Annotated in this window: 425 protein-coding genes, 2 tRNA genes, 2 pseudogenes and 1 riboswitch (2 of these 430 cut by a window edge); of the genes and pseudogenes, 268 read left to right on the top strand and 161 right to left on the bottom strand. The window is 73.9% G+C overall.

From position 1 onward, the window contains the following. Positions 1–729 carry the 3' portion of an APC family permease gene (locus tag HPC71_RS16940; protein ID WP_154614648.1) on the top strand. 705 nt of this gene lie to the left of the window's left edge, so 729 of the gene's 1,434 nt are visible here — the last part of the coding sequence; its start codon lies off the left edge, out of view; the stop codon is at positions 727–729. Positions 730–785: 56 nt separating this feature from the next. Further along, entirely contained in the window at positions 786–1,145 is a 360-nt protein-coding gene (locus tag HPC71_RS16935; protein ID WP_154614649.1) for a hypothetical protein, read from the top strand. A 149-nt stretch (positions 1,146–1,294) separates the two neighbouring features. On the opposite strand, the gene HPC71_RS16930 is transcribed toward HPC71_RS16935, so the two are convergent. Continuing rightward, positions 1,295–2,323, bottom strand: a complete 1,029-nt coding sequence (locus HPC71_RS16930; protein WP_154614650.1) for a type IV toxin-antitoxin system AbiEi family antitoxin domain-containing protein — start codon at positions 2,321–2,323, stop codon at positions 1,295–1,297. A 248-nt stretch (positions 2,324–2,571) separates the two neighbouring features. On the opposite strand from HPC71_RS16930, the gene pcrA reads away from it, so the two are divergent. Beyond that, positions 2,572–5,061 carry a DNA helicase PcrA gene (gene pcrA / locus HPC71_RS16925; protein ID WP_154614651.1) on the top strand — a complete coding sequence of 830 codons (2,490 nt, stop codon included), beginning with the start codon at positions 2,572–2,574 and terminating at the stop codon, positions 5,059–5,061. A 152-nt stretch (positions 5,062–5,213) separates the two neighbouring features. Here pcrA and HPC71_RS16920 read toward each other — a convergent pair whose 3' ends face one another. Then, a complete protein-coding gene (locus HPC71_RS16920) occupies positions 5,214–6,203 on the bottom strand; it encodes a M23 family metallopeptidase (protein WP_154614652.1) in 990 nt (329 codons plus the stop codon). 179 nt (positions 6,204–6,382) lie between these two features. Here HPC71_RS16920 and HPC71_RS16915 point away from each other — a divergent pair, with 179 nt between their 5' ends. From HPC71_RS16915 to sucD, 3 genes are all read left to right on the top strand, one after another. Continuing rightward, positions 6,383–6,805: a hypothetical protein gene (locus HPC71_RS16915; protein ID WP_154614653.1), complete on the top strand. Its 423-nt coding sequence runs from the start codon at positions 6,383–6,385 to the stop codon at positions 6,803–6,805. Positions 6,806–6,983: 178 nt separating this feature from the next. Beyond that, complete coding sequence (gene sucC, locus HPC71_RS16910) at positions 6,984–8,150, top strand: ADP-forming succinate--CoA ligase subunit beta (protein WP_171896957.1); 1,167 nt, start codon at positions 6,984–6,986, stop codon at positions 8,148–8,150. Between the two features lie 19 nt (positions 8,151–8,169). After that, positions 8,170–9,051, top strand: a complete 882-nt coding sequence (gene sucD, locus HPC71_RS16905) for a succinate--CoA ligase subunit alpha (RefSeq protein WP_154614655.1) — start codon at positions 8,170–8,172, stop codon at positions 9,049–9,051. A gap of 94 nt (positions 9,052–9,145) precedes the next feature. Here the strand turns inward: sucD and HPC71_RS16900 are convergent, their stop codons facing one another. From HPC71_RS16900 to HPC71_RS16890, 3 genes are all read right to left on the bottom strand, one after another. Further along, positions 9,146–10,063 carry a hypothetical protein gene (locus HPC71_RS16900; protein ID WP_154614656.1) on the bottom strand — a complete coding sequence of 306 codons (918 nt, stop codon included), beginning with the start codon at positions 10,061–10,063 and terminating at the stop codon, positions 9,146–9,148. Beyond that, the gene (locus HPC71_RS16895; RefSeq protein WP_154614657.1) at positions 10,056–10,559 is read right to left on the bottom strand and encodes a SigE family RNA polymerase sigma factor; all 504 of its coding nucleotides are present in this window, start codon (positions 10,557–10,559) and stop codon (positions 10,056–10,058) included. The genes HPC71_RS16900 and HPC71_RS16895 overlap by 8 nt, the downstream gene beginning before the upstream one ends. A 119-nt stretch (positions 10,560–10,678) precedes the next feature. Beyond that, positions 10,679–12,568, bottom strand: coding sequence for a SigE family RNA polymerase sigma factor (locus HPC71_RS16890; RefSeq protein WP_154614658.1), 1,890 nt, complete (start codon positions 12,566–12,568; stop codon positions 10,679–10,681). Positions 12,569–12,640: 72 nt separating this feature from the next. On the opposite strand from HPC71_RS16890, the gene HPC71_RS16885 reads away from it, so the two are divergent. From HPC71_RS16885 to HPC71_RS16865, 5 genes are all read left to right on the top strand, one after another. Beyond that, positions 12,641–13,891 carry a cell division protein PerM gene (locus HPC71_RS16885; protein ID WP_154614659.1) on the top strand — a complete coding sequence of 417 codons (1,251 nt, stop codon included), beginning with the start codon at positions 12,641–12,643 and terminating at the stop codon, positions 13,889–13,891. Positions 13,892–14,067: 176 nt separating this feature from the next. Then, a complete protein-coding gene (purN, locus tag HPC71_RS16880) occupies positions 14,068–14,706 on the top strand; it encodes a phosphoribosylglycinamide formyltransferase (RefSeq protein WP_171896956.1) in 639 nt (212 codons plus the stop codon). A gap of 12 nt (positions 14,707–14,718) precedes the next feature. Continuing rightward, positions 14,719–14,795, top strand: a riboswitch (ZMP/ZTP riboswitch). A gap of 26 nt (positions 14,796–14,821) precedes the next feature. After that, positions 14,822–16,411 carry a bifunctional phosphoribosylaminoimidazolecarboxamide formyltransferase/IMP cyclohydrolase gene (gene purH, locus HPC71_RS16875; protein ID WP_412033866.1) on the top strand — a complete coding sequence of 530 codons (1,590 nt, stop codon included), beginning with the start codon at positions 14,822–14,824 and terminating at the stop codon, positions 16,409–16,411. 27 nt (positions 16,412–16,438) lie between these two features. Continuing rightward, positions 16,439–17,314 (top strand): bifunctional methylenetetrahydrofolate dehydrogenase/methenyltetrahydrofolate cyclohydrolase, encoded by an 876-nt coding sequence (locus HPC71_RS16870; RefSeq protein WP_154614661.1) that lies wholly within the window; start codon positions 16,439–16,441, stop codon positions 17,312–17,314. Between the two features lie 5 nt (positions 17,315–17,319). Continuing rightward, on the top strand, positions 17,320–17,745 hold the full coding sequence (locus HPC71_RS16865; protein ID WP_171896955.1) for a DUF3017 domain-containing protein: 426 nt from the start codon (positions 17,320–17,322) through the stop codon (positions 17,743–17,745). 309 nt (positions 17,746–18,054) lie between these two features. Here the strand turns inward: HPC71_RS16865 and HPC71_RS16860 are convergent, their stop codons facing one another. Then, positions 18,055–19,041, bottom strand: coding sequence for a malate dehydrogenase (locus tag HPC71_RS16860; protein WP_171896954.1), 987 nt, complete (start codon positions 19,039–19,041; stop codon positions 18,055–18,057). A 122-nt stretch (positions 19,042–19,163) separates the two neighbouring features. On the opposite strand from HPC71_RS16860, the gene HPC71_RS16855 reads away from it, so the two are divergent. After that, entirely contained in the window at positions 19,164–19,664 is a 501-nt protein-coding gene (locus tag HPC71_RS16855) for a hypothetical protein (RefSeq protein WP_154614663.1), read from the top strand. 12 nt (positions 19,665–19,676) lie between these two features. Here the strand turns inward: HPC71_RS16855 and HPC71_RS16850 are convergent, their stop codons facing one another. Beyond that, positions 19,677–20,648 (bottom strand): MIP/aquaporin family protein, encoded by a 972-nt coding sequence (locus HPC71_RS16850; RefSeq protein ID WP_154614664.1) that lies wholly within the window; start codon positions 20,646–20,648, stop codon positions 19,677–19,679. A 166-nt stretch (positions 20,649–20,814) separates the two neighbouring features. On the opposite strand from HPC71_RS16850, the gene HPC71_RS16845 reads away from it, so the two are divergent. Continuing rightward, positions 20,815–23,004: an NADP-dependent isocitrate dehydrogenase gene (locus tag HPC71_RS16845; protein ID WP_154614665.1), complete on the top strand. Its 2,190-nt coding sequence runs from the start codon at positions 20,815–20,817 to the stop codon at positions 23,002–23,004. Positions 23,005–23,120: 116 nt separating this feature from the next. Here the strand turns inward: HPC71_RS16845 and HPC71_RS16840 are convergent, their stop codons facing one another. Continuing rightward, positions 23,121–25,100, bottom strand: a complete 1,980-nt coding sequence (locus tag HPC71_RS16840; protein ID WP_154614674.1) for an FUSC family protein — start codon at positions 25,098–25,100, stop codon at positions 23,121–23,123. 273 nt (positions 25,101–25,373) lie between these two features. Here HPC71_RS16840 and HPC71_RS16835 point away from each other — a divergent pair, with 273 nt between their 5' ends. From HPC71_RS16835 to HPC71_RS16825, 3 genes are all read left to right on the top strand, one after another. Next, positions 25,374–28,970 carry an ATP-binding cassette domain-containing protein gene (locus HPC71_RS16835; protein ID WP_154614675.1) on the top strand — a complete coding sequence of 1,199 codons (3,597 nt, stop codon included), beginning with the start codon at positions 25,374–25,376 and terminating at the stop codon, positions 28,968–28,970. Between the two features lie 61 nt (positions 28,971–29,031). Then, a complete protein-coding gene (locus HPC71_RS16830) occupies positions 29,032–29,436 on the top strand; it encodes a hypothetical protein (protein WP_154614676.1) in 405 nt (134 codons plus the stop codon). Positions 29,437–29,506: 70 nt separating this feature from the next. Then, positions 29,507–30,754, top strand: coding sequence for an MFS transporter (locus HPC71_RS16825; RefSeq protein ID WP_154614677.1), 1,248 nt, complete (start codon positions 29,507–29,509; stop codon positions 30,752–30,754). On the opposite strand, the gene HPC71_RS16820 is transcribed toward HPC71_RS16825, so the two are convergent. After that, the gene (locus tag HPC71_RS16820) at positions 30,718–31,581 is read right to left on the bottom strand and encodes a GNAT family N-acetyltransferase (RefSeq protein ID WP_154614678.1); all 864 of its coding nucleotides are present in this window, start codon (positions 31,579–31,581) and stop codon (positions 30,718–30,720) included. The two genes, HPC71_RS16825 and HPC71_RS16820, sit on opposite strands and share 37 nt — an antisense overlap. A 98-nt stretch (positions 31,582–31,679) precedes the next feature. Here HPC71_RS16820 and trpS point away from each other — a divergent pair, with 98 nt between their 5' ends. The 4 genes from trpS to HPC71_RS16800 are packed head-to-tail and all read left to right on the top strand — an operon-like array spanning position 31,680 to position 34,557. Next, positions 31,680–32,738, top strand: coding sequence for a tryptophan--tRNA ligase (trpS, locus tag HPC71_RS16815; protein WP_154614679.1), 1,059 nt, complete (start codon positions 31,680–31,682; stop codon positions 32,736–32,738). 9 nt (positions 32,739–32,747) lie between these two features. Further along, the gene (locus tag HPC71_RS16810; protein WP_154614680.1) at positions 32,748–33,260 is read left to right on the top strand and encodes a 2'-5' RNA ligase family protein; all 513 of its coding nucleotides are present in this window, start codon (positions 32,748–32,750) and stop codon (positions 33,258–33,260) included. A gap of 35 nt (positions 33,261–33,295) precedes the next feature. Then, on the top strand, positions 33,296–34,342 hold the full coding sequence (locus HPC71_RS16805; RefSeq protein WP_154614681.1) for a YihY/virulence factor BrkB family protein: 1,047 nt from the start codon (positions 33,296–33,298) through the stop codon (positions 34,340–34,342). Continuing rightward, complete coding sequence (locus tag HPC71_RS16800; protein WP_154614682.1) at positions 34,339–34,557, top strand: SCO4848 family membrane protein; 219 nt, start codon at positions 34,339–34,341, stop codon at positions 34,555–34,557. The genes HPC71_RS16805 and HPC71_RS16800 overlap by 4 nt, the downstream gene beginning before the upstream one ends. 116 nt (positions 34,558–34,673) lie before the next feature. On the opposite strand, the gene HPC71_RS16795 is transcribed toward HPC71_RS16800, so the two are convergent. The 4 genes from HPC71_RS16795 to HPC71_RS16780 form a co-directional block, all read right to left on the bottom strand. Next, positions 34,674–35,417 carry a succinate dehydrogenase/fumarate reductase iron-sulfur subunit gene (locus HPC71_RS16795; RefSeq protein WP_171896953.1) on the bottom strand — a complete coding sequence of 248 codons (744 nt, stop codon included), beginning with the start codon at positions 35,415–35,417 and terminating at the stop codon, positions 34,674–34,676. Continuing rightward, a complete protein-coding gene (locus HPC71_RS16790; protein WP_154614683.1) occupies positions 35,414–37,456 on the bottom strand; it encodes a fumarate reductase/succinate dehydrogenase flavoprotein subunit in 2,043 nt (680 codons plus the stop codon). Before HPC71_RS16790 ends, HPC71_RS16795 begins: the two co-directional genes overlap by 4 nt. 12 nt (positions 37,457–37,468) lie before the next feature. Further along, a complete protein-coding gene (locus tag HPC71_RS16785) occupies positions 37,469–38,170 on the bottom strand; it encodes a succinate dehydrogenase cytochrome b subunit (RefSeq protein WP_171896952.1) in 702 nt (233 codons plus the stop codon). A gap of 171 nt (positions 38,171–38,341) precedes the next feature. Beyond that, positions 38,342–38,764, bottom strand: coding sequence for a hypothetical protein (locus HPC71_RS16780; RefSeq protein WP_154614684.1), 423 nt, complete (start codon positions 38,762–38,764; stop codon positions 38,342–38,344). 92 nt (positions 38,765–38,856) lie between these two features. Here HPC71_RS16780 and HPC71_RS16775 point away from each other — a divergent pair, with 92 nt between their 5' ends. Genes HPC71_RS16775 through meaB (HPC71_RS16765) form a run of 3 tightly spaced genes read left to right on the top strand, consistent with a single transcriptional unit; the run spans position 38,857 to position 43,777 of the window. After that, the gene (locus HPC71_RS16775; RefSeq protein WP_154614685.1) at positions 38,857–40,614 is read left to right on the top strand and encodes a methylmalonyl-CoA mutase family protein; all 1,758 of its coding nucleotides are present in this window, start codon (positions 38,857–38,859) and stop codon (positions 40,612–40,614) included. Beyond that, entirely contained in the window at positions 40,611–42,773 is a 2,163-nt protein-coding gene (gene scpA / locus HPC71_RS16770; RefSeq protein ID WP_171896951.1) for a methylmalonyl-CoA mutase, read from the top strand. Before HPC71_RS16775 ends, scpA begins: the two co-directional genes overlap by 4 nt. Further along, positions 42,773–43,777: a methylmalonyl Co-A mutase-associated GTPase MeaB gene (gene meaB, locus HPC71_RS16765; RefSeq protein WP_154614686.1), complete on the top strand. Its 1,005-nt coding sequence runs from the start codon at positions 42,773–42,775 to the stop codon at positions 43,775–43,777. Before scpA ends, meaB (HPC71_RS16765) begins: the two co-directional genes overlap by 1 nt. Positions 43,778–43,818: 41 nt before the next feature. Here meaB (HPC71_RS16765) and HPC71_RS20960 read toward each other — a convergent pair whose 3' ends face one another. Both HPC71_RS20960 and HPC71_RS16755 read right to left on the bottom strand, forming a co-directional pair. Then, positions 43,819–44,718: a response regulator gene (locus HPC71_RS20960; protein WP_195849513.1), complete on the bottom strand. Its 900-nt coding sequence runs from the start codon at positions 44,716–44,718 to the stop codon at positions 43,819–43,821. Beyond that, entirely contained in the window at positions 44,702–45,700 is a 999-nt protein-coding gene (locus HPC71_RS16755) for a right-handed parallel beta-helix repeat-containing protein (RefSeq protein WP_154614687.1), read from the bottom strand. Before HPC71_RS16755 ends, HPC71_RS20960 begins: the two co-directional genes overlap by 17 nt. 145 nt (positions 45,701–45,845) lie before the next feature. On the opposite strand from HPC71_RS16755, the gene HPC71_RS16750 reads away from it, so the two are divergent. The 10 genes from HPC71_RS16750 to HPC71_RS16705 all read left to right on the top strand — a co-directional run bounded on the left by HPC71_RS16750 (position 45,846) and on the right by HPC71_RS16705 (position 59,131). Beyond that, positions 45,846–47,081, top strand: coding sequence for a glycosyltransferase (locus HPC71_RS16750; RefSeq protein ID WP_216656443.1), 1,236 nt, complete (start codon positions 45,846–45,848; stop codon positions 47,079–47,081). Positions 47,082–47,104: 23 nt separating this feature from the next. Next, positions 47,105–49,093 (top strand): right-handed parallel beta-helix repeat-containing protein, encoded by a 1,989-nt coding sequence (locus tag HPC71_RS16745; protein WP_154614688.1) that lies wholly within the window; start codon positions 47,105–47,107, stop codon positions 49,091–49,093. A 49-nt stretch (positions 49,094–49,142) separates the two neighbouring features. After that, the gene (locus tag HPC71_RS16740) at positions 49,143–50,336 is read left to right on the top strand and encodes an amidohydrolase (RefSeq protein WP_154614689.1); all 1,194 of its coding nucleotides are present in this window, start codon (positions 49,143–49,145) and stop codon (positions 50,334–50,336) included. Between the two features lie 190 nt (positions 50,337–50,526). Then, a complete protein-coding gene (locus tag HPC71_RS16735) occupies positions 50,527–51,606 on the top strand; it encodes a BMP family lipoprotein (protein ID WP_154614874.1) in 1,080 nt (359 codons plus the stop codon). Positions 51,607–51,784: 178 nt separating this feature from the next. Then, the gene (locus HPC71_RS16730) at positions 51,785–53,311 is read left to right on the top strand and encodes an ABC transporter ATP-binding protein (RefSeq protein WP_154614690.1); all 1,527 of its coding nucleotides are present in this window, start codon (positions 51,785–51,787) and stop codon (positions 53,309–53,311) included. Beyond that, positions 53,308–54,552, top strand: a complete 1,245-nt coding sequence (locus HPC71_RS16725; protein ID WP_154614691.1) for an ABC transporter permease — start codon at positions 53,308–53,310, stop codon at positions 54,550–54,552. Before HPC71_RS16730 ends, HPC71_RS16725 begins: the two co-directional genes overlap by 4 nt. An 8-nt stretch (positions 54,553–54,560) precedes the next feature. Beyond that, positions 54,561–55,895 carry an ABC transporter permease gene (locus HPC71_RS16720; RefSeq protein ID WP_154614692.1) on the top strand — a complete coding sequence of 445 codons (1,335 nt, stop codon included), beginning with the start codon at positions 54,561–54,563 and terminating at the stop codon, positions 55,893–55,895. Positions 55,896–55,899: 4 nt separating this feature from the next. Next, on the top strand, positions 55,900–56,313 hold the full coding sequence (locus HPC71_RS16715; RefSeq protein ID WP_171896950.1) for a cytidine deaminase: 414 nt from the start codon (positions 55,900–55,902) through the stop codon (positions 56,311–56,313). Continuing rightward, the gene (locus HPC71_RS16710) at positions 56,310–57,608 is read left to right on the top strand and encodes a thymidine phosphorylase (protein ID WP_154614693.1); all 1,299 of its coding nucleotides are present in this window, start codon (positions 56,310–56,312) and stop codon (positions 57,606–57,608) included. Before HPC71_RS16715 ends, HPC71_RS16710 begins: the two co-directional genes overlap by 4 nt. A gap of 38 nt (positions 57,609–57,646) precedes the next feature. Further along, positions 57,647–59,131 carry a fused MFS/spermidine synthase gene (locus HPC71_RS16705; RefSeq protein WP_253943758.1) on the top strand — a complete coding sequence of 495 codons (1,485 nt, stop codon included), beginning with the start codon at positions 57,647–57,649 and terminating at the stop codon, positions 59,129–59,131. A 66-nt stretch (positions 59,132–59,197) separates the two neighbouring features. On the opposite strand, the gene HPC71_RS16700 is transcribed toward HPC71_RS16705, so the two are convergent. Further along, positions 59,198–60,445: an MFS transporter gene (locus HPC71_RS16700; RefSeq protein ID WP_154614694.1), complete on the bottom strand. Its 1,248-nt coding sequence runs from the start codon at positions 60,443–60,445 to the stop codon at positions 59,198–59,200. A gap of 46 nt (positions 60,446–60,491) precedes the next feature. After that, positions 60,492–62,057, bottom strand: a complete 1,566-nt coding sequence (locus HPC71_RS16695; protein WP_171896949.1) for a peptide chain release factor 3 — start codon at positions 62,055–62,057, stop codon at positions 60,492–60,494. A 134-nt stretch (positions 62,058–62,191) separates the two neighbouring features. Here HPC71_RS16695 and HPC71_RS16690 point away from each other — a divergent pair, with 134 nt between their 5' ends. From HPC71_RS16690 to HPC71_RS16665, 6 genes are all read left to right on the top strand, one after another. Further along, positions 62,192–63,412 (top strand): PP2C family protein-serine/threonine phosphatase, encoded by a 1,221-nt coding sequence (locus HPC71_RS16690; RefSeq protein WP_171896948.1) that lies wholly within the window; start codon positions 62,192–62,194, stop codon positions 63,410–63,412. Positions 63,413–63,600: 188 nt separating this feature from the next. Further along, positions 63,601–64,356 carry a YqjF family protein gene (locus HPC71_RS16685; RefSeq protein ID WP_253943757.1) on the top strand — a complete coding sequence of 252 codons (756 nt, stop codon included), beginning with the start codon at positions 63,601–63,603 and terminating at the stop codon, positions 64,354–64,356. Positions 64,357–64,421: 65 nt separating this feature from the next. Further along, positions 64,422–65,345, top strand: coding sequence for a putative selenate ABC transporter substrate-binding protein (locus HPC71_RS16680; protein WP_171896947.1), 924 nt, complete (start codon positions 64,422–64,424; stop codon positions 65,343–65,345). Continuing rightward, positions 65,342–66,100: a phosphonate ABC transporter ATP-binding protein gene (locus HPC71_RS16675; RefSeq protein WP_216656442.1), complete on the top strand. Its 759-nt coding sequence runs from the start codon at positions 65,342–65,344 to the stop codon at positions 66,098–66,100. Before HPC71_RS16680 ends, HPC71_RS16675 begins: the two co-directional genes overlap by 4 nt. Further along, the gene (locus tag HPC71_RS16670; protein ID WP_154614697.1) at positions 66,097–67,734 is read left to right on the top strand and encodes a PhnE/PtxC family ABC transporter permease; all 1,638 of its coding nucleotides are present in this window, start codon (positions 66,097–66,099) and stop codon (positions 67,732–67,734) included. The genes HPC71_RS16675 and HPC71_RS16670 overlap by 4 nt, the downstream gene beginning before the upstream one ends. Positions 67,735–67,808: 74 nt before the next feature. Further along, positions 67,809–68,303, top strand: coding sequence for a hypothetical protein (locus tag HPC71_RS16665; RefSeq protein ID WP_154614698.1), 495 nt, complete (start codon positions 67,809–67,811; stop codon positions 68,301–68,303). A gap of 32 nt (positions 68,304–68,335) precedes the next feature. On the opposite strand, the gene HPC71_RS16660 is transcribed toward HPC71_RS16665, so the two are convergent. Further along, on the bottom strand, positions 68,336–68,791 hold the full coding sequence (locus HPC71_RS16660) for a MaoC family dehydratase (protein WP_154614699.1): 456 nt from the start codon (positions 68,789–68,791) through the stop codon (positions 68,336–68,338). Positions 68,792–68,859: 68 nt separating this feature from the next. Here HPC71_RS16660 and HPC71_RS16655 point away from each other — a divergent pair, with 68 nt between their 5' ends. Then, a complete protein-coding gene (locus HPC71_RS16655; protein ID WP_154614700.1) occupies positions 68,860–69,969 on the top strand; it encodes an adenosine deaminase in 1,110 nt (369 codons plus the stop codon). A 206-nt stretch (positions 69,970–70,175) separates the two neighbouring features. Then, positions 70,176–71,108, top strand: coding sequence for a DUF559 domain-containing protein (locus tag HPC71_RS16650; protein ID WP_154614701.1), 933 nt, complete (start codon positions 70,176–70,178; stop codon positions 71,106–71,108). 52 nt (positions 71,109–71,160) lie between these two features. On the opposite strand, the gene HPC71_RS16645 is transcribed toward HPC71_RS16650, so the two are convergent. The 4 genes from HPC71_RS16645 to deoC form a co-directional block, all read right to left on the bottom strand. Beyond that, positions 71,161–71,673, bottom strand: a complete 513-nt coding sequence (locus tag HPC71_RS16645) for a hypothetical protein (protein ID WP_154614702.1) — start codon at positions 71,671–71,673, stop codon at positions 71,161–71,163. Further along, positions 71,670–72,272: an ATP-binding protein gene (locus HPC71_RS16640; protein WP_171896946.1), complete on the bottom strand. Its 603-nt coding sequence runs from the start codon at positions 72,270–72,272 to the stop codon at positions 71,670–71,672. Before HPC71_RS16640 ends, HPC71_RS16645 begins: the two co-directional genes overlap by 4 nt. Positions 72,273–72,305: 33 nt before the next feature. Continuing rightward, positions 72,306–72,701 (bottom strand): Rieske (2Fe-2S) protein, encoded by a 396-nt coding sequence (locus tag HPC71_RS16635; protein ID WP_154614704.1) that lies wholly within the window; start codon positions 72,699–72,701, stop codon positions 72,306–72,308. Positions 72,702–72,920: 219 nt separating this feature from the next. After that, the gene (gene deoC, locus HPC71_RS16630) at positions 72,921–73,604 is read right to left on the bottom strand and encodes a deoxyribose-phosphate aldolase (protein WP_154614705.1); all 684 of its coding nucleotides are present in this window, start codon (positions 73,602–73,604) and stop codon (positions 72,921–72,923) included. 76 nt (positions 73,605–73,680) lie between these two features. Here deoC and HPC71_RS16625 point away from each other — a divergent pair, with 76 nt between their 5' ends. Beyond that, positions 73,681–74,307 (top strand): hypothetical protein, encoded by a 627-nt coding sequence (locus HPC71_RS16625; protein ID WP_154614706.1) that lies wholly within the window; start codon positions 73,681–73,683, stop codon positions 74,305–74,307. Between the two features lie 10 nt (positions 74,308–74,317). Here HPC71_RS16625 and HPC71_RS16620 read toward each other — a convergent pair whose 3' ends face one another. Genes HPC71_RS16620 through HPC71_RS16600 form a run of 5 tightly spaced genes read right to left on the bottom strand, consistent with a single transcriptional unit; the run spans position 74,318 to position 79,006 of the window. Beyond that, a complete protein-coding gene (locus HPC71_RS16620; RefSeq protein ID WP_154614707.1) occupies positions 74,318–74,743 on the bottom strand; it encodes a BLUF domain-containing protein in 426 nt (141 codons plus the stop codon). A gap of 4 nt (positions 74,744–74,747) precedes the next feature. After that, the gene (locus HPC71_RS16615; RefSeq protein WP_171896945.1) at positions 74,748–76,403 is read right to left on the bottom strand and encodes a phospho-sugar mutase; all 1,656 of its coding nucleotides are present in this window, start codon (positions 76,401–76,403) and stop codon (positions 74,748–74,750) included. Between the two features lie 43 nt (positions 76,404–76,446). Next, the gene (locus HPC71_RS16610; protein WP_154614708.1) at positions 76,447–77,451 is read right to left on the bottom strand and encodes an aldo/keto reductase; all 1,005 of its coding nucleotides are present in this window, start codon (positions 77,449–77,451) and stop codon (positions 76,447–76,449) included. Between the two features lie 46 nt (positions 77,452–77,497). Then, complete coding sequence (locus HPC71_RS16605; RefSeq protein ID WP_154614709.1) at positions 77,498–78,295, bottom strand: NAD-dependent epimerase/dehydratase family protein; 798 nt, start codon at positions 78,293–78,295, stop codon at positions 77,498–77,500. A 30-nt stretch (positions 78,296–78,325) separates the two neighbouring features. Next, on the bottom strand, positions 78,326–79,006 hold the full coding sequence (locus HPC71_RS16600) for a biliverdin-producing heme oxygenase (RefSeq protein ID WP_154614710.1): 681 nt from the start codon (positions 79,004–79,006) through the stop codon (positions 78,326–78,328). A 198-nt stretch (positions 79,007–79,204) separates the two neighbouring features. Here HPC71_RS16600 and HPC71_RS16595 point away from each other — a divergent pair, with 198 nt between their 5' ends. From HPC71_RS16595 to HPC71_RS16570, 6 genes are read left to right on the top strand one after another with little or no spacing between them, the layout of a single operon-like run. Further along, entirely contained in the window at positions 79,205–80,323 is a 1,119-nt protein-coding gene (locus HPC71_RS16595; protein WP_253943756.1) for a heme/hemin ABC transporter substrate-binding protein, read from the top strand. Then, positions 80,320–81,459: a FecCD family ABC transporter permease gene (locus tag HPC71_RS16590; RefSeq protein ID WP_253943755.1), complete on the top strand. Its 1,140-nt coding sequence runs from the start codon at positions 80,320–80,322 to the stop codon at positions 81,457–81,459. Before HPC71_RS16595 ends, HPC71_RS16590 begins: the two co-directional genes overlap by 4 nt. Further along, complete coding sequence (locus HPC71_RS16585; protein ID WP_154614711.1) at positions 81,456–82,322, top strand: heme ABC transporter ATP-binding protein; 867 nt, start codon at positions 81,456–81,458, stop codon at positions 82,320–82,322. Before HPC71_RS16590 ends, HPC71_RS16585 begins: the two co-directional genes overlap by 4 nt. Further along, positions 82,319–83,479: a hypothetical protein gene (locus tag HPC71_RS16580; RefSeq protein WP_154614712.1), complete on the top strand. Its 1,161-nt coding sequence runs from the start codon at positions 82,319–82,321 to the stop codon at positions 83,477–83,479. The genes HPC71_RS16585 and HPC71_RS16580 overlap by 4 nt, the downstream gene beginning before the upstream one ends. A 13-nt stretch (positions 83,480–83,492) precedes the next feature. Next, positions 83,493–84,767 carry a hypothetical protein gene (locus HPC71_RS16575; RefSeq protein WP_154614713.1) on the top strand — a complete coding sequence of 425 codons (1,275 nt, stop codon included), beginning with the start codon at positions 83,493–83,495 and terminating at the stop codon, positions 84,765–84,767. Positions 84,768–84,780: 13 nt separating this feature from the next. Then, complete coding sequence (locus HPC71_RS16570; protein WP_154614714.1) at positions 84,781–86,154, top strand: HtaA domain-containing protein; 1,374 nt, start codon at positions 84,781–84,783, stop codon at positions 86,152–86,154. A gap of 18 nt (positions 86,155–86,172) precedes the next feature. On the opposite strand, the gene HPC71_RS16565 is transcribed toward HPC71_RS16570, so the two are convergent. From HPC71_RS16565 to HPC71_RS16555, 3 genes are read right to left on the bottom strand one after another with little or no spacing between them, the layout of a single operon-like run. Continuing rightward, on the bottom strand, positions 86,173–86,823 hold the full coding sequence (locus HPC71_RS16565; protein WP_171896944.1) for a TetR/AcrR family transcriptional regulator: 651 nt from the start codon (positions 86,821–86,823) through the stop codon (positions 86,173–86,175). Positions 86,824–86,831: 8 nt separating this feature from the next. Further along, positions 86,832–87,665: a purine-nucleoside phosphorylase gene (locus HPC71_RS16560; RefSeq protein WP_171896943.1), complete on the bottom strand. Its 834-nt coding sequence runs from the start codon at positions 87,663–87,665 to the stop codon at positions 86,832–86,834. 31 nt (positions 87,666–87,696) lie between these two features. Beyond that, positions 87,697–88,149, bottom strand: a complete 453-nt coding sequence (locus tag HPC71_RS16555; protein ID WP_171896942.1) for a gamma-glutamylcyclotransferase — start codon at positions 88,147–88,149, stop codon at positions 87,697–87,699. A gap of 69 nt (positions 88,150–88,218) precedes the next feature. On the opposite strand from HPC71_RS16555, the gene lpdA reads away from it, so the two are divergent. Then, the gene (gene lpdA / locus HPC71_RS16550; protein ID WP_216656441.1) at positions 88,219–89,610 is read left to right on the top strand and encodes a dihydrolipoyl dehydrogenase; all 1,392 of its coding nucleotides are present in this window, start codon (positions 88,219–88,221) and stop codon (positions 89,608–89,610) included. Then, entirely contained in the window at positions 89,610–91,007 is a 1,398-nt protein-coding gene (locus tag HPC71_RS16545; RefSeq protein WP_154614718.1) for an NAD(P)H-quinone dehydrogenase, read from the top strand. The genes lpdA and HPC71_RS16545 overlap by 1 nt, the downstream gene beginning before the upstream one ends. Positions 91,008–91,031: 24 nt before the next feature. On the opposite strand, the gene HPC71_RS16540 is transcribed toward HPC71_RS16545, so the two are convergent. Both HPC71_RS16540 and HPC71_RS16535 read right to left on the bottom strand, forming a co-directional pair. Continuing rightward, positions 91,032–91,757 carry a DUF305 domain-containing protein gene (locus tag HPC71_RS16540; RefSeq protein ID WP_154614719.1) on the bottom strand — a complete coding sequence of 242 codons (726 nt, stop codon included), beginning with the start codon at positions 91,755–91,757 and terminating at the stop codon, positions 91,032–91,034. Between the two features lie 87 nt (positions 91,758–91,844). Next, positions 91,845–93,167 carry an HNH endonuclease signature motif containing protein gene (locus tag HPC71_RS16535; RefSeq protein ID WP_154614720.1) on the bottom strand — a complete coding sequence of 441 codons (1,323 nt, stop codon included), beginning with the start codon at positions 93,165–93,167 and terminating at the stop codon, positions 91,845–91,847. Between the two features lie 462 nt (positions 93,168–93,629). Here HPC71_RS16535 and HPC71_RS16530 point away from each other — a divergent pair, with 462 nt between their 5' ends. From HPC71_RS16530 to HPC71_RS16515, 4 genes are all read left to right on the top strand, one after another. Beyond that, a complete protein-coding gene (locus HPC71_RS16530; protein ID WP_230084188.1) occupies positions 93,630–95,189 on the top strand; it encodes an LVIVD repeat-containing protein in 1,560 nt (519 codons plus the stop codon). 313 nt (positions 95,190–95,502) lie between these two features. Further along, positions 95,503–96,765, top strand: a complete 1,263-nt coding sequence (locus HPC71_RS16525; RefSeq protein ID WP_154614721.1) for a SpoIID/LytB domain-containing protein — start codon at positions 95,503–95,505, stop codon at positions 96,763–96,765. Between the two features lie 28 nt (positions 96,766–96,793). Further along, complete coding sequence (locus tag HPC71_RS16520) at positions 96,794–98,251, top strand: amidase family protein (protein WP_253943754.1); 1,458 nt, start codon at positions 96,794–96,796, stop codon at positions 98,249–98,251. A gap of 160 nt (positions 98,252–98,411) precedes the next feature. Continuing rightward, the gene (locus tag HPC71_RS16515; protein WP_230084189.1) at positions 98,412–98,558 is read left to right on the top strand and encodes a hypothetical protein; all 147 of its coding nucleotides are present in this window, start codon (positions 98,412–98,414) and stop codon (positions 98,556–98,558) included. 167 nt (positions 98,559–98,725) lie between these two features. Here the strand turns inward: HPC71_RS16515 and HPC71_RS16510 are convergent, their stop codons facing one another. Next, a complete protein-coding gene (locus HPC71_RS16510) occupies positions 98,726–102,127 on the bottom strand; it encodes a pyruvate carboxylase (protein WP_154614722.1) in 3,402 nt (1,133 codons plus the stop codon). A 120-nt stretch (positions 102,128–102,247) separates the two neighbouring features. Between HPC71_RS16510 and HPC71_RS16505 the strand changes: the two genes are divergently transcribed. Then, on the top strand, positions 102,248–103,546 hold the full coding sequence (locus HPC71_RS16505; RefSeq protein ID WP_154614723.1) for a calcium-binding protein: 1,299 nt from the start codon (positions 102,248–102,250) through the stop codon (positions 103,544–103,546). Between the two features lie 42 nt (positions 103,547–103,588). Here HPC71_RS16505 and HPC71_RS16500 read toward each other — a convergent pair whose 3' ends face one another. From HPC71_RS16500 to HPC71_RS16470, 7 genes are all read right to left on the bottom strand, one after another. Next, positions 103,589–104,248 carry a hypothetical protein gene (locus HPC71_RS16500; protein WP_154614724.1) on the bottom strand — a complete coding sequence of 220 codons (660 nt, stop codon included), beginning with the start codon at positions 104,246–104,248 and terminating at the stop codon, positions 103,589–103,591. Continuing rightward, positions 104,245–105,498, bottom strand: coding sequence for a hypothetical protein (locus HPC71_RS16495; RefSeq protein ID WP_154614725.1), 1,254 nt, complete (start codon positions 105,496–105,498; stop codon positions 104,245–104,247). The genes HPC71_RS16500 and HPC71_RS16495 overlap by 4 nt, the downstream gene beginning before the upstream one ends. Next, positions 105,495–106,760 carry a hypothetical protein gene (locus HPC71_RS16490; RefSeq protein WP_154614726.1) on the bottom strand — a complete coding sequence of 422 codons (1,266 nt, stop codon included), beginning with the start codon at positions 106,758–106,760 and terminating at the stop codon, positions 105,495–105,497. The genes HPC71_RS16495 and HPC71_RS16490 overlap by 4 nt, the downstream gene beginning before the upstream one ends. Beyond that, positions 106,760–108,412 carry a PH domain-containing protein gene (locus tag HPC71_RS16485; RefSeq protein ID WP_154614727.1) on the bottom strand — a complete coding sequence of 551 codons (1,653 nt, stop codon included), beginning with the start codon at positions 108,410–108,412 and terminating at the stop codon, positions 106,760–106,762. Before HPC71_RS16485 ends, HPC71_RS16490 begins: the two co-directional genes overlap by 1 nt. Continuing rightward, positions 108,409–108,924, bottom strand: a complete 516-nt coding sequence (locus HPC71_RS16480; RefSeq protein ID WP_253943753.1) for a PH domain-containing protein — start codon at positions 108,922–108,924, stop codon at positions 108,409–108,411. The genes HPC71_RS16485 and HPC71_RS16480 overlap by 4 nt, the downstream gene beginning before the upstream one ends. An 83-nt stretch (positions 108,925–109,007) precedes the next feature. Then, entirely contained in the window at positions 109,008–109,547 is a 540-nt protein-coding gene (locus HPC71_RS16475) for a hypothetical protein (RefSeq protein ID WP_154614728.1), read from the bottom strand. A gap of 101 nt (positions 109,548–109,648) precedes the next feature. Beyond that, positions 109,649–111,439, bottom strand: a complete 1,791-nt coding sequence (locus tag HPC71_RS16470; protein ID WP_171896940.1) for an acetyl/propionyl/methylcrotonyl-CoA carboxylase subunit alpha — start codon at positions 111,437–111,439, stop codon at positions 109,649–109,651. Positions 111,440–111,642: 203 nt separating this feature from the next. Here HPC71_RS16470 and HPC71_RS16465 point away from each other — a divergent pair, with 203 nt between their 5' ends. From HPC71_RS16465 to HPC71_RS16455, 3 genes are all read left to right on the top strand, one after another. Continuing rightward, positions 111,643–112,827, top strand: a complete 1,185-nt coding sequence (locus HPC71_RS16465) for an acyl-CoA dehydrogenase family protein (protein WP_154614729.1) — start codon at positions 111,643–111,645, stop codon at positions 112,825–112,827. Between the two features lie 33 nt (positions 112,828–112,860). Beyond that, the gene (locus tag HPC71_RS16460) at positions 112,861–114,090 is read left to right on the top strand and encodes a glucose-1-phosphate adenylyltransferase family protein (RefSeq protein WP_154614730.1); all 1,230 of its coding nucleotides are present in this window, start codon (positions 112,861–112,863) and stop codon (positions 114,088–114,090) included. A gap of 92 nt (positions 114,091–114,182) precedes the next feature. After that, positions 114,183–114,794, top strand: coding sequence for a GtrA family protein (locus HPC71_RS16455; protein WP_154614731.1), 612 nt, complete (start codon positions 114,183–114,185; stop codon positions 114,792–114,794). Here HPC71_RS16455 and HPC71_RS16450 read toward each other — a convergent pair. Beyond that, complete coding sequence (locus HPC71_RS16450; RefSeq protein ID WP_171896939.1) at positions 114,724–115,323, bottom strand: Maf family protein; 600 nt, start codon at positions 115,321–115,323, stop codon at positions 114,724–114,726. The two genes, HPC71_RS16455 and HPC71_RS16450, sit on opposite strands and share 71 nt — an antisense overlap. Before the next feature lie 41 nt (positions 115,324–115,364). Here HPC71_RS16450 and HPC71_RS16445 point away from each other — a divergent pair, with 41 nt between their 5' ends. The 3 genes from HPC71_RS16445 (at position 115,365) to HPC71_RS16435 (ending at position 119,238) form a co-directional block, all read left to right on the top strand. After that, positions 115,365–116,378 carry a glycoside hydrolase family 6 protein gene (locus tag HPC71_RS16445; RefSeq protein ID WP_154614733.1) on the top strand — a complete coding sequence of 338 codons (1,014 nt, stop codon included), beginning with the start codon at positions 115,365–115,367 and terminating at the stop codon, positions 116,376–116,378. Positions 116,379–116,511: 133 nt separating this feature from the next. Continuing rightward, positions 116,512–117,675 carry a winged helix-turn-helix transcriptional regulator gene (locus tag HPC71_RS16440; RefSeq protein ID WP_154614734.1) on the top strand — a complete coding sequence of 388 codons (1,164 nt, stop codon included), beginning with the start codon at positions 116,512–116,514 and terminating at the stop codon, positions 117,673–117,675. Positions 117,676–117,957: 282 nt separating this feature from the next. Further along, a complete protein-coding gene (locus HPC71_RS16435; protein WP_154614735.1) occupies positions 117,958–119,238 on the top strand; it encodes an HNH endonuclease signature motif containing protein in 1,281 nt (426 codons plus the stop codon). Between the two features lie 986 nt (positions 119,239–120,224). On the opposite strand, the gene HPC71_RS16430 is transcribed toward HPC71_RS16435, so the two are convergent. From HPC71_RS16430 to HPC71_RS16415, 4 genes are all read right to left on the bottom strand, one after another. Next, a complete protein-coding gene (locus HPC71_RS16430; RefSeq protein WP_154614736.1) occupies positions 120,225–120,971 on the bottom strand; it encodes a hypothetical protein in 747 nt (248 codons plus the stop codon). Positions 120,972–121,021: 50 nt separating this feature from the next. Further along, positions 121,022–122,515 (bottom strand): glycosyltransferase family 2 protein, encoded by a 1,494-nt coding sequence (locus HPC71_RS16425; RefSeq protein WP_253943752.1) that lies wholly within the window; start codon positions 122,513–122,515, stop codon positions 121,022–121,024. A gap of 213 nt (positions 122,516–122,728) precedes the next feature. After that, positions 122,729–123,013: an acyl-CoA carboxylase subunit epsilon gene (locus HPC71_RS16420; RefSeq protein ID WP_154614737.1), complete on the bottom strand. Its 285-nt coding sequence runs from the start codon at positions 123,011–123,013 to the stop codon at positions 122,729–122,731. Next, positions 123,013–124,644: an acyl-CoA carboxylase subunit beta gene (locus HPC71_RS16415; protein ID WP_171896938.1), complete on the bottom strand. Its 1,632-nt coding sequence runs from the start codon at positions 124,642–124,644 to the stop codon at positions 123,013–123,015. Before HPC71_RS16415 ends, HPC71_RS16420 begins: the two co-directional genes overlap by 1 nt. A gap of 146 nt (positions 124,645–124,790) precedes the next feature. Between HPC71_RS16415 and HPC71_RS16410 the strand changes: the two genes are divergently transcribed. The 6 genes from HPC71_RS16410 (at position 124,791) to purE (ending at position 129,345) form a co-directional block, all read left to right on the top strand. Continuing rightward, positions 124,791–125,534, top strand: coding sequence for a biotin--[acetyl-CoA-carboxylase] ligase (locus HPC71_RS16410; protein ID WP_253943751.1), 744 nt, complete (start codon positions 124,791–124,793; stop codon positions 125,532–125,534). Positions 125,535–125,591: 57 nt separating this feature from the next. Continuing rightward, positions 125,592–126,101, top strand: coding sequence for a PH domain-containing protein (locus HPC71_RS16405; protein WP_171896936.1), 510 nt, complete (start codon positions 125,592–125,594; stop codon positions 126,099–126,101). A gap of 112 nt (positions 126,102–126,213) precedes the next feature. After that, positions 126,214–127,170, top strand: coding sequence for an adenylate/guanylate cyclase domain-containing protein (locus HPC71_RS16400; RefSeq protein ID WP_154614739.1), 957 nt, complete (start codon positions 126,214–126,216; stop codon positions 127,168–127,170). Between the two features lie 103 nt (positions 127,171–127,273). Next, positions 127,274–127,582 carry a winged helix-turn-helix domain-containing protein gene (locus tag HPC71_RS16395; RefSeq protein WP_171896935.1) on the top strand — a complete coding sequence of 103 codons (309 nt, stop codon included), beginning with the start codon at positions 127,274–127,276 and terminating at the stop codon, positions 127,580–127,582. A 42-nt stretch (positions 127,583–127,624) separates the two neighbouring features. Then, on the top strand, positions 127,625–128,797 hold the full coding sequence (locus tag HPC71_RS16390; RefSeq protein WP_171896934.1) for a 5-(carboxyamino)imidazole ribonucleotide synthase: 1,173 nt from the start codon (positions 127,625–127,627) through the stop codon (positions 128,795–128,797). 5 nt (positions 128,798–128,802) lie between these two features. Beyond that, complete coding sequence (gene purE / locus HPC71_RS16385; RefSeq protein WP_154614741.1) at positions 128,803–129,345, top strand: 5-(carboxyamino)imidazole ribonucleotide mutase; 543 nt, start codon at positions 128,803–128,805, stop codon at positions 129,343–129,345. Between the two features lie 121 nt (positions 129,346–129,466). On the opposite strand, the gene HPC71_RS16380 is transcribed toward purE, so the two are convergent. From HPC71_RS16380 to HPC71_RS16330, 11 genes are all read right to left on the bottom strand, one after another. Continuing rightward, positions 129,467–130,501, bottom strand: coding sequence for a GNAT family N-acetyltransferase (locus HPC71_RS16380; protein WP_154614742.1), 1,035 nt, complete (start codon positions 130,499–130,501; stop codon positions 129,467–129,469). Positions 130,502–130,594: 93 nt separating this feature from the next. Further along, positions 130,595–131,296 carry a response regulator gene (locus HPC71_RS16375; protein ID WP_253943750.1) on the bottom strand — a complete coding sequence of 234 codons (702 nt, stop codon included), beginning with the start codon at positions 131,294–131,296 and terminating at the stop codon, positions 130,595–130,597. Continuing rightward, entirely contained in the window at positions 131,269–132,537 is a 1,269-nt protein-coding gene (locus HPC71_RS16370; RefSeq protein WP_154614743.1) for a sensor histidine kinase, read from the bottom strand. Before HPC71_RS16370 ends, HPC71_RS16375 begins: the two co-directional genes overlap by 28 nt. 232 nt (positions 132,538–132,769) lie before the next feature. Next, on the bottom strand, positions 132,770–133,708 hold the full coding sequence (locus tag HPC71_RS16365) for a D-alanine--D-alanine ligase family protein (protein ID WP_171896933.1): 939 nt from the start codon (positions 133,706–133,708) through the stop codon (positions 132,770–132,772). A gap of 8 nt (positions 133,709–133,716) precedes the next feature. Next, complete coding sequence (gene alr / locus HPC71_RS16360) at positions 133,717–134,886, bottom strand: alanine racemase (protein WP_171896932.1); 1,170 nt, start codon at positions 134,884–134,886, stop codon at positions 133,717–133,719. Further along, positions 134,883–135,518, bottom strand: coding sequence for a M15 family metallopeptidase (locus HPC71_RS16355; RefSeq protein ID WP_154614744.1), 636 nt, complete (start codon positions 135,516–135,518; stop codon positions 134,883–134,885). The genes alr and HPC71_RS16355 overlap by 4 nt, the downstream gene beginning before the upstream one ends. A gap of 105 nt (positions 135,519–135,623) precedes the next feature. Then, positions 135,624–137,738, bottom strand: a complete 2,115-nt coding sequence (locus tag HPC71_RS16350; RefSeq protein ID WP_154614745.1) for a xanthine dehydrogenase family protein molybdopterin-binding subunit — start codon at positions 137,736–137,738, stop codon at positions 135,624–135,626. Beyond that, positions 137,735–138,730, bottom strand: coding sequence for an FAD binding domain-containing protein (locus HPC71_RS16345; RefSeq protein ID WP_154614746.1), 996 nt, complete (start codon positions 138,728–138,730; stop codon positions 137,735–137,737). The genes HPC71_RS16350 and HPC71_RS16345 overlap by 4 nt, the downstream gene beginning before the upstream one ends. Continuing rightward, entirely contained in the window at positions 138,727–139,248 is a 522-nt protein-coding gene (locus tag HPC71_RS16340) for a 2Fe-2S iron-sulfur cluster-binding protein (protein ID WP_154614747.1), read from the bottom strand. The genes HPC71_RS16345 and HPC71_RS16340 overlap by 4 nt, the downstream gene beginning before the upstream one ends. Positions 139,249–139,975: 727 nt before the next feature. Further along, positions 139,976–141,241: an HNH endonuclease signature motif containing protein gene (locus HPC71_RS16335; protein ID WP_171896931.1), complete on the bottom strand. Its 1,266-nt coding sequence runs from the start codon at positions 141,239–141,241 to the stop codon at positions 139,976–139,978. A 448-nt stretch (positions 141,242–141,689) separates the two neighbouring features. Then, a complete protein-coding gene (locus HPC71_RS16330; RefSeq protein WP_154614749.1) occupies positions 141,690–142,097 on the bottom strand; it encodes a CoA-binding protein in 408 nt (135 codons plus the stop codon). 163 nt (positions 142,098–142,260) lie between these two features. Here HPC71_RS16330 and HPC71_RS16325 point away from each other — a divergent pair, with 163 nt between their 5' ends. The 3 genes from HPC71_RS16325 (at position 142,261) to HPC71_RS16315 (ending at position 144,590) form a co-directional block, all read left to right on the top strand. After that, a complete protein-coding gene (locus HPC71_RS16325; protein WP_154614750.1) occupies positions 142,261–143,139 on the top strand; it encodes an Ig-like domain repeat protein in 879 nt (292 codons plus the stop codon). A 109-nt stretch (positions 143,140–143,248) separates the two neighbouring features. Then, positions 143,249–143,980, top strand: coding sequence for a sulfite exporter TauE/SafE family protein (locus HPC71_RS16320; protein WP_154614751.1), 732 nt, complete (start codon positions 143,249–143,251; stop codon positions 143,978–143,980). 61 nt (positions 143,981–144,041) lie between these two features. Further along, a complete protein-coding gene (locus tag HPC71_RS16315; RefSeq protein ID WP_154614752.1) occupies positions 144,042–144,590 on the top strand; it encodes a Dps family protein in 549 nt (182 codons plus the stop codon). Between the two features lie 78 nt (positions 144,591–144,668). On the opposite strand, the gene HPC71_RS16310 is transcribed toward HPC71_RS16315, so the two are convergent. Next, a complete protein-coding gene (locus HPC71_RS16310) occupies positions 144,669–145,535 on the bottom strand; it encodes a crotonase/enoyl-CoA hydratase family protein (RefSeq protein WP_154614753.1) in 867 nt (288 codons plus the stop codon). Beyond that, positions 145,532–146,842, bottom strand: a complete 1,311-nt coding sequence (locus HPC71_RS16305) for an LCP family protein (RefSeq protein ID WP_154614754.1) — start codon at positions 146,840–146,842, stop codon at positions 145,532–145,534. The genes HPC71_RS16310 and HPC71_RS16305 overlap by 4 nt, the downstream gene beginning before the upstream one ends. Before the next feature lie 23 nt (positions 146,843–146,865). Here HPC71_RS16305 and HPC71_RS16300 point away from each other — a divergent pair, with 23 nt between their 5' ends. Together HPC71_RS16300 and HPC71_RS16295 are read left to right on the top strand one after the other, a co-directional pair. Further along, positions 146,866–147,411, top strand: coding sequence for an acyl-CoA thioesterase (locus HPC71_RS16300; RefSeq protein ID WP_154614755.1), 546 nt, complete (start codon positions 146,866–146,868; stop codon positions 147,409–147,411). A gap of 130 nt (positions 147,412–147,541) precedes the next feature. Further along, positions 147,542–149,005 carry an LCP family protein gene (locus HPC71_RS16295; protein ID WP_154614756.1) on the top strand — a complete coding sequence of 488 codons (1,464 nt, stop codon included), beginning with the start codon at positions 147,542–147,544 and terminating at the stop codon, positions 149,003–149,005. A 234-nt stretch (positions 149,006–149,239) separates the two neighbouring features. Here the strand turns inward: HPC71_RS16295 and HPC71_RS16290 are convergent, their stop codons facing one another. From HPC71_RS16290 to HPC71_RS16275, 4 genes are read right to left on the bottom strand one after another with little or no spacing between them, the layout of a single operon-like run. Further along, positions 149,240–150,301 (bottom strand): WD40 repeat domain-containing protein, encoded by a 1,062-nt coding sequence (locus tag HPC71_RS16290; protein ID WP_154614757.1) that lies wholly within the window; start codon positions 150,299–150,301, stop codon positions 149,240–149,242. Beyond that, positions 150,298–150,858 carry a DUF4919 domain-containing protein gene (locus HPC71_RS16285; protein WP_216656440.1) on the bottom strand — a complete coding sequence of 187 codons (561 nt, stop codon included), beginning with the start codon at positions 150,856–150,858 and terminating at the stop codon, positions 150,298–150,300. Before HPC71_RS16285 ends, HPC71_RS16290 begins: the two co-directional genes overlap by 4 nt. Beyond that, complete coding sequence (locus tag HPC71_RS16280; protein WP_154614758.1) at positions 150,855–151,943, bottom strand: DUF1289 domain-containing protein; 1,089 nt, start codon at positions 151,941–151,943, stop codon at positions 150,855–150,857. The genes HPC71_RS16285 and HPC71_RS16280 overlap by 4 nt, the downstream gene beginning before the upstream one ends. After that, positions 151,940–152,254, bottom strand: coding sequence for a hypothetical protein (locus HPC71_RS16275; RefSeq protein ID WP_154614759.1), 315 nt, complete (start codon positions 152,252–152,254; stop codon positions 151,940–151,942). The genes HPC71_RS16280 and HPC71_RS16275 overlap by 4 nt, the downstream gene beginning before the upstream one ends. Before the next feature lie 163 nt (positions 152,255–152,417). Between HPC71_RS16275 and HPC71_RS16270 the strand changes: the two genes are divergently transcribed. Both HPC71_RS16270 and HPC71_RS16265 read left to right on the top strand, forming a co-directional pair. After that, entirely contained in the window at positions 152,418–153,401 is a 984-nt protein-coding gene (locus tag HPC71_RS16270) for a glycosyltransferase family 2 protein (RefSeq protein WP_253943749.1), read from the top strand. Beyond that, a complete protein-coding gene (locus HPC71_RS16265; RefSeq protein WP_171896930.1) occupies positions 153,398–154,312 on the top strand; it encodes a glycosyltransferase family 2 protein in 915 nt (304 codons plus the stop codon). Before HPC71_RS16270 ends, HPC71_RS16265 begins: the two co-directional genes overlap by 4 nt. 46 nt (positions 154,313–154,358) lie before the next feature. On the opposite strand, the gene HPC71_RS16260 is transcribed toward HPC71_RS16265, so the two are convergent. From HPC71_RS16260 to arfA, 5 genes are read right to left on the bottom strand one after another with little or no spacing between them, the layout of a single operon-like run. Continuing rightward, positions 154,359–155,876, bottom strand: coding sequence for a hypothetical protein (locus HPC71_RS16260; RefSeq protein ID WP_154614761.1), 1,518 nt, complete (start codon positions 155,874–155,876; stop codon positions 154,359–154,361). After that, entirely contained in the window at positions 155,873–156,700 is an 828-nt protein-coding gene (locus HPC71_RS16255; protein ID WP_154614762.1) for a carbohydrate ABC transporter permease, read from the bottom strand. The genes HPC71_RS16260 and HPC71_RS16255 overlap by 4 nt, the downstream gene beginning before the upstream one ends. After that, positions 156,697–157,680 (bottom strand): carbohydrate ABC transporter permease, encoded by a 984-nt coding sequence (locus tag HPC71_RS16250; protein ID WP_154614763.1) that lies wholly within the window; start codon positions 157,678–157,680, stop codon positions 156,697–156,699. Before HPC71_RS16250 ends, HPC71_RS16255 begins: the two co-directional genes overlap by 4 nt. A gap of 1 nt (position 157,681) precedes the next feature. Beyond that, on the bottom strand, positions 157,682–159,022 hold the full coding sequence (locus HPC71_RS16245; protein ID WP_154614764.1) for an ABC transporter substrate-binding protein: 1,341 nt from the start codon (positions 159,020–159,022) through the stop codon (positions 157,682–157,684). Between the two features lie 30 nt (positions 159,023–159,052). Further along, the gene (arfA, locus tag HPC71_RS16240; RefSeq protein ID WP_253943748.1) at positions 159,053–160,573 is read right to left on the bottom strand and encodes an arabinosylfuranosidase ArfA; all 1,521 of its coding nucleotides are present in this window, start codon (positions 160,571–160,573) and stop codon (positions 159,053–159,055) included. 107 nt (positions 160,574–160,680) lie between these two features. Between arfA and HPC71_RS16235 the strand changes: the two genes are divergently transcribed. Continuing rightward, positions 160,681–161,754 carry a LacI family DNA-binding transcriptional regulator gene (locus HPC71_RS16235; protein WP_154614765.1) on the top strand — a complete coding sequence of 358 codons (1,074 nt, stop codon included), beginning with the start codon at positions 160,681–160,683 and terminating at the stop codon, positions 161,752–161,754. Here HPC71_RS16235 and HPC71_RS16230 read toward each other — a convergent pair. Next, a complete protein-coding gene (locus HPC71_RS16230; protein WP_154614766.1) occupies positions 161,735–163,690 on the bottom strand; it encodes a glycoside hydrolase family 43 protein in 1,956 nt (651 codons plus the stop codon). The genes HPC71_RS16235 and HPC71_RS16230 overlap by 20 nt on opposite strands. An 82-nt stretch (positions 163,691–163,772) precedes the next feature. On the opposite strand from HPC71_RS16230, the gene HPC71_RS16225 reads away from it, so the two are divergent. From HPC71_RS16225 to HPC71_RS16200, 6 genes are all read left to right on the top strand, one after another. Then, a complete protein-coding gene (locus tag HPC71_RS16225; protein ID WP_154614767.1) occupies positions 163,773–164,609 on the top strand; it encodes a phytanoyl-CoA dioxygenase family protein in 837 nt (278 codons plus the stop codon). A gap of 62 nt (positions 164,610–164,671) precedes the next feature. Further along, entirely contained in the window at positions 164,672–165,871 is a 1,200-nt protein-coding gene (gene glf, locus HPC71_RS16220; protein WP_171896929.1) for a UDP-galactopyranose mutase, read from the top strand. Next, positions 165,868–167,910, top strand: a complete 2,043-nt coding sequence (locus tag HPC71_RS16215) for a glycosyltransferase (RefSeq protein WP_154614768.1) — start codon at positions 165,868–165,870, stop codon at positions 167,908–167,910. Before glf ends, HPC71_RS16215 begins: the two co-directional genes overlap by 4 nt. Beyond that, a complete protein-coding gene (locus tag HPC71_RS16210) occupies positions 167,907–168,794 on the top strand; it encodes an ABC transporter permease (RefSeq protein ID WP_154614769.1) in 888 nt (295 codons plus the stop codon). The genes HPC71_RS16215 and HPC71_RS16210 overlap by 4 nt, the downstream gene beginning before the upstream one ends. Next, positions 168,791–169,591 carry an ABC transporter ATP-binding protein gene (locus HPC71_RS16205; RefSeq protein ID WP_253943746.1) on the top strand — a complete coding sequence of 267 codons (801 nt, stop codon included), beginning with the start codon at positions 168,791–168,793 and terminating at the stop codon, positions 169,589–169,591. The genes HPC71_RS16210 and HPC71_RS16205 overlap by 4 nt, the downstream gene beginning before the upstream one ends. Before the next feature lie 380 nt (positions 169,592–169,971). Further along, entirely contained in the window at positions 169,972–172,875 is a 2,904-nt protein-coding gene (locus HPC71_RS16200) for an FG-GAP-like repeat-containing protein (RefSeq protein ID WP_154614770.1), read from the top strand. Between the two features lie 19 nt (positions 172,876–172,894). Here the strand turns inward: HPC71_RS16200 and HPC71_RS16195 are convergent, their stop codons facing one another. After that, positions 172,895–173,629 (bottom strand): TIGR03089 family protein, encoded by a 735-nt coding sequence (locus HPC71_RS16195; protein WP_171896928.1) that lies wholly within the window; start codon positions 173,627–173,629, stop codon positions 172,895–172,897. Between the two features lie 42 nt (positions 173,630–173,671). On the opposite strand from HPC71_RS16195, the gene HPC71_RS16190 reads away from it, so the two are divergent. Together HPC71_RS16190 and HPC71_RS16185 are read left to right on the top strand one after the other, a co-directional pair. Beyond that, positions 173,672–174,784: a mannose-1-phosphate guanylyltransferase gene (locus HPC71_RS16190; RefSeq protein WP_154614771.1), complete on the top strand. Its 1,113-nt coding sequence runs from the start codon at positions 173,672–173,674 to the stop codon at positions 174,782–174,784. A 57-nt stretch (positions 174,785–174,841) separates the two neighbouring features. Then, positions 174,842–175,063: a hypothetical protein gene (locus HPC71_RS16185; protein ID WP_154614772.1), complete on the top strand. Its 222-nt coding sequence runs from the start codon at positions 174,842–174,844 to the stop codon at positions 175,061–175,063. A gap of 131 nt (positions 175,064–175,194) precedes the next feature. Here the strand turns inward: HPC71_RS16185 and HPC71_RS16180 are convergent, their stop codons facing one another. From HPC71_RS16180 to cofD, 3 genes are read right to left on the bottom strand one after another with little or no spacing between them, the layout of a single operon-like run. Beyond that, positions 175,195–175,950, bottom strand: a complete 756-nt coding sequence (locus tag HPC71_RS16180) for a DUF3105 domain-containing protein (RefSeq protein WP_171896927.1) — start codon at positions 175,948–175,950, stop codon at positions 175,195–175,197. A 51-nt stretch (positions 175,951–176,001) separates the two neighbouring features. Next, the gene (gene cofE / locus HPC71_RS16175; protein WP_171896926.1) at positions 176,002–176,958 is read right to left on the bottom strand and encodes a coenzyme F420-0:L-glutamate ligase; all 957 of its coding nucleotides are present in this window, start codon (positions 176,956–176,958) and stop codon (positions 176,002–176,004) included. Then, complete coding sequence (gene cofD / locus HPC71_RS16170; protein ID WP_154614773.1) at positions 176,955–177,968, bottom strand: 2-phospho-L-lactate transferase; 1,014 nt, start codon at positions 177,966–177,968, stop codon at positions 176,955–176,957. Before cofD ends, cofE begins: the two co-directional genes overlap by 4 nt. Positions 177,969–178,126: 158 nt before the next feature. Between cofD and HPC71_RS16165 the strand changes: the two genes are divergently transcribed. The 3 genes from HPC71_RS16165 to HPC71_RS16155 all read left to right on the top strand — a co-directional run bounded on the left by HPC71_RS16165 (position 178,127) and on the right by HPC71_RS16155 (position 182,885). Then, the gene (locus HPC71_RS16165) at positions 178,127–178,414 is read left to right on the top strand and encodes a WhiB family transcriptional regulator (RefSeq protein ID WP_154614774.1); all 288 of its coding nucleotides are present in this window, start codon (positions 178,127–178,129) and stop codon (positions 178,412–178,414) included. A gap of 164 nt (positions 178,415–178,578) precedes the next feature. Further along, positions 178,579–181,425: a glycosyltransferase family 2 protein gene (locus HPC71_RS16160; protein WP_171896925.1), complete on the top strand. Its 2,847-nt coding sequence runs from the start codon at positions 178,579–178,581 to the stop codon at positions 181,423–181,425. Beyond that, a complete protein-coding gene (locus HPC71_RS16155) occupies positions 181,422–182,885 on the top strand; it encodes a DUF5719 family protein (RefSeq protein ID WP_154614776.1) in 1,464 nt (487 codons plus the stop codon). Before HPC71_RS16160 ends, HPC71_RS16155 begins: the two co-directional genes overlap by 4 nt. Before the next feature lie 582 nt (positions 182,886–183,467). Here the strand turns inward: HPC71_RS16155 and HPC71_RS16150 are convergent. After that, complete coding sequence (locus tag HPC71_RS16150) at positions 183,468–183,917, bottom strand: metallopeptidase family protein (RefSeq protein ID WP_230084190.1); 450 nt, start codon at positions 183,915–183,917, stop codon at positions 183,468–183,470. Positions 183,918–183,965: 48 nt separating this feature from the next. Between HPC71_RS16150 and HPC71_RS16145 the strand changes: the two genes are divergently transcribed. The 15 genes from HPC71_RS16145 to secA all read left to right on the top strand — a co-directional run bounded on the left by HPC71_RS16145 (position 183,966) and on the right by secA (position 202,747). Further along, the gene (locus tag HPC71_RS16145) at positions 183,966–184,328 is read left to right on the top strand and encodes a DUF3499 domain-containing protein (protein WP_171896924.1); all 363 of its coding nucleotides are present in this window, start codon (positions 183,966–183,968) and stop codon (positions 184,326–184,328) included. A gap of 18 nt (positions 184,329–184,346) precedes the next feature. Further along, positions 184,347–185,726, top strand: a complete 1,380-nt coding sequence (locus tag HPC71_RS16140) for a phosphomannomutase/phosphoglucomutase (RefSeq protein WP_154614777.1) — start codon at positions 184,347–184,349, stop codon at positions 185,724–185,726. After that, entirely contained in the window at positions 185,726–185,923 is a 198-nt protein-coding gene (locus tag HPC71_RS16135; RefSeq protein WP_154614778.1) for a Trm112 family protein, read from the top strand. Before HPC71_RS16140 ends, HPC71_RS16135 begins: the two co-directional genes overlap by 1 nt. A 7-nt stretch (positions 185,924–185,930) precedes the next feature. Continuing rightward, positions 185,931–186,959, top strand: coding sequence for an SIS domain-containing protein (locus tag HPC71_RS16130; protein WP_154614779.1), 1,029 nt, complete (start codon positions 185,931–185,933; stop codon positions 186,957–186,959). 64 nt (positions 186,960–187,023) lie between these two features. Further along, positions 187,024–188,136 (top strand): acyltransferase family protein, encoded by a 1,113-nt coding sequence (locus HPC71_RS16125; protein ID WP_154614780.1) that lies wholly within the window; start codon positions 187,024–187,026, stop codon positions 188,134–188,136. A gap of 48 nt (positions 188,137–188,184) precedes the next feature. Continuing rightward, the gene (locus HPC71_RS16120) at positions 188,185–189,135 is read left to right on the top strand and encodes a DUF808 domain-containing protein (RefSeq protein WP_171896923.1); all 951 of its coding nucleotides are present in this window, start codon (positions 188,185–188,187) and stop codon (positions 189,133–189,135) included. Between the two features lie 173 nt (positions 189,136–189,308). Next, positions 189,309–190,760, top strand: a complete 1,452-nt coding sequence (gene ahcY, locus HPC71_RS16115; protein WP_171897332.1) for an adenosylhomocysteinase — start codon at positions 189,309–189,311, stop codon at positions 190,758–190,760. A gap of 94 nt (positions 190,761–190,854) precedes the next feature. Then, a complete protein-coding gene (gene mtrA, locus HPC71_RS16110) occupies positions 190,855–191,568 on the top strand; it encodes an MtrAB system response regulator MtrA (protein ID WP_154614782.1) in 714 nt (237 codons plus the stop codon). Then, complete coding sequence (gene mtrB / locus HPC71_RS16105; protein ID WP_257866189.1) at positions 191,537–193,207, top strand: MtrAB system histidine kinase MtrB; 1,671 nt, start codon at positions 191,537–191,539, stop codon at positions 193,205–193,207. Before mtrA ends, mtrB begins: the two co-directional genes overlap by 32 nt. Then, complete coding sequence (locus HPC71_RS16100; RefSeq protein ID WP_154614783.1) at positions 193,204–194,955, top strand: LpqB family beta-propeller domain-containing protein; 1,752 nt, start codon at positions 193,204–193,206, stop codon at positions 194,953–194,955. Before mtrB ends, HPC71_RS16100 begins: the two co-directional genes overlap by 4 nt. A 63-nt stretch (positions 194,956–195,018) precedes the next feature. Next, positions 195,019–195,753, top strand: a complete 735-nt coding sequence (locus HPC71_RS16095; RefSeq protein ID WP_216656439.1) for a ComF family protein — start codon at positions 195,019–195,021, stop codon at positions 195,751–195,753. 455 nt (positions 195,754–196,208) lie between these two features. Then, positions 196,209–196,844 carry a ribosome hibernation-promoting factor, HPF/YfiA family gene (gene hpf, locus HPC71_RS16090; RefSeq protein ID WP_154613295.1) on the top strand — a complete coding sequence of 212 codons (636 nt, stop codon included), beginning with the start codon at positions 196,209–196,211 and terminating at the stop codon, positions 196,842–196,844. 198 nt (positions 196,845–197,042) lie between these two features. Then, a complete protein-coding gene (locus tag HPC71_RS16085) occupies positions 197,043–197,738 on the top strand; it encodes a response regulator (protein ID WP_154613294.1) in 696 nt (231 codons plus the stop codon). 894 nt (positions 197,739–198,632) lie between these two features. Then, the gene (locus tag HPC71_RS16080; protein ID WP_253943744.1) at positions 198,633–199,850 is read left to right on the top strand and encodes a winged helix-turn-helix domain-containing protein; all 1,218 of its coding nucleotides are present in this window, start codon (positions 198,633–198,635) and stop codon (positions 199,848–199,850) included. Between the two features lie 74 nt (positions 199,851–199,924). After that, positions 199,925–202,747, top strand: a complete 2,823-nt coding sequence (secA, locus tag HPC71_RS16075) for a preprotein translocase subunit SecA (RefSeq protein WP_171896922.1) — start codon at positions 199,925–199,927, stop codon at positions 202,745–202,747. An 87-nt stretch (positions 202,748–202,834) separates the two neighbouring features. Here the strand turns inward: secA and HPC71_RS16070 are convergent, their stop codons facing one another. Beyond that, positions 202,835–203,371 (bottom strand): Rv3235 family protein, encoded by a 537-nt coding sequence (locus tag HPC71_RS16070; RefSeq protein WP_154614784.1) that lies wholly within the window; start codon positions 203,369–203,371, stop codon positions 202,835–202,837. Beyond that, complete coding sequence (locus tag HPC71_RS16065) at positions 203,368–204,027, bottom strand: LysM peptidoglycan-binding domain-containing protein (protein WP_154614785.1); 660 nt, start codon at positions 204,025–204,027, stop codon at positions 203,368–203,370. The genes HPC71_RS16070 and HPC71_RS16065 overlap by 4 nt, the downstream gene beginning before the upstream one ends. A gap of 146 nt (positions 204,028–204,173) precedes the next feature. Here HPC71_RS16065 and HPC71_RS16060 point away from each other — a divergent pair, with 146 nt between their 5' ends. From HPC71_RS16060 to HPC71_RS16045, 4 genes are all read left to right on the top strand, one after another. Then, the gene (locus HPC71_RS16060; protein ID WP_154613290.1) at positions 204,174–204,785 is read left to right on the top strand and encodes a HEAT repeat domain-containing protein; all 612 of its coding nucleotides are present in this window, start codon (positions 204,174–204,176) and stop codon (positions 204,783–204,785) included. A 125-nt stretch (positions 204,786–204,910) separates the two neighbouring features. Next, positions 204,911–205,690: a hypothetical protein gene (locus tag HPC71_RS16055; RefSeq protein WP_154614786.1), complete on the top strand. Its 780-nt coding sequence runs from the start codon at positions 204,911–204,913 to the stop codon at positions 205,688–205,690. A 94-nt stretch (positions 205,691–205,784) separates the two neighbouring features. After that, positions 205,785–206,411, top strand: coding sequence for a copper chaperone PCu(A)C (locus tag HPC71_RS16050; protein WP_154614787.1), 627 nt, complete (start codon positions 205,785–205,787; stop codon positions 206,409–206,411). Then, the gene (locus tag HPC71_RS16045; protein ID WP_171896921.1) at positions 206,408–207,613 is read left to right on the top strand and encodes a Dyp-type peroxidase; all 1,206 of its coding nucleotides are present in this window, start codon (positions 206,408–206,410) and stop codon (positions 207,611–207,613) included. Before HPC71_RS16050 ends, HPC71_RS16045 begins: the two co-directional genes overlap by 4 nt. Positions 207,614–207,616: 3 nt before the next feature. Here the strand turns inward: HPC71_RS16045 and HPC71_RS16040 are convergent, their stop codons facing one another. After that, entirely contained in the window at positions 207,617–209,389 is a 1,773-nt protein-coding gene (locus HPC71_RS16040) for a peptidoglycan recognition protein family protein (protein WP_154614788.1), read from the bottom strand. Between the two features lie 139 nt (positions 209,390–209,528). Between HPC71_RS16040 and HPC71_RS16035 the strand changes: the two genes are divergently transcribed. Beyond that, positions 209,529–210,983 carry a cytochrome ubiquinol oxidase subunit I gene (locus tag HPC71_RS16035; protein WP_216656438.1) on the top strand — a complete coding sequence of 485 codons (1,455 nt, stop codon included), beginning with the start codon at positions 209,529–209,531 and terminating at the stop codon, positions 210,981–210,983. Beyond that, positions 210,983–211,987 carry a cytochrome d ubiquinol oxidase subunit II gene (locus HPC71_RS16030; protein ID WP_216656437.1) on the top strand — a complete coding sequence of 335 codons (1,005 nt, stop codon included), beginning with the start codon at positions 210,983–210,985 and terminating at the stop codon, positions 211,985–211,987. The genes HPC71_RS16035 and HPC71_RS16030 overlap by 1 nt, the downstream gene beginning before the upstream one ends. 54 nt (positions 211,988–212,041) lie before the next feature. On the opposite strand, the gene HPC71_RS16025 is transcribed toward HPC71_RS16030, so the two are convergent. After that, positions 212,042–212,320, bottom strand: a complete 279-nt coding sequence (locus HPC71_RS16025) for a GlsB/YeaQ/YmgE family stress response membrane protein (protein WP_154613286.1) — start codon at positions 212,318–212,320, stop codon at positions 212,042–212,044. A 117-nt stretch (positions 212,321–212,437) separates the two neighbouring features. Here HPC71_RS16025 and HPC71_RS16020 point away from each other — a divergent pair, with 117 nt between their 5' ends. Continuing rightward, complete coding sequence (locus tag HPC71_RS16020) at positions 212,438–212,977, top strand: hypothetical protein (RefSeq protein WP_154613285.1); 540 nt, start codon at positions 212,438–212,440, stop codon at positions 212,975–212,977. Positions 212,978–212,981: 4 nt separating this feature from the next. On the opposite strand, the gene HPC71_RS16015 is transcribed toward HPC71_RS16020, so the two are convergent. From HPC71_RS16015 to HPC71_RS16000, 4 genes are read right to left on the bottom strand one after another with little or no spacing between them, the layout of a single operon-like run. Continuing rightward, a complete protein-coding gene (locus tag HPC71_RS16015; RefSeq protein WP_154613284.1) occupies positions 212,982–213,317 on the bottom strand; it encodes a sec-independent translocase in 336 nt (111 codons plus the stop codon). Positions 213,318–213,320: 3 nt separating this feature from the next. Then, entirely contained in the window at positions 213,321–214,484 is a 1,164-nt protein-coding gene (locus tag HPC71_RS16010; RefSeq protein ID WP_154614789.1) for an Mrp/NBP35 family ATP-binding protein, read from the bottom strand. Positions 214,485–214,495: 11 nt separating this feature from the next. Continuing rightward, positions 214,496–215,101: a DUF1003 domain-containing protein gene (locus HPC71_RS16005; protein WP_171896920.1), complete on the bottom strand. Its 606-nt coding sequence runs from the start codon at positions 215,099–215,101 to the stop codon at positions 214,496–214,498. Beyond that, on the bottom strand, positions 215,094–216,341 hold the full coding sequence (locus HPC71_RS16000; RefSeq protein WP_171896919.1) for a magnesium transporter MgtE N-terminal domain-containing protein: 1,248 nt from the start codon (positions 216,339–216,341) through the stop codon (positions 215,094–215,096). Before HPC71_RS16000 ends, HPC71_RS16005 begins: the two co-directional genes overlap by 8 nt. Positions 216,342–216,397: 56 nt before the next feature. Here HPC71_RS16000 and HPC71_RS15995 point away from each other — a divergent pair, with 56 nt between their 5' ends. The 14 genes from HPC71_RS15995 to HPC71_RS15930 all read left to right on the top strand — a co-directional run bounded on the left by HPC71_RS15995 (position 216,398) and on the right by HPC71_RS15930 (position 231,351). Continuing rightward, positions 216,398–217,555: a hypothetical protein gene (locus HPC71_RS15995; RefSeq protein ID WP_154614790.1), complete on the top strand. Its 1,158-nt coding sequence runs from the start codon at positions 216,398–216,400 to the stop codon at positions 217,553–217,555. Continuing rightward, positions 217,552–217,980 (top strand): hypothetical protein, encoded by a 429-nt coding sequence (locus HPC71_RS15990; protein WP_154614791.1) that lies wholly within the window; start codon positions 217,552–217,554, stop codon positions 217,978–217,980. The genes HPC71_RS15995 and HPC71_RS15990 overlap by 4 nt, the downstream gene beginning before the upstream one ends. Before the next feature lie 86 nt (positions 217,981–218,066). Then, positions 218,067–219,470 carry a phospholipase D-like domain-containing protein gene (locus tag HPC71_RS15985; protein ID WP_154614792.1) on the top strand — a complete coding sequence of 468 codons (1,404 nt, stop codon included), beginning with the start codon at positions 218,067–218,069 and terminating at the stop codon, positions 219,468–219,470. A gap of 196 nt (positions 219,471–219,666) precedes the next feature. Then, on the top strand, positions 219,667–221,850 hold the full coding sequence (locus HPC71_RS15980) for a cutinase family protein (RefSeq protein ID WP_154614793.1): 2,184 nt from the start codon (positions 219,667–219,669) through the stop codon (positions 221,848–221,850). Next, entirely contained in the window at positions 221,847–222,932 is a 1,086-nt protein-coding gene (locus HPC71_RS15975) for an endonuclease/exonuclease/phosphatase family protein (protein ID WP_154614794.1), read from the top strand. The genes HPC71_RS15980 and HPC71_RS15975 overlap by 4 nt, the downstream gene beginning before the upstream one ends. Positions 222,933–222,946: 14 nt before the next feature. Then, positions 222,947–224,530: a LicD family protein gene (locus HPC71_RS15970; RefSeq protein WP_154614795.1), complete on the top strand. Its 1,584-nt coding sequence runs from the start codon at positions 222,947–222,949 to the stop codon at positions 224,528–224,530. Further along, positions 224,527–225,837 (top strand): DUF6752 domain-containing protein, encoded by a 1,311-nt coding sequence (locus HPC71_RS15965; protein WP_154614796.1) that lies wholly within the window; start codon positions 224,527–224,529, stop codon positions 225,835–225,837. Before HPC71_RS15970 ends, HPC71_RS15965 begins: the two co-directional genes overlap by 4 nt. Continuing rightward, positions 225,834–226,052, top strand: coding sequence for a hypothetical protein (locus tag HPC71_RS15960; protein WP_154613275.1), 219 nt, complete (start codon positions 225,834–225,836; stop codon positions 226,050–226,052). The genes HPC71_RS15965 and HPC71_RS15960 overlap by 4 nt, the downstream gene beginning before the upstream one ends. Before the next feature lie 117 nt (positions 226,053–226,169). Next, positions 226,170–227,369: an acyl-CoA dehydrogenase family protein gene (locus HPC71_RS15955; RefSeq protein ID WP_154614797.1), complete on the top strand. Its 1,200-nt coding sequence runs from the start codon at positions 226,170–226,172 to the stop codon at positions 227,367–227,369. A gap of 85 nt (positions 227,370–227,454) precedes the next feature. Then, positions 227,455–228,483 carry a hypothetical protein gene (locus tag HPC71_RS15950; protein WP_154614798.1) on the top strand — a complete coding sequence of 343 codons (1,029 nt, stop codon included), beginning with the start codon at positions 227,455–227,457 and terminating at the stop codon, positions 228,481–228,483. After that, positions 228,480–228,626, top strand: coding sequence for a DUF1059 domain-containing protein (locus HPC71_RS15945; protein WP_154613272.1), 147 nt, complete (start codon positions 228,480–228,482; stop codon positions 228,624–228,626). Before HPC71_RS15950 ends, HPC71_RS15945 begins: the two co-directional genes overlap by 4 nt. A gap of 302 nt (positions 228,627–228,928) precedes the next feature. Beyond that, positions 228,929–229,108 carry a DUF5302 domain-containing protein gene (locus HPC71_RS15940; RefSeq protein WP_154613271.1) on the top strand — a complete coding sequence of 60 codons (180 nt, stop codon included), beginning with the start codon at positions 228,929–228,931 and terminating at the stop codon, positions 229,106–229,108. 109 nt (positions 229,109–229,217) lie between these two features. Continuing rightward, positions 229,218–229,754 carry a MaoC family dehydratase gene (locus HPC71_RS15935; protein ID WP_171896918.1) on the top strand — a complete coding sequence of 179 codons (537 nt, stop codon included), beginning with the start codon at positions 229,218–229,220 and terminating at the stop codon, positions 229,752–229,754. A 121-nt stretch (positions 229,755–229,875) separates the two neighbouring features. Next, positions 229,876–231,351 (top strand): peptide MFS transporter, encoded by a 1,476-nt coding sequence (locus HPC71_RS15930; RefSeq protein WP_171896917.1) that lies wholly within the window; start codon positions 229,876–229,878, stop codon positions 231,349–231,351. On the opposite strand, the pseudogene HPC71_RS15925 reads toward HPC71_RS15930, so the two are convergent. Then, a pseudogene (locus HPC71_RS15925) lies at positions 231,266–232,549 on the bottom strand (MFS transporter); the annotation flags it as partial. The gene HPC71_RS15930 and the pseudogene HPC71_RS15925 sit on opposite strands and share 86 nt — an antisense overlap. Before the next feature lie 42 nt (positions 232,550–232,591). Here HPC71_RS15925 and HPC71_RS15920 point away from each other — a divergent pair. From HPC71_RS15920 to HPC71_RS15900, 5 genes are read left to right on the top strand one after another with little or no spacing between them, the layout of a single operon-like run. Next, a complete protein-coding gene (locus HPC71_RS15920; RefSeq protein ID WP_154613269.1) occupies positions 232,592–233,374 on the top strand; it encodes a potassium channel family protein in 783 nt (260 codons plus the stop codon). Next, the gene (locus tag HPC71_RS15915; protein ID WP_154613268.1) at positions 233,371–233,928 is read left to right on the top strand and encodes a histidine phosphatase family protein; all 558 of its coding nucleotides are present in this window, start codon (positions 233,371–233,373) and stop codon (positions 233,926–233,928) included. Before HPC71_RS15920 ends, HPC71_RS15915 begins: the two co-directional genes overlap by 4 nt. A 52-nt stretch (positions 233,929–233,980) precedes the next feature. Beyond that, complete coding sequence (locus HPC71_RS15910) at positions 233,981–234,622, top strand: DUF6758 family protein (protein ID WP_171896916.1); 642 nt, start codon at positions 233,981–233,983, stop codon at positions 234,620–234,622. Between the two features lie 20 nt (positions 234,623–234,642). Next, positions 234,643–234,828 (top strand): hypothetical protein, encoded by a 186-nt coding sequence (locus HPC71_RS15905; protein ID WP_154613267.1) that lies wholly within the window; start codon positions 234,643–234,645, stop codon positions 234,826–234,828. 35 nt (positions 234,829–234,863) lie between these two features. Then, complete coding sequence (locus HPC71_RS15900) at positions 234,864–235,751, top strand: PHP domain-containing protein (protein ID WP_171896915.1); 888 nt, start codon at positions 234,864–234,866, stop codon at positions 235,749–235,751. A gap of 24 nt (positions 235,752–235,775) precedes the next feature. Here HPC71_RS15900 and HPC71_RS15895 read toward each other — a convergent pair whose 3' ends face one another. The 7 genes from HPC71_RS15895 to HPC71_RS15870 form a co-directional block, all read right to left on the bottom strand. Further along, the gene (locus HPC71_RS15895) at positions 235,776–236,459 is read right to left on the bottom strand and encodes a response regulator (protein WP_171896914.1); all 684 of its coding nucleotides are present in this window, start codon (positions 236,457–236,459) and stop codon (positions 235,776–235,778) included. After that, positions 236,456–238,999: a DUF4118 domain-containing protein gene (locus tag HPC71_RS15890; protein WP_154614800.1), complete on the bottom strand. Its 2,544-nt coding sequence runs from the start codon at positions 238,997–238,999 to the stop codon at positions 236,456–236,458. The genes HPC71_RS15895 and HPC71_RS15890 overlap by 4 nt, the downstream gene beginning before the upstream one ends. Positions 239,000–239,078: 79 nt before the next feature. Next, positions 239,079–239,654 carry a potassium-transporting ATPase subunit KdpC gene (gene kdpC, locus HPC71_RS15885; RefSeq protein WP_154614801.1) on the bottom strand — a complete coding sequence of 192 codons (576 nt, stop codon included), beginning with the start codon at positions 239,652–239,654 and terminating at the stop codon, positions 239,079–239,081. A gap of 5 nt (positions 239,655–239,659) precedes the next feature. Then, positions 239,660–241,777: a potassium-transporting ATPase subunit KdpB gene (kdpB, locus tag HPC71_RS15880; protein ID WP_154614802.1), complete on the bottom strand. Its 2,118-nt coding sequence runs from the start codon at positions 241,775–241,777 to the stop codon at positions 239,660–239,662. Beyond that, positions 241,774–243,432 carry a potassium-transporting ATPase subunit KdpA gene (gene kdpA / locus HPC71_RS15875; RefSeq protein ID WP_154614803.1) on the bottom strand — a complete coding sequence of 553 codons (1,659 nt, stop codon included), beginning with the start codon at positions 243,430–243,432 and terminating at the stop codon, positions 241,774–241,776. The genes kdpB and kdpA overlap by 4 nt, the downstream gene beginning before the upstream one ends. After that, complete coding sequence (locus HPC71_RS20955) at positions 243,432–243,521, bottom strand: potassium-transporting ATPase subunit F (protein WP_154614804.1); 90 nt, start codon at positions 243,519–243,521, stop codon at positions 243,432–243,434. The genes kdpA and HPC71_RS20955 overlap by 1 nt, the downstream gene beginning before the upstream one ends. 136 nt (positions 243,522–243,657) lie before the next feature. Then, positions 243,658–244,416: an SDR family NAD(P)-dependent oxidoreductase gene (locus HPC71_RS15870; protein ID WP_154613261.1), complete on the bottom strand. Its 759-nt coding sequence runs from the start codon at positions 244,414–244,416 to the stop codon at positions 243,658–243,660. A gap of 103 nt (positions 244,417–244,519) precedes the next feature. On the opposite strand from HPC71_RS15870, the gene HPC71_RS15865 reads away from it, so the two are divergent. Next, on the top strand, positions 244,520–245,320 hold the full coding sequence (locus tag HPC71_RS15865) for a ParA family protein (RefSeq protein ID WP_154614805.1): 801 nt from the start codon (positions 244,520–244,522) through the stop codon (positions 245,318–245,320). A gap of 1 nt (position 245,321) precedes the next feature. Then, positions 245,322–246,002, top strand: coding sequence for a L,D-transpeptidase (locus tag HPC71_RS15860; RefSeq protein WP_154614806.1), 681 nt, complete (start codon positions 245,322–245,324; stop codon positions 246,000–246,002). A 106-nt stretch (positions 246,003–246,108) separates the two neighbouring features. Here HPC71_RS15860 and HPC71_RS15855 read toward each other — a convergent pair whose 3' ends face one another. Next, entirely contained in the window at positions 246,109–247,623 is a 1,515-nt protein-coding gene (locus tag HPC71_RS15855; RefSeq protein ID WP_171896913.1) for a DEAD/DEAH box helicase, read from the bottom strand. A gap of 226 nt (positions 247,624–247,849) precedes the next feature. Here HPC71_RS15855 and HPC71_RS15850 point away from each other — a divergent pair, with 226 nt between their 5' ends. Beyond that, the gene (locus HPC71_RS15850) at positions 247,850–248,563 is read left to right on the top strand and encodes a ferritin-like fold-containing protein (RefSeq protein WP_171896912.1); all 714 of its coding nucleotides are present in this window, start codon (positions 247,850–247,852) and stop codon (positions 248,561–248,563) included. 101 nt (positions 248,564–248,664) lie between these two features. Here HPC71_RS15850 and HPC71_RS15845 read toward each other — a convergent pair whose 3' ends face one another. Continuing rightward, entirely contained in the window at positions 248,665–248,886 is a 222-nt protein-coding gene (locus HPC71_RS15845) for a DUF3107 domain-containing protein (protein ID WP_166195121.1), read from the bottom strand. Between the two features lie 52 nt (positions 248,887–248,938). Continuing rightward, positions 248,939–249,571: a TetR/AcrR family transcriptional regulator gene (locus HPC71_RS15840; RefSeq protein ID WP_257866190.1), complete on the bottom strand. Its 633-nt coding sequence runs from the start codon at positions 249,569–249,571 to the stop codon at positions 248,939–248,941. A gap of 196 nt (positions 249,572–249,767) precedes the next feature. On the opposite strand from HPC71_RS15840, the gene moeZ reads away from it, so the two are divergent. The 3 genes from moeZ to HPC71_RS15825 all read left to right on the top strand — a co-directional run bounded on the left by moeZ (position 249,768) and on the right by HPC71_RS15825 (position 252,491). Next, positions 249,768–250,976, top strand: coding sequence for an adenylyltransferase/sulfurtransferase MoeZ (gene moeZ, locus HPC71_RS15835; protein WP_171896911.1), 1,209 nt, complete (start codon positions 249,768–249,770; stop codon positions 250,974–250,976). Positions 250,977–251,166: 190 nt separating this feature from the next. Further along, the gene (locus HPC71_RS15830; RefSeq protein ID WP_154614808.1) at positions 251,167–252,057 is read left to right on the top strand and encodes a hypothetical protein; all 891 of its coding nucleotides are present in this window, start codon (positions 251,167–251,169) and stop codon (positions 252,055–252,057) included. A gap of 83 nt (positions 252,058–252,140) precedes the next feature. Next, the gene (locus HPC71_RS15825) at positions 252,141–252,491 is read left to right on the top strand and encodes an MGMT family protein (protein ID WP_171896910.1); all 351 of its coding nucleotides are present in this window, start codon (positions 252,141–252,143) and stop codon (positions 252,489–252,491) included. Here HPC71_RS15825 and HPC71_RS15820 read toward each other — a convergent pair. Next, the gene (locus HPC71_RS15820) at positions 252,470–254,716 is read right to left on the bottom strand and encodes an SCO7613 C-terminal domain-containing membrane protein (RefSeq protein ID WP_154614809.1); all 2,247 of its coding nucleotides are present in this window, start codon (positions 254,714–254,716) and stop codon (positions 252,470–252,472) included. The two genes, HPC71_RS15825 and HPC71_RS15820, sit on opposite strands and share 22 nt — an antisense overlap. A 115-nt stretch (positions 254,717–254,831) precedes the next feature. Here HPC71_RS15820 and HPC71_RS15815 point away from each other — a divergent pair, with 115 nt between their 5' ends. From HPC71_RS15815 to HPC71_RS15805, 3 genes are read left to right on the top strand one after another with little or no spacing between them, the layout of a single operon-like run. Then, positions 254,832–256,172 carry a cation:proton antiporter gene (locus tag HPC71_RS15815; protein ID WP_171896909.1) on the top strand — a complete coding sequence of 447 codons (1,341 nt, stop codon included), beginning with the start codon at positions 254,832–254,834 and terminating at the stop codon, positions 256,170–256,172. Between the two features lie 40 nt (positions 256,173–256,212). Further along, positions 256,213–256,896: a lysophospholipid acyltransferase family protein gene (locus tag HPC71_RS15810; RefSeq protein WP_154614810.1), complete on the top strand. Its 684-nt coding sequence runs from the start codon at positions 256,213–256,215 to the stop codon at positions 256,894–256,896. A gap of 34 nt (positions 256,897–256,930) precedes the next feature. Next, positions 256,931–257,677 (top strand): SDR family oxidoreductase, encoded by a 747-nt coding sequence (locus tag HPC71_RS15805; protein ID WP_154614811.1) that lies wholly within the window; start codon positions 256,931–256,933, stop codon positions 257,675–257,677. A gap of 24 nt (positions 257,678–257,701) precedes the next feature. Here HPC71_RS15805 and HPC71_RS15800 read toward each other — a convergent pair whose 3' ends face one another. Continuing rightward, complete coding sequence (locus tag HPC71_RS15800) at positions 257,702–258,355, bottom strand: response regulator (RefSeq protein ID WP_171896908.1); 654 nt, start codon at positions 258,353–258,355, stop codon at positions 257,702–257,704. After that, on the bottom strand, positions 258,352–259,308 hold the full coding sequence (locus HPC71_RS15795) for a sensor histidine kinase (RefSeq protein WP_171896907.1): 957 nt from the start codon (positions 259,306–259,308) through the stop codon (positions 258,352–258,354). The genes HPC71_RS15800 and HPC71_RS15795 overlap by 4 nt, the downstream gene beginning before the upstream one ends. Positions 259,309–259,377: 69 nt before the next feature. Here HPC71_RS15795 and HPC71_RS15790 point away from each other — a divergent pair, with 69 nt between their 5' ends. Both HPC71_RS15790 and HPC71_RS15785 read left to right on the top strand, forming a co-directional pair. Beyond that, positions 259,378–259,860: a hypothetical protein gene (locus HPC71_RS15790; RefSeq protein ID WP_171896906.1), complete on the top strand. Its 483-nt coding sequence runs from the start codon at positions 259,378–259,380 to the stop codon at positions 259,858–259,860. After that, positions 259,847–261,349, top strand: coding sequence for a potassium/proton antiporter (locus HPC71_RS15785; protein ID WP_171896905.1), 1,503 nt, complete (start codon positions 259,847–259,849; stop codon positions 261,347–261,349). The genes HPC71_RS15790 and HPC71_RS15785 overlap by 14 nt, the downstream gene beginning before the upstream one ends. 3 nt (positions 261,350–261,352) lie before the next feature. On the opposite strand, the gene HPC71_RS15780 is transcribed toward HPC71_RS15785, so the two are convergent. Beyond that, positions 261,353–261,973, bottom strand: a complete 621-nt coding sequence (locus tag HPC71_RS15780) for a DJ-1/PfpI family protein (protein ID WP_253943743.1) — start codon at positions 261,971–261,973, stop codon at positions 261,353–261,355. A 58-nt stretch (positions 261,974–262,031) separates the two neighbouring features. Here HPC71_RS15780 and HPC71_RS15775 point away from each other — a divergent pair, with 58 nt between their 5' ends. Then, the gene (locus HPC71_RS15775) at positions 262,032–265,277 is read left to right on the top strand and encodes an ATP-dependent helicase (RefSeq protein ID WP_154614812.1); all 3,246 of its coding nucleotides are present in this window, start codon (positions 262,032–262,034) and stop codon (positions 265,275–265,277) included. Beyond that, on the top strand, positions 265,274–268,558 hold the full coding sequence (locus HPC71_RS15770) for an ATP-dependent helicase (protein WP_230084191.1): 3,285 nt from the start codon (positions 265,274–265,276) through the stop codon (positions 268,556–268,558). Before HPC71_RS15775 ends, HPC71_RS15770 begins: the two co-directional genes overlap by 4 nt. Here the strand turns inward: HPC71_RS15770 and HPC71_RS15765 are convergent. Beyond that, positions 268,528–269,607 (bottom strand): NAD(P)-binding domain-containing protein, encoded by a 1,080-nt coding sequence (locus tag HPC71_RS15765; protein ID WP_154614813.1) that lies wholly within the window; start codon positions 269,605–269,607, stop codon positions 268,528–268,530. The genes HPC71_RS15770 and HPC71_RS15765 overlap by 31 nt on opposite strands. A 103-nt stretch (positions 269,608–269,710) precedes the next feature. On the opposite strand from HPC71_RS15765, the gene nudC reads away from it, so the two are divergent. Further along, positions 269,711–270,619, top strand: a complete 909-nt coding sequence (gene nudC, locus HPC71_RS15760) for an NAD(+) diphosphatase (RefSeq protein ID WP_171896904.1) — start codon at positions 269,711–269,713, stop codon at positions 270,617–270,619. A 109-nt stretch (positions 270,620–270,728) separates the two neighbouring features. Here nudC and HPC71_RS15755 read toward each other — a convergent pair whose 3' ends face one another. Beyond that, positions 270,729–270,977, bottom strand: a complete 249-nt coding sequence (locus HPC71_RS15755; RefSeq protein ID WP_154614814.1) for a mycoredoxin — start codon at positions 270,975–270,977, stop codon at positions 270,729–270,731. A gap of 77 nt (positions 270,978–271,054) precedes the next feature. Between HPC71_RS15755 and HPC71_RS15750 the strand changes: the two genes are divergently transcribed. The 6 genes from HPC71_RS15750 to HPC71_RS15725 all read left to right on the top strand — a co-directional run bounded on the left by HPC71_RS15750 (position 271,055) and on the right by HPC71_RS15725 (position 274,755). Then, positions 271,055–273,076 carry an ATP-dependent DNA helicase UvrD2 gene (locus tag HPC71_RS15750; protein WP_154613251.1) on the top strand — a complete coding sequence of 674 codons (2,022 nt, stop codon included), beginning with the start codon at positions 271,055–271,057 and terminating at the stop codon, positions 273,074–273,076. 207 nt (positions 273,077–273,283) lie between these two features. Beyond that, positions 273,284–273,538 (top strand): hypothetical protein, encoded by a 255-nt coding sequence (locus tag HPC71_RS15745; protein WP_154613250.1) that lies wholly within the window; start codon positions 273,284–273,286, stop codon positions 273,536–273,538. Positions 273,539–273,643: 105 nt separating this feature from the next. Then, positions 273,644–273,961, top strand: coding sequence for a WhiB family transcriptional regulator (locus HPC71_RS15740; protein WP_154613249.1), 318 nt, complete (start codon positions 273,644–273,646; stop codon positions 273,959–273,961). Next, positions 273,868–274,200: a putative WhiB-interacting protein gene (locus HPC71_RS21290; RefSeq protein ID WP_490713224.1), complete on the top strand. Its 333-nt coding sequence runs from the start codon at positions 273,868–273,870 to the stop codon at positions 274,198–274,200. Before HPC71_RS15740 ends, HPC71_RS21290 begins: the two co-directional genes overlap by 94 nt. A gap of 32 nt (positions 274,201–274,232) precedes the next feature. Next, positions 274,233–274,427: a putative WhiB-interacting protein gene (locus HPC71_RS15730; RefSeq protein ID WP_154613248.1), complete on the top strand. Its 195-nt coding sequence runs from the start codon at positions 274,233–274,235 to the stop codon at positions 274,425–274,427. A 148-nt stretch (positions 274,428–274,575) separates the two neighbouring features. Next, positions 274,576–274,755, top strand: a complete 180-nt coding sequence (locus tag HPC71_RS15725; protein WP_154614815.1) for a hypothetical protein — start codon at positions 274,576–274,578, stop codon at positions 274,753–274,755. A 21-nt stretch (positions 274,756–274,776) separates the two neighbouring features. Here the strand turns inward: HPC71_RS15725 and HPC71_RS15720 are convergent, their stop codons facing one another. Further along, positions 274,777–275,604 carry a TOMM precursor leader peptide-binding protein gene (locus HPC71_RS15720; protein ID WP_154614816.1) on the bottom strand — a complete coding sequence of 276 codons (828 nt, stop codon included), beginning with the start codon at positions 275,602–275,604 and terminating at the stop codon, positions 274,777–274,779. A 119-nt stretch (positions 275,605–275,723) separates the two neighbouring features. Further along, positions 275,724–275,882 carry a DUF5679 domain-containing protein gene (locus tag HPC71_RS15715; protein ID WP_011754982.1) on the bottom strand — a complete coding sequence of 53 codons (159 nt, stop codon included), beginning with the start codon at positions 275,880–275,882 and terminating at the stop codon, positions 275,724–275,726. Between the two features lie 166 nt (positions 275,883–276,048). Here HPC71_RS15715 and HPC71_RS15710 point away from each other — a divergent pair, with 166 nt between their 5' ends. The 3 genes from HPC71_RS15710 (at position 276,049) to HPC71_RS15700 (ending at position 278,757) form a co-directional block, all read left to right on the top strand. Further along, positions 276,049–276,843, top strand: coding sequence for an enoyl-CoA hydratase/isomerase family protein (locus HPC71_RS15710; RefSeq protein ID WP_154613245.1), 795 nt, complete (start codon positions 276,049–276,051; stop codon positions 276,841–276,843). A 311-nt stretch (positions 276,844–277,154) separates the two neighbouring features. Then, positions 277,155–278,216, top strand: coding sequence for a PHP domain-containing protein (locus HPC71_RS15705; RefSeq protein ID WP_171896902.1), 1,062 nt, complete (start codon positions 277,155–277,157; stop codon positions 278,214–278,216). Positions 278,217–278,226: 10 nt separating this feature from the next. Beyond that, positions 278,227–278,757: a M48 family metallopeptidase gene (locus tag HPC71_RS15700; RefSeq protein ID WP_154613244.1), complete on the top strand. Its 531-nt coding sequence runs from the start codon at positions 278,227–278,229 to the stop codon at positions 278,755–278,757. Here HPC71_RS15700 and HPC71_RS15695 read toward each other — a convergent pair. Beyond that, on the bottom strand, positions 278,694–279,320 hold the full coding sequence (locus HPC71_RS15695) for an NUDIX hydrolase (RefSeq protein ID WP_171896901.1): 627 nt from the start codon (positions 279,318–279,320) through the stop codon (positions 278,694–278,696). The two genes, HPC71_RS15700 and HPC71_RS15695, sit on opposite strands and share 64 nt — an antisense overlap. After that, positions 279,317–280,720, bottom strand: coding sequence for a zinc-dependent metalloprotease (locus tag HPC71_RS15690; protein WP_154614817.1), 1,404 nt, complete (start codon positions 280,718–280,720; stop codon positions 279,317–279,319). The genes HPC71_RS15695 and HPC71_RS15690 overlap by 4 nt, the downstream gene beginning before the upstream one ends. A gap of 42 nt (positions 280,721–280,762) precedes the next feature. On the opposite strand from HPC71_RS15690, the gene HPC71_RS15685 reads away from it, so the two are divergent. The 12 genes from HPC71_RS15685 to HPC71_RS15630 all read left to right on the top strand — a co-directional run bounded on the left by HPC71_RS15685 (position 280,763) and on the right by HPC71_RS15630 (position 295,441). Beyond that, on the top strand, positions 280,763–281,191 hold the full coding sequence (locus tag HPC71_RS15685; protein WP_154614818.1) for a molybdenum cofactor biosynthesis protein MoaE: 429 nt from the start codon (positions 280,763–280,765) through the stop codon (positions 281,189–281,191). 70 nt (positions 281,192–281,261) lie between these two features. Then, positions 281,262–281,489, top strand: coding sequence for a hypothetical protein (locus HPC71_RS15680; protein ID WP_154614819.1), 228 nt, complete (start codon positions 281,262–281,264; stop codon positions 281,487–281,489). A gap of 65 nt (positions 281,490–281,554) precedes the next feature. Next, positions 281,555–282,598, top strand: coding sequence for a YlbL family protein (locus tag HPC71_RS15675; RefSeq protein WP_154613240.1), 1,044 nt, complete (start codon positions 281,555–281,557; stop codon positions 282,596–282,598). 1 nt (position 282,599) lies between these two features. Next, positions 282,600–283,289: a PPA1309 family protein gene (locus HPC71_RS15670; RefSeq protein ID WP_253943742.1), complete on the top strand. Its 690-nt coding sequence runs from the start codon at positions 282,600–282,602 to the stop codon at positions 283,287–283,289. Next, positions 283,286–286,318 carry a UPF0182 family membrane protein gene (locus tag HPC71_RS15665; protein WP_171896900.1) on the top strand — a complete coding sequence of 1,011 codons (3,033 nt, stop codon included), beginning with the start codon at positions 283,286–283,288 and terminating at the stop codon, positions 286,316–286,318. Before HPC71_RS15670 ends, HPC71_RS15665 begins: the two co-directional genes overlap by 4 nt. 50 nt (positions 286,319–286,368) lie before the next feature. Continuing rightward, positions 286,369–286,442: transfer RNA gene (locus tag HPC71_RS15660), tRNA-Met, on the top strand. A 748-nt stretch (positions 286,443–287,190) separates the two neighbouring features. Further along, the gene (locus HPC71_RS15655) at positions 287,191–289,620 is read left to right on the top strand and encodes a hypothetical protein (protein WP_154614820.1); all 2,430 of its coding nucleotides are present in this window, start codon (positions 287,191–287,193) and stop codon (positions 289,618–289,620) included. Positions 289,621–289,793: 173 nt separating this feature from the next. Beyond that, positions 289,794–291,908 (top strand): MMPL family transporter, encoded by a 2,115-nt coding sequence (locus tag HPC71_RS15650; protein WP_154614922.1) that lies wholly within the window; start codon positions 289,794–289,796, stop codon positions 291,906–291,908. A gap of 24 nt (positions 291,909–291,932) precedes the next feature. Continuing rightward, positions 291,933–293,087 (top strand): sensor histidine kinase, encoded by a 1,155-nt coding sequence (locus HPC71_RS15645; RefSeq protein ID WP_253943741.1) that lies wholly within the window; start codon positions 291,933–291,935, stop codon positions 293,085–293,087. Beyond that, entirely contained in the window at positions 293,084–293,728 is a 645-nt protein-coding gene (locus HPC71_RS15640) for a response regulator (RefSeq protein WP_171896899.1), read from the top strand. The genes HPC71_RS15645 and HPC71_RS15640 overlap by 4 nt, the downstream gene beginning before the upstream one ends. Positions 293,729–293,863: 135 nt before the next feature. Further along, complete coding sequence (locus HPC71_RS15635) at positions 293,864–294,610, top strand: B3/B4 domain-containing protein (protein ID WP_257866191.1); 747 nt, start codon at positions 293,864–293,866, stop codon at positions 294,608–294,610. Between the two features lie 9 nt (positions 294,611–294,619). Then, positions 294,620–295,441, top strand: coding sequence for a GNAT family N-acetyltransferase (locus tag HPC71_RS15630; RefSeq protein ID WP_253943740.1), 822 nt, complete (start codon positions 294,620–294,622; stop codon positions 295,439–295,441). 48 nt (positions 295,442–295,489) lie between these two features. Here the strand turns inward: HPC71_RS15630 and HPC71_RS15625 are convergent, their stop codons facing one another. From HPC71_RS15625 to HPC71_RS15605, 5 genes are all read right to left on the bottom strand, one after another. Further along, positions 295,490–296,314, bottom strand: coding sequence for a class C sortase (locus HPC71_RS15625; RefSeq protein WP_171896898.1), 825 nt, complete (start codon positions 296,312–296,314; stop codon positions 295,490–295,492). A gap of 103 nt (positions 296,315–296,417) precedes the next feature. Next, positions 296,418–297,944, bottom strand: a complete 1,527-nt coding sequence (locus HPC71_RS15620; RefSeq protein ID WP_154614823.1) for a SpaH/EbpB family LPXTG-anchored major pilin — start codon at positions 297,942–297,944, stop codon at positions 296,418–296,420. Positions 297,945–298,052: 108 nt separating this feature from the next. Beyond that, entirely contained in the window at positions 298,053–300,797 is a 2,745-nt protein-coding gene (locus HPC71_RS15615) for a CshA/CshB family fibrillar adhesin-related protein (RefSeq protein WP_154613235.1), read from the bottom strand. 242 nt (positions 300,798–301,039) lie between these two features. After that, positions 301,040–301,480: a MarR family winged helix-turn-helix transcriptional regulator gene (locus HPC71_RS15610; protein WP_154613234.1), complete on the bottom strand. Its 441-nt coding sequence runs from the start codon at positions 301,478–301,480 to the stop codon at positions 301,040–301,042. Positions 301,481–301,638: 158 nt separating this feature from the next. Further along, a complete protein-coding gene (locus tag HPC71_RS15605) occupies positions 301,639–302,277 on the bottom strand; it encodes a hemerythrin domain-containing protein (protein WP_171896896.1) in 639 nt (212 codons plus the stop codon). 289 nt (positions 302,278–302,566) lie between these two features. On the opposite strand from HPC71_RS15605, the gene HPC71_RS15600 reads away from it, so the two are divergent. From HPC71_RS15600 to glsA, 15 genes are all read left to right on the top strand, one after another. Beyond that, positions 302,567–303,232: a TetR/AcrR family transcriptional regulator gene (locus HPC71_RS15600; protein ID WP_154613232.1), complete on the top strand. Its 666-nt coding sequence runs from the start codon at positions 302,567–302,569 to the stop codon at positions 303,230–303,232. A 102-nt stretch (positions 303,233–303,334) separates the two neighbouring features. Further along, positions 303,335–305,032: a phytoene desaturase family protein gene (locus tag HPC71_RS15595; RefSeq protein ID WP_154614825.1), complete on the top strand. Its 1,698-nt coding sequence runs from the start codon at positions 303,335–303,337 to the stop codon at positions 305,030–305,032. A 62-nt stretch (positions 305,033–305,094) separates the two neighbouring features. After that, a complete protein-coding gene (locus HPC71_RS15590; RefSeq protein ID WP_154614826.1) occupies positions 305,095–306,420 on the top strand; it encodes a sensor histidine kinase in 1,326 nt (441 codons plus the stop codon). After that, positions 306,417–307,091 (top strand): response regulator, encoded by a 675-nt coding sequence (locus tag HPC71_RS15585; protein ID WP_171896895.1) that lies wholly within the window; start codon positions 306,417–306,419, stop codon positions 307,089–307,091. The genes HPC71_RS15590 and HPC71_RS15585 overlap by 4 nt, the downstream gene beginning before the upstream one ends. 105 nt (positions 307,092–307,196) lie before the next feature. Continuing rightward, complete coding sequence (locus HPC71_RS15580; RefSeq protein ID WP_154613229.1) at positions 307,197–307,952, top strand: ABC transporter ATP-binding protein; 756 nt, start codon at positions 307,197–307,199, stop codon at positions 307,950–307,952. A gap of 1 nt (position 307,953) precedes the next feature. Next, a complete protein-coding gene (locus HPC71_RS15575; protein ID WP_154614827.1) occupies positions 307,954–309,855 on the top strand; it encodes an FtsX-like permease family protein in 1,902 nt (633 codons plus the stop codon). 112 nt (positions 309,856–309,967) lie between these two features. Continuing rightward, positions 309,968–311,110: an SPFH domain-containing protein gene (locus HPC71_RS15570; protein WP_216656434.1), complete on the top strand. Its 1,143-nt coding sequence runs from the start codon at positions 309,968–309,970 to the stop codon at positions 311,108–311,110. Position 311,111: 1 nt separating this feature from the next. Then, positions 311,112–312,404 (top strand): TFIIB-type zinc ribbon-containing protein, encoded by a 1,293-nt coding sequence (locus HPC71_RS15565; protein WP_195849514.1) that lies wholly within the window; start codon positions 311,112–311,114, stop codon positions 312,402–312,404. Positions 312,405–312,413: 9 nt separating this feature from the next. Then, a complete protein-coding gene (locus tag HPC71_RS15560; protein WP_154614828.1) occupies positions 312,414–313,433 on the top strand; it encodes an App1 family protein phosphatidate phosphatase in 1,020 nt (339 codons plus the stop codon). A gap of 113 nt (positions 313,434–313,546) precedes the next feature. After that, entirely contained in the window at positions 313,547–314,224 is a 678-nt protein-coding gene (locus HPC71_RS15555; protein ID WP_154613226.1) for a response regulator transcription factor, read from the top strand. Next, positions 314,217–315,647, top strand: coding sequence for a sensor histidine kinase (locus tag HPC71_RS15550; RefSeq protein ID WP_171896894.1), 1,431 nt, complete (start codon positions 314,217–314,219; stop codon positions 315,645–315,647). Before HPC71_RS15555 ends, HPC71_RS15550 begins: the two co-directional genes overlap by 8 nt. A gap of 111 nt (positions 315,648–315,758) precedes the next feature. Further along, complete coding sequence (locus tag HPC71_RS15545; protein WP_154614829.1) at positions 315,759–316,385, top strand: PepSY domain-containing protein; 627 nt, start codon at positions 315,759–315,761, stop codon at positions 316,383–316,385. A gap of 101 nt (positions 316,386–316,486) precedes the next feature. Further along, positions 316,487–316,738 carry a hypothetical protein gene (locus HPC71_RS15540; protein WP_154614830.1) on the top strand — a complete coding sequence of 84 codons (252 nt, stop codon included), beginning with the start codon at positions 316,487–316,489 and terminating at the stop codon, positions 316,736–316,738. Between the two features lie 152 nt (positions 316,739–316,890). Further along, positions 316,891–317,187 carry a DUF1540 domain-containing protein gene (locus HPC71_RS15535; protein ID WP_154613223.1) on the top strand — a complete coding sequence of 99 codons (297 nt, stop codon included), beginning with the start codon at positions 316,891–316,893 and terminating at the stop codon, positions 317,185–317,187. Between the two features lie 49 nt (positions 317,188–317,236). Next, positions 317,237–318,166, top strand: a complete 930-nt coding sequence (gene glsA / locus HPC71_RS15530) for a glutaminase A (RefSeq protein ID WP_171896893.1) — start codon at positions 317,237–317,239, stop codon at positions 318,164–318,166. A gap of 91 nt (positions 318,167–318,257) precedes the next feature. Here glsA and HPC71_RS15525 read toward each other — a convergent pair whose 3' ends face one another. After that, entirely contained in the window at positions 318,258–319,271 is a 1,014-nt protein-coding gene (locus tag HPC71_RS15525) for a LacI family DNA-binding transcriptional regulator (RefSeq protein ID WP_253943739.1), read from the bottom strand. A gap of 108 nt (positions 319,272–319,379) precedes the next feature. On the opposite strand from HPC71_RS15525, the gene HPC71_RS15520 reads away from it, so the two are divergent. From HPC71_RS15520 to HPC71_RS15505, 4 genes are all read left to right on the top strand, one after another. Next, the gene (locus HPC71_RS15520) at positions 319,380–320,168 is read left to right on the top strand and encodes a (Fe-S)-binding protein (RefSeq protein ID WP_154614831.1); all 789 of its coding nucleotides are present in this window, start codon (positions 319,380–319,382) and stop codon (positions 320,166–320,168) included. Next, positions 320,165–321,661, top strand: coding sequence for a lactate utilization protein B (locus HPC71_RS15515; protein WP_253943738.1), 1,497 nt, complete (start codon positions 320,165–320,167; stop codon positions 321,659–321,661). Before HPC71_RS15520 ends, HPC71_RS15515 begins: the two co-directional genes overlap by 4 nt. Next, the gene (locus HPC71_RS15510) at positions 321,658–322,275 is read left to right on the top strand and encodes a LutC/YkgG family protein (RefSeq protein ID WP_154614832.1); all 618 of its coding nucleotides are present in this window, start codon (positions 321,658–321,660) and stop codon (positions 322,273–322,275) included. The genes HPC71_RS15515 and HPC71_RS15510 overlap by 4 nt, the downstream gene beginning before the upstream one ends. Before the next feature lie 85 nt (positions 322,276–322,360). Next, on the top strand, positions 322,361–325,186 hold the full coding sequence (locus tag HPC71_RS15505; protein WP_230084192.1) for a crotonase/enoyl-CoA hydratase family protein: 2,826 nt from the start codon (positions 322,361–322,363) through the stop codon (positions 325,184–325,186). A 175-nt stretch (positions 325,187–325,361) separates the two neighbouring features. Here HPC71_RS15505 and HPC71_RS15500 read toward each other — a convergent pair whose 3' ends face one another. Continuing rightward, positions 325,362–326,438, bottom strand: a complete 1,077-nt coding sequence (locus HPC71_RS15500; RefSeq protein WP_154614833.1) for an aromatic acid exporter family protein — start codon at positions 326,436–326,438, stop codon at positions 325,362–325,364. 83 nt (positions 326,439–326,521) lie between these two features. Here HPC71_RS15500 and HPC71_RS15495 point away from each other — a divergent pair, with 83 nt between their 5' ends. The 4 genes from HPC71_RS15495 to HPC71_RS15480 all read left to right on the top strand — a co-directional run bounded on the left by HPC71_RS15495 (position 326,522) and on the right by HPC71_RS15480 (position 329,724). Then, positions 326,522–326,821 carry a hypothetical protein gene (locus HPC71_RS15495; protein ID WP_154614834.1) on the top strand — a complete coding sequence of 100 codons (300 nt, stop codon included), beginning with the start codon at positions 326,522–326,524 and terminating at the stop codon, positions 326,819–326,821. Positions 326,822–326,856: 35 nt separating this feature from the next. Further along, the gene (locus HPC71_RS15490) at positions 326,857–327,621 is read left to right on the top strand and encodes a CoA transferase subunit A (protein WP_154614835.1); all 765 of its coding nucleotides are present in this window, start codon (positions 326,857–326,859) and stop codon (positions 327,619–327,621) included. After that, positions 327,618–328,256, top strand: a complete 639-nt coding sequence (locus tag HPC71_RS15485; protein WP_154613217.1) for a 3-oxoacid CoA-transferase subunit B — start codon at positions 327,618–327,620, stop codon at positions 328,254–328,256. Before HPC71_RS15490 ends, HPC71_RS15485 begins: the two co-directional genes overlap by 4 nt. A gap of 133 nt (positions 328,257–328,389) precedes the next feature. Then, positions 328,390–329,724, top strand: a complete 1,335-nt coding sequence (locus HPC71_RS15480; protein ID WP_154614836.1) for an alpha/beta hydrolase domain-containing protein — start codon at positions 328,390–328,392, stop codon at positions 329,722–329,724. Positions 329,725–329,728: 4 nt separating this feature from the next. Here HPC71_RS15480 and HPC71_RS15475 read toward each other — a convergent pair whose 3' ends face one another. Together HPC71_RS15475 and HPC71_RS15470 are read right to left on the bottom strand one after the other, a co-directional pair. Continuing rightward, the gene (locus HPC71_RS15475; RefSeq protein ID WP_171896892.1) at positions 329,729–330,385 is read right to left on the bottom strand and encodes a PaaI family thioesterase; all 657 of its coding nucleotides are present in this window, start codon (positions 330,383–330,385) and stop codon (positions 329,729–329,731) included. Further along, on the bottom strand, positions 330,382–331,644 hold the full coding sequence (locus HPC71_RS15470) for a hypothetical protein (RefSeq protein ID WP_154614837.1): 1,263 nt from the start codon (positions 331,642–331,644) through the stop codon (positions 330,382–330,384). Before HPC71_RS15470 ends, HPC71_RS15475 begins: the two co-directional genes overlap by 4 nt. A gap of 158 nt (positions 331,645–331,802) precedes the next feature. Here HPC71_RS15470 and fadD1 point away from each other — a divergent pair, with 158 nt between their 5' ends. The 13 genes from fadD1 (at position 331,803) to ppk2 (ending at position 343,437) form a co-directional block, all read left to right on the top strand. Next, the gene (fadD1, locus tag HPC71_RS15465; RefSeq protein ID WP_154614838.1) at positions 331,803–333,395 is read left to right on the top strand and encodes a fatty-acid--CoA ligase FadD1; all 1,593 of its coding nucleotides are present in this window, start codon (positions 331,803–331,805) and stop codon (positions 333,393–333,395) included. A 98-nt stretch (positions 333,396–333,493) separates the two neighbouring features. Beyond that, positions 333,494–334,060 carry a TetR/AcrR family transcriptional regulator gene (locus tag HPC71_RS15460; protein WP_216656433.1) on the top strand — a complete coding sequence of 189 codons (567 nt, stop codon included), beginning with the start codon at positions 333,494–333,496 and terminating at the stop codon, positions 334,058–334,060. Next, positions 334,057–335,322 (top strand): cytochrome P450, encoded by a 1,266-nt coding sequence (locus HPC71_RS15455; RefSeq protein WP_253943737.1) that lies wholly within the window; start codon positions 334,057–334,059, stop codon positions 335,320–335,322. The genes HPC71_RS15460 and HPC71_RS15455 overlap by 4 nt, the downstream gene beginning before the upstream one ends. A gap of 7 nt (positions 335,323–335,329) precedes the next feature. Continuing rightward, on the top strand, positions 335,330–336,136 hold the full coding sequence (locus HPC71_RS15450) for an SDR family oxidoreductase (protein WP_154614839.1): 807 nt from the start codon (positions 335,330–335,332) through the stop codon (positions 336,134–336,136). Beyond that, entirely contained in the window at positions 336,133–337,518 is a 1,386-nt protein-coding gene (locus tag HPC71_RS15445) for a cytochrome P450 (protein ID WP_284438243.1), read from the top strand. Before HPC71_RS15450 ends, HPC71_RS15445 begins: the two co-directional genes overlap by 4 nt. After that, positions 337,515–337,751 (top strand): ferredoxin, encoded by a 237-nt coding sequence (locus HPC71_RS15440; RefSeq protein ID WP_216656432.1) that lies wholly within the window; start codon positions 337,515–337,517, stop codon positions 337,749–337,751. The genes HPC71_RS15445 and HPC71_RS15440 overlap by 4 nt, the downstream gene beginning before the upstream one ends. Next, entirely contained in the window at positions 337,748–338,401 is a 654-nt protein-coding gene (locus HPC71_RS15435; protein ID WP_195849515.1) for a nuclear transport factor 2 family protein, read from the top strand. The genes HPC71_RS15440 and HPC71_RS15435 overlap by 4 nt, the downstream gene beginning before the upstream one ends. Beyond that, positions 338,398–339,861 (top strand): aldehyde dehydrogenase, encoded by a 1,464-nt coding sequence (locus tag HPC71_RS15430; RefSeq protein WP_171896890.1) that lies wholly within the window; start codon positions 338,398–338,400, stop codon positions 339,859–339,861. The genes HPC71_RS15435 and HPC71_RS15430 overlap by 4 nt, the downstream gene beginning before the upstream one ends. Positions 339,862–339,886: 25 nt before the next feature. Then, positions 339,887–340,636 carry an SDR family oxidoreductase gene (locus HPC71_RS15425; protein WP_154613212.1) on the top strand — a complete coding sequence of 250 codons (750 nt, stop codon included), beginning with the start codon at positions 339,887–339,889 and terminating at the stop codon, positions 340,634–340,636. Next, complete coding sequence (locus tag HPC71_RS15420; protein WP_253943736.1) at positions 340,633–341,475, top strand: NAD(P)-dependent oxidoreductase; 843 nt, start codon at positions 340,633–340,635, stop codon at positions 341,473–341,475. The genes HPC71_RS15425 and HPC71_RS15420 overlap by 4 nt, the downstream gene beginning before the upstream one ends. Then, entirely contained in the window at positions 341,472–341,900 is a 429-nt protein-coding gene (locus tag HPC71_RS15415) for a carboxymuconolactone decarboxylase family protein (RefSeq protein ID WP_253943735.1), read from the top strand. The genes HPC71_RS15420 and HPC71_RS15415 overlap by 4 nt, the downstream gene beginning before the upstream one ends. 50 nt (positions 341,901–341,950) lie before the next feature. Next, a complete protein-coding gene (locus HPC71_RS15410) occupies positions 341,951–342,580 on the top strand; it encodes a hypothetical protein (protein WP_154614840.1) in 630 nt (209 codons plus the stop codon). A 44-nt stretch (positions 342,581–342,624) separates the two neighbouring features. Then, complete coding sequence (gene ppk2 / locus HPC71_RS15405; RefSeq protein ID WP_154614841.1) at positions 342,625–343,437, top strand: polyphosphate kinase 2; 813 nt, start codon at positions 342,625–342,627, stop codon at positions 343,435–343,437. 19 nt (positions 343,438–343,456) lie between these two features. Here the strand turns inward: ppk2 and HPC71_RS15400 are convergent, their stop codons facing one another. From HPC71_RS15400 to HPC71_RS15390, 3 genes are all read right to left on the bottom strand, one after another. Next, the gene (locus HPC71_RS15400; protein WP_154613209.1) at positions 343,457–343,810 is read right to left on the bottom strand and encodes a DUF1801 domain-containing protein; all 354 of its coding nucleotides are present in this window, start codon (positions 343,808–343,810) and stop codon (positions 343,457–343,459) included. Positions 343,811–344,036: 226 nt separating this feature from the next. Beyond that, a complete protein-coding gene (locus HPC71_RS15395) occupies positions 344,037–344,267 on the bottom strand; it encodes an RNA polymerase sigma factor (RefSeq protein WP_154614842.1) in 231 nt (76 codons plus the stop codon). A 13-nt stretch (positions 344,268–344,280) separates the two neighbouring features. Next, entirely contained in the window at positions 344,281–345,630 is a 1,350-nt protein-coding gene (locus tag HPC71_RS15390; RefSeq protein ID WP_154614843.1) for an HNH endonuclease signature motif containing protein, read from the bottom strand. A gap of 95 nt (positions 345,631–345,725) precedes the next feature. Here HPC71_RS15390 and HPC71_RS15385 point away from each other — a divergent pair, with 95 nt between their 5' ends. Then, positions 345,726–346,706, top strand: coding sequence for a hypothetical protein (locus tag HPC71_RS15385; RefSeq protein ID WP_154614844.1), 981 nt, complete (start codon positions 345,726–345,728; stop codon positions 346,704–346,706). Between the two features lie 40 nt (positions 346,707–346,746). Continuing rightward, a complete protein-coding gene (locus HPC71_RS15380) occupies positions 346,747–347,199 on the top strand; it encodes a hypothetical protein (RefSeq protein WP_154614845.1) in 453 nt (150 codons plus the stop codon). 21 nt (positions 347,200–347,220) lie between these two features. Here HPC71_RS15380 and HPC71_RS15375 read toward each other — a convergent pair whose 3' ends face one another. The 5 genes from HPC71_RS15375 to HPC71_RS15355 are packed head-to-tail and all read right to left on the bottom strand — an operon-like array spanning position 347,221 to position 352,748. Then, entirely contained in the window at positions 347,221–348,270 is a 1,050-nt protein-coding gene (locus HPC71_RS15375; protein WP_154614846.1) for a phosphotransferase, read from the bottom strand. Then, positions 348,267–349,346 (bottom strand): TIGR03857 family LLM class F420-dependent oxidoreductase, encoded by a 1,080-nt coding sequence (locus HPC71_RS15370; protein ID WP_171896888.1) that lies wholly within the window; start codon positions 349,344–349,346, stop codon positions 348,267–348,269. The genes HPC71_RS15375 and HPC71_RS15370 overlap by 4 nt, the downstream gene beginning before the upstream one ends. Further along, positions 349,343–350,098: an SDR family NAD(P)-dependent oxidoreductase gene (locus HPC71_RS15365; protein ID WP_154614848.1), complete on the bottom strand. Its 756-nt coding sequence runs from the start codon at positions 350,096–350,098 to the stop codon at positions 349,343–349,345. Before HPC71_RS15365 ends, HPC71_RS15370 begins: the two co-directional genes overlap by 4 nt. Beyond that, a complete protein-coding gene (locus HPC71_RS15360; RefSeq protein WP_154614849.1) occupies positions 350,095–350,976 on the bottom strand; it encodes an SDR family NAD(P)-dependent oxidoreductase in 882 nt (293 codons plus the stop codon). The genes HPC71_RS15365 and HPC71_RS15360 overlap by 4 nt, the downstream gene beginning before the upstream one ends. Next, positions 350,973–352,748 (bottom strand): GMC family oxidoreductase, encoded by a 1,776-nt coding sequence (locus tag HPC71_RS15355; RefSeq protein WP_171896887.1) that lies wholly within the window; start codon positions 352,746–352,748, stop codon positions 350,973–350,975. Before HPC71_RS15355 ends, HPC71_RS15360 begins: the two co-directional genes overlap by 4 nt. A gap of 76 nt (positions 352,749–352,824) precedes the next feature. On the opposite strand from HPC71_RS15355, the gene HPC71_RS15350 reads away from it, so the two are divergent. Beyond that, complete coding sequence (locus HPC71_RS15350; RefSeq protein ID WP_171896886.1) at positions 352,825–353,112, top strand: DUF1905 domain-containing protein; 288 nt, start codon at positions 352,825–352,827, stop codon at positions 353,110–353,112. Between the two features lie 19 nt (positions 353,113–353,131). Here the strand turns inward: HPC71_RS15350 and HPC71_RS15345 are convergent, their stop codons facing one another. Beyond that, positions 353,132–353,572 (bottom strand): DUF309 domain-containing protein, encoded by a 441-nt coding sequence (locus tag HPC71_RS15345; RefSeq protein WP_171896885.1) that lies wholly within the window; start codon positions 353,570–353,572, stop codon positions 353,132–353,134. 39 nt (positions 353,573–353,611) lie between these two features. After that, on the bottom strand, positions 353,612–354,220 hold the full coding sequence (locus tag HPC71_RS15340; RefSeq protein WP_154613199.1) for a TetR/AcrR family transcriptional regulator: 609 nt from the start codon (positions 354,218–354,220) through the stop codon (positions 353,612–353,614). 115 nt (positions 354,221–354,335) lie between these two features. Between HPC71_RS15340 and HPC71_RS15335 the strand changes: the two genes are divergently transcribed. From HPC71_RS15335 to HPC71_RS15305, 7 genes are all read left to right on the top strand, one after another. Then, positions 354,336–355,781: a cytochrome P450 gene (locus HPC71_RS15335; protein ID WP_253943734.1), complete on the top strand. Its 1,446-nt coding sequence runs from the start codon at positions 354,336–354,338 to the stop codon at positions 355,779–355,781. Further along, positions 355,778–357,376 (top strand): succinic semialdehyde dehydrogenase, encoded by a 1,599-nt coding sequence (locus HPC71_RS15330; RefSeq protein WP_154614851.1) that lies wholly within the window; start codon positions 355,778–355,780, stop codon positions 357,374–357,376. Before HPC71_RS15335 ends, HPC71_RS15330 begins: the two co-directional genes overlap by 4 nt. Positions 357,377–357,463: 87 nt before the next feature. Then, positions 357,464–358,720, top strand: a complete 1,257-nt coding sequence (locus tag HPC71_RS15325; RefSeq protein WP_171896884.1) for an acyl-CoA dehydrogenase family protein — start codon at positions 357,464–357,466, stop codon at positions 358,718–358,720. 16 nt (positions 358,721–358,736) lie between these two features. Continuing rightward, positions 358,737–359,789: an acyl-CoA dehydrogenase family protein gene (locus HPC71_RS15320; RefSeq protein WP_154614852.1), complete on the top strand. Its 1,053-nt coding sequence runs from the start codon at positions 358,737–358,739 to the stop codon at positions 359,787–359,789. Continuing rightward, entirely contained in the window at positions 359,786–361,312 is a 1,527-nt protein-coding gene (locus tag HPC71_RS15315; protein ID WP_154614853.1) for a class I adenylate-forming enzyme family protein, read from the top strand. The genes HPC71_RS15320 and HPC71_RS15315 overlap by 4 nt, the downstream gene beginning before the upstream one ends. A gap of 261 nt (positions 361,313–361,573) precedes the next feature. Further along, the gene (locus tag HPC71_RS15310; protein ID WP_154613194.1) at positions 361,574–362,413 is read left to right on the top strand and encodes an SDR family oxidoreductase; all 840 of its coding nucleotides are present in this window, start codon (positions 361,574–361,576) and stop codon (positions 362,411–362,413) included. Positions 362,414–362,554: 141 nt separating this feature from the next. After that, the gene (locus tag HPC71_RS15305; RefSeq protein WP_154614854.1) at positions 362,555–363,148 is read left to right on the top strand and encodes a hypothetical protein; all 594 of its coding nucleotides are present in this window, start codon (positions 362,555–362,557) and stop codon (positions 363,146–363,148) included. A 50-nt stretch (positions 363,149–363,198) separates the two neighbouring features. On the opposite strand, the gene HPC71_RS15300 is transcribed toward HPC71_RS15305, so the two are convergent. After that, positions 363,199–364,782, bottom strand: a complete 1,584-nt coding sequence (locus tag HPC71_RS15300) for an MXAN_6640 family putative metalloprotease (protein WP_154614855.1) — start codon at positions 364,780–364,782, stop codon at positions 363,199–363,201. A gap of 77 nt (positions 364,783–364,859) precedes the next feature. Continuing rightward, positions 364,860–365,258 carry an FAD synthase family protein gene (locus HPC71_RS15295; RefSeq protein ID WP_154613191.1) on the bottom strand — a complete coding sequence of 133 codons (399 nt, stop codon included), beginning with the start codon at positions 365,256–365,258 and terminating at the stop codon, positions 364,860–364,862. A 44-nt stretch (positions 365,259–365,302) separates the two neighbouring features. On the opposite strand from HPC71_RS15295, the gene HPC71_RS15290 reads away from it, so the two are divergent. Beyond that, the gene (locus HPC71_RS15290) at positions 365,303–366,580 is read left to right on the top strand and encodes a DUF445 domain-containing protein (protein WP_230084193.1); all 1,278 of its coding nucleotides are present in this window, start codon (positions 365,303–365,305) and stop codon (positions 366,578–366,580) included. Positions 366,581–366,639: 59 nt separating this feature from the next. Next, positions 366,640–366,873, top strand: a complete 234-nt coding sequence (locus tag HPC71_RS15285) for an RNA-binding S4 domain-containing protein (protein WP_154613324.1) — start codon at positions 366,640–366,642, stop codon at positions 366,871–366,873. 24 nt (positions 366,874–366,897) lie between these two features. Here HPC71_RS15285 and HPC71_RS15280 read toward each other — a convergent pair whose 3' ends face one another. From HPC71_RS15280 to HPC71_RS15255, 7 genes and pseudogenes are all read right to left on the bottom strand, one after another. Next, positions 366,898–367,266, bottom strand: a complete 369-nt coding sequence (locus tag HPC71_RS15280; protein WP_154613190.1) for an FKBP-type peptidyl-prolyl cis-trans isomerase — start codon at positions 367,264–367,266, stop codon at positions 366,898–366,900. A 23-nt stretch (positions 367,267–367,289) separates the two neighbouring features. After that, complete coding sequence (locus tag HPC71_RS15275) at positions 367,290–368,786, bottom strand: hypothetical protein (protein ID WP_154614856.1); 1,497 nt, start codon at positions 368,784–368,786, stop codon at positions 367,290–367,292. Positions 368,787–368,813: 27 nt separating this feature from the next. Further along, positions 368,814–369,746 (bottom strand): FAD-dependent oxidoreductase, encoded by a 933-nt coding sequence (locus HPC71_RS15270; RefSeq protein WP_171896883.1) that lies wholly within the window; start codon positions 369,744–369,746, stop codon positions 368,814–368,816. A 179-nt stretch (positions 369,747–369,925) separates the two neighbouring features. After that, positions 369,926–370,165: pseudogene (locus HPC71_RS21110) on the bottom strand (FAD-dependent oxidoreductase); the annotation flags it as partial. Next, positions 370,162–371,028, bottom strand: a complete 867-nt coding sequence (locus HPC71_RS15265; RefSeq protein ID WP_154614857.1) for a DICT sensory domain-containing protein — start codon at positions 371,026–371,028, stop codon at positions 370,162–370,164. The pseudogene HPC71_RS21110 and the gene HPC71_RS15265, both read right to left, overlap by 4 nt. Positions 371,029–371,142: 114 nt before the next feature. Further along, positions 371,143–371,574 carry a CBS domain-containing protein gene (locus HPC71_RS15260; protein WP_154614858.1) on the bottom strand — a complete coding sequence of 144 codons (432 nt, stop codon included), beginning with the start codon at positions 371,572–371,574 and terminating at the stop codon, positions 371,143–371,145. Positions 371,575–371,683: 109 nt separating this feature from the next. Then, the gene (locus HPC71_RS15255) at positions 371,684–372,598 is read right to left on the bottom strand and encodes an inositol monophosphatase family protein (RefSeq protein ID WP_253943733.1); all 915 of its coding nucleotides are present in this window, start codon (positions 372,596–372,598) and stop codon (positions 371,684–371,686) included. A gap of 54 nt (positions 372,599–372,652) precedes the next feature. Between HPC71_RS15255 and HPC71_RS15250 the strand changes: the two genes are divergently transcribed. Beyond that, complete coding sequence (locus tag HPC71_RS15250) at positions 372,653–373,102, top strand: DUF2231 domain-containing protein (RefSeq protein ID WP_154614859.1); 450 nt, start codon at positions 372,653–372,655, stop codon at positions 373,100–373,102. A 98-nt stretch (positions 373,103–373,200) separates the two neighbouring features. Here the strand turns inward: HPC71_RS15250 and HPC71_RS15245 are convergent, their stop codons facing one another. The 4 genes from HPC71_RS15245 to HPC71_RS15230 are packed head-to-tail and all read right to left on the bottom strand — an operon-like array spanning position 373,201 to position 376,719. Next, positions 373,201–373,842, bottom strand: a complete 642-nt coding sequence (locus tag HPC71_RS15245) for an RDD family protein (protein WP_171896882.1) — start codon at positions 373,840–373,842, stop codon at positions 373,201–373,203. A gap of 43 nt (positions 373,843–373,885) precedes the next feature. Beyond that, positions 373,886–374,878 carry a ribosome small subunit-dependent GTPase A gene (gene rsgA / locus HPC71_RS15240; RefSeq protein ID WP_154613183.1) on the bottom strand — a complete coding sequence of 331 codons (993 nt, stop codon included), beginning with the start codon at positions 374,876–374,878 and terminating at the stop codon, positions 373,886–373,888. Between the two features lie 7 nt (positions 374,879–374,885). Further along, a complete protein-coding gene (gene aroA, locus HPC71_RS15235) occupies positions 374,886–376,166 on the bottom strand; it encodes a 3-phosphoshikimate 1-carboxyvinyltransferase (RefSeq protein WP_171896881.1) in 1,281 nt (426 codons plus the stop codon). Between the two features lie 22 nt (positions 376,167–376,188). Continuing rightward, a complete protein-coding gene (locus tag HPC71_RS15230; RefSeq protein ID WP_154613182.1) occupies positions 376,189–376,719 on the bottom strand; it encodes a DoxX family protein in 531 nt (176 codons plus the stop codon). Between the two features lie 90 nt (positions 376,720–376,809). Between HPC71_RS15230 and HPC71_RS15225 the strand changes: the two genes are divergently transcribed. From HPC71_RS15225 to rsrA, 4 genes are all read left to right on the top strand, one after another. Next, the gene (locus HPC71_RS15225) at positions 376,810–377,574 is read left to right on the top strand and encodes an SOS response-associated peptidase (protein ID WP_154614861.1); all 765 of its coding nucleotides are present in this window, start codon (positions 376,810–376,812) and stop codon (positions 377,572–377,574) included. Continuing rightward, entirely contained in the window at positions 377,571–378,221 is a 651-nt protein-coding gene (locus tag HPC71_RS15220) for an alpha/beta hydrolase family protein (protein ID WP_171896880.1), read from the top strand. The genes HPC71_RS15225 and HPC71_RS15220 overlap by 4 nt, the downstream gene beginning before the upstream one ends. 87 nt (positions 378,222–378,308) lie before the next feature. Then, the gene (locus HPC71_RS15215) at positions 378,309–378,956 is read left to right on the top strand and encodes a sigma-70 family RNA polymerase sigma factor (protein ID WP_171896879.1); all 648 of its coding nucleotides are present in this window, start codon (positions 378,309–378,311) and stop codon (positions 378,954–378,956) included. Continuing rightward, positions 378,956–379,234: a mycothiol system anti-sigma-R factor gene (gene rsrA, locus HPC71_RS15210; protein ID WP_154613180.1), complete on the top strand. Its 279-nt coding sequence runs from the start codon at positions 378,956–378,958 to the stop codon at positions 379,232–379,234. Before HPC71_RS15215 ends, rsrA begins: the two co-directional genes overlap by 1 nt. A gap of 6 nt (positions 379,235–379,240) precedes the next feature. Here the strand turns inward: rsrA and HPC71_RS15205 are convergent, their stop codons facing one another. Continuing rightward, positions 379,241–380,044, bottom strand: a complete 804-nt coding sequence (locus tag HPC71_RS15205; RefSeq protein ID WP_216656431.1) for a helix-turn-helix domain-containing protein — start codon at positions 380,042–380,044, stop codon at positions 379,241–379,243. A gap of 94 nt (positions 380,045–380,138) precedes the next feature. Here HPC71_RS15205 and HPC71_RS15200 point away from each other — a divergent pair, with 94 nt between their 5' ends. The 5 genes from HPC71_RS15200 to HPC71_RS15180 are packed head-to-tail and all read left to right on the top strand — an operon-like array spanning position 380,139 to position 384,786. Next, the gene (locus tag HPC71_RS15200; RefSeq protein ID WP_154614862.1) at positions 380,139–381,152 is read left to right on the top strand and encodes an ABC transporter substrate-binding protein; all 1,014 of its coding nucleotides are present in this window, start codon (positions 380,139–380,141) and stop codon (positions 381,150–381,152) included. Positions 381,153–381,160: 8 nt separating this feature from the next. Then, positions 381,161–381,976 carry a siderophore-interacting protein gene (locus HPC71_RS15195; protein ID WP_216656430.1) on the top strand — a complete coding sequence of 272 codons (816 nt, stop codon included), beginning with the start codon at positions 381,161–381,163 and terminating at the stop codon, positions 381,974–381,976. Beyond that, positions 381,969–382,988, top strand: a complete 1,020-nt coding sequence (locus HPC71_RS15190; RefSeq protein ID WP_154614863.1) for a FecCD family ABC transporter permease — start codon at positions 381,969–381,971, stop codon at positions 382,986–382,988. Before HPC71_RS15195 ends, HPC71_RS15190 begins: the two co-directional genes overlap by 8 nt. Then, the gene (locus HPC71_RS15185) at positions 382,985–384,010 is read left to right on the top strand and encodes a FecCD family ABC transporter permease (protein WP_171896878.1); all 1,026 of its coding nucleotides are present in this window, start codon (positions 382,985–382,987) and stop codon (positions 384,008–384,010) included. Before HPC71_RS15190 ends, HPC71_RS15185 begins: the two co-directional genes overlap by 4 nt. Then, a complete protein-coding gene (locus HPC71_RS15180; RefSeq protein WP_154614864.1) occupies positions 384,007–384,786 on the top strand; it encodes an ABC transporter ATP-binding protein in 780 nt (259 codons plus the stop codon). The genes HPC71_RS15185 and HPC71_RS15180 overlap by 4 nt, the downstream gene beginning before the upstream one ends. Positions 384,787–384,850: 64 nt before the next feature. Here the strand turns inward: HPC71_RS15180 and HPC71_RS21270 are convergent, their stop codons facing one another. Genes HPC71_RS21270 through HPC71_RS15160 form a run of 5 tightly spaced genes read right to left on the bottom strand, consistent with a single transcriptional unit; the run spans position 384,851 to position 388,466 of the window. After that, on the bottom strand, positions 384,851–384,925 hold the full coding sequence (locus tag HPC71_RS21270) for a 50S ribosomal protein bL37 (protein ID WP_369759046.1): 75 nt from the start codon (positions 384,923–384,925) through the stop codon (positions 384,851–384,853). 60 nt (positions 384,926–384,985) lie between these two features. Further along, positions 384,986–385,393 carry a thioesterase family protein gene (locus HPC71_RS15175; protein ID WP_154613176.1) on the bottom strand — a complete coding sequence of 136 codons (408 nt, stop codon included), beginning with the start codon at positions 385,391–385,393 and terminating at the stop codon, positions 384,986–384,988. Between the two features lies 1 nt (position 385,394). Next, on the bottom strand, positions 385,395–385,874 hold the full coding sequence (locus HPC71_RS15170) for a GNAT family N-acetyltransferase (protein WP_154614865.1): 480 nt from the start codon (positions 385,872–385,874) through the stop codon (positions 385,395–385,397). Further along, a complete protein-coding gene (locus tag HPC71_RS15165) occupies positions 385,874–387,580 on the bottom strand; it encodes an acetolactate synthase (RefSeq protein ID WP_154614866.1) in 1,707 nt (568 codons plus the stop codon). Before HPC71_RS15165 ends, HPC71_RS15170 begins: the two co-directional genes overlap by 1 nt. A gap of 25 nt (positions 387,581–387,605) precedes the next feature. After that, positions 387,606–388,466 carry a DUF2785 domain-containing protein gene (locus HPC71_RS15160; protein ID WP_154614867.1) on the bottom strand — a complete coding sequence of 287 codons (861 nt, stop codon included), beginning with the start codon at positions 388,464–388,466 and terminating at the stop codon, positions 387,606–387,608. Positions 388,467–388,543: 77 nt separating this feature from the next. Between HPC71_RS15160 and HPC71_RS15155 the strand changes: the two genes are divergently transcribed. Then, the gene (locus HPC71_RS15155) at positions 388,544–390,067 is read left to right on the top strand and encodes a sensor histidine kinase (protein WP_171896877.1); all 1,524 of its coding nucleotides are present in this window, start codon (positions 388,544–388,546) and stop codon (positions 390,065–390,067) included. Between the two features lie 28 nt (positions 390,068–390,095). Here the strand turns inward: HPC71_RS15155 and HPC71_RS15150 are convergent, their stop codons facing one another. Further along, complete coding sequence (locus tag HPC71_RS15150) at positions 390,096–390,347, bottom strand: WhiB family transcriptional regulator (RefSeq protein ID WP_011755173.1); 252 nt, start codon at positions 390,345–390,347, stop codon at positions 390,096–390,098. Positions 390,348–390,568: 221 nt separating this feature from the next. Here HPC71_RS15150 and HPC71_RS15145 point away from each other — a divergent pair, with 221 nt between their 5' ends. After that, positions 390,569–391,024: a hypothetical protein gene (locus HPC71_RS15145; protein WP_154614868.1), complete on the top strand. Its 456-nt coding sequence runs from the start codon at positions 390,569–390,571 to the stop codon at positions 391,022–391,024. Between the two features lie 14 nt (positions 391,025–391,038). On the opposite strand, the gene HPC71_RS15140 is transcribed toward HPC71_RS15145, so the two are convergent. From HPC71_RS15140 to HPC71_RS15130, 3 genes are all read right to left on the bottom strand, one after another. Further along, a complete protein-coding gene (locus HPC71_RS15140) occupies positions 391,039–391,857 on the bottom strand; it encodes an RNA polymerase sigma factor SigF (protein WP_230084194.1) in 819 nt (272 codons plus the stop codon). Between the two features lie 2 nt (positions 391,858–391,859). Beyond that, positions 391,860–392,297 carry an ATP-binding protein gene (locus tag HPC71_RS15135; RefSeq protein WP_154613171.1) on the bottom strand — a complete coding sequence of 146 codons (438 nt, stop codon included), beginning with the start codon at positions 392,295–392,297 and terminating at the stop codon, positions 391,860–391,862. 101 nt (positions 392,298–392,398) lie between these two features. Beyond that, positions 392,399–393,970: an MFS transporter gene (locus HPC71_RS15130; protein WP_171896876.1), complete on the bottom strand. Its 1,572-nt coding sequence runs from the start codon at positions 393,968–393,970 to the stop codon at positions 392,399–392,401. A 94-nt stretch (positions 393,971–394,064) separates the two neighbouring features. On the opposite strand from HPC71_RS15130, the gene HPC71_RS15125 reads away from it, so the two are divergent. Continuing rightward, on the top strand, positions 394,065–394,724 hold the full coding sequence (locus HPC71_RS15125; RefSeq protein ID WP_171896875.1) for a TetR/AcrR family transcriptional regulator: 660 nt from the start codon (positions 394,065–394,067) through the stop codon (positions 394,722–394,724). Between the two features lie 192 nt (positions 394,725–394,916). Here HPC71_RS15125 and sodN read toward each other — a convergent pair whose 3' ends face one another. Further along, a complete protein-coding gene (gene sodN / locus HPC71_RS15120) occupies positions 394,917–395,318 on the bottom strand; it encodes a superoxide dismutase, Ni (protein ID WP_154613169.1) in 402 nt (133 codons plus the stop codon). A gap of 86 nt (positions 395,319–395,404) precedes the next feature. Here sodN and HPC71_RS15115 point away from each other — a divergent pair, with 86 nt between their 5' ends. The 4 genes from HPC71_RS15115 (at position 395,405) to HPC71_RS15100 (ending at position 398,763) form a co-directional block, all read left to right on the top strand. After that, positions 395,405–395,761, top strand: coding sequence for a S24 family peptidase (locus tag HPC71_RS15115; protein ID WP_253943732.1), 357 nt, complete (start codon positions 395,405–395,407; stop codon positions 395,759–395,761). A gap of 89 nt (positions 395,762–395,850) precedes the next feature. Next, positions 395,851–397,074 carry an NAD(P)-dependent malic enzyme gene (locus HPC71_RS15110; RefSeq protein WP_154613168.1) on the top strand — a complete coding sequence of 408 codons (1,224 nt, stop codon included), beginning with the start codon at positions 395,851–395,853 and terminating at the stop codon, positions 397,072–397,074. Positions 397,075–397,111: 37 nt separating this feature from the next. Continuing rightward, positions 397,112–398,080 (top strand): zinc-binding dehydrogenase, encoded by a 969-nt coding sequence (locus HPC71_RS15105; protein ID WP_171896874.1) that lies wholly within the window; start codon positions 397,112–397,114, stop codon positions 398,078–398,080. Continuing rightward, positions 398,077–398,763 (top strand): SDR family oxidoreductase, encoded by a 687-nt coding sequence (locus HPC71_RS15100; protein ID WP_216656429.1) that lies wholly within the window; start codon positions 398,077–398,079, stop codon positions 398,761–398,763. Before HPC71_RS15105 ends, HPC71_RS15100 begins: the two co-directional genes overlap by 4 nt. Positions 398,764–398,802: 39 nt before the next feature. Here the strand turns inward: HPC71_RS15100 and HPC71_RS15095 are convergent, their stop codons facing one another. Then, on the bottom strand, positions 398,803–399,432 hold the full coding sequence (locus HPC71_RS15095) for a TetR family transcriptional regulator (RefSeq protein ID WP_154613166.1): 630 nt from the start codon (positions 399,430–399,432) through the stop codon (positions 398,803–398,805). A gap of 144 nt (positions 399,433–399,576) precedes the next feature. Here HPC71_RS15095 and HPC71_RS15090 point away from each other — a divergent pair, with 144 nt between their 5' ends. The 3 genes from HPC71_RS15090 to HPC71_RS15080 are packed head-to-tail and all read left to right on the top strand — an operon-like array spanning position 399,577 to position 402,105. Beyond that, positions 399,577–400,656, top strand: coding sequence for a ferredoxin reductase (locus tag HPC71_RS15090; protein ID WP_154614943.1), 1,080 nt, complete (start codon positions 399,577–399,579; stop codon positions 400,654–400,656). After that, positions 400,653–401,852, top strand: a complete 1,200-nt coding sequence (locus HPC71_RS15085; RefSeq protein WP_253943731.1) for a fatty acid desaturase family protein — start codon at positions 400,653–400,655, stop codon at positions 401,850–401,852. The genes HPC71_RS15090 and HPC71_RS15085 overlap by 4 nt, the downstream gene beginning before the upstream one ends. 25 nt (positions 401,853–401,877) lie before the next feature. After that, positions 401,878–402,105 carry a hypothetical protein gene (locus HPC71_RS15080; RefSeq protein WP_154614944.1) on the top strand — a complete coding sequence of 76 codons (228 nt, stop codon included), beginning with the start codon at positions 401,878–401,880 and terminating at the stop codon, positions 402,103–402,105. On the opposite strand, the gene HPC71_RS15075 is transcribed toward HPC71_RS15080, so the two are convergent. The 3 genes from HPC71_RS15075 to HPC71_RS15065 all read right to left on the bottom strand — a co-directional run bounded on the left by HPC71_RS15075 (position 402,106) and on the right by HPC71_RS15065 (position 406,806). Then, positions 402,106–402,762, bottom strand: a complete 657-nt coding sequence (locus HPC71_RS15075) for an acetoacetate decarboxylase family protein (protein ID WP_216656428.1) — start codon at positions 402,760–402,762, stop codon at positions 402,106–402,108. 15 nt (positions 402,763–402,777) lie between these two features. After that, positions 402,778–402,954 (bottom strand): DUF6104 family protein, encoded by a 177-nt coding sequence (locus tag HPC71_RS15070; protein ID WP_171896873.1) that lies wholly within the window; start codon positions 402,952–402,954, stop codon positions 402,778–402,780. An 87-nt stretch (positions 402,955–403,041) separates the two neighbouring features. Continuing rightward, the gene (locus tag HPC71_RS15065; RefSeq protein WP_171896872.1) at positions 403,042–406,806 is read right to left on the bottom strand and encodes a multifunctional oxoglutarate decarboxylase/oxoglutarate dehydrogenase thiamine pyrophosphate-binding subunit/dihydrolipoyllysine-residue succinyltransferase subunit; all 3,765 of its coding nucleotides are present in this window, start codon (positions 406,804–406,806) and stop codon (positions 403,042–403,044) included. A gap of 211 nt (positions 406,807–407,017) precedes the next feature. Between HPC71_RS15065 and HPC71_RS15060 the strand changes: the two genes are divergently transcribed. After that, the gene (locus HPC71_RS15060) at positions 407,018–407,662 is read left to right on the top strand and encodes a hypothetical protein (RefSeq protein ID WP_154614945.1); all 645 of its coding nucleotides are present in this window, start codon (positions 407,018–407,020) and stop codon (positions 407,660–407,662) included. Further along, the gene (locus HPC71_RS15055) at positions 407,659–408,588 is read left to right on the top strand and encodes an LCP family protein (protein ID WP_154614946.1); all 930 of its coding nucleotides are present in this window, start codon (positions 407,659–407,661) and stop codon (positions 408,586–408,588) included. Before HPC71_RS15060 ends, HPC71_RS15055 begins: the two co-directional genes overlap by 4 nt. 310 nt (positions 408,589–408,898) lie before the next feature. On the opposite strand, the gene HPC71_RS15050 is transcribed toward HPC71_RS15055, so the two are convergent. Both HPC71_RS15050 and HPC71_RS15045 read right to left on the bottom strand, forming a co-directional pair. Then, complete coding sequence (locus HPC71_RS15050; protein ID WP_154613160.1) at positions 408,899–410,341, bottom strand: hypothetical protein; 1,443 nt, start codon at positions 410,339–410,341, stop codon at positions 408,899–408,901. 295 nt (positions 410,342–410,636) lie between these two features. Continuing rightward, a tRNA-Arg gene (locus HPC71_RS15045) sits at positions 410,637–410,709 on the bottom strand. Between the two features lie 89 nt (positions 410,710–410,798). On the opposite strand from HPC71_RS15045, the gene argS reads away from it, so the two are divergent. From argS to HPC71_RS14920, 25 genes are all read left to right on the top strand, one after another. Then, on the top strand, positions 410,799–412,472 hold the full coding sequence (gene argS / locus HPC71_RS15040) for an arginine--tRNA ligase (RefSeq protein WP_171896871.1): 1,674 nt from the start codon (positions 410,799–410,801) through the stop codon (positions 412,470–412,472). Positions 412,473–412,485: 13 nt separating this feature from the next. After that, a complete protein-coding gene (gene lysA / locus HPC71_RS15035) occupies positions 412,486–413,886 on the top strand; it encodes a diaminopimelate decarboxylase (RefSeq protein ID WP_154614947.1) in 1,401 nt (466 codons plus the stop codon). Then, entirely contained in the window at positions 413,886–415,205 is a 1,320-nt protein-coding gene (locus tag HPC71_RS15030; RefSeq protein WP_154613158.1) for a homoserine dehydrogenase, read from the top strand. Before lysA ends, HPC71_RS15030 begins: the two co-directional genes overlap by 1 nt. After that, on the top strand, positions 415,202–416,293 hold the full coding sequence (gene thrC, locus HPC71_RS15025) for a threonine synthase (protein WP_171896870.1): 1,092 nt from the start codon (positions 415,202–415,204) through the stop codon (positions 416,291–416,293). The genes HPC71_RS15030 and thrC overlap by 4 nt, the downstream gene beginning before the upstream one ends. After that, entirely contained in the window at positions 416,290–417,195 is a 906-nt protein-coding gene (gene thrB, locus HPC71_RS15020; protein WP_171896869.1) for a homoserine kinase, read from the top strand. The genes thrC and thrB overlap by 4 nt, the downstream gene beginning before the upstream one ends. Positions 417,196–417,487: 292 nt before the next feature. Continuing rightward, positions 417,488–419,551: a transcription termination factor Rho gene (rho, locus tag HPC71_RS15015; protein WP_253943729.1), complete on the top strand. Its 2,064-nt coding sequence runs from the start codon at positions 417,488–417,490 to the stop codon at positions 419,549–419,551. 147 nt (positions 419,552–419,698) lie between these two features. Continuing rightward, complete coding sequence (locus HPC71_RS15010) at positions 419,699–420,070, top strand: response regulator (RefSeq protein ID WP_171896868.1); 372 nt, start codon at positions 419,699–419,701, stop codon at positions 420,068–420,070. A gap of 37 nt (positions 420,071–420,107) precedes the next feature. Next, positions 420,108–421,709 carry an ATP-binding protein gene (locus tag HPC71_RS15005; RefSeq protein WP_154614948.1) on the top strand — a complete coding sequence of 534 codons (1,602 nt, stop codon included), beginning with the start codon at positions 420,108–420,110 and terminating at the stop codon, positions 421,707–421,709. A gap of 129 nt (positions 421,710–421,838) precedes the next feature. Beyond that, complete coding sequence (gene rpmE / locus HPC71_RS15000; RefSeq protein WP_154613155.1) at positions 421,839–422,054, top strand: 50S ribosomal protein L31; 216 nt, start codon at positions 421,839–421,841, stop codon at positions 422,052–422,054. A gap of 115 nt (positions 422,055–422,169) precedes the next feature. After that, a complete protein-coding gene (gene prfA / locus HPC71_RS14995) occupies positions 422,170–423,243 on the top strand; it encodes a peptide chain release factor 1 (RefSeq protein WP_171896867.1) in 1,074 nt (357 codons plus the stop codon). After that, positions 423,240–424,103: a peptide chain release factor N(5)-glutamine methyltransferase gene (prmC, locus tag HPC71_RS14990; protein ID WP_171896866.1), complete on the top strand. Its 864-nt coding sequence runs from the start codon at positions 423,240–423,242 to the stop codon at positions 424,101–424,103. Before prfA ends, prmC begins: the two co-directional genes overlap by 4 nt. A gap of 4 nt (positions 424,104–424,107) precedes the next feature. Continuing rightward, positions 424,108–424,779, top strand: a complete 672-nt coding sequence (locus tag HPC71_RS14985; protein ID WP_171896865.1) for an L-threonylcarbamoyladenylate synthase — start codon at positions 424,108–424,110, stop codon at positions 424,777–424,779. Further along, complete coding sequence (locus HPC71_RS14980) at positions 424,779–425,936, top strand: glycosyltransferase family 4 protein (RefSeq protein ID WP_171896864.1); 1,158 nt, start codon at positions 424,779–424,781, stop codon at positions 425,934–425,936. The genes HPC71_RS14985 and HPC71_RS14980 overlap by 1 nt, the downstream gene beginning before the upstream one ends. Before the next feature lie 64 nt (positions 425,937–426,000). Beyond that, positions 426,001–426,483 (top strand): hypothetical protein, encoded by a 483-nt coding sequence (locus HPC71_RS14975; RefSeq protein ID WP_154614951.1) that lies wholly within the window; start codon positions 426,001–426,003, stop codon positions 426,481–426,483. 29 nt (positions 426,484–426,512) lie between these two features. Further along, entirely contained in the window at positions 426,513–426,749 is a 237-nt protein-coding gene (locus tag HPC71_RS14970; RefSeq protein WP_154613151.1) for an AtpZ/AtpI family protein, read from the top strand. A 58-nt stretch (positions 426,750–426,807) separates the two neighbouring features. Further along, complete coding sequence (atpB, locus tag HPC71_RS14965; RefSeq protein ID WP_154613306.1) at positions 426,808–427,578, top strand: F0F1 ATP synthase subunit A; 771 nt, start codon at positions 426,808–426,810, stop codon at positions 427,576–427,578. Positions 427,579–427,662: 84 nt separating this feature from the next. Further along, a complete protein-coding gene (locus HPC71_RS14960) occupies positions 427,663–427,881 on the top strand; it encodes an ATP synthase F0 subunit C (protein WP_153324497.1) in 219 nt (72 codons plus the stop codon). Between the two features lie 27 nt (positions 427,882–427,908). Next, a complete protein-coding gene (locus HPC71_RS14955) occupies positions 427,909–428,448 on the top strand; it encodes a F0F1 ATP synthase subunit B (RefSeq protein WP_154613150.1) in 540 nt (179 codons plus the stop codon). Positions 428,449–428,461: 13 nt separating this feature from the next. Beyond that, entirely contained in the window at positions 428,462–429,280 is an 819-nt protein-coding gene (locus HPC71_RS14950) for a F0F1 ATP synthase subunit delta (protein ID WP_154613149.1), read from the top strand. Between the two features lie 47 nt (positions 429,281–429,327). Then, a complete protein-coding gene (gene atpA / locus HPC71_RS14945; RefSeq protein ID WP_154613148.1) occupies positions 429,328–430,965 on the top strand; it encodes a F0F1 ATP synthase subunit alpha in 1,638 nt (545 codons plus the stop codon). Positions 430,966–430,968: 3 nt separating this feature from the next. Continuing rightward, positions 430,969–431,898, top strand: coding sequence for a F0F1 ATP synthase subunit gamma (locus tag HPC71_RS14940; protein WP_154614952.1), 930 nt, complete (start codon positions 430,969–430,971; stop codon positions 431,896–431,898). Positions 431,899–431,904: 6 nt separating this feature from the next. Continuing rightward, positions 431,905–433,362: a F0F1 ATP synthase subunit beta gene (gene atpD, locus HPC71_RS14935; protein WP_154613146.1), complete on the top strand. Its 1,458-nt coding sequence runs from the start codon at positions 431,905–431,907 to the stop codon at positions 433,360–433,362. Between the two features lie 10 nt (positions 433,363–433,372). Continuing rightward, the gene (locus tag HPC71_RS14930; protein WP_154613145.1) at positions 433,373–433,765 is read left to right on the top strand and encodes a F0F1 ATP synthase subunit epsilon; all 393 of its coding nucleotides are present in this window, start codon (positions 433,373–433,375) and stop codon (positions 433,763–433,765) included. Between the two features lie 88 nt (positions 433,766–433,853). Beyond that, positions 433,854–434,297 carry a DUF2550 domain-containing protein gene (locus tag HPC71_RS14925; RefSeq protein WP_154613144.1) on the top strand — a complete coding sequence of 148 codons (444 nt, stop codon included), beginning with the start codon at positions 433,854–433,856 and terminating at the stop codon, positions 434,295–434,297. Next, complete coding sequence (locus tag HPC71_RS14920; RefSeq protein ID WP_253943728.1) at positions 434,290–435,492, top strand: MFS transporter; 1,203 nt, start codon at positions 434,290–434,292, stop codon at positions 435,490–435,492. The genes HPC71_RS14925 and HPC71_RS14920 overlap by 8 nt, the downstream gene beginning before the upstream one ends. Here HPC71_RS14920 and HPC71_RS14915 read toward each other — a convergent pair. Continuing rightward, positions 435,489–436,088: a cob(I)yrinic acid a,c-diamide adenosyltransferase gene (locus HPC71_RS14915; protein ID WP_154613143.1), complete on the bottom strand. Its 600-nt coding sequence runs from the start codon at positions 436,086–436,088 to the stop codon at positions 435,489–435,491. The genes HPC71_RS14920 and HPC71_RS14915 overlap by 4 nt on opposite strands. A gap of 227 nt (positions 436,089–436,315) precedes the next feature. Here HPC71_RS14915 and HPC71_RS14910 point away from each other — a divergent pair, with 227 nt between their 5' ends. Both HPC71_RS14910 and HPC71_RS14905 read left to right on the top strand, forming a co-directional pair. Then, positions 436,316–436,621 carry an STAS domain-containing protein gene (locus tag HPC71_RS14910; protein WP_154613142.1) on the top strand — a complete coding sequence of 102 codons (306 nt, stop codon included), beginning with the start codon at positions 436,316–436,318 and terminating at the stop codon, positions 436,619–436,621. A 91-nt stretch (positions 436,622–436,712) separates the two neighbouring features. Beyond that, positions 436,713–438,803, top strand: a complete 2,091-nt coding sequence (locus HPC71_RS14905; protein WP_154614953.1) for a protein meaA — start codon at positions 436,713–436,715, stop codon at positions 438,801–438,803. Between the two features lie 237 nt (positions 438,804–439,040). On the opposite strand, the gene HPC71_RS14900 is transcribed toward HPC71_RS14905, so the two are convergent. Next, positions 439,041–439,856: a DUF72 domain-containing protein gene (locus tag HPC71_RS14900; protein WP_154613140.1), complete on the bottom strand. Its 816-nt coding sequence runs from the start codon at positions 439,854–439,856 to the stop codon at positions 439,041–439,043. A gap of 95 nt (positions 439,857–439,951) precedes the next feature. Between HPC71_RS14900 and HPC71_RS14895 the strand changes: the two genes are divergently transcribed. From HPC71_RS14895 to HPC71_RS14885, 3 genes are read left to right on the top strand one after another with little or no spacing between them, the layout of a single operon-like run. Further along, positions 439,952–440,185: a hypothetical protein gene (locus HPC71_RS14895; RefSeq protein ID WP_154613139.1), complete on the top strand. Its 234-nt coding sequence runs from the start codon at positions 439,952–439,954 to the stop codon at positions 440,183–440,185. Further along, positions 440,185–440,709, top strand: coding sequence for a ferritin (locus HPC71_RS14890; protein WP_154613138.1), 525 nt, complete (start codon positions 440,185–440,187; stop codon positions 440,707–440,709). The genes HPC71_RS14895 and HPC71_RS14890 overlap by 1 nt, the downstream gene beginning before the upstream one ends. 43 nt (positions 440,710–440,752) lie before the next feature. Next, on the top strand, positions 440,753–442,210 hold the full coding sequence (locus HPC71_RS14885) for a PAS domain S-box protein (protein WP_154614954.1): 1,458 nt from the start codon (positions 440,753–440,755) through the stop codon (positions 442,208–442,210). Here HPC71_RS14885 and HPC71_RS20950 read toward each other — a convergent pair. Beyond that, on the bottom strand, positions 442,179–442,751 hold the full coding sequence (locus HPC71_RS20950) for a DUF952 domain-containing protein (protein ID WP_187811065.1): 573 nt from the start codon (positions 442,749–442,751) through the stop codon (positions 442,179–442,181). The two genes, HPC71_RS14885 and HPC71_RS20950, sit on opposite strands and share 32 nt — an antisense overlap. A gap of 14 nt (positions 442,752–442,765) precedes the next feature. Further along, positions 442,766–443,443: an endonuclease NucS gene (gene nucS, locus HPC71_RS14875; RefSeq protein WP_171896863.1), complete on the bottom strand. Its 678-nt coding sequence runs from the start codon at positions 443,441–443,443 to the stop codon at positions 442,766–442,768. Between the two features lie 117 nt (positions 443,444–443,560). Here nucS and HPC71_RS14870 point away from each other — a divergent pair, with 117 nt between their 5' ends. The 3 genes from HPC71_RS14870 to HPC71_RS14860 are packed head-to-tail and all read left to right on the top strand — an operon-like array spanning position 443,561 to position 446,335. After that, on the top strand, positions 443,561–444,730 hold the full coding sequence (locus tag HPC71_RS14870) for a 3-hydroxyacyl-CoA dehydrogenase family protein (protein WP_154614955.1): 1,170 nt from the start codon (positions 443,561–443,563) through the stop codon (positions 444,728–444,730). A gap of 46 nt (positions 444,731–444,776) precedes the next feature. Continuing rightward, entirely contained in the window at positions 444,777–445,532 is a 756-nt protein-coding gene (locus HPC71_RS14865) for a hypothetical protein (RefSeq protein WP_154613135.1), read from the top strand. Next, positions 445,529–446,335 carry an endo alpha-1,4 polygalactosaminidase gene (locus HPC71_RS14860; RefSeq protein ID WP_154614956.1) on the top strand — a complete coding sequence of 269 codons (807 nt, stop codon included), beginning with the start codon at positions 445,529–445,531 and terminating at the stop codon, positions 446,333–446,335. Before HPC71_RS14865 ends, HPC71_RS14860 begins: the two co-directional genes overlap by 4 nt. A gap of 7 nt (positions 446,336–446,342) precedes the next feature. Here the strand turns inward: HPC71_RS14860 and HPC71_RS14855 are convergent, their stop codons facing one another. Continuing rightward, positions 446,343–446,882 carry a CGNR zinc finger domain-containing protein gene (locus HPC71_RS14855; protein ID WP_171896862.1) on the bottom strand — a complete coding sequence of 180 codons (540 nt, stop codon included), beginning with the start codon at positions 446,880–446,882 and terminating at the stop codon, positions 446,343–446,345. Between the two features lie 39 nt (positions 446,883–446,921). Between HPC71_RS14855 and HPC71_RS14850 the strand changes: the two genes are divergently transcribed. After that, positions 446,922–447,926, top strand: coding sequence for an EamA family transporter (locus HPC71_RS14850; RefSeq protein WP_154614957.1), 1,005 nt, complete (start codon positions 446,922–446,924; stop codon positions 447,924–447,926). Here the strand turns inward: HPC71_RS14850 and HPC71_RS14845 are convergent. The 5 genes from HPC71_RS14845 to mce all read right to left on the bottom strand — a co-directional run bounded on the left by HPC71_RS14845 (position 447,916) and on the right by mce (position 453,561). Continuing rightward, on the bottom strand, positions 447,916–449,034 hold the full coding sequence (locus HPC71_RS14845) for a DNA glycosylase AlkZ-like family protein (protein ID WP_171896861.1): 1,119 nt from the start codon (positions 449,032–449,034) through the stop codon (positions 447,916–447,918). The two genes, HPC71_RS14850 and HPC71_RS14845, sit on opposite strands and share 11 nt — an antisense overlap. 22 nt (positions 449,035–449,056) lie before the next feature. Continuing rightward, positions 449,057–450,238: an AI-2E family transporter gene (locus HPC71_RS14840; protein ID WP_253943727.1), complete on the bottom strand. Its 1,182-nt coding sequence runs from the start codon at positions 450,236–450,238 to the stop codon at positions 449,057–449,059. After that, the gene (locus tag HPC71_RS14835; RefSeq protein WP_154613132.1) at positions 450,235–451,461 is read right to left on the bottom strand and encodes a coiled-coil domain-containing protein; all 1,227 of its coding nucleotides are present in this window, start codon (positions 451,459–451,461) and stop codon (positions 450,235–450,237) included. The genes HPC71_RS14840 and HPC71_RS14835 overlap by 4 nt, the downstream gene beginning before the upstream one ends. 170 nt (positions 451,462–451,631) lie before the next feature. Then, positions 451,632–452,972: a crotonyl-CoA carboxylase/reductase gene (gene ccrA / locus HPC71_RS14830; protein ID WP_171896860.1), complete on the bottom strand. Its 1,341-nt coding sequence runs from the start codon at positions 452,970–452,972 to the stop codon at positions 451,632–451,634. Positions 452,973–453,090: 118 nt separating this feature from the next. After that, complete coding sequence (mce, locus tag HPC71_RS14825; protein ID WP_154613131.1) at positions 453,091–453,561, bottom strand: methylmalonyl-CoA epimerase; 471 nt, start codon at positions 453,559–453,561, stop codon at positions 453,091–453,093. A 164-nt stretch (positions 453,562–453,725) separates the two neighbouring features. Between mce and HPC71_RS14820 the strand changes: the two genes are divergently transcribed. Further along, complete coding sequence (locus HPC71_RS14820) at positions 453,726–454,916, top strand: acetyl-CoA C-acetyltransferase (RefSeq protein ID WP_154613130.1); 1,191 nt, start codon at positions 453,726–453,728, stop codon at positions 454,914–454,916. After that, a protein-coding gene (meaB, locus tag HPC71_RS14815) for a methylmalonyl Co-A mutase-associated GTPase MeaB (RefSeq protein WP_171896859.1) crosses the window boundary here: on the top strand, positions 454,916–455,499 show its 5' portion. 382 nt of this gene lie beyond the right edge of the window; 584 of the gene's 966 nt are visible here — the first part of the coding sequence; its start codon is at positions 454,916–454,918; its stop codon lies off the right edge, out of view. Before HPC71_RS14820 ends, meaB (HPC71_RS14815) begins: the two co-directional genes overlap by 1 nt.

Here is a 455,499-nt window from a genome sequence, read left to right as displayed (position 1 = left end):
CCCCGGCGCACCTTCCCCAAGGCCCTGATCGGCGGCATGGTCGGCGCCGGCCTCATCTACGTCGCGGTCTCGGTCGCCGCCGCCCTCTCGCTGCCGATCCCCGAGCTCGCCGACTCCGAGGCCCCGCTGCTCGACGTCGTCAACTCCGGCGTGCTGCCGCTGCCGGCGGGCCTGATCATCATCGTCTTCGCGCTGATCGCGATGACCGCCATCACCAACACCACGCTGGTCGCCGTGGTCACCCAGTCCCGGATCCTCTACGGGATGGCCAACGAGGACGTCGTGCCCAGCGTCTTCGCCAAGCTGCACTCGGGCCGCAAGAGCCCCTGGGTCGGGCTGCTCTTCTCCGCCGTCGTCGTCTCCGGGCTGCTGGTCGCCGGCGCGATCCTGAACGAGACCGGCGTGGGCGTCGACCTGGTGACCCGCCTCGCGGCCGTCACCGTCGTGCTGCTGCTGTTCGTCTACGCGATGGTCATCGTCTCCGCCCTGCGCCTGCGCGGGCACGACGAGTCCGAGCAGACCTACCGGGCCTCCACGCCGCTCCTCGTGATCGGCATCGTCGGCAACCTCGGGCTGCTCGGCTACGTCGTCTGGGACGACCCCGCCTCGCTCATCTGGTGCGGCGCGCTCCTCGCGCTCGGGGTGGTGCTGTTCGTGCTGGAGCTGACCTTCGGCAAGCAGGACCGGCCGGAGGGCTACGACCGGGGTGACCCGAGTCTCAAGGGCTGAGGACCGGTCCGGTCCGGCGACCACGCCGGGCCTGCCGGTGCCCTAGCCTGCGGCGCATGGAGACCGTCCGGCTGATCCTGCTCTTCGTCCACATCCTGGGCTTCGCGGCCCTGCTGGGCGGCCTGCTCGTGCAGGCCCGCCTCCCCGAGAAGTCCGTCAACGCGCTGATGCGCGACGGCGCGGGCACCGCCTTCGTCGCGGGCCTCGCGCTCGTCGGGGTCATCGAGGGCGCGGACCTCGGCTCGCCCGACCACGTCAAGATCGCGGTCAAGCTGGTCGTCAGCCTGGTGATCCTCGGGCTCGTGATGGCCAACCTCCGCAAGGAGCGGATCAGCCAGGGCCTGTGGGCCCTCCTGCTCTTCCTCACCGTCGCCAACATCGCCGTCGCCGTCTTCTGGGCCCCCGCGCACGCCTGATCCGCCTCCGGCCCCGCCCCGGCCCGTTCCAGCCGCTCGCCGGTCTGGGGCGGGCCGGGTTGTTGTAACGGACCGTTCGCTTCTCTTCCTGCACGCTGCAACGTGCAGGAAGGGCGGCGAACAATGCGTTACATGTGCCGCCCGAGCCCTCAGGCCGCCGGCCGCCGACGGGCCACGACGTACGGCGCCAGGTCGCTGATGTCGGTGCCGAAGCGGGCCTCGGTGGCGGCCACCTCCCGCTCGATCCGGGCGAGTGCCGCGACCGTGCCCGGGCCGATCACGTCGCTCCAGACGAGCCGGCTCATGCCGAGCTGGTAGGAGCAGAACCAGTCCTGGCGCAGCTTCTCCTCCCACACGACCTGCTCGACAGGGCGGTCGTCCCCGTGACCGCGGTGGTACTTCAGCCGGCCGTCGAACTCGAAGAGGTGGCGGCCGAGCCGCACGTCGGCGAACCCGGTCCGGCCGTCCCGCGACAGGCCGAACTGGGTCTGCGGACGACCCCGACCCAGGCGCAGCACCAGCAGCCGGGCGAGCGTCTCCCCGACCGACTCGGCGCCGGGATCGCCCAGGTCGACTGCCTGCCGGGCCCGGTTGACGTGCGGCCAGCACGCCATCCGCGCAACCACCGCGTCGAGATCGCTGCGGCGGATTCCGGCTCGCAGCGCGCCGTCGACCGCGGCCACGCCGGTGGCCAGGTCGTGCTCGCGCGCCAGGTCGATCGCGGTGCGCGCCAGGCCGAGGACCGGGACGCCGTCGACGACCGAGGGCCGGTCGACCACGCCGTACGGCGCCAGGTGGTGCTTGACCTCGTGGCTGAACCGGCTGCGCTGGGGTCGGTTCCGCGCCGTCGCCGGCACCGGGACCGTCAGGTGGGTCACCGGCACCGCGGGCAGCGGGACGGCCAGGCCCCAGACGACGGCGGCACTGTCGTGGCTGCGGATGTGCGTCAGCCGGGTCGACAGGGCGACCGCGTCGTCGTGCAGCCGCTGGCGCTGCGCCCGCGTGGCCAGCGACGTGACGTGCTCGGATGTCGCGTACACGCCGCGCCGCACGGCCACCCACGCACCGGTCCGCACCCGGCGGTCGATCTCCCGCGGCGTCGTACCGGCGGCCACCGCCTGCCGACGGGTCAACAGGTACGGCGGACGGTCCAGACGGGCGGCGACCTCGGGGTGCATGTCCCCACGCTGCGCGGGGCGTCCGGCGGCGTACCGGGCTCCGGCCCCGCCCTGTGGACCGCGCAGCCCGGAGCCGTCGCTGTGGACGGTCCCGGGCCGGTGTCCGGGTCTGCGGGGGCTGCAGGGGCATGTAACGGACCGTTCGCTGCTCTTCCTGCACGCTGCAACGTGCAGGAAGAGCGGTGAACGATGCGTTACAACGCCCGCGCCGCGCCACCGTCCCCGGCGGAACGTAGGCTGGCGGCAGCATGAGCACCCCCTCCCTCCCCGGCTTCGAGCACCTGCTCGCCGACCCTCGGACCCCCTCCGCCGCGACGAGCGCCGGCGGCGCCCACGACGGCGCCCACGACGGCGCCCACGAGGACGACGGCTCCGCCGCCCGACCCGGTACGCCGCGGCGCGGGCCGACCCGCGAGGAGCTGCTCGAGGGGCTCAACGAGCCGCAGCGGGCGGCGGTCGTGCACGCGGGTGCACCGCTGCTGGTGGTGGCCGGTGCGGGGTCGGGGAAGACCCGCGTGCTGACCCGCCGGATCGCCTGGCTGATCCAGGAGCGGCAGGCGCACCCGGGGTCGATCCTGGCGATCACCTTCACCAACAAGGCCGCGGCCGAGATGAAGGAGCGCGTCGAGGACCTCGTCGGCAAGCGGGCGCGGATCATGTGGGTGAGCACGTTCCACTCCGCCTGCGTGCGCATCCTGCGCAAGGAGGCCGACAAGCTGGGCTACAAGTCGAGCTTCTCGATCTACGACGCCGCGGACCAGAAGCGCCTCATGCAGCTGGTCTGCAAGGACCTCGACCTCGACCCGAAGCGCTACCAGCCGGGCGCGCTGCTGCACTGGGTCAGCAACCACAAGAACGAGCTGCGCGACGTCGACGCGGCCAAGTCGGACGCCAAGAACAAGCTCGAGGAGACCTACGCCGCGGTCTACGACCTCTACCAGCGCCGCCTGCGCGAGGCGAACGCGATGGACTTCGACGACCTGATCATGGCGACGGTCAACCTCTTCCAGGCCTACCCGGAGGTCCGCGAGACCTACCGCCGGCGCTTCCGCCACGTGCTCGTCGATGAGTACCAGGACACCAACCACGCCCAGTACGCCCTCATCCACCAGCTCTGCGCCGACGACCCCGAGGCGACCGAGGGCCAGCGCGTGGAGCCGGCCGAGCTGATGGTCGTCGGCGACGCCGACCAGTCGATCTACGCCTTCCGTGGCGCCAACATCCGCAACATCCTCGACTTCGAGGAGGACTTCCCCAACGCCACCTCGATCCTGCTGGAGCAGAACTACCGCTCCACCCAGACGATCCTCACCGCCGCCAACGCCGTCATCGGCAACAACAAGGGCCGCAAGCCCAAGCGCCTGTGGTCCGACGCCGGCGACGGCGCGCGGATCGTCGGGTACGTCGCCGACGACGAGCACGACGAGGCGCGGTTCGTCTCCTCCACGATCGACGAGCTGGTCGACGAGCACGGCGTCCGGCCCGCCGACGTCGCGGTCTTCTACCGCACCAACGCCCAGTCCCGCGTCTTCGAGGAGGTGTTCATCCGCACCGGCCAGCCCTACAAGGTCGTCGGCGGGGTCCGCTTCTACGAGCGGCGCGAGGTGCGCGACGCGCTGGCCTACCTGCGGATGCTGGCCAACCCCGACGACCAGGTCTCGCTGCGCCGGATCCTCAACACCCCCAAGCGCGGCATCGGCGACCGTGCGGTCGAGTGCGTCAGCGCGCTCGCCGACCGCGAGCGGATCACCTTCTGGGAGGCGCTGCGCCGCGCCGACGAAGCCCCCGGCCTGGCCACGCGCTCGGCGACCAACATCCGCGGCTTCGTCGCGATGGTCGAGGAGCTGCAGTCGATGGTCGACGCGGGGGAGCGGGCCGACGTCGTGCTCGAGAGCGTCCTGGCCCGCTCGGGCTACATCGCCGAGCTCGAGGAGTCCGACGACCCCCAGGACGCCACCCGGCTGGAGAACCTCGCCGAGCTCGTCGCCGTCGCCCGCGAGTTCTCCGACGACCCCGTCGCCGGCCCCTCGGCCGACCCCGCCGACGTCGACGCCGGGACGGTCGCGCCGGGCCTGCGCGACTTCCTGGAGCGGGTCGCGCTGGTCGCCGACACCGACTCCATCCCGCAGGACGACGACGGCGTCGTCACGCTGATGACGCTGCACACCGCCAAGGGCCTGGAGTTCCCGGTCGTCTTCCTCACCGGCCTCGAGGACGGCGTCTTCCCGCACGCCCGCGCGCTCGGGGACCAGCCGGAGCTGGAGGAGGAGCGGCGCCTCGCGTACGTCGGCCTCACCCGCGCCCGCGAGCGGCTCTACATCTCCCGCGCGGTCGTCCGCTCGGCGTGGGGCGCGCCCTCGCACAACCCGGGCTCCCGGTTCCTCGACGAGCTGCCGGTCGACCTCGTCGACTGGAAGCGCACCGAGGCCGCGCAGACCTCGTGGAGCCGCCCGGACCTCACCGGCGGCAGCGGCAGCACCCGGCTGGCCACCCCGACCGCTGCGGGGCGCCGCAACTTCTCCTCGGCCGCGCTGCGCGCCGATGCCGCGGCGAAGTCCAAGCCGTCGCGGGAGGTGCCCGCGCTGGAGCCGGGCGACCGCGTCCTGCACGACTCCTTCGGCATGGGCACCGTCGTCGCGATCGAGGGGGTCGCGGAGAAGTCCGTCGCGTCGATCGACTTCGGCAGCGAGGGCGTCAAGCGGCTGCTGCTGCGGTACGCGCCGGTGGAGAAGCTGTAGGCCGGAGCGCAGCAACGGCCGACAGCTCGACGATGGTCGAGCAGGCCGCGTGACCGAGGGACGAGGTCGCGACCGGCGTGTCGGGACCTGGTGAGGTGCCCGCCGAGAGCAGGCACCGTCGGGCCGTCAGCGAGTCCGCTGACGCGGCCTTGCTACGGGTTGAGTCCGTGGACCCGGAGTGCGGCGTGCGGGTCGACCGGGTCGCCGGCGCCGGGGCGGACCTCGAGGTGGAGGTGCGGACCGGTGACGTGGCCGGTGGAGCCGACGGTGCCGATGACCTCACCGGCGCGGACGGTGTCACCGGGGGAGACGTTCATGGAGGTCTGGTGGCAGTACCAGATCTCGGTGCCGTCCTCGAGGGTCAGCACGGTCTTGTTGCCGTAGGCGCCGTCGTACCCGGCGCTGGTCACGGTCGCGTTGGCCACCGCCACCAGGGGCGTGCCGGTGGGCGCGGCGAAGTCCAGACCGGTGTGGTAGTTCGCCCAGAGACCGTAGTCGCCGTAGCGGGCGGTCAGCCGGTAGCCCTGGATCGGCATGACCCACTGGTTCTTGGCGATCTCCTGGGCGTGCGCCTCGGCGTCCTTGGCGAACTTGGCGAGCGCGGTGTTGCGCTGGCGCATCTGCTTGGCCGCGGCGGCGACGAGGTCGGCGTCCGCGGTGTCGTCGAGCGCGTCGCGACGCGAGTCGCGGCTGACGCGGCTGCCGCGCTCCAGGGAGTCGACCGAGGACGTGCCGCTGGCGCCGCCGAGGGCGCTGGGCTGCTGGACCTTGGTCTGCTCGGCGGCCAGGTCCGGCGTGGCGGTGGTGACGGCGCCGCCGACGGAGACGGCGAGGGCGGCCGCGCCGATGAGCGCGGGGGCCGAGGGCAGGACGCGGAAGCGGGGGCCGCGGGAGACGGCCTGCTTGACCGCCTTGCGCTTGCCCGGCTCGCTGCGCACGAGCGGCATCTCGACGGTGGCGTCGTGGTCGCGGAAGACGGTGGTCGCGTCGCCGGCGGGGCCGGGGGCGGTGGCGACGGGGTTTGCCTGGAGAGCCTCGCGGGTAGTGGAACCGCGTCCGGCCGCACGACGGCCGGCGGCCACCTCCGGGGTCTCCGAGGGGCGGCGGCGGGGGCCGCGACGTTCCGCTCGGTGGCTACCCATGAATGGTGACTCCGTTTGCTGTCGATTGCAGGCGTGCATGTTCGGGCCTGATCCACAAGGGCCAGGCGATTGAGCGACTGTAACGGACGGGTCACGACGTTCGAAATCGGCCTGGACAAGTTGTGGACAACCTGTGGATCACCTCCGCGGGCCGGTCGGTGGTCCTAGGCTTCCGCCCCGTGCCCAGGCTCCTGCTCGCCGCCGTGCCGTTCCCCGCGACGGCTCGAGCGGTTTCCGGGACGGCCCCCGGGGACGGTCCGGGCGAGGGTGCGGCCGAGGCGCTGACGCGGCTCGCCCGGGCGCTGCGCGACGCCGGCCACGAGGTCGTTCATGCAGGTCAGGGCGTGGATGACGGGCTCGTCGTGGCGGCCGCCGTGCAGGAGGACGTCGAGGTCGTCGTGCTCCTCGCGCCCGCGTCGTACGACGCCGGGGAGCTTGCCGCGCGCCTCGCCGGGGAGGACCCCTCCGACGGCGCCGAGACCACCGTCCTGGTGGTCGCGACGACCGACGAGCAGCCCGCCCAGGTGGTGCGTCGGGTGGCCGCTGGGACGGCCGTCGCCGTGGCGGACGACACGCCCGGGGACCCCCTCGGCGGGGGCTGAGGTCGGCCCCGGGGGGCACAGGTCGCGTGGCCGACGCATATGCGTTGCGTCACGAAGGAACCCTCCGCCCTCGTCGCGGACGCGGGGACAGGTCTAGGGTGCCGCGAGGACACCCCCGGGCCGCCGCGCGCCCCGCGCCGGACGCGGCCCGCACCCTGAATAGGACTGGTGGAATTTCGTGGACCTGATGGAGTACCAGGCGAAGGAGCTCTTCGCCAAGCACGGTGTAGCGACGACCCTCGGGACGGTCGTCGAGACCGCCGAGGCCGCCAAGGCCGCCGCCGAGGAGATCGGTGGCGTCACCGTCATCAAGGCGCAGGTCAAGGCCGGTGGCCGAGGCAAGGCCGGCGGCGTGAAGCTCGCCAAGACCGCCGATGAGGCCTTCGAGCACGCCTCGAACATCCTCGGCATGGAGATCAAGGGCCTCACGGTCAACCGCGTGCTCGTCACGCCCGCCACGCCCCCGGTGGAGGAGTACTACTTCTCCTTCCTGCTCGACCGCGCCAACCGCTCGCACCTGTGCATCGCGTCGGTCGAGGGCGGCGTGGAGATCGAGGAGGTCGCCAAGACCAACCCCGAGGCCGTGCGGCAGATCCCGATCGACGCCCTCGAGGGCGTCACCCCGGAGAAGGCCGCCGCGATCGTCGACGAGGCGAAGTTCCCCGCCGAGCTGCGCGACCAGGCCATCGAGATGGTCCAGGCGCTGTGGAAGGTGTACGTCGAGGAGGACGCGACCCTGGTCGAGGTCAACCCGCTGGCTCGCCTGGAGGGCGACAAGCTGGAGGCCCTCGACGGCAAGGTGTCGCTCGACGACAACGCCTCGGAGTTCCGTCACCCCGACCACGCGCAGTTCGAGATCCGCGAGGAGGCCGACCCGCTCGAGGCGAAGGCCAAGGACCTCGGCCTGAACTACGTCAAGCTCGACGGTGCCGTGGGCATCATCGGCAACGGCGCGGGCCTGGTCATGTCGACGCTCGACGTCGTCGCGTACGCCGGTGAGGCGCACGGCGGCGTGAAGCCGGCGAACTTCCTCGACATCGGCGGCGGCGCCAACGCCACCGTGATGGCCAACGGCCTCGACGTGATCCTCAACGACCCCCAGGTCAAGAGCGTCTTCGTCAACGTCTTCGGCGGCATCACCGCCTGCGACGAGGTCGCCAACGGCATCAAGGGTGCGCTGGAGATCCTCGGCGACAACGCCACCAAGCCGCTCGTCGTGCGCCTGGACGGCAACAACGTGGAGGAGGGCCGCCGGATCCTCGACGAGCTCAACCACCCGTTGGTGACGCAGGTGGACACGATGGACGGTGCGGCCGACAAGGCCGCCGAGCTGGCGAACGCCTGAGACAAGGAGACCTGACAGCATGACGATCTACCTCAACAAGGACTCCAAGATCATCGTCCAGGGCATCACGGGCGGGATGGGCTCCAAGCACACCAACCTGATGCTCCAGGCCGGGTCGAACATCGTGGGCGGTGTCAACGCCCGCAAGGCCGGCACCACCGTCGAGCTCAACGGCACCGAGCTGCCGGTCTTCGGCACCGTCAAGGAGGCCATGGAGGCCACCGGTGCCGACGTCTCGGTCGCCTTCGTGCCCCCGGCCTTCACCAAGGACGCCTGCATCGAGGCCATCGACGCCGAGATCCCGCTCCTGGTGGTCATCACCGAGGGCGTCCCGGTGCAGGACAGCGCCGAGGTCTTCGCCTACCTCCAGGGCAAGAAGACGCGGATGATCGGCCCCAACTGCCCCGGGATCATCTCCCCGGAGGAGTCGCTGGCCGGCATCACCCCGCACACCATCGCGGGCAAGGGCCCGGTCGGTCTCGTCTCGAAGTCGGGCACGCTGACCTACCAGATGATGTACGAGCTGCGGGACTTCGGCTTCTCGACCGCCATCGGCATCGGCGGCGACCCGATCATCGGCACCACGCACATCGACGCCCTCGAGGCCTTCGAGAACGACCCGGAGACCAAGGCGATCGTGATGATCGGCGAGATCGGCGGCGACGCCGAGGAGCGTGCGGCGGCCTACATCAAGGACCACGTCACCAAGCCGGTCGTCGGCTACGTCGCGGGCTTCACCGCCCCCGAGGGCAAGACGATGGGCCACGCCGGCGCGATCGTGTCGGGCTCCTCCGGCACCGCGCAGGCCAAGAAGGAGGCCCTCGAGGCCGTCGGCGTCAAGGTCGGCAAGACGCCGTCCGAGACCGCCGCGCTCATGCGGGAGATCCTGCAGAGCCTCTGAGGCACCCAGCAGCACCCAGCAGCACCCCGAACGGCCCCCGGCGATCCACGCCGGGGGCCGTTCGTGCGTCGTACGACGGGGTGCGGGCCGCGCCTCAGAGGTTCAGGACCTCGAGCCCGTCGCGGGTCGGGCCCACGACGTCGGTCTCGGCGCCCGAGGCGGCCGGCCAGCCGGCGAGCAGCGGGAAGCCGTCGGGGACGACCAGCGCCGCCGGGTCCGCGTCCTCGGCCAGCACGCTCGCCAGGTCGCACGGCTGGGCGTCGAAGACGCAGAGCGCGGTCCGGGGGAGCGCGGACTCCTCGAGGAGCAGCCGGGAGACCTGGTCGAGGGCGTCGGGCCCGCCGGCGCTGGTGTAGGCCTGGTCGACCAGCACGGCGTTGCCGTCGCGGGAGAGCCGGGTGAGGGTCAGGTCGCTGAGCAGGCCGGGCTCGGTCTCGGCCTGCTCGACGACGACCACCGTCTCGGCCTCGGCGCCCCCGGGGTCCTCGTCGGTGACGACGTAGCTCAGCGGCCCGACCGGGTCGGCGGCGCAGCCCTCGACGGTCGTGCGGACCCGCCGGAGGGCAGCGGTGGCGGCGTCGGCGTCGGCGTACACCGCCAGCGTGCGGCCGTGGAACCCCTCGACGTCGCCGGTGGAGGCGTCGGCGCGGGCGACGGAGCGCCCGAGGTCCCAGGTGTCCGCGGCGCACTGGTCGAGGTCGCGGACGCCCTCGTCCTCGACGGGCCCGCCGCGCAGGCCGGCGGCGAGCGGGTACTCGGCCGGCACCTCCTGGAGCCAGGAGGTGGCCGGCGGGGCGGGGCTGATCTCGCGGCCGTCGTCGGCGCCGGAGCGGGCCAGGCCGAGCGGGACGCCGACGGCGACGAGCGCGGCGGCCACGCCGCCGACGGTCGCCAGGGCGGTGGTGCGGCGGCGCCGCCGGTCACCCCGGCGGCGTACCTCGGCCGCGGGCAGCGGGTTCACGGTGGTCCCCTCGGTCCGGAGGTGCTGGAGGTCCTCGATCGGGTCACGCACGGGTCGCACCCTCCTGGTAGTCGGTGTCGTCGAGCAGGGCCGCGAGCGCGGCGCGGCCGCGGCTGAGCCGGGCCTTGACGGTGCCCTCGGGCACGCCGGTCTCGCGGGCCACGGCGTGGACCGGGAGGTCGGCGATGTGGTGGAGCACCAGCGCCTGCCGCTGCGCCTCGGGCAGCTGCCGGAGCGCGGCCACCAGCGCGACGTGGGCCTCGTTGGGCGCCGCGGTCTCGGTGCGCGCGCCGAGGGCCCGGTCGGCGGGCCGCCGGCCCCGCGTCGTACGTCGCCAGCGGCTGACCGCGAGGCGGTAGGCCGTCGTGCGCACCCACGCCTCGGGGTGCTCGGCGCGGTCCAGCCTGCGCCGGTGCGCCCAGGCCCGCACGAAGGCCTCCTGGACGCACTCCTGCGCCTCGTCGCGGTCCCCGATCATGGCGTACACCTGTCCGGTGATCCGTGGGAAGGACGCTGCGTAGAAGTCGTCGAACTCGCGTTCGTCCATCGACCCGTCCCGTCACTGTGCTCTCCGACCGGCCCTCGATGGCCGGTCGGGAGGGATACGCCCCGGCGACCGCCACGGTTGCACGACCGGGCCGATCCGCGTCGGAGGCGGCGACCGGTCTAGGGCGCGGGGTGCTCGGGGAGCCGCTCGAGCGCGCGGCGGGCGAGCCCCACGAAGTCGGCGTCGCTCATCGTGCGGGCCCCGGCGGGGACGAACCCGAGCTGGGCGACGGTGGTGCCCGAGCGCAGCACCGCCATCAGGTAGCGCACGGTGGTCTTGTCGGAGACCTCGGTGGTCACGACCCACACGGTGAGGTCCCGGCGCCGGGTGTCGGTGTTCGCGAGCCGGCGGACCTCGGTGGTGAGGTCGTCCTGGGCGCAGCGTGCGATCCGCCGGCGGACGCCGTCGACGAAGGCGCGGGCCTTCTTCTTGCCCAGCGAGCCGACGGTCTCGGTGAGTCCGAACTGGGTCGGCAGGCCGGCGTTGAGGATCACGAAGGTGCGGGTGACGTTGTTGCGCATCCCGCGGCCGGTGAAGGTCGTGCGGTCGCACGGGGTGGAGGCAGGGTTGGTGTTGGCCTTCACGACCGGGCTGCCGGTCCACGGGGCGGCCACGCGGCGCACCGGCGGCAGGTCGATCTCCGAGAGCAGGCTCGGCTGCTCGCCGACGGCCACCGGACGCACGAGCTGCGGGTCGGGCCGCCCGACGCAGGAGCCCCCGTCGGGCAGCGTGCACAGCTTGCGGACCGACTCGGCGAGCAGGGCCGTGCCGCCCTTGATGTCGGGGCGGGCGTCGTTGCCGACGCGGAGCACGGTCGTGGTGGTCAGGCTGCCGGTGCGGGCCACCCCGACGACGGTCGTGCGGACCGGCCGGGACCACGAGCGCAGCGCGAGCAGCATCGCCTGGTCGCCGACCTTGCCGATCCGGCGGGTGGAGAGCAGCTGGAGGCGGGGCTCGGGGCACGCGGCGTACCACCCGACGCTGGTGCGGAAGGCCCGGCGCGCGGCGCGCTCGTTGCGGGAGGCCTCGGCGAGCTGCCACGCGGTGCGGCGGGGCCCGCCGCGGCGGCGCGCCTCGAAGACGCGCAGGAGCGCCGCGGTGCCGCGCGGGTCGGCGTACCGGTCGGCCTGGCAGGGCAGGACGATCCCGTCGCCCTCGGTGTTGCCGTCGGTGCGCAGGTCGCGCCAGCCGGTGCCCTTGACCCGCTTCTGGACCTCCTTCGCGGTCAGCAGCGCGTCGGCCGACAACGGCGGCGGCTCCTCGCCGTCGTCGTCCCGGTCGCCGTCGTCGTCGGAGCGCTGCGGGGTGGCGGCGCGGTCCAGGGTCGCGGGGACGCCGCCGTCGGAGACGACCATCCCGCTGATGAGGAGCGTGGCGACGGTGACCAGCACGGCGGCCGCGGTGTACGCCCGGCGTCGGCCCGTGCCGGCGCGACGCACGATGGTGGAGCGCGGCCAGCGCACGTCCTTGACCGCCTCGGCCAGCGGCTCCAGCAGCGCGCGGATGTCGGTGCTCGGGACCCCGCGCTGGACCGAGAAGGCAGCGGTCGCCGCCTGGAGCTCGTGCTCGGCGTCCTTCCGGGGGAGGCCGACCTCCCGGGCCAGGTCGTCCAGCGGCACGGGTGCCAGCAGCGAGAGCAGCAGCACGCGGCGCTGCGTGGCCGGCAGCGCGGCCAGGGTGTCCAGCGTCTCGCGGACCTCGGGGTCGAGGTCCTTGTCGCGGTGGCCGAGCCGCGCGGTGTGGCGCCGCTCCGCGTAGGCCCACGCGTGCGGGCGCAGCCACGACTCCGGGTCCTCCCGGCGGGCGACCTTGCGCCAGTGGTGCCACGCCACGGTGTAGGCGTGCCGGACCGCGCTGCGGGCGGCGGTCAGGTCGCCGGTGAGCGCCCAGGTCTGCAGCAGCAGCCGGTCGCGGGTGTCCTTGTAGAAGGTGTCGAAGTCCGCCGTCGGGTCGGCGCGGCCCGGTCGCCCCTCCGGCGGGGGCTGGGAGTCGGCGTCGGCTGGCGGCATGGCGCCGTCCACCGTACCCGCGCGGCGTGCCTGCCCGGCCACGCCGGTCCCGCGGGTGATGATCGGTCGGTCATGACCTCCCTGCTGCCGCCCTCCACGAACCGCAGCGCCGCCTCGCCCGGTCTCCACGACCTGGCCCACCGACGCCCACTGGTCCTGGTCGCGACGCTCGGCGGCGCGGCGGCCGCGCTCGGCCCGCTGCTGGTCTGCATGGCGCTCGGTGTCGTCGGCTGGTTCCTCACCGACGCCGGCGCGCACGGCACCTCCAGCGACGGGCTGCGGGTCGGGGCCCTGGGCTGGCTGCTCGGCCACGGCTCCGGCGTGCGGGTCGAGGGCGTGCCGATCACCGCGGTGCCGCTCGGGGTGACCCTCGCCTGCGCGTGGACGGTGTGGCGGATCGGGCTGAGCGTCGGTGGCTCCGTCTCCGGCCACGGGCCCGACGCCGACCGGATCGCCGATGGTGAGCGGGACTGGACGGTGCCGACCGCCGCCGGGCTGCTGGCCGCGGGGTACGTCGTCGTGGCGGTCGCGACCTGCGTGCTGGCCAGCGACGCGGGCTCGGGGGTCTCCACGGGCCGCGTCGTGTCCTGGTCGCTCCTGCTCTGCCTGGGCCTCGGGGCGCCGGCGGTCGCGGTCGGCTCGGGCCGCGCGGCGATCTGGGCCGCGCTCGTCCCGCCGGTGCTGCGACTCGCCCTGCCCGCCTGCCGGCGCATCCTCCTCGCCTGGCTGCTGGTCACCGGCGTGGCCTTCCTCGGCGCGCTCCTCGTCGACCTCGGCACCGCCGCGAACGTGCTCTCCCAGCTGCACGCCGACCTCGGCGCCTCCACGCTGCTCGTGCTGGTCTCGCTGCTGGTCCTGCCCAACGCGCTCGCCTTCTCCGGCTCGTACCTGCTCGGACCCGGGTTCACCGTCGGCACCGGCACGCTCGTCTCGCCGTCCGCGGTGGTCCTCGGCCCGCTGCCGATGTTCCCGCTCCTCGCCGCGCTGCCCGACAACGGCCCGCCGCCGGCCTGGACGGCGTACCTCGCCGTCGTCCCCGCCCTCGTCGCCGCCGTCGCCGTGGCCCGCCACCACCGGCTCGTCCCCGCCGAGGGGTGGGGCGAGGCGCTGGCCCGCGGGCTGGCCGCCGGCGTCCTCGCCGGGGTGGTCTTCGGGTTCCTCGCCGGACTCGCGGGCGGCGCGGTCGGCCCCGGCCGGATGCGCGAGGTCGGCCCCTTCGAGCTCGACGTCGCCCTGCACGCCATCGCCGCCTTCGGCCTCGGCGGCCTCGTCGGCGCCCTCGCCACCACCTGGTGGCAGCGGCGCTCCGCCGCGGCGGGCTGAGCGCGGCGCCGGGCGGCCGGGGGCGCATGTAACGGACCGTTCGCCGCACTTCCTGCACGCTGCAACGTGCAGGAAGAGCAGCGAACGATGCGTTACAAGGTCGGCCCGGCCCGGCCCGACCCCGCCGACCGAGCCGAGGCCCGGCCCACCCCGGCGGACGGTCTAGGCTCCGGCGCGTGCCCGCCGCCCGAGCCGCTCGCCCCGACCGACCCGCCCGCCTCGTCGTCCTGGTGTCCGGGTCCGGCACGAACCTCCAGGCGCTGCTCGACGCGTGCGCCGACCCGGCGTACGGCGCCACGGTGGTCGCCGTCGGCGCGGACCGCGACGGGATCGAGGGGCTGGCCCGCGCGGAGCGGGCCGGCGTGCCGACGTTCGTCGCGCGCGTCAAGGACCACCCCACCCGCGAGGACTGGGACCGCGCGCTCGCCGAGCAGGTCGCCGCGCACGAGCCGGACCTCGTGGTGCTGGCCGGCTTCATGAAGCTGGTCGGTGCCGACTTCCTCGCCCGCTTCGGTGGCCGCACGGTCAACACCCACCCGGCGCTGTCGCCGTCGTTCCCCGGGATGCACGGGCCGGCCGACGCGCTGGCGTACGGCGTCAAGGTCACCGGCGCCACCCTCTTCGTGGTCGACGCCGGCGTCGACACCGGCGCGATCGTGGCGCAGACCGCCGTGCCGGTCGAGGACGACGACGACGTCGACTCGCTCCACGAGCGGATCAAGACCGCCGAGCGCGCGATGCTCGTCGAGACCGTCGGGCGGATGGCGCGCGAGGGGTACGCCGTCGACGGCCGCCGCGTGCGCCTCGGCGCCTGAACGCCCCTATGCTGGGGCCCACACGACTGGCGCAGGTGGGTGACCACCAGGGAGTGACGTCGGGAGCATCGACCGCCTGGGTGCTCCTCCTCGCCGATCCGAGCAGGAGTGACACGTGTCCGTGACCCAGCCCCGCGCCCACGACCAGGCCCTCGACCAGGTCCCGGTCAAGCGGGCCCTCGTCTCCGTCTACGACAAGACGGGCCTCGACGACCTCGTCCGCGGCCTGCACGACGCGGGCGTCACGCTCGTCTCCACCGGCGGCTCGGCCGCGCGGATCGAGGCGCTCGGCCTCCCCGTGACCCGCGTCGAGGAGCTCACCGGCTTCCCCGAGTGCCTCGACGGCCGCGTGAAGACCCTGCACCCCCGCGTGCACGCCGGCATCCTCGCCGACCGCCGCCTCGACGCCCACGTGCAGCAGCTGGCCGACCTCGAGGTCGAGCCGTTCGACCTGGTCGTGTGCAACCTCTACCCCTTCGCCGAGACCGTCGCGTCCGGCGCGAGCCCCGATGAGTGCGTCGAGCAGATCGACATCGGCGGGCCCTCGATGGTCCGCGCCGCGGCCAAGAACCATCCCTCGGTCGCCGTGGTCACCAGCCCCGCGCGGTACGCCGACGTGCTGGCCGCCCTCGCGCAGGGCGGCACCACCCTCGCCCAGCGCCGGGCGCTCGCGGCCGAGGCGTTCGCCCACACCGCGGCGTACGACGTCGCGGTGGCCTCCTGGATGGGCGACGTCCTGGTCGACACCTCCGACGGCACCGGCTTCCCCGCCTGGGCCGGCGCGACGTGGGAGCGCAAGGCCGTGCTGCGCTACGGCGAGAACCCGCACCAGCCGGCGGCCCTCTACGCCACCGCGGGCGCCGGCGGGCTCGCCGCCGCCGAGCAGCTGCACGGCAAGGAGATGTCGTACAACAACTACGTCGACACCGACGCCGCCCGCCGCGCGGCCAACGACTTCGACGAGCCGGCCGTGGCGATCATCAAGCACGCCAACCCGTGCGGGATCGCCGTCGGCGCCGACGTCGCCGAGGCGCACCGCAAGGCGCACGCCTGCGACCCGACCTCGGCCTTCGGCGGGGTCATCGCCGTCAACCGGCCGGTCTCGGTGGAGATGGCGCGCCAGGTGGCCGAGGTGTTCACCGAGGTGATCGTCGCCCCGGCGTACGACGAGGGCGCCGTCGAGGTGCTCCAGGGCAAGAAGAACATCCGGATCCTGGTCTGCCCCGTCGACGCCGGCGCGCAGGTCGAGACCCGGCCGATCAGCGGCGGGCTGCTGATGCAGCACGTCGACCACGTCGACGCCGCGGGCGACGACCCGGCCAGCTGGACCCTCGCGACCGGTGAGGCCGCCTCGCCCGAGGTGCTCGCCGACCTCGCCTTCGCCTGGCGCGCCTGCCGGTCGGCGAAGTCCAACGCGATCCTGCTCGCCAAGGACGGCGCCTCGGTCGGCGTCGGCATGGGCCAGGTCAACCGCGTCGACTCCTGCCGGCTCGCGGTCTCGCGGGCGGGGGAGCGCTCGGTCGGCTCGGTGGCCGCCTCCGATGCGTTCTTCCCCTTCGAGGACGGCCCGCAGATCCTCATCGACGCCGGCGTCACCGCCATCGTCCAGCCGGGTGGCTCGGTCCGCGACGAGCTGACCATCGAGGCCGCGAAGGCGGCCGGCGTGACGATGTACTTCACCGGCACCCGGCACTTCGCGCACTGAGCACCCGGCCCTGAGAGGATCACCGAGATGACCGCACAGAAGCTGGACGGCAGCGCCACCCTCAAGGCGATCAAGGCCGAGCTCACCGAGCGGGTGGCGGCGCTGCGCGAGCAGGGCGTCGTGCCCGGCCTGGGCACGGTGCTGGTCGGCGACGACCCGGGCTCGCACTGGTACGTCGGCGCCAAGCACAAGGACTGCGCCGAGATCGGCATCGAGTCGATCCGCGTCGACCTCCCGGCCACCTCGACCCAGGCCGAGGTGGAGGCCGCGATCGACGAGCTGAACGCCGACCCGGCCTGCACCGGCTTCCTGGTGCAGCAGCCGACGGGGCTCGACGAGTTCGCGCTGCTCTCGCGGGTCGACCCCGACAAGGACGTCGACGGGCTGCACCCGGTCAACCTCGGCCGGCTCGTGCTCGGCGAGGAGGGCTCCCTGCCCTGCACCCCGCTGGGCTGCATCGAGCTGCTGCGTCGCCACGGCATCGAGCTGCGCGGCGCCGAGGTGGTCGTCGTCGGCCGCGGCCTGACCGTCGGGCGCCCGATGGGCCTGTTGCTGACCCGCCGCTCGGAGAACGCCACCGCCACGCTGTGCCACACCGGCACCCGCGACCTCGCCGCCCACACCCGCAACGCCGACGTGGTCATCGCCGCCGCCGGCGTACCGGGCATCATCACCGCCGACATGGTCAAGCCCGGCGCGGCCGTGCTCGACGTCGGCGTCTCCCGGGTCGACGGGAAGATCGCCGGCGACGTCGCCGCCGACGTGTGGGAGACCGCCGGCTGGGTCTCGCCCAACCCCGGCGGCGTGGGCCCGATGACCCGCGCGATGCTGCTGATGAACGTCGTCACCATGGCCGAGCGCTCCCTGGCTGCTGCGAAGGCCGCTGCGAAGGTCACGGCCTGACCGGCGTGAGCGACCGCGCGACCCCTGCTCCGGGCGAGGAGCCCGAGCCGCCGGAGGACGGGATCCTCGAGGAGCCGGACGCCTCGGTCGGCCCGGCGCCGTCCGAGGACGAGGTCGCCGCGGTGCTCGCCGAGGAGATCGAGCAGCTCGAGGAGCGTCGCTACCCCTCGACGATCGGCGGTGCGTGCTACCTGCTCGTCCTCGCGGTCACCACCGTCGGCATCGGCGTGGTGACGGTGGGGGAGTGGCGGCTGGGCATCCGCATCGTCGCGGGCGCGATCCTCGCCGCGGCGGCGCTGCGGCTGGTGCTGCGGCGCCGCGACGCCGGCATGCTCGCCGTACGCCACCGGCTCGTCGACGTCCTCGTCCTGGTCGTCATCGGGTCGGCGCTGGTCTTCCTCTCCGCGACCATCCCCGACCAGCCCGTCTGAGCCCCCCACCCGGCCGAGTCGGCACTTCTGGCAGGTCGAGTCGGCACTCCTGGCAGGTCGAGTCGGCACCTGTGGCGGGGCGAGTCGGCACTCCTGGCGCCGGAAGTGCGGACTCGGCGCGCCGGAAGTGAGGACTCGGCGCGCGAAAAGTGCGGACTCGGTACGCCGGAAGTGCGGACTCGGTACGCCGGAAGTGCGGACTCGGCGCGCGGGAAGTGCGGACTCGGCGGGCGAGAAAGAGCCGCCGCCCTCGTCCGGGTGGACGAGCGACGGCGGCTCCGGTGCGGTGCGGGTGAGCCCGGGCGGGGCTCAGATGAGGCCGAGCCCCTTCACGGCATCGCGCTCCTCGGCGAGCTCGGCGGTCGAGGCGTCGATCCGGCCGCGGGAGAAGTCGTCGATCTCCAGGCCCTGGACGATCGACCAGTCGCCGCCCTTGGTGGTCACCGGGAACGAGGAGACGAGGCCCTCGGGGACGCCGTAGGAGCCGTCGGAGCGCACGGCCATCGAGACCCAGTCGCCCTCGGCGGAGCCGAAGAGCCAGTCGCGGGCGGCGTCGATGGTGGCCGACGCGGCGGAGGCGGCGGAGGAGGAGCCGCGGGCGTCGATGATCGCGGCGCCGCGCTTGGCGACGGTCGGGATGAAGTCGTTCTCGATCCAGGCCTGGTCGCCGACGACCTCGGCGGCGTTGCGGCCACCGACCTCGGCGTGGAAGAGGTCGGGGTACTGCGTCGCGGAGTGGTTGCCCCAGATCGTCATCTTGGTGATGTCGGCGACCGGGGCGCCGGTCTTCGCCGCGAGCTGGGAGATCGCCCGGTTGTGGTCGAGGCGGGTCAGCGCGGAGAACCGGTCCTGCGGGATGTCGGGGGCGTTGCTCATCGCGATCAGCGCGTTGGTGTTCGCCGGGTTGCCGGTGACGCCGATGCGGACGTCGTCGGCGGCGACCTTGTTCAGCGCCTTGCCCTGGGTCGTGAAGATCGCCCCGTTGGCCTCGAGCAGGTCGCCGCGCTCCATGCCCGGGCCGCGCGGCCGGGCGCCGACGAGCAGCGCGAGGTTCACGCCGTCGAAGACCTTCTCGGCGTCGTCGCCGATCTCGACGCCGGCCAGGCCGGGGAACGCGCAGTCGTCGAGCTCCATGACCACGCCCTCGAGCGCCTTCAGCGCGGGCGTGATCTCGAGGAGGCGGAGCTCGATGGGGCGGTCGGCCGCGAGCGCACCGCTCGCGAGGCGGAAGAGCAGGCTGTAGCCGATCTGGCCGGCGGCACCGGTCACGGCCACCTTGAGGGGCGAAGAGGTCACGGGCACTCCTTGTCGAGGACGGCTGGCGCTGCCGACGCTAGCAGCGAGGGTGAGGTACGCCACGCTGCGCTCACCGTGGGGGCCGGTCCGGGGGCCTGCAGCCGCCGCCTACCCTGGTCGCCATGCGTACGACGGGGTGGCTCGCGGCCGCGCTGCTGGCCCCCGCCGCCCTCCTCTCCGGCTGCGGCACCGCCTCGCCGACGAGCCCGCCGACCGGCATCGACGAGCTGGTCGTCCCGACCCCCTCGCCGGACCCCGACGACTTCGTGACGGGCCTGTCCAACCCGTGGTTCCCGGTCGCGGACGAGGACGGCACCGCGGAGGTCGACGGCGTCGGGGTGACGGTCGTCGACGGCGACTACTTCGCCCAGGACCGCCGCGGCAACGTCTGGTGGTTCGGCACCGCGGGGGAGTGGCAGGCCGGGGTCGACGGCGCCGAGGCCGGGCTGGCGATGCCCGCCGAGCCGCGGTACGGCGACTCCTGGCGGGCGGCGTACGTCCCCGGCGAGGTCGAGGACGTCGTCGCCGTCGCCGAGATGGACGACGACACCGTCGTCCTGGAGGTCACCTCGCCGCTCGAGCCCGGCCAGGTCGAGCGGCGCACGGTCGACAAGCGGGACTGACGCCCGCCGCGGTCAGCGGATCTGGGTGCCGTCGGAGTCGTCGCCGTCGGTGGTGCCGGTGGTCCCGGAGGTGCCGGGCCAGGGCTGCTGCTGGGTGGGGTCGGCCTGCGGGGTGAGCCAGCGCTGCTCGGCGGGCTTCCACTCCTGCGCGACCGGGTCCCACTGCCAGCCGTCCTGGATGATCGGCCGCTCCTCCTGGCCGCCCCAGTCCTGAGCGGCCGCCTGGCCGGAGGTCGCGGCGGCGGGCTTGCGGGCCGGCAGGCGCAGGCCGGACCCGGGGACCGGGGCGGCGGAGCGGCCGAGCACGAAGGGGTAGGCGAGCCCGGCGAGCAGGCCGCCCAGCAGCGGGGCGAGGAGGAAGACCCACAGCTGGAGGATCGCGTCGCCGCCGGCGAACAGCGCCGGGCCGATCGAGCGGGCCGGGTTGAGCGAGGCGCCGGTGAACGGCACGGCCACCGCGGCGAGCGCCGCCAGGGCGAGGCCGGACCACAGCGGGGCGACCCGGCGGTCCTCGTGCCGGTCGTCGAGGACGGCGAGCACCACGAGCACGAGCAGCGCGGTCAGGATCATCTCGAGCAGGAACGCGGCCCAGGCGGCGTACCCGTCGCGCAGGTCGCCGAAGCCGTTCTGGCCCATCGACCCCTCGGCGTCGAAGGCCTCGTAGCCGTGCAGCAGCCCGAAGAGCGCCAGGGCGGCGAGCACGCCCGCGACGACCTGGGTCCCGACGAGGAGGCCGGCGTCGCGCCACGGCGTACGCCCGGCGACGGCCGAGCCGACCGTGGCGGCGGGGTTGAGGTGGGCCGAGACCCGGCCGAAGGCGGCGATCGCCACGGCGTAGGCGAGGCCGTAGGCCAGCGCGGCGGTCAACGCGTCGTCGGTGCGGACCAGGGTGCCGGCGGCGACCAGGACGAGGAGGAAGGTGCCGATGGCCTCGGCGGCGATCCGCTGCCCGGTCGAGGGCAGCGTGGGGCTCGGAGTGCTCATGCCCTGGGTGCTCCCCGCGGGGACGGGGGGCCAAACCCCCGGCGGGCGTGGCACGCCGCCCGCCCGGGTGCGAGGGTGGGAGCCGGACGACAGGTCAGGTATCTTGACGTCAAGAAACCTGATCGTCCCGCGATCCGACCCACCCAGCTACAGGAGCTGTTGTTCCATGGCCAAGATCATCTACACGCACACGGACGAGGCGCCGCTGCTGGCGACGTACTCGTTGCTGCCGATCGTCCAGGCGTACGCCGCGAAGGCCGGCGTGGACGTCGAGACCCGCGACATCTCCCTGGCGGGCCGCATCCTGGCCCAGTTCGGCCTGGTCGACGACGCGCTCGCCGAGCTCGGCGAGCTGGCGACGACGCCCGAGGCCAACATCATCAAGCTGCCCAACATCTCCGCCTCCATCCCGCAGCTCAAGGCCGCGGTCAAGGAGCTGCAGGAGCAGGGCCACGACATCCCGGACTACCCGGAGAACCCGCAGACCGACGCCGAGAAGGAGGCCCGGGCCAAGTACGACAAGGTCAAGGGCTCCGCGGTCAACCCGGTCCTGCGCGAGGGCAACTCCGACCGCCGCGCGCCGGCCTCGGTGAAGAACTACGCCAAGGCCCACCCGCACCGCATGGGCGCATGGAGCAGCGACTCCAAGACCAACGTCGCGACGATGGGCGAGCACGACTTCCGCTCCAACGAGAAGTCGGTCGTCCTCGAGTCCGACGACACCCTGCGCATCGAGCTGGTCGCCGCCGACGGCTCCACCACCGTCCTCAAGGACGGCATCACGGTGCTCGCCGGCGAGGTCGTCGACGGCACCTACATGGACGTCGCCGCGCTGCGCCGCTTCCTCACCGAGCAGGTCGCGCGGGCCAAGGCCGAGGGCGTGCTGTTCTCCGCCCACCTCAAGGCCACGATGATGAAGGTCAGCGACCCGATCATCTTCGGCCACGTCGTGCAGGCGTTCTTCCCCACGCTCTTCGAGCAGTACGGCGAGCAGCTCAAGGCCGCGGGCATCTCCCCGAACGACGGCCTCGGCGCGCTGCTGAACGCCGTGGAGTCCCTTCCCGACGGCGACGCCATCAAGGCCGCCGTCCAGCAGGGCCTGGCCGAGGGCCCGGCGCTCGCGATGGTCGACTCCGACAAGGGCATCACCAACCTGCACGTCCCCAGCGACGTCATCATCGACGCCTCGATGCCGGCGATGATCCGCACCTCCGGCCACATGTGGGGCCCCGACGGCGAGGAGGCCGACACCCTCGCGGTGATCCCGGACTCCTCCTACGCCGGCGTCTACCAGACCGTCATCGACGACTGCCGCGCCAACGGCGCCTTCGACCCCGCCACCATGGGCTCGGTCCCGAACGTCGGGCTGATGGCCAAGGCGGCCGAGGAGTACGGCTCCCACGACAAGACCTTCGAGATCCCCGCGGCCGGCACGGTCCGCATCGTGACCTCGGGTGGCGACGTCCTGATGGAGCACGACGTCCAGCCGGGCGACATCTGGCGGGCCTGCCAGACCAAGGACGAGCCGATCCGCGACTGGGTCAAGCTCGCCGTGACCCGCGCCCGCGCGAGCGGCACCCCCGCGGTGTTCTGGCTCGACGAGACCCGCGCCCACGACGCGCAGCTCATCGCGAAGGTCAAGGAGTACCTGGCCGACCACGACACCGACGGCCTGACCATCGAGATCATGGCGCCGGCCGAGGCGACGGCGTACTCCCTGGAGCGGATCCGCCGCGGCGAGGACACCATCTCGGTGACCGGCAACGTGCTGCGCGACTACAACACCGACCTGTTCCCGATCCTCGAGCTCGGCACGTCGGCCAAGATGCTCTCGGTCGTCCCGCTGATGAACGGCGGTGGCCTCTTCGAGACCGGCGCCGGCGGCTCCGCGCCCAAGCACGTGCAGCAGCTGGTCAAGGAGAACTACCTGCGCTGGGACAGCCTCGGTGAGTTCTTCGCCCTGGTGCCCTCCCTCGAGCTGTACGCCGAGCAGGCCGGCACGCCGGGCGCGAAGGTCCTCGCCGACGCCCTCGACCGGGCGACCGGGACCCTCCTCAACGAGGACAAGTCCCCGACCCGTCGCGTCGGCGGCATCGACAACCGCGGCTCGCACTTCTACCTGGCGCTCTACTGGGCCCAGGAGCTGGCGAACCAGACCGAGGACGCCGACCTCGCCGCGGCCTTCAAGCCGCTCGCGGAGAAGCTGGCCGCCGAGGAGGAGACCATCGTCGCCGAGCTCAACGGCGTCCAGGGCTCCTCGGTCGACATCGGCGGGTACTACCGGCCCGACGACGCCAAGGCGTCGGCCGTGATGCGCCCCTCGCAGACGTTCAACGACGCGATCGCGGGCCTCTGAGCCGCTGATCCACTCGGCCGCTGAGCTGAGTCGCTGACACCGGGGTGGTCCCGGGGCATCCGTGCCCCGGGACCACCCCGTCGGCGTTCCCGGCGCCGGCCGCCTCAGAGGGCGTCTCAGGCGCCGGCGGGCAGCGTCCGCAGGAGGTACCGCTCGGCCTGCCCGGACTGCTCGGCGAGGTCGTGCAGGGTCGAGGAGGCGGCGTTCCCGTCCGCCTCCGCCTCGATGCCCCCTGGCGCCGTGGCCGCCGCGTCCTCGGGTCGGAGCAGCTCGGCTGCCCGGGTCAGGGAGGCGCCGTCCCAGGTCGCCGTGGCGACCATGGTGACCAGGTCGTGCAGGCCGGTCCGGAGCCGGTCGAGCTCCGCCAGCTGCCGGTCGTCGAGGTCGTCGTGGTCGGGCACGAGCTCGTCCTGCTTCTGCGCGGCGTCGCGGTGCAGCGCGAGGAGCGGGACGCCCGCGGAGGACCCGAGGGCGTGGGCCCCGTGGGGGTGCGTGACACCCGCGGTGGCCTGCAGCACGCGGGTGGTCGCCTCGGTCGCCTCCTCGATGCGCTGCCGCAGCGGCGGGGGCCGGAAGGCCGGCACGACGGCGAAGCCGATGACCACCCCGACGACCAGCCCGCACAGGACCAGCAGGACGTACTGGACGAGCAGGTCGGCGGCGTCGAGGTCGCGGGTCACCGCGTTGAGGCCGACGCTGACCATGACCATGAAGGCCGCGCCGACGGCCGGGCGGGTCGTGATGTACCAGAGGCCGAGGGCCAGCGAGAGGCCGGCGACCGCGACCAGGTACTCCTCGGGAACCGTCAGCAGGATCACCGCGACGGCGGCCGAGCCGACGAGCACGCCGAGGATCTTCGCCTTCGCCTTGCTGAGCGTCTCGCGCCAGCTGGCCTGGAGGATCCCGAAGGTGGTCATCAGCGCCGAGGCGACCAGGGGGTCGTGCGGCCCGAGGTCGGCGGTGACGGACAGCATCACCAGCATGCCCAGCCCGGTGCGGAACGCGTGCCGCACCTGCACCGACCGCAGCCGGGCCGAGGGGTGCAGGAGCGAGTCGCGCAGGTCGTCGCGGAGCCGGCGGTCCAGGGAGACCGGTGTGGTGTCCCGCTCCCGCGCTGCCTGCTCCACGGCGTCCAGGGCCGCGGCGGCCCGCGCGAGCGACGGGTCGCCCGGGTCGTCGACGGTCGCGGTGTTCGCGGTGTTCGTGGCGGTGGGGGCGTCGGGCGCCGGGGCCTTCTTGGCCCGCACCAGCTCGGCAGCGGCCCGGGCCCGGTCGCGGAGGGCCGTCTCGGGCTCGGTCGAGGGATCTGCGGTCAGCTCGGCGGCCCGCGCCGCCAGGCGGAAGCGCGAGGCCCCCTCGAGCGCGACGCCCAGCCAGCGCGGCCGGCCCTCGCCGAGCCAGGTGTCGAAGGCGGTCGCGGTGGCCGCCGACGGGTCGTCCGCGACGAGGACGTCGGCGACCTGGTCGCGCGCCGGCTTGGCGGGGTCGGAGATGCCGACGAGCACCCGCAGCAGGAGCGCCACCACGACGCCGGCGAGCGCCGCCGTGATCACCTGCTGGTGGTCGGTCGCGCCCCGGGTCGCGTAGGCGTAGGAGTAGAGCGTCGTCATCCCCAGGCCGAGCCCGGTGTTGGCGAACGTCGGACCGCGGAGGGGGAGCAGGGCGCCGACGAAGACGATCAGGGCGACGAGCACGATCGCGGCCGGACGCGAGACCTCGCCGAGCAGTCGCGGGACGATCGCGCCGAGGAGCAGCAGCGGCACGACCAGCGCCGCCGAGCGCAGGTCGGCGCGGAGGGTCCCGCCCATCAGGGCGACCAGCGAGAACAGGCCGACCATGCCGCCGATGATCGCCGCGGGCCCGGCGTCGAAGCTGTCGGCCAGGACGACCGAGGGCACCACCGCGATCGCCATGAGGACAAGCAGCAGGGGGCTGCCGCCGGGCTTTCCCTGCTGCGCGGTCCCGTCGGCCTGGGCCTGCTCGGTGGTCCCGGCGGTCCCGGCGGTCCCGGCGGTCCCGGCGGTCCCGGCGGTCTCAGTGGGGGGCCCGGCCGAGCGGCGGCCGGTCGGCTCGTCGTCCCTGGGGGACACGCTCATGGGCTCGCCCTCCCGAGGTGAGGCACTAGGTCCTCGACGGTAGGAGTGCAGCCGGCCCGGCTCCCAGGGCCGGAGTGCCCGGGCCCCGCTGGTCCCGTGCCGGTCCGGGCCGGTGCCGGTCTGGGCCGGTGCCGGTCTGGGCCGGTGCCGGTCGGCCCGCGTGAGGTGCGCCACCCCGCCTCGGCCCGTCCGCGTGTCCCCGCGGGGCCCGGGCCCTCCCGGAGCCGAAAAGCAGGTGAGGTGTGTCGGCGGCGCCCCGTAGCGTCGGGGCCGATGACCGTCACGACCCCGACCGCAGCCGAGCGCGGCACACCCCCCACCCAGCCCGGCGCCGGCGGGTCGCCGCAGCTGCCGGAGTCCCGCGTCGTCGATTGGCGCCGGCTGCGCTCGCGCGTGGCCGCCGCGGCCCTCGTCGCGCTGTTCATCGCCGCGCTCGGGCAGGCCCTCGGCACCGTCGTGGCCGGCCGGCTCGCCGCCGAGCCCAGCAACCGGCTGGTGCTGCTGCTCGCGCTGTGCGTGGTGGGCGCCGCCGTGCTCGACTCCGCGGCCCGGGTGGTGTGGTCGGGGGTCGTCGACCGCGCCGAGGGTCGGCTGCGTGCCGACCTCCTCGACGCCGCCCTCGCCCAGCCCCTCGCCCGCCTCGACGACCAGGCCGTCGGCGAGGTGCTCGACCGGGTCGACGACGACACCTACGAGGTCGGCACCCTGGTCCGCCGCCAGGTGTGGGACACCCTGCGGACGCTGTTCGCCACCGTGCCGATGTGGGTCATCGCCGGGCTCACCTGGTGGCCGGCGTGGCTGCTCCTCCCCGCGGTGAGCGCGGTGACCATCCTGGTCGTGCGCCCGCTGCTGCCGGAGATCTCCCGCCGCAAGGTGCTGGAGGAGATGGCCTGGACCGACCACGCCGCCGCGCTCGAGGAGGGTGTCGCCGGCCGCGACGACCTACGCACGAGCCTCGGCCAGGCCCACGTCGTACGACGCGTCGCGGAGCTCTCCGCCGAGATCCACCGTCGCCTGGGGTCGGTGCTCGTGGTGGAGATGCGCCTCGCGCGCCGGGCCGGGCTGCTGCTGCACGGGCTGCTGGCCGCGGTCGTGGTCTCCGGGGTCGCCCTGACATCCTCGGACTCGATGTCGGTGGCGCGGTTGGTGACGCTGTTCCTGGTCACCTCGACCTTCGTCGGGCAGATCAACAACCTCGCCCAGCACCTGCCCGAGCTGCAGGCCGGCCTCGGTGCGCTGATCCGGCTGCGGCAGATGCTCGAGTCGCCCCCGGAGCCCGCGGGCGGGCGGCCGGTCCCCGAGGGGCCGCTGGACCTGCGCTTCCGCGACCTGCACTTCGCCTACGAGGAGGGCCGGTTCGCGTTGGAGGGGGTCGACCTGCTCGTGCCCGCGGGGGAGACCTGCGCCCTCGTCGGCCGCACCGGCTCGGGGAAGTCGACGCTGGCCGCCCTCGTCTCCCGCGCGGTCGAGCCCGAGCCGGGGACCGTGCTGCTCGGCGGCGTCGACGTGCTCGACCTCGACCTGCAGCAGCTGCGGGCCACCGTCGGGGTGGTCACCCAGCGCACCGAGATCCTCGCCGGCACCCTCGCCGAGAACATCGCCCTCTTCGGCGACGTCCCGGCCGGTCGGGTCGAGGCCGCGCTCGCCGAGCTCGGGCTCGAGAGCTGGGTCGCCGGCCTCCCGCAGGGCGTGGACACCCCGCTGGGTCCCGGCGGCACGACACTGTCCGCGGGGGAGGAGCAGCTGGTCGCGTTCGCGCGGCTGCTCGTCCGCGACGTGCGCGTCGTCGTGCTCGACGAGGCCACCGCCCGGATGGACCCGGTCACCGAGGAGCTGGTCGTCCGCGCTGCCGACCGGCTGCTCGCGCGGCGTACCGGCCTGCTCGTCGCCCACCGGCTCGGCACCGTCGAGCGCGCCGGGCTGGTGGCGGTGCTCGACCAGGGGCACGTCGTGCAGCAGGGCCGGCACGCGGACCTGGCGACCGCTCCCGGCCGGTTCCGCGACCTGCTGCGCTCCGGCGACGGGGACCACGAGGCCGCCCCCGCCCTCGCCCGCACTGCCCCCGACCCCGACCCCGACCCCGACCCCGCCGCCGCTCCGGCCCCGGAGCCCGGCCCCGCGCCGACCGCGGTCGGCGGCACCCGCCGCACCGGCGCGCCCCCGGAGCGCCCCGAGGTCGGCGACGGGCCCTCGCTGAGCCGCGGCATCCTCCACGCGCTCGTGCTGCACCCCCGCTGGGGCCTGGCCGGCGTCCTGCTCTTCCTCGTCGGCTCGCTGACCGGTGCGTTCGGCGTGCTGACCGGGTGGGCCTGGGGCCGCCTGGTGGCAGACCTGACCGAGGGCCGCACGCCGACCGCGCTCACGGCGGTCGTCGTCGTGAGCCTCCTGCTCGCGCCGCTCGCGCTGGCCGCGGCGTTCAGCCGCTACCCGCAGTGGTGGGTCGCGGTCCTGCTGCGCACCCGGATGGCGGTCCTCATCGGCCAGACCCAGCAGCGGCGGCTCTCGCGGACGCCGCCGGGCGAGGTGGTCGCGCGGACGATGGACGCCGACCGCTACGCCCGGTACGCCGACCGCTGGGTGGACTTCTCGACCGGACTGGTCATCGTGGTGGCCACCAGCGTGGCCGGCGGCAGCCTGCTCGCCGGCGGGGTGCTGCTCGCGGTGATGGTCGCCTCGGCGCTCGCCTCGTCCTTCGGCCGCCCCCTCGCCGGCCGCTCGGCGGCGGCCGCGTCGCGGGCCCGCGCCGGCTTCGGCCGCTCGCTGGTCTCGGTGCTCGACTGCGTGCGGACCGTCAAGCTCGCCGCGGCGACCCCGGCGGTCCGGCGCCACCTCGCCCGCGTCGACTCCGGCCGGGTGGACGCCGCGGTCCACGAGCACCGCGTGCAGGCCGCGCTCGACGGCGTCCCGGTGGTCGTCGTCCAGTGCGGCGTGGTCGCCGCGTGGGCCGTCCTCGTGGCCGGCCACTGGGACCTCGCCACCGCGCTGCTGGTCTCCTCGGCGGTCAACGGCTTCGACTGGTTCGGCCGGGTCGCGGGGTCGGTCATCACCGAGGCGCCGGGCACCCGCTCCTGGCAGCGGGCCACCAGCCGGCTCGCCGGCGGCACCGACCTGATGACGCTGCCGCCCGGGGTCGACCTGGTGAGCGGGGTGGCGCCCGGGCCGGCGCCGACCCCGCGGGTCCCGCTCCGGCGGCTCGAGCTGCGCGGGGTGGACGCGATCCACGACGACGGCACCCGCGGCGTGACCGGGGTCGACCTCGACGTCGACGCCGGCGACCTGGTGCTGCTGCTGGGCCAGGTCGGCTCGGGCAAGTCCAGCCTGCTCGCGGCGCTGGCCGGCCTGGTCGACCACACCGGCGCGATCCGGTGGAACGGCCGGGACGTCGAGGACCCCGAGGTGTTCCTCCGGCCCGGCCAGGTCGCGCACGTCGCGCAGGTCCCGCGGGTGCTCTCGGGCACCTTCGCCGACAACGTCGTGCTCGACCACACCGTCGAGCGCGGGCTGGACGCGGCCGTCGCGGACGCCCGGCTCGGGCGCGACCTCGAGGACGCCGGTGGGCCGCGCGCCCTCGTCGGGCACCGCGGCGTACGGCTCTCCGGCGGGCAGGTGCAGCGCCTCGCGCTGGCCCGGGCGCTGGCGACCGACGCCGAGCTCCTCCTCGCCGACGACGTGTCCAGCGCCCTGGACGCCGCCACGGAGCTGGAGCTCTGGGACGCCCTGCGGGCCCGCGGCACCACGGTCGTCGGAGCGACCTCCAAGCGGGCCGCGCTCGCGCGCGCCGACCGGGTGGTGGTCCTCGTCGACGGGCGGGTCGCCGCGTCCGGGCCGTGGTCGGAGCTGGCGGAGGCCTGGGGCCACCTGGCCGGCTGAGCGCCGGGCCGGGGAAGCGCGGGCCGGGGAACCCGGGGCCGGGCCCGCTCGTTCCCCCGGCGTGCGCTCCCTCCTCGTGTCCTCGGCCCTGGTCGCCACCCTGCTGACCGGCTGCGCCGAGGCCGAGGAGGCCGTGCGCGGCGCCGCGCGGGACGCGGGGTGCGCGGCGGCGCGCCAGGCGATGGACGAGGCCGAGCGCCGGGTCCGCGACGCGGTCGCCGACCTCCGGGCCGACCCCGAGGCCGCCCGGCGGGAGCTGCGGGCGGTCCGCGGCGTGCTGGACGCCGCCGAGCGGGGTCTCGGCGGCGAGGCCCGGCAGCAGGTCGACCGCGCCGGGAAGGCCGTCGACCGGCTGCTCGCCGAGGCACGGGACGCCGCCGCGGGCACCCGCGTCGACGACGTCGCGGTCGACGAGGCCGAGCGGCAGCTCGACGGCGCTGTCGGGGAGATCACGAACCTCTGCTGACCCGGCGCGGAATAGGTCGCCGCCCGCGACCGGTTGGAGCATGAGGCACGCCCCCGACCCGGAAGGCCTCATGACCTCCACCGCGCCTTCCTCCGCGCGCCCTGTCGATGTCGCCACCCCCGCCGGGGGACGCCGGTTCGTGCTGGCGGTGCTCGCGCTCGCGGTCGGCGGCTTCGCGATCGGCACGACCGAGTTCGTGACGATGGGCCTGCTCCCGCAGATCGCCGAGGGGATCGGGGTCTCCGAGCCGACCGCCGGTCACGTCATCTCCGCCTACGCCCTCGGCGTGGTCGTCGGCGTGCCGATCCTGTCCTTCTTCGCGGCCCGGCTGCCCCGGCGCGGGCTGCTCGTCGGGCTGATGGCGGCGTACGCCGTGTTCAACCTGCTCAGCGCCGCCGCGACCGGCTACGGGATGCTCACCGTCGCCCGCTTCCTCGACGGCCTGCCCCACGGGGCCTACTTCGGCGTGGCCAGCCTGGTCGCGGCCAACCTGACCACGCCCGCGAAGCGTGGCCGGGCGGTCGCGAGCGTGATGCTCGGCCTCAGCGTGGCCAACGTGGTCGGCGTGCCGGCGGCGACGTGGGTCGGCCAGCACCTCGGCTGGCGGGCGGCGTACCTGATCACCGCCGTGATCGCCGGGCTGACCATGCTGCTGATCCTCGCCTTCGTGCCCTCGGTGCCCGGCGACAAGGAGGCGACCGGCCGCAAGGAGGCCCGCGACTTCTTCTCCAACCGGCAGGTGTGGCTGACGATGGCGGCCGGCGCGATCGGCTTCGGCGGCATGTTCGCGGTCTACTCCTACATCGCCACCACGGTCACCGACGTGAGCGGGCTGGGCAGCGGCACGGTGCCGTTCTTCCTGCTGGCCTTCGGCCTCGGCATGGTCGCCGGCACCTGGCTGGGCGGCGAGCTGGCCGCGTGGTCGGTCTTCCGCTCGCTGATCTGGTCCGGCATCGGCTCGGCGCTCGTCATGCTGGTGTTCTGGCTGGTCGCGCCCTTCGGGTGGTGGCTGCTGCCGGTGGTCTTCGCGATCACGGTGATCGGGTCGGTCCTGGTCACCAACCTCCAGGTGCGGCTGATGGACGTCGCCGGCAACGCCGTCACGCTCGGCGCGGCGATGAACCACGCCGCGCTCAACCTCGCCAACGCGCTCGGCGCCTGGCTCGGCGGCCTGGTCATCGCGGCCGGGCTCGGCTACCGGGCGCCGGCGCTCGTCGGCGCCGGCCTGTCGGTGCTGGGCGTGGCGATCCTGCTGTGGTCGGCGGTCAGCCACCGCCGGGGTCAGGCCGTGGTCGCCGGGGAACCCATCCGGTCGTAGAGCGCCATGTCGACGTGCCCGTCGCGCACCCACGCGCCGAGCCGCTCGATGCCGTAGAGCTCGAACCCGCACGCCTCGATCACCCGCCGCGAGGCGACGTTGTCGACCGCCGCGAACGCCCGGACCCGGCGCACCCCGAGCGTGCCGAACGCGTGGGCCACGACCGCCTCGGTCGCCCGTCGCGCGACGCCGCGGCCGCGCGCGTCGGGGTGGGTCCAGTAGCCGACCTCGCAGTCCACGTCGGCGGTCAGGTCGAACCAGCCGACCGAGCCGAGCGCCAGGTCGGGCCCGTCGGGGTCGCCCGGGTCGACGACCGCCCAGTTCATCGCGGTGCCCTCGGCGACCCGCTCGGCGCTGTCCTGCAGCCAGGCCCGCGCGGCGTCGGAGGTGTACGCCGCCGGCATCTGCCCGAGCCAGTGCTGGCTCTCCGCGTCGGCGCAGCCCTCGACGATCCGCGGGACGTCGGCGTCGCGCCACGGCCGCAGCAGCAGGCCGCCCGCCTCGAGCTCGGGCACCTCCGGCCACGGGTGCGGCGGTTCGAGCGGGTCGTCGCGGAGCACCGTCCCGACCCAGGCGTCGGCCCGCCGGCCGTCCGGCCCGGGGAGCCAGTCGCGCAGCACCCCGTCGCGCGCGAAGCCGGTCTCGTGCAGCAGGCGGCGCTCGGCCCAGGAGTCGACGGCGACGTACGCCGCCAGGCAGTGGAGGTCCGGGGCGGTGAACGCGTCGGCCACGACCGCCCGCAGGTCGGTCAACACCGGGAGCGCCCCGGGCGGCAACCGGAGCTCGGCGCGCCCCCCGCCGAGGTCGAGGACGGCCACGTTGCTCATGGGGCATGGTGCCACGCCGCCGGTGCCTCGCCCCGGGACCTGCGCGAGGTGGCGGACCCCGTGCTCGCGAAGGGCCGCGCGCGGGGGAGAATGCCCCCATGTCCACCACCACCCAGCCTGAGACCGCCGCGCCCACCGCGGCGTCCGGCGGCGCCCGCCCGCGGGTGCTGTCGGGGATCCAGCCGACGGCCGACTCGTTCCACTTCGGCAACTACCTGGGCGCCCTGCGGCAGTGGGTGGACCTCCAGCGCGACCACCAGCCGTTCTTCTTCATCGCCGACCTGCACGCGATCACCGTCGAGCAGGACCCCAAGGTGCTGCGCGAGCGGTCGCTGCGCGCGGCGGCCCAGCTGCTCGCCATGGGCATCGACCCGACGCGGTCCTCGATCTTCATCCAGTCGCAGGTGCCCGCGCACGCCCAGCTGGGCTGGGTCCTGCAGTGCCTGACCGGCTTCGGCGAGGCGCGCCGGATGACGCAGTTCAAGGACAAGTCGGCCAAGCAGGGGGAGGGCGCCGCCAGCGTCGGGCTGTTCACCTACCCCGTGCTCCAGGCGGCCGACATCCTGCTCTACCGACCGCACTACGTGCCGGTCGGTGAGGACCAGCGCCAGCACCTCGAGCTGACCCGCGACCTCGCCCAGCGCTTCAACAGCCGCTACAAGAAGACCTTCCGCCTGCCCGAGCCCTACATCCTCAAGGCGACCGCGAAGATCGCGGACCTCCAGGAGCCGACCCGCAAGATGTCGAAGTCGGCCTCCTCGCCGGCCGGGATCATCGACATGCTCGACGACCCCAAGGTCAGCGCGAAGAAGGTCCGCTCGGCGGTCACCGACTCCGGCTCGGAGATCCGCTTCGACGTCGAGGAGAAGCCCGGCGTCAGCAACCTGCTGACCATCCACTCCGCGCTCACCGGCACCGCCATCGGCGACCTCGAGCAGGAGTACGCCGGCCGCGGCTACGGCGACCTGAAGAAGGACCTCGCCGAGATCGTCGTCGACTTCGTGACGCCGTTCCGCGAGCGGACCCTGGAGCTCCTCGACGACCAGGCCCACCTGATGACCGTGCTCCAGCAGGGTGCCGAGGCCGCTGGGGCGGTGGCGGAGGCGACGCTGCGCGACGTCTACCAGCGGGTCGGCTTCGTCGCGGCCGGACAGTAGGGTCGGGGGATGCCGACGATCGGGGTGGCCGTGGCGATCCCGGAGCCCTGGGCCAGCGAGCTGCAGGACTACCGGACCGCCCTCGGGGACCAGACCGCGACGATGATCCCCACGCACATCACGCTGGTCCCGCCGACCGAGCTCGCCGCGGGCGACGTGAGGGTCGTGGAGGAGCACCTGGCGGCGGTGGCGGCCCACCAGCCGACGTTCCTGGTCCACCTGCGCGGCACCGGCACCTTCCGGCCGGTCTCGCCGGTGGTCTTCGTCTCGCTGGTCGAGGGGATCTCCCAGTGCGAGCAGCTGGCCGGCGCCGTACGTCGTGGACCGCTCGACGTGGAGCTGGACTACCCCTACCACCCGCACGTCACCATCGCCCACCACCTGGGCGAGGAGGAGCTGGACCAGGCCTTCGAGGACCTCGCGGACTTCGAGTGCGAGTTCCTCGTCGAGGACTTCCACCTCTACGTGCACGACGCGACGCGCGGCTGGCAGCCCAGCCGCGACTTCGCCCTCGAGGGCTGACCCGGCCACCCCGGCCGGGTGGGTACCTGCGGGGCATGCCATCGCTGAAGGACCGAGTCACCGGCCGCGTGCAGGACGTACGGCGGCGCCGGCCCTTCGTGGACCACCTGGTGCGGATGCAGGAGCACTACGGGAGCGCCCAGGCCTCGCAGCAGGCCGGCGCGGTGACGTACTTCGCGTTCTTGTCGTTCTTCCCGATCCTGGCGCTGTCGCTGTTCACCGTCGGGCTGGTCTCGGCGATCTACCCCGACGCCAACCGCACGCTGCGCGACGCGATCGACTCGGTGCTGCCCGGCATCGTGGGGCCGGAGGAGGGGCAGGTCTCCCTGGAGCAGATCCGGACGTTCCGCGGGTGGGCCGCGGTCCTCGGTCTCGCCGGTGTCCTCTACTCCGGGCTCGGCTGGCTCTCGGCGATGCGGGCGGCGCTGCAGACCGTGTTCGCGATGCCGCAGCGCGAGCACCCCAACTTCGTCATCGGCAAGCTCCGCGACGGCCTCACGCTGGTGGTCATCGGCACCGTCCTGCTGCTCGCGGTCGCCGTGACCGGCTTCGTCGGGCGCTTCTCCGTCGACATCCTGGGCTGGCTGGGGCTCGACCAGGAGCTCGGCTGGCTGGTGAAGCTGCTCACCGTCGCGCTCGGCCTGGCCGCCAACACGGTGCTCTTCTACGCCCTCTACGCGCTGCTCGCCCAGCCGCGCCTGCCGCGCTCCGCGCTGCTCCAGGCCGCGCTGCTGGGGGCGATCGGGTTCGAGGCCCTCAAGCAGCTCTCCGGGGTGCTCCTGGCCTCCACCAAGGAGCAGCCGGCCTTCCAGGCCTTCGGCATCGCGCTGATCCTCCTGGTCTGGATCAACTACTTCTCCCGGGTCGTGCTGTACTCGGCTGCGTTCGCGTACACCTCGCCCGCGGCGATCGCCCAGCGCGTGCTGGAGCCGGCCGACCCGGTGCAGGGACCGCGGACGCCGACGCACCGCGAGCTGCACGCGCAGCACGCGGGCGTCCGGGCCGCGCTCGCCCCGTTCGCGGCCGGAGGAGCGGCCGCCCTCGGGCTGGTCGCGCTGCTGAGGAGGAAGAGAACAGGATGAAGCTCGAACGACGACACGGATGGCTGCTGGTGGGGGTCGCGGTGTGGAACTTCCTCACCTACGCGATGTTCACCCGCAACCTCTGGAGCGCCCACGCCGAGGGCGAGGACCGCCCCACCGGCTACTGGGTCGCCCACACCGTGCTCATCGTGGTCAACGTCGTCATCGGCGTCGTGCTCGGCCGGCTGGGCCTGAAGGCCTTGCGGCGGCGGTAGCGCGGGGGTGGTGGTACGTAGGGGTCCCCGGTCAACCGGTGACCCCTGCACCCCCAGACGCACGAACGGCCCCTCCGAGACCGGAGGGGCCGTTCGTACGAACGTGGAGCGGAGGATCAGCGACCCTGCTTGAGGGCGGTGCGCAGGTCCTTGTTGAGCTGGGAGATCACGTCGAGCGGGATCTCCTTGGGGCAGGCGGCGGTGCACTCGCCGATGTTGGTGCAGCCACCGAAGCCCTCGGCGTCGTGCTGGCCGACCATGTTGACGACGCGGTCGTAGCGCTCGGGCTGGCCCTGGGGGAGCTCGCCGAGGGCGGTGATCTTCGCACCCGTGAACAGCGCGGCCGAGCCGTTGGGGCAGGCCGCGACGCAGGCGCCGCAGCCGATGCAGGTGGCGACGTCGAAGGCGCGGTCGGCCTTCTTCTTCTCCACCGGAGCGGCGTGGGCGTCGGGGGCGGAGCCGGTGTTGGCCGAGATGTAGCCGCCGGCCTGGATGATCCGGTCGAACGCGCCGCGGTCGACGACCAGGTCGCGCAGCACCGGGAAGACGTCCGAGCGCCACGGCTCGATGGTGATGTCGTCGCCGTCCTTGAACGAGCGCATGTGCAGCTGGCAGGTCGTGGTGACCTCCGGGCCGTGCGCCTGGCCGTTGATCATCAGCCCGCAGGTGCCGCAGATGCCCTCGCGACAGTCGGAGTCGAAGGCGACCGGCTCCTCGCCCTTCTCGTTGAGCTGCTCGTTGAGCACGTCGAGCATCTCGAGGAAGCTCATGTCCTCCGAGACGTCGTCGAGCTCGTACTTCTGCATCGACCCGGCCGACGCCGCGTCGCGCTGACGCCAGATGTTGAGGGTGAGTCTCACTTGTAGCTCCGCTGCTTCATCTCGATGGCCGTGTAGATCAGGTCTTCCTTGTGCAGGACGGGGGCCCCGTCCTCGCCGGTCCACTCCCAGGCCGCGACGTAGGCGAACTCGTCGTCGTGGCGCAGGGCCTCGCCGTCCTCGGTCTGGGACTCGGCGCGGAAGTGGCCGCCGCAGGACTCGCGGCGGTTGAGGGCGTCGATGCACATGAGCTCGCCGAGCTCGATGAAGTCGGCGACGCGGCCGGCCTTCTCCAGGCTCTGGTTGAGGCTCTCGTTGGTGCCCAGGACCCGCAGGTTGGACCAGAACTCCGCCTTGAGCTCGCGGATGAGGTCGATGGCCTTGCGCAGGCCCTCCTCGCTCCGCTCCATGCCGCAGTACTCCCACATGATGTTGCCGAGCTGCTTGTGGAAGGAGTCGGCGCTGCGGGTGCCCCCGATGGAGAGGAACTTCGCGATCCGCTGCTCGACGTCGGTCCGGGCCTCGACGACCGCGGGGTGGGACTCGTCGATCTTCTCGAACGGGCCGTCGGCGAGGTAGTCGCGGATGGTGTTCGGGAGGACGAAGTAGCCGTCGGCCAGGCCCTGCATCAGCGCGGACGCGCCGAGGCGGTTCGCACCGTGGTCGGAGAAGTTGGCCTCGCCGGTGACGAACAGGCCCGGGATCGTGGACTGCAGGTGGTAGTCGACCCACAGGCCGCCCATCACGTAGTGGACCGCCGGGTAGATCCGCATCGGCGTCTCGTAGGGGTCCTCACCCGTGATCCGGGCGTACATGTCGAACAGGTTGCCGTACTTGGTCTCGACGGCCTTGCGGCCCATCCGGCCGATCGCGTCGGCGAAGTCGAGGTAGACACCGCGGCGGACCTGCTGCTCGGACCCGTCGGGGCCGATCTCGGTGACCGCCGGACCGACGCCGCGGCCCTCGTCGCACATGTTCTTCGCCTGGCGCGAGGCGATGTCGCGGGGGACCAGGTTGCCGAAGGAGGGGTAGATCCGCTCCAGGTAGTAGTCGCGGTCCTCCTCGGGGATGTCGCGCGGGTCCTTGTCGCAGTCCTCGGCCTTCTTCGGCACCCAGATGCGGCCGTCGTTGCGCAGCGACTCCGACATCAGGGTCAGCTTCGACTGGTGCGCGCCCGAGACCGGGATGCAGGTCGGGTGGATCTGGGTGTAGCAGGGGTTGGCCATGTAGGCGCCCTTGCGGTGCGCACGCCACGTGGCGGTGACGTTGGAGCCCATCGCGTTGGTGGAGAGGAAGAAGACGTTGCCGTAGCCGCCGGAGGCGATGACGACGACGTCGGCGAGGTGGGTCTGGATCTCGCCGGTCACCATGTCGCGGGCGATGATGCCGCGGGCCTTGCCGTCGACGACGACGAGCTCGAGCATCTCGTGGCGGGTGAACTGCTCGACCGTGCCGGCCGCGACCTGGCGCTCCATGGCCTGGTAGGCGCCGAGCAGCAGCTGCTGGCCGGTCTGGCCGCGGGCGTAGAACGTGCGGGAGACCTGCACGCCGCCGAAGGAGCGGTTGTCGAGCAGGCCGCCGTACTCGCGGGCGAAGGGGACGCCCTGCGCGACGCACTGGTCGATGATGTTGGCGCTGACCTCGGCCAGGCGGTAGACGTTCGACTCCCGCGAGCGGTAGTCGCCGCCCTTGACGGTGTCGTAGAAGAGACGGAACGTCGAGTCGCCGTCCTCCTTGTAGTTCTTGGCGGCGTTGATGCCGCCCTGCGCGGCGATCGAGTGCGCGCGGCGCGGGGAGTCCTGGTAGCAGAAGGACTTCACGTTGTAGCCGGCCTCGCCGAGCGTGGCCGCGGCGGCGCCGCCGGCCAGGCCGGTGCCGACGATGATCACGTCGAGCTTGCGACGGTTGGCCGGGTTGACCAGGCGGTTGTCGAACTTGCGCTGGCTCCAGCGCTGGTCGATCGGGCCGGTCGGGGCGACCGGGTCGACGAGCGGGGCGCCGGGCGTGTAGTAGCCGCGGGCGTCGTCGGAGACCTGCTGGGAGGGCTGGTTGAGGGGCGTCGTGCCCTGGGCGGAGGCCATGGTGCGCCTTCCTTACTTCTCGATGATGCCGGCGAGGACGGACAGGGGGACCAGCGAGAAGCCGCCGGCGATCACGACCGCGAGCACCCAGCCGGCCTGCTTGGCGCGGGCACGGGAGGAGGCGGTGTTGGTGAAGCCGAGGGTCTGGATCGCGCTGAACGTCCCGTGGTGCAGGTGGAAGCCGAGCGCGAGCATCGCCAGGAGGTAGATGAGGGTCATCCACCAGATGTCGAAGGAGTCGATCATCAGGTTGTAGGCGTCGTCGGTCGGGCCGCCGGCGGGGTTCACCTTCGGGACGGTGAAGTTCAGCAGGTGCCAGATGAGGAACAGCAGCAGCGCGGCGCCGCCCCAGCGCATGGTGCGCGAGGAGACCGAGGAGTGGTTGTTCTTCTTGACCTGGTACTTCACGGTCCGGGCGTTCGCCGCACGGCGGGCCAGCGCGACGGCCGCGGCGACGTGCGCCACCAGCGCCACGACGAGCACGACACGCATCACCCAGAGGAAGCCCTCGTGGGGGAGCATCGGCTCACCGAACTCCCGCAGGTGCTCGGCGTAGTCGTTGAACGCGTCGTGGCCGGCGAACGCCTTGAGGTTGCCGTACATGTGCGCGAGCACGTAGCCGATGAAGACGAGGCCGCTGACGGCCATGATGATCTTGAGCGCCACGGTGGAGCGCGTCGCGCGCGCCCCCTTGACGAGGGTCGGGGTTGCCACGAGGTGTCACGCTACCTCTCGGCTCAGGGTCTGCGGACCGGGATGCGTGTGACATATGCCTTGTTACCCACCGGTCAGGAACTTCGGGTCGCGCCGGGTCGTCGTTCTCCCGGTCGCGAGCGCCACTCCGGCGGGTACGCCGAGGCGCCGGTACGCCGCGTCGCCGGCGGGTCAGGGGTGCTCGAGCTCCGGGACGTCGAGGGTGCGCGCGGGGGTCTGGCCGCGGCGGATCTGCTCGGCGACGTCGGCGATCCGCTCGCGGCTCGCCGACCAGCTGCCGGCGTCGACCTCCCACCACGGCCGGAAGCCGCGGCGGACCTCGACGTACCAGTGCCGGCCGCGGACGAGCCGCCACGCGACGGCGAAGGGGAGGACCACGACGATCAGGACCAGCTCGACCCAGGCGAGCACCAGGATGGCGAGCAGCGGGACGACGATCAGCGAGACCAGGAGCAGGGCGATCCCCAGCAGGTCGTCACCGTCGAGGGAGAAGCCGGACGGGACGGAGTCCACGCCGCCCCGGATCCGCCGACGCCAGGGCACCCACCGCCGGCTGACCCGCCATGTCTGGCCGGAGGGATCGGTCACCTTCACGTCGCGCACCGTAACGACGAGCCCGGGTCGCGCGGGTCGAAAACGTCACACTCGGTGGTCACCGTCACGTGACGGTCCTTATCGTTCGCCCCATGACGCAACCCCAAGGCGCGGTCGAGGGCGGCCTGGACGAGCCGGCCGGTCTCGAGCCGGAGCAGGGCACCCTCGACCTGGCCGGCGACGGCGACCGGTGGACGGTCCAGGACTGGGAGCAGGCCGCCGCCGCGGTGCTGCGCAAGTCCCGCCGGCTCCAGGACGACGACCCCGACGCAGCCGTCTGGTCCCGACTGACGCGCACCACGCTGGACGGGATCGAGGTGACGCCGCTCGGCACGCCCGCCCTGCTGGAGGGCCTGCAGACCCAGGGGCGGCCCACCCGCGTCGGCCCGTGGGACGTGCGCGCCCACCTCGGCGGCACCGGCGTACCGGCGAAGCAGGCCAACGAGGAGGCGCTCGTCGACCTCGACGGCGGCGTCGTCTCGCTGTGGGTGACCGCCGACGCGGCGACCGACCTCCCGGCGCTGCTCGCCGGCGTGCTGCTCGACCTCGCGCCCGTCGTCCTCGACGCGCCGACCGCGCCGGTCGCGGTGGCCGAGGCCTTCCTCGCCCACCTCGGCGCGACGACCCCGGCCGAGGGCACCAACCTCGGTGCCGACGGCCGCGCCTCCGAGGAGGACCTGGTCGCCGTCGCCCGCCTCGCGCGGGAGAAGGGGGTGCTCGGCGTCGTCGTCGACGCCACCGTCGCCCACGACCTCGGCGCCTCCGACGCCCAGGAGCTCGGCTACTCGATGTGGGTGGGCGCCCGCGTGCTGCGCGTGCTGAGCGCGGCCGGGATCGACGTCGCCGAGGCCGCTCGCCTCGTGGAGTTCCGGTACGCCGCGACCGACGAGCAGTTCCCCACGATCGCCAAGCTGCGGGCCGCCCGCCGGCTGTGGGCGCGCGTGCTCGAGCTGAGCGAGGTGCCTGCCGACGTGCTGCCCGCGCAGCGCCAGCACGTGGTGACCAGCCGGCCGATGATGAGCAAGTACGACCCCTACGTGAACATGCTGCGGACCACCGTCGCCGCGTTCTCGGCCGGCGTCGGCGGAGCGGACGCGGTGACGGTCCTGCCGTTCGACAGCCCGCTGGGCCGCCCCGACCTCTTCGGTCGCCGGATCGCGCGCAACACCTCCCACCTGCTGGTCGACGAGGCCCATGTCGCCAAGGTCGCCGACCCGGCCGGCGGCTCCTACGCCGTGGAGAAGCTCACCGACGACCTGGCCGTGGCCGGGTGGGACGTGCTGGGCCGGCTCGAGGAGGGCGCCTCCCTCGACGACGCGATCGCCGAGACCGTCGCCCGCCGCGAGCGCGAGATCGCCACCCGCAAGCGGCCGATCACCGGGCTCACCGAGTTCCCCCACCTCGCCGAGCAACTGCCCGAGCGCGCGCCCGACCCGGCCGCCGCCGCGGTCCGCCGCTACGGCGCCGCCTTCGAGGAGCTGCGCGACGCCCCGGCGGCCCGCCCGGTCTTCCTCGCCACGCTGGGCCCGGTCGCGGCGCACACCGCCCGCGCGACCTTCGCCACCAACCTGCTGGCCGCCGGCGGCATCGCCGTCGAGGTCGCCGGACCGACCGGGAGCGTCGCCGACGTGCTGGCGGCGTACGACGCCTCGACCACGCCGGTCGTCTGCCTCGCCGGCGCCGACGCGACCTACGACGAGTGGGCCGACCAGCTGGTCCCCGCGCTGCGCGAGGCCGGCGCGCGCCACGTCATCGTCGCCGGCAAGCCGCGCGACGGCGTCGACGACTCCTGCGCGATGGGCGTCGACGCCCTCGCGTTCCTGACCCGTACGAGGGAGCAGCTCCAGTGACCGTCCCGAAGAGCTTCGCCGGCCTGCCGCTCGCGGGCGGCGCGGGCGCGCCGTCCGCCACCCCGGACGCCGAGGCGTGGACCTCGCCCGAGGGCATCGACATCGCGCCGGTCTACACCGCCGCCGACATCGAGGGCCTCGACGCGCTCGGCACCTTCCCCGGGCTGAGCCCGTTCCTGCGCGGGCCCTACCCGACGATGTACACCACCCAGCCGTGGACGATCCGGCAGTACGCCGGCTTCTCCACCGCCGAGGAGTCCAACGCCTTCTACCGCCGCAACCTCGCGGCCGGCCAGAAGGGCCTCTCGGTCGCCTTCGACCTGGCCACCCACCGCGGCTACGACTCCGACCACCCGCGCGTGCGCGGCGACGTCGGGATGGCCGGCGTGGCGATCGACTCGATCTACGACACCCGCACCCTCTTCGACGGCATCCCGCTCGATGCGATGTCGGTGTCGATGACCATGAACGGCGCCGTCCTGCCGGTGCTCGCGCTCTACATCGCCGCGGCCGAGGAGCAGGGGGTGAAGCCGGAGCAGCTCGCGGGGACCATCCAGAACGACATCCTCAAGGAGTTCATGGTCCGCAACACCTACATCTACCCGCCGGCGCCGTCGATGCGGATCATCTCCGACATCTTCGCCTTCACCAGCCAGCGGATGCCGCGGTTCAACTCGATCTCGATCTCCGGCTACCACATGCAGGAGGCCGGGGCGACCGCCGACCTCGAGCTCGCCTACACCCTCGCCGACGGCGTGGAGTACATCCGCGCCGGCCTCGAGAGCGGGCTGACCATCGACCAGTTCGCGCCCCGCCTGAGCTTCTTCTGGGCGATCGGCATGAACTTCTACATGGAGGTCGCCAAGATGCGCGCCGCCCGCGCGCTGTGGTCGCGCCTGGTGCGCCAGTTCGACCCGCAGAACCCCAAGTCGCTGAGCCTGCGGACCCACTCCCAGACCTCCGGCTGGTCGCTGACGGCGCAGGACGTCTTCAACAACGTCGGCCGGACCGCGATCGAGGCGATGGCCGCGACCCAGGGCCACACCCAGTCGCTGCACACCAACGCCCTGGACGAGGCGATCGCGCTGCCGACCGACTTCTCCGCGCGGATCGCCCGCAACACCCAGCTCCTGCTGCAGCAGGAGAGCGGCACCACCGGGACGATCGACCCGTGGGCCGGCTCCTACTACGTCGAGCGGCTGACCCACGACATCGCCGAGCGCGCCTGGGCCCACATCCAGGAGGCCGAGCAGGCCGGCGGCATGGCCAAGGCGATCGAGCAGGGCATCCCGAAGATGCGCATCGAGGAGGCCGCGGCCCGCACCCAGGCGCGGATCGACTCCGGCGCGCAGAAGGTCATCGGCGTCAACACCTTCCGGCTCGCGGCCGAGGACAAGCTCGACGTGCTCAAGGTCGACAACGACGACGTCTACCGCCAGCAGGTCGCCAAGCTCGAGCGGCTGCGCGCGGAGCGCGACGACGACGCCGTACGCCGCGCGCTCGAGGCGCTCACCAACAGCGCCGAGCGCGGCGCGGGCCAGGGCCTCGACGGCAACCTGCTCGGGCTGGCCGTCGACGCGGCGCGCGCCAAGGCGACCGTCGGGGAGATCTCCGAGGCGCTGGAGAAGGTCTACGGCCGCCACCAGGCCGTGATCCGTACGATCTCCGGCGTGTACCGCGACACCGCCGGCGAGGGCGACGGCACCCTGGTCCAGCAGGTCCTGTCCGCGACGGCGGAGTTCGAGGAGAACGAGGGCCGCCGCCCGCGCATCCTGGTCGCCAAGATGGGCCAGGACGGCCACGACCGCGGCCAGAAGGTCATCGTCTCGGCCTTCGCCGACATGGGCTTCGACGTCGACGTGGGGCCGCTGTTCTCCACGCCCGAGGAGGTCGCGCAGCAGGCGGTCGACGCCGACGTCCACATCGTCGGGGTCAGCTCGCTCGCCGCGGGCCACCTCACGCTCCTGCCGGCGCTGCGCGACGCGCTCGCCGAGCAGGGGAGGTCCGACATCATGATGGTGATCGGAGGCGTGATCCCGCCCGACGACGTGCCGACGCTGCTCGAGGCGGGGGCGGCCGCGGTGTTCCTGCCCGGCACCGTCATCGCGGAGTCCGCGCTCGACCTGCTGGCCCGGCTGCGCGAGCAGCTCGGTCACTGATGCGGCCGGACGTCCCCACGCTCGTCGAGGGGATCCGGTCCGGCCGCCGGGCCGCGGTCTCCCAGGCGATCACGCTGGTGGAGTCCTCGCGGCCCCAGCACCGCGAGCTGGCGCGCGAGCTGCTCACCGCGCTCGCGGACGGCGGCCACGGTGCCGGGGGCCGCGAGGTCGTCCGGGTCGGCATCTCCGGGGTGCCCGGGGTCGGCAAGTCCACCTTCATCGAGTCCCTCGGGACCCGGCTGACCTCGGCCGGGCACCGGGTCGGCGTGCTGGCGGTCGACCCGTCGTCGGTGCGCACGGGCGGGTCGGTGCTGGGCGACAAGACCCGGATGGGCCGGCTGGCCACCGACCCGCAGGCCTTCATCCGGCCCTCGCCGAGCGCCGGCACGCTCGGCGGCGTCGCCCGCGCGACGGTGCAGGCGATGGCGGTGCTCGAGGCGGCGTCGTACGACGTGGTGCTGGTGGAGACCGTCGGCGTCGGGCAGTCCGAGGTCACCGTCGCGGGGATGGTCGACACCTTCCTCTTCCTCACCCTCGCCCGCACCGGCGACCAGCTCCAGGGCATCAAGAAGGGCATCCTGGAGATCGCCGACGTGATCGCGGTGAACAAGGCCGACGGCGACCGCGAGGCCGAGGCGCGGGTCGCCGCCCGCGACCTGGCCGGCGCGCTGCGGATGGTGCGCGGCATGGAGGAGTGGGCCCCGCCGGTGGTCACCTGCTCCGGCCTCACCGACGTCGGCGTCGACGACCTGTGGGAGCGGGTCCTCGCCCACCGCGCGCACCTCGGCGGCGACGGGCTGGCCCGCAAGCGCGCCGAGCAGCAGCTCGACTTCACCTGGGCTATGGTCCGCGACGAGCTGGACCAGCGGTTGCGGCACTCACCCGCCGTCCGCGCCGTCCGCGACGAGGTCCGCGCCGCCGTGCTCGCCGGCGAGCTGCCCGCGACCGTCGCCGCCGACCGCATCCTCGCGGCGTACGACCAGGGGCGGACCGCGCCGGCCTGAGCCGGGCAGGCTCGGAGGGCCGGACCGGGCGTCAGGCGTCATCAGGCCGGGGGCACGAGCCGGAAGAGGGGGCCCGGCAGGACCTCGATCCACCGCGGGTCCGGCCGGTGGTCGCCCAGCTCGGCCAGCAGCGCGTGCACCGCCTGGGTCACCAGCACCTCGTCGGACTCCGCGACCACGGCGCCCGGTTGGTAGGGCTCGCCCCGCAGGCTCAGCGCGAGGCTCCCGGCGGTGCTCGGATGCTCCCCGGAGTAGAGCAGCAGCTCGAGCAGGTCGAACTGCATGCGGTCCAGCGCCAGGAGGCGGCCGTCGGCGCTCGCGGTCCCCGCGCCCGGGTCGACGAGCAGCCCGCGGAAGCGGATCAGCGCACCGTCGAAGACGACCGGACCGGCCGGCTGCGGCGGGGGAGCGGGCGGCTCGGGGACCACGGCGGACGGCTCGGGCACCGGCGCAGCCGGGTCGGCCCACGGGGGATCGGCCCACGGGGGATCGGCCCACGGAGGATCGGCCGGCGCGACGACCGGGGCGGCCGGGCGGATCCGGGCCGGCGGGCGGCGCATCACGCCCAGGACGCGGGCGCGCAGCTCGCGCGGGCGGAACGGCTTGCGGACGTAGTCGTCGGCGCCGGCCTCGAACCCGCCGAGGATGTCGTCCTCGCCGCCGAGCGCGCTGACCATCACCAGGTAGGTGTCGCTGAAGGTGCGGACCTGGCGGGTCACCTCGAACCCGTCGATGCCCGGCAGCCAGACGTCGACGGTGGTGAGCACCGGCCGGTGGCGGCGTACCGCCTCGACCCCCGAGGGGCCGTCGGCGGCCACGTGGACCTCGAACCCGGCCTGGGTGAGGATCACCTCCAGCAGGCGGGCGGTGTCGGGGTCGTCCTCGACGACGACCGCGACCCGGTGCTCATCGACACGCGACTGCTCATCGGCACGCGACATTGGTGACCCTCCCGGTCGGGGTGCGGGGCCCCTGGTCGCAGGCCACGACGGTGCCGGCGGCGCGGGCGGCGCCCACCACGTCCACGGCGAGGCCGGCCGGGGCGGTGACGTCGTTCGCGCGGACCGCGTTGCGGCGGCCCCACCCGGGCGCCACCACGTGGACCTGCACGCCGTCCCCGGTGGGGGCGACGATGCGGTTGCCGGCCACCACCCAGCCGTTGCCCTTGAGGTCGACCACCGAGTCGACCACGCGGCCGCCCCGCAACCGGTTGCCGCGCAGCACGCCGCCGCGGGTGCCCTCCTTGATGTCGACCGCCTCCGCGCCGGTGCCCCACACCCGGTTGCCGACGACGCGGTTGCCGTCGCTGCGGTCGGGCTCGCAGTCGGTGAGCTCGCACCAGTTCGAGCGGGCCGACCCGACGTAGACGCCCTCGCCGAAGCCGGGGTCGACCAGGCCGGTGGCCCAGACCCGGTTGCGGGCGACGAGGTTGTCGCTGCTGCCGGTGCGCAGATGGAGACCCTCCTGGCCGGTGCCGGAGATCCGCAGCCCCACGACCCGGTTGTGCGACGCGCCGTCGAGCACGAGGCCCTTCTGCGCACCGGTCACCGAGAACCCCACGAGCCGCCAGTACGACGCCTCCTCGAGGTGGAGCGTGTAGCCCCCGCCCGTGCTGCCGCCGTCGAGCACCGCGCCGGCCGGCCCGCACAGCGTCACCGGCCGCTCGGCGGTGCCGGAGACCGTGGCCCGGAACCGGCCGTCGTACCGGCCCTCGGCCAGCACCAGCACGTCGCCGGGGGACGCCTCGGCCAGGGCGACGCGGAGCTCGGCGCTGCTGCCGATCCGGGGCGGGCCGTCGCACCCGGTGGGGGCGCCGACGCCCTCGGGGGCCGCTGGGCCCCCGCTGCAGCCCGCCGTGCCGGCGACGAGACCGAGGGCGAGGGAGGCCAGGGCGAGCCGCGCTGCTGACCGGGCGGCTCTCACCGGGCCATCGTGGCAGCGCCGGGGACACCGCGCGGCCGAACGGGACACAGCGACCCATCGATTCCTTTACAGTCGGGCCACCGATGGGGGGCTCGGCTCCAGCGGCGTGTCCGTCCCGCCCGTCACCGCACGAGGGAGAGTCCGCGTGGAGCTGCTCCCGCACGTCCGCGACCTGCCCGGGTGGCTGGTGCCCTTCGGCGTGATCGGCATCGTGTCGTGGACGTTCTGGCTGGTCCGCAAGCTCCTCTCGGCGACGTCGCGGCCGGTGCTCAACGACTTCCGGACGACGACGACCGTGGTCGTCCCGTCCTTCCGCGAGGACCCCGACGTGCTGCTGCGCTGCCTGGAGACGTGGCTGGCGCAGGGGCCGTCCCGGATCATCATCGTGCTCGACCTCGCCGACACCGAGGCGCAGGAGCGGATCGAGGCGCTCGGCCGGCCCGAGGTCGAGGTCGTGATGTTCAAGCACAACGGCAAGCGCTCCGCGCTCGGCGTGGGGATGCGGATGGTCGACACCGAGCTGGTGATCTTCGTCGACTCCGACACCGTGTGGGAGGCCGGCATGCACGACGCGATCCAGATGCCGTTCGCGGACCCGGCCGTCGGTGCGGTGAGCACGCGGCAGAACGTCTACCTGCCCAAGACGAGCATCTGGCGCCGCGTCGCGGACTGGATCATCGACCTGCGCTACTACGACTACGCCCCCGCCATGGGCCGCTTCGGTGGCGTCATCTGCGCCTCCGGGCGGACCAGCGCCTACCGGGCGGCGGTGATCGTGCCCCAGGTCGACCGGCTGGAGAACGAGATCTTCCGCGGCCGGCAGTGCATCGCCGGCGACGACGGCCGGATGACCTGGCTGACGATCTCCCAGGGCTACCGGGTCGCCCACCAGGACAGTGCGCGAGCGCTGTCGATGTTCCCCGACACGTTCAAGGCCTTCGTCAAGCAGCGGGTGCGGTGGAGCCGCAACTCCTACCGCTGCTACCTCACCGCCATCCGGCACGGCTGGATCTTCCGGGTGCCGCTGATCTCGCAGGTCACGGTGATGCAGATCCTGCTGACCCCGGTGAGCAGCACGATCGCGCTCGCCTACGTCGCGCTCGCCGTGCGCTCCGACCACCCCTGGACCGCCCTCGCCGCGGCCCTGGTCTGGCTCTTCGTCGGCCGGGCGATCCGCGGGATGTCGCACCTGTGGCGCCGACCGGAGGACGTCTGGATCCTCCCCGTGGTGGCGCTGGTGATCCTGTTCATCGCCGGCCCGGTCAAGACCTACGCCTTCTTCACGATGAACAAGCAGGGCTGGCTGACCCGCTCGGCCGACACCATCGGGGGCGAGGGGCAGAGCGAGGCCAGCCTGTCCAAGGCCCCGGCGCCGGTGTGAGCGACGTGACCGAGGTGACCGACGTGAGCGCCCCGACCGCCGCGGAGCGCGGCGACACCGTCCACGTCGCGGTGCGCCGGCTCATCCGCGCCGTCTGCCTGGTCGCGGTGGTCGGGATCGTCCTCGGGCTGGCGGTGCTCCGCCAGCACATCGAGCCACCCGACCCGGCCGCCCCCGCGGACGAGGCCCCGGTGGCCGCGCCGGCGCTCGACGAGGTGCCGGCCGAGGTCGCGGTGCTCGCGGCCGAGGACGCCCGGCTGCGAGCGGTCAGCCTCGGCCCGGCCGTGGGGACGACCCGCGTCGGCGCGACCGTGGTCCTCGGCCCGCGCCCCGCGGCGTACGGCGTGGACGCGCTGGTGGCGGCCGGCGCGCTGCGCCGCACGGGCCCGGGCGTGGTCGAGCTCGTCCGGCCGGTGGTGGCGCGGCGCGGTGCCCGCGTGGCGCTGCACCTGCCGGCCACGACCCTGCGGATGCACAGCGGCGCCCGGGCGCACGCCAGCCTGGTCACCTGGGGCGGGGACCTGGCCCTGTCCGGCGCCCCGGGGCGACCGCTGCGGCTGGTCGGGTGGGACCCCCGGCGGAAGGCGGCCGATCGGGAGACCTCCGACGGTCGCGCCTACCTGCTGGTCAAGGACGGCCGGCTGCGGCTCGCGGACGTCGAGACCGACCACCTCGGCTACTGGAGCGGCCGCACCGGGGGGCTCGCCGTGACCGGCTCGCCGGAGACCTCGGCCACCGCGGACCTGGTCGGGGTGCGGGTGCGCGCGTCGCACATCGGGCTCTACCTCTCCGGTGTCGAGCGCAGCGTCGTCCGGCGCACCGAGGTGACCGCGGTGGAGCGGGACGGCGTCGAGGTCACCAACCGCTCGCACCGGGTGCGCCTGACCGGCGTCTCGGTCGACCGGTCGGGCGGGGCGGCGATCAAGGTCGGCAACGGCGCCTCGCGCGTCGTCGTCGAGCGCGCCCGGCTGACCCGGTCGGGGGGCTACGGCCTGCTCGTGGACGGCTCGCCGCTCGCCGACGGCCCGAACTCCGCGGGCTACAGCACCACCAACTACGCCGGCGTCGTCCTCCGCCGGAGCCTGGTGGCCGACAACGACGGCGGCGGGGTGCTGGTGCTGCGCCTCGACGGGCTGCAGGTCGACCGCAGCACCCTCCTCGCGGACGGGACCGCGCTCGCGGTCCGCGGGCCGGCCGACGGCCTGGTCGTCGACCGGTCGGTGGTCCGCTCGCAGGGCGCGACCGGCATCGTCGTGGAGGAGGTGAGCGGCGCCCGGGTCGAGCGCTCGACGGTGAGGGCCCGCACGACGGGGGTCTCCCTCACCGACTCCACGGGCGAGGTACGCGGCAACGACATCGCCGTCGGTACCGGCACCGGGGTGCGGGTGGCCGGCGAGGACGCCCGGGCGGTCGTCGACGGCAACGCGATGACCGGCCGCGGGCCCGGGGCCGTGGCCGACGCAGACGGGGCCGAGGTGCAGCAGGGGGACACCACCGGCGCATGGTCCTACCGCCCCCGCGCGGTCCTCTGGCTCGAGGAGCACGGCAGCGCGCTGCCGGGCCTGCTGGTGCTGGTCGTGCCGGCGTTCGGGACGGTCTTCGTCCGCCGCCGGCGGCGCGGCCAGCGCGAGCTGCGGCGGCTGCTCGAGCAGGCCCTGGTCGCCCGGGGGCGCGAGGCCCTGGCGGGGTACGCCCCGCCCCGGACGCAGGCGCCCGTCGGGGCGGCCGGCTCCACGTTCGAGGCGGAGCCGGAAGCCGGCCCGGACGTCGGCCCGCACGTCGGCCCGGACGTCGGCCCGCACGTCGGCCCGGACGTCGGCGGGGCCGGCGTGCCCGCGGCGGATCCCGCGGCCCCGCTGGGCGGGCGCCGCTTCACCGGCCCCCAGGACTTCGCGGTCGCCGCCGTCCTCGAGGCGGGCTACCCGGTCGGGGACGTCGCGCGGGCGCTGCGTGTCCCGACCGCGCGGGTCCGGGCGTGGGTCGAGGAGGCGCGGGCGTCGGCGGACGCGTGAGACGGGGTGGGCCGGTCGGCTCGGGCCGGGGTCTAACCTGGGAGGCCTGATGACCAGGGACCCGCGCGTGCACGACCTGATCCGCGAGGCCGTCGAGAAGCACGAGGCGGAGCTCGTCGACCTGCGCCGGGACCTGCATGCCCACCCCGAGCTGTCCTGGCACGAGGAGCGCACCTGCGCCCTGGTCGCCGCGCGCGTCGAGGAGGCCGGCTGGCGGGTGACGGCGATGCCGCGGTCCGGCGTCGTCGCCGAGCTGGGGGAGCGGGGGCCGGTGGCCGCGCTCCGCGCCGACCTCGACGCCCTGCCGGTCCACGACATCACCGACGACCCGTGGCGCAGCACGGTCCCCGACGTCGCCCACGCCTGCGGGCACGACGTGCACACCACCGCGGTGGTGGGCGCGGCCCTCGCGCTCTCCCGGGTCCACGAGGAGGGGCTGCTGGGTGGCCGGGTGCGGCTGCTCTTCCAGCCCGCCGAGGAGGTCATGCCCGGCGGTGCGGTGCACCTGATGAGCCTCGGCGTGCTCGAGGACGTGGACCGCATCTTCGCCCTGCACTGCGACCCCGGCGTCGACGTCGGCCAGGTGGGGCTGCGGCTCGGCCCGCTCACCAGCGCCGCCGACCGGGTCGAGGTGCGCCTGGAGGGACGCGGCGGGCACACCAGCCGCCCGCACCTGACCGGGGACCTCACCTTCGCGCTCGCCAAGGTGACCACCGAGCTGCCCGCCGTGCTGAGCCGGCGGATGGACCCGCGGGCCGGGGTGTCGGTCGTGTGGGGCATGGTCCGCGCCGGCGCCGCGCCGAACGTCATCCCCGACGTGGGGGCGCTCGCGGGCACGGTCCGCATCCTCGACGCGGTCGCCTGGGCCGACTGCGAGCGGATCGTGCGCGAGGTCGTGCACGAGATCGTGGCGCCGTACGGCGTGACCGCGGTGGTGGACTACCAGCGCGGGGTGCCGCCGGTGGTCAACGAGCCGGTCTCGAACCGGATCCTGGCGCGCGCCGTCCACGACGTCCTCGGCGACGGCGGCCAGGTCGTGGCGCCGCAGAGCCTCGGCGGGGAGGACTTCGGCTGGTATCTCGACCAGGTGCCCGGCGCGATGATGCGGCTGGGCACGCGGACGCCCGGCGGGCCGACCTACGACCTGCACCAGGGCGACCTGAGGGTCGACGAGCGCGCGATCGGCATCGGTGCGCGGGTGCTCGCCGAGGCCGCGGCCGCCGCGGTGGCTACGGACCGGTAGGCCCGCCCGGCGGGGCCGTTCCCCGCGGAGGTCGCGATCCGGTCACGGCGCAGGTAACAACCGGGACACGACCGGCCGGATCGGTCGTGGGCCGTCTCCTGGGGGACTTAGGGTGTGCCGGTGCCCCGTCCGGGGCGTGCGACACGAATGAGTTACCCCCAGGAGGGATGCCGTGAAGAAGACGGCGCGTATGGCAATGGTCGCCGGGCTGGTGGCCCTCTCGCTGACGGCGTGTGGTGAGCGCGACAGCGACGACAACGCGAGCGAGCCCGCCTCGTCGGCTCCGACCACCGAGGCCACCTCCGAGGCCCCGAGCGAGCAGTTCCCTGACTTCAAGGCCTGCATCGTCTCCGACTCCGGCGGGTTCGACGACAAGTCGTTCAACCAGACCTCCTACGCCGGCCTGACCATGGCCGCCGAGGACTACGGCGTGCAGACCGCCGAGGTGGAGTCCAACGCTCCCTCGGAGTTCAACGACAACATCAACGAGATGGTGCAGCAGGGCTGCAACATCGTCACGACCGTCGGCTTCCTCCTCGCTGACGCCACCGAGGCCGCGGCGAAGAAGAACAAGGACGTCGACTTCGCGATCGTCGACTCCTCCTACGAGAAGCCGCTGCCCAACGTCAAGGGCCTGACCTTCAACACCGCCGAGCCGTCCTTCCTCGCGGGCTACCTCGCCGCGGCGAAGTCCGAGACCGGCACCGTCGGCACCTTCGGTGGCGTGAACATCCCCACCGTCACGATCTTCATGGACGGCTTCTACCAGGGCGTCCAGAAGTACAACGAGGACGAGGGCGCCGACGTCCAGGTCATCGGGTGGAACCCCGAGACCGAGGAGGGCTCGTTCACGAACGACTTCGAGAACAAGACCCTCGGCCAGTCCACCGCCGAGGAGATGATCACCCAGGGTGCCGACGTGATCTTCCCGGTCGCCGGCCCCGCCGGCCTCGGTGGCCTGCAGGCCGCCCAGGACAACGACGTCAAGGCGATCTGGGTCGACACCGACGGCTGCGAGTCGGCCGCCGAGTACTGCGACGTGCTGCTGACCTCGGTCGTCAAGGCCATGGACGTCGCCGTCGAGCAGGCCATCCTCGAGTCCGCCGAGGGCACCTTCACCAACGAGCCCTACCTGGGCACGCTGGAGAACAACGGCGTCGGCCTGGCGCCGTACGGCCCCGAGGCTGACGTCGACGACGAGCTCGCCAGCAAGATCGACGAGCTCAAGCAGCAGATCATCGACGGCGAGATCACCGTCACGGTCAAGTGACATCGGTCCGCCCGGCCCGCCACGCGCGGGTCGGGCGGACCACCGGGGCAGGCCCGGGGCGGGGCGATCCCACCCCCGGCCTGCCCTTATCTTCGTGTGGTCGTCCTGAACCCCGACCGGGGCGAGGCGGCCGGCGGCGCAACGAGGCGCCGCCACCAGTAGAGCAGTCGAGGAGACCATGAAGCTGGAGATCAAGGGGCTGACCAAGCGGTTCGGCGCCTTCACCGCCAACGACCACATCGATCTCACGATCGAACCCGGCGAGATCCACTGCCTCCTCGGCGAGAACGGTGCCGGGAAGTCCACCTTGATGAACATGCTCTACGGCCTGCTCGAGCCCACCGAGGGCGAGATCGTGGTCGACGGGCAGCCGGTCACGTTCACCACGCCGGGCGAGGCGATCGACGCCGGCATCGGCATGGTCCACCAGCACTTCATGCTGGTCCCGGTCTTCACCGTCGCCGAGAACGTCATGCTCGGCCGCGAGCAGACCCGCGGCGCCGGCGTGCTCGACCGCCGCGCCGCCTCGAAGCTCGTCCGCGAGCTCTCCGACCGCTACGGCCTGGCCGTCGACCCCGACGCGCTCATCGAGGACCTCCCCGTGGGCGTCCAGCAGCGCGTGGAGATCCTCAAGGCCCTGGCCAACGACGCCAAGGTGCTCATCCTCGACGAGCCGACCGCGGTGCTGACGCCGCAGGAGATCGACGAGCTCATGGGCATCATGCGCGGGCTCAAGGAGCAGGGCACCTCGATCATCTTCATCACCCACAAGCTGCGCGAGGTCAAGGCCATCGGCGACCGGATCAGCGTGATCCGCCGCGGCAAGGTGGTCGGCACCGCGCAGCCCTCGGCCAGCGAGGCCGAGCTCGCCGAGCTGATGGTCGGCCGGTCGGTGAAGCTGACCGTCGACAAGGACTCCGCCCAGACCGGCGAGGTCGTGCTCGAGGCACGCGGCATCAGCGTCGTCGACCCGCGCGGCCACCTCGTGGTCAAGGACGTCAGCTTCGAGGCCCGCGGCGGCGAGGTGCTCGGCATCGCCGGCGTCCAGGGCAACGGGCAGACCGAGCTGATCAAGTCCCTGCTCGGCCTGGTGCGGCCCGACGCCGGCCAGGTCCTCGTCGACGGCCGCGACATCAGCCGCCACGGCCCGCGGCAGAGCCTGGAGGAGGGGATCGGCTACATCCCCGAGGACCGCTCCCACGACGGCTTCGTCGGCTCCTTCAGCGTCCGCGAGAACCTCGTGCTCGACCTCTTCCGCCACGAGGACTTCTCCCGCGGCCCGGTGCTGCGGCGCGACGCCATCGAGGCGAACGCGCGCCACCGGATCGAGGAGTTCGACATCCGCACCGAGACCATGGAGACGCCGGTCGCGTCCCTGTCCGGCGGCAACCAGCAGAAGGTCGTGGTGGCCCGGGAGTTCTCCCGGCCGCTGAAGGTGCTCATCGCCTCCCAGCCGACCCGTGGCGTGGACGTGGGCTCGATCGAGTTCATCCACCAGCGGATCGTCGCCGAGCGCGACCGCGGCACCGCGGTGATCATCGTGTCGACCGAGCTCGATGAGATCTACGCACTCTCCGACCGCATCGCGGTCATGTACGACGGCCGCATCGTCGGCACCGTCGACCCCAGCATCCCTCGTGAGGAGATCGGACTGATGATGGCCGGGGCCACCACCCCTGCAGCCGCGAACGGAGGTGCGGCATGAGCGAGACCCCGAACGGACCCGGGCTCCCGGACGTCCCGCCCCCCGCGGGTGACCAGGGCCAGGGCACGACCACCCAGGGCGCTGTGCCCGTCGGCGCGAAGCAGGCCGGGCGCAAGCGCGACCTGTCCGCCTGGCTGCCGACGATCACCGAGAGCATCGCCGCGGTGGTGCTCGCGCTGCTCGTCGGCGCGATCCTGATCATCTTCTCCACGCCCCGCGTGATCGAGTCGCTGAGCTACTTCTTCAGCTACCCGTGGGACTTCTTCAACTACGCCGGCCAGGCGGTCTGGGACGGCTACCGGGCGCTGCTGACCGGCTCGGTCGGCTCGGGCACCGCGTGGACCCGCACCCTGGAGCGGGCCGCCCCGCTCATCTGCGCCGGCCTCGGCGTGAGCCTGGCGTTCCGGGCGGGCATGTTCAACATCGGTGCGCAGGGCCAGATGCTGATCGGCGCGCTCGTCGGCGGGTTCATCGGCTTCCACTTCGACCTGCCGCCCGGCATCCACCTGCTGGCCGCCCTCGCCGGCGCACTGGTCGCCGGCGGCCTGTGGGGCGCGATCGCGGGCATCCTCAAGGCGCGGGCCGGCGCCCACGAGGTGATCACCACGATCATGCTCAACTACGTCGCGCGCTTCACGATGCTGTACTTCCTGGGCAAGGAGGCGCTCCAGCGCCCCGACAGCGACAACCTGCTGTCCCCGCCGGTCGACGACAGCGCGGCGTTCCCGACCATCGCCGGCGTCCACCTCGGTGTCGTCCTCGCGGTGGTCGCGGCCCTCGGCGTGTGGTGGCTGCTCGAGCGCAGCACCCTCGGCTTCGAGATGCGCGCGGTGGGCGCGAACCCCGAGGCCGCGCGGACCGCGGGCATGAGCGTCGCCCGGGTGTACGTCGTGGCGATGACGCTCGCCGGCGTGCTGGCCGGCCTCGCCGCCACCATGACGGTGCTCGGCCGCCAGGACTCGCTGACCGACCAGGTCGCGGGCACCGTCGGCTTCGACGCGATCACGGTGGCGCTGCTCGGCCGCACGACGCCGCTGGGCACCGTGCTCGCCGGCCTGCTGTTCGGCGCGCTGTCGGCGGGTGGCCTGAGCATGCAGGGCGCCGCCGGGGTGCCGCCGGAGCTCACGCAGGTGCTGCAGGCGCTGATCGTGCTCTTCGTGGCGGCGCCCGCGCTGGTGCGCGGGATCTTCCGGCTGCGCGGCAAGGGCCGCAAGGCCGATGTGATGGCGACGGGTTGGTGAGGGACGAGATGACGACGACCACGACCGAGCCGAGCTCGGCTGCCGCTCCGGAGCCGGCGGTCCGCGACCGTGCCGACGTACGCCGCCAGGTCCGCCTGGTGATCACCTTCGCGGTGGTGCTGGCCGCCCTGGTGGCCTTCGCGCTGCTGATCGAGGACCCGAAGTTCACCTACCTGCTGGGTGAGAAGCGCACCAAGGACAGCGTGGTGCGGGAGGGCGACGCGACGCTCGTCTCGTGGGGCGCGGTCGCCATCGCGGCCCTCGCGCTGGTCCTCGCGGTGCTCGACCGGTTCCCGCGGGGCTGGAAGGGCGCGCTGCTCGGCGTCCTGGTGGGCCTGGCGTTCTACGCCGGCTTCCTCATGTGGGCCTACACCGACCAGGGCGGCGGGAGCTTCCAGGCCTTCATCGCCAACCCGATCCCCGGCACGATCCGCATCGCCACGCCGCTGGTGCTCGGCGCACTGGCCGGTGCCCTGTGCGAGCGCGCCGGTGTCATCAACATCGCGATCGAGGCGCAGTTCCTCTCCGGGGCGTTCTTCGCCTCGGTGTTCTCGAGCATCGCCTACACCTCGCTGGTCTTCATCCCGGTGGGCCTGTGTGCGGCGTTCGGCCTCCTCGGCGGCATCCTCGCCGGCGTCCTCATCGCGGCGATGCTCGGCTGGTTCGCGCTGCGCTACCACGTCAACCAGGTCGTCCTCGGCGTCGTGCTGGTCGCCTTCGCGACCGGCCTGACCAGCTTCCTCCTGGGCCAGATCCCCAAGGAGCACAAGGACACCCTCAACGACCCGCAGGTGCTGGAGAAGATCCGGATCCCGGGCCTGGCCGACATCCCGCTCTTCGGCGACGCGCTGTTCAACCAGACGCTGCTGGTCTACCTGATGTACGCCTCGGTCGCGCTGGTCACCTTCCTGCTGTTCCAGACCCGCTGGGGCCTGCGCGTCCGCGCCGTCGGCGAGCACCCCAAGGCCGCCGACACCGTCGGCATCAACGTCAACCGGGTCCGCTGGCAGGCCGTCCTGCTGGGCGGCGTGTTCGCCGGCCTCGGTGGCGCTTACTACACCGTCGGCTCCACCGGTGCCTTCGACCGCGAGGTCTCGGCCGGCACCGGCTTCATCGCGCTGGCCGCGGTGATCATGGGCCGCTGGCACCCCGTCGGCGCGACGTTCGCGGCGGTGTTCTTCGGGTTCATGTGGAACCTGCAGAACCAGCTCTCGTTCGTCCAGCCGGTGCCCGGCGAGCTGCTCGGCGCCGCGCCGTACCTCGCCACGATCATCGCCGTCGCCGGCTTCGTCGGTCGGGTCCGCCCGCCGGCGGCCGACGGCGAGCCGTACATCAAGGGCTGACCCGGTGGCCGCGGAGGAGTTCGACTGGGCCGGCCTGCAGGCCCGGGCCACCGAGGCGATGCGGCACGCGTACGCGCCGTACTCCCGCTACCGCGTCGGCGCCGCGGCCGCGGTGGACGACGGCCGGGTCGTCGCGGGCTGCAACGTGGAGAACGCCGCGTACGGCGTCACGCTGTGCGCGGAGTGCGGGCTGGTCGGCGACCTGCACATGACCGGGGGCGGGCTGCTGACCCACTTCGTCTGCGTGGACGGCGACGGCGCGGTGATCATGCCGTGCGGTCGCTGCCGCCAGCTGTTGTGGGAGAACGGCGGCGCCGCCCTGCACGTGATGACCCCACTCGGCGTGAGACCCATGACCGAGGTGCTGCCCCAGGCGTTCGGACCGGACGACCTGGCGAAGGGAGAGGGACCGGTATGACGAACGACCACGCTGCCCACGACGCCGTCGAGGTGATCACCGCCAAGCGTGACCGGCACGAGCTGTCCGACAGCCAGATCGACTGGGTCGTCGGCGCCTACACCCGCGGTGACGTGGCCGACGAGCAGATGGCCTCCCTCGCGATGGCGATCCTGCTCAACGGCATGACGCGCGGGGAGATCTCCCGCTGGACCGGCGCGATGATCGCGTCGGGGGAGCGGATGGACTTCTCCTCGCTGTCGCGGCCCACCGCCGACAAGCACTCCACCGGCGGTGTCGGCGACAAGATCACGCTGCCGCTCGCCCCGCTCGTCGCGGCCTGCGGCGTGGCCGTGCCGCAGCTCTCCGGGCGCGGCCTGGGCCACACCGGCGGCACGCTCGACAAGCTCGAGGCGATCCCGGGGTGGCGCGCCTCGCTGTCGAACGCCGAGATGCTCGACCAGCTCGAGTCGCTCGGCGCCGTGATCTGCGCCGCCGGCGAGGGCCTGGCCCCGGCCGACAAGAAGCTCTACGCGCTGCGCGACGTCACCGGCACCGTCGAGGCGATCCCGCTCATCGCCTCCTCGATCATGAGCAAGAAGATCGCCGAGGGCACCGGCGCGCTGGTCCTCGACGTCAAGGTCGGCTCCGGTGCGTTCATGAAGGACGTCGACCGCGCCCGCGAGCTCGCCGAGACGATGGTCGCGCTCGGCACCGACGCCGGCGTGCGCACCACCGCGCTGCTCACCGACATGGCCACCCCGCTGGGGCTGACCGCCGGCAACGCGATCGAGGTCGCGGAGTCGGTCGAGGTGCTCGCCGGCGGCGGCCCGGCCGACGTCGTGGAGCTGACCGTCGCGCTGGCCCGCGAGATGCTCGCCGGCGCCGGCGTGACCGACGTCGACCCGGCCGACAAGCTGGCCGACGGTTCGGCGATGGACGTCTGGAAGGCGATGATCCGCGCCCAGGACGGCGACCCCGACGCCCCGCTCCCGGTCGCCCGCGAGCAGCACGTCGTCACCGCCCCGTCCACCGGCGTGCTCAGCCGCCTCGACGCGATGTCGGTCGGCCTGGCCGCCTGGCGCCTCGGCGCGGGCCGGGCCCGCAAGGAGGACCCGGTGCAGGCCGGCGCCGGCGTCGTGTGGCACGCCCGCCCCGGCGACCAGGTCACCGAGGGCCAGCCGCTGTTCACCCTGCTGACCGACGACGAGCACCGCTTCGAGCGGGCCCTGGCCTCCCTCGAGGGCGGGTACGACGTCGCGCCGGCCGGCACCGAGGTCACCCCGCAGCCGCTGATCATCGACCGGATCGGCTGAGGCCCGTGCCGGGGTCCGGTCCGCCCGCTGGTCGGGTGGTGCCCGGGCCCCGGGAGTCGGCCGCCCTGGTCTTCGGGTCCTCGGCGGCGGTGCTCGTCGTCGAGCTGGTCGCGCTGCGGCTGCTCGCGCCGTACCTCGGGCTGACCCTCGAGACCAACACCCTGGTCATCGGGCTGGCGCTCGCCGCGATCGCGCTCGGGTCGTGGGCGGGCGGCCGCGCGGCCGACGTGGTCGACCCCCGCCGCACGCTGGCCCCGCTGCTCGGCGCCTCCGGGGTGGTCGTCGCCGCGACGCCCTTCCTCGTCCGCGGGGCGGCCGAGACCGCCGGCGGTGCGCTGCTGCTGCCCGCCGCCGCGCTGACCATCGGCGTGCCCGGAGCGCTGCTCTCGGCGGTCACCCCGATGGTCACCAAGCTCGCGCTCACCTCGCTCGCCCAGACCGGCTCGGTGGTCGGCCGGCTCTCCGGCATCGGCACCGCAGGCTCCATCGCCGGCACCGTGCTCACCGGCTTCGTGCTGGTCTCCGCGGTGCCGGTCAGCGGCATCCTCGTCGGGCTCGGCGCGCTCCTGGCGCTGACCGCGGTCGTGGTCGGGGTGCGGGTCGGCCTGCGAGCCGGCGGGGGCCGGGCCGCGGCTCCGTCGCTGGCGCTCGTGCTGGTCGGCACCGGGATCGGCGGGCTCGCGGCCGCCGTCGCGCCGGGCGGCTGCGACGTCGAGACGCGCTACCACTGCGCCCGCGTCGAGACCGACCCCGAGCGAGGCTCCGGCCGGGTGCTGGTGCTCGACGGGCTGCGCCACTCCTACGTCGATCTCGCCGACGCCACCCACCTGGAGTTCGAGTACGTCCAGGCGATCGCGTCCGTCGTGGACGCGGCCTTCCCCGCGGGCGAGCCGCTGGCGGCGTACCACCTCGGCGGTGGGGGGCTCACCCTGCCGCGCCACCTCGCCGCGACCCGGCCCGGCACCACGAGCCTGGTCTCCGAGATCGATCCCGGCGTGCTCGCCGTCGACCGCGACCTGCTCGGCCTGGAGACCGGGCCGGCGCTCGAGGTGCGCGTCGAGGACGGCCGGCTCGGGCTCGGCGCGCTCGCCGAGGGCTCCCGGGACCTCGTGGTCGGCGACGCGTTCGGCGGGGTGAGCGTGCCGTGGCACCTGACCACCCGCGAGGCGGCCGCGCAGGTGCGCCGGGCCCTGCGGCCGGGCGGCGTGTACGTCGCCAACCTCATCGACCACGGCCCCCTCGACTTCGCGCGCGCCGAGGTGGCCACGCTCCGCGAGGTCTTCGACCACGTGGCGCTCCTCGCCCGCCCGGGTGCCTTCGCGGGGACCGGCGGCGGCAACCTCGTGGTCGTCGCCGCCGGCCGCCCGCTCGACCTCGCGGCGCTCGACCGGGCCGTGGGGGAGCGTGGCCTCGGCTGGGTCGCCCGCGCCGACGCCGACCTCGACGGCTGGGTCGGCGACGCCCGCGTGCTCACCGACGACCACGCCCCCGTCGACCAGCTGCTCACGCCGTCCGCCTCGTAGGTCGGGCTCGGCCGGGGCTGGTCGGGTCGCCTGTCGGGGTCCCCGGTTCACCGGTGTTGTAGCCGATCAGCTCGCCGCCGCGCCCGCGGCGCCCGGGACGTCCGGACCCCCGGTGAGCCGCACCCGCGCGATCGTCGGCCGGGTGGCGGCGACGAGCACGACGAGGACCATGAGCACCGCGCAGGCCAGCTCGGTGCGGCCGGCGCCGAGGGCGACCGCGAGCGGTCCGATGGCGAGCTGGCCGATCGGCATGGCGACGAAGGAGAAGAACCCGTCGATCGACATGATCCGCGACAGCATCTCCTCGGGGACCTTCTCCTGCACGGTGAGGTTCCACGAGAGGTCGATGAGGCTGAGGCCGGCCCCGGCGACGACGAACGCCCCGGCGAGCGCCCAGGTGTCGACGTACGTCCCGAGCACGACCATGGGGACGGCGCTGAACCCGAACCCGATCACGCACGTGCGCAGCGGCACCTTCAGGGTGATCCGCGCCAGGAAGAACGCCGCCACGAACACGCCGACCGCCTGGCCCGACCGCGCCAGGCCCCAGCCCTGGCTGCCGATCGTGTCGTCGGCGATGGTCGGGCCGAGCACACCCAGCGCGCCGCTGATCAGCGCGTTGAAGACCAGCGACGCCGAGGCGACCGGGATGACCCAGCCCAGGCCGCGCGCGAAGGACCAGCCCGCGACGAAGTCGCCGATGACGCTGGGGCGCGCCCGGCTCCGGTCGCCCGGCGGCAGGCGGACCAGGGCGAGGAACCCCGCGGCGACGACGTACGTCGCGGCGTCGGCCGCCAGCGCCCAGCCCGACCCGGCGGTCGCGACGAGGAGCCCCGACAGCGCGGGCCCGGCGATGCCGACGGCGCTCTCGGACTGGCTGATGAGCAGGTACGCCGCCTTGCGCTCGCCCACGGGCAGGAGGATCGGGACCATGCCGTGGAACGCGGGGTAGCTGACCGCGAAGACCGTGCCCGCGACCAGCTGGAGCACGACCAGGTGCCACACCTCGGCGGTACCGGCGAGGACGAGCCCGGCCGTGACCGCCTGGACGACGCCCTGGACCAGGTTGCAGCCGCGCAGCACCACGGCCCGCGGCAACCGGTCGGCGAGCGCCCCGCCGAGGAGCATGAAGGCGACCATCGGCACCGTCCAGGCGGCGACGACGAGGCCGAGCGCGCCGGGGGAGTCGCTGATCTCCAGGACGGCGAAGGCCAGCGCGACGCCGGCCATCGACGACCCGGCGCGGTTGACCACCTCGCCGAGGAAGAACCACCGGAAGGCCGGCGTCTCCAGCGGCGAGAGGCGGCTGCTCACGAGCGGTGAGCCTAGGCGCCCCGGCCGCGATCAGCCCGGGAGTTTCTCAGCTGCCGCCGGCGGGGAGCGCCTCGAGCATGACGTCGGGGTTGTCCCGGGCGGTGACCTTGGCGCGCCACTGGTCGACGAAGAGCGCGAGCCGGGTGCCGTCGGAGCGCTGGAGGACCTCCACGCCGCGCATGCCGGCCAGGGCCTCGGCGCCGGCGGCGTCGGTGCGTCGCGCGAGCTGGTAGTCGAGGCGGCTGAACCGGATGGGGGCGTTGAACTCGTTGGTCATCCGGTCCTCGACGACCTCGAACTGCATCGGGCCGACGGCGGCGAGGACGGGGTTCTGGTCGCCGCGGAGGTCCGAGCGGAGCACCTGGACGACGCCCTCCTGGTCCAGCTGCTCGATGCCGCGGCGGAACTGCTTGTAGCGGCCGATGTCGCCGGCGCTGGCGGTGACGAAGTGCTCGGGGGCGAAGGTCGGGACGGGCGGGTACTCGATCGGGTCGCCGACGTAGATGGTGTCGCCGACGCGCAGGGCGGTGGCGTTGACCAGGCCGATGATGTCGCCGGCCTCGGCGGTCTCGACCGAGGTCGTCTCGCGGCCGAAGACCGCCTGGGCGAACTTCGTGGCGAAGGGCCGGCCGGTCGAGGCGTGGGTGACGACCATGCCGCGCTCGAAGGTCCCCGAGACGACCCGGGCGTAGGCGAGGCGGTCGCGGTGGGCGGTGTTCATGCCCGACTGCACCTTGAAGACGAAGGCGCTGAAGTCGTCGTCGACGGCCCGGACCGTGCCATCGACGCCCGCGGTCGCGCTGGGCGCCGGGGCGAGGTCGAGCAGCAGGTCGAGGAGCTGGGCGACACCGAAGTTCTGCAGCGCGGAGGCGAACATCACCGGGGTGGTCCGGCCGGCGAGGAACTGCTCCTGGTCGTGGTCGGCCTCGTCGAGGGCCAGCAGCTCGTGCTCCTCGACCGCGTCGCGCCACACCGGCAGGTCGTCCTCGCCGACCTCGCCGGGGCCCATCCGCACCTCGGGGGCGCGGGTGGCGCCGCCGGCGGTCCGGGTGTACTTCACGAACTCCCCGGTGCGCCGGTCCAGCACGCCGCGGAAGTCGCCGGCCTCGCCGACCGGCCAGGTCAGCGGGGTGGGCCGCAGGCCGATCTTCTCCTGGATCAGGTCCATCAGCCCGAGCGCGGAGAGGCCGGGCCGGTCCCACTTGTTGATCACGGTGATGACGGGGATGCCGCGCAGCGCGCAGACCCGGAACAGCTTGAGCGTCTGCGGCTCGAGCCCCTTGCCGGCGTCGACGAGCATCACCGCGGAGTCGACCGCGGACAGCACCCGGTAGGTGTCCTCGGAGAAGTCGCTGTGGCCCGGGGTGTCGACGAGGTTGACCACGTGGTCGCGGTAGGCGAACTGCAGCGCAGCGGAGGTGATCGAGATGCCGCGCGCCTTCTCCATCGCCATCCAGTCCGACACCGTGGCGCGGCGGTCGCCCTTGCCGTGCACCGCGCCGGCCTCGTTGATCGCCCGGGCGTGGAGGGCGAGCGCCTCGGTCAGGGTCGACTTGCCCGCGTCGGGGTGGCTGATGACGGCGAAGGTACGGCGGGGGCGGGTGTCGGGCACGGCCAGAACTTAACCGCTGCGCCTGCCGGGCCCAGCTTCTGCGCTCGCCGTGAGGCATGAGAGCTGGGGCTCCTGGACCGAGGTGTGACGGTCTTGCAGGAGTGGCCGGCGTGCCAGTCGGGCACGATGTGCTCATGCACGAGACCCCCGCGCTGGACGTTCGAGCGCTCCTGGAAGCGGTGGAGAACGCCTCGCCCGCGGCCGCGGTGACCACCGCCGCCCAGCATCTCGAGGACGCGGTCGGTGCCCGGCAGGTCGCGTTCTGGATCGCCGACGCCGCTGGTCAGGCCCTGCTGCGGATCCCGGACGGCGAACGGCTGGAGGTGGAGAAGAGCCCCGCCGGCACCGCCTGGCGCGAGCAGCGGGTCGAGTGGGACGGGTCGTGGTGGGTGCCGGTCACGGTGCGCGGTGACGCCCAGGGCGTCCTCGAGATCCGGTTCCACACCGACCCGCCGACGGCCGACATCTCAGACGGGGTGCTCGAGCACCTCCAGACGGTCGCGCACCTGCTGGGCTACGTCCTGGTCGCCAGCCAACGGCACACCGACGAGTACGAGACCGGCCGCCGCTCGACCTCCTTCGAGCTGGCGATGGAGATCCAGCGCCGGCTCCTCCCGCAGGCGTTCGTGTGCGAGGGCGGGTCCTTCACGCTCGCCGGGTGGCTGGAGCCGAGCAGCAGCGCCGGCGGCGACACCTTCGACTACATCGCCTCGCGCGACCGGCTCACGGTCAGCCTGATCGACGCGGTCGGTCACCACGTCAACGCGGCGCTGCTGGCGACGCTGACGGTCAACGCCATGCGCAAGGCGCGCCGCGACGACGGCGACCTGCGTAGCCAGGCGCACGCCGCGGACGCTGCGCTGATGCGCCACGCCCGGCCGGAGGAGTACGCCACCGGCGTCATCCTCGAGCTGCCGCTGGGCGACGAGCCCGCTGGGGCCGGGTCGGGCTCCGAAACGCTGCTCGTGCGGGTCGTCAACGCGGGTCACCCGCCGATCCGGCTCGTCCGGGACGGCACGGTCACGACGGTCGACATCGCGCCCGACCCGCCGTTCGGCCTGGACCTCGGGCGCGCCGAGAAGGGCTTCACCTGCCACCCGCTCGAGCTGCGCGCGGGCGACCGGCTGGTGCTGCTGACCGACGGCATGTACGAGCAGTCGGCCGCGACGTTCGACCTCGACGACCACATCGCCCGCACCAGCGACCTCCACCCGCGCAACGCCGCCCAGGACATCGCCCTGGCCTTCCGCGAGCACGTGGACGGACAGCCGGAGGACGACGCGACGTTCGTCATCCTGGACTGGCACGGCGGCACGACGTCGCGGGACACCGCCGGCGGGTCCGACCTGACCTGACCTGACCTGACCTGACCTGACCGGGGCGCCGTCCTCCGGGCGGCGGGGGGCGACCACTCATCGCCGTGCTCGAGCTCCACGGAGGCCTCGGAGGCCACGGAGGCCTCGGCGAAGACCAGCGGTCAGCACGAGTCGTCGGGGGTCACCCCGTAGCCCAGGCACACCCGCGGCGTGCCTAGGGTGAGGTCGTGGACCAGCTGGGCGTCGAGGACGTGTCACCGGACGCGCCGGCGCTGACCGGCCCGGTGATGATGGGGCAGAGCTGGCGGGACCTGACGTTCCTGCACTGGGCCGTCGACCCGCGCGAGGTCGCGCACCGGATGCCGCCCGGGGTCCGCCCGGACACCCTCGACGGCGTGACGTACGTCGGGCTGATCCCGTTCCGGATGGTCGGCGCGGGTCTCGGCCGCGGCCCCGGCGTCCCATGGCTGGGGTCGTTCCTGGAGACCAACGTGCGGCTCTACTCCGTCGACGAGACCGGTCGCCGCGGCATCGTCTTCCTCAGCCTCGACGCCAGCCGGGCGGCGGTCGTCGTCGCGGCCCGGGCGGCGTTCGGGCTGCCGTACCGCTGGGCGCGGATGCGCCACCGCGCCGCCGGGGACGTGCACAGCTACGACGCGCGCCTGCTCCGGCCGGGTACGTCGGTGCGTAGCCACGTCGTCGTCCGGGCGGGGGAGCGGCGCGCGAGCACCGAGCTCGACGACTTCCTCAGCGCCCGGTGGGGCCTGCACGTGCACTGGTGGGGGCGGACGCTGTACGTGCCCAACCAGCACGAGACCTGGCCGGTCCACGACGCCGAGGTGCTGGCGCTCGACGACGGGCTGATGGCCTCGGTCGGCCTGCCCGACCTGGCCTCCCGCACGCCGGACCACGTGGCGTTCAGCCCGGGGGTGCGCACCGACTTCGGGTTCCCCGGGAACGCCGCGCGTCCGCGCCGTCCCTGACCCGGCCGCCCGCATCCCGGTGTGGGTTAGCGTGGCGGCACCGTCGCTGATCGAAGGTGGATCCCGTGCCCCGTGCGAACGCCCGTCCCCGTCTGCTGGTCGTCGCCTCGCTCCTGGGGGCCGCCGTGCTGGCCGGGTGCGGGAGCAGCGGGGCCGACGGCGGCTCGGAGCGGCCGACGTTGCGGATCAGCGCGATCCCCGACCAGGACCCGGCCGAGCTGGAGGCGCGGGAGGGGGCGCTGGCGGCGTACCTCTCCGACGCTCTGGACGTCGAGGTCGAGTACGTCCCCGTCACCGACTACGCCGCGTCGGTCAGCCTCTTCCGCGCCGGTGACCTGGACGCGGTCTTCTACGGCGGGCTGACCGGGGCGCAGGCGCGCCAGCAGACGCCGGGGGCCGCGCTGCTCGCCCAGCGCGACATCGACGCGGACTTCCGAAGCGTCTTCATCGCCAACGCCGAGGCCGGGGTCGAGCCGGTCGACGACGTCGCCGGGCTGACGGCGCTGGAGGGCACCCGGTTCACCTTCGGCAGCGAGTCCTCGACGTCGGGGCGGCTGATGCCGGAGTACTTCCTGGCCGAGGCCGGTGTCGACAGCGCGGAGGACTTCGCCGGCCGGCCGGGCTTCTCCGGCTCCCACGACGTCACCATCGACCTGGTCGAGGCCGGCTCCTACGAGGCGGGCGTGCTCAACGTCCAGGTGTGGGAGGCCCGTCAGGAGGCCGGCACCGTGGACCTGGACAAGGTCGTGGAGGTCTTCACGACCCCGAGCTACAGCGACTACCACTGGCTGGGCGGGCCGGGGCTCGACGAGCGCTTCGGGTCCGGCTTCACCGAGGACCTGCGCGCGGCGCTGCTGGACCTCGACGGGTCGACGGCCGAGGAGGAGCAGGTGCTGGCGCTGTACGGCGCGGGCGGGCTCGTGCCGGTCGCCGAGGAGGACTACGAGCAGGTCGAGGAGATCGGTCGGCGGCTCGGCCTGCTCTCGTGACCCCTCGTGCGACCGTCGTGGCGCTGCGCGGCGTGGACGTCTCCTACGACGGGCGGCCCGCGCTGCGCGGCGTCGACCTGGTGGTGCGCGAGGGGGAGCGGGTCGCCCTGGTCGGCCCCAGCGGCGCGGGCAAGAGCACGCTGCTGCGGTTGTGCACCGCCGCGGTGCGCCAGGACGCCGGCGAGGTGGAGGTGCTCGGCAGGCCGCTGGCGCGGCTGGGGGCCGGTGGGCTGGCCGCCGTACGCCGCCGGGTCGGCACCGTGCACCAGCGCCTGCACCTGGTCGGGCGGCTGCGGGTGGTGCACAACGTCAACGCCGGCCACCTCGGCCGGTGGTCCACCGCGCGGGCGCTGGCCTCGCTGGTGCGGCCGCGGGAGGTGGAGACCGCGCGGGCGGCGCTGGAGCAGACCGGGATCGGCGACAAGCTCTTCGCCCGGACCGACGAGCTCTCCGGCGGGGAGCAGCAGCGGGTCGCGGTGGCGCGGGTGCTGGTCCAGCGCCCGGACCTGGTGCTCGCCGACGAGCCCGTCGCCAGCCTGGACCCCGCCCGCGCGGACGAGGTGCTCGCCCTGCTGTGCGAGACCGTCGCCACCCCGCGACGCGCGCTGCTGGTGAGCCTGCACGACTTCGACCTGGCCGTGCGCCGCTGTGACCGGGTCGTCGGGCTCCGCGAGGGGCGCGTCGTCTTCGACCGGCCGGCGTCGGACGTCGACGAGGAGATGCGCGCCGCGTTGTACGACACCGCGCCGCGATGAGCCAGCTCTCGTCGGTCGCCTCGCTCGACGCGACCGGCCCCGCAGAGCTGCGGCCGGCCCGCCGGCGGTGGTGGCCCGGGACCGGCCGCACCTGGCTGGTCGTGTGGTGCGTGCTCCTCGGCTGGTCGCTGTGGTCGTTCCTGGCCGAGGCGCCCCGCGTGGTGAACGCCGCCGGGTTGCCGGCTTTCGGGGAGTTCTGGGCCGCCGCGCTGCGACCGGACCTGTCGGCCGCCGCCCTGCGCACCACGCTGGACGCCGCGGCCACGACGATGGCGTTCGCGCTGCTCGGCACGCTGCTGTCGGTCGTGCTGGGCGTGGTGCTGGCGCCGCTGCTGAGCCAGACCCTGTGGTCACCCGCGTCGGGGTCGCGGGTCGCCCGGGTGCTGCGGGTGGCGGGGCTGCTGCTGGCCCGGGCGACGGTCGCGCTGCCGCGCGGCGTCCACGAGGCGGTCTGGGCCCTGCTGCTGCTCAGCGTGCTCGGGCGGGACCCGCTGGTCGGCGTCCTGGCGATCGCGGTGCCGTTCGGGGCGATCACGGCGAAGGTGTTCGCCGAGCTGATCGACGAGGCCGACCGGGCGCCGTACGACGCCCTCCGCGAGGCGGGCGCGGGCCGCGCCGCCGCGCTCGCCTACGGCCTGCTGCCGACGCTGCTGCCGCGCGCCACGTCGTACGCCTTCTACCGCTTGGAGTGCTCGGTCCGCTCGGCCGTCGTGCTCGGGATGATCGGGGCCGGCGGGCTGGGGCTGCAGCTGTCCCTGGCGTTCCAGGGCTCCCAGCACGAGCGGATGTGGACGTCGATCTACGCGCTCGTCCTGCTCGGCGCGGGCATCGACCGGTGGGGCGCGCACCTGCGGCGCGGGGGCTCCCGGCGGCGCTGGGCGGTCTCGGGCGTCGTGCTCCTGGCCGGCGTCGTGGCGTCGGTGCGGCACCTCGATCCCGACCTGGGGCGGTGGTTCTCCGAGCACACCGCCGACCTGCTGGCCCGGCTGGTCGACGACCTGGTGCCGCCCGCCCTGCCCGCCGGCGGGTGGTCCGAGCTGCTGGCCGCCGCGGTGGAGACCGTGCAGATGTCGGTCGTCGCGATCACGATCGCCACGCTCGCCGGCGTGCTCGTCGCCCTGGTGGCCGCGCGGGGCGCCACCAGCGCACCGCGCCGGGTCGCCGCCTGGGTCGCCCGCCAGCTGCTCCTGGTCACCCGCGCCGTGCCGCCGCCGGTGTGGGCGCTGCTCGTCCTGTTCGTCATGCTCCCCGGCCCCCTGCCCGGCGCCGTCGCCCTCGGGGTCTACACCTTCGGCATCCTCGGCCGGCTCTTCGCCGAGGTGCTCGAGGAGCTCGATCCCGGTCCCCGCGACGCGCTCACCGGGCTCGGCGCGACGCCGGTGGCCGCCTTCGCCTACGCCTCCCTGCCCGCGGCCGCCGGCCAGCTCATCGCCTACAGCCTCTACCGCTGGGAGGTCACCGCCCGGGAGACCGTCATCGTCGGGATCGTCGGCGCCGGCGGCCTGGGCCGGCTGCTGGAGCAGCAGCGGGCAGCGTTCGACTTCCCGGCGATGACGACGACCGTGCTGGCGCTCGTCGCCGTGTGCCTGGTCGTCGACCTGGTGAGTCTCGCCGTGCGGTCGAGCACGCGATGACGGTGGCCACCGACGCGGCGTCGAGCCGTGGTCGTCCGCTCGCCGGGCGCTCAGCGATCGTGCAGGATGGTCGGATGCGCCAGGAGGACCACCCTGACCACCACGGGCCCCACGACGGCCCGGAGAACGACGTGCCGGACCTGATCTGGCAGCGGGCGGTGGATGCGTGGGTGTCCGGGCCGGGGTCGGGGCCGGGTGACGTCGCGCTGGCCGACGTGCTCTCCGTCCACGGGCCGGTGATGAATGGCGGCCTGCTGCACGCGGTCACCGACGCGTGCAGCGCCGAGGAGGTCGACGCCGCCGAGCGCGGCTTCCGCTGGCTCGGTCTCGACGGCGCGGCCGAGGCCCTCGCCGAGACCCGTCGCGCGGCGCGGGCGGCCGGCGCCGACCCGGCCGCGCTCGAGGTGCAGGCGGACGCGGCGTACCACCGGGCGGTGCCCGACGACGCCGCGCTCGAGCAGGCGCTGCGGGCGCGGTACGCCGCCTCGCCGGAGTCCTTCGCGCCGGTCGACGAGGAGGCGCCGGGACGAAGCAGGCGCCTGCGCCGCCTCTTCCGCCGCAGGGGCTGACCGGCGGACCGGGCGGCTGGCCGGGCTCGGGCTCAGTCGGCGAGCAGCAGGACGACCGTCTCGGCGACGCAGGCGGGCTTGGCCTCGCCCTCGATCTCGACGGTGTACCTGATGACGGCCTGCTTGCCGGCGGGGATGTCGGTGACCTCGCCGAAGGCGACGTGGCCGCGGATCCGCTTGCCGACGAGCAGGGGGTGGGGGAAGCGGACCTTGTTGACGCCGTAGTTGAGCTTCGCGCCGGGGGTCTCCAGGGAGAAGACCTGGCTGCCGAGCCACGGGACGAGGGAGAGGGTGAGGTAGCCGTGGGCGATGGTGCCGCCGAAGGGGCCGTTCTTCGAGCGCTCGACGTCGACGTGGATCCACTGGTGGTCGCCGGTGGCCTCGGCGAACAGGTTCACCCGGTCCTGGTCGATCTCCACCCAGTCGGTCGTGCCGATGTCGGTGCCGGCCGCCGCGGCGACCTCCTCGAAGCTGGAGAACGTACGCATGGTGGCTCCTCGGTGAAGGTCGGGAAGACGATGTGGCCGTGCGCGGCCCGGGTGCTTGGATGGGCCGCATGCAAGATAGTGCCCCCACCCCGCTGACCGAGGAGCAGGTGCGCCGGGCGCCGAAGGTCCTCCTGCACGACCACCTCGACGGCGGCCTGCGGCCGCAGACCATCGTCGAGCTCGCGGCCGAGTGCGGCCACGAGCTGCCCGTCGACGGCGGCGCCGAGGAGCTCGGCCGCTGGTTCGCCGAGTCGGCCGACTCCGGCTCCCTGGAGCGCTACCTGGAGACCTTCGACCACACCGTCGGCGTCATGCAGACCGCCTCCGCGCTCACCCGCGTGGCGCGGGAGTGCGTGGAGGACCTGGCGGCGGACGGCGTGGTGTACGCCGAGATCCGCTACGCCCCCGAGCAGCACGTCGAGGGCGGGCTGAGCCTCGACGAGGTCGTCGCCGCGGTGGAGCAGGGCTTCGAGGAGGGCTGCGCCGCCGCCGGCGACCGGATCGTCGTACGTCAGCTGCTCACCGCGATGCGGCACCAGGCGCGCTCGATGGAGATCGCCGAGCTCGCCGTCGCCTGGCGCGACCGCGGCGTCGCCGGCTTCGACATCGCCGGCGCGGAGGCCGGCTACCCGCCCACCCGCCACCTCGACGCCTTCGAGTACCTCCAGCGCGAGAACTCCCACTTCACCATCCACGCCGGCGAGGCCTTCGGGCTCCCGTCGATCTGGCAGGCCATCCAGTGGTGCGGCGCCGACCGGCTCGGCCACGGCGTGCGGATCATCGACGACATCACGGTCGCCGAGGACGGCACGATCGAGCTCGGCCGCCTCGCCGCCTACGTCCGCGACAAGCGGATCCCGCTGGAGATGTGCCCCTCCTCCAACCTCCAGACCGGCGCGGCCGCGTCGATGGCCGAGCACCCGATCGGGCTGCTCAAGCAGCTGCGCTTCCGGGTCACGATCAACACCGACAACCGGCTGATGAGCGGCACCTCCATGACCCAGGAGATGGCGCTGCTCGCCGAGACGTTCGGCTACGGCCTGCGCGACCTGGAGTGGTTCACCCTCAACGCGATGAAGTCGGCCTTCCTGCCCTTCGACCAGCGCCTCGAGCTGATCTCCTCGGTGATCAAGCCGGGGTACGCCGCGCTCGCCGGCGGCGTCGACCCCCTGGGCTGATGTCCGGGGCGTCCGGGGGCGTCCGGGGCGGACGTCATGCGGACGGAGCACCCGCTTGCTCCGTCCGCATGACGTCCTGAGCCGGGGCGCGGCGGTCGGGTCACCTCCGGCCCACCCGACATCCACCGGGGCCGGGTCTGCAGCGTCGTCCCCAGGCCGTCGGCGGCCCGCCCCTCGCCGTCGGGGCGGTCGGTGAGCGTGACCGCATGCCCGCCGTCCCGCCCCGCGACCTGCCCGCCCTCGTCGCCGCCCGCCGCCTCGCGGCGGGTCAGGGCGGTGTCGTGTCGCGTCGTCAGCTCTACGCCGCCGGGGTCACCCGGTGGCAGGTGCGCGGGCAGGTCCGCTCGGGCCGTTGGCAGCTCGTCGGCGACCAGTCGGTGTGCCTGCACAACACCGCGCTCGGCGACGAGGGCCACCGATGGGCCGCCGTCTTCCAGGGCGGCCCGCGGGCCTGCCTGGACGGTGCGTCCGCCCTGGTCGCGGGCGGGCTGCAGCGCTACGACGTGGACCGGGTCCGCGTCTCGGTCCCGCGGGGTGCGCGGGTGCGGCGCAGTCGCCGCTACGACATCCGCCAGACCCGGCGGTGGGACGCCGCAGACGTCGTGGGGACCGGCGTGCCCCGCACGAGGCCCGCGGTCGCGGCGGTCCGCGCGGCGCTGTGGGCCGCGACCGACCGGCAGGCGGCGTACGTCCTGACGCTGACGGTGCAGCAGGGCCTGGCCACGGCCCCGCAGGTCGGCGTCGAGGCGCTGCGGGTGCGGCGGGACCGGCGCCGGGTGCTCGTCCAGCAGGTGGTGCACGAGCTCCTTGAGGGCGCCCGCACCCTCGACGAGGCGGCGATCGTCCGGGAGCTGGTGCGCCGCGGGCTGCCGGCGCCCGCGCGGCAGGTGGTGCGGCGGGGGCGCAACGGCCGGTACGTGCTCGACCTGTACTGGCCCGAGCACGGCCTGGTCGTCGAGGTCGACGGGATCCAGCACGCCTGGGTCGACCACGTCGTCGGCGACGCCGTCCGGCACAACGACCTGGTCCTCGCCGGTGACCGCGTCCTGCGGGTGCCGATGCTCGGGCTGCGACTCGAGCCGGACACGTTCTACGGCCAGATCGGGGAGGCGCTCGGCGTGGGACGTCATGCGGAGTGAGCACCCGCTTGCTCCGTCCGCATGACGTCCTGAGCGGGCTGCGAGCGGGGGCTCAGCCGCGGGCGGGCACGACGGCGAACCACGGCCGGTCCCAGCCGGCCACCCGGAGCCGGCGGGCCTCGAAGGCCCGCCGGGTGACGGCGACGGGGCCGCCGACCGCGGGGTCGTAGAGCCGCAGCCGCTCCTCGTCGACGGCCAGCACGAGGACGACGTGGCGCGGCAGCCACCGGTTGCCGACGTAGAGCGCGACCGGGCCGGGTGCGTCGTGAAGGGTCGACCAGCGGGCGGGGCGGACCCGGTGGGGCACGCCGGTGACGAGCGCGAGCTCGCGGGCGACCGCCCACGGCGGGGTGCCGATCGCGCGCGGCCACGGCAGCTGCGCGCGGCCGTCGCGCGAGCGCGGACCGGTGACCCGCCGGTGCAGCGCGAGCACCTCGGCGGGGAAGGCCCGGGCGGCTCGCGCGGCGTACTCCTCCTCGGCGAGCATCCGCGCCACGACCAGCACCGAGGCCCCGCACGAGAGCGGGTCGGGCTGGCGCAGCGTGGCGCCCCAGGGGAGGCTCACGGCCCGGCGACCAGCCGGTCGACGTCGGCGCACGCCTCGTCCGGGGTGACCGGGGTGCAGCCCTTGGCGACCGCCCCGGCGATCACCTCGCGCTGGGCGCGCATGAGCGCCAGCCCGCGGCGCACCAGCACCAGCGGGGGCTTGCGGCGCTCGCGCAGGTCGCGCTGGAGGCGCAGCCAGAAGGTGCGGAGGGACGAGCGGCGGATGCAGTACGCCGCCGCGAGGATGCCCGCCTCGCGGGCGGGCTGCACGACGTCGGGGGCGAAGATCCCCTCGGCGACGAAGAACCGTGACCCGTCGAGGTCGAGGGTCTGCCAGCCGCAGCGGCCGTCCTGGGCGATGTCGTAGATCGGCACCTCGGCGCGGCCGTGCTCGCACAGCTCGCGCATGGTGCTCATCGCGTCCTCGGGCAACCAGGAGTCGGGATGGTCCCAGTCGACGAGGCCGGCGTTGGCGCCGTGGGTGATCCGGGGAAGCGTCGGATCGCCGCCGGACTTGTAGAAGTCGTCGAGCCGCAGCACCGGCAGCCCCATCCGAGCCGCGAGCCGGGACTTGCCCGATCCCGAGGGACCGGCGAGGACGATGACCCGGGCGCGCACCGGATCATTCTGCCGGTCGGTCCCCGGCAGCTCTCAGTCGACCTCGACCCGGTCGTCCACGACGCGTGCGCGGCCCGTCCGCAGCTTGAGCACCTTCGCGTACGCCGCCACGAACTGGCGGTAGCCGCGTGCCGGGCCGTGGTAGCCGAGGAAGCCCCGCGGGCCGTCGACCATGGCGCCGGTGCTCACGTCGTACCGGCTCTGGTGCCAGGGGCAGACCAGGCAGCCGTCCTCGTCGACGTGGCCCTTGCTCAGGTCGGCCAGCTGGTGGCGGCACCGGCGCGAGACCGCGAACGGCTCGCCGGTCCGCGCGGTCGGGTCCGCGGCGTCGGTGGTCCGCCGCAGGCCGACCACCCACTGCCCGACGAGGCGGACCTTGCCGCCGGCGAGCTCGGCCAGCGGGACGCTGCTGCGTGTGTCGTCGCTCATGCCGCGCCAGTACCCACCCCGCCCGACCCACCCCGCCACCCCGCCCGCCGAGTCGGCACTTCTGGCGGGCCGAGTGCTCACTTGTGGCGGGCCGAGTGGTCACATCCAGCCGGTCGAGTCGGCACTTCTGGCGCGCGAAGTGCCGACTCGGTGGGACACAAGTGCCGACTCGCCGGGTCAGAAGTGCCGACTCGGCGGCGGCGGGTGGGGGTGGTGGGGTCAGTAGCCGCCGGAGGCCGGCTGGTCGCCCGAGCCGAGGAGGGCGCGGCTGCCGGAGACGCCGAGGCGGGTGGCGCCGGCGGCGAGCATGGTGCGGGCCTGCTCGAGGGTGCGGACGCCACCGGAGGCCTTGACCTGGAGGTCGGGGACGGTCTGGGCCATCAGGCGTACGGCGTGCTCGGTGGCGCCGCCGGAGGGGTGGAAGCCGGTGGAGGTCTTGACGAAGTCGGCGCCGGCGGCGGCGGCCGCGCGGCACGCGCCGACGATCTCCTCGTCGGTGAGCGCGGCGGACTCGATGATGACCTTGAGCACGGTCGGCGCGGGCGCGGCCGCCCGGACGGCGGCGATGTCGGCCTCGACGGCGTCGAAGCGGCCCTCCTTCGCGGCGCCGATGTCGATGACCATGTCGATCTCGTCGGCGCCGTGGGCGACCGACTCGGCGGCCTCGGCGGCCTTGACCGCGGAGGTGTGCTTGCCGCTGGGGAAGCCGCAGACGACGGCGACCTTCAGGTCGCTGCCCTCGGGCACGGTGACGGGCAGCATCGAGGGGGAGACGCAGACCGAGTACGTCCCGAGCTCGACGGCCTCGGCCACCAGCGCCTCGACGTCGGCGTGGGTGGCCTCCGGCTTGAGCAGCGTGTGGTCGATCGCCTGGGCGACCTGGGTGAGGGAGGGTTCGCTCATCGCGTCAGCATAGGCTCGATGGCGGGCCCGGCCGGACGGCGGGCGGAGGCACGAGCGAGGTCAGGAGGAGCACGCGGTGGTCGAGGCAGGACCCGAGGCAGGACCGGAGAAGGCGACGGAGCCCGTCGAGCGCTTCCGGCCGACCAGCGGGCGGGTGACCGGCGTGCTCGCGCTCGTCGCCGCCGCCGGCATCGTCGTGCTCGGCTTCGTCGACGGCTTCCCCGCCCCGGTCGTCGCGGGCGCCGTCGTCGTCGGCGTGCTCGCCTGGGCCTCGATGCTCAAGCCGCGGGTGCTCGTCGTCGGGCGCCGGCTCGTGCTGCGCAACATGCTGGAGACCGTCTCGATCCCGCTCGCGGCGGTCGAGGAGCTCGCGGTCCGGCAGGTGCTGGCGGTGCGGGTGGGGGAGAAGCGCTACGTCTCGACCGCGGTCGGCCGCAGCTGGCGCAACACGCTGAAGTCCAGCAAGCGCCCGACCGCCGGCGAGGAGGACGCTCCCACCCCCCGCAAGGAGCCGGCGTACGCCGACGTGGTCGAGGACCGGATCCGGCAGCTGGCCGACGACGACCGGGCCCAGCGCGGGATCGCCCGCTACTCACCCGAGGCCGAGGCGCTCGGCGCCGAGGTACGGCGTACCCCTGCCTGGCTCGAGATCGGCCTGCTGGCCGCCGCCGTCCTCGCCTTCGTGGTCACGCTGCTGGTCTGAGCCGGAGAGCTCAGCGCATCGACTCGCGGAACGTCCGCAGCAGCGACCCGACCACCTCGGCGTGGCCGTCCTCGCCGGTGGTGGGGTCGTCGTGGCCGCGCAGGAAGTCGGTGAAGCCGTCCTCGCGGTCCAGGTCGACGCCGCTGACGTCGCGGAAGCCCATCGACCAGTCGGGGAACGCCCGCTGCTCGACCTGCTCGCGCAGCAGCACGATCACGCCGCGGTGCCGCGGGTCGCGCTCGATCGCGGCGAAGGTCCGCTCGACCTGCTCGGCGGGCCCCTCGAGCACCTGGATGATGTTGCCGCCGCGGTAGAGCAGCACCCCGGTGATGCCGCGGTCGTGGTTGCGCGGGCGGAAGTCCTCCAGCGCGCCGACGAGGTCCTCGGCGCCGGCGAGCGCGACGGCGGAGCTGACGTAGGTCAGGGAGAGCAGCACGACGTCAGATCCCCGCGGCGGACTTGATGCCCGAGCGCAGCGCGTCGAGGCGGCCGGCGGCGTGGATCCGGGCGGCGTCGACGCCGTCCTCGGGGTCGACCGGGACGACGACCTCGAGGTAGCACTTGAGCTTCGGCTCGGTGCCGCTGGGCCGTACGACGACGCGCGCGCCGCCCGCGAGGTGGTAGCGCAGCCCCTCGGTCGGCGGCAGGTCCGCGGAGCCGGTGCTCAGGTCGTCGACCCGCTCCACGGCGAACCCGCCGAGCTCGGCGGGCGGGGTCGCCCGCAGCCGCTGCATCGCGGCGCCGATCTCGGCGAGGTCGGTGACCCGCACGGAGAGCTGGTCGGTGGCGTGCAGCCCGTGCTCGAGGGCGATGTCGTCGAGGAGGTCGACCAGCCCGCGGCCCTCGGCCTTCGCGCGGGCGGCCAGCTCGCACAGCAGCAGCAGCGCGGAGACGCCGTCCTTGTCCCGGACGTGCTCGGGGTCGACGCAGTAGCCGAGCGCCTCCTCATAGCCGAAGGCGAGCCCCTCGACCCGGCCGATCCACTTGAAGCCGGTCAACGTCTCGGCGTACGGCTGGCCCGCCGCGCGAGCCATGGTGCCGAGCAGGGAGGAGGAGACGATCGAGGTGGCGTACGTGCCCTGCTTGCCGGCGCTCAGCAGCGCGTGCGCGAGCAGCGCTCCGACCTCGTCGCCACGCAGCATCCGCCAGCCGTGCGGGCCGGGGACGGCCGCGGCGCACCGGTCGGCGTCGGGGTCGTTGGCGACGACGAGGTCCGCCCCGTGCTGCTCGGCGAGGGCCATCGCGAGATCCATCGCGCCGGGCTCCTCGGGGTTGGGGAACGCGACGGTCGGGAAGTCGGGGTCGGGCTGCTCCTGCTGCTCCACGACCCGCGGCAGGGAGAACCCGGCCGACTCCAGCACCTGCAGCACCGAGGCGCCGCCGACGCCGTGCAGCGGGGTGTAGACGAGGTTCAGGTCGCGCGGCCCGTCGGCGGCCAGGCCGGCGACGGTGTCGAGGTAGCGGTCGATGATCCCCTCGTCGAGCACCGCGCCGCCGGTGCCGCGGGGCACGTCGGCGACCGGGCCGACGGCGGCGATCCGGGCGGCGATCTCGGCGTCGGCCGGGGGCACGATCTGGCTGCCGTCGCCGAGGTAGACCTTGTAGCCGTTGTCCTGCGGCGGGTTGTGGCTCGCGGTCACCATCACCCCGGCCGCGCAGCCGAGCTCGCGGATCGCGAAGGCCAGCAGCGGGGTCGGCAGCGGGCGGGGGAGCACGTGCGCGGCGATCCCGGCGCCGGTCATCACCTCCGCGGTGTCGCGGGCGTAGACGTCGCTGTCGTGCCGCGCGTCGTACCCGATGACGACCGGGCCGGTCGCGCCGGTGTCGCGGAGGTACGCCGCCAGGCCGGCCGCCGCGCGGGTGACGACGACCCGGTTCATCCGGTTCGGCCCGGCGCCGATCGCCCCGCGCAGGCCGGCCGTGCCGAACTCCAGCGTCCCGGCGAACCGGTCGGCCAGGTCGGCGGTCGCCGCCGCGTCGCCCGCCTCGACGAGCGCGACGACCGCCTCGAGCTCCTCGCGGGTCCGCGGGTCCGGGTCGTCGGCGGTCCAGGCGCGGGCGGCGTCGAGCAGGGCGGGCACGTCGTGGTTCGTCACCGGGCCACCCTACGAGGAACGGCCGGGGCTGCCGGGTGCGCGGTCAGGCGTCGATGGAGGACATGTCGCCGTACCGGTCGCCGACCACCGAGCCCCGCGGCACGGCCGCGTCGAGCCGGCGCAGGTCCTCGGTGTCGAGCGGCACGGCCAGCGCGCCGACGTTCTCCTCCAGGTAGGCGACCCGCTTGGTCCCCGGGATCGGCGCGACGTCGTCGCCCTGCGCCATGACCCAGGCGAGCGCGAGCTGGCCGGGGGTGCAGCCCTTCTCCTCGGCGATCTCGCGGACCCGGTCGACCAGCCGGAGGTTGGCGCGCAGGCCCTCGCCGTTGAGGCGGGGGAAGTACGCCGAGCGCCGCGAGTCGTCCTCGGCCAGCGAGGACTCGTCGGTGATGGCGCCGGTGAGGATGCCGCGGCCGAGCGGGGAGTAGGGCACCAGGCCGATCCCGAGCTCGCGGAGCGTCGGGAGGACGTCGTCCTCGAGGTCGCGGGTGAACAGGGAGTACTCCGACTGCAGCGCGGTGATCGGGTGGACCGCGTGCGCGCGGCGGATCGTCGCCGCGGAGGCCTCGGACAGGCCGAGGTGGGCGACCTTGCCGGCCTCGACGAGCTCGGCCATCGCGCCGACGGTCTCCTCGATCGGGACGGCCTTGTCGACGCGGTGCTGGTAGTAGAGGTCGATGTGGTCGACGCCGAGCCGGGAGAGCGAGGCGTCGCAGGCGGCCCGGACGTACTCGGGGCGGCCGTTGATGCCGACGCGGGTGCCGTCGGGGAGCCGCTCGTTGCCGAACTTCGTCGCCAGCTGGACCTCCTCGCGGCGGTCCTTGATCGCGGCGCCGACCAGCTGCTCGTTGGTGAACGGGCCGTACATGTCCGCGGTGTCGAGGAACGAGACGCCCAGGTCGAGGGCGCGGTGGATCGTCGCGGTCGCGGCCTGCTCGTCGGCGGTGCCGTAGAACTCCGACATCCCCATGCAGCCCAGGCCGAGCGCGGAGACGGTCAGGGGCGAGGCGGTGCCGAGGGTGCGCTGCTGGGTCACGGGTGTGGTCATGGCCCCAGCAAACGCCCTCGCGCCAAGGAGCGCCAGGCCCGGTTGCTCAGGGGCGGTCGAGGGCGGGGCGCTCGAAGGTGGCGGTGGCGTACGGTCCGCCGACGTGGGCGGCGTCCCAGTCGTCCTCGGGGGAGGGCTGGACCCGGTCGGCCCAGGCCTCGGCGTCGTCCTGCGGCTCGTAGCCCAGCGCGCGGCCGGGCTCGAGGTCCCACCAGGCGCGGGTGTTCGCGGAGATGCCGTAGAGGACCGCGAAGCCGGGGGCGGTCGCGGTCAGCCCGGCGTGCACCATCCGGACGCAGTCGTCGTGGGAGAGCCAGGTCGACAGGTTGCGGACGGACTCGGGCTCGGGCAGGAACGAGCCGATCCGGCAGGCGACGGCGTCGATGCCGTACCGGTCGGCGTACAGGCTCAGCAGCGCCTCGGCCGCGACCTTGGACACGCCGTAGAAGGTGTCGGGCCGCGGCCGGGCATCGATGCCGACCAGGTCGCGGCGCGGGGTCCGGCCGACGGCGTGGTTGGAGGAGGCGTAGACGATCCGGCGCACGTCGTGGGCCACCATCGCGTCGAGCAGCGCTCCGGTGGTCACGACGTGCGAGGTCAGCGAGTCCGGCAGGTTCGCCTCTCCGGGGTGGCCGGCCAGGTGGACGACCGCGTCCGGGGACTGCTCGGCGACGACGGCGTCGACCGCGTCGGGATCGGTGCAGTCCACGGCGTACCAGGCGCCGTCCTCGCCCGAGGGCTGCGGGAGGCGGTCGAGGCCGACCACGTCGTGGCCGCGGTCGGCCAGGCCGAGCGAGACGACCCGGCCGATGCTGCCGGCGGCGCCGGTGACGAGCACCTTCATGCGCGGGGGTCCCGGCCGACGGTGTGGACCTCAGTCCTGCGGGGCCGGACGGCGGTAGGCATCGATGCGTTCTCCGAGCTCTGAGAAGAGGGCCTGGTTCAGCCGGAACGCTACCTTCACCTCGTCCACGACGCGGGCGACTCCGGCCGCGTCGAGGCCGAGGGCGTCGAGCCGCGCGCGGTAGGCGTCCTTGTACGGCTTGGGCTTGGGGATCTCGGTGAACGCGTAGAACGCGGTGCCGGCGCCCTCGAGCCCGAAGGTGCGGTCGAGCACGCGGCCGATGGCCTGGCCGCCGGAGAGGTCGCCGAGGTAGCGGGTGTAGTGGTGGGCGACGAGGTCGCCGCCCCAGGTCGCGCCGTGCAGGCGGGCGCAGTACGCCTCGGCGGCCGGCGACTCCCCGGCGGCGAGCTCGTGCGGCTCGCCGGGGGCCCAGTGGTCCAGGTCGGCGTCGAGGACGGCCAGCCGCTCCAGCGCCGGGTCGTGCACCGCGGCGACGAGCGGGTCGGCGGCGCGCTCGCGCACGACGTTCTCCAGGGCGGCGTAGACCGCGCGGAGCCGGCGCAGGTACGCGGCGTACCCGGCCTCGGAGATCCGGCCCTCGAGCAGCTCGGTGACGAAGGCCGAGCCCTCGGCGTCCTCGTGCTCGGTGCGCGAGCCGTCGCGCATGGCGGTCGAGAGGGCGGGGGTGGGGCCGGCGTCCAGCACGGTCATGAGTCTCTCCTGCGACGAGGGGTGGGGCGGTGACGGGGATGGTGCGAGAAGGGTGGGGCGGCTCGGCACGGCTGGCTTGAACGGATCCGCATCATCGAAATCGCGGTCTCGACAATGGGTCGGAGTACCTGCGGCGCTGCGTCGAGACAAGTGGAACCGTTGGCAAGCCTTACCTAACTAAGGTGTACCTTACTCGACGTGCGTGCTCCTGTCCTCTCCCCCCGGGTCCTGGCTCCGTCCCTCCTGGCGCTCCTCCTGGCGCTCCTCCCCGGCTGCGGCATCGCGACCGGTGAGCGGGCCGCGGGCGCGGAGGGCGGAGCCACGGTGCGCACCGCTCCGCCGCTGTCGGACGTCGAGCCCCTCGAGGACGTCCGGGGCTGGGAGGGGGAGGCGGTGGTCGCGCCCCGCGACGAGCTCGACCCGGTCGCGACCTCCCCGGAGCAGCACCTGCCGGTGACGCTGACCGACGCCCAGGGCACGCGGGTGCGGGTCGACGACGCCAGCCGGGTGCTCGCCCTCGACGTGCACGGCACGCTCGCGCGCACCGTGGCCGAGCTCGGCCTCGCTGACGTGCTGGTCGGGCGGGACGTCTCCACCCAGGTGCCGGGCCTCGACGACCTCCCGCTGGTGACCCAGGACGGGCACGACCTGGTGGCCGAGGCGATCCTCGAGCTCGACCCCACGCTGATCATCACCGACACCTCGCTGGGCCCCTGGGACGTGATCCTCCAGCTGCGCGACGCCGGCGTCCCCGTCGTCGTGCTCGAGCCCGAGCGCACCCTCGACAACGTCGGCGACCTGATCCGCGACGTCGCCGAGGCGCTCGGCGTCCCCGAGCAGGGCCGCGCCCTGGCCCGGCGCACCCAGCAGCAGATCGACGCGGTCACCGAGCAGGTCGCCCGGGTCGCGCCGGAGCGGACCGGCGAGAAGCTGCGGGTCGCGTTCCTCTACGTCCGCGGGCAGAGCGGCGTCTACTACATGTTCGGCGACGGCTCGGGCGCCGACTCCCTCATCGAGGCGATCGGCGGGTACGACGTCGCCGAGGAGATCGGCTGGAAGGGCATGAAGCCGCTCACCGACGAGGGACTGGTCTCCGCCCAGCCCGACCTCGTGCTGATGATGACCGGCGGGCTGGACTCCGCCGGGGGCGTGGACGGGCTGCTCGAGCGGCTGCCCGCGCTGGCCCAGACCCCGGCCGGCCGGAACCGACGCTTCGTGGCGATGGACGACGCGGCGGTGCTCGGCTTCGGCCCCGCGACCGCGTCGGTCATCGAGGCGCTCGCGGTGGCGACGTACGCGCCGGGGGAGCTGTCGTGACCTCCGTGCTGCCCCCGCCGACCCCGACAGCGGCGCCGACCGGGTCGCCGACCCCGTCGCCGGCGCCGCAGGACCCCGCCCGCCGGGCCGCCGCCCGCCGCGCGCTCGCCGGCCGGGTCGGGCTGCTCGGGGGCCTCGGCCTCGCGCTCCTGGTCGCGGTCGTGCTGGGCGCCGGCCACGGCCAGCTCGACGTGCCGCCGGCCGAGGTCGTCGGCTCGGTGCTGCACCGCCTCGGCCTGGACTGGGGCCCGCTGCCGTCCCACCCGCAGGGGGAGAACACCCTCTGGCAGGTCCGCTTCCCCCGCGTCGCGCTCGCGGCGCTCGCCGGCGCCGCGCTCGCCACCGCGGGCGCGCTGATGCAGGGCGTCTTCGGCAACCCGCTCGCCGATCCCGGCGTCGTCGGGGTGTCCTCGGGCGCCGCCGTCGCCGCCGCCTCGGTCATCGTGCTGGACCTGACCTTCGCCGGGACCTGGACGATCGCCGCCTGCGCGTTCCTCGGCGGGCTGGTGACCACCGTGCTCGTCTACCTGCTCTCCCGCGACGGCGGCCGGACCGAGGTGGTCACCCTCGTGCTGACCGGCATCGCACTCAACGCGGTGACCAGCGCGGGGCTGGCGTTCCTGATGTTCCTCGGCGACACCCAGGCCCGCGAGGAGATCGTCTTCTGGCAGCTCGGCAGCCTCAACGGCTCACGCTGGGACGAGGTCGGCGTCGTCGCCCCGCTCGCCCTCGGCGGCATCCTCGTCGCGCTCCTGCTCGCCCCCCGCCTCGACCTGCTCGCGCTCGGCGACCGGGCCGCCCGCCACGTCGGCGTCGACGTCGAGCGGCTGCGGATGGGCACCATCGTCGTGGTCGCCGTGCTGACCGCGGCCGCGGTGTCCTTCTGCGGGATCATCGCCTTCGTCGGGCTGGTCGTGCCCCACCTCGTGCGCCTCGTCGCCGGCCCGGGCCACCGGCTCCTCGTGCCGGCCAGCGCGCTCGGCGGCGCGGTGCTGCTGGTGGTCGCCGACCTCTGGGCCCGCACCGCGATCGCCTACGCCGACCTCCCCATCGGCATGCTGACCTCGCTGGTCGGCGGCCCGTTCTTCTTCTGGCTGCTGCGCCGCGCCCGTCGTACGGCGGGGGGCTGGGCATGACCACGACGGGCACGACCACGACGGGCACGATCACCATCAGCGCCCGCGGCGTCGGCGTGAGCGTGGAGGGCCACCGGATCCTCGAGGGCGTCGACGTCGACGTCCGCCCCGGTGAGCTGCTCGCCCTCGTCGGGCCCAACGGCGCCGGGAAGTCCACGCTGCTCGGCGTCCTCGCCGGCGACACCGCGCCGACCACCGGCACCGTGGAGCTGGCGGGCCGCGAGCTGAGGCGGCACCCGGCCCGCGAGCTGGCACGGCTGCGCGCGGTGCAGCTGCAGAAGCAGGGCCTGGCGTTCGGGTTCCGGGTCGAGGACGTCGTACGCATGGGCCGTTCGCCGTGGCACCGCACCCCGGCCGAGGACGACGACGACCGAGCGGTGGCCGAGGCGATGGCGGCCGCGGAGGTCACCGCGCTCGCCCAGCGGCTCTTCCCGACCCTCTCGGGTGGCGAGCAGGCACGGACCTCCTTCGCCCGGCTGCTCGCCCAGTCCGCTCCGGTGCTGATGCTCGACGAGCCGACCGCCGCGCTCGACATCCGGCACCAGGAGGCGGTGCTCGACGTGCTGCGCCGCACCGTGCGCGCCGGCGCCGCGGTCGTCGTGGTGCTCCACGACCTCTCGCTCGCCGCGGCGTACGCCGACCGCGTCTGCGTCCTCGCCGACGGCCGGGTCCGCGCCGACGGACCCCCCGCCGAGGTGCTCACCGGCGCCCTGCTGAGCGAGGTCTACGGCCACCCCGTCGACGTCGTCGAGCACGCCGGCCACCTCGTCGTCGTCCCGGTCCGCACGCACGCGCCCCCCGCCGCGCCGACCACCGCCCCCCAGCCGCACCACCCGCACCCCTCGTACCAGGAGATCCCGTGACCCGGCTCCTCGCCGCGCTGCTGCTCGCGGCCACCGCCGCCCTCGTCGCCCCGGCCGCCCCCGCCTCTGCGGCCGCGCGGGTGACGGTCGCCAACCCCGACGGCGACGCGGTCGTCGACCCGACGTACGCCACGACCCTGACCGTGCGCGGCACCGGCTTCCAGGCGGTGCGCGGCGGCCATGGCGGCATCTACGTCTTCTTCGGCGCCGTGAAGGGGACCTGGCAGCCCAGCCGGGGCGGCGCGACCGGCCAGGACTACTGGTACGTCCCCGACAGCGAGGCCCGCGACAACCAGGGCTTCCAGAAGTACGTCGCGTTCCCGGGCTCCGACACCGCGGGCTCCGCCAACGGCGGCGCGATGTCGGCCGGCGGCGCGTGGTCGACGTCGGTCGTGGTCCCCGGCGCGACGTTCCGCGCCTACGACCGGTCGGACTCGGTGCGCACCATCGACTGCCGCACGATGACCTGCGGCGTGATCACGATCGGCGCCCACGGGATCAAGAGCGCCCGCAACGAGACCTTCACGCCGGTGCGCGTCGCGTCTCTCCAGCAGCAGGAGCCGGCCGCGGGATCCTCCTCCGCCCCCGACGCCCAGCAGGGGAGCTCCGCGCCGGGCGCCGCTCCCGAGGCGGGCGCGCCCGAAGCGGGGAGCGTCCCCACCGCGGACGCCGCGGGCACGGACGAGGGCGGCCAGGGTGGCCAGGGCGGCAAGGGCGGCGACGGCGGCACCGGCCGCGGGGCCGCCGTGGGCGCCCCGACGCTCGAGGTCGACCGCGCCTCGGCGGTCGCCGGGAACGTCCTCGCCTTCACCGCGACCGGTCTGCCGCCGGGCCGCCAGGTGACCGTCGTCCTCGACGACGGCGCTGCCGGCGCCGGTCCGTTCCTCGTCGGCGCCGACGGCACCACGGCGGGCGTGCTGACCCTGCCCGAGGACGCCGCGGCGGGCACCCACGAGCTGCGGGTGCACGGCGTCGAGGAGCCCCCGTCGGTGTCCTTCGCGATCGCGGCGGCCGAGGCCGAGCCGGCCGCGGCCACCTCGGACGAGGGGCGCGCCGGCCTGGCCTTCGCCGGCGTCGCGGGCGTGGTGCTGCTCGCGGCGGTCGGCCGGGCGGCGTACCCCCTGCTCCGCACGCGGCGGGTGCGTCGTGCGGCCTGAGCGGCGGCGGCCCGTGGCGGCCCTGCTGGCCGCCGGCGCGACGATCGCCCTGCTCGCCGGCGCCCTGGCCGGGCCCGCCGCGGCCGAGGAGCCCGGCCCGGGGACCCCGGAGACCTCGCCGACCCGGGTGGAGCTCGACGGCGCGGTCCTGCGCTGGGGCATCAACCACGAGACCAGCAACCGGGCGCACGCGCCGGACACGTTCAACTACCTCTCGGCCGGCCGGGTGCCCGACCCCGGCCGGGGCGGCACCTCCCTGCCGCGGTCGTCGTGGAAGCAGCAGGCGGGCGCCGTCCGGATCCAGAAGTGGGACGGCCGCCGCTGGCGCGCGGCCACCTGGAAGGGGCTGCGCACCGACGCCTCCGGCGCCCCCCTCGGCGCGCCGGCCAGCGGCTCGACCAGCGGCCTGCGGTTCACCATCGGGGAGGGTGAGGGGCACGTCGACCCGGCCGCCGGGACGGCCCGCATCGCCTGGGACGGCGACCTGACGGTCGTCTACTACTCCGGGATGTCGATGTTCCACGTCAGCGACCCGGTCCTCGAGGTCGCCGACGGCCGCGGCACGCTGAGCGCCACCCTCACCGGCTATGCCTCCTCCCTGGAGGACCCCGGCGCGTGGGCGCCCGTCGCGCCGGTCACGGTCACCCTCGCCGACCTGCCCGAGGTCGACCTCGGCGCGGACGGGCTCAGCGCCGAGCCGGCGTACCGCGGGGTGCGCGTCGACGGCCTCGGCCAGGTGACGGGGGAGCAGTGGTCCGGCTCGTTCCCCGCCGACTTCGTGGCCTACATGGACCGGCTCGGGACGGCGGCGTTCTGGTTCTCCAGCGGCTCCGCGACCGACCCGTTCAAGGTGCCCCTCCCGCTCTCGGTCTCGTACGCCGCCGGCGGCTCCGACCCCGCGCCGCCGCCGACCACGCCGTCGACGCAGCCGGAGATCACCAACCCGACGATCGCTCCGCCGAGCGCCGACCCGACGCCCGCGCCGAGCACCGCTCCCGACCAGGGCGCCGGCTCGCAGGCCGCACCGCAGGCGGCCCGGGCTCCCGAGGCGGCCCTGGCTCCCGGGACCCTGGCCGCGCCGCCGGCGGCCGCGGTGCCGTCCGCGCCCGCCCCGACCGGTCACGAGACGCCGTCCGCGCTCCCGGCGAGCACCCAGCTGGTCTCCGCCGCACCGAGCGCCGCGCCCGCCCCCGCTCCGGCCTGGCCCTGGTGGGTCGGCGGGGCCCTCCTGCTCGCGGCAGCCGGCGTGCTGCTGCTCCCGCACCCCCGACGCTCCCGCGTCGCCTGAGAAAGGACGAACCATGATCCGCCCCACCCGCTGGGTAGCCTCCGCGGCCGCGACGACGGTGGCCGCCTCCGGCCTCGCCCTCGTCGCCGCCGCGCCGGCCACCGCCGCCCCCGCGCCGTCGCTGCGCTGGGAGATCTCCCAGCAGTTCGACGACCACCTCTCCTCCCACGAGCTGGGTGACGGGGCGACCGAGTCGGCCGACGGTGTCATCACCTTCCCGAGCGGCGTCGGGTCCTACGACGCCGCGACCGGCGCCGGCTCGGTGACCTACGACGGCTCGGTCGCCGGCTCGTTCCTGATCCCGGTCGTGGGCACCGCGGCGTACACCGTCACCTTCGCCGACCCCACCGTGACCGTGGACGCCGACGGCGAGGGGACGATCAGCGCGGTGGTGTCGGCGAAGGTCAGCGCGGGGAGGGGCCAGCCGGCCACCGAGGTCGCCCCGGCACGCGTCACCGTCACCACCTTCGACGCGCCGGGCTGGACCGTCGCCGACGGTCTCGGCTCGATCACCGCCACCCCGGACTGGGCCGGCGTCCTCGCCGCCGGCAGCGCCGAGGCGACCGCGCTCGAGATCCCCGAGGGCCAGCCGGTCGACGGCCAGGCCTGGTCCGCCGACCTCCTCGGCCACCTGCCGAGCGGGCTGCGCGCGCACTTCTACGCCTCCGGGACCTCCGATGCGAAGAAGGCGCCCGCCGACTTCACCGCGCAGGCATCGACCACGGCCGCCGGGCCGGCCGTCACCTACCGGACCACCGCCGCCTCGCCCAGCAAGGGCCTGACCCTCGAGGTCTCCGGCACCGGTTTCGACGGCACGACCAACCCGGGCGACAACGGCGTCTACGTCGGCCTCGCCCCGGCCGGCGGCCTGCCCGACACCGACGACATGGGCGACCAGGCGAAGTTCGCGGCCGCCACCTGGGTGCCCGCCGCCCAGATCACCGACGGCTCCTTCACCACCTCGCTGACCGCCCCGACGGCCAAGCTGCGCCGCGGCACGTCGTACGCGCTCTACACCTGGCAGGCGCACAGCCACTCCAACACCAGCCAGGACACCGAGACCCCCGTCACGATCGCCTGGGCCAAGCTCGGCCCGGTGAAGGCGAAGGCCACCGTGAAGGTCGCCAAGAAGCCGACGCCGAGCCGGGCGGGCAAGCTCAAGGTCGTCTACCGCGGCTCCGAGGGCACGGTCGCCGGCAAGGTCACCGTCAAGGTCAAGCGCGGCGGCAAGGTCGTCGCGACCCGTGCGGCCAAGCTCGCGCGCGGCAAGGCCACCGTCGGTCTGCCGAAGCTCGCCCGCGGCAGCTACCGGCTCAAGGTCGTGTACGCCGGCTCCCCGGCCTACCAGCGAGTCGTCAAGACCGTGGCCCTCACGGTCACCCGCTGACCCACCCGCCCGCGCCCCCTACCCGACCGGGGGCGCGGGCGCCGTCAGCATGGCGGTGCCCATGGAGACCAGGTTGGCGATGAACCGCTCGGTCGGCAGCGGGGTGCGACCGGTGGGCGGCAGCTCCGCGGCGCGGGCCCGGTCGGCGATGGCGTGCATGATGCAGTCGGTGAACACGGCGAGCCGCTCACCCTCGAGGTCGACGTCCATGGCCATCGGGCGCAGCCGCTCGCGCATCAGCGCGAACAGGTCGTAGCCACCGGTGCGCGCCACCGCCTCCTGCACGGCCGGGCCGAGCGGGGTGATGTCCTGCTGGATGACCTCCCCGAGGACGACGACGTAGCAGCGCCCGCGCCAGCCCATCTCCGAGACCTCGACGAGAGGGCGGACGAGCGCCTCGATGACCGAGGCGATGTCGTCGTCCGGGCGCTCGCGGGCGGCCGCGAGCAGCTCGACCCCGCGGCGACCGACCTCGTCGGCGTACGCCTCCAGGACGGCGGCGATCATGCCGGCGCGGCTGCCGAAGTGGTAGTGGACGGCACCGCGGTTGCGCTGGCCGGCTCGCCGGGTGATCTCGAGGAGCGATGCGTTGTGGACGCCGTGCTCGGCGAAGGCCTGCAGCGCGGCGTCGACCAGACGCTGGCGGGTGTCGGTCGCCGCGCTCTCCACTCGCCTGCTCAGATCCTCGGGACGATCCGGCCGAGGAGGTCGCCCATGCGGGTCGCGGCGGCCCGGCCGGCCTCGAGGACCTCCTCGTGGTTGAGCGGCTCGCCGGTGATGCCGGCGGCGAGGTTGGTGACCAGGCTGATGCCCAGAACCTCCATGCCGGCCTCGCGCGCGGCGATCGCCTCGAGCGTGGTGCTCATGCCTACCAGGTGACCCCCGATGGCGCGGGCCATACCGATCTCGGCCGGGGTCTCGTAGTGGGGGCCCGGGAACTGCACGTAGACGCCCTCGTCGAGGGTCGGGTCGATCTCGCGGCACATCGCGCGCAGCCGGCTGGAGTAGAGGTCGGTGAGGTCGACGAAGTTCGCGCCGACGATGGGGGAGCGGCCGGTCAGGTTGATGTGGTCGGAGATCAGCACCGGGGTGCCCGGGGTCCAGGTCTCCTTGAGCCCACCGCACCCGTTGGTGAGCACGACGGTCGAGCAGCCGGCGGCGGCCGCCGTGCGCACGCCGTGCACGACCGCGGCGACGCCGCGGCCCTCGTAGTAGTGGGTGCGGGAGAGGAAGGCCAGGACGTTCTTGTCCCCGACCTTGAGCGAGCGGATCCTGCCGGAGTGGCCGGCGACCGCGGCGGCGCTGAAGCCGGGGAGGTCGGTGGTGGCGATCTCGGCGGTGGCGCCGCCGAGCGCGTCGACGGCCGGGAGCCAGCCCGAGCCGAGGACGAGCGCGAGGTCGTGGCGCTCGACGCCGGTGAGGTCGGCCAGCCGGGCCGCGGCCTCCTGCGCCAGGGCGTAGGGGTCGGTGTCGTGCTGCTCGGTGCTGGCGGGGGTCTGCTGGTCGCTCACCCCGGAACTGTAGGTCAGACCCTGCTGCTGCTCAGAGTCCTGTCGAGCGGCACGGGCGGCGCCGGAGCGCGGCCACGTAGTCCGCCGGCGCGTCGGCCGCCTCGGCCGCGTCGGCGAGGACGCCGAGGTACGACGCGGAGGGCAGGCCGCCCTCGTAGGCGTCGAGCACGTAGGTCCACACCACGACCTCGCCGTCCATCGTGGAGACCCGGACCTTGGTCTTGCGGTAGAGACCGGAGTCGGCGGCCTCCCAACCGTCGAGGTGCTTCTCGTCCTCGCGGGTGACGTCGTAGATCGCGACGAAGACCTGCTCGAAGGGGTCCTGGACGATCGTGGAGAGCGCCCCGTCCCAGCCGTGCTCCTCCCCGCCGAAGGTCAGCCGCCAGCCGCTGAGCCAGCCGGTCGTGCGCAGCGGGGAGTGGGGGCAACGCTCGCCCATCCGGGCGGGATCGAGGTTGGTCCCGTAGGCGGCGTAGAGCGTCACATGGGCAGGCTACTGCGCGGTGGGCGACCGGTTCGGGGTGACCTGCGCGACGGAAGTAGGCTGCGGGGCGTGACGAACCACTTCGATGTCCTCGTCCTCGGCGCCGGTCCCGGGGGCTACGTCGCGGCGATCCGCGCCGCCCAGCTCGGCAAGTCGGTCGCCGTGGTGGAGGAGAGGTACTGGGGCGGTGTCTGCCTCAATGTCGGGTGCATCCCGTCCAAGGCTCTGCTGAAGAACGCCGAGCTCGCCCACGTCCTCACCCACGAGAAGGCCAAGTTCGGCATCGAGGGCGACGCCACGATGTCGTTCGGGCCGACCCACAAGCGCAGCCGGCAGGTCTCCGCCGGCATCGTCAAGGGCGTCCACTTCCTGATGAAGAAGAACAAGATCACCGAGATCGACGGGTGGGGCACCCTCACGGGCCCGACCTCGGTCGACGTGACCAAGGACGGCGAGACGACGTCGTACACCTGCGACGACCTGATCATCGCCACCGGCGCGAAGACCCGGCTCATCCCGGGCACCGAGCTCTCCGAGCGCGTGGTCACCTACGAGGAGCAGATCCTCACCGACCAGCTGCCCGGCTCGATCATCATCGCCGGCTCCGGCGCGATCGGCGTCGAGTTCGCCTACGTGATGAAGAACTTCGGCGTGGACGTCACCATCGTGGAGTTCCTCGACCGGATGGTGCCCACCGAGGACGCCGACGTGTCCAAGGAGCTGCTCAAGCACTACAAGAAGCTCGGCGTGAAGGTCCTGCTCTCGACCAAGGTCGAGGGCATCGACGACTCCGGTGAGAAGGTCAAGGTCACCGTCTCCAAGGACGGCGAGCAGCAGGTGCTCGAGGCCGACAAGGTCCTCCAGGCCATCGGCTTCCAGCCGCGGACCGAGGGCTACGGCCTCGAGGCGGCCGGCGTGGAGCTCACCGACCGCGGCGCGATCGCCGTCGACGGGCGCGGTCGCACCAACGTCGACCACGTCTACGCCATCGGCGACGTCACCGGGAAGATGATGCTCGCCCACGCCGCCGAGGCGATGGGCATCGTCGCCGCGGAGACGATCGCCGGCGCGGAGACGATGGAGATCGACTTCGACATGATCCCGCGGGCGACGTACTGCCAGCCCCAGATCGGCTCCTTCGGCTACACCGAGCAGCAGGCCAAGGACAAGGGGTACGACGTCAAGACGGCGACCTTCCCGTTCTCGGCCAACGGCAAGGCGCAGGGCCTCGGTGACGCCGTGGGCTTCGTCAAGGTCGTCGCGGACGCCGAGCACAACGAGATCCTCGGCGCCCACATGATCGGCCCGGACGTCACCGAGCAGCTGCCGGTGCTGACCCTGGCCCAGCAGTGGGACCTCACCGCCGACGAGGTGTCGCGCAACATCTTCGCCCACCCGACGCTGTCCGAGGCCGTGAAGGAAGCCGTCCACGGCATCTCCGGCCACATGATCAACTTCTGATGGCCACCGACCGCGTCGTCATCGTCGGGGGCGGCCCCGGCGGGTACGAAGCCGCGCACGTCGCCGCCCAGCTCGGCGCCGAGGTGACGATCGTCGACACCGACGGGGTCGGTGGCTCGGCGGTCCTCACCGACTGCGTCCCGAGCAAGACCCTGATCGCGACCGCGGAGGTCATGGACGAGCTCAGCGGCGCGGCCGAGCTCGGCGTGATCTTCACCGACACCGAGGGCGGGGCCGCCGACCACATCCGCGTGGACCTGGCCCGCGTCAACGAGCGGGTCAAGCAGCTCGCGGCCGACCAGTCCGCCGACATCGCGCGGCGGCTGGCCAAGGACGGCGTCCAGGTCGTCGAGGCGCGCGGTCGCCTCGACGGCCCCGGCCGGGTCGTGGCCACGGCCGCGGACGGCTCGGAGCAGACGCTCGAGGCCGACGCGGTGCTGGTCGCCACCGGCGCCGCGCCCCGCACGCTGCCCACCGCGCAGCCCGACGGGGAGCGGATCCTCACCTGGGAGCAGGTCTACGACCTCACCGAGGTGCCGACCGAGCTGATCGTCGTCGGCTCCGGCGTCACCGGCGCGGAGTTCGCCAGCGCCTACCTCAACCTCGGCATCCCGGTCACCCTGGTCTCCTCGCGCGACCGGGTCCTGCCCGGCGAGGACGCCGACGCCGCCGCCGTGCTCGAGGAGGTCCTGCGCCGCCGCGGCATGACGGTGCTCTCCAAGTCGCGGATGGAGTCGGTCGTGCGCTCCGGCGACGTCGTGACCGTCACCCTCACCGACGGCCGCACCGTCGAGGGCTCGCACTGCATCCTCGCCCTCGGCTCGGTGCCCAACACCGCCGACATGGGGTTGGAGGAGGCCGGCGTCATCCTCAAGGACGGCGGCTTCGTCAACGTCGACCGCGTCTCGCGGACCTCGGCGCGAGGCGTGTACGCCGCCGGCGACTGCACCGGCGTGCTCATGCTCGCCTCGGTCGCCGCGATGCAGGGCCGGATCGCGATGTGGCACTTCCTCGGCGACACCGTTCACCCGCTGGACCTGAAGAAGGTCTCCTCCAACGTCTTCACCTCCCCGGAGATCGCGACGGTCGGCTGGTCCCAGCAGGCCGTCGACGCCGGCGAGATGCAGGCCGAGGTGGTCATGCTGCCGCTGTCGGGCAACCCGCGCGCGAAGATGCAGGGCGTCCGTGACGGCTTCGTGAAGCTGCTGTGCCGCCCCGGCACCGGCATCGTCGTCGGCGGGGTCGTCGTCGGCCCCCGCGCCAGCGAGCTCATCCACCCGGTCTCCGTCGCCGTCGCCGAGTCGCTGACCGCCGACCAGCTGGCGCAGGCGTTCACCGTCTACCCCTCGATGTCGGGCTCGGTCGCCGAGGCCGCCCGGAAGCTGCACCGCATCTGAGCGGTGCGGCCCTCCGGGGTCGCGCTACAGGCTGGCCAGCACCTCTTCCATCCGGGTGATCTCGGCGGCCTGGCCGGCCTCGACGTCGAGGGCGAGCTCGGCCACCCGGCGGCTGGATCCGGTGCGGCGTACGTCGGCGGCCATCGCGACCGCGCCCGCGTGGTGCTCGATCATCCGCTTGAGGAAGAGCCGGTCGAAGTCGCTGCCCTCGGTGTCGGCCAGGTCCGCCAGCTGCGCGGTCGTCAGCATGCCCTGCATGGCGTGGTGGCCGTGCTCGCCGTGGTCGTAGCGCCCGGGGTCCTCGCCCGGCTGCGGTACGTCGACGCCCTGCCCCACCAGCAGCGTCGCCAGCACCAGGATCTCCGGCGCCTGCGCCTGCGCGATCCGCTCGGCCAGCGCCAGCACCCGCTCGTCCGCCGCGCGGTCCGGTGCGAGCGCCGCCATGTCGAGGGCCTGCCGGTGGTGGGGGAGCATCATCTGCACGAAGGCGATGTCGTCGTGGTTCCACCCGCCCTCGTCGCCCGCAACCACCGTCGTCGACGGCTCACCCGGCCCGCCGGGCTGCACCTCGACGACGTCGGTGGGTGGAGGCGGCGTGGGGGTGCTCGCGGTCGAGGTGGTGGTCGCTGGGGCGGTGGTGCTGCCCTCGCCGTCGCCGTCGCCGGCCGAGCAGGCGGAGAGGGCGAGCGCGGTCAGCAGGGTCGCCAGCGCCGCACTTCTCGTCGTCGTGGTGCTCGGCCTCGTCCTCACGGGGAACAGGAGACCACGCCGAGGCGCGCTCCGGGCGTGCCTGTGCCCCGCCGGTCGGGTGGTCCGGCGGGGTCGTGGGCGGTGGGGCTATGGGACGGGTGCTTCGTGCGGCTGGGGTGGGGGTGGTTCGGGGCCGAGGTCGTGGGTGCCGTGGTGGTCGACCCGGTAGGTGAGGCCGGTGGGGCTTCGCCACTGGAACGTTCCCGGCGATGGTGACTGCTGTGACCAGCCGGCGTGGGTCTTGGCGCGGTGGTGGCGTCGGCAGAGTGGGGCGATGTTCTCGGTGGCTGTCGGTCCGCCCCGGGCGTGGGGGATGACGTGGTCGTCGTCGATCCGGCTGGTGGCGTGGGCGGGGCGGGTGCACCAGGGGAAGACGCAGTGGTGGTCGCGGAGCCGGGTCTGGGTCGAGAGGCGGTCGGGGACTTCGTAGGCCTCGACGTGGATCCGGGCGTTGAGGTCGATGACGGGCTTGACGGTGATGGTGTTCGCGGTGGTGCTGCGTGCGGCGCGGGTGCACCAGTCGGCGAGCTGGCTGGTGAGGACGAACCCGCGGGTGTTCTCCACGCGCGTGATGTCGTCGAGGGTCCCGTCGGGACGCTGGTGCACGTGGACCACGAGGGGCTTGGGGTCGGTGTCGAACTCCAGGCTCATCTGCCGCCGCGCCATGTCACCCAGCGCGACCGAGCGGCGGGCGTCGAGGGTGTCGGTGCACCCCAGCGCCTCGAGCCTCGCCGCGCCCTTGGTCAGGGCGTCGTCGAGGTCGAGCGCGTCGGCCAGGTCGAGGGTGGCCCACACGTCGACGTGCCCGTCGAAGGAGACCTGGCGGGACTGGATGGTCACGTGCCGGGCCTCGGCACGCTCGGTGGCGACCCGCTGGGCCTCGTCGGGGTCGAACCGGACCAGCGCCTCCTCCAACAACCGCTCCAGGGCTGCGGGGCCGATGGTGGAGGCGACGGGTGCGACGTGGGTGTCGACGAACGCGGCACCCTTCTTCGGCAGATGCAGGGTGCGGCGGGCGAGCGAGCGGGCCTTCCAGGCGGGCAGGTCGAGGTCGGTGACCTTGGCCCACAGCTTCGGGAGCCGGTAGCGCAGCTCGAGGGCCTCGGCGAGGTAGGCGCGGCCGGCGTCCTCGGACTTGCCGAGCCCGGCGGCGAACTCCACGACGGCGAACTCGGTGACGAAGGGTGCACCCTCACCGGCGAGGCAGACGGGCTTGTCGCCGAACCCCCGGAACACCGACCAGGTGGCCGCCTCGTCCAGTGACTCCGCCGGGTGCAACACGCACCACTGGACAGCCGCTTCGAGGAGCTCGGCCTCGGCCGCATTAGCCGCGCGCTGCTTGGCCCGCGCGAGGCTCAGCACGTCGGCTGGGGTGTCCAGCGGGTGCTCGAGCGTCGCGGTCAAGGCCATGCCTCATTCTACTCGAACACGTGCTCGAACGGAAGAGGCTTCTTCGCACATCTTCAGAACGGGGTCGGACGCGCCAGCGCGAGGCGGCGGCCAGAGACCCGGCAGCGAACCGCGACCCACGGCGTACCTGGTCCGTAGCTGCCAAAACCGCAACCACTCAGGGCCCGCAGGCCGAAGGTCAGCTCACGGGGCCTCGACAACGTCGGCGCCGGGGCGCCTCCTGCTCGACCAGCGGTGGGGCCCGCAGGCCGAAGGTCGGCTGGCAGGGGCCTCGACACGTCGGCGCCGGGGCGCCTCCTGCTCGACCAGCGGGCGGGCCCGCAGGCCGAAGCTCGGCTGCCAGGGGCCTCGACACGTCGGCGGCGGGCGAGTCGGCGACGCGGCCATCCGGAGGGCGGGAGGCCGTAACTTGAGCGGACGCCGGGGGTTGCCCAGGCAGGTCCCGCGAGAGGAAGGCCACCGATGTCGCTGCGCACCCCGGAGAGCACCCGCAGGAGCCTCCGCTGGAGCACCCGCGCCGGACGCACCCCGCTGGCTGCGGTGGCGGCGGGGGTGGTCCTGGTGGCCGGCCTGGTGATGGCGCAGGGGTCGGCGAGCGGCGAGGTGGTGCCGGGGGCGTGCACGCCGGAGCAGGCGGCGCGGCTGCAGGCGGCGGGGGACAACTTCGCCGAGCGGTGCCGACTGCCGGGCCAGCTGCTGTCCGGGATGGACCGCGTCGAGGCGACGGCCGACCAGGGCGAGGTCGACCGGTCGGCCAACATGCGGCTGATCGCCAACCTCCCGCGCAGCGGGACGTTCGCGGGGGAGGAGGCCTACGGGACCGACCTGGCGTTCCGGGGCAGGTACGCCTTCGGGGGCAACTACCAGGGCTTCACGGTCTACGACATCTCCCGCCCGGCGAAGCCGCGCAGGGTCGCGCAGGTCGTCTGCCCGGGCGCGCAGAACGACGTGTCGGTCCACCGGAACCTCCTCGTGCTCAGCGTCGATGAGAGCCGCAGCGACGACACGTGCCGCAGCGAGCCGGCGCCGGCGAGCCGCAAGGGCAGCTGGGAGGGCATCCGCGTCTTCGACATCAGCCGCCCGGCCAAGCCGCGGTACGTCGCCTCTGTCGAGACCGACTGCGGTTCCCACACCCACACCCTCGCGCCGAGCAAGGACGGCCGGGCGGTCTTCGTCTACGTCTCCTCCTACGGCCCCAGCGAGGACCAGCCCGACTGCAAGCCGCCGCACGACGCGATCAGCATCGTCAAGATCCCGGTGGCCAAGCCCGCGCGGGCGCGCGTGGTGGCCCGCCCGCGGCTCTTCCCCGAGGGCGGCAACCCGGGCTCGCTGAACCCGCTGGGCTCCAGCGAGACCAGCGGCTGCCACGACGTCACGGCGTACCCCGCCCAGGACCTCGCGGCCGGCGCGTGCATGGGCGACGGGATCCTGATGGACATCAGCGACCGGGCCCGCCCGCGGGTGCTGCACCGGATCCGCGACACGCGGAACTTCGCCTTCTGGCACTCCGCGACCTTCAACAACGCCGGCACCAAGGTCGTCTTCACCGACGAGCTCGGCGGCGGCTCGGCGCCCACCTGCAACCCGCTGCTCGGCTCCACGCGCGGGGCGAACGGCATCTACGACGTGGTGCGGAAGCGGCTGGTGTTCCGCAGCTACTACAAGATCCCGCGCAGCCAGTCCCTGACCGAGAACTGCGTGGCCCACAACGGCTCGCTGGTGCCGGTGAAGGGCCGCGACATCATGGTGCAGGCGTGGTACCAGGGCGGCACGTCGGTCTTCGACTTCACCGACTCGCGCAACCCGCGGGAGATCGCCCACTTCGACCGTGGCGCGATCAGCGACACCGAGCTCGTGCTCGGCGGGTCGTGGTCGTCGTACTGGTACAACGGCCACGTCTACAGCCACGACATCACCCGCGGCCTCGACGTGTTCCGCGTCAGCGGGCGCTGGGCGGACCAGGCGCGGAAGGTGCGGATGGGCACCTTCAACGCCCAGTCCCAACCGTCGTACGACGGCTGAGCCCGTCCTCCCGGGCCCAGACCGCCGTACGACGGCGGCCGCGGGGGAGGCGGTCGCCGTCGTGGTCGGCCACCCCGGTTGGGCTCGGGGCTCCGGCGACCGTGACACGCCGACCGGCCCGTCTGCTCCTCCCTGGGGATGGGGCTCGGGCCGATCGTCGGGGGTGGTCCGCAGAGGGCCCGGCAACGGCCCGGGCCGCCCGGTCGTCCCGGCCCGTGCCGTCGGTCACCACCGTGCTGACCTGCGGAAACTACAGATCTGTAGTTCGCGGTCCGCAATTGCCCAACCGTGTGGCAGGTGGTGCCATTGGTGCGTGCGTCCTCCCCAGCGGCTCCCCCTGCGCCTCCCCCAACGCCTCTCCCTGCGCCTTCCTCTGGGCCTGGCGGTGGCCGCCCTCGTGGCCCCCGCCGCCCTGCTGCCCACCCCCGCCACGGCCGCCCCCGCCGGCCCGCAGCGGACCGCCGAGCCCGTCGGCGACAGCTGGACCGTGCCCCGCGCGGCGACCGTGACGATCACCGGCCGGGGCTACGGCCACGGCCACGGGATGTCGCAGTACGGCGCGGAGGGCGCGGCGCGCCAGGGCCTCACCGAGCGCCAGATCGCGGAGTTCTACTACCCCGGCACGAGCTGGGGGAAGGCCAAGGGCCGGGTCACCGTCGCGATCTCGGCCGACACCGGCGACGACGTCGTCGTCCGCCCGCGGTCGGGGCTGAAGGTCGCCGACCTCGCCGGCGGCGGGCGGGTCGCGCTCCCGCAGAACGGTGCCAAGCAGTGGCGCATCGCGCGGGCCGGCACCGGTGTCCTGCGGGTCGCCTACCGCACCGACCGCTGGCGCGGCTGGCGCGACCTGAAGGGCAACGGCGAGTTCTACGCCGGCGGCCGGCCGATCACCCTGGTCACCCCGTCCGGGGAGAAGCCCTACCGCGGCCGGCTGCGCGCGGTCCGGCTCGGCGGCGGCGTGGAGACCGTCAACGACCTGACCCTGGAGAGCTACCTCAAGGGCGTCGTGCCGCTGGAGATCCCCGCGAGCTGGAGCCCCGCCGCGGTGCGCGCCCAGGCGATCGCGGCCCGCACCTACGCGGCGTACGAGCGGGCCCACCCGCGCTCCTTGGGCTACCAGCTGTGCGACACCACCTCCTGCCAGGTCTACGGCGGCTTCTCCGCCGAGCACCCCGCCTCGAACGCCGCCATCGACGCCACCAAGGGCCTCGCCCTCACCGTCGGCGGCGAGCCGGCCTTCACCCAGTTCGCCTCGAGCAGCGGCGGCTGGACCTCGGCGGGGTCGATGCCCTACCTGACGGCGAAGAAGGACCCGTACGACGGCTGGGCCGGCAACCCGGTCCACCGCTGGCGCGCCACCGTCGACGACGCCCGGCTCGAGCGGGCCTGGCCGGCCATCGGCGACCTGCGGCGGATCGTCGTCGTCGACCGCGACGGCAACGGCCAGTGGGGCGGCCGCGTGAACACGCTGCGGCTCGTCGGCGGCCGCGGGTCGGTGACGGTCTCCGGCGACACCTTCCGCTCCGTGCTCGGCCTGCGTTCGACCTACCTCACCTTCAAGGTCGGCGCCCGCTGAGCCGAACGGGCGGGGGATGATGCCGCCCGTGCCGGCACCCACCTCCCGCCCCAGCTCCACGAGCTCCACCTTCAGCTCCACCTCCAGCTCCACCTTCAGCTCCACCGAGGAGACCGCGCGGCTGCTCGACTGGATCGCGACCGTCGACCCGACCATCCGGGCGGTCTGCACCCTCGCGCCCGACGCGCTCGACCAGGCCCGGGCCCGCGACGTCGAGGCGGCCGAGGGGCGCGCCCGCGGGCCGCTCCACGGCCGCGCGGTGCTGGTCAAGGACAACATCGACACCGCCGACCTCCCCACGACGGCCGGCTCCCTCGCGCTGGCAGGGCAGCCGCACCCCGTCGCTGACGCGCCGCTGGTGCGCCGGCTGCGCGAGGCCGGGATGGTCGTGCTCGGCAAGACCAACCTCTCGGAGTGGGCCAACATCCGCGACGCGGCGTCGACCTCGGGGTGGAGCGCCTTCGGCGGGCTGACCCGCAACCCCTACGCCCTCGACCGGTCCGCCGGCGGGTCGAGCTCCGGCTCCGGTGCGGCCGTCGCGGCCGGGCTCGCCGCGTACGCGGTCGGCACCGAGACCGACGGCTCGATCAGCTGCCCGGCGGCGTACAACGGGTGTGTGGGGATCAAGCCCACCGTCGGACTGGTGCCGACCGCGGGCGTCGTGCCGATCTCGCGGTCCCAGGACGTTCCCGGCCCGATGGCCACGACGGTCCGCGACGCCGCGGCGCTGCTCTCGGTGCTGGCCGGCGACGGGGTCGACTACGCCGCGCACGCCGTCGACGGGCGGTTGGCCGGGCGCCGGATCGGCGTGCCGCGCGGGCCCTCCTGGGGCTACTCCGCCGAGGCCGACGCGGCCGCCGAGCGGGCGCTCTCCGCGCTCTCGGCCGCCGGCGCGGTCGTCGTCGACGGCACCGACCTGCCCACGCTGCCGGACTCGATCTGGGACGACGAGCTGCTCGTGCTCCTCGCCGAGCTGCGCGCCGACCTGGCGACGTACCTCTCCTCGCGCCCGGGCGACGGCCCCCGCGACCTCGCCGAGCTCGTGGAGTTCAACCGCCGGCACGCCGACGTCGAGCTCGCGCACTTCGGCCAGGGGCTCTTCGAGCAGGCGCTGGCCGGCCCCACCACCGACTCCGAGGAGTACGCCGCCGCGCGGGCGCGCTGCGTGGCGGCCTCGCGCGGCGGGGGGATCGACCGCGTGCTGGCCGAGCACGGGCTCGACGTGCTGGTCACGCCGGCCTACGACCGGGCGCACCGGATCCGGCTGGTCGGGCCCGAGGACCTCACCGGCTCCTGCTCGGGCGTGCCGGCGATGGCGGGCTACCCGCTCCTCACCGTGCCGAGCGGCCTCGCGGGCGGGCTGCCGGTCGCGGTGTCCTTCTGGGGCACCGCCGGCAGCGAGCGGACCCTGGTCGAGGTCGCCCACGCCTACGAGTCGCTGCGCGACCCGCTGCCCGCCCCCACCTTCGCCGAGACCGTCGGCTGACCCTCGGCCGACCCTCGGCCGACCCTCGGCCGGGCCGGGGCGCAATCCCGGTGCATCGGGCGGCGCGCTGTCCTACGCTGCGCGGGTGGGTAGTCGACCGGAGGGTTTCGCATACGTCCGTCGGGGCGACGGGAGCGTCGTCGTCACCCATCACGGCCGGGTGGCCGCCACGCTCCGGGGCGGCCGTGCCGCCGAGTTCCTCGCCGAGGTCGAGGACGACCCCCAGCTGGCCATGGCCCGCTGGACCGGCAACTACCGGCACGGCAACGAGCGGACGGCCCGGCAGCACCCCCGGAACAGGCGCTGACCCGACCGCCGACTCCGTGAAGTACGTCCGCCGGCAAGGAGCGGACACCTGGTCGGGGTCGCCCTTCCGCCGACTCGGCGTGCCGGAAGTGCCGACTCGGTGTGCCGGAAGTGCCGACTCGGCGTGCCGGAAGTGCCGACTCGGCGGGGGTGGGGGCGGGGTGGGGGTTAGCCGGCGAGCACGAGCACCAGGTCGCCGCCCTCGACGGCCTGGGTGCCGTCGAGCGCGACCCGCTCGACGCGGCCGGCGACGGGCGCGGTGATGGAGGCCTCCATCTTCATCGCCTCGATCGTCGCGACGGTGTCGCCGGCGGCCACGGTGTCGCCCTCGGCGACCACGACCGTCACGACGCCGCCGAACGGCGCGGCGACGTGGCCGGGCTTGCCCGGGTCGGCCTTCTCCGCCGCGGCGACCTCGGAGGAGACCGAGCGGTCCCGGACGGCGACCGGGCGGAGCTGGCCGTTGATCGTGGCCATCACGGTGCGGAAGCCGCGCTCGTCGGGCTCGCCGATCGCCTGGAGGCCGAGGATGAGCTTGATGCCCTCGGCGAGGTCGACCTCGTGCTCGACGCCGGTGCGCATGCCGTAGAGGTACTCCACGGTCGGCAGCACCGAGAGGTCGCCGTACCGCTCGCGCTTCTCGGCGAAGTCGGCCGTCGGGCCGGGGAAGAGCAGCTGGTTGAGCGCGCGCTGGCGCCGGGGCCCGGTGGCCTCGAGGTCGGCGCGCTGGTCCGCGGTGAGCTCCTGGTCGGGGGCGCGCCAGGTGCGGCCCTCGAGCGCCTTGGAGCGGAACGGCTCGGGCCAGCCGCCCGGCGGGTCGCCGAGCTCGCCGTTGAGGAAGCCGATGACCGAGTCCGGGATGTCGAAGCGGCGCGGGTCCTCGGCGAACTCCGCGGGGTCGGCGCCGATGCCGACCAGCGAGAGCGCGAGGTCGCCGATCACCTTCGAGGACGGCGTCACCTTCGGGACGTTGCCGAGGATCTCGTTGGCCGCGGCGTACATGTCCTCGACCTGCTCGAACTTCTCGCCCAGGCCCAGGGCGATGGCCTGCTGGCGCAGGTTGGAGAGCTGGCCGCCGGGGATCTCGTGGCGGTAGACCCGCCCGGTCGGGGAGGCCAGGCCGGACTCGAAGGGCGCGTAGACGCGGCGGGTGGCCTCCCAGTACGGCTCGAGCGCGTTGACCGCCGCCAGGGACAGGCCGGTCTCCCGCTCGGAGTGGTCGGTCGCGGCGACCAGCGCCGAGAGCGGCGGCTGGGAGGTCGTGCCGGCCATCGAGGAGGTCGCGGCGTCGACCGCGTCGACGCCGGCCTCGATCGCGGCGGTCAACGTCGCGAGCTGGCCACCGGTGGTGTCGTGGGTGTGCAGGTGCACCGGCAGGTCGAAGCGCTCGCGCAGCGCGGTCACCAGGGTCTTCGCCGCCGGGGCCCGGAGCAGGCCGGCCATGTCCTTGATCGCCAGCACGTGCGCGCCGGCCTCGACGATCCGCTCGGCCAGGCGCAGGTAGTAGTCGAGGGTGTAGAGCTGCTCGCCGGGGTCGGCGAGGTCGCCGGTGTAGCACAGCGCGACCTCGGCGACGGTCGTGCCGGTCGCCCGGACGGCCTCGATCGCCGGGCGCATCTGCTCGACGTCGTTGAGCGCGTCGAAGATGCGGAAGACGTCGATGCCGGTCTCCGCCGCCTCGGCGACGAAGGCGTCGGTGACCGCGGTCGGGTAGGGCGTGTAGCCGACCGTGTTCCGCCCGCGCAGCAGCATCTGGAGGCAGATGTTCGGCACGGCCTGGCGCAGCCGCGCCAGCCGCTCCCACGGGTCCTCGGAGAGGAAGCGCAGCGCCACGTCGTACGTCGCCCCGCCCCAGGCCTCCAACGACCACAGCTCGGGGGTGGTGCGGGCGACGACCGGCGCGACGGTCAGCAGGTCCCGGGTGCGCACGCGGGTCGCGAGCAGCGACTGGTGGGCGTCGCGGAACGTCGTGTCGGTGACCGCGACCTGCCGCTGCTCGCGCAGCCGGCGGGCGAACTCCTCCGGGCCGACCGAGAGCAGCAGCTGGCGGGTGCCGTCGGGCGCGGGCACGTCGAGGTCGACCGGGGGCAGCTTGCTGGCCGGGTCGACCGACACCTTCGCCGGGCCGTGGGGCTGGTTGACGGTGACGTCGGCGAGGTAGGAGAGCAGCTTGCTGCCGCGGTCGCCGCTGCCGCGGGCCTGGAGCAGCTGGGGGTGGGTCTCGATGAAGGACGTGGTCACCCGGCCGGCGGCGAAGTCGGGGTCCTCCAGCACCGCCTGGAGGAACGGGATGTTCGTCGAGACGCCGCGGATGCGGAACTCCGCGACCGCCCGGCGGGCCTTCTCCACGGCCTTGTCGAAGGTGCGGCCGCGGCAGGTGAGCTTGGCCAGCATCGAGTCGAAGTGCGCGGAGACCTCGGCGCCGGTGTAGACCGTGCCGCCGTCGAGGCGGACGCCGCCGCCGCCGGGGGAGCGGTACGTCGTGATGACGCCGGTGTCGGGGCGGAAGCCGTTCGCGGGGTCCTCGGTGGTGATCCGGCACTGCAGCGCGGCCCCGCGGAGCACGATGCCCTCCTGGGAGAGGCCGAGGTCGGCGAGGGTGTCGCCGGCGGCGATGCGCAGCTGGGCCTGCACCAGGTCGACGTCGGTGACCTCCTCGGTCACGGTGTGCTCGACCTGGATGCGAGGGTTCATCTCGATGAAGACGTAGTTGCCCGCGGGGTCCAGCAGGAACTCCACGGTGCCGGCGTTGCGGTAGCCGATCTCGCGGGCGAAGCGCACCGCGTCGGCGCACATCCTCATCCGGAGCTCGGGGTCGAGGTTCGGCGCCGGGGCGATCTCGACGACCTTCTGGTGGCGCCGCTGCACCGAGCAGTCGCGCTCGTAGAGGTGGATGACGTTGCCCTCGCCGTCGGCGAGGATCTGCACCTCGATGTGGCGCGGGTCGACCACGGCCTGCTCGATGAAGACCGTCGGGTCGCCGAACGCCGCCTCGGCCTCGCGCATGCAGGTCTCGACGGCCTCGCGCAGGTGGCGGTGGTCGGGTCCGGGCTCGTCGACGCGGCGCATGCCGCGGCCACCGCCGCCGGCGACGGCCTTGACGAACAGCGGGTAGGGCAGGTCGGCCGCCGCGGTGACGAGCGCGTCGACGTCGGTGGAGGGCTCCACGCTGGCCAGGGTGGGGACGCCGGCGGCCTTGGCGGCCGCGATCGCGCGCGCCTTGTTGCCGGTCAGCTCCAGCACCTCGATCGTCGGGCCGACGAAGGTGATGCCGGCGTTCGCGCAGGCCTCGGCCAGCGCGGGGTTCTCCGAGAGGAAGCCGTAGCCGGGGTAGACCGCGTCCGCGCCGGCCCGCACCGCGGTCGCCACGATCGTCTCGGGGTCGAGGTAGGCGCGGACCGGGTGGCCGCGCTCGCCGATCTCGTAGGCCTCGTCGGCCTTGAGCCGGTGCTCGGACCAGCGGTCCTCGTAGGGGAAGACCGCCACCGTCTTCGCGCCGACCTCGTAGGCCGCGCGGAACGCACGGACCGCGATCTCGCCGCGGTTGGCCACCAGCACCTTGGAGAACATGGCGCCCAGGCTAGAGCGCCTCGCTGGGCGCCGCTGTGACGGGCGCCATCCGCGAGACGCGCCCATCGGTGCGGCGGACCGCCCGCGAACCGCCCGCCGCTCGCCTGCGTCCCACCTCATGTGACTGCTTCCCGGACCGCTCCTCCCACGACCTCCCGCCGCGCTGCCCGGACCCTCCTCGGCGCCCTGGCCCCCGGGCTGGTCATCGGGTTGGCCACCGGCCTGCTGCTCACCGCCCCGCCGGGCCCGGCGGGCGCCGCGGGCGAGCCCGACCCGCCCCCGGTCACCTGCGACGGGCTGGTCGCGACCATCGTCGGCACGGAGGACGGGGAGACCCTCGTCGGCACCGACGGCGACGACGTGATCGCGGCGCTGGGCGGGGCTGACCGGGTCGAGGCCGGCGCGGGCGACGACGTGGTGTGCGGCGGCGACCGCGCCGACGTGCTCGAGGGCGGCCCCGGCGCCGACCGCCTCTTCGGCGAGCGCGAGGACACCGACCCCGACGTGGACCTGGCCGGGGACGTGCTGGTCGGCGGGCCGGGCGACGACCACCTCGACGGCGGCTACGACCCCCGGGGGCGGCCGGACCGCGACCAGCTGAGCTGGCGCTCGGCCCCGCGGGGGGTCCACCTCGACCTCGGCGACGGCGTGCAGGGCACCGCGACCGGGGAGGGTCACGACACGCTGGTGCTGATCGGGTCGCCGGTCGTGATCGCCTCCCAGCACGCCGACACGGTCCTCGGGTCCCCGGGGCGCGACCGGATCCACGCGCTGGGCGGCGGGGACCGGATCAGCACCGGCGCCGGCGACGACGAGGTCGTGACCGACAAGCTGCACAGCTCGACCGCGCCCGACGTCGTGCGCACCGGCACCGGTGACGACCGGGTGTGGACCACCGTCGGCGCCGATCGGGTCTTCCTCGGCCCGGGACGCGACTCCGGGGGCGGCGGGGGCACGGGGGTCCGGCTGCACGGCGGGCCCGGGGGCGACTACCTCGACGCCATCGTCGGAGCGAGCCCCGGCGCGGTGGTCCACGGCGACGGCGGGCCGGACCACCTCTCGCTGGGCTCCACACCGGCGCTGAGCGGCCGGGGAGTGCTGGTGGACCTGGGCCGGGGCGTGGTCCGGCCCCGGCACCGCCCGGCGTGGTCGGGCGGTGTGGTCGGGATCGAGAGCCTGTTCGTCTCCGGCGACGCCCGCTGGACCGTGCGCGGCACGCCCGGCCCGGACACGGTGAGGGCCCCCGTCGCGGAGCACCCGGTGGTGGCCCGGCTCGGCCGGGGCGCCGACGACGTCGAGGGCGGGCTCTCAGCCGACCTGCTCGACGGCGGGCCGGGACGCGACCGCGTCGACGGTGGTCCCGGCCGGGACCGCTGCCTGCACGCGGAGGTGGCCCCGCGGTGCGAGGTCCGGAGATGAGTCGCTCCCACCGACCACCCCCGCGGGGCCCCAGGTGATCTGTCAGGCCGGGCGGTTGCGGAAGCGGCGGCCGCTGAGCGCGCGCACCATGCCGATCAGCACCCACGCCCCCAGCACCGCCGGCAGCCCGAGCGCGACGCCGGCAGCGATACCCGTGCCGGTGCTGCCGCCGGAGTCGGACTCGAGTCGGGTCAGCGGGTCCTCGGGGAGGGCCTCGAGCCACTCCGGCAGGCGCAGCGCCGCGTCCCCGAGGTAGGACGGCTCCTCGGTCGCGGCGCCCCAGTCCGGGGAGTACCGGTCGACGGTCCAGCCGGTGGTCGTGGTCGCGTAGCTGTGGTCCGAGCCCTGCCACAGCACCACCAGCGCGGGCTCGTCGAGCCGCGCGACGATCTGGTCGAGGGCCTGGATGTAGTGGTCGTGCCCGGCGAACCAGCTGTCCTGCCAGACCACGACGTGGACCGGGAGGTCCCGCTCGGCGATGAGGTCGGCGATGCGCTGCTCGTCCTCCTCACCGAGCATCGCGCGGGCGTCGTCGCTGACGTGCACGTGGTCCTCGCGCAGCCCCTCGACGGCCTCGAGCACCCGCTCGCCGGCCGGGGCCGGGGCGCCGGTGTCGGCGGCCCGGTCGCCCGCCCACGCCGCGGCGCCGCCGCCGATGGCGAGCGCGGCGACCGCGCAGACCAGCCGCTCGCGCGCCGTCACCGCACGCTCCCGAGCTCGCGGGCGACGTGGCGCCACAGGTCCTCGACGAACGCGCCGTACCCGGTGCGCGCCCACACGGTGTCCAGCTCGTACCACGGCCGCTCCCGGCCCAGCAGCCCGCTGGGCACGGTCATCGGCGCGAGCCCCCGCCCGGTCGTGTGGCTGCACGGGCGGCACGCCGGCACGGTCAGGTCGCGGTCGCCGACCGGCACGGTGCGGCGGTGGACGCCCTCCCCGTGGCGGGGGTCGAAGAAGCAGGCGCGGTACGCCGGCCGCTTGGCCGCCGCGCGGGTGGCCCCCACGGCACGGGTGGCCGTGCGGACGAGCACCAGCGCGCCGACCAGGTCGTCGAGGTCGGCCGCGGCGGAGCCGGTGCGCTCCAGCAGCGACCGCGCGGTGTCGTACGACCCGTCGACGAGGGTCCGGCGCTCGAGGTCGACGGGTCCCGAGCCGGAGCCGGTCGCCCGGGCGAGCAGCCGGGCGAGGGACTCCAGCTCGCGCTCGACGGCGGCGCGGACCTCGGCGGGGGTGCCGAGCCCGGCGGCGGCGGCGCGGTCGACCCGGCCGGAGCGGGCCGGGCGGGGCAGCGCGCCGGGGGCGGTGGCGCGCCACGCGAGGGCGCTGCGCAGCGCGAGGTAGGCGGCGCCGGTGACGGCCACGAAGGCGAAGGTGGTCCAGATCGCGATGGACTCGGCGGTGGGCGGGTCCTGGAGCGGGTCCCACTTCTCGGGCCGGCGGAAGACGGCCTGGGAGGTGACGGCGTCGAGCTGCTCGCGGGTGACCTCCTCGCCACGGTCGGCCGCGCCGAGGATCTCCAGGTTGCGCGCCGCGATCCCGGCGGGGTGCAGGTCCTCGTGCATCGCGCCGTTGGGGAACAGGTCGCGGTCGACCTCGTAGATCGCGATCTGGTCGGGCACGTCGCCGAAGGAGGCGAGCGTCAACCCGTAGCTCTTCGGGTCGGTCTGCACGACCAGGACCGCGTCGCCGCCGATCCGCTCGTGGAGGCGCCCGGCCAGGTCGCGCGCCGGGTCGGTGGTGGCGAGCCCGTCGGGGCCGGGCGCGAGGACGACGTACGCCGGGAAGGGCAGGTCCTCCACCACCGCGGTGAGCGCGGCGTCGACGTCCTCGCTGCGGCCGTTGCCGAAGAGCGGGTGGACCACGACCGGGTCGTCGGCCAGGGACGCGGCGAGCTCGTCGAGCCGGTCGAGCCCGTCGGGCCCGGAGATGTCCGGAGCGCCGTCGGCGCTCACCGTCGCCCGCCCTGTCGCCCGCCCCGGTGCAGGCGGCGGACGAGGTCGGGCTCGAGGGCGCCGAACCCGGTCGAGGCCCAGGGCTCGCGGTCGGTCTCGAAGTAGTGCTCGGGCCGGCCGCGCACGACCACGTCGAGGATGTCGGGCCGGCGCCCGGCCTGGAGGTCGCGGCGGCACGTCGCGCAGATGGGCGCCTGCACCCGCCGGCCGGCGTGCTCGAGGGCGTGGTCGCGGGCGGCGCGGCCGTGCAGGGGGTTGAGGAAGCACGGGGTGGACGGCTCGAAGGCCCGGCCCTTGCGCGCGGCCGCCAGCGCCTCCTCGCCGCGGCGGGCGAGCACGACGGCGCCGACCGCGTCGAGCGGGTCGACGGCGGCGGTGGGGTCGTTCGGCAGCACCCGCCCGGCGGCCTCGTAGTGGTCCAGTGCGGCCGCCCAGGCGGCGTCCCCGGACCCGGCCAGGTCGGCGGCGTCGATCCGCTCACCGAGCGCGAGCACGTCGGAGCGGGCCCGGCGGGCCAGCTCGGCGTCGCCGGCCTGGCGGACCCGGTCGAGCACGGAGTCGGGCAGCGCGAAGGTCTGGGCGGCCTTGCTGCCGGGTCGCGTGCGCCGGGCGAGCCTGCGGACGCCGAGCACGACGCCGACCACGACGAGCACCACCGCGACGAAGCCGATCGCGGCGTCGCCGGAGCTCCCGTCGTCGTACGCCGGGGTGCCGGTCGAGCCGGAGGTCGACCCGTCCTCGCGCTCGCGGCGCGCGCTCGCGGCCCGGAGGGCGGCGCTCGCGGCAGCGGGGAGGCTGCCGGCGCTCAGGTGCTCGGCGAGCACCAGGATGCCGTCGCCGAGCTCGAGGGCGGTCCCGTCGGGGCCGCCGGAGGACAGCAGTGTCTCGGCGTCGTTGACCACGTCGGTGTTGCCGCGCACGGCGCCCCACTGCTGCATCGCCAGGTTCAGCTGCGAGCCGTCGGGGAGCGTCGGTGAGAAGGCGGCCTGGTCCTTGTCGATGAAGGTCCACACGTTGTTGACGCCCAGGTAGACCCCGTCGGGGCCGCCCGCGTCGTGGACGCGCACGAGCAGGTCGTCGCCCCAGGTGATGCCGCTGTCGTCGGGGGGCTGGACCAGCACCAGGTGGACGGGCAGGTCGGCCTCGCGGACGGCCTGCTGGAAGGCCGCGAGCTGGTCGGGGCTCAGCCACGACTCCGTCCCGGGCCCCAGGTGCACCCCGCTGCTGGTCAGGTCCTCGACGATGGCGTCGACGTCGGCCACTAGGCGCTCCTCCCGGTCGCCGGGCGATCGTAGAGGAAGGGGCCGACCAGGTCCGGGGTCGCCTCGAGCGCCAGCGCGACGGCATCGGCCGCGGGGGCGTCGAGGATCGTCACCGACTGCCGCCCGCCCGCGGTCGTGGCGACGAGGGTGACCAGGCCGGCGCGGCGCTGGAACCACGTGGCGCGGACGTTCCAGCCGATGATCGCCGCCACGGCGAGCACGTCGCGGCGGCGGTAGAGGCTGCCGGAGCGGCTGACGACGTACCCCTCGCTCAGGGCGTGGCCCAGCGACCCGGCGCGGTCCGCGGCGAGGGCGGCCGCGGCCAGCGGCGCGAGGACCGCCGGCAGCGCCCACCACGGCGACCGCGGCAGGAGGGCCAGGCACGCCGCGCTCAGCACCAGCGCGGGCCCGAGCGCCCGGGTCCAGCGGCGGCGGGTGGCGGCGGGCCCGTGCCGGCGCAGGGGTACGTCGACGGGCCCGGCGGCGCCGAGCACCGCCCGCGCGGTCGCCTCGACGACGGGGCGCGGGGCCGGGGGCACGAGCACCGAGGAGGACTCCTGGCCCTCGCCGAGCCCGGTGACGATCGCCGCGAGCCGGCCGCCCCCGGTCGCCCGGAGCCCGAGCGGCTCGCCGAGCGTGACGCCGGCGAGGCGGGCGTCGTCGAGGCTGGTCTCGCGGGTGGTGAGCAGCCCGCGGCGCAGGTGCCAGGCGCCGTCGCGGTGGCCGAGGGTGAAGCCCCAGTTCGCGACGAGGTAGCCGCCCACGGCGAGCACCGAGGTCGCCAGCGCCAGCACGAGCACGCCGGCGACCCCCGCGACCACGACCGACAGGCCGGCCACCCGGTCGGCCCAGGACGAGGCGTCGAGCCGGCGCAGCCCGCCGAGCGCGTCGACCAGCTGCGCGCCGGCGCCGAGGAGACCCGCGGTGATGACCACACCGGTCGAGGTCAGCGGCGCGAACCGGGCCCAGGCCGGGTCGAAGGTGAGCACCGGCGGGGGAGGAGCGAGGTGGGCGCCTGGTCCGAAGGCTTCCGCGACGGCCCCGGCGCCTGCGGCTCCGGCCGCGGGTGAGGCGCGCAGCAGCTCCTCGCGCAGCCGCCGCGCCCGCTCCACCGGGAGGCCGTCGAGGTCGAGCTGCTCGTCCTCGCTGGTCGAGGCGGTGCCGGTGCCGACGCGGATCGTCACCAGCCCGAGCAGCCGGTGGACCGGCGGCGCGGTCAGGTCGACGGTGCGGACCCGGTCGATCGGGGTGGAGAGCACGTGCCGCTCGAGCAGGCCGCGGCGCAGCTCGACCCGGCCGCCGGTGACCCGGTAGCTCGTCGTCAGGTAGCGCAGCAGGCCGACCACGACCGGCACCAGGACGCCGAGCAGCTGCCAGCCGCGGATCCCCGAGGCCGTGCCGGCGACCAGCAGGCCGAGCAGCACCGGCAGGAACCGCACGGTCTCCCGCACCGGGTGGACCAGCAGCATCCGCGGGTCCAGGCGCTGCCAGTCGTCGGGTGCGTCCGGGAGCTCCTCCGGCACCTGCCGGACCTGCTCCTGGGGCGGCTCCTGGGGCTGGTCCTGGGGCTGGTCGGGGCCGGGCGGGACCGAGATGTCCTGGGGGACCGGGGTGTCCTGCGGGAGGTCCGGGTCGGGGTCGCCCCCGCTCACGTGGCGTCGCCCTCGACCGCGTCGGCCATGAGGGTGAGCTCGGCGACGAGGTCCTGCGCTCGCGCGAGGTCGAGCCCGTCGATCTCCAGGGCGCCGGCCGCCGAGGCGGTGGTCACGGTGACGGTGGCGAGGCCGAAGAGCCGTGCGACGGCCCCCTCGGCCCGGTCGACGGTCTGGATGCGGGAGAGCGGGGCGATCCGCTGCTCGCGCGCCCACCAGCCGCTCTGGGTGTGGACCGCGGTGTCGGTGACCTCCCAGCGGTGCACGGCGTAGCGCCACTGCGGCACGACCACCGCCCAGGCCACGACCGCGACCGCCGCGAGGGCCACGGCCCACCCGGGCAGGTCGAAGGAGTCGACGGCGAGGTCGACGAGGAGCGCCACGCCGATCGTGACCGCGCCCTCGACGAGCGCGGTCACCCGCCACATCAGCCGCGCGCGCGGGCTCACCCGGTGCAGCGGCGCCCGCAGCAGGGCCGTCGCCGGCGCGGTCGGGGCGGGTGTCTCGCTCACCCCGCCACGCTAGCCACGCGACGTACGACGACGGGCCGGGGGCCCCGCCCGGTCGCCGGCGGGCGCAGGGCGGGGCGGAGCGGTCAGCCGGTCGTCACCCAGGCGCCGAACGTCTTCTTGCCCGGAGCGTGGTCCACCGGCGTGCCCGGGTAGTCGTTGGCCGTGACCAGGTTGACCCGCACGCGCTCCGGGGAGCCCAGGCAGTCGCGGGGCACGACGAGGCGCATCTTCTCGCCGTCCCAGTCGATCGCGGTGTCGCCCGTGCAGAGCGCGCCCCCGGTCATGCCCTTCCAGCCCTTCGCGCGCACGACGCTCCACTGCTCGATCTCGATGCCGGCGCCGATGGCGTACTCCGGGCCCGCCGACCCCGGGTCGGTGTCGACGTTGAACCGGTAGACGTCGGCCAGCCCGCTGTCCTCGGCGTGCGACACGATGAGCCGCAACGCCTGCGGGCCGTGCTTGACCCGGATCTTGGTGACGTCCCCGCCGGGGAAGGACGTGCGGCCGTCGCCGGCGGGGTCCCGGACGACGCCGACGGCGGCACCGACCGGTGCCGCCGTCGTGAGCGCCAGCACCCCGCCCAGGAGTGCCGCCGCTGTGGCTCGTGCTGCTGTGCTCGACATGAGTCTCGTGGTGTTCGTCTTCATGCCGGGTCTGACGCATCCCGCGGCGTTCCGGTTCGCGGGGCTGCGCGCGGGGTCGCGCGAGGAGGGGTGGGGCCGGGTCAGGCCTTGATCTCGCAGATGACCGCGCCGTTGGTGACGGTGACGCCGACCTCGGCCTGGAGGCCGGTGACGGTGCCGGCCTTGTGGGCCTTGAGCGGCTGCTCCATCTTCATCGCCTCGATGACGACCACGGTGTCGCCCTCGGCGACCTCCTGGCCCTCCTCGACGACGACCTTGACGACCGTGCCCTGCATCGGGCTGGTCACCGCGTCGCCGCTGGCGGCCGCGCCCCCGCCGCCGTTCTTCTTGCGCTTGGGCTTCTTCGCGGCCGCGGCGCCGCCGCCGGCCGAGATCCCACCCAGCCCGGCGGGCAGCACGACCTCGAGCCGCTTGCCGCCGACCTCGACGACGACGCTCTGCCGCTCCTCGGCCTCCGCGGCCTCCGCGACCTCGCCGCCGTAGGGCTGGATCTGGTTGTCGAACTCGGTCTCGATCCACTGGGTGTAGACCTCGAAGGAGCCCTCGCCCGAGGGGGTCGAGGCGCCGACGTACGCCGGGTCGGAGACCACCGCGCGGTGGAACGGGATGACCGTCGGCATGCCGTCGACGACGAACTCGTCCAGCGCGCGGCGCGAGCGCTCCAGCGCCTGGGTGCGGTCGCGGCCGGTGACGATGAGCTTGGCGATGAGGGAGTCGAACGAGCCGGGGATGGTCTCGCCGTTCTCGTAGCCGCCGTCGAGGCGCACGCCCGGGCCGCTCGGCGGGCTCCAGGCCGACAGGGTGCCCGGCGCCGGCATGAAGTTGCGGCCGCCGTCCTCGGCGTTGATGCGGAACTCGATGGAGTGGCCGCGGATCTCCGGGTCGTCGTACCCGAGCTCCTCGCCGGCGGCGATGCGGAACATCTCGCGGACCAGGTCGATGCCGGTGACCTCCTCGGAGACGCAGTGCTCGACCTGGAGGCGGGTGTTGACCTCGAGGAAGGAGATGGTGCCGTCCTGGGCGACGAGGAACTCACACGTGCCGGCGCCGTAGTAGCCGGCCTCCTTGAGGATGCGCTTGGAGGACTCGTAGAGCTCGCTCAGCTGCTCCTCGGAGAGGAACGGCGCCGGGGCCTCCTCGACGAGCTTCTGGTTGCGGCGCTGCAGGGAGCAGTCCCGGGTGGAGACGACCACGACGTTGCCGTGCTGGTCGGCCAGGCACTGGGTCTCGACGTGGCGGGGCTTGTCGAGGAACTTCTCGACCAGGCACTCGCCGCGGCCGAACGCGGTGACCGCCTCGCGGACCGCGGACTCGTAGGCGTCGGGGATCTCCTCGAGCGTGCGGGCGACCTTCAGGCCGCGGCCGCCGCCGCCGAAGACGGCCTTGATGGCGACCGGCAGGCCGTTCTCCTTGGCGAAGGCCACGACCTCGTCGGCGTCGGCGACCGGGTCCTTGGTGCCCGGCGCCAGCGGCGCGTTCGCCTTGTCGGCGATGTGCTTGGCCTTGGCCTTGTCGCCGAGCGCCTCGATCGCGGCCGGCGGCGGGCCGATCCAGGTCAGCCCGGCGTCGATGACGGCCTGGGCGAAGTCGGCGTTCTCGGCGAGGAAGCCGTAGCCGGGGTGGACCGAGTCGGCGCCGGACTTCTCGGCGACCGCGATGATCTTGGCGATGTCGAGGTAGGAGTCGGCCGGGGTCGCGCCGCCGAGGGAGTGGGCCTCGTCGGCGAGCCGGACGTGCATGGCGTCGCGGTCGGGCTCGGCGTACACGGCGACGCTGCCGATGCCCGCGTCCTTGCAGGCGCGGATGACCCGCACCGCGATCTCGCCGCGGTTGGCGATGAGGACCTTCGTGAGGGGCTTGGTCTCCGGCACCGTGGGCACTCCTGGTCGTCTGGTGGCTCGTTCGTGGGTCGGGTCGGGCGACCCGGCGGGCAGGTTATCGCCCCCTGTCCCGTCGATCAGGGAGGGTCGCACCGCGAGACGCAGCGTCGGACCGAACGCCGGTGAGCCGTCTGGGCCCGTTCGGACCGCCGAGTGGTTAACAAGCGTTAACCACGGTGGTTAGCATGCGGTTCATGACGTTCGAGCTGTCGCGTGAGCACGAGGAGTTCCGGCGCAGCGTCCGCGAGTTCGCGGAGGCCGAGATCGCGCCGCACGCGGCGCAGTGGGACCGCGACCACCACTTCCCCGTCGACGTGGTCGAGAAGATGGGCGCGCTGGGACTCTTCGGGCTCACCGCGCCCGAGGAGTACGGCGGCGCCGGGGACGACGGGGACTTCACGAGCCTCTGCGTGGCGATCGAGGAGATCGGCCGGGTCGACCAGTCGATGGGGATCACCCTGCAGGCAGGCGTCGGCCTCGGGATCAACCCGATCCTCACCTACGGCACCGCCGCCCAGAAGGAGCAGTGGCTCCCGGCGCTGGTCGCCGGCGAGCGGCTCGCCGGCTTCGGGCTGACCGAGCCGGGCGCCGGTTCCGACGCCGGGGCGACGCGGACCCGGGCCGAGCTCGCGGGCGATGAGTGGGTGGTCAACGGCTCGAAGCAGTTCATCACCAACTCCGGCTCCTCGATCACCTCGCTGGTCACCGTGACCGCGCGGACCGGCACCCGCGAGGACGGCCGGCCCGAGATCTCCGCGATCATGCTCCCGGCCGGCACGCCCGGCTTCACGGTCGAGAAGGCCTACGACAAGCTGGGCTGGCACGCCTCCGACACCCACCCGCTGTCGTTCGAGGACGCCCGGGTGCCGGCCGACCACCTGCTCGGCGAGCGGGGCCGCGGCTACGCGCAGTTCCTCGCCACCCTCGACGACGGCCGGGTCGCGATCTCGGCGCTCTCGGTCGGCTGCATCCAGGCGTGCCTGGAGATGTCGGTCGCCTACGCCGGCGAGCGGCAGACCTTCGGCGGGCCGATCGGGCGCAAGCAGGGCGTCGCGTTCCAGATCGCCGACCTCGAGGTGATGCTCCACGCGAGCCGGATGCTCACCTACCGCGCGGCCGCGCTGAAGGACTCCATGGACGGGGGAGGCGCGCCGTACCGGGAGTTCAAGCAGGCCGCCGCGGTCGCCAAGCTCTACTCCACCGAGTCGGCGGTGACCGCGACGCGGATCGCGACCCAGGTCTTCGGCGGGTACGGCTTCATGGAGGAGTACCCCGTCGCGCGGTTCTACCGCGACGCCAAGGTGCTCGAGGTCGGCGAGGGGACCTCGGAGGTCCAGCGGATGCTCATCGCGCGGGGCCTCGGGCTGCCCGTCGAGTGACCTCCCTCATGCGCGCCTGACACGATTGGCCGCATGGTGGCTCACCGCGTGCTCGCGATCGTCCAGGCCGGAGGCGCCGGCGGGCGCATGGACGTGCTGACCCGGGAGCGGGCCAAACCGGCGCTGCCCTTCGCCGGCGTCTACCAGCTGCTCGACTTCCCCCTGTCGAACCTCACCCACTCCGGCTGCACCGACGTGTGGCTCTCGGTGCAGTACCAGGGGGCCACGCTCGAGGAGCAGGTCGCCAACGGCCGACCGTGGGACCTCGACCGCAACACCGGCGGCCTGCGGCTGCTCATGCCGCAGCAGGGCTCCGGCAGCCTCGACGAGGACGGCTTCGCCCGCGGCAACGCCGACCTGCTCTTCCGCATCCGCGACCAGGTGCAGGCCTTCGACCCCGAGGTCGTGCTGGTGATGAGCGCCGACCACGTCTACCGCTTCGACTACCGCGACGCGATCGTCACCCACCACGAGCACGGCGCGGAGTGCACGGTCGTCACCAGCGAGGTGCCGCTGGAGAACGCCTCGGACCACGCGACCGTCGAGCACGACGACGACGGCCGGGTCACCCGGCTGGAGTACAAGCCCGAGGAGCCGACCACCGGCACCGTCGCCACCGAGGTCTTCGTCTACGACCCCGCGGTCCTCGTGACGGTCCTCGAGGAGCTGCACCGCGAGCTCTCCGGGGAGACCGAGGCCGGCGACACCGGGCTCGGCGACTTCGGCGAGCACCTGCTGCCGCGGCTCGTCGAGCGCGGCAAGGTCGTCGCGCACCCGATGCCCGGCTACTGGCGCGACCTCGGCCAGCCGCACCACTACCTCGACGCCCACCGCGAGCTGCTCACCGAGGATCGCGACGTGCTCGGCGTGCCCGACTGGACGATCCTCACCCGCCAGCCGCAGCGCCAGCCCGCCCGCGTGCTCGAGGGCGCCACGGTCACCGACAGCATGCTCAGCCCCGGCTGCCGGGTCGCCGGCGAGGTGACCCGCAGCGTGCTCGGCCCCGGCGTGGTCGTCGAGGAGGGCGCGGCGGTCGTCGACAGCGTGGTCTTCGCCGACACCGTCGTACGTCGCGGGGCGGCCGTGCACCGCTCGATCGTCGACACCGGCTGCGAGGTCGGGCCCGGCGCCCGGGTCGGCGATCCCGACGCGCCCGCCTTCGACGACCCGGACGCGGTGACGATCGTGGGCCGCCACAGCACCGTCGGGGCCGGCGTCGAGCTGGCCGCCGGCAGCCGCCTGGAGCCCGGCACGACCGCCTGAGGAGCGGCCGGCGCGGGCCGGCCCGCGCCGGGCGCAGGCGCGGGAGCGGCGTCGAGGCACGTTCCCGTCGCCCTGTTGGTTAGCCTGAGCGCATGTCCAACGGCCGCTTCCTCGGTGAGGCCGGCAGGTTCATGGCCGTCGGCGGTGTCGCCACCGTCGTCGCGCTCATCATCTTCAACGTGCTGGTCCACGGCTTCAACACCGGCGACCACGCGCTGCTGCCGGACCAGCCGGTGCTGGCCTACGTCATCGCCAACACCGTCGGCATGGTCGTCAGCTACCGCGGCAGCCGCACCTGGGCCTTCCGCGACCGGCCGCCCCGGCAGGCCGACGGCGGCCTGACCGCCTTCGTCGCGATCAACGCCGTCACCATGCTCATCCCGATCGCGTGCCTGACGATCAGCCGCGACGTGCTCGGCCTGGACGACCCGATCTCCGACAACGTCGCGGCCAACGTCATCGGCCTGGTGCTCGGCCTGGCGTCGCGGTTCTACCTGTTCCGGCGCTTCATCTTCCGCCGGCCGATCCACCTCACCGAGATGTACGACCCGGCCGAGCCGATGGTGCCGCCCGAGCCCGACCACCTCGGCGAGGTGCCCGACCCCGACGGCACCTCGCTGCCCGGCGGGCCGATCAGCGAGACCAGAGACCCGTCCACGAGTGGCCAAGGTCGCTCACCAGGGTCCGGAGCGCGGGAAGGCTGACGCCCACCACGTTGTGGTGGTCGCCCTCGATCCCGGTCACGAACGCGCCGCCCAGGCCGTCGACGGTGAAGGCGCCGGCCACGTGCAGCGGCTCGCCGGTGGCGACGTACGCCGCCACCTCCTCGTCGGTGACGTCGGCGAAGTGGACCGTCGTGGAGGCGGTCGCCGCGGCGACCTGCCCCGTCGCGGTGTCGCGCAGGGCGTGACCGGTCCGCAGGACGCCGGAGCGGCCCCGCATCGCGCGCCACCGGGCGACGGCCTCCGCGGCGTCGGCGGGCTTGCCGAGCGCCTCGCCGTCGAGCTCGAGGACCGAGTCGCAGCCGAGCACGAGCGCGCCGGCCGGCACCTCCGGCCGCTCGGCGACCGCGTCGCACTTGAGCCGGGCCAGCGCCAGCGCGAGCTCGGCGGGCGGCACGCCGCTCACCTGGGACTCATCGACGCCGGAGACGATCACGACCGGGTCGAGCCCGGCGTTGCGCAGCGTGGTCAGGCGGGCGGGGGAGGCGGAGGCGAGGACGAACGTCGGCACCGGCCCAGCATCCCGTACCGCCCGGACGGCACAATGACCGCGTGCCAGACGGAACCACTCGCGCCCCGCGGGCGCTGCCCTTCGCCGCCGGGGCGCTCGTCGTCGTGGTGGTGCTCGTGGTGGTCGGCGTCCTCGTCGCCCGCGCCCAGCACCTCGGCCCGTGGGAGCTCGGGCCGCAGGAGCGCAACCGGTTCGCCGAGCAGCCGCAGTACGTCGACCCCGACTCCCGGACCGGGCAGGCCGCCTGGCAGGCCGAGGCCGACGGCCGCGCCGACGAGGCGGCCGCGTTCGCCGAGCTGGCGCAGGTGCCCCAGGGCATCTGGGTGACCCCCGAGGAGCGGCCGCCCGGCGCGGTCGGGCAGTACGTCTCCGCGGTCCTCGCCGCCGCCGACGAGGCCGGGCGGGTCCCGCTGCTGGTCGTCTACGGCATCCCCGACCGCGACTGCACCGGCGGCTACTCCAGCGGCGGCCTGGACGTCGGCAGCTACGTCCCGTGGGTCCAGGAGATCGCCACCGCGGCCGCCCCCTACGCCGCCGCGGTCGTCCTCGAGCCCGACGCGCTGGCCTCCGCGGTCGAGTGCGACCGCCGCCAGGAGCGCGTCGACCTGCTCGCGCGGGCCGTCGACGCCCTCGCGGCGGCCGGCGTGACGACGTACGTCGACGGCGGGCACTCGGGCTGGGTCCCGGCGCGGAAGGTCGCCGCGCTGCTCCGCGAGGTCGGCGTGGACAAGGTGCGCGGGTTCGCCACCAACGTCTCGAACTACCAGACCGACCCCGACGAGGTCGCCTGGGCCGAGCGGCTCAGCGGGCTGGTCGGCGGGACGCACTACGTCGTGGACAGCGGCCGCAACGGCGCCGGCTCGCCGCCCGAGGACTGGTGCAACCCGCCCGGCCAGGCGCTCGGGCAGGAGCCGGGGTACGTCGACGACGGCACCGGCCTGGACGCCTACCTGTGGGTCAAGCCGCCCGGCGAGAGCGACGGCGAGTGCAACGGCGGGCCGCCCGCCGGGGAGTTCTGGGCCCAGCGGGCCCTGGAGCTGATCGGGGCCTCCTGACCCCTTCGCCGCCCGGTTGTGGGCCGGTCGGGGGCCGGTCGGGGGCCGGTTGTGGGCCGGAACGGGGGGATCGGACGTCCGGCTCACCATGGTTGGCGACCGGTTGGCTCGAGCCGTTGTTAGGGTCTACCTCATGCAGGGGGACGCGTGGACCGCGGTGATCATCGAGGACGACCCGGACGTGCGAGACCTCATCGACATCGTGCTCACGCAGTCGGGTTTCTCGACCGTCGTGGCGCCTGACGGGCCCTCCGGGGTCGAGGCGGTGCGGGCGCACAACCCGCTCATCACGACCCTCGACGTGAACATGCCGGGCATGGACGGCTTCGCCGTCGCGCGGCGCCTGCGGGAGTTCAGCAACACCTACCTGATCATGATCACCGCGCTGGCCGACGAGATCGACGTCGTCCAGGGCTTCGAGGCCGGCGCCGACGACTACCTCGTCAAGCCGTTCCGCCCTCGCGAGCTCCGCGCCCGCGCCGACTCCATGCTCCGCCGGCCCCGCGCCCGCGCCGACCAGCCGGTCGGCTGGGCCGAGGGCGCCGACGCCGCCCCGGCCGCCGCGGCCGCTCCGCCGGCGCCGGTGCAGGAGGAGTCGTGGGCCGCGGCCGCCGCCCGCGACCTGACCCAGGGCAGCGGTGGCCTGCGTCCCGTGCGCACCGGCGAGCCCGCGCAGCCGGCTCCGCTGCAGCAGCCCGAGCCGGTCGCGCCGCCCGTGCAGCCGGCGTACCAGCCGCACGTGCAGGCGCCCCCGCCGCCGGCCCCGCCCGCCCCGGCGACCCAGCCGTACCAGCAGCCCTACCAGCCGCCGGCGGCCTACGAGCCGTCGCCGGTCCAGCAGCCCCCCGCGCCGCAGACCTACCAGCCGGCCCCGACCCCGGCGTACGCGCCGCCCCCCGTGGCCCCGGCGGGTGGCGCGCACGCCGCGCCGGCCCCGGCTCCTGCCGCGGGTGGCCCGTCGGCCGACGGGTCGTGGGTGCGCTTCAACGGGCTCGCGCTCAACAACGAGAGCCGCGTCGTCACCGTCGGTGGGGGAGCGGTCGACCTGAACCGCACCGAGTTCGACCTGCTCGCCTCGCTGCTCGGCACCGGCCGGCGCGTGCGCAGCAAGGCCGACCTCGTTCTCACCATGCGCGGCCAGCAGTACGTCACCTCCTACTTCGTCAACGAGGCCGACAAGCGCTCGGTGGAGGTCCACATCAGCAACCTGCGCCGCAAGCTCGGCGACGACGGCGCCGTCCCGCGCTTCATCGAGACCGTCCGCGGCGTCGGCTACCGCCTCGCCGAGACCGCCTGACCCTGCTCCTGGTCGTCCGGGCGCGGCGGCGGGGCAGGTTGGTTCATCAAGGTATGCAGGTCAACCGTCACTCCCCACGGTGAGCTCGCACGGGGAAGTGGCGGCTCGGCTGCATCCCTTGATGAAACAACCGCCGCCGATCACCCATGCGGGTCGCCCTTCGGACCCATGTTTCGGATCGCTGGAACGGGTCGTGAAACTGGTTGAACTGGCGTCTCGACATGCGGCCTGACCTGGGGAAACACCGCTTTGACTGTCGGCGGTGAGTGCTTGAGTAGACCCATGGCCAAGGACTCGAGACACCACGCGCACACCGTGTGCCGGGCTGTCGCGAAGTCCCGGAAGAAGACCCGCGCAGCCGCCACAGCGGACCTGTGGTCGATGTCGGACGAGGACGTCGAGGCCACCCTCCTGGAGGCCGAGAAGCTCCGCGCGCAGGCCGATGCCCTCGCACTCCGCCTGGTCGCGGAGGCCGACCGTCGGCATGCCGGTGAACGGGCCGGGGCGACCGACACCGCCTCGTGGTGGGCGCATCGGACCCGGCAGGAGCGGCGGGTGGCGAAGGGCCGGGCCCGGCTCGCGGAATCGCTGGACCGGCACGAGCCCACGTCGGCTGCGCTGGTCGAGGGCGCGATCTCGGTAGACCACGCCCGGGTCATCACCTCGTGTGTGGACCGGCTGCCCGAGGACCTGGAGGACCCGAGCGTCCCGGCGCGGGCCGAGCAGCACCTCCTGCGCGAGGCCGCCCACCTCGACCCGAAGACGCTGGCGGTGCTCGCCAAGCACGTCCTCACCGTGGTCGCCCCCGAGGTCGGTGAGGCCCGCGACGCCCGCGCCCTGGAGCGGGAGGAACGTGAGGCTCGCGCGAACGCGTGGCTGACGATGTGCCCGGACGGCAAGGGTTCGGTGCGGGGGAAGTTCTCGATCCCCGAGCTGGACGCCGCGATGCTGCACAAGACCCTCCTCGCGTACGCCGCGCCGAAGCACCAAGCCGCCACGAAGGCGGCAGGCGACGAGCCCGAGGCTGAGCAGGTCGAGCAGGTGGAGCGGCGGCTCTCTCCGGAGCGGATGGGGGATGCGTTCTGCGAGCTCCTCGAACGGCTTCCCACCGACACGCTCCCCAAGCTCGGCGGCCTCAACGCCACCGTCGTCGTCACCATCGATCACGAGTCTCTCGTCGGTGGCCTCGCGCCGGGAGTGCTGGACGACGGCGACGTCATCTCTGCCGCCACCGCCAGGCGCCTCGCATGCGAAGCCGGACTCATCCCGGCCGTCCTTGGCACCAGGTCTGAGCTGCTCGACCTCGGCCGTAGGACGCGACTCTTCTCAGGCGCCCAGCGCCGCGGGCTCAACCTCACCCAGCCGACCTGCACCGCCGAGGGCTGCGACTGGCCCGCCCACCTCTGCCACGCCCACCACGACCAACCCTGGTCCAGTGGCGGCAAGACGGATCTCGCGAACGCCCGGAACCTCTGTCCGCGTCACCACGCCCGCATCCACGACCCAGCCTTCGAGACCACCCACCTCCCCGACGGCAAGGTCGCCTTCCATCGAAGGACATAGGCCGACCAGTCAGACCCGCCCCGCAGTCCGATCCCTCGACCACCGCAACCACAGCGGTCGACCCCCGCTAACCGCGAGCCGAGAAGCAACAGCGCCCAGGTGCCTCGACCACGACGGCGCGCAACCACGTCCTTCTCAAGATCTCCCTACAACGCACCACCCGGCAGCCCGACGACCACCCCGAGGCCCTGCGCACCTCAGCGGGCCTCGACACGCTCGCCAGGGCTCGCTGCTCGACCAGCGGGACGCAGGGCACAGCTCCCGACCACCGCAACCACAGCGGTCGACCCCCGCCAACCGCGAGCCGACAAGCAACCGCGCCCAGGTGCCTCGACCCCCGCGGCGCGCAACCACGTCCGTCTCAAGATCTCCCTACAACGCACCACCCGGCAGCCGGACGCGCCCCGACCACCGTGAGCAGCCGGGGACCACTAGGCCCCAGGCACCTCACCGGGCCTCGACACGCTCGCCAGGGCTCGCTGCTCGACCAGCGGGACGAAGTCGCATCCCTCGTCCACCGCAACCACAACGGTCGACCCCCGCCCACCGTGGGCCGAGAAGCAACCGCGCCCAAGCACCCGCACCCCAGCGGCGCGCAACCACGTCTTTCTCAAAGTCCTTCAACAACGCACCACCCGGCAGCCGGACGACCACCCCCAGGCCCTGCGCACCTCACCGGGCCTCGACACGCTCGCCAGGGCTCGCTGCTCGACCAGCGGGACGCAGGGCACAGCTCCCGACCACCGCAACCACAGCGGTCGACCCCCGCCAACCGCGAGCCGACAAGCAACCGCGCCCAGGTGCCTCGACCCCCGCGGCGCGCAACCACGTCCGTCTCAAGATCTCCCTACAACGCACCACCCGGCAGCCGGACGACCACCCCGAGGCCCTGCGCACCTCACCGGGCCTCGACACGCTCGCCAGGGCTCGCTGCTCGACCAGCGGGCGGCTGCCGGGGCTCGCTGCTCGACCAGCGGGGTGAGCGGTCAGTTGGCGTTGATCGGGATCTTGCCGACCTTGGTGGGGGTGTCGGACTCGAAGATCGCGATGGGGACCGTCTGCTTGATCTTCTTCGCGACGAACCGGCCGGAGCCGGGGGCGCGCTCGTAGTGGACCTCGGCGACGAAGGTCAGCTCGATGCCGCGGGTGTCCTCGGAGACCGGACCGATCTTCTGGTTGCGGATCTCGAAGGAGCCCTTGGGGGAGGTGATGAGCATGCCGTGCTCGGGGTGCGTGACGGCCTCGGGGTCGAACGTGATCCGGGAGGCCTCGGCGTTCAGCTTGTAGGGGCGCTGGGTCTGGCCGCCACCGGTGGTGATGGTGCGCGAGGTGACCTTGATGTTGCCCAGGTAGGCCTTCCGCTTCGTGCGGAAGGGGTCCCGCAGCTTCCGGTTCATGTCGTAGACCTGGAAGGTGAAGGAGAAGAACTTGTTGCCCCGCGGGTACCACTCGTTGGTCCGCGGCGTCGACTTGGTCGGCCACAGCGTGTAGACGAAGTCCATCCCGTCGATCTTGATGTGGGACTGGAAGGTGCCGTCCCGCGTGAACTGCGAGTCGTACGCCGCCTGCGCGGCCGCGGCGGACGGGTTCTCCGCCTCGACGGGGTCCGGGCCGCCGAGCCGGTCGACCAGCGAGCAGCCGGACAGCGAGCCGGCCAGGGCGAGGGCCAGGGCCGCGACGAGGGTGCGGAGCCCGCGCGAGGAGCGCGCGGGCCGGGCAGCGGACACGGACATGGTGGTGGTCTCCCGAGAGGTGGGGGGAAGGGGGCGGGCCACGGGGCGGGTCACGCCTTGAAGCCGCGGTAGCGCTTCGACGCCTTGATGAGCATCCAGGCGGTCTGCAGGATGGTGATGATGCCGAGGATCGGCCAGCCGAGCTGGAGGAGGTCGGAGGTGGTCTGGATCGGGACCTGGAGCCAGGCGATCCAGGCGAGCACGAAGAAGATGCCGAGCGCGACGAACGGGTAGGTCCACGCGATGCCCTTGCCGCGCTCGGCCTTGGCCTGGGCGGCCCAGTTGTCGGTCTGCTGGCGGCTGAAGAACTTCAGCCAGGCGCGGACGAAGTGGCCCATCCGGATGAACATGTAGAGCTCGGAGGGGAAGACCAGCAGCACGAACAGGTAGTCGCGCCGGTTGGCGAACTCCATCGAGTGGGCGACCCGGAAGTTCAGCCACACCGCGGCCAGCGGCGGGATGAGCCACCAGGCCTGGAAGACGAACGCATCGATCGTCAGCGCGCCGATGAGCAGCGCCAGGAACATGATGCGGCTGGTCATGTTGAGCACCATCGAGAGGTGCTCGAACCACCGCAGCCGGAGGTTCGGGTGGAACGGCTGGCCCTTGGTGTCGCCGCGCTGGCCGGGCCACATCAGGTCGATGGCACCGAAGTTCCACTTCACCTGCTGGGCGTCGAGCGAGCGCAGGGTGGTCATGCCGCCCACGTGGGCGCGCGCCCGGGCCGAGATCTTGGTGAGGTAGCCCGCGGACTTGATCTGCAGCGAGAGCAGGGAGTCCTCGACCTCGGAGTCGCTGACCCACGGCGTGCGCTGGTGGCTGTCGCGCATCACGTCGCGCAGTGCCTGGGTGGAGAAGATGGAGAACTGGCCGCCGAGGACCGCCATGTTGCGGCCCTTGAGCAGGTTCTGCATGTTGAACGCGGAGAACTGCGCCCGCTGGCCGGCGATGAGGAACTTCGCCATCCACCCGTCGAGCGCGGAGTCGTCGATGGAGTAGATCGCGGAGATGCCGCCGATCCGGTCGTCGCTGGCGATCTCCTCGACGAGGTGCTCGATCGCGTCCGGCTCCGGCGTGGTGTCGCCGTCGACGCCGAGCAGGTAGTCCATGTGCTCGACGAGGGAGTAGCCGTAGTTGAGCGCGCCGACCTTCTTGTCGGGGTTCTTGCCGATGTCGTGGACGTAGACGATGGTGCTCTGCTCGCCGCTCGCGGTCATCCGCGTGTGCGGGCCGGCGTAGTGGCTGGCGATCTCCACGGAGTCGTCGCTGGTGTTGTTGACGACGAGGTGGATGACGTCGGGGAGCCGGGTCTGCTGGAGCAGGGAGTCCAGCACGCCGGCGATCGTCTCGGCCTCGTTGTAGGCCGGGATGACGCACCCGACCGTCGGGCGCAGGGTGGGCAGCTCGCCGACGGCGTCGAGGAACTCCGTGGCGTACGCCTCGAGCCCGGGGTCGGGCATCCGCACGTAGCGCGGGTCGTCGAGCCCAGGCGCGGCATCCGTGCTGAGACCGGTCCGGTCGTACCCCATGTCGTTCGCGTCCACGCGCCGTCCCATCAGTGGTGCGGGGCCGCTCTGGCGGTTCACCGACCCGGTCGTCTTGTCGTCTTCGAGTCTCGGAGGCGGACCTCAAGGGGTGGCGCCGCGAACCTCAACTTCCCCTCAAGGATTGTGGCGGAGGTCGCCCTCGGCCGCGGCGGAATCGCCGGACCGCCCCGCGCCGGTGTCCGAGAGGCCCGAGCCGGCGCGGGGGAGAGGTCAGCGGGGCAGGGTGCTGGAGCGCCAGCCCGCCGGGCCGTGCGGGTGCGTGCGTCGTACGCCGCGGTGCGGGGCGCTCCACTCCGGCCGGCGCGCCGGGGCGGCGGCCTCCACGCCGCCGACCGCGGTGAGCACGGCGACCAGCGCCGCGATCTCCTCGGGCGTGGCGTGGGGGCTGACCACCCGCAGCAGGGGCCGGGTCGGCTCCTGCTGCGCGGCGGTCGGCTCGGTCTCGCTCTCGGCCGGGCCCGGGGTCTGCTCCGTGGTCTGCTCGTCGGCGGCCATCAGAGCGGGATGTTCCCGTGCTTCTTCGGCGGCAGCGAGGCCCGCTTGGAGCGCAGCAGCCGCAGCGCCCGGACGACCTCGGAGCGGGTCTCGTGCGGCTGGATCACCGCGTCGACGTAGCCCCGCTCGGCGGCGATGTAGGGGTTGGCCAGCGTGGTCTCGTACTCGTCGATCAGCTCGGCGCGCCGGGCCTCGACGTCGCCGCCCTCGGCCTCGACCTGGGCGAGCGTCTTGCGGTGCACGATGTTCGCTGCGCCCTGGGCGCCCATGACCGCGATCTGGGCGGTCGGCCAGGCGACGTTGATGTCGGCGCCGAGGTGCTTGGAGCCCATGACGTCGTAGGCGCCGCCGTAGGCCTTGCGGGTGATGACGGTGACCAGCGGGACGGTGGCCTCGGCGTAGGCGTAGATCAGCTTCGCGCCGCGGCGGATGATGCCGTTCCACTCCTGGTCGGTGCCGGGCAGGAAACCGGGGACGTCGACGAAGGTCAGCACCGGGATGTTGAAGGCGTCGCAGGTCCGCACGAAGCGGGCGGCCTTCTCCGAGGCGTCGATGTCGAGGGTGCCGGCGAACTGCATCGGCTGGTTGGCCACGATGCCGACCGGGCGGCCCTCCACCCGGCCGTAGCCGATGAGGATGTTGGGCGCGAACAGCTCCATGACCTCGACGAAGTCCTCGTCATCGACGACGGCCTTGATGACGTCGTGCATGTCGTAGGGCTGGTTCGGGGAGTCCGGAATGATCGTGTCGAGCGACCGGTCGGAGTCGTTGACCTCGAGGTCGGCGACCTCGTCGAACGCGGGCGGCTCGTCGAGGTTGTTCTGCGGGAGGAACGAGAGGAGCGCCTTGACGTACTCGATCGCGTCCTCCTCGTCGGAGGCCATGTAGTGGGCGTTGCCGGACTTGGAGTTGTGCGTCCGGGCGCCGCCGAGGTCCTCCATCGAGACGTCCTCGCCGGTGACGGTCTTGATGACGTCGGGGCCGGTGATGAACATCGCGGAGGTCTGGTCCACCATCACGGTGAAGTCGGTGACCGCGGGGGAGTAGACGTGGCCGCCGGCGCAGTTGCCCATGATCATCGAGATCTGCGGGATGACGCCCGAGGCGTGCACGTTGCGCCTGAAGATCTCGCCGTAGAGGCCGAGGGAGACCACGCCCTCCTGGATCCGCGCGCCGGCACCTTCGTTGATGCCGATGATCGGGCAGCCGGTCTTCATCGCCAGGTCCATGACCTTGGTGATCTTCTCGCCGTAGACCTCGCCCAGCGAGCCGCCGAAGACGGTGAAGTCCTGGGAGAACACGCAGACCTGGCGGCCGTCGATCGTGCCGTAACCGGTGATGACGCCGTCGCCGTACGGTCGGTTCTTCTCCAGGCCGAAGGCGGTGCTGCGGTGCCGGGCGAGCTCGTCGAGCTCGACGAAGGAGCCCTCGTCGAAGAGCATCTCGATCCGCTCACGGGCGGTCTTGCGGCCCTTGGCGTGCTGCTTCTCGACCGCCTTGGCCGAGCCGGCGTGCACCGCCTCGTCGAGACGGCGGTCGAGGTCGGCCAGCTTCCCGGCCGTGGTGTGCAGGTCGATGTCCGCGGGGACGTCGGTCCCCTGCCCGGGACGTTCGGTGCTCTCTGCGCTCACGGTCCGGGGGTCTCCTCGTCGGCGTCGGTGCTGGCGTTGTGGTCGAAACGTGGGTCAATGTAGTGCCCGTGACCGTGAGTCGGGCCGAGCGCCCATCCCTTGACGAGACCGTTCTCTCCGCCCTCAGCCCGGACCTGGTCCCGGGCGTGTCGGTGGAGGTGGTCGACCGGGCGGAGTCGACCAACGCCGTGGTCGCCGAGCGGGCCCGCGCCGGCGCCCCCGAGGGGCTCGTCGTCGTCACCGAGCACCAGACCGCCGGCCGGGGCCGGCTCGACCGCTCCTGGGAGACCCCGGCCCGCTCCGCGCTGACCTTCTCGGTGCTGCTGCGGCCGACCGCACCCACCCGCAGCTGGCCCTGGCTGCCGCTCCTGGCCGGCTACGCCGTCGACAAGGCGCTCAAGGCCGCCGGCTTCGACGCCGGGGTGAAGTGGCCCAACGACGTGCTCATCGGCGACCGCAAGGTCGCCGGCATCCTCGTCGAGCGGATCGAGACCGAGCAGGGGCCCTGCGCGGTCGTCGGCATCGGCATCAACGTCGGCCTGACCGCCGAGGAGCTCCCGGTGCCGACCGCCACCTCGCTGGCGATCGAGGCCGGGGAGGCCGGCGCCCCCGACCGCACCGCCCTCCTCGTCGGCGTCCTGGCCAGCCTGCGGGAGTCCTACGACACCTGGCAGGCCGGCGGCGACCTCGCCGGGATGCGGCTGGCGGCGTCGTACGCCGACGCCTGCGTCACCGTCGGCCGCGAGGTCCGCGTCGAGCTGCCCGGAGGCTCGGTGCTGACCGGTCTGGCCACCTCGATCGACCCCTCGGGCCACCTCGTGGTCGAGGGTCCCGACGGCCGCGTCGCCGTCGGCGCCGGCGACGTCGTCCACGTGCGCGCGGCGATCTGAGCGCCCGCGGGGCGGAGACCGGGGCGGCGCCGGTGTGATCGGTGACATGATCCGGGCGTGGCCATCTCGCAGAAGCTGCTGAGCGACGGGGAGACCGTCGTGGTGAGCACGCGCACGCACGTCAAGGCGCTCCTCGCACCCCTCCTCGTGCTCGTGGTCGTGCTCGCGGCCGCGGTGTTCGTGCAGGTGGTCGCCGACAACCGGTTCGTGACGATGTTCGTGTGGGCGGTCGCCGCCGTCGTGCTGCTGCGGTACGTCGTGTGGCCGTTCCTCGGCTGGGTGACCGCGTCCTACGCCTTCACCGACCGCCGGCTGGTGACCCGCACCGGCGTGCTGACCCGTCGCGGCCACGACATCCCGCTCTCGCGGATCAGCGACGTGGCCATCGAGCTGCACCTGACCGACCGGATGCTCGGCTGCGGCACCCTGGTGATCAGCGACGCGAGCACCCACGGCCAGGTGCGGCTGCCCGACATCCCGCAGGTCGAGGACGTGCAGCGCCGGCTCAACGACCTGCTCCACGCCATCCACGACCCTCGCCCCGACCGACGCGACGAAGGTGCCTGAGCTGACCCCCCGACAGCCCGACCCCCGCCCCGACGACAGCCCCGACCCCCGGCCGGACGACAGCCCCGACCCCCGGTCGGACGACAGTGCCGGCCCGGTCGACGAGACGCCGATGACGCTCCACTCGGCCATCCTCGGCGAGGAGCCGGCGTTCGACGCCGTCCAGGTCGCCGACGCGGCGGGGGTGAGCCTGGAGGAGACCCGGCGGCTCTGGCGCGCGCTGGGCTTCCCCGAGCACGGCGACGAGGCGGCGTACACCGACGCGGACCGCCGCGCGCTCGCCACGCTCGTCGACGGCGTGCGCTCCGGGCTCTTCGACTTCGACCTGGCCGTCAACATCACCCGGGCGGTGGGGCAGAACATGGCGCGCCTCGCCGACTGGGAGGTCACCGCGATGGTGAACCGGATCGACGAGCTCGAGCAGGGCGACCAGGCCACCGGCACTCGTGCCGGCTCCGCTCGGCGCTTCCTCGAGGACTTCGGCCAGCCGTTCGAGGAGCTGCTGCTCTACGCCTGGCGGCGCCACCTCGCTGCCGCCGTCGCGCGGATCGAGGCGCTCGGCGGCGAGGAGGACGACCTGCACACCACGACGCTGACCGTCGGGTTCGCCGACATCGTCTCCTTCACCGCGCTGTCCAACCAGCTGAGCGAGGAGCGGATCGGCGACCTCGTCGAGCTCTTCGAGTCCCGCTGCGCCGACGTCGTGGCCATCCAGCGCGGCCGGATGATCAAGAGCATCGGCGACTCGGTGCTGTTCGTGAACGACGATCCGGTCCGCGCCTACGACATCGCCGAGGGGATCATCAACGTCATCGGCCGCGACCAGCGGATGCCCGACGTCCGGCTCGGGCTGGCGACCGGCTCGGTGGTGATGCGGCTCGGCGACGTCTTCGGCCCGCCGGTCAACATGGCCGCCCGGCTCACCGCGGTCGCCCGCCGCAACCGGGTGATCGTCGATGCGACGACCGCGGCGCTGCTGCCGCCGGACCAGTTCGACACCCGGCGGCTGCCAGCGCGACCCGTCCGCGGGTTCGGGATCGTCGAGCCGCTGGCCGTCCGGAGACATTAAGACTGATCTCACCCTTCCGGGTGGGTTTCGTGTCAGGAAGATGCCAGTGTCACCTTCTGGCGTTTCGTCCCGGTCCGGGCCTTCGCATGCCTACCGTGGGGGTGTGTTCGAGGTGCAGGACGTTCGCGTCGATCCCAGTAGCCGCCGCGCGTGGCGGGGGGAGGAGGAAATCATCCTCTCCCGCAAGGAGTTCGACCTGGTGCAGGCGTTGATCTCGCGAGCCGGGGAGATCGTCACCCGTGACGAGCTGATGCGCGACGTGTGGCACACGACGTTCTGGACGTCCTCCAAGACCATCGACGTCCACCTCGGCTGGGTGCGCCGCAAGCTCGGCGACGACAGCCGCCGCCCGCACCTGATCACCACGATCCGCGGCCAGGGCCTGCGGTTCGAGCTCCAGCCGCCGGCCTGACCGGGCGCGGGGGCTGTCGGACGGCTGCTCTAGGGTTCCGACGTGCCTGAGCTCGCTCCCACCCTGGCCGTCATCGGCGGTGGCCAGCTCGCCCGGATGATGGCCCAGCCCGCGATCGCCCTGGGGCTGCCCCTGCGGCTGCTCGCCGAGGCGCCCGGCGTCTCGGCCGCGCAGGTGATCCCCGATCACCGGGTCGGCGACCACCGCGACCTCGCGACGCTGCGGGAGGTGACGGCGGGCTGCCCGGTGGTCACCTTCGACCACGAGCACGTCCCGACCGAGCACCTCCACGCCCTCGAGGCCGACGGGATCGCGGTGCGGCCCGGCCCGGACGCGCTGGTGCACGCCCAGGACAAGGGCGTCATGCGCGAGCGGCTCGCGGCCCTCGGCGTGGACTGCCCGCGCAACGCCATCGTGACCGGCCCCGCGGACGTCGAGGCCTTCGGCCTCCCGTGCGTCCTGAAGACCACGCGCGGCGGGTACGACGGCAAGGGCGTGTGGTTCGTCGAGGACACCGCCGGCTGGGCCGAGGCCTGCGCCGAGGCGTTCGCGGTCGCTGAGGAGACCGGCGTGCGGATCCTCGCCGAGGAGCGGGTCGACTTCCGCCGCGAGCTCTCCGCGCTGGTCGTCCGCGCGCCGAGCGGGCAGGCGGCGGCGTACCCCGTCGTGGCCAGCACCCAGCGCGACGGCATCTGCCACGAGGTGGTCGCCCCGGCGCCCGACCTCGACCCGGATCTTGCGACCCACGCCCAGCAGGTCGCGCTGCGGATCGCCGGCGAGCTCGGCGTGACCGGCGTGCTCGCGGTCGAGCTCTTCGAGACCACCGACGGGCGGGTCCTGGTCAACGAGCTGGCGATGCGACCGCACAACACCGGCCACTGGACCCAGGACGGCGCGGTCACCAGCCAGTTCGAGAACCACCTGCGCGCGGTCATGGACCTCCCGCTCGGCTCGCCCGCGCCCCGAGCGCGGTGGACGGTGATGGTCAACATCCTCGGCGGCCCCGACCCCGAGGTCGGCCGGCTCTGGGACGGCTACCCGCACGCGATGGCGCGCGACCCGCAGCTGCGGGTCCACCTGTACGGCAAGGAGCCCCGACCCGGCCGCAAGGTCGGCCACGTCAACGCCTACGGCGAGGACCTCGAGGACTGCCTGGAGCGGGCGCGGCACGCCGCCGCCTGGTTCCGCGGCGACCTCGGCAACGAGAGCGAGTGAGCGAGATGAGCAGCACGACTGGGCCGACCGGGCCGACCGGTCCCCGCGTCGGGATCGTCATGGGGTCCGACTCCGACTGGCCGACGATGCAGGCCGCGGCGGAGGCGCTGGCGGAGTTCGACATCGCCCACGAGGCCGACGTCGTCTCGGCGCACCGGATGCCCGAGGAGATGCTCGCCTACGGCAAGGAGGCTGCCGGCCGCGGGCTCTCGGTGATCATCGCCGGCGCCGGCGGCGCGGCGCACCTGCCCGGGATGCTCGCCTCGGTCACCCCGCTGCCGGTCATCGGCGTGCCGGTGCCGCTGCGCCACCTCGACGGGCTCGACTCGCTGCTCTCGATCGTGCAGATGCCCGCCGGCGTGCCGGTCGCGACGGTCGCGGTCGGCGGCGCCCGCAACGCCGGCCTGCTGGCCGTGCGCATCCTCGCCGCCACCGACCCGGCGCTGCAGCAGCGGATGGTCGACTTCCAGGCCGAGCTCAAGGCCTCGGCGCACGCCAAGGGCGAGGTCGTGCGCCGCGAGTCCGCGCCGAAGCGGCTCGGTTTCTAGCGCTTCCCGCTGGTTGAGCAGCAAGCGCCGGCGGGCGTCGGCGAGCGCCGTCGAAACTCCGTGAGCCGGGCCGCGGCCTGTGCCCGCCGCCCTCGGGTCGCCGATCGGATCTGGGGCAGGTCTAGTGCTGTGCCTGACGCACGAGCCCGTACGCGCAGGTGCTGGAGGCCTGCTCGTAGCCGAGGTTCTCATAGAGGCGCAGGGCACCGGAGGGGTTCGCGGCGCCGACGCTGAGCGTTGCGGCCTGCATGCCCGAGACAGCGAAGCGACGCATGGACTCCAGCAGGAGGGCACGTGCGATGCCTCGCCCGCGATGGCTCTGGGCCACCGCCAGCTGATCGGTGTACCCCTCAGGGATCCCTGTCGCTCGCCAGTCCTGCTCGTAGGCGCAGTTGAGGGCGGCGCCGACGACAGTCCCGGTGCTGCTCTCGATCGCCAGCACGGACCACTCGGCCCGGAAGGCCTCGGAACCCGTGGCCTCGTCCCACATCTCATCGGTCCGGTCCACGTGGCCCCAGTGGCCGTGGAACGCGCGGTCGACCACCTGGTGCGTCTCTCGGCTGCGTGCTGAGTCCCAGTCCACGATGGCCACGTCGTCGAGGTCGGGCACCTGCGGGGAGTCGCCGAGCTGGCGGGACATCTCGAAGAAGTAGCGCTCGACGGCCAGGCCATGTCGTTCGGCCAGATCCCGGACATCGGCCTGGTCGGATGGTGCGTACAGGCGCATGGCGAGCGGTCCGTAGCCCTCCTGACGCGTGGCGTGGTCCCACGCGAGGGCATGCGCGATCTCCCACCGCAGGACGGAGCGGCCGATGCCCTCGCCACGGCGATCCGGGCGGACGGCTCCACCGAGGTAGACGCCTCGCTGCTCGGTGACGGCGCGGTTGCAGCCAGCCCACGCCGTGGCGACGACCCGACCGTCCGGGTCGTACCCGACCAAGGTGTCCGCATCGGGGCGTGATCGAGGCGAGTCCCAGAACTCCTGCAGCCCCGCGAGCGACTGCCGCTCAGGGTTGCGGTCGTGCGCCTCGCACCCGGCATAGAACTCGGCGATGGCTGGGAGGTCCTCACGACCGAAGGGCCGCCAGCTGAGGTCCGGAAGGGCGGCAAGGTCCGCGCGAGCGCCAGCCTCGCTGGCGACAGTCGTGTGCGTCACGCGATCACTGTTCCACGACCGATCGGTCTCGAAGGTGCCGCGGTGGCCGACCGCGTAGGTGAGGCCCGCAGGTTCGTTGGCGTCCCGGCGGGCTCAGCCGGCGAGGCCGTGCTCGTGGGCGAAGACCACGATCTGCACGCGGTCGCGCAGGCCGAGCTTGCGCAGGATCGCGCCGACGTGGGTCTTGACCGTCGACTCGCTGGCGTAGACCAGCCCGGCGATCTCGGTGTTCGACAACCCCCGCGCGACGGCGGCGAAGACCTCGCGCTCCTTCTCGGTCAACGAGCCGTACGCCGCCGGCACGGCCGCCCGCGCCCGGAACTGCCCGTCGAGCAGCGTGGAGAGGTCCTGCGGGGCGAGCACCGCGTTCCCGGCGTGCACGGTGCGGATCGCGTCGCGCAGCATCAGCGGGGTGGTGTCCTTGAGCAGGAACCCGCTCGCGCCGTACCGGATCGCCGTGGCCGCCCGGTCGTCGAGGTTGAACGTCGTCAGCACCACCACGCGCACCGGCCGGGTCCGCCGGGCCGCGCGGTCGGGGGAGAAGACCTGGCGGGTGGCCTCCACGCCGTCCATCTCCGGCATCCGGATGTCCATGAGCACCACGTCGGGCTCGAGCTCGTCGACCAGCCGGACCGCCTCGAGGCCGTCGCCCGCGGAGCCGACCACCCGCATGCCCGCCTGGGCGTCGATGATGACCCGCACGCCCTCGCGGAAGAGCTCCTGGTCGTCGACGAGGAGCACCCGGATCTCCTCGGCGGCCACGCCGCTCACCGGCCCGCCCGCAGCGGGACCCACGCGGTGGCGGTGAAGGTGGCCCCGCCCGGCTCCTCGCGGCGGCGTACGTCGAGCCGGCCACCGACCGCCTCGAGCCGGCGCCGCATGCCCTCCAGCCCGTGCCCGACGCCCGCCTGTGCGGCGAGCTCGGCGGGGTCGACGCGCGCGAGCGGGCGGGTCTCCTCCTCGGTGGTGGCCGCGTCGCCGACGACGTTGCGGACCTCCAGGCGCAGCTCGCCCTCCCAGTGCCGCTCGACGCGCACGGGCTCGCCGCGGCGGCCGTGGCGGATCGCGTTGGTGAGCATCTCCTGGAGCACGCGGTAGGCGACGACCTCCAGCTCCGGCGGCAGCGGCCGGGGGGCGCCGACCTCGGTGGAGACGACCTCGTGACCGCTGGCGCGGACGCCCTCGACGAGCGCCTCGAGGTCGCCGTGCTGGCCGGCCGCGGGGGCGCCGGCCGGGGCGCTCAGCACCTGCCGGACGTCCTGGAGGGAGGTGCGGGCGGAGGTGGCGATGTTGGCCATCGTGCGCTTCAGGGCGGCGGTGTGGGCGGCGGGGTCGTCGTCGGGGAGGTACTGCGCGGACTCGGCCTGGGCGAGGATCACCGCGAGCGAGTGACCGACGACGTCGTGGACGTCGCGGGCGAGCCGGGCCTGGCTCTCCTGGAGCCGGGCGATCTCCTCGGCCTGGTCGCGCTCGGCCTCCGCCTCGACCTGGGAGACGCGCGAGCTGCGGGCCCGGTCGAGGAAGCGCAGCGCGAGGCCGAGCAGCCACGGCGTCGCGAGCAGCGCGAAGATCAGCAGGCTCGCCGGGATCCGCCAGTCCCCGCCGCGGTAGGCCGTCTCGGCGAGCATCCGCACGCCGACGATCTCCAGCGCGCGGTAGACCAGGTCGCTGTCGAGCCAGAGCACGGCGATGATCGCGCCGAGCGGCATCGAGAGGGCGCTGAGCCACACCGTCACCGCGCTGCCCCAGCGCGCGCAGCCGAAGGCGACCACCGCGAGCAGGACCTCGACGAGCAGCGCGCCGACCCCGCTGGTCACCTGCACCACCCCGGCGAACCACGCCGCCGCCAGCGCCGCAGCCGGCAGCGCCCGGGACAGGCCGACGCCGACGGCGACCGCGAGCACGAGGAGGTACGCCGCCGGGCGCTCGTCGTCGAGGTAGATGTTGCCGTGCACCTCGACGATGCCGAGGGCGAGCGTGGCCACGCCGGCCGCGGCGTCCGGGGCCCAGCGTTGCCAGGCGGGCACGTCCCTCATGCCGCCACCGCCGCCCTGCCGGGGGACGCCGCGCGCCGCCGCTGCAGCGGGGCCTCGACGCTGGTCCGGGTCCGCCACGAGGACGGCACGACCGCCGTGAGGAGCGCGATGGCCGGGCCTCCTGCCAGGTAGGTGAGCGCGTGATCGCGCAATCGAACCACGGCCAGGACGGCGAGGGCCGCGAGGGCCACCGGCACGGCCCGGGCCGCGGCCCGCGCCGGGTGGCTCCCACTCACGCGAGCGCCGCGCGCACGAGCTCGTCGAGCAGCGCGGCGTAGGGCAGGCCGGCGGCGGCGAACATCCGCGGCACCTGCGAGTGCTCGGTCATCCCCGGCACGGTGTTGACCTCGTTGAGGACCAGCCCGCCCGCGGTGAGGAAGAAGTCGACCCGCGCGACGCCGTCGCAGCCGAGGGCGGCGTACGTCGCCAGCGCGGCCTCCTCCAGCGCCTTGGCGTCGACCTCGTCGAGCGCCGCGGGGACACGCAGGTCGGCGCCGCCGCCGTACTTCGCCTCCAGGTCGAAGAGCCCGTCGACGACGATCTCGAGCGCGGGGGAGGCCAGCAGCGAGCCGTCGGCGCGGCGCAGGACCGCCACGTCGACCTCGCGGCCGACGACGACCTCCTCGACCAGCACCCGGTCGTCGAGGGCGAGCGCGGCCGCGAGGGCCGGGGCCAGCGCGCCGGGGTCGCGGACGAGGGTGACGCCGTGGCTGGAGCCGGCGGCGACCGGTTTGACCACGACCGGCCCGGTCCAGGCGAGGCCCGTGGCGGTGGTTGCGGTGACCACGCGGCCGGGCGCGGTGGCGATGCCGACCGCCTCGGCGACCAGCTTGGTGACCCACTTGTCCATCGCGACCGCGCCCGCGCCGACGCCCGAGCCGACGTAGGGCCGGCCGGCCAGCTCGCACAGCGCGGCCAGCGTGCCGTCCTCGCCGTGCGGGCCGTGCACCACCGGGAGCACCACGTCGCAGCCGGCCAGCACGCCCACGGCTCCGGCGAGGTCGAGCCGCGCGCCCTGCCCGTCGAGCCACGAGCCGTCGCGGTCGATGGTCAACCGCACCACGTCGTACGTCGCCGGGTCGAGCGCGCCCGCAACAGAGGCGGCCGAGGCCAGCGAGACGTCGTGCTCGCAGCTGCGTCCGCCGCCGATGACGGCCACGCGCGCGCTCACACGCGCGCTCACACCAGGCCCCGCAGGTGCGCGGCGCCGGTGACGTGGCGCTCGAGGCGGGTGCCGAGCCGGGTGGCGGCGCCGAGCCCGGTGAGGACCTCGTGCGGGATCGTGCCGGCCCACCGGGCCCAGTCGGCGGCGGTCGGCTCGCCGGCGTCGCCAGGGCCGAGCAGGGTGACCGTCTCGCCCGGCGCGACCGGCCGCTCGCCGAGGTCGACGACCGCCTGGTCCATCGAGAGCAGGCCGACCAGCGGGCGGCGGGCGCCGCGGACGAGCACCTCGGCCCGGCCGGAGGCGGCGCGCGGCAACCCGTCGGCGTACCCGAGCGGGACCAGGCCCAGGTGGGTGGCCCGGTCGGTGCGGTGGTGGTGGCCGTAGCCGACGCTCGAGCCGGCCGGCACCCGGCGCACCGAGACGACGGGGGCGGTGAGGGTGAGCGCGCCGCGCAGGGCGGTCGTCCCCGAGGGGTCGATGCCGACCAGGCCGGCCCCGACCCGGCTCATCGTGTGGTGGCTGCGGGGGTCGGTGAGGGTGGCGGCGGTGGCCGCGAGGTGGCGGTGCTCGGGGCGCAGGCCGGCGGCGCGGGCGGTCTCCAGGGCCCAGGCGAACCGGGTGCGGCCGTGGGTGTTGCAGGTGTCGCCGGGGGTCTCGGCGCAGCCGAGGTGGCCCATCACGCCCACGACCTCGACCAGGCCGCGCCGTTCGGCCCGGCGCGCCGCGGCGCACAGGCCCGACCAGCTCGCGGGGGCCGCGCCGTCGCGGGCCATGCCGCAGTCGACGTGCAGGTGGACCCGGGCGCGGCCGGGCGCCGCCGCCACCGCGGTCAGGTGCTCGGCGCTCGGCACGGCCACGTCGACCTCCGCGGCGACCGCGGCCGCCCAGTCGGCGCCCACGGGGTTGAGCCAGCTCAGCACGGGCGCGCGCAGCCCGGCGGCCCGCAGCGGCAGCGCCTCGGCCAGCGCGGTGACGCCGAGCCAGGTGGCGCCGTGGGCGAGGGCGGTGCGCGCGACGTCGACCGCGCCGTGGCCGAAGCCGTCGGCCTTGACGACCGCCATCAGCGCCCCGCCGGCGCGGTCGGCGAGCAGGCGGGTGTTGGCGCCGACGGCCGCGAGGTCGACCTCGAGGACGGGGCGCGCGGCGGTCGCCGGGACCGCGACGGTGGGACAGGTCGCGCTCACGCCGCCACCGCCTCGGTGAGCGGGCCGTGCAGGGCGTGGGCGGCGCCGGTGACCAGCGCCCAGTACCGGTCGCCGTGGCTCCAGTGCCACCACTCCGTCGGGTAGTTCACCAGGCCCTCGCCGCCGAGCACCCGGGCGAGCAGGTCGCGCCGGGCGCGGGCCGCGGCGGGGATGTCGGCGGCCGCGGTGAAGCACCGGCCGCCGCTCTGCTCGGGGGTCGCGTCGATCGGGGTGCCGAGATCGAGCTCGACGCCGGCCGGTTCGGCGGCGACGTCGACCAGGGTCAGGTCGACCGCGGCCCCGGCCACGTGCGGGGCGACGTCGAGCGGAGCGACGAACCGGCTGGTGAGCCGCTCGAGATCGGCCGCGCCGAGACCGGGGTGCAGGGCGCGCACCTGCGCGGCGTACCGCTCGATGATGGCCTGCTGGTCGGCGGCGCTGCGGTGCCCCTCGACCACCCGCAGGCGCAGCCCGGCGGGGAGCGCGGCGTCGGCGCGGAGCAGGCGCTCGGCCAGGCCGCGGCGCACGCGCGCGCCGGCGGGGGAGAGGTCGGCGCCGAGGCGGACGAGGGGCTCGCCGGACTCGACCACCGGTACGGCGCGGACCCGCGGGTCCGCGAGGAGGATCGTCATGACGGCAACGCTGCCGCCCCACGACCCTCCTCCGCGTCCGCCGCAGGTGCCGGAGCGCTGTCCTCCAGGACGAGAGCGCTCCTCCCGGGGCCTGCTCCTGGGGCGCTACTCCAGGAAGCGGTCGGCGGTGACGGGCAGGTCGCGCACCCGCACCCCGGTGGCGTGGTACGTCGCGTTGGCGACGGCCGCCGCGGTGCCGACGATCCCGATCTCCCCGATGCCGCGCGAGCCCATCGGGGTGGACAGCTCGTCGCTCTCCTCGAGCCACTCCGCGTCGAGCTCGCGGACGTCCGCGTGCGCGGCCACGTGGTACGTCGCCAGGTCCTGGGTCACGGTGTGCCCGGTCCGCGGGTCGCGCCAGCCGTCCTCGAACAGCGCCGCCGACAGGCCCATGACCAGGCCGCCGAGCAGCTGGGAGCGGGCGGTCCGCGGGTTGACGACCCGGCCCACGGAGTAGACGCCGAGCAGCCGCGGCACGCGCACCTCGCCGGTGTAGCGGTGCACCCGCGCCTCGCAGAACACCGCGCCGAAGGAGTGCAGCGCGTGGCCGTCCATGTCGGCGTACTGGCCGGACGCGGCGGTGGTCTCCACGCCCGGGTCCGGGTGGTCGCCGTGGTCGGCGCGGAACTGCTGGGCCGCCGCGACGATCGCGGTGCCCCAGCTCGTCGTGCCCGACGAGCCGCCGGCGACCGAGCCGAACGGCAGGTCGCTGTCGGCCATGTCGAGGTCGATCGCCTCGGGCGGGCAGCCGAGGGCGTCGGCGGCGATCTGGGCGAGCACGGTGCGGGCGCCGGTGCCGATGTCGGTGGCGGCGATGGCGACGCCGTACCGGCCGCCGTCCAGGGAGCGGATCCGCGCGACGTTGCCGGGCATCCACAGCATCGGGTAGGTCGAGGCGGCCATGCCGGTGCCGACCCACCACTCGCCGTCGACGGTGGCGCGCGGCTCGACCGGCCGGTCGGCCCAACCGAAGCGCTCGGCCCCGCGGCGCAGGCACTCGACCAGGCGGCGGTTCCCCCACGGGTTGCCGGTGTCGGGGTCGACCTCGGGCTCGTTGCGCACGCGCAGGTCGACCGGGTCGACGCCGGCGTGCAGCGCGAGCTCGTCCATCGCGACCTCGTGGGCGAACATCCCGGGCATCTCGCCGGGCGCGCGCATCCACGACGGCACCGCGACGTCGAGCTCGGCGACCCGGTGGGTCGTGGCACGGTGCGGCGCGGCGTACATGACCCGGGCCGGCACCGCCGACTGCTCGGCGAACTCCTTGATCCGCGAGGTCTGGGAGACCGCGTCGTGGCGCAGCGCCTCGAGCCGGCCGTCGGGGTGCGCGCCGAGGCGGACGTGGGAGCGGGTCGCGGTGCGGTAGCCGGTCAGCGCGAACATCTGCTGCCGCGTCACCGCCAGCCGGACCGGCCGCCCCGGCACGGTCATCGCCGCCAGCGCCACCGCGACCTCCGGGGCGTGGGGGAGGCCCTTGGAGCCGAACCCGCCGCCGACGTACGGCGCGAGCACCCGGACCTGCTCCTCCTCCAGCCCGAGCAGCGGCGCGAGGGTGCCGCGCACCGGCCGCGGGCCCTGGGTCGAGTCGTGCAGCGTGAGCCGCTCGCCGTCCCACAGCGCGGTCGCGGCGTGCGGCTCCAGCGGGCTGTTGAACTCGTGGGGCGTCGTGTACGTCGCGTCGACGGTCACCAGCGCGCGGGCCAACGCCTCGTCGGGGTCGCCGTCGAGGGTGTCGGTCTCCGAGCCGCCGTTGACCTCCTCGGGGGCGAAGGTCGGGCTGTCGGCGTCGAAGACCACCTCGTGCGGCTGCGCCTCCTGCTCGACCCGCACGAGCGCGGCGCCCTCGCGGGCGGACTCGGAGGTCTCGGCGAGCACGACCGCCACGATCTGCCCGCGGAAGCCGACGGCGTCGTCCTGGAGCACCGCGAGCTCCCGGTCGCTGGTGTCGGCCAGCCGCGGCGCGCTGGCGTGGTCGAGCACCGAGACGACGCCGGCGTGGTCGAGCGCGGCGCTCGCGTCGACAGCCACCACGCGGCCGCGGGCGACCGTCGAGGTGACCAGCCAGGCGTGGAGCGGCGGCCGGCCGTCCGCGCCGGTGACCGGGTGCTCGACGGCGTACGTCGCCGCGCCGGTGACCTTCTCCACGCCGTCTCGGCGCAGCAGGCTGGTGCCGATCGAGCTGGGCGCGATCGGGGTGGGGGTGACCTCGTTGGCGGTCATCGGGTCGCTCCTTCCGCGAGGCCGGTGAGGGTGAGGGCGGTGAGGTTGCGGACCATCGGCACCTTGTACGCCGTCTGGTCGTCGGTCACCGCCGCGGCGAGCTCGGCCTCGGCGGCCTCGCGGACCGCCTCCTCGCTCACGAACCGGCCGCGCAGCGCCTCCTCGGCCACCGCCGCCCGCCAGGGCTTGTGGGCGACCCCGCCCCAGACGATCCGCAGGTCGCGCACCCGGCCGTCCTCGTCGAGGTCGAGGCCCGCGGCGACGGAGACCAGGGCGAAGGCGTACGACGCCCGGTCGCGCGCCTTGCGGTACGTCGAGCGCCGCGCCGTCGGCGACGCCGGCAGCTCGACCGCGGTGACCAGCTCGCCGTGGGCCAGCGTGGTGTCCTGCTCGGGCCGGTCGCCGGGCAGCCGGTGCAGGTCTCCCATCGGCACCCGCCGCTCGCCGTCCGGGCCGAGCACGACCACGGTCGCGTCGACCGCGGCCAGGCCGACGGCCAGGTCGGAGGGGTGCGTGGTCACGCAGGCCTCGCTCGCGCCGAGGACCGCGTTGTAGCGCCCGTAGCCGCCGATCGCGCTGCAGCCGCTGCCCGGCTCGCGCTTGTTGCAGGGCGTGGTGACGTCCTGGAAGTACACGCACCGCGTGCGCTGCAGCAGGTTGCCGCCGGTCGTCGCCTGGTTGCGGATCTGCCCCGACGCCCCGGCCAGCAGCGCCCGCGCCACGACGGGCCAGCCGCGGCGGACCGCCGGGTGGGCGGCCAGGTCGCTGTTGCGCACGTTGGCTCCGACCCGCAGGCCGCCGTCGGGCAGCTCGGTGACCTCGTCCATCGGCAGCCGGCTGACGTCGACGAGCGTGGTGGGGGAGGCGACGCCGAGCTTGAGGTGGTCGACGAGGTTCGTGCCGCCGCCGAGGAACCGGGCCTCGGGGTCGCCGCTGACGAGCGCGACCGCGGAGGCGGCGTCCTCGGCGCGGTGGTACGTCAGCTCCTTCATGCCGCGCCCTCCTGCTGTCCAGCCTGCTTCACGGCGGCGAGGATCCCGGCGTACGCGCCGCAGCGGCACAGGTTGCCGCTCATCCGCTCCCGGACCTCCTCGTCGGTGAGCTCCGGGTCGGCCTCGAGGTCCTCGCTGACGTGGCTGCTGTGGCCCTGCTCGATCTCGTCGAGGACGCCGACCGCCGAGCACACCTGGCCCGGCGTGCAGTAGCCGCACTGGTAGCCGTCGTGGTCCAGGAACGCCTTCTGCACCGGGTGCAGCCCGCCGTCCGGCCCGCTCAGCCCGCCGGCCGTCGTCACCTCCGCCCCGTCGTACGCCACCGCCAGCGCCAGGCAGGTCAGGTGCCGGCGCCCGTCGAGCAGCACCGTGCACGACCCGCACTGCCCGTGGTCGCACCCCTTCTTGGGGTTGGTCACGCCGAGCCGCTCGCGCAGCGCGTCGAGCAGCGTCGTCCGGGTGTCGACGGTGACGGTGCGTTCCCGTCCGTCGACGGTCAGGGTGATCTCCGCGTCCATGGCGACGCAGTACCCACCCCCTCGCCGGGCCCGTCCCGCCGGTCGAGCAGCGAGCTCCGGCGGCCACCCGCTGGTGCGGTGTCGAAGGACTTCGGGAAAGACGTGGTTGCGCGCCGCTGGCTGCTGGGGCGCGTCCGTGGGTGGCGGGTGGTGCGGTGTGGGGAGATTTTGAGGAAGACGTGGTTGCGCGCCGTCGTGGTCGAGGCACCTGGGCGCGGTTGCTTCTCGGCTCGCGGTCGGCGGGGGTCGACCGTTGTGGTTGCGTTGGTCGAGAGCTGTGCCCTGTGTCCCGTTGGTCGAGCAGCGAGCCCTGGCGAGCGTGTCGAGGCCCGGTGAGGTGCCTGCGGCCTGTGGTCCCGCGGCCGCTGGCGGTGGCTGGGGCGCGTCCGCCGGCGGCGGGTGGTGCGGTGTAGAAGGACTCTGAGAAAAGACGTGGTTGCGCGCCGTCGTGGTCGAGGCACCTGGGCGCGGCTGCTTGTCGGCTCACGGTGGCCGGGGGTCGACCGCTGTGGTTGCGGTGGTCGAGGGATGCGCCCTGCGTCCCGCTGGTCGAGCAGCGAGCCCTGGCGAGCGTGTCGAGGCCCGGTGAGGTGCGCAGGGCCTCGGGGTGGTCGAGGCACCTGGGCGCGGTTGCTTGTCGGCTCGCGGTGGGTGGGGGTCGACCGTTGTGGTTGCGGTGGTCGAGGGATCTGACTGCGGGGCGGACCTGATTCGTCGGCTGGTCGGCCTATGTCCTTCGGTGGAAGGCGACCTTCCCGCCGGGGAGGTGGGTGGTCTCGAAGGCGGGGTCGTGGATGCGGGCGTGGTGCCGGGGGCAGAGGTTGCGGGCGTTGGCCAGGTCGGTCTTCCCGCCACTGGACCAGGGTTGGTCGTGGTGGGCGTGGCAGAGGTGGGCGGGCCAGTCGCAGCCCTCGGCGGTGCAGGTGGGCTGGGTGAGGTTGAGGGCGCGTCGCTGAGCGCCGGAGAACAGTCGGGTCTTGCGGCCGAGGTCCAGCAGCTCGGACCTGCTGCCCAGCACCGCCGGGATCAGTCCGGCTTCGCAGGCGAGTCGCCTGGCGGTGGCGGCGGAGATGACGCGCCCGTCGTCGAGCACTCCCGGTGCGAGCCCACCGACGAGCGACTCGAGATCCATCGTGACGACGACGGTGGCGTTGAGGCCGCCGAGCTTCGGGAGGTTGGTGGGGAGTCGTTCGAGGAGCTCGCAGAACGCGTCCCCCATCCGTTCCGGGGACGGCCGCCGCTCGACCTGCTCGACCTGGTCCGCCTCGGGGTCCTTGGTGGCGGCTTGGTGCTTGGGAGCGGCGTACGCGAGGAGGGTCTTGTGGAGCATCGCGGCGCGGAGCTCGGGGATGGAGAACTTCCCGCGGACGCTGCCTTTCCCGTCGGGGCACATGGTCAGCCACGCGTTCGCGCGGGCCTCGCGTTCCTCGCGCTCGAGGGCGGCTGCGTCGCGTGCTTCGCCGATCTCGGGCGCGACGACGGTGAGGACGTGCTTGGCGAGGACCGCGAGCGTCTTCGGGTCGAGGTGGACGGCCTCGTCGAGCAGGTGCTGCTCGGCCCGCGCCGGGACGGTCGGGTCCTCCAGGTCCTCGGGCAGCCGGTCGACACACGAGGTGATCACCCGGGCGTGGCCCACCGAGATCGCTCCCTCGACCAGCGCAGCCGAGGTGGGCGCATGCCGGTCCAAGGACTCCGCCAACCGCGCCCGCCCCTTCGCCACCCGCCGCTCCTGCCGGGTGCGGTGCGCCCACCACGACGCGGTGTCGGTCGCACCGGCTCGTTCGCCGGCGTGCCGACGGTCGGCCTCGGCGACCAGCCGCAGCTCGAGCGCCTCGGCCTGCGCACGCAGCCGCGAGGCCTCGACAAGGGCGGCTTGGACGTCCTCGTCCGACATCGACCACAGGTCCGCGGTCGCCGCCTGGAGCGTCTTGCGGCGGGACTTCGCGACAGCCCGGCACACGGTGTGTGCGTGGTGTCGGGAGTCCTTGGCCATGGGTCTACTCAAGCACTCGCCACCGACAGTCAAAGCACGGTTTCCCCAGGTCAGACCGCATATTGAGACACAACTTCGGCCGGTTTCAGGAGCCGTCCCGGCGACCTCGGAACTAGGGGTCCAAGGCCGGCCCACCCGAGGCCGGGACGCGCGCACGGAGAGCCGGGAGGCGACCGCGACCACGGCGTACCTCTCCCGATAGCTGCCGCCACCGCGACCACCCACGACCCGCAGGCCGCAGTCGAGCCCACCGGGTCTCGACCCGCGCCCAGGGCTCGCAGTTCGACCGGGGTGGGTCGGCGGCGGTTGTTTCATCAAGGGATGCAGCCGGAGCCCCACTTCCCCGTGTGAGCTCACCGTGGGGAGCGAGGGTTCACCTGCATACCTTGATGAACCGACCGGCCCAGTCGAGCGACGCCGCCGAGGCCCGGTGGAGCAGGCGGGACCGTCAGCGGCGACGCCACTCGATGGCGGGGCAGGTGTCCATGACCATGGGGACGCCGGCGGCGGTGGTGCGCTCGAAGGCGGCCTCGTCGACGACGCCGAGCTGGAACCACACGGCCTTCGCGCCGACGGCGACGGCCTCGTCGGCGAACTCGCCGGCGGCCTCGGAACGGCGGAAGACGTCGACGACGTCGATGGGGAAGGGGACGTCGGCGAGGGTGGCGTACCCCTGCTCACCCAGGACCGTCCCGGCGGAGGGGTGGATGGGGACGATGCGCTTGCCGCGGTCCTGGAGCAGCTGCGCGATCTGGTACGCCGTGCGGCTGGGGTCACCGGAGAGGCCCACCACCGCCCAGGTCGTGCAGTCGTCGAGCATGAACCGGACGGCCTCGGGGTCCTGCCAGCTGGTCATGGCCCCAGTGAAGCATCCGCCCGACCACCCGCCCGACCACCCGGCCAGGCCGGAGTGACCGACCGGTTGTGCCAAACCGCTGCGATCCACGTCACACAGACCTACGTTTCTCGGTGGCCGCTGCAGGGAGGCAGCGCCGTCTGCTTCTGGGAGGGAGCTCACCATGACGACTTCTGCTGTCACCAAGCGCCTGGCCGCCACCGGCCTCGCGACCGCACTCGCCACCGGCGCGATGGTCGCCGGCACCGCGGCCCCGGCGAGCGCGGCCGTGTCCGGCGGCGCGACCTTCAGCTGCACGCTGCCGATCCTGAACCTGCCGGTCGACGTCCCGCTGAGCCTGTCGGCCGACGCGCTGCCGACCGACGTCCTCGCGGACTTCGACGTGCCCGGCGGCCTCGTGCCGGTCCTCGGCGAGCTGCAGATCGGCGGGCTGCTCGGCCTGCTCGGCAACCTGCCGCTGCCGATCACCGAGCTCGGCGCCGGCCTGCCCGGCTTCAGCATGCTGCTCGGCACGCTGCCGATCCCGCTGGACGGCCTCGAGTCCGCGGTCGGCCCGCTCTCGCAGGTCGCGGGTCTCGCCGGCACCGTCGGCAGCTTCAAGACTCCGGCCGCCGGCACCTACGACGTCAAGCTGCCCAGCTCCTTCGACCTCAAGGCGCTCGGCCTGCCCGGGCCGCTCGAGGCCCTGGTCCCCGCGTTCCCGTGCACGATCAAGGACGGCCAGAACCCGGTCGTCGGCACCGTCAAGGTCAACAAGCAGTCGGCCGCGATGAACGCCAAGGCCCTGAAGAAGACCGTCAAGAAGGGCAAGCCCGCCAAGGTCGCCGCGGCCGTCGTCCGCCAGGACGGCAAGGTCGCCACCGGCAAGGTCGTCGCCATCCTCGGTGGCAAGAAGGTCGCCAGCAAGCATCTCCAGAACGGCCGCGCCACCCTCTCGGTCGCCAAGCTCGGCAAGGGCACGAAGAAGATCGTGGTCAAGTACCTCGGCAACGGCTCCACCGCGTCGGTCCAGAAGGCCGTCAAGGTCATCGTCAAGAAGTGACCTCCTGACCCCGGCCGCACGGCCGGCGTCGCGCGCCCGGCCGGGCGGGGGAGACCCCGCCCGGCCGGGCTTCATCATTGAAGTCGACTGACTAGGTACTGTTAGCGCCGTGCTCGCCGTCCCGCTCGTCCTCGCCCTCCCCGTCGGGGTGCTGGTCGGCGCGGTCGGTGTCGGCGGGCTCCTGCTGCCCGCCGCGCTCGCCGGCCCCGGCGGGCTCGACCCGCACCAGGCGGCGGCGACCAGCTCGTGGGCGTTCCTGTTCACCGGCGTCGTCGCCCTGGTCGTGCTCGCCCGCACCGGCCGCCTGCACCGCGGCGCCGCCGGCCCGCTCGCCCTCGGGGCCGTCCCCGGCGCGGTCGCGGGCGCGCTGGTCGGGGGCGCGCTCCCGGGGGTCGTGCTCGTCCTGCTGCTGGCGGCGGTGACCCTCGGCTCGGGCCTGCACCACCTCCTCGGCCCGCGACCCGTCGTACGCCACCGCGCCCTGCCGCCCCTCGCGCTCCTCGGCGTCGGCGTGGTGGTCGGGCTCGGGTCGGCGATGACCGGGACCGGCGGGCCGGTGCTGCTCGTGCCGGTGCTGCTGGCGCTCGGGGTCGACCTGCTCGAGGCGATCGCGCTGGGCCAGCTCGTGCAGCTGCCGATCGTCTCCTCCGCCGTCGTCGGCTTCTGGCCGGAGGGGTACGTCGACGTCCGGCTCGGCACCGTGCTCGGGGTGCTCGCCGCGGCCGGCGCGGTCCTCGGGCTGGCGCTCGCGCGCCGGGTGCCGGCGGCCGGCCTGCGGCGCGCGACGAGCGTCGTGCTGGTCGCCACCGGGGCCTACCTGGTGGCCTCGGTCGCCCTCTGAGGCGAGGCCGCGCGAGGGTCCGCCCCGATTCACCCGCGCGGGTGGTGGGTACCTGCGCGACATGACCAAGAAGCTCCGCTACACGGTTCCCGGCATGAGCGAGTCCGACGCCCAGCGCGTCATCGAGCTGCTCCAGGGCCGGCTCGACGCCACCAACGACCTGCACCTGACGCTCAAGCACATCCACTGGAACGTCGTCGGTCCGCACTTCATCGCCGTCCACGAGATGCTCGACCCGCAGGTCGAGGCGATCCGCGGCTTCGCCGACGAGCTCGCCGAGCGCATCGCGACCCTCGGTGGCTCGCCGGTCGGCACGCCAGGCCGGCTCGTGAAGAGCCGGACGTGGGACGAGTACTCCATCGGACGCGCCACGACCCAGGAGCACCTCGGCGCCCTCGACCTCGTCTACACCGGTGTGATCGAGGACTACCGCAAGGGCTTCGAGGAGCTCGGCGAGCTCGACCCGGTCACCGAGGACATGTTCGTCAGCCAGACCACCCAGCTGGAGCTGTTCCACTGGTTCGTCCGGGCGCACCTCGAGGACAAGGGCGGCAACCTCAGCACCGCCGGCGCCACGACCGAGGCCGAGGCGGCCAAGGCCGCCGGCTGACCCACCGCACACCGCACACCGCACGCACCCACGACCGGGGCGTGGACCCTCGGGTCCACGCCCCGGTCGCGTCTGCTCCTAGAAGACCGGCGGGAGCTCCGAGGCGCGCCCGGTGAACCGCGGCTCGCGCTTCTCGCGGAAGGCGGTGACGCCCTCCTTGCCGTCCCCGAGCGAGGTCCAGTACATCGCCAGGGAGTCGTTGAGGTGCGCCTCGAGCGGGTCGGCGGCGGCCGCGCCCCGGTGCAGGAGCTGCTTGGCCAGGCCGAGCGCGACGGGGGAGCGCCCCTTCACGAACGACCGGGCCAGCTCCTGGGCGGCCGGCAGCAGCTCGTCGGGCTGGTGCACCGAGCGGAGCAGCCGTCCGGCGAGCGCCTGCTCGGCGGTGAGGATGTCCGCGGAGTAGACCCACTCCAGGGCCTGCTGCATGCCGACCACGCGGGGCAGGAAGTACGACGACGCCGCCTCCGGCACGATCCCGAGCCGGCCGAAGACGAACCCGATCCGGGCCTTGGTCGAGGCCAGGCGCAGGTCCATCGCCAGCGTCATGGTCGCGCCGATGCCGACCGCGGGGCCGTTGATCGCGGCGATGACCGGCTTGGGCAGCGCGTGGATCGCCAGGGTCACCTTGCCGCCGGTGTCGCGGACGCCGGCGTCGTACGGTTCCTGGTCGTAGGCGGCGCGGAACTGCGCCGGGTCGGGCCGCACCGACTCGTCGAGCCCGAAGACGTTGCCGTCCGCGGAGAGGTCCATCCCGGCGCAGAACGCCCGCCCGGCGCCGGTCACGACCACGGCCCGGACGTCGTCGGCGAGCGCGTCGGTCCGGAAGACGTGCTCGAGCTCGCGGGCCATCGTCACGCTGAACGCGTTGAGCTGGTCGGGGCGGTGGAGGGTCAGCGTCGCGACGCCCAGGTCGTCGACGTCCCACAGCAGGGTCTCGAAGCTCATCCGGTCACTTCCTTCGGCAGTCCCGTCGGAGTGCACAGCCGCCGCGGGATCGAGTCGGTGTCGTCGTCGATGATGGCCTGGAACATCTGCTCCGAGCGCTCGGGGTCCCAGGTGACGGCCAGGTCGCTGATCGGGACGCCGCAGGTGAGGCCCGCCTCGCCGTTGACGCGGGTCATCGCCATCGCCCACATCGCGGCGCGGATCGGGCTGGTGCCCTCGCCGAAGGCGAAGAAGCCCGGCACCGACTGGTTGAGGTCCCAGTAGCGGAACGGGTTGAGCACCGTCCACGGCGAGAGCACCTTCGTGCCGATCGCCGCGACCACCTCGCGCTGGGCCTGCGCACGCTGGGTGTCGCCGAAGCGGGTGTAGGTCTTGCGCGAGCGCGCGTAGCCGAGCGCCGTCGCGCCGTCCGCCTCCTGGCAGCCGGCCTTGATGTCGAGCTTGGCCTGCGGGTCCTTCATCGCGTTCTCGGGGCAGATCTCGATCCCGCCGACCGCGTCGACCACGCCGGCGAGGCCGCCCATGCCGATCTCGACGTAGTCGTCGATGCGGATGCCGGTCGCGTTCTCGATCGTGCGGACCAGGAGCTTGGGGCCGCCGAAGGCGTACGCCGCGTTGATCTTGGTCGTGCCGTAGCCGGGCACCTCGACGTTGGAGTCGCGGGGGATCGACATCAGCAGGTTCGGCCCGGAGCCGGTGTGCAGCAGCATGATCGTGTCGGTGCGCTGCCCCTCCGCGCCGCCGGTGCCGAGCCGCTTGCGCTCCTCGGGCGAGAGGTCGCTGCGGGAGTCGCTACCGACCATGAGGTACGTCGTCCCCGGCTGGTCGGCGGGCCGCTCGCCGTCGGGCTCGAAGGCGACCTTCTCGACGTCGTTCCACGCCAGGACCGGCACGACCACCAGGTAGGCGATCCACGCGAGGAGCAGCAGGAAGATCCAGCGCACCCGCGGGCGCGGGAGCCGGAGGCCGCGGCGGGACCGGCCGGCCGGGCGCGAGGGCCCGGTGGGACCGCCGGGGCCGCCGGGGCCGCCGGGGGAGCGCTGCGGGGTCGGGCGCGGGGTCGGGCGCGGAGTCGGCTGGACGGGCTGGGTCGGCTGGGCGCCACGCGATCGGCCGCCCTCGCGCGGCTGCACCGGCATGACCCGGGTCTCGTCGGGGCGCGGCTCGCGGGCCGGCCGGGGCTGCCGGGGCCTGCGTGGGGGCTCCTGCCCGGCGGGGCCGGACGCCCCGCCCTGCTTGCCGCCGTAGAGCCAGCCGTACTCCGGCGGGTCCCCCTCGGGCCCGCCGTTCCGGGGACGATCTGCCATGGTGCGGACGGTACCGTGCCGGCATGTCGCAGCCCGAGCACGCAGGAGCGTCCGGGAGCCCGCTCGAGCCCCTGCCGCCGTCGTACGCCCGGGTCTCCCTGGGCCAGGTCGTCACCGTCCGCGAGGCCAACCTGCTCGGCAACATCCACGGCGGGGAGATCGTCAAGCTCGCCGACTCCGCGGCCGGTGTCGTCGCGCAGCGGCACAGCGGCGGCCAGGCGGTGACCGCCGCGCTGGACGAGATGACCTTCCTCGAGCCGGTGCACGTCGGCGACATCGTCCGCACCTACGCCCAGGTCAACTGGGCCGGGCGGTCCTCGATGGAGATCGGGGTGCGCATCGAGGCCCAGCCCTGGGACGACCCGACGGTGACCTCGCTGCACGTCGCGTCGGCGTACTTCGTCTTCGTCGCGGTCACGCCCGAGAGCGGCTCGCGGCCGGTGCCGCCGCTGCGCCCCGAGACCCCCGACGAGGTACGTCGCCAGCGCGAGGCCGAGATCCGGCGCGCGCACCGGCTGGCCCGGCGCGAGGAGATCGAGTCGGGCCGGCGTGGCCCACGCGACACCTGAGCGGGAGGCCGATCCGGCCCTCCGGCGCGTCGCGGACCGCTGTGACGCCTGGGACTGGTGATACTGACCGGGCAGCACTGACCTTCCCCTTCAGTACTCACAGCAGTACCCAGCAGAAAGAGGCATGTCGATGCCACCCGTCTCTTCCCCCGGGTTGCTCGACGGCTCGGGCCGCGGGCCGCGCACCCCCGCCGAGGAGCGCGCGGCGCGTGTGCGCTTCCGTCGTGCGATCGCGCTCATGGTGATGACCCTCCTCGTGCCCGGCTCGGCCCAGCTGGTCGCGGGCAACCGGCGCATCGGCCTGATCGCGCTGCGCGTGTGGCTCGGCGTCCTCGCCTCGGGCGCGCTCCTGCTGCTGGTCGGGCTGCTGCACCACCAGGTGCTGTTCACCCTGTTCTCCGACACCGGGCTGCTGCTCGCGCTGCGCCTGGCGCTGATGGTCGGGGCGATCGCCTGGGCAGCGCTGTTCCTCGACGCCTGGCGGATCGGCCAGCCGCTGACCCTGGGCCTCGCGCACCGCCGTGCGGTCGTGGGCGTCAACGGCGTGCTGTGCCTCTCGGTGATCGGCACCATGCTCTTCGGCGCGCACATGGTCGCCGTCCAGCGCGACTTCATCCTCACCATGTTCGGCTCCGACAAGGTCGTCGGTGCCCACGACGGCCGGTTCAACGTGCTCCTGCTCGGCGGCGACGCCGGCGCCGGCCGCTGGGGCCTGCGGCCCGACTCGCTCACCGTCGCCTCCATCGACGCCGAGACCGGCCGCACCGTGCTCATCGGCCTGCCGCGCAACCTGGCGAACTTCCCGTTCCGCGACGGCACGCCGATGGCCGAGGAGTTCCCCGACGGCTTCGACTGCGACGGCTGCTACCTCAACGGCGTCAGCACCTGGGCCCAGGACCACAGCGAGCTCTTCGAGGACTCCGAGAACCCCGGCATCGACGCGACCGTCGCCGCGGTCGAGGGCATCACCGACCTGCGGATCAACTACTGGGCGCTGGTGAACCTCGACGGGTTCAAGGGCCTGGTCGACGCCGTCGGCGGCGTCACCCTCAACGTCCGGCAGCCGATCCCCGTCGGGCTGCCGCACGAGAAGACCTTCCACTACATCGAGCCCGGCGTCCGTAAGCTCAACGGGCACGACACCCTCTGGTACGCCCGGGCCCGCGAGGGCTCCGACGACTACTCGCGGATGGCGCGGCAGAAGTGCGTCATGAACGCGATGCTCCAGCAGGTCAGCCCGCAGTCGGCCGTCCGGAACTTCGAGCGGATCGCCCAGGCCTCCGCCGACATGATCTCCACGAACCTGCCGGCCTCCGAGCTCGACACGTTCATGGACCTCGCGCTCAAGGCCCGCGGCCAGAAGCTCTCCACCCTCTCGCTGGTCCCGCCGATGATCGTCACCTCCGACCCCGACATCGACCTGGTCCGCAGCAAGGTCGAGCAGGCCATCGACCGCGCGGAGGGTGTCGCCACCGCCAAGGGCGGCGGCGCGAAGCCCAAGCCGACCCCCGACTCGGTCACCGGCGGCTCGCTCGGCTCGATGGCCGAGGGGTACGCCGCCAACCAGGCCGAGGACCTCGGCGCCGCCTGCTGATCCCCTCGCTGGTTGAGCAGGCGAGCGCCCCATCGCTGGTTGAGCAGGCGAGCGCCAGCGAGCCGTGTCGAAACCCGGTGAGCTGAACTGCGGCCTCGGGGACGGGCGTACGCCGGAGGTTGTCGCCCGGGCCTGCCCGCCGTCGTCCGCCTCCGGCCCCGGTGCCTTGCTCGCGATCCGATCGTGTGGATCGCTCGCGGCTCGAGGTTGCTCGAGGAGGTGTGCCGTCGCTGCTCATTCCTCCGGCAGCTCGAACCTCCGACGCTCGCGACCGGTGCGCGCGTCGAGCGCGACCACGCCCTCGGTGCCGCTGACCGCCCACAGGGTCGAGCCGTCCGGCGACCACAGCACGCTGCGGGCCGGCTCGGCGAGGCCGCTCACGCGGCGGGGTGTCGCGTCCCCCGACACCGGCCAGAGCAGGACGTCCGCGTCGTCCTTCTGCGTCATCGCCAGGACCACGCCGTCGGGTGAGAAGGCGAGCCGGTAGGCCTGGACGCCCCCGGGATAGGTACGCAGCGGCTCACCCGTCGCGGTGTCCCACAGCGTCACCGTGGCGTCCGCGTCGGCCGCGCTCGTCGCCGTCGCCAGCAGCCGCCCGTCCGGTGAGTAGACGACGGTCTCCTGCGGGGGCGCGTCGAGGACCGCGACCTGCTCGCCCGAGGCCGGGTCCCACAGCTCGACGGGCTCGTCCGGGGCGGCGACCGCGAGCACGGAGCCGCCGGGTGAGAACGCGAGCTGGTCCGGAGCGTCGGAGGCGGTCTCCAGGGCCGCGCCGGCGGACCCGTCGTCGGTCGACCAGAGGCGGACCGTGCCGTCGGGGCCGGCGCTGGCGAGGACGCCGCCGGCTCCGAACGCCAGCGCCTGGATCCCCTCGGCCCCCTCGCCCGGCTCGACCTCGTCGTGACCGACGAGCGTCTGCGACACCTCGCCGGTCGCGGCGTCGAGCAGCTCGACGACCGGCCGGTTCGACTCCACCTCGCTGGTGGCCAGCAGCTCGCCGTCGGGCGACCACGCGACGACCCGCCCGCCGTCGTACGTCGTCCGGAGCGCGCCGGAGGCGGTGTCCCACACGCACAGCTCGTCGAGGCAGGGCGCGACGAGCCGCTCGCCGGCGGGGTCGGTGGCGGCCCAGTCGGCGACGACCAGCTGGCCGGGGACCCGGTCGACGTCACCGCTCAGGCCGGTGCCCGAGCCCCCCGGGTCGTCCTCCTCGCCGGAGCAGCCGGCGGTCGACGCGACGGCCGCGAGCGCCAGGACGCCCGCTGCGACGCCGGTCCAGTGCCTGCGCCGGGTCACCCGCGGACCCGGAGGGCGGTGACGTCGAACCACAGGTCACTGCCGTCGGAGCAGCGGAGCACGTCGAGGTCGCGGCCGCCGCGGGTGACGGTGCGCTGGCCGGCGGGGCGCAGGCCTCGCGAGCGCAGCACGTCGTACTCGTCGGAGACCCGCAGCACGCTGAACGGATGCTCCGGGGTGCCGTCACCGGTGGACGCGATCGAGGCGAGGGCGAGCCAGGCGCGGCCGCGCTCGATGCCCGCCCGCTCCGCGTCGCCGAGCCCGTCGTGGGCGGTGGCGAGGGCCAGGTGGGCCGAGGGGCTCAGGAACGCACCGGGCATCAGGTCGCGCACCGCCGCGACCACCTCCGCGTGCCGGCCGGCGGCGAGCAGCGGGCGCACCACGGTGGTGACGTCGAGTCCCGGGTCGAGCCCCGGGCTGCGGCGCACGGCGTCCCGGAGCCCGTCCAGGTCCGCGGCCGTGCGGCTGCGGGCGTACGCCGCCGCGAGCCCGGCCACCTCGTCGAGCGCCGAGGTGGACCGGCCGGCCGGAGGGGCTGTCGGGGGTGCGGGGGTCACCGGCTCGCCTCCTGCAGCTCCTCGAGCTCCTCACGGGTGAGGTCCTCGAGGTAGTCCTCGCCGGCCTCCCGGGCGTCGACCTCGACCGGCTGGTTGTAGTAGGCGTCGAAGTCGTCCTCCGCCTGCTTGTAGTCGTCGAAGTTCTCGGCCCACCGCTCGGCGTCGTCGCGGCTGACCCCCGGCGGCGGGTCCCACGGATCGTCCTTGATGCCGAGCCCGATGAGGCCGTCGTCGATCGGGTTGGGGTCGTTGTCGCGCGCCACCTCGTGCTGCATCCCGTGCCGCAGCTCGTGGGCGAGGGTGTTGATGATGTCGGGGTCGTCGAGCTCGTTGGAGTCCAGGTGCACGCTGCGGTCCTTGTCCCGGTAGAAGCCGTGTGAGTCCATGCTCGGGTCGTCGTCCACGCCGTCACCGTCCCGGTCCTCGAGGTCCTCGATGACGAGGTCGATGTCCTCGAGCCCGTACTCCTCCGCGAGGCGCGCCGTCATCTCCTCCAGCACCGCCCGCCGCTCCTCGTCGCTCATCTGTTCCCACTCGCGCCGCGCCAGGGGGTCGACGACCCCCTGCGGTCCCGCGTCGGCGAACGCGTCGTCGGGTCGGGCGTCCTCCAGTGCGCTGTCGATCTCGAGTGCCTCGGTGAGGACCTGCCCCACCCGTTCCACGAGCGCGTCGAGCAGCCTCATGCGCTGCTGGGACCACGCGTCCGCCTGCCGCGGCGTCTCGAACGTGCGCGGCGTCGCGATGTCGACGACCGATCCGTCGCCGTTGACGGCGAACTCCTGGGTCTTCGCGTCGTGCTCGACCTGGACGATCACCTCCTCGAGCGCGGAGACGCGCACCTCGGCACGGAGGACGGCCTTCGCATAGGTCCGTGCCCCCTCGACGTGCTCCTCCATGATCGAGACCAGCGACCGCTGCTTGATGCGGGCCGCCCACGCGGAGAGCCCGACCAGCGAATCCGGGACCGCGCGGTCCCGGAGGTCGTCGTTCGCGCGTTCGAGGACCTTGACGTCCGCGACCAGGGCTTCCCCCGCCTCGGCGACCTTGGCCCCGGACCACCGCTTGACCTCCGACCAGGTCGTCACGACCCACCGCCCAGGTGGCCGCGGAACAGCTCGAAGAACCCGCGGGACCCGGAGTCGGTCTCCTTCGCGTCCTGCGTCAGCTTCTCGGTCGACTCGGCCAGGTCGTCGACCTCGTCGGCCCAGCCGCTCACGCCGTCCTCCCAGGCCGTGCCGAGCTGCGGCGCGGTCTGTGCGGTCGTGCTGCCCGGCAGCGCCGACCCGAGCGTCGACAGCGTGGCGGAACCGTCGTGGCTCCGCGCATCGCCCGCCGCGCCCTCCGAGGTGGCCGCCGCTGCGCCCATCTCGCTCGGTTCGAGCCCGAAGATCCCCATGGGGCGGGCATACCCGTCCAGCGTGGCCGGAAACGCGCGAGCCGGGCGCCCGTCGGGGACGGGGACTCCGACAACCCGCCCCCGCGGACGTCAGGCGAAGCGCGCACCCGCCTGCTTGCGTCCGCATGACGTCCGCAGCGGAGCGGCTCGTAGGGTGGCGCCCGTGAGCGACTCGAGCCGATTCCCCGCGGAGCAGCCGCCCCGGGTGGTGGCGGTGGTGGTGACCCACGACCGGATCGCGCTCCTGCAGCGGCTGGTCGAGCGGCTCGACGAGGTGGGCGCCCGGCCGGGCAGCCCGCTGGTCGAGGTGCTCGTGGTCGACAACGCCTCCACCGACGGCACGGGGGAGTGGCTCGCGGGGCTCACCGACCGCGAGATGCCCGACGAGCACGCGAGCACGCCGGTGCTCGGCCGGACCCTGGCCGAGAACACCGGCGGTGCCGGGGGCTTCCACGCCGGGCTGGGCTGGGCGGTCGAGCGCGGCGCGGACCTGGTCTGGCTGATGGACGACGACGGGCTGCCCGACCACGACTGCCTCGACCTGCTGCTGGAGCACCGCGGCGAGCTGGACTTCTGGGGCCCGGTCGTCGTCGACGAGGCCGACCCCGGCCGGCTGGTCTTCCCGATCCGGCTGCCCGGCGGCACCCGCGTGGTGCACCGGATGGCCGACGTCGCGGCGGCCGCGGACGAGGCGGGGCTGATCCGTGACGTGGTGATCCCGTTCAACGGGGTGCTGGTCACCCGCGAGCTGGTCGAGCGGATCGGCACCCCGCGTGAGGAGTTCTTCATCTGGGGCGACGACCACGAGTACCGGCTGCGCGCCGAGCGCGCGGGCGGGCGGATCGCGACGGTCGTCGGCGCGCGGGTGCTCCACCCGAGCGTCGGCGAGCTCGGCACCCCGATGATGGGCGGCCGGACGACGTACAACCACAGCCCGAGCGACCTCAAGCACTACTGCATGGCCCGCAACAACCTGCTCAACCTGCGGGAGTACCGCGGCTGGCCGCACGCGCTGGCGTTCGTCGCCAAGACGCTGTGGTTCTACACCGTGACCCGGCCGCAGCCGCGACGACTCGTGCTGAGCGCGCGGGCCTGGGTCGCGGCGCTGCGCGGCGACTTCACCGGCCACCGGAGGTTCCTGGGGTGAGCCCGCACGAGGCCCGCGAGACGGTCGCCGTCGTCGTGGTCACCTACAACCGCGCCGACCTGCTCGACCGGATGCTCGACGGGCTGGCCGCGCTGACCACCGCCCCCGACGTCGTCCTCGTCGTCGACAACGCCAGCACCGACCACACCCCGCAGGTGCTGGCGGCGCGGACCGAGCCCTGGCTGCGGGTCACCCGCACCGCGGAGAACCTCGGCGGCGCGGGCGGCTTCTCCCTCGGCGTGCGGCAGGCCTACGACGGCGGCTGGGATCGCATCTGGCTGATGGACGACGACGTGGTCCCGGCGCCGGACTGCCTCGACGTGCTGCTCGCCCAGGACGAGGACTGCCTGATGGCCGTCCGCGAGGACCGCTCCGGCCGGTTGTGCGAGAAGGCCGCGACCCGCTTTGACCTCACCCACCCGTGGGCGGTCAAGCCGAAGACCGCGATGGTCGAGACCGACTTCGGGACCCGCGCGGCGATGCCCGAGCGCGTCGAGCTGGAGAACGTCGCCTTCGAGGGCTTCATGTGCCGCCGCGGCGTCGTGACGCGGATCGGGCTGCCCGATCCGTCGTACTTCATCTTCTACGACGACGTCGACTTCGCCGTCCGCGCCCGCCGCGCCGGCTTCCGGATCTGGGCGGTCCGCGACGCGGTGCTCGTGCGGCAGCTCGACTTCGACCAGCAGCACGACCTGGCCGGCTGGAAGGGGTTCTACATGTACCGGAACCTCTTCGCCGTCCACTTCCGGTACGGCGAGAACGCGCTGGTCCGCGCCAAGCCGTGGCTGGTCGCGCTCGCGGTCGTCGTGCTCAGCCCGCTGCGCGGCGGGCGGGCCGAGGCCCGCAACGTGCTGCGCGCCCTGCGCGCGGCGCGGTCGATGCGGGCGCTGCCGCCCACGACCATCGACTGACACCGACTGACACCGCCTGACACCCCACCGGCCGCGGAGGCCCGGCTCACCGCGAGTGCAGCAGCACCACGTCGCCGTGCCCGCCGTAGCCCATCACCGGCTCGGCGAACTGGGTTCCTTCGAAGCTGATCATCCACCAGCCGCCGGCGGGGTCGGCGAGGAGCTGGGGGTGCGGGATGTTCGAGGGGTACGGCGCGTCGAGCCGCCCCACGCGGCGCCCGCCGAGGTCGAAGACCGGGTAGTGCCGGGCGTCGCCGTCGCTGGCGAGGAACCAGGTGGTGTCCTCGACGGTGGCGATGATCGGTCCCTCGGTCTGGTGCAGGTCGTCGGCGACCAGCACCGGCTCGAGGTCCTCGTGCCAGCGCGCCGCCCGGGTCCGCGCGAGCACGGGGTGGAAGTCGAAGGGGTCCTGCGAGGGGCTCTCGACGTACCCGACGTGCCAGGCGCCGTCGACCCGGGTGAACCCCGGGTCCCAGGTGCCCTGCTCGGTCGGCAGGGGCGTGCGCTCGTGGTCGAGCACGTGGACGCCGTGCAGCACGTCGGCGGTGGTCTCGGTGTGCCGCACGTGGATCGACCCGGGCTCGAAGTCGCCCCAGGAGCTGCTCGCCACCAGCCACCGGTCCCCGTCGCGGACGACCTGGCCGGCGTGGTCGCCGAGCACCAGGCCGTCGCGGCGGCTGAACAGCTGCCCCTCCAGCCGCATGTCGCGCGGGTCGGCGGGGTCGAGCGACCACACCGTCCAGTGCGCCTGCTGGAAGAACCCGAGCCCGGCGCAGGTCCAGGTGAGGTAGACCCGGCCGTCGCGCTCGTACGGCGTGCCGTCGGCGTGCTGGACCAGGTGCGGGTCGCGGAGCCCGGTCATCCCGAAGACGCCGGCGTCGACCTCGAGCGCGACGTCCTGGCCGGCCCAGGCGTACCGGTGCTCGGCCAGGACGTCCTCGCGCCGCAGGTCGACCAGGTCGGCGACCTTGGTGCGCTCGGTCAGCACCGGCTCCCAGCCCGCCCCGGTGTCGAGCAGCGCGGTCACCTGGTTCTCGCAGAGCGCGAACGCGAGGCCGAAGGTGCCGGTGGGGGAGCCGGCGGGGGAGACCGTGCGCCGGCGCAGGACCCGGGTGCGGCCCCCGGTGCGGACCTCGATCGTGACCCGGCCGGTCCGCGAGGACCAGCGGACGAGCACGTGCTCGCCGGCGGGGGTCGCCAGGCCCAGGGCCGCCGTGGCTCCCTCCCCGCCGGGCGTCACCCGCGCCTGCACGGCCGCGAACGGCGCCGGCGGCCCGCTGTCGTGGAGCCCGACGTCCCGCCCCCTGCCCGGCCCGGCGTCCGAGGGCCGCACGGCGTACCCCTCGAGCGCGGCGAAGCCGGGCGCCACCAGCGCGAAGGGACGGTGCTGGTCGGTGATCTGCAGCGACAGGTCGAAGATGGCGGCCTCCTGGGCGGTGGACGGTGCGGGAGCGGGCGAGGAGGTGGCGGGTCCGGCGTCGCGCACGGCGGTGCAGGCGGCGAGCGCTCCGGCGGCCGCCCCGACCAGGACGGCGCGGCGGCCGAGGACCGGTGGCCGGCTCACCCCTTGACGCCCGAGCGCGAGACCCCTTCGATGACGAAGCGCTGGGCGACCAGGTAGAGCAGCAGCACCGGCACGCTCGCGACGACCGCGCCTGCCATGAGCAGGTCGTAGCGCACGGCGTTGGCCGACTGCAGCGTCGAGAGGCCCGCCTGCAGCGTCTGGTTCTCCGGGCTGAACAGCACGTAGACCGGCCAGAGGAAGTCGTTCCAGTTGGTCAGGAACGACAGCAGGGCGAGCGTGGCCAGGGCCGGCTTGGACAGGGGCAGCACCACGCGGGTGAAGACCTGCCAGCGGTTCGCGCCGTCGAGGAACGCCGACTCCTCCAGCTCCCGGGGGAGACCGATGAAGAACTGCCGGAGGAAGAAGACGCCGAACGCGCTGGCCGCCGTCGGCACGATGATCGCCACGAGCGTGTCGAGCCAGTAGAGCCGGCCGACGATCTCGTAGTTGGGGATCACCAGGATCACCGGCGGGACGAACAGGGTGGAGACGATGAGCGCGAGGACGACGCGCTTGCCGCGGAACTCCAGCCGGGCCAGGGCGTAGGCCGCCAGTGCGGCGGTGACCACGACGAGCGCGGCGTTGGCCGTCGCGGCGAGCATCGAGTTGAGGAACCACCGGAAGACCGGGGTGTCGGTGGCGTCGAAGATCCGCTCGTAGGCCTGCAGCGAGAACGGGTTCGGCCACCACGTCGGCGGGGTCTGCACCGCCTCGCCGGGCGTCTTGAACGACGTGATGAGCACGAACAGCAGCGGGCTGACGAACAGCAGGGTGAGGACGACCAGCACCGTGTAGCGCAGGACCCGCCCCAGGCTCCCGGTCATGACTCGCTCACCTGCCCCCGGGCCCTGAAGACCGCGAAGACCACGACGGAGAGCAGCATCAGCGCCAGGGTGAGGATCCAGCTGGCGGCGGCCGCCTGGCCCATCTGGAAGTTCTGGAGCCCGGTCTCGGCGATGTAGAAGATCGCGGTCTGGGTCTCCCGCGCCGGCGCACCGTTGGTCATGATGAACGACTGCCCGAACATGTTCGCCGAGGCGATGACGGTCACCAGGGTCACGAACATCGTCACCGGCCGCAGCCCCGGCAGCGTGACGTGGCGGAACGACGCCCACCGGCTCGCGCCGTCGATCTCGGCCGCCTCGTAGAGCTCGCGCGGGATGTCCTGCAGCCCGGCGATGTAGATCACCGCGTTGAACCCGAGGGTCCACCACACGGTCACCCCGACCAGCGCCACCCACGCCGCGGGCACCGAGCTCAGCCAGGCGGTGTCGCCGGGGAGCCCGACGGCGTCGAGGTAGGAGTTGACCGCCCCGATGTTGCGGTCGAGCAGGAAGCGCCACATCACGCCGACGACCGCGACGCCGAGGACGTACGGCGCGAAGTAGATCGCCCGGAAGAGGTTGCGGCCGCGGAACTTCTCGTTCATCACCAGCGCGACCGCGAGCGGCACGACGATCAGCAGCGGGACGCTGAAGAGGGTGAAGATCCCGGTCGCCTGCATCGAGTTCCAGAACGGGTCGAAGGAGACCGAGTCGGGGTCGAAGAGGTCCGCGTAGTTGTCCAGGCCCACGAACGGCTTGCCGGGGAGGGTGAAGTCCCAGCTGTGCAGGCTGATCCAGATCCCCAGCACGATCGGCGCGAGCACGAAGGTCCCGAACAGCGCCAGGTACGGCGCCAGGAAGAGCCACGCGACCACGCCGTCGCCGCGGTGCCGGGCGACGCGGGGGGCGCGGGGGGCGCGGCCGCCGACCGCCTCCGCCGCGGCCGGCGGCGGGGCCGGGTTCGTGACCGGGGCGGCCATCTCAGCTCCCGTACCGCTCGAGGTTCTGCTGCATCATCTCGGTGGCGTTCGCCGCCTGCTTCGCGAGCGCCTCGGCGGGCGGGGTCGTGGCCAGCACGCCCTCGTTGACCGCGACCTCCAGGGTCGGGATCTGCACGTCGCCCAGGCCGGGGACGGCGGGCAGGAAGTGCAGCGCGTCGACCTGCTCGCGCAGTGCGTACTGCGGGGAGTCGGTGTACTTCGCCTCCTCGCGAGCGGCGTTGCGCGCGGGGATCATCCCGGCCTCGGACCACGAGGAGGACTGCTCCGACATCCACCCGATGAAGGTCTTGGCGGCGTTGGCGCGGTCGCTGTCCTCGGCCGCCTGCGCGGTCATGAAGAAGTTGTGGGAGTTGGCCCAGGCGGCCGGGGCGTCGCCGACGACGGGCAGCGCCGCGATGCCGTAGGGCAGGCCGGACTCCTCGAGGTCATTGATCTGCCAGATGCCGTCCCAGGTGATGGAGTTGTCGCCGTTCTTGAAGGCGGTGTACTGGGTGTCGATGTCGACGTTGTCGGGGCTGTAGCCCTTGTCGACCTGCTCGCGCATCCACGCCAGCGCGGCCTCGCCGGCCTCGTCGTCGTACGTCGCCGCGGAGCCGTCCTCGGCGTACGGCTCGCCGCCGAACTGCCAGAGCAGCGAGAGGAACATCAGGTGCGCCGGCCACTGGTTGGGCATCCAGAACGGGTTGGCGTAGCCGGCCTCCTGCAGCGCCTGGCACGCCTCGTCGAGGCTCTGGGCGTCGGTCGGCGGCTCGGAGATGCCGGCCTTCTCGAAGTGGTCGCGGTTGTAGTACATCGCCAGCGTGTGCACGTCGAGCGGCATCCCGTAGCGCTGGTCCTGGTAGACCGCGGGCGCCCAGACGGCCGGGGCGAAGTCGTCCTCCTGGAGGTCGAGGGCCTCGGCGAGGTCGTCGAGGGGGGAGATGACGCGGCGCGCGGCGTTGGTCGCGAGCTGGTCGATGTGCATCACGCCGACGTCAGGGCCCTTGCCGGCCTGGGCGGCGGCGGGCAGCCGCTGGTAGAAGTCGGCCCACTCGATGGTGTTGTTCTTCAGCGAGACGTTGTCGTGCTCGTCCATGAACCGGCCGACGAGGTCCTGCATGGCCGGGCCGTCGCCGCCGGTGAAGCCGTTCCAGTACGACAAGGTGACGTCGGGGCCGTCGTAGGCCTCGCCGGTGAAGCCGCCCACCCCCTCGGACTTCGAGCCGCCGGCCCCCTGGCCGCCGCCGCAGCCGGCGACCAGGAGCCCGCCTGCGGTGAGCGTGATGAAGCCCCGGCGGGAGAGGCCGCCCCGGGACGGGACGACGAGACGTGAGCGGTGCATGGGGTCCTCCTGGGCTGGCGGGTGGGCGGATCAGGGTTGCGGGGCGCCGGCGGGTTCGAGCCGCACGACGTTCCAGGACACGGGCGGGAGGACGACGGTGAGCCGGCCGTCCTCGAAGCGGGCCGTCGCGTTCGGGGCCGGGGCGACGGAGTGCTGGTCGGCAGCGGTGAGCGTGGAGCGGACGTCGTCGGCGGCGAGGGTGGTCGCGGCGACCAGCCGGTGGCCGGCGAAGGCGCGGGCGTCGGCGCGGACGGTGAGCGGCTCGTCGGTCGAGCGGTTGACGGCGAGCACGGTGAGTGCGCCGGTCTCGATGTCGTGGGTGGCGGTCGCGTCGAGGAGCGGGACCTCGCCGTGCTCGGCGGTGTCGTAGCAGCCGACCTGCGGCTCGACCCGGAGCACCTCGCCGCGGGCGTGGCGGGCGGCCTGGGCGAAGGGGTGGAAGATCGTCTGCCGCCAGGCGGGCCCGCCGGCCTCGGTGCGGATCGGCGCGATGACGTTGACCAGCTGGGCCTGGCAGGCGAGCCGCACGCGGTCGGCGTGCCGCAGCAGGGTGATCAGCATGCTGCCGACGACCGCGGCGTCGGCGACGTCGTAGGTGTCCTCGATCAGTGGGCGGGCCTCGGCCCACTCCAGCGAGGCCTCGCCCGGGAACCGCGACTGGTACCAGACGTTCCACTCATCGACCGAGACCCCGAGCCGCTTGCGCGACCTCAGCCGGGCGCCGACGTGGTCGGCGGTCGCGACGACCGCGTCGATGGCCCGGTCCAGCCCGACCCCGCTGGCGAGGTGGTCGCCCAGGGTCCGGCCGAGCGGGTCCTGGTAGCTGTGCAGGGAGACGTGGTCGACCACGTCGTAGCACTCGGCGAGGACCGTTGCCTCCCAGCTGGCGAAGGTCGGCATCGAGCTGTGGGAGCTGCCGCAGGCCACGAGCTCGATCCGAGGGTCGACCCGGCGCATCGCGTGCCCGGTCTCGGCGGCCAGGCGGCCGTACTCCCACGCGGTCTTCTGGCCGATCTGCCAGGGCCCGTCGAGCTCGTTGCCCAGGCACCAGACCCGGATGTCGTGGGGCCGCTCGGCGCCGTGGGCGCGGCGCAGGTCCGACCAGGCGGTGCCGCCGGGGTGGTTGCAGTACTCCAGGAGCTCGACGGCCTCGCGAACCCCGCGCGTGCCGAGGTTGACCGCCATCATCGGCTCGGTGCCGGCCGCGCGGCACCAGGCGACGAACTCGTCGACGCCGACCTGGTTGCTCTCCCAGGAGCGCCAGGCGAGGTCGAGGCGGCGCGGGCGGCCCTCGCGCGGCCCGATGCCGTCCTCCCACCGGTAGCCGGAGACGAAGTTCCCGCCGGGGTAGCGCACGACCGTCGGGCCGAGCTCGCGGACCAGGTCCAGGACGTCCCCGCGGAACCCGAGGTCGTCGGCGGTGGGGTGGTCGGGCTCGTGGATGCCGGTGTAGACGCAGCGCCCCATGTGCTCGACGAAGGAGCCGAACAGGCGCCGGTCGACGACGCCGATCCGGAAGCTCGGGTCGAGGGTCAGGGTGGCGTAGGTCACACCGTGGTTCTACAACGTTGTCTTCAACGTTGTAAACCCCGTCGGCGGGGTCCCGGCGCCTCTAGGGTTCGAGCCGCCGGGAGCAGGCCACGGACAGGAGGTGGGTCATGCCCGTACGGCTCAAGGACGTCGCGGCGCGCGCCGGGGTGTCGGTCAAGACGGTCAGCAACGTCGTCAACGGCTACGTCCACGTCTCCGGGGACACGCGCGCCCGGGTGCAGGCGGTGCTCGACGAGATGGGCTACCGGCCCAACGTCACGGCCCGCAACCTGCGGGCGGGGCGGGTGGGCGTGATCGCGCTGGCCGTGCCCGAGCTCGACAACCCCTACTTCGCCGAGCTGGCCGGCCACGTCATGGAGGCCGCCGAGGAGCACGGCTGGACCGTCCTGGTCGACCAGACCGACGGGCGGGCCGAGCGCGAGCGGGACGTGCTCGCGGGCTTCCGCCACCACCTCATCGACGGGCTGATCATGAGCCCCTTCGCGCTCACCGCCGAGGAGCTCGCCGCGCCGGCCGACCACACGGTGCCGGTCGTGCTGCTGGGCGAGAAGGTCTGGGACGGCCCCGCCGACCACGTCGCCATCGACAACGTCGCAGCCGCGCGGGCCGCGACCGAGCACCTGCTCGCCCTCGGTCGCCGCCGCGTCGCGCTCGTGGGCCACCAGGTCGACGGCCCCGGGGGCGACTCCGGCGTGGCCCGGCTGCGCCGGCGCGGCTGGGAGCTCGCGCTGGCCGAGGCCGGCCTGCAGCCCGACGAGGCGCTCGTCGGCGTGGTCGGGGACTTCGGCCGCAGCCACGGGTACGCCGCGATGGCGGCGCTGCTGGACGGCGGCGCCCGCCCGGACGCCGTCTTCTGCTTCAACGACACCCTCGCCCTCGGCGTCCTCCGCGCGCTGGTCGACCGCGGGCTCGCGGTCCCCGAGGACGTCGCGGTGATCGGCGTCGACGACGTCGAGGAGACCCGCTGGTCGGTGCCGCGGCTGAGCTCGGTCGCTCCGGACAAGCGGGCCATCGCCCGCACGGCGGTCGCGATGCTCGCCGAGAGGATCGGCCCCGAGGGCCGCCGGCCGGCCCCGCGGGACGTGCGGGCCGGCTTCGCGGTGGTCGCCCGGGAGTCGACCGTGGGGGCGGCGGAGGGCCACCCCCACGGTCCCGGCGGGGTCAGCGGCGGGACCCGCTGAGCTCGGAGGTCCGCACCTCCAGGAACCGCGCGGTGTAGCCCTCGCCGCCCATCGCGACCAGGCCGATCCGGCTGTCCGGGCCGAGGTCGTGGGTCCAGGTGCCGCCGCGGACCCACCGGCCGCCGTCGCTGCGGGTGAACGCGGTGTAGTGGTCGGGCCCGGGGCGACGGTCGACCACGACGCGCAGCCAGGTCTCCTCGCCCGGCGCGCCGACGACCCCGTTGCCGTAGCGCGGGAGGTCGGGGTCGGTCGCGTCCGGCGGCACCTCCGTGGCCCACTCGGTCTGCCGGGTCTCCCAGATCGAGACGTGGGCGAGCTTGAGGTAGCGGTCGTCGTCGCCGTAGAGGACCACGCCGGCCTGCACGAAGTTCTGGCAGCAGCCCTCCGGCGGCAGGTCGAGGAGCACCCGCGCCTCCACCACGTGGTCGCCCCGCGGCGCCGGCCGGGTGAGCACCGAGGCGGTGTTCACCTCGCGGGCCAGGTCGCCTGCCTGGGTGGCCCAGCGCAGGGCGCCGCCCTCGACGGCGTACGTCGCCGGGTCGGGCTCGCGCACCCACGTCCAGGCGGGGTCCAGGCCGTCAGTGAAGTCGTCGGAGAAGGCCGCCAGCGGACGGCCGGGCCGCAGCGGCGCGGGCGGGCCCGGCTCGCGCGAGCCGCGGTCGCCGCGCCGGGTGACCGGCGCCGGCTCCGGGCCGTCGGAGGCCCAGCGGCCCGACCGCACCTCCGGCCAGCCCTCGCGCCAGGTCAGCCGGTCGAGCAGCGCGGGGCGCTTGGTGAAGCCGGGGTCGGTGGCGAAGTACGGGTCGTCCCGGTCGACGGCGTGGTAGATCGTCCACCACTGGCCGGCGGCGTCGGTGAGGACGGTGTTGTGCCCGACGCCGAGCCACCGGTTGCCGTTCGGGAGCAGCACGGGGGAGCCGCCGACCCGTCCTGCGAGCAGGCTGCGGCCGTCGCGGTCGACGAAGGGCCCGAGCGGGCTGCGCGAGCGGCCGGAGAAGACGCCGTACGACGTCAGCGGGCCGTTGCAGCAGTTCGTGGCCGAGGCGAACAGGTGGTACCAGCCGTCTCTCCTCACCACGGTCGTGCCCTCGTAGCGGTTGCCGATGGCGACCATCGTGGGGGAGCCGGTCGTGGTGATCCCGTCGCGGCCGAAGGCGATCCGGGTGGCGTGCAGGCCGCCGTAGTAGCTGCCGTAGTAGAGCACCGAGGTCGCGCCGACGGCGTCGCCGAGGACGTCGGGGTCGAACGTCCAGAAGAACGCGCAGTCGGCCTCGGGGTCGGGCCGCGGCGGCACGACCGGGCTGTCGGAGACCGTCCACGGGCCGGTGGGGCTGGTGCTGGTGGCGACGCCGATCGCGCTGTCGCCGGTCGACGGGCAGGCGTCGGGGCCGCGCAACGCGTCGTCGGTGTCGGTGACGACGAAGGTCAGGTAGTAGCGCCGGGTCGCCTCGGACCAGACCACGTCGGGGGCCCAGAGGCCGGCGCCCTCGGCGGCCCAGGTGGGCGGCTCCGGCAGCGCGTCGCCGACGTAGGTCCAGTGGACCAGGTCGCGCGAGCGCATCATCGGGACCGGGTGGAACCGCAGCGCGCCGGTCTCGTCGAGGTCCTCGTCGTTCAGCGGGTCGGTGGTGCAGTAGAGGTACCAGTGCGGGTCGCCGCGCTGCTGGCCGCGCAGGACGGCGGGGTCGGCGCAGCTGTCCACGGTGCCGTCGCCGGGCACCCGCGGGGCGAGCGGGTTGCGGTAGCGGTCCGCACCACCCCGGCCAGCGGTGGTGCTCGCGGTGGTGCTCGCGGTGGTGCTCGCGGTGGTGGTGCCGGCCGGGTCGGCGGAGGCGGGGGCGGAGGTGGCGACCCCCGTCGTGAGCGCGGCGGGGAGCACCAGCGCGAGCAGCAGCATCAGGAGGGACCTCGTCGTCCCGGCGGTCTGGGGGGCCATGCTTTACAACGTTGCAACACCGGTGTGACGATGGCAACACCCACCGGCGAGTCGCCCCGATCCGGCCCCAGGAGGCTCCGCCATGCCCACCCCGGCCCAGCTCGACGTCCCGATCGACATGGGGGCGATCGCCGCGACGCTCCACCGCGACGGGCTCCTGGGGTGTCCCGGGGCGTTCGCGGTCGACTGGGTCGACCGGCTGCGCGAGGACGTCGAGGCGGCGTACGCCGAGGCCCGGGCGCGCGAGGGCGGCGCCGTGGGGCGCGGGCCGCAGCGGTGGTACGTCGAGGTGCACCCCGAGGCGCTGCGGGGCTTCGCCGACCTGGTCGACCACCCCTGGGTGCAGGCGGTCTGCGAGACGGTGCTCGGCCCGGAGTGGATGGTCGTCGAGGTCGGCTTCGACGTGCCGTTCCCCGGCGCGCGCGACCAGCCGTGGCACCGCGACTTCCCGAGCCCGCGGGAGACCTGGGAGGGCGGCCGGCTGACCTCGCTGGCCTTCAACCTGACCTGCGTCGACACGGTCGAGGAGATGGGCCCCTTCGAGGTCGCGCCCGGCACGCACTGGGAGCGCGGGGAGGACTTCGAGCACGGCATGTTCCCGCCGCGCAGCGACCACCCCCGGCTGCAGGAGGCGGCGGTGCGGAAGTACCCCCGGCGCGGTGACGTCTCGGTGCGGTCCGCGCTCACCCTGCACCGGGGCACCGCGAACGTCGGCGAGGCGTCGCGGCCGGTGCTGGTGCTGGGCGTCGACGCGCCGGGCGCGGGCCACGCCGACCTCCACGACCTCGCCGTCACCGCGGCGTACCGGGAGGCCCTGCCGGCGGCGGTCCGCGACCATCTCGACTGCCGGGTCGTCGACCGGCTCGTGCCGATCGTCCAGAAGCACACCATCGAGGGGCTGGTGATGGGGGAGGAGTGAGGCCCGCCTCCCCGGCGCGGGCGGTTCGGGGGAGCTCGGTCGCGTCCGTAGACTGACCGACCGTGTCCTCCCCTGATCCGAGCTCCGCATCCACGCCCGACCTCGTCGTCGTCGGTTCCGGCTTCTTCGGCCTGACCATCGCCGAGCGCTGCGCGAACGAGCTGGGCCTCCGGGTGCTCGTGCTGGAGCGGCGTGACCACATCGGAGGCAACGCCTACTCCGAGATCGACCCCGAGACCGGCATCGAGGTGCACGTCTACGGCACGCACCTCTTCCACACCTCCAACACCAAGGTGTGGGAGTACGTCAACCGGTTCACCGATTTCACCAGCTACCAGCACCGGGTCTTCGCGAAGTACCAGGGGCAGGTCTACTCCTTCCCGATGAACCTGGGCCTGATCAACCAGTTCTTCGGCAAGAGCCACACCCCCGACGAGGCCCGCGCGCTCATCGCCGAGCAGGCCAGCGAGATCCGCACCGAGGACGCCCAGAACCTCGAGGAGAAGGCGATCTCGCTCATCGGCCGCCCGCTCTACGAGGCGTTCGTCAAGGGCTACACCGCCAAGCAGTGGCAGACCGACCCCAAGGAGCTGAGCGCGGACATCATCACGCGCCTCCCGGTCCGCTACACCTTCGACAACCGCTACTTCAACGACACCTACGAGGGCCTCCCGGTCGACGGCTACACCGCCTGGCTGACCCGGATGGCCGACCACCCCAACATCGAGGTGCGCCTCGGGACCGACTTCCTGGCCGTCGCCGAGGAGTACAAGGGCAAGGTCCCGGTCGTCTACACCGGCCCGGTCGATGAGTACTTCGGGCACTCCGAGGGCCGGTTGTCGTGGCGGACCATCGACCTCGAGCGCGAGACCGTCGACGTCGACGACTACCAGGGCACCGGCGTGGTCAACGCCAACGACGAGGACGTGCCGTGGACCCGGGTGCTGGAGTTCAAGCACCTCCACCCCGAGCGGACCTACCTGCCCGGCAAGTCGATCGTCGTCCACGAGTACAGCCGCTTCGCCGAGGAGGGCGACGAGCCGTACTACCCGGTCAACACCGCCGCGGACCGCGAGAAGCTGCTGCGCTACCGCGAGCTGGCCAAGGCCGAGCCGATGGTCCTCTTCGGGGGCCGCCTGGGCACCTACCAGTACCTCGACATGCACATGGCGATCGGCTCGGCGCTGTCGATGTTCGAGAACAAGCTGCGTCCGCACTTCGCGGACGGCACGCCGCTGACCAGCGGAGGAGTCGACGCATGACCACCACCCCCGCGAGCCCCACGGGCGCGACCGCCCGCCGCCTGCTGCAGCGCCAGATCCTCCCGGTCGACCGGGACTCCGACGTCCTCGCGCTCTACGTCGACCCCGAGGACGCCAAGCTCGACGCCGACAAGTACGAGGTCGGCAGCAACCGGTCGGCCCAGGCGCTCAACAACGCCGCGATCCGGCAGTCGACCTCCACCGGCCGCACGCTGCACCCCGACCAGATCGAGTCGCGCACCGCGCTGCGGGTCAAGTCCGGCGACCGGCTCTCCTTCGGCACCTACTTCAACGCCTTCCCCGCCAGCTACTGGCGGCGCTGGACGGTCGTCGACTCGGTCACCCTCACCGTCACGGTCCGCGGCAGCGGCGCGTCGGTGATCGTCTACAAGTCCATGGCGCGCGGCAACTCCCAGCGCGTGGACATCGCCGAGACGACCGAGGTCGGCAGCAGCACCTTCAGCTTCGACCTCACCCTCAAGCCGTTCGTCGACGGCGGTTGGTACTGGTACGACGTCGTGGCCGGCGACGAGGACGTCGTCGTGGAGTCCGCCGAGTGGACCGCCGAGGTCCCGGCCGACCGGGCCGAGCACGGCACCGTCGACATCGCGATCACCACGATGAACCGCCCCGACTTCTGCGCCGACCTGCTCGTGCAGATCGGCGAGGACGAGACGCTGCGGCCCTACCTCGACACGGTGATGGTCATGGAGCAGGGCACCGACCCGGTGTCCGGCTCGGCGTCCTTCCCGCGGGCCCGGGAGGCCCTCGGCGGGGTGCTGCGGGTCATCGAGCAGGGCAACCTCGGCGGCTCCGGCGGCTACGCCCGGGGCCAGCTGGAGTCGGTGCGCAAGGGCACGGCGACGTACACGCTGATGATGGACGACGACGTGGTCTGCGAGCCCGAGGGCATCGTCCGCGCGATCACCTTCGCCGACCTGGCCCGCCGCCCCACGATCGTGGGCGGCCACATGTTCAACATCTACTCCCGCTCGCGGCTGCACAGCTTCGGCGAGGTCGTCCAGCCGTGGCGGTTCTGGTGGCAGTCGGCCCCCGACACCCAGACCGACTGGGACTTCGCCGGGCGCAACCTGCGCTCGAGCCGCTGGCTGCACAAGCGCATCGACGTGGACTTCAACGGCTGGTTCATGTGCCTGGTCCCGCGGGTCGTGCTCGAGCAGGTGGGGCTCTCCCTGCCGCTGTTCATCAAGTGGGACGACTCGGAGTTCGGGCTGCGCGCCAAGCAGGCCGGCTTCCCGACCGTCACCTTCCCCGGCGCGGCGGTCTGGCACGTGCCGTGGACCGACAAGAACGACGCCCTGGACTGGCAGGCCTACTTCCACCACCGCAACCGGTTGGTCGCGGCGCTGCTCCACTCGCCGTACCCCCGCGGCGGCCGGATGGTCCGCGAGAGCCTCAACCACCAGATCGCGCACCTGGTCTCGATGCAGTACTCCACCGCCGAGCTGCGCCTGCTCGCGATGGAGGACGTGCTGGCCGGCCCGGCCGGGCTGCACGCGATGCTCCCGACCCGGCTCGCGGAGGTCAACGCGCTGCGCAAGCAGTTCCCCGACGCCCAGCTCCAGGCCGACCCCGACGCGTTCCCCTCGGTGCGCCGCAGCAAGCCGCCGCGCAAGGGCCGTGACGCCTCGGAGATCCCCGGCCGGCTCTCCACGCTGATCAGCGCTGGGCTCCAGCCGCTGCGCCAGCTCAAGCCCCCGCGCGCGCTGGCCCAGGAGCACCCCGAGGCCGAGATCCGCGCGATGGACGCCAAGTGGTACCGCCTCGGCACGCTCGACTCCGCCATCGTCTCGATGAACGACGGCACGTCGGCGGCCTTCTACCGCCGCGACCCCGAGAAGTTCCGCGAGCTGACCAGGCGGACGGTCGAGATGCACGAGCGGTACCGCCGTGAGTGGCCGCGGCTCGCCGAGGAGTACCGCGCGGCGCTGGGCGAGATCACCTCGCCCGAGGCGTGGGAGCGGACCTTCGCGCCCTGGCAGGAGCAGGAGCAGCCCACCCAGCAGGGCGAGCGATGACGGAGGCCGGCCGGGCGCGCCTGGTCGACGCGCCGCTCGCTCCGCCCGCGCCCACCGCGGGCCTGATCGACGTCCTGGGCCGCCGCTACCTGCTCAAGCTGCTGGTACGCCGCGAGATCAGCGCGCGCTACCAGGGCTCGTTCCTCGGGTTGCTGTGGTCCTACATCAACCCGCTGACCCAGCTGTTCATCTTCTGGTTCGTCTTCGGCTACATCATCGGGCGCGGCACCGTTGAGAACTACGCGGTGCACGTCTTCTGCGGGCTGATCGTCGTCCACTTCTTCACCGAGACCTTCAACGCCGGCACGCGCTCGATCGTGCGGAACAAGGCGTTGGTCCGGAAGATGGCGATCCCCAAGGAGATGTTCCCGGTCGCCTCGATGCTGGTCTCGCTCTACCACGTCGGCCCGCAGCTGGTGATCCTGCTGGTGGTCTGCCTGGTCACCGGATGGACCCCCGACCCGGTGGGGATGCTGGCCTTCGTGCTGGCGCTGTCGGTCATCGCCGTGCTCGGCACCGCGCTCGCGCTGATCTTCAGCGCGGCCAACGTGTTCTTCCGCGACTTCGCCAGCGCCGTCACGATCCTGACCAACTTCGTCCGCTTCGGCGTGCCGATGATCTACCCCTACAGCCTCGTCGACGATCGCTTCGGCCGGTTCGCGGAGTTCTACCTGCTCAACCCGATCGCCGACGCGGTGCTCCTCGTCCAGCGGGCGTTCTGGGTCGGGACCACCTCCGATCCCGACGAGACCATCGCCGAGCAGATCCCCGACGGCCTGCTGCTCTACGGCGTCGGTGCCCTGCTCGGCTCGATCCTGCTGCTCGGGGTGGGTCAGCTGATCTTCTCGCGGCTGGAGAACAAGATCCCGGAGCGGCTGTCGTGACCGATCCCGCGGCGTACCCCGCCGACACCTCGATCGTGGTCGACCACGTCAGCAAGGACTTCACGCTGCGCTACCACCGCACCGCCAAGCAGATGGCGGTCGCGATGGTCAAGGGCCGCAACCTCAGCGACACCTTCTCCGCGCTCGAGGACGTCTCCTTCACCGTCCAGCAGGGCGAGTCGATCGGCCTGATGGGTCTCAACGGGTCGGGCAAGAGCACGCTGCTCAAGCTGATCAACGGCGTGATGAAGCCCGACACCGGCACCGTGCTGACCCGCGGCCGGATCGCCGGGCTCATCGCGACCGGCGCCGGCTTCCACCCGCAGCTGACCGGCCGGGAGAACGTCTTCCTCAACGCCGCCATCCTCGGCATGACCGAGGCCGAGACGAACCGGAAGTTCGACTCGATCGTGGAGTTCGCCGACATCGGCCGGTTCCTCGAGACGCCGGTCGGCAACTACTCCTCGGGCATGTTCGCCCGGCTCGGATTCGCGGTGGCCATCCACGTCGACTCCGACATCTTCCTCGCCGACGAGGTGCTCGCGGTGGGGGACCGGCCCTTCAAGCGCAAGTGCATGGAGAAGATGCAGGAGATCCGCGAGTCCGGGCGGACCCTCGTCTACGTCAGCCACGCCGCCGGCTCGGTCCGCAAGATGTGCGACCGCGTGATCGTGCTGGAGAAGGGCCGCGTCGGCTTCGACGGCCCCGTCGACGAGGGCATCCGCTACGTCAAGTACGACGACGACAACCAGCGCGCCGAGGACCAGGAGGACGACGAGCTCGGCTCGGACGTCTGACCCACCCCTCTCGCCCCCTTTTTTCGCCGAGTCGGCACTTCTGGCGGCTCGAGTGCGCACTTCTGGTCGGTACGCCGACCGGAAGTGCCGACTCGGCGCGCCGGAAGTGCCGATTCGGCGCGCCGCAAGTGCCGATTCGGCGCGCCGCAAGTGCGGTTTCGGCATGCAGGAAGTGCGGACTCGGCGATGTCGGGGCTCGGCGTGTCGCCGCCGCGGGGAGGCCTACACCGGGCATCCTCGGCTTGACAAATCTGGAAAGTGGCGGCGTGTCGAGTGGAAATTACACCGTTGTAGTTACTCACGGACTCTTCCGATCGGCCTGTGACGCATGTGAAAGTTGCGCCCTGTGTGAACTTCCCCCGCACGAAGAACAGGTCGCCATGTCCAGGTCGAAGGACCGTTTCGTCACCGGTTGCCAGCAGCTGCTGGCCCTCGGGACGGTGCTCGCCGTGCTCACTCCGGCGGCCGGCGTGCTGTCCCTCGACGTGGTGCACGAGGCGCCCAGCAGCGGCGCCGGGCTCGGCCTGGGGGAGAGCAACGGCGTCTCGGTCACCGGCCGGCTCTCGTCGTACTCCGCCGAGCAGACGCACACCTCGGTCGTGCCGGCCGAGGTCGTCGACCCGGTGGTCACCGAGTACGCGCTGACCGCCCCCGCGAACGGCCGCGGCGCCGCCGGCGCCCTGCACGCCCGCACCCGGGTCACCGGGCCGCGGGCCGAGGTCGTCGCCGCCCCGCAGCCGGTCACCGGTTACGGCGCGGTCGGCGTGACCTGGCGGTCGGGGCAGGCGATCGCCGACGACGCGATCTCCTTCGAGGTCCGCACCGAGACCGACGGCGCCTGGACCGGCTGGTCGGAGATGGCCTACCACGACGAGCACGGCCCCGACCCGGACAGCGCCGAGGCGCGGCGCGCCCGCCCGGGCACCGACGAGATGTTCGTCGGCGAGGTCGACCGGGTGCAGGTGCGGGTCCGCTCCGAGGCCGGCGTGCCCGACGACCTGCGGCTCGCCGTGGTCGACCCGGGCCACGCGGGCGTCGTCGCCCGGGAACGCCCGGCGCTGCACGCGACCGGCGGCTCCGCGGCGACCACCACCCCGGCCGTGAAGCGCGCGACCACGGCCGCTGGGCGCGCGTCCACCACCGGGGGCACCGGCGGCGCGCTGGCGCTCCGCGCGGCGACGTACACGCCCCGCCCGGTGATCTACTCCCGCGCCCAGTGGGGCGCCAACGAGGCGCTGCGCGGGAAGAGCGCGCCGTCCTACCACGAGGTCCACGCCGGCTTCGTCCACCACACGGTCAACGCCAACGGCTACACGCGGGCCGAGGTGCCGGGGATCCTGCGCAGCATCTACGCCTACCACACGCAGTCGCGGGGCTGGTCCGACGTGGGCTACAACTTCCTCGTCGACCGCTTCGGCCGGATCTGGGAGGGCCGCTACGGCGGGATCGACCGCCCGGTCGTCGGCGCCCACACGCTCGGCTACAACGAGAACTCCTTCGCGATGTCGGCGATCGGCAACTTCGAGACCGCCAAGCCGAGCAGCGCGATGGTCCAGGCCTACGGCGCGCTGTTCGCCTGGAAGCTCTCCCTGCACGGGGTCGACGCGGTCTCCTCGAGCCAGGTCGTGGGTCGGCGGTCCTTCCGTGCGATCAACGGCCACCGCGACGCCGGCTCGACCGCCTGCCCCGGTCGCCACCTCTACGCGCTGGTGCCGCAGATCCGCGAGCTGGCCGGGCAGGCGCAGACCGGGTGGGCCGGGCGGGAGCGCGAGTCCGACCTGGTCGGCACCCCGCACCCCGACCTGCTGGTCCGAAACGCCACCGACAAGCTGGCCTACCTCATCCCCACCGGCGGGCTGACCGCCTTCCGCGCCGCCCGCCCCGTGGCCACCGGCTGGTCCGCCGCCGACGCGGCCGCCGGCGCGACGGCGGTCGTCTCGCCCGACCTCACCGGCGACGGCCGCGCCGATCTCGTCGTCCGCCGTGCCGACGGCACCGCGCAGGTGCGGGCCGGCGCCGGCAGCGGCGGCTTCGCACCCACCGGCACGACGGTGCCCGGGACCGCGGGCCGCGACCTGCTCATCCCCGCCGGCGACCTCGACGGCGACGGCCGCCACGACCTCGTCGCCCGCACGGCCGACGGCCGCCTCGACCTGTTCCTCGGGACCGGCACCGGCACCGGCTTCACCCGCCGTGCCGGGACCACCGGCTGGGCCGGCTACGACCTTCTCGTGGGTCCCGGCGACGTCGACGGCGACGGTCGGGCCGACCTGCTGGCCCGCGACGCCGCCGGCAAGCTCTGGCTGCACCGCGGCTCCGCCGGGCTCGACCCCGCCACCCGCACCGCGCTGGGTGGGTCGTGGCGCCAGTTCGCCTCGATCACCGCGGGCGGAGACCTCGACCGCGACGGCCGCGCCGACCTGTTCGTGCAGCGCGCCGACAACGGCAACGGCTTCGTCCGGCCCGGCCGCGGCGACGGCACCTTCGGCAGCGCCATCGGCCCGGTCAAGCGGACCGCCGGCCTGACCGGGGTCACCGCCGGCGGCGACCTGCTCGGCGACGCGACCCCCGACCTCGTCGGCCGCCGCGGCGACGCCCTGGTCGTGCTGGAGAACGCCGGCACCTTCGACACCACCGCCGCGGTCCCCACCGGCGTCAACCTCCGCAACGCCGACCTGCTGCTCAGCGTCGGCGACTGGGACCGCGACGGCTTCGGCGACATGGTCACCCGCAACAAGACGACCGGCGCGCTCTCGCTGCGCCGCGGCGACGGCACCGGCCGGTTCACCAAGGCCACCCAGCTCGGGAAGGGCTTCGCCGGCGTCGGCCTGCTCACGGCCGCCGGCGACGTGACCGGCGACGGCTGGCCCGACCTGCTCGGCCAGCCGGCCGGGGGAGCGATGCGGGTCTACCCGGGCAAGGGCCTCGACGGCCTCGCGGCGTCGTACGTCGTGCGCTCGCGGGTCGCGGCCACCCAGCACCTCGCCGTGGGCCGCTGGGACGCCGACGGCGCCCCGGACAGCCTGTTCCGGGTCGGCGACAAGCTGACGCTCTATCCCGGCAACGGCCCCGGCGGCCTGACGACTCCGCGGGCGCTGGGCACCGACGTGTCCGCCTACGACTGGCTGGTCGGCGTCAGCGACGTCCAGCTCACCGGCCACGCCGACGTGATCGCGCGCAGCAAGGCCGACGGGAAGCTGTGGCTGCTGCCCGGCACGACCACCGGCTTCGGCGCGCGGCGGCTGATCGGCGAGGGCGCGGGGGTCTACGACCTGGTCGGCTGAGGGACGTGGTCCCCGGTGGTCAGGCGGGGAAGCGGGCGGTGGCGCGCTCGGCGGCGTACGTCGCCTCGACGCGCTCCCGGTCGGCGTTGACCACGAGGACCAGCGAGCCGCTCCGTGCGAGCGGCTCGGTGAAGGTGGCGAGGCCTGGTGGGGAAGCCGGGTTCGCCTCCGAGAGGAGCCGGCCGCCGTCGGTGAGGAGACTCCCGGCGGCGGCCGCGCTCCACAGCGCGCCCTGGGTCGTGGCGACCCCGTCGACCACGACGGCGGCGTCGTCGTCCTGCGGCGGGTCCCACGGGATGAAGGAGTCCGGCTGCGACCACACCTCCACGCCCACGTCGTGGACGCCGGCGGGCAGCGGGTCGGCGAAGCGGACGCCGAGGGGCCGCAGCGAGCAGGCCAGCACCGGTACGTCGCCGGCCCGGCCGGCCCAGCGGTCGAGCCCGTCGGGGCCGCACACGACCGCGTCGGGCTCCCGGCCGGGCTCGTCGGTCAGGGTGACGGCGAGCCCGGCGTTCCAGGCCGCGCCGAGGAAGACCGGGGCCAGCCAGTGGGCCGGCAGGTCGACGCGCAGGGTGTCGCCGCGCTCGAGGTCGTGCTCCTCGACGAGCAGGGAGGAGGCCTTGGCGACCCAGTTGGCGTACGTCGTCACCGACAGCTCCACCCGCTCGCCGGTCGCGTCGTCGTAGAACGTCACGAGCGGGCGGCCCGGCTCGCGGCGCAGCAGGTCGGCCAGGACGGCGGAGAAGGTCGTCACACCCGTCACCCTAGACACCGCCCGGCCCTAGGCTGCGGGGCCATGAGCCTCCCCGCGCCCACCGACCCGTCCGCGCTCGAGGGCTTCTGGGCCGTCATCCCCGCCGGCGGTGCCGGGACCCGCCTGTGGCCGCTGTCGCGGCGCACCTCCCCGAAGTTCCTGCGCGACCTCACCGGCAGCGGGCGCTCGCTGCTCCAGGAGACCCACGAGCGGCTCGCGCCGCTGGCCGAGGACCGGTTCCTCGTGGTCACCGGCCGCCCGCACCGCGACGCGGTCGCCGAGCAGCTGGCCGGCCTCGGCGACGACGCGATCCTCGCCGAGCCCTCGGCGCGGGACTCGATGGCGGCGATCGGGCTGGCCGCCGCCCTGCTCGAGCGGCGCGACCCCGATGCGGTGATGGGCTCCTTCGCCGCCGACCACGTGATCGCCGATCCCGAGGCGTTCCGCGCCTGCGTGCGGACCGCGGTCGAGGTCGCCCGCGAGGGCTGGCTGGTCACGCTGGGGATCGAGCCGACCTTCGCCTCCTCGGCCTTCGGCTACATCCACCTCGGCGAGGAGCTCCCCGGGCACCCGGGCGTCGCCACGGTCCAGGAGTTCGTCGAGAAGCCGTCGACGGACGTGGCGGCGGCGTACCTGGCGACCGGGCGGTACCGCTGGAACGCCGGCATGTTCGTCGTCCGCCCCACCGTGCTGCTCGACCTGCTCGGCACCTGGCACCCGGAGTTCGCGGCGGCGCTCCGCTCGATCGCCGCCGAGCCCGACCGGCTCGACGAGCTGTGGCCCGACCTGCCGAAGATCGCCCTGGACCACGCCGTCGCCGAGCCTGCCGCCGACGCCGGCCGCGTGGTCACCGTCCCCTCGACCTTCGGGTGGGACGACATCGGCGACTTCGACTCCCTGGCGACCCTGCTCGACGCGCTCCGTGACGAGGGCGGCTCGGTGACGGTGCTGGGCGACGACGCGCTCGTCCGCGCCGTCGACAGCACCGGCCTCGTCGTCCCCCGCTCGGAGCGGGTCGTGGCCGTCGTCGGCCTCGAGGACGTGGTCGTCGTGGACACCCCCGACGCGCTCCTCGTCACCACCCGCGCCCGCGCCCAGGAGGTCAAGGCGGTCGTCGCCGGGCTCACCGAGAGCGGCCGCACCGACCTCACCTGAGGACCGAATGCTGTGCGGAAGCCACGGGCGGGCGTTTCGAGGCGCATACTGGCAGGGATGTCTTCCTCTCGCCGAGCGCGGCCGCGCCATCTTGCCAGCAGTCCCTTCAAGCCCGAGCCCGAGCTCGTGCTGGAGGTCTTCGAGGTCGATGACCGCGTCTCCCACGACGCCCACGGCCTCGGCCGCGTCATCGCCGTCGACTCCTTCTGCGTCACCGTCAACTTCGGCGACCGCAACATCCGGGTCGCCCCGCCGTTCGCGAAGATGTCCAAGCTCTGACCTGAGCAGCTCCACCGAGCAGCTCCGCCGAGCAGCTCCGCCGAGCAGCTCCGCCGGGCCGCAGGTCCCGGTACGCCGACGGGCCGGCCCCTCCGCGAGGAGGGACCGGCCCGTCGGCGTACGAGCAGGCGTCACATGGCGCCGGGCTCGGGGGAGTCCATGTAGGGGTACTCGAGCATGAAGTCCTCGAGGGCCTCGCCCGAGGGGGCCGAGCAGTACTGCCACACGCCGACCTGGGTGGAGGTGTCGGAGACGTCGTTGCCGGCGCCGCCGATCGACCAGTGGGTGAGGGCGATGTGCTGACCGTCGGGGAACGGCTCGCCGTCCTCCTCGGTCCACGGGACGGCCTTGAACTTCAACCGCAGGTTCGAGGTGCCCTTGAACTTGGTCGCGATGCCGCGGATGTCGTCCATCATCTCGTCGTCGTTCGCGGCGGTCTCGTCGTACCAGAGGATCGTGTAGCCGTGCTCGAGGTTGTGCACGAGCGCCTCGATGGCCGGCCGGTCGCCCTCGGTGTAGAGCTTGCGCTCCATCGGGTCGGGCGCGACGTTCGCCTCGTTCCAGTGGGCGCCGAAGGCCGGGGGAGCGTCCTCGTACTGCACCGGCGTGCCGGTGGGGACGTGGTCCTGGTTGCCCGTGGCCTCGCGGGTGGTGATGTCCTGGCAGGCCGACGCCGGCGCGCCGATGGAGGAGACCTCGATGTCGTTGAACTTGCGCAGGTCCCACCAGTCCTTGACCGGCTGGTACGCCGCGGCACCGATGAGGAGGATGGCCACCAGCGAGCAGACACCGACGATCGCGAAGCCACGGCGCTTGTCGGCGCCCTTCTGCTTCTTGCGGATCGAGTCGATGACCGCCTGGCGGTCGTTCTTGGCAGGCTTGGCCACGGTTCGGGTTTCCTCGCGGTGGGTACGGCGGTCGGGGTTGCGCGGGTGAGTCTAGGTCGTGGCCGGCCGCAGCCGTGCCTCGACGGCCGAACCGGCGCCGTCCACCCGCCAGCCGTGGGCGAAGGCGAGCGCCGCGACGGCCTCCGCAGGACCGCCGGTGACGCTCACGCCGTCCTCGGTCGCGGCCACCTCGACGCCGGGCAGCAGCCGCAGCACGGCGGCCAGCTCCTCGGCCGGGACGGGCGAGCCGAACGGCGCCTGGTCGGCCGGGTCGCCCAGCACGGCGCGGACGACGGCCTCGCGGGCGCCGTACCCGAACAGGTCGCCGCCCTCGGGCCGCACCAGCGCCCGCGCGCCCGGACCGTCGTCGCCGGGGGCGAGCACCAGGTCGGCGCGGCCGCGGACGACGGCGAAGGGCCGCGCGCCGAGCTTGCCCGAGGCGAGCTCGGCGACCCCGGCGATCTCGTCGGCGACGGCCGGCGCGGTGACCACCAGGGGGTTGCCGTGGGCGTCGACCCGGCCGCCGAAGTCCTCGGCGACCAGCAGCCCCGCGGCGCCCACCGCGATGTCGGTCTGGCCCTCGCGCCAGGCGCGCCCGGCGGTGTCGGTGACCACGACCCCGACGTTGCGGCCGGTCCGCTCGCGCACGGCGGCGCGGAGCCGGCGAGCCGAGCCGTCGGGGTCGAGCGGCAGCAGCACCACCGAGCCCACCTCGACGTTGCTGGCGTCGATCCCCGCGGCGGCCATGGTCAACCCGTGGCGGGTCCGCACGATGGTCGTCGGCCCGCGGCGGGCCACCACGCGGACGGTCTCGCCGGCGAGCGCCTCCTCGCGCGTCGTACCGCTCACCACGCGGCCCTCGGCCTTGCTCACCACCTTGCTGGTCACCACCAGCACGTCGCCGTCGGCGAGCTCGACCAGCGGCAGCACGAGCGCGGCCAGGTCGTCCCCGGCGCGGACCTCGCCGACGCCGTCGGGCGCCCAGACCTCGATCCCGGAGGTGGTCACGTGACGAGCCCGATGGCGGCGGCGGCCATGGCCGCGGTGGCGTCGTGGTCGGTCATCATCAGCGGTACGGCGGCGCACGCGACCCCGCTCTCGCGCACCCGCTCCACCTGGTCGGCGTCGCCCTCGTCGACCAGCCAGCCGTCGAGGACCCCGGCGGCGGACCGGGCGCCGTAGTGCAGCCCGACCGCGGCAGCGCTGACCTCGACGCCGATCGAGGTGAGCATCTGCTCGGCCATCCCGTGGACGTGGCTGGGCCCGACGATGGGGGAGATGCCGACGACGGGGGCCTTGGTCACCCGCAGCACGTCGCGGACGTCGGGGACGCCGAGGATCGTGCCGACCGAGACGACCGGGTTCGACGGCGGCAGGACGACCAGGTCGGCGCCGGTGATCGCGTCGAGCACACCCGGCCCCGGCGTCGCCTGCTCGAGCCCCACGAACACCACGGTCTCGGCGGGCACCGAGGCGCGCAGGCGCACCCAGTACTCCTGGAAGTGGACCACCCGGCGCCCGCTCGGGCTCTGCTCGTCGGCGATCGCGACGTGGGTCTCCACCCGGTCGTCGGTCATCGGCAGCAGCCGGACCCGGTCGCCGTACCGCGGGGTCAGCCACCGGCGGCACAGCGCGGTCGTCACCTGGGAGAGCGGGTAGCCCGCGTCGAGCATCTGGGTGCGGACCAGGTGGGTGGCCACGTCGCGGTCACCGAGCCCGAACCACGTCGGCTCGACGCCGTACTCGGCCAGCTCGGCCTTGACGCTCCAGGTCTCCTCGCGCCGGCCCCAGCGGCGGACGGGGTCGATGCCGTCGCCGAGGGTGTACATCACCGTGTCGAGGTCGGGGCAGACCTTCAGCCCGTGCACCCAGATGTCGTCGGCGGTGTTGGCCACGACGGTGACGACCGCGTCGGACGCGACCCCGGGGAGGGCGCCGGTCTCGATGCCGTGGAGGAGGCCCTGGAGGAACCGGGCCCCGCCGGTCCCGCCGGCCAGGACGGTGATGTCCCTGATCATGGGGTCATCATCGCGCGGCCACCCGCCGCTCCCGCCGCGGCCCCGCGTCTAGTCCGATCGGACCAATGTGGCTGCGATCGGGACCTATAGCAGATGCGGGCTTGACCAAGTGGGTACGACAGGCATGTAATTCCCACAGTGTTGTACGAGAAGAACACATGCAGCTTCACCGGGTCGGAAGGGCGAGTGCCGTGAGAGAACTCTTTCTCCTCGACGGAGACGCCGAAGAAGCGGGTTGGCAAGAGCGCGCCCTGTGCGCGCAGACCGACCCCGAGGCGTTCTTCCCAGAGAAGGGTGGATCGACGAGGGAGGCCAAGAAGGTCTGTCTCACCTGCGAGGTGCGGACCGAGTGTCTGGAGTCCGCACTGATGAACGACGAGCGCTTCGGTATCTGGGGCGGTCTCTCCGAGAGGGAGCGTCGCAAGCTGAAGAAGCGGGCCGTCTGAGGACGGTCGGCACAGCAGCACAGAAGGAGGGCCCGGCCGGGAACGGCCGGGCTCCTTCTATTTGCGGGGCAGCTCCCCAGCTGCTTCCGGGCCGATCCTCCGGGCCGATCCTCCGGGCCGATCGGATTCGAGCCGGCGGAGGCGGCCGCGTAGGGTCTTCCGACGTGTCTGCCCCGGAACGTGTCGTCGCGCTGCTGGTCAGCCACGACGGCGCGCGCTGGTTGCCGGCCGTGCTCGACGGGCTGCGCGGCCAGACCCGCCCCGTCGACGCGGTGGTCGCGATCGACACGGGCAGCAAGGACGAGAGCGCCGACCTGGTCGGGTCCGCGCTCGGTGACCTGCTGGTCGGCGGCGTCGAGCGGGTCACCGGCGCGACGTCGTACCCGGCGGCCGTGCGGCTCGGGCTCGAGCGCGCCCCCGACGCCGACTGGGTCTGGCTGCTCCACGACGACAGCAACCCCGACCCGGGCGCGCTCGAGGCGCTGCTCGCCGCGGCCGCTGCCGACCCCGAGGCCGACGTGCTCGGCCCCAAGCTGCGCGAGTGGCCCTCGCTGCGGCGCCTGCTCGAGCTCGGCGTCACCATCTCCGGCACCGGGCGGCGCGAGACCGGCCTGGAGCGCGGGGAGTACGACCAGGGCCAGCACGACGCGGTCCGCACCGTGCTGGCGGTCAACACCGCCGGCATGCTCGTGCGGCGCAGCGTGCTCGAGGAGCTCGACGGGTTCGACCCGCAGCTGCCGATCTTCGGCAACGACGTCGACTTCGGCTGGCGCGCCGCCGCGGCCGGCCACCGCACGATCGTGGTGCCCGACGCCGTGGTCTTCCACGCCGAGGCCGCCCACCGCGGCCTGCGCCGCACGCCGCTGACCGGCCGGCACACCCACTACCAGGAGCGCCGCGCCGCGCTCTACACGCTGCTGGCCAACTCCCGCGCCCGCTCGCTGCCCTTCCAGCTGGTCCGGCTCGCGCTCGGCACCGTGCTGCGCGTCATCGGCTTCCTGCTCGTGCGCTCGGTCGGCGAGGCGCTCGACGAGCTCGCGGCGCTGGTCTCGATCTACTCCAGCCCGCGCGAGGTCCACGCCGCCCGGCGCGAGCGGCAGCGGCGGCAGGTCCGTGAGCCCGCCGACGTACGCCGCCTGCTCGCCCCGCCCTGGCTGCCCTACCGCCACGGCCTGGACTTCGTCAGCGACCTCGCGACCGCCGCGACCCACCAGGCCGCCGACGTCGCCGAGCGGCGCCGAGCCGCCCGGGCCGAGCACGACCCCTCCTCGATGGCCGCGCGCCGCATCGAGCTCGACGAGGACGAGGAGTACGCCGACACCGGCGCCGTCGCCCGCTTCCTGACCAACCCCGTGGCGGTCGCGTTGGCGGTGCTCGTCGTCGCGCTGCTCCTCGGGGCCGGCGCGGCGTACGGCTCGGTCGCCGGCGGCGGCCTGTCCCCGGTCCCGGCCTCGGTCGGCGACTGGTGGCGGCTCCACCTCGAGCACTGGCACCCGCTGGGCCAGGGGACCGGCGTGCCCGCGCCGGCCTACCTGCTGCCCCTGGCGCTCCTCGGCTCGGTCCTCGGCACCGCCGGTGCGGTCAGCGCCGTGCTGGTGCTCGCCGCCCCCGTCGCCCTGTGGGGCGCCTGGCGGCTGCTGCGCGTGGTCGGCCGGTTCGTCTCCCCGCAGGGCGCGCCGCGCTGGCTGCTGCTCTGGGGCTCGGCGACCTGGTCGCTGGTCGCCCTCACCAGCGGCGCGTGGGGCGAGGGCCGGCTCGGCCCGGTCGTCGCCACCGCCGTGCTGCCCTGGCTGGCCCACGCCGCCCTCGGCTTCGCCGACCCCGAGCCCGACCGCCGCTGGCGCGCCGCGTGGCGCACCGGCGTGCTGCTCGCCCTGACCACGGCGTTCACCCCGGCCGCCTGGCCGTTCGCGGTCGTGCTCGGCGTGGTCGTGCTCGCGGCGGCGTACGCCGTCGTCCGCTCCGGCCTGCGCGAGCGCTCGGTCTGGGGGCCGCCGGTCGTGGCGCTGGCCGTGCCGCTGGTGCTGCTCGTGCCGTGGTGGCTGCCGAGCCTGACCGAGGGGGCGGCCGCGGGGCTGCTGCTCGACGCGGGCCGGCTGCCCTCGCCGACCGTCTCGCCGCTGGACCTCCTCGCCGGCCGGATCGGCGACCTCGGGGCGCCCTGGTGGCTGGGCGCGGCCGTCGTGGTCCTGGCGGTGCTCGCGCTGGTGCCGCGCCCCACCCGCATCCCCGTGCTCGTCTGCTGGATCGTCGCCGCGGTCGCGGCGGTCTGCGCGGCCGTGCTCAGCACGATCACCCTCACCCTCGCCACGGTCGAGACCGCGCCCGCCCTGGGCGTCTTCGTGGTCCTCCTGCAGGGCGCGTTCGTCACCGCGGCCGTCCTCGGCGGGCAGGGCGCCCCGCGCCGGGTCGTCGCGGTGCTCGCCGCCGTCGCGACGGTGGTGCCCCTCGGCGGGCTGGTCTGGTTCCTGACCGCGGCCGAGAACGACCTCGACGCGGACCCCGGCTCCGCCATCCCGGCCTACATGGTCCAGGCCGCCACCCGCGGCGACGACCACGGCATCCTCGTCATCCGCGGCTCGGTCGAGGACGGGCTGACCTGGGTGGTGCGCCGCGGCGACGGGATCACCCTGGGCGAGGACGAGGTGCTCGCGCTCTCCCCCGAGGACCGCGCGCTCACCCGCGACGTCCAGCAGCTCGCCTCCCGCCCGACACCGGCGCTGGTCACCGAGCTGGCAAACCGGGGGATCGAGTACGTCGTGCTGCCGGCCCCCGCCGACGGGTCGGTCGCCTCGATGCTCGACGCCACCGGCGGCCTGGTGCAGGCCAGCGCCGCGGACCCCGCCACCCGCGCCTGGCAGGTCGACCGGCCGCTCTCCGACGACGCCCTCGACGGGCCGCGGTCGTGGCTGCGGATCGTGCTGCTCGTCGTCCAGGGCGTCGCGCTGGTGTGGGTGCTGGTGCTCTGCGCGCCGACCACCCAGCGTGCGATCGAGCGGAGGCGCCGATGACCCCCTCGACCCCCTCGACCCCCTCGACCCGCCGGTCCGGCGGCCGCTCCGCCGGCGCTTCCCGCGCGCTCGACCTCACCGTGGTGCTCGCGATCGTCCTGCCGCTCATCACCGGCGCGGCGGTCCTGCTGACCCGCACCGACACCCCCGCCGCGCAGGACCGGGGCCCGGCCGCGTCCGCGCTCGGCGCCGCCTCGGTCGTCTGCCCTGCCGCCGGCTCGCCGGTGGCCGTCACCACCGCCTCCGGGGCGTCGGGCGCGGCGTTCGCCGAGGGGCTCGGCGGCCGGGCCGGCGGCGGCTCCGGCGGGTCTGGTGGCTCCGGCTCCGGTGGTTCCGGGCGGGACGAGGTCGAGGTGGCCCTCGCCCCCGACGCTGTCGGCACCGTGCCCGGGCTCGCCGACGAGCCGGTGGTCGTCCGCGCCGAGGACGACCTCGCGCCGGGCCTGGTCGCCGGGCGCGTCGCGGAGCGGCCGCTGCGGGTGGCCGAGTGCGCCGCGCCCGCCCCCGAGCAGTGGTTCACCGGCGTCGGAGCCGGCGCCGGGCACTCCTCGGTGCTCGAGCTGGTCAACCCCGACAACGGGCCGGCCGTGGCCGACGTGGTCGTGACCGGGCGCGCCGGTGTCGTCGACGCCCCCGACCTGCGCGGCGTCGCCGTGCCGGGCCGCAGCTCGGTGCGCCTCGACCTGGCCGACCTGGTCCCGCGCCGCGACGAGCTCTCCCTGCACGTCACCACCCAGCGCGGGCGGGTGCACTCCTCGGTCGTCGACCGCATCGACGAGCTCGGCGCGGGCGCCGCGGCCGAGGACTTCCTGCCGCCGCAGCCCGAGCCCGCCACCTCCCTCACCCTGCTCGGCCTGCCCGCCGGGCCCGGCTCGCGGACGCTCGTCGTCGCCAACGACGGCGACTCCGAGGTGCGGGTCGGCCTGCGGGTCCTCGATGAGCGCTCCGTCTTCGCCCCCGAGGGCCTCGAGGACGTCCGGGTCGCCCCGCAGAGCGTCGCCCGGGTCCAGCTCGGCGCGACCCTGGGCCCGCTCGTCGCCGACGGCGCCCTCGGGCTCGTCCTCGATGCGACCGGGCCGGTCACCGCGACGCTGCGCTCCTTCGTCGGCGGCGACCTGGCGCACGCCGTTCCCCCCGGCGAGGTCAGCTCCTCGACGGTCGCGGTCGTGCCCGAGGGCCGCAAGCGGCTCGTCCTCGGCGGGGCGACCTCCACCGGGGTCGTCGAGGTGGTCGCCCGCGACGCCTCCGGCGAGGAGCTCGCCGCCAAGCGGGTCGAGGTCTCCCCGGACCGCGGGTTCGCGGTCGGGCTGCCCGCGCGGGCCGTGCACCTGACCGTCACCCCGCGGCGCACGCCCGTCGTCGGCGCGGTCGTCGCCGCGACCGGCGGCTCCGGCGTCGTACGGCTCCGCGAGCTGGTGCGCTCCTCGCTCGTCCCCGACGTCCGCCCCGGCCTCCCGTAGCCACCCTCCGCTGGTTGAGCAGCGAGCGCCAGCCCCCCGCTGGTTGAGCAGGCGAGCGCCAGCCCCCCGCTGGTTGAGCAGCGAGCGCCAGCCCCCCGCTGGTTGAGCAGCGAGCGCCAGCGAGCGTGTCGAAACCCGGTGAGCCGAACTGCGGCCTGGGGGACGCGGTTCCGCCTGCGGCGGGCGGGGTGGCTCCCGCGTCGCTCTGCGGCCCGGCTCCTGGCCGGGTACGCCGGGGTGGGGTCGGGGCCTGCGGCTCCCGCCGGACGGGCAGGCCCGGTCGACCAGGCCTGCGCTCGTGCCTCGCTCCGGCCCGCCAGACCCAACCACGACCGGGCCTGCCCGCCCGTCGTCCGCCTCCGGCCCCGACCGCGCGACGTACCCGTCCCGCGGACGGCCCGCCGGCGCGGCGGCGGCCGGGGGAGACGTGTCCGGCAATCCGCGGCCCCGCGCGGGCGATGCCCGGCGGTTCATCAAGGTATGCAGCCGTGTCGTCACTTCCCACGGTGAGCTCCACCCGGGAAGTGGGGGATCGCCTGCATACCTTGATGAAGCGACACGCCCGGCGCCCAGCGAAAGAGGTCAGTCCGCGTCGTACCGCGGGTCGATGACGTGCGGCTCGACGTTGAGCAGGTCGGCGACCTGCTCGACGACGACGGTGAGCACGATGGCGTCGAGGTCGGAGCGGGTCTCGGCGCGGTGCTCGATGGGGCGGCGGAAGACGACGACCCGGGAGGGGGCGCCGCCGGTGCCGCGGACCGCCGAGCCGAGGGGGACCGTCGTGGGGTCCCAGTCGTCGGGGAGGTCGGGGGTGTCCTCGACGGCGTACTCCACGACGCCGAGGCGGTCGGCCCACCGGGCGTCGACCTCGGTGACGACCGCGAGGACGAGGTCGTCGAAGCGCTCGCGGGCGGTGCGGGTCTCAGGTCGGCCGGGGGTGCGGGGGAGGACGCCCGGGCCGCGCATGCCGCGGCCGCGCCGGTCGCGCCGACGGGGGCCGCGAGGTGGTGTGCCCGGGGCGCGGTTCTCCATGCCGCGAGCCTAAGCCGGGCGCGCGGCACCGGGAGGTACGGTCTGCACGTGAGTCCCGCCCGTCGCTGCTCCCGCACCGCGTGCGGCCGTCCCGCGACCAGCACGCTCACCTACGTCTACGCCGACCAGACCGCCGTGCTCGGCCCGCTGGCCACGTACGCCGAGCCGCACGCCTACGACCTGTGCGACGTGCACAGCGAGCGGCTCTCCGCCCCCCGGGGCTGGGAGGTGCTGCGGCTGGCGCCGGACCCGTCCGCCCAGGGCCCCTCCACCGACGACCTGCTCGCCCTCGCCGACGCCGTGCGCGAGGCGGCCCGGCCGGTGCAGCAGGTGGTGCGGCTGCCACCGGCGGAGGAGAACGTCCGTGAGCGCGGCCGCCGCGGGCACCTCCGCGTGCTCAGCTCGGACTGACCTCGTTACTGTCTGGCCATGGCCGACACCCTCGACCCCGCGAACATCGCAGCGATCTTCAAGGCGTACGACGTCCGCGGGACGGTGCCCGACCAGCTCGACGACGACCTGGCGCGCGCGACCGGTCGCGCCTACGTCCAGGTGGTCGGCGCCGAGACCGTGGTCGTGGGCCACGACATGCGCCCCAGCAGCCCCGGCATGGCGCAGGCCTTCGCCGAGGGCGCGATGGCCGCCGGCGCCGACGTGGTGATGATCGGCCTGGCCTCGACCGACCAGCTCTACTTCGCCTCGGGGCACCTCGGCGTCCCCGGCGCGATGTTCACCGCCAGCCACAACCCGGCGCAGTACAACGGCATCAAGATGTGCCGCGCGTTCGCCCAGCCGATCGGCATGGAGACCGGCCTGGCCGAGATCCGCGACCTCGTCGCAGCCGGCGCCCCCGCCGAGCCCACCCCCACCCGGACCGGCACCTGCACCGAGCAGGACGTGCTGGCGGCGTACGCCGACCACCTGCTCTCCCTAGCCCCGGTCGAGGGCCGGCGGCTCAAGGTCGTGGTGGACGCCGGCAACGGCATGGCCGGGCACACCGCGCCCGCTGTCTTCGAGCGCCTGGGCGACCGGGTCGAGCTGGTGCCGATGTACTTCGAGCTCGACGGCACCTTCCCGAACCACGAGGCCAACCCGATCGAGCCGGAGAACCTCCGCGACCTGCAGGCCAAGGTCCTCGAGACCGGCGCGGACGTCGGGCTCGCCTTCGACGGCGACGCCGACCGCTGCTTCCTCGTCGACGAGACCGGCCGCAACGTCTCCCCGTCGACGCTGACCGCGCTGATCGCCGCGCGCGAGCTGGCCAAGGAGCCCGGCGCGACGATCATCCACAACCTGATCACCAGCCGGGCGGTGCCCGAGCTGGTCACCGAGCTCGGCGGCACGCCCGTGCGCACCCGGGTCGGCCACTCCTACATCAAGGCCACGATGGCCGAGACCGACGCGATCTTCGGCGGGGAGCACAGCGGCCACTTCTACTTCCGGGACTTCTGGCGCGCCGACTCCGGCATGCTCGCGGCGCTGCACGCGCTCGCCGCGCTCGCCGGCGCCGACGTCCCCCTCTCCGCGCTGCTCGCCGAGTACGAGCGCTACCCGGTCAGCGGCGAGATCAACTCCACCGTCGCCGACCAGCAGGCCGTGGTCGCCCGGATCGAGGCGGCGTACGCCGGCCGCGACGGTGTCTCGATCGACCGGCTCGACGGGCTGACGGTCAGCCACGCCGACTGGACCTTCAACGTGCGGCCCTCGAACACCGAGCCGCTGCTCCGCCTCAACGCCGAGGGCCGGGACGAGGCCACCATGGCCGCGATCCGCGACGAGGTCCTCGCCACGATCCGTCAGGAGAGCTGATGAACATCGACCAGGGACTGCTGGACATCATCGTCTGCCCCAACTGCCACGGCGAGCTCGCCGTCACGCCGGTCGCCGGCGATGGCGGCGCCGGGGCCGGCGAGGTGGAGCTGGTCTGCCAGGGGGAGTGCGGCTACGCCTACCCCGTGCGCGACGAGATCCCCGTGCTGCTCGTAGACGAGGCCCGGAAGCCGTGACCCGGCGATGACCTGGTTCGACGAGTCCCGCCTCGACGACGAGACGGCCATCGGCGCCGCGGACCTGCGGTTCCGCACCCTGGCCGAGTCCGGCTCGCGGGTGCGCCGCGAGTGCGGCAACGCCGCCGACGCGATCCGCGAGGCCGTCGGCCGGCTGGAGGGCCAGGGCCGGCCCCGGGCGATCATCGCCGCCGGCCCGGACTCCCGGCTGCTGCGCGCGGTCCTCGAGCCGTGGTGCCCGGTGCCGTTCGTGGCCTGGCCCGGCCCGGCGCTGCCCGGCTGGGCCGGCTCGCTGGACCTCGTCGTGGTGCTGGCGCCCGACGGCGCCGACACCGGCACCGCCTCCGCGGTGGCCGAGGCGGTCCGCCGCGGCTGCCAGGTCGTCGTCGCCTGCCCGCCCGCCTCGCTGGTCGCCGAGCACGCCGCGGGGCGCTACAGCACCGTCTTCCCGATCGAGACCCAGGACCAGCTGGCCACCGCGGTGACCGTGCTGTCCTTCCTCGACCAGGTGGCGCTGGGCCCGAGCGCCGACCCCGAGGTCGTCGCCGCGGCGCTGGACGAGGTCGCCATCTCCTGCTCGCCCTACCGCGACCTGTCGATCAACCCGGCCAAGATGCTCGCCATCGCCCTGGCCGACGCGGTCCCGCTGGTGTGGGGCGGCTCGGTGCTGGCCGCCCGCGCCGCGCGCCGGGTGGCGGAGTCGATCCGCCGCGCGAGCGGCCGCACCGCGATCGCCGGCGACGTCGAGCAGGTCCTCCCCGTGATCGAGGCGGCCCGGCCGCGCGACGTCTTCGACGACCCGTTCGCCGACGAGGGCGGCGAGCTGCGCCCGACCCTGCTCGTGCTCGACGACCGCAACGAGGACCCGCTCCTCGTCCAGCAGCGGCGCCGGCTCGAGGAGACCGCGGCCGCCCGCGGCGTACGCGTGGAGACCCTCACGACCGAGGCGCAGAGCGAGGTGGCGCGCTACGCCTCCCTGCTCCTGCAGGGCACGTGGGCCGCGGAGTACCTCCGGCTCGGCCTGGTCGACGACTGACGTACGGCGGCAGGTGACCGGCCGGTCACGTGTACCTCTCAGGAACGCCGGGCACCGTGGACGGGTGCGCAGGGATCCGTGGTTCGACAACGCCAAGATGGGGCTGGTCACGCTCGTCGTGCTCGGCCACGCCTGGGTGCTGCTGCCGAGCACCACGTTCGTGGGGCACGGCTACGACTTCCTCTACGCCTGGCACGTCCCGGCGTTCGTCTTCGTCACCGGCTACCTCTCGCGGTCCTTCACCTACGAGCGCCGGCGGATGTGGCAGCTGGTCCGCACGGTCGCGGTGCCGTACGTCGTCTTCGAGGCCGCCATCGCTGCGTTCCGCATCCTCGTGGGGAACGAGCAGCTCGAGGACCTGTGGCGCGACCCGCACTGGCCGATGTGGTACCTCGCCGCGCTCTTCTTCTGGCGGCTGCTGACGCCGGTCTTCACGCCGCTGTGGGGCGGCGTGGCCATCGCGGTGGCGGTCGCCACCAGCCTGGTCGCGGGCCTCTACGCCGGCGACACCCTCGACGTGGCGCGCGTGCTGGGCCTGCTGCCGTTCTTCGTGATGGGCCTCAAGGCCACCCCGGAGAACCTCGAGCGGCTGCGCGCCCGGTGGGTGCAGGTGTGCGCCGTGGGGGTCTTCGTCGCGATCTGGCTGGTCACCGCGCGCCTGGACGACTGGGCGGCGACCGAGTGGCTCTACTACCGCGCCCGCTACGACGAGCTCGACGTCAGCGACACCCAGGCGTTCCTCACCCGGGCCGGCCTGCTGGTGATCGGCACGCTCGGCGCGTGGGCCTTCCTCGCGCTCGTGCCGCGGGTGGGCGGCTGGTTCACCCGGATGGGCGCCGCGACGCTGGTCGTCTACCTCTTCCACGGCTTCTTCGTGAAGGGCGCCGACTACGCCGGGTTCCCCGACTGGGCCGAGGGCCACTACGGCCTGTCCATCCTGCTGACCACGGTCGCCGCCCTCGGGCTCAGCCTGCTGCTCGCCTGGCAGCCGGTCGCCTCGCGGCTCCAGCACCTCGTCGACCCCGTCGGGTACGCCGAGCGGCGGGTCGACCACGCCCACGAGCTGCGCGACGCGGCCCTGGAGACCGACGTGCTCGCCGAGGCCGTCCAGGACGCCGCCGAGGCGGCCGCAGTCAGCACGGCGGGCAGCACCGCGGCCCCGGCCTCCCGCGGCTAGGGTGCTCGCCATGCCGGACGCCGCCATCACCTCAGGAGAACCCACCCCGTGAGCGCAGGACTCTTCGGGCTGCTCGACGACGTGGCCGCGCTGGCCCGCCTCGCCGCGGCCTCGATCGACGACGTCGGCGCGGCCGCCGGCCGGGCGACGACCAAGGCGGCGGGCGTCGTCATCGACGACACCGCGGTGACCCCGCAGTACGTCCACGGCGTCACCGCGGACCGCGAGCTGCCGATGATCAAGAAGATCGCGATCGGCTCGATCCGCAACAAGCTGCTCATCATCCTGCCGGTGGCGCTGCTCCTCAGCCAGTTCGCCGAGTTCCTGCTGACCCCGATCCTGATGCTCGGCGGCGCCTACCTGTGCTTCGAGGGCGCGGAGAAGATCTGGGGCAAGATCCGGGGGCACGACGGCCACGCCGCCCCGGTCGCGGGGACCGGTGCCGAGGCGGAGAAGACCATGGTCGGCGGGGCGATCCGCACCGACCTGATCCTCTCGGCCGAGATCATGGTCATCTCCCTCAACGAGGTCGCCGACGAGGGCTTCTGGACCCGCGCGGTCATCCTGGTCGTCGTCGCGATCGCCATCACCCTGGTGGTCTACGGCGTCGTCGCGGTGATCGTGAAGATGGACGACATCGGCCTGAGCCTGGCCCAGCGCTCCTCGGCGCTGGCGCAGAAGGTCGGCCGCGGGCTGGTCGCCGGCATGCCCAAGCTGCTCACGGTCATCTCCGTGGTCGGCACGGTCGCCATGCTGTGGGTCGGCGGCCACATCGAGCTGGTCGGCCTCGACGAGCTCGGCTGGCACGCGCCGTACGAGCTGGTGCACCACCTCGAGGTGGGCGTCCACGACGCGACCGGCGCCCTGGGCGGCGTGCTCGGGTGGATCGTCAACACCGCCTGCTCGGCCGTCTTCGGCCTCGTGCTCGGCGCGATCATCGTCGCCGTCGTCCACGTCCTGCCGTTCGGCAAGAAGGACGACCCGGCCGCCGCCCACTGAGCACCGGGTGAGCACCGGGTGAGCACCGGGTGAGCACCGGGTGACCACCGGCCGGTCCCCGCGGGCCGGCCGGGGCGCCTACCTGATATGGGGGGTGTCTCGCGAGGATTGCCCGGTCGGCGTACCGGCGTCCTACCCTCGATGCGATGTCCGTCGCACTCCCAGGAGCACCCATGGACCACAAGGTCGCCGACCTTAGCCTCGCCGATTACGGCCGCACCGAGATCGAGCTCGCCGAGCACGAGATGCCTGGCCTGATGGCCATGCGTGAGCGGTACGCCGCGGAGCAGCCCCTCGCGGGTGCGCGCATCGCCGGCTCGCTGCACATGACCATCCAGACCGCGGTGCTCATCGAGACCCTCACCGCGCTCGGGGCCGAGGTCCGCTGGGCCTCCTGCAACATCTTCTCCACCCAGGACCACGCCGCGGCGGCGATCGCGGTGGGCCCGAACGGCACGCCGGAGGACCCCCAGGGCGTCCCGGTCTTCGCCTGGAAGGGCGAGAGCCTGGAGGAGTACTGGTGGTGCACCCAGCAGATCCTGCAGTGGCCCGACGGCCCCGACGGCGAGAAGCGCTTCGCCAACATGATCCTCGACGACGGTGGCGACGCCACCCTCCTCGTCCACCTCGGTGTCGAGGCGGAGAAGAAGGGCGAGGCGCCCGACCCGGCGACCGCCGCCAGCACCGAGCAGCGGATCATCTTCGAGGTCCTCAACCGCTCGCTGGCCGAGAGCTCGGACCGCTGGACCCAGGTCGCGGCCGAGATCAAGGGCGTCACCGAGGAGACCACCACCGGTGTGCTCCGCCTCTACGACATGATGCGCGAGGGGTCGCTGCTCTTCCCGGCGATCAACGTCAACGACTCGGTCACCAAGTCGAAGTTCGACAACAAGTACGGCTGCCGCCACTCCCTCATCGACGGCATCAACCGCGCCACCGACGTCCTCATCGGCGGCAAGGTCGCGGTCGTCTGCGGCTACGGCGACGTCGGCAAGGGCTGCGCGGAGTCGCTGCGCGGCCAGGGCGCCCGCGTCATCGTCACCGAGATCGACCCGATCTGCGCGCTCCAGGCGGCCATGGACGGCTACCAGGTCACCACGCTGGACGACGTCGTCGAGACCGCCGACATCATCATCACCGCGACGGGCAACAAGGACGTCGTCACGATCGACCAGATGCGCCGGATGAAGCAGAACGCCATCCTCGGCAACATCGGCCACTTCGACAACGAGATCGACATGGCCGGCCTGGAGACCTACCCCGGCGTCGTGCGCAAGAACGTCAAGCCGCAGGTCGACGTGTGGACCTTCCCCGAGGGCGAGGGCAACGCGATCATCGTGCTGTCCGAGGGCCGGCTGATGAACCTCGGCAACGCGACCGGCCACCCGTCGTTCGTGATGTCGAACTCCTTCACCAACCAGGTGCTCGCCCAGATCGAGCTCTACACCAAGCCCCAGGAGTACCCGGTCGGCGTCTACGTGCTGCCCAAGCACCTCGACGAGGAGGTGGCGCGCCTGCACCTCGGCTCGCTCGGGGTCAAGCTGACCATCCTCTCGGACTCCCAGGCCTCCTACCTCGGTGTCGACGCCGCGGGCCCCTACAAGTCCGACCAGTACCGCTACTGACCCCTGGTCGCACCATCACCACCGTGCCGCACCACAGCAGCCCCCGGCTCCGAGGAGTCGGGGGCTGCCGTGCGCGGCTGGCAGGATGGGCAGCATGAGCCAGTCCGGCGGCGCGACCGACTTCGTCACCAAGGGACGCGTCCTCGTCGTCGACGACGACGCCGCCCTGGCCGAGATGCTCACCATCGTGCTGCGCCAGGAGGGCTTCGACAGCCGGATGGTCAACCGTGGCGACCAGGCGCTGGCGGCCTTCCGTGAGTACCGGCCCGACCTGGTGCTGCTGGACCTGATGCTGCCGGGCCGCGACGGGATCGACGTGTGCAAGGAGATCCGCGCGGAGTCCGGCGTACCGATCGTCATGCTCACCGCCAAGGGCGACACCGTCGACGTGGTCGTCGGCCTGGAGTCCGGCGCCGACGACTACGTCGTCAAGCCGTTCAAGCCCAAGGAGCTCATCGCTCGCATCCGCGCCCGGGTGCGCCGCTTCGACGCGACCTCCCAGGCCGAGACGCTCACCATCGGCGACCTGGTGATCGACGTGGCCGGCCACACGGTGACCCGCGACGGTCAGCAGATCAACCTGACCCCGCTGGAGTTCGACCTGCTCGTCGCGCTGGCCCGCAAGCCGCGCCAGGTCTTCAGCCGCGAGGTGCTGCTCGAGCAGGTGTGGGGCTACCGCCACGCCGCCGACACGCGGCTGGTCAACGTCCACGTCCAGCGGCTGCGCTCCAAGGTCGAGCACGACCCCGAGAACCCCGAGATCGTGGTGACGGTCCGTGGCGTCGGCTACAAGGCCGGCTCGGTCTGAGCGCGGCCCGTCGGTCCGGCGCAGCCTGGGGAGCACCGTCCGACGCGGCCTGACGTTCTGGCGCCGGTCCATCCAGGCGCGCGTCGTCGCCTCCACGCTGGTGCTCTCCGCGGTCGTGGTCAGCGTGGTGGGCTGGTTCCTGCTGCAGCAGACCCGCGAGGGGCTGCTGGAGAACCGGGTCGACGCCGTCGTGGCCGAGGCCGACAACGAGGCCGCCGAGGCGGTCGAGCGGCTGGTCGCGGTGCCGGGCACGGAGACCGACGCCAGCACCCAGGCCTCCGAGCTCGCGATCCCGATCATCGCCCGCGGCCAGACCCGCGGCTTCGACGTCGTGCTCGGCGGGGCCGAGAGCGGCGGGGGCGGGCTGGAGTCCGCCGGCAGCGTCTACACCCCGGGCCTCGACACCGCCAGCGTGCCGCGCTCGCTGCTCGACCACTTCGCGCAGAGCAGCGAGACGGCGTGGACCTACGCCCCGATCCGGACCGTCGCGGAGGACGGCAGCGTCTCCACCGAGCCGGGGATCGTGGTCGGCGCGCAGGTGCGGCTGCCCTCCGACGGCCAGGCCCGGACGCTCTACTTCCTCTTCAGCCTCGAGGAGGAGCGCGAGACCCTCGCGCTGGTCACCCGGGCCCTGCTGACCGCCGGCGGCCTGCTGCTCGTGCTCGTCGCGGGGATGACCTGGCTGGTCACCCGCCAGGTGGTCACCCCCATCCGGGCCGCCCGCCGGGTCGCCGAGCGGCTCGCGGCCGGCCGGCTGCAGGAGCGGGTGAAGGTCTCCGGCGAGGACGACCTGGCCCGGCTGGCGCTGTCGTTCAACCAGATGGCCAGCAACCTCCAGCGCCAGATCCGCCAGCTCGAGGAGCTCAGCCGGGTGCAGCGCCGCTTCGTCGCCGACGTCTCCCACGAGCTGCGCACGCCGCTGACGACCGTGCGGATGGCCGGCGACGTGCTCTACGACGCCCGCGACGACTTCGACCCCGCCACCGCCCGGGCCGCGGAGCTGCTGCAGACCGAGCTGGACCGCTTCGAGCGGCTGCTGGTCGACCTGCTGGAGATCAGTCGCTTCGACGCCGGCGCCGCGGTCCTCGAGCTCGAGGACGTCAACCTCGTCGACGTCGCCCACCGCGTCGTCGAGGGCACCCGGCCGCTGGCCGAGCAGCGCGGCGTGACCCTCGTCGTCCGCGCCCCGGCCCGGCCGTGCCTGGCCGAGGCCGACGTACGCCGCGTGGAGCGCATCGTGCGCAACCTGGTCACCAACGCCATCGACCACGCCGGTCCCCCCGAGCGCGGCCGGTCCCGCGTCGTGGTCCACGTCGCGGGCGACGACCACGCCGCGGCGATCGCCGTGCGCGACTACGGCGTCGGGCTGGCGCCGGGGGAGTCCGCGCTGGTCTTCAACCGGTTCTGGCGCGCCGACCCGGCCCGCGCCCGCACCAGCGGCGGCACCGGCCTGGGCCTGTCGATCTCGCTCGAGGACACCCACCTGCACGGCGGCTGGCTCCAGGCCTGGGGCCGCCCCGACGAGGGCGCGCAGTTCCGGCTCACCCTCCCGCGGCGGGCGGGGACCCCGCTGCGGCAGAGCCCGCTGCCCCTGGTGCCCGCCGACGCGCGCGAGCGGCTCGCGGGAGCGACGTCGTGAGCCGCCGGCGCGGGGCCGTCGCGCTGCTCCTGCTGCTGGGGCTGCTGGGGGTGACCACCGGCTGCGTCTCGCTGCCCGAGGCCGGCCCGGTCGTGGAGACCGGCGCCGGGTCCGGCGACGCCGAGGAGGTGGGCCAGTACTACTTCGACCCGCCGCCGCCGCCCGACGGCGCGTCGCCGACCGAGATCGTCGACCGCTTCCTCGACGCGATGACCGCCTTCCCGGTCACCACGTCGGTGGCCCGGCAGTACCTCACCCCGGAGTTCCAGGAGTCGTGGAGCCCCAAGGACGGGATCATCACCTACAGCGACTTCCTGTCCCCGCGCGGCAGCTCGCGGGTCACGGTCACCCTGGTCGGCGCCGCGCGGCTCGACGGCGCCGGGCGCTGGCGCGGGCCGCTGCCGGCGTACGACGAGGTCCTGTCCTTCCCGGTCGAGCTGGTCGACGGGCAGTACCGCATCGCCTCGGCGCCGGACGCCCTGGTGGTGCCGCAGTCGTGGTTCGAGCAGCGCTACCAGCGCGTCGCGCTCTACTTCTTCGACCCCAACGCGCGGGTCCTCGTGCCGGAGCCGGCGTTCGTCCCGCGCGGTGACCAGCTGGTCAGCAACCTGGTCTCCGCGCTGCTCAGCGGCCCGGGCCCGGAGCTCTCGCGGGTGGCCACGACCTTCCTGCCCGCGGGGTCCAGCGTGGAGCTCTCGGTGCCCGTCGGCGACGTCGTCGACATCGCCATCGACGCCTCCGGCTCCGCGCCCGCGCCGACCGACGAGGCGGTCCGGCTGATCGTCGCCCAGCTCGCCTGGACCTTGCGGCAGGTGCCGACCATCCAACGGTTCCGGGTCTCCATCGACGGCCGCCCGATGCAGCTGCCCGGCGGGCTGACGGAGTTCGACGTCGAGGCCGGCCCGGAGTACGACCCGGCCGGCTACCAGGCCACCGCCCGGCTCTTCGGCCTGCGCGACGGCCTGCTCGTCTCGGGCGGCTCGCCGGACGCCCTCGAGCCCACCGACGGCCCCCTCGGCACCCGCGATGCCGGGGTCCGCTCCTTCGCCGTGGACCTCGACGGCACCACCGTCGCGGCGGTCGCCGACAGCGGGGCCACGATGCTGCGCGCCCCGGTGCGGGGCGTCGAGGAGACCGCCGTGCCGGTGGTCACCGGGGCCACCGACCTGCTGCCGCCGGCGTGGGACGTCAGCGGCCGGCTGTGGCTGGTGGACCGCACCGCCGCCGGCGCGCGGTTCTCGACCGTCACCGGCGAGGGGCGTCCGATCCCGCTGCGGATCCCCGGCGTCAGCGGCTCCGACGTCCGCTCCTTCCTCGTCTCCCGCGACGGCTCCCGCGTCGTCGCGGTCGTGCGGACCTCCTCCGGTGACCAGGTGCGGGTGAGCCGGGTGCGCTACGACCAGAACCGCCTGGTCTCCGCCTCCGCCTCCCAGCGCCTGCGGTGGGACGGCGGCGAGGACGTGCGCATCCGCGCCCTCGGCTGGCGCACGCCGACCTCGGTCGCGGTGCTGCACCGGCTCGCCGATGAGCTCTTCGAGGTCCGCGCCCTCTCCGTCGACGGCGCCCCGGCAGGCGCGGAGGCGGCCGCGACCACGCTGCGCGGCCGGTTCGTCGGCCTCGCCGGCACCCCCGTCGCCTCCGGCACCGTCTGGGCGGTCACCCGCACCGGGCTGGTCGACGCCTCCTCCCAGACCCGCGACGTCGTCGGCCTGCCCGCCGGTGTCGGGTCCGTGCGGTACGTCGGCTGAGGCTCCTCCACAGGGCGGCCCGGGCCGGTTGCCCCGGGCCGGTGCGGGCGCCAGGCTCGGCGGGTGGGGACGGGGCTGCTCGACGCGACCGCCGACCTGCTGCTCGGGGGACGGTGCGCGGGCTGCGACCGCCCCGGCCGGGTGCTCTGCGCCGAGTGCCGGGCCGGCCTGCCCACCGACCCGCGGCCCGCGTGGCCGACCCCGCCGCCGGCCGGCCTCGTCGAGCCGTGGGCGGCGGCGTCGTACGACGGGGTGGTGCGGAGCCTGGTGCTCGGTCTCAAGGAGCGCCGCCTGCTGGGGTTGCGGCACCCGCTCGCCGACCTGCTCGCCGGGGCCGCGGGCGCGGCCGCCGCGGCGCGGGTGCCGGCGGGGCCGGTGGTGCTCGTGCCGGTGCCCTCGCGGCCCACGACCGTCCGCGGGCGCGGCCACGACCCGACGTACGCCGTCACGGTCGGCGCCGCGGCCCGGCTGCGGGCGGCGGGGACCGACGCGGTGGCGGCCCGGCTGCTGCGCACCCGCCCCGGGGTGGTCGACCAGGCCGGCCTCGACGCGGCCGCCCGCGCGACCAACCTCGCGGGGTCGATGGCCTGCTCCGACGCCGCCCTGCGCCGCCTGCACCGGCGCCGTACGCACGCGTCGGTCGTGGTGTGCGACGACGTGCTCACCACCGGCGCCACGGCCCGCGAGGCGCAGCGTGCGCTGGAGGCCGTGGGGCTCCACGTGGCCGCGGTGGCGGCGGTCGCCGCGACCCGGCGGAGGTTCCCGCCCGCCGCGCCGGACAGCCGACCAGACAGGTGACCACCAGGGGAGGGGTGCCCTACCGGCGGCTTGGGGCACGGACTACCGTCGTGACATGGAGTCCGTCCGGGTCCGTGGTTGCACCGTCTCGGTGCGGGTCCCGACGAGGGCCCGGACCGATCGGCTAGCCGATGCCAGTCGCAGGCGAAACGGTCCACGTAAGACGTCGCGCGGTCTCCGCGCACGTCGATCACGGTGCGGCTTAGAAGTAAGACCTGCCTCGCCCCGGCCACCAGATGTGGCCGACGGCGGGAGAGGGCCGGTAGTGGCGGAGAAGCTGCGGAAGCCCCAGCAGGCGATTGTGGGGTCGAAGACCAGGTCGGCCGGACGGACTCCTCCCACTCGTGCCCCGCTCGGTACGCCCGTGACGGCGTACCCAGCGGCGGGCATGTCGCGCTGTCCGCACGAGGCGGCGCGAGAGGTCTGAAGCAACCAACTGTCACCAGGAGGTAGACATGGAAGTTGTCGTCACCGGACGCCACTGCGAGATCTCGGAGCGGTTCCGAGAGCATGCAGCGGAGAAGCTGTCCCGGCTGGAGAAGCACGACCACCGGATCATGCGGGTACACGTCGAGGTCGACTGCGAGCCGAACCCCCGTCAACAGGACCGGGGGGTCCACGTGCAGCTGACTGCCTTCTCCAAGGGCCCGGTCATCCGGGCCGAGGCCGCCGCTGACGACAAGATGGGAGCTCTCGACCTCGCGCTCGACAAGATGGCCTCGCAGATGCGCCGCGCGGCCGACCGCCGCCGTGTGCACCGCGGCCAGAAGACGCCCGTCTCGGTCGGCCAGGCCCTGGCCGACCTCGACGCCCTGACCGCTCCGGCCGAGGACGAGTCCGCCGGGGGAGCGGAGTCCCTCGAGCGCAAGGTCGGACCGATCGACGTCATGGGCGACGGGCCGCTGGTCGTGCGGGAGAAGACCCACGCCGCCAGCCCGATGACCCTCGACCAGGCCCTCTACGAGATGGAGCTGGTCGGCCACGACTTCTACCTGTTCGTGGACAAGGAGACCGAGCGGCCCTCGGTGGTCTACCGCCGCCGCGGCTACGACTACGGCGTGATCAACCTCGACCTGGGGGCGGCCGAGTAGCTCCTCGCCCGTCCCCGACGGGCACGGCGTACGACGGGGCGGCCCGCACGGGCCGCCCCGTCGGTGTGTCCCGGGGGGTGTCCTGGGGTGTCCCGGGGCGTCCCGGGGGTGTCCCGGTGGCGTCCGGGGGTGTCCGGGCTGCGGGACCGGCCGTCGAGCGGGGAGACCGGTCCGGTCGACCCGTGCCATGATGCCCGGATGGCGGAACAGATCGCGGATGCAGCAGCCGGCGGGGCCGCCGAGCCGATCCGGGTGCTGCTGGTCGACGACCAGGAGCTCTTCCGGCGTGGGCTGACGATGCTCCTCTCCGTCGAGGACGGCATCGAGGTCGTCGGGGAGGCCGGCGACGGCGTCGAGGGCACCAGCCTCGCGGCCAGCGCCGCGCCCGACGTGGTGCTGCTCGACATCCGGATGCCCAAGCGCACCGGCATCGAGGCCTGCCGGGCCATCAAGGAGGCCGTCCCCTCGGCCAAGATCATCATGCTGACGGTCTCCGATGAGGAGGCCGACCTCTACGAGGCGGTCAAGTCCGGCGCCTCGGGCTACCTGCTCAAGGACTCCTCGATCGAGGAGGTCGCCCAGGCGGTCCGCGTCGTCGCCGACGGCCAGTCGCTGATCAGCCCTTCGATGGCGGTCAAGCTGATCGACGAGTTCAAGCAGATGTCGCGCCCCGAGCGCGAGCACGTCCCGGGCCTGCGGCTGACCGAGCGCGAGCTCGAGGTGCTGCGCCTGGTGGCGAAGGGGATGAACAACCGCGAGATCGCCAAGGAGCTGTTCATCTCCGAGAACACCGTGAAGAACCACGTCCGCAACATCCTCGAGAAGCTCCAGCTCCACTCCCGCATGGAGGCGGTCATGTACGCCGTCCGCGAGAAGCTGCTCGACCTGCCCTGACCGTCCGCCGCCGCTGGTTGAGCAGCGAGCGCTGGCCCCCGCTGGTTGAGCAGCGAAGGCCGGTGCCTCCCGCTGGTTGAGCAGCGAAGGCCGGCGCCCCCCGCTGGTTGAGCAGCGAAGGCCGGTGCCTCCCGCTGGTTGAGCAGCGAAGGCCGGCGCCTCCCGCTGGTTGAGCAGCGAAGGCCGGTGCCCCCCGCTGGTTGAGCAGCGAAGGCCGGCGCCTCCCGCTGGTTGAGCAGCGAAGGCCGGTGCCCCCCGCTGGTTGAGCAGCGAAGGCCGCCAAGGCCTGAGCGTGTCGAAACCCGGTGAGCCGACCGCGGCCTCGGCCACTGCCATCCGCCTGCGGCGGGCGGGGTGGTGGCTCCCGCGTCGCTCGGCGGCCCGGCTCCTGGCCGGCGTACGCCGGGTGGGGGTGGGGCCTGCGGCTCCCGCCGGACGGGCAGGCCCGGTCGACCAGGCCTGCGCTCGTGCCTCGCTCCGGCCCGCCAGACCCGACCACGACCGGGCCTGCCCGCCCGTCGTCCGCCTCCGGCCCCGACCTGCGCGGCGTACTCGTCCTGCGGGCGGACCTCCGGCGCGGCGGCGGCCGGGGGAGAGGTGTCCATCGATCCGCGGGCCGGCCGGTCTCGATCCGGCGGACGTCATGCGGAGCGTGCACCCGCTTGCTCCATCCGTATGACGTCCGTAGCCGAGCCACTCGCCTGGCCCTATCAGCCCCAAGAGCCCCACTAGCCCCATCCGTCCCGGCGTAGACGCGACCCCTGCACTTCTCAGGGGAGATCTGCCCCGATAAGTGCAGGAGTCACCGGTTAACCGGTGACTCCTGCAGCGCGCCGGCCAGCAGGGACGCGCGAGCACGCCGCAGAGCACCGTCTCGGGCCCTAGCCTGCATCCGTGACCGAGCACCTCTCCCGCGCGCAGGCGCGCCGCGTGGCGCTGGCGGCCCAGGGCTTCCTCGACCCGCGGCACACCGCGCCGACGATGCGGACCTTCACGCGCACCCTCGAGCGCACGGGTGTGCTCCAGGTCGACTCGGTCAACGTGCTCCAGCGGGCGCACTTCATGCCGCTCTACTCGCGGATGGGGCCCTACGACACCGGCCTGCTCCAGCGGGCCGCGGAGCGGAGCCCCCGGCGGGTGGTGGAGTACTGGGCGCACGTGCAGGCGTTCATGCCCGTCGAGCTGTGGCCGCACATGCAGCACCGGATGGACGACTACCGCGAGCTGCGCGGCAAGTGGTGGCGCGAGGTCCCCGACGACCTGGCCGCGACGGTCCTCGCCGAGGTGCGGGCGCGCGGGGCGAGCAGCGCCCGCGACCTCGAGCCGCTCCTCGGCGACGACTCGCCGCGCATCAAGGAGCACTGGGGGTGGAACTGGTCGGGGGCGCGCAAGGCGCTGGACCTCCTCTACATGACCGGCGCCCTGGCCATCGCCTCGCGGACCTCGTCCTTTGAGCCGCGCTACGACCTGCCCGAGCGGGTGCTGCCGCCCGAGGTGCTGGCGATGCCCGCCCCCTCGCGGGAGGAGGCGGGCCGCGAGCTGGTGCGCCGGGCGGCCCGCTCCCACGGGATCGCGACCGTCGCGTGCCTGCGCGACTACTACCGGATGGGGCTGGCTGACACCCGGCGGGCGGTCGAGGAGCTGGTCGAGGCCGGCGAGCTGCTCCCCGCCCGGGTCGAGGGGTGGGACCGGCCGGCGTACCTCCACGCCCAGGCCCGGCGCCCCCGTCGGGTCGACGCCCGGGCCCTGCTGAGCCCCTTCGACCCCCTGGTGTGGGAGCGCGAGCGCACCGAGCGGATCTTCGGGTTCCGCTACCGCATCGAGATCTACGTGCCGGCCGAGAAGCGGGTCCACGGTTACTACGTGCTGCCGTTCCTGCTGGGCGACCGGCTGGTCGGGCGCGTCGACCTCAAGGCCGACCGGGCGACCGGGCGGCTCCTGGTCAAGGGCGCGTACGCCGAGCCCGACGCGCCGCCGGAGACGGCGCCGGAGCTCGCGGTCGAGCTGTGCCGGCTGGCCGGCTGGCTGGGCCTGGACGCCGGCGACCCGGTGGTCGTCGAGTCCCGCGGCGACCTCGCCGGGGCGCTCGCTGTGTCTTTGCTCTCCGGTTAGGGAGGGCTCGACCCCGTGGGTAGAGTTGCGGCGCCGCCCGTCCGGCTACCCACCGCTCTAGGAGTTGTACCCCCGTGCCCGTGATCCTCGACAAGCTCCTCCGCATCGGCGAGGGCAAGATCCTGCGCCAGCTCGAGACCGTCGCCAAGGCCGTCAACGCCATCGAGGACGACTTCGTCGCGATGACCGACGAGCAGCTCCAGGCGATGACCGGCGAGCTGAAGCAGCGCCACGAGAACGGGGAGTCCCTCGACGACCTGATGCCGGAGGCCTTCGCGACCGTCCGCGAGGCCGCCAAGCGCGTCATCGGGCAGCGCCACTACGACGTCCAGATCATGGGTGGCGCGGCGCTCCACCTCGGCAACATCGCCGAGATGAAGACCGGTGAGGGCAAGACGCTGGTCGCGACCCTGCCGTCGTACCTCAACGCCCTCTCGGGCAAGGGCGTCCACGTCGTCACCGTCAACGACTACCTGGCCAAGTACCAGGCCGAGATGATGGGCCGCATCCACGCCTTCCTCGGGCTGACGACCGGCGTGATCCTGCCGGAGATGCGCCCGGCCGAGCGCCGCGAGGCCTACGCCTGCGACATCACCTACGGCACCAACAACGAGCTGGGCTTCGACTACCTGCGCGACAACATGGCCTCCGCCCTGGAGGACTGCGTCCAGCGCGGCCACAACTTCGCCGTCGTCGACGAGGTCGACTCGATCCTCATCGACGAGGCGCGGACCCCGCTGATCATCAGCGGTCCGACCCAGGACGAGGTCAAGTGGTACGGCGAGTTCGCCAAGATCGCCCGCACGCTGCAGAAGGACGTCGACTACGAGGTCGACGAGAAGAAGCGCACCATCTCGGTGCTCGAGCCGGGCATCACCAAGGTGGAGGACCACCTCGGGATCGAGAACCTCTACGACTCGGTCAACACCCCGCTCATCTCCTTCATGAACAACTGCATCAAGGCCAAGGAGCTGTTCCGCCGCGACAAGGAGTACGTCGTGCAGGACGGCGAGGTGCTCATCGTCGACGAGCACACCGGCCGCATGCTCGCCGGTCGCCGCTACAACGACGGCCTCCACCAGGCCATCGAGGCCAAGGAGGGCGTGCAGGTCCGCGAGGAGTACCAGACCCTCGCCACCGTCACGCTGCAGAACTACTTCCGCCTCTACGAGAAGCTCTCCGGCATGACCGGCACGGCGATGACCGAGGCCAGCGAGTTCGACAAGATCTACAAGCTCGGCGTCGTCCCGATCCCGACGAACAGGCCGATGGCCCGCATCGACCAGCCCGACCTGGTCTACCGGACCGAGGAGGCCAAGTACGACGCGGTCGTCGAGGACATCGCCGAGCGGCACAAGAAGGGCCAGCCGATGCTGGTCGGCACCGTGTCGGTCGAGAAGTCCGAGCACCTCTCCGAGAAGCTCAAGCGCCGCGGCATCCCGCACACCGTGCTGAACGCGAAGGTCCACGCCGACGAGGCCAAGATCGTCGCGATGGCCGGTCACCGGGGCGCGGTCACCGTCGCCACCAACATGGCCGGTCGAGGCACCGACATCATGCTCGGTGGCTCGGTGGAGTTCCTCGCCGACCAGGAGCTGCGCAAGCGCGGCCTCGAGCCCGGCGGCGAGACCGCCGAGGAGTACGACGCCGCCTGGCCCGAGACCGTCGAGCGGATCAAGGCGCAGGTCGCGGCCGAGCACGACGAGGTCAAGGAGCTCGGCGGCCTCTACGTCATCGGCACCGAGCGCCACGAGTCGCGCCGCATCGACAACCAGCTGCGTGGTCGTTCCGGCCGTCAGGGCGACCCGGGCGAGTCCCGGTTCTACCTCTCGCTCCAGGACGAGCTGATGCGGCTGTTCAAGTCCGAGTGGGTCGACCGGGTGCTCCAGGTCCTCAAGATCCCCGACGACGTCCCGATCGAGAACAAGCGGGTCACGAACGCGATCGCCAACGCCCAGGGCCAGGTCGAGTCGCAGAACTTCGAGTCCCGCAAGAACGTCCTGAAGTACGACGACGTCATGGACCGCCAGCGCAAGGTGGTCTACACCGAGCGCCGCTCGGTCCTCGAGGGCGCCGACCTCAAGGACCAGATCCGCACCTTCATCGACGACGTCGTCGAGGGGTACGTCGCCGGGTCGCTCGCCGACTTCGCCGAGGAGTGGGACCTCGAGCAGCTGTGGACGGACCTCGGCCAGATCTGGCCGATCTCGCTGGACCGCGAGCAGCTCGTCGCCGAGGCCGGCGGCGCGGCCGTGCTGGACCGCGACGACCTGGTCAAGGCGCTCCGCGAGGACGCCCACGCGGCGTACGACCGTCGCGAGCAGGAGAACGGCGAGGAGGTCATGCGCGAGCTCGAGCGGCGCGTGCTCCTCTCGGTCCTCGACCGCAAGTGGCGCGAGCACCTCTACGAGATGGACTACCTGCGCGAGGGCATCTACCTGCGTGCCTACTCCCAGCGCGACCCGCTCGTGGAGTACCAGCGCGAGGGCTTCGACATGTTCGCCGCGATGATGGACGGCATCAAGGAGGAGGCCGTCGGCTTCCTGTTCAACCTCGAGGTCCAGGTCGAGGAGGAGCCGGCGCCCACGCTGTCGGTGGCCGAGGGGCTGCAGTCCCCGGTCGGCCAGGTCGACGGCGCCGCCGCGGCTGCCGAGCCGCAGGCCCCTCACATCCGGGCCAAGGGTCTCGACGCGCCGTCGCGGCCCCAGCAGCTGGCCTACTCCGCCCCCTCCGTCGACGGCGAGGCCGAGGTGGCCACCCGCGTCGAGCAGGAGGAGGACGAGTTCGCCGGCACCGGCCGCAACGACCGGTGCCCCTGCGGCTCGGGCAAGAAGTACAAGCAGTGCCACGGCGCGCCCGGCGGCCCCAGCGGCCTCACCACCCGCGTCAACGGCTGACACCAGCCCCTCGAACGCCGGCTCGGTCCTCGCGGACCCGGCCGGCGTTCGCCGTTCTCCGGTCCGGCAGCGAGCGGGATGCTCACGTCAGGCGAAGTCGAGGGCGGTGCACACCCAGCGGGCGGGCCCGTGCGGGGCGGGCCGCTCCTCGAAGCGGGCGGCGACGGCGCGGGACCGCTCGCCGTAGCGGACGTGGATGCTCGTCTCGGCGGCCGAGGCGCTGACGAAGCAGCTGTGCACGCTGAGCACCTTGGGCCGGACCGGCTGCACGCGACCGACGCCCGGGCGGTGGCCGCCGGCGCGGGCGACGAGGCTGGCGCGGCGGTCGAGGTCGGCGTACACCTCCGCGGTCGCCCAGCGCAGCAGCTGGCTGACGGGGCGGTCGCCGCCGACGATCTCGACGGCCGCCTGGGCGAAGCGCCGCGACCACTGCTCGAGCTCGCGCCGGCGGCGCAGGTCGACGGGCACGACGCCGGCGGAGGTCGCGCCGTCGGGTCCGCGGCCGGGCGGCGGGTCCAGACGCGGGCTGAGGTCGAGCGCGAGGGTGCCCTGGACGGTGGCGGGCAGGGTCGTGCCGGGGAAGGCGAGGACGTTCTCGCCCCGCCCGCCGGGTCGTGGGGTCATGACTGGTCTCCTCGGTGCGCGGCGGGCGGCAGGCGGAGCCGCTGGCCGGGATGGATGAGGTCCGGGTCGTCCCCGATGACGGCCCGGTTGAGCTGGTGGAGGCGGTGCGAGCGACGTACGACGTCGTCGGGGTCCGCCGTGGGGGAGAGGCCGGCGGCCGCGATCGCCCACAGGGTGTCGCCGGTCCGCACGACGTGGGTCCGCGGCGCGTCGGGCTCGCGGGCCGGCGGCCGGGTCGCGCCGTCGACCGCCGCGGCGACCCAGGCGGCGGTGGAGGTCGCCCGGTCCGGCATCGGCAGCCCGTCCAGCGGGTGCGGGCGCTCGGCGGCGAGCGCGGGTGCGGGCACGACGAGCGCGACGCCGCACGCGGCCAGGACCGCGGTCCGCACGAACCGGGGGACGCCCGCGCGCCGGTCCGTGCGGCCGCGGAGCGCCTCGACCACCACGACGGTGGTGAGCAGCCACAGCCACGCGGAGGTGACGAGGACGGCGACGGCGCAGCCGCCGACGAGGAGGTCCTCGAAGGTCGTGCCCGGCCCGGGCGCCGCCCCCGGCACGCTCGGCAGCGCGACCGCACCGAGCCCGGCGACGGTCATCGTCGCGGCCAGCTCGACCAGCAGGCATCGCGCCGGCCGGATACGCCGCGGCTCGTCCATCCCGGACCTCGTCAATCTCTGCGTTTGCGTCCGTTTGCGTGTGTTGAAGCGAGCCAACGCCTGTTGGGCTGGATCGTCAACCCCCTCTCCACAGCGCCTGGCACAGTTCCACCACCACCACCACCACCACTGCTGGATGTGAGGCCATGCCAGGCACGGAGAGCCACGAGAACCCCCAGGCGCAGGCTGCCGCCATCCTCGAAGAGCTGCGCATCGCCGGCTACGACGTGGACTCGGTGTACTCCTTGCGCGAGCGGTACCGCGACTACCGCGACGCCGTCCCGATCCTGGCCGGCTGGCTGCCGCGCGTACGCGACATGGACCTCAAGGAGGGGCTCCTGCGCAGCCTCGCCGTGAGGTTCGCCCAGGCTGCGCTGCCGGCGCTCATCGAGGACTTCACGAGGATGGACACCAGCGTCGACCCCACCGGATTCCAGCTGCGGTGGGCCGCGGGGAACAGCATCGAGGTCCTCTGGGACGACCGCTGCTTCGACGACCTCGTCGCCCTCGCGACCGACCGGGCCTACGGCCGAGGCCGCGAGATGGTCGTCCGCGGCCTGGGCAGGTCCAAGCGCGCCGAAGCAGCCGACGTGCTCATCGGGCTCCTCGATGACCCGGACGTCCTGGTCCCCGCCGTCATCGCCCTGCGCAAGCATCCCGACCCGCGTGCCCGAGGACCGCTGGAGAAGGCGCACGCAGGCCAGGAGAGGTGGGTTCAGAAGGAGATCGAGAAGACGCTCGCGACGCTGCCTTCCTGAGGGTGGAAGCCGGGCGGCCGGGCTCCCCGCGGCCGTGCGGGGTGATCCGCACCACCCGGCGGGCATCGGCCCCTGGCGGCAGGCGCGGGGCCGGTAGCCTGGGGCCGCCGATGGAGGAGGTCCCGATGCGCACGCCGTTGCTCTGGACCCGTGCCCTGGTCCTGGCCGTCGTCGCGCTGGGCGCGGGCGTGGTCTCCCACGTCGCCGCGGACGGCTCCCTCCCGCACCCGGTGGCCCTGGCCGCCCTGCTCGGCCTCAGCACCGTCCTCGTCGCGCCCCTGCTCCGCACCCGCGCCTCCGCCGGGCGCCTGGTCGCCCTCGTGGTCGGCGGCCAGCTCGCGACCCACGCCGCGCTGAGCACCCTGGCCGGCCACGCGGGCACGGCCACCACGTCGGCCACCACGTCGGCCACCGGCTCGGCGCCGGCCGCGCCCCTGCGTGCCGCCCCCGACCTCGCCGGCACGATGGGCGCCGCCGCCGACGCCTCGACCCGGCGTACCGGAAGCCTCATCGAGCAGTACCAGTCCGCGACCGCCGGCGTGGCCGGCGGGCCCGCGGCCGACCCGTTCTCCGCGCTGTCCGCGTTCGTCGACCACCAGGTCGCCCACCTGGCGGCGCAGGGCCCGACGATGGTCCTCGCCCACACCCTCGGCGCGGTGGCGCTGGGGCTGTGGCTCGCCGTGGGCGAGTCGGCGCTGTGGAGCCTGGTCCACCTCGGCCTGGCCCGCCTCGACGTCGCGACGCGCGCCCACCTGGTGCTGGGCGCGGCGCTCGCGGCCGTGCGCGACACCCTTGCCGCCGGCCGCGTCCACCTGCCCGCCCCCGTCCCGCGGCGGGTCCGCCTGCCCGGCGTCCTCGACGACCCCTCCCGGCGCCGCGGTCCACCGAGCCTCCTCCCCGCCTGAGCGGCATCCCGCCCAGGCGTCCCCTGCGGGTCCGACCGGACCCGCGCCCCGGCGCGCGACCGCGCGTCGTACCGCCTTGCCCGGAGGAGACACCATGCATTCCAGCACCACCCGTTCCAGCACCCCCGCGCCCGCCCGTCCGGCCCGGCGCCGGCGCGCCGCCCTCGGGGCGCTCGCCCTCGCCGGGGCCCTGGCGCTGACCGCCTGCGGCGAGGACGCCGAGCCCTCCGCGTCCACCTCCGAGTCCACCTCCGCGTCCACCTCCGAGGGCGCGGAGGTCGTCGTCACCGACCCGTGGGTCCGCGCGACCGACGGCGCCGAGGACACCTCGATGACCGCCGCGTTCATGGACCTCGCCAACGACGGCGACGAGGACGTCACCCTGGTCTCGGCGTCCACCGACGTCGCCGGCATGGTCGAGCTGCACGAGATCGCGAACGTCGACGGCAAGCCGGTCATGCAGGAGGCGGCCGGCGGCATCGAGCTCGGCGCCGGTGGCGGCCAGCTGCTCCAGCCCGGCGGCTACCACGTGATGCTGATGGACCTCGCCGGCGAGCTGGCCGCGGGCGAGGAGGTCGACCTCACCCTGGAGTTCTCCGACGGCAGCACCGTCGAGGTGACCGCCCCGGTCAAGGCGTTCACCGAGGAGGAGGGCCACTACCACGACCACGGCTCCCACGACCACGGCTCCTCCGACGAGGGCGACGGGCACTCCCAGTGAGCACCTCCGGGGTCGGCCGACGCGGGTTCCTCGGCTACGTCGGCACGGCGGTCGCGGGAGCGGCCGCCGGCGCCGGCGGGGTCGCGCTGGCCGGCTCCGCGGGCGGTGCCGAGGGCACCCCCGCCCCGGATGCCACGGCGTGGGCCGGGCGCACCATCGCGCCGTACGGAGCGCACCAGCCGGGCGTCGCCACCTCAAGCCCGCACGTCACCGAGCTGGTCGCCCTCGACCTGCTGCCCGGCGCCGACCGCGACGCGCTGGGCCGGCTGATGCGGGTGTGGACCGGGGACGTGGAGGCGCTCACCCAGGGCCGCCCGGCCCCCGGCGACACCGCGCCGTGGCTGGCCGGCGCCCGGGCCGACCTGACGATCACCGTGGGGGCCGGGCCCGGCGCGTTCGGGCCGCGCCTGCTCGGCGAGCCCCCCGCCGGCTTCGGCACCGTCCCGCCGATGCGCCACGACCGGCTCCAGGAGCGGTGGAACGGCGGGGACCTCGTGCTCGTGGTCGCCGCCCGTGACGCGACAACCGTCGCCCACGCCGTACGACGCCTGGTGGCCGACGCCGCGCCGTTCGCCACGCCCCGCTGGCGCCAGCACGGCTCGTGGAACGGCGTCGACGGGCGCGGGCAGGCGGTGACCGGGCGCAACCTGTTCGGGCAGGTCGACGGCTCGGCGAACCCCCGGCCCGGCACGGACCTCTTCGACGAGACGGTCTGGATCGACGAGGGCGACTGGGCGGGCGGCACCACCCTGGTCGTGCGCCGCATCCGGATGGACCTCGACACCTGGGACGAGCTCACCCGCGACGAGCAGGAGCGCTCGGTGGGACGACGCCTCGACGACGGCGCCCCGCTGACCGGCGGCGAGGAGCTCGACGACGTCGACCTGACCGCGCGCACCGGCGGCCGGCCCACGATCGCCCGCGACGCCCACGCCCGGCGCTCCCACCCCGACCTCAACGGCGGTCGGCGGATCTTCCGCAAGGGCGCGAACTACGTGCTCGACACCGACCGGGGCGTGGAGTCCGGCCTGCTCTTCCAGAGCTTCCAGGCCGACCTGCTCGACCAGTTCGTGCCGATCCAGCGCAGCATCGACGAGCTCGACGCCCTCAACGAGTGGACGACCGCGATCGGCTCGGCGAGCTTCGTGGTGCTGCCGGGCTTCGAGGAGGGCGGCTGGCTGGGCCAGGTCCGGCTGGGGTGAGCCTCAGTCGAGCGGCTTGACCCGCACGGTGTCGGTGGCCGCGGCCTTGGCCGCCCGGGGGGTGGCCTGGAAGACCGCGCGGACCTGGTGCGTGCCGGGCGGCAGGTCGCGGACCAGCTGTTCGGCGCGGCCCTCGCGCAGGCGCATGGTGACCTTCCGGCCGGCCACGTTGACGACCACCTCGCCCGCGGGGTGCCCGGACGCCAGCGCCGCCGAGGTCGCCACCACGGTGACCAGGGCGCGCCCCTTGCGGCCGGAGGCGCGGACGGTTAAGTCCACGTCGGCTCGCCCGGGGGAGGGCCAGGAGACGGTCTGGCTGGCGGTGGCGGCCCCCGCGGCGGCCACGTCGACGCGGACCGAGATCCGCGAGCCCACGTCGCCCCGGCGCACGTTGTAGTCCGACCCACGGGCGCCGCCGATGGGCTTGCCGTCGCGCAGCCAGGTGTAGGTCGGGGTCGCCTCGGCCGGGGTCCAGGTGCCGGGGCGGACGACGATCTTCTTCCCGAAGACGACCCGCCCGCTCGCGGTGAACGGTGCGGTGATCGCGACCGCGGTCTCCCGGTCGCGGAAGTTGTCGATGCGGTTCTTGGTCTTCCTCCGGATCGCCGGCAGGACGGCGTACAGGTTCGAGCCCGGGCAGGAGGTGCTGTTGGTGTCGCGGTGCCCGTCGATCACCGGCAGCTTCACCGTGCGGCCGGAGCGGAACTTGTCGCTGCCCTCGCTGACCACGGTCGCCTGCCCGAGGGGGTCGCGGCCGTACTTGTCGAGCTTCCAGGCCGCCACCCGGGCGATCGCGGCGATGACCGCATCGGTCGGCTTCGCCTGGTCGAAGTTGCCGATGACCGAGATGCCGAGGGAGTTGTGGTTGAAGCCGAGGGTGTGGGCGCCCCGGACGTTCTTGGCCGCGCCGCCCGCGCGCCCCATCCAGATCCGGCCGAAGCGGTCGACGAGGAAGTTGTAGCCGATGTCGGACCAGCCCAGGCTCTGGGTGTGATAGGCGTACATGCCGCGGATCAGGGCCGGCACGTCCGCGGCGGCGTAGCTGTTGCTGTTGACCGTGTGGTGGACGTGCACCTGGTGGACCGTCGAGATGTACGACGGCGGCTTGTCGCGCAGGTTCTCGTTGGCGCCCCACGCCTTGCGGTTGCGGATGTTCGGCCGGGGCACCGCCTTCGCGGCTGCGGCGGCCGTCGTGGTGGTCCGGCCCAGCGCCTGGACCTCGGAGTCGTCGGTGTCGTCGAGCGCCGCCTCGTCCCCGGGGAGCGGGGTGGGGTGCAGCAGCACCAGCGCGAGGTCCGCGGGCCGCTCGCCGACCACCCGGACCCGGACGCCGTCGGTCGGGCCGACCCAGACCAGGTCGCTGCCGACGGTGGACCCCACCCCGTCGGCGCCGGGGTCGGGGGACTCGTGGGGGGCCGGGGCGCGGGTCCAGGGCTCCCAGGTCGAGCCGCGCCGGACGCTGAGCTCCAGCACCGGCTCGACGTCCCCGCGGGTCCAGGTGAAGCCGATCATGGAGTACGTCGTGGTCGCGAGCTTGCCGGTGCTGCGGCGGGCCGCGGGCCCGGAGGCCGCGGGACCGCCCTCGACCAGGACCTGGTCGTCCAGGGGGAGGGTGAGGGACTCCACGCCCATGTCGCCGGCGCTGAGCCGGAGCGGGTCGGCGCCCCCGTCGTCACCTCCGATGAGGCCGGTGCGGGCTGCCGTGCCGATGCCGGCGACAGCTGCGGTTCCCCCGGCCAGGGCCAGGAGGAGCGGGCGGCGTCGGGTGCTCGTCACAGCACCATCATCCGTCACAGGGTCCCCAGAACTCACCTCCGGTGGTCCTCGGCCTGTCGCCCGATGGTCGTAGGACCGGGTTAGTGAAAACTTTCACAAGCCCTCGGAAACGTCCGAGGCCCGACCTACGGTGGACGGCATGGTGCCCATCGACGTGCTCCTGTCCTCGGTCGTCGTGCCTGCGGCCGACGCCGTCACGGCGGTCGCGGACGCCGTCGCCGATCCGGCCGGTCTGCTGCCGGCCCGGCAGCAGATGGCGCTCTCGCTGGGCTGGCACATCATCCTGGCCTGCTTCGGTGTCGCGTTCCCCGCGATCATCTTCGCGATGCACGTCATCGGCCTGCGCCGGGGCAACGAGCACGCCCTGGTCCTCGCCCAGCGCTGGGCGAAGGTCTCCGCGGTGCTCTTCGCCATCGGTGCGGTCTCCGGCACCGTGCTCAGCTTCGAGATGGGCCTGCTCTGGCCCGGCCTGATGGGCACCTTCGGCGACGTGCTGGGGCTGCCGTTCGCCTTCGAGGGGCTGGCGTTCTTCCTCGAGGCGATCTTCCTCGGCATCTACCTCTACGGGTGGGGCCGGATGCCGGCCAAGCAGCACCTGCTGATGATCGTGCCGATGGCGATCACCGGCGTGATCGGCACCTACTGCGTGATCGCGGTCAACGCCTGGATGAACGTGCCGGTCGGCTTCAAGGTCGTCGACGGCGAGGTCACCGACATCGAGCCGTGGGCGGTCATGTTCAACCCCGCGGCGTTCTGGCAGTTCCTGCACATGTGGCTCGCGGCGTACATGGTCGCCGGCTTCGCCATCGCCGCGGTGTACGCCGTCGGCATGCTGCGCGGGCGCCGCGACGAGCGGCACCGGCTCGGCTTCCGCGTGGCGATGGCCTTCGCGAGCGTCTCGGCGGTGCTGCAGCCCTTCGTCGGCCACCTGCTCGGCGGCCGGCTCGCCCAGTGGCAGCCGGCCAAGCTGGCGGCCTTCGAGCTCGCGACCGAGACCGAGCAACCCGCGCCGCTGCGCCTGGGCGGGATCCTCATCGACGGGGAGGTCCGCTACGCCCTCGACATCCCCTACCTCGGCTCCCTGATCGCGCGGAACTCCTTCAACAAGCCGGTCGTGGGCCTCGATGAGTTCCCCGCCGACACCCACCCGCCGGTCAACATCACCCACCTCTCCTTCCAGCTCATGGTCGGCCTCGGCACCCTGCTCGCGCTCGTCGCCGTCGTCTACTGGTTCGCCCAGTGGCGCGGCCGCGACCTGGCCGAGTGGCCCTGGTTCCTCCGGTTCATGGCCACCGGCGGTGTGCTGGCGATCGTGGCGATGGAGGCCGGCTGGATCGCCACCGAGGTCGGCCGTCAGCCGTGGATCGTCCAGGACGTCATGCGCACGCCCGAGGCGGCCGGCGACAACCCGGGGTTGTGGTGGCTGCTCGGCGCGACAACGGTGGTCTACACGGCGATGACGATCGGCGCGATCGTGGTCCTGCGCTCGATGGCCCGCCGGTGGCGGGCGGGGGAGACCGACCTGCCGAGCCCGTACGCACCGGACCCGCTCGGCTCGGAGGACCCCGCGGCGACCGGTGGGGAGGTGCGCTGATGCTCGCGACGACGGTCGCGGCCGCGCTGTTCGTCGGCGTGCTGGCGTACGCGATCTTCGGCGGCGCGGACTTCGGCTCGGGGTTCTACGACCTCACCGCCGGTGGCAGCAGGAAGGGCGCCGAGCTGCGCACCCTGGTCGACCACAGCATCGGGCCGGTGTGGGAGGCCAACCACGTGTGGCTGATCTACGTGCTGGTGACCTGGTGGACGGCCTTCCCCGAGTCGTTCGCCTCGGCGATGTCCACGCTGATCCTGCCGCTCCTGCTCGCCCTGCTCGGCATCGTGCTCCGGGGCGCGAGCTTCGCCTTCCGCAAATACGCCGCGTCGCTGGCCCAGGCCCGCCTGTTCGGCATCGTCTTCGCCACCTCCTCGGTGGTCACGCCGTTCTTCCTCGGCACCGTAGCCGGGGCGATCGCGTCCGGACGGGTGCCGGCGGAGGGCCGCGGCGACCTGTGGACCTCGTGGCTGAACCCGACGTCGGCGTTCGGCGGGGTCATCGCCGTGGGCACGTGCGCCTTCCTGGCCGGGTGCTTCCTGTGCGCCGACGCCGCCCGGGGCGGACACGAGCGGCTCAGCGAGCAGTTGCGCCGGCGCACGATCGGGGTCGGCCTCGTGACGGGTGCCGTGGTGCTCGCCGCGTTGGTCCCGCTCGAGCGGGACGCGCCCACGCTGGCCGACGGCCTGGAGACCCAGGCCGCGCCGCTGGTCATCGCGTCCGCGCTGGCGGGGGTGGCGACGCTCGTCCTGCTGGCCCGCCGGCGCTTCTCGCTCGCGCGGGTGACCGCCGTGGTCGCCGTCGCGGCCGTCGTGTCCGGGTGGGGCGTGGGGCAGTACCCCTGGCTGCTCGTCGACGAGGTCACCATCGCCGACGCCGCCGGCGCGCGGGCGACGCTCCAGGCGCTGCTCGTCGCGGTCGGGCTGGCCGCGGTGATCGTGGTCCCGGCCCTGGTCTACCTCTACCGCCTCACGCAGACGGAGGCGTGGTCGCGGCCCGACCACTGACCCCGCAGGGCCGTGCCGGGCGCGACCACGCCTCCGCGTGGGTGCCGACCTGGGTCAGCGGTGCGCGCGCTGACCGGAGTTGCGACCGGTGAGGGTCGAGGCCACGATCACCAGGACCGCGGCGATCGCGATCGAGACGATCCAGCGGGTCCAGTCGATGCCGTTCGAGCCGTCGCCGCCGAAGGCCTGGTAGACCACGAGCCCGAGAAGGACGCCGCCGACGCCGCAGAGCAGCGTCAGCCACAGCGGGATGTTGTCCTTGTCGCCGGGGGCGACGAACTTGCCGAGCAGGCCGATGATCAGGCCGGCGATGATGATGCCCACGATCTCCATGGGTAGTGCTCCTGTCCGTGCGGGGGAGTGGTGCAGGGGCGGCGAGCGCGCGCCCTGGGGTCCCGTACCCATCTCGCGGCTCCCGGCACGCCTGCCGCGGCGCTAGGGTCCGCGGGCATGGGGTGGGAGCGCGAGCTGTTCGGGGTCCTCGACGACCTCGAGCAGCAGGCCGAGGCGGCGTACGACCTCGAGCGCGCGGCGGAGCTCGCCGACCGCAGCCGCGCCGAGTACCAGCAGGTCACGCTCGCCTCCCGGCTCGTCGCCTCGCTGGATCGCGAGGTGGTGCTGGAGGTGCGGGGCGTGGGCCCGACGGCCGGGGTCCTCGAGCGGGTCGGCACCGGGTGGTGCCACCTGCGGGCGCCGGGTCAGGACTGGGTCGTGCACCTGCCGGCGGTGCTCGCCGTCCGCGACGCCGCCGAGCGGTCGGTGCCCGAGGTCGCCTGGCCCGCGACCGCCCGCCTCGGCCTCGGCTCGCCGCTGCGCCGGCTCGCCGAGGCCGCCGAGCGCTGCGTCGTCCGCACCGTCGAGGGCACCGCCCACGACGGCACCCTCTCCCGGGTGGGCGCCGACTTCGTCGAGGTCCGCACCGGCGGCACCGGCCGGGTCGTCCTCGTCGCCTTCACCGGTCTCGCCGCCGTCCAGTCCCGCGACCCCTGACGGGTCAGGTGGCGTCGACGTCGTACGGCGGGACCTCACCGGCAGCGAGGGGGCGCAGGCCGCGGCGCGGGGGACGGGCGGCCTCCTCCTCGGCGTCGGCCATCGCCTCCATCACGTGCTTGCGGACGATGGCGCGGGGGTCGAGGTCGCTCAGCTCGAGGTCGGCGTACTCCGGTCCGAGCTCGTTGCGCAGCTCGTCGCGCGCGGAGTTGGCGAACTGCTTGGCCTTGCGCAGGAACTGACCGGCCTGCTTGGCCAGGTCGGGGAGCCGGTCGGGACCGAAGACGAGCACCGCGACGAACGCGATGACAGCGAACTCCGGCAGGCCGACCCCGAACATGGGTCAGAACCTAGCGGCTGGCGTGAGCCCCAACTGCATGCCGGCCAGTCCGCGGCCGCGACCGGACAGGGTGGAGGCGATCTGGTGCAGCTCGCGGGCCGCGGGCGCGGTCGGGTCGGACTCGACGATCGGCTTGCCGATGTCGCCGCCCTCGCGCAGGGAGATGTCGAGGGGGATGCGGCCCAGGACCGGCACGTCGTAGCCGAAGCGGGAGGACAGCGTCTGCGCCACGCGGTCGCCGCCGCCGGAGCCGAAGACCTCGAGGCGGTGGTCCTTGCCCTCGGCCGCGCAGTGCGGGCAGGGCAGGTAGCTCATGTTCTCCACGACGCCGACGACGCGCTGGTGCATCATCGAGGCCATCGTGCCCGCGCGCTCGGCCACCTCGGCGGCGGCCTCCTGCGGGGTGGTCACCACGACGACCTCGGCGCCGGGCAGGTGCTGACCCAGCGAGATCGCCACGTCGCCGGTGCCCGGCGGGAGGTCGAGGAGCAGGACGTCGAGGTCGCCCCAGTAGACGTCGGAGAGCATCTGGACCAGGGCCCGGTCGAGCATCGGGCCGCGCCAGGCGACGACCTGGTCGCGCCGCGGCTTGAGCATGCCGATGGAGATCACCGAGACGCCGCTGGGGGTGGGGACCGGCATGATCAGGTCGTCGACCTGGGTGGGCCGGGAGTCCGCGACACCGAGCATGGCGGGCACCGAGTGGCCGTAGATGTCGGCGTCGACGACGCCGACCTTGAGGCCCTGGCCGGCCATCGCGAGCGCGAGGTTGACGGTGACCGAGGACTTGCCGACACCGCCCTTGCCGCTGGCGATCGCGAAGACCTTGGTCAGGTTGCCGGGCTGCGCGAAGGGGATCTCGCGCTGCGCCTGGCCGCCGCTGAGCACGTCCTTGAGGCCGGCCCGCTGCTCGGCGGTCATCACGCCGAGGGAGAGGTCCACACCGGTGATCCCGGGGACCTGGGTGACGGCGGCGGTGACGTCGCGGTTGATGGTGTCCTTCAGCGGACATCCGGCGACCGTCAGCAGCACGTGGACCTTCGCGAGACCGGCGCCGTCGACCTCGACGGAGTCGACCATGCCCAGCTCGGTGATCGGCCGCTTGATCTCGGGGTCGTTGACCGTCGCGAGTGCTGCGGTGACCTTGTCGACAAGCCCAGTGCTCATGATGTCCGAGTCTAGGTCGCGGGGGAGTCCGGCCCCGCATCCGTGGCAGGGGTGGGACGAGTCTCACGCGCCTGGCGTCGGTCGGCGTGCTCGTCGGCCCGCTCCAGCGCTCCCGCCTCGGCCCGCTCGTCGAGCTCCTGGAGCAGCGCGCGCAGCTCCGAGCGCAGGAAGTCGCGGGTGGCCATCTCGCCCACCGACATCCGCAGCGAGGCGACCTCGCGGGCGAGGAACTCCATGTCGGCGTGGGCCCGGGCGTTGGCCTGGCGGTCCTGCTCGGCGATGACCTTGTCGCGCTGCTCCTGCCGGTTCTGCGCGAGCAGGATCAGCGGTGCGGCGTACGACGCCTGGAGGCTGAGCATCAGGGTCAGGAAGATGAAGGCGTACGGGTCGTAGCGCCAGTCCGCGGGCGCCAGGGTGTTCCACAGCACCCACACGATGACGAACGCCGTCATGTAGATGAGGAACCGCGCGGTGCCCATGAACCGCGCGAACTGCTCGGCGAAGACGCCGAAGGTGTCGGCGTCGTACGACGGTCGGCGGCTGAGGAAGGACCGGCGCCGCAGGTCGCGGGGGGTGTCGAGGCGGCTCGGGGTGGAGCGCTGCTGCTGCTCAGGCACGACGCACCGCCCGGTCCCGCCAGCCCTCGGGCAGCATGTGGTCGAGCAGGTCGTCGACGGTCACCGCGCCGAGCAGGTGGCCGTTCTCGTCCACGACCGGCGCCGCCACCAGGTTGTACGTCGCCAGGTGGGCCGCGACCTGGTCGATCGTGGCCGCGGGCTTGAGGTTCTCCATCGAGTCGTCCAGCGCGCCGGCGACGAGGGTCGAGGGGGGCTCGCGCAGGAGCCGCTGGATGTGGGCGACGCCGAGGAACCGTCCGGTCGGGGTCTCCAGCGGCGGCCGGCACACGTAGACGAGGGCGGCCAGCGCCGGGGTCAGCTCGGGGTTGCGCACGTGCGCGAGCGCGTCGGCGATGGTCGCGTCCGGCCCGAGGATGACCGGCTCGGGGGTCATCATCGCGCCGGCGGTGTTCTCGACGTACGACATCAGCCGCCGCACGTCCTCGGCCTCCGCCGGCTCCATCAGGTCCAGCAGCACCTGCGCGGTCTCGGGGGAGAGGTCGGCGATGAGGTCGGCGGCGTCGTCGGCGGACATCTCCTCGAGCACGTCGGCGGCGCGCTCGGTGTCGAGGTGGCTGAGGATCTCGACCTGGTCCTCGTCCGGGAGCTCCTCGAGGACGTCGGCGAGCCGCTCGTCGTCGAGCGCGGCGACGACCGCCGTGCGCCGCTCGGGGGGCAGGTCGTGGATCATGCTCGCCGCGTCGGCGGGGCGCATCTCGTTGAGCGCGTGGACCAGGTGGGTGGCGCCCTGGGTCTCCTCGCGGCGGGTGAGGCCGTCGACGTCGCGCCACTCCACGACGTGGGTCTGGCCGCGGCGGCGCAGCCCCTTGGTCGGCTCCTGGACCGCGACCCGGCTCAGCACCCAGTCTCGGTTGCGGGCCTGCTCCATCGCCACGTCGTAGACGGTGCCGCGCACGCCGGAGGAGGTGATCGTGACGTCGCGGTCGAGCATCTCGCCGATGACCAGGGTCTCGGTCGAGCGCTGCTCGAAGCGGCGCATGTTGAGCAGGCCGGTCGTGTAGACCGAGCCGGCGTCGATGTGGGTCACCCGCGTCATCGGCACGAAGATCCGCCGCCGGCCGAACACCTCGGCCACCATGCCGAGCACGCGCGGCTGGCTGACCTCCGAGCGGACGGCCGCCACGAGGTCGCGCACCTTGGCCACCTGGTCGCCCTGCGGGTCGAAGATCGGCAGCCCGACCAGGCGGGCCGCGTAGACGCGCGCGGGAGTGGTGCTCACGTTGCGAGGCTAGCGGCCGCGGTGGCTCGCAGCCGCGCGGTGGGAGGATGTGGAACGTGCGCGTCGTCCTCCACGTCGGGCTGCCCAAGACGGGCACGACGTACCTCCAGTCGCTGCTGGCCTCCCAGCGCGAGGCGCTGCGCGCGGGCGGGGTGCTCCACCCCTTCGTGCGCCCCGGCGCGATGTTCCGCAGCGCCGTGGAGCTGCGCGGCTCGCACGCGAAGTTCGGCCTCGCCGAGGACGACGTCGCCGGCACCTGGGCCGCGGTCTGCGAGCGGGCCCGGCAGCACGACGGGCCGGTGCTGCTCGGCCACGAGGTGCTCGCCGGGGCGACGCCCGCGCAGGTCGCGGCGACGCTCGCGCCGCTGGAGGGCGTCGAGGTCGACGTCGTGGTGACCGCCCGCGACCTCGGCCGCCAGGCCACCGCGCACTGGCAGGAGGAGGTCAAGCTCGGCGACACCCGCTCCTTCGCCGACGTCGAGGCCGAGGAGCTGCGCGCCGACACCGGCCGCGACGCCGGCCCGGACGCCGGCGGCCGGCGCCCGCACTTCTGGCACGCCCAGGACTGGGGCTGGGCGCTGGAGCGGTGGTCGACCGCCGTCCCTGCCGAGCGCGTGCACCTCGTCGTGTGCCCCGCGCCCGGCGCGGAGCCGGCCGAGCTGTGGCGCCGGTTCGCGGCGGCCGCGCGGATCGACCCCGGCCTCCTCGACGCCGGCGCGGTGCCCGCCGCCAACCCCTCGCTCGGCCGCCCCGAGGTCGCGCTGCTGCGTGCGGTCAACGCCGAGCTCGCCGGCCGGCTGGACCGGGAGGCCTACCTGCGCGTGGTCAAGAAGGAGTACGCCGAGGGCGTGCTCGCCGCCGGGTCCGCTGGGGCCGCTGGGGCTGCCGGGTCCGCTGGGGCCGCTGGGGCTGCCGGGTCTGCCGGGTCTGCCGGGTCTGGGTCCGCCGCGGACCGGCCGCGGACGCCGGACCGCCTGCGCGGCCTGCTCGAGTCGGTCACCGACCGCTGGCTGGCCGAGCTGGCGGCCGGGGCGCACCCGGTGCACGGCGACCCGGCCGAGCTGCGGCCGGTCGTGGGGGCGCCGGGCGACCCGGACCCCGACGTACCCCTGCCGGCCGACGCCGACCCGGCCGCGGTCGCCCGCGACCTGCTGGCCCGGGCCGGTCACGGTCCCCGACGGCGGGGCCTGCTGCGGCGTAGGGTGCGGGGATGATCCGTCTGAGGACCGCCCTGCTCGCGCCGATGGTGCTGACCGGCGCCCTCCTCGCCGGGTGCGGCGAGGACGAGGGCACGACCGTCAGCGACCCGGCGGCCTCGGCCTCCCCCTCGGCCTCCGGCTCGGAGTCCCCGACGCCCTCGGGCGACGTGGCGAGCGGGAGCGCCAGCGGCGGACCGGTCGAGGGCCCCGACTGCGCCGAGGTCTGGGTGGCGGGGGAGACCCTCCCCAACGGCTACCAGGGGTGCGTGGCCGAGGGGCGGCTGGTGAAGGCCGACGGGCGCTACTGCGAGTTCGGCAAGCCGCTGATCACCTACGACGACCGCTGGTGGGCGGTGCCGGGCGGCCGGATCGGCGAGGCCGAGGGCCCCCTGGTGCGCGATCGGGACTACCGGGCCGTGCTCCGCAAGTGCGGTGGCTGACCGGGTCGGCAGGTAGCCTGCCCGCGCGGGAAGGTCTACGTCACCACCCGTAGTCCGCCCCACCGATTTCCGGAGTGTGAACCCGCGTGCGTCGTCCCCTCGCCGCGACCGTGCTCGCGACCAGCCTCGTGCTGCTCGCCGGGCTGCTCGGCGCCCTGCCCACGTCCGCCACCGCGGCCGAGAACACCGGCACCACGAGTGCCACCAGCACCAGCACCAGGTCCAGTGCCGTGGCCGGCGCCCCGGCCGCCAAGCCGAAGCCGGCGCCGTTGAAGTACACCCCGCCTCAGGGCGTGCGGGTCAACAACCCGCTGGGCGACCGCGAGGCGCGCCGGCGGATCATCGGACACCTCATCCGCACCGTCCAGAGCGTCCCGGGTCGGGAGAAGATCCGGATCGCGAGCTGGAACGTCCGCAGCGACGACCTCGTGGACGCGCTCATCGCCGCGCACCGCCGCGGCGTGTCGGTGCGGGTGGTGATGGACCGGCTCAACGCCAACAAGGACAACGTCAACGAGGGCGTCAACCGGATGCAGGCGGTCTTCAAGACCAAGGAGGCCAACCGCAAGGCCTCGATGAAGAGCGACGTGCGCAAGTGCGTGAGCTCCTGCCGCAGCCGCAGCGGGATCGCCCACACCAAGTTCTTCCTCTTCAGCAAGGCCGGCAAGGCCAAGGACGTCGTCATCTACGGCTCCAACAACGCCACCGACCTCGCCGCGCACGGCCAGTGGAACGACGTCTTCACGATCACCGGCAAGCCGAACATCTACGCCGAGTTCGACCACGTCTTCAACCAGATGCGCCGCGACAAGCCGGTCAAGCAGCCCTACGTCTCCTACCAGCACGGGAAGTACACCTCGTACTTCTACCCCCACCGCGGCGCGGGCACCGAGGCCGACCCGCTGCTGCGCGACCTCAACGACATCGTCTGCGCGGGCGCGACCGGCGGCACCGGCACCAACGGCTACACCAAGATCCGCATCGCGCAGACCTCGATGCACGGCGACCGCGGCAAGGCGATCGCCGAGCGGCTGCGCACGATGTGGCAGCGCGGCTGCGACATCAAGATCGTGTACGCCGTCTTCGGCAACAACGTGCTGAAGATCCTGCGCAACACCAGCCGCGGCCCGGTCCCGATGCGGCACATCGCCCAGGACTTCAACCTCGACGGCGTCTACGACCGCTACCTGCACATGAAGTACATGGCCGTCAGCGGCCGCTACCAGGGCGCCACCGACGCCGAGGTCACCTGGAACGGCTCGGCGAACTGGACCGGCGTCGCGCTGGCCAGCGACGAGATCGTGATGCGGATCTTCGACGCCGGCGTGCGCCGCACCTACGCCGACTGGGTCGACTACCTCTACGCCAACCCGCCGCGCTACAGCAGCAGCCCGAAGGTCCAGGAGCGGCTCGCCGCCCAGGCCTCGCTCGCCCGCCGCTCGCTCATCGCCCGCGGCGGCAACCCGTACGCCGGGATCCAGGTCAACTGAGGGGAGCGGTCGCGTCCCACCTATAGGTGGGATGCGACCGCTTCCGGGGCAATATTTTGGCCCAGAAGCGGTCACGTACCACCAAAAGGTGGGACGCACGCGGACCCACCAGCCACACCGGCCCCACCGGCAACAAGGTGGGGGGCGGCCCGCGCGGCACCACGGCGCGGGGCGGGCGGGCACCTAGCGTGTGCGCGTGCGTCGCCGGGGCGGGCAGGCCCTCCTGCTGATCGCCGCCACCCTCGTGTCGGTGGCGGTCGTCGCGGCGTTCCTCCACACCGGGTCCCAGCCGGGTCCGCGGGAGGAGCCCGACCGGGCCGTGCTGGGGGCGAGCACGGCGGCGACGGTCGACGAGTGCGCGGACCTGCTGCTGCTCGGGGTCGACGGGGCCGGTGAGGCGCCGAGCGGCGGGACGACCTACGGGCGGACCGTCGGCGTCTTCGCCCGCGCGTTCACCCGCCAGGCACTGGGCGCGGACCGGACGGTCGAGCAGGTCCGGGTGTCGATGGCCTCCCGCCCCACCGCGCGTCTGCTGCGCGATCGGCCCGACGACCGCCGCGCCCTGCGCAGCGTCAGCGCCACCAAGGCGCGGGCCTGGATGAAGCCGGTGCCGGCGGCGGGGCAGCGGCTCCTCGCGCTGGTCGACCGGCACGCCTTCGCCTGCCCCGACCAGCAGCTGGTCCTCGTCGGCCACGCCCAGGGCGCGGCCGTGGTCCACCGGGCGCTCACCGCCCTGGCCGGTCGCCCCGACGGGCTCCGCGACGTCGTCGGCGCCGCTCTGGTGGCCGACCCCGACCGCCGCGTCCGCACCCGCGCGACGTCCCTCGGAGCGCCCGCGGCCGCGGCCTCCCGCAGCGGCATCGCGGCCCGCCGGCTCGGCGCGGTTCCCGACGTCCCGGCCCGCACGGCGACGTACGCCGCCTGGAGCGTGTGCACCGCCGGTGACCTGGTCTGCGACCCCCAGGACGTCCGCGTCACCAAGGCCCTGCAGAAGAACCGTTCCTACGCCTACGGCCCCGGCGCCGCCGCCCTGCGGAAGGTGGCCGCCGGCCTGCTCGCGAAGGCGAGGCTGCGACCCGTCGCGCGTCCCGAGGTGCAGGTGGCCACGGCGCCCGTGCGCCAGCCCTTCGCCCTCCAGCTCGCGGTGTCGACCTCGGCGAGCGGCGTGGTGTGGCAGGACGCCCGCAACCTCCCGCCCGGCCTGACCCTCGACGCCACCGGCCTGCTCTCCGGGACGCCCACGGAGTTCGGCACGTGGAACGTCTCCTACGTCGTGCGCGGCACCGACCCGGTGACCGCCGGCGCGACCGGGGTCGTCGTGGTCACGGTGCCGGCCGGCCCGGCCTCGGTGAGCGCGGGCGGGCAGGTCTCCTGCCAGGTGCGCGAGGGCGGCAGCGCGTGGTGCTGGGGACGGAACAACTTCGGGCAGCTCGGCGACGGCACGACGACCACGCGGACCCGGCCGGTCGCGGTGGCCGGCGGCGACACGTGGAGGTCGATCAGCACCAGCGGCGCGACGACCTGCGCCATCCGCACCGACGCCACGCTGTGGTGCTGGGGCCTGGGCCACCACGGCCAGCTCGGCACCGGCAAGGGCCCCGCCCGGTCCACCCCGGCGCAGGTCGGCTCGAGCGCCGCCTGGACCTCGGTGAGCGCCGGCTGGTTCCACACCTGCGGCACCCGCAGCAACGGCTCGCTGTGGTGCTGGGGGTCGAACCTGCGCGGCCAGCTCGGCGACGGCACGTTCACCACGCGCGGGCGGCCGAAGCGCGTCGGCACCGCCAACGACTGGGCGAGCGTCGCGGCGGGCGGCTGGTTCACCTGCGCGACCCGCACCGGCGGCACGGCGTGGTGCTGGGGCCAGAACACCTTCGGCCAGCTCGGCAGCCCCGAGAGCGACCCGCAGCCGACTCCCACCCAGGTCGGGACGGGCACGACCTGGGCGAGCCTGGACGCCGGCTGGGCGCACACCTGCGGCACGACGGTCGAGGGGGCGGCGCTGTGCTGGGGGCGCAACGACCGCGGCCAGCTGGGCGATGCGACCCGCAGCCTGCGGCGCTCCCCGGAACCGGTCACGGGCGGGCGCATCTGGACTAGCATCAGCGCCGGCGACGCCACCACGTGCGCCGTCGACAACACCGGCAGCGCTTGGTGCTGGGGGAGCGGTCGCTACGGCCAGATCGGCGACGGCTCCCGGAGCAACCGGACGGTGCCGACCCTCGTCGTCGCCGAGCGCGCCTGGCTCTCGCTGGACGCCGGCTGGTTCCACGCGTGCGGCGGCCTCGACACCGGGGCCACCGCCTGCTGGGGCAACAACGAGCTGGGCCAGGTCGGCGACGGCTCCACGAACGACCGACCGCTGCCGGAGGGGATCTCGTGAGCGGACCTTCCGAGCAGGACGAGGACCGGGGCCGGGACCGGGACCAGGACCGGGCCGGGGAGCGCCGGGCGGCGCTCGCGACCGTCGGTGCGGTCGTGGCGATTGTGCTGGTGGTGGTGGCCGCCAACCTGCTGCCCCGGGGCGGGGAGGGCTCCTCGCCCGCGGCGCCCGCGCCGTCGGCCGCCCCGAGCCGCACCACCGCGGCCGAGCTGGCCCGGATGAGCCCGCAGGAGATCGCCGACGCGGCGCTGCTCGACCGCGGCGAGGTCGCCGCCCCGCAGGCGGTGCCGAGCGGCGCGGACAAGCTGCGCAACAAGGTGCAGGACCTCGTGGCCGAGCAGCCCTACTCCTTCACGCTGACCACCTTCAACATCCTCGGCAGCCAGCACACCGCGCCGGGCGGGGCCGCCTCGGGGTACGCCCCGGGCCGGATCCGCACCGAGTGGGCGGCCGCGCTCGTGGCGTCGTACGGCTCGAGCATCGTGGGCCTCCAGGAGATCCAGGCCGACCAGCTGACCGCGCTGACCCGCGCGACCGGCGGCCGGTTCGCCTTCTGGCCGGGCACGGCGCTCGGCGGCAAGGGGATCCCGCAGTCGCTCATGTGGGACACCGCGGTGTGGACCGCGACCTACCAGGACTCCATCACCGTGCCGTTCATGGGCGGCACCCGCCCGCAGCCGGTGGTGCGCCTGCAGCACCTCGAGTCGGGCCGCGAGGTCTACGTCATCAACATCCACAACTCCCCGAAGGACCGCCAGGGGCGCGAGGACGAGCGGGACAAGGCCGAGGAGATCGAGGTCGCGGCGGTCAACACCTTGAAGAAGGACGGCATCCCGGTCTTCATCATCGGGGACTTCAACGAGCACGAGGACGCCTTCTGCCGGTTCACCGGTCAGGCCGGGCTGCGCGCCGCCAACGGCGGGTCGAACGACGGCGCCTGCCGCCCGCCGCGCCCGATGCGGGTGGACTGGATCTTCGGCACGCCCGACGTCGAGTTCTCCGGCTTCCGCATGGACACCAGCCCGGCGGTGCGGCGCATCACCGACCACGCGGTCATCACGACGCGGGTCACCGTGCCGTAGCCTCACCCCTCGTGGTGGACGAGGGCACGGGCGAGCGCCCCCGCGTCGACGACGCGGGGCTGCACCTCCCCGACGGCTTCGAGGGCTCCGGCGACGTGCTCTTCGACGGCCACCACGCCTGGTCCTTCACCGCCGAGCCCGGCTCGGCGTTCGTGCCGTGGCCCAAGCGGATGAGCCGCTGGCTCGACGGTGTCTCGCAGGTGCGGGTCGTCTCCGGCGGCACCGAGGTGTACGCCGGCGAGGTCTCCTTCGGCAGCGGCGAGGGCCGGGTCCGCTTCGTCGACAAGGACGGCATCCCCGTCATGATCGACAAGTGGGGCCTGCTCCAGCGGCCCTTCTCCGGGCGCGACAGCCGGGTCATCGAGCAGATGGTCGAGATGACCGAGCGGATCCTCGACGTCATGGAGGCCGAGTGCGGCGTCCGCGGCTGGATCGCCTTCGGCACGCTGCTCGGCGCCGCGCGCGAGGGCGCGGTCATCGGCCACGACTCCGACGTCGACCTCGCCTACCTCTCCGAGAAGGCCACGCCCGCGGAGATGGCCGTGGAGCTGTGGGACATCGCGCGGGCGCTGCGCCGCCACGGCATGCGCGTGCTGAACAAGTCCGCCGCGTTCATCACCGTGCTGTTCACCTCGCCCGACGGCGGCATGTCCAGCATCGACATCTACACCTGCTTCTACGTCGGCGACCTGCTCCACGAGACCGCGACCGTGCGCCAGGAGGTGCCGCGCAGCGCGATCCTGCCGCTGGGCGAGCTGTCCTTCGAGGGCCGGATGCTGCCGGCGCCGGCCGACCCCGACACCATGCTGACCGTCTCGTACGGCGCCGGGTGGCGCGTCCCGGACCCCTCGTTCCGCCACGAGCCGGGCCCGGAGATCACCGACCGCTTCGACGGCTGGTTCTCCTCCCTCATGCGCCAGCGCCGCGACTGGGAGCGCTTCCTCGCCGACCTCGCCCAGGACGAGGAGCACGGCCCCTCCGCGACCGCGGACTGGGTCGCCGACCGGCTGGCCGAGGCCACCCCCGAGGGCGAGCCCGCCGACGTACGCGTCGTCGAGCTCGGTGCCGGCACCGGCCAGGACGCGCTGCGCCTGGCCGAGCGCGGCGTCCGCGTGCTGGCCCTCGACTACGCCCGCCAGAGCCTGCGAGCGCCCGCCCGCCGGGCCCGCCGCGAAGGCCTGCCGGCCGACTTCGACCACCTCAACCTCTACGACCTGCGCGACGTGCTCACCCGCGGCGCGCTCGTCGCGCGCGACAAGGCCCGGCAGGTGCTCTACGCCCGCGACCTGCTGGAGACCCTCGAGCCCGACGGGCTGGAGAACTTCTGGCGCTTCGCCTCGATGACCCTGCGCGGCGGCGGCACGGCCTACCTCGAGGGCCAGGCGCTCTCGCGCGCCGACGCCGCCGAGCAGCGGGCCGAGCGCGGGGGCGGGCGGCTGCACCCGGTCGACCCGCGGGTGCTGGAGGGGCGTGCGGTGCGGGCCGGGGGCCGGGTGGTGCACCGTGAGGGGTTCCTCGACGCCGCGGCCGCGGTCTCGGGGGGAGCTCCGGCACGCTGGAGGATGATCGTCGAGTGGCCCACCAGGGAGGACCAGTGACCGAGCGCGTCTATCTGCACGTCGGAGCGCCGAAGTCGGGCACGACGTACCTGCAGCGGATCCTGGAGGCCAACCGCGGACCGCTCGCGGACGCCGGCGTCCTGGTCGTGGGGGACACCCACGTCGACCGCATCCACGCCGCGATGGTCGTGCGGGAGGACCCACGGCTCGACTCGCTGCCCGAGCGCGCCTCGACCGCCTGGGACCGGCTGGTCGCGCAGGTCCGCGGCTGGCGCGGCCCGGTCGCGATCCTCTCCTATGAGCTGTTCGCCGGGGCCTCGGCCGACCAGGTCGCCCGCGTGCTGCGCGACCTCGACGGCATCGAGGTCCACGTCGTCATCACCGCCCGCGACCTGGGCCGCGGCGTGCCGTCGGCCTGGCAGGAGCGGCTGAAGTTCGCCCTCACCACGCCGCTGGAGAAGTGGCGGCCGCGACCGGAGTCCGCCGGCGTCCGCGCCGAGTGGGGCTGGCGGACGATGGACCCCGCGGGCGTCGCCGCCCGCTGGGGCGCCGAGCTGCCGCCCGAGCGGGTCCACGTCGTCACGGTGCCGACCACGCCCGGTGACGAGCACGAGCTGTGGCGCCGCTTCGCCGCCGCCTGCTCCATCGACCCGCCGGGCCTGCGGCTCGACGTCGAGCGGGCCAACGAGTCCCTCGGCCTGGTCGCCGCGGAGCTGCTGCGCCGGGTCAACGAGAAGGTCCGCGAGCCGATCACCGGCAACCGCGAGCAGGCGCTGTGGCTGCGCGACACCCTCGCCCACGGGATCCTCGCCCGGCTCGGCCGCGAGCCGATCGGGCTGACCGACAGGCAGTACGCCGACGCCACCGATCGGGCCGACGCCGCGATCGCCGCGATCGCCGAGGCGGGCTACGACGTCCGCGGCGACCTCGACGACCTCCGCGCCACCCGGCCCGACGCGCGGACCCCGGGCGAGGCGACCGAGGGCGAGCTGCTGGAGATGGCGGTCGAGACGATCGTCCGACTGCTCGTGCTGGTCCGCGAGCGGACCCGCGAGCGCGACGCCGCCGCCCGGACCACGCTGGCCCGCGACCCCGACGAGTCCACGGTCGTCGCGCTCGGCAAGGGCGTCGTACGCCGGATCACCGCGCCCCGCGTGGAGAGCCGCGCCGAGGACCTCCGGGCCCGGGTGGCCGAGCTCGAGGCCGAGGTCGCCCGCAGCCGCGAGCTCCAGCTGCGCGTGGCCGAGCTCTCCGACGTCGTCACCGAGCTGCTCCTGCCGCCGCGCTCCACCGACGGCCGGGTCACCGCCAAGGCGCTGAACACCTACCGGGCGCAGTCGCTGTGAGGCGGCTGCCCGGCTCCTCCGGCCTGCTGCGGCGCGTCGCCGCGGGCACCGGCGTCGAGGAGGTGCTCGTCCTGGAGCGGCGGATCGACGACCTCGCCGAGGCCGTGGCCGAGAACGCCGCGCTCGAGGCGCCGCTCACCGCGATCGTCGCCGAGCTCGAGCAGTCCCTCGTCGGGCCGCTCGAGCACCGCCTGCGCCAGCTCGGCGCCCGCTGACCGAGGTGTGAGCCGGGGCATACCCGCGGTTGACTACCGGGCGGTAACCTCGCCGACGCATCGCCCGTCGTACGTCCCACCCTTCCGCGCCACCCCTTCACCAACGAGGAGCAGTCCATGGGCCGCCTGTGCGAGACCGAGGGTCTCACCGAGGAGCAGACCGAGATCATCAAGGCGGTCCGCACCTTCGTCGACGAGAAGATCCTGCCGGTCGCGACCGAGCTGGAGCACGCCGACGAGTACCCGCAGGAGATCGTCGACGGGCTGAAGGAGCTCGGCATCTTCGGGCTGATGATCCCCGAGGAGTACGACGGGCTGGGTGAGTCGCTGCTGACCTACGCCTTGTGCGTGGAGGAGATCGCGCGGGGCTGGATGAGCGTCTCGGGTGTCATCAACACCCACTTCATCGTGGCCTACATGCTGATGAAGCACGGCACCGAGGAGCAGAAGAAGAAGTACCTGCCGAAGATGGCCACCGGCGAGATCCGGGGGTCGTTCTCGATGTCGGAGCCGGGCCTGGGCTCGGACGTCTCGGCGATCAAGACCAAGGCCGTCAAGAACGACCAGGGCGGCTACACGATCGACGGCCAGAAGATGTGGCTGACCAACGGCGGCACGTCGAACCTGATCGCGGTGCTGGTCAAGACCGACGAGGGTGCGGACTCGGTCTACAAGAACATGACGACCTTCCTGGTGGAGAAGGAGTCCGGGTTCGGCGAGACCGCGCCGGGGCTGACCATCCCGGGCAAGATCGACAAGATGGGCTACAAGGGCGTCGACACCACCGAGGCGGTCTTCGAGGGCCACCAGGTCTCGGCCGAGCAGGTCCTGGGCGGGGAGACCGGCAAGGGCTTCTACCAGATGATGGACGGCGTCGAGGTCGGCCGCGTCAACGTCGCCGCCCGCGCCTGCGGCATCGCGCTGCGCGCCTTCGAGCTGGCCATCGCCTACGCCCAGCAGCGCGAGACCTTCGGCAAGCAGATCGCCGACCACCAGGCGATCCTGTTCCGCCTCGCGGAGATGGCGACCAAGGTCGAGGCCTCCCACGCGATGATGGTCAAGGCCGCGCGGCTCAAGGACTCCGGCAAGCGGATGGACGTCGAGGCCGGCATGGCCAAGATGCTCGCCGCGGAGTACTGCAACGAGGTCGTCCAGGACTCCTTCCGCATCCACGGCGGCTACGGCTACTCCAAGGAGTACGAGATCGAGCGGCTCTACCGCGAGGCCGCGTTCATGCTGATCGGCGAGGGCACCTCCGACATCCAGAAGATGATCATCGGCCGCTCGCTCCTCAAGGAGTACAAGCTCAAGGGCTGAGCGCACCACCGCTCCCCGCACGGCCCGCACGCCCCAGGACCACCCGGTCCGCCACGACGAGGCTCCCGCTGACTACGGTGGGGCCGTGGCGAGCCGGGTGGTCCTGCACGTGGGGCTGATGAAGTCCGGCACCTCCTACCTCCAGCAGCGGCTCGGGGCCAACCGCGCCCTGCTGCGCGAGCGGGGGGTGCTCTTCCCCGGCGGGACGTGGCGCGACCAGGTGCTCGCGGTCTCCGACGTGCTCGAGCGCAAGCAGGCCGGCCCGGCCGCCCGCGGCCGGTGGGCCTCGCTGGTGGCCGAGGCGGCGGCGTACGACGGGGTCGTGGTGGTCAGCATGGAGTTCCTCGGCCCCGCCCCGCCCGCGAAGGTCGCCGAGGTCGTCTCCTCCTTCGGCGACACGCCCGTCGAGGTCGTGCTGACCCTGCGCGACCTCGGTCGCGGCGTGCCGGCGATGTGGCAGGAGAGCCTGCAGAACGGCGGCACCACCGACTGGGCGGCGTACGTCGCCGGGCTGGCCGGGAAGCGGCGGCCCGCCCGCGCCTTCTGGCGCCAGCAGGGGATGGGCCGGATCGTCGGCAACTGGGCGGCGGTCGTCGGCCCCGGGCGCACCACCGTGGTGACCGTGCCGCCGCCCGGCGCGCCCTCGGGGCTGCTGTGGGAGCGGTTCTGCCGCGCGGCCGGGATCGACGGGGACGGCGCGGAGCCGGTCAGCCCCGCGAACACCTCCCTCGACGCCGCCTCGGCACTGGTCCTGCTCGACCTCAACCGCCGCCTCGAGGCCGCGGAGCTGTCCGCGGCGGACTACCACACGCTCGTGAAGTTCGGCCTGGCCAAGCGGGTGATGGCCGGCCGCGGCGGCGCGGCCATCGGCTTCGCCCCGCCCCCCTGGCTGGTCGAGCGGTCGGCGGAGGTCGTGAAGCGGGTGGCGGCCGCCGGCACCCGCGTGGTCGGCGACCTCGCCGACCTCGAGCCGGTCGCCGTCGCGGGCATCGACCCCGCGGATCTGCCGGCCGAGGAGCGGCTCGCCGCCGCGGTCGACGTGCTCGCCGGCCTCACCGTCCAGCGTGCGGACCGCCGCCGCGCCGGGGACCCAGGCACTACCGTGCGGGCATGAAGACACGACTCACCTGCCCCTGCGGCGAGGTCGTCAAGGGCGCCGACGAGGACGAGCTGGTCGAGAAGGCGCAGGCCCACCTCGCCGCGGAGCACCCCGGCCGCGAGTACGAGCGCGAGATGATCCTGTTCATGGCCACCTGACCACCCGGCGCCCCCGCTGGTTGAGCAGCGAAGGCCGCCAAGGCCTGAGCGTGTCGAAACCCGGTGAGCCGACTGCGGCCTGGGGGACGGGGTCCCGCCCGCGCCGGGCGCGGTGGTGACGGCGGGGCCTCCGGCCCCGACCGCGCGGCGTACCCGCCTCCGGCCGCCTCCTGCGGGGTCGTGTGCCCGAGGACGCGCGCGCCCGCGTCGCGGGGCACACGACCCGAGTTCGCGTTAACCCGTCGACACACCCGCCGCGGTCCTGGGACGCTGGGTGTCCGAACCGACCTCGGGAGGACCGCATGGCGACCCACGGCAACGACGACCTCAAGGCACGGATGAAGGCGGCGTTGGACCGCAAGCAGGCCAACGACCCGGGGGTCCCGCGGGACCGACCGGCGAAGGAGAAGGCGCACGGCCCCGAGGTGGTCGGCGGCGCTCCGAAGATGCACCGGCGCAAGGCCGGCGGTGGCGGGGCGTGAGCGGACCTACCGTGAGGTAACCCACGCGACGCACCCGTGACGCGGGGACGGGCACCCGGGCAGGATGTCGGGGTCCGTCCCCGTCGTCGTACCCAGCAGAGGAGTCCCGGTGCAGTTCGGTCGCAGCTATGAGGAGTTCGAGGTCGGTGCGACGTACAAGCACTGGCCCGGCAAGACGGTCACCGAGTTCGACGACCACATGTTCTGCCTGCTGACGATGAACCACCACCCGCTCCACCTCGACAGCAACTACGCCGAGGAGACCACCCAGTTCGGCAAGAACGTCGTGGTCGGCAACTACGTCTACTCGATCCTGCTGGGCATGTCGGTGCCCGACATCTCCGGCAAGGCGATCGCCAACCTCGAGATCGAGTCGCTGCGCCACGTGGCGCCGACCTTCCACGGGGACACGCTCTACGGCGAGACCCGCGTGCTCGACAAGTGGGAGTCGACGTCCAAGGACGACCGCGGCGTGGTCCACGTCGAGACCATCGGCTACAACCAGGACGGCAAGGTCGTGTGCATCTTCCGCCGCAAGGTGATGGTGCCGAAGAACAACTACCTCGAGGCGCGGGGCGGCGAGCAGCCCGGCCGCCCGGTGCCGCAGCGGGACAAGAACTGGCCGGGGGCCGACGCCGCCGAGTGAGGCGCCCGCGCTCACGGGGTGGCCGCCCGCGAGCAGCACCCCGTGAGCAGCACCCGTGACCAACGGCCCGTGGCCTAGGGCTCAAGAGTGTCGGCGGCAGGTCCGGGGCACCGGACCTGCCGTGACTCCTGGAGCTTCCCCCACACCCGAGACCAGGTCGCGGGACGACGACCGGGGCTTCCTGGGGCAGCCGCGGGCGCTGGCCAACCTGTTCGGCGTCGAGCTGTGGGAGCGGTTCAGCTTCTACGGCATGCAGGGCATCCTGCTGATCTACCTGTACTACTCCGCCACCGACGGCGGCCTGGGCATGGACCAGGGCACCGCGACCGGCATCGTCGGCGCGTACGGCGGCTCGGTCTACCTCTCCACGATCCTCGGCGCCTGGCTGGCCGACCGGGTCGTCGGCCCCGAGCGGACGCTCTTCGGGTCAGCGGTCGTGGTCATGGTCGGCCACATCGCGCTCGCGGTGGTGCCCGGCTTCGCCGGCGTCGCCGTCGGCTGCGTGCTCATCGCGCTGGGCAGCGGCGGGGTCAAGGCCACGGCCACCAGCATCGTCGGCTCGCTCTACGCCATAGGCGACGAGCGGCGCGACGCCGGCTTCTCGCTGTTCTACATGGGCATCAACATCGGCGCGCTCGTCGGCCCGCTGCTCACCGGCGTGCTCCAGAAGGAGGCCGGCTTCCACTGGGGCTTCGGCCTCGCCGCCGTCGGCATGGCCGCCGGCCTGGCGCAGTACGCCGCGGGACGTCGCCGGCTGCCGGCCGAGTCGCGCGTCGTGCCCAACCCGCTGCCGCGCTCGCTCGCGGTCCGGTACGCCGGCGCGGCGGTCGCCGTGCTCGTGGTGGTGGTGCTCCTGGCGGTGACCGGCCTGCTGACCATCGACAACCTCGCCGACTGGGTCGTGGGCATCACGCTGGCCGCGGCGCTGGCGTACTTCGTCGTGATCCTCACCAGCAGCCACGTCGACGCGACCGAGCGGAGCCGGGTCTGGTCCTTCGTGCCGCTCTTCGTGGTCAACGCGGTCTTCTGGTCGCTCTACCAGCAGCAGTTCACCGTGGTGACGATCTACTCCGACGAGCGGTTGAACCGCGACCTGTTCGGCTGGGAGATGCCGGTCTCCTGGGTGCAGTCGATCAACCCGGTCTTCATCATCGCGCTGGCGGGCGCGTTCGCGGCGCTGTGGACCAAGCTCGGCCCGCGGCAGCCGTCGACGCCGGTGAAGTTCGGTCTCGGCACCATCACGATGGGCGTGGCGTTCCTGTTGTTCCTGCTCACGCCGGAGGGGGTCAACTCGGTGCCGCTCCTCGCGCTGGTGGGCATCCTGTTGGTCTTCACGATCGCCGAGCTGCTCATCTCACCGGTGGGCCTCTCGCTGTCGACCAAGCTCGCGCCGCGCCAGTTCCGCACGCAGATGGTCGCGCTGTACTTCCTGTCGGTCTCCCTCGGCACGACGATGGCCGGCCGGCTGGGGGAGTTCTACGACCCCGACGACGAGGGCGGCTACTTCCTCATCATCGGCCTGGTCGCGATCGCCGTCGGCGCGCTCCTGCTGCTCGCGACGAAGCCGATCCAGAGGCTGATGGCGGGGGTGCACTGAGCCTCGTGGGTCCGCCGGGCCCGCCCGGGGCGGCCGGCACCGCGACCGCCGCGAACGTCCGCGCCAGCGGCACCAGGGCCAGCACCAGCACCATCGGCACCGCGAAGCCGAGCCGGAGCGACCCCGCCCCCGCGAGCCCGGTCAGCACCGAGCCCAGCAGCCCGCCGAGGTAGTTGAACTGGTTGAACCGCGCCACCACGGCGTCCACCCGGGCCTGGTCGCCGCCGGCGATCCGGGCGGCCGCGGAGAAGCTCAGCGGGGCGATCACCGCCACGCCGGCGCCCAGCAGGGTGAAGCCGGCGACCGCGACCGGCCAGGTCGGCGCGAGCACGACCACCCCGAGCGCCAGCGCCGCGACCACGGCACCGACGCGGAGCACCGGCACGGCGCCGTACGTCGCCACCAACCGGTCGCCGGCCAGCCGCACCACGAGGCTGGCCAGCAGGTAGGGGAACGTCGCCAGGGCGACGAGCCGCGCGGGTGCGTCCACGACGTCCGCGAGGTAGAGCGGTCCCCAGGCGGCCGAGGCGCTGTCGACCATGTAGAAGACGACCATCGCCGCCCCGACCATCGCGATCGGCCGCCACGGCACGCCCGCGGCCTCGAGCACGGCGTCGGGGTCCGGCGGGGTGTGCACGCGCGGGAGGTACGGCGCCGCCGCGACCACCAGCGGGACGACCGCGAGCGCGGCGGTCACGCCGAGCGGCAGCGTGGCGGTCGCCAGCGTGATCGCCGCGCCCACCAGGCCGCCGAGGGTCCAGCACCCGTGCAGCGAGGGCAGCAGCGGGCGGCCGTAGTCGCGCTCGACCGCGACGGCCTGCATGTTCGTCGCGGCGTCGACCAGCCCGAGCGCGAGGCCGTAGCCGACGATGCCCGCGACGAACACCGCCCGGTCCCCGGCCAGCACCAGCGTCGGCAGCGCGAGGGTCATGACGAGCAGCCCGAAGCGCAGCAGCCACGCGCTGTCGTGCCGCGCCGCGACCCGCTCAGCAACGACCGAGCCCACCCCGGCGGCCAGGACGAGCAGGAGCAGCAGCCCCGACAGGGCCACCTCCGAGAGGCCCCACCGGTCGGAGAAGTCCGGCAGCCGCGTCGTCAGGCTGATGAAGACCAGGCCCTGGGTCGCGAACGCCGCTGCGGTCGCCGCTCGGGCGCGGGTCGGTGGCACGGGGGCGAGCCTGTCACGGGACGGCCGCGTCGGGGAGCGGTTCGGCGTCGCCGGTCCGGGGAGACTGCGCCCATGACGACGTGGGAGCGGCGCTCGGAGTGGCCGCTGGTGGTGCTGGCGCTGGTGTTCCTGGCCGCGTACGCCTGGCCGGTGCTCGACCCCGACCTGGGGCGGGGATGGGTGCGGGCCTGCAGCTGGGTGGCCTGGGCGGTGTGGGCGGCCTTCGCGCTGGACTACGGGGTGCGCCTGGTCCAGGCCGCGGACCGTGGGGCGTGGATCCGCCGGCACGCGTTCGACCTCGTGGTCCTCCTCCTGCCGCTGCTCCGGCCGTTGCGCCTGCTGCGCCTGCTCGTCCTGATCCGCGTGCTGAACCGCTCGGCGAGCGCCTCGCTGCGCGGCCGGGTCGGGACGTACGTCGGCGCGGGCTCCTCGATGCTCGCGCTCGTCGCGGCCCTTGCGGTGCTCGACGCCGAGCGCGGCGCGCCCGAGGCCACCATCACCTCCTTCGGCGACGCGCTGTGGTGGGCCGTCACCACGATGACCACCGTCGGCTACGGCGACCGCTTCCCGGTGACCGACACCGGTCGGCTGGTCGGCTTCGGCCTGATGATCGCGGGCATCGCCCTGCTCGGCACCGTGACCGCGACGCTCGCGAGCTGGCTGGTGCAGGCGGTCGCCGACGAGGCGGCCGAGGCCCGGGCCGACGACGCCGGGGACCGCGACGACCTCCACGCGGAGCTGACCGCGCTCCGCCGCCAGGTCGAGGAGCTCACGCTCGCACTCGGGGACCGGATGACCGCGGCGGACCGGCCCGGGAGTGAACCGGCCCGCGGGCGGCAACCTGCCGGGTCATGAGCGAGCTGTGGCTGGTCCGGCACGGGCAGACCGAGTGGAGCCGGGACCACCGGCACACCTCGGTGACCGACCTCCCCCTCCTGCCCGAGGGCGAGGAGGTGGCCCGGACGTTGCGGGAGCGGCTCGACCCGGCCGACTTCGAGGCGGTGCGGACCAGCCCGCGGCAGCGGGCGCGGCGCACCGCCGAGCTGGCGGGCTTCCCCGGCGCCGAGGTCGACGAGGACCTGGTCGAGTGGGCCTACGGCGAGCACGAGGGCGTCACCACCGAGGAGATCCGCGAGAGCGTCCCCGGCTGGACGGTCTGGACCCACCCGAGCCCGGGCGGCGAGACGCCCGCCCAGGTCGCCGCCCGGCTGGACCGCGTCGTCGCCCGCGCCCGGGCGCGGGAGGGCCGCACGCTGGTCTTCGGGCACGGCCACTGCCTGCGGGCGCTGGCCGCCCGCTGGCTGGATCTCCCGGTCACCGACGGACGCCACTTGAAGCTCGGGACGGCGACGGTCTCGGTGCTGGGCTGGGAGCGGGAGACCCCGGTCGTCGAGCGCTGGAACTCCTGACCGGGGCCGCGGACGGCTTGACGCGGGCCGCCGGATCGGCGCATATGGAGCCATGTCGCTCTCGGCCGGGTGCCCCCGCTGTCCGACGCCGATCGCCCGCACCGCCCCCGGCGGCGGCTGGTCCTGCCCCGACCACGGGGCGATCGAGCCGCTGTGGCGCCCCGCCGAGGCGTCGTACGCCGGGTTCGTCGAGCACCTGGGCACGGCCGGCGTGTTCCCGAGCTACCTCCCGTGGCCGATGAGCCCGGGCTGGGCGGTCACCGACTTCGGGGTCGTCGGCAGCGGGCCGGGCCAGGTGAGCGCGACGATGACCTGCTGCTCGGGGACCAGCGAGCTCGACGGGCCGGTGGACGTGCTGGTGGTGACCGAGGAGCCCGGCACCGGCCTCGGCGCCCGCTGCGCCGGGACGTCCGCCCTCGACCCCGGCGCCGAGATCGGCGACGGGCCGGCCACGGTGAAGGTGCGGCTCGACCACCAGGCCGTCGGGCTGTGGCCGGTCTCGACGAGCGCCGCCACGGGGGAGTGGGACCGCTCCGTGGTCGCCGGCGAGGCGCGCGGCCGCTGGCTGTGGCTGGTGCTGCGGCCGGCCTCGGCGATCCTGCTCCTGCGCGACGACTGGATCCTGCGCGACGTCTCCGCGCTGGGGCCGGGCCTGGTCGAGACCGCTTTCGGCGGGCCGCGTCCCTCCTGGTGAGGGGTGGGTACCGGTCCCGCGTGTACCAGGACAACCGACCCTGCGACGTGTGCGGCTCCGAGGTCCGGCTGCGTGCCCACGAGGCCACCGAGGACCCCGCCGCCGCCACCGTGCGCGGCGACAACGACAGCACCGTCGACGAACGCGTCTGCACCAACCCCGAGTGCCCGACCAACGCGGGCGGGTCCGCCGCCCCCCGGCCCTGAGCCCGTGGTCGGCGCCCGGTCCTACCCTGGGACCCGTGCGCATCGACCTCCACACCCACTCGCGGGCCAGCGACGGCACGCAGAGCCCGGGTGACCTCGTGCGCGCCGCCGCGGCCGCCGGGCTCGACGTCGTCGCGATCACCGACCACGACACCGCCGACGGGTGGGCGGAGGCCGAGCGCGCCGCCCGCGAGGTCGGCATCGAGCTGGTCCGCGGCATGGAGATCAGCACCCGCCACCAGGGCCGGGGCGTGCACCTGCTCGGCTACCTGCCCGACCCGACGTACCCCCCGCTCGTCGAGCAGCTCTCCCGCGTGCTCGAGGGCCGCGAGGCGCGGGTGCCCGACATGCTCGCCCGGCTGCGCGGGATGGGCATCGAGGTCACCGACGCCGACGTGGCCCGCGCCGCCGCCGGCACCGCCGCGACGGGCCGCCCCCACGTCGCCGACGCGCTCGTCGCGGTCGGCGCGGTGCGCGACCGCACCGAGGCCTTCGACCGCTACCTCGGCGCCGGCCGGGCGGCGTACGTCGACCGGTACGCCGCCCCGCTGGCCGAGACGATCCGGCTGGTGACCGAGGCCGGCGGGGTGACCGTCGTGGCCCACCCGTGGGGCCGCTCGCAGCGCGAGTGGCCCGGCGAGCCCGAGCTGGCCGAGCTGCAGGCGGCCGGGCTGAGCGGCATCGAGGTCGACCACGAGGACCACACCCCCTCCAGCCGCGACAAGCTGCGCGCGATCGCCCGCAACCTCGACCTGGTCGTCACCGGCTCCAGCGACCACCACGGCACCGGCAAGATCGACCACGAGCTCGGCTGCAACACCACCGCGCCCGACCAGTACGCCCGGCTCCTCGACGCCGCCGCCCGCGCCGCCGAGGTGGCCCGGGCCGCCGGGCGCACCCCGCCGGACGTCGTCCGCCCCTGACCCGGGCCCGCGTCGGTCGGCCGGTCAGTCCTCCCGCGGGGCGAACCGGTAGCCCAGGCCGGGCTCGGTGATGAAGAGGACCGGCGCCGCCGGGTCGCGCTCCAGCTTGTGCCGGATCGCGGAGAGGTGGACCCGCAGGTAGTTGCTGTTGCGCTCGTAGGTCGGCCCCCACACGGCGTGGAGCAGCTCGGCCTGGCGCACCAGCCGCCCGCGCCGGCGCACCAGGAGCTCCACCAGCCGCCACTCGGTCGGGGTCAGCCGGATGACCTCGCCGTCCCGGGAGGCCCGGGAGTCCGCGACGTCGAGCACGAGACCGTCGACCTCGATCCGCTCCGGCCGGGCGTCCTGCTGGGCACGCCGCGTCACGGCGCCGACCCGCGCCAGCAGCTCCTCGAGGGAGAACGGCTTGCTGATGTAGTCGTCCGCGCCCAGGTCGAGCGCCTCGACCTTGTCGACGGCCTCGGACCGGGCGGACACGACGATCACCGGCACCAGGCTGAAGGTGCGCAGCCGGGTGAGCACCGCGACGCCGTCGAGGTCCGGCAGCCCCAGGTCGAGCAGGATCACGTCCGGCGTCCGCTCGTCGACGACCTGCAGCGCGGAGCGCCCGTCGCCGGCGGTCTCCACGTCGTAGCCGCGGGCGCGCAGGTTGACCGACAGCGTCCGCCGGATCGCCGGGTCGTCGTCCACGACGAGCACGAAGGTCACAGGTCTCCTCCGGGGGAGCTCGGGGCGGGGGTGTCGGCGCGGGGCAGCTCGAGGACGAAGGTGAGGCCGCCGCCGGGGGTGTCCTCGGCGGTGATGGTCCCACCGAAGGCCTCGAGCAGTCCGCGGGCCACGGCGAGCCCGAGGCCCACGCCGTCGGAGCCCGGGACGTCGCCGAGACGCTGGAAGGGCGAGAACAGCCGATCGTGCTCGTGCCCCTGCACGCCGGGCCCGGTGTCGGCGATCCGGAGGGCGAGCCGGCGGTCGTCGACGGGCGCGGCGTCCACGGTGATCCCGGCGTGGGCCGGCGTGTACTTCAAGGCGTTCTCGCACACGTTCGCCATGACCCGGTCCAGCAGGCCGGGGTCCGCCAGGACGGTGTACGCCGCGTCCACGTCGACCCGGATGCGCTCGCTCCCGGCCAGGCCGGCGAGGGTCGCGCGGATCGCGGCGGCGAGTGGCACCTCGTCGACGGCGGCGCTGATGGAGCTGGTGTGGATCCGGCTCATGTCGAGCAGGTTGTCGACCAGCGAGATGAGCCGCTCGGTGGCCTCCTTGATGACGGCGACGAACTCGGCGCGGTCGGCCTCGGTCCACGCCACGTCGGAGGCGCTCAGGCTGTCCGCGGCGAGCTTCACCGCCGCCAGCGGCGAGCGCAGGTCGTGGGAGACCGCCGCGAGCAGCGCGGTCCGGGTCCGGTCGACCTCGCTGAGGCGCAGCCGCTCGACCTCGGCGGCGGTGGCGGCGCGCCGCTCGAGGAGCACGCGGGCATAGGCGGCGTACGCCGTCAGCAGGCCGCGCTGGGAGGCCGGCAGCCCGCTGCCGTGCAGCGCGAGGACCGTGCCCTCGTCGATGTCCGCGACCATGCCGGCCTGGCCGATGTCCGACGGGGTGGTGCCGTGCGAGGCCAGGCAGTGGTCAGCACAGGGGCCGGCGCCGCCGGAGGGGTCCTCGGCGCGCCGGACGATGGCGGCGCCGTCGGCGTTGAAGACCTCGCACGCCGACCGGAGCAGCCCGGACGGGTCGTCGGTGGCGTTGAGCATGCTGTGGGCCAGGACCGTCAGCGCGTCGGCCTCGGCGCGGGCCCGCCGGGCCTGCTGCGTCTGCCGGGCGGCGGTGTCGACGACGGTCGCGACGGCGACGCCGACGAGCACGAAGAGCGCGAGCGCGAGGACGTTCTCCGGCTCGTCGATGGTCAGCACGTAGGTGGGGGAGACGAACAGGAAGTTCAGCAGCAGCCCGCTGACCAGCGCCGCGACGACCGCCGGGACCAGCCCGCCGATCAGCGCCGTGGCCACCACGACCGCCATCAACACCATGGACTCGGTGGTCAGGCCGTGCCAGTCGTGGGTCCACCACAGCACGAGGCTGACCAGCGTCGGGGCGAGGACCGAGACGAGGAACCCGGCGGTCCGGCGCCGCCGGCTGAGGACCTCCGGCGCGCGCCGGTCGGCGTTGGCCCGGCGGGCGTAGTCGTGGGTGACGATGTGGACGTCGATGTCGCCGGAGGCCGCGACCACCCGCTCGCCGACGCCGGGGCTCACCAGCGCTGCCGCCCGGCCGCGGCGGCTGGCGCCGACCACGATCTGGGTGGCGTTCTCGGCGCGGGCGAAGTCGAGGATGCCCTGCGCGGGATCGTCGCTGATGACGGTGTGGAAGCTGCCGCCGAGCTCCTCGGTCTTCTGCCGGAGCCGGCCCAGGACCTCCGGGGAGACGCCGGCGAGCCCGTCCTGCCGGGCGACGTACAGCGTGTGCCACTCGCTGCCCGAGGCCCGCGAGGCGATCCGGGCGGCCCGACGCACCAGCGTGGACGACTCCGGCCCGCCGCTGACGGGGACGATGATCCGCTCGCGGGTGGCCCAGGTCGAGTCGATGTCGTGCTGGGCGCGGTAGCGCTCCATGCCCTCCTCGACCCGGTCGGCCAGCCAGAGCAGGGCCAGCTCGCGCAGGGCGGTGAGGTTGCCCTCGCGGAAGTACTGCGAGAGCGCGGCGTCGACCTTGTCGGCGGTGTAGACGTTGCCGTGCGCCATCCGCCGCCGGAGGGCCTGCGGGCTCATGTCCACCAGCTCGATCTGGTCGGCGGAGCGGACGACGCTGTCCGGCACCGTCTCGCGCTGGCGCACGCCGGTGATCGCCTCGGTCACGTCGTTGAGGGACTCCAGGTGCTGGATGTTGACGGTCGTGACCACCTCGATGCCGGCCCGGCGCAGCTCCTCGACGTCCTGCCACCGCTTCTCGTGCCGGCTGCCGGGGACGTTGCTGTGGGCGAGCTCGTCGACCAGCACGACCGCCGGCGCCCGGCGCAGGACCGCCTCGACGTCCATCTCCTCCTGCGTGGTGCCGCGGTAGGACAGCCGGCGGCGGGGGACGACCTCCAGGCCCTCGGCCGCCTCGGCGGTCCGCGGCCGCTGGTGGGTCTCGACGTAGCCGATGACGACGTCGGTGCCCCGCTCGGCCCGCCGACGCCCCTCCTGCAGCATCGCGAAGGTCTTGCCGACACCGGGCGCCGCGCCGAGGTAGACCCTCAGCTTCCCTCGTTCCATCGTTCCCTCTCCCGGAGCCGCCGGCTCGCGCCCCTCGGACATCATCGGGCCGGGGTGCCCCGGCCGCGACCGCGGGAGGTCAGCGGCGCGCCTCGAGCACGGCGACGTTGAGCGCCAGCACGTTGACGCCGGGCTCGCCGAGGAAGCCCAGGGAGCGGCCGTCGGTGTGCTCGTCGACCAGCTCCTCGACGACCGACAGCTCCAACCCGTTCGCCCTCGCGACGCGGGGGGCCTGGAGGGCGGCGTACGCCGGCGAGACGTGCGGGTCGAGCCCCGACCCGGACGCGGTGACGGCGTCCGGCGGGACGTCGCCCTCCTCGACCCCCTCGGTCGCGGCCACCGCCGCCCGCCGCTCGGCGACGAGGGCGAGCAGGTCGGCGCTCGACGGGCCGAGGTTGCTCGGCGCCGACGCCAGGGAGTCGTGGTCGTTGGCGGAGGGGCGGGAGTGGAACCACGCCTCGCCCTCGAACTGCTGGCCGAGCAGGCGGGAGCCGACGACCGTGCCGTCCACCTCCACCGGCTGGCCCGCCGCCCGGGCGCCGAACGCCTGGCCGGCCGCCCACACGGCGACGGGGTAGACGACGCCGAGGAGGACGGTGAGGACGAGCAGCATGCGCAGTGCCGCCAGCGACTGGCGGGAGAGGTCCTTGATCATGGAGGTCAGCCGATCCCGGGGATGGTGGAGACGAGCAGGTCGATGAGCTTGATGCCGACGAACGGGACGAGGACGCCGCCCAGGCCGAAGACGAGCATGTTGCGGCGCAGCACGTCGGCGGCCGCCGCGGCGCGGAAGCGCACGCCGCGCAGGGCCAGCGGGATGAGCGCCACGATGATCAGCGCGTTGAAGATGACGGCCGAGAGGATCGCCGACTGCGGCGTCGCCAGGCCCATCACGTTGAGCGCGTCCAGCGAGGGGTAGGCGGCGACGAACATCGCCGGGATGATCGCGAAGTACTTCGCGATGTCGTTGGCGATGGAGAACGTCGTGAGCGCCCCGCGGGTGATCAGCAGCTGCTTGCCGATCTCGACGATGTCGATGAGCTTCGTCGGGTCGGAGTCGAGGTCGACCATGTTGCCGGCCTCCTTGGCGGCCGACGTACCGCTGTTCATCGCCACGCCGACGTCGGCGGCGGCCAGGGCGGGTGCGTCGTTGGTGCCGTCGCCGGTCATGGCGACCAGCCGTCCGCCCGCCTGCTCCTTGCGGATGTAGTCCAGCTTGTCCTCGGGCGTCGCCTCGGCCAGGAAGTCGTCGACGCCGGCCTCCTCGGCGATGGCCCGCGCGGTCAGGGCGTTGTCGCCGGTGACCATCACCGTCCGGATGCCCATCGAGCGCAGCTGCGCGAAGCGATCGGCCATCCCGTCCTTGACCACGTCCTTGAGGTGGACCACCCCGAGCGCGGCCCGCTCGCCGTGGGGTCCCCGCGAGCCGATGAGCAGGGGCGTGCCGCCCTGCCGGGCGATGTCGTCGACCGCTGCGACGACCTGCGGGTCGATGTCGATGCCGAGCCAGGCGGCGATGGCGGAGCCGGCGCCCTTGCGGATCTGCCGGCCGCCCGCGAGGTCGACACCGGACATCCGGGTCTGGGCGGTGAACTCGACGAAGTCGAGGCCCGCGGGCAGGTCCTGGTCGTCGGCCCCCTGGCTCAGGGCGAGGGCGACGATGGAGCGGCCCTCGGGCGTCTGGTCGGCCAGGCTGGCCAGCCGTGCCGCGTCGCGCAGCTCCTCCTCGGTGACGCCCGGCGCGGGCAGGAAGGCGCTGGCCTGGCGGTTGCCGTAGGTGATGGTGCCGGTCTTGTCGAGCAGCAGCGTGGAGACGTCGCCGGCGGCCTCGACCGCCCGCCCCGACATCGCGAGCACGTTGACGCGCACGAGCCGGTCCATGCCGGCGATGCCGATCGCCGAGAGCAGGGCCCCGATCGTGGTGGGGATCAGGCAGACCAGCAGGGCGATGAGCACCACCAGCTCCTGCGGGGCGCCGGCGTAGTCGGCCATCGGCGGCAGCGTCGCCACGGCGGCCAGGAAGACCAGCGTGAGGCTGACGAGCAGGATCGAGAGCGCGATCTCGTTGGGCGTCCTGCGCCGCGACGTGCCCTCGACGAGGCTGATCATCTTGTCCAGGAACGACTCCCCGGCCGCGGCGGTGATGTGCACGACGATGCGGTCGGAGAGCACCGTGGTGCCGCCGGTCACCGCGCTCCGGTCGCCGCCCGCCTCGCGGATGACGGGTGCCGACTCGCCGGTGATCGCGGACTCGTCGACGCTCGCGATGCCCTCGACGACGTCACCGTCGCCGGGGACGACCTCGCCGGCCTCGACCACGACGCGGTCCCCGACGCGGAGCCGGGTGCTCGGGACCGAGGTGGTGGCGCCCGCGTCGTCCAGCAGCCGGGCGACGGTGTCGGACCTGGTCGCGCGCAGCGAGGCCGCCTGGGCCTTGCCGCGGCCCTCCGCCACGGCCTCGGCGAGGTTGCCGAAGAGGACGGTCAGCCACAGCCAGACGGCCAGCCAGGTCGCGAAGGGGCCGGGATCGACGACGGCGACGACGGTCGTCAGGACCGAGCCGCACCACACCAGGAAGAGCACGGGGGAGCGCCACAGGTGACGGGGGTCGAGCTTGCGGAACGCCTCGGGGAGCTGGGCCAGCGCCTGGGCGGCCAGCACGCGCAGGCCGGTGCTCGACGCGACGTGGACAAGGTTGCCGGCCCCCGCGCGGTGCGGAGCGGCGTCGGTGGTCGGGCCGGCGTCGGGAGTCGGGGTGGGAGTGGTCGTGGTGCTCATGCGAGTGCCTCAGCAAGGGGTCCGAGGGAAAGGGCGGGGAAGTAGGTCAGGGCGGTGAAGAGGACGACGACGCCGACCAGGAGGGTCACGAAGACCGGCTGGTGCGTCGGCAGGGTCCCGGCCGTCGTCGGGACGCGTCCCTGCTCGGCCAGCGACCCGGCGAGCAGCAGGACGAGCACGATCGGCACCAGGCGGCCGAGCAGCATCGCCAGGCCGATGGTGATCTGGAAGAAGTCGGACGTCACGGTGATGCCGCCGAAGGCGCTGCCGTTGTTGTTGGCGCCGGAGGTGTAGGCGTACAGCACCTCGCTGAAGCCGTGCCCGCCCGGGTTGCCCATGGCGTCGCTCGTGGAGCCCAGGGCGATCGCCACGCCGGTCCCGACCAGCACGAGCGACGGCGTGATGAGCAGGTACGTCGCGACGTACGTCATCTGGCGGGCGCCGATCTTCTTCCCGAGGAGCTCGGGGGTCCGCCCGACCATGAGGCCGGCGATGAAGACCGCCACGATGGCCAGCACGAGGATCCCGTAGATCCCCGAGCCCACGCCGCCCGGCGTGACCTCGCCGAACATCATGTTCAGCAGGACCACGCCGCCGCCGGTGGGCGTCAGGGAGTCGTGCGAGGCGTTGACCGCGCCGGTCGAGGTGCCGGTCGTCGCGACGGCGAAGAGGGCCGACGCCCACTCGCCGAACCGGGTCTCCTTGCCCTCCATCGCGGCCCCGGCGGCCTGGGCGGCCTGGGAGCGCGCGCCGACCTCCGCGGCGGTCACCGCGGCCAGCGAGACGGCGAACAGCACGCCCATCGCGGCGAGCACCGCCAGCCCCTGGCGGCGGTTGCCGAGGAGGGTCCCGAGGGTGCGCGTCAGGCAGACCGGGATCAGCAGGATGAGGAGGATCTCGAGCAGGTTGGTGTAGCCGCTCGGGTTCTCGAAGGGGTGCGCGGAGTTGGCGTTGAAGAACCCGCCGCCGTTGGTGCCGAGCTCCTTGATCGCCTCCTGGCTGGCGACCGGCCCACCGGTCAGCGTCTGGCCGTGCCCGGCCAGGGTGTCCATCGGGATGTCGGAGAAGGTCTGGACGACACCGCCGGCCATCAGCAGGACAGCGGCGACGGCCGCGATCGGCAGCAGGATGCGCAGCGTCCCGCGGGTCAGGTCGACCCAGAAGTTGCCGAGGTTCCCGGTCCGGGTCCGGGTGAACCCACGGATCAGCGCGATCGCGACCGCCATGCCGACCGCCGCCGACGCGAAGTTCTGCACGGCCAGGCCGGCCATCTGCACCGTGAACCCGAGGGTCGACTCGCCGGCGTAGGACTGCCAGTTGGTGTTCGCGACGAAGGACGCCGCGGTGTTGAACGACATCCAGAACGGCACGCCGGGCAGGCCGCGGCTGAAGGGCAGGTGCGCCTGCGCCAGCTGCATCGCCATCAGCAGCGCGACGCCGACGAGGGAGAACGCGACGACGCTGACGGCGTAGGACCGTGCGGACTGCTCGGCGCGGGGGTCCACGCCGGTCAGCCGGTAGACCAGGCGCTCGGCCCGCAGGTGACGGTCGCTGCTGTAGACGGCCGCCATGTAGTCGCCGAGGGGCCGGTAGGCGAGGGCGAGGAGCGCGACCAGCGCCGCGATGGACGCGAGGCCCGCGAGGGTGTCGGACATCAGAAGCGCTCCGGGAGGACCAGGGCCGCCAGGAGGTACGCCGCTGCCACGACGACTGCCGCGATCAGCAGTCCACTTTCAAGACTCATGGCCTCAGCAAAGACCTCGTCCGAGGCACCGCCGCCGGTCTTGTCGCGTTCTTGACGAACCTTGACACGAGATTGCCGCCCGCCGTCACGACGGCTCCCACCGAGCGCCGTCGTGACGGCGCCCGGCCGCCTCGGCCTACTTCCGGCCGAGCGACTGGAAGCGCTGGAGCACGCCGGAGGGCACCGCACGGGCGAGGGTGGCGATCGCCTTGTAGCGGGTGCTCGGGATGGAGAAGACCTTGCCGGCCTCGTGGTCGGCCAGGGCGGTGCGGACCAGCTCGTCGGCGTCGAGCCAGAGGAACGCGGGGGCGGAGTCCTGGCCGACGTCCATCCGCTCGTGGAACTCGGTGCGCGTGAAGCCGGGGAGCAGGGCGGTGATGGTGACGCCCTGCGGGCGGTACTCGTGCGCGGCCCACTCGCTGAAGCTGTTCACCCACGCCTTGGCCGCCGAGTAGGTGCCACGGGGGAGGAGCGAGGCCACGCTCGAGACGTTGATGACGCCGCCGTGCCCGCGCTCGGTCATCGGGCCCAGCGCGGCGTGGGTCAGCCGCAGCACGGCGGTGACCAGCACGTCGAGCATCGCGGTCTCGAGGTCGGCGGAGTTGTCGAGGAAGCGCTCCTTGAGGCCGAAGCCGGCGTTGTTGACCAGCAGGTCGACCGGGCGGTCCCGGTCGGCCAGCCGCTCCTCGACCACCGCCATGCCGGCGCGGTCGGCCAGGTCGGCCGCGAGCACCTCGACCGCGACCCCGTGGGCGGAGCGCAGCTGGTCGGCGACGGCGGCGAGCCGCTGCTGGTCGCGGGCGACGAGCACCAGGTCGTCGCCGCGGGCGGCGAGCTGTTGGGCGAAGGAGTGGCCGATGCCGGCGGTCGCGCCGGTCACGAGAGCGGTGGGCATGGAGCTCAGTGAAACAGCCTGCGGAGACGGCCCCGTGAAACAGCCCACCGCAACCTGCGGTGTCGCCCTGATCCGCGGCCGGTCTCGTGCATGATGAGTGTCGATGACCACGACACTCGCGATCGCCAACCAGAAGGGCGGCGTCGCCAAGACGACGACCGTCGCCTCCCTGGGCGCTGCTCTCGCGGAGCTCGGGCACTCCGTGCTGCTGGTCGACCTCGACCCGCAGGCCTGCCTGACCTTCTCCCTCGGCATCGACCCCGAGGACCTCGAGGTCTCGGTCCACCAGGTGCTCACCCGGGGCACCGACCCCTCCGAGGTCATCATCACCACCGCGGACGGCGTCGACCTCCTGCCCGCGACGATCGAGCTCGCCCGCGCCGAGGCCGACCTGCTCACCCGCACCGGGCGCGAGCACGTCGTCAAGGGCGTGGTCGAGGACCTCGACGGCGCCTACGACTGGGTGCTGCTGGACTGCCCGCCCTCGCTCGGCGTGCTCACGGTCGCCGCGCTCACCGCCGCGAACGGCGTGCTCGTCCCGCTGCAGTGCGAGACGCTGTCGCACCGCGGCGTCGGCCAGCTGCTCGACACCGTCCACGACGTACGCCGCTTCACCAACAAGCGGCTCGAGGTGTGGGGGGTGCTGCCCACGCTCTTCGACGGCCGCACGAACCACTCCCGCACCGTGCTCGAGACGATCGCGGAGACCTACTCCCTCGACGTCGTCGAGCCGCCGATCCCCAAGACGATCAAGTTCGCCGAGGCGCCGGCGGCCGGGCGATCGATCCTCGCGACGAGCCGCACCAGCAAGGGCGCGCAGGCCTACCGCGAGGTGGCCGCCAACCTGGTCGAGCGGGCGGCCCGCCCGCGCCCGGCGGGCGGGAAGCCGGCGAGGAGGTCCTGAGGTGGGTCGGCACCGAGGTACGCCCGGGCGGCCGCGGTACGGCCGCATCGCGACCCTCGCCGCGTCCCTGGCGGTGACCCTCGTCGCCGTCCTCGGGGGCATCGGCGCGCTGCCGGACGAGCCTTCCGCCGCGGACGTCACGGCCGCCGAGGTCGCGCACGACCCCGAGGCGACCTCGCCGCCCGCCGCCGAGGCTGGCGCCCGGGAGGAGGAGGCCTCGTCCCGGTCCGCCGCCGCGACCGGGAGCGAGCAGACCGCGGTGGACCCGCGCGAGGACACCACCCTCCCGGCGGGCACCGGCCGCGGCAAGCGCGTGGTCTTCAGCCAGAGCCGTCAGCGGGTCTGGCTGGTCGAGGGCCGGAAGAAGGTCGTGCGGACCTATCTGGTCTCCGGCAGCGTCGAGGACAACCTCGATCCGGGCACCTACGCGGTCTACTCCCGCTCCGAGCAGGCCTACGGCATCGACGACTCCGGCACGATGAAGTACTTCGTCCGCTTCACCCAGGGCGAACGCGCCGCGATCGGCTTCCACGACATCCCGATCGACGACGGCGAGAAGGTGCAGACCGTCGCCGAGCTCGGTACGCCGCAGTCCCACGGCTGCATCCGCCAGCGGCGCGCCGACGCGATCGCCCTGTGGGACTTCGCCCCGCTCGGCACCACCGTCGTCGTCACCGCCTGACCCGCGAAGGACCCCCACGAACGACCCCCAAGAACGAGGCAGGGCCGCCCGATCGGATCGGGCGGCCCTGTGTCGTTCGTGAGGGTCGTACGTCGTGTGCCGGAGGTCAGTCCTCGGTGCCGCTGCCGGCGGCGGCCGGCTGGCCCTCGCCGGAGCCACCGCCCGAGCCGCCGCGCCGGCGACGACGCCGGTTGCGGCTGGGCGAGGCGCCGTCCTCGGAGCCGCCCTCGGCGGGCGCGCTCACGGGGGCGGTCGAGGTGGCGGTCGCGCCGTCGGTCGCCTGCTCGGCGCCGGGGGCGGTCTCGCCGCTCCGGGTCCGCGTGCGGCTGCGGTTGCGCGAGGGGCGCTCGCCGCGCGAGCGGTCGCCACCCCGGTCGCCACCCCGGTCATTGCGGTCGCCCCGGTCGGAGCGCTCCTTCTTCTCCACCGGCTTCGGGGGCACGATCCGGCCCTTGGTGCCCGGGGCGATGCCCTGGTCGGTGAAGAGGTGCTCGGAGGTGGAGTAGGTCTCGACCGGCTCGTCGAAGGGCAGGTCGAGGGTCTTGTTGATCATCTTCCAGCGGTGCAGGTCCGCCCAGTCGACGAAGGTGATCGCGGTGCCCGTCGCGCCGGCGCGGCCGGTGCGGCCGATCCGGTGGACGTAGGTCTTGTCGTCCTCGGGGCAGGTGTAGTTGATGACGTGCGAGACGCCGCGGACGTCGATGCCGCGCGCGGCGACGTCGGTGGCCACCAGCACCCGGATCTTGTCCTCGCGGAACTTCGCGAGCGCCTTCTCCCGGGCCACCTGCGCCATGTCGCCGTGCAGCGGGCTGGCGCTGAAGCCGCGCTCGACGAGGTCGTCGGCCACGCGCTGGGACTGCCGCTTGGTGCGGGTGAAGACGATGATCTTCTCGGCGTCCTCGGCCTGGAGGACCCGGCCGATGATCTCCGGCTTGTCCAGGTCGTGGGCCTGGTAGATGAACTGCGCGGTCGCCGGGACCATCGTGGTGTCGTACGACGACTCCGCGCGGATGTTCATCGGGTGGCGCATGTGGGTGCGCGCGAGCGCCACGATCGCCGAGGGCATCGTGGCCGAGAACAGCATGGTCTGCCGGGTCTCGGGGGTCATCTTCAAGATGCGCTCGACGTCGGGCAGGAAGCCCAGGTCCAGCATCTCGTCGGCCTCGTCGAGCACGAGCGCGTGCACGTGGGAGAGGTCGAGCGCCTTGCGGTTGGCCAGGTCGATGAGCCGGCCGGGCGTGCCGACGACGATGTCGACGCCCGACTGCAGCGTGTCGAGCTGGGTGTCGTACCCGACGCCGCCGTAGACGGTCAGCACGCGCAGGCCGGTGTCGGCGCTGGCGATGTGCAGGTCGTTGGAGACCTGGAGGGCCAGCTCGCGGGTCGGCGCCACGATCAGGGCCTGCGGCTTGCCCTGCGGGAGGTCGGCGTACGCCGGGTCCGTGGGGGAGACGCTGCGCTGGAGGACCGGGATCCCGAAGGCGAGGGTCTTGCCGGTGCCGGTGCGCGCCTGGCCGATGAGGTCGGTGCCCAGGAGGGCCACCGAGAGGGTCATCTCCTGGATCGCGAACGGGGTGCTGATGCCATGGCGCTCGAGGGCGTCGCAGATCTCGGGAAGCACCCCGAGCTCGCGGAAGGTCGTGGTGGTCAGTGTTCTTCTGCTTTCGTGAGTTCCGGCCGGTTCGACCGAAGGTGTCCTGGTGCGGCGGACTCACGGGGTCCTGGGGGACCGCTGGGGAGGTCTGCCGCGCACATCCGTGCGGGCCGCCGGCGAGGCGCTCGATCCGAGCGGGACGAGCGCCGGGAGGCAGCCTCGTGCATCTGCACCTTATCGGTAGGGTGCGAACGTGACGGCATCGACGGACGGACAGGTCGGGGACGACGCGCCCCTGGCGCTCCAGGACCCCGACTACCGCGAGGCGGTCATCGACCTCCTGGGCGCCATCGCCTACGGCGAGATCTCCGCCTTCGAGCGGCTCGCGGAGGACGCCAAGCTGGCCCCGTCGCTGGAGGACAAGGTCGCGGTCGCCTCGATGGCGGCCAGGGAGTTCGGCAAGGTCGCGGGCATCCACGCCCGGATCGCCGAGCTCGGCGCGGACCCGTTCGCCGCGATGGCGCCCTTCCGCGGCGCGATCGACCGCTTCCACGAGCACACCGCGCCCTCGGACTGGTACGAGGGCCTGATCAAGGCGTACGTCGGCGACGCGCTCGCCGACGACTTCTACCGCGAGATCGCGGCCTACCTCGACGCCACCACCCGCGACCTGGTCGTCTCCTCGCTCGAGGACAGCGGGCACGCCGCCTTCGTCGTCGACCGGGTGCGCGCGGGCATCGGGGCCGACCCGCGCCTGGGCGGGCGGCTCGCCCTGTGGGGGCGCCGGCTGATGGGCGAGGCGCTCACCCAGGCCCAGCGGGTCGCGGCCGAGCGGGACGCGCTGACCGCGCTGCTGGCCGGCGGCATCGACCGACCCGGGCTCGACCTGGCCGCCATCGGGCGGATGTTCGCCCGGATCACCGAGCGGCACGCGGAGCGGATGGCCGAGCTCGGCCTGGCTCACTGACCTAGGAAGCACGAACGCCTCGTGATGCCGAGCGTGCGCCGGGGCGCACGCTCGGCATCACGAGGCGGGTGGCGGGTCCGCTCGGGGCGGCCCGCTCGGGACTAGGAGCGGAACCCGACCTGGCCGACGACGCCGCCGCCGATCTCGACGTAGGCGATCTTCGCGGCCGGGACGACGAGCTTGCGGCCCTTGCTGTCGGTCAGCGTGAGCACCGTGCCGGCGCCGACCGCCTCGGCGACGAGCTGCTGGACGGCGTCCGCGGACTCGTCGGTGTCGACGACGAGCTCACGGGGGGCGTGCTGGACACCGATCTTGACCTCCACGAGGTCCTCCTTCAGTCGGTCCCGCCGGGGCGGGAGCGGGGTGGGTCGAGGGTCAGTGGTCGAGCGGGTACCCACCGATGCCGCGCCAGGCCAGCCCGGAGACCAGCGCAGCGGCGTCGGAGCGGCTGATGCCGCCGCCCTCGGTGAGCCAGAACCGCGAGCTGACCTGGGCCATTCCCACCAGCGAGACCGCCAGCAGGCGGGCGGCGGCATCCGAGAGGCCGGTGTCGGCCTGGATGACCCCGGCGATCATCGAGGCGCACTCGGTGGTCACCCGGTCGACGTGCTCGCGCACGGCCGGCTCGTTGGTCAGGTCGGACTCGAAGACCAGGCGGAAGGCGCCCGACTCCTCGGCGACGTACTCGTAGAAGGCGTCGACCGCGGCGGCCACGCGCAGCTTGTTGTCCTGGGTGGCGGCCAGCGCCGTGCGGCAGCGGTCGATGATCGCGTCGCAGGAGCGGTCCAGCAGTGCGAGGTAGAGGTCGAGCTTGCCGGGGAAGTGCTGGTAGAGCACCGGCTTGGAGACCCCCGCGCGGTCGGCGATGTCGTCCATCGCGGCCGCGTGGTAGCCCTGGGCCACGAAGACCTCGAGCGCCGATTCGAGCAGCTGGGCGCGACGCTCGCGCCGCGGCATGCGGCCTCCCCGGGGTCGGGCGCCGTCGACGTCGTACTGCCCTGCACTCACGGTCGCTCCTCCCGTCCTCCCTGCGCCGGCCGGAGGACCGGCGGCGTGCCGGGACTCTACCCGCCGGTCACCCCGGTCCGGATGACGGGACGCCGCCGCGGGGGCCCGGGGCGACGGAGGGACCATGGGGGGAACATCGAGAGGTGCCGGGGCGTTGTCCCGGGACTGATCGACGAACCGCTACGAGGAGCGTGACGTGAGCTTTCCCCCGCTGGTCGAGCCGGCCGACGAGCTGACCATCGACGAGGTCCGGCGCTACAGCCGCCACCTGATCATCCCCGACGTCGGGATGTCCGGCCAGAAGCGGCTGAAGAACGCCAAGGTGCTCGTCATCGGCGCCGGCGGCCTCGGCAGCCCCGCGCTGCTCTACCTGGCCGCGGCCGGTGTGGGCACCCTCGGCATCGCCGAGTTCGACGAGGTCGACGAGTCCAACCTGCAGCGCCAGATCATCCACGGCCAGTCCGACATCGGTAAGTCCAAGGCCCAGTCGGCCAAGGAGTCGATCGCCGAGGCCAACCCGTACGTCGAGGTCGTGGTGCACGAGCAGCGCCTCGACAACGACAACGTCATGGACGTCTTCCGCGGCTACGACCTGATCGTCGACGGCACCGACAACTTCGCGACCCGCTACATGGTCAACGACGCGGCGTACTTCCTCGGGATCCCCTACGTGTGGGGCTCGATCTACCGCTTCGACGGCCAGGCCTCGGTCTTCGCGCCCACCATGGCCGACGACGCGCCGTGCTACCGCTGCCTCTACCCCGAGCCCCCGCCGCCGGGCATGGTCCCCAGCTGCGCCGAGGGCGGCGTGCTCGGCGTGCTGTGCGCGGCGATCGGCTCGATCCAGGTCAACGAGGCGATCAAGGTCCTCACCGGCATCGGCGACCCGGCCATCGGCAAGCTGGTCATCTACGACGCCCTCGAGCTGGAGTGGCGCAAGCTGAAGGTCCGCAAGGACCCCAACTGCGCGCTGTGCGGGGAGAACCCCACCGTCACCGGCCTCATCGACTACGACGCCTTCTGCGGCGCGATCTCCGACGAGGCCGCCGACGCCGCGGTCGGGTCCACCATCTCGGTGACCCAGCTCGAGGCCATGCTCAAGGAGCGCGAGGAGGGCACCCGCGACTTCGTCCTGGTCGACGTCCGCGAGCCCAACGAGCACGAGATCAACCAGATCCCCGGCTCGGTGCTGATCCCCAAGGGCGAGTTCCTCAACGGCTCGGCCCTGGAGAAGCTGCCGCCGGTCGACGCGGGCAAGCAGGTCGTCATGCACTGCAAGTCCGGCGTCCGCTCGGCCGAGACGCTGGCGATCGTCAAGGGCGCGGGGTACGCCGACGCGGTGCACGTCGGCGGCGGGGTGGTCGCCTGGGTCAACCAGATCGACCCCAGCCAGCCGTCGTACTGACCCACGCGCAGCACACCACCCGCACGACACCGCACCACCCGCTCCCCACCGGACGGCCCGAGGCAGGACCTCGGGCCGTCCGGTGCATTTCGGCCTCGGTGCGTAACTCCGCCCCGTGCACTCGCGTTGTGCCCGACATCACACCGGTGCGTCCAGGCGTCGCCGGGCCCTCTCGGAAAGGCAGATGTCGATGCAGGCACGTCCCACTCCGGTCCGCTCCGCCCGTCGGGTGGGCGGCGCCCTCGCCGTCCTCGCCGCCGCCGTCCTCGGCACGGCGACCCTGACCACCGCCCCGGCCGCAGCGGCGCCGCAGTGGGCGCCCGCGGGCTCGGCGAAGATCCACCCGGGCGTGCAGATGTACACCGCGGGCGGGCAGTGCACCGCCAACTTCGTCTTCACCGACGACGCGGGCCGCGTCTACGTCGGCTACGCCGCGCACTGCGCCGGCACCGGCGCCGCGACCGACACCGACGGCTGCCTCTCCGACTCCCTGCCGCTGGGCACCCGCGTCTCGTTCGCCGAGGGCGGCAGCCTGCTGGCCGAGGGCACCCGCGTCGGCGGCGGCACCCTCGTCTACTCCTCCTGGGCCGCGATGGACGAGGTCGGCACCACCGACGCCAACACCTGCGCCTACAACGACTTCGCGCTCGTGCAGGTCGACGCCGCGGACGTCGGCAAGGTCAACCCGTCGATCCCGTTCTGGGGCGGCCCCACCGGCATCGACACCGACGGCACGAGCGCCGGCGAGCAGGTCTACTCCTACGGCAACTCCAGCCTGCGCTTCGGCGTCGAGCTGTTCTCGCCCAAGACCGGCATCAGCCTCGGCGACGCGGCGGCCGACGGCGGCTGGACCCACCCGCTCTACACGCTGACCCCCGGCGTGCCCGGCGACTCCGGCTCGGCGTTCGTCGACCGGCAGGGCGAGGCGATCGGCACCCTGTCCACCCTCGGCCTCGCGCCGCTGCCGCTGTCGAACAACATCGGCGACCTCGCCCGCGAGCTCGCCTTCGCCCAGCGGCACTCCGGCATCGCCGGCCTGCGGCTGGTCGAGGGCACCGAGCCGTTCGACCCGATCCTGTGAGGCCCACCTCGACCCCCTGATCTGCTCCGGTGGGGGGAGCAGTCCACGGGCCCGGCGCTGGCGCAGCGGCTAGCGTCGGGCCCGTGCGGCACCCCGAGGAGTACGTCGAGGCCGTCCTGGCCTGCGTCGAGTCGGTGCCCCGCGGCCGGGTGACGACGTACGGCGCGATCGCCGACGCGGTGGGCCGCTACGGCCCGCGCCGGGTCGGCAACGTGATGGCCGAGCACGGCGCGGCCGTGCCCTGGTGGCGGGTCGTCCGAGCCGACGGGTCGCTGCCGCCGAGCCACCGGGGCGAGGCCCGCCAGGCCTACCTCGAGGAGGGCACGCCGCTGCGGCCCTCGGGGAACGTCGACATCGTCGCGGCGTTCGTGCAGCCGCCGGCGGTGCACCCCGGCGGCTGCACGAGCCGGGCTCAGCGCAGCCGGCCGACGTAGGCCTGGGCCCGACGCAGGTCGCCGAGGCGCCGCTCCCAGGTCACGCCGACGACGGTGAGCGCGGTGCCGGCGGCGCCGATGAGGACCCACTGCGGGGTGGCGGCGGCGTACGGCGCGAGCTCGCGGATCACCAGCAGGGCGCCGACGAGCCCGCCGACGGTCACCGGCGCGCTCCACCGCAGGGTGGTCCCGCCGAGCACCAGGGCCAGGCAGCCGAGGCCGAGCAGGGCGGCGCGCAGGGAGACCGGGTCGAGGGCGAGCACCCACAGCAGGCTCGGCACGGTGGCCAGCACCAGGCCGGGGGTCAGGGCCGGCCCGGTCGCCGCGGCCGGGTCGCGGCGCAGGCGGGCCAGGCCGACGAGCAGCAGCGCGGCCGCCGAGGGCAGCGTGTAGGCCTCCGGCGCGGTCACCCCGATCTCGGCCAGGCGCACCCAGGTGGCCGCGGCCAGCAGGAGCCCGCCGGCCCAGGCGACCGGCCGGCGCCCGGGCACCAGCAGCGCGTGCATCGTGAGCAGCGCCCCGGCGACGGTCAGGTGCACCGCCAGCGACGTGGGCCCGGTGACCGCGAGCGCCGCGGCCACCGCGCCGGCGGCCACCGCGACCGCCTCGAGCTCCGGGCGCGGCCGGGCCAGGGCGAGGGCGGCGAGCGCCAGCAGGACCGGCACGCCGCGCCAGGCCATCTCGACGTCGGCCACCGTCAGCACGGTCCACACCAGGCCCGCGAGCGCGGCCGGGAGGACGGCGGCGGCGACGGCCCGCTCGAGGACCAGGACGCAACCGGCGACCAGCGCGGCGAGCGCGCCGAGGACGAGCACCTCGCTGGGCAGTGCGGCCCCGACCGCGGCGACCAGCAGCACGCCCGCGGTGAGGTGGGTGCGGACCGCGAGCAGGCCGGCGGCGGCGAGCGCCGCGACGACGAGGGCCAGCGGGGCCGGCAGCAGCGCGAGGGTGACGACCGCCCCGAGGGCGCCGGCCGCGAGCCAGGCGACCGGCGGGACGGCGCGGCCGACCCCGACGACGTACGCCGCCACGAGCGCGAGCGCCCCGGCGACCGCGAGCGCGGGGTGGACCGAGGTGCCGGTCGCGGGCAGGCGGACCGCCGCGTCGACCGAGGCCGGCGGGGCGAGCAGCAGGACCCGGAGGGTGGCCTCGACCAGCATCGGCACGAGCATCCCGAGGGTGCCCGCGGCGGCGCCGGCGAGCGGGAGGCGGACCGGCAGCGTGGTGCCGGTGCCGGTGGTCAGGCCCAGGGCGGACCAGCCGACCAGGGCGGCCAGGACGGCCAGGCCGGCCGCAGTGCCGCCCTCGTCGAGCGCGGGGAGCACCGCGAGGAGGGTGAGCAGCGCGGTGGTCCCGGCGAGGGCCGGGCGCCAGAGGATCGCCAGGCCGGCGAGGAGCGCGGCCGCGGTGAGCAGCGGCAGCCCGTGGCCCTCGGCCCACAGCCCCCGCAGCGAGGGGTACGTCGCCGCCTCGACGAGCCCGGCGGAGGCCAGCCAGGTCCAACAGACGGCCGCCGCGACGCCGGCGCTCCACGGCAGGAGCCCCGCCCCGGTGAGGACACCGAGCCCGGCGGTGGCGGCGAGCAGCAGCGCGCCGGCGGTGGCCACGACGTTCGGGTGGCCGGTGAGGTCGACGACCGCGACGGCGGCGACGAGGAGCGCGAGGGGCGCCACGACCTGCGGGGCCCCGAGGCCGGTGGGCAGCCAGGCCAGCGCGGCGAGGGCGACCACGGCGGCGGTGGTGACGACGAGGGCCGCGCCGGACGCGCCGCCGAGCCAGCCGGCCGACCCGGCCCCGACGACGTCGAGCGCGAGCAGGCCGAGCGAGACGACCGAGAGCGACTCCCCGGCGATCCGGAGGCCGCGCCGGGCCAGGACGGCCCCGAGGGCGGCGGCGGCGCCGGTCAGGCCGACGAGCACCGCGGTGCGACCGCCGACGCCGAGGGCGGACCAGGCGACCGCCAGGAACGCGACAGCGGCGACGAGCAGGCACAGCGCGCCGAGGCCGAGCAGCAGCGCCGGCACCGACGGGGTCGGCAGCCCGCGGCGCGGGCGGCGGGCGGGCGGCGGGGCCTGCAGGGCCCGCGGGTCCTGCGGGCCCGGCGGCGGCGGGGCGACGGGGTAGGTCGGCAGCGGGGCGCGACGGAGCCGGTCGGCGGGGACGGGCGTCCCGCAGGTGGGGCACGGGGCGAGGGGAGCGGGGGCCGGCGGGGCTGCGGTGCTCATGGGCCCATCGCACCGCATGTCGGGGCGTCGGCGCATCGATTCGACGGCTCAGCTCACCTGAGCCCGGATGCTCAGATGACGGATCGGGTGGGCCCCGGGCTGGGTACAGCGGGGCGTGACCTCCGACCTGGTGTACGTGGTCGCCGGTGGAGCGCTCCTCCTGGCGATCGTGCTCCCCGCACTGCTCAGCCGGTGGGCGGTGTCCTCGCCGATGGTGCTGGTCGGCGTCGGCATGCTCCTCGGGCTGACCCCGCTGCCCGACGGCCTGCCGCTGGACCCGCAGGCCAACCGGGCGGTCATCGAGCACGTGACCGAGCTGGTCGTCATCGTCGCGCTCATGGGCGTCGGCCTGGCCATCGACCGCCCGCTCCTGATCCGCAAGGTCTCCTCGTGGCGCCCCTGGGGGCCGACCTGGCGGCTGCTGCTGATCGGCATGCCGCTCTCGATCGGGGCGGTGGCGTTCCTCGGTTGGTGGGGGGCCGGGCTGCCGCTGGCCGCCGCGCTGCTGCTGGGCGGCGCGCTGGCCCCGACCGACCCGGTGCTGGCCTCCAGCGTGCAGGTCGCGGGCCCGCGGACCGGGGAGGGGTACGAGGTCGACGAGGAGGACGAGCTCCGGTTCACCCTGACCTCCGAGGCGGGGATCAACGATGGGCTGGCGTTCCCGTTCGTCTACCTCGCGATCCTGGTCGCGCACGAGGGGGCCAGCCTGGGGCTGCTGCCGTCCTGGGTGGGCTTCTACCTCGTCGGCAAGGTGGTGCTCGGGGTCGTGGCCGGCATCGCGGTCGGCCGGGCGCTGGCCTTCGTCGCGTTCCGCTCGCAGTCCGTGTCGCTGCGGGTGGCCGAGCGGGGCGAGTCGCTGCTCGCGCTGGCGGCGCTCGTGGCGGCGTACGGCGTGGGGGAGGTGGCGCAGGGCTACGGCTTCCTCGCCGTCTTCGCCTGCGCGATGACGTTCCGCTCCGCCGAGCGCAGCCACGACTACCACGCGGCGATGCACGAGGTGGCCGAGCGGCTGGAGCGGCTGCTGACGCTCTTCGTGTTGCTGGTGCTGGGCATCGCGCTGACCCGCGGCCTGCTCGCCGACCTGGACGCGCGGGGGATCGCGATCGGGCTCGGCCTGCTCCTCGTGATCCGCCCGCTCACCGGGGCGCTCGCGCTGGCCGCGTGGCGCTCGACGCCCGAGCCCGGGATGACGCGGGGGGAGAAGTGGGCCGCTGCGTTCTTCGGGGTGCGGGGGATCGGCTCGATCTACTACCTGGCCTACGCCGCGGGGGAGGCCGAGGAGCTCGGCACCGGGTGGCTGTGGTCGACCGTGGCGTTCACCATCGTGGCCTCCGTGCTCGTCCACGGCGTGCTCGCCACGCCGGTCCTGGCGCGGGTCGGGCGCGGGCGGGACCCGGCCACCTCGCGGCGCGCGGACGCGGAGGAGGCGGCCCGGCGCGCCGCGCCGGGACCGTGAGGATGCGACGGACCCGCGGGTAACCACGATGCTGGCGGGCATGTCCAGCGCACCGTCGGTGTACGGCGTCCTCCACACGGTCGTGCCGCCCCTCGCGCGCGCGGTCTGGCGCCCCACGGTGACCGGCCTGCACCACGTGCCGGCCTCCGGCCCGGTGATCCTGGCCAGCAACCACCTCAGCTTCGTCGACTCGGTGGTGATCCCGGTCGTCGTGCCGCGCAAGGTCGTCTTCCTCGCCAAGTCCGACTACTTCACCGGCACCGGGCCCGCGGGCCGGCTCCAGCGGGCCTGGTTCGAGGGGCTCGGGATGCTGCCGGTGGACCGCGACGACACCAAGGCCGCGATGGCGAGCCTGGACACCGCGCTGGAGGTGCTCGCCCGCGGCGAGGCCTTCGGGATCTACCCGGAGGGGACCCGCTCGCGCGACGGCCGGCTCTACCGCGGCCGCACCGGCGTCGCGCACCTCGCGCTGACCGCCGGCGTCCCCGTCGTGCCGGTGGGGCTGCGCGGCACCGAGCGGCTCCAGCCCGTCGGAGCGCGGCTCCCGCGGATCGTGCCCGTGGAGGTGACCTTCGGCGAGCCGGTCGACCCGCGGGGGCGCTTCGACGGCGTGCCGCTCGGCCGCGCCCGCCGGCTGCTCACCGACGAGGTGATGGCCGCCGTCCAGCGGCTCACCGGCCAGGAGGAGGCCGGGGTCTACAACGAGCGGCCCGCGGACGCCTGAGCCCTCCCCGGGCCGGCCCGGCCAGGATGGGCCCATGACGACCCCCGACCGCCCCCGCACGCTGGTCACCGGTGGCTCGCGCGGCATCGGCGCCGCGGTGGCCCGCCGCCTCGCCCGGGCCGGGCACGACCTGGTGCTGGCCTACCGCACTGACGCCGAGGCCGCGACCCGCACCGCCGCGGAGGTGGAGGCGCTCGGGGCCGCCTGCACCGTCGTGCGGGCGGACGTGGTCGACCCCGGTGCGGTCGACGCGCTCTTCGAGGCCGCCGGGCCGCTTACCGGCGTGGTCTCCAACGCCGGCGCCACCCTGCACATCGGGCCCCTCGCCGACACCCCCGTCGACGTCATCGCCCGGACCGTCGAGCTCAACCTCACCTCCGCGCTGTACGTCGCCCGCGCCGCGGTCCGCGCGATGTCGGTGAGCCGCGGCGGCTCCGGCGGCGTGCTCGTGACGATCGGGTCGGGGGCCGCGACGACCGGGTCGCCCGGCGAGTACGTCCAGTACGCCGCCGCGAAGGCCGGCGTCGACGCGATGACCCTCGGGCTGGCTCAGGAGGTCGCGCGCGACGGGGTCCGGGTGGTCGCCGTGGCCCCGGGGATCATCGAGACCACCATCCACGCCGACGCCGGCGAGCCCGGGCGGCTCGCCCGGGTCGGGCCGAGCGTCCCGATGGGCCGGCCCGGCGACCCCGCGGAGGTCGCGGACGCGGTCGCCTGGCTGATGTCGCCGGAGGCGTCGTACGTCACGGGCACGACGGTGCGGGTCGGCGGCGGCCGCTGACCGGGAGCGCGGGGAGCGGCCGGCTCAGGGCTCCACGAGGCCGGCGCGGATGGCGTAGCGGGTCAGCTGGGTCCGGTCGTTCATGCCGAGCTTGGCCAGGATGTTCGCGCGGTGCCGCTCCACCGTCTTGGGGCTGATGGTCAGCATCCGCGCGATCTCTCGGGTCGTGGCGCCCTCGGCGACCAGCTTGAGCACCTGGTCCTCCCGGGCGGTCAGCACCGTCGCGGGCACCCGCTCGCCGCGGCGCATCCGCTCGAGGAAGTCGCGCACCAGCGTGCGCATCGCGCCGGGGTAGACGAACGCCTCGCCGCGCACCGCGGCCCGGCAGGCGCTGACCAGGTCCTCGTCGGCCACCGACTTCAGCACGTAGCCGCTGGCGCCGGCCTTGAGCGCCTCGAAGAAGTACTGCTCGTTGTCGTGCATCGAGAGCATCAGCATCTTCGGCGGGTCGGGTCGCCGCGAGATCTCCCGGGCGGCCTGGAGACCGGTCATCCGCGGCATCGCGATGTCGAGCACCACCAGGTCGACCTCGGTCTCCCGCAGCAGCTCGACCGCCTCGGCCCCGTCCCCGGCCTCCGCGACGACCTGGAGGTCGGGCTCGGCGTCGAGGATCAGGCGTACGCCGCGGCGCACGAGCGTGTGGTCGTCGGCGAGCAGGATCCGGGTCGGCGCGCTCACGTCGGCACCACCAGCCGGACGGTGGTGCCCTGGCCGGGCGCGCTCTCGATGGTCAGCTCCCCGCCGACCAGGCTCGCCCGCTCGCGCATGCCGAGCACGCCGGAGCCGGGCCGGAGCTCGGCCACCCCGCGGCCGTCGTCGCGGACCTCGAGCACCACCGTTTCCCCCACGCGGGTCAGCGACAGCGCGACCTCCCGGGCCGCGGCGTGCCGCGCGACGTTGGTCAGCGCCTCCTGGGCGACCCGGTAGACCACCAGCTCGGCGTCGGAGGACAGCGGCGGCAGCCCGGGGCTGGTGGTGCGGGTCAGGTGGCCGCGGTCGAGCGCGGCGAAGTCGCTGGCCAGCGCCGCCAGCGCGCTGTGCAGGCCGAGGTCCTCCAGCACGCCCGGCCGCAGCCGGCGCGCCACGCGACGTACGTCGTCGAGGCCGGCGCGGGCGCTCTCCCGGACCAGGGCGAGCCCCTCGGCGATCTCGGGGAGGTCCGGCGGCACCTGGTCCTCGGCCCGCTTGAGGCCGAGCAGGACCACGGTCAGGCTCTGCCCGACCTCGTCGTGGAGCTCCTGGGCGATCCGGTGCCGCTCGGCCTCCTGGGCGGCGAGCGCCCGGGCGCCGCCGGCGGCCCGCTCGGCCTCGATCCGGTCGAGCAGGTCGTTCCAGCCCTCGACCAGGCGCGCGCCCGGGCCGGAGGAGGGCTGCTCGAGGCGGGCACCGGGGTGGGCGAGGTCGACGGTGGCCATGGCGCGGATGACCCGGTCGACGGGGGCCAGGCTGAGCCGCAGCAGGGCGCCGTTGACGACCAGCATGAGCACGAGGCCGGCGGTCAGCACGACCGCCTCGGAGGCCAGGACCTGCTCGGAGACCCGGGCCGGTGAGAGCGCGAGGGCGAGGGCGCCCACCACGAAGACGGCTCCGTTGGTCAGGCAGACCTTCCAGTACAGGCTGAGCTCGCGCACGCCCCCAGCCTCGCAGAATGGGGTGCAGCACCCATTCGGTCGGGCGCTGGAAGGGGTCACGCTGGAGGCGTGACCCCACCGTTCGGCCTCGTCCTCGTGATCGTGGCGGTCGGTCTCGCGGTGTGGGCCACCGTCGCGTGGGCCGGTGCCGGGCGCGGCGTCGCGGTCCTGCGGCGGGGCCGGGTCGTGCGCGTCGCCGACCGCGGGCCCGTGCCGCACCTGCCGCTCCTGGAGGAGGTGCGGGGCTGGCCGACCGGCGAGGTCGTGCTGCCGCTGCTCGCGCGGGCGACCACCCGCGACGGGACCGACGTGCGGGTCCTCGCCGAGCTGCGCACCGAGCTGTCCGCGCCGCGCACCGGCACGACGTACGTCGACCCGGTCGCCGCCGCCGAGCGGCGCGCGGAGGACCGGGTGGTGGCGGCCGTGGGCGAGCGCGACGTCGTCGACCTGCTCGACGAGGTCGCCGGGCTGGCCGCGGCGCTCCCTGCGGAGCTGGAGCTGGTCGAGGTGGACGCGGTGCTGGCGCAGAGGCGCACCCGTGGACCCGGGTGACCTCAACGTCGTCCTCGGTGTCGGTGCGCTCGTCGTGCTGGCCGCGGCGGCGGCGGTCCGGGTCGCGAGCCACGCCGGGCTGCCGAGCCTGCTGCTCTACCTCGGCATCGGGCTGGCGCTGGGGGAGTCCGGGCTCGGGCTGAGGTTCGAGGACGCCGAGCTGACCCAGGTGCTGGGCAACCTGGCGCTCGCGGTGATCCTCGCCGACGGCGGCTTCACCACCCGCTGGGCGACGGTGCGGCCGGTCGCGCCGATGGCGGCGGTGCTCGCCACGGTCGGGGTCTTCATCAGCGTGGCGGTGACCACGGGGCTGGTGCTCCTCGTGCTCGACGTGGACCTCCGCACCGCCATCGTGCTCGGCGCGGTCGCCTCCTCGACCGACGCGGCCGCGGTCTTCTCGGTGCTGCGCTCGATGCCGGTCCGCGGGCGGCTGCGCTCGCTGGTCGAGGCGGAGTCGGGCTTCAACGACCCGCCGGTGATCATCCTGGTCTCCGTCGTCACCAGCGACGCCTGGGACCGGGCCGGGGTGTGGGCGATCGCCGGGCAGATCGGCTACCAGCTGGTCGTCGGCATCCTCGTCGGGATCGGCGTCGCCCGGGCCGGCGTGTGGCTGCTGGCGCGCAGCGCGCTGCCCGCGAGCGGGCTCTACCCGCTCGCCACGCTGGCGATCGCGTTCCTCGCCTTCGCCGGCTCCGGGCTGGTCGGTGGCAGCCCGATCATGGCCATCTACGTCGCCGGGCTCGTGCTCGGCAACTCCGAGCTGCCGCACCGCACGAGCACCGCCGGCTTCGTCGAGGCGATGGCCTGGCTGGCCCAGATCGGGCTCTTCGTGATGCTCGGGGTGCTCGCCAGCCCCGGGCGGCTGCTCGAGGCGCTGCCGACCGCGATCGTCGTCGGTGGGGCGCTGACCCTGGTGGCCCGGCCGGTCTCGGTGCTGGCCTGCCTGACGCCGTTCCGGGTGCCCTGGCGCGACCAGGTCTTCATCAGCTGGGCGGGGCTGCGCGGGGCGGTGCCGATCGTGCTCGCCACCATCCCGATGAGCGTCGGGCTCCCGGGGGCCGAGCGGATCTTCGACGTGGTCTTCCTGCTCGTCGTCGTCTTCACCCTGCTCCAAGGCCCGACCCTGCCGTGGGTGGCCCGCGGCACCGGCGCCACGGCCGCGGAGAACCCCCGCGCCGTCGAGCTGGAGTCCGCGCCGATGGAGGCGATCGGCGCCACGATGCTCCAGTTCACCGTCGCGCCGCAGTCCCGGCTCGCGGGCGTGGAGGTCGCCGAGCTGCGGCTCCCGCCGGGCGCCGTGCTGACCCTGCTGCTGCGTGACGGGGAGCTGTTCGTGCCCACCCCCTCGACCGCGCTGCGGGCCGGCGACCACGCGCTGGTCGCGACCGACCACGCCCACGTGGGCGAGATCGAGGAGCGGCTGCGGCTGGTCAGCCAGGAGGGCCGGCTCGCCGGTTGGTACGCCGCCCTGCCGGGCCGCCGCGGCTAGGCATCACCGCTGGCGGTCCGCGCCCTCCGCGCCCGCCGACCCCCACATCCACTCCATCTCGGCCGCCGCGGCAGCGCGGGTGGCCGGGCCGGCCAGCTCCTCGACGACGGTGAGCGCGAGGTCGATGCCGGCGGAGACGCCGGCCGAGGTCCACAGCCGCTCGCCGCTGCGGACGAACCGCGAACCGCGCTCGACGACGACGCTCGGGTCGATCGCGGCCAGCTCCTCGAACGTCGTGTGGTGGGTGGTCGCCGGCCGCCCCGCGAGCAGGCCGGCCCGGGCGAGCAGCATCGAGCCGGTGCACACCGACATCAGCAGCTCCACGGCGTCGTACCGCTCGCGGAGGAAGGTGGCCAGGTGCTCGTCGTCGAGCAGCCGCCGGGTGCCGGCGCCGCCCGGGACGACGAGCACGTCGACCGGCGGGCAGTCGTCGAGGCGGTGGTCGGGGAGCACGGTGAAGCCGCCCCGGCCGACCGCAGGCTCGCCGGTCAGCCCGACGGTGACGACCTCGAAGGGGCGGCCCTCGCCGAGCTCGCCGGCGACGTTGAAGACCTCGTAGGGGCCGGCGAAGTCGAGGACCTCCATGTCGTCGAAGGCCAGGATCGCGACGGTGCGGGTGCTCACGGCCGCATCCTGGCAGGTCCTGCCACGGGGTGTCGGTGCTCGATGTTGTGATGGGTCCATGACCGCCACCGCCGCCCCGCAGGCACCGAGGAGCAGCGGCACGACGTACCGCCTCGCGCGCCGCCCGGTGGCCGGCTCCGTCCCGGTCCTCGACGAGCACCAGCAGCGCGTCGTCGACCACCCGGGCGGGCCGCTGCTGGTGCTGGCCGGGCCGGGCACCGGCAAGACCACCACGCTGGTCGAGGCGATCGTGCGCCGGGTCGAGGAGGGCGCGCGGCCCGACGAGGTGCTGGCGCTGACCTTCTCCCGCAAGGCCGCCGAGCAGCTGCGCGACCGGGTGACCGCGCGGCTGGGCCGCACCATGGCCACCGGCCTGTCCTCGACGTTCCACTCCTTCGCCTACGCGCTGGTGCGGCGCTACGCGCCGGCGGAGCTGTACGCCGCACCCCTGCGCCTGCTCTCCGCCCCCGAGCAGGACGTCGTGCTCCAGGAGCTGCTCACCGACGCCCCGGAGTCGGTGCGTTGGCCCGACCACCTGCGCGCCGCCGTCGGCACCCGCGGGTTCGCCCGCGAGGTCCACTCGGTGCTCGCCCGGGCCCGCGAGCGCGGGCTGGACCCGGCCGACCTCGCCACCCTCGGGCGGGCCGAGGGCGTGCCGGAGCTGGAGGCGGCCGGGCTCTTCCTCGAGCAGTACCTCGACGTGCTCGGCGACCAGTCCGCGATCGACTACCCCGACCTCGTCGCGCGCGCGGTCATCGAGGCCAACGTCCACCGCGACGAGCTCCGCGCCCAGCTGCGGCACGTCTTCGTCGATGAGTACCAGGACACCGACCCCAGCCAGGTCGCGCTGCTGCGCGCGATCGCCGGCGACGGGCGCGACCTGACGGTGGTGGGCGACCCCGACCAGTCCATCTACGGCTTCCGCGGCGCCGACGTCCGCGGGATCCTCGACTTCCCCCGCGAGTTCCCGACGATCACCGGCGAGCCGGCCCCGGTGGTCGCGCTCGGCACCACCCGGCGCTTCGGCTCGCGCCTGCTGCGCGCCTCGCGCTCGATCGCGGCCTCGATCGGCGTCACCGGGTCGATCCCGCTGGAGCAGTACGCCGCGTTCCGCAACCCGGTGCCCGCCGACAACACCTACGGCCCCGGCAGCGTCGAGGTGCTGACCTTCGACACCCACCGCGCCGAGACCGAGCACACCGCGGATCTGCTGCGCCGCGCCCACCTCGAGGACGGCGTGCCCTGGTCGGAGATGGCCGTCCTGGTGCGCTCGGGCCGCGCGTCGATCCCGGGCCTGCGCCGCTCGCTGAGCGCCGCCGGCGTACCGGTCGAGGTGGCCGCGGACGAGACGCCGCTGGTGCGCGAGCCGGCGGTCCTGCCGCTGCTCTCGGCCCTCGCGGTGGTGGTCGACGCCGACGTCGAGGACCCGGCCGACGAGGACCACGTCGGCGCCGACCGGGCCGAGGCGCTGCTGACCTCGCCCCTGGGCGGCCTGGACGCCACCGACGTCCGGGCGCTCACCCGGGCGCTGCGGGCCGCCTCGCCGGGCACCCCGGCGCGTGAGCTGGTGCGCCGGGCCGTGCTCGAGCCCGCCGCCCTCGCCGGGATCACCGGCGAGCCCGCCCGCCGCGCCCTGCGCCTCGCCGACCTGCTCGCGCGGGCCCGCGCGGCCCTCGCCGGCGGCGCGACCGCCGAGGAGGTGCTCTGGCTGCTCTGGGACGGCACCGACTGGGGCCGCCGGCTGCGCCAGGCCACCGCCACCGGCGGGCAGGGCGCCCGCCTGGCCCACCGCGACCTCGACGCCCTGTGCGCCCTCTTCGAGGTCGCCGCGCGCACCGAGGAGCAGCAGGGGCACCGCAGCGTGCGCAGCTTCCTGGAGACGCTGCGCGCCCAGGAGATCCCGGCCGACACCCTCGCCGACCGGGGCGTGCGCGGCGACGCCGTCCGGCTGCTCACCGCGCACCGCTCCAAGGGCCTGGAGTGGCGGCTCGTGGTCGTCGCCCACGTCCAGGAGGGCGCCTGGCCCGACCTGCGGCGCCGCGACTCCCTGCTCCAGGCCGACCGGATCGACCGCGACGGGCTGCTGCCACCGCTGACCCGCGCCGCGATGCTGGCCGAGGAGCGCCGGCTGTTCTACGTCGCGGCCACCCGCGCCAAGCAGCGCCTGGTCGTGACCGCGGTCCGGTCCTCCGACGACGAGGGCGAGCAGCCCTCCCGCTTCCTCACCGAGCTCGGCCGCGAGCCGGTCCACCGCGTCGGCCGCCCGCGCCGGCCGCTGTCGATGGCCGGCCTGGTCTCCGAGCTGCGGCGCACGGTGGCCGACCCGGGCGAGCCCGAGGCGCTGCGCCGGGCCGCGGCCCGCCGGCTGCGGCTGCTCGCCGAGCTCGACGTCCACGGCCGCCCGGTCGCCCCGCAGGCCGACCCCGCCACGTGGTGGGGCCTGCGCGCGCCGACCCGGTCCGACCGACCGGTCCGCCCGGCCGAGGAGCCGCTCACCCTCTCGGCCAGCGCCCTCGACGGGCTGCTGACCTGCCCGGCGCAGTGGTTCCTCCAGCGGGAGGCGGGCGGTGAGGTGGTCAGCTCCACCGGCCAGGGCTTCGGCAAGGTCGTCCACGCCGTCGCCGAGCGGCTCGCCGCGGGCTCCCTCGGGGTCCCGGCCGAGGAGGTCGAGGTCGAGCGGGACCTGATGCCGCTGGTCGACGAGGTGTGGGGCCGGATGGAGTTCCGCACCCCCTGGTCACGCGCCCGCGAGCGCGAGGCCGTCGCCGCGGCCCTGGAGCGCTTCCTGACCTGGCACCGCCGCCCCGGGGCGCGCACGGTGCTCGCCGTCGAGCCGCGGATCCGCGCCGAGGTGCAGCTGCCCGACGGCCAGGTCGTCCGCCTCCACGGGTACGCCGACCGCCTCGAGCTCGACGAGGAGGGCCGGGTGGTGGTCGTGGACCTCAAGACCGGCAAGTACGCCCCGACCGGGCCGGAGGTGCAGCGCCACTCCCAGCTCGGGCTCTACCAGCTCGCCGTCGACCACGGCGCCGCCGACGAGCACCTGCGCGAGGCCGGGGTCGAGGGCGTCGGCGTCTCCGGTGGCGCCGAGCTCGTCCAGCTGCGGCTCGGGGAGGTGCTGCCCAAGGTGCAGCACCAGCCGCCGGCCGCCGGCGACGGCCCCCGCCTGGTCGAGGAGCAGCTCGCGAGCGCCGCCTCCGCGCTGCGGGCCGAGGAGTTCGTGGCCCGTCCGGGCTCGCACTGCGAGCGCTGCGCCTTCACCGCGATCTGCCCCACCAAGGCCTCAGGGACGGTGCTCTCATGACCTCGACCATGCCCGGCCGCGCGGAGGTCCGCGACATCACGACCCCCGAGCAGCTGCGTGCGCTGATGGGCGTCGACTGGACCTTCAGCGACCAGCAGTTCGCCGCGGTCACCGCGCCGCTCGAGCCCGCGGTCGTCATCGCCGGCGCCGGGTCCGGCAAGACCACGGTCATGGCCGCCCGCGTCGTGTGGCTGGTGGCCACCGGCCGGGTCGCGCCCGGGGAGATCCTCGGCCTGACCTTCACCACCAAGGCCACCGCCGAGCTCCAGACCCGCATCCGCGAGAGCCTGCGCCAGGCCGGGCTGCTGCCCGAGCGGGGCACCCGCGCCCCGGGCCCGGACGGTGAGGAGGAGGAGGTCGAGGAGCCGACGGTGGCGACGTACCACTCCTATGCCTCGGCGCTGCTCACCGAGCACGGCCTGCGGATCGGGCACGAGCCGGACACCCGCCTGATCGCCGACGCGAGCCGCTTCCAGCTCGCCGCGCGGGCGGTGCAGCGCTACGCCGCCCCCGTGGAGCAGCTCACCGACTCCCCGCGCCACGTCGTGCAGTACCTCCTCGCGCTCGACGGTGAGATGAGCGAGCACCTCGTCGGCCCGGCCGAGGTCCGCGCGCACGACGAGCGGCTGCGCCCGCTGCTGGTCGAGGGGATGGCCACCGAGCACCGCAAGACCTACCGGGCGATGAACGAGAAGGCCATCACCGCCATCGACAAGCGCGCCGAGCTGCTCGGCCTCGTGGAGGCCTACCGGTCCCTGAAGCGGCACCACGGGCTGATGGACTTCTCCGACCAGATCGCGCTCGCGGCCCGGCTCGCGGAGGAGTGCCCCGAGGTGGGCCGCAGCGAGCGGGCGAAGTACCGCGTCGTCCTGCTCGACGAGTACCAGGACACCTCGGTCGCCCAGGCGCTGATGCTGCGCCGGCTGTTCTCCGGCCCCGAGGCCGAGGCCGGCCGCGGGCACCCGGTGATGGCGGTCGGCGACCCGAACCAGGCGATCTACGGCTGGCGCGGCGCGTCGGTGTCGAACATCCTGGAGTTCACCCGGGAGTTCCCGACCGCGGTCGGCGTGCCCGGCACGACGTACCCGCTGACCGTCAACCGGCGCTCCGACGCCCGCATCCTCGCCACCGCCAACCACCTGGCCGAGGAGCTCTACGCCAGCCGGCCCGACCTGCTGCCGCTGGAGGCCAAGCCGGGGGCCGACCCCGGCGAGGTCCGGGCGGTCGTGCACGAGACCTGGGACGACGAGCTGGCCTGGCTCGGCGACCGCGTCCTGGAGACCCACGCCGCGCTGTCGGCGACCAAGGACGGCCCGTGCTGGAAGGAGATCGGCGTCCTCACCCGCGACAACGCGCACGCCGCGGCGGTCTTCGACGCCCTGAGCGCGCGCGAGGTGCCGGTCGAGATCGTCGGCCTGAAGGGGCTGCTGCGCCTGCCCGAGGTCTCCGAGGTCGTCGCCACGCTGACCCTGGTGCAGGACGTCACCGCTAACGCCGCGCTGCTGACGCTGCTCGCGGGGCCGCGGTGGGCGATCGGCCCGCGCGACCTGGCCCTGCTGGGCCGGCGCGCTCGCGAGCTCGCCGGCGACACGTCGGGGGCCACCGCGTTCGACGACGTCCGGGCCCAGCTCGCGGCCGCCGTCGAGGGCGCCGACCCGACCGAGATCCCCTCGCTGTGCGACGCCCTGGAGGACCCGGGCGACCTGGAGTACTCCACCGAGGCGCGCGAGCGGTTCACGCTGCTGGCAGCCGAGCTGCGCCGACTGCGGGCCGCGGTCGGCGAGCCGATCCTCGACCTGGTGCGGCGCATCGTGGAGATCACCGGCATCGACGTCGAGCTGGCGTCCTCGGTGAGCCCCGCGGCCGCCGCCCGCCGCGACAACCTCGACCTGTTCGTCCAGGCGGTCGCGGAGTTCCAGGCCGTCGACGGCCAGGTCACCCTGGCCGCCCTGCTGGCCTGGCTGGAGGCCGAGGACGAGTTCGGTCAGGGCCTCGACGTGGCCACCCCGTCGGAGGCCGACTCGGTCAAGCTGCTCACCGTCCACCGCGCCAAGGGCCTGGAGTGGGACGCGGTCTTCCTCGTCGGCGTCACCGAGCGGAAGTTCCCCACCAACCGCACCCGGTCCAGCTGGCTGACCGTGCCGTTCGTGATGCCGACCGCCCTGCGCGGCGACGCCCGCGACCTGCCGCAGCTGGCCGGGCACGCGCCCGAGGACCTCAAGGCGCTCGGCGAGGCCGTCAAGGCCCACGAGGCGCTCGAGGAGCTGCGGCTGGGGTACGTCGCGTGGACCCGCGCCCGGCACTCGCTGTGGGTCTCGGCCTGGCGCTGGGCCCCGCACCTCAAGAGCGGGCTGGGCCCCTCGGCGTACCTGTGCGCGACGCGGGAGGCGATGGCGACCTGGGGCGCCGAGCCGGACCGCTGGGCCGACTGCGCGGTCAAGGGCGAGGAGAGCCCGTACGCCGACCGCTCGCCGGACCTGCCCTGGCCCATCTCGCACCGCACCGCCGAGGTCGAGCGGCGCATCGAGGCCGCGCGCCGGGTGCGGGAGGCCGACCCGGTCACCGACGCCGAGCTGGCCGGCGGCATCGAGGACGGGATCGAGGACGTCCTCGAGCTCGAGCGGGTCCAGCAGTGGGACGACGAGATCGCCCGGCTGCTCGAGGAGGCCCGCCGCGACCGGTCACCGCACGTGGAGGTCGAGCTGCCCAGCAGCCTCTCGGCGACCTCGCTCGCCCGGCTGCGCGACGACCCCGACGCGCTCGCCCGCGACCTGGCCCGGCCGATGCCGCGCCAGCCCTCCTCGGCGGCCCGCTTCGGCACCCGCTTCCACGCCTGGGTCGAGGCCCGGTTCGGCCAGCAGTTGCTCATCGACCCCGACGAGCTGCCCGGCCGCGCGGACGTCGACATCGACGACGACGCCGACCTCCAGGAGCTGATCGCGCGGTTCGAGGAGGGTCCGTTCGCCGACCGGGTGCCGGTCGCGGTCGAGCCGGCGTTCGCGCTCGTGGTCGACGGCCAGGTGGTGCGCGGTCGGATCGACGCGGTCTACCGCGAGGACACCGAGGCGGGGGAGGGCTACCTCGTGGTCGACTGGAAGACCGGCCGCTCCGGCGAGGCCGACGCCCTCCAGCTGGCGATCTACCGCCAGGCCTGGGCCGAGCTGCACGACCTGCCCCTGGAGCGGGTGCGCGCCGCGTTCTACTTCGTGCGCAGCGGGCGGATCGTCGAGCCGGCCCACCTGCCGGATCGTCAGGAGCTGGCGGCGCTGCTGCGGGTCTGAGCCGTGTCCGTGCTCGTGCCCGCCAGGTGGCGTTGCACGGCGCGGGCGGCGGCGCGGCCGGCCCGGTTGGCGCCGATGGTGCTCGCCGAGGGGCCGTAGCCGACCAGCTGCACCCGCGGGTCGGCCACGGCGCTGGTGCCGTCCAGGGTGATCCCGCCGTGCTCGGAGCGCAGGCGCAGCGGCGCCAGGTGGGCCACGGCCGGCCGGAAGCCGGTGGCCCACAGGATCGCGCCGGCGGGCTCGAAGGACCCGTCGGGCATGCGTACGCCGCCGGGCTCGACCGCGCGGAACATCGGGTGCCGCCGATAGGCGCCGAGCCGGGCCGCCTCGTGCTCCTGGGGCCGCAGCGCCAGCCCGGTCACGCTGACCACGCTGGTGGGCGGCAGGCCGCGGCGTACCCGCTCCTCGACCAGGGCGACGGCCTCGCGCCCGCGGTCGGAGGTGAAGTCGTCGGTGCGCCAGACCGGCTCCCGGCGGGTGACCCACAGGGTCTCGGTGACCGGCGCGAGCTCGCCGAGGTGCTGCACGGCCGAGGCGCCGCCGCCGACCACGACCACCCGGGTGCCCCGGAAGTGCTCCGCGCCCGGGAAGCCGACGGTGTGCCACTGCTCGCCGGCGAACGTCTCGACGCCGGGGTAGTGCGGCACGAACGGCTGGCGCCAGGTCCCGGTCGCGTTGACCAGCGTCCGCGTGGTCCAGGACCGGTCGCCGGCCCGGACCACGAGCAGCCCCCCGGGACCGTCCTCGACCCGGTCCACCGCGACCGGCCGGACGACGGGGAGGTCGTGGGCCCGCTCGTAGGCAGCGAAGTACGCCGGCACCACGACGTTGGCCCGGCCCGACCCGTCCACCGGCGGCACGGAGTCCGGCAGCGCGGCGACCCCGTGGACGTCGTGCATGGTCAGGGAGTCCCACCGGTGCTGCCAGGCGCCACCCGGGGCGGCGTCGGCGTCCAGGACGACGTGGTCCAGGCCGAGGCGCCGCAGGTGGTAGGAGGCCGACAGCCCCGCCTGCCCGGCTCCCACCACCACGGCGTCGTAGGTCCTCATGCCCGGTCCAACGTCGCGGCGCGGCCGGATAGTCCGGGACCCTGCCGGCCGTGGGGACGCGGGTGGTCCTCGGGGCTCAGGGGTGTCGGTCTAGCCTCCGGACGTGACCGCTCCGCACCTCAGGCTCGCCCAGGACCCGCACGACCGCCTCGCGGTGCACCGCAAGGACGACGCGTGGCTCGCCGAGCGGTGGGCCGACGAGTCGAGCCGGGTGCTGGTCGTCTCCGGGACCCGCGTGCAGCCGGTCGATGGCCGGATCGAGTGGGTCGCGCCCTCGGAGGCGCCCGAGGGCCTGCGCGTGCTGCTGGGGGAGCGGGAGGGACGGGCCTGGTTCGCGGTCGTCACCGGCCCCGAGGAGGCGAAGGGGGACGCCTCGTGGCTCCCGCTGCGCGGCCTGCTGCCGTCGCTCTCCGACGACAACGTCACGGTCGCGCCGCTGGTCCTGCACGCGCTCGGCCTGGCCGAGTGGCACTTCGCGACGCGCTTCTGCCCCCGCTGCGGCGGCCGCCTCGAGGCCACCGCGGCCGGCCACGAGCTGGTGTGCACCCAGTGCGGCAAGGCGCAGTTCCCGCGCACCGACCCCGCGGTGATCATGGTCGTCACCTCGGGCGAGCCGGGTGCGGAGGACGAGCGCTGCCTGCTCGGCCGGCAGGCGGTGTGGCCGCCCGGGCGCTACTCCACGCTGGCCGGCTTCTGCGAGCCCGGCGAGACCCTCGAGGACGCCGTGCGCCGCGAGGTCGCCGAGGAGACCGGCGTGGCGGTCGGCGAGGTGTCGTACTTCTCCAGCCAGCCGTGGCCGCTGCCGGCCAGCCTGATGGTGGGCTTCGTCGCCCGCGCCACCTCGACCGAGATCACCGTCGACGAGGTCGAGATCGAGGACGCCCGCTGGTTCACTCGCGCCGAGATGCGCGAGCAGGCGGAGTCCGGCCAGCTCGTGCTCCCCGGCGGCGTCTCGATCAGCCGTTCGCTGATCGAGCACTGGTACGGCGGGACGCTGCCCGGCCAGTGGTGACCGGCCGCGGCCCATGTAACGCATGGTTCGCCGCTGTTCCTGCACGTTGCAGCGTGCATCAACAGCGGCGAACGTCGCGTTACAAGCCCGGTGGGCCGGGCGGGGAGGATCAGGCCAGCGCGGCCAGCTTCTCCTTGACCTGCGCGAGCGAGGGGTTGGTCTGGGCGGTGCCGTCGGCGTAGACGAGGGTCGGCACCGTCTGGTTGCCGTCGTTGGCCGACTCCACGATCTGGACGGCGTCGGGGGACTGCTCGATGTCGACGATGTCGTAGGTGATCCCCTCGCGGTCCAGCTGGCTCTTGAGGCGGTGGCAGTAACCGCACCAGGGGGTCGTGTACATCGTGAACTGGCCGCTCATCTGGACTGTCGCCTCCGGCGTCTAGGGTCTGGAACCGTACCGATCAAACCATCCGGCACCAGGAGATGTTCCCCCGCATGACCCGCCCCGAGGACCTGCTCGCCGCGCTCGACCCGGAGCAGCGCACGGTCGCGGAGGCGCTGCGCGGGCCGGTCCGCGTGCTGGCCGGCGCCGGCACCGGCAAGACCCGCGCGATCACCCACCGCATCGCGTACGGCGTCGCGACCGGCGTCTACGCCCCGACCGAGGTCCTGGCGGTCACCTTCACCACCCGCGCGGCCGGCGAGATGCGCGGCCGGCTGCGCACGCTCGGGGCCGGCGGCGTCCAGGCGCGCACGTTCCACTCCGCGGCGCTGCGGCAGCTGCGGTACTTCTGGCCGCACGTCCACGGCACCGAGCTGCCGCAGCTGATCGAGTCCAAGATCGGGCTGCTGGCCTCGGCCGCGCGGCGGCAGCGGATCTCGGCGGACCAGGCGCTGCTGCGCGACCTGGCCTCGGAGGTGGAGTGGGCCAAGGTCAGCAACGTCCACCCCGACGACTACGCCCGGGTCGCCCCTGAGCGCGGGCGCAGCGTCACCAACCTCGACCCCGGCACGGTCGGCCGGGTCTTCGGCAGCTACGAGGACGCCAAGCGCGAGGCCGGCCGGATGGACATGGAGGACATCCTCCTGCTGACCGCCGGCATGCTCGCCGAGGACGAGCGGGTGGCCGCGCAGGTCCGCCGGCAGTACAAGTGGTTCGTCGTCGACGAGTTCCAGGACGTCTCGCCGCTCCAGTCGGCGCTGCTCGACCTCTGGCTCGGTGGCCGCAACGAGATCTGCGTGGTCGGCGACCCCGCCCAGACGATCTACTCCTTCGCCGGCGCCAACGCCGACTACCTGCGCGACTTCCCCAAGCGCCACCCCGGGACCACCTCGGTCGAGCTGGTCCGCAACTACCGCTCGACCCCCCAGGTGGTCGAGGCCGCGAACACGCTGCTGGCCGGCACCCCCAGCCAGGGCGTCGACCTGCGCGCCCAGCGCCCGGCCGGCCCGCCGGTGACCTACCAGGCGCGCCCCGACGAGGTCGCGGAGGCCGAGGAGGTCGCCGCGCGGATCCTCAAGCTCCGCGACGCCGGCCGCCCGCTCGGCGAGATCGCCATCCTCTTCCGCATCAACGCTCTCTCCGAGGCCTTCGAGGAGGCGCTGTCCGCGCGCCGCATCCCCTACGTCGTCCGCGGCGCCAGCCGGTTCTTCGACCGACCGGAGGTCCGCGAGGCGGTCACCCGGATCCGCGGCGCCGCCCGCTCCGGCGAGGGCGTCGGCGTCGTCGACACCGTGACCGCGACGCTCGCCGGGATGGGCTGGACCGCCGAGGCGCCGGCCGCCCGCGGCCAGACGCGGGACCGGTGGGAGTCCTGGCAGGCGCTCGTCGACCAGGCCAGCGAGTTCGAGTCCGGCGGGGGAGACCTCGAGGCGTTCGTCGACGACCTCGACCGCCGGGCCGCCGAGCAGCACGCGCCGGTCGCCGAGGGCGTCACGCTCGCCACCTTCCACGCCGCCAAGGGCCTGGAGTGGGACTCGGTGTTCCTGTGCGGCCTCCAGGACGGCACGCTGCCGATCACGTACGCCGACACCCCGCTGGCGGTGGAGGAGGAGCGCCGGCTGCTCTACGTCGGGATGACCCGCGCCCGGCTCGACCTCGCCCTGTCCTGGGCGGCGGCCCGCAACCCCGGCGGCCGCGCGTCGCGCCGGCCCTCTCGGTTCCTCGACCCGTTGCTGCCCGAGGACACCCGGCCCCAGGACGGGCCGCGGCGGCGCAAGGTCGCCGGCTGCCGCGAGTGCGGCAAGCCGCTGACCTCGGCGGTCGAGAAGAAGCGCGGCCGCTGCCACGACTGCCCGGCGTCGTACGACGAGGAGCTCTTCGAGCGGCTGCGCACCTGGCGCAAGGAGCGCGCCGACACCGAGTCGGTCCCGGCGTTCGTCGTCTTCACCGACGCCACCCTCCAGCTCATCGCCGAGCACAAGCCGCGCACGCCCGAGGCGATGCTGCGGATCAGTGGTATAGGCCGGTCGAAGGTCGAGAAGTACGGCGAGGACGTGCTCGAGCTCGTCGGGTAGGTGTCTGCGCAGGTCAGCGCCGAGATCTCCCCGAGGGCGCAGCGGCGGCCCAGGCGGTCCGCGGGCGGCGCTTGAAAAAGAAATCGGAGAAATGACCATTAAATGGTTTGCCCCTTACCGAGGCAGGGGGCTAAATTTCCCGCTATCAGTCATGCGCATCACGGTCCTGACCCGACCGGCGCCCGCACATCGAAGGAGGTGGCCCCGATGATCAGCTTCGTGAACCCGACGACGACGGCTCAGACCCCGTCCGGCTTCGCCATGCCCACGTGCGGCCACGCCTCGATCCCTGCCTCGATCCGCGCCTGGATCCCGGCCGCGGTCATCGTGCGCGATCGCCAGGAGGGCTCCGTCCGTCCGGCGACCCTGACCGTCCTCGGCGCGACCACCGCCATCAAGCGCGACGCCGCCACCCCCGCCTACTTCCCGGGTACCACTGCCTGGAGACCACCGATCTGCTGAGACCACTCAGCACCGGCGCCTCCAGGCCGCGGAACCCGACACCCGGGATCCGCGGCCTTTCTGTTTCCCGCACACCCGCGATCAAGGAAAACGAGGAGGTGAAACATGACCATCAGCGTTCTCGACCGCAGTCCCGCAGCGGAGTCCACCCTCGGCTCCCTGCACGACCGAGCGGCCCAGGTCGACGACGAGCTGCTGCCCTGCCGGGCCAACAACCCCGAGCTGTGGTTCGCCGAGTCCCCGTCCGACGTGGAGCACGCCAAGGCCCTCTGCCAGGAGTGCCCGGTCCAGGCCCTGTGCCTCGACGGGGCGCTCGACCGCCGGGAGCCCTGGGGTGTCTGGGGCGGACAGCTCTTCCTCCAAGGAGTGGTGATCCCCCGCAAGCGGCCCCGCGGCCGTCCGCGCAAGACCGACGCCGCCTGACCGGTGGCCCCCGCAGCACCAGCAGCACCACCCATCCATCCCGCAGCACCATCCCTCACGACAAGGACGTCGCGATGAACCACCTCCACGTAGACATCGCCCGCGCGCAGATGAGTGCGCGCCTCGGAGAGGCGGAGAAGGCTCGCCGGTCCCACCAGCTGGCCCGCTCCATCCGGATGCACCGCAAGGCCGAGACGGCCGCGCAGCAGGCCCGGACCGCCCTCGCCCGAGCGCTCTGAGCGCGCCTGACCAGATCAAGGACCGACCTCACATGACCACCGAGACCCACCGGAGCACCGACATGAATCTCATGAACGAAAACCTGGCCCGCGCACAAATGTCCGCGCGCCTGGGAGAGGCGCAACAGTCCCGCCGCGGCCACGAGCTGGCCCGTGCCCGCCGCCTGAGCCGCAAGGCCGAGCGAGCCGCGCAGCAGGCACGCCTCGCCCTGGCCCGCGCCCTCTGAGGCGGAACCGACCTCACCCTGATCGCGGGTGATGCACAGGGGAGCCCGGCACCACGTGAGTGGTGCCGGGCTCCTCGGCGTCTGCGGCCGGCGCGGCTCCGTCCCGCTCGGTCCCGCCGCATGGGGTCGACGTCCTAGGCTCGGGCGGGTGGAGACCCCGGAGACCACGCGGACGTGCGGGTGGTGCGGGCGCCAGGAGTCCGACCCGGCGCGCACCCTGACCTGGACGACCGCCGTCGAGCGCGGCCGCGCCCGCGTCTACTGCGAGACCTGCTCCCGCGAGCACCTGCGGGCCATGGAGGGGAAGCTCGACAGCGAGCACTGGTGACCGGTGGGGCCGGGACCAGGCTCAGCCGGTCCGGCGGCCGCCGAGCGCGCCCCACGTGCACCCGCAGTGCGGGTGGGGATCGACCGGCACGCGCACCGGCGTCGCCGCGCCCAGCTCGTACGCCGCACCCCAGGTCGAGGGCCGGTCGCCCTCGACCCAGGCCACCACGTCGCGCACGGCCCAGGCCAGCGCCAGCGCGCGGCACACCGGGTCGGCGGCCGGCGGGGCGGCCCGGGCGAGCTGCTCGAGGACGATCGCCCGCCGCGGGTCGGCCTCGGCCCGGCGCGCGTCGTCGCAGCGCAGGCAGCCGGTCACGCCCGGCGCGACGAACGGGCCGACCACGGGCCCGCCGTCCCGGCCGGCCACCAGCAGGTGCGGCACGCCCGCCCGCAGGCACGGGTCGACCCGGCCGCGGGCGAGCACGCCGGGGGAGAGGACGAGGTGGACGGCGCCGAGGCCGGAGCGGGTGGTCGCGACCCCGGCGGCGGCCAGCAGCGCGGCGGCCGGCTCGGCCCAGTCCGGCGGTGCGTCGAGGGAGACCACGGCCGCGGCCCGGGCCGCCAGCCGGCGGGCGGCGTCGTCGCCGTGCCGGGCGCGCGCCGCGAGGGCGATCGGGCCGCCCGGGCGCGGGTCGGCGTCGACGAGCAACCCCGCGGACTCCAGCGCGGCGAGGACGCGGGTGGCCGTGGCGTCCGGCTCGGGGGAGCGGCCCTGCTCGAGCGCGGCGAGCACGCGGCGTACCTCGGGGGTGTCGGGGAGGACGGCTCGGCGGGGCAGGTCGAGACCGACCTGGAGGTGCCCGTCGTCGCGGCGGACCGCCACCAGTCCCGGTAGCAGCGTGCGGCTCATGCCGGCAGCCTCACACGGGACGGGGCTCGGCGCCGCCGCTCCTCCACAGGCCCAGAACGCGTCCGGCGGCGCCCCCACGAGGGGGCGCCGCCGGACGGGCAGCTCGAGGAGGCGTCAGGTCACGCCTTGCCGAGGATGCGGTTCAGGTTGGTGCCGCAGACGGGGCAGACGGCCTTGGCCATCCGGGTGCCCTTGTCGTTCACCTTGACCTCGCCCTCCGCCTCGCGCTTCTCCTTGCACTTGACGCAGTAGAACTCGCCGCTCCAGGTCTCCGCCATGACGGCCTCCTTGCCTAGTCTCACTCGGTCGTCGCGACGGGCTGCAGGGCCCGTCGCGGTCGCGCGGCTCGGCGCCGTCGGACCGCTGCGAGCCTACGGCACCGGGCCCGCACGCCGCCGCAGACGCTCCGCGGGCGCCCTCGCCGGCGTCGGTAGCCTGCCGCCCATGGCTGACCTCACCCACCTGCGACTGGACCGCACCGACGACGGCGTGGCCGTCCTGACCCTGGACAACCCCGACATGCGCAACGCGATGTCGGATGAGATGACCGCCTCCTGGGTGCGCGCCGTCGACGAGCTCGCCGCGGACTCCTCGGTGCGCGCCGTGGTCGTCACCGGCGAGGGCACGGCCTTCTGCTCCGGCGGCAACACCGGGTGGATCGCCAGCGAGCCCGACGCGTCGGTGGACTACCTGCGCACCCGGATGATGGCGTTCTACCGCGCCTGGCTCTCGATCCGGAAGCTCGAGGTGCCGACGATCGCGGCGGTCAACGGCGCGGCCATCGGCGCGGGGCTCTGCCTGGCGCTGGCCTGCGACATCCGGTACGCCGCGCGGGGCGCCAAGCTCGGCGCGCCGTTCGTGAAGCTCGGGATGCACGCCGGCATGGCCGGCACCTACCTGCTGCCTGACGTCGTCGGCGAGGCGCACGCGCGCGACCTGCTGCTGACCGGCCGGGTCGTCCAGGCCGACGAGGCGCTCACGATGGGCATGGTCTCCCGCGTCATCGAGCCGGAGGGCTTCCTCGAGGAGGTGATGGAGACCGCGCGCGGGATCGCCGCGACCGCGCCGATCGCGAGCCGGCTGACCAAGCTGGCGCTGATGGACGGCGGGCACCGCGACTTCGAGGCCGGCCTCCAGTGGGAGGCGATGGCTCAGCCGATCACCCTGGCGACCGCCGACCTCCAGGAGGGCATCCGCGCCAGCCGCGAGAAGCGGGCCCCGGTCTTCACCGGCGAGTGACGTGCCGCGAGGCCCCCGGCCGGCGCCTGAGATCCGCCTTCCCCTTGCGGATCTCCTGCGCCGGACCCGGGGGCCTCGGCTGTTCCCCACGCTAGGTTCGGGTGCTCGGGCGGTCAACGCCGCCGATCCTCAGCCTGTGGACAGAGCTGTGGAGAAGGCTGTGGAGCGCGGGGCGGACCCGTGGAGACACGCCGCGGGTACCGGGAGGAGCCTGGGGAGGACACGCCCGGGCGTCGGCCCGGCGGGCGGCTGACCAGGGAGAACGGTCCTCCACCGCCTGTGGAGAGAAGAAAGTCGGAAGGAGGCGGGTCGTGGGCGACGTACCCGACGAGCCGCAGGCGTACGCCGCGGGGCCGGTCGCCGCGCTGCGGCGGATCGCGTTCCTGCTGGAGCGGGCCCGTGAGGACACCTACAAGGTCAAGGCCTACCGCGGCGCGGCCGCGGTGATCCTGCCGCTGCCCGACGACGAGGTCGCCCGGATGGTCGAGGACGGCACCCTGACCGACCTGCCCGGGGTCGGGACGTCCTCGGGACGGGTGATCGCCGAGGCGGTCCGGGGGGAGACGCCGCGCCGGCTGGCCGAGCTCGAGGCGGCGTACGCCGGACCGCTCGTGGCCGACGAGCACGGCGCCCACGACCTGCACGCCGCGCTGCGGGGGGACTGCCACTCCCACTCCGACTGGTCCGACGGCGGCTCGCCGATCGAGGAGATGGCGATCACCGCGATGGAGCTCGGCCGCGACTACCTCGTGCTCACCGACCACTCCCCGCGGCTCAAGGTCGCCCGAGGGCTCAGCGCGGAGCGGCTGGCCCGCCAGCTCGACGTCATCGACGCGGTCAACGACCACCTCGGGGGCGCCTTCACCCTGCTCAAGGGGATCGAGGTCGACATCCTCGACGACGGGTCGCTGGACCAGACCACCGAGATGCTCGACCGGCTCGACGTCCGGGTCGCCAGTGTCCACTCCAAGCTGCGGATGGACCGCGACGCGATGACCCGGCGGATGGTCGCTGCCACCCGCGACCGCCACGTCAACGTGCTCGGGCACTGCACCGGGCGGCTGGTCACCGGCGGCCGCGGCACGCGCCCGCCCTCGCAGTTCGACGCCCGCGCGGTCTTCGAGTCCTGCGCGGAGCACGACGTGGCGGTCGAGATCAACTCCCGGCCCGAGCGGCGCGACCCGCCGACCGAGCTGCTCGAGCTCGCCCGCGACGTCGGCTGCGTGTTCTCCATCGACAGCGACGCGCACGCCCCGGGGCAGCTGGACTTCCTCTGGTACGGCGCCGAGCGGGCCGCCGCGGCGGGCATCGAGCCGGACCGCATCGTCAACACCTGGCCGAAGGAGCACCTGCTGAGGTGGGCGGCAAAGTAAGTTTCCTCACATGGGAGTACCCCCCGCCGTGGAGGTACGCCGCTCCGAGCGGCGTCGCCACACCGTCTCGGCCTACCGCGACGGTGAGCGGATCGTGGTGCTCGTGCCCGCCAGCCTCTCCCGCGCGGAGGAGGCCGACTGGGTCGAGCGGATGGTCGCCCGGCTGGAGCGCTCCGAGCAGCGCGCCCGCCCCTCCGACGACGACCTCCTGGCCCGCGCGAAGGTGCTCAGCAACCGGTACCTCGGCGGGATCGCCGCCCCGGACTCCGTGCGGTGGGTCGACAACCAGAACTCCCGGTGGGGCTCCTGCACCCCGCGGGAGCGGGCGATCCGGCTGTCCACCCGGCTGCAGGGGATGCCCTCGTGGGTCATCGACTACGTCATGGTCCACGAGCTCGCGCACCTGATCGAGGCCGGCCACGACGCCCGGTTCTGGGCGTGGGTGGACCGCTACCCCCAGGCCGAGCGGGCCAAGGGCTACCTGGCGGGCTGGTCGGCGGCGGAGCGGATGGACCCGCCGCCCGGCGAGGACGTCGACTGAGCCATCTGGGCCACCCGGGCCAGCCGGGCCGCGCCGAGCGCGACCAGCTCGGCCAGCTCGGGGTTGGGCAGCGCGTCCAGCGGCCACCAGCGCACGTCGACCGACTCCTCGCTCACCGCGTACGTCGCCTCCGCCGGCGCGACCGCGAGGAAGCGGACGTCGAGGTGGTGCACGGGGCGCCCGCCCGCCTGCGGTCCGCCGCAGAACGGCACGGCGTGCTCGGAGAGGTGCACCGGCTGCGGGTCGACGACCAGCCCGGCGATCCCGGACTCCTCGGTCGCCTCGCGCAGGGCCGCGCCGGCGAGCGTGGTGTCACCGGCCTCGCAGTGCCCGCCGAGCTGGAACCACTCGCGCGCCTTGGCGTGCAGCGTCAGCAGCGCCCGCTCGCCGGCCGCGTCGACCACCAGCGTGCTGGCGGTGACGTGGTCAGGGCGGCAGCCGCGCTGGAGCCCGTCGGGGTGGGCGCGCAGGTGGGCGACGTACCGCTCGCGCAGCGTCTCCTGCTCGGCACTCGGCGCGGCCCAGCCCTCGAGCAGCGCGAGCGCGTCGGCGTGGAGGCTCACTCCTCGGAGGGCTTGGGGGACTCGGGGGACTCGGGCGACTCGGGGCCCTCGGGGGAGCTCGGGTCGAGCAGCTTGCGCAGCTCGGCGTCGAAGTCCTCCTCGCTCAACGAGGCCGGGGCCGCGGAGTCCTCGCGGAAGCCGAGCGGGTCGTCGAGGTCGGCCGGGGTCGGGAGCAGGTCGGGGTGCATCCACACCCCGTCGCGGCCCTCGATGCCCTGGCGGCTGCGCAGCGAGCCCCACAGGGTGGAGGCGTCGCGCAGGCGGCGCGGGCGCAGCTCGAGCCCCACGAGCGAGGCGAAGGTCTGCTCGGCGGGTCCGCCGGCGGCGCGCCGGCGGCGTACCGCCTCCTGCATCTTGGCCGCGGCCGGCATCCGGGTGGCGGTGGCCTGGCCGACGACCTCGTCGACCCAGCCCTCGACCAGGGCGAGCGCGGTCTCGAGCCGCTGGAGCGCGGCCTCCTGACGCGGCGACTTCGGCATCTCGAACAGGCCGCCCTCGAGCAGCTGCTGCATCGAGGCGGGGTCGTTGGGGTCGATCCCGCGCATCTGCTCCTCGATGCGCGACTGGATCGCCTCGGCGTTGATCTCCACGCCCTTGGCGTAGTCGGTGACCGCGGCGAGGACGTGCTCGCGCAGCCACGGCACGTGGGCGAAGAGGCGCTGGTGGGCGGCCTCGCGCAGCGCGAGGTAGAGCACCACGTCGTCCTCGGTGACGTCGAGGCCCTCGCGGAAGGCGGCGATGTTCGCGGGCAGCAGCGCGGCCCGGCCCGGCTCGGTGAGGGGTACGCCGACGTCGGAGACGCTCAGCACCTCACCGGCCAGGGCGCCGAGGCCCGAGCCGACCTGGCTGGCGAGCATCGCGCCGACGGCCTTGCCGAGGATGCCGAGGATCGGCCCGGCCTGCGCCTTGGCCTCCGGCGGGAGCGCGTCGGCGATGCCCTGGGTGGACTGGAGGGCGACCGGCTCGACCAGCACCTTCCACACGTCAGCGGTGGCCACGACCCACTCCGCGCGGCTCCACGCGGCCGTCGAGGTCACGCCCGAGGGGAACGTGGTGGTCTCGTCGAGCCAGTGGTCGGCCAGGCGCAGCGCGTCGGCGACGGCGTCCTTCTGGCGCTGGGTGGGCGTCGGGTCGGGCTGCGGCACGGCCTTGCGGGCGGTGTCGAGGGCGAGGGTCCAGTTCAGCGGCCCGTCGTAGGGCTGCATCATCGCCTGGATCTGGCCGAAGAGCGCGGAGAGGTCCGGCATCCCTCCGGGCATCCCACCCGGGAAGCCTCCGGGCAGACCGCCCGGGAAGCCTCCGGCGCCACCGGAGAAGAACGCCTCGAAGGGCGTGCCCTTGAAGGGATTCTGGCCCGGGTCCTGGCCGTCGTCGGGGCCGTCCGACGGGTTGTTGGTCATGGTCCCAAGGTAGCCGGGGCGCCCAGGACTAGGGTCGCCCCCATGACCCATCCCGCCGTCCGGCTCGTCGGCCTGCGCGAGACGCCCCTCGACGTGGAGGAGGTGCTGGGCTCCCTCGACGACGACGCCTCCGGCGGCCTGGTGCTCTTCGTCGGCCGGGTCCGCGACCACGACGGGGGCAAGGGGGTCACCGGCCTGGACTACTCCGCGCACCCGACGGCGCTCGACCGGCTCACCGCGGTGTGCGAGCGGGTGGCCGAGGAGCACGACGTCCACGGGCTCGCGGCCGTCCACCGGGTCGGCACCCTCGACATCGGCGACGCCGCCGTCGTCGTCGCGACCGTCTCCTCCCACCGCGGGGCCGCCTTCGAGGCCTCCCGCGCGCTGATCGACACCCTCAAGGCGGAGGTGCCGATCTGGAAGCACCAGCGCTTCGGCGACGGCACCGAGGAGTGGGTCGGCTCCCCGTAGCACCGGCGACAGCGCGGGCGACGGGCGTGGCTCCGCCGGATCGGGCGGGACGCTGCCTAGGCTGCGGCGCGTGGAGATCCTGCTGTGGCTCGTGCCGCCCGCCGTGGTGACGGTCGTGGCGATGGCGTGGGTGTCCTGGCTGGGCCGCGAGGGCCGGGGCGAGGTCGATCGCGAGGTCGCCGTGCGCCGGATGGGCGCCGCGATCGAGCACGGCCACCGGCCGACGTACGCCGCCCGCCCGCACCAGCAGGACCGCAGCACCGGCGTCGCCGTGCGCCCCTCGCGCCGCGCCTCCTGATCACCCTCCGGCCGCCTTTTCGGGCTGGCCCGGCGCGGGTTTCCGCCGGATGAGAAGGTGGCGGCATGACGCAGCGTACGCTCGCCGCCCTCCTGGCGGTGCCGCTCGTGGTCGCGCTGCTCGTCGCCGCCGCCCGGACCCCGCTGCCCTACGTCACCTACGAGCCCGGGCTGACCGTCGACGTCCTCGGTGAGGACGGCGGCTCGGAGATCGTCGAGATCGACGGCGAGCAGACCTACCGCGACGACGGCGAGCTGCGGATGACCACGGTGTTCGTCTCCCGGCCCAACGCCGAGGTCTCGCTCTTCGAGGTGCTCGGCGACTGGCTGAGCGACGAGGACGCGGTCTATCCCTACGACGCCGTCTACGAGCAGGGCACCACCGACGAGCAGAACCGCGAGGAGGGCGCCGTCGACATGGTCACCTCCCAGGACGTCGCGACCGCGGTCGCCCTCCAGGAGCTGGGGTACGACGTGGAGCCGGCCGTCGAGGTGCTGCTGGTCAGCAAGGACACCCCGGCCGACGGCAAGCTCCAGACGGGCGACGTGTTCCTCGAGGCCAACGGCACCGAGATCGAGGAGCCGCAGGACCTCGTGGACGCCGTCCAGGCGACGCCCGAGGGCGAGCCGGTGACCTTCCGCGTGCTGCGCAAGGGCGAGGAGCGGACCGTCGAGGTCGTGCCCGAGCTCGTCGACGGCACGCCCCAGGTGGGGGTCCGGCTCGGCACCGGCTACACGTTCCCGTTCGAGGTCGAGGTCAAGGTCGACCCGGCGATCGGCGGGCCCAGCGCCGGCCTGATGTTCAGCCTGGGCATCTACGACACCCTCACCGAGGGCTCCCTGACCGGCGGCAAGACCGTTGCCGGGACCGGGACGATCGACCCCGAGGGGAAGGTCGGCCCCATCGGCGGCATCCAGCAGAAGATCGTCGGGGCCCGCGACGCGGGCGCCGAGCTCTTCCTGGTGCCGCCGGACAACTGCGCGGACGCCCTGGGCGCCCCGAACGAAGACATGCGCCTGGTCCGCGCCGAGACCATGCACGACGCCGTCGAGGCGATCGAGGCCTGGGTGAAGGACCCTGACGCGAAGCTGCCGAGCTGCGAGGACTGACGTGAGCGACCTGCCCGAGAACGCCGACCTGCCCGAGGGCGCCGACGTGCCCGAGGGCGCCGACCTGCCCACCGAGACCGGGGAGGAACAGGACGGCCTGCTCGACGACCTCGACGTCGACCCCGCGCTCGCCTCGGCCGTCCTGGAGATCGAGGGCCACCTCGCCGGGGACGGCTGGGACCAGCCGGCGCGGCTCTACGCGCTGGTCGAGACCGCGGCGCTGGTGCGCCAGGAGCCCGTGCTCGCTGCGCAGATGGGGCTCGACGCGTCCTCGGAGCAGGGGTCGCTGACGGCCGTCGAGCAGGACCAGCTGGCACCCGACGTACCGTTGGAGCAGGTGCTGGAGACGATCCTGTGGCCCGCCGGCGTGGTCGGCTGCGCCGCGGTCGTCGAGCGGCTCGTGCTCCCGCCGGGCGCGGACGCCGAGGTGCCCGAGGACCCCGCCGAGGCCGAGGAGTTCGCGCGCGAGCACCCGGACCGGCAGGAGGTCCGCATCGTCGCGGGGGCGACCCGCGACGGATCCACGTACTGCGCGCTGAGGTTGCGCGCTCACGACGACGACCAGTCGGTCGTCGGAGGCGCCGATCTGGTGCCCGGCCTGCTCGCACTGCTGCGGGCCACGCTCGAGGAGGACGACACGATGAACGAGAAGACCACCGACCGCACCGAGCAGCCGGGAGGGGAGGCGTGAGCGAGCTGTTCGCCGACGACCCTCGCGACACCCCTCCGCCCGAGCGTGAGGTGCCGCGCCGGTCGCGGGCCCTCATCATCACGGCGGTCGTCGTCGTGCTCGGGTTCTTCGGGCTGACGACCTTCGCCGCCTTCTACACCGATCGGCTGTGGTTCATCGGGGCCGACTTCGGCTCGGTCTTCACGACCCTGTTCTGGACCCGCACCGGGCTCTTCCTCGTCTTCGGCGCCCTGATGGGCATCGTCGTCGGGGTCAACATGTGGCTGGCCTACCGCCACCGCCCGACCTTCCGACTGCCCTCGCCGGAGCAGACCGGCCTGGACCGCTACCGCGAGGCCGTCACCCCGATCCGCACCTGGCTGCTGGTGGGCGTGGCGCTGCTGCTCGGCGTCTTCGCCGGCACCTCGGGTGCGGGGGAGTGGCGCAGCTACCTGCTGTGGCGCAACGGCACCTCCTTCGGTGACGACGACCCCTACTTCGGGCGCGACATCGGCTTCTACGTCTTCGACCTGCCCTGGCTGCACTTCCTGGTCGACTTCACGATGGCCGTCGTCGTCGTGGCGCTGATCGCGGCCGCCGTCGTCCACTACCTGTACGGCGGCATCCGGCTCCAGGCCTCCCACGACCGGCTCTCGGGCGCCGCGCAGGTGCAGCTCTCGGTCCTGCTCGGCATCTTCGTGCTGGCCAAGGGCGTCGACTACTACCTCGACCGCTTCGACCTGGTCACCCAGGACGGCGAGCTGTTCACCGGCATGAGCTACACCGACGACCACGCGGTGCTGCCGGCCAAGAACATCCTGATGGGCATCGCGGTGATCTGCGCGGTGCTGTTCTTCCTCAACATCTGGCGCCGCACCTGGATCCTGCCCTCGATGGGGCTGGCGCTGCTCGCGCTCTCGGCGGTGCTGCTCGGCCTGATCTGGCCCGGCATCGTCCAGCAGTTCCAGGTCAACCCCTCCCAGGCCGACAAGGAGGAGGAGTACATCCAGGCCAACATCGAGGCCACCAGGTCGGCCTACGACGTGGCCGACGTGGAGACCGAGCAGTACACCGCGAGCGCGGACCTCTCCACCGGCCTGGCCTCGCTGGACCGGCAGACCTCCTCGGTCCCGCTGGTCGACCCCCAGCTCGTGCGCGCCGCCTTCGAGCAGGAGCAGCAGGTCCGCGCCTACTACTCGGTCGCCGACGTGCTCGACGTCGACCGCTACAACGTCGGCGAGGAGGAGCGCGCGCTGGTCCTCGCCGTGCGCGAGCTCGACCAGTCCGGCATCAACGAGGGCGACCGCAACTGGTCGAACCTGCACACCGTCTACACCCACGGCAACGGCATCATCGCGGCGTACGCGAACGCCCGGCCGCGGGACAACTCCGCCCAGGAGGGCGGGGCCGAAGGCACCCAGGCCCAGGACGCCGGCATCGAGTGGGCCGAGGGCGACACCGAGGACGAGCTCACCGAGGCGACCGGCGGCTTCGAGACGCGGGTCTACTACGGCGAGCAGAGCCCGGAGTACTCCATCGTCGGCAAGGCGGACGAGGACGACAAGGACGTCGAGCTCAACCTGCCCACCGGTGGTGACGAGGCCGCGGAGACCACCACGACGTACGACGGCGAGGGCGACGTCGCCATCGGCGGCTTCTTCAACCAGCTGATGTACGCCGTGAAGTACGGCGAGCCGAACTTCCTGCTCTCGGGCCGGGTGAACGAGAACAGCAAGATCCTCTACAACCGCCAGCCGCTCGACCGCGTCCGCAAGGTCGCCCCGTGGCTGACCGTCGACGCCGACGCCTACCCGGCGATCGTCGACGGCCGGATCCTGTGGATCCTCGACGGCTACACCACGACCGACCGCTACCCGCAGGCCCAGCGGGAGTCGCTCGACACGATGACCGACGACTCGCTGGACACCCAGGGTGCGCTGCGCGCGATCCCGACCGACGAGATCAACTACATGCGCAACGCCGTGAAGGCGACGGTCGACGCCTACTCCGGCGAGGTCACCCTCTACGCCTGGGACGAGGAGGACCCGATCCTCGAGGCGTGGAGCAACGCCTTCCCCGGCACGGTCACGCCGAAGTCGGAGATCTCCGACGGGCTGCTGGAGCACCTGCGCTACCCCGAGGACCTGTTCAAGGTGCAGCGCTACCAGTTCGCGCGCTACCACGTCACCGACCCGCGTGACTTCTACCAGGGCAACAACCGCTGGGAGGTGCCCGAGGACCCCTACACCAACGGCACCCTGCAGCCGCCGTACCGCCTGTTCGTGCGCAACCCCGACGACGCCGAGGAGACCTTCTCGCTGACCTCGACGTTCGTGCCGTACGGCAAGAACAACCTGGCCTCGTTCGTGTCGGTGAACGCCGACGCGACCAGCGAGGAGTACGGCCGGATCCGGGTGCTCCAGCTGCCCAACGAGCAGACCGACGGACCGGGGCTGGTCGCGAACGACTTCACCTCCGACGAGGGCGTGCGGCAGGCGCTGCTGCCGCTGCAGTCGGGTGGCGCGAAGCCGGTCTACGGCAACCTGCTCACGCTGCCGGTGGAGAACGGGCTGCTGTACGTGCAGCCGGTCTACACGACCCGGGAGCTGTCGGACGCCAGCTACCCGATCCTCCAGTACGTGCTCACCAAGTACGGCGACGAGGTCGGCGTCGGCAACACCCTCACCGAGTCCCTCGGTGACCTGCTCGGCGCGGAGGCCGGCGACCTGGGCAACGGGTCCTCCGGCGACGGCGGCGAGGGGTCCGGCGACGGTGGCGAGGGCAACGGCGGCGATGGCCCGACCGGCACCCGCCAGGAGCAGATCGCCCAGCTGCTGGCCACCGCCGAGGAGGCGTTCGCCGCGGCCCAGGAGGCCCTGGCGGACGGTGACCTGGCGACGTACCAGGAGCAGGTCGAGGCGGCCGAGCGCGCCGTCTCCGAGGCGCTCTCGCTCTCCGGGAAGTCCGGCGTCGCCTCCGGTGGCGAGGACGAGGAGGGCTCGGGAACGCCGGGCGAGGAGCCCTCGCCGTCGGGCGACACCGCCGAGTAGACCCCGATTTGGTGGTCCTCCACCCCGTGTCGTAACGTTGGGTTCACCGACGCGGGGTGGAGCAGCTCGGTAGCTCGCTGGGCTCATAACCCAGAGGTCGCAGGTTCAAATCCTGCCCCCGCTACAAATCAGGACTGTGACGCAGTCCTGGCCCCGAAGCCCCCCAGGCCCAGCCTGGGGGGCTTCGGGCATTTCTGAGCCTGCTCCCGGCCCGCGCTCCGGCGAGCAGGTGTTCGACGGCCGCGCGCTCGGCGCGTCGGCCCAGGAGTCCACCCGGTTCGGACTAGGTGACTGTCACCTACGCGACGTGGACGTGCCAGACCCAGCCCTCCGCGGGCCGGCTGACGACCGGCAGGGACATCGGGATCTTCACCGACGCGAGGGCGCCGCCGCCTGAGCGAGCCTGATGACACAGCAGCAAACCGGGGCGGCCGGGGTGCCCCACCGCCTCGGCCCTGATTCTGCGCCGGCCCGATCGCCCCGGTCGACGCGCATCCCTAGGAGACCCCGTGCGATTGCGACCCGCCCCGGCAACGAGCCTGCCCCGGACGACGAGACCAACCACCGTGATCAGGATGCTCCTGGGTGCGGCCCTGACGACTGCCCTGGTCGGGACCGCCCTGTCGGGGACGTCACAGGCATCGCCGCCGGAGGTCCGCGCGGAGCCCGCGGGGCCTCCTGGGTCGAAGGACGCCGGTCGCTGGCAGGTCGAGCCGCTGTCGGGGGATCGGTACGTCGTCCGGTGGACGTCGCCGAAGACTCTCCCGATGACCTCTGATCGCCCGACGATCCGTGGCGCAGGGCTGTCGTTCGGACCTGCGACCGTCCGCGACGACGGCCGGACGGTCGAGGCGGTCGTGGTCAGTGCGTCGGTGCCCGATCCGGCCAGGCTCGACGTCGCGCTGTCGGGTGACCATCTCGAGGAGTCCCGTCCCGCCCGCTCCTTCCGCGCTCCCCTCGACGATCCCGCTCTGAAGGGTCTGCCATCCACCCACCCGCTGCTGGCACCTGACCCGGGCGTCGCTGGACCGCACGCCACGTCGACGAGCGACTACGAGCTGCCGCGGCTGAAGGTTCCGGGCCTGGTCGAGCCGATCGAGATGGTCGGACACGTCGTCGAGCCCGTGGCTGACGCCGACACCGGCAACCGGCCGCTCGTCCTCTTCATCCCCGGGCGGCACGCGGTCTGCTACGACCCGGACGACCCTCAGGCAGTCTCGACCCGGTGGCCGTGCACCGGTCGATTCGACGAGGTCCCGACCCACCTCGGCCACCACTACCTGCAGCAGGTGCTCGCATCGCAGGGTCACACGACGGTGTCCGTGGGCGTCAACGGCGTGAATGCCCAGGACGACGCGCTCGGCGACGGCGGCGCCGACGCCCGAGCCCGGGTCGTCCTGCGTCACCTCGACCACTGGGTCGGGCTCGCCCGCGACCGGCAGGTCGACCTGGACCAGGTGATCCTGGTCGGTCACAGCCGCGGCGGCGAAGGGGCGAGCCGCGCCGCGACACGGATACCGCTCTCCGCGCCGTACCGCGTCGCCGGGCAAGTGCTTCTCGCGCCGACCAACTTCGCCACGAACACCGCGCCCTACGTGCCGACCGTGACCGTCCTGCCCTACTGCGACGGGGACGTCGCCGACCTCCAGGGACAGCTTTACACCGACACATCCCGCGACGTCATGACCGACGACACCTCTCTGAAGAGCTCGGTCCTGGTCATGGGTGCCAATCACAACTTCTTCAACACCGAGTGGACCCCGGGCGTCTCCGCGGCACCGTCCGTCGACGACTGGGGTGGACCGGCAGACCAGCCGTGCGGACGCCGGACTCCCGAGCGTTTGACTGCTCCCGAGCAGCGCGCCGTCGGGACGGTCTACGTCGCCGGTGCCGTCGGTCTCTTCACGGGGCAGGTGGAGCATCTCCCGCTCTTCGACGGCTCGGCCGCCACGACCCCGTCCGTGGGTGACGCCGACGTGCGGTCGCATGCGATCGGCGGGGGCCGTGACGTGCGACGGCCAGGGATCGAGGCGACACCGACGACGTCCTCCGGGAGTGCCAGGGCTCGCCTGTGCACGGGACGAGTCAACAGTGGCCAGGTCCGGATCGAGGACTGCCTGCCGCGGGCCCGCGCCGTCACCCCGCACTGGGTCGCGTACGGCGCCCGGACTCCTCGCCGCATGTTCTGGGAGATGACCTGGTCCCGGTCCGGCGCCGTCGCGGGACTGCGATTCGACCAGCCGCTGGACCTCGACTCCGCACGACTGGAGATGCGCACCATGGTCGCCCCTGGGATCGCCGCCGAGCTGCGGGTCCGGATCACCGACGGTGCCGGCGAGAGCGACACCCTCCTTCCCATGGGGGGAAGCAGTCTGCCTCCGCTCATGGCAGCCGGGAGTGCCACCAAGATGTGGGCACAGTCAGTGCTGGTCGACGCGAGCGCGGCACGCGGGGTCGACCTCAGTGACATCCGCTCGGTCGAGATCGTCGGCGGCGCCGGCGGGGGCAGGCTCTGGGTGGCGGACCTCGCCGCGGCACCGCTCACCCTCGCGTCCGTGCCGGCGATCCGGGCACCCCAGATCCATCTCGGCGAGCTCACCATCGCCGAGGGAGATCCGAGCGGCGACCGACCGACGATGCGGACTGCTCGGGTGCCCTTCGCCATCACCGGCACGGTCACCCGGCCCGGGCGGCTGCTCGTGGTCACCGACGGACTACAGCCCGAGAGCAAGCAACGCTTCACCGTCGAGATCGCACCCGGTCAGACCACGGGCTCGATCCCGGTCCGCTATCGCGTGGACCGGCTCGACTCGGGGCCTGCCGGCGCGTCGTACATGGCCGTGTGGCCGTTGCGAGGGCTGGCCACCGACGACTATCTCGGGAATCTCGTGGTCCGCGACGATGACCCCACGCCGGCGGTGCGACTCCACGTGACCCGCAGCGTGCGGGAAGGGCAACCGATCGTGATGACGGCCCGTCTCGTCGAGCCCGTCGGCTACGAATGGCGAGTCACCTTCGAGTTCGTGGGCGGTCACGGCCCTCGCGCGCTTCGAGGCACCGATCTGCGGCGCCGCTGGCTGCGCCGCCAGGGCATCACCGGCGACCTCGACCGCCCGCTGTCCCGTCTCGGAGTCTCACTGACGGGCTCCGCCCCGGGAAGCCGAAGGACGATCCGGATCGAGATCCCCACCCGCCGGGACCGAGCAGCCGACCCGCCCAAGCGGGTCACCATCGCCTACTTCGACAGCATCGGCGGGGGGCCTCCGCGCAGGAGCACCGTGGTCGTCCGCGATCGACGGTGACCATGTGAGCTTCCGGACGCGGCCGTTCGCGCGAAGCAAGCCGCGAGATGCTCACCAATGCACGGCGCCGGCCCGCCGACCGGACAGACATCCGGCGTACTCCGCACGGAGTACGCCGAAGTGTCTGCCGTGGCCAGACGCGTCAGCCTCGCCTGATTGACAGCGTGATCGGCATGACCACTGAACTCACGGCGCCCGACCGTACCGGTGCCGACACGAGACCGAAGAGATCACTGACCAAGACCCTGCTGCCCTGGCTCGTGGTGGCCGTGTGGGTCGGGCTGCTGGTGGGCGGCTACTCCCTCGCCGGCAAGCTCGACTCGGTGACCCGCGACGGGCAGGCCGACTACTTGCCGGCCAGTGCCCAGTCGACCAAGGTGCTCCAGGCCGAGGCCGGCCTACCCGGCGGCGAGAACGGCCTGCTCATGATCGTGCACGAACGACCGGGAGGCCTCCAGCCGGGCGATCGGGAGGCGGTCGAACGCGGCCGGTCCGAGCTGGCGGAGCGATTCGGCAACGATCCCGACGCACTGCCCGCGATCGTCGCCTCCGACGACGGCACGGCCCTGATGTATGCGCTTCCGCTCGACCGTGAGGCGGTCGCCGAGGAGGCCGGCGCCACCGCAGACGCGCGTGCCCTTCTCGACGACCGGCCGCGTGGCCTGAACGCACATGTCACCGGTCCGACCGCGCTGGGGGCCGACATGGACGAGGTCTTCGATGCGGTCGATGCGACGTTGATGCTCGCTACTGCCGTGGTGGTGGCGCTCCTGCTGATCCTGACCTACCGCAGTCCGCTGCTGTGGCTGGTCCCGCTCGCCGCGGTCGGGGTCGCGGCGATCACGTCGATGGCCACCGTCTACGCACTGACCCAGATCTTCGACTTCACCATCACGAGCATGAGCTCGGCGCTGCTGATCGTGCTGGTCTTCGGCGCGGGCACCGACTACGCCTTGCTTCTCGTGTCCCGCTACCGCGAGGAGCTGCACCGACACGCTCGGCCGATAGATGCGATGCTGCAGGCGCTGCGCGGTGCCGGCCCGGCCATCCTCGCTTCGGCCGCGACGGTGGTCGCCGGCTTGTTGTGCCTGTTGGCCGCGGACCTCAACAGCATCAGCAGTCTCGGCCCGGTGGGCGCGGCGGGCATCGGGGCCGCGTTGCTGGTCATGCTGACGCTGTTCCCGGCCCTGCTGGTGCTGCTCGGGCGCCGGGTCTTCTGGCCGTTCGTCCCGCGGCTCGGGGGCGAGGCACACAAGCCCCGATCCGGGTGGGCCCGTCTCGGCGAGCTGGTCGCGCGCCGCCGCGTCGTCAGCTGGGCGGCTCCGCTGGTGATCCTGGGCGGTCTCGCGCTGGGCACCGTGGGTGCGAGCGGCTCCCTTCCGCAGCTGGACCAGTTCGCCCGCTCGACACCGGACTCGGTCATCGGGGCGAAGCTGATCGAGGCGCGCTACCCCGACGAGAGCGGTCAGCCGCTCACCGTGATGAGCCGGCCGGACCGGAGCCGCGAGGTCCTGGCCGCCGTCGAGAGCACGCCGGGGGTCGCGCAGGCCGAGATCGACCGGGCCGGCGACGACTGGGTGGAGATCTCCGTGCTCCCGGTCGACCCCCCGGAGAGCGCGGGTGAGACGGCGACGATCAAGCAGCTGCGGGAGAACCTGCGCACGGTCGCCGGTGAGGCTGCGCTGGTCGGCGGTCCGAGTGCCGAGAAGATCGACGAGGCCGAGACCAACAAGACCGACCGCGACCTGGTGATGCCGCTGATCCTGCTGGTGGTGCTCGCCATCCTCGGACTGCTGCTGCGGGCGATCGTGGCTCCGCTGGTGCTGGTCGCGACCGTCGTGGTGTCGTACTTCGGAGCCCTCGGACTGTGCAACCTGTTGTTCGACCATGTGCTCGGCTTCTCCGGGCTGGAGTCGTCGGTGCCCCTGATCGGCTTCCTCTTCCTGGTGGCGCTCGGTGTCGACTACAACATCTTCCTGATGACCCGGGTACGGGAGGAGGCCGTCCGGCACGGCACCGTCGACGGCACGAAGCGGGCCCTCGCGGTGACAGGTGGCGTGATCACCTCGGCCGGCGTCGTGCTGGCGGCGACGTTCGCGGTGCTCGCCTCGCTGCCGCTCGTCATGCTGGTCGAGATCGGGATACTGGTCGCCGTCGGCGTGCTCATCGACACCTTGCTGGTGCGGTCCATCGTGGTTCCCGCACTGACGATGTCGCTGGGTTCGAGGATCTGGTGGCCCAGCAAGCTCTCGCGGGAGAGTGAGGACAGTGTCGATGGCCGTGTGTGAACGATGACGGCACTCCGTCCGCCAGTGGCCGATCGGCTGCTGGCGGCAGGGTCGTTCGTGCTCGGCGTCGTCGCCGCGGTGACGCTCGAGGCGGTCGACTTCGACGGTGAGCGGAGCGTGGATCTGTGGGCGATCGTGCTCCTGGGCGCGGTCTCGGCGCCGTTGCTGGTCCGCCGGCGCTGGCCGATCCCCGTCGCCCTCGCGGTCCTCGCCGTGTCGACGCCGTACCACCTCCTCGACTATCCCCACGAGGCCACGATGGCGGCCTCACTCGTGGCGGCGTTCACGGCCGCGCGCTACAGCGAGCCTCAGCGGCGGGCCGTCGCCGCCCTGGTGGCGGTGGGTGCGGTGACCGTGCCGGTCGTCGCCGACGAGGCGTCGGGCGCACCTGGCGATGCTCTCCTCGGCCTCGGCTGGCTGCTCGTGGCGTTCTTCGCCGGTCTCGCGGTCCGCTTCCGCCAGGACTGGAACGCCTCCGTCACCGCGCGGCTCGAACAGGAGCGTGCCGATGAGGTCGAGCGGCGGGTCGCCGAGGAGCGGGTGCTGATCGCTGCCGAGCTGCACGACGTCCTGGCCCACGGCCTCGCGGTCGCGAACGTCCAGGCCTCGGTCGCTGCGCACCTGATCGACCAGCTGCCGAGGCGGGCCGATGCGCCGCTGCGGGAGCTGTCCAGCACGCTGCACCACCTGTCGGACACGAGCCGAGCCACGCTCCACGAGCTGCGCGCCATCCTGGACATCCTGCACGGTGGCGAGGCCGAGCCGACCGAGCCAGCGCCCCAGCTCGGTGAGCTGCAGCGTCTGGTGGACATGGCCGAGGCGGCTGGTGTCCGGGTCGACGTGGAGGCTGTCGGGCTGCCGGAGGAGTTGCCGTCGACGGTGTCCGTCGTGGCCTATCGGATCGTCCAGGAGTCGCTGACCAATGTCATCCGACACTCGGCGGCCGAGCACGCGACCGTCCGACTCGGCCAGGACGGCCACCGGCTGCGGATCGCGGTCGTCGATCCCGGGCCTGCGCGGCCGGACCCGACCGTGACATCGGCCGGCTTCGGGATCGTCGGGATGACCGGCCGGGCGCAGGCCGTCGGCGGCGAGCTGTGCGCCGGGCCGGGCGAGTCCGGCGGGTTCGAGGTACGGGCCAGCCTGCCGCTGCCGGAGTTCTGGCGGGTGCCGTCGTGATCCGGGTCCTGCTCGCCGACGACCAGACCCTGGTGCGCGCCGCGTTCGCGCTGCTGGTGGGCTCCGCCGAGGACATGGAGGTCGTCGGGGAGGCCGGCACCGGCGACGATGCGGTGACGCTGACCCTGGACCTGCGCCCCGACGTCGTCCTGATGGACATCAGGATGCCGAGCACCGACGGCATCGAGGCGACTCGGCAGATCGTCGCTGACGCTGGGTCGAGCGGCAGCAAGGTGCTGATCCTGACCACGTTCGAGACAGACACCAACGTGCTGCGCGGCCTTCGCGCGGGGGCGTGTGGATTCCTGCCCAAGGACACCCGTCCGGACGCGCTGCTGCACGCCATCCGCACCGTCGCGGCGGGCGAGGCGCTGCTGTCGCCCGGCGCGACCAGGGCGGTCATCACCCGGGCGCTGAGTCGCCCGGACGCGCCGGTGCCCGAGCGGCTGGCCAGCCTGACGGCGCGCGAACGCGAGGTGCTTCAGCTGGTCGCCGCGGGCAGGAGCAACCAGGAGATCGCGGACGAGCTGGTCGTCAGCCCGCTGACCGCCAAGACCCACGTGGGCCGGATCCTGGCGAAGATGGACGCTCGCGACCGGGTCCATCTCGTGATCGCCGCGTACGAAGCCGGGCTCCTCTAGGCGCTTCGCCCCGCAGCGACCCGCCCGTCGGTGTGCCCGAGAGGCGCATGATGGACAGATGGACACGGGCGCGGATCGGACGGTTGCGGCGACGGCGGTCGGGGTCCTCCCCGGGCGCCGGGGACGGGGCCGGCCGTGACCGGCGCCCGCACGGCTGCCGAGCTCGAGGCGTACCTCGACGGCGCCCGCATCGCTCCCGAGGTGAGCACGCTGCGCCCGGACTACCGCGCGCTGCTGGTCGCCGCCAGCGGCATCACCGCCGGTGAGAGCGACGCGGCGAGCGAGGAGGCGCTGGCCCGGGCCGAGGCCGCCGCGGCGAGCGCACTCGCCGGGGGAGCGGTCGAGGACGTGCCCCACGTGCGCGCCTGGCGCGAGGCGTACCGGGCCTTCGGCGCCAAGCCCCAGCGCACCCGCAACAGCCTCGAGGCCCTGATGCGCCGCGCCGCCTCCGCGGGCCTGCCGCGGGTGAACCGGCTCACCGACCTCTACAACGCCCTCAGCGTGCTGCACCAGGTCCCGCTCGGCGGGGAGGACCTCGATGCCTACGCCGGACCGCCCCGCCTCCTGCGTGCCACCGGGGAGGAGCCGTTCGACACCGTCGCCGAGGGCCGGCCGGTGGTCGAGCACCCCGAGCCGGGCGAGGTGGTGTGGTGCGACGACGAGGGGGTCACCTGCCGACGCTGGAACTGGCGCCAGGGACGGCGTACCCAGCTCACCGCCGACACCACCTCCGCGCTGTTCATCCTCGACGCGCTCGAGCCCCTGACCGACCAGGCTCTCCTCGCGGCCGGCGAGGACCTCCTCGACCACCTGCGCCGGCTCGGTCCAGACGTCCGGACCGCCACCCGCCTCCTCGGCCCGACGACCTCGCACCGGGGCTAGCCTCGGGTGGTGACCGCGACGACGGGTGAGCTGCTCGCCGCCTACGACTCCCAGCTGCGGCTGGAGGCGGAGATGGTCGGCGCCCTGTCCTGGCACCGGCACGGCCCGCTCGTGCGCGGCGTGCTCGAGCACGGCGGCTTCGTCTCCTACCGCGAGCTCGGCGTCGACGGAGACGACCTCGACCGGCTCATCGCCGAGACGGTCGCGTGGTACCGCGACGAGACCGACGTGGCGAGCTTCGAGTGGAAGACCCGCGGCCACGACCGACCGGCCGACCTCCCCGAGCGGCTGGTGGCTCACGGCTTCGTGCCGGACCCTGCGGAGACGGTGATGATGGGGCGGGCCGACCTGCTGGCCCGGCCGCTCGACCTGCCGGCGGGCATCACGCTGCGGCGGGCCGGGGAGGGCGGCGACCTGCTGGACGACGTCGCCCGGGCGTCCCGGCTCCAGACCGACGTCTTCGGCCGGGATGCCGGCCCGGACGCCCGTCTGCTCGCCGCGAGACTGGCCGCGGAGCCCGACCGCACCGGCCTGTGGCTCGCCGAGGACGCTGCGGGGATGGTCGTCTGCGCCGGCCGGCTGGAGGTGGTGCCCGGCACCGACGTCGCCGGGCTCTGGGGCGGTGCCACCTCCGCGGCGTGGCGCGGCCGCGGCATCTACCGCGCCGTGGTGGCCGCCCGGGCGCAGGCGGCCCTGGCCCTGGGCGTGGTCCACCTGCACAGCGACTGCACGGAGATGTCGCGGCCCATCCTGGAGCGCAGCGGGCTGGTCGCGGTGACGACCACGACGCCGTACCTCTGCTCACTCGCTCCGCCCCGGCAACCGATCTGACCACGCACGGCGGGCGGGTGATCCTGCCCCGCCCGCCGTGCGGCCTGGTCACGCCTGCCCGGTGGCGGGATCGCGTCGGCGCGGCCGGGCGTGGACGACGGCCACGGTGAGGGCGGCGCCCGCGCCGAGCAGCCACCACGGGAAGCCCACCGCGGCGCGGGGCCCGTCGCCCGGGACAGCGTCCTGGGGCACCTCGCCGACGCGTTCGCCGGTCACCAGGATCCGGTGGCTGTTGACGCCGACCGGGGTGCAGGTCACGAGCATCACCCGGTCCTTGCCGGGCACCGGGCGCAGCGCTTCGGTCTCGTCCGGCTCCACCACCTGGGTGGTCGTGACCTCGTAGGCGATCGCGGTGCCGAAGACGTCGACGACGAACTCGTCGCCGACCTCGACCTGGTCGAGGTCGTCGAACATCGTGGCCTCCGGCAACCCGCGGTGGGCCGCGATGACCGCGAGCGTGCCGCGTCCGCCGACCGGCAGGTGCGAGCCCTCGAGGTGACCGGCCCCCTGGCGCAGCACCTCGTCGGAGGTGCCGTGGTAGATCGGCAGGTCGACGTCGATGTCGGGGATGACCACGTGCCCCATCACACCGGAGCCGTTGATGTCGAGGATCGAGTCGTAGTCGAGGGAGGGGTCGCGGGGAGCGCCGCTGTCGGACGGCTTGCGGGACCCCGCCTCGAGGAGCGCGCCGCTGGTCAGGGCGGCGTTGTAGCGCTTGGCCCGGCGGAGGTGCGCGGCCACCTCCGCCGGCGCGGCGCGGCGCAGGTCCGCCTGGTAGGCCTCGGTGACCTCGGCCTGGTTGACGGCGCTGAACCAGCTCGCTGCGCTCGGGTAGAGCAGCATCCCGCTGCCCAGCACGACGAGCAGCGCCACGACGACCGGACCGGCGACGAACGAGGCCGCCCTTCCCCCCGTGCGGGGGGAAGGACGACCCGTCCGTGATGGGTGCATCGGCACCTGACGACTCGCTCGTCGGTCAGGACCGCGCCGCACGACGGCGCGTGGCCACCGAGAGCGTCAGTGCCAGGCCGAGCACGAGGGCTCCGGCCGCGAGCAGCGCCGCGCGACCCTCGCCACCGGTGTCGGGCAGCGGGGGCACGACCTGCTGCACGTTCTCGATGGTGACGTCGACGCCGGTGGTGGCGCCGGTGCTGACCGCGACCGGGGTGTAGGCGTCGTCGCCGCTCGGGGTGACGAAGCCGGCCGGGGCCTGGACCTCCTTGAGGACGTAGCACCGCGTGGTCGCGCTCGCCTTCTCGTTGACGCTGTCGCTGACGAACAGTCCGTCGACGGAGATCTTGCCGTCCGCGTCCGAGGTGAAGGTGGACTTCCCGTCCACGGTCAGCGGCGACCCGGTGGGAGTGGCCGCGGTGCAGCTCGTGGCGTAGGGGTCGGCGGCGGCGTAGACCTGGAACTGCGCGCCCGCCAGGCCGGTCCCGGGGCTGGCGGCGTCGGTCTTCTTGATGACGAGGTCGCCCCAGCTGGTCTCGACCGTGTTGGAGGTGAGCCCGTTGGTCTCGGTGGGGTCGTTGACGAACACGGTCGCCTCGTTGGTGATCGTGCCGTTGCCGATCGACTCCACGGTGCCCTCGAAGGTCGTCACGAGCCGCTGGTCGGCCTGGGTGGCCAGCCAGGTCAGGCCGGCGGGGGTGAAGACGACGCGCACGGTGTTGCCGTCGACCTCGACGGTGTAGTAGGAGGCGTCGACCTTCGCGCCGTCGAGGGTGACGCTTGCGACGCCGACCGAGCCCAGGCGCGGGTCGAGGACGTCCTGCACCACGTAGCTGTCGAAGGCGGTGCCGGGGGCGAGGCCGGGCACCCGGGTGGTCACCGGGAAGGAGACCGTGCTGCCCAGGCCGAGGCCGTCAGCGGGCTGCGCGGTGACCGACTTGGTGATGTCCACGAGGCCGTTCTTGGGGTAGACGTGCACGTCGTAGAGCCAGCCGTCCTCGTACGGGAGCGGGATGGTGACGATGAACGGGTGGGCCCGCTGGACGACGGACGTGGGCGCGTCGGTCTCGACGACGACGTACGCGCCGATCCGGTCGAGGTCGAGGCGGGTCGTGCCGTCGGCGCCGGTGGTGCCGGCGTCCTTCGCGGCACCGACGGTCCACGGGCCGCTCGGCGCGCCGGGGCCACCGGTCAGGGTCTTGCCGTCGGCGGACACCTCGAGGTCGTCGAGGTGGTCCCAGTTGCGGGGGACGGTGAGGTCGACGGGCGTGCCGTCGGCGTCGAGGATCTCGTAGGCGGTGAACTCCACGCCTGCGACCGGCGCGGACGGGATCGGGGTCCCGGTGCCGTCGGGGTTCTGCTCGGCGCCGGTGCCGACCTGGTTCTCGTGCTTGTGCACGATGATCGAGCCGGTGGCGTCCTCGTCGATGTTGCCGAAGCTGGGCGCTGCGGTCGCGCCGGTCGCCATCCCCAGGGCGGCCCCCAGGGTGAGCGTCCCGGCGGCGAGCATGGTGAGGAAGCGCCTCCTCCGGGTCCTGCCTGTGTGTGACACGGGTATCCATTCCTTCCTGGCGTCCGGGCTGCTGAGCGCACCCGGACGACCCTCGCGCCACGGTCGTGGCGCTGGCTGTGGGGCCACCGGACGTGGTGCCGGTGGGGGTCAGGTGCGGCGGGCTCGGCGGGCGCGAGCGCCGCGTCGGAGGCCGAGGAGTGCCCCGAGGGAGAGCAGGAGCACCCCGCCCGCGAGGTAGGCGTCGCGGCCGAGACCACCGGTCGTCGGCAGCGCGAGGGACGGCACCGACTGGTTGACGAAGCGGTAGACGGCGTGGGTCCCGGCCGGGACGGTGACCGCATCGTCGGGGTCGACCGCGCGCCACGTGCTACCGCCGTCCGTGCTGAGCTCGACCCGGTCGAGGTGGTAGCCGTCGGGTGCGGTGTCCGTGGGGCGCTCGCTGATCCGGTAGGGCTCGCCCGGACGGACCTCCCAGGTGGGGGCGCCGTCCAGCGACGCCGCGCCCGGCGTCTCGTGGTCGGCGAGATCGAGCCCCGAGGATCCCGGCTGCGCCGCCAGGGTCCAGTCGTCCGGCTCGGCGTCGCCGTTCTCGACCTGCTTGAGGAGGGACAACCGGGCCGTGGTGTTGGCGATCAGGCAGGAGACGTCCTGGCCGGGGCGCAGGGTGACCTCGTCCCCGGTCGCATCGACGGGGCGATCCGTGCGCGCGTCGACGCACTGCCAGCCCTCCTCGGTGGGGACGTACTCGTCGGGACCGCGCTCGCTGAGCCGGTAGGCGACGTCCGCGGAGACCTCGACGGTGGTGCCGCTCGCCGCGTCCTGGTGGCCGGCCAGCGCGTCCGCCGGGCCGGTTGCCGAGAGACGCCAGTCGGTCGGCGACCGGTCGCCGTACTCGACCTCCTTGATCAGGGTGAGCCGCTGGGCGCAGGTGACCTCGTTGGTGATCTCGTAGCGGTTCACCGACTGCGGGAGCGTCACCGACGCGGTCGCCGTTCCGTTCTGCAGGTCCACGCCGCCGCTCGGCAGGCCGTCGCCGGTGAGGGTGCTGCGGGTGATCGTGCAGCCGGCGACGGCGTCGTCGATCACGACGCTCTCGCCGATCCGGACCTCGTCACCGGGCTGGTGGCCGGCCTGCCACACGCCCCACTCGGGGTCGGTGCCGGCCGTCGGCTCGAGCGTGGGACGGGCCACGAGCCCCTCGGGCTGGCTGCCGTGCGGGTGGCGCTCGCCGTCGACGACCCAGGTCTTGTCCACCCGCAGGCGGGCGGGCACCTCGAGGCGGTAGTCCTCGACCTCGCCGCGCTGCGAGATGCCCAGGGGCTTCTCGGCGGTCGCGCGGTCCTCGGCGATCCGGACCCGGAGGTAGGTGTGGGTGGCGGCAGGGCTGGAGCCGGCCGGCACCGTCCACGCCAGGTCGACGCTGTGCGGGCCGCCCGCCGCGCATTCCGCGGTGGCCGAGCGCTCGCCGGGGTCGAAGGACCCGTTGCCGTTCCAGTCGATCCAGGCCGACACGTACGACGTCCCGGTGCTCGGGCCGTAGCAGGCGACGTCCTCGACGACGAAGGGCTGCGAGCTCGACGCGTCGAACAGCCCCGCGGGCAGGGCGAACCCGTCACGGGCCAGGCTCGAGGCGCCCAGGCCGTCCTCGTCGGCGGTGCCGTCGACGTCGTCACCGTCGGCCGCGGCCGTGCTTCGGTGGCTCGGCTCGGCGTCGACGCTGTCGCCCAGGATGCTTCGCATCGGCAGCTGGTAGCGCGCCTGCGGGGCCGTGGACAGGTTGGTCGTGACGCCCCTGCGAATCTCGCCGTCGGTCCACTGGGGGTGGAGCAGTGCGCCCGCCTCGCCGTAGCTGGCGGGGGCGTCACCGAAGTCGCTGGCGAGCACGTAGCCCAGCGCGATCGCGCTGTAGCCACGCCCCTGGGTCTCCACCCGGGCGGACACCTGGGTGGCGTCGGAGGTGTTCTCCAGGAACGCCACCGCGGTCGGCCCGTGGCCGTTGGGGTCGGGGGTGGGCCATTCGTAGCCGTTCTGGTTGCTGCACTCCTGCCCGTCGACCCCCATGCGCAGGGCGCTGCCCTGCCAGGTCGCCACGCTCGATGCCTGCGTGCAGGTGCGCTCCTGCTCCAGCAGTCGCCACGTCGCGTTCGGGTCGGTGGCGTTGGCCTGGACCCACTCCGGGCCGATGTTGTTCCCCTGGAAGGCCGGGTTGCGGGAGCTGGAGGCCTCCGCATCCGCGAAGACGATCCCCTCCAGCGGCATCGGCTCGCCGTCGAGGGTGGCGCTGCAGGCGAAGTCGAACGACATCCGGGCGCCGTCGGTCTCCGCGGCGGTGACCGGGGCGGGCGCGCTGTCGGGCACGCCCGGGTTGGGGTTGCCGAGCCCGATCACCATCTCGTTGGGATTGCGGTAGTCGTCGGGGTAGGTCGGTGTCCTGCCCGGCGTCTGTACGGCGTAGCCGGGGCCGCCGACGTTGTACAGGTCGTCCAGGGCGTCGCCCGCCCAGCTGCCCGGCTTGTAGGCGACCAGGGGCGGGGTGAGTGTCTCGCCGGAGTTGGCGCCGTTGTCGCCGGTGCCGAGCGACACCTCCCAGCGCAGCCCGCTGATGGTGCAGGCGACCCGGAGGGTCTCGTCGCCGATCCGCCGGGTCGAGGTCACGGTCTTCGTGCTCTGAGGGTTCCGAAGGACGACCTCGTTGTTGCGGGACCCCCACTGGATCCAGTCGATGACGTCGACGTACCTGCCCTTGCTCGTGGGGTGGTCCGCAAAGGCGGCGTCGGCCGTCTGTCGGCCGGAGGCGACGTCGACGGTCGTCAGCCCGGTGGCGGCCAGGGCCAGCGCCGCGGCGATCCGTACGCCGCGGCGGCAGGCCCGGCGCTCTCGGTGGTGGCTCATCTGTCGAACTCCCGGTGTGAGGCGTGCTGGTTCACCGACAACTCGAGAAATCTGCTTCTGCGATATCTGCAGCGGCAACTATAGATACGGCAGATACCGGCGGGTAGGCGGGGGTGGGGTGCCCGCCCGGCGCCCTCGGCTGGGCCCGGAGATCAGCAGGGATCGGCAGGGGATCAGCAGGGGCCGGGGGATCGGCCGGGGCCGGGGGATCAGCCGGGGGCGGCTCGCAGGGCCGCCGGTGGTTACGTGCCGTCGGCGAGGCGGCGCAGGTAGGTGAGCACGTGGTGGGCCTCGGCCGCACTCTGGAACGGTGCGATGCTCGTGCGGGCCAGCTCGCGGTGCCCCGCCACGGCCTTGCGGGCGAGGTCGAGCCCCGCGGGGGTCAGGGACACGAAGACGACCCGCCGGTCGCGGTCGTGAGCGCTGCGCTCGACGAGGTCCCGTTCGACGAGGCGGTCGATCACCTTGGTCGCGGAGCCGCTGCTGTAGAAGATCGCCTGGGCCAGCTCCTGCATGCGCGTGCGGTACCCGTCCGCCTCGAGGAGGCGCCGCAGGACGTCGAACTTGGGCCTGGTCAGTCCGTGCTCGTCCTTGAGGTGGGCCTCGAAGACGCGGATGAGCCGGTCGTGCGCGTGGACCAGGGCTTGCCACGCCTCGCTGGCGTCGAGGCTGGTCTCGCTCATGGCCGCCTTTCCGCACGAGCCGCAGGTGTCGGCGGGCGTCGGCCCGCCGGCGCGGACTCTACCGCCGCGCCGGCGCGAGGTCCGAGGCCGGCTCGTCGAAGAAGAAGGTCACGTCGCGGACGGCCGACGCGCACCGCCCTCGTCCTCGAGAGGGGCGATCAGCCGACGCGCCAGGTCGGGGCGATCTCGCGCCGGTAGCGCCCGCCCGCGACCTTGGCGAAGGCGAAGGCGACCGGTGCCGGCACCTGCTGGTGCATGGCTGCCACGTCGGAGGCGTCGGCGCCGTCGCGCAGCCACTCGACGAGGTTGCCCATGCTCGAGAAGTGCGCCCGCTTGACCTGCTTGAGGGCCGCCTTCATCGAGGGCGCGTCCTGGTAGGCCGCCGTGATCGGCTCGAGGTCGCGCTCCTCGTGGGCGAGGTGGTCGAGGAGGACGGTCGAGAGCTGTGCGACCGCCGTCCGGGCGGCGGCGGCCTGCGCGGGGGTCGGCGTGGCCCGCAGCGCCCGCACCTCCCGGCTGGCGACGTCGAGGGCGTCGCGCATCGCCTGGTGCTCGCCGTCGAGGGCGGCGAGCGAGGTCAGGTCGGCGTCGGTCTGGCGCAGCGCGGGCCAGAAGTACTCCTCCTCGAAGTCGTGGTGGTCGTGGAGCTGTTCCTCGAAGAAGTCCCAGGCCCCCACCAGCTGGTCGGCCCGCGCCTGGGAGCCGTCGGGGAAGGAGGCGAGTGCGGCGTCGAAACGCGCGATGTCCCGCCGGAAGGCGGCGTGGATGACGGTGTTCATGGTCAGGTGCTCGGTCATGGTCGGACTCCTCGGGGAGGTGACGGCGGGGGCGGCTCGTCGGACCCGCGGTGCGGACACGCACCGTGACCGGGCCGAGGACCCGCGAGGGCGACAGGGCCGGAGGCGACCGGCGGGACGTCGCTCGTGTGGACGTCCCGCCCTGGCCCGCGGGGCGGGTGCAGGGCGCAGGCGTCGTCCGAGGTGGAACGTGGAGGTCCCTCGACGGTAGGAAGGCCCGCCGCCGGCGGTCAAGAGGATTGACGGCGGATCGTGTGGGGGAGCGGTCGGTGTCCCTAGGGTGGCCACCGTGGACGACGACACCGGGAGCCCCGCTGCCCCGGTCGGCGGGGTCGCCGAGGCCGCCGCCCGGGGGTCGCGCCGCCGAGAGCGCACCCGCACCCAGCTGCTCGACGCCGCCGAGCACCTGCTCTCCGAGCGCGCACCCGAGGAGATCAGGGTCGAGGACGTCGCGGCCCGGGCCGGCATCTCGGCCGCCTCGGTCTACGTGCACTTCGGCACCAAGGACGCGCTCGTGGCCGCGGTCACCGAGCGGGTCCTGGCCGTGGCCACCGAGGCGCTGCGCGCGGCGTACGCCGCTGACACCTCGCCGCTGGAGCGCTTCGCCGGCGTCGGCGCCGCCTACCTGCGCCTGCTCCTCGACCACCCGGTGGTGGTGACCTACCTCAACGTCACCGGCGGGCGCGGCCCGCGGACGCCGGTCGAGGACGAGGTCGTCGCGCGGTTCAGCCGGCTGCGCCGGGAGTTCGAGCAGAGCATCCGCGAGGCGGTGGAGGCCGGCGCGATCCGTCCGGTCGACCCCGAGCAGCTGTCCTACTTCCTCTTCGGCGCCTGGAACGGCGTCGCCGCCCTGGCGCTGCGTCGCGACGAGCTGGCCCTCCCGCCCGCTCGGGTCGAGCAGGCGGTCATCGAGGCCGGGCTGACCCTGCTCGAGGGCCTGATCCCGCCGTCCTGATCGGCCGGCTGCTGTGGGCCGACCGCGGGGACTCCTGGCGCGACGGCACGGGACGGAGTTAACTGGAGTCCGACTCCAGATATCTCTCGAAAGCGATCCACCATGACGCAGACCACCACGCCGCCCCCGCCGGTCACCGAGGCCGGGACCGAGAGCTGGGACGTGGTGGTGGTGGGGGCTGGACCCGGCGGGCTGACCACCGCCGCGTACCTCGCCGCCACCGGATCGAAGGTGCTGGTGCTCGAGGCCAACCAGGTGGTCGGCGGCAGCACCCAGGTCTTCCGCCGGGCCGGCAACAAGTTCGAGTTCGACGTCGGCACCCACTACGTCGGCGAGTGCGGGCCCGGTGGCCGGATGCAGACCGCGCTGTCCGGCCTGGCGCTGACCGAGCGGATCAACTGGCTGCGCCAGCGCCCGGAGGGCCACTGCCAGATCATGGTCCCGGGCACGACCTTCCAGACCCCGACCGGCTGGGACACCTACCTCGAGCGCCTGGTCGCGGCGTTCCCCGACGAGGAGGCGGGGCTGCGCCGGTGCGTCGGCATCATGCGCACCATCGCCGCCGGCGAGCAGCCCCGACGACGCCCGCTCGCCCTGCTCCGGTGGGGGGTCCGGCCGATCACGACGCTGATGGCCGCCTGCGGGCTGAGCGCCGACGCGCAGGCGGTCATCCTCGCCGAGAACGGCGACTACACCTGGCCTCCGCACCGGACGCCGACCGCGATGCACGCCGGCTTCCTGCACCACTACCTCCAGGCCGGCGCCTACTACCCCCGCGGCGGCGGGCAGGTCATCGGCGCCCACCTCACCGACGTCATCCAGACCCACGGCGGGCGGGTGCGGACCAAGGCCCGCGTCGAGCGGATCCTCATCGAGGACGGCCGCGCCGGCGGCGTACGCCTGCGCGGCGGCGAGGAGATCCGTGCCGGGGTCGTCGTCTCGGCCGCGGACTTCAAGAAGACCTGGGCCGACCTGGTCGGCGAGGAGCACCTGACCCGGCGGCTGCGCCGCAGGCTGCGCAAGCTCGAGATGACCCTGCCCATGTTCGCGGTGTACGTCGCGCTCGACGTCGACCTGCGCGAGCGGGGGACCCCGCCGCTGGCCTGGGTGTGGCCCACCAACGACGTCGACGGCTACTACCGCGAGGTCGCCGCGGGCCGCTGCCCCGAGCAGATGCCGGTCGGCATCAGCTGCCCGACGGCGAAGGACCCCGAGGGCACCCACTCCGCGCCGCCGGGCTACTCCACGCTGGAGCTGGTGAGCTGGGCGCCGGCCGACCACGCGTTCTGGCACGTCGGGTCCGACCTGGCCGAGGGGGCGGGCTACGGCCGCGACGAGCGCTACCTGGCGCGCAAGGAGGAGCTCACCCAGCGGGTCCTGGACACCGCGGAGCTGATGATCCCCGACCTGCGCGAGCGGATGGTCTTCTGCGAGGCCTCGACCCCGATCACCCAGGAGCGCTTCACCCTCACCACCGACGGGTCCTGCTACGGCATCGCGCCGCTGCTGCGGAACCTCGGCCCGTTCCGGCCGCGGGTCCGCACGCACATCGAGGGCCTCTTCCTCGCCGGCGGCAGCACCGAGCACATGTTCGGCATCAACGCCACGATCTGGGGCGGCATGGGCACCGCCGGGGCGGTCCTCGGCCGCGACCTGGTCCAGGAGGTCCGCGACGGGGCCGTCTTCGTCGACGAGGCGCGCCTGACGCCGATCACCGAGGACTTCGACCCGCTGCTGGCCTCCAAGCCCGGATCGGTGATCCGCCGGCCCGCGCGACGCCGCGCTGGCGACCCGCGCTGAGGCCCGGCCCGCCAGCCGGGGGTGGAAGGATCACCGGTTCCGGACCGAGGGAGGGGGTAGGGGTGAGCCAGCTCGAGCATGCGCGCCACGGGCGTCCCGGTCGTGCCGCCGCAGCGGTCGCGGTCGGCTGCGCGACGGCTGCCCTCCTGGCCCTGCTGCTGGCCGGCGTGGCCGAGGAGTCCACCGCCTCCGCGCCGGCCGCGGGGACGACGGCGTGGTGGGCGACGGCGGTGGTGCTCCTCGCGCAGTGCTCGGCCCTGCTCCGGGTGTGGTCACGGCCGCGGACCGTGCTGGTCGTGGTGGCTCTCGCGGCCCCGCTGGTGGCCCTGGTGGGGGGCGAGGACGCGACGAGCACCACCTCGCTCGCGATCGTCACCGCGGTGGCCATCGCCGTGGTCAGCGCGAGGACCGACCGCCCGGTCGCCGCGCTCACGCCCACCCTGGCGGTGGTGGCGGCCGCGATGGTCGCCGGCGGCGCCGTCGCCGCAACGGGGTCGGGTACGCCGCCGGGCGAGGCGCTCCTCGCGGCGGTGGCCCAGGCCGTGGGCACGCTGGGCCTCGTCCTGCTCGCGGCGAGCTGGGTCCGCGCCACGCGGGAGACCCGGCGCGCGGTGTCGGCCCGCCGCGAGGCCCAGGCCCGCGAGCAGGACGCGCTGCTCGCGGCGGCCGTGGCGCGCGAGCGGACCGACATGGCCCGGGAGCTGCACGACATCGCGGCCCACCACCTCAGCGGCATCGCGGTGCTGGCCGGCGCCGTGGAGCGGCAGATCGACACCGACCCCGACGGGGCCAAGCAGGCCGTGCGGCTAGTGCGCCGGCAGAGCACGACGGTGCTCCGCGACCTCCGCAGCCTCGTCGGGCTCCTGCGCGAGCACGATCCGGCCGCCGCGACCCGCCCCGAGACGCTGCGCGGGGTGCGCGACCTGGTGGCGCAGGTGGCGGCCACCGGCGTCGACGTCGACCTGGCCGTGCTCGAGGCGGACGACGGCGCGGACGGCGGCGCGGGGGACGGCGCCGGTGACCCGGGCCGTGACGTCGGGCCGCTGGCCCAGCTCGCGGCGTACCGCGCGGTGCAGGAGGCCCTCGCCAACGCGGCGCGGCACGCCCCCGGGGCGCGCTGCCACGTCACCGTCGACGCGCGACCGGCGGAGTCGGTGGTCGTCACCGTCCGCAACGAGCCCCCGCCGCGACCGCCCGCAGGCCCGGCCGACGGCCCGGGAGACGGTGGCGGTTTCGGCCTGATCGGCATGCGCGAGCGGGCCCAGCTGACCAACGCCGCCCTGGAGACCGGGCCGACCGACGACGGTGGCTGGGCCGTGACCATGCGGCTGCCCAAGGAGCCCCAGGGCCCCCAGGACCCCCAGGAGAAGGAGGCGGGAACGCCGTGACCCCGACGATCCGGGTCGTCGTCGCCGACGACCAGCCGCTCGTCCGGATGGGCCTGACGACCCTGCTCGGCGCCGAGCCCGACATCGAGGTGGTCGGCACCGCGAGCGACGGCCACGAGGCCGTCGAGGTGGCCCGGCGGGTGCGGCCCGACGTGGTCTGCATGGACGTGCGGATGCCCGGGATGGACGGCATCGCGGCCACCCGCGAGCTGAGCGGCCCCGGCGTCGCCGACCCGATCCCGGTCCTGGTGCTCACCACCTTCGAGATCGACGAGTACCTGTTCGGGGCGCTGGAGGCCGGGGCGTCCGGCTTCCAGCTCAAGGACGCCGAGCCCGAGGTCCTGGTGCGGGCGGTCCGCTCGGTCGCGGCCGGCAACGGCACCCTCGACGACTCCCTGACCAAGCGGGTGCTGAGCGAGGTCGTCGGCCGGCGGCGTACCCAACCGGTCACCGCCGCGCGCGGGACCGACCTGCTGACCGCGCGCGAGCTCGACATCGTGCTGCTCCTGGCGCAGGGGCTCTCCAACGACGAGATCGCGCAGGAGCTGGTGCTCGAGGTCTCGACGGTGAAGTCGCACCTGGCGCGGATCCTGCCCAAGCTGGGGGTCCGCTCCCGGTTGCAGGCGGCGGTCTGGGCCTACCAGAGCCGCCTCGTCGAACCGCCTGGCTGAACCTCCCTGGCGAGCCGGCGGGGCTCCTCCATCGAAAGATGCAAGGCCCGAGGTTCCATCCTTCGCGGCTCGTGGCCGGCGCCCGCGCTTCCTAGTGTCGTGGGCATGACCAGCGCCCAGCTCCAGGACCGTCCGACCGCCACCGCCGTGGGCCTGCACGAGGTCCACAAGACCTATCCCGGGCCCACGCCGGTCCACGCGCTGCGCGGGGTGACCCTCACCCTGGCGCCCGGCTCGTTCACCGCCGTGATGGGGCCCTCCGGGTCCGGCAAGTCGACGCTGCTCAGCACCGCCGCCGGCCTGGACACGCCCACCAGCGGCCGGGTCCTGATCGGTGACCAGGACATCAGCACGCTGCGTGCCGACGACCTGACCCGCTTCCGCCGCCGGCAGGTCGGCTTCGTGTTCCAGGCCTACAACCTGGTGCCGCACCTCTCGGTCGCCGAGAACGTCGAGCTGCCGCTGGTCCTGGCCGGCACCCGGCCCGACCGGCAGTGGCGCACCGAGCTGCTCGAGGCGGTCGGGATGGGCGGCACCGAGCAGCGGCGGCCGACCGAGCTCTCCGGGGGCCAGGCCCAGCGGGTCGCCATCGCCCGGGCGCTGTTCGCCCGCCCGACCGTCGTCTTCGCCGACGAGCCCACCGGCGCCCTGGACTCCCGCACCGGCGCCCAGGTCGTGCAGGTCCTCCGCGACACCGCCGATCGCTTCGGGCAGACCGTCGTCGTGGTGACCCACGACCCCCACGTGGCAGCGGCCGCCGACAGCGTCGCCGTCCTGGCCGACGGCCTGCTGGTCGACCGCCTCCACTCGCCGACGGCCCAGCAGGTCGCCGCCCGGATGCTCACGCTGGCGGGTGCCTGAGATGTGGCGCCTGGCTCGCTCCCAGGTCCGCGCCCACCTCGGCTCGCTCGTCGGCACCGCCGTCGTGCTCGCCCTGGCCGCGGCGCTGCTGGCGGCCTCCGGGGTCCTCGTCGAGTCCGGCCTGCGGGCCCCCGGCCCCGACCTCGACGGCGCCGGCCCGGACGCCGGCGCCCTGACCGCCCTGGCCGGCTCGTTCATCGGCACCACGGTCGTCGTGGTGGTGCTGGTCGTGGCCGCCACGGTCGGCCTGGCCATGCGGCCGCGCCAGCGCGACCTCGCCGTGCTCCGCGCCGTCGGCGCGACCCGCCGCGACGTACGACGCCTGGTCGCCGGCGAGCTGCTGCTCGTGACCCTCGTCGTCGCGCCCCTCGGCGCCCTGCCCGGCCTCGCCGCGGTGCACCTGCTCACGCCGCTGCTGGTGGAGGCCGGCATGGTCCCCGCCGGGTTCAGCCCGACGATCTCGCCGCTGCCCGTCCTCGCCGCCGTGCTGCTGCTCGCCCCGGTCGCCCTCGCGGCAGCCGCCCTGGCCACCCGCGAGACGCTGCGGCAACCGCCCACGGCGGCCGTGCGCGCCGCGGCGGCCGAGCCGCGGGAGGTCGGCGGCACCCGCCGCGTGCTGGCGGTCGTCACCGCGGTCGCCGGCGTGACCGCGGCGGGCACGCCCCTCGTCGTCCCCGGCGTGATGGGCGGCGCGACCGCGGCCAGCTCCGCCCTGCTGCTGGTGGGCGCGGCGGCCCTCGCCGGCCCCGTCCTGGTCGCCCGGACGCTCGGCCTGCCCGGCCGGCGCGAGGGCAGCCGGCACCCGGTGGTGCGGCTCGCCCTGGCCGGCACCCGCGGCTCCGCCCGCCGCCTGACGGCGGTCGTCGTCCCGCTCGCGGCCGTGGTCGCGGTGGGCACCGTCCAGACCAGCACCGGCGACGCGCTGGAGCGCGCCGCGGTCCAGCAGCTGCGCGACGGGCTCGGCTCCGAGCTGGTCGTCACCGCCCCCGAGGGGCTCAGCGCCGAGCAGGTCCGTCAGGTCGCCGACGCGCCGGAGGTCGACGCCGCCACGGCGCTGTCGACCGCCCGGGTGCAGGTGCGCACCGACGAGGAGGACCTCGGCGCCCTCGCGTGGGAGTCGGGGCAGGCGCGGGTGCTGCCCGCCGACACCCCCGCGGCGGCGTACGACCCCGGCGTCGTCGAGGGCTCCCTCGCCGGGCTCGCCGACCCCGGCACCCTCGCGGTCAGCCGCGATGCCGCCCTCCTGGGCGGGGCCGGCCTGGGTGAGACCGTCGCCGTCCGGCTCGGCGACGGGCGGACCACCGACCTGCGGGTGGTCGCGGTCTACGACCGCGGGCTCGGGTTCGGCGACTACACCCTCGGCCGGGCGACCCTGGACGAGCACGGCCTCGACCGGCCGGTCGACACCGTGCTCGTCTCGACGGCCGACCCGGAGGCGCTGGAGGCGCTGGAGGCGCTGGCCCCCGCGCTCCGCGACCAAGGGGGCGAGGTCGTCACCACCGAGCAGTACGTCGCGGGGGACACCGGCGTCGGCGCCGAGCAACGGGTCTCCAGCGTGCTGCTGCTCGCCCTGCTCGGCTTCATGCTGGTCGGCGCCGGCAACGCGCTGGTGATGCTCACCGCCGGCCGGCGCCCCGAGTGGAGCCTGCTCGGCCGGATCGGCGCCACGCGGCGCCAGCTCGTGGGCGTCGCGGCCGTCGAGTCGCTGGTCACCGCGGCAGCCGCCGTGGTCATCGGCACCGCGGCCGTCCTCCCGGCCGTCGTGGGCGTCAGCCTCGGGCTCCTCGGCCCCGCGCTGCCGGTCGTCGACCTGGCGACGTACGGCGTCCTCGTGGCGCTGGTGGTCCTCGTGAGCGTGCTGAGCACCGTGCCCACCCTCGCCGCCCGCACCCGCTCGCGGTGAGCCGCCGGGCGGCGCCCATCTGTGCACAACCCCTGCCGGCGGGGGCGAACGCCCGTAGCATCCCCGTCGACGCAGGCGCTGCGTCGCGGTCCGGCGGCCCCTGGGGGCCGGTATGAGGAAGGTGCTCGGCATGGGGTTCATGGACAAGGTCCGCGGGCAGTTCATCGACATCGTCGAGTTCCTCGACGACTCGCGCGACACCATCGTGTGGCGCTTCCCGCGGCAGGGCAACGAGATCAAGATGGGCGCCCAGCTCGTCGTCCGCGAGGGCCAGGTCGCGGTCTTCGTCGACGAGGGCCAGGTCGCCGACGTCTTCACCCCCGGCACCTACGAGCTGACCACCGAGAACATCCCGATCCTCAGCACCCTGCGGGGCTGGAAGTACGGCTTCAACTCGCCGTTCAAGGCCGAGGTCTACTTCGTCGGCACGCGGCAGTACACCGACATGAAGTGGGGCACGCAGAACCCCTTCACCGTCCGCGACGCCGACTTCGGGATGGTGCGGCTGCGCGCGTTCGGCACCTACGCGCTCCGGGTGAACGACCCCGCCGCGCTCCTGCGCCAGCTGGTCGGGACCGACCCGCAGTTCGTGACCGGCGAGGTCGCGGAGTTCCTGCGCCAGGTCGTCGTCGAGGCCGTCACCACCGCGCTCGCCGGCGCCGGCATCCCGATGCTCGACCTCGCCGCGAACCAGGCCGAGATCTCCCGGACCCTCGTCGGGACGCTGTCGGCCAGCCTGGCGGAGTACGGCATCGCCCTGCCGCGGTTCGTCATCGAGAACGTCTCCGTCCCGCCGGAGGTGGAGGAGGCGCTCGACAAGCGGACCCAGATGGGCATCGTCGGCGACCTCGGCAAGTTCACCCAGTTCCAGGCCGCGACCGCGCTCGAGGACGCCGCGAACAACCCCGGCGCCGCCGGGTCCGGGGCCGGCATGATCGTCGGCATGGGCCTCGGTCAGGCCGCCGCGGGTGCCGCGGCCGGTGCCGTCGCGGGAGCCGGCCAGGCGGCCGCCGCCCCGGCCGCGAGCGCCGGCCCGCCGCCGCTCCCGGGCGGGCAGTGGTACGTCGCCGTGGACGGCCAGCAGGCCGGTCCCTTCCCCGAGGCCGCCCTGCCCGGCCAGGTGACGGCCGGGCAGCTGGGCCGGGACACCCTGGTGTGGCGCGACGGCATGGCCGCCTGGCAGCCCGCCGGCGAGGTGCCCGACCTCGCCCGGCTCTTCGCCGCCACCCCGCCGCCGCTCCCGCCGCAGGCCTGAGATGACCGGCAGCACCCCGCCGCCGCTTCCGCCCGCCGCGGCCGGCGGGCCACCGCCGCTGCCCGACGGTGAGCCCGCCGAGCCCGCCCCCGCGCCCGAGGCGCCGCCGGTGCTCTTCGCGTCCTGCCCCTCGTGCGGCTCCCAGGTCACCTACGCGCCCGGCACGACCGCGCTGACCTGCGGCGCGTGCGGGGCGTCCCGCGAGATCGACGCGGGGGAGGACACCGTCGTCGACGAGCACTCCTTCGACGACTGGATCGCCGCCCACGCCGACGTCCGGGTCGCCTCCCTCGGCGGGCACGTGCTGCGCTGCGAGGGCTGTGGCGCCCAGGTCGAGACCACCGACCTCGCCGAGAGCTGCCAGTTCTGCACCGGTCACCTCGTGGTGCTCTCCACCCCGGCGGGCCTGGTCGCGCCCGAGGCGGTCGTGCCCTTCACGATCGGCCAGGACGGCGCGCAGGCTGCCTTCCGGGAGTGGGTCACCTCGCGCTGGTTCGCGCCGAACTCCCTCAAGCGGGTCGGGAGAGCCCACTCGCTGCGGGGCACCTACGTGCCTCACTGGACCTTCGACGCCGCCACGACCAGCGACTACACCGGCCGGCGGGGCGACCACTACTACGTGACCCGCACTCGCACGGTCTCGGACGGCAAGGGCGGCACCCGCACCGAGACCTACCAGGAACGCCAGACCCGGTGGAGCCGCGCGTCGGGCCGGGTCGCGCGCGACTTCGACGACGTGGTCGTGCCGGCCACGACGCGGCTCGCGACCGACCGCCTCGACGAGATGGGCCCCTGGAAGCTCGAGACGGCCGTCGCCTACCAACCGGAGTTCCTCTCCGGCTACTCCGCGCTGCGCTACGACGTCGACCCGCAGGACGGGTCCACGGCCGCGCGGGAGCAGATGGCCGAGGTCATCGACTCCGATGTGCGCCGTGACATCGGCGGGGACGAGCAGGAGGTCTCGCGCGTGGACACGACCTACGCGCAGGTGATGTTCAAGCTGGTGCTGCTGCCGCTCTGGCTCGCCTCCTACACCCACGGCGGCAAGCAGTGGCAGGTCATGGTCAACGCCAACACCGGCGAGGTGACCGGCGACCGGCCGTACTCCAATGTCAAGATCGCCCTCGCGGTCCTGGTCGCGCTGGTGCTGGCCCTGGTCGTGGTGCTCCTGGTCCTGCAGGCCCGGGACGGCTCGGACGTCGGGCCGCCGCTCTCCCTGGGCCTCGACCTGCTGCGCGCCGGCACCGCGCGGGCCGGCTCCGGCGTCGGCTCGGGGGTCGGGCCGCCCGCCTAGGCTGGCCGCATGGGTGCGAGCCGCTGGGTCTGGTGGCTGGAGCGGGCCTGGGACCGGGCGCGGCTGCGACGCACCGGCACCCGCCCGCCGACGGAACTGCGGATCGAGGCGTACATCGGGCACGGCAGCGACCTCGGCGTGGTGGTGCGCGGGCGCGTCCTGGACGACCCGGCGCCGTCGGAGGCGGTGGCCGGCGAGGGGGTCGGTGCGGCGGTTCGACGCAGCGTGCGCCAGTTCCTCACCGACGACCTGCCGGGGGTGCCGCTCCAGGTGAGCGTGGCGGGGGAGACCGTGCGGACCACCACCGACGAGGACGGCTACTTCCGCGTGCGGCTGCGACCAGCACCGGGTCGGCTCACCGCGCCGTGGACGACCGGCACCGTCGAGCTCGCGGCGCCGTACCGCGGGATCACCGACCCCCGGACCGTGCCGGTGCAGGTGCTCGTCCCGGAGGCGGGGGCGCGCTTCGCGGTCGTCTCCGACATCGACGACACGATCCTGGAGACCGGCGTGCAGCGGGCGCTGCGGATGGTGGCCCAGACGCTCACCGGCTCGGCGCTGACCCGCACGCCGTTCCCGGGCGCGCCGGAGCTCTACCGCGACCTGGCGGCCGGGGCCAACCCGGTCTTCTACGTCTCCTCCAGCCCGTGGAACCTGCACGCGTTCCTCATCTCGTTCCTGCGCCACCACGGCTTCCCGCTGGGGCCGGTGCTGCTGCGTGACCTGATCGGCACCGCGGCCGGGCGCGAGCAGAAGACCGGCCGGATCCAGGAGGTGCTCGACCTCCACCCGGGGCTCGACGTGGTGCTCATCGGCGACTCGGGGGAGAAGGACCCCGAGGTCTACGCCGCCGTCGCCCGCGCCAACCCCGGCCGGGTCCGCGCGATCTACATCCGCGAGGTCCGCCTCGACCCCGGCGACGGCCGGGTGGAGCGGATCTCGGGGTCGTGGAGCGAGGACGTGCCGTTCGTGCTCGCCGCCGACTCCGACGCCGTACGACGGCACGCGACGGGCCTCGGACTGCTCTGAGCCGGGCGCGGTGAGCCGGGGCCCGCTGAGCCGGGCGCGGGCGGCTCTTCAGCCGGCGTTCAGCGTCGGTGCGCGACGATGGGCCTTCCTGCCGTCCGTCCCGGAGGTTCGTCATGCGTGTGCTCGTCGTCGACGACGAGAGGCGGCTCGCGCGCTCGCTGCGCGTCGGCCTGGAGGCCGAGGGGTTCGCGGTCGACGTCGCCCACGACGGGACCGACGGGCTGTGGCTGGCGCGGGAGAACACCTACGACGCGATCGTGCTGGACCTGATGCTGCCCGGGATCAACGGCTACCAGGTGTGCCGGACGCTGCGCGCCGAGGGCGACTGGACGCCGATCCTCATGCTCACCGCCAAGGACGGCGAGTGGGACCAGGTCGAGGGGCTCGACACGGGCGCGGACGACTACCTGACCAAGCCGTTCTCCTTCCCGGTCCTCGTCGCCCGGCTGCGGGCCGTCGCCCGCCGGGGCGCGCGCGAGCGGCCGACCGAGCTCCAGGTCGGGGACCTGCGGGTCGACCCCGCCTCCCGCCGGGTGTGGCGGGGCGAGGTGGAGGTCGAGCTGACCGCGCGGGAGTTCTCCCTGCTGGCCTTCCTCGCCCGGCACCCCGGTGACGTGGTGTCCAAGCGGCAGATCCTCGAGGGGGTCTGGGACGTCGACTTCGACGGCGACCCCAACATCGTCGAGGTCTACGTCCGCCACCTGCGCAACAAGATCGACCGGCCCTTCGGCCGCGAGGCGATCCAGACGCTGCGGGGCGCGGGCTACCGGCTGGCGAGCAACGGTGGCTGAGCGCTGGACGGGCCGCGCCTCGGTGCGGCTGCGCACCACCGCGGCTGCCGTCGTCGTCGTGGCGGTCGCCCTCGCGATCGGCGCGCTGGTGCTGGTCGCGCTGGTGCGCGGCTCGCTGCGCGACGGGGTGGAGGCCACCGCCGAGCAACGCGCCGCCGACCTGGCGAGCCAGGTCGAGCGCAGCGGGCCGCCGCGGTCGGGGCGGGACCCGGACGGCGACGGGGACGACGCGGACGACGAGGGCGAGGATCCCGACGACCCGGAGGACCTGGTCTGGCAGGTCCTCGACGACGACGGCCGGGTGGTGAGCTCCTCCCAGCCGCTCTTCCGGGCGCTGCCGGCCGACGGCGAGGACGAGGTGCGGTTGCCCGGGGCCGACCAGCCCTACCTGGTGGTGACCGAGGACGCGGACGCCGGCGACGCGTCGTACGACGTCGTGGTCGCGGCCTCCCTGGAGAGCGTCGAGGAGTCGACCGACGCGCTGGTGGCGCCGCTGGCCGTGGGCCTGCCCCTGGTGCTGCTGCTCGTCGGCGGCACGACCTGGGTGGTCGCCGGGCGGGCGCTGGCCCCGGTGGAGCGGATCCGCCGGGAGGTCGAGGGGATCTCCGGTGACCGGCTGGACCGTCGCGTCCCCGAGCCTCCCGCCCGCGACGAGGTGCGCCGTCTGGCGGTCACCATGAACGCCATGCTGACGCGGCTCCAGGCCTCCCGCGACCGGCAGCAGCAGTTCGTCGCCGACGCCTCCCACGAGCTGCGCTCGCCGCTGGCCAGCATCCGGCAGACCGCCGAGGTCGCCCGCGAGCACCCCGGCGCGCTGCCCGAGGGAGAGCTGGCGGAGGCCGTGCTGGAGGAGTCGGTGCGGATGCAGCGCCTCGTCGAGCAGCTGCTCGTGCTGACCCGCGCCGACGAGGGCGCGCTCGCGCGGACCCGGGTCGAGGTCGACCTCGACGACCTCGCGCTCGCCGAGGCCCGACGGGTACGCCGTGCGGGCCTCGCCGTGGACGCCTCCGGGGTCGGACCGGGGCGGGTGCAGGGCGACCCGCTCGCACTGGCGCAGGTGGTCCGCAACCTGGTCGACAACGCCGCCCGGCACGCCGCCTCCAGGCTCGCGGTCTCGGTCGCCGAGCGCGCCGGCACGGTCGAGCTGGCCGTCGAGGACGACGGCCCGGGTGTGCCCGAGGCGGAGCGCGAGCGGGTCTTCGAGCGGTTCGTGCGCCTCGACGACGCCCGCGCCCGTGACGCGGGCGGGAGCGGCCTGGGGCTCGCCATCGTCCGCGAGGCGGTCGCCGCGCACGGCGGCACGGTCGGCGTCTCGACCTCGGCGCTCGGCGGGGCGCGGTTCGTGGTGCGGCTGCCGGCAGCCGCCGCCGAGGGCGCCGGCGGCGCGAGCACCGACGTCGCGGGCGCTTCGCGGCGTACCTGAACGGGCTTTCAGGCGGCTTCAGGGAGGGTTCAGCGACCTCGTCGCATGGTGGTCCCACCACCCCACGAACACCCCCACGAACACCCCCACGAACATGAAGGAGAGGGAGCCATGACCGCCCCCGAGCACACCCCCGCCAGCACCCCCGAGACCACCGAGACCACCTCCCGGTCGCGCCGGCTGCGCAGCAAGCGCGTGATCCTCCCGGCCGTCGCGGCCATTGCCGTCCTCGGCATCGGCGGCACGGTCTGGGCGACCACCGCGAGCGCCGACGGCACGGTCGAGGGCGGCGAGCGCGACCGCGTCGCCGCCGCGGCGGTCCAGGCCGTCGGCAGCGGCGAGGCGGTCGACGTGGAGACCAGCGACGACCCGGGCGAGGCCTACGAGGTCGAGGTCCGCCTGCCCGACGGCGGCGAGGTCGACGTCGCGCTCGACCAGGACCTCGCCCTGGTCGGCCAGGACACCGACGACCGCGACGACACCGACGACACCGACGACACCGACGACATCGACGGTCCTGGCGACCGCGACGCGGACGACCGCGTGCTGGACCCCGCCGAGCGGAAGGCGGCCGAGAAGGCGGCCCTGGACGCCGTCGGCGGCGGCACGGTCACCGACGTCGAGGCCTCCGACGACCCGGGTGAGGCCTACGACGTCGAGGTGCGGGCGACCGACGGCACCGAGTGGGACGTCGAGCTCGACGCCGACCTCCAGGTGCTCCGCAAGACCCAGGGCTGAGCGGTCGGGACCAAGGTCCTCGGGGATCCGGGGCCTGGGTACCTGCCGGGCGCGGGTCGGGCCGACGAGGGTGGTCGCCACACCATCGACGAGGAGGTCCGATGACGACGAACTACGAGCAGCTCGACTGGAGCCCGCTGACCTGGGCGCTCCTGCAGGGAGGCATGGCCCTGGTGGCCGTCTTCTGCATGGGGCTCGCCGTGCTCATGGCGTTCCGCGCCAGCCAGGCGACCGCGCCGGCACCCGCCGCGACCGAGCCGCCCGTGACCGAGCCGCCCGCGACCGAGCTGCCCGTGACCGAGCTGCCGTCGGCCGAGGCCCCGGCGCGCGGTCGGCACGTGGCCGCGGCCTGACGCCACGACGTACGCCGGTCGCGTGAGCGGTCCGACCCGGTCCGAAGGACCTGTGGTCGGGCCCCGCGCGCCGGCGTACGGTCGATCTCGACGAGGGTCGCTGCCCGGTGCGTCGGGTCGGGCCCGTGGGAACCGGCGCGAGGGAGACGACGATGAGCACCGCGATGGACATGCCGCGGGTGGCCGAGTGCACGATCGACGGCTGCTCCTACAACCACGACGGGTGCCACGCCGGCGCCATCACGATCGCCGGGGAGATCGGCGACGCCTCCTGCGCGACGTTCATCCCGCTCGGCACCAAGGGCGGCCTCGACGTCGTCGCCAGCGTCGGCGCCTGCCAGCGCTCGGAGTGCCGGCACAACTCGGCGCTGGAGTGCTCGGCCGACGCGGTCCGCGTCGGCGCGAACGGCAACCAGCACGCCGACTGCCTGACCTACGAGCCGGCCTGACCGGCCTGGAACCGGCGGGCGTGCCCGCCCGCTCCGTACGCTCGGCCCGGTGGGCCTCGACCGTGACGACCTGACCGCCACCCTGGCCGCCGAGCGCGAGCGGCTGCTGCCCGAGACGTCCGGCGAGGTGGGCGACCCGAGCGTCGCCGGCTCCGAGGGACGCTTCGGCATCGCCGTCGTCACCGCCGAGGGCGAGACCTGCGGCACCGAGGACGCCGACGTCGGCTTCCCCGTGCAGTCGGTCGTCAAGCCGTGGGTGTACGCCGTCGCGCTGGCCGACCGGCGCGAGGACGTCCACGAGGCGATCGGCGTCGAGCCGACCGGCGAGCCGTTCGACGCCCTGGAGCTGGAGCTGGAGACCGGCCGGCCGCCGAACCCGATGGTCAACGCCGGCGCGCTGATGGCCGCCTCGCTGGTCGCCGGCACAGGCGTGGCGGAGCGGGTCGAGCGCGTGCTCGACGTCTGCTCCCGCGCCGCGGGACGGAGGCTCTCGGTCGACGAGGACGTCGTCGCCGCCGAGCTCGAGGGCGCCGACCGCAACCGCGCGCTGGCCCACCTGATGCGCGGCGGCGGGATGCTCCCCGGCCCGGTCGAGGACACCGTGGAGGTGCTCGCCCGGGTCTGCTCGATCGAGGTGACCGCGCTCGACCTCGCCGCGATGGCGGCCACCCTCGCCCGGTGGGGCCGGCACCCGGGCTCCGAGGAGCAGGTCGTACCTGCCGCGGTCGCGACCGAGGTGCTCAGCGTGATGGCGACCTGCGGGATGTACGACGGCAGCGGCTGGTGGATCCACCGCGCCGGCATGCCCGCGAAGTCCGGGGTCTCCGGCAGCCTGATGGCGGTCGCCCCCGGCGTGCTCGGCCTCGGCGCCTGGAGCCCGCCGCTCGACGGGGAGGGCAACAGCGTCCGGGCCCTGCTCGCGGGCGTGCGGCTCTCCGAGGAGCTCGGCCTGCACACGTTCGCGCCGGGCGGCCGGTAGCCGCCTTCTCCACCACGGAGCGCCCGGCCCGTGGCACAGTGACCGCCGCCGGGACCCGCCCACAGCCACAGCCCTCACGACCGCGGAGCCCTCACAGGGTCGAGGCGCGGGCGACCAGCTCGGGGGTGAACGTCACCTGCTGGTGGCGGTGATCGGGGTTCGTCGACTCGTCGAGGACCAGCGAGGCGGCGGTGCGGCCGAGCTGGTGGCGCGGCTGGCGCACCGAGGTGAGCGGGACCGCCGCGGCGGCCGCGAACTCGATGTCGTCGTACCCCACGATCGCCAGGTCGCCCGGCACTGACCGGCCGCTGCCGATGGACTGCTGGAGCAGGCCGAGCGCGAGCAGGTCGTTGGCGCAGAACGCCGCGGTCGGCCGGCGCCGGGAGGGCAGCCCGGCCAGGCGCTCGCCGGCGGAGCGGCCCTCGGCGACGGTCATCGCGACGGTCTCGAGCGGCACCAGGTCGGCGGGGTCGAGGCCGGCGTCGACCCAGGCGGCCCGCGCCCCGGCGTACCGGTCGTGGACCTGGCCGATGCTCGTGGGCCCGCCGACGACGGCCACGCGCCGGTGGCCGCGGCCCACCAGGTGCTCGACGGCGAGCCGGCCGCCCAGGACGTCGTCGACGGCGACGGTGCAGAAGTCCTCGAGCCGGCGGGTGCGGTCGACCACGACGATCGGGGTGCCGCGCCGCGCGACCTGGTGGAGCGCGACGGCGTCGGGGTCGACCGGGGTGATCAGGATGCCCTGGACGCGCTGCTGCTCGAGGCGCGTGAGGTGCGCGGCCTCCCGGTCGGCGCGGTTGGCGCTGTTGCAGAGGACCACCGACAGCGCGGCGTCGTCCGCGGCGTCGTCGATGCCGGCCGCGACGTCGGTGAAGAACGGGTTGCCGGCGTCGAGCACGACGTAGGCCAGGGTCCGGCTCCTGCCGGCCCGCAGCTGGCGGGCCGACTCGTTGCGCACGAAGCCGAGCTCGGCCATCACCCGCTCCACGCGCTCGCGGGTCGCGGGGCTGACCCGGTCGGGCCGGTTCAGCACGTTCGAGACGGTCCCCAGGGAGACGCCGGCCGCCGCGGCCACGTCCTTGACCGACGCGCTGTGCACGCTCACCGGTGCCTCCTGCAGGGGTGGGGAGGTGAAGCCGGGTGAACGGTACACACGCCGGCCGCCCGCGGTGGGTGTCTCGGCAGGGACCGGCCGAGGTGCGAAGGTGGAGCCATGCGCGTCGCGTTGATGGTCACCTGCGTCAACGACGCGATGTTCCCCGAGACCGGCAAGGCCGTCGTGCGGCTGCTGCGCCGGCTCGGCGTGGAGGTGGACTTCCCGGCCGCACAGACCTGCTGTGCGCAGCCGATGGTCAACACCGGCTACCTCGACGAGGCGGTGCCGGTGGTGCGGACCTTCGTCGAGGCGTTCGCGGGGTACGACGCCGTCGTGACGCCCAGCGGCTCGTGCGCCGGCTCGGCGCGGCACCAGCACGGCCTGGTCGCGCGCCGCTCGGGCGACGCCGGCCTGGCCGCGGCGGTCGCGGAGACCTCCCCGAAGGTCTACGAGCTCTCGGAGTTCCTCGTCGACGTGCTGGGTGTGGTCGACGTGGGCGCTTACTTCCCGCACACGGTCACCTACCACCCGACCTGCCACTCGCTGCGGATGCTCGGGGTGGGCGACCGGCCCCGGCGGCTGCTGGAGCACGTGCGCGGGCTGCGGCTGGTCGAGCTGCCCGGTGCGGAGCAGTGCTGCGGGTTCGGTGGGACGTTCGCGGTCAAGAACGCCGACACCTCGGTGGCGATGGGGGCCGACAAGGCCCGGCACGTGCGCGAGACCGGGGCGGAGGTGCTGGTGGCCGGCGACAACTCCTGCCTGATGCACGTCGGCGGGGTGCTCTCGCGCCAGCAGGCCGGCGTACGCGTCGTGCACCTCGCGGAGATCCTGGCCTCGACCGAGGCGGACGCGGGTGGCCCCTCGGGGCATCCGCAGCTCGGCCTGGCGGGGGAGGGGCAGCGGTGAGCGGGACCTTCGTGGGGATGCCGGCGTTCCCGACCGCCGCGCGGTCGGCGTTGGCCGACACCCAGCTGCGGCACAACCTGGCCCACGCCACCTCCACGATCCGCGCCAAGCGGGCGGCCGTGGTCGGCGAGGTCGAGGAGTGGGAGGAGCTGCGGCTGGCCGGGGCGGCGGTCAAGGAGGCCGCGCTGCGCGACCTCGACACCCACCTGCTGCGGCTCGAGGAGTCGCTGACCGCCCGCGGCGCCACGGTCCACTGGGCCCGCGACGCCGCCGAGGCCAACGAGATCGTCGTGCGGATCGCCCAGGACCACCAGGCCGAGGAGGTGGTCAAGGTCAAGTCGATGGTCACCCAGGAGATCGGGCTGAACGAGGCGCTGGCCGAGCACGGCATCGCCGCCTGGGAGACCGACCTGGCCGAGCTGATCGTCCAGCTCGGCGACGACCTGCCCAGCCACATCCTGGTCCCCGCGATCCACCGCAACCGGGCCGAGGTCCGCGAGATCTTCCTGCGCGCGATGGGCACGGTCGGCCGGCCGGCGCCCGCCGACCTCACCGACGAGCCGGCCGTGCTGGCCGGCGCCGCGCGCGAGCACCTGCGCGAGAAGTTCCTGCGGGCCCGGGTCGCGGTCTCGGGGGCCAACGTCGCCGTCGCCGAGACCGGCACCCTGGTCGTGGTGGAGTCCGAGGGCAACGGCCGGATGTGCCTGACCCTGCCCGAGGTGCTCATCAGCGTGGTGGGCATCGAGAAGGTCGTCCCGCGCTGGGCGGACCTCGACCCGCTGCTGCGGCTGCTGCCGCGCTCGTCGACCGGCGAGCGGATGAACCCCTACACCTCCACCTGGACCGGCGTCACCCCCGGCGACGGTCCCCAGGAGGTGCACGTCGTGCTGCTCGACAACGGCCGCACCCGGGCGCTGGCCGACGACGTCGGCCGCCAGGCGCTGCGGTGCATCCGCTGCTCGGCCTGCCTCAACGCCTGCCCGGTCTACGAGCGCACCGGCGGCCACGCCTACGGCTCGGTCTACCCCGGCCCGATCGGCGCGATCCTCAACCCGCTGATGAAGGGCACCGGCCGGCCCGGGCTCGAGGGGGAGCAGGTCGACTCCCTGCCCTACGCCTCCTCGCTGTGCGGTGCCTGCTTCGAGGTCTGCCCGGTACGCATCGACATCCCCGAGGTGCTGGTCCACCTGCGCTCCCAGGTCGTCGACCACCACCGCGGCGACACCGTGCCCAAGGCCGAGGCGGTCGCGATGAGGGCCGCCGCCTGGTCCTTCTCCGACAGCCGCCGGCTCGCGTGGGTCGAGCGCGCCTCCGGCGTCGCCGGCCGGGTCCTGGGCCGCTTCGGGCGTACGACGCTGCCGGGTGGCCGGCGCGCCGCCGGCCGGGTCCCCGGGCCCGGCGCCGCGGCCTGGACCGGGGCCCGCGACCTGCCCGCCCCGCCGCGGGAGTCCTTCCGTGCGTGGTGGCGACGGACCGACGGAGGACGCTCATGACCAGCGCACGCGAGGAGATCCTCGGGCGGGTCCGCACCGCCCTCGAGGGCGTCGACCGGACCGCACCGGTCGCCCCCGCCCCGCGGATCGTGCCGGTGCCCGACCTGGTCGGGCGGTTCGCCGACCGGGTCGAGCACTACCGCGCGGTCGTCGAACGCTGCGCGGCCGCCGACCTCGAGGGAGTCGTCGCCGCCGCGCTGGCCCGGCACCTGCCCGGCGGCGCCGGGGCCGTCGTCGTACCGTCCGGCCTGTCCTTCGCCGTCGCGGGCGCCGTCGTCGACAGCGGCCTCGACGCCCACGAGCTCGACCGGGTCGACGCGGTCGTCACCGAGGCCGCGGTCGGCATCGCCGAGACCGGCACGATCGTCCTGGACCACGGCCCCGGCCAGGGCCGCCGCGCGCTCACGCTCGTGCCCGACCGGCACGTCTGCGTCGTCCGCGCCGACCAGGTCGTCCCCGACGTCCCCGACGCCCTGGCCCGGCTCGACCCCGCCCGCCCGCTCACCTTCGTCAGCGGCCCCTCGGCCACCAGCGACATCGAGCTGGACCGGGTCGAGGGCGTCCACGGCCCCCGCACCCTGCACGTGGTGGTCGTCGAGGCCCGGACCCCCTGACGCACTCGCGTGACCTCCGCTACGCTCACGAACAAACAGTCACGCCTGACTTTTTGTGTCAGCACCGAGCGTCCCGGAGTGTGTCTTGAGCGAGTCCGACCTGCCCACCCAGCTCGCCGGCTTCTCGCGCGTCGTCCGCGCGGGTGCCGATGTCGCCGCGCCCCTGGCGCTGGCCCAGGACCTGGTCGCCGACCTGGCCGGGTACGCCGCCTGGCTGAGCATGCACGCCTCCTTCCGCGGGACCCCGCCGGAGGTCGCCAGCGCCGGTGACACCTTCGAGGAGCAGGTCACCTTGATGGGGATCCCGGCCGACATCGCCTGGACGGTCGTCGAGGCCGATGCCGGCGTGGTGGGCCTCGACGGGACCGGCCCGATGGACCTCACCCTCGGGCTGCGGATCTCGGTGACCGGCGAGGACGGCGCTGTCCGGGTGGCGGTCGAGGCCGGCATCGGGGGAGACCCGGTCGAGGGCCCGCTGGGCGCGACGGTCGCCGCGAGCGTCGAGGAGGCGCTGGTGGACTCCGCGGCCCGGTTCGCCGCGCGGGCAGCCGGGCTCGCCGCGGACCCGGCCACCTCCGCGGGCGGGCGGTTCCCGCGTCGTACCGTCGTCCACGAGCGCTCCGGGGTCCGCCTCGACCCGCGCACCCCGGTGCTCGTCGGCGTCGGGCAGGTCGCCCAGCGCGAGCCGGACCTCGGCGCGCCCAAGGACCCGGTGGCCCTGGCCGTCGAGGCGCTGCGCCGCGCGGGCGCCGACAGCGGCGCCGGCGAGGAGGTGCTGCGGGCCGCGGACGCGGTCTACGCCGTCGCGAGCGCCTCGTGGACCTACCGCGACGCCGCCGCGCTCGTGGCCGAGGCGCTCGGCGCCGAGCCCGAGGAGACCGCGATGTCCGCGCCGTACGGCGGCGACGCCGGCCAGGTGCTCATCAACACCGCTGGCCAGGCGGTCGCCGACGGCCGCTTCGACGTGGTGCTGGTCTGTGGCGCCGAGGCCGGGGCGACCCTGGCGGCCGCGCAGAAGCAGGGCCTCGACCTCGACTGGCCGACCCAGCCCGCCGACGTCGCGCCCGACCGCGTCATCGGCAGCGACCGCGAGGCCAACAACGGCCCCGAGTCGGCCGCCGGGCTGACCGTGCCGGTCTACACCTACGCGCTGATGGAGTCCGCGATCCGGGCGAAGGCCGGCGAGACCCCCGAGGAGCACCGCCGCACCATCACCGGGCTCTGGTCGCGCCTCTCCGAGGTCGCCGCCGGCAACGAGCACGCCTGGCTGCCGCAGGCCTTCACCCCCGAGCAGCTGGCCACCCCCGACGCCGGCAACCGGATGATCAGCGAGCCCTACCCGAAGCTGCTGTGCGCGAACCTGACCGTCGACCTCGCCGCCGGCGTGGTCGTCACCAGCGTCGCGGCCGCCGAGGCGCTCGGGATCCCGCAGGACCAGTGGGTCTTCCTGCACGCCGGCGCGGCGGCGTACGACGAGTGGTTCGTCTCCGAGCGCCGCGACCTCGCGGCCTCCCCGGCCATCCGGGCGATCGGCGAGGCGGCCTTCGCGCACGCCGGGATCGGCCCCGGCGACGTGCGCCACGTCGACCTCTACTCCTGCTTCCCGGCCGCGGTCCAGATCGCCGCGGGGGAGCTCGGCTTCCCCATCGACGACCCCGAGCGGCCGCTCTCGGTGACCGGCGGGCTGACCTTCGCCGGCGGGCCCGGCAACAACTACGGCACGCACGCGGTGGCCACCCTCGTCGGGCGGCTGCGCCAGGACCCGGAGGCCTACGGGCTCTCGACCTCCCTGGGCTGGTTCGTCACCAAGCACGCGCTGGGGATCTACTCCGCCACGCCGCCGCGCTCGGCCTACCGCGCCCTCCACCCGGTGCTCCTGCCCGAGCGCTCCCGCCCCGCGCTCGACACCTGGTCGGGCCCGGGCGTGGTGGAGGCGGCGACCGCGCAGTACGACCGGTCCGGCGCCCCCGAGCACGCCATCGTCTCGGTGCTGACCCCGGCCGGCGAGCGGGTGCTGGTCCGCTCCGCCCAGCCCGAGGTGCTCGCCGAGGTCGTCGGCGGGGACCCGCTGCACCGCCCGGTCGAGGTGACCGACGCCAAGACGCTGCGGTTCACCGGCACCGAGCGGCAGGAGCTGCCCGAGCCGCCGGAGCCGCCGGTGCTGGCCGAGCGCCGCGGGTCGGTGCTGGTGGTCACGATCAACCGGCCCCACCGGCGCAACGCGATCGACCTGCGCACCGCCCAGCTGCTCGAACGGGTCATCGACGCCTTCGAGGCCGACGAGGAGCTGCGGGTGGCGGTGCTGACCGGCGCCGGCGGGACGTTCTCGGCCGGGATGGACCTCAAGGCCGCGGCCGCGGGCTCCTTCGCCCTGACCGACAAGCGCGGCCCGCTCGGCATCTCCGCCCTGCCGATCGCCAAGCCGGTCATCGCCGCGGTCGAGGGCCACGCGCTGGCCGGCGGCTGCGAGCTGGCGCTCGTCGCGGACCTGATCGTCGCCGCGACCGACTCGCAGTTCGGCATCCCCGAGCCCAAGCGTGGCCTGGTCGCCGCCGCCGGTGGCGTGCTCCGCCTGACCGAGCGGCTGCCGCGCAACGTCGCGATGGAGCTCGCGCTCACCGGCAACCCGATGCCGGCGACCCGGATGGCCGAGCTCGGGCTGGTCAACCGGCTCGCCGAGCCCGGTGCCGTGCTCGACGCCGCCCTCGCGCTGGCCGAGGAGATCGTCGCCAACGCGCCGCTCTCGGTCGCCGCGAGCCGCCGGATCGTGCTCGAGTCGCCGTCCTGGTCGCCCGAGGAGGCCTTCGCCCGCCAGAGCGACCTGGCCGGCGTCGCGGTCACCTCCGAGGACGCCGCCGAGGGGATCGCCGCCTTCGCCGAGCACCGCGAGCCGGTCTGGAAGGGCCGCTGAGCCGGCTGCTTGCTGGCTGTTAGCGCGGCTGGGGCGGTGGTCGGCGTCCGCCGCTTGTAACGCACTGTTCGCTGCTCTTCCTGCACGCTGCAACATGCAGGAAGAGCGGTGAACGATGCGTTACAAGGCCGGGGCCGCCCGCTAGCCGGGCTAGCAGGCGATCCGCGGGGGAGGGTCAGGCCCAGGCCTCGACGGCCCGCTCGAGGTTGACCCAGACGGCGGCGGCGGGCAGGTGCTTGTCGTCGAGGCTGGCGAGCTGGGCGACGAGCAGGCCGAGCTCCGCCACGGTGCGCTCGGCATCGGCGGTGGGGGCGTCGTCGGCGTCCTCCTCGACCGGGTCCTCATCCGCGCTGCGGAGCATGGTGGCCACCGCCCGCATCGCGCGCGCCATCGTCTCGCGCAGCTCGCGGGCCGACTCCTCGTCGGCGTGGACGGCGGAGCGCTGGTCCGAGACCAGCACGGAGACCTCGTCGACGCAGCCGGCGAGCCGCTCGAGCGCCCGGGCCTGGGTGTAGCGGCGGTCGGCGGTCTGCGACCAGCGGCCGGCCCGCCAGTTGGCGCGGCGGGCGTCGTCGGCCTCCGCGACGAGCTCGCGCAGGCTGGTCAGGTGCGGCTCGAGGCGCCGCCGCTGCTCCTCCCACGTCGACTCGTGGACCACGTCCTCGCCGAGCAGGGCCTCCGCGAGGCCGTCGAGCTCCGCGGCCAGCCGGTGCCGCAGCCGGGCCTGGGCGCGGGCCACCGGCGCGAGCGGCAGCTGGGGCAGCAGGGCGTTGACGGCGGTGGCGACGAGGGCGCCGAACGCCGTGAGCCCGAGGTACGCCGCGACGTACGCCCCCGGGTCGCGCCCGCCGATGACCAGCACGAAGAGCGCCGCGACGAGCACCCACCCGCCCATCGACCCGAGCAGGTGCAACCCCGCGATCAGGGTGGCCACCGCGATGGTCAGCCCCAGCGCGAGCCAGCCCGGCGCGTCGAGGGCGCCGACGCCGGTCGCGATCGCGGCGCCGATGGCGATCGCGACGATGGTCTGCAGCGAGGTGCGCACCGAGCCGACGACCGTGGTCGACATCGCGACCGCGGCGCCCATCGGCGCGTAGTAGTGGTACTGCCCGAGGTCGCCGCCGACCGGTTGGACCAGGAGCCAGGCGAGGCCGGCGGCGAGGGCGGTCTTGAGGGCGAGCAGCCACCGCGGGTGCAGCCAGGTGGCCACGCGCGCGCGGCGCAGGAGCTCGGTGGGGGGTGTCGCGGACATACCCACCCGGGTACCCGCGTCGATGGTTGCGTTCACCCCCTGGGGTGAGAGTGGTCACACTCGATCGGCGGCACCGTGGGGGCATGGACTCGGGAACGGCACGGCCGGTGACGCTGACCGCGGTCGAGCGCGGGGACCGCCGCGACCGCCCGGCCTTCTGGTACGACGAAGCAGGTGCGCCCCGCGACGACGTCGAGGCGGTCGCCTCCGTCCTCGCCGAGCAGGGCTACGACCTCGACGCGATCACCGGCTGGTTCGTCCGGCCCAACCCCGGGCTGCCGGGCCGGGCGGCCCCGGTCGACCTGTTGCCGGCCCACGTCGGGCGGGTCCTCGCCCTCGCCGGCTCGGCCCGGCCCTCCGGCCGCGCGCCGACGCCGCGCTGATCCCGTAGGCGCGCCCGGCGTGCTTGGATCGCCGGATGGACAAGGTGAGCGGGTCGGCTGCCGAGGCGGTCGCCGACATCGGGAACGGGTCGACCGTGGCCGTGGGCGGCTTCGGGTTGTGCGGGATCCCGTCGGTGCTGATCGAGGCGTTGCTGGCCTCCGGCGTGAGGGACCTCGAGGCGGTCTCGAACAACGCCGGGGTCGACGACTGGGGGCTGGGCCGGCTGCTCGCGGCCGGTCGGCTGCGGCGGATGGTGGCCTCCTACGTCGGGGAGAACCGTGAGTTCGCCCGGCAGTATCTCGCCGGGGAGCTCGAGGTCGAGCTGACCCCGCAGGGCACGCTCGCGGAGCGGATGCGCGCGGGCGGGTCGGGGATCCCGGCGTTCTACACCGCCACCGGGGTCGGCACGCAGGTCGCCGAGGGCGGGCTGCCATGGCGCTACGACAGCGACGGGAACGTCGTGGTCTCCTCCCCGCCCAAGCGGACCGAGACCTTCGAGACCCCCGAGGGCCCGAAGGAGTTCGTGCTGGAGCACGCGATCGTGGCGGACTTCGCGCTGGTGCGGGCCTGGCGCGGTGACCGGCACGGCAACCTCGTCTACCGGGACTCCGCGCGCAACTTCAACCCGCTGGCGGCGATGTGCGGGCGGGTCACCATCGCGGAGGTCGAGGAGCTCGTCGAGCCCGGCGAGATCGATCCCAACCACGTGCACACGCCCGGGGTGTTCGTGCAGCGCGTGGTCGCGCTGACCCCCGAGCAGGCCGCCGACAAGCGCATCGAGAAGAGGATGGTCCGATGAGCTGGAGCCGCGAGGAGATGGCCGCGCGGGCGGCCGCCGAGCTGAGCGACGGGTCGTACGTCAACCTCGGGATCGGGCTGCCGACGCTGGTGCCGAGCTACGTCGCCGACGACGTCGAGCTGGTGCTGCAGTCGGAGAACGGCATCCTCGGCGTCGGGGCCTACCCGGTCGCGGGCGAGGAGGACGCCGACCTGGTCAACGCCGGCAAGGAGACCGTGACCGTGCGGCGCGGGGCGTCGTTCTTCGACTCCGCGACCAGCTTCGGGATGATCCGCGGCGGCAAGATCGACGCCGCGATCCTCGGCGCGATGCAGGTCAGCGCGGCCGGGGACATCGCCAACTGGATGATCCCCGGGAAGATGGTCAAGGGCATGGGCGGCGCCATGGACCTGGTCCACGGCGCGAAGAAGGTGATCGTGCTGATGGAGCACGTCGCCCGCGACGGGTCCTACAAGATCGTCGAGGAGTGCTCACTGCCCTACACCGGCCGCGGGGTCGTGCAGCGGATCATCACCGACCTCGCCGTCATCGACGTCGTCCCGGCCGCCGAGGGCGGCGGGCTGCGGCTCGTCGAGCTCGCGCCCGGCGTCACCGAGGACGAGGTCCGCGACAAGACCGAGCCGCCGCTGCGCTGAGCCGCCGCTGCGCTGAGCCGCGCTGGCCCGCGCTGGCCCGCGCCGGCCCGCGCCGGCCCGCGCCGGCCGAAGGCGCGGGCCCGGCTCGGCCGAACCGCCTCCACCCGGGCCGCGGAGGGGGCACCATCGCGCCATGGCCACCACGCTGACGCCCCTGCCGCCCGGCGACCACGGCCTGCTGGCCGCCCGGCCGGGGCCCGACCTGGCCGCGGCCGGGTACGCCGAGACCGAGCTGCTCGCGGCCGGGACGGCGACCTCCTACCGAGCCGACGAGCTCCCGGGCGACGGCCGCTGGGCGCTGGCCGAGCGCGACCGGGCGGACTTCGCGACCCGGGTCGTGCTCCGCGCGCCGGCCGACCCGGCGGCGTACAGCGGGACGCTGCTCGTGGAGTGGCTCAACGTCAGCTCCGGCATCGACGCGGCGCCCGACTGGACCTACCTGGCCGAGGAGGTCCTGCGGCGCGGGCACGCCTGGGCGGGCGTCTCGGCCCAGCATATCGGGGTGATGGGCGGCGTCTCCGCGGTCGGCCTGGGCGCGCCGAGCGCGGGGCTGCGCGGCCAGGAGCGGTACGCCGCGCTGCACCACCCCGGCGACGCCTACGCCTACGGGATCTACTCCGAGGTCGCCGGCGCGCTGGTCGAGCGGCTGGCCGCCGACCTCGGTGAGGTGAGCTGCCTGCTGGCGGTGGGGGAGTCGCAGTCGGCGTACGCCCTGACCAGCCACGCGAACGGCGTGCAGCCGCTCACCGGCCGCTTCGACGGCTTCCTGGTCCACTCCCGCGGCGGCGCCGCGATGCCGCTGGGCGAGCCGGGGGAGGCCGTCGACATCGGCGTCTTCCGCACCCACGCCCCGACCCGGATCCGCGAGGACCTCGACGTGCCGGTGGTGATGGTGCAGACCGAGACCGACCTGACCGGGCGGCTGGCCTACCTGCCCGCCCGCCAGCCCGACAGCGAGCGGGTCCGGCTGTGGGAGGTGGCCGGCACGGCGCACGCCGACAAGTTCCAGATCGGCGACTTCGAGGAGTACCTCTCCTGCCCGCGGCCGGTCAACCGCGGCCAGCAGGCCTACGTCCTGCGCGCCGCGCTGCGCCACCTCGAGGCGTGGGCGCGGGGCGGGCCGGCCGCGCCGCGCGCCGAGCGGCTGGAGGTCAGCGACGGGCGGTTCGTGGCCGACGACCTCGGCAACGCGTGCGGCGGGGTCCGCACGCCGGTGGTCGACGCGGCCGTCGAGGTGCTCTCCGGCGACACCGAGCCGGGGGCGCCGGTGATCTGCGAGCTCTTCGGCAGCACGGTGCCGCTGGCCGCCGAGCGGGTCCGGGAGCGGTACGCCGACCCCGCGGCGTACCTGGCGGCGTACGAGCGGGCGACCGACGCCGCGATCGCGGCCGGGTTCGTGCTGGCCGAGGACCGCGCCGCGGTGCTCGCCGAGGCGCGGACCGACCTCGTGGCGGCCGCGCTGGGGTGATGCCTCAGACCGCCCAGCGCGGGACGATGAAGACCCCGTCGGCCTCGACGGTGACCCCGTCGGGGTCGCCCAGGGTGGCGACGACGAAGACCTTGCGGCCCTCCTCGCGCTCGATCCGCGCCTCGACGCGGACCGGCCCGAGCGGGGTGCTGCGGACGTAGCGCATCGTGAGCGTCCCGGTCAGCGTGACCCGCTGGTGCGCGCTGGCGGCGACCCCCATGACGTGGTCGAGCAGCAGCGCGCCGACGCCGCCGTGGACCATGCCGGGCGGCCCCTCGTACGCCGCGCCGAGCACCGTGTCGGCGTGCACCAGCCCGTCGGGGTCGCGCACGACCTCCAGCGGCGGCGCGACCGCGTTGCGCTCGCCGACCACGGCGTTGCCCCAGCTCCAGGTGCGCCCCTCGGCGTTGTAGCGGACGCCCGCGGGGCCGTCGAGCTGGCGGGCGCGCAGCCGGGCGACGAGCGCGTCGACCTCGGCGCGGACCGCGCGCACCTCCTCGTCCTCGACGGTGGTGCGGATCGTGGCGTCGACGAGGTCGCGGACGCTGTCGGCGAGCGGACGGTGCAGCGCCTCGAGCCGGTCGACCTCGGCGGTCGGGACGTCCTCGTGGACGAAGACCGCGGCGTAGCCGGCCGAGGGCGCCTGGCCCGGTGCGCTCACGCGGGCGCTCCCTGGACCGAGAAGATCGGCAGCGACCGCCGCGGCTCGAAGGCGAAGTCCGCGCCCGTGCTGATCCGGGTCACCGCCACCTCGTCGTGCTCGCGCGCCGGCTCCTCGCGGGTCACGACGGTCGCGGTCCACGTCTGCTCCGCGCCGGTCACCTCGACGTCGAGCAGCGGGCTGACCCCGCGCACGGCGGCCCGCAGCGGCTCGGGCGAGCCGGGCCCGACCAGCGCGAGCCAGGCGCCGTCCTCGTGGGCGGCCGAGGGCGCGACCGTGAGCGTGGCCGCCCCGAACGACGCCTCGACGTACGCCGCCGGGTTGAGCAGCGGGTGCAGCCGCAGCACCTCGAGCGCGCCGCCCGCGTCCGCGGGCAGGTCGAGCGCCCGGCGGATCCGGCCCGCGGCGACCCCGGCGATGCCGACCAGCTGCTTGGTCGCGATCGTGCGCAGCTGGGCCCGGCCGGCCTCGTCGTCGCCGGCGCGGGCCCGCACCGCGAGCAGGAAGGCCAGGTCGAGCAGGTGCATCTGGAGGCAGACCTCGTCGGCGATCCGGACGAGGGCGGAGTGGCTGAACGCGCTGAAGTCGAGGTCGTCGACGAGGGGCCCGGCGTAGTCGGCGGCGCCCTCCTCGCGCGGGTCGATCGGGTCCAGCTCGAGGGACGCGGCCCGCGAGCGCGCGTTGACCGCGAGCGCGGGGATGCCCTCGACCGGCGGGTGCGCCGGGTCGATCCGCACCGTCCAGGCGCAGTGCGGGGTGCGGCCGGCGGGGACGCGCGGCGGGCGGTGGATCGGGCGGACCTGGGCGCGCGGGTTGGTCGCGACGGCGGTCGCGTCGAAGGTCGGGTCCTCGATGGTGTGGCACATCGAGCGGACGTAGTCCGGACCCATCGGCTCGACGTCCATCAGCGCGCCGCAGTGGTCGAGGTGGAACTCCCCGCTCCACCGGTCGTGGACGGTGTAGCGGAAGTCCATGAACTGCGGGGGAGCGCCGATGTCGAGCTGCAGGCCCTTGAAGATCGTGACCACGTCGCCCTCGTCCGGCGGGCCGGCGTACCCCAGCGCCTGCTGCATCCGGCGGGTGTAGATCGGCGAGGCCGCGGCCCACTCCTCGATCGCGATCTGCGCCATCTCCTCGCGGCCGAACGCCGAGATGCACCAGGCCATCCCGGAGCGGTCGATGAGCTGCCCGATGAGCAGCAGCTCGGGCACGAGGGCGGCGAGCTGGGCGCGCGAGAGGTCGGCGTACCGGCTGGGCATGCGGGCATCGTCGGGCACCGCCGCAGGGGTGTCAACAGTGTTGACATCGGTGCCGACTTCGGCCGAACAGGTTGACGTACGTCACATCTCGGGCCATGTTGACGCGCGTCGAGTGAACTGGAACACGTTCCAGGAACGAGCAGCCGGAGGGGCGAACCATGGCGGAGAACGTGCAGCAGCTGGTGCGGGAGCGGGCCGAGGACGACGGGGTCGCGATCAGGTACGGCGACCGCAGCTGGACCTGGCGCGAGCACGTCGCCGAGGCCTCGGCCGAGGCGTCCGCGCTCCTCGGGCTCGTCGACGCCGAGCGGCCGGTCCACGTCGCCGTCCTGCTCGGGAACACCCCCGACATGCTGCGGTCGATGGCCGCCGCGGCGCTCGGCGGCTACGTCCTGTGCGGGATCAACAACACCCGGCGCGGGGACGGCCTGGTCGCCGACGTACGCCGCTCCGACGCGCAGGTGCTGCTCACCGACGCCGACCACCGGGGCCTGGTCGAGGGGCTCGACCTCGACGGCGTGCGGGTGGTGGAGGTCGGGTCGCCGGAGTACGACGGCCTCGTGGCCGCCGCGGGGCCGCTCGTCCCGCACCGCGAGGTCGAGGCGATGGACACCTTCATGATGATCTTCACCTCCGGCACCAGCGGGGAGCCCAAGGCGGTGCAGGTGGCGCACCTGATGGTGCTGTTCTCCGGGATGAACCTCGTCGACCGGTTCTCGCTGACCGCCGACGACGTCTGCTACCTCTCCATGCCGCTGTTCCACTCCAACGCGGTCGTGGCCGGCTGGGCGCCGGCGGTCGGCGCGGGCGCGGCGATGGTGCCGGCGAGGTTCTCCGCCTCCCGCTTCCTCGACGACGTGCGGCGCCACGGCGTGACCTACATGAACTACGTCGGCAAGCCGCTGGCCTACGTCCTGGCCACCCCCGAGCAGCCCGACGACGCCGAGAACACCCTGCGTGTCGCCTTCGGCAACGAGGCGAGCGACCGCGACATCGAGGAGTTCGGCCGCCGGTTCGGCTGCGACGTGATGGACGGCTTCGGGTCGACCGAGCTGGCGATCATCATCCTGCGCGAGCCCGGCACGCCGACCGGCTCGATCGGCAAGGGGATGCCCGACGTCGGCATCTACGACCCCGAGGCCGTCACCGAGTGCGAGCCCGCGCGCTTCGACGAGCACGGCGCGCTGGTCAATGCCGATCGCGCCGTCGGCGAGCTGGTCAACACCCAGGGCGCCGGCTACTTCCAGGGCTACTACAACGACGCCACCGCCAACGAGGAGCGGATGCGGCACGGGATGTACTGGTCCGGCGACCTCGCCTACCGCGACGCCGACGGCTGGATCTACCTCGCCGGCCGCACGGCGGACTGGATGCGCGTCGACGGCGAGAACCTCGCCGCCGCCCCGATCGAGCGGATCCTGCTCCGCCTCCCGCAGCTGAACCGGGTCGCCGTGTACGCCGTCCCCGACGGCAACGTCGGCGACCAGGTCATGGCCGCGATCGTGCTGCAGGACGACGCCACGCTGAGCCCCGCCGAGCTCGAGGCGTTCCTGGCCGAGCAGGCCGACCTGTCCCCGAAGGCCTGGCCGCGCTACGTCCGGATCGCCCCCGACCTCCCGGCCACCGCCACCAACAAGGTCGTCAAGCGCGAGCTCATCGCCCAGGGCCCCACCCCCGGCAACGGCGAGCTGTGGGTCCGCGAGGAGCGGGGCCGGTCCTACGCCCCCAGCTCCGCCCCCGTCCCCGCCTGACTCGCTCGCTGGCGCTCGCTGCTCAACCAGCAGAAGGCCGGCGAAGACCCTTGCGCACCAACGAGAACACGTTCTAGATTGGACAGGTGTCCAGTTATGTGTCCAGCGCTCCGCGGCAGGGGCTCGGGTCCCGGCGTGCGGAGACCGTCGAGCGGTTGTTCGCTGCGGGCGCCGAGGAGCTGGACGAGGTCGGCCACGAGGCGCTGACGATCCGGTCGGTGGCCGGGCGGGCGGGGGTCTCGCCGGCGACGGCGTACACCTACTTCGCCTCCAAGAACCACCTCTTCGCCGAGCTGTTCTGGCGCCACCTCGCCGAGGACGCCGACCGCGAGCCCGAGGGCGGCGACCCGGTCGCGCGGGTCCAGGACGTCACCCGCCGGATGGCCGAGCGGCTGGCGGACAGCCCGGCGCTCGCCGCCGCGGTCACCCCGGCGCTGCTCAGCTCCGACGCCGACGTCGCGCGGCTGCGGCTGCGCATCGGCGGGGAGTTCCTCGACCGGTTCTCCCGGGCGCTGGGGGAGCAGGCCGACCCCGCCGTCCTCGAGGCGCTGGTGCTCGCCTTCTCCGGGGCGCTGCTCCAGGCCGGCATGGGCGTCATGACCTACACCGACATGGGCGAGCGGCTCGACGCCGTGGTCGCCGCGATCCTGGAGGGCCACGCGTGAGCACCGACGTCGAGCCCGCGGCCGCGCCGCTGCACTTCGACCCCTACGACTACGACGTCCACGAGGACCCCTACCCGGTCTACGCGCGGCTGCGCGCCGAGGAGCCGCTGCACCACAACACCGAGCACGACTTCTGGGCGCTGAGCCGGCACGCAGACGTCGCGGCCGCGGTGCGCGACGACGAGACGTTCTCCAACGCGATGGGCGTCTCCCTCGACAAGAGCGCCTGGGGGCCGCACGCGCACAAGGTGATGTCGTTCCTGGCGATGGACCCCCCGCACCAGGCGCGGCTGCGCTCGCTGGTCTCCCGCGCCTTCACCCCGCGCCGCGTCCGCGAGCTCGAGCCGCGCGTGCAGGCGCTGAGCGAGCACTACCTCGGCCTCGCGCTCGACGGCGCCGGCAGCGGCGACGAGGTCGACCTGGACTGGATCACCGCCTTCGCCGGCAAGCTCCCCATGGACGTCATCTCCGAGATGATGGGCGTCCCGCCGGCCGACCGCGACGAGGTACGCCGCCTGGCCGACCTCGTGGTCCACCGCGAGGAGGGCGTGCACGACGTCCCGCCGGCCGGCATGGACGCGGCGCTGACCCTCGTGGGCTACTACGCCGGCATGCTGGCCGAGCGTCGCCGGCAGCCCACCGAGGACCTCACCAGCGCGCTGCTGGCCGCCCGGATCGACGACGGCAGCGGCGAGGTCGACCACCTGGCCGACGAGGAGATCATCGCGTTCCTCTTCCTCATGGTCGTCGCGGGCAACGAGACGACCACCAAGCTGCTCGGCAACGCGCTGTTCCACCTCACCGCGCACCCCGCCCAGCTCGCCGAGGTGCTGGCCGCCGGGCCCGGCGCGGACGGGCTGGTCGTGCCGTGGATCGAGGAGACGCTGCGTCACGACACCTCCAGCCAGATGGTGGCCCGCCACCTCAAGCGCGACCTCGCCCTCCACGGCACGGTCGCGCCGGCGGGCGCGAAGCTGCTGCTCCTGCTCGGGTCGGCCAACCGGGACGAGACGGTCTTCACCGACCCGACCGTCTTCGACCTGCACCGCGACCGCGCCGAGCTCGCGCAGATCCTCAGCTTCGGCGGCGGGCGGCACTTCTGCCTCGGCGCCAACCTCGCGCGGCTCGAGGCCCGGGTGGTGCTCGACCACCTGGTCCGGGTCAGCGCCGACCTCGAGGTCGACCACGGGGCCGCGGTGCGCGTCCACTCCACCAGCGTGCGCGGCTTCGCCTCGCTGCCGGCCCGGGTGACGCTGCGATGAGCACGCGATGAGCGCGGGCAGGTACACCCAGCCCGAGCGGCGCCCCGCGGTCGTCGCCGGCGCCTCGTCGGGCATCGGCGCGGAGACGGCCCGGGCGCTGGCCGCGGCCGGCTTCCCGGTCGCGCTGGGCGCGCGGCGTACCGACCGCTGCGAGGAGCTCGCCGCCGCGATCCGCGCCGAGGGCGGGGAGGCCGTCGCGCACCCGCTGGACGTCTCCTCCGACGAGGCGGTCGCGGACTTCGCGGCCAAGGTGCGGGCCGACCTCGGCGACGTCGAGGTGGTGGTCAGCAACGCCGGCCTGGTCGGCCCCGGCCGGCTGCTCGAGGTCGGCGCCGAGCGGTTCGCCCGCGAGCTCGACGTCAACCTCGTGGGGCCCTACCGGCTGGTGCAGGCGTTCGTGCCGGCGATGGTCGCGCGGCGCCGCGGGGACGTCCTCTTCGTCTCCTCCGACGTCGCCCTGCGGGCCCGGCCGTTCATGTCGGCCTACAGCGCGAGCAAGGCCGGCCTGGAGGGGCTCGTGGCGTCGCTGCAGATGGAGCTCGAGGGCACCGGCGTGCGCGCCTCGGTCGTGCGGCCCGGCCCGACCTGGAGCGAGATGGGCAGCGACTGGGACGCCGAGGAGACGGCGTTCGTCCTCGAGCAGTGGGTCCGCTTCGGGCTGGCCCGGCACCCGCACTTCCTCAAGGCCCGCGCCGTCGCCGACGCGATCGCCACCGTCGTCGGCGCCCCCCGCGGGGTCCACCTCAGCCCCGTCGACGTCAACCCCGAGGCGCCCGTGACACCCGTGACACCCACAGCGGAGGACCCGTCATGACCACGACCACGCAGGACCTGCTGGCTGACATCCCCGAGGTGTCGATGGTGCTCGACGACCAGGGCCCCGAGGTGCCCGCGATCATCCGCGGCACCGGCCACCTCCCGGAGATGCGGGTCGACCCGGTCGGCCTCTTCCACCGGGTCCGCGAGGAGTGCGGCGACCTCGGCCGTTTCCGGCTGGCCGACAAGGACGTCGTGCTGGTCTCCGGCGCCGAGGGCAACGAGGCGTTCTTCCGGGCGCCGGACGCCACGCTCGACCAGGCCGCGGCGTACCCCTTCATGACCCCGATCTTCGGCCAGGGCGTCGTCTTCGACGCCAGCCCCGAGGAGCGCCAGCAGATGCTGAAGAACCAGGCGCTGCGCGGGGACATGATGCGCGGCCACGCGCAGACCATCGAGGCCGAGATCCGCCGGATGGTCGCCGGCTGGGGCGAGGAGGGCGAGGTCGACCTGCTCGACTTCTTCGCCGAGCTGACGATCTACACCACCTCGGCGTGCCTGATCGGCAAGCCGTTCCGCGAGGAGCTCGACAGCCGCTTCGCCCGGGCCTACCACGAGCTCGAGCACGGCACGGACGCCATCGCCTACGTCGACGCGTACGCCGACATCGACTCCTTCCGCCGCCGCGACGCGGCCCGCGAGGAGCTCGTCGCCCTCGTGCAGGGCATCGTCGACCGGCGGGTGGAGCGCGGGCCGGTGCCGCGCGAGGAGCGCGACCTGCTCGACGTGCTGATCTCGCTGGAGATGTCGGCCGACTACATCACCGGGATCTTCATCTCGATGATGTTCGCCGGCCACCACACCAGCAGCGGCACGGCGTCCTGGGCGATGATCGAGCTGCTGCGCCACCCCGAGGTGATGGGGCAGGTGGTCGCCGAGCTCGACGACCTCTACGCGGGCGGCTCCGAGGTCTCCTTCCAGGCGCTGCGCTCGATCCCGGTGCTGGAGTCGGTGCTCAAGGAGACCCTGCGGCTGCACCCGCCGCTGATCATCTTGATGCGGCTGGTCCAGGAGGACGTCGAGCTGCTCGGCCGCACCATCCCCGCCGGCACGGTCGTGGCGTCCTCGCCGCGGGTCTCCAACCGGATCGAGGAGGACTTCCCCGACGCCGACGCCTTCGACCCGGGCCGCTACCTCGACCCGCGCCAGGAGGACCTCCAGAACCGCTGGACCTGGATCCCCTTCGGCGCCGGCCGGCACCGCTGCGTCGGCAACGCCTTCGCGATGATGCAGATGAAGGCGATCTTCTCGGTGGTCCTGCGCGACTTCACCTTCGAGGCCGCGCAGCCGTTGGACTCCTACCGCGACGACGTCACCAAGATGGTCATCCAGCTCGAGCAGCCCTGCCGCGTGCGCTACCGCCGCCGGCCGGGCCGATGAGCGCGATGGCCTCGATGCGGGTCCTCGCCGACCTCGACCTGTGCCAGGGCCACCAGCTGTGCCAGGGCGAGGCGCCCGACGTCTTCGGCTTCGACGAGGGCGCCGACGTGGTCGTCGTGCTTGAGGAGCGGCCCGCGGAGTCGCGGCGCGCCGACGTCACCCAAGCCGTCAAGTACTGCCCAGCCTTCGCCCTCAGCATCGAGGACGGGCCCATCGAGGAGGACCCCGCATGACCGACCTGACCCGCGCCCAGCTCGAGGACTTCTGGGACGGCTGGCTGGCCGCCAACCGCGAGGCCGAGCGGCTGGGCGACTGGCGGCTGCTCGCCGAGCTGTACGCCGAGGACGCCAGCTACGGCTGGATGTACTCCGTCGACGAGCACTTCATGGCCGTGGGCCGCGACCAGATCCGCGACTGGGCCATCGGCATCGAGATGGACGGCTTCGACGGCTGGCACTACGACTACGTCGCCACCGTGATGGACGAGTCCAACGGGATGGTCGTCGGCTTCTGGAAGCAGCGCTCGGGGATCGTCGACGACGCGACCGGCAAGGAGCACGAGATCCTCGGCATCGGCGGCTCCTGGTTCGGCATCGAGCGGCAGACCACCGGCGCCGACGCCGGGCAGCTGAAGATCGCCTGGCAGCGCGACTGGTTCGACATGCCCTCGACCGCCCACACCTTCATGGCGATCCTGAAGTCCGGCAAGGCGCCCGACACGCTGCTGGAGCGGATGAAGGTCACCGGCCACGGCGTCCCCGGGCACTACCACCTCGCCGACATCCCCTCGCCGGTGTGGCCGCCGCCGGTCGAGGCCGGGCTGCACGTGCGGCCCCAGCCGACGACCCAGCCGACGACCCAGCCCGCGGAGCGGACGCCGTGACCGCGCTGGCCACCCCGCCGGCCCAGCAGCTCATCGACGGCAAGCTGCTCCCGGCGAGCGACGGGGCGACGTACCCGATCCTCGGCCCGGCGACCGGCGAGGTCATCGGCCACGCCCCCGACGGCACGGCCGCCGACGTGGACGCCGCGATCGCCGCGGCCCGGCGGGCCTTCGACGAGAGCGCCTGGTCCACCGACGTGGCGCTGCGGGTGCGCTGCCTGCGCCAGCTGCACGCCGCGCTGCTGGAGGAGGCCGAGACGTTCACGGCGCTGACCACCGCCGAGGTCGGCATGCCCGGCTTCATGATGGGCGCGGCCGGCTTCGACGTGCCGGTCGACGGGCTGCGGTGGGTCACCGACCTGCTGGAGTCCTACGAGTTCGAGACCGACCTCGGCGTCGCGAAGCCGATGGGGATCGCCTCGCGCCGCACGGTGCGCCGCGAGCCGGTCGGCGTCGTCGCCGCGATCACCCCCTGGAACGTGCCCACCCAGATCAACCTCGCCAAGATCGGCCCGGCGCTGGCGGCCGGCTGCACCGTCGTGCTCAAGCCGGCGCCGGACACGCCCTGGGTCGCCGCCGAGCTGGGCCGGATCGCCGCCGAGCGCACCGACCTGCCCGCCGGGGTCCTCAACGTGGTGACCCCGCGGTCGAACGAGGTCGCCGCGGTGCTGGCCAGCGACCCGCGGGTCGACATGGTCTCCTTCACCGGCTCCACCGCGACCGGGCGGGCGATCATGGCCGCGGCGGCGCCGACGCTGAAGAAGGTCTTCCTCGAGCTCGGCGGCAAGTCCGCGGCGATCGCGCTCGACGACGCCGACGTCGCCGCGGTCGCCGGCGCCACGGCGTTCACCGCCTGCATCCACGCCGGCCAGGGCTGCGCGATCACCACCCGCCTGGTGGTGCCGCGCGAGCGGTACGACGAGGCGGTGCAGGTCGCCGCGGCGACGATGGAGTCGATCGGGGTCAAGGACCCCGCCGACCCCGGCGCCATCTGCGGGCCGGTGATCTCCCAGGCACAGCGCGACCGGGTGGAGTCCTACCTGCGGCTGGCCGAGGCCGAGGGGGGCACGTTCGCCACCGGCGGGCACGTCCTGGACCGCCCCGGCTACTGGGTCGCCCCCACCGTCGTGGCCGGCCTCGACAGCTCCGCGCGGGTCGCCCAGGAGGAGATCTTCGGCCCGGTGCTCGTCGTCCTCGCCCACGACGGGGACGACGACGCCGTGCGGATCGCCAACGACTCGGCGTACGGCCTGTCCGGCTCGGTCGACTCCGGATCGCTGGAGCGGGCCAAGGCCGTGGCCGACCGGATCCGCACCGGGACGCTCGCCGTCAACGGCGGGGTGTGGTTCAGCCCCGACGTCCCCTTCGGCGGTTACAAGCAGTCCGGCCTCGGCCGGGAGATGGGCGTCGCCGGCTTCGAGGAGTACCTCGAGACCAAGTCCCTGGCCTTCCCCGCCTGACCTACCGCTACGACGAAGGATCAACATGAGCAGACTGCAGGACAAGGTGGTCGTCGTGACCGGCGCGGCGCAGGGGATCGGCGAGGTCTACGCCCGCTCGATCGCGGCCGAGGGCGCCGCGGTCGTCGTGGCCGACCTCAACGAGGAGGCCGGCGAGAAGGTCGCGGCCGGCATCAACGAGAGCGGCGGCCGCGCGAGCTTCGTGCGCACCGACGTCAGCAGCCACGAGTCGGCGGCGGCGCTGGTCGAGCGGACCGTCGCCGACCACGGCGGCATCGACGGGCTGGTCAACAACGCCGCGATCTACGGCGACATGCAGTTCGACCTGCTGATCAGCGTCGACTGGGACTACTACCGGCGCTTCATGAGCGTGAACATGGACGGCGCGCTGGTGATGACCCGCGCGGTCTACCGCGAGATGCAGAAGCGCGGCGGCGGCTCGATCGTCAACCAGAGCTCGACGGCGGCCTACCTCTACTCCGGCTTCTACGGCCTGGCCAAGGTCGGGGTGAACGGCCTGACCCAGCAGCTGGCCCACGAGCTCGGCGGGCGGGGCATCCGGGTCAACGCGATCGCCCCGGGCCCCACCGACACCGAGGCCACCCGCACCCAGGCCGGCGGGGCGTCCCAGGAGCTGGTGAAGTCCCTGGCGATCAAGCGGATGGGCCAGCCCGAGGACATGGTCGGCGCCTGCGTCTTCCTGCTCTCCGAGGAGTCGTCGTGGGTGACCGGACAGATCCTGGCCGTCGACGGCGGCCAGACCTTCCGCCCGTGACGGGCCCCGCGCCCCGGGTCGGGTTCGTCGGCCTGGGCAACATCGGCAAGCCGATGGCGCTGCGGCTCGCGGCCTCGGCCCTGCCCCTCCACGTGTACGACGTCGCGCCGGCGCCCCTGGCCGAGCTCGCCGCCGCGGGGGCGGAGGTCGCGGGGTCGGTGGCCGAGGCGGCCGCCGCCGTCGACGTGCTGTGCGTGATGGTCCGCGACGACGACCAGGTCCGCGAGGTGCTGGCCGAGGCGCTGCCGGTCGCCCGCGACGGGCTGACGGTGGTGGTGCACTCCACGGTCGCGCCGGGCACCCCCGGCGAGCTGGCCGACCTCGCCGCGCGCCACGGCGTACAGGTCCTGGACGCGCCGGTCAGCGGCGGCGCGATGGGGGCGGCCGACGGCACCCTGGCGATCCTGGTCGGGGGCGAGGACGCGGCGTTCGCGGCGGCCCGCCCGGCGCTGGAGGTGATGGGCGCCAAGGTCGTCCACGCCGGCCCGATCGGCGCCGGCACCCGCTTCAAGCTGGCGCGCAACCTGATGCACTTCGTCGCCTTCACCGCCGCCACGGAGGCGCAGCGGCTCGCGGAGGCCGCCGGCCTGGACCTCCGGGCGCTCGGCGACGTGGTGCGCCACACCGACGCGATCACCGGCGGGCCCGGCGCGATCATGCACCGCGAGACCACCGCCCCGATCGCGCCCGACGACTTCTGGCACGGGGTGTTCTCCCACGTCGTCGCGCTGGGGGAGAAGGACCTCGGGTTCGCGGTCGCGCTGGCCGACGAGCTCGGGGTCGACGTACCGCTCGCTCGGTTGGCCGAGCAGCGACTGAGGGAGGGGCTGGGACTGTGAGCGAGGACCGTGCCGGGAAGCTCGACGCCGGGAAGTTCGACGGACTGCCCGAGACCCGCCGCCGGGGGCTGGAGAAGATGGAGGAGGTCTACGGCTTCGAGATGTCCGACGGCACCGGCGACTTCTTCGGCTACACCGCCGACCATCTCTTCGCCGACATCTGGACCCGGCCGGGTCTCACCGACCGCGACCGCCGGCTGCTGCTCATCGGGATGCTCGCCGGCCAGGGCGCCGCGGACGTGCTCGGCATCCAGGTCCCGGCGGCGTACGCCAACGGGGAGCTCGACGACGAAGCGCTCCGTGAGATCGTGATCTTCGTGTGTCACTACGCCGGCTGGCCCCAGGGGGCCCGACTGAACTCCATCGTCGAGGAGACCATCGCCAAGGCGGCCCGCCGCGCCGCGCGGGCGGGGGAGTCGTCCTGAGCGCTGCGACCGCCGTCCGGCCGCTCGGCGCCACCGACCTCGACCGGGTCGTGCGGCTGCTCGAGCGGCGCAGCGCCCGGACGGCCGCGTGGGCGCCGCGCCTGTGGCGGCCCAGCGACCAGGCCGGTGCGGTGCTCCGCGCGATGGCCGAGCGGATGCTGACCGCGCCCGACACCGTCTGCCTCGGCTCGGAGGACGCCGTCCTCCTCGGGGTACGGCGCGACGCCGGCCGGGTCGTGGTGGACCACCTCGAGTCGGTGAGCGACGACGCCGACGAGCTGGCCCGGCTGCTCACCAGCGTGCCGGCCGAGGCCGGGGAGGTCGCGGTCTTCACCCCGCTCGCCGACGAGGTGCGGCTGCGGGCCACCGACGCGGCCGGCTTCGTGGCGACCGGCCGGTGGTGGGTCCGCGACCTGCCGATCAGCCTCGCGGTCGCCGGCAACCTGGGCGCCCCGCGGCCCGGCTACTCCCTCGCCCCGCCGCCGCCCTTCCACGACCCCGGCGGCCCGATCGCGGTCATCGGCAAGGCCACCTCGGCCCAGGACCTGGTCGAGATCGGCGTCGACGCCGCCGCCCGTGAGGCCCGGGTCGCCGTCGTCATCGCCGGCCCCGGCTCGCCCCTCGAGGCCCTCGCCGCCGAGGCGGCGTACCAGCCCGTCGCGGAGCTGCGGGCGCGCTGAGCCCGTTCCCGGGCCGATCCTCCCGGCGGCGCCTAGGCTGCGGTATGGCCAAGGGACCGCAGCGACGCATCAGCAGAGCGCAGTACGAGACCGAGCTGTTCCGCCTGCAGGCCGAGCTGGTCAAGGTCCAGGAATGGGTGCGCGCCGAGGGCGAGCGGGTCGTGGTCGTCTTCGAGGGCCGCGACGCTGCGGGCAAGGGCGGCGCGATCCGGCGGGTCACGCAGTACCTCAACCCCCGCGTCGCCCGGATCGCGGCGCTCCCGGCGCCGACCGAGCGGGAACGCGGACAGTGGTACTTCCAGCGCTACGTCGAGCACCTCCCGGCGCGCGGTGAGATCGTGCTGTTCGACCGGTCCTGGTACAACCGCGCCGGGGTCGAGCGGGTGATGGGTTACTGCACCCCCGAGGAGCACCGCCGGTTCCTGCACCAGTGCCCGATCTTCGAGCGGATGCTGGTCGAGGACGGCATCGCGCTGCGCAAGTACTGGTTCTCGGTCAGCGACGAGGAGCAGGAACGCCGGTTCCGGGCCCGGCGGGACGACCCGATGCGCCGCTGGAAGCTCTCCCCGACGGACCTCGACTCGATCACCCGCTGGGAGGACTACTCGCGCGCCAAGGACGACATGATGGTCCACACCGACATACCGGAGGCGCCCTGGTACGTCGTCGAGGGCGACGTGAAGAAGGAGGCGCGCCTGAACATGATGGCGCACCTCCTCTCCACGCTCGACTACGAGGAGGTCCCGGTCCCCGAGATCGTCGTGCCGGAGCGACCCCCCTCCACCGGCTACCGGCGGCCGCCCCGCGACCAGGCCACCTACGTGCCCGACCACGTCGCGACGCTCATCGACTCCTGAGGCCGGCGGGAGCGTCTGCTCAGTCGACGACCGAGCGCACGATCTCGGCGATCCGGGCCTCGGTGGCGTCGTCCACCGTCTCGAAGTACCAGGCGGCCGGCATCAGCTGCCCGTCCGCGCCGCCCGCTGCGCGGAAGGCTGCCTTCTCGGTGATCGCGAGGTTGAGCCGCTCGTCGTTGCGCAGCGTGACGAGCGCGGGCGTGCTCGCCGAGAGCGCGTAGGCGGGCATGCCGTACCAGATGCGCGGCTTGAGGTCCGGAGCCGCGGCCATGACGACCTCGTGCACCCGCTGCACCACCGACCGCCTCGGCTCGTCCATCCCCGCGATCTTGTCGACCACCTGCGACAGGTTCTTCTCGTCCTTTGACGACATCTCATGTCCTCTCCGTCTGCCGATGCCGGGCATCGGTCTCATGAAGTCGGCGCACCTGGGCGCCGCACCCCATCCGGACATGTTCTGAGCTGGTCAGACCTCTCCGCGATGATTCACGTGGTCGGCCACGTGGAGGCGCAGTCGGGCGGCGTACCGCCCGCGGCCAGGCTAGAGGAAGCGCGGCGATCGGTCATCCGGTTCTGCCAGGCCGCGGCTCAGGTCGGGGTCATCCGGTCGTGGCCACCTCGGTGGTGTCGAGGAGTGCGGCCCGCAGGGCTGCTCGCGCGGCGGAGCACCGACTGCGGACGGCGGAGGGATTGAGTCCGAGGAGCTCGGCTGCCTCGGCCAGGGTGAGGCCGTCCCAGTGGACCAGCATGATCAGCTCGCGGTGCGCGGCCGCGAGGTCACGGACGGCCGCCTGCACGGTGACGTGTCCGGACCATCGTGATGTGTCCAACCGGGGAGGCGGCTCAACCCGGCGGGTTCGCGACCTCGGTGGTGCCGGTGGGGCCGCGGAGGTACTGCCGGCCGTGGGGGTCGCTCCAGAGGTGGACACCGGGGTCGATGACGGGGTCGAGGGGGCGGTAGCGCCATCGTGCGTGGGTCTTGAGCCGGTGGTGCCGCCGACACAGGGGAGCGAGGTTGTGGGTGCAGGTCGCGCCGCCGGTGGCGTGGGGGGTGATGTGGTCGCAGTCGCAGGCTGCCGCGGGGCGGGTGCACCAGGGGAAGACGCACTGCGGCTCGCGGAGGGCGACCTGGTCGCGGAGCCGGCCGGGGATCTCGTACTGCTCGACGTGGGTGTGGTCGGCGAGGTCGATGACGGGCTGGACGGTCAGGTGGGTGTCGGTGCGGCCGCACCAGGAGCGGATGACCTGCTCGAGCTCGGGTCGGGCGGCGGTCTGGTTGCGGCCCACGGGGTCCAGGCCCCAGAGGGCGGTGTCGGTGAGGTGGAGGTGGAGCACGGTCCGGGTGCCCGGCCGGGCCGGGCGGGTGGTCTGGTGGCCGTTGAGGAGGGCGTCGGCGGCGGCGGGGTCGGCGAGGACGCCGACGGCCATGGAGCGGCGTACGTCGAGGGACTCTCCGTGCCCGGGTTGTCCTTCGGTGCCGAGGACGGTGGCGATGCGGCTGATGGTGGCGTCGACGTCGTGGAGGTCCTTCCAGTCTCCGCGGACGACGAGTTCGGCGATGCCGGTGTGGTTGAGGGTGCGTTCGTCGAGGCGGACGTAGCGTGCGTCGAGGGCGGCGAGCTGGGCGAGCTCGCGTTCCTCGGCGTGGAGGCGCAGCATCGCCTCGTCGACGACGCGGTCGAGGCGGACGATGCCGATGGAGCCGGCCACGGGGGCGACGTGGTCGTCGACGTAGGTGGCGACGTCGTTGTCGTGGCCGAGGACGGCTTGGGCGATGCGTCGGGCTCGCCAGGCGGTGACGTGGCCGGCGAGGGTGCGGGCCCAGGTCTTGGGCATCCGGTGGCGCAGCACGAGCGCGTCCCTGATGAGCGCCTGTCCGGCCTCGGTGGTCATCTGGTTGGCAGCGGCGAACGCCGCGGGTGCGTCCCAGCGCACCGGGGGGATCCCGGCCAGCTCCGCGCACTCGACCTCCCCGCCGTCACCAGCGGGTCCGCTGACCTCGGGGCCACCTGCCACGCTCCAGGCCTCCTGGCCCGGGAGCACCGGGTGCGCGTGCGCCCACTCCACCGCCAGCGAGAGCAGCTCGACCTCGGCGGCGTCCGCAGCCGCCCGCGCCGCGCGCACCCGGTCCAGCAGCGCGCCCGGCGTGACGGCGACGTCGTCCGGGTGCGGGGCGGTGGTCGGTGCGGACATGTCCCTATGATATACGAATATACGTTCGAGTGGAAGACCCATCCTGGACGGCTTCGACACGGGAACCGCCAAGCGCGGGTGGTCGTCCCAGCGCCATGCGCACACGCCGACTGCTGGTCCTGCTCCTGCTGATGACGCTCGCCGGATGCGGCACCGAGGAGGAGGCGGCGCTGCCGAAGACCGCGCCGAAGACCGCGCCGACGGCCACGACGACGCCGCAGGCGGGGGCCGAGGACCGCGCGGCGGTGGAGACCCTGGGGCCGGGCCCGGCCGGGGAGGAGGCCGACTTCGAGTGGAACGAGCCGCTCTTCCACTTCCTCGCCGAGGACGGACGCGTCGTCGACGAGGAGCCGTGGACGGCGTGCCTGGGCAACGGCTGCTGGGACGGCGCGCCCGGTCTCGGCGGCGCGATCCCCGCGGTCGGCTCGCCCGACGCGCTGTACTTCGCGTTCGACTACCCGGGCTGGAAGTTCCACTGGGTCACCTTCAACCCGGTCGAGGAGGAGTGCGGCGGGCGCAGCACCACCGTGCGCGCCACGTCCGTGACCGACCGGGTCTTCCGCATCGACCCGGCCGGGCGGCGCGGCCAGTGGCGGGTCGACGTCTTCGGGCGCGGGCCGGAGGGCGGGGACGCCGTGACATCGGTGCTGTGGACCACGCGCGCCGACGGGGCCGTGCCCGCGCCCCGGGCGACCGGGTCCCTCTTCACCGACGAGGACGGCGAGCGGGTGGCGCCGTACGGCGGGCCGGAGCTGCACCTCGCGGATCTCGCGCGCACGCCGGCCGACGCGACGGCGAGCTGGACCGTGACCGACCGGGCCGGGCACTCGGTGACCGTCCCGCTGCGCCGTCAGCGGTCACGCTGCGACGCGGACGGAACGCTCTCCTTCCGCGGCCGGGACCTCACCGCGGCCGAGCTCGAGGGGCTGGCGGGCCCGGCGGTGACCTACACCGTGGAGCTCTTGCTCGACGGCACCACCCACACCGGGACCGCGCGCTGGCCGCAGGACGAGACCGCCGAACCGCCGTACACCCGGTTCACCTTCGAGCCACCACTCCCCGCCTTCCGTCCTTGAGGGCCACCCGCCCGAGCCGGCCCTGTGCGAGGCTCACGGCGTGAGCCTGCCGACGCCGCACCCCGCCTTCGCCGCGCACTTCACCGACCCGCTCTACGACGACGTCGCCCTGGAGTCGGCGCCGTTCGGCAGTGACGAGGGGTCCGACGTCCTCTGGGAGTGGGGGGAGCGGCGCGACGAGCTCGCCCCCGGCTCCACCATCGCCGAGGTGATGGAGATGGACGAGGGGGACGTGGCCGAGACGGTGGCGCGGATGGCGGGCATCGACCACCTCGACCAGGCCGCGATCGTGCGCGGCGCGGCGTTCACCCTGCTGCGGCTCGTCGGGCACCTGGGCGAGGAGGACCGGCAGACCGTGCTGCGCGTCCTCGACTACGAGATCGCGACGACCGCGGACCCGGGCTGGCTGCCGCAGGAGGCCCGCGACCAGCTGGTCCCGCCGCTGGAGCGGCAGCGCGGCGACCTGCTCGCCTGGCGCAACCCCGCGCAGTAGCCGGCGACGTACGAGTGGGGCTCAGAGGAGGTCGAGCGTGCCGAGCTCGCGAACGGCGGCGGCGGTCCGCTCGACCATGACGGCGAACATCCGGTCGCCGCGCTCGGTCCGTGCGCCGTACGCGCAGCCGAAGACCGACACGAGGATCCCCTGGAGCATCGCGAACCGGTAGTCCTCGAAGCACTCCTCGAGCGGGTGGTCGGTGACGCCGTGCTCGACGAGCCGGGCGTGGTACGCCGCGACGACGGACCGCTCGTGCTCGCGGCGCACGCCGGGGTCGAGGCTGGTGGCGACGAGGTAGGCGAGGTCCTTGGCGGGCAGCCCGAGGCTGAGGGTCTGCCAGTCGACGGCCTTCACCGGCACGGCCGGGTCGGGGGAGAACATCAGGTTGTCGAGGCGGTAGTCGCCGTGGACGATCCCGAACCGCTCCGCCCGCGCCAGCGACCAGTCCACGACCACGTCCTGGGTGTCGCGGACGGTCGCCGCGGCCTCGGGCGACATCAGCGACCCGGTGATGTCGAGGAAGGCGTCGATCGCCGGCCCGTAGACCTGGTGCAGCAGGTCCGCGCCGGCGGCGTCCTGCATCGTGATCCAGCCCAGGTCGAGCAGGGCCGGGTCGCACCAGCGCGGCCCGTGCAGGCCGGCGAGGTTCTCCGCCGCGCCGCGGACCTGGTCCGGCGTGCCGCCGAGGAGCTGGTCGCCCTGCTCGGCCGGCGCGAGGTCCTCCAGGACCAGGGTGAAGCAGCCGTCGTCGGTGACGTCGGTAGCCAGGTGGCAGCGGGGGACGTCGACGGCGACGGTCGGCTCGAGGTCGCGGTAGAAGCTCACCTCCGAGCGGTAGGCGCCGACCAGCATGCCGCGGGTGCCGGCGTCGGCGGTCGGCAGCTTGACCAGCACGCTCGCGGGCAGCCCCTCCCCGCTCAGTGCCACGCGCAGGCACGAGCCGATCTGACCGAAGCCGACCGGGCTCACCCGCACCGCGTCCGGCACGGCGCCGAGCACCTCGCCGATCCAGGCGGGGGTGATCTCCTCGGCGGTCGCGATCCTCGGTGCGGTCGTCGGTGCGCTCATGACATCCATCCCGGGTTGGTGGGCAGGTCGTGGGTCACCGCGCGGACCGAGGAGTACGCCGCCAGGACGGGCGCCAGCTCGTCGGGCGTGGCCCCGTGGAGCACGACCGAGTCGGCCCCGAGCGCGAGCTGCTCGAGCACGCGGGCGGCGCACTGCTCCGCGGTCCCGGTCGCCGAGGCGGCCAACCAGTCCGCGGGGAGCACGTCGTCCCGCAGGTGGGTCAGCTCCTCGACGGTGCCGATCGCGTCGAACGCGCCGGGGTAGCCCTGCACGAGCGGGTCGGCGCGGAACCGGTCGAGCACGGCGGGGTCCCATCCGTTCGCGGCGACCAGCACGTCTCCGTACCCCTGGAGATAGGTCGCGAGCCGGCCGACCAGCTTGCGCAGCCGCAGCTCCTCGGGCAGGGAGTCCTCGACGGTCGCGAGCACCGCCCAGACCCGCACCGACGCGGGGTCGCGCCCGGCCTCCTCGGCCGCGGTGCGGATCGTGGCCACCGACCGGGCGAGCGCTTCGTCGGTGAGGAAGGTGTGCAGCACGACGCCGTCGGCGATCCGCCCGGCGAGCGCGAGCGATCGCGGCCCGATCGCGGTCATCAGGACCGGGATCCGCTCGTCGAAGGCGCTGTCCTGGTTGAGGTAGGGGTAGGCGCCGGCCGGGCCCTCGTGGCCGAGGACGGCCTCGCCGCGCCACAGCGACCGGTAGATCCCGACGACGTCCTCGAGCTGCGCGCCGGTCACCCGCGGCAGGCCCATCACGTCGAAGAGGGCGGCGAACCCGCGGCCGAGCCCCAGCGCGTAGCGGCCGCCGGAGAGCCGGTGCGCGGTGGTCGCCATCGTCGCGGTCACCAGCGGGTGGCGGGTGTTGTGGTTGGTGGCCGCGGTGGCGATGCCGACGTGCTCGGTGGCCGCGGCGACCGCGCCGGCGAGCACCCCGGCGTCCTTGACGTTGAACCGCTCGGAGAGGAAGACCGAGCCCAGCCCGAGCTCCTCGGCCCGGCGCGCCTCGGCGAGCAGGTCGCGCGGTTGGTCGGTGTGGCCGGCCAGGCCGTAGCAGGCCAGCTCGGTGAAGCGGCTCACCCGAAGGCCCGGGTGACGTGCCCGACCAGGTCGGGGTAGCGCATCAGGTGCGCGCCGCCGTTGAGGTCGAGCACCTCGCCGGTCAGCCAGCGGGCGGTCGCGAGGTAGACGACCGCCTCGGCGACCTCCTCCGGCGTGCCCGGCCGCCCGAGCGGGGTGTTCTCCAGGTAGTCCTCGCGCACGCCTGGGATGTCCATCGCCGGGGCGGTCAGCGGGGTGACCACCAGGCCGGGGGAGACGGCGTTGACCCGGATGCCCTGCGGCCCGAGCTCGAGCGCCGCGACCTGGGTGAGCATCGCCAGGCCCGCCTTGGCCGAGCAGTACGCCGCCATGCCGGTGCTCGGTTGGCGGGCGTTGAGCGAGGCGACCGAGACCACCGCACCGCCGCCGCCCGCGTCGGTCATCACCCGCGCCGCGTGCTTGAGCACCAGCAGCCCGCCGGTCAGGTTCACGTCGACCACCCGGCGGAACTCCTGCACGTCGTGGTCGACGACCTGCATCAGCGTGCTCACCCCGGCGCTGTTGACCACCACGTCGAGGCGGCCGTGCTCGGCGACGACCGCGTCGACGGCGGAGGCGACCGCCGCCTCCTCGGTCACGTCGACGGGCAGGTCGGCGGCGGTGCCCGCCAGGTCGCCGGTGACCACGGTGTGGCCGGCCCGGCGCAGCGCCTCCGCGGAGGCGGCGCCCAGGCCGGAGGCGCCTCCGACCACCAGTGCGACGGGCTGTCCTGCGGGGGTGGTGCTGGTCATGCGGGTCCTCCTGAGGTGGGGGCGCGCCGGGCCTGGAGCCGGCGCTGCTTGGCGACGAACCGGGTCCCGGCCCGGTTGGCGAACCGCGGCGCGAGCCGGCCGACCCGCCAGGCGATCCGCGCCGGGCGCGGGGTGACGAGCATCGGCCGGTCCGCGGCGACGGCGGCGAGCGCCTGGGCGGCCAGCACGTCGGGGTCCAGCGGGCGACGTACGCCCTGGCCCTTGAGGTAGTAGTCCCGCCCGTGGAACCGGCCGAGGTGGCCCTTCTCCAGGATCGGGGTCTCCACGGCCGCGGGGCACAGCACGGTCACGCCGACGTTCTTGGCCGCGGCCTCGGTCCGCAGGGCCAGGGAGAGCCCGACGACCGCGTGCTTGGTCATCACGTAGCTGGTGATCAGCCCGGCCGCCATGATCCCGCCCATCGAGGCGGTGTTGACGATGTGGCCGCCCCAGCCGTCGCGGCCCTGCCGGACCAGGTGGGGGTACGCCGCGGCCACGCCGTGCACGACGCCGCGGATGTTGACGTCGATGATCGCGTCCCAGTGCGCGAGCGTGAGGTCCTCGGTCTCCCCGCCGAAGGTGATCCCGGCGTTGTTGAAGACCAGGTCGATCCGGCCGGCGCGGGCCACCACGTCGTCCACGACGGCCTGCACGGCCGCGGCGTCGGTGACGTCGAGGCGCACCGCCCGCGCGGTGCCCGGGCCGGCCGCGGCCTCGGCGACCCGTTGTGCGGCGACCTCGTCGAGGTCGGCGACCACCACGTGCGCGCCGGCGGCGACCAGCGCCCGGACCAGGGCGGCGCCGATGCCGGAGCCGCCTCCGGTCACGAGGGCGTGCCGGCCGGTGAACCGGTCCGGGGGCGGGGCCTGCTGGGTCATGCGTGCTCCTCGGCCGGGCGGGTGGGGGTGGGGGTGACGGGCGTGAGGGGGAGCAGCCGCAGCGCTCCCGGGGCGGTGGCCGGGACGGCGGGGGAGCGCGGCGGCACCGGGTCCAGGCGCCGGTACGCCGCGCCGAGCGGCGGCCGGGGATCGGGCTCGCCGCGCTGGGGCCAGAACGACATCGCCCGCTCCGCCATCGCGGTGATGGTCAGCGAGGGGTTCACGCCCAGGTTGGCCGCGACGGCCGAGCCGTCGACGACGTGGAGGCCCGGGTGCCCGTGCAGCCGGTGCCAGGGGTCGATGACACCGGTCTCCGGCCCGGTTCCCATCGGGCAGCCGCCGAGGAAGTGCGCGGTGGTCGGCACGTCGAGCACCTCGGTCCAGCCGGCGCCGGGGATGCCGTCCATCTGCCGGGCCATCGCCCGGCCGATGGCGTTGGCCTGGGGGATGTGGGTCGGGTTCGGCTCGCCGATGCCCTGCCGGGTCGTCATCACCCGGCCCCGGCCCAGGCGGCGGCGCCGGGTGTAGGTGGTCAGCGAGTTGTCGATGCTCTGCATGACCAGCACCCCGATGGACTGCTCGGACCACCGGCGGGGCACGTGCAGCCGCAGCAGGTCGCGCCGCCCGCGCCACATCTCGCGAGCCATCACCAGCGTGCGGCTGCGCCCGGGCACCGGATCGGTCATCGTCGCCATCGCCATGCCCATCGCGTTGCTGCCCCGGCCGTAGCGGCACGGCTCGACGTGGGTGCGCTCGTCGAGGTGGACCGAGGAGGTGATCGCGACCCCCTCGGTGTAGTCCACGTCGTCGCCGCGGGCCCGCACCGCCAGGCCGGCCTCGGAGTTGGTGCGGGTCAGCTCGCCCAGGCGCGGCGAGACGTGCGGCAGGCTCCCGGAGTCGCGCAGGTGGTGCAGCAGCCGCTGGGTCCCCAGGGCCGCCGCGGAGAGGACCACCTGCTCGGCGGTGAAGGTGCGCCCGCGGCGCCGCAGCGGTCCGGTGCGCCGCGTGGAGACGGCGTACCCACCTCCGGGCAGGGGCCGCACGTCGGTGACCGTGGTCAGCGGGTGGACCGTGGCGCCGGCGGCCTCGGCGAGGTGGAGGTAGTTCTTGGGGAGGGTGTTCTTGGCGTTGTGCCGGCAGCCGGTCATGCACTCCCCGCAGTGCAGGCAGCCGTTGCGGTCGGGGCCGGCGCCACCGAAGTAGGGGTCCGGGACCCGGCGGCCCGGGACCGGGTCGAGCAGCACGCCGACGTCCGTGGGCCGCCAGGTGTCCGCCGCGCCGAGCTCGGCGGCGGCGTCGCGGAGCACCCGGTCGGCCGGCGTCACCCGGTCGTACGTCGCCACGCCGAGCATCCGCCGGGCCTGGTCGTAGTGCGGCGCCAGCTCGCTGCGCCAATCGGTCAGGTCGCGCCAGTGCGGGTCGTCGTAGAAGGCGTCGGTCGGCTCGTAGAGCGTGCCGCCGTAGACCAGGGAGCCGCCGCCGACACCGGCGCCGCTGATCACCAGCGCGTTGCGCAGCACGGTCACCCGCTGGATCCCCAGCAGGCCGACCGCCGGCGCGAAGACGTAGCGCGCCAGCCGCCACGAGGTCCGCGGCAGGTCGGCGTCGGTGAAGCGCCGCCCGGCCTCGAGGACGGCGACGTCGTACCCCTTCTCGACCAGGCGCAGCGCGCTCACGCTGCCGCCGAAGCCCGACCCGACGACCACCACGTCGTGGTCGAAGCCGTGCTCCGCGCTCGTCCGGTCCCGCCGGGGCTGTGTCGTCCGCCACACGGGGTCAACAGTGTTGACGCGCGTCAGGTCTGTCAATGGCCCACGCGGGGGAGGGCGCGCGCCTAGGGTCGGGAGCGTGGAGCTGGAGGTGACCGGTCCGGTCTTCGAGTGGCGCGGCCCCGCGCCGCACCACTTCGTGGCGCTCCCCGAGGACGACGCCGCGGTCGTGGCGGACGTCGCGGCGGCGGTCACCTACGGCTGGGGGATGATCCCGGTCGCCGTGCGGATGGGCGGGACGCGGTGGACCACCGCGCTGTGGCCCAGGGACGGCTCGTACGTCGTCCCGCTCAAGCTCGCCGCCCGCCGCGCCGAGGGCGTGGCCACCGGCGACGTCGTCGACCTGGTGCTCACCATCGACGTCTGACCCCGCGCGCTCGGCACGCTCAGGTCGGCTCGGGTCCGTCCCCGGTCAGCGTCGCCCGGACGCACCCGACGACCGCGGGCAGGTCGAGCCCGTACGTCGGCCCGCCGCCCCGCTCGTGGCTCGCCAGCCGTCCGGCCGCCCGGTCCAGCAGCCGCGCGGCCCCCACCGGGTTCCCGCGGGCGTGGTGGGTCAGCGCGACGCACAGCTGGGCCAGCCCCTGCCACAGCTCGCGCTCCTCGGCCGGGCAGGTCTTCCACCGGACCTCGAGCGCCTCGTGCGCGGCGAACGGGCGCCCCGCGTCGAGGAGCTCGCGGGCGAGGGCGAGGGTCTCGGTCGGCGGCAGCGGCTCCTCGGAGATCGGCTCGACGCCGGTGGCGCCGTACGGCAGCGGGCGGCCCAGCTCGTCGCGCGGGCGGGCCTGCTCGGCCCGTCCCCGCGCGTTGCGGTCGCGGTCGACCACGGCGTCCTCCTCGGCTCGGTTCGGCTGGGGTCGGGGAGGTCAGCGGAAGACGCCGACGAAGATCCGGGTCGCGGTGTCGACCAGCTCCTGCGGCGTCGCGTCGAGCGCGCCGTCGAGCCAGGCGGTGATCAGCTCGGCCATGCCGCCGATGAACAGCAGGCCGACCAGCTCGCCCTCCCGGGTGCTCCAGTCCACGCCGTGGTCGCGCGCCTCCTCGGCCGCCCGGTGTGCGAAGTGGCGCAGCAGCTGGGTGCGGCGGGGGCGCAGCGCGGGCATCGCTCCGGCCTCGATGATCGCGACCCGGCCCTTGCGCGGGTCGGCCTGGATCAGCTCGACGAAGGCCAGCACCGAGGCGCGGACTCGGGCGGTGGGGTCGTCGCCCGCGGAGTCGGCCGCAGTGAGGCTGACCTGCTCGATCTCGGTGGCGATCGCGTCCATGACCGCGGTCAGGGCGTCGTCGAGGGAGCGGAAGGACTCATAGAAGTAGCGCTCGGTCAGCCCTGCCGCCGCGCAGATCCTCGTCATCGTCGGGCGTGCCTCGGTGGGGTCGGACCACACCGCGAGGGTCGCCTCGAGCAGGCGTTCGCGCCGCTCGGCGGCGCGATCCTCGGCGCTCACGCCGCGATAGGTCCCGGACTGCACAGCCATGCCGTCACCCTCTCACAGAAGGTTGACAGGACGCCCTGTCTAAATGATGCTGGCGATGCCTGTCGCGCCCGTCACACCCCCCACGCCACCCGACCCACCCCCCAGGGAGCCGACCGTGTCGCTCGACCTCAGCACCTCCCCGACCACCCCCACCTCCCCGACCAGCCCCGATCGCCCCGCCCGGAACGCCCGGTCCGCCCGTCCCGCCGAGGGGGAGGGGGCCGCGGTCCGCGAGCTCCCGCCGATCCGCCCCGAGGACCACGGCAAGCCGGTCTTCGGCCGCGCCTTCGAGTACGCCAAGGACCCCTTCGCGCTCTTCCGCCACCAGTGGGACCACTACGGCCCGGTCGCTCCGTTCTCGATGCTCAACCAGCGCTGGGTGATGCTGCTCGGCCCCGACGCGTGCGAGGAGGCCTTCCGCAACAAGGACAAGGCCTTCGCCAACGGCCCCGCGTGGACCTACCTCGTCGGGCCGTTCTTCGACCGCGGGCTGATGCTCCTCGACTTCGAGGAGCACCACATGCACCGGCGGATCATGCAGCAGGCCTTCACCCGCGACCGGCTCGAGGCGTACGCCGCGCGCATGCACGCCCCGATCGAGGCCGGCCTCGCCGGCTGGGCCGACGGGGGCCGCGACCGCGACTTCCGCGCCTACCCCTCGCTCAAGCAGCTCACCCTCGACGTCGCCGCCGACATCTTCATGGGCGGCGCGGAGGACACCTCGCCCGAGGAGATGGCGAAGGTCAACGAGGCCTTCATCGCCTGCGTGCAGGCCGCCGCCGCGGTGGTCCGCAAGGACCTCCCGTTCACCCGCTGGGGCCGGGGCCACCGCGGCCGCGAGGTGCTCGAGGACTTCCTGCGCCACTACCTGCCCTCGCGGCGGGCCGTGCGCACCGATGACCTGTTCTCCCAGCTCTGCCACATCGAGAGCGACGAGGGCGAGCGGTTCAGCGACGACGACGTCATCAACCACATGATCTTCTTGATGATGGCCGCGCACGACACCTCGACCATCACCCTCTCCACGATGCTCCAGATGCTCGGCCAGCACCCGGTCTGGCAGGAGCGCTGCCGCGAGGAGTCGCTCGCCCTCGGCCCGCGCCCGACCCTCGCCGAGCTCGAGGGCCTGGAGTCGATGGACTGGGTGATGAAGGAGTGCCTGCGGCTGCGGGCGCCGGTCCCGGTCGTCCTGCGCCAGGTCGTCAAGGACACCGTCGTGCAGGGCGTCCGCATCCCCGAGGGCACCTTCGTGGTGCTCGCGCCGCAGTTCGCGCAGGTGATGGAGGAGCTGTGGACCAACCCCCTGGTCTTCGACCCCGAGCGGTTCTCCCCCGAGCGCCGCGAGGACAAGTCCCACCGCTACGCCTGGAACCCCTTCGGCGGCGGCGTCCACAAGTGCCTGGGGATGTACTTCGCCGGCGCCGAGGTCAAGGCCGTCCTTCACCACCTGCTTCGCGGCTGGGAGTGGAGCGTCGACCCCGGGTACGTCGCGCCGATGAACAACCACTCCCTGCCGTTCCCCAAGGACGGCCAGCCCATCGACCTGCGGAGGACCCGATGACCACCACGCTCGACGCCACGACGATCCCCGCCCCGGCGCGGCCCGCCTGGGTCACCGACGCCAAGCTGGCCTCCTGGACCCGCTGGGTCTCCGCGCCGGTGACCGGCGGCGAGGGCACGCTCACCGCGACCGCGCCGTACGACGCCCGGCCCACCGCGCCGGTGCCGAGCTGCTCGGCTGACGACGTCGCGGCGACCGTGGTCCGCTCGCGGTCGGCGCAGGCCGGCTGGGGCCGGCTGAGCATCGCCGCCCGCGCCGAGGTGCTGCTGCGCTTCCATGACCTGCTGCTCGAGCGGCAGGACGAGGTCATCGACCTGGTCCAGTGGGAGATGGGCAAGGCCCGCTACCACGCCTGGATGGAGATCCTCCAGGTCGCGAACCTGACCCGGCACTACGCCAAGCGCGCCGCGGCCTACCTCGCCGACCGTCCGGTGCGCGGCGCGATGCCGCTGGTGACCAGCGTCCGCGAGGTCCGCGTGCCGCGCGGCGTCGTCGGCATCGTCTCGCCGTGGAACTACCCGCTCTACCTCGGCGTCGGCGACGCCGTCCCCGCGCTGCTCGCCGGCTGCTCGGTGGTCAGCAAGGCCGACCCGCAGACCCCGCTGACCATGCTGTGGACCCGCGCGCTGCTGGCCGAGGCCGGGCTGCCCGCCCATGTCTGGGACGTCGTCGCCGGGCCCGGCGCGGAGGTCGGCACCGCCCTGGTCGAGGCGGCCGACTACGTCTGCTTCACCGGTTCCACCGCCACCGGCCGGATCGTCAGCGAGGCCGCGGCCCGCCGGCTGGTCGGCGCCTCCCTCGAGCTCGGCGGCAAGAACCCGCTCCTCGTCCGCGCCGACGCCGACCTCGACAAGGCCGCCGCCGGCACCGTCGACGCCGTCTTCACCAACACCGGCCAGATGTGCATCCACATCGAGCGCGTCATCGTCCGCGAGGACGTGTACGCCGCGTTCCGCGACAAGCTGGTCGCCGCCACCCGCGCGCTGAAGGTCGGCCAGACCTTCGACTTCACCTGCCAGGTCGGCTCGCTGGCCAGCGCCGCCCAGCTGGCGAAGGTGACCGCCCACGTCGAGGACGCCGTCGCCAAGGGCGCGACCGTGCTCTGCGGCGGCCGCGCCCGCCCCGACCTCGGCCCCTACGTCTTCGAGCCGACCGTGCTCGAGGGCGTCACCGACGACATGGACCTCTGCCTCGGCGAGACCTTCGGCCCGGTCGTCGCGCTGCACCGGGTGAGCAGCGACGAGGAGGCCGTCGCGCTGGCCAACCAGGGCGCCTACGGGCTCTCGGCCAGCATCTTCAGCCGCGACACCCGCACCGCCCAGGCGCTGGCCCGCCGCGTGCGCGCCGGCTCGGTCAACATCAACGACGGGGCCGCGCTCGCCGCGGGCTCGGTCGAGGCCGGCATGGGCGGGATGGGGGAGAGCGGTCTCGGTCGCCGGCACGGCGCCCAGGGCATCCAGCGATTCACCGAGACCCAGACCATCGCGCTGTCGCGGATCGGCCCGGTCGGCCCGCCTCCGGGGATGGCCCTGGAGACGTTCGTCAAGCTCGGCAACGCCCAGCTGCGGCTGCTGCGCCGGATCCGCTCGCGCTGACCCGGCCGCCGAGGCTATGGTCCGGTTCTCCGGACGTGGCGTGGATCACATCCACCGCGTCCCCGGCGAACCGAGAGGACCAGCGTCGTGGACTTCGACGACACCCCGGACGAGGCGGCCTGGCGCGCGGAGGTGCGCGCCTTCATCGAGGAGCACCGCGAGGAGCTGGGCCGCCGCGGTGACGCGCGCGGGTACGACGACCAGGTCGCGCGCGCCCGGCAGGCCCTGCTGTACGACGGCGGGCTGGTCGGCGTCACCTGGCCCGTCGAGGCCGGCGGCCGTGGCGGCACGCCGATGCAGCAGGCCATCGTCGACCAGGAGCTCGCCCGGGCGGAGGTCCCGGGGCTGATCAACCTGATCGGCATCGGCATGTGCGGCCCCACCGTGATCCACCACGGGAGCGAGGAGCAGCACGCGCGCTACCTCCGGCGGCTGCTGCGCGCCGAGGACGTGTGGTGCCAGCTGTTCAGCGAGCCGGCCTCCGGCAGCGACCTCGCCGCCCTGCGGACCAAGGCGGTCCGCACCGAGGACGGCAGCTGGCGGATCAGCGGCCAGAAGGTCTGGACGACGCTCGCGCACCTGGCCGACTTCGGCATCGTGCTCACCCGCACCGACCCCGACGTGGCCAAGCACCGCGGGCTGACGATGTTCGTGGTGGACATGAAGGCGCCGGGCGTCACGGTCCGGCCGCTGCGGCAGATGAGCGGCGGCGCGGACTTCAACGAGGTCTTCTTCGACGACGTCGAGGTCCCCGACGCCGAGCGGCTCGGCGACGTCGGCGACGGCTGGCGGGTCGCGCTGACCACCTTGATGAGCGAGCGGCTCAGCCTCGGCGGGGGCGGCACCGAGATCGGGATCGGGTCCGCGGCGATCCTCGAGCACGTCGCCGGCCGGATCGGCGACCTGCCCGCGGAGCGGCAGGCCCTGGTGCGCCAGCAGCTCGGCCGGGCCTACGTCGACAGCCTCGGCACCCGCTACACCGGCTACCGCCAGCTCTCCGCGATCAGCCGCGGCGACCTGCCCGGCCCCGAGGCCTCCGCCGGCAAGCTCGCCGGCACCCGGGCGGCGCGGGAGCTCGCCGACCTCGCCGTGCGCCTCCTCGGCGACGACGCGGCGTACGCCGCCACGGCCGAGGGGTCGAGCACCTGGCAGGACCTCCAGGCCGTCCTGCCCGGCATGGCCATCGCCGGGGGCACCGACCAGGTGCTCCGCAACGTCATCGGCGAGCGGGTCCTCGGGCTGCCGGCCGAGCCGCGCGCCGACAAGGGCATCACCTTCCGCGAGAGCCTCGCCACCACCGGCACCACCACCGGCACCGCCACCGGCACCGCCGCCGGCGCCTGAGCCAGAGGAGCACGAGATGAACTTCGACCTCGACGACGAGCAGCGCGACCTCGCCGCCGCCGCCCGCGACTTCCTGGCCGGCTCGACCTCCCCGGCGGTGGCCCGGGCCGCGCTGGAGGCCGACGACCCGGCGAGCGCCGAGCTCGCTCCCGGCCGCGACGCCCTCGTGGCCAGCGGGTTCGCTGCGATCACCGTGCCCGAGGTGGCCGGCGGCGGGGGCGGCTCGCTGCTCGACCTGGCCGTCGTGGCCGAGCAGGCCGGGCGGGTGCTCGCCGGGCCCTCGCTGGTCACCTACGCCCGGGCCGCGGTGCTGCTGGCGGGCGACGAGGAGCGGCTGGCCGGGCTCGCCGACGGCAGCCTGCGGGTCGCGGTCGTTGACGCGACCGGGCCCGTCCTGGACGCCGCGTCCGCCGACACCTTCCTCGCCCGGCGCGGGGAGGAGCTGGTCTGCGGGCCCGGCACCGTCGAGGTGCCCGCGCCGATCGACCCCACCCGCGGCCTGGGCCGGGTGCGGCTCGGGGAGGACGTCGCGGTGATCGCCGCCGACGCCCGGCTGCGCTGGGAGCACGCCGAGCGCGTCGGCCGCGTCGTCCTGGCCGCCGAGGACCTCGGCTCCGCGGCGCGGGCGGTCGAGCTCGGCGTCGCCTACGCCCAGGAGCGGCACGCCTTCGGTCGGCCGATCGGCTCCTACCAGGCCGTCAAGCACGCGCTGGTCGACGCCTACGTCCAGGTCGAGCAGCTCCGCTCGCTGGTGTGGTGGGCGGCGTGGGCGGCTGACCAGGCCGTCGACGAGCTGCCGGTCGCCGCGGCCGCCGCGAAGGCCGCCGCCGCGACCGCGCTCACCACGGCCGCGGAGACGCTGGTCCAGGTCCACGGCGGGATCGGCTTCACCTGGGAGCACGACGCGCACCTGTACTGGCGCCGGGCCAAGGTCGACCGGTTCCTGCTCGGCGACGACGTGGCGGCGTACGACGAGGTCGCGCGGCTCGCGCTGGACCAGGCCGCCCGCGAGGACTCGCCGTCGGCGGAGGCCGGCGCCCGGGCCGAGGCCGCGGTGGCCGCCCGATGAGCGCGCGGCGCGGCGAGCACGACCTCGCCCTCCTCGCCGAGCGCTCCGTCGAGCGGCTGGGTGACCACGACACGCTGCTCTTCGAGGGCACCTGGCACTCCTCGGGCAGCATCCACGACCGCTCCACCCGGGTCGCCGCCGGCCTGCGCGAGATCGGCATCGGCGTGGGCGACCGGGTCGTGGTGCTGATGATGAACACCCCGGAGGTCTTCGTCACCTATCGCGCCGTGTGGCGCGCGGGCGCCGTGGTCACCCCGGTGATCTTCCTGCAGACCCCGCCCGAGCTGCGCCACATCCTCACCGACTCCGGCGCCCGGGCCGTCGTCGTGACGCCCGAGCTGCTGCCCCTGCTCCAGGCGGCGAGCGAGGGGCTGGACCTCGAGGTGCTCGTGGTGGGGGAGGACGGCGAGCCCACGCCCGGCACCCGTCCGTACGCCGACCTGGAGGCCGCCGACCCGCTGCCGCTGGACCCGCGGGCCGACGACGACCTCGCGGCGCTGCTCTACACCGGCGGCACCACCGGCCGGGCCAAGGGCGTCATGCTCAGCCACCGCGGCCTGTGGGAGAGCGGCGCCGGCCTCGAGGCGGTCGCGCGGACCATGGACACCACCCGGTCGCTGCTGCCGCTGCCGCTGTCCCACGTCTACGGCCTCAACGTCGTCATCGCCGGCCTGCACTCCGACCGGCGCGGGATCTCGGTGCTCCAGCGCTGGTTCGACGCCCCCGGCTGGGTCCGGCTGGTCGAGGAGCACCGCCTCGAGTCGAGCCCGGTGGTGCCCTCGATGCTGGCCCTGCTGATGGCCGAGCCGCTCGAGGAGCACGACCTGTCCTGCCTGCGCTCGTTCGGCTCGGGCGGCGCGCCGCTGGCCGGGGCGCTGCGCGAGGCGGTGGAGAAGCGGCTCGGCGTGGTCATCCTCGAGGGCTACGGATGCACCGAGGCCAGCTCGGTGGTGACCGCCTCGACGATGGACGCCAACCGGCCCGGCAGCGTCGGCCGGCCGGTGCCGCACGCCGAGGTCGCGATCCTCGACCCGGACGGCCGAGCGCTGCCCGCGGGGGAGGACGGCGAGATCTGCGTCCGTGGGCCGGGGGTGATGCTCGGCTACTGGCACGAGCCCGAGCTCACCGCCCGCACCGTCGTCGACGGCTGGCTCCACACCGGCGACATCGGCCACCTCGACGACGACGGCTTCCTCCACGTCGTGGACCGGCTCAAGGACCTCATCATCCGCGGGGGGTTCAACGTCTACCCCCGCGACGTCGAGGATGCGCTGCTCACCCACCCCGAGGTGACCTCCGCGGCGTGCGTGGGTCGCGCGGACCCGGTCAGCGGCGAGGAGGTCGTCGCCGTGGTGGCGGTCCAGCCCGGCTCCACCCTGACGGGGGAGGACCTGGTCGCGTACGCCAAGGGCCGGCTCGCGGCCCACAAGTACCCCCGCGAGGTGGTCGTGGCGGACGCGGTCCCGCTCACCAGCGTGGGCAAGACCGACCGCAAGGCCGTCCGCGCGATCCTCAACGGCTGAGGCCGCCCGCCCCGGCTGCCGAGTCGGCACTTGTGGCCGGCCGAGTCGGCAGTTGTGGCCGGTCGAGTCGGCAGTTGCTGCTGGCCTGCTCCGGAACTGCGTTCTCGGAGCGTCACAGGTGCCGACTCGGCGCGCACGAAGTGCCCACTCGGTGCGTCACAGGTGCCGACTCGGCAGGCGCGGGGATGGATCCCCCGTTGACAAGATCACTGTCACTGTCCAGACTGACAGGGCACCCTGTCAGAATCGAGAGGAACCCCCATGTCCCGTGAGATCTCCGGCCTGTCCGTCATCGTCACCGGAGGTGCCCGCGGCATCGGCAAGGCGACCGTCGAGCGCTTCGCCCGCCAGGGCGCCAAGGTCGCCATCGGCGACCGCGACGTCGACCTCGCCGCGCTGGTCGCCGAGCCGTTCGGCGACCGGGCGATGGCCGCGCCGCTGGACGTGACCGACCCCGAGTCGTGGCGCGTGTTCCTCGACGCGGTCGCTCCGCTCGGCCCGTTCGACGTGCTGGTCAACAACGCCGGGATCATGCCGCTGGGCTCGGTGCTCAAGGAGCCCGACGCCGTGACGAAGGCGATCGTCGACGTCAACCTGCACGGGGTCATCCTGGGCACCAAGGCCGTCGCGCCCGGCATGGTCGAGCGGGGCCGTGGCCACATCGTGAACGTCGCCAGCGCGGTCGGCCGCGTCGCGGTCGCCGACGGCGCGACGTACACCGCCTCCAAGTTCGCCGCCGTCGGGTTCAGCGAGGCCATCCGCTCGGAGCTGCGTCCCTACGGCATCGACGTCAGCGCGGTGCTGCCGACCGTCGTGCAGACCGAGCTCGCCGCCGGCGTCTCCCAGGCCCGCGGGGTCAAGGCGGTGACCGCGGACGACGTCGCCAAGGTCATCGAGCAGGCGGTCCGGTCGCCCAAGCCCGAGATGTGGGTGCCGCGCTGGTCGCAAGCGATCTACAAGGTCGGCTCGGTGATGCCGCGGCGGCTGATGGACGCGATGGCCCACCTGACCCACGCCGACACGGTGCTGAGCACGGCCGACACGGCGGCGCGCGCGGCGTACGAGGAGCGCGCCCGCCGCTCCGCGGGCCCCGAGGCCTGACCGGCGGCGCCCGACCGGTCCATACCTCTGCGCGACCTCGCCCGTCCCCGTGACCGGGGCCGGGCCCGGTCGTTGACGGCTGCGGGAGTGGGGGCTCGTCAGCACGACAGCAGGGGAGGGCCGGTGGGCTTCAGCGCGCCGTTGAGCAAGCCGCAGCGCGACCTGCGGATCGGGTACGGCGCGCTCGGCGTCGGCGCCGCCGCGTTCGTGCTCCTGACCGTCGCGACGCTCACGCTCGGCGACACCGACCTGCCCGGAGTGCCCGTGGCGCAGCCGCCCGGGCTGGTCGTGCCCGACGCCCAGCAGGTCATCGACGCGCGCGTCCTCGTGCGGCCCGCCTCGGCGGGGCCCGTCGGCCCCGGCGCGAGCGGCCCGGCCGCGGGCGGCCTCGGCGGCGCCGGCGAGGCTCCGGTGCCGCCCGGTGGCTCGGCAGGACCCGAGCAGGGCCCCGAGCCGGGCCCCGAGCCGGGCTCCGAGCCGGGCCCTGGTGACGGCCCGGGGACCGACCCCGCCCCGCCCGACGACCCCGACCCCGGTACGCCGCCGGGCGAACCCCGTCAGGGAGCGGTGTCCGCGCTCCTGGACCCCGTCGTCGAGGCGGTCGTGACCGGCGTCGACGGCCTCACGGGAGGTGCGCTCGCGCCGGTCACCGGAGCCGTGCAGGAGACCACCGACGGCCTCACCGACGTCGTCGACGGGCTGCTCGGTGGCCGCGTGCTCGGTGGCCGGCCCTGAGCGGGCCGGCCACCTGCGTCAGTGCTTGATCTGCCTCAGTGCTCGATCCGTCAGCGCTTGAACGCGGTGACCTTGACCGAGAACTGCTTGTTCTGGTCGCGCGCCTTGCCGCGGCAGGACAGGTTCGTGCCCTTGTAGCACTTGAAGCGGGTCGAGGCATTGGCGAGGGTAATCGTCACGCCGCTGACCTTCTTCGCGTTGAAGCTGACGACCTTCTTGCCGTAGCCCTTCTTGGTCAGGCTGATCGTCTTGCGCGACCAGGCGCCCTTCTTGTTGCGCACCAGCACGTGCACGGCCGGGCTCGAGGAGCGGTTCGGGGCGTTGACGGTGATCCGCAGCTTCCACTTCTTGCCGGCCAGGTCGGAGGCGGGCTTCACGCCGATGTTGCGGGCGGCGAGGTGGTTGATCCGGACCGTCGTCGAGGACTTCCGGGCGGACTTCGAGAGCGTCACGCGCTTGCTGAAGCCGGCCTTCGGCCACGCCGCGCCCTCGGGGTAGTAACGCGCCGGCGAGGTGTTCGAGGCGGCGTACGCCGCGAAGACCGACGCGAACCCGCCGCCCTTGCCGCCGATGGCCTTGCGCAGCGCCTTGGTGGAGTACATGTTCGGCGCGCCCTTGAACGCACCGGCCTTGTTCCAGACCTTCTTGACGATGCCGTTGCCGAAGCGACGGCCGAGGTACTCCCAGAGCGTCCAGTTGCCGTACTGGGCGAAGCCGGAGGGCTGGAAGACGTCGAGGGAGCTGGCCGGCTGCTTGACCTGGCTGGCCGAGAGGTACTGGCGGTTGTCGTCGACGCCGTCGGCGACGCGCTCCTCCATCCACGTGGCGGTGGACTCCATGAGCCACCGGTCCTCGTTGTAGTCGTAGGCGAACTGGATGGCGTGGAAGAACTCGTGGGCCGCGGTCACCTTGAGGCTCTGGGCCGGCGGGGCGCCGAACTGGGCCTGGGCGAAGTCGTTGTCGAGCACGCAGTAGCCCGAGGCCACCCACTTCCGCCCGGCGACGCGGTACTCGGGCACGCAGTAGCCGTAGAGGCCCTTGCTGCCGAGCTCCTTGAGGTAGACGTCGAACTTGCCGTTGCCACCGCGCCTGCCGTCCTTGGCCGGCGGGCGGTAGCCCATCTTCTTGACCTCGTGGCGCCAGACCTTCTGCAGCACCTTGACGTTCTTCTTCACCCAGGCCCGCGAGGTGGGCTGGTCGGCGCTGCTGGTGACGTAGTGCAGGCAGAAGTTCGAGGTGCACTTCTTGGTCGTGGGCACGCTGTAGCCGTCGCCCTGGGGGTCGCGGGCGCCGTCGGTGGGCCGGGCCAGCAGGGCCTCGGCCTGGCGGCGCTCAGCACCCTCCAGCGTGGGCAGCGCGACGAAGAGGTCGCGCATCAGCAGCGTGGCCTCGGCGCGTTCCCCGTGACCGGCGCCGCGGGCGGCGGTCCGGCCGGCCAGCACGGCGGATGCCTCGTCCAGGGTGCGGCGCGCCTCCTCCGCGGTGACGGTCTCCTCGGCCTCGCTGGGCGCGGCGGCGACGGGGGGCGTGGCCGGTGTCGCCGGCTCGGCGGAGGCGGTCGAGACGGAGGTGGCGGGGAGCGCGGCGAGGGCCGTGCTCAAGGCGAGCAGGACGGCCGCGAGGGGTCGACGCATGGGGTGAGGGCCTCTTTCGGGCTGGGTGGAAGAACGGGTCCAGCGTGCCCGGGGAGGGCACGGCCAAACCGCGCGGATCAGGCGGAGGCCGAGATCTTCTCGATCAGCGCTGTGGTCGAGATCGCCGGCGTACGCGGCAGGTAGACCACCTCGCAGAGGTCCTTCATCTCGTCGAAGCGGCCGGCCCAGTCATCGCCCATGACGAGGACGTCGGCGCCGTGCTCGGTGATGTAGTGCCGCTTGAGCTCGAGGCTCTCCTCGACGAAGACCTCGTCGACGGCCTTGAGCGCGGCGACGATCGCGAGCCGCTCGGCCTGGCTGAAGACGGGCTCGCGGCCCTTCTTGCGCAGGTTGAGCTCGTCGGCGGAGACGCCGACCACGAGCCGGTCGCCGAGGGCCGCGGCGCGCTCGATCACCCGCAGGTGGCCGACGTGGAAGACGTCGAACGTGCCGAAGGTGATGACGGTGCGAGACATGCGGGTGATTCTGGCACGTGGATGCGTGGGCAAGGATGTCGGTGATGAGCACCTCGCGACCCATGACGATCCCGTTGATCACCGCCGACCCCGCAGCCGACGAGATCAGGCGGCAGGGCCTGCGCCGGATGCGCACGATCGCGGTCGGCCTGCTCGTGCTGGCCGCCGTGGTGTACGCCGCCACCATCGGCCAGGACGGCGTGCTCGGCTTCGTCAACGCCGGCGCCGAGGCCTCGATGGTCGGCGCGATCGCCGACTGGTTCGCGGTGACCGCGCTGTTCCGCCACCCCCTCGGGCTGCCGGTGCCACACACCGCGCTCATCCCCAAGCGCAAGGACGAGCTCGGCCGGGGGCTGGAGGAGTTCGTGGGGGAGAACTTCCTCCAGGAGGACATCATCCGCGAACGGGTGACCTCGGCCACCGTCTCCGAGCGGGTGGGCCGGTGGCTGGCGGAGCCGGCGAACGCCCAGCGGGTCGTCGACGAGGTGAGCGACGTCGCGGTCATCGCCCTGGGCAAGGTCCGCGACGACCACGTCGAGTCGCTCATCCGCGAGGCGCTCGTGCCGCGCTTCCGCGACGAGCCGATCGCCCCGCTGCTCGGCGGGCTGCTCAGCGAGACGCTGCGCGACGACCTCCACCACGGCCTGGTCGACCTCGCGCTCACCGAGCTGCACGACTGGCTGGTCGCCAACCCCGACACCGTGACCGAGATCCTCGGGGAGCGGGCGCCGTGGTGGTCCCCGCCGAGCATCAACGAGCGGGTGACCGCCCGGGTGCACCTCGAGCTGGTGCGCTGGGTCGCCGACATCCGCGACGACCCCGAGCACGACGCCCGGCGCGCGCTCGACTCGATGCTCGGCCAGCTCGCGCACGACCTGCTGGAGGACCCCTCCACCCAGGAGCGCACCGAGCGGCTCAAGGAGCGGCTGCTGGACCACCCGCAGGTGATCGCCTCCAGCGTCTCGCTGTGGAACGCCCTGCGGCGGGGGCTCACCGGCTCCCTGCGGGACCCGGAGGGTGCCGTGCGGCATCGGCTGCTGACCGAGACCCACGCGTTCGGCGAGCGGCTCCTGGCCGACGAGGAGCTGCGCGCCCGGCTCGACGGGATGGCCGCGGACGCGGCCGTCTTCGCCGTGGAGCGCTACGGCGCGGAGGTGACCACCGTCATCACCTCGACCATCGAGCGCTGGGACGGCAAGGAGGCCGCGCGGCGCATCGAGCTGCACGTGGGCCGCGACCTGCAGTTCATCCGGATCAACGGCACGATCGTCGGCGGGCTCGTCGGTGTGCTGATCCACGCTTTCTCGGTCATCATCCACTGATGCGACTGCCGTGGAGGAAGAACCAGACCGAGCCCGCCGAGCCGGCTGCACCGGTGCCGATGGACGTCGCGATCCGCGACGAGTCGATCCGGCTGGGGCAGTTCCTGAAGCTCGCGAACCTGGTGGAGACCGGGGCCGAGGCCAAACCGGTCATCGCCGACGGCCTGGTGCGCGTCAACGGCGAGGTGGAGACCCGCCGCGGGCGCCAGCTGCGCGTGGGCGACGTCGTGGAGCTGGGCGGGCAGGCCGCCCGGGTGTCGGACTCCGACGCCCCGGACGACCTGCCCTGGTGAGGCAGCTGGTCGAGCTGGCGAGGGTCAGCTGACCCCGAGCAGGTCGACCACGAAGATCAGCGTCTCGCCGGGCTTGATGACGCCACCGGCGCCGCGGTCGCCGTACCCCAGGTGCGGCGGGATGACCAGCTGACGCCGGCCGCCCACCTTCATGCCCTGGACGCCGGTGTCCCAGCCGGAGATGACCTGGCCGATGCCGAGGCGGAAGCGCAGCGGCTCGCCGCGGTTGTACGACGCGTCGAACTCCTCGCCGGTGGAGTGCGCCACGCCCACGTAGTGCACCTCGACCGTGTTGCCGGCGGCGGCCTCGGGGCCGTCGCCGACGACGATGTCGGTGATCTGGAGGTCGGTGGGCGGGTCGATGTCGGGGAACTCGATCTCGGGCTTGTCCATGCCGCGACCCTAGGTCACGGCCCTCAGACCGGCATCGGGCCGGGGGAGTAGGGGTAGTTCGGGACCGGCGGCGGCAGGCCCACCTCGGAGTTGTCCCAGCCGTGCTTGCCGCGGTCGAGGTCGTCCTGCACGCCGTCGAGGATCTCGCGGGAGGAGCCGTCGGTGTCCTCGAGCCAGCCCGCGCCGACGGCGAGCAGCCGACCGCCCTCGACGAGCTCGGAGGCCGAGCCGGTGACCACGGCGTCGAGCTCGGCGAGCACCTCCGACCACCGCGGGTAGGGGCCGTTGGTGCCGTAGCCGATGTAGCCGGTCCGCTCCCAGATGCTCGCCTTGTCGGCGGACTGGGCGTCCTCGGCGGCCTTGCCCATCGACGCGGCGATGGTGGGCACGGTCTCGTATCCGATCCGGCGCAGGTGCTCCACGCGCACGTCGACCGCCGGCGGGTCGAGCAGGGCGGGGTCGACCCCGTTGCGGGGGTGGATGTGGAACTGGCTCGCCGGGCCGCTGCGCATGGTGTCGAGCAGGCCCTGCAGCGTCGTGACCAGGTCGCTCTCCTTGCGCCAGACCGCGTGGTCGAGGCCGCGGATGGCGTCGACCATGCTGTCGTAGACGTCCTCGGCCGTGGCGCCGCTGATGTCGAACGTCGCCTCCTTGGTGTCCTCCGGGGGCAGCAGCGAGTCGACCAGGGAGAGGGCGCTGGAGCCCGCCGAGAGCACGGGCTGGATCGCGGACGGCAGGAAGTTGCCGACGATGTCGACGAGGGCGGCGACCACGCCGAGGTCGATCGAGCCGCTGCCGCCGCCGGTGACGTCGAAGGCCGCCTTCGACTCCTCCAGCAGCTTCATGATGTCGACCCGGGTCTTCTCCCAGATCTGCTTCTCGCCCTGGAGCGCGGCGCCGAGGAGGATGGCGACCTGGGCCTGGTTCTGCAGGAGGGGGAGGATCCGACCCGCGCCGTAGCTGTTGTCGAAGGCGAACACGAGGGCGCTGGTGCTGCCCTCCGCCGTGCCGGGGCCGACCCAGTCGTCGAGCAGGTCGAGGTTGGCGGCGAGGTCCACGGAGGCGAAGTCGTGGTCGCTCTCGCCGCTGGGCACGGGGGTGAGGCCGACGACGGCGGCCTGCATGTTGCTGATCGGGCCGGTGAAGTCACCCGGGTCGGGCAGCGAGCTCCAGCCCTCGAAGGCGTTCGCGATCCGGTCCAGCCACGGCTGGTAGAGGTCCTCCCACGGGTCGAAGTCGTAGAGGTGGAACAGCCTCCCGAGCGCATCGGTCTCCTCGCCCACGTACCGGGCGCCGGGAGGGGCGTCGCTGTTGGCGGTCTGGGTCAGGGCGTTGTACTTGAGCCGGATCGTGCCGGTGGGGCCGGTCGCCGGCGGCAGCAGCGGCTCCCAGCTGTTGCCCTGGAAGCCCCCCTCGGCGGTGCCGTACCACCGGGCCTCGTGCATCGCGAACCGGATGGCCTCGTGGGCGATGTCCTTGATCGCACGATCGACCGCCGACGGGCTGTAGCTGCTGGCCATGGGACCTCCTGGTTGCCGTGACCGGGGTCATGCTCGCTCACCGGGCTGCTCAAACCCGCGGGCGGCCGTGGTCCGATCCGGACTGGTGAGCACCGCGAGGGCGGCGCGCTGTCCACTGACCAGTGCGCCCTGCAGGGACGCGGTGTCGCGGTGGTCGCCGCACACCACCAGCCCGGGGCGTACGACGACCGGCCGGCGCGCGGCGAACGGCACCGGCTGCGCCGGCAGCGCCTGCGGCAGCTCGTGGCGGGCGAGCTCCTGCCATCCGGTGTCGACCAGGCCGAGGAGGTCGGCCGCGTGCCGCCGCATCCGGCCCTCGGACGGCGGCGCGGCGCCGGAGCCGATCAGGGCCGAGGCCTGGACCAGGTGCCGCCCCTCCGGGGCGTAGGACGGGGCGGCGGCCGAGACGATCGCTGCGTTGACCGCGGGCCCGCTCGGGCGGGGCCGGGCGTCCACCGCCAGCACGCCCGGGGCGCGGGCGTCGCGGCGGCCGGCGAGGTCGTCGACGGCCCACCACTGGGTCACCACCCCGCGGGGAGCGGGGGTGGGGGTGCCGACGAGCCGGTGGGCGGTGGCCCCGTCGGTGGCCACCACGACGTGCCGGGCGCGGGTCGCGCCGGCCGCGCTCAGCAGGACCGGCCGGGCGCCGCTGGTGTCGATCCCCTCGACCGGGCACCGCAGGCGGACCCGGTCGCCGAGGCCCGCCGCGAGCTGGGCCGGGAGGGCCGCCATGCCGCCCGCGGGCAGCGCCGGGGTGCCGGCGGCGAAGCTGCGGGCCAGGAGCAGGGCGAAGGCGTCGGCGGTCGCGCCGGAGGCGTCGAGCAGCACGCCGGCGAGGAAGCGCTCGAGCACCCGGCGCAGCAGGCCGTGCACGCCGGCACGGTCGAGGGAGTCGCGCAGCGTGAGGTCGCCGCGCCGCGGGGTGACCCGGTCGGCCAGCCCGCGCTCGCGGCCGACCACGGGCGGGCCCAGCGCAGGAGCGCCGCGACCTCCCGCGGTCGCACGGCCACCGAGCGGGCGGTGCGGCCGGTGAGCCCGAGCTCGCGCAGCGGGTCGGCCAGCAGCTCGGCGCCCTCCTCGGTGCGGGCCAGCACGCCGGCGGGGAAGGGCTGGAGCGCCAGGGCGTCGAGGTCGACCCAGCGACGTACGGCCGGGTAGGCGGGGTTGAGGAGCTGGAACCCCTGGTCGACCAGGAACCCGTCGACCCGGTCGGTGCGCACCCGTCCGCCGACGCGGTCGCTGGCCTCCAGGACGACCACGTCGAGCCCGGCGTCGGTCAGGGCGCGGGCGCAGCGCAGGCCGGCGAGGCCGGCACCCACCACGACGACGTCCGCCTCGCCGGTGCGTCCCACGGATCCCACGGTCGCCGCCGGCCTCAGGACCGGCCGAAGCGGTCGACGTAGGCGACGACGCGGTTGAAGAGCATCGAGACCGTGGCCAGGTCGGCCGCGTGCCGCGCCGGGTCGTCGGCGAGCTCGAAGAGCACCGGTCGGGCCTCGTCGACACCGGCGTCGGCCGCGACCCGGGCCAGGACGCGGGCCGCGTCGCGGACGGCCGGCGGGTCCACCGCCCAGACCGCCTCGAAGAGCCGTTCGCGGTCGGGTACGTCGTCCTGGCCGGGCAGCTCCCAGGCCGCGAGGACCGCGGGCAGGTCCACCGAGTCGCACACCACCGTCCACTCCCGGCGCAGCGGGGAGTCCTCGGCGAGCGGCACGTGGTGCACGTGGGCGGCGCGCGGGTCCGGCCCGCCGGCGGCGAGGGCGAACGCCGCGCGCGACACGCGCGCGAGCTCCTCCCAGCGCGGTGCCGCCGGCGCGTAGAACCGCGCGTCCTGGAAGGACCCGAAGACCGTTGCGCGCTCGGCCCGGGCGCAGAACTCGTCCTCGATGGCCCAGGAGAGCGCCAGCAGGGTGGCCTTGGTCAGCCGTTGCGGCTGGAGGTGCGGGTGGCGGCTGCGCAGCGTGGCGAAGACCGACTCGGGCGTCGGCGCGGCGGCGGCCCGGGCCCGGTCGACGGCCTGGCTGATCGCCCGGTCCAGGCGGACCCCCTCCTCGCGGCGGCGCACGACCTCGCGCACGGCCTCCACGTCGGACTCGGCGTACCGGCGGTGGCCGGACTCGCGCCGCACCGGGGCGGGGAAGCCGTGCCGGGTCTCCCACATCCGCAGCGTGGCCGGCGCGACGCCGGTGCGCTCGGCCAGGTCGCCGATGCTCAGACCGGAAGACTTCAACACGTTGTCCATGTTTGCCCCGGTTACCTCAACAAGACTCTGCAAACCTCAGGCCGGAAACCTCGGACCGGACAACCTCAGACCGGCAAACCTCAGTCCGGCAAACCCGAGTCCGCAGGCGCGGGGTCAGCCCTGGTGCAGGTAGCTGTCGAGCTGGTCGCGCTCGAACTCGAGCCGGCCGATCTTGGCCCGGACCACGTCGCCGATGCTGACGATGCCGACGAGCCGGCCGTCGTCGACCACCGGGACGTGCCGGATGCGCCGGTCGGTCATGGTGCGCATCAGGTCGTCGAGGTCGGTCTCGGGCGAGCAGGTCTCGACCAGCGCGGTCATGATCGCGCCGACGGTGGTGTCCACCACGGTGCCGTCGGCGTGCAGCCGGCGGACCACGTCGCGCTCGCTGACGATCCCGTCGAGCGAGGCGCCGTCCGCGCTCACCACCAGGGCGCCGATGTTGTGCGTCGCGAGGGCCGCGAGCAGCTCGCGCACCCCCGCGTCCGGCCGGATGGTGACCACGTCGCCACGCGACTTGCTGTCGAGGACCTCGCCGATGCGCATGCCGACCTCCCGGGGTGTGGTTCCCGAGACGCTACTCACCGGGCGCTGCCGTGGACAGCCCTCCGCGCGTCTGCCCGGAGGTGGATCAGTCCAGTGATCAGTCCAGTGGTCAGTCGAGCGGCACGTCCCCGCCCGGCAGCCCCGGGCGGCGCCGCGAGCGCAGGTCGGAGACCGAGCCGGGGCCGGTGCGCGGCCAGTCCGGGTCGTCGGGGTCGCCGCCGAGGTCCGGCAGCGCGCCGAGGAAGGACATCGCGGCGTCGTGCAGGTGCCCGTTGGTCGCCAGCGCGTTGCCGCCGAAGGGGCCGTCGGTCCCGTCCAGGGAGGTGAACCGGCCGCCTGCCTCGCGGACGATCACGTCGAGCGCCGCCATGTCGTAGACCTCGAGCTCGGGCTCGGCGGCGATGTCGACCGCGCCCTCGGCGAGCAGCATGTAGGACCAGAAGTCGCCGTAGGCGCGGGTGCGCCACACGCGCCGCATCAGCGAGAGCAGGTCCTCGAGCCGGCCGCGCTCCTCCCAGCCGGAGAGGGACGAGTACGACAGCGAGGCGTCCTCGAGGCGACGTACGTCCGAGACGCGGCACTGGGTGGCCTTGAGCAGCGAGCGGCCGGTCCACGCGCCGCCGCCGGTCGAGGCCCACCAGCGGCGCTGCAGCTGCGGGGCCGAGACCACGCCGAGCACGACCTCGTCGTCGACGACCAGGGAGATGAGCGTGGCCCACACCGGCACCCCGCGCACGAAGTTCTTGGTGCCGTCGATGGGGTCGACGATCCACCGGCGCTGGCTGTGGCCGGTCGACCCCTGCTCCTCCCCGGTCACGGCGTCGCGCGAGCGGACCCGCGAGAGCGTGCGTCGGATCCCCTCCTCGACGGCCTGGTCGGCGTCGGTCACGGGGGTCAGGTCCGGCTTGCTCATGACGTGCAGGTCGAGCGCCTTGAACCGCGCTGTCGTGAGCGAGTCGGCGTCGTCGGCGAGCACGTGCGCGAGGCGCAGGTCGTCGGTGTAGTCGGGGTGCGGGGTGGCCACGAACGCACAGGCTACTTTCAGCCTCCACCGAGCGGGGTGGTGCAACATTCATCCATGGACATCAACGGCCTGCCGCTGCACGCACTCGTGGTCCACACCGCCGTGGTTCTCGGCCCCGTGGCCGCCCTGTTCGGCATCGCGTACGCCGCCGTCCCGCGCTGGCGGGACTGGCTCCGGTGGCCGATGGCCGTCCTGGCCGTCCCCGCGGCGGCCGCGGTCTGGGTGGCCTTCCTCTCGGGCGAGCAGCTCACCGAGGCCAACCAGTACGGCGGCCCGCTGGCCGCGCTGGTCGAGACCCACGAGGAGCGGGCCGCGGTCTTCCGGCTCGTCGTGCTGGCCTTCGCGGTGGTCGCGGTCCTGGCCGCCGCGCTGCACCGCCGCGTCGGGGTGGCGCGGTGGGTGCTCGCGGTCCTGCTCGCCGGCACCGGCGTCGCCACCGTCGTCTACGCGGTGCTCACCGGCGACGCCGGCGCCCAGGTCGCCTGGTACGGCGTGCAGCCCTAGGACAGCCGCTCAGCCGGCCTCGTGCTGCCCAGCGTGCGCCGGGGCGCACGCTGGGCATCACGAGACGGGCAATCACGAGGCGGGAGGACCCGTCCTCCTCAGACCTTGGGACGCAGCACGACCGTCGTGGAGCAGATCATGTCGGCCCAGGTGCGGTTCTTGGCGTCGAACAGCGGCCAGAGGTAGCCCAGGTAGCAGGGGAGCGCGTCGAGGATGTGGGCGAAGGAGCGCCCGATGTTCAGGCCCACGCCCGGCGGGACGTCGCTGCCGTCCTTGACCAGCTTGATCCCGAGCGCCTGCTTGCCCAGCGAGTAGCCGGTCCGGCCCTGGCGGATCCAGAGGTTCCAGATGGTGAAGCCGATCGCCAGGGCGTAGGCCACCAGTGAGATGGCCACTCCGACGCCGGTCGGCTCGGTGACCTCGCGCGTCGTGGTGCCGCCCAGCGGGTCCGCCACGGTCTGCCGGGTCGTCTCGGAGTTGAGGGCCAGCGCGATGACGGCGATGGCGTAGGCGACCGCCGGGATGATCCCGTCGATCAGGTAGGCACCGAGCCGGCGGCCCCAGGAGGCGTACACCGGCGGCGCGCCCTGGTAGGCGCCCGGCGCGCCGTACGGCGACTGCCCGTAGGGCTGGTGCGTCGGGGGCTGGCCGTAGGGCTGGGGGGTCGGCGGCTGGCCGTAGGGGTCCTGCCCGGAGGGCGGCTGCTGACCGTAGGGGTTCTGACCGTAGGGATCGCTCACGGCTGCCTGACTACCCCCGGCAGGAGGCGGCAAACCCGGCGGTCTAGTGCTCCGACGCGCTCCGGGCGGCGAGCAGCCGCCGGAACGACGAGACCCGATCGGGATCGGCCAGGCCGGCGGTGACCGCGTCGTCGAGGCCGCACTCGGGCTCGTCCTCGCCGTGGGTGCAGCCGCGCGGGCAGTCCTCGGTCATCTCGTCGAGGTCGGGGAAGGCCTCGATCAGGTGCTCGGGCTGGACGTGCGCCAGCCCGAAGGACCGGATGCCCGGGGTGTCGATGATCCAGCCGCCGCGCTCGCCCGGCAGCGCGAGCATGTACGCCGAGGTCGAGGTGTGCCGCCCGCGACCGGTCACCGCGTTGACGTGACCGACCTCGCGGTGGGCCTCGGGCACCAGCGCGTTGACCAGCGTGGACTTGCCGACCCCGCTGTGCCCGACGAGCACGCTGGTGCGCCCCTCGAGCCGTTCGCGGACCTCGGCCAGGTCGCCGCCGCGGCGGGTGACCACCCACGGCACCCCCAGCGAGCGGTAGGTCGACAGCAGCGTCTCGGGGTCGCGGAGGTCGGACTTGGTCAGGCACAGGAGCGGCTGCATCCCGGCGTCGTACGCCGCGACGAGGGCGCGGTCGATCAGCCGGGGGCGGGGCTCGGGGTCGGCGAGCGCGGCGACCACGACCAGCTGGGAGGCGTTGCTGACGATGACCCGCTCGACGGGGTCGTCGTCGTCGGCGGTGCGGCGCAGGACCGTCTCGCGCGGCTGGACCTCCACGATGCGGGCCAGCGAGCCGTCGACCCCGGAGGTGTCGCCGACGACCCGCACCCGGTCGCCGACGACCACGCCCTTGCGGCCCAGCGGGCGGGCCTTCATCGCCATCACGGTGGTGCCGTCGATGAGCAGGGTGAACCGGCCGCGGTCCACCGTGACCACGACCGCGTCGACGGCGTCGTCGTAGGTCGGTCGCTCCTTGGTGCGCGGGCGCGTGCGGCGGCGGGGTCGCTCGTAGTGCTCGTGGTCGTGCTCGGAGTAGCGCCCCGACATCGGTCGCCTACCCGACCAGCGCGGCCCAGGCGCCGGCGAAGTCGGGGAAGGTCTTGGCGGTCGTGGCGACGTCCTCGACGAGCACGCCGTCGACCGCGGCGCCGACGATCACGCCGGCGTGGGCCATCCGGTGGTCGGCGTAGGTGCGGAACACCCCGCCGTGCAGGGTGGCCGGTCGCAGCTCGAGCCCGTCGGGGTGCTCGGTGACGTCGGCGCCGAGCCGCCCGAGCTCGGTGGCCAGCGCCGCGAGCCGGTCGGTCTCGTGGCCGCGGATGTGGGCGATGCCGCGCAGGTGCGAGGGCCCCTCGGCCAGGGCGCACAGCGCCGCGACGGCGGGGGCGAGCTCGCCGACGTCGTGCAGGTCGAGGTCGACCCCGGCGAGCCGGTCCGGCCCGGTGACGGTGAGCCCGGCGTCGCCGAGGGTGACGGTGCAGCCCATCGCGGCAAGGATCTCGCGCAGCGCGTCGCCGGCCTGCGTGGTGTGCCGCGGCCAGTCCCGCACGGTGACGGTGCCGCCGGAGACGGCCGCGAGCGCCAGGAACGGCGCGGCGTTGGACAGGTCGGGCTCGATCAGGTGGTCGACCGCGCGGACCGGCCCGGGCGCGACCGCCCACCGGTTGGCGTCGGAGTCGTCGACCTCGACGCCGTGCTCGCGCAGCATCGCGACCGTCATGTCGATGTGGGGGAGCGACGGCACCGGCTTGCCGTCGTGGCGGACGTCGACGCCGCGGTCGTAGCGGGCGCCGGCGAGCAGCAGCGCGGAGATGAACTGCGAGGAGGCCGAGGCGTCCACCACGACCGTCCCGCCGGGCACCGAGCCGGTGCCGCGGACCGTGAACGGCAGCGCGTCGCCGACCACGTCGATGCCGAGCGTCCGGAGCGCGCCGAGCACCTCGCCGACGGGTCGCTGGCGCATGTGCGGGTCGCCGTCGAAGGCGACGGTCCCGCGGGCCAGGCCCGCGACGGGCGGCACGAACCGCATGACGGTGCCGGCCAGGCCGCAGTCGACCGCGGCGTCGCCGGCGAGCTCGCCCGGCGTGACCCGCCAGTCCTCGCCGCTGGTGTCGACCGCGGCGCCGAGCGAGGTCAGCGCCGCCGCCATCAGCGTGGTGTCGCGCGAGCGCAGGGCACGGCGTACGACGGAGGGCCCGTCGGCCACGGCGGCCAGGACGAGCGCCCGGTTGGTCAGCGACTTGCTGCCCGGCAGCGTCACGGTGGCCTCGACCGGGCCACGCGCTCGGGGCGCGGGCCAGGGGTCCTCGACGACGGCGCGCGCGGGGTCGGTCACGGGCCGCACTCTAGCGAGCGGCTCAGCCGACCTTCGCCTTCACCAGCCTGGCCTCGCGCCGGGCGGTGGCCGCCAGGTGCTTGGTCTCGCGGCGGGCGTCCTTCGCGGCCCGACGGGCGCGCCAGGCGACGCCCGGGCGGCCCTCGGTGTCGCCGGCGGCGATCAGGAGGCCGCCGAGGGTGGAGGCGTTCTTGACGAACTCCAGCCGCTCCTTCTTGCGGGTCTGCGGGTCGGTGGCCTTCCAGAACGGGTGGCCGGCCACGGTCGTCACGACCAACGAGCCCGCCAGCACGGCCGCCGAGGTCCGCGGCGCCCGACCGGTCGCGAAGGTCGTGCCGGCCGCGATCTGGACCGCCGCGTTCAGCCGGACCAGGGTCTCGGGGTCCTCGGGCAGTGGCAGCTGGGGCGCGGTCCGCTTGATCGTCGCGACCAGGCGGTCGATCGTCGGCGCGGCCTCCGCGGCGACGGTGCGGCTGTCGCGGAGGGCGTTCGTGGCGCCCACCAGGAAGACCGACGCGAGCATGGGCCGGGCGATGCGTCTGCTGAGGGACATGTCGGCTCCTTACCCGGTCACCCGGCCGGGTACACGAAGCGCCTCGCCGGTGCACCCCCGATGGGGGAGGCCGCCACTAGGGTGAGGCGCATGTGCGGTCGCTACGCCTCGAGCCGCCGGGCCGAGGACCTCGTCGAGGAGTTCGACGTCGATGCGCTGCGGATCGCCGCCGAGCTCGAGCCCGACTACAACGTCGCCCCCACCAAGGACGTGTACGCCGTCGTCGAGCGGCCGCCGTCCGGCGAGCAGGTCGCCGAGCGGGCCGGGCGGGCCGAGCGCCAGCTGCGGGTGGCCCGGTGGGGCCTGGTGCCCTCGTGGGCCAAGGACATCTCCATCGGCAACCGGATGATCAACGCCCGGATGGAGACGGTGGCCGAGAAGCCGGCGTACAAGCGGGCGTTCGCGAAGCGGCGCTGCCTGCTCCCCGCCGACGGCTACTTCGAGTGGTACCCCACCCAGCAGACGACGAAGGCCGGCAAGCCGCTCAAGCAGCCGTTCTTCATCCGCCCCCGCAACGGCGGCACGCTCGCGATGGCCGGGCTCTACGAGATCTGGCGGGACCCGGCCCGGCCCGAGGACGACCCGGACCGGTTCGTGTGGTCCTGCACGGTCATCACCACCGACGCCGAGGACGAGCTGGGCCACATCCACGACCGGATGCCGCTCATGGTCGAGCCGGACCGCTGGGCGGACTGGCTCGACCCGACCGCCGCCCAGGACTCGCTGCTGGACCTCCTGGTCCCGGCCGCGCCCGGTGCGCTCGAGGCCTACCCCGTCTCCCGAGAGGTCAGCAACGTGCGCAACAACGGCGCCCACCTGATCGACCCGCTGCCGCTCGAGGAGGTCGTGGAGTGACGCTGAGCGAGCGGGTCGTCGACACCCCGCACGGGCCCGCCCGGCTCGTCACCAACCGCGCGCCCCGGCCCGTCGGCACCCTCCTGCTCGGGCACGGCGCCGGCGGCGGGGTGGACGCGCGGGACCTGGTCGCGCTGGCCACCCACCTGCCCCGGCACGGTTTCACCGTGGTCCGCCTCGAGCAGCCGTGGAAGGTCGCCGGCAAGCGGATCGCGCCGGCCCCGCGCATCCTCGACGAGGGCCTGGTCGCGGCCTCGGACAAGCTGCGGGTCCGCACCCCGCTCATCGTCGGCGGCCGGTCCGCCGGGGCGCGGTCGGCCGTGCGCTGCGGGCGCCGGCTGGGGGCGGTCGCCTGCCTGGCGCTGGCCTTCCCGCTCCACCCGCCGGGCAAGCCGGAGAGCTCGCGGCTCGAGGAGCTGCGCGGAGCCCGGCTGCCCACCCTGGTCGTCCAGGGCGACCGGGACACGATGGGCCGGCCCGAGGAGTTCCCCGACGACGTCGAGATGGTGGTCGTCCCCGGCGGTGACCACGGGTTCAAGGTCCCCGCCCGCGGCGCGGTCTCCCAGGACGAGGCGATGGACCTGCTGGTGGAGAGCACCCTGGAGTGGCTGGTGCGCGAGGTGACGGGGAATCAGGGGCGCCGATGACGTGTTGGCCCCGACGTGACCGTGCTGATGGAACGCCCCGTGCCGACCGCGCCGACCCCACCCCGGCTCCGAGTACGCTGGGCCGCGATGACTGACTCCGTCACTGACCCGCTGGAGGCCGCGACCGTGGACCCGGTCGACGCCGCCTCCGAGACCGACGAGGAGCGCTCGCTGCGCTTCGAGCGCGACGCGCTGCCGTTCCTCGACCAGCTCTACTCCGCCGCGATGCGCATGACGCGCAACCCGGCCGACGCCGAGGACCTGGTGCAGGAGACGTTCGCCAAGGCGTACTCCTCCTTCCACCAGTTCAAGCCGGGCACCAACCTCAAGGCCTGGCTCTACCGGATCCTCACCAACACCTTCATCAACACCTACCGCAAGAAGCAGCGCCAGCCCCAGCAGTCGATGTCCGAGGACGTCGAGGACTGGCAGCTCGCCCGGGCCGAGTCGCACACCTCGACCGGCCTGAAGTCCGCGGAGATGGAGGCGCTCGAGCACCTGCCCGACTCCCAGGTCAAGGACGCCCTGCAGCGCCTGCCCGAGGAGTTCCGGCTCGCCGTCTACCTCGCCGACGTCGAGGGCTTCGCGTACAAGGAGATCGCCGAGATCATGGAGACCCCCATCGGGACCGTGATGTCCCGGCTCCACCGCGGCCGTCGCCAGCTGCGCGACATGCTCTCCGACTACGTCCGCACCAACGACCTGCTGACCGTCGGTCGCGACGGGAGCAAGTGATGGACGAGTCCCGCACCCACCAGCACGTGGACCCGCAGCAGTGTGCGGACTACCTCGAGCAGATCGTCTACTTCATCGACAACGAGCTGGCCGAGGCCGACTGCGCCGCGGTCCGGGTCCACCTCGACACCTGCAACCCGTGCCTGGAGAAGTACGACCTCGAGCGCACCGTCAAGCAGGTCGTCGCCCGCTCCTGCTCCGAGCCGGCCCCCGCCGAGCTCCGCGAGCGCGTGATGCTCCGCATCCGCGAGGTCCAGGTCCGCATCACCGAGGGCTGAGCGCCCTCAGTGCCGGGCCCATCGGCCCGGCGTCTCGCCGAACTCGCGGGTGAACGCCCCCACGAACGCCGACGCGCTCGCGTAGCCGACCCGGTGCGCGGTCTCCTTGACCGGCAGCGTGCGGAGCAGGGCCCGCGCGGCCTGGAGTCGCAGCCGCGAGCGCCACTCGGTGTACGACGTGGCGAACTCGCGGATGAAGTCGCGCTGCAGGGTCTTCGCGCTGATGTGCAGCCGGTCGGCCCACTCCTGCAGCGTGGTGTCGTCGGCAGGATCGGCGCTCAGCGCGGCGGCGACCCGACGCGCGTAGCCGGCGCCCAGTCCGCTTCCGGTCCCGGCGCCGCGCTCCTCGGGCGGTGCGATCGCGCTGCTGGCACCGACGCCGGCCGTCAGGACTGCGCGCGCCGCCAGGCCCGCCTCCTCGCTCACGCCGGGACGGGCCACGTCGAGCAATGCGTCCAGGACGGCGGCCGGCACCTCCACCGGCGCCGCTCCGACGTCCTCGAGCGCGGGCGGCGCCTCGCGCAGGCCCACGCGCAGCACGCAGGCGGCCGACAGAGAGGCGATCTGGTGCACGTGCCCGCGGGTCGCCCAGAAGCCGGTGCCGGGCGCGAGGTAGGTGGTCGCGCCGCCGCGGCGTACGCACACGATGCCGTCCGGGCTCACGTAGAGCCAGTGCAGGTGGTCGTCGCGGGTGTCGGCGACCGTGAGCCCCTCCGCGCGGCGGTAGCGCAGCACCACCATCCCGGTCGGCGGGCCGATCCCGTAGCCGTACTCCTCGACGATGGCGTCGAGATGTCCTGCGAACGGCACGGGCTGTCCTCCGGGAGATATCGACTGCACGGCGCTAAGGCTAGCCTTACCTTCGTCCTCTCGGACGTCGTTTCAGCATCGTCGAAGGAGCTCCATGCGCTCGCGCCCGTTCACCCGTCCGTTCCTCTCGGTCCTCGCCGGTGCCACGGTCCTGGCGCTGACCCTCACCGGCTGCGGCGGGGATGACGCCGAGGCAGGGGGCGACGACTCGGCGGGTGAGGTCCGGGTCTTCAGCGCCGACAACGGCGAGGTCGAGATCCCGGCGGATCCGCAGCGCATCGTGGCCACCGGCTACGCCGTACCGAGCCTGATCGAGGCGGGGGCCGAGCTGGTGGGCATCTCGAGCTGGGAGCGCGGGACCAACCTGATGAGCGAGGAGGACCTGGCGACCTACGAGTCGCTCACCAAGGTCGCCGGCGAGACCGCCGACTCCACCAACTACGAGGCGATCGCCGAGGCCGAGCCGGACCTGATCATCATCGGCGTCCCCGCGCCCGCGCTGGTCGACATCGACCTGGAGCGCCTCGAGTCCATCGCGCCGGTGGCCGCGATCGGCCCGACCCAGCCCTCGGGCTGGCGGGACCTGAGCCGCCGTCACCTCGACGCCGCCGGCGAGCTGGGCGCGTGGGAGGAGGCGCGTGACGCCTACGAGGCGCGCGCGGCCGAGCTGAGCGAGAAGTACGCCGACCTGCTGGAGTCCGCCTCCTTCGGCCACCTCGGGGCCTACGGCGACACCAGCGCGGGCTCCTTCATGCGCGAGTACGCCGGGTCGTGGGGCCCCAACATCGCCGAGGACATCGGCGCGAGCTACCCCGGCGAGGTCGCCAAGAAGACCGGCGGCGCCGGTGACGTCTCGGAGTACCCCTCGATCGAGGAGCTCCCAGAGAGCTTCGGCGACGTCGACGTCATCACCTACTCCCTCGAGGACGACGGCAAGCCCTCCGCCGCAGTGAAGTACGTGCTCGACTCCCCGCTGTGGAAGAGCCTCCCGGCGGTCAAGGCGGACCGCGCGATCGGCGTCCGCTTCACCGAGGCCTCGACGTACGGCACCGCGCTGCGCACCCTCGACGAGCTCGACTCCGTGCTCGCACCCCTGCTGGCCGGCTGAGCGCGCCGATGTCGATCGACCGCTCCGAGCCGGGCACCCGGGTCGCCCTGCACCAGCGCACCGGCACCGGCATCGCCCGGGTCGGCTACCCGATCGGGGTACGCCGCGTGCGCGTCGCCGCGCGCGAGCAGGTCACCGAGACCATGGTGCGCCTGACCCTGTCCGGCCCCGAGCTCGAGGGCTTCCACACCTACCAGGCCGACGACCACGTCAAGGTGGTCTTCGCCTTCCCCGACGGCACCCGCAACGACCCGGTGCCCAACGACGAGGACAGCCTGGACTGGGTGCGCCCGGTGCCGCCGACGCGCAAGTACACCGTGCGGCGCCACGACCCGGCGCGCCGCGAGATCGACCTCGACTTCGTCGTGCACCCGGGCGGCCTCGCCGCGGACTGGGCCGCGACGGTCGCTGTGGGGGAGGAGGTCGTGATCGCCGGCCCGCCCGGCGCGAAGGTCTGGACCACGGGCTTCGACCACCATGTCCTGGCTGTCGACACCACCGGTCTGCCCGCGCTGGCGCGCTGGCTCGAGGAGTCCCCGGCCGACGTGTCGGCCCACGTGCTCATCGACACCGACCAGGCGGCGGACCGCGACTACCCGTTGGTGTCGCTGCCGGGCGTCGAGGTGACCTGGCTGGACCGCGGGGAGGGCTCGCGTCTGGCCGAGGCGGTGGCCGCCCTGGCGCTCCCGCCCGGTCGCACCTTCCTCTTCGCCGCCGGCGAGGCGGGCGACGTCAAGGCGCTGCGCGCCTGGGCCCGTGAGCACTGCGCCGAGAGCACGGTCACCGGCTACTGGAAGCGCGGGGTCGCTGGGCTCGATGACTGAGCTCGCCCGCCGGCCGGCGCAGGCGGGCGGGGAGGGCGCACGCCGCGGCGTACTGCTCGCCGGTGCTGCCCTGGCCGTCCTTCTGCTCGGCGTCGCGAGCATCTGCGTCGGGACGCGCAGCATCGCGCCCGTCGAGGCGCTACGCGCCTTCCTCGACGTCGCCGGCACCGACGACCACGTCGTGGTGCGCGAGATCCGGCTGCCGCGCACCCTGCTCGCGGTGACCGTCGGCGCCGCGCTGGCCACCGCGGGGGCGCTGATCCAGACGCTGACCCGCAACCCGCTCGCGGAGCCGGGCATCCTCGGGGTCACCGCCGGGGCCGGGTTCGCGATCGTCCTCGCCCAGACGCTGTGGCAGTCCGGCTCCCAGGTCGCGCAGCTGGCGGCCGCACTGGTCGGCGCGCTGCTCGCCACCGTCGCGGTGTACGCCGTGGGGCGCGACTCCCCGGTGCGGCTGCTGCTGGCCGGGGTCGCGCTGAGCTCGGTGCTCGCCGGGCTCTCGTTGGGGATCCGGCTGCTGCGCCCCGAGGTCTTCGACAACTACCGGTTCTGGGCGGTCGGGTCGCTGGCCGGGCGCGAGCAGACCCCACTCACCCTGCCGGTGCTGGTCGTGGTCGTCGCGCTCGTCGGCGCGCTGCTGCTCTCGCGCCCGCTGGACGCGCTCGCGCTCGGCGAGCACGTCGCGCACGCCCTGGGGGCGCACGTGGTGCGCACCCGGGTGCTGGTCGTGGTGCTGGTGACGGTGCTGGCCGGTGCGGCCACCGCGGTGGCCGGTCCGATCGCGTTCGTCGGGCTGATCGTGCCGCACGTGGCCCGGCGGCTGGCCCGGGGCTCGGTGCCCTGGCTGCTCGGCTTCAGCCTGCTGCTCGGCCCGGCGCTGCTGCTCGCGGCCGACGTGCTGGGCCGGCTGCTGCTGCCCACCGGGGAGGTGCCGGTCGCGATCGTGACGGCCTTCCTCGGTGCGCCGGTGCTGATCTGGGTCGTGCGCCGCTACGGCACGGTGGCGCTGTGAGCGCCGGGGCGACGCTGCGGGTGCCGTGGGGCGGCCGGGTGCTGCTCGTCGAACGGCGTGGTGCCCTGGCCTGCCTGCTGCTCGCGCTGGTCGCCGCCGGCCTGGCCTTCCTCGGTCTCTCCCGGGGCACCGGCTGGGACCCGCCCGGCGAGGTGTGGGCCGCGCTGACCGGCGACGGCGCGCGATCGGTGGTGGTCACCGAGTGGCGGGCGCCCCGGGTGGTCGCCGGGCTCGTGCTCGGTGCTGCGCTCGGGCTGGCCGGTGCCATCTTCCAGAACCTCACCCGCAACCCGCTCGGCAGCCCGGACGTGATCGGGCTGGACGCGGGCGCCTACACCGGGGCGCTGCTGGTGATCACGGTCCTCGGCGGCAGCGCCGCCCAGCTCGCCGCCGGCTCGGTCGTCGCCGGCCTGGCCACCGCCGCCGTGATCTACCTGCTCTCGATCCGCGCCGGATTCAGCGGCCTGCGGCTGGTCGTGATCGGCATCGCCGTCAACGCGATGCTCACCGCCGTGAACGCCTGGCTGGTGCTGCGCGCCGAGCTCGACGTCGCGATCGTCGCCGCCGGCTGGAGCGCCGGCTCCCTCAACGGCCTGGACTGGGGCGAGGTGCGGCTGCCGTTCCTCGTGCTGGGCGTGCTCGCCGTGGTGCTCGTGGGCGCCGCCCGTGCGCTGCACCAGTCGGCGCTGGGGGAGGAGCTCGCGGTCACCACCGGCGTCCGGCTCGGCCCCCTGCGGCTGCTGCTGATCGCCGTCGGCGTCGGCTGCACGGCCACCGTGACCGCGGTGGCCGGCCCGATCGTCTTCGTGGCGCTCGCCGCGCCGCAGGTCGGTCGCCGGCTCGCCGGCGCCGCCGGGGTGCCGCTGCTGCCGGCGGCGCTCACCGGGGCCGTGCTGCTGTCCGCCTCCGACCTGATCGCCCAGGTCCTGCTCGCGCCCGTGGCGCTCCCGGTGGGCGTCGTGACCACCGCGGTCGGCGGGGCCTACCTCATCTGGCTGCTGCTGAAGGAAGTGAAGCGATGACCCGCCTGGTCGCCGACGCCCTGACCCTCGCCTACGGCGAGCGGACCATCTCCACCGGGCTCGACCTCGCCGTGCCCGACCGGGCCTTCACCGCCATCGTGGGAGCCAACGCCTGCGGCAAGTCGACGCTGCTGCGGGCCCTGGTCCGCCTGCTGGAGCCGGCGTCCGGGAGGGTCGTCCTGGACGGTCGCGACCTGGCGACCCTGCGGGCCAAGGCGGTGGCGCGCGAGCTCGGCTTTCTCCCGCAGGGCCTGGTGCCGGTGGAGGGGATCCGGGTCGCCCAGCTGGTACGCCGGGGGCGCTATCCGCACCAGTCGCTCCTGGGCACCTGGACCGAGGCCGACGAGGCCGCCGTGGACCGCGCGATGGTCGCCGCCGGGGTGACCGGGCTGGCCACCCGGACCGTCGAGGAGCTCTCGGGCGGGCAGGCCCAGCGGGTCTGGATCGCGATGGTGCTGGCGCAGGAGTCGTCGTACCTCCTGCTCGACGAGCCGACGACGTTCCTCGACGTGGCGCACCAGTACGAGCTGCTCGGGCTGCTGGCCCGGCTGCGCGACGAGGGGCGCACGATCGTGACGGTGCTGCACGACCTCAACCAGGCCTGCCGCTACGCCGACCACCTGGTCGCGATGAAGGACGGCCGGATCGTGGCCCAGGGGGCGCCCGCCGAGATCATGGACGCCGCGCTGGTCGAGCACGTCTTCGGGCTGGCCTGCGTGGTGGTCCCGGACCCGGTCGCCGGGACCCCGATGGTGGTGCCGACCGCCGGCTTCTGAGCGGACCCGGAAAGCAGCGAACCCCCGGCCGGGTGGCTCGGGGGTCCAGTGCGTCTGCCTGCGCTCAGGCGTTGGGGCGCTTGCCGTGGTTCGCGCCCTTCTTCTTACGAGCGCGGCGCTTGCGGCCGGTCTTGCCCATGGTGTCCTCCTGGGATCGATGTACGTCGCCCCGAGGGGCCACGGGCCAGTCTCCCAGATGTCAGGAGGCTGGCGAAATCCGGCTCAGGAACCGGTCGGCGTCGACCACCACGCGGGTGATCTCGCCGGTGGCGACCACCTTGCCGGCGACCGGTCCCTCGGGGCCGATCTCGACGTGCCGGGCGGCGACGGTGAAGCGGTGCAGCCGCCCGTCGGCGTACGCCGGGGAGGCGGTGACCTCCAGCGCCTGCCCGAGCGGGCTGGCGGCCTGGTGGTCGAGGGAGACCCGCGTGCCGACCGAGGTCTGGCCCTCGGCCAGCGCGGGCTCGATCGCGGCGCAGGTCGCGGCCTCGCACCAGGCGAGCAGGCGGGGCGTGCCGAGCACCGGCAGCGACCCCGAGCCGACCGCGAGGGCGGTGTCGTCGTCGGTGACGGTGAACGGGAGCGTGGCGTCCGTGGGGTCGGTCAACTCAGAGGTCCCTTCCGAAGGCGATCAGCTGGACGTCGGGTGCCGGCGAGAAGTCGCGCTCGGGCAGCCGGGTGAACCCGGCCCGAGCGTAGAGGCGGTGGGCGTCGGCCATCTCCCTCAGGCTCGACATCACCACCGCCGTGGCGCCGTCGTAGCGGAAGCGGTCGAGCACCAGGTCGACCAGGGCGGCCCCGACGCCGCGGCCGCGGGCGGCCGGGTGGACGGCGAGCATCCGGAACTCGCCCTCGCCCGCCCGGGAGATCTCGCGCCACGACGAGCCGGGCGGGCAGATCGTCACGGTGCCGAGCACGTTCCCGTCGTCGACCGCCACCCACAGCTCGGCCTCCCGGTCGCGGCGGGCCGCGTCGCGCAGCCGGTCGAGGTAGGGGTCGTCCTCGCCGGTCACGAACGCGGCGTACGCCGCCACCGTCACGGCGCCGGCCGGCCCGAGGTCGTCCGGGGTGGCTCGCCGCAGCCGCATCAGATCCCGAAGGTGGCGCGCGGGTAGGCCGCGTCGACGTCGGTGATCACGTTGACCAGGTAGGGCACGTTCGAGGCGAACGCCCGGTCGATGGCCGCCCCGATCTGCCGCGGGTCGGTGACGGTCTCGCCGCCGCCGCCGAGCGCCTTGACCACCTCGTCGTAGGCCGTGCGGGGCGCGAGGTCGGCGATCACGTCGTAGCCGTAGAGCATCTGCATCGGGCCCTTCTCCAGGCCCCAGGCGGAGTTGTTGCCCATGATCATCACGACCGGGAGGTTGTGCCGGACCAGGGTGTCGACGTCCATCAGCGAGAAGCCGGCCGCGCCGTCGCCGAGCAGCAGCACGACCTGCGACGAGGGGCGTGCGATCCGGGCGGCGATGGCGGCACCGAGGCCGGCGCCGAGGCAGCCGTAGGGGCCCGGGTCGAGCCAGCCGCCGGGGCGCTTGGGCTCCACGAACTTGCCGGCGAAGCTGACGAAGTCGCCGCCGTCGCCGATGACCACCGCGTCGTCGGCGAGGCGCGGCACGAGCTCGCCGTAGATGCGTGCGGGGTGGATGGGGTCGGCCTCCGCGGTGAGCAGGGCGCGGTCTCGCTCGATGCCGGCGCGGACGGTGTCCTGCAGCGTGTCGACCCACGCCGTCCAGTCCGGCTTCCGCGGCGAGCGCTCGAGGCCGGCCAGCACGCCGTCGAGCACCGAGGTGAGATCACCGGCGACCGAGGCGGCCAGCGAGGCGTGCGCGGAGAGCTGGCCGGGGGAGTCGGCGACGTGCACGACCTGGGCGTCGCCGAAGACGCCGTAGGAGAGGCGGAAGTCCAGCGGGGTGCCGACCACGACGACCAGGTCGGCCTCCTTGAGCGCCCGGCTGCGGGCCTTGGTGACCAGCAGCGGGTGGCCACCCGGCACGACGCCGCGACCCATCCCGTTGGTCAGCGTGGGCACGCCGGCGGTCTCGACGAGGCGCAGGGCGGCCTCCTCGGCGCGGTCGGCCCACACGTCGGTGCCGAGCACGAGCACCGGCCGCGACGCGTCGGCCAGGAGCGCGGCGACCCGGGCGACCGCCTCGGGGTCGGGCTCGGCGCCGCGCATCGCCCCGACCGCGGTCGGGGCGGCCACCGTGGCCTGGGCGAACAGCTCATCCATCGGGACGTCGACGAAGACCGGCCCGCGGTGGGAGGACCCCGCCGCGCGGAAGGCCTGGTCGAGCCCGGGCGCGACGTCGGCCGCGGTCATCAGCGTCCGGGCGTCCTTGGACACCGACGCCACGATCGGCGGCTGGTCGAGCTCCTGGAGGCTGCCGCTGCCCCACCGGTTCTGCGGGGCGCGGCCGCCGACGACGACCATGGGGGAGCCGGCGAACTGGGCCTGCGCGATCGCGCTCACGCCGTTGGTCACGCCCGGGCCGGCGGTCAGCACGGCCAGGCCCGGGACGCGGGTCAGCTTGCCGGTCGCCTCCGCCGCGAACGCCGCGGTCTGCTCGTGCCGGACGTCGAGCAGGCGCATCGCGGGCTCGGCCTTGACCGCGCCGTCGTAGAGCGGGAAGACGTGGGCGCCGGAGAGGGTGAACATGGTCTCGACGCCGTGGGCCTGCGCGACCGCGACCGCGAGCTCACCGGCGTGGCCACGCACGTGGCCCTCCGGCACGGGGGTGTCGGCGGTCAGGTCGGGCCAGATCTCGGTGGTCTCGGGCGTCGTCGCGTCGGTCATGCCCGCAGGCTATGTGCAACCCACGTCACACGGGGGCCGAAGCGCCCGCCTGCGACAACGAGGGGTTCGTGTGGCGCAGGGCGTCGACCACGACGAGCAGCAGGTCCGAGCGGACCTCCGGCGGGTCGGGCGCCAGCGCGAGCTGGAGGTGCAGCGCGCGCAGGAACGCCTCGGCGTTGCCGCCGGCCAGGTGCGGGTCGCGCGCGTCGTACGTCGCCCGGCTGGACGCCGCCGCGGCGAGGCGGGCGATCCACGGCTCGAGGACCCGCAGCGGCACCTCGTCGCGGCGCAGCACGGTCATCGTGGCCAGGGCCAGACGGTCGGGCTCGCCGTTGACGAACAGGTGGTCCACCGGCAGCAGCACGCGGTCGGCGACCACGTCGAGCACGACGGTCAGCTCCGGCATGGCCAGGTGGGGGGAGCGGGCCAGCGCGGCGAGCGCGTCGGCGCCGTGCGCGACGGCGTGGGCCCAGCCCTTGCCGGGCAGGAACCCGCGGACGTCCTTCTCGCGCAGCAGCCAGGTCGCGACCCGGTCGCCCCACTCGAGCACCTTGCCGGCGGGCACCAGGCCCAGCCGGTTGTCGCGCTCGAGGCACTCGGCGAGCACCCGGGCGGAGTAGCTGCGACGCAGCACGGTGTCCGTGCCGACCTCGCCGAGCCCGGCCAGGAGGCCCGCGGCCATGCCGTCCCCGAGCCCGATCAGGAGGTCGTCGTAGACCCCGCGGGCGATCCAGGTCGCCAGCGCGGGATAGGCGGTGCCGTCCCGCAGCTCGGGGTCCGGATCGCCCAGGAACCGGGTGAGCTCGGCGGTCAGGTCCTCCAGCGGCCGGTCCTGGGGGACCGCGAGACCGCGGTGGTGGACCTGCTTCCAGTACTGCCCCGACATGCCCCCCATCCTGCCAGGGAACCGGCCCGGGACCGACCCGAGGAGGCCTCCGCGGGGCTTCAGTAAGGTCACATTCCGTGCCGACCCTCGCCGACCTGGTGCGCAGCCACACCGACCTCTCCGAGGAGGACGTCGCCTGGCTCCAGCTGTTGCAGGCGGACTGGCAGATCATCGCCGACCTGTCCTTCGCCGACCTGGTGCTCTGGCTGCCCGACCGCGCCGGCTCCGGCTTCTGGGCGGCGGGCCAGATGCGCCCGACGACCGGCCCGACGGCGTACGTCGACGACGTCGTCGGCACCTTCGTCCCCGCCGGTCGGCGCCCCCTGCTCGACACGGCGTACGCCGAGGGCCGGCTGGTCCGCGAGGGCGACCCGGAGTGGCGCGACGACGTGCCGGTCCGCGTCGAGACGATCCCCGTGCGGCGCGCGGGCCGGGTGATCGCGGTCGTCGCGCGCAACACCAACCTGCTGGGCGTCCGCACGCCCAGCCGCCTCGAGCTGTCCTACCTCCAGACCGCCGCGGACCTGACGCAGATGATCGCCCAGGGCTGGTTCCCGGCCACGGGGCAGCGCAGCGACCACGCCGACTCCCCGCGCGTCGGCGACGGGTTCCTGCGCGTCGACGCCCGCGGCCGGGTCGCCTACGCCAGCCCCAACGCGCTCTCGGTCTACCGCCGGCTGGGGCTCTCCGGCGACCTCGCCGGGCTCTCCCTGGCCGACCTCACCCGCGAGCTGGTGCCGCCCCGGCGCCGCCCGGACGAGGAGACGCTGAGCGCGGTGCTCGGCGGGCGGGCGCACCGCGACACCGAGATCGGCACCGACACGGTCTCCTTGATCGTCCGCTCGATCCCGCTGCGTCCGCAGGGCACCCACATCGGTGCGCTGGTGCTGGTGCGCGACGTCACCGACCTGCGGCGGCGCGACCGCGAGCTGGTCACCAAGGACGCCACGATCCGCGAGATCCACCACCGGGTGAAGAACAACCTGCAGACCGTGGCCGCGCTGCTGCGGCTCCAGGCGCGCCGGATCGACTCCGAGGCCGCCAAGCTGGCGCTCGAGGAGGCGGTGCGGCGGGTGGGCTCGATCGCGATCGTGCACGAGACCCTGAGCCAGGCGGTCGAGGAGACCGTCGACTTCGACGAGATCGCCGACCGGCTCGGCTCGATGGTGACCGAGGTCAGCGCGGTCGCCGGGCGGGTGCGCATGGTGCGCGACGGCGGGTTCGGCACGCTGCCCTCGGAGTCGGCGACCGCCCTGGCGATGGTGCTCACCGAGCTGTTGCAGAACGCCGTCGAGCACGGCTACGAGGTCGACGCCCGGGCCGAGCCCGCGGTGCCCGAGGACCTCTCCGCGCTCGGGGAGGACGAGGGGCCCGGGGGCACGATCCGGATGACGGTACGCCGCGGCGAGGGTCGCCTGCGCCTCACCGTCGACGACGACGGGCGCGGGCTGCCCGAGGGGTTCGACCTGGACGGGTCGACCAACCTCGGGCTCTCCATCGTGCGCACGCTGGTCGAGTCCGAGCTCGGCGGACGGCTCGAGCTCGGACCGGTGCCGGCCGGACCGGGGACGCGGGCCTCGGTCGACGTACCTCTGGCGTGAGCGGGTCGGGCGGGGTCGGTCCTCCGGATCAGGCCGTGCGGACGCGGGCCCGGGCGTTGCGGCGCTTCAGCGCGCGACGCTCGTCCTCGCTGAGGCCGCCCCAGACCCCGTGGTCCTGACCCGCCTCGAGCGCCCACGCGAGACACTGCTCGCGCACCTCGCATCGTCGGCACACCTGCTTGGCCTCCTCGATCTGGAGGATGGCCGGACCGGTGTTGCCGATCGGGAAGAACAGTTCCGGGTCCTCGTCGAGGCAGGCGGAACGGTGGCGCCAATCCATGGCTGGGAAATCCCTACTCTCTTCTACGTACGTGCAGGCAAGGGGCAGCTCAGGCCTGCGGGCCCGTGCGGGGGCAACGCGATGTGAACGCATTCACGAGCGAGTGTCCAGCGTGGCAATCTTTAGAACGTTATACAAGCGTTTGCCATGGTCTCTTCCGTCACAGGGGCCACGGCCGACCGGCCTCCGGCGCAGCCGACGGCCCCGGTTAGGCTCGAACGGTGGCCCCGACGGACGACCTCGACACCCCCTCCGGCGACCCGACCGGGCCGGCCGGCGCCCACCCGGTCCCGCTGACCGTCGCGGCGACCGTCGCCGCCGGTGAGGGCCTGGTCCTGCTGGTCCTGGCGGTCCTGGAGATCGCCCACCTCACGCCCGGTCGCGTGACGATGAACCTCACCACCACGGTGTTCTTCCTCGTCTGCGGAGCAGCGATCGTCGCCTGCGCCGCCGGCCTGCTCAAGCACGCGACGTGGTCACGCAGCCCGGTCGTCCTCGCGCAGCTGTTCGCGCTCGGGATCGCCTGGTCCTTCCGCACCGGCGACGCCACCGCCAAGGCGGTCGCGGTCGCGCTCGTGCTCGCCGCGGTCGTCGTCCTCGTGGGGGTGCTGCACCCCTCCAGCACCGCGGTGCTGACCGACGACCCGACCCGCGGCGACGCGGGGGACCCCAACTAGTCCGGACCAGCCGGCTAGTCCGCCTCCTCCAGCGAGGTCCGCAGCTGCACCAGGGTGCGGTTGAGCAGCCGGGAGACGTGCATCTGGGAGACGCCGATCTCCTCGGCGATCTGCGACTGGGTCATGTTCTTGAAGAACCGGAGCAGCAGGATCTTCTTCTCCCGCGGGTCCAGCCGGTCCAGCAGCGGCTTGATCGACTCGCGGATCTCGACGTGCTCGAGGTTGGCGTCGTCGACGCCGATCGCGTCGAGCATCGAGGCCGCGCCGTCCTCGGAGTCGTCGCTGGCGTCCAGGGACAGCGTGGAGTAGGCGTTGCTCGACTCGATGCCCTCGACGATCTCCTCCACGGTGCAGCCGATCGCCTCGGCCAGCTCGCGCGGCGTGGGGGAGCGGCCCAGCGACTGGGTCAGCTCGGCGGTGGCCGAGCCGATCTGCATGCGCAGCTCCTGGAGCCGGCGGGGGACGCGGATGGCCCAGCCCTTGTCCCGGAAGTAGCGCTTGATCTCGCCGATGATGGTCGGCGTGGCGTACGTCGAGAACTCCACGCCGCGGTCGGTGTCGAAGCGGTCGACGGACTTGATCAGCCCGATCGTGCCCACCTGCACCAGGTCCTCGAACGGCTCGCCGCGGTTGCGGAACCGCCGGGCGCAGTGCTCGACCAGAGGCAGGTGCAGGTGCACCAGGTCGTCACGCGCGCGGGCGCGCACGTGCTGCGGGGCGCCGGCGTCGTGCAGCTCGCGGAACAGCTCGGCGCTGCGCAGGCGCGTCAGCTCGATCCCGGTCGGCGGGGAGTCCGCCTCCGTGATCATCTCCTGCGTGCGCGGGGCGTCCATCGTCAGAGCCCGGCACCCAGCGTCGCCTCGAGGTCGTCCCCCAGGTCGAGCGCCTTCATCGTCATCGTGACGCCGAACCGGCCGGCCTCGGTCTGCACCGACGCGGCCGAGGCCAGCGTGGTGAGCACCTGCCAGGCGAAGCTGTCCTCGTCGGGCGCCGCCGGCGCCGCGGCGTCCACGCTCACCGAGACCGTCATCCGGCCCGGCAGCAACCAGAAGCGGCACAGCAGGTCCGAGGCCGGGTCGGCCTCGGAGAGGACCATCGCGCAGGCCTCGCCCACCGCGATGCGCAGGTCCTCGATGTCGTCGATCGTGAAGTCCAGGCGCGCGGCCAGGCCGGCGGTGGTGGTGCGGAGCACCGAGACGTAGACGCCGTCGGCCGGGACCCGCAGCTCGACGTCGGCGCGGTCCTGGTGGGGACCGCTGGCCGTGACAGACATGTGGTTCGTCCTTCTTCGCTGGGACCGTCGGGACGACCTTAGTGGTGCGGGCCCGCCACCGGGTGCTTCCCCCGCGACCGGCCCGGCAAACAGCCCGGCCCTCACCGCCGAGGAGCGTCGTGGGCCGTGCCCACCACGTCCCCTGCGGTGCTCCGGTCGTCGAGCTGGTCGAGCTGGTCGAGCTGGTCGGGGGAGTCGTCGTGGTTGCCCGGCAGGGCGACGAGCGCGGCGAGGCCGCCGACGAGGCACAGCACGCCGATGACCGTGCAGCCCAGGGCCAGCCCGTCGAGGAAGGCGTCGTCGACCGCGGCGGCGAGCCCGGGGACCTGGGCGGCCACGGCGTCGGCGAACCCGACGGAGTCCGCGGCGGCGTCGGCGGTGGGTCCGTCCAGACGTCCCTGCACGGTCGCCAGCAACGAATCGGCGTAGCGGAAGGAGAAGATCGACCCCACGACCGCGACGCCGAGGGTGCCCCCGAGCTCGCGGGTGGCGTCGTTGACGGCCGAGCCGACGCCGGCACGGGCCGGCGGCAGGACCCGCATGATCGACTCGGTCGCCGGGGTGCTCACCAGGCCGATGCCGCCTCCGAGCAGGACCATCTGGGGCACGACAACGCTCGCGTAGGCCACGTCGACCTCGATGGTCGCCACCCACAGGAACGCCCCGCCGAGCATGACCAGGCCGGGGGTGACCACCGCCTTGGTGCCCACGCGGGGCGCCAGCCAGCTGCCGACGATCGAGGCGACCGCGATCGACAGGGCGACCGGCAGGAAGCGGACGCCGGTCTCGAGCGGGGTGTAGTCGCGCACGAACTGGAAGAACTGGGTGATCAGGAAGATGAAGCCGAAGAGGGCGAAGAAGGCGATCGTCACCGCGCCGCAGGCGGCGCTGAAGCGGCGGTCGAGGAACAGCGTCACGTCGATCATCGGGTGGGCCACCGCGCGCTCGATGAGCACGAAGCCGATGACGAGCGCCGCGGCCGCCGCGAAGCCGGCGATGGTGATCGCGCTGCTCCAGCCGTGCTCGGGAGCCTCGATGATGGTCCACGTCAGCGTGCCGAGGGCGGCCACGGAGACGACGAACCCGGGGCGGTCGATGCGCGGCACGTGGGGGTCGCGGGACTCCGGCACCCAGGCCAGGGCCATCGCGATCGTGAGCACGCTGATCGGCACCAGGGCGAGGAAGACGCTGTGCCAGCTGTAGTGCTCGAGCAGGAAGCCGCCGGCCACCGGGCCGAGCGCCACGCCGACGCCGACCGAGGCGCCCCACAGCCCGAGGGCGGACGCGCGGGCGCGCCGCTCGGTGAAGGCGTTGGCGATGATCGAGAGGGTCGTCGGGAAGATGACGGCGGCGAAGACGCCCATGGCCACGCGGATCGCGACCAGGGCGGCGCTGGTGTCGACGAGGGCGGCGGCGGCGCTGCTCAGCGCGAAGCCGGCCAGGCCGAGGACCAGCGCCGGGCGCCGGCCGAACCGGTCGGAGAGGCTGCCCATCGCCAGGACCAGCGCGGCGAACGCGAGGTTGTAGCCGTCGACGATCCAGAGCAGCTCGCGCGTCCCGGCGTCGAGCTCCTCGGCCAGGGTCGGGAGCGCGATGTTGGTGATGGTGGTGCTCAGGTTGATGGTGACCGTCGCGAGGCAGACGGTGAGGAGGACCAGGGACTTCCGGGGCACGGCGCGCTCCTGCTGTAGGCAGTGTCAACATTGAGCGTGGGGCCTCGTGTTGACGGTGTCAACACCCTGCTGCCTGAGGCGTTACGGTGAGGGGGTGCCCGCCGCGACGCCGTACCACCACGGGAACCTGGGCCAGGCCCTGGTCGACGCGGCCGTCGACGCCGTGCGCGAGCAGGGCCCCGACGGCTGGTCGCTGCGCGACCTGTGCCGCAGGGTCGGGGTCTCCCACAACGCCGCCTACCGCCACTTCGCCCACCGCGACGACCTGGTCGCCGTGGTCTCCGCGGCGACGATGACGCGGCTCGTCGAGACCCTCGAGGAGCGGCTCGCGCGCGTCGAGGCCGACGACCCGGTGCTGCGCGCGCGACGCCGGCTGGCCGAGGCCGGACGGGGGTACGTCGACTTCGCGGTCGGCGACCCGCACCTGTTCCGACTGGCGTTCGCCTCCGCCGTCGTCCGCGACCCCGCCCCCGCGCCCGGACGGGACCCCTACGGGGTGCTCAGCCGGGTGCTCGACGACCTCGTCGCCGTCGGCTTCCTCGCTCCCTCGGCGCGTCCGGGCGCCGAGACCACGTGCTGGTCGGCGGTCCACGGCTTCGCCTGCCTCTGCATCGAGGGCCCGCTGCGCGACGCCGCTGAGGCGGCGCGCGCCGCCGAGCTCGACCACGTCCTGGTGGCCATCGACCGCTCGTACGCCGCCACCACCGGCGCCGCCGTCGGCCCCGACGACCTGCGCGCCGCTCGGCCCGGCTGAGGTCGGCTCGGACCCGGATGCACGAGAAAAGGCGGTGGGCGCCGCCGGGTCCCTCGCAGGACTCCGGCGGCGCCCACCGCCCGGACCGCACGCGTGCGTGCGACTCGCGCCTTCGATGAAGGCTCAGGCCTTCTTGTTACGACGACTTCGCAAGCTCAGTCGTCGATGAAGACCAAGCTGGCCTTCGCAAGCTCAGGCCTTCTTGGTCTCCCAGAAGATCTCCGCGATCTCGTCGATCTTGGCGATCAGCTGGTCGGCCTTCTCCGCGTCGAAGACGGCCTTGGTGCCGGTGCCGCCCGCGAGCTTGGTGGCCTCGTTGAAGAGGGTGTGCAGCTGCGGGTACTTCTCGAAGTGCGGGGCCTTGAAGTAGTCGGTCCACAGCACCCACAGGTGGTGCTTGACCAGGTTCGAGCGCTCCTCCTTGATGAGGATGGCCCGGGTGCGGAAGTCGGGGTCGTCGTTGTCGGCGACCTTGCCGATGATGGCCTTGATCGACTCGGCCTCGTAGCGGGCCTGGGCGGGGTCGTAGACGCCGCACGGCAGATCGCAGTGGGCCGAGACCTCAAGAGTGGGAGCGAAGAGTCGCGCGAACATTGCCGTCCTCTCAGGATGGGTGGGTGGTGCGGTGTAGCCCGGACGGTCGCCGAGTGGCGACGCAGCCGCCTGTGACACTACTCCGCGTGGCAGCAGACGCACGAGCAGGTCGCCCGGGCTCGGGACCGGTGCCCAGGATCGGCCTCGCGCACGTCTCCGGGGACTCGATGCGGCCCACGCTCGCCCCTGGCGACCGGCTCCTCGTCGTGCACGGCCGGCTCCCGCGGCCCGGCCGGGTCGTGGTCGCGCGGCTCGCCGACGGGACGGTCGCGGTCAAGCGGGCGGTCGAGCGTCGTACGACGGCGTCCGGCCGGCCGGGGTGGTGGCTGCTCAGCGACGACCCGGACCGCGGGGTCGACTCCCGCCACCGGGGGCCGGTCCGCGACGAGGACGTGCTGGCCGTCGTGGTCGCCCGGGTGTGGCCCCGACCGCGCCGGCTCTGACGCCCACCGCCGCGGGGAGGGGGTGCTGTGACCCATGCCATGGCGGACAGCCGGGTCCGTGCCGGTCCCCTGTGCGAGAGTTGCCGACCATGGCGACACCGCACGAGAACACCGACGCTCCCGAGACACCCCAGGCTGCAGCCCCCGACCACCCCCTCGCCGGGGACCCGGTCTTCGACCTGCACGTAGGCGGCAAGCTCGAGACGGTCTCCACGGTGTCGCTCGCGGGCGCCGAGGAGCTGTCGATGGCCTACACCCCGGGCGTGGCCCGGGTGTGCACCGCGATCGCCGAGGACCCCTCGATGACCCAGCACTACACGTGGGTCCCCAACGTCGTCGCCGTCGTCACCGACGGCACCGCCGTGCTCGGCCTCGGCGACATCGGGCCGGCCGCCGCGATGCCGGTGATGGAGGGCAAGGCCGTGCTGTTCAAGCAGTTCGGCGGCGTCGACGCCGTCCCGATCTGCCTGGACACCACCGACACCGACGAGATCATCGAGACCGTCGCCCGGCTCGCGCCGAGCTTCGGCGGCATCAACCTCGAGGACATCTCCGCCCCGCGCTGCTTCGAGATCGAGGACCGGCTCAAGGAGCGCCTCGACATCCCGGTCTTCCACGACGACCAGCACGGCACCGCCGTGGTCGCGCTCGCCGCCTTGAAGAACGCGCTGCGGCTGACCGGCCGCACGCCCGCCGAGACCCGCGTGGTCATCTCCGGCGCCGGCGCCGCCGGGGTGGCCGTCGCCCGGATCCTGCTCGAGGCCGGCATCACCGACCTCGCCGTGACCGACCGCAAGGGCGTGCTGAGCTCCGACCGCGACGACCTGACCCCCATCAAGCGGGTCGTCGCCGAGCTCACCGCCGACACGACCGGCCGCTCCGGGACGCTCGCCGACGTGCTGGTCGGCGCCGACGTCTACATCGGCGTCTCCGGCGGCACCGTGCCCGAGGAGCACGTGGCGCGGATGGCCGACGACGCGATCATCTTCGGCCTGGCCAACCCGACCCCCGAGGTGCTGCCCGAGGTCGCCCACCGCCACGCCCGCGTGGTGGCCACCGGCCGCTCGGACTTCCCGAACCAGATCAACAACGTGCTGGCGTTCCCGGGCATCTTCCGCGGCGCGTTCGACGTCCGCGCGACGGCGATCACCGAGGGCATGAAGCTCGCCGCCGCCGACGCGCTGGCCGCCCTGGTGGGCGACCGGCTCGCCGAGGACTACATCATCCCCTCGCCGTTCGACGACCGGGTCGGCCCGGCGGTCTCCGCCGCGGTGGCCGAGGCCGCGCGCCGCGACGGCGTGGCCCGCCGCTGAGCGGCTGAGCCGCCGCCGAGAGGGGCACCTGGCCGCCGTGCTCGCCGTCTACGCCGAACGCTTCGCACCCGACGACCCGCTCTCCGCCCTCGTGGTGGGCGAGCAGCCCGAGCCCGTCGCGCCCGAGGGCTGGGCGCGGGTGCGGATCCGGGCGGCCGCGCTCAACCACCACGACCTGTGGACGCTGCGCGGGGTCGGGATCAAGGCCGAGGCGCTGCCGATGGTGCTCGGCTGCGACGGCGCCGGGATCGACGAGGACGGCAACGAGGTCGTCGTCCACGCGGTGATCGGCGACCCCGGCGTCGCCGACGACGAGACCCTCGACCCGGACCGCGCGATCCTCTCCGAGCGGCACTGGGGCACCTTCGCGGAGACGATCGTGGTGCCGCGGCGCAACCTGGTGCCCAAGCCGGCGTCGCTGTCCTTCGAGGAGGCCGCCTGCCTGCCCTCGGCCTGGCTGACGGCCTACCGGATGCTCTTCACCCAGGGCGGCTGCCGCCCCGGCCAGACCGTGCTGGTCCAGGGCGCCGGCGGCGGCATGTCGACGGCGCTGGTCATGCTGGCGCGCGCGGCGGGCCTGCGGGTCCTGGTGACCGGCCGCGACGAGGCCAAGCGGCAGCGGGCGCTGGAGATCGGCGCCCACGAGACGTACGCCGCGGGGGAGCGGCTGCCGGTCAAGGTCGACGCGGTCATGGAGACCGTCGGCCGCGCCACCTGGTCGCACTCGGTGCGCTCGCTGCGTCCGGGCGGCACGATCGTCATCTCCGGGACGACGTCCGGGCCGCAGCCCGACGACGCGGAGCTGACCCGGATCTTCTACCGCCAGCTGCGCGTCATCGGCTCCACGATGGGCACCCGCCACGAGCTCGCCGCGCTCGTCGCGATGCTCGACGCGACCGGCGTCCGGCCGCTGGTGGACCGCGTGCTGCCGATGGCCGAGGCGCGTGCCGGCTTCGAGGCGATGGCCGGCGGCGACCTGTTCGGGAAGGTGGTGTTCACGCTGTGACCACCCAGGCACGCACCCACCTGGTCACCGGCGCCGGGTCCGGGATCGGGGAGCTCCTCGCCCGCCGCCTGCACGAGCGCGGCGACCACCTCGTGCTCCTGGCGCGCACCCCGGCCCGGGCCGAGGAGCTGGCGGCGGCGTACCCCGGCGCCGACGTGCTGGCCGCCGACCTCGCCGACCCCGCCTCGCTGGAGTCCCTCGCGCTGCCGGAGCGGCTGGACTCGGTCGTGCACGCCGCGGGCGTCGTGGAGCTCGGGCCGGTCGCGGAGCTCTCGACCGCCGCCTGGCAGGAGACGCTGGCGGTCAACCTGGTCGCCCCCGCGGTGCTCACCCGGCTCGCGCTGCCGGCCCTGCGCGCCGCCCGGGGGACCGTGGTGCTGGTCAACTCCGGCGCAGGCCTCCACGCCCACGCCGACTGGTCGGCGTACGCCGCCTCCAAGCACGGCCTGCGCGGGCTCGCGGACTCCCTGCGGGCCGAGGAGGGCGGCGCCGGCGTCCGGGTCACCTCGGTCTTCCCCGGCCGCACCGCGACGCGCATGCAGGAGGAGGTGCACCGCCAGGAGGGCAAGACCTACGACGCCGCGGCCTGGATCCAGCCGGCCACGGTGGTCGACCTGGTGCTGCACGTGCTCGACCTGCCCGAGGACGCGGTCGTCCCCGAGGTCGTCGTCAGGCCGCGCTGACCCCGGTCAGGTCTGGGCAGGTCTGGTTCAGGGTCTGGGTCAGGAACGGGACTGCCACTGCAGAGCCCCCACGAGCACCATCCGCAGCTGGGTCCGTGCGTTCTCGGCGAGCTGGCGCTCGAGGTCGGGGCGCCCGGCGGCGGCCAGGATCGACTCGGCGGTCGCCACCATCGCGGTGACGATGAGGTTGCTCAGCACACGCAGGTCCTCGCTGGACCAGTGCTCGGTGCCGGGCAGGCGCGCGATGTCGGTGGCGAGCTCCCGCTCGCACAGCTCGATCTCGTGCCGGATCGCCTCGCGCACCGACGGCGGGCCGGCCGCCCGCTCGCGGGCGATGAAGCGGAAGTGCTGGCGCTGCTGGTGGACGTGCTCGACGAGGATCCGCACCGAGGAGTCCACGATGTCGGTGTACCCGCCGGCAGCGCCGTCCCCCCGGCGTACGTCGCGCAGCATCGCGCGCAGGGACACGAACGACTCATCGACCAGCGCGAGGCCGAGCGCCTCGATCGAGTCGAAGTGGCGGTAGAAGGCGGTGGGCACGATGCCGACCTCCTTGGCCACCTGGCGCAGCGAGAGCGCCACCAGGGAGCTGTCCTCGCACAGGTCCAGCGCGGCGTCCATGATCGCGCGGCGCGTGCGCTCCTTGCGCTCGACCCTGGTCTCGGACATCGGCTCATCGTAGCGCTCGTCACACCGCCGGAGGACGTGTGTGCACGCTCACCCCCAGTCGGGTTGACCAGGGGCGGGAAATTGGGGAACTTGGTGAGTGCACATCCGTTCACTGACGCCGTGCACCACCGAAGGAGCAGCCCCATGGGCATCGCCACCTCCGTCCTCCGCAGCCGGGCCGTCGCCGCCCTCGCCTCCCCGCACGGCGTCGACAGGTACCTCGAGCTGGTCAACCCGATGTGGGCAGCCCACGAGGTGCGCGCCCGCGTCGTCGACGTCCACCGCGAGGTCGACGTCCCCGGGCACCCGCCGGTCGCGACGATCACCCTGCAGCCCACCTCCACCTGGCGCGGCCACCGGGCCGGCCAGCACGTGCAGGTCGGCGTCGAGATCGACGGCGCACGGCGCACGACCCGGGTCTTCACCATCTCCAGCCCCGACAGCCGGCCAGGGGACCGGTTCACGATCACGCTGCGGGCCAACCCCGACGGACTCGTCTCCCGCTACCTCATCGAGCGTGCCCGGCCGGGCACGATGGTCCACCTCTCCCAGGCCCAGGGCGAGTTCGTCCTGCCCGACGCGGTGCCCGAGCGGATCCTGCTGATCTCCGGCGGCTCCGGCATCACGCCGGTGATGTCGATGCTCCGCTCGCTCCAGCGCCGCACCCACCGCGGGCAGGTCACCTTCCTGCACTACGCGCAGAGCCCCGAGCACCAGATCTTCGCCGCCGAGCTCGACGAGATCCGCCGGTCCGGGCACGGCATCGACGTGCGGCTGCTGCACCCCGAGCTCGGTGACCCGGCCCTCTCCCCGGCCTACCTCGAGCGGCACGTGCCGGGCTACCGCGACGTCCCCACCTGGGCGTGCGGGCCCGCGCCGCTCATCGAGGCCGTCCAGGGCGCGTACGGCGACTCCCCGGCGCTGCGCCTGGAGTACTTCAAGCCGCCGCGGGTCGCGGGCTCCGACGCGGCCGAGGGCGACGTCGTCTTCAGCCGCTCCGGGGCCTCCGGCGCCAACACCGGCGACACCCTGCTCGACCAGGCCGAGGCGCTCGGGCTGACGCCCGAGTCCGGTTGCCGGATGGGCATCTGCTTCTCCTGCGTCTCCCGCAAGAGCGAGGGGACCGTCCGCAACGTGCTGACCGGCGAGGAGTCCTCGCTCCCGGACGAGGACGTCCGGATCTGCGTCTCCGCCCCGGTCGGCGACTGCACCGTCGACCTGTGACCACCGCCCGAACCAGCGGAAGGACCACCATGACCACCACCCAGCACGCCCCGACCACCGACACCGCCACCGACACCGCCACCGACGCGCCCGCCGGCCCGATCACGGGTCGGCTCACCGCCGAGCAGCTCGAGACCTTCGGTGCGGAGATGGACGCCATCCGCCAGCGGGTGCTCGCCGAGCTCGGCGAGGACGACGCGACGTACATCCGCAACGTCGTGAAGGCCCAGCGCGCCTTCGAGGCCGCCGGCCGGGCCCTGTTCTACCTGCCGCCGGCGTGGCCGCTCGCCGTCGCCTCGCTCAGCGTCTCCAAGATCCTCGACAACATGGAGATCGGGCACAACGTCATGCACGGCCAGTACGACTGGATGGGCGATCCCGGCCTGAGCTCGCGGATGTATGAGTGGGACAACGTGTGCCCCAGCGAGCAGTGGAAGTACAGCCACAACTACATCCACCACACCTACACCAACATCCTCGGCAAGGACCGCGACATCGGCTACGGCGTCCTGCGGATGGACGAGGACCAGCCGTGGCACCCCTACTACCTCGGCAACCCGGTCTACGCGTTCCTGCTGATGGTCTTCTTCGAGTGGGGCGTGGCGATGCACGACCTCGAGGTGGAGAACCTCGTCGCGGGCAAGCGCAAGATCGAGGACAACAAGGCCCTGCACGCCGGGATCATGCGCAAGGTGCGGCGCCAGGCGCTCAAGGACTACGTGCTGTTCCCCGCGCTGACCGGCCCGCTCTTCCCGCTGACCTTCGCGGGCAACGCGACCGCCAACCTGGTCCGCAACGTGTGGGCGTTCAACATCATCTTCTGCGGCCACTTCCCGGCCGGCGTGGCGACCTTCTCCCAGGAGGAGTGCGAGGACGAGAGCCGCGGCCAGTGGTACTTCCGCCAGCTGCTCGGCTCGGCCAACATCACCGGCGGGAAGCTCTTCCACGTGATGACCGGCAACCTCAGCCACCAGATCGAGCACCACCTCTTCCCCGACCTGCCGGCCCGGCGCTACCCGGAGATCGCCGAGCAGGTCCAGGAGATCTGCGAGCGCTACGAGCTGCCGTACAACAACGGACCGCTGGGCAAGCAGCTGTTCAGCGTCGCGCGGAAGATCTGCCGGTTCGCCCTGCCCGACCGGCGCAGCGCGGACGTCGCGACCGCGCAGGCGGACGAGACGGTGGTGGCCGCCTGAGGGCGGCCCCGCCACACTGGCAGCCATGAAGGACCACCTGAGCAAGGCCGAGATCCGCAAGGACGCCGTGCAGGGTGCGGTCGAGGCGACCGCGACCACCATCGGCGAGGTGACCACGATCCTCACCCGTGCCGTGCGCGACGTCGCCGGCGCGCTCGGCGGGCTGGCCACCGAGGTCTTCGAGCTCCGCGACGCCGCCCGGCGTGCCTCGCAGGAGGCGGACGACCCCGCCGAGGAGCTCCCGGAGGGTTGATCAGCCGAAGGACATCTGGAAGGCGTTCATCCGGAACGACGCGATCGCGCGGCGGCCGGCGAGCCAGCCGAGCGGGCCGTCGGGGTCGAACTCCCAGGCGCCCCAGCACGGCATCGCCTTCGTCGTCCCCTGCAGGGTCGCGCGGCGATCCTCGTGGTCGGTGTCGGCGATGCCGGGCTGCCAGGTCTGGCCCTTGAACGGCACGCGGGGCGCGAGGCCGGCGGCGTCGGTGAACCGGGCGCTGGCGATCGGGCGGCGGTCCAGCGAGGCCGACCACTCCGTGCGGGCGAACGGGCCGCGGCGCTCGGACTCCAACGTGAAGTCGCACAGGTCCTTGGGGATCGCCCACAGCTCACGGCCGCCGGCGACGGAGGCGGGGGAGTCCACCCAGATGTCGGTGATGCTGACCCGGCGCCCGCGCGACCCGGGCACCTTGATCGGCCGGGCCACCAGCAGCTCGGAGTAGGTCAGCGGGCTCGGCTCCTCGTAGGAGACGAACGCGGCGCCGTACACGCCGGCCGGGCGCATCTCGTCGACCGCGGTCGGGACGCGGAAGAGGGAGACGAACAGCTGCCCGGTCATCGGCCAGGGCGCGGCCGGGTAGGCCGGCGCTCCGGGCGAGGGGGTGGTCGAGGAAGCGGCGGAGGGCTCGGTCACCCCCCGATCATCGCGTCAGTCCTCGGGGTCGTCCAGTCTCGCCAGCCACGTGGCGAGACGCTCCACGGCCGTCTCGAACTCCGGGTGGGTGTCGGTGAACACCTGCAGCTGCTCGGCGAGCCAGGCCAGGGTGACCTCCTCCTCGCCGCGGCGGCGCTCGAGCTCCTCGATGCCTCGATCGGTGAAGTACATCTCGTCTCCTCGTGTGCTGGTCCCCAGACGCGAGATGGCCCGCGTCCTGACGGACGGGGCCACCTCGCGTGCGTGTGTCGCGACCGGTCAGGCGAAGGCCTGCGCCAGCAGCTCCTTCTGCTCGGCCTGGTGCCGCTTGACCGTGCCGACGGCGGGCGAGGAGGACGCCGGGCGGGTCACCGGGACCACCTTCGCGTCGACCTCGGGCCACACGTTGAGCTGGTAGTGCGGCCACGGACCCATGTTGCGCGGCTCGTCCTGCACCCAGCGCACCTCCTTGAGGTGGGGGTAGCGGGCGATCTCGGCCTTGATGTCGTCGATCGGGCGCGGGTAGAGCTGCTCGACCCGGCCGATCGCGAAGCGCTCGCCCTGCTCCTGCTTGCCCCGCTCGACCATGAGGTCCCAGGTCACGCGACCCGAGCACAGCAGCAGCGTGTCGACCTTCTCGGGGTCCGCGGCGGCGTCGCCGACGAAGGGACGGAACGTCCCCTCGGTGAACTCCGAGGGCTGCGAGGCGGCCTCCTTGCGCTTGAGCATCGACTTCGGCGTGAAGACGATCAGCGGGCGGTGCCGCTCGCCGAGCGCGTGCTGGCGCAGCAGGTGGAAGTACGACGCCGGGCTGCTGGGCTGCGCGACGACGAACGCCTCGTCGGCGGCCATGGTCAGGAACCGCTCGATCCGCGCGGAGGAGTGGTCCGCGCCCTGGCCCTCGTAGCCGTGCGGCAGCAGCAGGACCACGCCGGACTGCTGGTTCCACTTGCTCTCGCCGGAGGTGATGAACTCGTCGATGACCGTCTGGGCGCCGTTGACGAAGTCACCGAACTGCGCCTCCCACAGCACCAGCGCCTCGGGGCGGGCCACCGAGTAGCCGTACTCGAAGCCGAGCGCGGCGTACTCCGAGAGCAGCGAGTCGTAGACGTGGAACTTCGCCTGGTCCTCGGTGAGTGAGCTCAGCGGGGTCCACTCATCGGCGTTGGTCCGGTCGATGATCGTCGCGAACCGCTGCACGAAGGTGCCGCGGCGCGAGTCCTGGCCGGCCAGGCGGACCGGCCGCCCGTCCATGAGGAGCGCACCGAAGGCGAGGATCTCGCCGGTGCCCCAGTCGATCGGGCCGTCGGTGATCGCCTGCGCCCGGCGCTGCAGCTGCGGCATCACCTTCGGGTGGACGGTGAAGCCGTCCGGCGGCGTGGTGTAGGCGTCCGAGATCCGCTTGAGGACCTCCGGGGAGATCGCGGTGCGCGCCTCGCCGGCCGGCTTGTCCGGGTAGTCCGGGACGGTCGTCCACTCCGAGGGCTGGGTGCTGGCCTCGCGCACCTCGGTGAAGACCCGCTCGAGCTGCTGCTGGTAGTCGCGCAGGACCTGCTCGGCCTCCTCCACCGTGATGTCGCCACGGCCGATGAGGGACTCGGTGTAGAGCTTGCGGACCGAGCGCTTCTGCTCGATGAGGTCGTACATCAGCGGCTGGGTGTACGACGGGTCGTCGCCCTCGTTGTGACCGCGGCGGCGGTAGCAGACGAGGTCGATGACGACGTCCTTGTTGAACGCCTGGCGGTACTCGAAGGCGAGCCGGGCGACGCGGATGCACGCCTCCGGGTCGTCGCCGTTGACGTGGAAGATCGGCGCCTGGACCATCCGCGCCACGTCGGTGGCGTAGAGGGAGGACCGCGAGGAGCCCGGCGAGGTGGTGAACCCGACCTGGTTGTTGACGATCAGGTGGATCGTGCCGCCGGTGCGGTAGCCGCGCAGCTGGGAGAGGTTCAGCGTCTCGGCGACGACGCCCTGGCCCGCGAACGCCGCGTCGCCGTGGACGAGCAGCGGCAGCACGGGGTAGTCGGCGCCCCGGTCGAGCACGTCCTGCTTGGCTCGGGCGATGCCCTCGAGCACCGGGTCGACCGCCTCGAGGTGGGAGGGGTTCGCCGCGACCGAGACCTTGATCCGGTCACCGGAGTCGGCCTCGAACTCGCCCTCGGCGCCGAGGTGGTACTTCACGTCGCCGGAGCCCTGGACGGTCCGCGGGTCGATGTTGCCCTCGAACTCCCGGAAGATCTGGGAGTACTTCTTGCCCACGATGTTGGCGAGCACGTTGAGGCGACCGCGGTGGGCCATGCCGATCGCGACCTCGTCGAGGTCGGCCTGGGCGGCGGCCTCGCAGATCTCGTCGATGACCGGGATCGTCGTCTCGCCGCCCTCGAGGGAGAAGCGCTTCTGGCCGACGAACTTGGTCTGCAGGAAGGTCTCGAAGGCCTCGGCCTGGTTGAGCTTCAGCAGGATCCGCAGCTGCTCCTCGCGCGGCGGCTTCTTGTGCGGCTGCTCGACGCGCTCCTGGATCCACTGGCGCTGCTCGGGATCCATGATGTGCATGTACTCGATGCCGGTGGTGCGGCAGTAGGAGTCACGCAGCGTGCCGAGGATGTGGCGCAGCTTCATGAAGCGCCGGCCCTCGCCACCGAAGGAGCCGGTGGGGAACTCGCGGTCGAGGTCCCACAGGGTCAGGCCGTGGGACTCGATGCGCAGGTCGGGGTGGCTGCGCTGGCGGTACTCCAGCGGGTCGGTGTCGGCCATCAGGTGGCCGCGCACGCGGTAGGCGTGGATCAGCTCGAGGATCCGGGCCTGCTTGTCGATCTCGTCGTCGTGGGAGGCCGAGACGTCGGCGTTCCAGCGGATCGGCTCGTAGGGGATCCGCAGCGAGCGGAAGATCTCGTCGTAGAACCCGTCCTGGCCCAGGAGGTACTTGGCGACCTGGCCGAGGAACTCACCCGACTGCGCGCCCTGGATGACGCGGTGGTCGTAGGTCGAGGTCATCGTCAGGATCCGGGAGATCGCGTTGCGCGCGATCGTCTCCTGCGAGGCGCCCTGGAACTCCGGCGGGTAGTCCATGGAGCCGACGCCGATGATGGCCGCCTGGCCCTTCATCAGGCGCGGGACGGAGTTGTTGGTCCCGAGCCCGCCGACGTTGGTGAGGCTGACGGTCGTGCCGGAGTAGTCCTCCATCGTCAGCTTGTTGTTCTTGGCCTTGCGGACGATGTCCTCATAGGCGGTCCAGAACTGCGCGAAGTCCATGGACTCGCAGCCCTTGATCGAGGGGGCGACCAGCTGGCGGCTGCCGTCGGCCTTGACCTGGTCGATGGCCAGGCCGAGGTTGATGTGCGGCGGGGTCACCATGGTCGGCTTGCCGTCGACCTCGTCGTAGGTGTTGTTCATCGCCGGCAGCGCCTTGATCGCCTTGATGATGGCGTAGCCGATGAGGTGGGTGAAGGAGACCTTGCCGCCACGCGCGCGCTCGAGGTGGCCGTTGATGACGATCCGGTTGTCCCACAGCAGCTTGACCGGGATGTTGCGCACCGACGTCGCGGTCGGGACCGACAGCGAGATGTCCATGTTCTTCGCCGTGGCCGCGGCGATGCCGCGCAGCACGGTGTACGACGGCTCGTCGGCGGCCTCGGTGCGGTCGGCGGGGCGCGACTCCTTGGGCGTGGGGGAGGAGGTGCCCTTGGCGGGCTCGGCCGCCTTGGTCTCCGGTCGCGGGGTGGCCTTGGGCTGGGCCTTCGCCGGGGCGGCCGGCTTGTCGGCGGCCTTCTTCTCGGCGGGCTTCTCAGCAGCCTTCGCAGCAGGCTTCTCAGCAGGCTTGGCGGGGGCCTTCGCCGCGGGCTTCTCGGCGGCCTTGCTCGAGCCGTTGCTCGAGCCGTTGCCCGACCCGGCGAAGTACTTCACCCACATCGGGTCGACGCTGCCGGGGTCCAACTTGTACTGCTCGTGCATCTCCTCGACGAGCCACTCATTGGCTCCGAAGTCTGCGGGTGGCTCCGAGCCGGAGGAACGTTCGGAGGACTGGTTGCCAGAGGACTGCGGCACGACTTGCTTCGCCTCTTCCCAAGTGAGCGCGCGGGGTGGGTGTGTCGGTGGCCAAGGCTAGTCCCCCGGGGAAGCAAATGCCCCGGTCAGGGTCGCCTATCGGGCACGGTATGACCGGATGCACACCGGCGTGGCTTCTCCGTCGGAGGGGGCCCGGGGCGAGCATGGGTCCGGTTCATCGACGTACGAGCTTCCAGGGAGTGGTCCAGGGATGTCCACCACCCTCCGCGGGACCGCGCCGCGCCGGGCCCGCCGGCCGCTGGCGAGGACCGCGGCGGCGCTCACCCTCAGCCTCGCCCTGTCCTGGGGCGCGACCGCGTGCTCCGGCGACGGCGACGAGCCCGCAGGCGACCGGACCGCCGGCCAGCGGCACACGACCGCGGCCCCGGCGCCCGAGGGCCCGCTGCCGACGACCACGACGATCGGCCGGGTGACCGGCCGGCTCGCCGCCGACCGGCGTCGGCCGCTGAAGCGCCAGGTCGCCCGCGTCGTGGACGGCTGGCTCGACGCGGCGTACGTCGGCGGGGACTTCCCGCGGGTGGGCGGGTTCCGCCAGGCGTTCCCCGGGTTCAGCAGCGGGGCGAAGGACGAGGCCCGGCGCGACCTGCGGCTGATGACGAACGTCGGGATCGCCGGACGGATCACCGGCGTCGACGTACGCCGGCGTGAGCTGCGGCTCGACGTGCTCGCGGTCCGCGGCCGTCCCGCCGGCGTGACGGCGCGGGTGCTCCTCGTCTTCGAGACCGAGGGCGACGTGCGCCGCCGCGACCGGGTCGCCGGACGGCTCTACCTGACCTGGCGCAACGGCGGGTGGCAGGTCTTCGGCTACGACGTCTCCCGGGGGAGGGCTCGATGACGGCTCCGTTCCGACCGTTCCGACCGTTCCGGCGCTCGGTGCGCGCCGGCGTCCTCGCGCTGGTGCTGGCGACCGCGGCGCTCGTCGTGCCCGACGCCGCCGTGCACCGCACCGACGTGCTGCTGGTCCAGGCCGACCGCGCCGAGGGCGTGGCGGTCCGCGACCGCGACGTGCTGTGGGTCCTCGCGGTCGGCTCCGACGCCCGGCCCGGCGAGAAGATGACCCGGGCGCGCGGCGACGCCATCCAGCTCGTCGGGCTCAACACCCGCACCGGCTCGGCCGTGGCCATCGGCATTCCCCGCGACTCCTGGGTGCCGATCCCCGGCCACGGCTACGGCCGGGTCAACTCGGCGCTCACCTACGGCGGTCCGGGCCTGATGGGCCGCACCGTCGGCAACCTCGTCGGCGTGCAGCCCGACTACGTCTTCGTGACGCGCTTCCCCTTCTTCGAGGACATGGTCGACGACATCGGCGGCATCCACGTGCGCAACCCGCGTGCGTTCTCCGATGAGAACCTCAAGCCGCTCGGGTTCGACCGTGGCCGGATCAAGCTCGACGGGTACGGCGCCATGGCCTTCGCCCGGATCCGCAAGACGCTCGCCGGGGGCGACTTCGACCGCTCGGCCAACCAGCAGCGCGTGCTGCGCGGCATCCAGCAGGCCGTGCGGGCCCGCGCCGACGAGCCGGGCTTCATCGAGCGTGGCGTGCTGAGCGTCCTGGAGCACATGCACACCGACCTGCCGCCGGGGGAGCTGTTCCGCCTCGGCCAGGCCCTCGCGCACGTCGACCCCGCGAAGGTGACCACCTGCGTGGTCGGCGGCTCCATCGGCAACGTGGACGGCGCCTCGATCGTCCGCCCCTTCGTCGCCCAGGCCCGCCGCTACGGCGCCGCGGCCCGCGACGACGCCTCCCTCCGCGGCTGCTGACGACCGCTCCCACCGACCGCCCACCGTCGAGGTGGCACCCGTGCAGGGTCGAGGTGGCACCCGTGCAGGGTCGAGGTGGCACCCGTGCAGGGTCGAGGTGGCGCCCGTGCAGGGTCGAGGTGGCCTCGCCTGCTCCTGACCCATGCAGGAGTGCCACTTCGGCGGTGCAGGACTGCCACTTCGGCGGTGCAGGAGTGCCACTTCGGCGGTGCAGGTGTGCCACGTCGGCGGGAAACGGCGACCGGGCCGGCCCCCTGGGAGGGGACCGGCCCGGTGCGGGTGGGTCAGGTGGTGCGGTGGAGCGGGTGGGTCAGCGGGGGAAGATGCGGCCCGAGGAGGACGCGAGGTCCAGGAGGCCGATGCCCGCGAGGTTGAGCTGGAGGCCGTGGACGCCGGTGCCGTGGTAGCTCTTCCCGAACAGCTTGCGGAAGCTCAGGAAGTTGTCGTCACCGAGGTCGTAGGACTCCCCGGCGCGGAGCCGGACGGGCTTGCCGTTGTGCGAGATCTGCAGGTACTTCGTGGTCACGGTCGGCTTGACCTGGGCGGACTTCGCCGTCCGCTTGAGGTTGACCAGCGAGGAGAGGCCCTTGACCTCGAGGCCGAGGATGGGAACGGTCACGGTGCCGAGGTCGGTGCCGATGAGCGCCTTGGCGGCCTTGCCCTTGCCGTACTTGCCCATGGTCTTGTAGGTCACGCCGGTGACGTTGACCAGGCCGCCGAGCAGCGAGTAGTTCGCCGCCTTCGTGGTCTGGACCTTGCCGTCGGTGCCGCCGCACGGGATCGAGCGCTGGCCCAGGTTGCCGACGTTCAGCAGCGGGACGTCGCCGAGGATGTTGGCGCCCGAGGCGGTGCCGCGGAAGACGCCCGCGGGGCCGGCCTTGGTGATCTGGGTGCGGGCCCGACCGAGCTGGAGGACGGTGTCGTTGCCGGTGGCGTTGATGAGGACCTTGAGCGCGTACGCCTCGGAGGTGCCCTGCTTGGCCGTCGCCTTGCCCGAGGAGGCGCCGAGGCCGATGCCGCCGAGGCCCGGGATCTCGATCATCTTGCCGGGGCCGAGGCTCGTGAGCAGGCCGATGACCTGGTTGACGATCTGGGAGATCGGCGCGGTGACCTGGTTGAGGATGTCGAGGAGGGCCGCCAGCGGGGTGCCGTCGACGACGGATCCCTCGTAGTCCAGCGAGATGCCCTTGAAGCCGAAGGACTCCTCGTGGCCGTAGCTCTTGCCGTCGTGGAAGGCGTCGGCGACCGACTGGAGGCCCTCGATCTTGAGCTTGGGCAGCTTGCCGAGGCCCGGCAGCTCGAGGCCGCCGATGGACACGTCGCCGACGGTGCTGACGCCGCGGACGCCGGTGCGGTTGCCCTGCTTGTAGGTCTGCGAGGTCTGCTTGGTCACCGACAGGTCGATGAGGCCCTCGGGCAGGACGCCGTCGGTGATCTCGTCGAGCGGGGCGAGGATCGAGCTCTTCTCGGCGACGCGACCGGCCATGGTCGTGCAGCGCTGCTGGGCGTAGCCGCCCTTGAGGGCCCGGAGCTCGACGCCCTCGAGCAGGAGCTTGGTGCCGAAGACGTCGGCCTTGTAGCCGAAGCCGGTCTTCTCCAGGCGGCCGGAGGAGGTGAGCTTCCCGGCGGGGGCGGAGACGACGGCCCGGGGGGCGGTCTCGGCCGTGGCGGTGGGGGTGACGACGAGGGCGCCGGCGAGGCCGGCCGCGCCGACCGCGGTGACCGCGATCGCCCTGCTCAGGGACTTGTTCACGCTTTCCTGCTTTCGTAGCTCGAGCCGCTCGACCCTCCCCGGCCGGGCGACGTCGGATCCTGGTGGCGGGACCGCGAGGGTCCGGAGCCGGGGGACCAGCCGGGGCCTGCCCTCCGAGAGGCGGCCCGGGGAAGCCACCTCTACGCCTGCAACGGGCACTCTGCACGTTCGTTACGTCGGTCACGCCCGGGGCGCGGACGTGTCTAGACCTCGCCGGCAGTCGATGGACGCGGCACGAGAGGGCCGGGAACGACGAACGGCCTCCCGGATCACCGGGAGGCCGTTCGGTCGAGGGCGCCTCCGGCAGGATTCGAACCTGCGACACCTGGTACCGGAAACCAGTGCTCTATCCCCTGAGCTACGGAGGCATGCGCTCCCAGACGTCCGGGAGTGCGGTGGAACCGTACCCGCCCCGGGCCGTGCGGGAGAAACCGACACCCGCGGATACGCTTGGAGGGTGACTCCCGCACAGCTCTCCACGACCATCGTCGCTGGCCTGACGGCCCTCGTCGAGCAGGGTGCGCTCACCCTGCCCGACGGCGTACCCGCGGAGGTCACCGTGGAGCGACCGCGACAGAAGGGGCACGGCGACTACGCCACCAACGTCGCGCTCCAGCTCGCCAAGAAGGCGGGCACCAACCCGCGCGCCCTCGGCGAGCTGCTCGCCGAGCAGCTGCGCGCCGCCGACGGCATCGCCGGCGTCGAGGTCGCGGGGCCTGGCTTCCTCAACATCAGCGTCGAGACCGGTGCCCAGGGGCAGGTCGCGGCGGAGATCGTCGCGGCGGGGGACTCCTACGGCCACACCGAGACACTCGCCGGGCAGCGGATCAACGTGGAGTTCATCTCCGCGAACCCGACCGGCCCGCTCCACCTCGGCCACACCCGCTGGGCGGTCCTCGGCGACGCGATCGGCCGCGTGCTCTCGGCCGCCGGCGCCGAGGTGACCCGCGAGTTCTACATCAACGACCGCGGCGTGCAGATGAACCACTTCGCCACCTCGATCATCGCGGCCGCGACCGGCCAGCCCACGCCGACCGACGGGTACGCCGGCGCCTACATCGAGGACCTCGCCCGCGCCGTCGGCGAGGCGCAGCCGGGGATCTTCGACCTGCCCGAGCCCGAGCGGCTCACGGCGGTCCGCGCCAAGGGCTACGAGCTGCAGCTGGCCGAGCAGCAGGCGCAGCTCGACGCGTTCCAGACCCACTTCGACGTGTGGTTCTCCGAGCAGTCCCTCCACGAGAGCGGCTCGGTCCCCGAGACCCTGCAGCGGCTCAAGGACCTCGGCCACGTCTACGAGGAGGGCGGTGCGCTCTGGATGCGCACCACCGACTTCGGCGACGACAAGGACCGCGTCCTGATCAAGTCCGACGGCGAGCTGACGTACTTCGCCTCCGACACCGCCTACTACCTCAACAAGCGGGCGCGGGGCTTCGACCACTGCATCTACCTGCTCGGCGCCGACCACCACGGCTACGTCGGCCGGCTCAAGGCGATGGCCGCGTGCGTCGGCGACGACCCGGAGAAGACGCTGGACGTGCTGATCGGCCAGCTGGTCAAGATCCTGCGCGACGGCGAGGAGCTGCGGCTCTCCAAGCGCGCCGGCACGATCGTGACCCTCCAGGAGCTGTCCGAGGAGATCGGCGTCGACGCGCTGCGCTACTCCCTGGCGCGCTACCCCGCGGACAGCCCGCTGACCCTCGACGTCGCCGAGATCACCCGGGCCTCCAACGACAACCCCGTCTACTACGTGCAGTACGCCCACGCCCGCACCTGCCGGATGATCGAGAACGCCACGGCCCTGGGGATGGCGCTGCCGGCCGACGGCGCGTTCGACCCCTCGCTGCTCGACCACGAGCGCGACGGCGCGCTGCTGCGGGCGCTCGCGGAGTTCCCCCGCGTCGTCGCCTCCGCCGCCGAGCTGCGCGAGCCGCACCGCGTCGCGCGCTACCTCGAGGCCGCCTCCTCGGTGTTCAACAAGTGGTACGACACCAAGGAGTGCCGCATGCTGCCGCAGGGCGACGAGCCGGTGCGCCCGGCCAACGAGGCGCGCCTGGTGCTGACCGTCGCGACCCGCACGGTCCTGGCCAACGGCCTGCGCCTGCTGGGCGTCTCCGCCCCCGAGCGCATGTGAGGACGAGGACCCGATGACGCACGAAGCAGGGTGGGCCCACGCCCCCGGGGCCTTCCGGGGCCCGTCGTGGCTGCGCCCGCCCGCCGACCCCAACGACCTGGTGCCGCAGCTGTGGTCGACCACGGCGCACAAGGACGACGCGGGGGTGCTGACCGTCGGGGGAGTGCCGCTGACCGACCTGGTCGCCGAGCACGGCTCGCCGGCGTACGTCCTGGACGAGGAGGACTTCCGCACCCGCGCCCGGGCCTTCCGCGACGCGTTCGCGGCCTACGAGGTCTACTACGCGGGCAAGGCGTTCCTCTCCACCGCGGTCGCGCGCTGGGTCGCGGAGGAGGGCCTCTCCCTCGACGTGTGCAGCGGCGGGGAGATGGCGGTCGCCGAGCGCGCCGGCTTCCCGATGGAGCGGGTCGGCTTCCACGGCAACAACAAGTCCGAGGCCGAGCTGCGCCGCGCCGTGCGCAACGGCGTGGGCCGGATCATCGTCGACTCCTTCACCGAGATCGAGCGGCTGGACCGGATCGCCGCCGAGGAGGGCGCGACCGCGCGGGTGATGGTGCGGGTGACCGCGGGCGTCGAGGCCCACACCCACGAGTACATCGCGACCGCGCACGAGGACCAGAAGTTCGGCTTCTCGATCACCTCCGGCGCCGCCCTCGAGGCGGTACGTCGCGTGGCGGCCGCCGGGGCGCTCGAGCTGCGGGGGCTGCACTCCCACATCGGCAGCCAGATCTTCGACTCCTCCGGCTTCGAGGTGGCCGCCCGGCGCGTGCTGGCCCTCCACGCGGCGGTCGCGCGGGAGCTCGGCACCGAGATGCCGGAGATGGACCTCGGCGGCGGCTTCGGGATCGCCTACACCACCCAGGACGACCCGGCCGACCCCGCGCGTCTGGCCACGGAGATGACCCAGATCGTGGAGCACGAGTGCCGCGCGCTGGGCCTCGCGCAGCCGGCGCTGTCGATCGAGCCGGGCCGCGCGATCGTCGGCCCCTCGATGTGCACGGTCTACGAGGTCGGCACGGTCAAGGCGGTCAGCCTCGACGGCGGCGCCTCGCGCGCCTACGTCTCGGTCGACGGCGGGATGAGCGACAACATCCGCACCGCCCTCTACGACGCCGACTACTCCTGCACCCTCGCCTCCCGGCGCTCCGACGCCGACCCGGTGCTCGGTCGCGTGGTCGGCAAGCACTGCGAGGCCGGCGACATCGTGGTCAAGGACGAGTTCCTGCCCGGCGACCTCGCGCCCGGCGACCTGTTGGCGGTCCCCGGGACCGGCGCCTACTGCCGCTCGATGGCCTCCAACTACAACCACCTGCTGCGTCCGCCGGTGATCGCGGTTCGGGACGGGGCGTCGCGCGTCCTCGTCCGGCGGGAGACTGAGGACGACCTGTTGGCAACTGACGTGGGTGATCTGTGATGGAGGGCGACAAGCGACCCGACAAGCTCCGGGTGGCGGTGCTCGGCTGCGGCTCGGTGGGTTCGCAGGTGGTGCGGCTGCTCCAGGAGCAGGCCGGCGACCTGGCGGCCCGGGTGGGCGTGCCGGTCGAGCTGGCCGGCGTCGCGGTGCGACGGCTGGACGCGCCGCGCGAGGTCGAGGTGCCGGCGGACCTGCTGACCACCGACGCGGTGGGCCTGGTCAGCCGCGACGACGTCGACCTGGTCGTGGAGGTGATCGGCGGCATCGAGCCCGCCCGCTCGCTCATCCTGACCGCGCTGGAGAACGGCGCGAGCGTCGTCTCGGCCAACAAGGCCCTGCTCGCCGAGGACGGTCCGACGCTGTTCGAGGCCGCCGAGAAGGCCGGCCGCGACCTCTACTACGAGGCCGCCGTCGCCGGCGCGATCCCGATCCTGCGGCCGCTGCGCGAGTCGCTGGCCGGTGACCGGGTCACCCGCGTGCTGGGCATCGTCAACGGCACCACCAACTTCATTCTCGACAAGATGGACACCTCGGGTGCCGGGTTCACCGAGGCCCTCGAGGAGGCCCAGGAGCTCGGGTACGCCGAGGCCGACCCGACCGCCGACGTGGAGGGCTTCGACGCCGCCGCGAAGGCCGCGATCCTCGCCTCGCTGGCCTTCCACTCCCGGGTGACCGCCTCCGACGTCTACCGCGAGGGCATCTCCGAGGTCACCGCCGCCGACGTGCAGTCGGCCCGCGACATGGGCGCGGTGGTCAAGCTGCTCGCGATCTGCGAGCTGCGCGAGGGCGAGGGCGGCGAGGAGGCCGTGGCCGTCCGCGTGCACCCCGCGATGATCCCGCGCTCCCACCCGCTCGCCTCGGTCCGCGAGGCCTACAACGCGGTGTTCGTGGAGTCCGAGGCCGCCGGCCAGCTGATGTTCTACGGTCCGGGCGCCGGCGGCTCGCCGACGGCCTCCGCGGTCCTCGGCGACCTGGTCACGGTGGCCCGCAACCGCCTCGCCGGCACCCGCGGCGCCGGGGAGTCGGCGTACGCCGACCGCGCCGTGCTGCCGATGGGGGAGACCCGGACGCGCTACCACGTGGCGATCGACGTCGACGACCGCGCCGGCGTGCTGGCCGCGGTGGCCACCGCCTTCGCCGAGCACGGCGTCTCGATCCAGACGGTCCGCCAGGAGGGCCGCGACGACGACGCCCAGCTGGTCGTCGTCTCCCACGAGTCGACCGACGCGCAGCTGAGCGCGACCGTCGCGCACCTGCGCGACATGGAGATCGTCCGCGAGGTCACCTCGATCATGCGGGTGGAAGGGGAGCACGAGTGAGCACGCGCACCGCCACGCACCAGTGGCGCGGGGTCATCGAGGAGTACCGCGACCTCCTGGAGATCCCCGCGGGCACGCCCGCGGTCACCCTCCGCGAGGGCGGCACGCCCCTGGTCCACTCCGCCTGGCTCTCCGGGATCACCGGGGCAGAGGTGTGGCTCAAGGTCGAGGGCAACAACCCGACCGGGTCCTTCAAGGACCGCGGCATGACCGCCGCGATCTCGGTCGCCAAGGCCGACGGCGCGCAGGCGGTCGTCTGCGCCTCGACCGGCAACACCTCGGCGTCGATGGCGGCGTACGCCGCGAAGGCCGGCCTCAAGCCGCTCGTGCTGGTCCCCGAGGGCAAGATCGCGGCCGGCAAGATGGCCCAGGCGATCATGCACGGCGGCCAGGTGATCATGGTCCGCGGCAACTTCGACGACTGCCTGGCCCTGGCCCGCCAGCTGGCCTGGGACTACCCGGTCGCGCTCGTGAACTCGGTCAACCCGGTGCGCCTGGAGGGGCAGAAGACCGCCGCCTTCGAGATCGTCGACTTCCTCGGCGACGCGCCCGACTACCACCTGCTGCCGGTGGGCAACGCCGGCAACATCGCGGCGTACTGGCTGGGCTACAACCAGTACGCCGACCTCGGCATGGCCACGAAGAAGCCGGTCATGCGCGGCTTCCAGGCCGAGGGCGCGGCGCCGCTGGTGACCGGGGAGCCGTTCCCGGACCCCGAGACCAAGGCGACCGCGATCCGGATCGGCAACCCCGCCTCGTGGAAGCTCGCCGAGGCCGCGCGCAACGAGTCCGACGGCCGGTTCGCCGCGGTCAGCGACGACGCGATCCTGGCCGCGCAGCGCGAGCTCGCCTGCCGCGACGGCGTCTTCGTCGAGCCGGCCTCCGCCGCCGGCGTCGCCGGTCTGCTCCAGGAGCTCGCGGCGGGGGAGTCCTACGCCGGCAGCACGGTCGCCATCACCGTCACCGGCCACGGGCTCAAGGACACCGCGACCGCGCTCGAGGGGTACGCCGCCAGCGGGCACAGCGTCGTCGACACCGTCATCGACGCGGACGTCAGCGCGGCGGCCGAGGCCGCCGGCCTGAGGTGACCCGGTTCGTCGGCGGGCCGGTGCGCGTGAGCGTCCCGGCCACCTCGGCCAACCTCGGCCCCGGCTTCGACAGCCTGGGCCTGGCCCTGGACCTGCGCGACGTGCTCGAGGGCGAGGTGCTCGCCGAGGGGCTCGTCGTCGAGGTGACCGGAGCCGGCGCGGAGGCGGTGCCGCTCGACGAGTCGCACCTGGTCGTCTGCGCGATGCGCACCGCCTTCGAGGCGCTCGGTGCCCAGCCGCCGGGGCTCCGCCTGCGCTGCGAGAACGTCGTGCCGCACGCCCGCGGCCTCGGCTCGTCCTCGGCGGCGATCGTCGGCGGCCTGGTGTTGGCCCGCGCGCTGGTCGCGGACGGCGCGGCCGTGCTCGACGACGCCGCCCTCTTCGAGCTGGCCGCCCGCATGGAGGGCCACCCCGACAACGTCTCGCCGGCGCTGCACGGCGGCTTCACCATCTCCGGGCACGACGACGACGGCTTCTGGACCGTCCGCTCGCCGGTCGACCCGCGGATCTCGGTCGTCGTCCTCGTCCCGCCGGACGGCGTCGCGACCGAGGTCGCCCGCGGGCTGCTGCCCGACCGGGTCCCGCACGCGGACGCGGCCGCGGACGCCGGGCGCACGGCTCTCCTGGTCGCGGCCCTCGCCGGCCGGCCCGAGCACCTGCTGCGCGCGACCCGCGACTACCTCCACCAGGACCAGCGCCGCCCCGCGATGCCGGCCTCGCTGGCGCTCGTCGACGCGCTGCGGACCGACGGCGTCCCGGCCGTCGTCTCCGGCGCCGGCCCCACGGTGCTCGCCTTCGTCGACGGTCCCGAGGCGCGCGACCGGCTGCTCGGCCGCTGCCCCGAGGGATGGGTCGCCCACGCGCTCGCGATCAGCGACGACGGCGCCCGGGTGGTCGGGTAGCGGCTCACCGACGCGCCCGCCGCGCCGATCCGGGCCGAGCGGCGGCGGGCCGTTCCCGCCGGTGATACATTGACGACGCGCCGTACACCAGGCGTGGCACCGCGATGTGACTCCCGGCCGACGCCGGAGCCGCAGGGTGCACCACTCCCTCTCGTTCGTCACGGAGATCCTCCGTGCACCGCCTCCGCCTCGCCTGCCGGCGAACGGGGCGTGAGCCGGGAGCCTTGACGAGCAGCCGGAAGGTCCGCGGTGAGCGGCCCCGGCACTGACGACGTGGGAAGGACCCCCTCACGTGACTGAGACGATCGAACCCTCCGCCTCGGGCGGACCGGCACGCAAGCGTGGCGGTGGGCTCAGCACGATGCTCATCGCCGACCTCCGCTCCATGGCGGGCGGGATGGGCATCGCCGATGCGGGCACGATGAAGAAGGCCCAGCTCGTCGAGGCGATCAAGGCCGCCCAGACCGGTGGGCGCCCTGCCCCGGCGCGGGCCGCCGAGCCGGAGACCACGCAGGTGGCGCCGCCGGTCGCGGACGACGCGCCGGTGGAGCGTACGACGCGTCGCCGCGCCGCGAAGCGGGCCCAGGGCGCGCCCGAGGCGGCCGCCGAGCAGCCCGCCGAGCAGCCCGCCCAGCAGCCCGCCCAGCAGCCGGAGCGGCAGGACCGGCCGGCACAGGTCGCCGCCGAGGCGCAGCCCGAGCTGCCGGTCGCGCAGGCCGAGCCGGCCGCGCAGTCCGAGCAGTCCGAGCGGACCGCTGCCCAGGACGGCGAGCGCCGTCGGGAGCGCAACCAGGACCGCCAGCAGGACCGCCAGCAGCGCCAGGGCCGCAACCGCCAGGACGGCCAGCAGGACAAGCAGGACGGCTCCAAGCAGGACGGCCAGAAGCAGCAGCAGGACAAGCAGCAGGACGGCCAGAAGCAGAACCGCGACCGCGACCGCGACCGCGAGCGGGAGCAGAACCGCGAGCGTGACCGTGAGCAGAACCGCGAGCGTGACCGCGAGCAGAACCGCGAGCGGGAGCAGAACCGCGAGCGCGAGCGGGAGCAGAACCGCGAGCGCGAGCGCGAGCGGGACCGCGACCGCGACCAGAACCGGGACCGCGACCAGCACGACGACGACCTCGACGGCTCCGGCCGCAGCCGCCGTCGCCGCGGCCGGGACCGCGACCGCCCCCGCGGCCAGCGCAACGAGCCCGACACCACGATCCTCGAGGACGACGTCCTCGTGCCGGCGGCGGGCATCCTCGACGTCCTCGACAACTACGCGTTCGTGCGGACCAGCGGCTACCTGCCCGGCCCCGACGACGTCTACCTGTCGCTGTCGATGGTGCGGAAGTTCGGCCTGCGGCGCGGCGACGCGATCGTCGGCCAGGTGCGCCAGCCCCGCGAGGGGGAGCGCCGCGAGAAGTTCAACCCGATGGTGCGGGTCGACAGCGTCAACGGCGCCGACCCCGAGGTCGGGAAGAACCGCGTCGAGTTCGCCAAGCTCACCCCGGTCCACCCGACCGAGCGGCTGCGCATGGAGACCGGCTCGGGGAACATGACCGGCCGGGTCATCGACCTCGTCGCGCCGATCGGCAAGGGCCAGCGCGGCCTGGTCGTCTCGCCCTCGAAGGCCGGCAAGACGATGGCGCTCCAGTCGATCGCGAGCTCGATCACCACCAACAACCCCGAGTGCCACCTGATGGTCGTGCTGGTCGACGAGCGGCCCGAGGAGGTCACCGACTTCGAGCGCTCGGTCAAGGGCGAGGTCATCGCCTCGACCTTCGACCGGCCGCCGGCCGACCACACGATGGTCGCGGAGCTGGCGATCGAGCGCGCCAAGCGCCTGGTCGAGCTCGGTCACGACGTGGTGGTGCTGCTCGACGGCCTCACCCGCCTGGGCCGCGCCTACAACCTCTCCGCCCCCGCGAGCGGCCGGATCCTCTCCGGAGGCGTCGACTCGGCCGCGCTCCACCCGCCCAAGCGTTTCTTCGGCGCGGCGCGCAACATCGAGAACGGCGGCTCGCTGACCATCCTCGCCACGGCGCTGGTCGAGAGCGGCTCGAAGACCGACGAGGTCATCTTCGAGGAGTTCACCGGCACCGGGAACATGGAGCTCCGCCTGCGGCGCGACCTCGCCGACCAGCGGCTCTTCCCGGCCATCGACGTCCTCGCGTCCGGCACGCGGCGCGAGGACCTGCTGCTCTCCTCCGAGGAGCTCGCGATCATCGCGAAGCTGCGCCGGGTGATGTCGAACGTCGAGAGCCCGGAGGCGCTGGAGCTGCTCCTGGAGCGGTTGCGGTCCTCGAAGACCAACATCGAGTTCCTCATGCAGGTGCAGCGGACCACGCCTGCTGCGAGCGCCGAGGGCTGAGCGGACACGTGATCCCGCGCCCCGCCCGGCGGTCGCCCCTCGATCTGGGCATCCACCGTCGGACGGGGCCCGGGACCCGTAGGCTGACCCAGCGCGGGTGGGGCAGACGCCGTCCGGCACCAGCAGATGACTCCCGGGGAGGGAACTGTGGCACGCATCCTGGTCGCTGACGACGACGTCGACATCCGGGAGCTGGTCGAGTTCAAGCTCTCGACCCTCGGGCACGACATCGTCGCGGTCGCCGACGGTGCCGCAGCCGTCGCGGCGTGCCAGGCCCAGCGGCCCGACCTCGCCGTGCTCGACGTGATGATGCCGGGCTTCTCCGGGCTCGACGCCATCCGCGTGATCCGCGCCGACCCGGCGTTGGCCGACCTGCCGGTGATCCTGCTGACCGCCCGCGCCCAGGAGTCCGACGTGGAGACCGGCTTCGACTCCGGCGCCGACGACTACATCACCAAGCCGTTCAGCCCGCGTGAGCTCGCCTCGCGGGTCGAGGCCCTCCTGGCGCGCGCGGTCTGAGCCCCGCCCCGCCACAGCGCATGACCCGCCACAGCGCATGACGACCTCGCAGCCCGGGCGACCGGACCCCACGAGCGTCGGCGGGCGCCCGGCGGCGCGGCTGCTCGCGCCGGTCCTGCTGCGGGTCGGGCTCCTCGTCGCCCTGACGGCGGCGATCTGCGTCGCCGGGGTGCTCGCCTCGACGCGCGCCCTGGACCACCTCACCAGCGAGCTGCTGCCCGCCGCGACCGCGAACGAGGACGTGCTCCAGGACCTCACCGACATGAACGCCGCGGTCGGGGCCTATGCCCGCAGCGGGGACCGGGAAGCGCTCGACGACTACGAGCAGGCGCTCCGCCGGCTCCCCGGCCACGCGCAGCGGGTGCGCGAGTTCGCGCGCGACGACGCCGACCTCGAGCTGCTGGTCACCCGGCAGCAGGAAGCCCTGGACGCCTGGGTGACGCGGTACGCCGACCCGCGGGTCGCGGCGCCCGCCGGCCCGGGGACGTTCGACCGGCAGCGCTACCAGCGGGGCCAGCGGCTCTTCGACGAGGTCCAGGAGGCCCACCAGGCCACCCACGAGGAGTTCGACCGCCGGCAGCGCGAGGCGAGCTCGGACGCGGAGTGGCGCTTCCGGTCGACCATCGTGGCCGTCGTCGTGCTGGCGCTCATCGGGTGGTTCCTGCTCGGCCGGTCCCGCCGCCGGCTGGACCGCGAGCTCTCCGCGCCGCTGCGCGCGATCGAGGCGACCGTCCAGCGGCTCGCCCGCTCCGAGTCCGACGTCCGCGCCGAGGTCGCCGGGCCCCGGGAGGTGCGGGCGGTCGCGGTCGCGCTCAACGAGCTCATCGAGCAGCAGTCCCGCGCGCGGGCCGTCGAGTCCCGCATCCAGGCCGAGCTGCGCGCCCTCGACACCGCGCGCGACGACTTCGTCTCGAACGTCTCCCACGAGCTGCGCACCCCGCTCACCACGATCAGCGGCTACCTCGAGCTGGTCGCCGAGGAGTTCGAGGGCGACATGGCCCCGCGCCACGAGCGGATGCTGGTCGCCACGCGCCGCAACGTCGGTCGGCTCCGCGCGCTGATCGACGACCTGCTCATGCTCTCCAAGGCCGAGAACCGCGGCACCGACCTCGAGCAGGTCGACCTCGACCAGGTCGTGCGCGACGCCGCGACCGACGTACGGATCGCCGCCGCCCGCCGGGGGATCGCGGTGACCGTGACGGCGCCGGGTCGGCCGCTGCCGGTGCTCGGCGATCGCGCCATGCTCAACCGCGCCCTGCTCAACGTGCTCAGCAACGCGGTGAAGTTCAGCCGCGACGGCGCGCCGGTCGAGGTCGAGATCACCGAGGCGACGGGGCAGGTGCGCGTCGCGGTCCGCGACCACGGCATCGGCATCCCCGCCGGCGAGCTCGACCGCCTCGGGACCCGCTTCTTCCGCGCGACGAACGCCGTCCGCGACGAGATCGCCGGCACCGGCCTGGGCGTGCGGATCGTCCAGACGATCATCGACAAGCACTCCGGGCAGGTCCTCATCGACTCCGAGGAGGGCGTCGGCACGACGGTGACCCTCTCCCTGCCCCTCCTCGGCGACCCGGTGCCCCCGGCGACCCCGGCGCCGGAGTCATCGACGACCCAGGAGCCGACCCCGCAGGAGGTCTGAGCGGAGCCCGCGCCCGGGGAACAACCGCGATTGGGCCGGCGTTCTGACCGGTGGCACAATCTCGTGCTGGTTCCGGTTCACGTACCTGCCGCAGGGCGCGGCGGACGACCCGGCGACTGAGAGGACACCATGAAGAAGGACATCCACCCCGAGTACGTCGAGACCAAGGTGACCTGCACCTGCGGCGCCGAGTTCACGACCCGCAGCACCGTGACGTCCGGCCAGATCCGCTCCGACGTCTGCTCGCAGTGCCACCCGTTCTACACCGGCAAGCAGAAGATCCTCGACACCGGCGGCCGCGTCGCCCGCTTCGAGGCCCGCTACGCCAAGGCAGCCAAGAAGTAGCTGCCTCCGAGCGCCGGTCCCTGCCGTCATGGTGGGGGCCGGCGCTCGTCGCATGTCCGGGCCCGCCGGGGCCGGACCCTTTCCGTCGTACGTCAGCTCCCCAGGAGGCTCACCGGTGTTCGAGGCCGTCGAGGGCATGCTCGCCGAGCACGAAGGGCTCGAGCAGCAGCTCGCCGCGCCCGAGACCCACGCCGACGCCCGGCTGGCCAAGCGGCTCAACCAGCGCTACGCCCAGCTCTCGGCGGTCATCGGCGCCTGGCGCGACTGGCAGCGGCTCGGTGACGACCTCGGGGCCGCCCGCGAGCTGGCCGCCGAGGACCCCTCCTTCGCCGAGGAGGCCGAGGCGATCGCGCCGCGGCTGGCCGAGGCCGAGGAGCGGCTGCGGCGGCTCCTCGTGCCCCGCGACCCGGCCGACGACAAGGACGCGATCCTCGAGGTGAAGTCGGGGGAGGGCGGCGAGGAGTCGGCGCTGTTCGCCGGCGACCTGCTGCGCATGTACACCCGCTACGCCGAGGGGCGCGGCTGGAAGGTCGAGCTGCTCGACGCCACCGAGTCCGACCTCGGCGGCTACAAGTCGGTGACGGTGGCGGTCAAGGCCAAGGGGACCCCCGAGCCTGGCGAGGCGCCGTACGGCATGTTGAAGTTCGAGGGCGGCGTCCACCGCGTCCAGCGGGTCCCGGTCACCGAGTCGCAGGGCCGGGTGCACACCAGCGCCGCCGGGGTCCTGGTGCTGCCCGAGGCCGAGCAGGTCGACGTCACCATCGACGAGAACGACCTGCGCATCGACGTCTTCCGCTCCAGCGGGCCGGGCGGGCAGAGCGTGAACACCACCGACTCCGCCGTCCGGATCACCCACGTGCCCTCCGGCATCGTGGTGTCCTGCCAGAACGAGAAGAGCCAGCTGCAGAACAAGGAGCAGGCCATGCGGATCCTCCGCGCCCGGCTGCTCGCCGCCGCGCAGGAGGCCGCCGACGCCGAGGCGAGCGACGCCCGGCGCAGCCAGGTCCGCACCGTGGACCGCTCCGAGCGGATCCGCACCTACAACTACGCGGAGAACCGGATCTCCGACCACCGCACCGGCTACAAGGCCTACAACCTCGACCAGGTCCTCGACGGCGACCTCCAGCCGGTGCTGTCCTCCTGCCTCGACGCGGACCTCGCCGCGCGGCTCGAGGCGCTCGAGCAGTGAGCGCGCCGACCCCGCGCCGCGCGCTGCTCGCCGAGGCGACCGCGCGGCTGCGCGAGGCCGGCGTGGCCAGCCCCGAGCACGACGCCGCCGAGCTGCTCGCCCACGTGCTCGGCACGACCCGCGGGCGGCTGGTCCTCCTCGACGAGGTCGCCCCCGCCGCGGTGGAGGAGTACGCCGCGCTGGTCGCGCGCCGCGCGGCGCGCGAGCCGCTCCAGCACCTGACCGGGTCGGCGTGGTTCCGCCACGTCGAGCTGGCGGTCGGGCCCGGGGTGTTCGTGCCGCGGCCCGAGACCGAGCTGCTGGCCGGCTGGGCGATCGAGCGGGCGACCGCGGTGGCCGAGGCGGGCCGGACGCCGGTGGTGGTCGACCTGTGCACCGGCTCCGGCGCGATCGCCAAGGCGCTGGCCGACGAGGTCCCGCAGGCGCAGGTCCACGCCGTCGAGCTCGACGAGGCCGCCCACCGGTGGGCGGAGCGGAACCTGGCCGGCACGGGGGTCGACCTGCGCCAGGGCGACCTGGCCACGGCGTTCGACGACCTGGCCGGCGCGGTCGACGTGGTCGTGTGCAACCCGCCGTACATCCCGCTCGAGGCGTGGGAGTCGGTGGCGCCCGAGGCCCGCGACCACGACCCGCACCTCGCGCTGTTCTCCGGTGACGACGGGCTGGAGGCGATGCGGGTGCTCGAGCGCCGCGCGGCGCTGCTGCTGCGGCCCGGGGGAGAGGTCGGGGCCGAGCACGCCGACGTGCAGGGCACCTCCGCGCCGGCGGTCTTCACCGCCACCGGACGGTGGACCGAGGTCCGCGACCACCCCGACCTGGCAGGTCGGGCGCGCTTCGTGACGGCGCGACTGGCACGATGACCAGGTGAGCGAGCGCTACCCGACCGACACCGAGGAGGCCCGCGAGGCGGCCGTGGAGGCGGCGACCCTGGCGGTCCAGCGCGGCGAGCTCGTCGTGCTGCCGACCGACACCGTCTACGGCATCGCCGCGGACGCCTTCGACCCCGACGCCGTCCGCGACCTGCTCGACGCCAAGGGCCGCGGGCGCGACATGCCGCCCCCGGTCCTCATCAGCTCCCCGACCACGCTGGACGCCCTCGCGGTGCGCGTGCCGGGCTACGCCCGGGCGCTCGTCGAGCGGTTCTGGCCGGGGCCCCTCACGCTGGTGTGCCACCAGCAGACCTCCCTGCAGTGGGACCTCGGGGACACCCGCGGCACGGTCGCGGTGCGGATGCCCGACCACCCGGTCGCCCTCGAGGTGCTCGAGCGCACCGGCCCGCTGGCCGTCTCCTCGGCCAACCTCTCGGGGATGCCCGCCGCCACCGACGCCGAGCAGGCCGAGGAGATGCTCGGCGAGGAGGTCGCCGTCGTGGTCGACGCGGGGGAGTCGCCCGGTGGCGAGGCCTCCACGATCGTGGACTGCACCGGCGACCAGGGCCGGATCCTGCGCCGCGGGGCGCTCTCGCTCGAGGCGCTCAACGAGGTGCTCGAGCCGCTCGGCGCGACCCTGACCGACGAGGGCCAGGCGAGCGCCTAGTGCGGGAGTACCTCCTCGTCTTCCTCGTGGCCGCGACGGTCACCTACCTCCTCACCGTCGTGGCCCGCGAGATCGCGATCCGCACCGGCGCCGTCGCCGCCGTCCGCGACCGCGACGTGCACGACGAGCCGATCCCCTACCTCGGCGGGCTGGCGATGCTCGGCGGGCTGGTGGCGGCGTACCTCGTCGCGCGCGAGCTGCCGTTCCTCTCCCTCAGCGGGCCCTTCGTCTTCCGCGACGCCGGCATCGTGCTCATCGCGGGCGCGCTGATCTGCGCCGTGGGCGTGCTCGATGACATCTTCGAGCTCGACGCGCTCACCAAGCTCGGGGGACAGGTGCTCGCGTCCGGCTTCCTCATCGCGTTCGGGATCCAGTACGTCTTCTTCCCGCTCACCAACGGCGAGGTCTTCGCCATGGATGCCTCGCAGGCCGCGCTGCTGACCGGGTTCGTGGTGGTGGCGACGGTCAACGCGGTGAACTTCGTCGACGGCCTCGACGGGCTCGCGGCGGGCGTGGTCGGCATCGGCGCGATCGCCTTCTTCGTCTTCTGCTACCAGCTCACCCGGCTCAACGACGCCCCCCGTGCGACGACCGCGGCGCTGCTCAGCGTGGCGCTGGCGGGGGTGTGCGTGGGCTTCCTGATCCACAACTTCCACCCCGCCCGCCTGTTCATGGGCGACTCGGGCTCGATGCTCATCGGCCTGGTCCTCTCGGCGAGCGCGGTGACGCTGACCGGGCAGTTCTCGGGCACCGAGATCGCCCGCGGCGGCGACGGCACCCAGGCGAGCCTGCTGCCCACCCTGCTGCCGATCCTGCTGCCGGTCTCGATCCTGGTGGTGCCCCTGCTCGACCTGGTGCTGGCGGTCGTGCGCCGCACCCGCGCGGGCCGCTCGCCCTTCGCCCCCGACAAGCAGCACCTGCACCACCGGCTGCTCGAGATCGGGCACTCCCAGCGCCGCGCCGTCCTCATCATGTGGCTGTGGGCCGCCCTGATCGCCTTCGCCACCGTCAGCGCCAGCCTCTACACCGGCGTGTGGGTCTGGGTGTCGGTCGGGCTGCTCACCGCGGTCACCGTCGTGCTCACCTTCGTGCTCCCCGTGGTGCACAAGCCGAAGGTCCTGGAGGCACTCGATGAACCCTCCGCCGAGACCTTGTGATAGTTTTCACGAGCGGTCCGGAAGGGCCGTGACGACCGCATTCCCTCCCAGAACGGCCGCCGACATGACGACCGAGACCCTGCGCCGACCGCGCCGCACCACTGGTGCTGGACGTGGCTCAGGAGCGGCGGTCATCGGTGGTGCCGCGCTCGGTTCGCTGGCCCTCGGCGTGCTCGCCGCGGTGGTCGGTGCGCTGGTCGACGGTGCGCCGGCGGCGTACGGAGCTCTCGTGGGAGCCGTGCTGGCGGTCGCCGTGATGGTCTTCGGCTCCTCGACGGTGAACGTCGTCGCCGGGCTCATGCCCGGGGCGTCGTTGCTGTTCGCCCTGCTGACCTACGCCCTGCAGCTGCTCGTCGTCCTGGTGGCCCTCGCGGCCCTGGACGGCATCTCCGGACCGGGGGAGACCCTGTCCCGCGGATGGCTCGCGGGGACCCTGATCGGCACCGTCCTGGGGTGGCTCGTGGTGCAGGTGGTGCTGGCCTCGCGGGCCCGCATCCCCGCGTTCGACCTGCCCGACGAGGACGACCGAACCGGTGGTGAGGCGTGATCGCGCAGCCTGCTAAGGTCCGGACCGCAATGAGTCAGCAGGAGCCGCCCGATGCTCCCGAGGACACCCCTCAGGGCGACCCCTGGCAGGCATTCAGCCAGATCGTCGCGGGCGTGCTCCTCTACGGCGGAGCCGGCTGGCTGGCGGACCGCTGGCTGGGAACGTCGTACCTCGTGGCCATCGGGATCGTGATCGGTGCCGGCCTGAGCCTCTACGCGGTCATGAAGAAGTTCGGCCACGTGCCGCCGACAAGCCCGAAGAAGTGACGTACATGAAGGAGACACGGCGTTGATCGCTGGCAACCTCGCAGCCGCGCTCGTCCCGATGGCCAGCAGTGGTGGGGGATTCACCCCGCCGGGCCCCGCGGACTTCGACCTGCCGCCGATCATCGGTGGCGTCACCAAGCCCATGGTGCTGGTCGTCCTCTCCGCCGTGCTGATCTTCGCGGTGACCTACGCGATGTCGCGCAAGGCCGAGCTGGTCCCCGGTCGCCTGCAGTTCGCGGGCGAGTGGGCCTACGGCGGCGTCCGCAACGGCATCGCCCGCGAGGTCATCGGCAGCGAGCACTACCTGCGCTTCGTGCCCTACCTGTTCACCCTCTTCGCCTTCGTGCTGGTGAACAACTACTTCGGCATGGTCCCGCTCATCCAGTTCCCGACGTTCTCGCACTCGGGCTACGCCTACGGCCTCGCAGCCCTGAGCTGGCTGCTCTACAACGGCGTCGGCATCCAGAAGCACGGCTTCTTCGGCTACCTCAAGCACACCTGTGTGCCTGCCGGTGTCCGCGGCCCGGTGCTGCTGCTGATCGCGCCGCTGGAGTTCCTCTCCAACATCCTGGTTCGTCCGGTCACGCTGGCGCTGCGTCTGTTCGCCAACATGTTCGCCGGCCACCTGCTCCTCATCCTGTTCGCGCTCGGTGGTGAGTACCTCCTGCTGGAGGCCTTCTCCCCGATCAACGCGGTGGGCGGCGTCCTGGCCTGGGTCATGTTCTTCGGAGTCTCGCTCCTGGAGCTCCTGGTGATGTTCCTCCAGGCCTACGTCTTCACCCTGCTGACCGCCATGTACGTCTCAGGTGCTGTCGCCGACGAGCACTGAGCAGCACACCGTGCCCGTCGGGCACCGTGAGCACCCGAGAAGAGAAACTGAAGCAGTACCAAACCGAAAGGAACCCTCACCGTCATGAATGGTGACATCAACGGCTCGCTCAACATGCTCGGCTACGGCATCGCCACGATCGGCCCCGCCCTGGCCGTGGGTCTGATCTTCGCCGCCTACATCAACGGTGTGGCCCGCCAGCCCGAGGCGCAGTCGCGCCTGCAGTCGATCGCGATCCTCGGCTTCGCGCTCGCCGAGGCGCTCGCGATCATCGGCATCGCGCTCGCCTTCGTCCTTTCCTGACGCGCGACCCCCAGACCGGAGTGACCCATGCGTGAATCGATCCAGGCGGCGGAGGAGCTGAATCCGCTCATCCCGCACGTCTCGGAGATCATCCTGGGGGCCGCCGTCTTCCTGGTGCTGCTCCTGGCCATCCGGAAGTTCGTCGTCCCCAACTTCGAGCGCGCGTTCGCCGAGCGCACGAAGGCGATCGAGGGCGGGCTCTCCGCCGCCGAGACCAAGCAGGCCGAGGCCGACGCGCGTCTCGCCGAGCTCGAGAAGCAGCTCGGCGACGCCCGGCACGAGGCCGCGCGCATCCGTGAGGAGGCGCGCGAGCAGGGGGCGCGGATCATCGCCGAGATGCGGGAGCAGGCCCAGGCCGAGTCCACCCGCATCGTCGAGCACGGCAAGGCGCAGATCGAGGCCGAGCGCCAGCAGGCGGTCACCTCGCTCCGTGCCGAGGTCGGCACCCTGGCGACGTCCCTCGCCGGACGGATCGTGGGGGAGTCGCTCGAGGACGAGGCTCGCCAGCGTCGCGTCGTCGACCGGTTCCTCACCGACCTCGAGGCCGGCACGCCGGGCCGGAACTGATGGAGGAGCGCTGATGACCTCGTCGTTCCGCGGCGCCTCCGCCGAGTCCGTGGCAGCCCTCACCGACGGGCTGCGGGGTGCGGTCGGTGGTTCGCCCGAGACCGCTGCCGTCGTCGCCGGTGAGCTGTTCGGGGTCTCGCAGACCCTGCGTGGCGAGGGCTCCTTGCGCCGCTTCGTCTCCGACGTGTCCGTGCCCGACGAGGCCAAGACCGGTCTCGTCGGGCAGGTCTTCGGCGGCAAGGTGGCCGAGGCGACCCTCTCGGTGGTCCGCTCCGCGGTCTCGCGCCGGTGGGTCTCCGCCGGCGACCTGCCGAAGGCGCTGGAGCACCTCGGTGTCGTCGCGGCCGTGGCGTCGGCCGGCGACCAGGCCGGGCGGCTCTCCGATGAGCTGTTCGCCTTCGCCCAGGCCGTCAAGGACGCCCCCGAGCTCCGCGACGCGCTCTCGGACCCCGCTCGCGCGCTCGAGGACAAGGCCCGCCTCGTGCGGTCCCTGCTCGAGGGCAAGGCGCTCCCGGCGACGACCACCCTCGCGGTGCAGTCGCTGGCCGGCACCTACCGGACGGTGGCGGTCGCGCTCGCCGAGTACCAGAAGGTCGCTGCAGAGGTGCAGAACCAGGGCCTGGCCACCGTGCGGGTCGCGCGTGACCTGTCCGGCGCCGAACGGGACCGGCTGGCCGAGGTCCTCTCGCGCCAGTACGGGCGGCCCGTGCACCTCAACCTGCTGGTGGACCCCACGGTCCTCGGCGGGATCCGCGTCGAGATCGGTGACGATGTCATCGACGGCACGGTGTCCAGCCGCCTCGACGACGCCCGGCGTCGTCTGGCCGGCTGACCCACCCCTCACTTCACAGCTGTAGAGACAAGAGAGAAGGAACCGAGATGACGGAGCTCTCCATCCGTCCGGAGGAGATCCGCGACGCGCTGCAGAAGTACGTCGCCGACTACCAGCCCGAGGCCGCGAGCCGCGAAGAGGTCGGCGTCGTGGCGGAGGCCGGTGACGGCATCGCCCGCGTCAGCGGCCTGCCGTCGGCCATGGCCAACGAGCTGCTCGAGTTCGAGGACGGCACCCTGGGCCTGGCCCTGAACCTCGACACCCGCGAGATCGGCGTCGTCATCCTCGGTGACTTCGACAAGATCGAGGAGGGTCAGAAGGTCCGCCGGACCGGCGAGATCCTCTCGGTCCCGGTCGGCGAGGGTTACCTCGGTCGCGTCGTGGACCCGCTGGGCAAGCCGATCGACGGCCTCGGCGACATCGAGACCTCGGGTCGCCGCGCCCTGGAGCTCCAGGCGCCGTCGGTGATGCAGCGCAAGTCGGTGCACGAGCCCCTCGCCACCGGCATCAAGGCGATCGACTCCCTGACGCCGATCGGCCGTGGCCAGCGCCAGCTGATCATCGGTGACCGGGCGACCGGCAAGACCACGGTCGCGATCGACACGATCATCAACCAGAAGCAGTACTGGGAGACCGGCGACCCGAGCAAGCAGGTCCGCTGCATCTACGTCGCGGTCGGCCAGAAGGGTTCGACGATCGCCTCGGTGCGTGGCGCACTCGAGGAGGCCGGCGCTCTGGAGTACACCACCATCGTGGCCTCGCCGGCCTCGGACAGCGCGGGCTTCAAGTACCTCGCGCCGTACACCGGCTCGGCCATCGGCCAGCACTGGATGTATGAGGGCAAGCACGTCCTCATCGTCTTCGACGACCTGACCAAGCAGGCCGAGGCCTACCGTGCGGTGTCGCTGCTGCTGCGCCGTCCGCCGGGCCGCGAGGCCTACCCGGGCGACGTCTTCTACCTGCACAGCCGCCTGCTCGAGCGCTGCGCCAAGCTCTCCGACGACCTCGGTGCGGGCTCGATGACCGGTCTGCCGATGGTGGAGACCAAGGCCAACGACGTCTCGGCGTTCATCCCGACCAACGTCATCTCGATCACCGATGGCCAGATCTTCCTCCAGTCCGACCTGTTCGCGGCCAACCAGCGCCCGGCGATCGACGTCGGTGTCTCCGTCTCCCGCGTCGGTGGCGCGGCGATGACCAAGGCACTCAAGGCCGTCACCGGCTCGCTCAAGGTCGACCTGGCGCAGTTCCGCGCGATGGAGGCGTTCGCGATGTTCGCCTCCGACCTCGACGCGGCCTCGCGCCAGCAGCTGGACCGCGGCCAGCGCCTGATGGCGCTGCTCAAGCAGCCGGCCTACTCGCCCTACCCGGTCGAGGAGATGACGGTCTCGCTGTGGCTGGGCACCACCGGTCGTCTCGACCGCGTGCCGGTCGAGGACGTGCTCCGCTTCGAGCGCGAGTTCCTCGACTACCTGCGTCGCTCGCACGAGGGCATCCTCAACGCGATCCGTGAGTCCCTGAAGTTCGAGGACGACACGGCCTCCGCGGTCGAGGACGCCTACACCTCCTTCCTCGACCAGTTCGAGACCTCTGAGGGCGGGTCGATCAAGGTCGGCCACGAGGCTCCGGCCGAGGCGCTCGAGGACGAGGACCAGGAGCAGATCGTCAAGCAGAAGCGGGGCTGACGCATGGCCGTATCGCTGCGTGAGTACCGCGCGCGGATCAAGTCGACGGAGTCGATGAAGAAGATCACGCGCGCCATGGAGCTCATCGCTGCGTCCCGGATCATCAAGGCGCAGCAGCGGGCGCAGGCGGCTGCGCCGTACGCCCGTGAGCTGACCCGCGCGGTCTCGGCGGTGGCGACGTTCTCGAACGTCGACCACCCGCTGACCCGCGAGGAGGAGAACCCCAAGCGGGCGGCCGTGCTGATCGTGACCAGCGACCGAGGTCTGGCCGGCGCGTACTCCTCGAGCGTGCTCAAGGAGGCGGAGCGGCTCAACGAGAAGCTCCGCGCCGAGGGCAAGGAGATCGACACCTACATCGCCGGGCGCAAGGGCGAGGCGTACTACAAGTTCCGCCAGCGTCCCGTCGTCCAGTCGTGGACCGGGTTCTCCGACCAGCCGTCCTACGACGTGGCTGCGGAGATCGGCGCGGTGCTGATCGAGTCCTTCCTCAAGGAGCAGGGCGAGGAGGGCGACGTCGACGAGGTCCACGTCGTCTACACCCGCTTCCGCTCGATGCTCACCCAGGAGCCGACCGCGGTCCGGCTGCTGCCGCTCGAGGTCGTCGAGGCCGAGGAGGGCGGCTCGGTCGACCGACCGGACGCCTCCGAGGTGCTCCCGCTCTACGAGTTCGAGCCCTCGGCCGAGGAGGTCCTGGACGGGCTGCTTCCGCAGTACGTCCAGAGCCGGGTCTTCTTCGCGCTGCTCCAGGCGGCGGCGTCCGAGCTGGCCGCTCGCCAGAAGGCGATGAAGTCGGCCACGGACAACGCCGACGAGCTGATCAAGAAGTACAAGCGGATCGCCAACCAGGCCCGCCAGGCCGGTATTACCCAGGAAATCAGCGAGATCGTCGGTGGCGTCAACGCACTCGCCGACGCGAACTCCGGGAGTGAGTGAGAGACAATGACTGCCACCTTCGAAGAGACCCAGCAGGGCTCGACGGCCGGCAAGACCGGGCGCGTCGCCCGGGTGACCGGCCCCGTCGTCGACGTCGAGTTCCCCCCGGACGCGATGCCGGAGATGTACAACAAGCTCGAGGTCGACCTCGAGCTCGAGGGCGTGACCAAGACCCTGATCCTCGAGGTCGCTCTCCACATCGGGGACGGCGTCGTGCGCGCCATCTCGATGCAGTCGACCGACGGCCTGGTCCGCGGGGCGACGGTGCGCGACACCGGCGGCCCGATCACGGTCCCGGTCGGCAACGAGACCCTCGGCCGGGTCTTCAACGCCACCGGCGACGTGCTCAACCTCGCCGAGGGCGAGCGCTTCGAGGTCAACGAGCGCTGGGGCATCCACCGCAAGGCGCCGGCCTTCGACCAGCTGGAGTCCAAGACCCAGATGTTCGAGACCGGCATCAAGGTCATCGACCTGCTAACCCCCTACGTCCAGGGCGGCAAGATCGGCCTGTTCGGTGGTGCGGGCGTCGGCAAGACCGTCCTGATCCAGGAGATGATCGCCCGCGTCGCCAAGGACCACGGTGGCGTGTCGGTGTTCGCCGGTGTCGGTGAGCGCACCCGTGAGGGCAACGACCTCATCGTCGAGATGGAGGAGGCCGGCGTGCTGGGGCAGACCGCCCTGGTCTTCGGCCAGATGGACGAGCCGCCGGGCACCCGCCTGCGGGTCGCCCTGTCGGCCCTGACGATGGCGGAGTACTTCCGCGACGTGCAGAACCAGGACGTGCTGCTCTTCATCGACAACATCTTCCGGTTCACCCAGGCGGGCTCGGAGGTCTCCACCCTGCTCGGTCGCATGCCGTCCGCGGTGGGCTACCAGCCGAACCTCGCAGACGAGATGGGCCAGCTCCAGGAGCGGATCACCTCGACGCGTGGTCACTCGATCACCTCGATGCAGGCGATCTACGTGCCGGCGGACGACTACACCGACCCGGCCCCGGCGACCACCTTCGCCCACCTCGACGCCACGACCGAGCTGTCCCGCGAGATCGCTTCGCTGGGCATCTACCCGGCCGTGGACCCGCTGACCTCGACCTCGCGGATCCTCGACGCCCAGTACATCGGGCAGGCTCACTACGACTGCGCGATCCGGATCAAGCAGATCCTGCAGCGCAACAAGGAGCTGCAGGACATCATCGCGATCCTCGGTGTCGACGAGCTCTCCGAGGAGGACAAGATCATCGTCTCCCGGGCCCGTCGCATCCAGCGGTTCCTGTCGCAGAACACCTACGTGGCCAAGCAGTTCACCGGCATCGAGGGCTCGACGGTCCCCGTGGCCGACACCATCGAGGCGTTCAACAAGATCGCCGACGGTGAGTACGACCACGTGGCCGAGCAGGCGTTCTTCATGTGCGGCGGTCTCGACGACGTCGAGGCCAAGTGGGCCGACATCCAGAAGAACCTCTGAGGTCCTGACGATGGCTGAGAACCTCACGGTGTCCCTCGTCGCGGCCGACCGCACGGTCTGGTCCGGCGAGGCCACCATGGTGATCGCCCGCACGGTGGAGGGGGACGTCGGCGTGCTGCGCGGTCACGCGCCGATGCTCTCCCTGCTCACCGACGCGGTCGTGGAGATCGCCGAGGTCGACGGTGACCTCGTCGTCGCCGCGGTCGACGGCGGCTTCCTCTCGGTCGCGGCCGACCGGGTCTCCATCCTCTCCGAGCGGGCTGTGCTCGCCTCGGAGGTCGATGTGGACCTGGTCCAGGCCGAGGCCGAGGAGGCTCGGGCCCTGCTCGGCACCGACGACGACGCCGAGCTGCGCATCCGCCGGGCCGAGGCCCGGCTCCGCGCCGTCGAACGGGCTCGCTGAGCCCCGTCGTACCACCTGCACGACCCGGCACGGAGCCCCGCGCCGACGCCCGCTAGGGTGACGGCACTTCCTTGGGAGAGGGGATCAGATGCCGGTGTGGCAGTGGCTGCTCGACGCAGCCGGTCTGCTGCTCCTGCTCGTCCTGCTCTACGGCGCCGCGCTCATCGTGCGGCGGCGGGTGCTGTCCCGGCACGGGGGCACCTTCGAGCTCAGCCACCGCGTCCGGTCCGAGAGGCCCGGACGCGGTTGGCTTCTCGGACTCGGCCGCTACTCCGGCGAGACGCTCGAGTGGTTCCGCATCTTCTCGCTCTCGCCCCGGCCCAAGCGGACCTGGCAGCGCGACGCGCTCGCCTACGACGGCCGCCGCGAGCCCGAGGGGCCCGAGCAGATGTCGCTCTACCCCGACCACGTCGTGATCTCCTGCCACACCCGCGAGGGCGAGGTGGAGCTGGCGATGAGCCCCGCCTCCCTCACCGGCTTCCAGGCCTGGCTCGAGGCCCGGCCTCCCGGCACCGACTGGACCCGTGGCTGACACCTCGCACCCCGCCCCACCGGCCGCGGTCCGGACCGACCCCGCCCTGGTGCGGCCCCGCAACGCGGTCGGCCTGACCTTCGGCCTCAACGGCCTGCTCTTCGCGACGCTGGTCGCCCGACTGCCCGACGTGCGCTCGCACCTCGACCTCGACAACACCACGCTCGGGCTGCTGCTGCTCGCGATCTCCGTCGGCTCGATCCTCGCCCTGCCCGCCACCGGCCGGCTGATCGGGTGGTACGGCGCCGCTCGGGTCGTCCGCGGGGCTGTCACGTCCGCCGCGGTCGGCCTGACCGCCGCCTCGGTGACCGCGACGGTGCTGGAGTCGCTCCCGGCCACCGCGGTCGGGCTGTTCTTCTACGGCATCGGGATCGGCGTGTGGGACGTCGCGATGAACGTCGAGGGCGCCGAGGTCGAGCGCCGGATGGGCCGCACGGTGATGCCGCGCTTCCATGCCGGGTGGTCGATCGGCTCCATCGCCGGGGCGGGCCTCGGCATCCCGCTGACCATCGTGGCGCTGCCGATGAGCCTGCACGTGGCGGTGGTGGCGGCGGTGGCGCTGCTCGTGGTCTGGCGGGTGGCGGCGACGTACCTCCCGCCCGCGCCGGAGCCCGAGCACGCCGAGCGGCCGCGGTCGGCCTGGACCGAGCCGCGCCTGCTGGCGGTCGGGGTGATGGTCCTGGCCTTCGCCGTCGTCGAGGGCTCGGCGAACGACTGGCTCGCGCTCGCCCTCATCGACGGCCACGACGCCGAGCACTGGGTCGGCGTCGCCGGCTTCTCGCTCTTCGTCACCGCGATGACCGCCGGGCGCCTCGCCGGCCCGGTCGTCCTGGACCGGTTCGGCCGGGCGCCGGTGCTGTGGGTCTCGACGATCGCGGTGTTCGCGGGCGTGCTCGTCGTCGTGCTCGGCGATCACGTCGCGCTCGTCGGCGCGGGCATCCTGCTGTGGGGCCTCGGAGCGGCGCTCGGCTTCCCGGTCGGGATGAGCGTGGCCGCCGACGACCCCGCGCGGGCCGCCGCCCGGGTCAGCGTGGTCTCCACGATCGGGTACGGCGCGTTCCTCGCCGGCCCGCCGCTGCTGGGAGTGCTCGGCGACCGGGTCGGGACCCTCGAGGCGCTGCTCGTGGTCCCCGCCCTGATGGTCCCCGCGGCCGTCGCCGTCCTCGCGGCCCGGCCGCGCCCGGCCGTCGTCTAGTCCTGCGCGGTCTGGTCCTGCGCGCCGCGCTCGCCGCCGGGGACCCACAGCACGTCGCCCTGCTCGCGGTTCGCGTGCCGGGCGAGGATGAAGAGCAGGTCCGAGAGCCGGTTGAGGTAGGTGATCGCGAGCTTGTTCATCGTCTCGGCGTGCACCTCGAAGGCGGCCCATGCGGACCGCTCGGCGCGGCGCACGACGGTGCGCGCGACGTGGAGGTGGGCGGCGCCCTCGGTGCCGCCGTTGAGGATGAAGGAGCGCAGCGCCGGCAGCGCCTCGTTGTAGTGGTCGCACCAGGCCTCGAGCCGGTCGACGTAGTCCTGCTCGATGCGCAGCGGCGGGTACTCCGGGTCCGGCACGACCGGCGTGCAGAAGTCGGCCCCGACGTCGAACAGGTCGTTCTGGACGTGGGTCAGCACCGCCACGACGTCCGCGTCGAGCCCGCCGCGCACGACGGCCAGGCCGAGGTGGGCGTTGGCCTCGTCGACGTCGGCGTAGGCGTGCAGCCGGAGGTCGTTCTTGGTGGTGGTGCTCATGTCGCCGAGACGGGTCTCGCCGCCGTCGCCGGTCCGGGTGTAGATCCGCGTCAGGTTGACCATGGTCCGAGAGGCTAGCGACCGGCCACAGGGGGGCGGTCGTGCGCATGACCACCCGGCGTACGCCGCGCTGGCGGCGCTCGCTAGTTGAACAAGTCACGACCGACACGCGCAGAAACCCTCACCGCGGGGGCAACCCCTCGGGCAGCCCGGGCGTCACTATGGGTGGAAGTGATCTGGCGCACGTCGTCCGGGCTTTCTCAGGGGCCCGGGGGCAGGGAAGAGGCGAGATGGACATCGTGGCCGACGGACCCACGCTGGTGCTCAGTGGCGACTTCGACGTGCGCAGCACGCCCGAGGTGCGCGACGCCATCTACGACCACCTGGCCGGCCACGAGGACGTCGTGCTCGACCTGACCGAGGTGGGGGCGGTCGACCTGACCGCGCTCCGGCTGCTCGCCGTGGCGACCCTGGTCGCCACCCGCGAGGGGCACCACATGGTGCTGCGCGGCTGCGGCCCGGCCGTGCGCCGCCTGCTCCACCTCTCCCGGCTGCGCAGCGTCGTCGAGCTCGAGCGCGACGCGGTCGGCGCCTGACGGTGCCCATCTGGCGGGCCGGCAGATGTGTCGGACATCCCACACGGCGCTCCGGTTACCAACCGGTATCGCTGGTCCTACCCTTCCCCTCATGACCGAGAAGGATCAGACCGAGCGGCCCCAGATCGATCTGCCCCCGACCGAACGGCCGCAGCGTGACCGGCCGTGGGTGATGCGGACCTACGCCGGCCACTCGACCGCCGAGGCCTCGAACGCGCTGTACCGATCGAACCTGGCCAAGGGCCAGACCGGCCTCTCGGTCGCCTTCGACCTGCCGACCCAGACCGGCTACGACCCCGACTCACCGATGTCGCGCGGCGAGGTCGGCAAGGTGGGCGTCCCGGTCCCGCACCTCGGCGAGATGCGCAAGCTGTTCGACTCCATCCCGCTGACGGAGATGAACACCTCGATGACCATCAACGCCACGGCCATGTGGCTGCTGGCGATGTACCAGGTCGTCGCCGAGGAGCAGGCCGGCGTGCCCGAGGGGCGGGCGACGCCCGAGGAGGTCGCCGCGCAGCTGGCGGGCACCACCCAGAACGACATCATCAAGGAGTACCTCTCGCGCGGGACCTACGTGTTCCCGCCCGAGCACTCCCTGCGGCTGATCGGCGACATGATCGCCTACACGGTCCACCAGATCCCCAAGTGGAACCCGATCAACATCTGCAGCTACCACCTGCAGGAGGCCGGCGCGACGCCGACCCAGGAGCTGGCCTACGCGCTGTGCACCGCGATCGCGGTGCTCGACCAGGTCAAGGCCTCGGGCCAGGTCTCCGAGGACGACTTCGAGAAGGTCGTCGGCCGGATCTCCTTCTTCGTCAACGCCGGCGTGCGCTTCGTCGAGGAGATGTGCAAGATGCGCGCCTTCGTCGAGCTGTGGGACGAGATCACCCGCGAGCGGTACGGCGTGACCGACCCCAAGATGCGACGGTTTCGCTACGGCGTGCAGGTCAACTCCCTCGGCCTGACCGAGGCGCAGCCGGAGAACAACGTCCAGCGCATCGTGCTGGAGATGCTCGGCGTCACGCTGTCCAAGGACGCCCGCGCCCGCGCGATCCAGCTGCCGGCGTGGAACGAGGCGCTCGGCCTGCCCCGGCCCTGGGACCAGCAGTGGTCCCTGCGCCTCCAGCAGGTGCTGGCCTTCGAGTCCGACCTGCTGGAGTACGACGACATCTTCGCCGGCTCGACCGTGGTCGAGGCCAAGGTCGCCGAGCTGGTCGCCAGCGCCCGGGCCGAGATCGACCGGGTCCAGGCCATGGGCGGCGCGATCGCCGCGGTGGAGTCGGGCTACATGAAGCAGGCGCTCGTCTCCGCCCACGCCGCCCGCCGGGCCCGGATCGAGTCCGGCGAGGAGGTCGTCGTCGGTGTCAACAAGTACGAGACCACCGAGCCCTCGCCGCTGACCGCCGACCTCGACGGCGCGATCATGACCGCCGACCCCCAGGCCGAGTCCTCCGCCATCGCCTCGGTGGAGGCGTGGAAGGCCGAGCGCGACGAGGACGAGGTCGCCCGCGCGCTCGCCGCCCTGGCCGAGGCGGCCAAGACCGACACCAACCTGATGCTCCCGACCCTGGCCGCGGCCCGGGCGGGTGCGACCACCGGCGAGTGGGCCGGCACCCTGCGCGAGGTCTTCGGGGAGTTCCGCGCCCCGACCGGCGTCTCCGGCGCGGTCGGCGCGGCCTCCGCCGGCCAGGCCGGCGCCGACCTCTCCGCGGTCCGCGACCGGGTCAAGGCCACCGGCGAGGAGCTGGCCGGGAACAAGGGCGGGCGGCTGCGCCTGCTCGTCGGCAAGCCCGGCCTCGACGGTCACAGCAACGGCGCCGAGCAGGTCGCCGTGCGGGCCCGCGACGCCGGCTTCGAGGTGATCTACCAGGGCATCCGGCTCACGCCCGAGCAGATCGTCGCTGCCGCCGTCGCCGAGGACGTGCACTGCGTCGGCCTCTCCATCCTCTCCGGCTCGCACATGGAGCTGGTGCCGGCGGTCCTCGAGGGCCTGCGCGAGGCCGGCATGTCCGACGTGCCGGTCATCGTCGGCGGGATCATCCCCGACTCCGACGCCCGCGCGCTGGCCGAGCAGGGCGTCGCGGCGGTCTACACCCCCAAGGACTTCGGCCTGACCGAGATCATGGGCGGCATCGTCGACGTCATCCGCAAGGCCAACGGCCTCACGGAGGGCTGAGCAGGCCGTCGCCGCTGGTCGAGCAGGCGAGCGCCAGCGACGTCCCGCTGGTTGAGCAGCGAGCGCCAGCGACGTCCCGCTGGTTGAGCAGCGAGCGCCAGCGACGTCCCGCTGGTTGAGCAGCGAGCGCCAGCGAGCGTGTCGAAACCCGGTGACGTGGTCGCGGCCCTGCGCCCCTCACCGGGTTTCGACACGGTCGGCGCTGGGGCGCCTCCCTGCTCAACCAGCGGTGGTGCGTCAGCGGCCGACGCGGTCGATGAGGGCGACGGCGTCGTGCGGGGCGTACCCCTTCGCGTCGTTGTCGAAGTAGACGTACACGTCGCCGTGCTCGGCCCAGCCGCGGCACTTCTCGGCCCAGCGGTCGAGCGCGGCGGGGGAGTAGCCGCTGGCGTAGAGCTCGGTGTCGCCGTGCAGGCGGACGTAGACGTGGTCGGCGGTGACCTGCTCGGGCATGGGGAAGCGCCGGGCGGTGTCGGCGACGACGCAGGCGACGCCGTGGCGGCGCAGCAGGTCGAAGGCCTCCTCGGTGCACCAGGTCTCGCTGCGGAACTCCAGCGCGTGCCGCAGCGGTCGCTCCGCGTCGGCGACGGTCAGCGCCCGGTCCTCGGGCACCTTGTCGTCGTGGCCGGCGGCCAGCGCGGCGGCCTCGGTGGTGGTGCGGGGCAGCAGGGAGAGGAAGTCGTCGACCAGTGCGGCGTCGAAGGCCAGCCGCTCGGGCAGCTGCCACAGGAGCGGTCCGAGCTTCGGGCCGAGCGCGAGGACGCCGGAGGCGAGGAAGTTGGCCAGCGCGGTGTCGACGTCGCGCAGCCGCTTGAGATGGGTGATGTACCGGCCGCCCTTGACCGCGAAGACGAAGTCGTCCGGGGTCTGGTCGCGCCAGGCGGCGTACGACGTGGGGCGCTGGAGGGAGTAGAAGGAGCCGTTGACCTCGATCGAGGTCAACCGCTCCGCGGCGTAGGCGAGCTCGCGCCGCTGGACCAGCCCGCGCGGGTAGAAGTCGCCGCGCCAGCCGGCGTAGGTCCATCCCGAGATGCCGACCCGGATCCGTCCCATGCCGCTGCGGTGCCCCGAGTGCGGGGCGACCACACGGCGAGACATCGGCATCAAGACAGGTGAGGCTCACCTAACCCGCTGCTACAGTCGCGGCCGTGGGGAAGAAGGACAAGGCCAAGAAGAAGGCCCAGGACCAGGCGGTCGCGGGGGAGAAGCCCCGCAAGCTGCCCAAGCGCGAGTGCTGCGCGTCCAAGTCCAAGTGCGGCCGCTGCCCGCTGCGCATGCTCAAGGAGGGCACGCTGCCGGAGGGCTACACCGTCAAGAAGCGCAAGCTGGTCCGGGTGGACGGGGGCAAGGTGACCAAGAAGGACCTCGGTAAGGTCGCCTGATGGTCGCCCCCCGCTTCGTCGAGCAGCTCAACGCCCAGATCGGCCACGAGCTGGCCGCCCACAACCAGTACCTCGCGGTCGCCGTCCACTACGACGCGCTGACCATGCCGCGGATGGCGGCGTTCTTCTACGCCCAGGCGCTCGAGGAGCGCGACCACGCGATGATGATGGTGCAGTACCTCCTCGACACCGACGCCGACGTCGTCATCCCCGGTGTCGCGGCGCCGGTGGCCTCCTTCGAGGGCGTGGTGGCGCCCGTCGCGCTCGCGCTGGAGCAGGAGAAGCGGGTGACCGAGCAGATCGGCGCCCTGCTGCGCACGGCGCGCGAGGAGCACGACTTCGCCTCCGAGCAGTTCCTCCAGTGGTTCATCAAGGAGCAGGTGGAGGAGGTCGCGACCATGGGCGACCTGCTCGCCGTGGTCACGCGCAACGCCGACGACATCGACGACATCGAGGACTACGTCGCCCGCGAGCAGGGCGGCGGCTCCGCCGACCCGACGGCCCCGCGGATCGCCGGAGCCTGAACCAGGCCCCGCGCGTCAGGCGTTTCGCCCTAGAGTTCCGCCCATGGAGCCACGGGCCGTCGGGGACGCGCGGCTGTTCGCCGGTGTGTTCGAGGCATCGCCGGACGCGATCGTCGTCACCGACGCCGGCGGGACGGTCGTCGCGGCCAACGCCCGCTGCGAGGCGGTCTTCGGCCTGAGCGCCGACGCGCTCGTCGGTCGACCGGTCGAGACCCTGGTGCCCGAGGCGGCCCGCGCGGGCCACCCGGCGCGGCGTGACCGCTTCTCCGGCCCCCACGCCCATCGGCCGATGGGGCTCCTGCAGCTCGCGGCGGCCCGCGCCGACGGCACGGAGTTCCCCGCGGAGATCTCGCTGGCGCGCATCGAGGTCCGCGGCGAGACCTACGTCTGCGCGACCGTCCGCGACGTCACCGAGCGCCGGCGCCAGGAGCGGCAGTTCCGCGAGCTGATCGAGGCCGCGCCCGACCCGACGGTCATCGTCGACGGCAGCGGGGTGATCGTGCAGGGCAACCGCCAGGTCGACCGGGTCTTCGGCTACCAGCCCGGCGAGCTGGTCGGCAGCCCGATCGAGCACCTGGTGCCGGAGCGGTTCCGCCACGGGCACGTCGCCCAGCGGTCGGGGTACGTCGGCGCGCCGGTCATCCGCGGGATGGGGCAGGGTCGCGAGCTCCACGCCGTGCGCAAGGACGGCTCGGAGTTCCCCGTCGAGATCTCGCTGTCCCCGATCGAGACCGACGACGGCCTGCTCGTCGCCGCGGCCATCCGCGACGTGAGCGAGCGGCGCCGGATCCAGCAGACGGCCGACCGGATCCGCGATGAGTTCCTCGCGACCGTCTCCCACGAGCTGCGCACCCCGCTGACCTCGATCGTCGGCTACGCCGAGCTCCTCGGGGACCTCGGCGAGGACGAGATCGGCCCCCAGGCGCGGCGGATGCTCCAGGTCATCGACCGCAACGCCCGCCGCGAGCTGCGTCTGGTCAACGACCTGCTGACCCTCGCCCGGCTCCAGGAGGAGGGCCTGCACGTCGAGCTGGCCACGGTCGACCTGCTCGACGTCGTCCGGGCCGCGGTCGAGGACGCCCGGCTGGCCGCCCGCGGGCGGGGCATCGAGGTGACCGTGGAAGCCGCGCCCGGCGCGGACCTCACCGTCCGCGGCGACCCGGGGCGCCTGGGGCAGGTCGTCGGGAACCTGCTGGGCAACGCGGTCAAGTTCACCCCGCCCGGCGGGCGGGTGCTCCTCGGGCTGGCCGCGGTGCCCGGCGGGGTGATCGAGCTCCGGGTCTGTGACACCGGGCCCGGCATGGGGCCCGAGGAGGTCGAGCAGGCCTTCGACCGGCTCTACCGTGCACCGGCGGCCGTCCGGGACCAGGTACCCGGGGCGGGCCTGGGCCTCTCCATCGCGCGCGCGGTCGTCGACGCGCACGGCGGCACCATCGAGGTCGGCTCCGAGCTCGGGGCTGGCACCACCGTCACCGTGCGGCTGGCGGCAGCGACCCGCTGAGCGCGCGCTCCCGGCGGCGGTCGATCATCACCGCGGCCGGGACCCCGACGAGCAGGCCGGCCCCCGTGCCGAGCACGACGCCCCACCCGGGGGCGGGGACCACCGCCTTCCCGAGGACCGCCAGCGCCGCCACCGCGGCCAGCACGACCGAGGCCAGCAGCACGCGGTGCATCACCTCGCCGAGGAAGAGCCGGCTGAAGGAGGCCTCCACGGCCCGCGCGCCGGGGCCGTCGAGCGGGAGGACGCGTACGACCGCGGAGGTCTCGATCGGCCCGTAGACGTGCGGGAAGGTCTCGGTCGTCCCCGGCGCGGCCTCCTCGACCACCGGCGCGGAGAGCCGCTCGGTGTCGATGACGAGGAGCACCAGCGGCTCCGACGCGCCGGCGTACCACCGCTCGCGGACGGCCTGCCACTGGTCGGCCCGGCTGGCGTGGACGAACCCCTCCTCGGCCAGCGAGACGCCGTACGTCGAGGTGGTGTAGCGGCCGGTGCGGGTCGCCTCCTGCCAGTCCGCGAGGGTCGCGATGTGGAAGATGCGCATCCGCCGGCCCGGGCTCAGAAGAGCCGGTGGCTGGGGTCGTCCAGTCCGCGCAGGGCGTCGTAGTCGACGACCGCGCAGGTGATGCCCCGGTCGGTGGCGAGCACGCGGGCCTGGGGCTTGATCTCCTGGGCCGCGAAGATGCCGCGGACGGGGGAGAGGAGCGGATCGCGGTTGAGCAGCTCGAGGTAGCGGGTCAGCTGCTCGACGCCGTCGATCTCCCCGCGTCGCTTGATCTCCACCGCGACGCTCGCGCCGTCGGCGTCGCGGCACATCAGGTCGACCGGGCCGATGGCGGTGGGGTACTCCCGCCGGACCAGGGTCAGGCCCGGCTGGAGCGTGGCGGGGTGCTCGGCGAGCAGCTCCTGGAGGTGCTTCTCCACCCCGTCCTTCTGCAGGCCCGGGTCGACGCCGAGGTCGTGGGTCGACTCGTGGAGCACCTCGTCGATGAGGATGCGCAGGGTGTCGTCGGACTTGGGGTTGGTGACCGTCCACTCGACGCGGCCGTCCTCGGCCGTCCCCTCGCGCAGGGCGCACGGCGGGGACATCCAGTTCAGCGGCTTGTAGGAGCCGCCGTCGGAGTGCACGAGCACCGAGCCGTCGGCCTTGATCATCAGCACCCGCGTGGCCATCGGCAGGTGGGCGGTGAGCCGCCCTGCGTAGTCGACCTGGCAGCGCGCAACGACGAGTCTCACGGGCGGGGAATCTACCTGTCCGCGGCCGCAGGGCCGCCTCGGCGGGTGTGACGAGGACCTCGTCCGGCCGCTGTTCTAGGGGTTACCAGCCGGTAGGACTCATGTCATAGTCCGGACATGACGACGAACGAGCAGATCGCCCGGACGCTGGTCCTCCCGTACCTCAACCACGCCGTCCGGATGTTCGAGTCCGGCTACGCCTCCGCCGCCGACATCGACGCCGGGATGCGCTTCGGCTGCGGCTACCCGCAGGGCCCCCTGGCCACCGTCGACGAGCTCGGTGCCGCCGCCGTCCGCGACCAGCTCGCCGAGCGGTACGCCGAGACCGGCGACCCGCTGCACCAGCCGGCCGACCTGCTGGAGAAGCTCGCCTCGAGCGGCAGCACGCTCGCCGAGGCCGCCGGCGCCGCCGAGCAGGCCGCGCCGGAGCTGCGCCACGAGATCGCCACCGTCGGGGTCGTCGGCACCGGCACGATGGCCTCCGGCATCGCCCAGGTCTTCGCCGCGAAGGGGTACGACGTCGTCTACGTCGGCCGCTCGGAGGACAAGGTCGCGGGCGTCCGCGCCGCGATCACCAAGTCCCTGGACCGCCTGGTTGCCAAGGGCAAGCTCGAGGAGGCCGGCCGCGACGCGGTCCTGGCCCGGCTCACCGGAGCCACCTCGCGCGAGGCGCTCGCGACCGCCGACATCGTCGTCGAGGCGATCGCGGAGGAGCTCTCGGTCAAGAAGGAGCTCTTCGCCGACCTCGACCGGATCTGCAAGCCCGGCGCCATCCTCGCCACCACCACCTCCAGCCTCCCGATCGCGGAGTGCGCCGGCGCGACCTCGCGCCCGGAGTCGGTCATCGGCATGCACTTCTTCAACCCCGCGCCGGTCATGAAGCTGGTCGAGGTGGTCACCACCGCGCAGACCGGCGCCGACGTGGACGAGACCGTCCGGGCGCTGTGCGCGAAGGTCGGCAAGGTCGCGGTCTCCTGCGGCGACCGGGCCGGCTTCATCGTCAACTGCCTGCTCTTCCCCTACCTCAACGACGCGGTCAAGCTGCACGAGTCCGGCGCCGAGCTGACCGACATCGACACCGCGATCAAGGAGCAGGCCGGCTTCCCGATGGGCCCCTTCGAGCTGCTCGACGTCGTGGGCAACGACGTCTCGCTGGCGATCGAGAAGGAGCTCCACGCGGAGTTCGGCCACGACGGGTTCGCGCCCGCACCGACGTTGGAGAAGCTCGTCGCCGACGGTCGGCTGGGCCGCAAGACCGGCCAGGGCTTCCACGACTACAGCCGCTGAGGCCGACGTGCCCGGGCCGCTGCCGGGAGGACCGTAGGCTGTCGTCATGGAGCTGCTCGTCATCCTGGTCCTCCTCGCACTCGTGCTCGTGGCCGTGGGGGTCTCGAGCAAGCGCAAGCAGGCCCGCGAGCTGGAGCGCCGGCAGGCCGAGCTCGAGCCGGTGAAGAAGCTGGCCTCCGAGGACATCACCGCCCTCGGCGTCGAGCTGCAGTCCCTCGACGCCGACCTCGCCGGTCATCCGCTGGACGCCGGCGCGAACGCCGACTACCAGCGAGCGCTGGACTCCTACGAGGCGGCGAAGACCGCCGCGGACCGGCTCGCCCGGCCCGAGGAAATCAAGCACGTCACCGAGATCCTCGAGGACGGGCGCTACGCCATGGCGTGCGTCCGGGCGCGGGTCGCCGGCGAGCCGCTCCCGGCCCGGCGTCCGCCGTGCTTCTTCGACCCCCGCCACGGGCTCTCGGTCGAGGACGTGCCCTACACGCCGCCGGGCGGGACGCGGCGCGACGTACCGGCCTGCGAGCTCGACGCCGAGCGGGTCAAGGTCGGTGCCGCGCCGGACATCCGCCAGGTGATGGTGGGCTCGCAGCGGGTGCCGTACTGGCAGGGCGGGCGGGCCTACCAGCCCTACGCCGCCGGCTACTTCGGCAGCTACGCGGCGATGGACTTCATGTTCATGGGCCTGATGTTCGGCGCCTTCGGCGGCTTCGACGCCCTCGGTGAGATCGGGGAGGGCCTCGGCGAGGGGCTCGGCTCGATCGGCGAGGGCCTCGGGGACATGTTCGACGGTTTCGACTTCTGAGCCTGCTCGTCGGCCTGCTCGTCGGCCTGGTCGCCCGCCTGGTCGCGCTCGCGGCCGGGCTGGCCCTCCTTTCCGGCGGCCCCGCCGGCGCGGGCACCCCTGCCGCCGCGGACGTCGAGCCGCTGCCGGTCGGCACCCACGCGGACTACCAGCTCGGCGGCGTGCGGTCGGTGCCCTCCTCGGTCGGGATCGTGGTCCGCGACCGCCGCGCCGAGCCGGCCGGGCGCTACGACGTCTGCTACGTCAACGCCTTCCAGACCCAGCCCGACGAGCGCCGCTCCTGGCGCGGGCGGAGGCACCTGGTCCTGCGCCACGAGGGTCGCCCGGTCCGCGACGAGGCCTGGGGGGAGTGGCTGCTGGACCTGCGCACCCCGGCCAAGCGCCGCGCGCTCGCCCGGATCGTCGGGCGGTGGGTCGACCGCTGCGCCGCCGACGGCTTCGAGGCCGTCGAGTACGACAACCTCGACTCCTTCACCCGCAGCCGCGGCCTGCTCACCCGGCGCCAGGCGCTGGCCTACGCCCGGCTGCTCGTGGCCGAGGCCCACGAGGCGGGCCTGGCCGCGGGCCAGAAGAACCTCGCCGGCCTCGACGGCACCCGGCTCGGCTTCGACTTCGCGGTCGCCGAGGAGTGCGCGCGCTACCGCGAGTGCGGGGCGTACGCCGCGGCGTACGGCCGGCGGGTCGTCGCGGTGGAGTACCGCCGCCGGGACTTCCGGCGGGCCTGCCGCCACTGGGGTGCGCGGCTCCCGGTGGTCCTGCGCGACCGCGCGGTGAGCCCGACGGGGGTCCGGCGCCTCTGCTGAGCGCGCCTCAGGCGTCGGCGGCCTGCCGGGCGCGGTAGGCGGCGACGGCGTTGCGGTTGCCGCAGGCGGTCGAGCAGAACCGGCGCGAGCGGTTGCGGGAGAGGTCCAGGACCAGCCCGTCGCAGTCCTCGTCCGCGCACACGCCGAGGCGGGAGTGCTCGTCGGCGCGGATCACGTCGACCATCGCCATCGCGGCCTCCACGGTGATCCGGCTGACCAGCGGCGCGTCTGCGGAGACCGCGTGGAGGTGCCAGTCGAACCGGTCGTGGCGCACGAGCCGCGGCAGCGCGCGGGCCTCGGCGAGCATCGCGTTGACCAGCTCGGCCGCGGTGTCGCGGTCGGCGGTGAGCAGCCGGCGCAGCGCGAGGCGCAGGGCCCGGACCTCCTCGAGCTCGGCGCGCGTGCGCTCGTGGCGCCCGGTGAACTCGAAGCGCTCGTAGTAGGCGTCGAGGTCCGCGACCGTCTCCAGCGTGTCGGGCGGGCCGGCGGTGTTGACCAGCGTCACGGCGGCGACGAGCGACTGCTCGGTGTCATGGGCGAAGACCACGTTGACAGATTACCAGCACCGCTCGTACCGTCATGAGTGATGAGCACTCTGACTGATGACAGCCCAGAGGTGGCGTCCGGGCCCCGGCTCGCCGGCGGCCTCGGGTTCGCCCTGGTCTCGGCCTTGAGCTTCGGGCTGTCGGGCGCGCTGGCCACCGGCCTGCTCGCGGCCGGCTGGTCGCCCGGGTCGACGGTGCTCGTCCGCGTCGGGCTCGCGGCGGTGGTCGTGCTTCCGTTCGGCGTCTGGGCGCTCGGCGGCCGGTGGGACGTGCTGCGCCGCAACGCCGGCACCGTCGTGCTCTACGGCCTGCTCGCGGTGGCCGGCGCCCAGTTCTGCTACTTCTCCGCCGTCCAGCACATGCAGGTCGGGCCGGCGCTGCTCATCGAGTACACCGCGCCCGCCGCGGTCGTGTGCTGGCTCTGGCTGCGGCACGGCCAGCGGCCCGGTCCGGTGACGCTCCTCGGCGCGGGCGTCGCGGCGCTCGGCCTGGTCCTCGTGCTCGACCTGGTCTCCGGCGCCGACCTGAGCCCGGTGGGCGTCGCCTGGGCGCTCGGCGCGATGGTGGGCGTGGCGTCGTACTTCATCATCTCCGCCGACACCTCCAGCGGCCTGCCGCCGCTCGCCCTCGCGGCCGGCGGCCTGGTCGTCGGCGCCCTCGTGCTCGGGCTGCTCGGCCTCGTCGGCCTGCTGCCGATGCGGGCGACCACGGCCACCGTGGTCTACGCCGACCGCGAGGTCGCCTGGTGGGTGCCGCTGCTCGTCCTCGGCCTGGTCACCGCGGCGGTGGCCTACTGCACCGGCATCGCCGCGGGACGGCGGCTCGGCTCGCGGCTGGCCTCCTTCGTGGCGCTGCTCGAGGTGGTCGCCGGCGTCGTGTTCGCCTGGCTGCTGCTCGAGCAGCTCCCGCGCACCGTCCAGCTGGTCGGCGGCCTGCTCGTCCTGGTGGGCGTCGTGGGCGTGAAGCTGGGGGAGCGGCAGACCGCGGCCGTCCCGGCGACGCCGGCGGCTGCGCCGACCTCTGTCGTGCCGACGTCTACTCCCTGACCAGCGCCAGGCCCAGCCAGTCGGCCAGCGAGGCCAGCTCGGCGCCGACCTCGCCGGCCAGGGCGGCGTCGAAGGGCTCGTCCTCGTGCACCGCGTGCACGAGGAGCTCGCCGGCCTCGGGGTCGGCGGTGGCGTCGACCTTGCCGACCAGGCGGTCCCCGGCGAGGACCGGCAGGGCCCAGTAGCCCCACCGTCGCTGCTCGGCCGGCTTGTACATCTCCAGCTGGTAGTCGAAGTCGAAGAGCTCGGTCATCCGCTTGCGGTCGAAGACCAGCCGGTCCAGGGGGCTCAGGAGGGCGGTGCGCCCCGCCCACGGCTCGTCGGCCCGGGCGAGCTGGGCGGGGTCGGCCCGCCAGGTGCCGCGCAGGCCCTCGACCCGGACGGGCTCGCCGACCGGCCCGACGTCGTTGGGCTCGCCGGGGGAGACGGCCGCGCGCTGCCGGGCGAGACCGAGGGCGGACAGCCGCCGCTCGGCGCGCCGCCGGAGTGCCTCGGGCAGCGGCACCGCCGGCTCGTCGGGGTAGACCCGGTCGGCGAGGTCCCACAGCCGCTCGCGGCCCTCGCGCCCGTGCACGGCGACCTCGCCGCGCTCGACGAGGAGCACGAGCATGCGCTCGACGTTCTTGCCGTTGTTCCAGCCGCTGGAGCGCCAGGGCCGGACGCAGGTGTCGGGCAGGTCCCGCGCCGGCATCGGGCCGTCGGTGCGCAGCAGCTCGAGCACGTCGCGGCGGCAGCCGTCGTTGTCGGCGAGCCACTGGGCGGCCTCGCGCTGCCACCCCTCCGCGGCGCCGGGCCAGGCGGCCATCTCCGCGCGGTACAGGGCGAGGTCCTCCGCCGGCCGGAGCATGCCCTGCAGCTCGACGAGGGCCTGCGCGTCCACCGCCTCGCCCAGCTCGGCGGGGTCGTACGTCGCGCCGAGGCGGCTCCACAGCACGAGGTCGGCGTTCGGGGCGACCGCCCGGGTCTGGTCGTGCTGAAGGAACCCGAGGTGCCGCACGACCGCCAGGACGTCGGTGGGCCGGGGCAGGTCGAGCAGCTGGGCCCGCACGGCGATCCGGCGGGCCTGCGCCCGCGTCAGCCGGAGCTCCCCGCCCGCCCCGCCCGCCACGCCCGCGCCGCCCGCCGCTCGCCTAGCGGGCGTCCTGGCGGCGGACGACGACCTCGCGGGTCAGCATCAGCAGCGCCGCCGCGGTGGGGATGGCCAGCAGGGCCCCGACGACGCCGAGCAGCGCCGCCCCGACGAGGGCCGCGATCACCGTGACCGCGCCCGGGACGTCCACCGCGCGCGACATCACGCGCGGGTAGATGACGTAGTTCTCCAGCTGCTGGTAGACGAGGTAGAAGATCGCGCAGGCGATGCCGATCTTCGGCTCGGTGGCGAAGCCGATCGCGGTCACCAGGACCGCGCCGATGGTGGCGCCGATCATCGGGATCACGTCGAGCAGCGCCACGACGAAGGCCAGCGCGACGGCGTACTCGCCCAGGCCGATCACGAAGAGGAAGACCAGCGAGGTCAGGCCGGCGCACAGGGCGACGATGAACGCGCCCGACACGTAGCCGCCGACGCCCTCGACGATCCGGTCGCCGAGGCGGGTGACCCGGTCGCGGCGGGAGTCCGGGGCCAGGCGGTAGAGCGCGGTCTTGGTGGTCTGCAGCGAGGAGAGGAAGTACAGCGTCAGCACCGTGACCACGAAGGTGTTGGCGAGCGCGGAGAGCACGGCGAGGCCGACGCCGAGGACGCCGCCGAAGATGCCGCCGGCGTAGTCGCCGCCGGCGATGTACTCGCGGACCTTGTCGATGACGCCGTACTTCTCGTCGAACTCCTGGACCCGCTGGTTCTCCTGGAGGCTGTCGAGCCACCCCGGGGCGTTCCGGGTGATCGAGGCGACCTGGTCGCTGATGACCGGCACGATCGCGACGGTGAAGAGGGTCAGCGCGGCCAGGACACCGACGATGACGACGACGACCGCCCACGAACGGCGCAGGCCGGCGCGCCGCTCGAAGAACCGCACGGCGGGGTCGAGACCCGCGGCGAGGAACATCGAGACGACGACCAGGACGAGCGTGGGCCCGATGGAGACGACGAGGTCGCCGAGCCACCAGGCCAGGAAGACGCCGAGCCCGCCGAAGAAGCCGATGACGAACGGCGAGCGGCGCAGGGGTGCGCCGAGCTCGCCGAGGTGGCCGTCGTAGGCGGGGTGCGCGGGCGCTGCGGGCGCCGCGGGCGCCTCGGGGTCCTCGACCCGCAGGGCCGCGCGGTCGCCCGGCGGGTCCTGCTGTGCGGTGCCCGGCCCGGATGGGCCAGAGGTCACGTCTGGTCCTCGGAGAACCCGGCGACGACGTCGCGCAGCGAGGCGAGCTGGGCGACGATCGCGTCCCGGCGCTTGGTGAGGCGGTCGAGCTCGGCGCGGACCGCGGCGGCCTCCCGCTCGGCCTCCGCCTGCCCGGTCGAGGTGATCGACTCCGCCTGGGTGCGCGCGGAGGCGACGATCTGCTCGGCCTCGCGGCGGGCGCGGGACAGCAGCGCCGCGGCCTCGGACTGAGCGGTGGTGCGGTGCTCGGAGGCCTGCTTGGTCGCGGCGCGGGCGCGCTCCTCGGCGGCGGTGGCCCGGGCCTCGGCCTCCTCGACGAGGCGGCGCGTCTCCGCGGTGGCGCTGTTGTGGTGGTCGGTGGCCTCGCGGGCCAGGCGCTCCTTCTCCACCGCCAGGGCCCGGCGGGCCTCCTGGACCTCGCGGTCGGCCGCAGCGCGCGCCTGCTCGACCTCACGCTGGGCGGAGGTGCGCATCTCGGTGGTCTCCTGCTGCGCGGCGAGCCGGAGCTGGTCGGCCTCGCGGCGCGCGGAGGCCAGCATGTCCTCGGCCTCGCCGCGGGCGAGGGTGCGCTCCTGCTCGGCGTCGGCGACCGATCGGGTGCGCATCTCGTCGAGCTCCTTGAGCTGGACCATGCGCATGTCCTCGGCCTCGCGGGCGGCGTCGGCGCGGATCGCCTGGGCGTCGCGGTTGGCCTGCTCGAGGATCTCGGCAGCGTCGCGACCCGCGACGGCCCGGATCTCCTCGGCCTCCTCCTCGGCGAGCCGCAGCATCGCCGAGGCGCGGCCGCCGAGCCCGGCGTACGACGGCTGCTCGTACTCGCGCAGCTCCTCGCGGGCCTCGGCGAGCTGCTCCTCCAGGTCGAGGGCGCGGCGCTCGGACTGCGCGATGCGGGCGGCCAGCGCCGCGTGGTCCGCGACCAGCCCCTGGAAGCTCCGGTCGACCGTCTCCCGGTCGTAGCCACCGCGGCGCACGACCGGGAAGTCGGGTGCGCTCGCCGGCGGCGGGACCACCGGACGCTCGGCGGCCTGGCGCGCCACCGCGGGGCGCTGCTGGGTGCGCTGGCCCTGCTCGGCGGGGCGCACCGGGACGGCCTGGGTCGGGGTGTTGTCCGAGCCCCCGGGAACGGCGGGGATCACCTGCGTCGTGTCCGCGTCCGGCGTCTCCACGTCGGCCGGCTCCCGGTCCGGGTCGTTGTTGAAGATGGACAGACCCTGGTCGCTCATGAGCTACATCCTCTGGTCGATCGCGGTGGTGACGGCCGAACCCCCATCTTCCACGATCACCGGTGAACACCGCACCCCGGCACCGGGCGCGTCGGTGCCGGGGTGGCAGGTGTCTGGAGGGGTGCGCGCGAGGGCGGCGCGGGCACCCGGAGGGCGCTTGTCCGGCGTCCTCAGACGCCGCGGAAGCGGTTGATCGCGGTCTCGTGCTTGGCCCGCATCTCGGTGTCGCGGACGCCGAGGCCCTCCTCGGGCGCGAGGCACAGGACGCCGACCTTGCCCTGGTGCTTGTTGTGGTGCACGTCGAGCGCGGCCTGGCCGACCTCCTCGAGCGGGTAGGAGCGCGAGACGGTCGGGTGGATCTTGCCCTGGGCGATGAGCCGGTTCGCCTCCCACGACTCGCGGTAGTTCGCGAAGTGGCTGGAGATGATCCGCTTGAGGTTCATCCACAGGTAGCGGTTGTCGTACTCGTGCATGTAGCCCGAGGTCGAGGCGCAGGTGGTGATGGTGCCGCCCTTGCGGGTGACGTAGACGCTCGCGCCGAAGGTCTCCCGGCCCGGGTGCTCGAAGACGATGTCGATGTCCTCACCGCCCGTGAGCTCACGGATCTTGGAGCCGAAGCGCTTCCACTCCTTGGGGTCCTGGGCGGTCCCCTCCTCGTTCCAGAAGCGGTAGTCCTCCTCGTTGCGGTTGATGACCAGCTCGGCGCCCATCTTGCGGCAGATCTCGGCCTTGTCCTCGGAGGAGACGACGCAGACCGGGGTCGCGCCGCCGTTGAGGGCGTACTGCGTCGCGAAGCCGCCCAGGCCGCCCGAGGCGCCCCAGATGAGGACGTTGTCGCCCTGCTTCATCGCGCCGCCGTTCTTCGAGACCAGCTGGCGGTACGCCGTGGAGTTCACCAGGCCGGGGGAGGCGGCCTCCTCCCAGGTCAGGTGCGCCGGCTTGGGCATCAGCTGGTTGGACTTGACCAGCGCGACGTCCGCGAGACCGCCGAAGTTGGTCTCGAAGCCCCAGATCCGCTGCTGCGGGTCGAGCATCGTGTCGTCGTGGCCGTCGGGCTCCTCGAGCTCGACGGAGAGGCAGTGGGCGACCACCTCGGTGCCCGGCTTCCACTTCGTCACGCCGGGTCCGGTCGCCAGCACGACGCCGGAGAGGTCGGAGCCGACCACGTGGTAGGGCAGGTCGTGGCGCTTGGTGAGCTCGGAGAGCCGGCCGTAGCGCTCGAGGAACCCGAAGGTGGAGACCGGCTCGAAGATCGAGGTCCACACGGTGTTGTAGTTGATCGCCGAGGCCATGACGGCCACGAGGGCCTCGCCGGGGCCGAGCTCGGGGAGGGCGACCTCCTCGACGTGCAGGGACTTGCGGGGGTCCTTGTCGCGCGAGGCGAGACCCTCGAACATGTCGACCTCGTCCTTGTGCACCGTCGCGGCGCGGTAGGACTCGGGCAGCTGCAGGTTCGCGAAGTCCTCGCTGGCGGTGTCGCCGGCGAGGATGGCGTCCAGGATGTTCTGCACGGGTGCGGTCTCCTCAGGGAAGGGCGGGGCTGCGGACGGGTGCGGCGAAGATACCGATCGGTAACCTCGCCGCCTAGGGGTGAGTGAGCGACGTCTCAGCCCCGGGGTCGGGGACTGCTCAGTGGGCGGGGTCCGCGGCCGGCTCGACCAGCTCGACGAGCACGCCGCCGGCGTCCTTGGGGTGGATGAAGTTGATCCGCGAGTCCGAGGTGCCGCGGCGCGGGGCGTCGTACAGCAGGCGGACGCCGCGCTCACGCAGGATCGCGCTCACGGCCTCCACGTCGGTGACCCGGTAGGCCATCTGCTGCACGCCCGGGCCCGAGCGGTCGAGGAACTTCGCGATCGTGGAGCTCTCGTCGAGCGGGGCGAGGAGCTGGATGTGGGAGCCGGAGTCGCCGACGGCCATCATCGCCTCCCGCACGCCCTGCTCCTCGTTGGTCTCCTGGTGGGCCAGGCGCATGCCGAAGGTGCCCTCGTAGAAGGCGATGGCCTCGTCGAGGTCGCGCACGGCGATGCCGACGTGGTCGATGGCGGTGAAGAGGTGCTCGGGGATCTCGAGCGGGCTGGTGGCTGCGGTCGTGTCCGTCATGACGGTCATGGTCGCCGAGGCCACCAGGCCCCGCGACCCCTTGTGACGAGCGCCTCACGCGGCCCTCTCCGCTGCGCTCTACCGGGCGTTCCTACGCGTGGGTAGTGTCCGACGAAACGGGCGCTGCACCGCCGCGTCCGCCGTCCCCACGCTGGAGGAGCACCATGTCCGGAACCGTCATCGTCGCGGGTGCGCGCACCCCGATCGGCCGTCTGTCCGGGGGCCTCAAGGACCTCTCGGCCTCCGACCTCGGAGGGCACGCCATCAAGGGCGCGCTGGAGAAGGCCGGCGTCTCCGGCGACCAGGTCGAGTACGTGATCATGGGGCAGGTCATCCTGGCCGGCGCCGGCCAGAACCCGGCCCGCCTCGCGGCGGTCAACGGCGGCATCCCGATGAGCGTCCCCTCGATCACCATCAACAAGGTGTGCCTCTCGGGCCTCAATGCCATCGCGCTGGCCGACCAGCTGATCCGCGCCGGCGAGGCCGAGATCATCGTCGCCGGCGGCATGGAGTCGATGACCAACGCCCCGCACTTCCTGCCGAAGTCCCGCGAGGGGATCAAGTTCGGCGACGCCAAGCTCGTGGACTCGATGGCCTACGACGCCCTCTTCGACCAGTTCACCTCCCAGGCGATGGGCCTGCTCACCGAGGAGTGCAACGCGGCGAGCGCCAACCTGACCCGCGCGGAGCAGGACGAGTTCGCCGCGCAGTCGCACCAGAAGGCGGCGGCCGCCTGGAAGAACGGCGTCTTCGACGAGGAGGTCGTGCCGGTCTCGATCCCGCAGCGCAAGGGCGACCCGGTCGTCGTCTCCACCGACGAGGGCGTCCGCGGCGAGACCTCGGCCGAGTCCCTCGGCAAGCTGCGCGCCGCGTTCTCCAAGGAGGGCACGATCACCGCGGGCTCCTCCTCGCAGATCTCCGACGGCGCCGCCGCGGTCGTCGTGATGAGCAAGGCCAAGGCCGAGGAGCTCGGCCTGGAGTGGCTCGCCGAGATCGGCGCGCACGGCCAGGTCGCCGGCCCCGACTCGACCCTGCAGCTGCAGCCGGCCGCCGCCACCGCGAAGGCCTGCGAGAAGGAGGGCATCAGCCCGACCGACCTCGACCTGGTGGAGTTCAACGAGGCCTTCGCCGCGGTCGGGATCTCCTCGGCGCGCGAGCTCGGCCTCGACGACGCCAAGGTCAACGTCAACGGCGGCGCGATCGCGCTGGGCCACCCCGTCGGCATGTCCGGCACCCGCGTCGTGCTGCACCTCGCGCTGGAGCTCCAGCGCCGCGGCGGCGGCGTCGGCGCGGCCGCCCTGTGCGGCGGCGGCGGTCAGGGCGACGCCCTGATCGTGCGGGTCCCGAAGAAGTAGTGCCTCCTCGCACGGAGGCGGACGTCCCGGGCCTCGTCGAGCGCGCACGCGCCGGCGAGGCCCGGGCCGTCGCCCGGCTGATCTCCCTCGTCGAGGACGAGTCCCCGCGGCTGCGCGAGGTCACCGCCGCGCTCGCGCCGCACACCGGCCGCGCCCAGGTCCTCGGCCTCACCGGCGCCCCGGGCGTCGGGAAGTCCACGACGACCAACGCGCTCGTCCGCGAGCTGCGCGCCCGGGGCAAGCGGGTCGGCGTCCTCGCCGTCGACCCGTCCTCGCCGTTCTCCGGCGGGGCCCTGCTCGGTGACCGGATCCGGATGCAGGACCACGCCGGCGACCCGGACGTCTACATCCGCTCGATGGCCTCCCGCGGCCACCTCGGCGGGCTGGCCTGGTCGACCCCGCAGGCGGTCCGCGTCCTCGACGCCGCCGGCTGCGACGTCGTGGTCGTCGAGACCGTCGGGGTCGGGCAGAGCGAGGTCGAGGTCGCCGGACTCGCCGACACCACGCTGGTGCTCCTCGCGCCCGGGATGGGCGACGGGATCCAGGCCGCCAAGGCCGGCATCCTCGAGGTCGGGGACGTGTA

This window comes from Nocardioides marmotae, from assembly GCF_013177455.1.
Taxonomy (GTDB): Bacteria; Actinomycetota; Actinomycetes; order Propionibacteriales; family Nocardioidaceae; genus Nocardioides; species Nocardioides marmotae.
This window is presented reverse-complemented; position numbering and strand designations above follow the sequence as displayed.

Coding starts and splice junctions, on each gene's coding strand:
- HPC71_RS16935 (WP_154614649.1), top strand. CDS start 786: ATGGAGACCGTCCGGCTGATCCTGCTCTTCGTCCACATCCTGGGCTTC.
- HPC71_RS16930 (WP_154614650.1), bottom strand. CDS start 2,323: ATGCACCCCGAGGTCGCCGCCCGTCTGGACCGTCCGCCGTACCTGTTG.
- pcrA (WP_154614651.1), top strand. CDS start 2,572: ATGAGCACCCCCTCCCTCCCCGGCTTCGAGCACCTGCTCGCCGACCCT.
- HPC71_RS16920 (WP_154614652.1), bottom strand. CDS start 6,203: ATGGGTAGCCACCGAGCGGAACGTCGCGGCCCCCGCCGCCGCCCCTCG.
- sucD (WP_154614655.1), top strand. CDS start 8,170: ATGACGATCTACCTCAACAAGGACTCCAAGATCATCGTCCAGGGCATC.
- HPC71_RS16895 (WP_154614657.1), bottom strand. CDS start 10,559: ATGGACGAACGCGAGTTCGACGACTTCTACGCAGCGTCCTTCCCACGG.
- HPC71_RS16890 (WP_154614658.1), bottom strand. CDS start 12,568: ATGCCGCCAGCCGACGCCGACTCCCAGCCCCCGCCGGAGGGGCGACCG.
- HPC71_RS16885 (WP_154614659.1), top strand. CDS start 12,641: ATGACCTCCCTGCTGCCGCCCTCCACGAACCGCAGCGCCGCCTCGCCC.
- HPC71_RS16870 (WP_154614661.1), top strand. CDS start 16,439: ATGACCGCACAGAAGCTGGACGGCAGCGCCACCCTCAAGGCGATCAAG.
- HPC71_RS16855 (WP_154614663.1), top strand. CDS start 19,164: ATGCGTACGACGGGGTGGCTCGCGGCCGCGCTGCTGGCCCCCGCCGCC.
- HPC71_RS16850 (WP_154614664.1), bottom strand. CDS start 20,648: ATGAGCACTCCGAGCCCCACGCTGCCCTCGACCGGGCAGCGGATCGCC.
- HPC71_RS16845 (WP_154614665.1), top strand. CDS start 20,815: ATGGCCAAGATCATCTACACGCACACGGACGAGGCGCCGCTGCTGGCG.
- HPC71_RS16840 (WP_154614674.1), bottom strand. CDS start 25,100: ATGAGCGTGTCCCCCAGGGACGACGAGCCGACCGGCCGCCGCTCGGCC.
- HPC71_RS16835 (WP_154614675.1), top strand. CDS start 25,374: ATGACCGTCACGACCCCGACCGCAGCCGAGCGCGGCACACCCCCCACC.
- HPC71_RS16825 (WP_154614677.1), top strand. CDS start 29,507: ATGACCTCCACCGCGCCTTCCTCCGCGCGCCCTGTCGATGTCGCCACC.
- HPC71_RS16820 (WP_154614678.1), bottom strand. CDS start 31,581: ATGAGCAACGTGGCCGTCCTCGACCTCGGCGGGGGGCGCGCCGAGCTC.
- trpS (WP_154614679.1), top strand. CDS start 31,680: ATGTCCACCACCACCCAGCCTGAGACCGCCGCGCCCACCGCGGCGTCC.
- HPC71_RS16810 (WP_154614680.1), top strand. CDS start 32,748: ATGCCGACGATCGGGGTGGCCGTGGCGATCCCGGAGCCCTGGGCCAGC.
- HPC71_RS16805 (WP_154614681.1), top strand. CDS start 33,296: ATGCCATCGCTGAAGGACCGAGTCACCGGCCGCGTGCAGGACGTACGG.
- HPC71_RS16800 (WP_154614682.1), top strand. CDS start 34,339: ATGAAGCTCGAACGACGACACGGATGGCTGCTGGTGGGGGTCGCGGTG.
- HPC71_RS16790 (WP_154614683.1), bottom strand. CDS start 37,456: ATGGCCTCCGCCCAGGGCACGACGCCCCTCAACCAGCCCTCCCAGCAG.
- HPC71_RS16775 (WP_154614685.1), top strand. CDS start 38,857: ATGACGCAACCCCAAGGCGCGGTCGAGGGCGGCCTGGACGAGCCGGCC.
- meaB (WP_154614686.1), top strand. CDS start 42,773: ATGCGGCCGGACGTCCCCACGCTCGTCGAGGGGATCCGGTCCGGCCGC.
- HPC71_RS20960 (WP_195849513.1), bottom strand. CDS start 44,718: ATGTCGCGTGCCGATGAGCAGTCGCGTGTCGATGAGCACCGGGTCGCG.
- HPC71_RS16740 (WP_154614689.1), top strand. CDS start 49,143: ATGACCAGGGACCCGCGCGTGCACGACCTGATCCGCGAGGCCGTCGAG.
- HPC71_RS16735 (WP_154614874.1), top strand. CDS start 50,527: ATGGCAATGGTCGCCGGGCTGGTGGCCCTCTCGCTGACGGCGTGTGGT.
- HPC71_RS16730 (WP_154614690.1), top strand. CDS start 51,785: ATGAAGCTGGAGATCAAGGGGCTGACCAAGCGGTTCGGCGCCTTCACC.
- HPC71_RS16725 (WP_154614691.1), top strand. CDS start 53,308: ATGAGCGAGACCCCGAACGGACCCGGGCTCCCGGACGTCCCGCCCCCC.
- HPC71_RS16720 (WP_154614692.1), top strand. CDS start 54,561: ATGACGACGACCACGACCGAGCCGAGCTCGGCTGCCGCTCCGGAGCCG.
- HPC71_RS16710 (WP_154614693.1), top strand. CDS start 56,310: ATGACGAACGACCACGCTGCCCACGACGCCGTCGAGGTGATCACCGCC.
- HPC71_RS16690 (WP_171896948.1), top strand. CDS start 62,192: ATGCACGAGACCCCCGCGCTGGACGTTCGAGCGCTCCTGGAAGCGGTG.
- HPC71_RS16670 (WP_154614697.1), top strand. CDS start 66,097: ATGAGCCAGCTCTCGTCGGTCGCCTCGCTCGACGCGACCGGCCCCGCA.
- HPC71_RS16665 (WP_154614698.1), top strand. CDS start 67,809: ATGCGCCAGGAGGACCACCCTGACCACCACGGGCCCCACGACGGCCCG.
- HPC71_RS16660 (WP_154614699.1), bottom strand. CDS start 68,791: ATGCGTACGTTCTCCAGCTTCGAGGAGGTCGCCGCGGCGGCCGGCACC.
- HPC71_RS16655 (WP_154614700.1), top strand. CDS start 68,860: ATGCAAGATAGTGCCCCCACCCCGCTGACCGAGGAGCAGGTGCGCCGG.
- HPC71_RS16650 (WP_154614701.1), top strand. CDS start 70,176: ATGCCCGCCGTCCCGCCCCGCGACCTGCCCGCCCTCGTCGCCGCCCGC.
- HPC71_RS16635 (WP_154614704.1), bottom strand. CDS start 72,701: ATGAGCGACGACACACGCAGCAGCGTCCCGCTGGCCGAGCTCGCCGGC.
- deoC (WP_154614705.1), bottom strand. CDS start 73,604: ATGAGCGAACCCTCCCTCACCCAGGTCGCCCAGGCGATCGACCACACG.
- HPC71_RS16610 (WP_154614708.1), bottom strand. CDS start 77,451: ATGACCACACCCGTGACCCAGCAGCGCACCCTCGGCACCGCCTCGCCC.
- HPC71_RS16605 (WP_154614709.1), bottom strand. CDS start 78,295: ATGAAGGTGCTCGTCACCGGCGCCGCCGGCAGCATCGGCCGGGTCGTC.
- HPC71_RS16600 (WP_154614710.1), bottom strand. CDS start 79,006: ATGACCGTGCTGGACGCCGGCCCCACCCCCGCCCTCTCGACCGCCATG.
- HPC71_RS16585 (WP_154614711.1), top strand. CDS start 81,456: ATGACCACGACGGGCACGACCACGACGGGCACGATCACCATCAGCGCC.
- HPC71_RS16570 (WP_154614714.1), top strand. CDS start 84,781: ATGATCCGCCCCACCCGCTGGGTAGCCTCCGCGGCCGCGACGACGGTG.
- HPC71_RS16545 (WP_154614718.1), top strand. CDS start 89,610: ATGGCCACCGACCGCGTCGTCATCGTCGGGGGCGGCCCCGGCGGGTAC.
- HPC71_RS16535 (WP_154614720.1), bottom strand. CDS start 93,167: ATGGCCTTGACCGCGACGCTCGAGCACCCGCTGGACACCCCAGCCGAC.
- HPC71_RS16530 (WP_230084188.1), top strand. CDS start 93,630: ATGTCGCTGCGCACCCCGGAGAGCACCCGCAGGAGCCTCCGCTGGAGC.
- HPC71_RS16510 (WP_154614722.1), bottom strand. CDS start 102,127: ATGTTCTCCAAGGTGCTGGTGGCCAACCGCGGCGAGATCGCGGTCCGT.
- HPC71_RS16475 (WP_154614728.1), bottom strand. CDS start 109,547: ATGTCGAGCACAGCAGCACGAGCCACAGCGGCGGCACTCCTGGGCGGG.
- HPC71_RS16465 (WP_154614729.1), top strand. CDS start 111,643: ATGACGTTCGAGCTGTCGCGTGAGCACGAGGAGTTCCGGCGCAGCGTC.
- HPC71_RS16460 (WP_154614730.1), top strand. CDS start 112,861: ATGGTGGCTCACCGCGTGCTCGCGATCGTCCAGGCCGGAGGCGCCGGC.
- HPC71_RS16455 (WP_154614731.1), top strand. CDS start 114,183: ATGTCCAACGGCCGCTTCCTCGGTGAGGCCGGCAGGTTCATGGCCGTC.
- HPC71_RS16440 (WP_154614734.1), top strand. CDS start 116,512: ATGCAGGGGGACGCGTGGACCGCGGTGATCATCGAGGACGACCCGGAC.
- HPC71_RS16435 (WP_154614735.1), top strand. CDS start 117,958: ATGGCCAAGGACTCGAGACACCACGCGCACACCGTGTGCCGGGCTGTC.
- HPC71_RS16430 (WP_154614736.1), bottom strand. CDS start 120,971: ATGTCCGTGTCCGCTGCCCGGCCCGCGCGCTCCTCGCGCGGGCTCCGC.
- HPC71_RS16420 (WP_154614737.1), bottom strand. CDS start 123,013: ATGGCCGCCGACGAGCAGACCACGGAGCAGACCCCGGGCCCGGCCGAG.
- HPC71_RS16400 (WP_154614739.1), top strand. CDS start 126,214: ATGACGCTCCACTCGGCCATCCTCGGCGAGGAGCCGGCGTTCGACGCC.
- purE (WP_154614741.1), top strand. CDS start 128,803: ATGAGCAGCACGACTGGGCCGACCGGGCCGACCGGTCCCCGCGTCGGG.
- HPC71_RS16370 (WP_154614743.1), bottom strand. CDS start 132,537: ATGAGGGACGTGCCCGCCTGGCAACGCTGGGCCCCGGACGCCGCGGCC.
- HPC71_RS16355 (WP_154614744.1), bottom strand. CDS start 135,518: ATGACGATCCTCCTCGCGGACCCGCGGGTCCGCGCCGTACCGGTGGTC.
- HPC71_RS16350 (WP_154614745.1), bottom strand. CDS start 137,738: ATGACCGCCAACGAGGTCACCCCCACCCCGATCGCGCCCAGCTCGATC.
- HPC71_RS16345 (WP_154614746.1), bottom strand. CDS start 138,730: ATGAAGGAGCTGACGTACCACCGCGCCGAGGACGCCGCCTCCGCGGTC.
- HPC71_RS16340 (WP_154614747.1), bottom strand. CDS start 139,248: ATGGACGCGGAGATCACCCTGACCGTCGACGGACGGGAACGCACCGTC.
- HPC71_RS16335 (WP_171896931.1), bottom strand. CDS start 141,241: ATGGCCAAGGACTCCCGACACCACGCACACACCGTGTGCCGGGCTGTC.
- HPC71_RS16330 (WP_154614749.1), bottom strand. CDS start 142,097: ATGACCAGCTGGCAGGACCCCGAGGCCGTCCGGTTCATGCTCGACGAC.
- HPC71_RS16325 (WP_154614750.1), top strand. CDS start 142,261: ATGACGACTTCTGCTGTCACCAAGCGCCTGGCCGCCACCGGCCTCGCG.
- HPC71_RS16315 (WP_154614752.1), top strand. CDS start 144,042: ATGACCAAGAAGCTCCGCTACACGGTTCCCGGCATGAGCGAGTCCGAC.
- HPC71_RS16310 (WP_154614753.1), bottom strand. CDS start 145,535: ATGAGCTTCGAGACCCTGCTGTGGGACGTCGACGACCTGGGCGTCGCG.
- HPC71_RS16305 (WP_154614754.1), bottom strand. CDS start 146,842: ATGGCAGATCGTCCCCGGAACGGCGGGCCCGAGGGGGACCCGCCGGAG.
- HPC71_RS16300 (WP_154614755.1), top strand. CDS start 146,866: ATGTCGCAGCCCGAGCACGCAGGAGCGTCCGGGAGCCCGCTCGAGCCC.
- HPC71_RS16295 (WP_154614756.1), top strand. CDS start 147,542: ATGCCACCCGTCTCTTCCCCCGGGTTGCTCGACGGCTCGGGCCGCGGG.
- HPC71_RS16275 (WP_154614759.1), bottom strand. CDS start 152,254: ATGGGGATCTTCGGGCTCGAACCGAGCGAGATGGGCGCAGCGGCGGCC.
- HPC71_RS16255 (WP_154614762.1), bottom strand. CDS start 156,700: ATGACCGGGAGCCTGGGGCGGGTCCTGCGCTACACGGTGCTGGTCGTC.
- HPC71_RS16250 (WP_154614763.1), bottom strand. CDS start 157,680: ATGGCCGCCCCGGTCACGAACCCGGCCCCGCCGCCGGCCGCGGCGGAG.
- HPC71_RS16245 (WP_154614764.1), bottom strand. CDS start 159,022: ATGCACCGCTCACGTCTCGTCGTCCCGTCCCGGGGCGGCCTCTCCCGC.
- HPC71_RS16235 (WP_154614765.1), top strand. CDS start 160,681: ATGCCCGTACGGCTCAAGGACGTCGCGGCGCGCGCCGGGGTGTCGGTC.
- HPC71_RS16230 (WP_154614766.1), bottom strand. CDS start 163,690: ATGGCCCCCCAGACCGCCGGGACGACGAGGTCCCTCCTGATGCTGCTG.
- HPC71_RS16225 (WP_154614767.1), top strand. CDS start 163,773: ATGCCCACCCCGGCCCAGCTCGACGTCCCGATCGACATGGGGGCGATC.
- HPC71_RS16215 (WP_154614768.1), top strand. CDS start 165,868: ATGACCACCACCCCCGCGAGCCCCACGGGCGCGACCGCCCGCCGCCTG.
- HPC71_RS16210 (WP_154614769.1), top strand. CDS start 167,907: ATGACGGAGGCCGGCCGGGCGCGCCTGGTCGACGCGCCGCTCGCTCCG.
- HPC71_RS16200 (WP_154614770.1), top strand. CDS start 169,972: ATGTCCAGGTCGAAGGACCGTTTCGTCACCGGTTGCCAGCAGCTGCTG.
- HPC71_RS16190 (WP_154614771.1), top strand. CDS start 173,672: ATGAGCCTCCCCGCGCCCACCGACCCGTCCGCGCTCGAGGGCTTCTGG.
- HPC71_RS16185 (WP_154614772.1), top strand. CDS start 174,842: ATGTCTTCCTCTCGCCGAGCGCGGCCGCGCCATCTTGCCAGCAGTCCC.
- cofD (WP_154614773.1), bottom strand. CDS start 177,968: ATGATCAGGGACATCACCGTCCTGGCCGGCGGGACCGGCGGGGCCCGG.
- HPC71_RS16165 (WP_154614774.1), top strand. CDS start 178,127: ATGCAGCTTCACCGGGTCGGAAGGGCGAGTGCCGTGAGAGAACTCTTT.
- HPC71_RS16155 (WP_154614776.1), top strand. CDS start 181,422: ATGACCCCCTCGACCCCCTCGACCCCCTCGACCCGCCGGTCCGGCGGC.
- HPC71_RS16150 (WP_230084190.1), bottom strand. CDS start 183,917: ATGGAGAACCGCGCCCCGGGCACACCACCTCGCGGCCCCCGTCGGCGC.
- HPC71_RS16140 (WP_154614777.1), top strand. CDS start 184,347: ATGGCCGACACCCTCGACCCCGCGAACATCGCAGCGATCTTCAAGGCG.
- HPC71_RS16135 (WP_154614778.1), top strand. CDS start 185,726: ATGAACATCGACCAGGGACTGCTGGACATCATCGTCTGCCCCAACTGC.
- HPC71_RS16130 (WP_154614779.1), top strand. CDS start 185,931: ATGACCTGGTTCGACGAGTCCCGCCTCGACGACGAGACGGCCATCGGC.
- ahcY (WP_171897332.1), top strand. CDS start 189,309: ATGGACCACAAGGTCGCCGACCTTAGCCTCGCCGATTACGGCCGCACC.
- mtrA (WP_154614782.1), top strand. CDS start 190,855: ATGAGCCAGTCCGGCGGCGCGACCGACTTCGTCACCAAGGGACGCGTC.
- hpf (WP_154613295.1), top strand. CDS start 196,209: ATGGAAGTTGTCGTCACCGGACGCCACTGCGAGATCTCGGAGCGGTTC.
- HPC71_RS16085 (WP_154613294.1), top strand. CDS start 197,043: ATGGCGGAACAGATCGCGGATGCAGCAGCCGGCGGGGCCGCCGAGCCG.
- HPC71_RS16070 (WP_154614784.1), bottom strand. CDS start 203,371: ATGACCCCACGACCCGGCGGGCGGGGCGAGAACGTCCTCGCCTTCCCC.
- HPC71_RS16065 (WP_154614785.1), bottom strand. CDS start 204,027: ATGGACGAGCCGCGGCGTATCCGGCCGGCGCGATGCCTGCTGGTCGAG.
- HPC71_RS16060 (WP_154613290.1), top strand. CDS start 204,174: ATGCCAGGCACGGAGAGCCACGAGAACCCCCAGGCGCAGGCTGCCGCC.
- HPC71_RS16055 (WP_154614786.1), top strand. CDS start 204,911: ATGCGCACGCCGTTGCTCTGGACCCGTGCCCTGGTCCTGGCCGTCGTC.
- HPC71_RS16050 (WP_154614787.1), top strand. CDS start 205,785: ATGCATTCCAGCACCACCCGTTCCAGCACCCCCGCGCCCGCCCGTCCG.
- HPC71_RS16035 (WP_216656438.1), top strand. CDS start 209,529: ATGGTGCCCATCGACGTGCTCCTGTCCTCGGTCGTCGTGCCTGCGGCC.
- HPC71_RS16030 (WP_216656437.1), top strand. CDS start 210,983: ATGCTCGCGACGACGGTCGCGGCCGCGCTGTTCGTCGGCGTGCTGGCG.
- HPC71_RS16025 (WP_154613286.1), bottom strand. CDS start 212,320: ATGGAGATCGTGGGCATCATCATCGCCGGCCTGATCATCGGCCTGCTC.
- HPC71_RS16020 (WP_154613285.1), top strand. CDS start 212,438: ATGGGGTGGGAGCGCGAGCTGTTCGGGGTCCTCGACGACCTCGAGCAG.
- HPC71_RS16015 (WP_154613284.1), bottom strand. CDS start 213,317: ATGTTCGGGGTCGGCCTGCCGGAGTTCGCTGTCATCGCGTTCGTCGCG.
- HPC71_RS16010 (WP_154614789.1), bottom strand. CDS start 214,484: ATGAGCACTGGGCTTGTCGACAAGGTCACCGCAGCACTCGCGACGGTC.
- HPC71_RS15990 (WP_154614791.1), top strand. CDS start 217,552: ATGATCCGTCTGAGGACCGCCCTGCTCGCGCCGATGGTGCTGACCGGC.
- HPC71_RS15955 (WP_154614797.1), top strand. CDS start 226,170: ATGGGCCGCCTGTGCGAGACCGAGGGTCTCACCGAGGAGCAGACCGAG.
- HPC71_RS15945 (WP_154613272.1), top strand. CDS start 228,480: ATGAAGACACGACTCACCTGCCCCTGCGGCGAGGTCGTCAAGGGCGCC.
- HPC71_RS15940 (WP_154613271.1), top strand. CDS start 228,929: ATGGCGACCCACGGCAACGACGACCTCAAGGCACGGATGAAGGCGGCG.
- HPC71_RS15920 (WP_154613269.1), top strand. CDS start 232,592: ATGACGACGTGGGAGCGGCGCTCGGAGTGGCCGCTGGTGGTGCTGGCG.
- HPC71_RS15915 (WP_154613268.1), top strand. CDS start 233,371: ATGAGCGAGCTGTGGCTGGTCCGGCACGGGCAGACCGAGTGGAGCCGG.
- HPC71_RS15910 (WP_171896916.1), top strand. CDS start 233,981: ATGTCGCTCTCGGCCGGGTGCCCCCGCTGTCCGACGCCGATCGCCCGC.
- HPC71_RS15890 (WP_154614800.1), bottom strand. CDS start 238,999: ATGGAACGAGGGAAGCTGAGGGTCTACCTCGGCGCGGCGCCCGGTGTC.
- kdpC (WP_154614801.1), bottom strand. CDS start 239,654: ATGATCAAGGACCTCTCCCGCCAGTCGCTGGCGGCACTGCGCATGCTG.
- kdpB (WP_154614802.1), bottom strand. CDS start 241,777: ATGAGCACCACGACCACTCCCACCCCGACTCCCGACGCCGGCCCGACC.
- kdpA (WP_154614803.1), bottom strand. CDS start 243,432: ATGTCCGACACCCTCGCGGGCCTCGCGTCCATCGCGGCGCTGGTCGCG.
- HPC71_RS20955 (WP_154614804.1), bottom strand. CDS start 243,521: ATGAGTCTTGAAAGTGGACTGCTGATCGCGGCAGTCGTCGTGGCAGCG.
- HPC71_RS15870 (WP_154613261.1), bottom strand. CDS start 244,416: ATGCCCACCGCTCTCGTGACCGGCGCGACCGCCGGCATCGGCCACTCC.
- HPC71_RS15865 (WP_154614805.1), top strand. CDS start 244,520: ATGACCACGACACTCGCGATCGCCAACCAGAAGGGCGGCGTCGCCAAG.
- HPC71_RS15830 (WP_154614808.1), top strand. CDS start 251,167: ATGCAGGCACGTCCCACTCCGGTCCGCTCCGCCCGTCGGGTGGGCGGC.
- HPC71_RS15820 (WP_154614809.1), bottom strand. CDS start 254,716: ATGAGCACCGCAGCCCCGCCGGCCCCCGCTCCCCTCGCCCCGTGCCCC.
- HPC71_RS15810 (WP_154614810.1), top strand. CDS start 256,213: ATGTCCAGCGCACCGTCGGTGTACGGCGTCCTCCACACGGTCGTGCCG.
- HPC71_RS15805 (WP_154614811.1), top strand. CDS start 256,931: ATGACGACCCCCGACCGCCCCCGCACGCTGGTCACCGGTGGCTCGCGC.
- HPC71_RS15775 (WP_154614812.1), top strand. CDS start 262,032: ATGACCGCCACCGCCGCCCCGCAGGCACCGAGGAGCAGCGGCACGACG.
- HPC71_RS15770 (WP_230084191.1), top strand. CDS start 265,274: ATGACCTCGACCATGCCCGGCCGCGCGGAGGTCCGCGACATCACGACC.
- HPC71_RS15765 (WP_154614813.1), bottom strand. CDS start 269,607: ATGAGGACCTACGACGCCGTGGTGGTGGGAGCCGGGCAGGCGGGGCTG.
- HPC71_RS15755 (WP_154614814.1), bottom strand. CDS start 270,977: ATGAGCGGCCAGTTCACGATGTACACGACCCCCTGGTGCGGTTACTGC.
- HPC71_RS15750 (WP_154613251.1), top strand. CDS start 271,055: ATGACCCGCCCCGAGGACCTGCTCGCCGCGCTCGACCCGGAGCAGCGC.
- HPC71_RS15745 (WP_154613250.1), top strand. CDS start 273,284: ATGATCAGCTTCGTGAACCCGACGACGACGGCTCAGACCCCGTCCGGC.
- HPC71_RS15740 (WP_154613249.1), top strand. CDS start 273,644: ATGACCATCAGCGTTCTCGACCGCAGTCCCGCAGCGGAGTCCACCCTC.
- HPC71_RS15730 (WP_154613248.1), top strand. CDS start 274,233: ATGACCACCGAGACCCACCGGAGCACCGACATGAATCTCATGAACGAA.
- HPC71_RS15720 (WP_154614816.1), bottom strand. CDS start 275,604: ATGAGCCGCACGCTGCTACCGGGACTGGTGGCGGTCCGCCGCGACGAC.
- HPC71_RS15715 (WP_011754982.1), bottom strand. CDS start 275,882: ATGGCGGAGACCTGGAGCGGCGAGTTCTACTGCGTCAAGTGCAAGGAG.
- HPC71_RS15710 (WP_154613245.1), top strand. CDS start 276,049: ATGGCTGACCTCACCCACCTGCGACTGGACCGCACCGACGACGGCGTG.
- HPC71_RS15700 (WP_154613244.1), top strand. CDS start 278,227: ATGGGAGTACCCCCCGCCGTGGAGGTACGCCGCTCCGAGCGGCGTCGC.
- HPC71_RS15690 (WP_154614817.1), bottom strand. CDS start 280,720: ATGACCAACAACCCGTCGGACGGCCCCGACGACGGCCAGGACCCGGGC.
- HPC71_RS15685 (WP_154614818.1), top strand. CDS start 280,763: ATGACCCATCCCGCCGTCCGGCTCGTCGGCCTGCGCGAGACGCCCCTC.
- HPC71_RS15675 (WP_154613240.1), top strand. CDS start 281,555: ATGACGCAGCGTACGCTCGCCGCCCTCCTGGCGGTGCCGCTCGTGGTC.
- HPC71_RS15650 (WP_154614922.1), top strand. CDS start 289,794: ATGACCACTGAACTCACGGCGCCCGACCGTACCGGTGCCGACACGAGA.
- HPC71_RS15615 (WP_154613235.1), bottom strand. CDS start 300,797: ATGAGCCACCACCGAGAGCGCCGGGCCTGCCGCCGCGGCGTACGGATC.
- HPC71_RS15610 (WP_154613234.1), bottom strand. CDS start 301,480: ATGAGCGAGACCAGCCTCGACGCCAGCGAGGCGTGGCAAGCCCTGGTC.
- HPC71_RS15605 (WP_171896896.1), bottom strand. CDS start 302,277: ATGACCGAGCACCTGACCATGAACACCGTCATCCACGCCGCCTTCCGG.
- HPC71_RS15595 (WP_154614825.1), top strand. CDS start 303,335: ATGACGCAGACCACCACGCCGCCCCCGCCGGTCACCGAGGCCGGGACC.
- HPC71_RS15580 (WP_154613229.1), top strand. CDS start 307,197: ATGACCAGCGCCCAGCTCCAGGACCGTCCGACCGCCACCGCCGTGGGC.
- HPC71_RS15575 (WP_154614827.1), top strand. CDS start 307,954: ATGTGGCGCCTGGCTCGCTCCCAGGTCCGCGCCCACCTCGGCTCGCTC.
- HPC71_RS15570 (WP_216656434.1), top strand. CDS start 309,968: ATGAGGAAGGTGCTCGGCATGGGGTTCATGGACAAGGTCCGCGGGCAG.
- HPC71_RS15565 (WP_195849514.1), top strand. CDS start 311,112: ATGACCGGCAGCACCCCGCCGCCGCTTCCGCCCGCCGCGGCCGGCGGG.
- HPC71_RS15560 (WP_154614828.1), top strand. CDS start 312,414: ATGGGTGCGAGCCGCTGGGTCTGGTGGCTGGAGCGGGCCTGGGACCGG.
- HPC71_RS15555 (WP_154613226.1), top strand. CDS start 313,547: ATGCGTGTGCTCGTCGTCGACGACGAGAGGCGGCTCGCGCGCTCGCTG.
- HPC71_RS15545 (WP_154614829.1), top strand. CDS start 315,759: ATGACCGCCCCCGAGCACACCCCCGCCAGCACCCCCGAGACCACCGAG.
- HPC71_RS15540 (WP_154614830.1), top strand. CDS start 316,487: ATGACGACGAACTACGAGCAGCTCGACTGGAGCCCGCTGACCTGGGCG.
- HPC71_RS15535 (WP_154613223.1), top strand. CDS start 316,891: ATGAGCACCGCGATGGACATGCCGCGGGTGGCCGAGTGCACGATCGAC.
- HPC71_RS15520 (WP_154614831.1), top strand. CDS start 319,380: ATGCGCGTCGCGTTGATGGTCACCTGCGTCAACGACGCGATGTTCCCC.
- HPC71_RS15510 (WP_154614832.1), top strand. CDS start 321,658: ATGACCAGCGCACGCGAGGAGATCCTCGGGCGGGTCCGCACCGCCCTC.
- HPC71_RS15500 (WP_154614833.1), bottom strand. CDS start 326,438: ATGTCCGCGACACCCCCCACCGAGCTCCTGCGCCGCGCGCGCGTGGCC.
- HPC71_RS15495 (WP_154614834.1), top strand. CDS start 326,522: ATGGACTCGGGAACGGCACGGCCGGTGACGCTGACCGCGGTCGAGCGC.
- HPC71_RS15490 (WP_154614835.1), top strand. CDS start 326,857: ATGGACAAGGTGAGCGGGTCGGCTGCCGAGGCGGTCGCCGACATCGGG.
- HPC71_RS15485 (WP_154613217.1), top strand. CDS start 327,618: ATGAGCTGGAGCCGCGAGGAGATGGCCGCGCGGGCGGCCGCCGAGCTG.
- HPC71_RS15480 (WP_154614836.1), top strand. CDS start 328,390: ATGGCCACCACGCTGACGCCCCTGCCGCCCGGCGACCACGGCCTGCTG.
- HPC71_RS15470 (WP_154614837.1), bottom strand. CDS start 331,644: ATGCCCAGCCGGTACGCCGACCTCTCGCGCGCCCAGCTCGCCGCCCTC.
- fadD1 (WP_154614838.1), top strand. CDS start 331,803: ATGGCGGAGAACGTGCAGCAGCTGGTGCGGGAGCGGGCCGAGGACGAC.
- HPC71_RS15450 (WP_154614839.1), top strand. CDS start 335,330: ATGAGCGCGGGCAGGTACACCCAGCCCGAGCGGCGCCCCGCGGTCGTC.
- HPC71_RS15445 (WP_284438243.1), top strand. CDS start 336,133: ATGACCACGACCACGCAGGACCTGCTGGCTGACATCCCCGAGGTGTCG.
- HPC71_RS15440 (WP_216656432.1), top strand. CDS start 337,515: ATGAGCGCGATGGCCTCGATGCGGGTCCTCGCCGACCTCGACCTGTGC.
- HPC71_RS15435 (WP_195849515.1), top strand. CDS start 337,748: ATGACCGACCTGACCCGCGCCCAGCTCGAGGACTTCTGGGACGGCTGG.
- HPC71_RS15425 (WP_154613212.1), top strand. CDS start 339,887: ATGAGCAGACTGCAGGACAAGGTGGTCGTCGTGACCGGCGCGGCGCAG.
- ppk2 (WP_154614841.1), top strand. CDS start 342,625: ATGGCCAAGGGACCGCAGCGACGCATCAGCAGAGCGCAGTACGAGACC.
- HPC71_RS15400 (WP_154613209.1), bottom strand. CDS start 343,810: ATGTCGTCAAAGGACGAGAAGAACCTGTCGCAGGTGGTCGACAAGATC.
- HPC71_RS15390 (WP_154614843.1), bottom strand. CDS start 345,630: ATGTCCGCACCGACCACCGCCCCGCACCCGGACGACGTCGCCGTCACG.
- HPC71_RS15385 (WP_154614844.1), top strand. CDS start 345,726: ATGCGCACACGCCGACTGCTGGTCCTGCTCCTGCTGATGACGCTCGCC.
- HPC71_RS15375 (WP_154614846.1), bottom strand. CDS start 348,270: ATGAGCGCACCGACGACCGCACCGAGGATCGCGACCGCCGAGGAGATC.
- HPC71_RS15365 (WP_154614848.1), bottom strand. CDS start 350,098: ATGACCAGCACCACCCCCGCAGGACAGCCCGTCGCACTGGTGGTCGGA.
- HPC71_RS15360 (WP_154614849.1), bottom strand. CDS start 350,976: ATGACCCAGCAGGCCCCGCCCCCGGACCGGTTCACCGGCCGGCACGCC.
- HPC71_RS15340 (WP_154613199.1), bottom strand. CDS start 354,220: ATGGCTGTGCAGTCCGGGACCTATCGCGGCGTGAGCGCCGAGGATCGC.
- HPC71_RS15330 (WP_154614851.1), top strand. CDS start 355,778: ATGACCACCACGCTCGACGCCACGACGATCCCCGCCCCGGCGCGGCCC.
- HPC71_RS15320 (WP_154614852.1), top strand. CDS start 358,737: ATGAACTTCGACCTCGACGACGAGCAGCGCGACCTCGCCGCCGCCGCC.
- HPC71_RS15315 (WP_154614853.1), top strand. CDS start 359,786: ATGAGCGCGCGGCGCGGCGAGCACGACCTCGCCCTCCTCGCCGAGCGC.
- HPC71_RS15310 (WP_154613194.1), top strand. CDS start 361,574: ATGTCCCGTGAGATCTCCGGCCTGTCCGTCATCGTCACCGGAGGTGCC.
- HPC71_RS15300 (WP_154614855.1), bottom strand. CDS start 364,782: ATGCGTCGACCCCTCGCGGCCGTCCTGCTCGCCTTGAGCACGGCCCTC.
- HPC71_RS15295 (WP_154613191.1), bottom strand. CDS start 365,258: ATGTCTCGCACCGTCATCACCTTCGGCACGTTCGACGTCTTCCACGTC.
- HPC71_RS15290 (WP_230084193.1), top strand. CDS start 365,303: ATGAGCACCTCGCGACCCATGACGATCCCGTTGATCACCGCCGACCCC.
- HPC71_RS15285 (WP_154613324.1), top strand. CDS start 366,640: ATGGACGTCGCGATCCGCGACGAGTCGATCCGGCTGGGGCAGTTCCTG.
- HPC71_RS15280 (WP_154613190.1), bottom strand. CDS start 367,266: ATGGACAAGCCCGAGATCGAGTTCCCCGACATCGACCCGCCCACCGAC.
- HPC71_RS15275 (WP_154614856.1), bottom strand. CDS start 368,786: ATGGCCAGCAGCTACAGCCCGTCGGCGGTCGATCGTGCGATCAAGGAC.
- HPC71_RS15265 (WP_154614857.1), bottom strand. CDS start 371,028: ATGGACAACGTGTTGAAGTCTTCCGGTCTGAGCATCGGCGACCTGGCC.
- HPC71_RS15260 (WP_154614858.1), bottom strand. CDS start 371,574: ATGCGCATCGGCGAGGTCCTCGACAGCAAGTCGCGTGGCGACGTGGTC.
- HPC71_RS15250 (WP_154614859.1), top strand. CDS start 372,653: ATGGACATCAACGGCCTGCCGCTGCACGCACTCGTGGTCCACACCGCC.
- rsgA (WP_154613183.1), bottom strand. CDS start 374,878: ATGTCGGGGCGCTACTCCGAGCACGACCACGAGCACTACGAGCGACCC.
- HPC71_RS15230 (WP_154613182.1), bottom strand. CDS start 376,719: ATGTCCCTCAGCAGACGCATCGCCCGGCCCATGCTCGCGTCGGTCTTC.
- HPC71_RS15225 (WP_154614861.1), top strand. CDS start 376,810: ATGTGCGGTCGCTACGCCTCGAGCCGCCGGGCCGAGGACCTCGTCGAG.
- HPC71_RS15215 (WP_171896879.1), top strand. CDS start 378,309: ATGACTGACTCCGTCACTGACCCGCTGGAGGCCGCGACCGTGGACCCG.
- rsrA (WP_154613180.1), top strand. CDS start 378,956: ATGGACGAGTCCCGCACCCACCAGCACGTGGACCCGCAGCAGTGTGCG.
- HPC71_RS15200 (WP_154614862.1), top strand. CDS start 380,139: ATGCGCTCGCGCCCGTTCACCCGTCCGTTCCTCTCGGTCCTCGCCGGT.
- HPC71_RS15195 (WP_216656430.1), top strand. CDS start 381,161: ATGTCGATCGACCGCTCCGAGCCGGGCACCCGGGTCGCCCTGCACCAG.
- HPC71_RS15190 (WP_154614863.1), top strand. CDS start 381,969: ATGACTGAGCTCGCCCGCCGGCCGGCGCAGGCGGGCGGGGAGGGCGCA.
- HPC71_RS15180 (WP_154614864.1), top strand. CDS start 384,007: ATGACCCGCCTGGTCGCCGACGCCCTGACCCTCGCCTACGGCGAGCGG.
- HPC71_RS15170 (WP_154614865.1), bottom strand. CDS start 385,874: ATGCGGCTGCGGCGAGCCACCCCGGACGACCTCGGGCCGGCCGGCGCC.
- HPC71_RS15165 (WP_154614866.1), bottom strand. CDS start 387,580: ATGACCGACGCGACGACGCCCGAGACCACCGAGATCTGGCCCGACCTG.
- HPC71_RS15160 (WP_154614867.1), bottom strand. CDS start 388,466: ATGTCGGGGCAGTACTGGAAGCAGGTCCACCACCGCGGTCTCGCGGTC.
- HPC71_RS15150 (WP_011755173.1), bottom strand. CDS start 390,347: ATGGATTGGCGCCACCGTTCCGCCTGCCTCGACGAGGACCCGGAACTG.
- HPC71_RS15140 (WP_230084194.1), bottom strand. CDS start 391,857: ATGGACGCCCCGCGCACGCAGGAGATGATCACGGAGGCGGACTCCCCG.
- HPC71_RS15135 (WP_154613171.1), bottom strand. CDS start 392,297: ATGTCTGTCACGGCCAGCGGTCCCCACCAGGACCGCGCCGACGTCGAG.
- sodN (WP_154613169.1), bottom strand. CDS start 395,318: ATGTTCGCGCGACTCTTCGCTCCCACTCTTGAGGTCTCGGCCCACTGC.
- HPC71_RS15110 (WP_154613168.1), top strand. CDS start 395,851: ATGGCGACACCGCACGAGAACACCGACGCTCCCGAGACACCCCAGGCT.
- HPC71_RS15095 (WP_154613166.1), bottom strand. CDS start 399,432: ATGTCCGAGACCAGGGTCGAGCGCAAGGAGCGCACGCGCCGCGCGATC.
- HPC71_RS15090 (WP_154614943.1), top strand. CDS start 399,577: ATGGGCATCGCCACCTCCGTCCTCCGCAGCCGGGCCGTCGCCGCCCTC.
- HPC71_RS15080 (WP_154614944.1), top strand. CDS start 401,878: ATGAAGGACCACCTGAGCAAGGCCGAGATCCGCAAGGACGCCGTGCAG.
- HPC71_RS15070 (WP_171896873.1), bottom strand. CDS start 402,954: ATGTACTTCACCGATCGAGGCATCGAGGAGCTCGAGCGCCGCCGCGGC.
- HPC71_RS15060 (WP_154614945.1), top strand. CDS start 407,018: ATGTCCACCACCCTCCGCGGGACCGCGCCGCGCCGGGCCCGCCGGCCG.
- HPC71_RS15055 (WP_154614946.1), top strand. CDS start 407,659: ATGACGGCTCCGTTCCGACCGTTCCGACCGTTCCGGCGCTCGGTGCGC.
- lysA (WP_154614947.1), top strand. CDS start 412,486: ATGACGCACGAAGCAGGGTGGGCCCACGCCCCCGGGGCCTTCCGGGGC.
- HPC71_RS15030 (WP_154613158.1), top strand. CDS start 413,886: ATGGAGGGCGACAAGCGACCCGACAAGCTCCGGGTGGCGGTGCTCGGC.
- HPC71_RS15005 (WP_154614948.1), top strand. CDS start 420,108: ATGACGACCTCGCAGCCCGGGCGACCGGACCCCACGAGCGTCGGCGGG.
- rpmE (WP_154613155.1), top strand. CDS start 421,839: ATGAAGAAGGACATCCACCCCGAGTACGTCGAGACCAAGGTGACCTGC.
- HPC71_RS14975 (WP_154614951.1), top strand. CDS start 426,001: ATGACGACCGAGACCCTGCGCCGACCGCGCCGCACCACTGGTGCTGGA.
- HPC71_RS14970 (WP_154613151.1), top strand. CDS start 426,513: ATGAGTCAGCAGGAGCCGCCCGATGCTCCCGAGGACACCCCTCAGGGC.
- atpB (WP_154613306.1), top strand. CDS start 426,808: ATGGCCAGCAGTGGTGGGGGATTCACCCCGCCGGGCCCCGCGGACTTC.
- HPC71_RS14960 (WP_153324497.1), top strand. CDS start 427,663: ATGAATGGTGACATCAACGGCTCGCTCAACATGCTCGGCTACGGCATC.
- HPC71_RS14955 (WP_154613150.1), top strand. CDS start 427,909: ATGCGTGAATCGATCCAGGCGGCGGAGGAGCTGAATCCGCTCATCCCG.
- HPC71_RS14950 (WP_154613149.1), top strand. CDS start 428,462: ATGACCTCGTCGTTCCGCGGCGCCTCCGCCGAGTCCGTGGCAGCCCTC.
- atpA (WP_154613148.1), top strand. CDS start 429,328: ATGACGGAGCTCTCCATCCGTCCGGAGGAGATCCGCGACGCGCTGCAG.
- HPC71_RS14940 (WP_154614952.1), top strand. CDS start 430,969: ATGGCCGTATCGCTGCGTGAGTACCGCGCGCGGATCAAGTCGACGGAG.
- atpD (WP_154613146.1), top strand. CDS start 431,905: ATGACTGCCACCTTCGAAGAGACCCAGCAGGGCTCGACGGCCGGCAAG.
- HPC71_RS14930 (WP_154613145.1), top strand. CDS start 433,373: ATGGCTGAGAACCTCACGGTGTCCCTCGTCGCGGCCGACCGCACGGTC.
- HPC71_RS14925 (WP_154613144.1), top strand. CDS start 433,854: ATGCCGGTGTGGCAGTGGCTGCTCGACGCAGCCGGTCTGCTGCTCCTG.
- HPC71_RS14915 (WP_154613143.1), bottom strand. CDS start 436,088: ATGGTCAACCTGACGCGGATCTACACCCGGACCGGCGACGGCGGCGAG.
- HPC71_RS14910 (WP_154613142.1), top strand. CDS start 436,316: ATGGACATCGTGGCCGACGGACCCACGCTGGTGCTCAGTGGCGACTTC.
- HPC71_RS14905 (WP_154614953.1), top strand. CDS start 436,713: ATGACCGAGAAGGATCAGACCGAGCGGCCCCAGATCGATCTGCCCCCG.
- HPC71_RS14900 (WP_154613140.1), bottom strand. CDS start 439,856: ATGGGACGGATCCGGGTCGGCATCTCGGGATGGACCTACGCCGGCTGG.
- HPC71_RS14890 (WP_154613138.1), top strand. CDS start 440,185: ATGGTCGCCCCCCGCTTCGTCGAGCAGCTCAACGCCCAGATCGGCCAC.
- HPC71_RS14885 (WP_154614954.1), top strand. CDS start 440,753: ATGGAGCCACGGGCCGTCGGGGACGCGCGGCTGTTCGCCGGTGTGTTC.
- HPC71_RS20950 (WP_187811065.1), bottom strand. CDS start 442,751: ATGCGCATCTTCCACATCGCGACCCTCGCGGACTGGCAGGAGGCGACC.
- HPC71_RS14870 (WP_154614955.1), top strand. CDS start 443,561: ATGACGACGAACGAGCAGATCGCCCGGACGCTGGTCCTCCCGTACCTC.
- HPC71_RS14865 (WP_154613135.1), top strand. CDS start 444,777: ATGGAGCTGCTCGTCATCCTGGTCCTCCTCGCACTCGTGCTCGTGGCC.
- HPC71_RS14850 (WP_154614957.1), top strand. CDS start 446,922: ATGAGCACTCTGACTGATGACAGCCCAGAGGTGGCGTCCGGGCCCCGG.
- HPC71_RS14835 (WP_154613132.1), bottom strand. CDS start 451,461: ATGAGCGACCAGGGTCTGTCCATCTTCAACAACGACCCGGACCGGGAG.
- mce (WP_154613131.1), bottom strand. CDS start 453,561: ATGACGGACACGACCGCAGCCACCAGCCCGCTCGAGATCCCCGAGCAC.
- HPC71_RS14820 (WP_154613130.1), top strand. CDS start 453,726: ATGTCCGGAACCGTCATCGTCGCGGGTGCGCGCACCCCGATCGGCCGT.